This is a genomic window from Rhizobium yanglingense (assembly GCF_977109285.1).
The window spans coordinates 1,027,672-1,484,269 of record NZ_CDSAWY010000005.1 but is presented as its reverse complement, the minus strand read 5'-3'; the positions used below and the strand labels follow the sequence as shown (position 1 = coordinate 1,484,269).

At 60.1% G+C, this 456,598-nt stretch carries 363 protein-coding genes, 5 tRNA genes, 1 other RNA gene, 104 pseudogenes and 1 riboswitch (1 of these 474 cut by a window edge); of the genes and pseudogenes, 254 read left to right on the top strand and 219 right to left on the bottom strand.

Going from position 1 to position 456,598, the window contains the following annotated elements; genetic code table 11:
• Nucleotides 1-951, top strand: partial view of an O-succinylhomoserine sulfhydrylase gene (locus ACW4PC_RS17025; RefSeq protein ID WP_455874543.1) — the 3' portion only. The gene continues 234 nt to the left of window position 1, outside the view; the window shows 951 of its 1,185 coding nt (coding positions 235-1,185); its start codon lies beyond the left edge, outside the window; it ends in the stop codon at nt 949-951.
• A 222-nt stretch (nt 952-1,173) separates the two neighbouring features.
• Complete coding sequence (apaG, locus tag ACW4PC_RS17020) at nt 1,174-1,566, top strand: Co2+/Mg2+ efflux protein ApaG (protein WP_022713591.1); 393 nt, start codon at nt 1,174-1,176, stop codon at nt 1,564-1,566.
• Here the strand turns inward: apaG and ACW4PC_RS17015 are convergent, their stop codons facing one another.
• From ACW4PC_RS17015 to ACW4PC_RS17005, 3 genes are all read right to left on the bottom strand, one after another.
• A complete protein-coding gene (locus ACW4PC_RS17015; protein WP_455874542.1) occupies nt 1,567-2,562 on the bottom strand; it encodes an Hsp33 family molecular chaperone in 996 nt (331 codons plus the stop codon).
• A 93-nt stretch (nt 2,563-2,655) separates the two neighbouring features.
• Nucleotides 2,656-3,573 (bottom strand): ornithine carbamoyltransferase, encoded by a 918-nt coding sequence (gene argF, locus ACW4PC_RS17010; protein ID WP_455874541.1) that lies wholly within the window; start codon nt 3,571-3,573, stop codon nt 2,656-2,658.
• A 41-nt stretch (nt 3,574-3,614) separates the two neighbouring features.
• The gene (locus ACW4PC_RS17005) at nt 3,615-4,814 is read right to left on the bottom strand and encodes an acetylornithine transaminase (RefSeq protein ID WP_455874540.1); all 1,200 of its coding nucleotides are present in this window, start codon (nt 4,812-4,814) and stop codon (nt 3,615-3,617) included.
• 420 nt (nt 4,815-5,234) lie between these two features.
• Between ACW4PC_RS17005 and ACW4PC_RS17000 the strand changes: the two genes are divergently transcribed.
• Complete coding sequence (locus ACW4PC_RS17000) at nt 5,235-5,768, top strand: GcrA family cell cycle regulator (RefSeq protein ID WP_455874539.1); 534 nt, start codon at nt 5,235-5,237, stop codon at nt 5,766-5,768.
• 108 nt (nt 5,769-5,876) lie between these two features.
• Here ACW4PC_RS17000 and phoR read toward each other — a convergent pair whose 3' ends face one another.
• Entirely contained in the window at nt 5,877-7,097 is a 1,221-nt protein-coding gene (phoR, locus tag ACW4PC_RS16995) for a phosphate regulon sensor histidine kinase PhoR (protein ID WP_455875042.1), read from the bottom strand.
• A 233-nt stretch (nt 7,098-7,330) separates the two neighbouring features.
• On the opposite strand from phoR, the gene ppk2 reads away from it, so the two are divergent.
• Nucleotides 7,331-8,212 carry a polyphosphate kinase 2 gene (ppk2, locus tag ACW4PC_RS16990; protein WP_455874538.1) on the top strand — a complete coding sequence of 294 codons (882 nt, stop codon included), beginning with the start codon at nt 7,331-7,333 and terminating at the stop codon, nt 8,210-8,212.
• A 3-nt stretch (nt 8,213-8,215) separates the two neighbouring features.
• Here the strand turns inward: ppk2 and ACW4PC_RS16985 are convergent, their stop codons facing one another.
• Nucleotides 8,216-9,400, bottom strand: coding sequence for a regulator (locus ACW4PC_RS16985; RefSeq protein WP_455874537.1), 1,185 nt, complete (start codon nt 9,398-9,400; stop codon nt 8,216-8,218).
• 275 nt (nt 9,401-9,675) lie between these two features.
• Here ACW4PC_RS16985 and ACW4PC_RS16980 point away from each other — a divergent pair, with 275 nt between their 5' ends.
• Together ACW4PC_RS16980 and ACW4PC_RS16975 are read left to right on the top strand one after the other, a co-directional pair.
• A complete protein-coding gene (locus ACW4PC_RS16980; protein ID WP_455874536.1) occupies nt 9,676-10,635 on the top strand; it encodes an NAD(P)H-dependent flavin oxidoreductase in 960 nt (319 codons plus the stop codon).
• Between the two features lie 123 nt (nt 10,636-10,758).
• Nucleotides 10,759-10,834: transfer RNA gene (locus ACW4PC_RS16975), tRNA-Thr, on the top strand.
• Between the two features lie 1,283 nt (nt 10,835-12,117).
• Here the strand turns inward: ACW4PC_RS16975 and ACW4PC_RS16970 are convergent.
• From ACW4PC_RS16970 to ACW4PC_RS16945, 6 genes are all read right to left on the bottom strand, one after another.
• Nucleotides 12,118-12,999, bottom strand: coding sequence for an SDR family NAD(P)-dependent oxidoreductase (locus ACW4PC_RS16970; RefSeq protein WP_455874535.1), 882 nt, complete (start codon nt 12,997-12,999; stop codon nt 12,118-12,120).
• A complete protein-coding gene (locus ACW4PC_RS16965; RefSeq protein ID WP_455875041.1) occupies nt 12,996-13,784 on the bottom strand; it encodes a hypothetical protein in 789 nt (262 codons plus the stop codon). Before ACW4PC_RS16965 ends, ACW4PC_RS16970 begins: the two co-directional genes overlap by 4 nt.
• A 10-nt stretch (nt 13,785-13,794) precedes the next feature.
• Nucleotides 13,795-14,382, bottom strand: a complete 588-nt coding sequence (locus ACW4PC_RS16960) for a protein-S-isoprenylcysteine O-methyltransferase (protein ID WP_455874534.1) — start codon at nt 14,380-14,382, stop codon at nt 13,795-13,797.
• Between the two features lie 77 nt (nt 14,383-14,459).
• Nucleotides 14,460-15,041, bottom strand: coding sequence for a hypothetical protein (locus ACW4PC_RS16955; protein ID WP_455874533.1), 582 nt, complete (start codon nt 15,039-15,041; stop codon nt 14,460-14,462).
• Nucleotides 15,042-15,193: 152 nt separating this feature from the next.
• Nucleotides 15,194-15,331 (bottom strand): ABC transporter, encoded by a 138-nt coding sequence (locus ACW4PC_RS16950; protein WP_455874532.1) that lies wholly within the window; start codon nt 15,329-15,331, stop codon nt 15,194-15,196.
• Between the two features lie 169 nt (nt 15,332-15,500).
• Nucleotides 15,501-16,088: a L,D-transpeptidase gene (locus ACW4PC_RS16945; protein ID WP_455874531.1), complete on the bottom strand. Its 588-nt coding sequence runs from the start codon at nt 16,086-16,088 to the stop codon at nt 15,501-15,503.
• A gap of 273 nt (nt 16,089-16,361) precedes the next feature.
• Here ACW4PC_RS16945 and ACW4PC_RS16940 point away from each other — a divergent pair, with 273 nt between their 5' ends.
• The gene (locus ACW4PC_RS16940; protein ID WP_455874530.1) at nt 16,362-17,120 is read left to right on the top strand and encodes an SDR family NAD(P)-dependent oxidoreductase; all 759 of its coding nucleotides are present in this window, start codon (nt 16,362-16,364) and stop codon (nt 17,118-17,120) included.
• Nucleotides 17,121-17,143: 23 nt separating this feature from the next.
• On the opposite strand, the gene ACW4PC_RS16935 is transcribed toward ACW4PC_RS16940, so the two are convergent.
• Nucleotides 17,144-18,049 carry a GntR family transcriptional regulator gene (locus ACW4PC_RS16935; protein ID WP_455874529.1) on the bottom strand — a complete coding sequence of 302 codons (906 nt, stop codon included), beginning with the start codon at nt 18,047-18,049 and terminating at the stop codon, nt 17,144-17,146.
• A gap of 232 nt (nt 18,050-18,281) precedes the next feature.
• Here ACW4PC_RS16935 and ACW4PC_RS16930 point away from each other — a divergent pair, with 232 nt between their 5' ends.
• From ACW4PC_RS16930 to ACW4PC_RS16900, 7 genes are all read left to right on the top strand, one after another.
• Nucleotides 18,282-19,784 (top strand): UxaA family hydrolase, encoded by a 1,503-nt coding sequence (locus ACW4PC_RS16930; protein ID WP_455874528.1) that lies wholly within the window; start codon nt 18,282-18,284, stop codon nt 19,782-19,784.
• Between the two features lie 29 nt (nt 19,785-19,813).
• Entirely contained in the window at nt 19,814-20,833 is a 1,020-nt protein-coding gene (locus ACW4PC_RS16925; RefSeq protein WP_455874527.1) for an aldo/keto reductase, read from the top strand.
• 10 nt (nt 20,834-20,843) lie between these two features.
• Nucleotides 20,844-21,290, top strand: a complete 447-nt coding sequence (locus tag ACW4PC_RS16920) for an RbsD/FucU family protein (protein ID WP_455874526.1) — start codon at nt 20,844-20,846, stop codon at nt 21,288-21,290.
• Nucleotides 21,291-21,498: 208 nt separating this feature from the next.
• The gene (locus ACW4PC_RS16915; RefSeq protein WP_455874525.1) at nt 21,499-22,485 is read left to right on the top strand and encodes a substrate-binding domain-containing protein; all 987 of its coding nucleotides are present in this window, start codon (nt 21,499-21,501) and stop codon (nt 22,483-22,485) included.
• Nucleotides 22,486-22,606: 121 nt separating this feature from the next.
• Nucleotides 22,607-24,157, top strand: coding sequence for a sugar ABC transporter ATP-binding protein (locus ACW4PC_RS16910; RefSeq protein WP_455874524.1), 1,551 nt, complete (start codon nt 22,607-22,609; stop codon nt 24,155-24,157).
• Between the two features lie 28 nt (nt 24,158-24,185).
• Entirely contained in the window at nt 24,186-25,160 is a 975-nt protein-coding gene (locus tag ACW4PC_RS16905) for an ABC transporter permease (RefSeq protein WP_039843804.1), read from the top strand.
• 67 nt (nt 25,161-25,227) lie between these two features.
• Nucleotides 25,228-26,247 carry a zinc-binding alcohol dehydrogenase family protein gene (locus ACW4PC_RS16900; RefSeq protein ID WP_455874523.1) on the top strand — a complete coding sequence of 340 codons (1,020 nt, stop codon included), beginning with the start codon at nt 25,228-25,230 and terminating at the stop codon, nt 26,245-26,247.
• Here ACW4PC_RS16900 and ACW4PC_RS16895 read toward each other — a convergent pair.
• Both ACW4PC_RS16895 and ACW4PC_RS16890 read right to left on the bottom strand, forming a co-directional pair.
• A complete protein-coding gene (locus ACW4PC_RS16895) occupies nt 26,244-26,963 on the bottom strand; it encodes a copper homeostasis protein CutC (RefSeq protein ID WP_455874522.1) in 720 nt (239 codons plus the stop codon). The two genes, ACW4PC_RS16900 and ACW4PC_RS16895, sit on opposite strands and share 4 nt — an antisense overlap.
• 33 nt (nt 26,964-26,996) lie before the next feature.
• A complete protein-coding gene (locus ACW4PC_RS16890) occupies nt 26,997-28,208 on the bottom strand; it encodes a LysR family transcriptional regulator (RefSeq protein WP_455874521.1) in 1,212 nt (403 codons plus the stop codon).
• Between the two features lie 414 nt (nt 28,209-28,622).
• Here ACW4PC_RS16890 and osmF point away from each other — a divergent pair, with 414 nt between their 5' ends.
• The 6 genes from osmF to ACW4PC_RS16860 all read left to right on the top strand — a co-directional run bounded on the left by osmF (nt 28,623) and on the right by ACW4PC_RS16860 (nt 35,335).
• Nucleotides 28,623-29,531, top strand: coding sequence for a glycine betaine ABC transporter substrate-binding protein OsmF (gene osmF / locus ACW4PC_RS16885; protein WP_455874520.1), 909 nt, complete (start codon nt 28,623-28,625; stop codon nt 29,529-29,531).
• Nucleotides 29,532-29,592: 61 nt separating this feature from the next.
• Nucleotides 29,593-30,759 (top strand): ABC transporter permease, encoded by a 1,167-nt coding sequence (locus ACW4PC_RS16880; protein WP_455874519.1) that lies wholly within the window; start codon nt 29,593-29,595, stop codon nt 30,757-30,759.
• Entirely contained in the window at nt 30,756-31,700 is a 945-nt protein-coding gene (locus tag ACW4PC_RS16875) for an ABC transporter ATP-binding protein (protein ID WP_455874518.1), read from the top strand. The genes ACW4PC_RS16880 and ACW4PC_RS16875 overlap by 4 nt, the downstream gene beginning before the upstream one ends.
• Nucleotides 31,697-32,446, top strand: coding sequence for an ABC transporter permease (locus tag ACW4PC_RS16870; protein WP_455874517.1), 750 nt, complete (start codon nt 31,697-31,699; stop codon nt 32,444-32,446). Before ACW4PC_RS16875 ends, ACW4PC_RS16870 begins: the two co-directional genes overlap by 4 nt.
• A gap of 47 nt (nt 32,447-32,493) precedes the next feature.
• Nucleotides 32,494-32,889 carry a VOC family protein gene (locus ACW4PC_RS16865; protein WP_194728826.1) on the top strand — a complete coding sequence of 132 codons (396 nt, stop codon included), beginning with the start codon at nt 32,494-32,496 and terminating at the stop codon, nt 32,887-32,889.
• Between the two features lie 10 nt (nt 32,890-32,899).
• Entirely contained in the window at nt 32,900-35,335 is a 2,436-nt protein-coding gene (locus ACW4PC_RS16860) for a glycoside hydrolase family 2 protein (protein WP_455874516.1), read from the top strand.
• A gap of 61 nt (nt 35,336-35,396) precedes the next feature.
• Here the strand turns inward: ACW4PC_RS16860 and ACW4PC_RS16855 are convergent, their stop codons facing one another.
• Nucleotides 35,397-35,789, bottom strand: coding sequence for a PRC-barrel domain-containing protein (locus tag ACW4PC_RS16855; protein ID WP_455874515.1), 393 nt, complete (start codon nt 35,787-35,789; stop codon nt 35,397-35,399).
• 230 nt (nt 35,790-36,019) lie between these two features.
• Between ACW4PC_RS16855 and ACW4PC_RS16850 the strand changes: the two genes are divergently transcribed.
• The 3 genes from ACW4PC_RS16850 to ACW4PC_RS16840 all read left to right on the top strand — a co-directional run bounded on the left by ACW4PC_RS16850 (nt 36,020) and on the right by ACW4PC_RS16840 (nt 40,689).
• Nucleotides 36,020-37,720: a long-chain-fatty-acid--CoA ligase gene (locus tag ACW4PC_RS16850; RefSeq protein WP_455874514.1), complete on the top strand. Its 1,701-nt coding sequence runs from the start codon at nt 36,020-36,022 to the stop codon at nt 37,718-37,720.
• 148 nt (nt 37,721-37,868) lie between these two features.
• Complete coding sequence (gene pgi / locus ACW4PC_RS16845; RefSeq protein ID WP_455874513.1) at nt 37,869-39,494, top strand: glucose-6-phosphate isomerase; 1,626 nt, start codon at nt 37,869-37,871, stop codon at nt 39,492-39,494.
• Between the two features lie 259 nt (nt 39,495-39,753).
• Entirely contained in the window at nt 39,754-40,689 is a 936-nt protein-coding gene (locus ACW4PC_RS16840) for a HEPN domain-containing protein (RefSeq protein ID WP_455874512.1), read from the top strand.
• A gap of 237 nt (nt 40,690-40,926) precedes the next feature.
• Here the strand turns inward: ACW4PC_RS16840 and ACW4PC_RS16835 are convergent, their stop codons facing one another.
• Nucleotides 40,927-41,940 carry a PQQ-dependent sugar dehydrogenase gene (locus tag ACW4PC_RS16835; protein ID WP_455874511.1) on the bottom strand — a complete coding sequence of 338 codons (1,014 nt, stop codon included), beginning with the start codon at nt 41,938-41,940 and terminating at the stop codon, nt 40,927-40,929.
• A 381-nt stretch (nt 41,941-42,321) separates the two neighbouring features.
• Here ACW4PC_RS16835 and ACW4PC_RS16830 point away from each other — a divergent pair, with 381 nt between their 5' ends.
• A complete protein-coding gene (locus tag ACW4PC_RS16830; RefSeq protein WP_455874510.1) occupies nt 42,322-43,125 on the top strand; it encodes an alpha/beta fold hydrolase in 804 nt (267 codons plus the stop codon).
• A 1-nt stretch (nt 43,126) separates the two neighbouring features.
• Here the strand turns inward: ACW4PC_RS16830 and ACW4PC_RS16825 are convergent, their stop codons facing one another.
• Complete coding sequence (locus tag ACW4PC_RS16825; RefSeq protein ID WP_455874509.1) at nt 43,127-44,053, bottom strand: carbohydrate kinase family protein; 927 nt, start codon at nt 44,051-44,053, stop codon at nt 43,127-43,129.
• A 91-nt stretch (nt 44,054-44,144) separates the two neighbouring features.
• A complete protein-coding gene (locus ACW4PC_RS16820; RefSeq protein ID WP_455874508.1) occupies nt 44,145-44,834 on the bottom strand; it encodes an orotate phosphoribosyltransferase in 690 nt (229 codons plus the stop codon).
• A gap of 155 nt (nt 44,835-44,989) precedes the next feature.
• Here ACW4PC_RS16820 and ACW4PC_RS16815 point away from each other — a divergent pair, with 155 nt between their 5' ends.
• Entirely contained in the window at nt 44,990-46,261 is a 1,272-nt protein-coding gene (locus ACW4PC_RS16815) for an MgtC/SapB family protein (RefSeq protein WP_455874507.1), read from the top strand.
• Here the strand turns inward: ACW4PC_RS16815 and ACW4PC_RS16810 are convergent.
• A complete protein-coding gene (locus tag ACW4PC_RS16810) occupies nt 46,258-46,923 on the bottom strand; it encodes a TetR/AcrR family transcriptional regulator (protein ID WP_455874506.1) in 666 nt (221 codons plus the stop codon). The two genes, ACW4PC_RS16815 and ACW4PC_RS16810, sit on opposite strands and share 4 nt — an antisense overlap.
• A 96-nt stretch (nt 46,924-47,019) precedes the next feature.
• Here ACW4PC_RS16810 and ACW4PC_RS16805 point away from each other — a divergent pair, with 96 nt between their 5' ends.
• Both ACW4PC_RS16805 and ACW4PC_RS16800 read left to right on the top strand, forming a co-directional pair.
• A complete protein-coding gene (locus tag ACW4PC_RS16805; RefSeq protein ID WP_455874505.1) occupies nt 47,020-47,844 on the top strand; it encodes an NmrA family NAD(P)-binding protein in 825 nt (274 codons plus the stop codon).
• A complete protein-coding gene (locus ACW4PC_RS16800) occupies nt 47,832-48,329 on the top strand; it encodes an anthrone oxygenase family protein (protein WP_455874504.1) in 498 nt (165 codons plus the stop codon). The genes ACW4PC_RS16805 and ACW4PC_RS16800 overlap by 13 nt, the downstream gene beginning before the upstream one ends.
• A 36-nt stretch (nt 48,330-48,365) precedes the next feature.
• On the opposite strand, the pseudogene ACW4PC_RS16795 reads toward ACW4PC_RS16800, so the two are convergent.
• The 6 genes and pseudogenes from ACW4PC_RS16795 to ACW4PC_RS16770 all read right to left on the bottom strand — a co-directional run.
• Nucleotides 48,366-48,530 (bottom strand): annotated as a pseudogene (locus ACW4PC_RS16795) (glyoxalase superfamily protein); the annotation flags it as partial.
• Between the two features lie 11 nt (nt 48,531-48,541).
• Entirely contained in the window at nt 48,542-49,585 is a 1,044-nt protein-coding gene (pyrC, locus tag ACW4PC_RS16790) for a dihydroorotase (protein WP_455874503.1), read from the bottom strand.
• Nucleotides 49,586-49,678: 93 nt separating this feature from the next.
• A complete protein-coding gene (locus ACW4PC_RS16785) occupies nt 49,679-50,305 on the bottom strand; it encodes a nucleoside triphosphate hydrolase (protein ID WP_455874502.1) in 627 nt (208 codons plus the stop codon).
• Complete coding sequence (locus tag ACW4PC_RS16780) at nt 50,302-51,084, bottom strand: ATP-binding cassette domain-containing protein (protein WP_074066505.1); 783 nt, start codon at nt 51,082-51,084, stop codon at nt 50,302-50,304. The genes ACW4PC_RS16785 and ACW4PC_RS16780 overlap by 4 nt, the downstream gene beginning before the upstream one ends.
• A gap of 2 nt (nt 51,085-51,086) precedes the next feature.
• Nucleotides 51,087-52,151, bottom strand: coding sequence for an ABC transporter permease (locus tag ACW4PC_RS16775; protein WP_455874501.1), 1,065 nt, complete (start codon nt 52,149-52,151; stop codon nt 51,087-51,089).
• Nucleotides 52,152-52,305: 154 nt separating this feature from the next.
• Nucleotides 52,306-53,325: a sugar ABC transporter substrate-binding protein gene (locus ACW4PC_RS16770; protein ID WP_022713541.1), complete on the bottom strand. Its 1,020-nt coding sequence runs from the start codon at nt 53,323-53,325 to the stop codon at nt 52,306-52,308.
• 237 nt (nt 53,326-53,562) lie between these two features.
• Between ACW4PC_RS16770 and ACW4PC_RS16765 the strand changes: the two genes are divergently transcribed.
• Both ACW4PC_RS16765 and ACW4PC_RS16760 read left to right on the top strand, forming a co-directional pair.
• Nucleotides 53,563-54,810, top strand: coding sequence for an ROK family transcriptional regulator (locus ACW4PC_RS16765; RefSeq protein ID WP_455874500.1), 1,248 nt, complete (start codon nt 53,563-53,565; stop codon nt 54,808-54,810).
• Nucleotides 54,794-55,270 carry an RbsD/FucU family protein gene (locus tag ACW4PC_RS16760; RefSeq protein ID WP_455874499.1) on the top strand — a complete coding sequence of 159 codons (477 nt, stop codon included), beginning with the start codon at nt 54,794-54,796 and terminating at the stop codon, nt 55,268-55,270. The genes ACW4PC_RS16765 and ACW4PC_RS16760 overlap by 17 nt, the downstream gene beginning before the upstream one ends.
• A gap of 3 nt (nt 55,271-55,273) precedes the next feature.
• Here the strand turns inward: ACW4PC_RS16760 and ACW4PC_RS16755 are convergent, their stop codons facing one another.
• From ACW4PC_RS16755 to ACW4PC_RS16725, 7 genes and pseudogenes are all read right to left on the bottom strand, one after another.
• Nucleotides 55,274-56,311, bottom strand: a complete 1,038-nt coding sequence (locus ACW4PC_RS16755) for a 4-hydroxyproline epimerase (protein ID WP_455874498.1) — start codon at nt 56,309-56,311, stop codon at nt 55,274-55,276.
• Nucleotides 56,312-56,323: 12 nt separating this feature from the next.
• Nucleotides 56,324-57,034: an SDR family oxidoreductase gene (locus tag ACW4PC_RS16750; RefSeq protein WP_455874497.1), complete on the bottom strand. Its 711-nt coding sequence runs from the start codon at nt 57,032-57,034 to the stop codon at nt 56,324-56,326.
• Nucleotides 57,035-57,043: 9 nt separating this feature from the next.
• Nucleotides 57,044-58,294: pseudogene (locus tag ACW4PC_RS16745) on the bottom strand (NAD(P)/FAD-dependent oxidoreductase).
• A gap of 82 nt (nt 58,295-58,376) precedes the next feature.
• Nucleotides 58,377-59,630, bottom strand: a pseudogene (locus ACW4PC_RS16740) (alpha/beta hydrolase).
• A 439-nt stretch (nt 59,631-60,069) separates the two neighbouring features.
• On the bottom strand, nt 60,070-60,705 hold the full coding sequence (locus ACW4PC_RS16735) for a TetR family transcriptional regulator (RefSeq protein ID WP_455874496.1): 636 nt from the start codon (nt 60,703-60,705) through the stop codon (nt 60,070-60,072).
• A 15-nt stretch (nt 60,706-60,720) separates the two neighbouring features.
• A complete protein-coding gene (locus ACW4PC_RS16730) occupies nt 60,721-61,383 on the bottom strand; it encodes a class I SAM-dependent methyltransferase (protein ID WP_455874495.1) in 663 nt (220 codons plus the stop codon).
• A gap of 274 nt (nt 61,384-61,657) precedes the next feature.
• Nucleotides 61,658-61,972, bottom strand: coding sequence for a hypothetical protein (locus tag ACW4PC_RS16725; protein ID WP_455874494.1), 315 nt, complete (start codon nt 61,970-61,972; stop codon nt 61,658-61,660).
• Nucleotides 61,973-62,182: 210 nt separating this feature from the next.
• Here ACW4PC_RS16725 and ACW4PC_RS16720 point away from each other — a divergent pair.
• A pseudogene (locus ACW4PC_RS16720) lies at nt 62,183-62,656 on the top strand (aminoacyl-tRNA deacylase).
• A gap of 6 nt (nt 62,657-62,662) precedes the next feature.
• Here ACW4PC_RS16720 and ACW4PC_RS16715 read toward each other — a convergent pair.
• The 4 genes and pseudogenes from ACW4PC_RS16715 to ACW4PC_RS16700 all read right to left on the bottom strand — a co-directional run.
• Nucleotides 62,663-62,797: pseudogene (locus ACW4PC_RS16715) on the bottom strand (type II toxin-antitoxin system HipA family toxin); the annotation flags it as partial.
• A gap of 710 nt (nt 62,798-63,507) precedes the next feature.
• Nucleotides 63,508-63,987 carry a VOC family protein gene (locus tag ACW4PC_RS16710; protein ID WP_455874493.1) on the bottom strand — a complete coding sequence of 160 codons (480 nt, stop codon included), beginning with the start codon at nt 63,985-63,987 and terminating at the stop codon, nt 63,508-63,510.
• Nucleotides 63,988-64,089: 102 nt separating this feature from the next.
• Nucleotides 64,090-64,437: pseudogene (locus ACW4PC_RS16705) on the bottom strand (RidA family protein); the annotation flags it as partial.
• 518 nt (nt 64,438-64,955) lie between these two features.
• Nucleotides 64,956-65,165, bottom strand: coding sequence for a HipA domain-containing protein (locus tag ACW4PC_RS16700; protein WP_455875040.1), 210 nt, complete (start codon nt 65,163-65,165; stop codon nt 64,956-64,958).
• A 76-nt stretch (nt 65,166-65,241) separates the two neighbouring features.
• On the opposite strand from ACW4PC_RS16700, the gene ACW4PC_RS16695 reads away from it, so the two are divergent.
• Nucleotides 65,242-65,409: a hypothetical protein gene (locus tag ACW4PC_RS16695; RefSeq protein WP_455874492.1), complete on the top strand. Its 168-nt coding sequence runs from the start codon at nt 65,242-65,244 to the stop codon at nt 65,407-65,409.
• Here the strand turns inward: ACW4PC_RS16695 and ACW4PC_RS16690 are convergent.
• The 5 genes and pseudogenes from ACW4PC_RS16690 to ACW4PC_RS16670 form a co-directional block, all read right to left on the bottom strand.
• Nucleotides 65,406-65,636 (bottom strand): annotated as a pseudogene (locus tag ACW4PC_RS16690) (HipA N-terminal domain-containing protein); the annotation flags it as partial. The gene ACW4PC_RS16695 and the pseudogene ACW4PC_RS16690 sit on opposite strands and share 4 nt — an antisense overlap.
• Before the next feature lie 139 nt (nt 65,637-65,775).
• The gene (locus ACW4PC_RS16685; RefSeq protein ID WP_455874491.1) at nt 65,776-65,961 is read right to left on the bottom strand and encodes a helix-turn-helix domain-containing protein; all 186 of its coding nucleotides are present in this window, start codon (nt 65,959-65,961) and stop codon (nt 65,776-65,778) included.
• Nucleotides 65,962-66,435: 474 nt separating this feature from the next.
• Nucleotides 66,436-66,514 (bottom strand) — tRNA-Arg (locus tag ACW4PC_RS16680).
• 121 nt (nt 66,515-66,635) lie between these two features.
• Nucleotides 66,636-68,137 (bottom strand): annotated as a pseudogene (locus ACW4PC_RS16675) (ATP-binding protein).
• 144 nt (nt 68,138-68,281) lie between these two features.
• A complete protein-coding gene (locus ACW4PC_RS16670; RefSeq protein WP_455874490.1) occupies nt 68,282-70,279 on the bottom strand; it encodes a methyl-accepting chemotaxis protein in 1,998 nt (665 codons plus the stop codon).
• A 451-nt stretch (nt 70,280-70,730) separates the two neighbouring features.
• On the opposite strand from ACW4PC_RS16670, the gene rpmH reads away from it, so the two are divergent.
• From rpmH to yihA, 4 genes and pseudogenes are all read left to right on the top strand, one after another.
• Nucleotides 70,731-70,865: a 50S ribosomal protein L34 gene (gene rpmH, locus ACW4PC_RS16665; protein ID WP_016552555.1), complete on the top strand. Its 135-nt coding sequence runs from the start codon at nt 70,731-70,733 to the stop codon at nt 70,863-70,865.
• 21 nt (nt 70,866-70,886) lie between these two features.
• The gene (gene rnpA / locus ACW4PC_RS16660) at nt 70,887-71,285 is read left to right on the top strand and encodes a ribonuclease P protein component (RefSeq protein WP_455874489.1); all 399 of its coding nucleotides are present in this window, start codon (nt 70,887-70,889) and stop codon (nt 71,283-71,285) included.
• Nucleotides 71,285-73,073: pseudogene (yidC, locus tag ACW4PC_RS16655) on the top strand (membrane protein insertase YidC). Before rnpA ends, yidC begins: the two are co-directional and overlap by 1 nt.
• A gap of 143 nt (nt 73,074-73,216) precedes the next feature.
• Complete coding sequence (gene yihA / locus ACW4PC_RS16650; RefSeq protein ID WP_022713523.1) at nt 73,217-73,873, top strand: ribosome biogenesis GTP-binding protein YihA/YsxC; 657 nt, start codon at nt 73,217-73,219, stop codon at nt 73,871-73,873.
• Nucleotides 73,874-73,918: 45 nt separating this feature from the next.
• Here the strand turns inward: yihA and ACW4PC_RS16645 are convergent, their stop codons facing one another.
• From ACW4PC_RS16645 to ACW4PC_RS16635, 3 genes are all read right to left on the bottom strand, one after another.
• Nucleotides 73,919-74,476: a fasciclin domain-containing protein gene (locus tag ACW4PC_RS16645; protein WP_455874488.1), complete on the bottom strand. Its 558-nt coding sequence runs from the start codon at nt 74,474-74,476 to the stop codon at nt 73,919-73,921.
• Nucleotides 74,477-74,584: 108 nt separating this feature from the next.
• The gene (locus ACW4PC_RS16640) at nt 74,585-75,307 is read right to left on the bottom strand and encodes an anti-sigma factor (protein ID WP_455874487.1); all 723 of its coding nucleotides are present in this window, start codon (nt 75,305-75,307) and stop codon (nt 74,585-74,587) included.
• On the bottom strand, nt 75,304-75,843 hold the full coding sequence (locus ACW4PC_RS16635) for a sigma-70 family RNA polymerase sigma factor (RefSeq protein WP_455874486.1): 540 nt from the start codon (nt 75,841-75,843) through the stop codon (nt 75,304-75,306). The genes ACW4PC_RS16640 and ACW4PC_RS16635 overlap by 4 nt, the downstream gene beginning before the upstream one ends.
• Before the next feature lie 146 nt (nt 75,844-75,989).
• Here ACW4PC_RS16635 and argB point away from each other — a divergent pair, with 146 nt between their 5' ends.
• Nucleotides 75,990-76,877, top strand: coding sequence for an acetylglutamate kinase (gene argB / locus ACW4PC_RS16630; RefSeq protein ID WP_455874485.1), 888 nt, complete (start codon nt 75,990-75,992; stop codon nt 76,875-76,877).
• 1 nt (nt 76,878) lies between these two features.
• Here the strand turns inward: argB and ACW4PC_RS16625 are convergent.
• Together ACW4PC_RS16625 and ACW4PC_RS16620 are read right to left on the bottom strand one after the other, a co-directional pair.
• Nucleotides 76,879-77,659, bottom strand: a pseudogene (locus ACW4PC_RS16625) (isocitrate lyase/PEP mutase family protein).
• 12 nt (nt 77,660-77,671) lie between these two features.
• Entirely contained in the window at nt 77,672-78,736 is a 1,065-nt protein-coding gene (locus ACW4PC_RS16620; RefSeq protein ID WP_455874484.1) for a bifunctional transcriptional activator/DNA repair enzyme AdaA, read from the bottom strand.
• A gap of 97 nt (nt 78,737-78,833) precedes the next feature.
• Here ACW4PC_RS16620 and ACW4PC_RS16615 point away from each other — a divergent pair.
• A pseudogene (locus tag ACW4PC_RS16615) lies at nt 78,834-79,542 on the top strand (pyrimidine 5'-nucleotidase).
• Between the two features lie 110 nt (nt 79,543-79,652).
• Nucleotides 79,653-80,308: pseudogene (locus ACW4PC_RS16610) on the top strand (calcium-binding protein).
• A 48-nt stretch (nt 80,309-80,356) separates the two neighbouring features.
• On the opposite strand, the pseudogene ACW4PC_RS16605 reads toward ACW4PC_RS16610, so the two are convergent.
• Nucleotides 80,357-81,224: pseudogene (locus ACW4PC_RS16605) on the bottom strand (LOG family protein).
• A 193-nt stretch (nt 81,225-81,417) separates the two neighbouring features.
• Here ACW4PC_RS16605 and dapD point away from each other — a divergent pair.
• The 3 genes and pseudogenes from dapD (at nt 81,418) to ACW4PC_RS16590 (ending at nt 84,176) form a co-directional block, all read left to right on the top strand.
• The gene (gene dapD, locus ACW4PC_RS16600) at nt 81,418-82,278 is read left to right on the top strand and encodes a 2,3,4,5-tetrahydropyridine-2,6-dicarboxylate N-succinyltransferase (RefSeq protein WP_455874483.1); all 861 of its coding nucleotides are present in this window, start codon (nt 81,418-81,420) and stop codon (nt 82,276-82,278) included.
• A 111-nt stretch (nt 82,279-82,389) separates the two neighbouring features.
• Nucleotides 82,390-83,628: pseudogene (gene dapE / locus ACW4PC_RS16595) on the top strand (succinyl-diaminopimelate desuccinylase).
• Nucleotides 83,577-84,176: pseudogene (locus ACW4PC_RS16590) on the top strand (hypothetical protein). The pseudogenes dapE and ACW4PC_RS16590 overlap by 52 nt, the downstream one beginning before the upstream one ends.
• A 24-nt stretch (nt 84,177-84,200) precedes the next feature.
• Here ACW4PC_RS16590 and truA read toward each other — a convergent pair.
• The 5 genes and pseudogenes from truA to ACW4PC_RS16565 all read right to left on the bottom strand — a co-directional run bounded on the left by truA (nt 84,201) and on the right by ACW4PC_RS16565 (nt 88,466).
• Nucleotides 84,201-85,006: pseudogene (gene truA, locus ACW4PC_RS16585) on the bottom strand (tRNA pseudouridine(38-40) synthase TruA).
• Nucleotides 85,006-85,941 carry a methionyl-tRNA formyltransferase gene (gene fmt / locus ACW4PC_RS16580; protein WP_455874482.1) on the bottom strand — a complete coding sequence of 312 codons (936 nt, stop codon included), beginning with the start codon at nt 85,939-85,941 and terminating at the stop codon, nt 85,006-85,008. The pseudogene truA and the gene fmt overlap by 1 nt, the downstream one beginning before the upstream one ends.
• A gap of 21 nt (nt 85,942-85,962) precedes the next feature.
• Nucleotides 85,963-86,097: pseudogene (locus tag ACW4PC_RS16575) on the bottom strand (type II toxin-antitoxin system VapC family toxin); the annotation flags it as partial.
• Nucleotides 86,098-86,355: 258 nt separating this feature from the next.
• Nucleotides 86,356-86,874 (bottom strand): peptide deformylase, encoded by a 519-nt coding sequence (gene def, locus ACW4PC_RS16570; RefSeq protein WP_455874481.1) that lies wholly within the window; start codon nt 86,872-86,874, stop codon nt 86,356-86,358.
• Nucleotides 86,875-86,969: 95 nt separating this feature from the next.
• Nucleotides 86,970-88,466, bottom strand: a complete 1,497-nt coding sequence (locus ACW4PC_RS16565) for a globin-coupled sensor protein (RefSeq protein WP_455874480.1) — start codon at nt 88,464-88,466, stop codon at nt 86,970-86,972.
• Nucleotides 88,467-88,671: 205 nt separating this feature from the next.
• Here ACW4PC_RS16565 and ACW4PC_RS16560 point away from each other — a divergent pair, with 205 nt between their 5' ends.
• The 3 genes from ACW4PC_RS16560 to ACW4PC_RS16550 all read left to right on the top strand — a co-directional run bounded on the left by ACW4PC_RS16560 (nt 88,672) and on the right by ACW4PC_RS16550 (nt 93,410).
• The gene (locus ACW4PC_RS16560; RefSeq protein WP_455874479.1) at nt 88,672-89,895 is read left to right on the top strand and encodes a DNA recombination protein RmuC; all 1,224 of its coding nucleotides are present in this window, start codon (nt 88,672-88,674) and stop codon (nt 89,893-89,895) included.
• Between the two features lie 50 nt (nt 89,896-89,945).
• Nucleotides 89,946-90,845 (top strand): ribokinase, encoded by a 900-nt coding sequence (locus ACW4PC_RS16555; protein WP_455874478.1) that lies wholly within the window; start codon nt 89,946-89,948, stop codon nt 90,843-90,845.
• Between the two features lie 231 nt (nt 90,846-91,076).
• Nucleotides 91,077-93,410: a methyl-accepting chemotaxis protein gene (locus tag ACW4PC_RS16550; protein ID WP_455874477.1), complete on the top strand. Its 2,334-nt coding sequence runs from the start codon at nt 91,077-91,079 to the stop codon at nt 93,408-93,410.
• 75 nt (nt 93,411-93,485) lie between these two features.
• Here ACW4PC_RS16550 and ptsN read toward each other — a convergent pair.
• From ptsN to lptC, 6 genes and pseudogenes are all read right to left on the bottom strand, one after another.
• A pseudogene (ptsN, locus tag ACW4PC_RS16545) lies at nt 93,486-93,951 on the bottom strand (PTS IIA-like nitrogen regulatory protein PtsN).
• 70 nt (nt 93,952-94,021) lie between these two features.
• Nucleotides 94,022-94,594 (bottom strand): ribosome hibernation-promoting factor, HPF/YfiA family, encoded by a 573-nt coding sequence (hpf, locus tag ACW4PC_RS16540; RefSeq protein ID WP_022713501.1) that lies wholly within the window; start codon nt 94,592-94,594, stop codon nt 94,022-94,024.
• Nucleotides 94,595-94,849: 255 nt separating this feature from the next.
• A complete protein-coding gene (gene rpoN, locus ACW4PC_RS16535) occupies nt 94,850-96,388 on the bottom strand; it encodes an RNA polymerase factor sigma-54 (protein WP_455874476.1) in 1,539 nt (512 codons plus the stop codon).
• A gap of 156 nt (nt 96,389-96,544) precedes the next feature.
• A complete protein-coding gene (lptB, locus tag ACW4PC_RS16530) occupies nt 96,545-97,333 on the bottom strand; it encodes an LPS export ABC transporter ATP-binding protein (protein WP_028739414.1) in 789 nt (262 codons plus the stop codon).
• Nucleotides 97,334-97,372: 39 nt separating this feature from the next.
• Nucleotides 97,373-97,978 (bottom strand): LptA/OstA family protein, encoded by a 606-nt coding sequence (locus ACW4PC_RS16525; protein WP_455874475.1) that lies wholly within the window; start codon nt 97,976-97,978, stop codon nt 97,373-97,375.
• A 14-nt stretch (nt 97,979-97,992) separates the two neighbouring features.
• Entirely contained in the window at nt 97,993-98,658 is a 666-nt protein-coding gene (lptC, locus tag ACW4PC_RS16520) for an LPS export ABC transporter periplasmic protein LptC (RefSeq protein ID WP_455874474.1), read from the bottom strand.
• A gap of 219 nt (nt 98,659-98,877) precedes the next feature.
• On the opposite strand from lptC, the gene sppA reads away from it, so the two are divergent.
• The 3 genes from sppA to ACW4PC_RS16505 all read left to right on the top strand — a co-directional run bounded on the left by sppA (nt 98,878) and on the right by ACW4PC_RS16505 (nt 100,601).
• Nucleotides 98,878-99,828, top strand: coding sequence for a signal peptide peptidase SppA (sppA, locus tag ACW4PC_RS16515; protein WP_455874473.1), 951 nt, complete (start codon nt 98,878-98,880; stop codon nt 99,826-99,828).
• 29 nt (nt 99,829-99,857) lie between these two features.
• Entirely contained in the window at nt 99,858-100,157 is a 300-nt protein-coding gene (locus ACW4PC_RS16510; protein WP_039843736.1) for an integration host factor subunit beta, read from the top strand.
• Between the two features lie 111 nt (nt 100,158-100,268).
• On the top strand, nt 100,269-100,601 hold the full coding sequence (locus tag ACW4PC_RS16505; protein ID WP_455874472.1) for a LapA family protein: 333 nt from the start codon (nt 100,269-100,271) through the stop codon (nt 100,599-100,601).
• A gap of 7 nt (nt 100,602-100,608) precedes the next feature.
• On the opposite strand, the gene ACW4PC_RS16500 is transcribed toward ACW4PC_RS16505, so the two are convergent.
• On the bottom strand, nt 100,609-101,043 hold the full coding sequence (locus ACW4PC_RS16500; RefSeq protein WP_455874471.1) for an N-acetyltransferase family protein: 435 nt from the start codon (nt 101,041-101,043) through the stop codon (nt 100,609-100,611).
• 46 nt (nt 101,044-101,089) lie between these two features.
• A complete protein-coding gene (locus ACW4PC_RS16495) occupies nt 101,090-101,542 on the bottom strand; it encodes an SRPBCC family protein (RefSeq protein ID WP_039843733.1) in 453 nt (150 codons plus the stop codon).
• Nucleotides 101,543-101,658: 116 nt separating this feature from the next.
• Between ACW4PC_RS16495 and ACW4PC_RS16490 the strand changes: the two genes are divergently transcribed.
• The 5 genes from ACW4PC_RS16490 (at nt 101,659) to ACW4PC_RS16470 (ending at nt 107,381) form a co-directional block, all read left to right on the top strand.
• Complete coding sequence (locus tag ACW4PC_RS16490) at nt 101,659-102,756, top strand: class I SAM-dependent methyltransferase (RefSeq protein WP_455874470.1); 1,098 nt, start codon at nt 101,659-101,661, stop codon at nt 102,754-102,756.
• Nucleotides 102,753-103,613, top strand: a complete 861-nt coding sequence (locus ACW4PC_RS16485; RefSeq protein WP_455874469.1) for a TrmH family RNA methyltransferase — start codon at nt 102,753-102,755, stop codon at nt 103,611-103,613. Before ACW4PC_RS16490 ends, ACW4PC_RS16485 begins: the two co-directional genes overlap by 4 nt.
• Nucleotides 103,610-104,113: a signal peptidase II gene (lspA, locus tag ACW4PC_RS16480; RefSeq protein WP_039843730.1), complete on the top strand. Its 504-nt coding sequence runs from the start codon at nt 103,610-103,612 to the stop codon at nt 104,111-104,113. The genes ACW4PC_RS16485 and lspA overlap by 4 nt, the downstream gene beginning before the upstream one ends.
• 55 nt (nt 104,114-104,168) lie before the next feature.
• Nucleotides 104,169-106,403: an ATP-binding protein gene (locus ACW4PC_RS16475; RefSeq protein WP_455874468.1), complete on the top strand. Its 2,235-nt coding sequence runs from the start codon at nt 104,169-104,171 to the stop codon at nt 106,401-106,403.
• Between the two features lie 99 nt (nt 106,404-106,502).
• Complete coding sequence (locus ACW4PC_RS16470; RefSeq protein WP_455875039.1) at nt 106,503-107,381, top strand: GNAT family N-acetyltransferase; 879 nt, start codon at nt 106,503-106,505, stop codon at nt 107,379-107,381.
• A gap of 229 nt (nt 107,382-107,610) precedes the next feature.
• On the opposite strand, the gene ACW4PC_RS16465 is transcribed toward ACW4PC_RS16470, so the two are convergent.
• The gene (locus tag ACW4PC_RS16465; RefSeq protein WP_455874467.1) at nt 107,611-109,893 is read right to left on the bottom strand and encodes an NADP-dependent malic enzyme; all 2,283 of its coding nucleotides are present in this window, start codon (nt 109,891-109,893) and stop codon (nt 107,611-107,613) included.
• 112 nt (nt 109,894-110,005) lie between these two features.
• Here ACW4PC_RS16465 and mutS point away from each other — a divergent pair, with 112 nt between their 5' ends.
• From mutS to murJ, 4 genes are all read left to right on the top strand, one after another.
• Entirely contained in the window at nt 110,006-112,732 is a 2,727-nt protein-coding gene (gene mutS, locus ACW4PC_RS16460; protein WP_455874466.1) for a DNA mismatch repair protein MutS, read from the top strand.
• Nucleotides 112,733-112,741: 9 nt separating this feature from the next.
• Nucleotides 112,742-113,017, top strand: a complete 276-nt coding sequence (locus ACW4PC_RS16455) for a hypothetical protein (RefSeq protein WP_455874465.1) — start codon at nt 112,742-112,744, stop codon at nt 113,015-113,017.
• Between the two features lie 111 nt (nt 113,018-113,128).
• Nucleotides 113,129-116,026, top strand: a complete 2,898-nt coding sequence (locus ACW4PC_RS16450; protein WP_455874464.1) for a [protein-PII] uridylyltransferase — start codon at nt 113,129-113,131, stop codon at nt 116,024-116,026.
• Nucleotides 116,023-117,603 carry a murein biosynthesis integral membrane protein MurJ gene (murJ, locus tag ACW4PC_RS16445; RefSeq protein WP_455874463.1) on the top strand — a complete coding sequence of 527 codons (1,581 nt, stop codon included), beginning with the start codon at nt 116,023-116,025 and terminating at the stop codon, nt 117,601-117,603. Before ACW4PC_RS16450 ends, murJ begins: the two co-directional genes overlap by 4 nt.
• 10 nt (nt 117,604-117,613) lie before the next feature.
• Here the strand turns inward: murJ and ACW4PC_RS16440 are convergent, their stop codons facing one another.
• A complete protein-coding gene (locus ACW4PC_RS16440) occupies nt 117,614-118,039 on the bottom strand; it encodes a YcbK family protein (protein ID WP_074066430.1) in 426 nt (141 codons plus the stop codon).
• Between the two features lie 383 nt (nt 118,040-118,422).
• On the opposite strand from ACW4PC_RS16440, the gene ACW4PC_RS16435 reads away from it, so the two are divergent.
• From ACW4PC_RS16435 to trmB, 16 genes and pseudogenes are all read left to right on the top strand, one after another.
• Nucleotides 118,423-118,827, top strand: coding sequence for a VOC family protein (locus ACW4PC_RS16435; RefSeq protein ID WP_455874462.1), 405 nt, complete (start codon nt 118,423-118,425; stop codon nt 118,825-118,827).
• Between the two features lie 89 nt (nt 118,828-118,916).
• Complete coding sequence (trpS, locus tag ACW4PC_RS16430) at nt 118,917-119,981, top strand: tryptophan--tRNA ligase (RefSeq protein ID WP_455874461.1); 1,065 nt, start codon at nt 118,917-118,919, stop codon at nt 119,979-119,981.
• Nucleotides 119,982-120,058: 77 nt separating this feature from the next.
• Nucleotides 120,059-120,551: pseudogene (locus tag ACW4PC_RS16425) on the top strand (universal stress protein).
• A 127-nt stretch (nt 120,552-120,678) separates the two neighbouring features.
• Complete coding sequence (locus ACW4PC_RS16420; protein ID WP_455874460.1) at nt 120,679-121,245, top strand: NifU family protein; 567 nt, start codon at nt 120,679-120,681, stop codon at nt 121,243-121,245.
• Between the two features lie 77 nt (nt 121,246-121,322).
• A complete protein-coding gene (tsaB, locus tag ACW4PC_RS16415) occupies nt 121,323-121,982 on the top strand; it encodes a tRNA (adenosine(37)-N6)-threonylcarbamoyltransferase complex dimerization subunit type 1 TsaB (RefSeq protein WP_455874459.1) in 660 nt (219 codons plus the stop codon).
• 2 nt (nt 121,983-121,984) lie between these two features.
• A complete protein-coding gene (locus ACW4PC_RS16410) occupies nt 121,985-122,479 on the top strand; it encodes a GNAT family N-acetyltransferase (protein WP_028739411.1) in 495 nt (164 codons plus the stop codon).
• A 37-nt stretch (nt 122,480-122,516) separates the two neighbouring features.
• A complete protein-coding gene (locus ACW4PC_RS16405) occupies nt 122,517-122,945 on the top strand; it encodes a Fur family transcriptional regulator (protein WP_022713474.1) in 429 nt (142 codons plus the stop codon).
• A gap of 30 nt (nt 122,946-122,975) precedes the next feature.
• Nucleotides 122,976-123,773 carry a lysophospholipid acyltransferase family protein gene (locus ACW4PC_RS16400; RefSeq protein WP_455874458.1) on the top strand — a complete coding sequence of 266 codons (798 nt, stop codon included), beginning with the start codon at nt 122,976-122,978 and terminating at the stop codon, nt 123,771-123,773.
• A 49-nt stretch (nt 123,774-123,822) separates the two neighbouring features.
• Nucleotides 123,823-125,244, top strand: a complete 1,422-nt coding sequence (gene miaB / locus ACW4PC_RS16395; RefSeq protein WP_455874457.1) for a tRNA (N6-isopentenyl adenosine(37)-C2)-methylthiotransferase MiaB — start codon at nt 123,823-123,825, stop codon at nt 125,242-125,244.
• Nucleotides 125,245-125,262: 18 nt separating this feature from the next.
• A complete protein-coding gene (locus tag ACW4PC_RS16390; RefSeq protein WP_194728762.1) occupies nt 125,263-126,315 on the top strand; it encodes a PhoH family protein in 1,053 nt (350 codons plus the stop codon).
• Nucleotides 126,315-126,830 (top strand): rRNA maturation RNase YbeY, encoded by a 516-nt coding sequence (ybeY, locus tag ACW4PC_RS16385; RefSeq protein ID WP_455874456.1) that lies wholly within the window; start codon nt 126,315-126,317, stop codon nt 126,828-126,830. Before ACW4PC_RS16390 ends, ybeY begins: the two co-directional genes overlap by 1 nt.
• On the top strand, nt 126,827-127,960 hold the full coding sequence (locus tag ACW4PC_RS16380; RefSeq protein WP_455874455.1) for a hemolysin family protein: 1,134 nt from the start codon (nt 126,827-126,829) through the stop codon (nt 127,958-127,960). The genes ybeY and ACW4PC_RS16380 overlap by 4 nt, the downstream gene beginning before the upstream one ends.
• 78 nt (nt 127,961-128,038) lie before the next feature.
• A complete protein-coding gene (gene lnt, locus ACW4PC_RS16375) occupies nt 128,039-129,643 on the top strand; it encodes an apolipoprotein N-acyltransferase (protein ID WP_455874454.1) in 1,605 nt (534 codons plus the stop codon).
• 150 nt (nt 129,644-129,793) lie between these two features.
• A complete protein-coding gene (locus ACW4PC_RS16370; RefSeq protein WP_022713467.1) occupies nt 129,794-130,213 on the top strand; it encodes a helix-turn-helix domain-containing protein in 420 nt (139 codons plus the stop codon).
• A 180-nt stretch (nt 130,214-130,393) separates the two neighbouring features.
• A complete protein-coding gene (gene metK / locus ACW4PC_RS16365; protein ID WP_455874453.1) occupies nt 130,394-131,647 on the top strand; it encodes a methionine adenosyltransferase in 1,254 nt (417 codons plus the stop codon).
• Complete coding sequence (trmB, locus tag ACW4PC_RS16360; protein WP_455874452.1) at nt 131,644-132,345, top strand: tRNA (guanine(46)-N(7))-methyltransferase TrmB; 702 nt, start codon at nt 131,644-131,646, stop codon at nt 132,343-132,345. Before metK ends, trmB begins: the two co-directional genes overlap by 4 nt.
• 10 nt (nt 132,346-132,355) lie before the next feature.
• Here the strand turns inward: trmB and ACW4PC_RS16355 are convergent, their stop codons facing one another.
• Together ACW4PC_RS16355 and ACW4PC_RS16350 are read right to left on the bottom strand one after the other, a co-directional pair.
• Complete coding sequence (locus ACW4PC_RS16355) at nt 132,356-132,613, bottom strand: BQ00720 family protein (RefSeq protein ID WP_022713464.1); 258 nt, start codon at nt 132,611-132,613, stop codon at nt 132,356-132,358.
• Between the two features lie 47 nt (nt 132,614-132,660).
• On the bottom strand, nt 132,661-133,086 hold the full coding sequence (locus tag ACW4PC_RS16350; RefSeq protein WP_022713463.1) for an Hsp20 family protein: 426 nt from the start codon (nt 133,084-133,086) through the stop codon (nt 132,661-132,663).
• Between the two features lie 270 nt (nt 133,087-133,356).
• Between ACW4PC_RS16350 and ACW4PC_RS16345 the strand changes: the two genes are divergently transcribed.
• A complete protein-coding gene (locus ACW4PC_RS16345; RefSeq protein ID WP_455874451.1) occupies nt 133,357-134,301 on the top strand; it encodes a nucleoside hydrolase in 945 nt (314 codons plus the stop codon).
• Between the two features lie 38 nt (nt 134,302-134,339).
• On the opposite strand, the gene grpE is transcribed toward ACW4PC_RS16345, so the two are convergent.
• Both grpE and hrcA read right to left on the bottom strand, forming a co-directional pair.
• On the bottom strand, nt 134,340-134,972 hold the full coding sequence (gene grpE, locus ACW4PC_RS16340; protein WP_455874450.1) for a nucleotide exchange factor GrpE: 633 nt from the start codon (nt 134,970-134,972) through the stop codon (nt 134,340-134,342).
• Between the two features lie 101 nt (nt 134,973-135,073).
• Nucleotides 135,074-136,162 carry a heat-inducible transcriptional repressor HrcA gene (gene hrcA / locus ACW4PC_RS16335; protein WP_455874449.1) on the bottom strand — a complete coding sequence of 363 codons (1,089 nt, stop codon included), beginning with the start codon at nt 136,160-136,162 and terminating at the stop codon, nt 135,074-135,076.
• A 184-nt stretch (nt 136,163-136,346) separates the two neighbouring features.
• On the opposite strand from hrcA, the gene rph reads away from it, so the two are divergent.
• Genes rph through hemW form a run of 4 tightly spaced genes read left to right on the top strand, consistent with a single transcriptional unit; the run spans nt 136,347 to nt 139,344 of the window.
• Nucleotides 136,347-137,066 carry a ribonuclease PH gene (gene rph, locus ACW4PC_RS16330; protein ID WP_455874448.1) on the top strand — a complete coding sequence of 240 codons (720 nt, stop codon included), beginning with the start codon at nt 136,347-136,349 and terminating at the stop codon, nt 137,064-137,066.
• The gene (locus tag ACW4PC_RS16325; RefSeq protein ID WP_455874447.1) at nt 137,063-137,479 is read left to right on the top strand and encodes a VOC family protein; all 417 of its coding nucleotides are present in this window, start codon (nt 137,063-137,065) and stop codon (nt 137,477-137,479) included. The genes rph and ACW4PC_RS16325 overlap by 4 nt, the downstream gene beginning before the upstream one ends.
• 8 nt (nt 137,480-137,487) lie before the next feature.
• Complete coding sequence (rdgB, locus tag ACW4PC_RS16320; protein WP_455874446.1) at nt 137,488-138,132, top strand: RdgB/HAM1 family non-canonical purine NTP pyrophosphatase; 645 nt, start codon at nt 137,488-137,490, stop codon at nt 138,130-138,132.
• Nucleotides 138,133-138,141: 9 nt separating this feature from the next.
• Nucleotides 138,142-139,344, top strand: coding sequence for a radical SAM family heme chaperone HemW (gene hemW / locus ACW4PC_RS16315; protein WP_455874445.1), 1,203 nt, complete (start codon nt 138,142-138,144; stop codon nt 139,342-139,344).
• 3 nt (nt 139,345-139,347) lie between these two features.
• On the opposite strand, the gene ACW4PC_RS16310 is transcribed toward hemW, so the two are convergent.
• On the bottom strand, nt 139,348-140,262 hold the full coding sequence (locus ACW4PC_RS16310) for a DMT family transporter (RefSeq protein ID WP_455874444.1): 915 nt from the start codon (nt 140,260-140,262) through the stop codon (nt 139,348-139,350).
• A gap of 210 nt (nt 140,263-140,472) precedes the next feature.
• Here ACW4PC_RS16310 and gcvA point away from each other — a divergent pair, with 210 nt between their 5' ends.
• The 4 genes from gcvA to ACW4PC_RS16290 all read left to right on the top strand — a co-directional run bounded on the left by gcvA (nt 140,473) and on the right by ACW4PC_RS16290 (nt 145,551).
• Nucleotides 140,473-141,357 carry a transcriptional regulator GcvA gene (gcvA, locus tag ACW4PC_RS16305; RefSeq protein WP_455874443.1) on the top strand — a complete coding sequence of 295 codons (885 nt, stop codon included), beginning with the start codon at nt 140,473-140,475 and terminating at the stop codon, nt 141,355-141,357.
• A gap of 128 nt (nt 141,358-141,485) precedes the next feature.
• Nucleotides 141,486-143,672 (top strand): TonB-dependent siderophore receptor, encoded by a 2,187-nt coding sequence (locus ACW4PC_RS16300; protein WP_455874442.1) that lies wholly within the window; start codon nt 141,486-141,488, stop codon nt 143,670-143,672.
• Between the two features lie 29 nt (nt 143,673-143,701).
• A complete protein-coding gene (fhuF, locus tag ACW4PC_RS16295) occupies nt 143,702-144,433 on the top strand; it encodes a siderophore-iron reductase FhuF (protein ID WP_455875038.1) in 732 nt (243 codons plus the stop codon).
• Nucleotides 144,430-145,551 carry an ABC transporter substrate-binding protein gene (locus ACW4PC_RS16290; RefSeq protein ID WP_455874441.1) on the top strand — a complete coding sequence of 374 codons (1,122 nt, stop codon included), beginning with the start codon at nt 144,430-144,432 and terminating at the stop codon, nt 145,549-145,551. Before fhuF ends, ACW4PC_RS16290 begins: the two co-directional genes overlap by 4 nt.
• Here ACW4PC_RS16290 and ACW4PC_RS16285 read toward each other — a convergent pair.
• From ACW4PC_RS16285 to mutM, 5 genes are all read right to left on the bottom strand, one after another.
• On the bottom strand, nt 145,548-146,630 hold the full coding sequence (locus tag ACW4PC_RS16285) for a saccharopine dehydrogenase C-terminal domain-containing protein (RefSeq protein WP_455874440.1): 1,083 nt from the start codon (nt 146,628-146,630) through the stop codon (nt 145,548-145,550). The two genes, ACW4PC_RS16290 and ACW4PC_RS16285, sit on opposite strands and share 4 nt — an antisense overlap.
• Nucleotides 146,631-146,753: 123 nt before the next feature.
• Complete coding sequence (gene dnaA / locus ACW4PC_RS16280) at nt 146,754-148,307, bottom strand: chromosomal replication initiator protein DnaA (protein ID WP_455875037.1); 1,554 nt, start codon at nt 148,305-148,307, stop codon at nt 146,754-146,756.
• Nucleotides 148,308-149,177: 870 nt separating this feature from the next.
• A complete protein-coding gene (gene rpsT, locus ACW4PC_RS16275; protein WP_022713448.1) occupies nt 149,178-149,456 on the bottom strand; it encodes a 30S ribosomal protein S20 in 279 nt (92 codons plus the stop codon).
• 193 nt (nt 149,457-149,649) lie between these two features.
• Nucleotides 149,650-150,423 (bottom strand): enoyl-CoA hydratase, encoded by a 774-nt coding sequence (locus ACW4PC_RS16270; protein ID WP_455874439.1) that lies wholly within the window; start codon nt 150,421-150,423, stop codon nt 149,650-149,652.
• Between the two features lie 10 nt (nt 150,424-150,433).
• On the bottom strand, nt 150,434-151,324 hold the full coding sequence (gene mutM, locus ACW4PC_RS16265) for a bifunctional DNA-formamidopyrimidine glycosylase/DNA-(apurinic or apyrimidinic site) lyase (RefSeq protein WP_455874438.1): 891 nt from the start codon (nt 151,322-151,324) through the stop codon (nt 150,434-150,436).
• A gap of 151 nt (nt 151,325-151,475) precedes the next feature.
• Here mutM and ubiE point away from each other — a divergent pair, with 151 nt between their 5' ends.
• The 8 genes from ubiE (at nt 151,476) to ACW4PC_RS16225 (ending at nt 161,301) form a co-directional block, all read left to right on the top strand.
• On the top strand, nt 151,476-152,252 hold the full coding sequence (ubiE, locus tag ACW4PC_RS16260) for a bifunctional demethylmenaquinone methyltransferase/2-methoxy-6-polyprenyl-1,4-benzoquinol methylase UbiE (protein WP_074066405.1): 777 nt from the start codon (nt 151,476-151,478) through the stop codon (nt 152,250-152,252).
• Nucleotides 152,253-152,257: 5 nt separating this feature from the next.
• Nucleotides 152,258-153,832: a 2-polyprenylphenol 6-hydroxylase gene (gene ubiB / locus ACW4PC_RS16255; RefSeq protein ID WP_455874437.1), complete on the top strand. Its 1,575-nt coding sequence runs from the start codon at nt 152,258-152,260 to the stop codon at nt 153,830-153,832.
• A gap of 95 nt (nt 153,833-153,927) precedes the next feature.
• Nucleotides 153,928-155,511, top strand: coding sequence for an aromatic amino acid lyase (locus tag ACW4PC_RS16250; RefSeq protein ID WP_455874436.1), 1,584 nt, complete (start codon nt 153,928-153,930; stop codon nt 155,509-155,511).
• Between the two features lie 28 nt (nt 155,512-155,539).
• Nucleotides 155,540-156,922, top strand: coding sequence for a dihydroorotase (locus ACW4PC_RS16245; RefSeq protein ID WP_455874435.1), 1,383 nt, complete (start codon nt 155,540-155,542; stop codon nt 156,920-156,922).
• Nucleotides 156,919-158,199 carry a Zn-dependent hydrolase gene (locus ACW4PC_RS16240; RefSeq protein WP_455874434.1) on the top strand — a complete coding sequence of 427 codons (1,281 nt, stop codon included), beginning with the start codon at nt 156,919-156,921 and terminating at the stop codon, nt 158,197-158,199. The genes ACW4PC_RS16245 and ACW4PC_RS16240 overlap by 4 nt, the downstream gene beginning before the upstream one ends.
• The gene (locus ACW4PC_RS16235) at nt 158,180-159,277 is read left to right on the top strand and encodes a DUF917 domain-containing protein (protein WP_455874433.1); all 1,098 of its coding nucleotides are present in this window, start codon (nt 158,180-158,182) and stop codon (nt 159,275-159,277) included. Before ACW4PC_RS16240 ends, ACW4PC_RS16235 begins: the two co-directional genes overlap by 20 nt.
• A gap of 4 nt (nt 159,278-159,281) precedes the next feature.
• Complete coding sequence (locus ACW4PC_RS16230; protein WP_455874432.1) at nt 159,282-159,611, top strand: TfoX/Sxy family protein; 330 nt, start codon at nt 159,282-159,284, stop codon at nt 159,609-159,611.
• Between the two features lie 28 nt (nt 159,612-159,639).
• Nucleotides 159,640-161,301: a urocanate hydratase gene (locus tag ACW4PC_RS16225; RefSeq protein ID WP_455874431.1), complete on the top strand. Its 1,662-nt coding sequence runs from the start codon at nt 159,640-159,642 to the stop codon at nt 161,299-161,301.
• Nucleotides 161,302-161,335: 34 nt separating this feature from the next.
• Here the strand turns inward: ACW4PC_RS16225 and ACW4PC_RS16220 are convergent, their stop codons facing one another.
• Together ACW4PC_RS16220 and ACW4PC_RS16215 are read right to left on the bottom strand one after the other, a co-directional pair.
• Nucleotides 161,336-161,719, bottom strand: coding sequence for a VOC family protein (locus tag ACW4PC_RS16220; protein ID WP_455874430.1), 384 nt, complete (start codon nt 161,717-161,719; stop codon nt 161,336-161,338).
• A complete protein-coding gene (locus ACW4PC_RS16215) occupies nt 161,716-162,954 on the bottom strand; it encodes an MFS transporter (RefSeq protein WP_455874429.1) in 1,239 nt (412 codons plus the stop codon). Before ACW4PC_RS16215 ends, ACW4PC_RS16220 begins: the two co-directional genes overlap by 4 nt.
• A 112-nt stretch (nt 162,955-163,066) precedes the next feature.
• Here ACW4PC_RS16215 and ACW4PC_RS16210 point away from each other — a divergent pair, with 112 nt between their 5' ends.
• Nucleotides 163,067-163,939: a LysR family transcriptional regulator gene (locus ACW4PC_RS16210; RefSeq protein ID WP_455874428.1), complete on the top strand. Its 873-nt coding sequence runs from the start codon at nt 163,067-163,069 to the stop codon at nt 163,937-163,939.
• 4 nt (nt 163,940-163,943) lie between these two features.
• Here the strand turns inward: ACW4PC_RS16210 and ACW4PC_RS16205 are convergent.
• A pseudogene (locus ACW4PC_RS16205) lies at nt 163,944-164,122 on the bottom strand (LysR family transcriptional regulator); the annotation flags it as partial.
• Between the two features lie 347 nt (nt 164,123-164,469).
• Between ACW4PC_RS16205 and coaBC the strand changes: the two are divergent.
• Nucleotides 164,470-165,681 carry a bifunctional phosphopantothenoylcysteine decarboxylase/phosphopantothenate--cysteine ligase CoaBC gene (gene coaBC / locus ACW4PC_RS16200; protein WP_455874427.1) on the top strand — a complete coding sequence of 404 codons (1,212 nt, stop codon included), beginning with the start codon at nt 164,470-164,472 and terminating at the stop codon, nt 165,679-165,681.
• Here the strand turns inward: coaBC and ACW4PC_RS16195 are convergent.
• On the bottom strand, nt 165,668-166,477 hold the full coding sequence (locus tag ACW4PC_RS16195; RefSeq protein WP_455874426.1) for a class II glutamine amidotransferase: 810 nt from the start codon (nt 166,475-166,477) through the stop codon (nt 165,668-165,670). The two genes, coaBC and ACW4PC_RS16195, sit on opposite strands and share 14 nt — an antisense overlap.
• A gap of 516 nt (nt 166,478-166,993) precedes the next feature.
• Here ACW4PC_RS16195 and ACW4PC_RS16190 point away from each other — a divergent pair.
• From ACW4PC_RS16190 to otsA, 6 genes and pseudogenes are all read left to right on the top strand, one after another.
• Nucleotides 166,994-167,671, top strand: coding sequence for a FadR/GntR family transcriptional regulator (locus tag ACW4PC_RS16190; RefSeq protein WP_455874425.1), 678 nt, complete (start codon nt 166,994-166,996; stop codon nt 167,669-167,671).
• On the top strand, nt 167,668-168,957 hold the full coding sequence (locus ACW4PC_RS16185) for a CynX/NimT family MFS transporter (RefSeq protein WP_455874424.1): 1,290 nt from the start codon (nt 167,668-167,670) through the stop codon (nt 168,955-168,957). The genes ACW4PC_RS16190 and ACW4PC_RS16185 overlap by 4 nt, the downstream gene beginning before the upstream one ends.
• A gap of 54 nt (nt 168,958-169,011) precedes the next feature.
• Nucleotides 169,012-170,548 (top strand): annotated as a pseudogene (locus tag ACW4PC_RS16180) (S10 family peptidase).
• Nucleotides 170,549-170,555: 7 nt separating this feature from the next.
• A complete protein-coding gene (locus ACW4PC_RS16175) occupies nt 170,556-170,957 on the top strand; it encodes a GFA family protein (RefSeq protein WP_455874423.1) in 402 nt (133 codons plus the stop codon).
• 37 nt (nt 170,958-170,994) lie between these two features.
• Nucleotides 170,995-171,792: a trehalose-phosphatase gene (gene otsB, locus ACW4PC_RS16170; RefSeq protein WP_455874422.1), complete on the top strand. Its 798-nt coding sequence runs from the start codon at nt 170,995-170,997 to the stop codon at nt 171,790-171,792.
• 44 nt (nt 171,793-171,836) lie between these two features.
• Nucleotides 171,837-173,210, top strand: a complete 1,374-nt coding sequence (gene otsA / locus ACW4PC_RS16165; RefSeq protein ID WP_039843674.1) for an alpha,alpha-trehalose-phosphate synthase (UDP-forming) — start codon at nt 171,837-171,839, stop codon at nt 173,208-173,210.
• Here the strand turns inward: otsA and ACW4PC_RS16160 are convergent.
• The gene (locus ACW4PC_RS16160) at nt 173,191-174,111 is read right to left on the bottom strand and encodes a choline sulfate utilization transcriptional regulator (RefSeq protein ID WP_455874421.1); all 921 of its coding nucleotides are present in this window, start codon (nt 174,109-174,111) and stop codon (nt 173,191-173,193) included. The two genes, otsA and ACW4PC_RS16160, sit on opposite strands and share 20 nt — an antisense overlap.
• A gap of 292 nt (nt 174,112-174,403) precedes the next feature.
• On the opposite strand from ACW4PC_RS16160, the gene betC reads away from it, so the two are divergent.
• Nucleotides 174,404-175,918 carry a choline-sulfatase gene (betC, locus tag ACW4PC_RS16155; RefSeq protein ID WP_455874420.1) on the top strand — a complete coding sequence of 505 codons (1,515 nt, stop codon included), beginning with the start codon at nt 174,404-174,406 and terminating at the stop codon, nt 175,916-175,918.
• A gap of 25 nt (nt 175,919-175,943) precedes the next feature.
• Here betC and ACW4PC_RS16150 read toward each other — a convergent pair whose 3' ends face one another.
• Nucleotides 175,944-176,651: a glutathione S-transferase family protein gene (locus ACW4PC_RS16150; protein WP_455874419.1), complete on the bottom strand. Its 708-nt coding sequence runs from the start codon at nt 176,649-176,651 to the stop codon at nt 175,944-175,946.
• Nucleotides 176,652-176,764: 113 nt separating this feature from the next.
• Here ACW4PC_RS16150 and ACW4PC_RS16145 point away from each other — a divergent pair, with 113 nt between their 5' ends.
• The gene (locus ACW4PC_RS16145; protein ID WP_455874418.1) at nt 176,765-177,661 is read left to right on the top strand and encodes a LysR substrate-binding domain-containing protein; all 897 of its coding nucleotides are present in this window, start codon (nt 176,765-176,767) and stop codon (nt 177,659-177,661) included.
• 9 nt (nt 177,662-177,670) lie between these two features.
• Here the strand turns inward: ACW4PC_RS16145 and ACW4PC_RS16140 are convergent, their stop codons facing one another.
• Nucleotides 177,671-177,973 (bottom strand): ArsR/SmtB family transcription factor, encoded by a 303-nt coding sequence (locus ACW4PC_RS16140; protein ID WP_455874417.1) that lies wholly within the window; start codon nt 177,971-177,973, stop codon nt 177,671-177,673.
• Nucleotides 177,974-178,023: 50 nt separating this feature from the next.
• Between ACW4PC_RS16140 and ACW4PC_RS16135 the strand changes: the two genes are divergently transcribed.
• On the top strand, nt 178,024-178,962 hold the full coding sequence (locus ACW4PC_RS16135; protein ID WP_455874416.1) for a threonine/serine dehydratase: 939 nt from the start codon (nt 178,024-178,026) through the stop codon (nt 178,960-178,962).
• Here the strand turns inward: ACW4PC_RS16135 and ACW4PC_RS16130 are convergent, their stop codons facing one another.
• A complete protein-coding gene (locus tag ACW4PC_RS16130) occupies nt 178,963-179,490 on the bottom strand; it encodes an Lrp/AsnC family transcriptional regulator (RefSeq protein WP_455874415.1) in 528 nt (175 codons plus the stop codon).
• Nucleotides 179,491-179,572: 82 nt separating this feature from the next.
• On the opposite strand from ACW4PC_RS16130, the gene ACW4PC_RS16125 reads away from it, so the two are divergent.
• Nucleotides 179,573-179,959 (top strand): RidA family protein, encoded by a 387-nt coding sequence (locus ACW4PC_RS16125; RefSeq protein WP_074066383.1) that lies wholly within the window; start codon nt 179,573-179,575, stop codon nt 179,957-179,959.
• Nucleotides 179,960-179,966: 7 nt separating this feature from the next.
• On the opposite strand, the gene ACW4PC_RS16120 is transcribed toward ACW4PC_RS16125, so the two are convergent.
• Nucleotides 179,967-181,550 (bottom strand): peptide chain release factor 3, encoded by a 1,584-nt coding sequence (locus ACW4PC_RS16120; protein ID WP_455874414.1) that lies wholly within the window; start codon nt 181,548-181,550, stop codon nt 179,967-179,969.
• A 90-nt stretch (nt 181,551-181,640) separates the two neighbouring features.
• Here ACW4PC_RS16120 and dut point away from each other — a divergent pair, with 90 nt between their 5' ends.
• Together dut and ACW4PC_RS16110 are read left to right on the top strand one after the other, a co-directional pair.
• The gene (dut, locus tag ACW4PC_RS16115; RefSeq protein ID WP_455874413.1) at nt 181,641-182,111 is read left to right on the top strand and encodes a dUTP diphosphatase; all 471 of its coding nucleotides are present in this window, start codon (nt 181,641-181,643) and stop codon (nt 182,109-182,111) included.
• Nucleotides 182,108-183,008, top strand: a pseudogene (locus tag ACW4PC_RS16110) (GNAT family N-acetyltransferase). Before dut ends, ACW4PC_RS16110 begins: the two are co-directional and overlap by 4 nt.
• A gap of 25 nt (nt 183,009-183,033) precedes the next feature.
• Here the strand turns inward: ACW4PC_RS16110 and ACW4PC_RS16105 are convergent.
• On the bottom strand, nt 183,034-183,498 hold the full coding sequence (locus ACW4PC_RS16105; RefSeq protein WP_372414858.1) for an Lrp/AsnC family transcriptional regulator: 465 nt from the start codon (nt 183,496-183,498) through the stop codon (nt 183,034-183,036).
• 107 nt (nt 183,499-183,605) lie between these two features.
• Between ACW4PC_RS16105 and ACW4PC_RS16100 the strand changes: the two genes are divergently transcribed.
• A complete protein-coding gene (locus ACW4PC_RS16100; RefSeq protein WP_455874412.1) occupies nt 183,606-184,502 on the top strand; it encodes a DMT family transporter in 897 nt (298 codons plus the stop codon).
• Here ACW4PC_RS16100 and ACW4PC_RS16095 read toward each other — a convergent pair.
• Nucleotides 184,489-185,049: a cysteine hydrolase family protein gene (locus ACW4PC_RS16095; protein WP_455874411.1), complete on the bottom strand. Its 561-nt coding sequence runs from the start codon at nt 185,047-185,049 to the stop codon at nt 184,489-184,491. The two genes, ACW4PC_RS16100 and ACW4PC_RS16095, sit on opposite strands and share 14 nt — an antisense overlap.
• A 105-nt stretch (nt 185,050-185,154) precedes the next feature.
• Here ACW4PC_RS16095 and ACW4PC_RS16090 point away from each other — a divergent pair, with 105 nt between their 5' ends.
• From ACW4PC_RS16090 to ACW4PC_RS16080, 3 genes and pseudogenes are all read left to right on the top strand, one after another.
• Nucleotides 185,155-185,772, top strand: coding sequence for a LysE family translocator (locus tag ACW4PC_RS16090; RefSeq protein ID WP_455874410.1), 618 nt, complete (start codon nt 185,155-185,157; stop codon nt 185,770-185,772).
• Nucleotides 185,773-185,904: 132 nt separating this feature from the next.
• Entirely contained in the window at nt 185,905-186,507 is a 603-nt protein-coding gene (locus tag ACW4PC_RS16085; RefSeq protein WP_455874409.1) for a PLP-dependent cysteine synthase family protein, read from the top strand.
• Nucleotides 186,393-186,871: pseudogene (locus ACW4PC_RS16080) on the top strand (pyridoxal-phosphate dependent enzyme). Before ACW4PC_RS16085 ends, ACW4PC_RS16080 begins: the two are co-directional and overlap by 115 nt.
• A gap of 43 nt (nt 186,872-186,914) precedes the next feature.
• Here ACW4PC_RS16080 and ACW4PC_RS16075 read toward each other — a convergent pair.
• The 6 genes and pseudogenes from ACW4PC_RS16075 to rsmI all read right to left on the bottom strand — a co-directional run.
• A pseudogene (locus ACW4PC_RS16075) lies at nt 186,915-187,091 on the bottom strand (magnesium chelatase subunit ChlI family protein); the annotation flags it as partial.
• Between the two features lie 241 nt (nt 187,092-187,332).
• Complete coding sequence (locus ACW4PC_RS16070; protein WP_455874408.1) at nt 187,333-187,956, bottom strand: hypothetical protein; 624 nt, start codon at nt 187,954-187,956, stop codon at nt 187,333-187,335.
• Between the two features lie 49 nt (nt 187,957-188,005).
• Nucleotides 188,006-188,272, bottom strand: a pseudogene (locus ACW4PC_RS16065) (magnesium chelatase domain-containing protein); the annotation flags it as partial.
• A 55-nt stretch (nt 188,273-188,327) separates the two neighbouring features.
• Nucleotides 188,328-189,275, bottom strand: coding sequence for a glutathione synthase (gshB, locus tag ACW4PC_RS16060; RefSeq protein ID WP_455874407.1), 948 nt, complete (start codon nt 189,273-189,275; stop codon nt 188,328-188,330).
• Nucleotides 189,276-189,369: 94 nt separating this feature from the next.
• Entirely contained in the window at nt 189,370-189,873 is a 504-nt protein-coding gene (locus ACW4PC_RS16055; protein ID WP_455874406.1) for a cupin domain-containing protein, read from the bottom strand.
• A gap of 406 nt (nt 189,874-190,279) precedes the next feature.
• Complete coding sequence (gene rsmI, locus ACW4PC_RS16050; protein ID WP_455875036.1) at nt 190,280-191,167, bottom strand: 16S rRNA (cytidine(1402)-2'-O)-methyltransferase; 888 nt, start codon at nt 191,165-191,167, stop codon at nt 190,280-190,282.
• A 275-nt stretch (nt 191,168-191,442) separates the two neighbouring features.
• Between rsmI and dnaN the strand changes: the two genes are divergently transcribed.
• The 9 genes and pseudogenes from dnaN (at nt 191,443) to ACW4PC_RS16005 (ending at nt 199,276) form a co-directional block, all read left to right on the top strand.
• Nucleotides 191,443-192,561 carry a DNA polymerase III subunit beta gene (gene dnaN / locus ACW4PC_RS16045; RefSeq protein WP_455874405.1) on the top strand — a complete coding sequence of 373 codons (1,119 nt, stop codon included), beginning with the start codon at nt 191,443-191,445 and terminating at the stop codon, nt 192,559-192,561.
• Between the two features lie 117 nt (nt 192,562-192,678).
• Nucleotides 192,679-193,273, top strand: a pseudogene (gene pmtA, locus ACW4PC_RS16040) (phospholipid N-methyltransferase PmtA).
• 1 nt (nt 193,274) lies between these two features.
• Nucleotides 193,275-193,862, top strand: coding sequence for a histidine phosphatase family protein (locus ACW4PC_RS16035; protein ID WP_455874404.1), 588 nt, complete (start codon nt 193,275-193,277; stop codon nt 193,860-193,862).
• A 1-nt stretch (nt 193,863) separates the two neighbouring features.
• Nucleotides 193,864-194,556, top strand: coding sequence for an orotidine-5'-phosphate decarboxylase (gene pyrF, locus ACW4PC_RS16030; protein WP_455874403.1), 693 nt, complete (start codon nt 193,864-193,866; stop codon nt 194,554-194,556).
• A 210-nt stretch (nt 194,557-194,766) separates the two neighbouring features.
• Nucleotides 194,767-195,834 (top strand): IS110 family RNA-guided transposase, encoded by a 1,068-nt coding sequence (locus ACW4PC_RS16025; protein WP_455874402.1) that lies wholly within the window; start codon nt 194,767-194,769, stop codon nt 195,832-195,834.
• Nucleotides 195,835-196,023: 189 nt separating this feature from the next.
• Nucleotides 196,024-197,046, top strand: a complete 1,023-nt coding sequence (locus tag ACW4PC_RS16020) for an IS110 family RNA-guided transposase (protein WP_455874401.1) — start codon at nt 196,024-196,026, stop codon at nt 197,044-197,046.
• A 418-nt stretch (nt 197,047-197,464) separates the two neighbouring features.
• Nucleotides 197,465-197,752 (top strand): DUF1330 domain-containing protein, encoded by a 288-nt coding sequence (locus ACW4PC_RS16015; RefSeq protein ID WP_455874400.1) that lies wholly within the window; start codon nt 197,465-197,467, stop codon nt 197,750-197,752.
• A 112-nt stretch (nt 197,753-197,864) separates the two neighbouring features.
• Nucleotides 197,865-198,845 carry a complex I NDUFA9 subunit family protein gene (locus tag ACW4PC_RS16010; RefSeq protein WP_455874399.1) on the top strand — a complete coding sequence of 327 codons (981 nt, stop codon included), beginning with the start codon at nt 197,865-197,867 and terminating at the stop codon, nt 198,843-198,845.
• A gap of 278 nt (nt 198,846-199,123) precedes the next feature.
• Nucleotides 199,124-199,276: a hypothetical protein gene (locus ACW4PC_RS16005; protein WP_027510599.1), complete on the top strand. Its 153-nt coding sequence runs from the start codon at nt 199,124-199,126 to the stop codon at nt 199,274-199,276.
• 51 nt (nt 199,277-199,327) lie between these two features.
• Here the strand turns inward: ACW4PC_RS16005 and ACW4PC_RS16000 are convergent, their stop codons facing one another.
• Nucleotides 199,328-200,128, bottom strand: a complete 801-nt coding sequence (locus tag ACW4PC_RS16000) for an undecaprenyl-diphosphate phosphatase (RefSeq protein ID WP_194728720.1) — start codon at nt 200,126-200,128, stop codon at nt 199,328-199,330.
• Nucleotides 200,129-200,277: 149 nt separating this feature from the next.
• On the opposite strand from ACW4PC_RS16000, the gene ACW4PC_RS15995 reads away from it, so the two are divergent.
• Genes ACW4PC_RS15995 through ACW4PC_RS15985 form a run of 3 tightly spaced genes read left to right on the top strand, consistent with a single transcriptional unit; the run spans nt 200,278 to nt 203,012 of the window.
• Nucleotides 200,278-200,970, top strand: a complete 693-nt coding sequence (locus ACW4PC_RS15995) for a glutathione S-transferase family protein (RefSeq protein WP_022713395.1) — start codon at nt 200,278-200,280, stop codon at nt 200,968-200,970.
• A gap of 12 nt (nt 200,971-200,982) precedes the next feature.
• Nucleotides 200,983-202,140: a tRNA epoxyqueuosine(34) reductase QueG gene (queG, locus tag ACW4PC_RS15990; RefSeq protein WP_455874398.1), complete on the top strand. Its 1,158-nt coding sequence runs from the start codon at nt 200,983-200,985 to the stop codon at nt 202,138-202,140.
• The gene (locus tag ACW4PC_RS15985; protein WP_455874397.1) at nt 202,140-203,012 is read left to right on the top strand and encodes an SDR family oxidoreductase; all 873 of its coding nucleotides are present in this window, start codon (nt 202,140-202,142) and stop codon (nt 203,010-203,012) included. The genes queG and ACW4PC_RS15985 overlap by 1 nt, the downstream gene beginning before the upstream one ends.
• Before the next feature lie 120 nt (nt 203,013-203,132).
• Here ACW4PC_RS15985 and ACW4PC_RS15980 read toward each other — a convergent pair whose 3' ends face one another.
• The gene (locus ACW4PC_RS15980) at nt 203,133-203,570 is read right to left on the bottom strand and encodes a hypothetical protein (RefSeq protein WP_455875088.1); all 438 of its coding nucleotides are present in this window, start codon (nt 203,568-203,570) and stop codon (nt 203,133-203,135) included.
• Here ACW4PC_RS15980 and ACW4PC_RS15975 point away from each other — a divergent pair.
• The 14 genes and pseudogenes from ACW4PC_RS15975 (at nt 203,470) to ACW4PC_RS15910 (ending at nt 215,969) form a co-directional block, all read left to right on the top strand.
• Nucleotides 203,470-203,781, top strand: a complete 312-nt coding sequence (locus tag ACW4PC_RS15975; protein ID WP_223843996.1) for a septal ring lytic transglycosylase RlpA family protein — start codon at nt 203,470-203,472, stop codon at nt 203,779-203,781. The two genes, ACW4PC_RS15980 and ACW4PC_RS15975, sit on opposite strands and share 101 nt — an antisense overlap.
• 144 nt (nt 203,782-203,925) lie before the next feature.
• Nucleotides 203,926-205,216: pseudogene (locus ACW4PC_RS15970) on the top strand (RsmB/NOP family class I SAM-dependent RNA methyltransferase).
• Between the two features lie 219 nt (nt 205,217-205,435).
• Nucleotides 205,436-206,707, top strand: a complete 1,272-nt coding sequence (locus tag ACW4PC_RS15965; protein WP_455874396.1) for an imelysin family protein — start codon at nt 205,436-205,438, stop codon at nt 206,705-206,707.
• Between the two features lie 46 nt (nt 206,708-206,753).
• Nucleotides 206,754-208,292: a di-heme oxidoreductase family protein gene (locus ACW4PC_RS15960; protein WP_455874395.1), complete on the top strand. Its 1,539-nt coding sequence runs from the start codon at nt 206,754-206,756 to the stop codon at nt 208,290-208,292.
• Nucleotides 208,292-209,389, top strand: a complete 1,098-nt coding sequence (locus ACW4PC_RS15955) for an imelysin family protein (protein ID WP_455874394.1) — start codon at nt 208,292-208,294, stop codon at nt 209,387-209,389. The genes ACW4PC_RS15960 and ACW4PC_RS15955 overlap by 1 nt, the downstream gene beginning before the upstream one ends.
• A 4-nt stretch (nt 209,390-209,393) precedes the next feature.
• A complete protein-coding gene (locus tag ACW4PC_RS15950) occupies nt 209,394-210,485 on the top strand; it encodes a DUF1513 domain-containing protein (RefSeq protein ID WP_455874393.1) in 1,092 nt (363 codons plus the stop codon).
• A gap of 18 nt (nt 210,486-210,503) precedes the next feature.
• A pseudogene (locus ACW4PC_RS15945) lies at nt 210,504-211,026 on the top strand (PaaI family thioesterase); the annotation flags it as partial.
• Nucleotides 211,027-211,668: pseudogene (locus tag ACW4PC_RS15940) on the top strand (5'-methylthioadenosine/S-adenosylhomocysteine nucleosidase).
• Between the two features lie 94 nt (nt 211,669-211,762).
• Nucleotides 211,763-213,335, top strand: a pseudogene (guaA, locus tag ACW4PC_RS15935) (glutamine-hydrolyzing GMP synthase).
• A 299-nt stretch (nt 213,336-213,634) separates the two neighbouring features.
• Nucleotides 213,635-214,263, top strand: a pseudogene (locus ACW4PC_RS15930) (type IV toxin-antitoxin system AbiEi family antitoxin domain-containing protein).
• Entirely contained in the window at nt 214,253-214,420 is a 168-nt protein-coding gene (locus ACW4PC_RS15925; protein WP_455874392.1) for a hypothetical protein, read from the top strand. Before ACW4PC_RS15930 ends, ACW4PC_RS15925 begins: the two are co-directional and overlap by 11 nt.
• A 140-nt stretch (nt 214,421-214,560) precedes the next feature.
• Nucleotides 214,561-214,812, top strand: coding sequence for a nucleotidyl transferase AbiEii/AbiGii toxin family protein (locus tag ACW4PC_RS15920; protein WP_455875035.1), 252 nt, complete (start codon nt 214,561-214,563; stop codon nt 214,810-214,812).
• Nucleotides 214,745-215,170, top strand: a complete 426-nt coding sequence (locus ACW4PC_RS15915; RefSeq protein WP_455874391.1) for a nucleotidyl transferase AbiEii/AbiGii toxin family protein — start codon at nt 214,745-214,747, stop codon at nt 215,168-215,170. The genes ACW4PC_RS15920 and ACW4PC_RS15915 overlap by 68 nt, the downstream gene beginning before the upstream one ends.
• A gap of 640 nt (nt 215,171-215,810) precedes the next feature.
• On the top strand, nt 215,811-215,969 hold the full coding sequence (locus ACW4PC_RS15910) for a hypothetical protein (RefSeq protein WP_455874390.1): 159 nt from the start codon (nt 215,811-215,813) through the stop codon (nt 215,967-215,969).
• A 233-nt stretch (nt 215,970-216,202) separates the two neighbouring features.
• Here the strand turns inward: ACW4PC_RS15910 and ACW4PC_RS15905 are convergent, their stop codons facing one another.
• Nucleotides 216,203-216,397 (bottom strand): hypothetical protein, encoded by a 195-nt coding sequence (locus ACW4PC_RS15905; protein ID WP_455875087.1) that lies wholly within the window; start codon nt 216,395-216,397, stop codon nt 216,203-216,205.
• Nucleotides 216,398-216,401: 4 nt separating this feature from the next.
• On the opposite strand from ACW4PC_RS15905, the gene ACW4PC_RS15900 reads away from it, so the two are divergent.
• Genes ACW4PC_RS15900 through ACW4PC_RS15890 form a run of 3 tightly spaced genes read left to right on the top strand, consistent with a single transcriptional unit; the run spans nt 216,402 to nt 217,645 of the window.
• A complete protein-coding gene (locus tag ACW4PC_RS15900) occupies nt 216,402-217,295 on the top strand; it encodes a HipA domain-containing protein (RefSeq protein ID WP_455874389.1) in 894 nt (297 codons plus the stop codon).
• Complete coding sequence (locus ACW4PC_RS15895; protein ID WP_455874388.1) at nt 217,225-217,389, top strand: HipA domain-containing protein; 165 nt, start codon at nt 217,225-217,227, stop codon at nt 217,387-217,389. The genes ACW4PC_RS15900 and ACW4PC_RS15895 overlap by 71 nt, the downstream gene beginning before the upstream one ends.
• Nucleotides 217,373-217,645, top strand: a complete 273-nt coding sequence (locus tag ACW4PC_RS15890) for a hypothetical protein (protein ID WP_455874387.1) — start codon at nt 217,373-217,375, stop codon at nt 217,643-217,645. Before ACW4PC_RS15895 ends, ACW4PC_RS15890 begins: the two co-directional genes overlap by 17 nt.
• Before the next feature lie 210 nt (nt 217,646-217,855).
• Here ACW4PC_RS15890 and ACW4PC_RS15885 read toward each other — a convergent pair.
• Nucleotides 217,856-218,443, bottom strand: a pseudogene (locus tag ACW4PC_RS15885) (ABC transporter permease).
• Nucleotides 218,420-218,708: pseudogene (locus ACW4PC_RS15880) on the bottom strand (ABC transporter substrate-binding protein); the annotation flags it as partial. The pseudogenes ACW4PC_RS15880 and ACW4PC_RS15885, both read right to left, overlap by 24 nt.
• 45 nt (nt 218,709-218,753) lie before the next feature.
• On the opposite strand from ACW4PC_RS15880, the gene ACW4PC_RS15875 reads away from it, so the two are divergent.
• From ACW4PC_RS15875 to ACW4PC_RS15865, 3 genes and pseudogenes are all read left to right on the top strand, one after another.
• Nucleotides 218,754-219,029, top strand: coding sequence for a sigma factor (locus ACW4PC_RS15875; RefSeq protein ID WP_455874386.1), 276 nt, complete (start codon nt 218,754-218,756; stop codon nt 219,027-219,029).
• 194 nt (nt 219,030-219,223) lie between these two features.
• Nucleotides 219,224-219,487, top strand: a complete 264-nt coding sequence (locus tag ACW4PC_RS15870) for a sigma factor-like helix-turn-helix DNA-binding protein (protein WP_455874385.1) — start codon at nt 219,224-219,226, stop codon at nt 219,485-219,487.
• A 157-nt stretch (nt 219,488-219,644) separates the two neighbouring features.
• A pseudogene (locus ACW4PC_RS15865) lies at nt 219,645-220,491 on the top strand (ferritin-like domain-containing protein); the annotation flags it as partial.
• Between the two features lie 638 nt (nt 220,492-221,129).
• On the opposite strand, the pseudogene ACW4PC_RS15860 reads toward ACW4PC_RS15865, so the two are convergent.
• Nucleotides 221,130-221,660 (bottom strand): annotated as a pseudogene (locus ACW4PC_RS15860) (dihydrofolate reductase family protein).
• A 228-nt stretch (nt 221,661-221,888) separates the two neighbouring features.
• On the opposite strand from ACW4PC_RS15860, the pseudogene ACW4PC_RS15855 reads away from it, so the two are divergent.
• Nucleotides 221,889-222,478: pseudogene (locus ACW4PC_RS15855) on the top strand (type II toxin-antitoxin system HipA family toxin); the annotation flags it as partial.
• 219 nt (nt 222,479-222,697) lie between these two features.
• Here the strand turns inward: ACW4PC_RS15855 and ACW4PC_RS15850 are convergent.
• Nucleotides 222,698-223,262, bottom strand: a pseudogene (locus tag ACW4PC_RS15850) (methylated-DNA--[protein]-cysteine S-methyltransferase); the annotation flags it as partial.
• Between the two features lie 493 nt (nt 223,263-223,755).
• On the opposite strand from ACW4PC_RS15850, the pseudogene ACW4PC_RS15845 reads away from it, so the two are divergent.
• The 3 pseudogenes from ACW4PC_RS15845 (at nt 223,756) to ybaK (ending at nt 225,648) form a co-directional block, all read left to right on the top strand.
• Nucleotides 223,756-224,818 (top strand): annotated as a pseudogene (locus ACW4PC_RS15845) (peptidase M14).
• Nucleotide 224,819: 1 nt separating this feature from the next.
• A pseudogene (locus ACW4PC_RS15840) lies at nt 224,820-225,171 on the top strand (ArsC family reductase).
• Nucleotides 225,172-225,173: 2 nt separating this feature from the next.
• A pseudogene (gene ybaK / locus ACW4PC_RS15835) lies at nt 225,174-225,648 on the top strand (Cys-tRNA(Pro) deacylase).
• Here ybaK and ACW4PC_RS15830 read toward each other — a convergent pair.
• Nucleotides 225,645-226,139, bottom strand: a pseudogene (locus ACW4PC_RS15830) (MarR family winged helix-turn-helix transcriptional regulator). The pseudogenes ybaK and ACW4PC_RS15830 overlap by 4 nt on opposite strands.
• Before the next feature lie 29 nt (nt 226,140-226,168).
• Between ACW4PC_RS15830 and ACW4PC_RS15825 the strand changes: the two are divergent.
• Nucleotides 226,169-226,594 (top strand): DoxX family protein, encoded by a 426-nt coding sequence (locus tag ACW4PC_RS15825; RefSeq protein ID WP_455874384.1) that lies wholly within the window; start codon nt 226,169-226,171, stop codon nt 226,592-226,594.
• A 5-nt stretch (nt 226,595-226,599) separates the two neighbouring features.
• On the opposite strand, the gene ACW4PC_RS15820 is transcribed toward ACW4PC_RS15825, so the two are convergent.
• The gene (locus tag ACW4PC_RS15820; RefSeq protein WP_455874383.1) at nt 226,600-226,746 is read right to left on the bottom strand and encodes a hypothetical protein; all 147 of its coding nucleotides are present in this window, start codon (nt 226,744-226,746) and stop codon (nt 226,600-226,602) included.
• 165 nt (nt 226,747-226,911) lie between these two features.
• Between ACW4PC_RS15820 and ACW4PC_RS15815 the strand changes: the two genes are divergently transcribed.
• The 3 genes and pseudogenes from ACW4PC_RS15815 (at nt 226,912) to ACW4PC_RS15805 (ending at nt 228,670) form a co-directional block, all read left to right on the top strand.
• Nucleotides 226,912-227,208, top strand: coding sequence for a glutathione S-transferase family protein (locus tag ACW4PC_RS15815; protein ID WP_455874382.1), 297 nt, complete (start codon nt 226,912-226,914; stop codon nt 227,206-227,208).
• Nucleotides 227,209-227,397: 189 nt separating this feature from the next.
• Nucleotides 227,398-227,553 (top strand): annotated as a pseudogene (locus ACW4PC_RS15810) (hypothetical protein); the annotation flags it as partial.
• Between the two features lie 52 nt (nt 227,554-227,605).
• On the top strand, nt 227,606-228,670 hold the full coding sequence (locus ACW4PC_RS15805; RefSeq protein ID WP_455874381.1) for an aminopeptidase: 1,065 nt from the start codon (nt 227,606-227,608) through the stop codon (nt 228,668-228,670).
• A 144-nt stretch (nt 228,671-228,814) separates the two neighbouring features.
• Here ACW4PC_RS15805 and ACW4PC_RS15800 read toward each other — a convergent pair.
• A pseudogene (locus ACW4PC_RS15800) lies at nt 228,815-229,685 on the bottom strand (EamA family transporter).
• Between the two features lie 140 nt (nt 229,686-229,825).
• On the opposite strand from ACW4PC_RS15800, the pseudogene ACW4PC_RS15795 reads away from it, so the two are divergent.
• Nucleotides 229,826-230,314: pseudogene (locus tag ACW4PC_RS15795) on the top strand (MarR family winged helix-turn-helix transcriptional regulator).
• Here ACW4PC_RS15795 and ACW4PC_RS15790 read toward each other — a convergent pair.
• From ACW4PC_RS15790 to ACW4PC_RS15780, 3 genes and pseudogenes are all read right to left on the bottom strand, one after another.
• Entirely contained in the window at nt 230,315-230,476 is a 162-nt protein-coding gene (locus ACW4PC_RS15790) for a hypothetical protein (RefSeq protein WP_455874380.1), read from the bottom strand. It abuts the pseudogene before it with no gap.
• A gap of 66 nt (nt 230,477-230,542) precedes the next feature.
• Nucleotides 230,543-232,504, bottom strand: coding sequence for an exodeoxyribonuclease VII large subunit (gene xseA / locus ACW4PC_RS15785; RefSeq protein ID WP_455874379.1), 1,962 nt, complete (start codon nt 232,502-232,504; stop codon nt 230,543-230,545).
• Nucleotides 232,505-232,558: 54 nt separating this feature from the next.
• A pseudogene (locus tag ACW4PC_RS15780) lies at nt 232,559-234,377 on the bottom strand (hypothetical protein).
• A gap of 197 nt (nt 234,378-234,574) precedes the next feature.
• Here ACW4PC_RS15780 and ACW4PC_RS15775 point away from each other — a divergent pair.
• Genes ACW4PC_RS15775 through ACW4PC_RS15760 form a run of 4 tightly spaced genes read left to right on the top strand, consistent with a single transcriptional unit; the run spans nt 234,575 to nt 237,070 of the window.
• On the top strand, nt 234,575-235,576 hold the full coding sequence (locus ACW4PC_RS15775) for a glycosyltransferase (protein WP_455874378.1): 1,002 nt from the start codon (nt 234,575-234,577) through the stop codon (nt 235,574-235,576).
• Nucleotides 235,577-235,606: 30 nt separating this feature from the next.
• Nucleotides 235,607-236,311, top strand: a complete 705-nt coding sequence (locus ACW4PC_RS15770; RefSeq protein WP_455874377.1) for a class I SAM-dependent methyltransferase — start codon at nt 235,607-235,609, stop codon at nt 236,309-236,311.
• Nucleotides 236,308-236,685, top strand: coding sequence for a transporter (locus tag ACW4PC_RS15765; protein ID WP_455874376.1), 378 nt, complete (start codon nt 236,308-236,310; stop codon nt 236,683-236,685). Before ACW4PC_RS15770 ends, ACW4PC_RS15765 begins: the two co-directional genes overlap by 4 nt.
• Nucleotides 236,678-237,070, top strand: coding sequence for a GtrA family protein (locus tag ACW4PC_RS15760; protein ID WP_133937265.1), 393 nt, complete (start codon nt 236,678-236,680; stop codon nt 237,068-237,070). Before ACW4PC_RS15765 ends, ACW4PC_RS15760 begins: the two co-directional genes overlap by 8 nt.
• Here ACW4PC_RS15760 and ACW4PC_RS15755 read toward each other — a convergent pair.
• Nucleotides 237,071-238,058 (bottom strand): annotated as a pseudogene (locus ACW4PC_RS15755) (Gfo/Idh/MocA family protein).
• Between the two features lie 179 nt (nt 238,059-238,237).
• Between ACW4PC_RS15755 and ACW4PC_RS15750 the strand changes: the two are divergent.
• Both ACW4PC_RS15750 and ACW4PC_RS15745 read left to right on the top strand, forming a co-directional pair.
• On the top strand, nt 238,238-239,185 hold the full coding sequence (locus ACW4PC_RS15750; protein ID WP_455874375.1) for an aldo/keto reductase: 948 nt from the start codon (nt 238,238-238,240) through the stop codon (nt 239,183-239,185).
• 9 nt (nt 239,186-239,194) lie between these two features.
• A complete protein-coding gene (locus ACW4PC_RS15745) occupies nt 239,195-239,638 on the top strand; it encodes an N-acetyltransferase family protein (RefSeq protein WP_455874374.1) in 444 nt (147 codons plus the stop codon).
• On the opposite strand, the gene ACW4PC_RS15740 is transcribed toward ACW4PC_RS15745, so the two are convergent.
• The gene (locus ACW4PC_RS15740) at nt 239,628-240,245 is read right to left on the bottom strand and encodes a hypothetical protein (RefSeq protein WP_455874373.1); all 618 of its coding nucleotides are present in this window, start codon (nt 240,243-240,245) and stop codon (nt 239,628-239,630) included. The genes ACW4PC_RS15745 and ACW4PC_RS15740 overlap by 11 nt on opposite strands.
• A gap of 154 nt (nt 240,246-240,399) precedes the next feature.
• Here ACW4PC_RS15740 and ACW4PC_RS15735 point away from each other — a divergent pair, with 154 nt between their 5' ends.
• Entirely contained in the window at nt 240,400-240,900 is a 501-nt protein-coding gene (locus ACW4PC_RS15735) for a YciE/YciF ferroxidase family protein (protein WP_455874372.1), read from the top strand.
• A gap of 121 nt (nt 240,901-241,021) precedes the next feature.
• On the top strand, nt 241,022-241,381 hold the full coding sequence (locus ACW4PC_RS15730) for a nuclear transport factor 2 family protein (protein WP_455874371.1): 360 nt from the start codon (nt 241,022-241,024) through the stop codon (nt 241,379-241,381).
• Between the two features lie 66 nt (nt 241,382-241,447).
• Here ACW4PC_RS15730 and pheT read toward each other — a convergent pair whose 3' ends face one another.
• The 5 genes from pheT to infC form a co-directional block, all read right to left on the bottom strand.
• The gene (gene pheT / locus ACW4PC_RS15725) at nt 241,448-243,871 is read right to left on the bottom strand and encodes a phenylalanine--tRNA ligase subunit beta (protein ID WP_455874370.1); all 2,424 of its coding nucleotides are present in this window, start codon (nt 243,869-243,871) and stop codon (nt 241,448-241,450) included.
• 15 nt (nt 243,872-243,886) lie between these two features.
• Nucleotides 243,887-244,969, bottom strand: a complete 1,083-nt coding sequence (gene pheS / locus ACW4PC_RS15720; protein ID WP_455875034.1) for a phenylalanine--tRNA ligase subunit alpha — start codon at nt 244,967-244,969, stop codon at nt 243,887-243,889.
• A 151-nt stretch (nt 244,970-245,120) separates the two neighbouring features.
• Nucleotides 245,121-245,525 carry a 50S ribosomal protein L20 gene (gene rplT / locus ACW4PC_RS15715; protein ID WP_022713356.1) on the bottom strand — a complete coding sequence of 135 codons (405 nt, stop codon included), beginning with the start codon at nt 245,523-245,525 and terminating at the stop codon, nt 245,121-245,123.
• A 39-nt stretch (nt 245,526-245,564) separates the two neighbouring features.
• The gene (rpmI, locus tag ACW4PC_RS15710; protein WP_004108077.1) at nt 245,565-245,768 is read right to left on the bottom strand and encodes a 50S ribosomal protein L35; all 204 of its coding nucleotides are present in this window, start codon (nt 245,766-245,768) and stop codon (nt 245,565-245,567) included.
• Nucleotides 245,769-246,068: 300 nt separating this feature from the next.
• The gene (infC, locus tag ACW4PC_RS15705) at nt 246,069-246,605 is read right to left on the bottom strand and encodes a translation initiation factor IF-3 (RefSeq protein ID WP_074063010.1); all 537 of its coding nucleotides are present in this window, start codon (nt 246,603-246,605) and stop codon (nt 246,069-246,071) included.
• A 172-nt stretch (nt 246,606-246,777) separates the two neighbouring features.
• On the opposite strand from infC, the gene ACW4PC_RS15700 reads away from it, so the two are divergent.
• A complete protein-coding gene (locus tag ACW4PC_RS15700) occupies nt 246,778-247,578 on the top strand; it encodes an alpha/beta hydrolase (RefSeq protein WP_455874369.1) in 801 nt (266 codons plus the stop codon).
• Between the two features lie 186 nt (nt 247,579-247,764).
• Nucleotides 247,765-248,365: pseudogene (locus ACW4PC_RS15695) on the top strand (transglutaminase-like cysteine peptidase).
• A 156-nt stretch (nt 248,366-248,521) separates the two neighbouring features.
• On the opposite strand, the gene mbfA reads toward ACW4PC_RS15695, so the two are convergent.
• Nucleotides 248,522-249,505: an iron exporter MbfA gene (gene mbfA, locus ACW4PC_RS15690; protein WP_455874368.1), complete on the bottom strand. Its 984-nt coding sequence runs from the start codon at nt 249,503-249,505 to the stop codon at nt 248,522-248,524.
• A 169-nt stretch (nt 249,506-249,674) separates the two neighbouring features.
• On the opposite strand from mbfA, the gene ACW4PC_RS15685 reads away from it, so the two are divergent.
• On the top strand, nt 249,675-250,142 hold the full coding sequence (locus ACW4PC_RS15685) for a group III truncated hemoglobin (protein ID WP_455874367.1): 468 nt from the start codon (nt 249,675-249,677) through the stop codon (nt 250,140-250,142).
• Here ACW4PC_RS15685 and ACW4PC_RS15680 read toward each other — a convergent pair.
• The 5 genes from ACW4PC_RS15680 to ACW4PC_RS15660 all read right to left on the bottom strand — a co-directional run bounded on the left by ACW4PC_RS15680 (nt 250,139) and on the right by ACW4PC_RS15660 (nt 253,909).
• A complete protein-coding gene (locus ACW4PC_RS15680; protein WP_455874366.1) occupies nt 250,139-251,050 on the bottom strand; it encodes an EamA family transporter in 912 nt (303 codons plus the stop codon). The two genes, ACW4PC_RS15685 and ACW4PC_RS15680, sit on opposite strands and share 4 nt — an antisense overlap.
• 98 nt (nt 251,051-251,148) lie before the next feature.
• A complete protein-coding gene (gene recX, locus ACW4PC_RS15675; RefSeq protein ID WP_455874365.1) occupies nt 251,149-251,703 on the bottom strand; it encodes a recombination regulator RecX in 555 nt (184 codons plus the stop codon).
• Nucleotides 251,704-251,714: 11 nt separating this feature from the next.
• Nucleotides 251,715-252,740 carry a histone deacetylase family protein gene (locus ACW4PC_RS15670; RefSeq protein ID WP_455874364.1) on the bottom strand — a complete coding sequence of 342 codons (1,026 nt, stop codon included), beginning with the start codon at nt 252,738-252,740 and terminating at the stop codon, nt 251,715-251,717.
• A 61-nt stretch (nt 252,741-252,801) separates the two neighbouring features.
• Nucleotides 252,802-253,323 carry an N-acetyltransferase family protein gene (locus ACW4PC_RS15665; RefSeq protein ID WP_455874363.1) on the bottom strand — a complete coding sequence of 174 codons (522 nt, stop codon included), beginning with the start codon at nt 253,321-253,323 and terminating at the stop codon, nt 252,802-252,804.
• A gap of 19 nt (nt 253,324-253,342) precedes the next feature.
• The gene (locus ACW4PC_RS15660; protein WP_455874362.1) at nt 253,343-253,909 is read right to left on the bottom strand and encodes a helix-turn-helix domain-containing protein; all 567 of its coding nucleotides are present in this window, start codon (nt 253,907-253,909) and stop codon (nt 253,343-253,345) included.
• A gap of 143 nt (nt 253,910-254,052) precedes the next feature.
• Between ACW4PC_RS15660 and lepA the strand changes: the two genes are divergently transcribed.
• The 3 genes from lepA to ACW4PC_RS15645 all read left to right on the top strand — a co-directional run bounded on the left by lepA (nt 254,053) and on the right by ACW4PC_RS15645 (nt 257,251).
• Nucleotides 254,053-255,885 (top strand): translation elongation factor 4, encoded by a 1,833-nt coding sequence (lepA, locus tag ACW4PC_RS15655; RefSeq protein ID WP_455874361.1) that lies wholly within the window; start codon nt 254,053-254,055, stop codon nt 255,883-255,885.
• A 91-nt stretch (nt 255,886-255,976) separates the two neighbouring features.
• On the top strand, nt 255,977-256,198 hold the full coding sequence (locus ACW4PC_RS15650; protein WP_455875033.1) for a type II toxin-antitoxin system CcdA family antitoxin: 222 nt from the start codon (nt 255,977-255,979) through the stop codon (nt 256,196-256,198).
• Nucleotides 256,199-256,318: 120 nt separating this feature from the next.
• Nucleotides 256,319-257,251, top strand: coding sequence for a nucleotidyltransferase and HEPN domain-containing protein (locus tag ACW4PC_RS15645; RefSeq protein WP_455874360.1), 933 nt, complete (start codon nt 256,319-256,321; stop codon nt 257,249-257,251).
• A gap of 359 nt (nt 257,252-257,610) precedes the next feature.
• Here the strand turns inward: ACW4PC_RS15645 and ACW4PC_RS15640 are convergent, their stop codons facing one another.
• Together ACW4PC_RS15640 and ACW4PC_RS15635 are read right to left on the bottom strand one after the other, a co-directional pair.
• Nucleotides 257,611-258,063 carry a GFA family protein gene (locus ACW4PC_RS15640; protein ID WP_455874359.1) on the bottom strand — a complete coding sequence of 151 codons (453 nt, stop codon included), beginning with the start codon at nt 258,061-258,063 and terminating at the stop codon, nt 257,611-257,613.
• Between the two features lie 76 nt (nt 258,064-258,139).
• The gene (locus tag ACW4PC_RS15635; RefSeq protein ID WP_455874358.1) at nt 258,140-258,685 is read right to left on the bottom strand and encodes a sugar O-acetyltransferase; all 546 of its coding nucleotides are present in this window, start codon (nt 258,683-258,685) and stop codon (nt 258,140-258,142) included.
• Nucleotides 258,686-258,842: 157 nt separating this feature from the next.
• On the opposite strand from ACW4PC_RS15635, the gene ACW4PC_RS15630 reads away from it, so the two are divergent.
• On the top strand, nt 258,843-259,136 hold the full coding sequence (locus ACW4PC_RS15630; RefSeq protein WP_039843593.1) for a SelT/SelW/SelH family protein: 294 nt from the start codon (nt 258,843-258,845) through the stop codon (nt 259,134-259,136).
• 3 nt (nt 259,137-259,139) lie between these two features.
• Here ACW4PC_RS15630 and ACW4PC_RS15625 read toward each other — a convergent pair whose 3' ends face one another.
• On the bottom strand, nt 259,140-259,559 hold the full coding sequence (locus tag ACW4PC_RS15625) for a BA14K family protein (protein WP_455874357.1): 420 nt from the start codon (nt 259,557-259,559) through the stop codon (nt 259,140-259,142).
• Nucleotides 259,560-259,762: 203 nt separating this feature from the next.
• Here ACW4PC_RS15625 and ACW4PC_RS15620 point away from each other — a divergent pair.
• The 3 genes from ACW4PC_RS15620 (at nt 259,763) to ACW4PC_RS15610 (ending at nt 263,440) form a co-directional block, all read left to right on the top strand.
• Nucleotides 259,763-259,849: transfer RNA gene (locus ACW4PC_RS15620), tRNA-Leu, on the top strand.
• Between the two features lie 671 nt (nt 259,850-260,520).
• Nucleotides 260,521-262,305: a flagellin N-terminal helical domain-containing protein gene (locus tag ACW4PC_RS15615; RefSeq protein WP_455874356.1), complete on the top strand. Its 1,785-nt coding sequence runs from the start codon at nt 260,521-260,523 to the stop codon at nt 262,303-262,305.
• A gap of 715 nt (nt 262,306-263,020) precedes the next feature.
• A complete protein-coding gene (locus ACW4PC_RS15610) occupies nt 263,021-263,440 on the top strand; it encodes a nuclear transport factor 2 family protein (protein WP_455874355.1) in 420 nt (139 codons plus the stop codon).
• 439 nt (nt 263,441-263,879) lie between these two features.
• On the opposite strand, the gene ACW4PC_RS15605 is transcribed toward ACW4PC_RS15610, so the two are convergent.
• Together ACW4PC_RS15605 and ACW4PC_RS15600 are read right to left on the bottom strand one after the other, a co-directional pair.
• Nucleotides 263,880-264,515, bottom strand: a complete 636-nt coding sequence (locus ACW4PC_RS15605; RefSeq protein WP_455874354.1) for an NrsF family protein — start codon at nt 264,513-264,515, stop codon at nt 263,880-263,882.
• Nucleotides 264,502-265,068 carry a sigma-70 family RNA polymerase sigma factor gene (locus tag ACW4PC_RS15600; RefSeq protein WP_133937272.1) on the bottom strand — a complete coding sequence of 189 codons (567 nt, stop codon included), beginning with the start codon at nt 265,066-265,068 and terminating at the stop codon, nt 264,502-264,504. The genes ACW4PC_RS15605 and ACW4PC_RS15600 overlap by 14 nt, the downstream gene beginning before the upstream one ends.
• 226 nt (nt 265,069-265,294) lie before the next feature.
• Between ACW4PC_RS15600 and ACW4PC_RS15595 the strand changes: the two genes are divergently transcribed.
• The 4 genes from ACW4PC_RS15595 to ACW4PC_RS15580 all read left to right on the top strand — a co-directional run bounded on the left by ACW4PC_RS15595 (nt 265,295) and on the right by ACW4PC_RS15580 (nt 267,768).
• Entirely contained in the window at nt 265,295-265,579 is a 285-nt protein-coding gene (locus ACW4PC_RS15595; RefSeq protein ID WP_039843589.1) for a BufA1 family periplasmic bufferin-type metallophore, read from the top strand.
• A 71-nt stretch (nt 265,580-265,650) separates the two neighbouring features.
• Nucleotides 265,651-266,502, top strand: a complete 852-nt coding sequence (gene bufB, locus ACW4PC_RS15590; RefSeq protein ID WP_455874353.1) for an MNIO family bufferin maturase — start codon at nt 265,651-265,653, stop codon at nt 266,500-266,502.
• Between the two features lie 8 nt (nt 266,503-266,510).
• A complete protein-coding gene (locus ACW4PC_RS15585) occupies nt 266,511-267,293 on the top strand; it encodes an HvfC/BufC family peptide modification chaperone (RefSeq protein WP_455874352.1) in 783 nt (260 codons plus the stop codon).
• Nucleotides 267,286-267,768, top strand: a complete 483-nt coding sequence (locus tag ACW4PC_RS15580; RefSeq protein WP_455874351.1) for a DoxX family protein — start codon at nt 267,286-267,288, stop codon at nt 267,766-267,768. The genes ACW4PC_RS15585 and ACW4PC_RS15580 overlap by 8 nt, the downstream gene beginning before the upstream one ends.
• 4 nt (nt 267,769-267,772) lie before the next feature.
• Here the strand turns inward: ACW4PC_RS15580 and ACW4PC_RS15575 are convergent, their stop codons facing one another.
• Together ACW4PC_RS15575 and ACW4PC_RS15570 are read right to left on the bottom strand one after the other, a co-directional pair.
• On the bottom strand, nt 267,773-268,105 hold the full coding sequence (locus ACW4PC_RS15575; protein WP_039846577.1) for a hypothetical protein: 333 nt from the start codon (nt 268,103-268,105) through the stop codon (nt 267,773-267,775).
• A gap of 115 nt (nt 268,106-268,220) precedes the next feature.
• A complete protein-coding gene (locus tag ACW4PC_RS15570; protein WP_455874350.1) occupies nt 268,221-269,816 on the bottom strand; it encodes a GNVR domain-containing protein in 1,596 nt (531 codons plus the stop codon).
• A gap of 133 nt (nt 269,817-269,949) precedes the next feature.
• Between ACW4PC_RS15570 and ACW4PC_RS15565 the strand changes: the two genes are divergently transcribed.
• The 10 genes and pseudogenes from ACW4PC_RS15565 to ACW4PC_RS15520 all read left to right on the top strand — a co-directional run bounded on the left by ACW4PC_RS15565 (nt 269,950) and on the right by ACW4PC_RS15520 (nt 282,856).
• Nucleotides 269,950-271,014, top strand: a complete 1,065-nt coding sequence (locus tag ACW4PC_RS15565) for a glycoside hydrolase family 5 protein (RefSeq protein ID WP_455874349.1) — start codon at nt 269,950-269,952, stop codon at nt 271,012-271,014.
• A gap of 5 nt (nt 271,015-271,019) precedes the next feature.
• Nucleotides 271,020-272,264 carry a hypothetical protein gene (locus ACW4PC_RS15560; protein WP_455874348.1) on the top strand — a complete coding sequence of 415 codons (1,245 nt, stop codon included), beginning with the start codon at nt 271,020-271,022 and terminating at the stop codon, nt 272,262-272,264.
• A gap of 215 nt (nt 272,265-272,479) precedes the next feature.
• Entirely contained in the window at nt 272,480-273,364 is an 885-nt protein-coding gene (gene purU / locus ACW4PC_RS15555) for a formyltetrahydrofolate deformylase (RefSeq protein WP_455874347.1), read from the top strand.
• A 92-nt stretch (nt 273,365-273,456) separates the two neighbouring features.
• A complete protein-coding gene (locus ACW4PC_RS15550; protein ID WP_455874346.1) occupies nt 273,457-276,384 on the top strand; it encodes an aminotransferase in 2,928 nt (975 codons plus the stop codon).
• Between the two features lie 519 nt (nt 276,385-276,903).
• Nucleotides 276,904-277,098 carry a hypothetical protein gene (locus ACW4PC_RS15545; RefSeq protein ID WP_027510551.1) on the top strand — a complete coding sequence of 65 codons (195 nt, stop codon included), beginning with the start codon at nt 276,904-276,906 and terminating at the stop codon, nt 277,096-277,098.
• Between the two features lie 122 nt (nt 277,099-277,220).
• Nucleotides 277,221-278,207 (top strand): P1 family peptidase, encoded by a 987-nt coding sequence (locus ACW4PC_RS15540; protein WP_455874345.1) that lies wholly within the window; start codon nt 277,221-277,223, stop codon nt 278,205-278,207.
• A 42-nt stretch (nt 278,208-278,249) separates the two neighbouring features.
• Nucleotides 278,250-279,155, top strand: coding sequence for a LysR family transcriptional regulator (locus ACW4PC_RS15535; protein ID WP_455874344.1), 906 nt, complete (start codon nt 278,250-278,252; stop codon nt 279,153-279,155).
• A 123-nt stretch (nt 279,156-279,278) separates the two neighbouring features.
• Nucleotides 279,279-280,811, top strand: a complete 1,533-nt coding sequence (locus tag ACW4PC_RS15530; RefSeq protein WP_455874343.1) for an ABC transporter substrate-binding protein — start codon at nt 279,279-279,281, stop codon at nt 280,809-280,811.
• A 242-nt stretch (nt 280,812-281,053) separates the two neighbouring features.
• Nucleotides 281,054-282,001 (top strand): ABC transporter permease, encoded by a 948-nt coding sequence (locus tag ACW4PC_RS15525; protein WP_455874342.1) that lies wholly within the window; start codon nt 281,054-281,056, stop codon nt 281,999-282,001.
• Nucleotides 282,002-282,003: 2 nt separating this feature from the next.
• Nucleotides 282,004-282,856: pseudogene (locus tag ACW4PC_RS15520) on the top strand (ABC transporter permease).
• Here the strand turns inward: ACW4PC_RS15520 and ACW4PC_RS15515 are convergent.
• The 3 genes from ACW4PC_RS15515 to ACW4PC_RS15505 form a co-directional block, all read right to left on the bottom strand.
• Nucleotides 282,857-283,711 (bottom strand): C40 family peptidase, encoded by an 855-nt coding sequence (locus tag ACW4PC_RS15515; protein ID WP_455874341.1) that lies wholly within the window; start codon nt 283,709-283,711, stop codon nt 282,857-282,859.
• Nucleotides 283,712-283,722: 11 nt separating this feature from the next.
• A complete protein-coding gene (locus ACW4PC_RS15510) occupies nt 283,723-284,073 on the bottom strand; it encodes a MarR family winged helix-turn-helix transcriptional regulator (RefSeq protein WP_028739383.1) in 351 nt (116 codons plus the stop codon).
• Between the two features lie 115 nt (nt 284,074-284,188).
• Nucleotides 284,189-285,574 carry a leucyl aminopeptidase family protein gene (locus ACW4PC_RS15505; protein WP_455874340.1) on the bottom strand — a complete coding sequence of 462 codons (1,386 nt, stop codon included), beginning with the start codon at nt 285,572-285,574 and terminating at the stop codon, nt 284,189-284,191.
• A 143-nt stretch (nt 285,575-285,717) separates the two neighbouring features.
• Between ACW4PC_RS15505 and ACW4PC_RS15500 the strand changes: the two genes are divergently transcribed.
• Nucleotides 285,718-286,542, top strand: coding sequence for a tetratricopeptide repeat protein (locus tag ACW4PC_RS15500; protein ID WP_455874339.1), 825 nt, complete (start codon nt 285,718-285,720; stop codon nt 286,540-286,542).
• A gap of 7 nt (nt 286,543-286,549) precedes the next feature.
• Here the strand turns inward: ACW4PC_RS15500 and ACW4PC_RS15495 are convergent, their stop codons facing one another.
• The 10 genes and pseudogenes from ACW4PC_RS15495 to ACW4PC_RS15450 all read right to left on the bottom strand — a co-directional run bounded on the left by ACW4PC_RS15495 (nt 286,550) and on the right by ACW4PC_RS15450 (nt 296,133).
• Complete coding sequence (locus ACW4PC_RS15495) at nt 286,550-287,182, bottom strand: LysE family translocator (protein WP_455874338.1); 633 nt, start codon at nt 287,180-287,182, stop codon at nt 286,550-286,552.
• 20 nt (nt 287,183-287,202) lie between these two features.
• A riboswitch (ZMP/ZTP riboswitch) is annotated at nt 287,203-287,281 on the bottom strand.
• 35 nt (nt 287,282-287,316) lie between these two features.
• The gene (locus ACW4PC_RS15490) at nt 287,317-288,300 is read right to left on the bottom strand and encodes a type II secretion system F family protein (RefSeq protein WP_455874337.1); all 984 of its coding nucleotides are present in this window, start codon (nt 288,298-288,300) and stop codon (nt 287,317-287,319) included.
• 15 nt (nt 288,301-288,315) lie between these two features.
• Entirely contained in the window at nt 288,316-289,323 is a 1,008-nt protein-coding gene (locus tag ACW4PC_RS15485) for a type II secretion system F family protein (protein WP_455875032.1), read from the bottom strand.
• Complete coding sequence (locus tag ACW4PC_RS15480; RefSeq protein WP_455874336.1) at nt 289,323-290,798, bottom strand: CpaF family protein; 1,476 nt, start codon at nt 290,796-290,798, stop codon at nt 289,323-289,325. The genes ACW4PC_RS15485 and ACW4PC_RS15480 overlap by 1 nt, the downstream gene beginning before the upstream one ends.
• A gap of 31 nt (nt 290,799-290,829) precedes the next feature.
• Nucleotides 290,830-292,110, bottom strand: coding sequence for an AAA family ATPase (locus ACW4PC_RS15475; protein WP_455874335.1), 1,281 nt, complete (start codon nt 292,108-292,110; stop codon nt 290,830-290,832).
• Nucleotides 292,111-292,129: 19 nt separating this feature from the next.
• Nucleotides 292,130-292,795, bottom strand: a complete 666-nt coding sequence (locus ACW4PC_RS15470; RefSeq protein ID WP_455874334.1) for a CpaD family pilus assembly protein — start codon at nt 292,793-292,795, stop codon at nt 292,130-292,132.
• Nucleotides 292,796-292,864: 69 nt separating this feature from the next.
• On the bottom strand, nt 292,865-294,370 hold the full coding sequence (locus ACW4PC_RS15465; protein WP_455874333.1) for a type II and III secretion system protein family protein: 1,506 nt from the start codon (nt 294,368-294,370) through the stop codon (nt 292,865-292,867).
• A gap of 10 nt (nt 294,371-294,380) precedes the next feature.
• Complete coding sequence (cpaB, locus tag ACW4PC_RS15460; protein WP_039843569.1) at nt 294,381-295,193, bottom strand: Flp pilus assembly protein CpaB; 813 nt, start codon at nt 295,191-295,193, stop codon at nt 294,381-294,383.
• Nucleotides 295,194-295,303: 110 nt separating this feature from the next.
• Nucleotides 295,304-295,822 (bottom strand): annotated as a pseudogene (locus tag ACW4PC_RS15455) (A24 family peptidase).
• A gap of 103 nt (nt 295,823-295,925) precedes the next feature.
• A pseudogene (locus ACW4PC_RS15450) lies at nt 295,926-296,133 on the bottom strand (Flp family type IVb pilin).
• A 415-nt stretch (nt 296,134-296,548) separates the two neighbouring features.
• Here ACW4PC_RS15450 and ACW4PC_RS15445 point away from each other — a divergent pair.
• From ACW4PC_RS15445 to ACW4PC_RS15415, 7 genes are all read left to right on the top strand, one after another.
• Nucleotides 296,549-296,962 carry a pilus assembly protein N-terminal domain-containing protein gene (locus tag ACW4PC_RS15445; protein ID WP_455874332.1) on the top strand — a complete coding sequence of 138 codons (414 nt, stop codon included), beginning with the start codon at nt 296,549-296,551 and terminating at the stop codon, nt 296,960-296,962.
• Nucleotides 296,963-297,040: 78 nt separating this feature from the next.
• Nucleotides 297,041-297,679, top strand: coding sequence for a TadE/TadG family type IV pilus assembly protein (locus ACW4PC_RS15440; protein ID WP_455874331.1), 639 nt, complete (start codon nt 297,041-297,043; stop codon nt 297,677-297,679).
• Nucleotides 297,679-298,260 (top strand): TadE/TadG family type IV pilus assembly protein, encoded by a 582-nt coding sequence (locus ACW4PC_RS15435; RefSeq protein ID WP_455874330.1) that lies wholly within the window; start codon nt 297,679-297,681, stop codon nt 298,258-298,260. Before ACW4PC_RS15440 ends, ACW4PC_RS15435 begins: the two co-directional genes overlap by 1 nt.
• 91 nt (nt 298,261-298,351) lie before the next feature.
• The gene (locus tag ACW4PC_RS15430) at nt 298,352-299,572 is read left to right on the top strand and encodes a phosphopentomutase (protein ID WP_455874329.1); all 1,221 of its coding nucleotides are present in this window, start codon (nt 298,352-298,354) and stop codon (nt 299,570-299,572) included.
• Nucleotides 299,569-300,537, top strand: a complete 969-nt coding sequence (locus ACW4PC_RS15425) for an adenosine deaminase (protein ID WP_455874328.1) — start codon at nt 299,569-299,571, stop codon at nt 300,535-300,537. Before ACW4PC_RS15430 ends, ACW4PC_RS15425 begins: the two co-directional genes overlap by 4 nt.
• A gap of 109 nt (nt 300,538-300,646) precedes the next feature.
• Nucleotides 300,647-301,276, top strand: a complete 630-nt coding sequence (gene upp, locus ACW4PC_RS15420) for a uracil phosphoribosyltransferase (RefSeq protein ID WP_022713305.1) — start codon at nt 300,647-300,649, stop codon at nt 301,274-301,276.
• 161 nt (nt 301,277-301,437) lie between these two features.
• Nucleotides 301,438-301,974, top strand: coding sequence for a TIGR02281 family clan AA aspartic protease (locus ACW4PC_RS15415; protein WP_455874327.1), 537 nt, complete (start codon nt 301,438-301,440; stop codon nt 301,972-301,974).
• Here ACW4PC_RS15415 and deoA read toward each other — a convergent pair whose 3' ends face one another.
• From deoA to ACW4PC_RS15365, 10 genes and pseudogenes are all read right to left on the bottom strand, one after another.
• Nucleotides 301,975-303,282, bottom strand: coding sequence for a thymidine phosphorylase (gene deoA, locus ACW4PC_RS15410; RefSeq protein ID WP_455875031.1), 1,308 nt, complete (start codon nt 303,280-303,282; stop codon nt 301,975-301,977).
• A 2-nt stretch (nt 303,283-303,284) separates the two neighbouring features.
• The gene (deoC, locus tag ACW4PC_RS15405; protein ID WP_039843559.1) at nt 303,285-304,061 is read right to left on the bottom strand and encodes a deoxyribose-phosphate aldolase; all 777 of its coding nucleotides are present in this window, start codon (nt 304,059-304,061) and stop codon (nt 303,285-303,287) included.
• On the bottom strand, nt 304,054-304,863 hold the full coding sequence (locus tag ACW4PC_RS15400; RefSeq protein WP_455874326.1) for a purine-nucleoside phosphorylase: 810 nt from the start codon (nt 304,861-304,863) through the stop codon (nt 304,054-304,056). The genes deoC and ACW4PC_RS15400 overlap by 8 nt, the downstream gene beginning before the upstream one ends.
• On the bottom strand, nt 304,860-305,249 hold the full coding sequence (locus ACW4PC_RS15395; protein ID WP_455874325.1) for a cytidine deaminase: 390 nt from the start codon (nt 305,247-305,249) through the stop codon (nt 304,860-304,862). Before ACW4PC_RS15395 ends, ACW4PC_RS15400 begins: the two co-directional genes overlap by 4 nt.
• 3 nt (nt 305,250-305,252) lie before the next feature.
• A complete protein-coding gene (locus ACW4PC_RS15390; protein WP_039843556.1) occupies nt 305,253-306,224 on the bottom strand; it encodes an ABC transporter permease in 972 nt (323 codons plus the stop codon).
• 10 nt (nt 306,225-306,234) lie between these two features.
• Nucleotides 306,235-307,338: an ABC transporter permease gene (locus ACW4PC_RS15385; RefSeq protein WP_455874324.1), complete on the bottom strand. Its 1,104-nt coding sequence runs from the start codon at nt 307,336-307,338 to the stop codon at nt 306,235-306,237.
• A gap of 7 nt (nt 307,339-307,345) precedes the next feature.
• Nucleotides 307,346-308,857: an ABC transporter ATP-binding protein gene (locus ACW4PC_RS15380; protein WP_455874323.1), complete on the bottom strand. Its 1,512-nt coding sequence runs from the start codon at nt 308,855-308,857 to the stop codon at nt 307,346-307,348.
• Between the two features lie 70 nt (nt 308,858-308,927).
• The gene (locus ACW4PC_RS15375; RefSeq protein ID WP_455874322.1) at nt 308,928-309,920 is read right to left on the bottom strand and encodes a BMP family lipoprotein; all 993 of its coding nucleotides are present in this window, start codon (nt 309,918-309,920) and stop codon (nt 308,928-308,930) included.
• A gap of 173 nt (nt 309,921-310,093) precedes the next feature.
• A pseudogene (locus tag ACW4PC_RS15370) lies at nt 310,094-310,341 on the bottom strand (peptide-methionine (S)-S-oxide reductase); the annotation flags it as partial.
• Nucleotides 310,342-310,406: 65 nt separating this feature from the next.
• Entirely contained in the window at nt 310,407-310,724 is a 318-nt protein-coding gene (locus ACW4PC_RS15365) for a hypothetical protein (RefSeq protein WP_455875030.1), read from the bottom strand.
• Nucleotides 310,725-310,947: 223 nt separating this feature from the next.
• Here ACW4PC_RS15365 and ACW4PC_RS15360 point away from each other — a divergent pair.
• Nucleotides 310,948-311,037: transfer RNA gene (locus ACW4PC_RS15360), tRNA-Ser, on the top strand.
• Between the two features lie 42 nt (nt 311,038-311,079).
• On the opposite strand, the gene ACW4PC_RS15355 is transcribed toward ACW4PC_RS15360, so the two are convergent.
• Both ACW4PC_RS15355 and ACW4PC_RS15350 read right to left on the bottom strand, forming a co-directional pair.
• Nucleotides 311,080-312,324 (bottom strand): DUF763 domain-containing protein, encoded by a 1,245-nt coding sequence (locus tag ACW4PC_RS15355; protein ID WP_455874321.1) that lies wholly within the window; start codon nt 312,322-312,324, stop codon nt 311,080-311,082.
• Nucleotides 312,325-312,439: 115 nt separating this feature from the next.
• Nucleotides 312,440-313,481 (bottom strand): annotated as a pseudogene (locus ACW4PC_RS15350) (glutamine synthetase beta-grasp domain-containing protein).
• Between the two features lie 408 nt (nt 313,482-313,889).
• On the opposite strand from ACW4PC_RS15350, the gene ACW4PC_RS15345 reads away from it, so the two are divergent.
• Together ACW4PC_RS15345 and ACW4PC_RS15340 are read left to right on the top strand one after the other, a co-directional pair.
• Nucleotides 313,890-314,081: a DUF2735 domain-containing protein gene (locus tag ACW4PC_RS15345; RefSeq protein ID WP_455874320.1), complete on the top strand. Its 192-nt coding sequence runs from the start codon at nt 313,890-313,892 to the stop codon at nt 314,079-314,081.
• Nucleotides 314,082-314,135: 54 nt separating this feature from the next.
• On the top strand, nt 314,136-315,107 hold the full coding sequence (locus ACW4PC_RS15340; RefSeq protein ID WP_455874319.1) for a DUF72 domain-containing protein: 972 nt from the start codon (nt 314,136-314,138) through the stop codon (nt 315,105-315,107).
• A 6-nt stretch (nt 315,108-315,113) separates the two neighbouring features.
• On the opposite strand, the gene pncB is transcribed toward ACW4PC_RS15340, so the two are convergent.
• From pncB to ACW4PC_RS15305, 7 genes and pseudogenes are all read right to left on the bottom strand, one after another.
• Entirely contained in the window at nt 315,114-316,418 is a 1,305-nt protein-coding gene (gene pncB / locus ACW4PC_RS15335; protein ID WP_455874318.1) for a nicotinate phosphoribosyltransferase, read from the bottom strand.
• 166 nt (nt 316,419-316,584) lie between these two features.
• Nucleotides 316,585-316,953, bottom strand: a complete 369-nt coding sequence (locus ACW4PC_RS15330; protein WP_455874317.1) for a hypothetical protein — start codon at nt 316,951-316,953, stop codon at nt 316,585-316,587.
• Nucleotides 316,954-317,050: 97 nt separating this feature from the next.
• Nucleotides 317,051-318,011: pseudogene (locus ACW4PC_RS15325) on the bottom strand (2-hydroxyacid dehydrogenase).
• Nucleotides 318,012-318,019: 8 nt separating this feature from the next.
• Nucleotides 318,020-319,698, bottom strand: a pseudogene (locus ACW4PC_RS15320) (ABC transporter ATP-binding protein).
• Nucleotides 319,695-320,878 (bottom strand): annotated as a pseudogene (locus ACW4PC_RS15315) (ABC transporter permease). The pseudogenes ACW4PC_RS15320 and ACW4PC_RS15315 overlap by 4 nt, the downstream one beginning before the upstream one ends.
• Nucleotides 320,871-321,996, bottom strand: a pseudogene (locus ACW4PC_RS15310) (microcin C ABC transporter permease YejB). Before ACW4PC_RS15310 ends, ACW4PC_RS15315 begins: the two co-directional pseudogenes overlap by 8 nt.
• 115 nt (nt 321,997-322,111) lie before the next feature.
• Nucleotides 322,112-324,007 (bottom strand): annotated as a pseudogene (locus ACW4PC_RS15305) (extracellular solute-binding protein).
• A gap of 230 nt (nt 324,008-324,237) precedes the next feature.
• Between ACW4PC_RS15305 and mepA the strand changes: the two are divergent.
• From mepA to ACW4PC_RS15275, 6 genes and pseudogenes are all read left to right on the top strand, one after another.
• A complete protein-coding gene (gene mepA, locus ACW4PC_RS15300) occupies nt 324,238-325,290 on the top strand; it encodes a penicillin-insensitive murein endopeptidase (protein WP_455874316.1) in 1,053 nt (350 codons plus the stop codon).
• 105 nt (nt 325,291-325,395) lie between these two features.
• Nucleotides 325,396-325,778 (top strand): annotated as a pseudogene (locus ACW4PC_RS15295) (methylglyoxal synthase).
• 20 nt (nt 325,779-325,798) lie between these two features.
• Nucleotides 325,799-326,819: pseudogene (locus ACW4PC_RS15290) on the top strand (glucokinase).
• 72 nt (nt 326,820-326,891) lie between these two features.
• Nucleotides 326,892-328,729 (top strand): annotated as a pseudogene (locus tag ACW4PC_RS15285) (ABC transporter ATP-binding protein); the annotation flags it as partial.
• 98 nt (nt 328,730-328,827) lie between these two features.
• Nucleotides 328,828-329,657 (top strand): annotated as a pseudogene (dapB, locus tag ACW4PC_RS15280) (4-hydroxy-tetrahydrodipicolinate reductase).
• Between the two features lie 34 nt (nt 329,658-329,691).
• Nucleotides 329,692-330,341 (top strand): annotated as a pseudogene (locus ACW4PC_RS15275) (2,3-bisphosphoglycerate-dependent phosphoglycerate mutase).
• A gap of 31 nt (nt 330,342-330,372) precedes the next feature.
• Here ACW4PC_RS15275 and phnF read toward each other — a convergent pair.
• Nucleotides 330,373-331,108, bottom strand: a pseudogene (gene phnF / locus ACW4PC_RS15270) (phosphonate metabolism transcriptional regulator PhnF).
• Nucleotides 331,109-331,224: 116 nt separating this feature from the next.
• Between phnF and phnG the strand changes: the two are divergent.
• Nucleotides 331,225-331,696 (top strand): annotated as a pseudogene (gene phnG / locus ACW4PC_RS15265) (phosphonate C-P lyase system protein PhnG).
• Nucleotides 331,697-331,963: 267 nt separating this feature from the next.
• On the opposite strand, the gene ACW4PC_RS15260 reads toward phnG, so the two are convergent.
• Complete coding sequence (locus ACW4PC_RS15260) at nt 331,964-332,182, bottom strand: hypothetical protein (RefSeq protein WP_455875086.1); 219 nt, start codon at nt 332,180-332,182, stop codon at nt 331,964-331,966.
• On the opposite strand from ACW4PC_RS15260, the gene ACW4PC_RS15255 reads away from it, so the two are divergent.
• The 11 genes and pseudogenes from ACW4PC_RS15255 (at nt 332,102) to phnN (ending at nt 339,179) form a co-directional block, all read left to right on the top strand.
• Nucleotides 332,102-332,278: a hypothetical protein gene (locus ACW4PC_RS15255; protein ID WP_455875029.1), complete on the top strand. Its 177-nt coding sequence runs from the start codon at nt 332,102-332,104 to the stop codon at nt 332,276-332,278. The two genes, ACW4PC_RS15260 and ACW4PC_RS15255, sit on opposite strands and share 81 nt — an antisense overlap.
• A 67-nt stretch (nt 332,279-332,345) precedes the next feature.
• Nucleotides 332,346-333,480, top strand: a pseudogene (locus ACW4PC_RS15250) (carbon-phosphorus lyase complex subunit PhnI); the annotation flags it as partial.
• Nucleotides 333,481-333,534: 54 nt separating this feature from the next.
• A complete protein-coding gene (locus ACW4PC_RS15245; RefSeq protein WP_455875028.1) occupies nt 333,535-334,053 on the top strand; it encodes an alpha-D-ribose 1-methylphosphonate 5-phosphate C-P-lyase PhnJ in 519 nt (172 codons plus the stop codon).
• Nucleotides 334,031-334,256, top strand: a pseudogene (locus ACW4PC_RS15240) (alpha-D-ribose 1-methylphosphonate 5-phosphate C-P-lyase PhnJ); the annotation flags it as partial. The gene ACW4PC_RS15245 and the pseudogene ACW4PC_RS15240, both read left to right, overlap by 23 nt.
• Nucleotides 334,257-334,365: 109 nt before the next feature.
• A pseudogene (phnK, locus tag ACW4PC_RS15235) lies at nt 334,366-335,119 on the top strand (phosphonate C-P lyase system protein PhnK); the annotation flags it as partial.
• 51 nt (nt 335,120-335,170) lie between these two features.
• A pseudogene (gene phnL / locus ACW4PC_RS15230) lies at nt 335,171-335,902 on the top strand (phosphonate C-P lyase system protein PhnL).
• Nucleotides 335,903-335,904: 2 nt separating this feature from the next.
• Nucleotides 335,905-336,520, top strand: a pseudogene (locus ACW4PC_RS15225) (DapH/DapD/GlmU-related protein).
• Between the two features lie 401 nt (nt 336,521-336,921).
• Nucleotides 336,922-337,287 (top strand): annotated as a pseudogene (locus tag ACW4PC_RS15220) (DUF1045 domain-containing protein); the annotation flags it as partial.
• Complete coding sequence (locus ACW4PC_RS15215) at nt 337,175-337,405, top strand: hypothetical protein (protein WP_455874315.1); 231 nt, start codon at nt 337,175-337,177, stop codon at nt 337,403-337,405. The pseudogene ACW4PC_RS15220 and the gene ACW4PC_RS15215, both read left to right, overlap by 113 nt.
• A gap of 30 nt (nt 337,406-337,435) precedes the next feature.
• A pseudogene (locus ACW4PC_RS15210) lies at nt 337,436-338,558 on the top strand (alpha-D-ribose 1-methylphosphonate 5-triphosphate diphosphatase); the annotation flags it as partial.
• Between the two features lie 63 nt (nt 338,559-338,621).
• The gene (phnN, locus tag ACW4PC_RS15205) at nt 338,622-339,179 is read left to right on the top strand and encodes a phosphonate metabolism protein/1,5-bisphosphokinase (PRPP-forming) PhnN (RefSeq protein ID WP_455875027.1); all 558 of its coding nucleotides are present in this window, start codon (nt 338,622-338,624) and stop codon (nt 339,177-339,179) included.
• A gap of 6 nt (nt 339,180-339,185) precedes the next feature.
• Here phnN and ACW4PC_RS15200 read toward each other — a convergent pair.
• A pseudogene (locus ACW4PC_RS15200) lies at nt 339,186-341,471 on the bottom strand (DNA translocase FtsK).
• Between the two features lie 165 nt (nt 341,472-341,636).
• A pseudogene (polA, locus tag ACW4PC_RS15195) lies at nt 341,637-344,632 on the bottom strand (DNA polymerase I).
• Nucleotides 344,633-345,446: 814 nt separating this feature from the next.
• Here polA and ACW4PC_RS15190 point away from each other — a divergent pair.
• The 6 genes and pseudogenes from ACW4PC_RS15190 (at nt 345,447) to dnaJ (ending at nt 355,108) form a co-directional block, all read left to right on the top strand.
• Complete coding sequence (locus tag ACW4PC_RS15190; protein ID WP_022713262.1) at nt 345,447-345,863, top strand: MarR family winged helix-turn-helix transcriptional regulator; 417 nt, start codon at nt 345,447-345,449, stop codon at nt 345,861-345,863.
• 91 nt (nt 345,864-345,954) lie between these two features.
• Nucleotides 345,955-347,355 (top strand): annotated as a pseudogene (locus ACW4PC_RS15185) (M20/M25/M40 family metallo-hydrolase).
• A gap of 474 nt (nt 347,356-347,829) precedes the next feature.
• Nucleotides 347,830-348,584, top strand: a pseudogene (locus ACW4PC_RS15180) (SH3 domain-containing protein); the annotation flags it as partial.
• Nucleotides 348,585-349,403: 819 nt separating this feature from the next.
• Nucleotides 349,404-351,689, top strand: coding sequence for a transglycosylase domain-containing protein (locus ACW4PC_RS15175; RefSeq protein ID WP_455874314.1), 2,286 nt, complete (start codon nt 349,404-349,406; stop codon nt 351,687-351,689).
• A 278-nt stretch (nt 351,690-351,967) separates the two neighbouring features.
• Nucleotides 351,968-353,881: pseudogene (dnaK, locus tag ACW4PC_RS15170) on the top strand (molecular chaperone DnaK).
• An 82-nt stretch (nt 353,882-353,963) separates the two neighbouring features.
• Nucleotides 353,964-355,108: pseudogene (gene dnaJ, locus ACW4PC_RS15165) on the top strand (molecular chaperone DnaJ).
• 387 nt (nt 355,109-355,495) lie between these two features.
• On the opposite strand, the pseudogene ACW4PC_RS15160 reads toward dnaJ, so the two are convergent.
• Nucleotides 355,496-357,032: pseudogene (locus tag ACW4PC_RS15160) on the bottom strand (DHA2 family efflux MFS transporter permease subunit).
• Between ACW4PC_RS15160 and ACW4PC_RS15155 the strand changes: the two are divergent.
• Entirely contained in the window at nt 356,937-357,371 is a 435-nt protein-coding gene (locus ACW4PC_RS15155; protein ID WP_455875085.1) for a hypothetical protein, read from the top strand. The pseudogene ACW4PC_RS15160 and the gene ACW4PC_RS15155 overlap by 96 nt on opposite strands.
• On the opposite strand, the gene ACW4PC_RS15150 is transcribed toward ACW4PC_RS15155, so the two are convergent.
• Nucleotides 357,280-357,678, bottom strand: coding sequence for a DUF2147 domain-containing protein (locus ACW4PC_RS15150; protein ID WP_455874313.1), 399 nt, complete (start codon nt 357,676-357,678; stop codon nt 357,280-357,282). The two genes, ACW4PC_RS15155 and ACW4PC_RS15150, sit on opposite strands and share 92 nt — an antisense overlap.
• Nucleotides 357,679-357,899: 221 nt before the next feature.
• Nucleotides 357,900-358,274: pseudogene (locus tag ACW4PC_RS15145) on the bottom strand (RES family NAD+ phosphorylase); the annotation flags it as partial.
• A gap of 618 nt (nt 358,275-358,892) precedes the next feature.
• On the opposite strand from ACW4PC_RS15145, the pseudogene ACW4PC_RS15140 reads away from it, so the two are divergent.
• Nucleotides 358,893-359,096 (top strand): annotated as a pseudogene (locus ACW4PC_RS15140) (hypothetical protein); the annotation flags it as partial.
• A gap of 86 nt (nt 359,097-359,182) precedes the next feature.
• On the opposite strand, the gene ACW4PC_RS15135 reads toward ACW4PC_RS15140, so the two are convergent.
• The 3 genes from ACW4PC_RS15135 to ACW4PC_RS15125 form a co-directional block, all read right to left on the bottom strand.
• Nucleotides 359,183-359,539 carry a helix-turn-helix domain-containing protein gene (locus tag ACW4PC_RS15135; RefSeq protein ID WP_022713250.1) on the bottom strand — a complete coding sequence of 119 codons (357 nt, stop codon included), beginning with the start codon at nt 359,537-359,539 and terminating at the stop codon, nt 359,183-359,185.
• 103 nt (nt 359,540-359,642) lie between these two features.
• Nucleotides 359,643-360,098, bottom strand: coding sequence for a SagB/ThcOx family dehydrogenase (locus ACW4PC_RS15130; protein WP_455874312.1), 456 nt, complete (start codon nt 360,096-360,098; stop codon nt 359,643-359,645).
• A gap of 91 nt (nt 360,099-360,189) precedes the next feature.
• Nucleotides 360,190-360,687, bottom strand: coding sequence for a hypothetical protein (locus ACW4PC_RS15125; protein WP_455874311.1), 498 nt, complete (start codon nt 360,685-360,687; stop codon nt 360,190-360,192).
• 403 nt (nt 360,688-361,090) lie between these two features.
• Between ACW4PC_RS15125 and ACW4PC_RS15120 the strand changes: the two genes are divergently transcribed.
• Complete coding sequence (locus ACW4PC_RS15120) at nt 361,091-361,309, top strand: hypothetical protein (protein ID WP_455874310.1); 219 nt, start codon at nt 361,091-361,093, stop codon at nt 361,307-361,309.
• Here ACW4PC_RS15120 and ACW4PC_RS15115 read toward each other — a convergent pair.
• A complete protein-coding gene (locus ACW4PC_RS15115; protein ID WP_455874309.1) occupies nt 361,306-361,917 on the bottom strand; it encodes a hypothetical protein in 612 nt (203 codons plus the stop codon). The genes ACW4PC_RS15120 and ACW4PC_RS15115 overlap by 4 nt on opposite strands.
• Before the next feature lie 104 nt (nt 361,918-362,021).
• Between ACW4PC_RS15115 and ACW4PC_RS15110 the strand changes: the two genes are divergently transcribed.
• Nucleotides 362,022-362,570 (top strand): hypothetical protein, encoded by a 549-nt coding sequence (locus ACW4PC_RS15110; RefSeq protein WP_455874308.1) that lies wholly within the window; start codon nt 362,022-362,024, stop codon nt 362,568-362,570.
• A gap of 149 nt (nt 362,571-362,719) precedes the next feature.
• Nucleotides 362,720-363,508: a YdcF family protein gene (locus ACW4PC_RS15105; RefSeq protein WP_455874307.1), complete on the top strand. Its 789-nt coding sequence runs from the start codon at nt 362,720-362,722 to the stop codon at nt 363,506-363,508.
• 4 nt (nt 363,509-363,512) lie between these two features.
• On the opposite strand, the gene ACW4PC_RS15100 is transcribed toward ACW4PC_RS15105, so the two are convergent.
• The gene (locus ACW4PC_RS15100) at nt 363,513-363,980 is read right to left on the bottom strand and encodes a hypothetical protein (RefSeq protein WP_194728614.1); all 468 of its coding nucleotides are present in this window, start codon (nt 363,978-363,980) and stop codon (nt 363,513-363,515) included.
• 118 nt (nt 363,981-364,098) lie between these two features.
• Here ACW4PC_RS15100 and ACW4PC_RS15095 point away from each other — a divergent pair, with 118 nt between their 5' ends.
• Entirely contained in the window at nt 364,099-364,734 is a 636-nt protein-coding gene (locus ACW4PC_RS15095) for a trimeric intracellular cation channel family protein (RefSeq protein WP_455874306.1), read from the top strand.
• A gap of 3 nt (nt 364,735-364,737) precedes the next feature.
• Here ACW4PC_RS15095 and irrA read toward each other — a convergent pair whose 3' ends face one another.
• Complete coding sequence (irrA, locus tag ACW4PC_RS15090) at nt 364,738-365,154, bottom strand: iron response transcriptional regulator IrrA (protein WP_039843514.1); 417 nt, start codon at nt 365,152-365,154, stop codon at nt 364,738-364,740.
• Between the two features lie 298 nt (nt 365,155-365,452).
• Here irrA and fabA point away from each other — a divergent pair.
• The 3 pseudogenes from fabA to ACW4PC_RS15075 all read left to right on the top strand — a co-directional run.
• Nucleotides 365,453-365,968, top strand: a pseudogene (gene fabA / locus ACW4PC_RS15085) (3-hydroxyacyl-[acyl-carrier-protein] dehydratase FabA); the annotation flags it as partial.
• Nucleotides 365,969-366,039: 71 nt separating this feature from the next.
• Nucleotides 366,040-367,325: pseudogene (fabB, locus tag ACW4PC_RS15080) on the top strand (beta-ketoacyl-ACP synthase I).
• Between the two features lie 18 nt (nt 367,326-367,343).
• Nucleotides 367,344-368,146, top strand: a pseudogene (locus ACW4PC_RS15075) (SDR family oxidoreductase); the annotation flags it as partial.
• 348 nt (nt 368,147-368,494) lie between these two features.
• On the opposite strand, the pseudogene ACW4PC_RS15070 reads toward ACW4PC_RS15075, so the two are convergent.
• The 11 genes and pseudogenes from ACW4PC_RS15070 to rimP form a co-directional block, all read right to left on the bottom strand.
• A pseudogene (locus ACW4PC_RS15070) lies at nt 368,495-369,490 on the bottom strand (methyltransferase).
• Nucleotides 369,423-369,758: a hypothetical protein gene (locus ACW4PC_RS15065; RefSeq protein WP_455874305.1), complete on the bottom strand. Its 336-nt coding sequence runs from the start codon at nt 369,756-369,758 to the stop codon at nt 369,423-369,425. The pseudogene ACW4PC_RS15070 and the gene ACW4PC_RS15065 overlap by 68 nt, the downstream one beginning before the upstream one ends.
• The gene (pnp, locus tag ACW4PC_RS15060; RefSeq protein ID WP_455874304.1) at nt 369,712-371,760 is read right to left on the bottom strand and encodes a polyribonucleotide nucleotidyltransferase; all 2,049 of its coding nucleotides are present in this window, start codon (nt 371,758-371,760) and stop codon (nt 369,712-369,714) included. Before pnp ends, ACW4PC_RS15065 begins: the two co-directional genes overlap by 47 nt.
• Before the next feature lie 331 nt (nt 371,761-372,091).
• A pseudogene (gene rpsO / locus ACW4PC_RS15055) lies at nt 372,092-372,362 on the bottom strand (30S ribosomal protein S15).
• A gap of 158 nt (nt 372,363-372,520) precedes the next feature.
• Nucleotides 372,521-373,374 (bottom strand): annotated as a pseudogene (locus tag ACW4PC_RS15050) (alpha/beta fold hydrolase).
• Nucleotides 373,375-373,510: 136 nt separating this feature from the next.
• Nucleotides 373,511-374,449 (bottom strand): annotated as a pseudogene (gene truB / locus ACW4PC_RS15045) (tRNA pseudouridine(55) synthase TruB); the annotation flags it as partial.
• Nucleotides 374,449-374,882: pseudogene (gene rbfA, locus ACW4PC_RS15040) on the bottom strand (30S ribosome-binding factor RbfA). The pseudogenes truB and rbfA, both read right to left, overlap by 1 nt.
• Before the next feature lie 188 nt (nt 374,883-375,070).
• Nucleotides 375,071-377,695, bottom strand: a complete 2,625-nt coding sequence (infB, locus tag ACW4PC_RS15035) for a translation initiation factor IF-2 (protein ID WP_455874303.1) — start codon at nt 377,693-377,695, stop codon at nt 375,071-375,073.
• Nucleotides 377,696-377,794: 99 nt separating this feature from the next.
• Nucleotides 377,795-378,485 (bottom strand): annotated as a pseudogene (locus tag ACW4PC_RS15030) (RNA-binding protein).
• Nucleotides 378,482-380,086, bottom strand: coding sequence for a transcription termination factor NusA (gene nusA / locus ACW4PC_RS15025; protein ID WP_455874302.1), 1,605 nt, complete (start codon nt 380,084-380,086; stop codon nt 378,482-378,484). The pseudogene ACW4PC_RS15030 and the gene nusA overlap by 4 nt, the downstream one beginning before the upstream one ends.
• Before the next feature lie 59 nt (nt 380,087-380,145).
• Nucleotides 380,146-380,751 (bottom strand): ribosome maturation factor RimP, encoded by a 606-nt coding sequence (gene rimP / locus ACW4PC_RS15020; RefSeq protein WP_455874301.1) that lies wholly within the window; start codon nt 380,749-380,751, stop codon nt 380,146-380,148.
• A gap of 234 nt (nt 380,752-380,985) precedes the next feature.
• Between rimP and ACW4PC_RS15015 the strand changes: the two genes are divergently transcribed.
• Together ACW4PC_RS15015 and ACW4PC_RS15010 are read left to right on the top strand one after the other, a co-directional pair.
• Complete coding sequence (locus ACW4PC_RS15015) at nt 380,986-382,617, top strand: MFS transporter (protein ID WP_455874300.1); 1,632 nt, start codon at nt 380,986-380,988, stop codon at nt 382,615-382,617.
• A 12-nt stretch (nt 382,618-382,629) separates the two neighbouring features.
• The gene (locus ACW4PC_RS15010; RefSeq protein ID WP_455875026.1) at nt 382,630-383,085 is read left to right on the top strand and encodes a GNAT family N-acetyltransferase; all 456 of its coding nucleotides are present in this window, start codon (nt 382,630-382,632) and stop codon (nt 383,083-383,085) included.
• A 5-nt stretch (nt 383,086-383,090) separates the two neighbouring features.
• Here ACW4PC_RS15010 and ACW4PC_RS15005 read toward each other — a convergent pair.
• Together ACW4PC_RS15005 and recR are read right to left on the bottom strand one after the other, a co-directional pair.
• A pseudogene (locus tag ACW4PC_RS15005) lies at nt 383,091-384,357 on the bottom strand (lytic murein transglycosylase).
• A 120-nt stretch (nt 384,358-384,477) separates the two neighbouring features.
• Entirely contained in the window at nt 384,478-385,083 is a 606-nt protein-coding gene (recR, locus tag ACW4PC_RS15000) for a recombination mediator RecR (protein WP_039843500.1), read from the bottom strand.
• A gap of 65 nt (nt 385,084-385,148) precedes the next feature.
• On the opposite strand from recR, the gene ACW4PC_RS14995 reads away from it, so the two are divergent.
• Together ACW4PC_RS14995 and ACW4PC_RS14990 are read left to right on the top strand one after the other, a co-directional pair.
• Complete coding sequence (locus tag ACW4PC_RS14995; RefSeq protein WP_455875025.1) at nt 385,149-385,772, top strand: MOSC domain-containing protein; 624 nt, start codon at nt 385,149-385,151, stop codon at nt 385,770-385,772.
• A 47-nt stretch (nt 385,773-385,819) separates the two neighbouring features.
• Nucleotides 385,820-386,068 carry a hypothetical protein gene (locus ACW4PC_RS14990; RefSeq protein ID WP_455874299.1) on the top strand — a complete coding sequence of 83 codons (249 nt, stop codon included), beginning with the start codon at nt 385,820-385,822 and terminating at the stop codon, nt 386,066-386,068.
• A 1-nt stretch (nt 386,069) separates the two neighbouring features.
• On the opposite strand, the gene ACW4PC_RS14985 is transcribed toward ACW4PC_RS14990, so the two are convergent.
• From ACW4PC_RS14985 to ffs, 4 genes and pseudogenes are all read right to left on the bottom strand, one after another.
• A complete protein-coding gene (locus ACW4PC_RS14985; RefSeq protein WP_455874298.1) occupies nt 386,070-386,681 on the bottom strand; it encodes a LysE family translocator in 612 nt (203 codons plus the stop codon).
• A gap of 32 nt (nt 386,682-386,713) precedes the next feature.
• A complete protein-coding gene (locus ACW4PC_RS14980) occupies nt 386,714-387,037 on the bottom strand; it encodes a YbaB/EbfC family nucleoid-associated protein (protein WP_022713223.1) in 324 nt (107 codons plus the stop codon).
• Between the two features lie 21 nt (nt 387,038-387,058).
• A pseudogene (locus ACW4PC_RS14975) lies at nt 387,059-388,937 on the bottom strand (DNA polymerase III subunit gamma/tau).
• Between the two features lie 46 nt (nt 388,938-388,983).
• Nucleotides 388,984-389,080: signal recognition particle sRNA small type (gene ffs, locus ACW4PC_RS14970), an RNA gene on the bottom strand.
• Between the two features lie 89 nt (nt 389,081-389,169).
• Here ffs and ACW4PC_RS14965 point away from each other — a divergent pair.
• From ACW4PC_RS14965 to ACW4PC_RS14945, 5 genes and pseudogenes are all read left to right on the top strand, one after another.
• Complete coding sequence (locus tag ACW4PC_RS14965; RefSeq protein WP_028739367.1) at nt 389,170-389,580, top strand: HIT domain-containing protein; 411 nt, start codon at nt 389,170-389,172, stop codon at nt 389,578-389,580.
• Nucleotides 389,577-390,540: pseudogene (gene nudC, locus ACW4PC_RS14960) on the top strand (NAD(+) diphosphatase). The gene ACW4PC_RS14965 and the pseudogene nudC overlap by 4 nt, the downstream one beginning before the upstream one ends.
• A gap of 9 nt (nt 390,541-390,549) precedes the next feature.
• The gene (locus ACW4PC_RS14955; RefSeq protein ID WP_455874297.1) at nt 390,550-391,233 is read left to right on the top strand and encodes a helix-turn-helix transcriptional regulator; all 684 of its coding nucleotides are present in this window, start codon (nt 390,550-390,552) and stop codon (nt 391,231-391,233) included.
• 169 nt (nt 391,234-391,402) lie between these two features.
• Nucleotides 391,403-391,534 (top strand): hypothetical protein, encoded by a 132-nt coding sequence (locus ACW4PC_RS14950; RefSeq protein WP_455874296.1) that lies wholly within the window; start codon nt 391,403-391,405, stop codon nt 391,532-391,534.
• A 123-nt stretch (nt 391,535-391,657) separates the two neighbouring features.
• Complete coding sequence (locus ACW4PC_RS14945) at nt 391,658-392,026, top strand: VOC family protein (protein ID WP_455874295.1); 369 nt, start codon at nt 391,658-391,660, stop codon at nt 392,024-392,026.
• A 31-nt stretch (nt 392,027-392,057) separates the two neighbouring features.
• Here the strand turns inward: ACW4PC_RS14945 and ACW4PC_RS14940 are convergent, their stop codons facing one another.
• Both ACW4PC_RS14940 and ACW4PC_RS14935 read right to left on the bottom strand, forming a co-directional pair.
• Complete coding sequence (locus ACW4PC_RS14940) at nt 392,058-392,918, bottom strand: prephenate dehydratase (RefSeq protein ID WP_455875024.1); 861 nt, start codon at nt 392,916-392,918, stop codon at nt 392,058-392,060.
• 11 nt (nt 392,919-392,929) lie between these two features.
• A complete protein-coding gene (locus tag ACW4PC_RS14935) occupies nt 392,930-393,685 on the bottom strand; it encodes a 3-deoxy-manno-octulosonate cytidylyltransferase (protein ID WP_455874294.1) in 756 nt (251 codons plus the stop codon).
• Nucleotides 393,686-393,840: 155 nt separating this feature from the next.
• Here ACW4PC_RS14935 and ACW4PC_RS14930 point away from each other — a divergent pair, with 155 nt between their 5' ends.
• Entirely contained in the window at nt 393,841-394,419 is a 579-nt protein-coding gene (locus ACW4PC_RS14930) for a c-type cytochrome (protein WP_455874293.1), read from the top strand.
• Between the two features lie 60 nt (nt 394,420-394,479).
• Here the strand turns inward: ACW4PC_RS14930 and ACW4PC_RS14925 are convergent, their stop codons facing one another.
• Nucleotides 394,480-395,427, bottom strand: a complete 948-nt coding sequence (locus ACW4PC_RS14925; RefSeq protein WP_455874292.1) for an AEC family transporter — start codon at nt 395,425-395,427, stop codon at nt 394,480-394,482.
• Between the two features lie 420 nt (nt 395,428-395,847).
• Here ACW4PC_RS14925 and ACW4PC_RS14920 point away from each other — a divergent pair, with 420 nt between their 5' ends.
• Nucleotides 395,848-396,840, top strand: coding sequence for an adenosine kinase (locus ACW4PC_RS14920; RefSeq protein WP_455874291.1), 993 nt, complete (start codon nt 395,848-395,850; stop codon nt 396,838-396,840).
• Here ACW4PC_RS14920 and ACW4PC_RS14915 read toward each other — a convergent pair.
• On the bottom strand, nt 396,833-397,372 hold the full coding sequence (locus ACW4PC_RS14915; RefSeq protein ID WP_455874290.1) for an SH3 domain-containing protein: 540 nt from the start codon (nt 397,370-397,372) through the stop codon (nt 396,833-396,835). The genes ACW4PC_RS14920 and ACW4PC_RS14915 overlap by 8 nt on opposite strands.
• Nucleotides 397,373-397,558: 186 nt before the next feature.
• Between ACW4PC_RS14915 and ACW4PC_RS14910 the strand changes: the two genes are divergently transcribed.
• Complete coding sequence (locus tag ACW4PC_RS14910; protein ID WP_455874289.1) at nt 397,559-398,560, top strand: 2-hydroxyacid dehydrogenase; 1,002 nt, start codon at nt 397,559-397,561, stop codon at nt 398,558-398,560.
• Here the strand turns inward: ACW4PC_RS14910 and ACW4PC_RS14905 are convergent.
• The 5 genes from ACW4PC_RS14905 to ACW4PC_RS14885 all read right to left on the bottom strand — a co-directional run bounded on the left by ACW4PC_RS14905 (nt 398,557) and on the right by ACW4PC_RS14885 (nt 401,752).
• A complete protein-coding gene (locus ACW4PC_RS14905; protein ID WP_455874288.1) occupies nt 398,557-399,030 on the bottom strand; it encodes a GNAT family N-acetyltransferase in 474 nt (157 codons plus the stop codon). The two genes, ACW4PC_RS14910 and ACW4PC_RS14905, sit on opposite strands and share 4 nt — an antisense overlap.
• The gene (locus tag ACW4PC_RS14900) at nt 399,027-399,851 is read right to left on the bottom strand and encodes a molybdopterin-synthase adenylyltransferase MoeB (RefSeq protein WP_455874287.1); all 825 of its coding nucleotides are present in this window, start codon (nt 399,849-399,851) and stop codon (nt 399,027-399,029) included. Before ACW4PC_RS14900 ends, ACW4PC_RS14905 begins: the two co-directional genes overlap by 4 nt.
• On the bottom strand, nt 399,848-400,972 hold the full coding sequence (recF, locus tag ACW4PC_RS14895) for a DNA replication/repair protein RecF (RefSeq protein ID WP_455874286.1): 1,125 nt from the start codon (nt 400,970-400,972) through the stop codon (nt 399,848-399,850). Before recF ends, ACW4PC_RS14900 begins: the two co-directional genes overlap by 4 nt.
• Nucleotides 400,973-401,145: 173 nt before the next feature.
• A tRNA-Ala gene (locus tag ACW4PC_RS14890) sits at nt 401,146-401,221 on the bottom strand.
• 147 nt (nt 401,222-401,368) lie between these two features.
• Nucleotides 401,369-401,752 (bottom strand): TIGR02300 family protein, encoded by a 384-nt coding sequence (locus tag ACW4PC_RS14885; protein ID WP_022713204.1) that lies wholly within the window; start codon nt 401,750-401,752, stop codon nt 401,369-401,371.
• A 216-nt stretch (nt 401,753-401,968) separates the two neighbouring features.
• Between ACW4PC_RS14885 and ACW4PC_RS14880 the strand changes: the two genes are divergently transcribed.
• From ACW4PC_RS14880 to rpsA, 3 genes are all read left to right on the top strand, one after another.
• A complete protein-coding gene (locus ACW4PC_RS14880; protein ID WP_455874285.1) occupies nt 401,969-402,154 on the top strand; it encodes an FMN-binding negative transcriptional regulator in 186 nt (61 codons plus the stop codon).
• A gap of 85 nt (nt 402,155-402,239) precedes the next feature.
• A complete protein-coding gene (cmk, locus tag ACW4PC_RS14875) occupies nt 402,240-402,884 on the top strand; it encodes a (d)CMP kinase (RefSeq protein WP_455874284.1) in 645 nt (214 codons plus the stop codon).
• Between the two features lie 176 nt (nt 402,885-403,060).
• Nucleotides 403,061-404,761, top strand: a complete 1,701-nt coding sequence (rpsA, locus tag ACW4PC_RS14870; RefSeq protein ID WP_022713201.1) for a 30S ribosomal protein S1 — start codon at nt 403,061-403,063, stop codon at nt 404,759-404,761.
• A 59-nt stretch (nt 404,762-404,820) separates the two neighbouring features.
• On the opposite strand, the gene ACW4PC_RS14865 is transcribed toward rpsA, so the two are convergent.
• From ACW4PC_RS14865 to ACW4PC_RS14855, 3 genes are all read right to left on the bottom strand, one after another.
• On the bottom strand, nt 404,821-406,320 hold the full coding sequence (locus ACW4PC_RS14865) for a hypothetical protein (RefSeq protein WP_455874283.1): 1,500 nt from the start codon (nt 406,318-406,320) through the stop codon (nt 404,821-404,823).
• A gap of 235 nt (nt 406,321-406,555) precedes the next feature.
• Entirely contained in the window at nt 406,556-407,182 is a 627-nt protein-coding gene (locus ACW4PC_RS14860) for a ribonuclease D (protein ID WP_455874282.1), read from the bottom strand.
• Between the two features lie 85 nt (nt 407,183-407,267).
• Nucleotides 407,268-408,077, bottom strand: a complete 810-nt coding sequence (locus ACW4PC_RS14855; RefSeq protein WP_455874281.1) for a MerR family transcriptional regulator — start codon at nt 408,075-408,077, stop codon at nt 407,268-407,270.
• Between the two features lie 211 nt (nt 408,078-408,288).
• Between ACW4PC_RS14855 and ACW4PC_RS14850 the strand changes: the two genes are divergently transcribed.
• Nucleotides 408,289-409,569: a 4-aminobutyrate--2-oxoglutarate transaminase gene (locus ACW4PC_RS14850; protein WP_455874280.1), complete on the top strand. Its 1,281-nt coding sequence runs from the start codon at nt 408,289-408,291 to the stop codon at nt 409,567-409,569.
• 21 nt (nt 409,570-409,590) lie between these two features.
• A pseudogene (locus ACW4PC_RS14845) lies at nt 409,591-411,073 on the top strand (NAD-dependent succinate-semialdehyde dehydrogenase).
• Between the two features lie 45 nt (nt 411,074-411,118).
• Here ACW4PC_RS14845 and ACW4PC_RS14840 read toward each other — a convergent pair.
• Complete coding sequence (locus ACW4PC_RS14840; protein WP_039843476.1) at nt 411,119-411,328, bottom strand: SlyX family protein; 210 nt, start codon at nt 411,326-411,328, stop codon at nt 411,119-411,121.
• 168 nt (nt 411,329-411,496) lie between these two features.
• Here ACW4PC_RS14840 and uxaC point away from each other — a divergent pair, with 168 nt between their 5' ends.
• Nucleotides 411,497-412,912 (top strand): glucuronate isomerase, encoded by a 1,416-nt coding sequence (uxaC, locus tag ACW4PC_RS14835; protein ID WP_455874279.1) that lies wholly within the window; start codon nt 411,497-411,499, stop codon nt 412,910-412,912.
• Nucleotides 412,909-414,363 carry a mannitol dehydrogenase family protein gene (locus tag ACW4PC_RS14830; protein ID WP_455874278.1) on the top strand — a complete coding sequence of 485 codons (1,455 nt, stop codon included), beginning with the start codon at nt 412,909-412,911 and terminating at the stop codon, nt 414,361-414,363. Before uxaC ends, ACW4PC_RS14830 begins: the two co-directional genes overlap by 4 nt.
• Before the next feature lie 184 nt (nt 414,364-414,547).
• Here the strand turns inward: ACW4PC_RS14830 and ACW4PC_RS14825 are convergent, their stop codons facing one another.
• The 7 genes and pseudogenes from ACW4PC_RS14825 to ACW4PC_RS14795 all read right to left on the bottom strand — a co-directional run bounded on the left by ACW4PC_RS14825 (nt 414,548) and on the right by ACW4PC_RS14795 (nt 423,272).
• Nucleotides 414,548-416,998 (bottom strand): GcvT family protein, encoded by a 2,451-nt coding sequence (locus ACW4PC_RS14825; RefSeq protein WP_455874277.1) that lies wholly within the window; start codon nt 416,996-416,998, stop codon nt 414,548-414,550.
• A 1-nt stretch (nt 416,999) separates the two neighbouring features.
• Nucleotides 417,000-417,875 (bottom strand): phosphotransferase, encoded by an 876-nt coding sequence (locus ACW4PC_RS14820; protein WP_455874276.1) that lies wholly within the window; start codon nt 417,873-417,875, stop codon nt 417,000-417,002.
• 69 nt (nt 417,876-417,944) lie between these two features.
• Complete coding sequence (locus tag ACW4PC_RS14815) at nt 417,945-419,021, bottom strand: ABC transporter ATP-binding protein (RefSeq protein WP_039843471.1); 1,077 nt, start codon at nt 419,019-419,021, stop codon at nt 417,945-417,947.
• 23 nt (nt 419,022-419,044) lie between these two features.
• Complete coding sequence (locus ACW4PC_RS14810) at nt 419,045-420,118, bottom strand: Gfo/Idh/MocA family protein (RefSeq protein WP_455874275.1); 1,074 nt, start codon at nt 420,116-420,118, stop codon at nt 419,045-419,047.
• Nucleotides 420,119-420,136: 18 nt separating this feature from the next.
• Nucleotides 420,137-421,016, bottom strand: a pseudogene (locus ACW4PC_RS14805) (carbohydrate ABC transporter permease).
• A gap of 1 nt (nt 421,017) precedes the next feature.
• Nucleotides 421,018-421,980, bottom strand: coding sequence for a carbohydrate ABC transporter permease (locus tag ACW4PC_RS14800; protein ID WP_455874274.1), 963 nt, complete (start codon nt 421,978-421,980; stop codon nt 421,018-421,020).
• Between the two features lie 5 nt (nt 421,981-421,985).
• A complete protein-coding gene (locus tag ACW4PC_RS14795) occupies nt 421,986-423,272 on the bottom strand; it encodes an ABC transporter substrate-binding protein (protein ID WP_183925692.1) in 1,287 nt (428 codons plus the stop codon).
• Between the two features lie 207 nt (nt 423,273-423,479).
• Between ACW4PC_RS14795 and ACW4PC_RS14790 the strand changes: the two genes are divergently transcribed.
• The 5 genes and pseudogenes from ACW4PC_RS14790 (at nt 423,480) to ACW4PC_RS14770 (ending at nt 428,780) form a co-directional block, all read left to right on the top strand.
• Nucleotides 423,480-424,157, top strand: coding sequence for a TetR/AcrR family transcriptional regulator (locus ACW4PC_RS14790; RefSeq protein WP_455874273.1), 678 nt, complete (start codon nt 423,480-423,482; stop codon nt 424,155-424,157).
• A 132-nt stretch (nt 424,158-424,289) separates the two neighbouring features.
• Nucleotides 424,290-425,439 (top strand): annotated as a pseudogene (locus ACW4PC_RS14785) (Gfo/Idh/MocA family protein).
• A 1-nt stretch (nt 425,440) separates the two neighbouring features.
• Nucleotides 425,441-426,605: pseudogene (locus tag ACW4PC_RS14780) on the top strand (dihydrodipicolinate synthase family protein).
• Between the two features lie 28 nt (nt 426,606-426,633).
• On the top strand, nt 426,634-427,464 hold the full coding sequence (locus ACW4PC_RS14775) for a sugar phosphate isomerase/epimerase family protein (RefSeq protein WP_455875023.1): 831 nt from the start codon (nt 426,634-426,636) through the stop codon (nt 427,462-427,464).
• Between the two features lie 37 nt (nt 427,465-427,501).
• A pseudogene (locus ACW4PC_RS14770) lies at nt 427,502-428,780 on the top strand (Gfo/Idh/MocA family protein).
• A 2-nt stretch (nt 428,781-428,782) separates the two neighbouring features.
• Here ACW4PC_RS14770 and ACW4PC_RS14765 read toward each other — a convergent pair.
• The 3 genes and pseudogenes from ACW4PC_RS14765 to ACW4PC_RS14755 form a co-directional block, all read right to left on the bottom strand.
• Entirely contained in the window at nt 428,783-429,793 is a 1,011-nt protein-coding gene (locus ACW4PC_RS14765) for a hydroxyacid dehydrogenase (RefSeq protein WP_455874272.1), read from the bottom strand.
• Complete coding sequence (locus tag ACW4PC_RS14760) at nt 429,790-431,643, bottom strand: DUF2264 domain-containing protein (protein WP_455874271.1); 1,854 nt, start codon at nt 431,641-431,643, stop codon at nt 429,790-429,792. Before ACW4PC_RS14760 ends, ACW4PC_RS14765 begins: the two co-directional genes overlap by 4 nt.
• A pseudogene (locus ACW4PC_RS14755) lies at nt 431,633-432,682 on the bottom strand (LacI family DNA-binding transcriptional regulator). Before ACW4PC_RS14755 ends, ACW4PC_RS14760 begins: the two are co-directional and overlap by 11 nt.
• Before the next feature lie 139 nt (nt 432,683-432,821).
• Here ACW4PC_RS14755 and ACW4PC_RS14750 point away from each other — a divergent pair.
• Complete coding sequence (locus ACW4PC_RS14750) at nt 432,822-434,111, top strand: ABC transporter substrate-binding protein (RefSeq protein WP_455874270.1); 1,290 nt, start codon at nt 432,822-432,824, stop codon at nt 434,109-434,111.
• 206 nt (nt 434,112-434,317) lie between these two features.
• Here ACW4PC_RS14750 and ACW4PC_RS14745 read toward each other — a convergent pair whose 3' ends face one another.
• Genes ACW4PC_RS14745 through ACW4PC_RS14735 form a run of 3 tightly spaced genes read right to left on the bottom strand, consistent with a single transcriptional unit; the run spans nt 434,318 to nt 439,541 of the window.
• Entirely contained in the window at nt 434,318-437,386 is a 3,069-nt protein-coding gene (locus ACW4PC_RS14745; RefSeq protein ID WP_455874269.1) for an efflux RND transporter permease subunit, read from the bottom strand.
• On the bottom strand, nt 437,383-438,468 hold the full coding sequence (locus tag ACW4PC_RS14740) for an efflux RND transporter periplasmic adaptor subunit (RefSeq protein WP_455874268.1): 1,086 nt from the start codon (nt 438,466-438,468) through the stop codon (nt 437,383-437,385). Before ACW4PC_RS14740 ends, ACW4PC_RS14745 begins: the two co-directional genes overlap by 4 nt.
• The gene (locus tag ACW4PC_RS14735; RefSeq protein WP_455874267.1) at nt 438,465-439,541 is read right to left on the bottom strand and encodes an efflux RND transporter periplasmic adaptor subunit; all 1,077 of its coding nucleotides are present in this window, start codon (nt 439,539-439,541) and stop codon (nt 438,465-438,467) included. Before ACW4PC_RS14735 ends, ACW4PC_RS14740 begins: the two co-directional genes overlap by 4 nt.
• Nucleotides 439,542-439,665: 124 nt before the next feature.
• On the opposite strand from ACW4PC_RS14735, the gene ACW4PC_RS14730 reads away from it, so the two are divergent.
• The gene (locus tag ACW4PC_RS14730; RefSeq protein WP_455874266.1) at nt 439,666-440,283 is read left to right on the top strand and encodes a TetR/AcrR family transcriptional regulator; all 618 of its coding nucleotides are present in this window, start codon (nt 439,666-439,668) and stop codon (nt 440,281-440,283) included.
• A 256-nt stretch (nt 440,284-440,539) separates the two neighbouring features.
• On the opposite strand, the pseudogene ACW4PC_RS14725 reads toward ACW4PC_RS14730, so the two are convergent.
• Nucleotides 440,540-440,946: pseudogene (locus ACW4PC_RS14725) on the bottom strand (mobile mystery protein A); the annotation flags it as partial.
• Between the two features lie 355 nt (nt 440,947-441,301).
• Between ACW4PC_RS14725 and ACW4PC_RS14720 the strand changes: the two are divergent.
• Nucleotides 441,302-442,456 (top strand): sulfite oxidase, encoded by a 1,155-nt coding sequence (locus ACW4PC_RS14720; protein WP_455874265.1) that lies wholly within the window; start codon nt 441,302-441,304, stop codon nt 442,454-442,456.
• Between the two features lie 146 nt (nt 442,457-442,602).
• On the opposite strand, the gene ACW4PC_RS14715 is transcribed toward ACW4PC_RS14720, so the two are convergent.
• From ACW4PC_RS14715 to ACW4PC_RS14705, 3 genes are all read right to left on the bottom strand, one after another.
• Nucleotides 442,603-443,787: a phosphatase PAP2 family protein gene (locus ACW4PC_RS14715; RefSeq protein ID WP_455874264.1), complete on the bottom strand. Its 1,185-nt coding sequence runs from the start codon at nt 443,785-443,787 to the stop codon at nt 442,603-442,605.
• A gap of 555 nt (nt 443,788-444,342) precedes the next feature.
• Complete coding sequence (locus tag ACW4PC_RS14710; RefSeq protein WP_455874263.1) at nt 444,343-444,636, bottom strand: type II toxin-antitoxin system RelE/ParE family toxin; 294 nt, start codon at nt 444,634-444,636, stop codon at nt 444,343-444,345.
• Between the two features lie 243 nt (nt 444,637-444,879).
• Entirely contained in the window at nt 444,880-445,311 is a 432-nt protein-coding gene (locus tag ACW4PC_RS14705) for a winged helix-turn-helix transcriptional regulator (protein ID WP_455875022.1), read from the bottom strand.
• Between the two features lie 90 nt (nt 445,312-445,401).
• Between ACW4PC_RS14705 and ACW4PC_RS14700 the strand changes: the two are divergent.
• From ACW4PC_RS14700 to ACW4PC_RS14690, 3 genes and pseudogenes are all read left to right on the top strand, one after another.
• Nucleotides 445,402-446,218, top strand: a pseudogene (locus ACW4PC_RS14700) (oxidoreductase).
• A 44-nt stretch (nt 446,219-446,262) separates the two neighbouring features.
• Entirely contained in the window at nt 446,263-447,264 is a 1,002-nt protein-coding gene (locus tag ACW4PC_RS14695; RefSeq protein WP_455874262.1) for an NADP-dependent oxidoreductase, read from the top strand.
• A 772-nt stretch (nt 447,265-448,036) separates the two neighbouring features.
• Nucleotides 448,037-448,654 (top strand): GGDEF domain-containing protein, encoded by a 618-nt coding sequence (locus tag ACW4PC_RS14690; protein WP_455875021.1) that lies wholly within the window; start codon nt 448,037-448,039, stop codon nt 448,652-448,654.
• A 193-nt stretch (nt 448,655-448,847) separates the two neighbouring features.
• On the opposite strand, the gene ACW4PC_RS14685 is transcribed toward ACW4PC_RS14690, so the two are convergent.
• From ACW4PC_RS14685 to ACW4PC_RS14665, 5 genes and pseudogenes are all read right to left on the bottom strand, one after another.
• A complete protein-coding gene (locus ACW4PC_RS14685; protein ID WP_455875020.1) occupies nt 448,848-449,975 on the bottom strand; it encodes a glycoside hydrolase in 1,128 nt (375 codons plus the stop codon).
• A 4-nt stretch (nt 449,976-449,979) separates the two neighbouring features.
• Nucleotides 449,980-451,156 (bottom strand): annotated as a pseudogene (locus ACW4PC_RS14680) (polysaccharide pyruvyl transferase family protein).
• A 39-nt stretch (nt 451,157-451,195) separates the two neighbouring features.
• Nucleotides 451,196-452,379: pseudogene (locus tag ACW4PC_RS14675) on the bottom strand (polysaccharide pyruvyl transferase family protein).
• 39 nt (nt 452,380-452,418) lie between these two features.
• Nucleotides 452,419-455,102 (bottom strand): annotated as a pseudogene (locus ACW4PC_RS14670) (glycosyltransferase).
• A pseudogene (locus ACW4PC_RS14665) lies at nt 455,092-456,572 on the bottom strand (DUF6212 domain-containing protein). The pseudogenes ACW4PC_RS14670 and ACW4PC_RS14665 overlap by 11 nt, the downstream one beginning before the upstream one ends.
• Nucleotides 456,573-456,598 lie beyond the last annotated feature (26 nt).

Here is a 456,598-nt window from a genome sequence, read left to right as displayed (position 1 = left end):
GCCCGCGCCACCGCTTCCGGCATGGCTGCCGTCACCGCGGCGATCCTCTGCCAGTTGAAGGCCGGCGACCATATCGTTGCCGCCCGCGCGCTCTTCGGCTCCTGCCGATGGGTGGTCGAAACGCTTGCGCCGAAATACGGCATCGAATGCACGCTCATCGACGGCCGCTATCTCGAAAACTGGGAGAAGGCGATCCGCCCGGCGACGAAGGTCTTCTTCCTCGAAAGCCCGACGAACCCGACGCTGGAAGTGATCGACATCGCAGGCGTTGCCAAGCTCGCCGACCAGATCGGCGCCAAGGTGGTCGTCGACAACGTCTTCGCAACGCCGCTCTTCCAGAAGCCCCTGGAACTCGGCGCCCATATCGTCGTCTATTCCGCGACCAAGCATATCGACGGCCAGGGCCGCTGCCTCGGCGGCGTCGTGCTTTCCGATAAGGAATGGATCGACGAAAACCTGCACGACTACTTCCGCCACACAGGTCCGGCCATGTCGCCTTTCAATGCCTGGACGCTTCTGAAGGGCATCGAAACGCTGCCGCTGCGCGTCAAGCAGCAGACGGCGAGTGCTGCCAGGATGGCGGACTTCCTTGCCGAACAGAAGCAGGTGGCCAAGGTGATCTATCCGGGCCGCAAGGATCATCCGCAGGCCGATATCATCGCCAAGCAGATGTCCGGCGGCTCGACGCTCGTCGCATTCGAGCTGAAGGGCGGGAAGGAAGCAGCCTTCGCGTTGCAGAATGCGCTCGATATCATCAAAATCTCGAACAATCTCGGCGATTCCAAGAGCCTGATCACGCATCCGGCAACGACGACGCACAAGAACCTGAGCGATGACGCCCGCGCGGAACTAGGCATTTCCCCCGGCACGGTTCGCCTTTCGCTCGGCATCGAGGATGCTGATGACCTGATCGAAGATTTCGCTCAGGCTCTTTCAAAGGTTAAGTCCTGACCTGCGATAGCGACGGCCGGACCTTGCCGGTCCGGCCACATGCTCCACCTAAGAAATGGCGCAAGAGCTTCGCTTTAATACGGGAATTAACTTCGAAAATTAGGATTAATGTTCGAAACGACGTGCAATCATCGCGGTTTGAAGGATGATGCATGTGCCGTTTCTTGACGGATCGAGCGCTGTATAAGATACGGGTAACATATCTTGGCTATGGTGTAAGGCATGTACCGCGCCCTCACACGAGATATCGAAGTTGTCGTCGAGCCCTTTTATCTGGAGGAGCAATCCGATCCGGATGATGATCGCTATGTCTGGGGCTACCGGATCGTGATCAGCAATAATTCGGACCTGACAGTACGGCTCATCAATCGCTACTGGAACATCACCGATCAGAACGGCCTGGTGGACGAGGTGACCGGTCCTGGGGTCGTCGGCGAGCAGCCCCGGCTGGAACCCGGCGATACCTACGAATACTCGTCCGGCTGTCCGCTCGATACGCCTTCCGGCCTCATGTTCGGGCACTACCAGATGGAAACGGAGGACGGCGAGCTTTTCGATGTCGAAATACCCGCCTTCTCGCTGGATTCTCCCGGGCTGCTCAGAGTGCTGAATTGATCATTCCGCAGCCGATGCGACTTCCACGACCTCAAACCGGTAGGTCGTGGAACAGAATTCGCAGGTAACGGCAATCTCGCCATTCTCCTGGCTGGCGTCGATCTCGTCGTCCGAAAAGCCCTTCAGCACATTCTTGATCTTCTCGCGCGAGCAGCTGCAGCGGTCGAAAACTGCCCGGGTACTGAAAACACGCACGCCACGCTCGTGGAAGAGGCGAAAGAGCAGGCGTTCGATTCCGACCTGCGGATCCGTCAGTTCGTCCGCGTCGATCGTGTCGACCAACGCGCGCGCTTCGGTCCAGGCGTCGTCTTCCTTGTGTGCCAGCGCGGCGTTATCGCCGTCGCCGCCGTGGAGGTCGGGCTGGCGCATGCGCTCCGGCGCTTCCGGCAAGAACTGTGCAACGAGACCGCCGGCGCGCCAGCGGTGGCGCGGCTTACCCGCCTCGTCGCGGTCAAACAATTCGGCGGCGGCCAGGCGGACCCGCGTCGGGATCTGCTCCGACTGACGGAAATATGTGCCGGCAATATCCTCAAGCGAGGTACCGTCGAGCGCGACGATGCCCTGATAGGGCTGGCTGAACTTACCCTGGTCGATGGTGAAAGCCAGCACGCCCTTGCCAAGAAGCTGTTCCGGCTCGGTTTGGCCGGCGGCGACTGCCTTGTCGAGCAGCGCCTGATCGAAGCGCGCATAGGCACGCACGTTCTCCGGCGTCGAGAAATCAGCGACGAGGAGATCGACAGGGCCATCGCCCTTGGTCTGCACCGTGAACTTGCCGTCGAACTTGAGCGACGTCCCGAGAAGCACCGTCAGCACAATGACTTCGGCGAGGAGCCGGGCAACGGGTGCCGGATAGTGATGGCGCTCGAGGATCGCATCCAGCATGGGACCGAGCTGGACGGCGCGGCCGCGCACATCGAGGCCCTCTACCTGGAACGGGACAACGTGATCATCACCGGCGAAATCGAACTCGCCGAAAGCCCTTGCGGTTTCTGCCATGGTCTTACTCCTAGTAGTCCGAGCGGCAGACCAGAAGTCTTTCCACTCGCGCGGCCACGAGGCCATCAGGCCAAAGGTGGCGCCCAGTATGGTTCAGATCACACCCAGGCACCATGCAAGAATTGACTTTTGCGCGTGAAGACGGTTCTCCGCCTCATCGAAAACCACGGATTGCGGGCCGTCGATCACTTCGTCCGTCACTTCCTCACCACGATGGGCGGGCAGGCAATGCATGAACAATGCATCCTTGCCGGCCTTTGCCATCAAAGCCGCGTTGACCTGATAGGGCTGGAAAACGTTGTGACCGCGAGCCCGATGTTCCTGATTCATGGAGACCCAGGTATCGGTTACCACGCAATCGGCACCCTCGACCGCACGGTCGGCATCATGGCCAAGCATGATCTGGGCGCCCTCGTTGCGGGCCCAGTTCAGATAGTGATCCTTCGGCTCGGAACCAAGAGGCACGGCCATGTTCATGCGATAGCCAAAACGGGCAGCACCTTCGACCAGCGAGTGCAGCACGTTATTGCCGTCGCCGGTCCAGGCGATCGTCTTGCCCTTGACGGGACCGCGATGCTCCTCGAAGGTCATGATGTCGGCCATGATCTGGCAGGGGTGTGTGTCGTCCGTCAGCGCGTTGATGACCGGCACCGTCGCGCGTTCGGCAAGTTCCAGCATGCGGTGATGCTCCGTCGTGCGGATCATGATCGCGTCGACGTAACGCGAGAGCACCTTGGCGGTATCGCCGATCGTCTCCGCGCGGCCGAGCTGCATCTCCGTGCCGGAGAGAAAAAGCGTCTCGCCGCCAAGCTGGCGCATGCCGACATCGAAGGAAACGCGCGTGCGCGTCGAGGGCTTCTCGAAAATCATTGCCAGCATCTTGCCTGCGAGCGGCTTATCGCCCTTGCCGGCCTTGAAGGCCTGCTTGCGTACGATCGCATCGTCCATGATGGACCTGAGATCGGATGCGGTTACCGCCGAGAGATCGAGAAAGTGTCTGGGGGAAGCCATGTCGTTCTTACCTGTATGCCCCTTGAGAGGCGTCTATCCGTTCAAGCCGTCTTCTTGGTCTTTGCGGCGCGAATGCTTTCGGCAGCGCGTTCCACGCGGGCAAGCCCCTCGCGCGCTTCCTCCGCCGTGACGACCAGAGGCGGAAGGAGACGGATGACATTATCGCCCGCCGGAATGGCCAGAAGATGAGCAGCACGAATGGCCTGCAGCAGTTCGGAAGACGGGACGGCTGCCTTGATGCCGAGCATCAGGCCTTCGCCGCGCACATTCTCGATAACATCCGGATAGCGGTCCTTCAGCGAGGCAAGGCCTTGGCGGAAGACGAGCGCCACGTCGCGCACATGTTGCAGGAAACCGTCGGCCAGGATGACGTCAAGCACTGCGCTGCCGACCGCCATGGCAAGCGGATTGCCGCCATAGGTGGAACCATGCGTGCCGGCCTTCATGCCGGACGCGGCATCCGCGGTCGCAAGGCAGGCGCCGAGCGGGAAGCCGCCGCCGATGCCCTTCGCCACCGCCATGATATCCGGCGCGACGCCGGACCATTCGTGGGCAAAGAGCTTGCCTGTGCGGCCGACGCCGGACTGAACCTCGTCAAGAATCAACAACAGGCCCGTCTCGTCGCAGAGTTGGCGGAGCGCCTTCATGAATTCGTTTGTCGCCGGACGAATACCGCCCTCACCCTGCACCGGCTCTATGAGGATGCCCGCCGTCGCATCCGTGACCGCGGCGCGGACCGCCTCGATATCGCCGAACGGAACCTGATCGAAACCCGGTGCCTTGGGACCGAAGCCTTCGAGATACTTCTCCTGACCGCCGGCAGCGATCGTCGCCAGCGTACGGCCATGGAAAGCGCCTTCGAAGGTGATGATGTGGAAGCGTTCTGGATGGCCCTTGGAATACTGATAGCGGCGCGCGGTCTTGATCGCGCATTCCAGCGCCTCGGCCCCGGAATTGGTGAAAAACACCTTGTCGGCGAATGTGACGTCGGTCAGCCGCTTGGCAAGCGCCTCCTGACCTGGAATTTCATAGATGTTCGACAGGTGCCAAACCTTGTCGGCCTGCGCCTTCAGAGCTTCAACGACATGCGGATTGCCGTGGCCGACGGATGTTACGGCAACGCCTGCGCCAAAATCCAGATATCGCTCGCCGCCCTCGGTGATCAGCCATACGCCCTCACCTCGCTCGAACCGCAGAGGGGCGCGAGAATAGGTGTCATATAGCGGCGCGGCTTGAGCCATGGCGCGGTCTCCTGTCGTCGTTAGGGCAACCGGACTCCGGCTAAAAACCAGGCCCGAAAAATTAAAAATGCCGCCTTTCGGCGGCGAGGGCCACTATTTACGTTTCGCGCCGTAATGTCAACAAAACTGCGGATTTGGGCGCATGCGGCCGGCAGCCAATCAGGCGAGCTGTTTATCAACAGCTAATGTTGCAGAAATGACTCGCTCGGGAAGCAAGTTGGGGAAAACTTGAAATTCGATTCATCCGGATTCCCGCGACTCTTGTCACGGAGTCAGCCTCACACTAGGTTAAAACTCAATTACTAGACTGCATGCGGCGGAACTAGTCACCACAATTGGTCAGGCGTTTCCTGCTTCGGACGTATCCGGAGCGAGGGTGAGGGATTCTGCCTTCACAACGCTAAACGGCGGAGACAGGGCATGAACTGGACAGACGAGCGTGTCGAAAAACTCAAGAAGCTTTGGTCCGAAGGGTTGAGCGCGAGCCAGATCGCGGCGCAACTCGGCGGAGTGAGCAGGAACGCGGTCATTGGCAAGGTCCACAGGCTTAGCCTTCCGGGCCGCGCCAAGGCCGGCGGCGCGACGACGACCGCACGCGCGCCGAAGCGCAATACTTCGGCTGTCCGCGCACCGAATTATGCATCGCGGATGGCAACCCGCACCGTCACGCGCCAGCAGGGCGCGACGATGCTCAAGGAAGAGGTCGAGATCGATCTCGTGGAGGAGATGGACTATCGTCCGGCCACAAACGTTGTCGTGCCGATCTCCCGCCGTCTCGGTCTGACGGAACTCACGGAGCGTACCTGCAAGTGGCCGGTCGGCGACCCGCTGAAGGACGACTTCCACTTCTGCGGTTGCGACAGCCCCGACTCTTCCCCTTATTGCAGCTATCACCAGCGCCTTGCCTATCAGCCGGTCAACGAGCGCCGCCGGACCGCAGCCCGCGCAAGCTGAGCCGGGTAAGTAACAACCCGAAACGGGTCCTCGCGGGCCCGTTTCTTTGCGTCTGGCAATCGAGATTTCGGCCTCAAAACCACGACGAATATTCCAGGGTTTACGTCGTCAGAAACGCACGGTGAACTCCGTTCCCTTGCCGATTTCGGACTTGACGATCAGCCGTGCGCGGTGGCGCGTCAGGATATGCTTGACGATCGCCAGACCGAGACCGGTGCCCTTTTTGGAGCGGCTATCCTCGATATTGACGCGATAAAACCGCTCCGTGAGGCGCGGCACATGCTCCGCGGGAATGCCCGGGCCTTTATCTGCGATGCTGACTTCAACTGCCTCGCCGGATGCATTCTTGACGTGGACATCGACGACCTTGCCTTCCTGGCCGTACTTGCATGCATTCTCCATGAGATTTTCAAAAACCTGGACCAGTTCGTCGCGGTCTCCGAGAACCTCCGCCTTGCCCTCCGGCAGGTGCAGATTGATCTCGACTCCAACCTCCGTGGCAAGCGGCACCAGCGCGTCCCTGACATGGCCGAGCAGCGGCACGAGATCGACCTTCTCGTCCGGTGCGATGTGCGACTTGAGCTCAAGACGGGAAAGCGAGAGAAGATCGTCGACAAGGCGGCTCATGCGAGTCGTCTGGTCGAACATGATGCCCAGGAAGCGCTCCTGCGCCTTCGGATCATTCTTTGCCGGGCCTTGGATCGTCTCGATGAAACCGCGGAGCGACGCAAGCGGAGTGCGCAGCTCATGGCTGGCATTGGCGACAAAGTCCGACCGCATGCGATCGATACGCCGCACCTCGGAGATATCGCGGAACGAAAGCAGGAAGAAGCGCTCGCCATTCCCGGCGCCGCCGAGGTCGATCGGCGCGCTGCGAACAATATAGACGCGCTCCGACGGCAGGCGCTCGGAATGCTCGATCTGGTTGGGAGCGTTGGTGGCGATCGTCTCTGCCACCATGTCCAGAATGCCCGGCGAGCGCAGGCGTGCAGAAATATGCGCCCCGATCACCACTTCGCCAAAGGCCTTTTCCGCGGCGCGGTTCTGGAAGAGAACGGAGGCATCGCCTGAGAGGAGCATCACGGGTATATCGAGGCCAGCCAGCGTTGCGGAGACGGCGGGCAGCAGACTCGTCGGCGCTTCCGGTTCGAGTTCCGGCGGTTCGGCAAGCTTTGCCTGCACGGCCGGCATGCTGTTTAGAAGCACAACGGCGATCATTAAGACAAGAAGCGCCAGCACCGCCCACTTGTTCATGCCGGCCGCAAGCGCAACGAGGCCAATGACGATCGCCGCGAGCAGAACCGTTCGCTGCTGCCGGATGCGGGCCATGAGCCCCGTTGTCCATGGCATTTCGTCTTCCAAAGTGTTCCTCGCCCGGTCGGTTCGTTCTTATGTTCAAACTCTGCCTGATAGCCGTGATTCATGACAGAAGTTTTCCGCCCCTGCCATTTGCCGCAAAAGCCGCAACCGATACACACAGGAATTTTGACTGCCGCGACGGATTTGATTTTCAATGAAAAATATGATCGCCTGCGAAGAAAGCCACAGGCGGAGAAGGAAATATGGCCGAAGCTGTCGAAAGCCGCGCGGTTGAACTGGACATCAGGGGCAAGAAGCGCGTCTTCGATGTCGACGATCCGGTGCTTGCGGACTGGATCGATGAAGAGGCGCTGGAATCGGGGGATTTCCCCTACAAGAAAAAGCTGAAAGAGGAAGAGTATCTCGAAGAGCTGGAAAAGCTGCAGATCGAACTGGTCAAAGTGCAGTTCTGGCTGCAGGCGACCGGCAAACGGGTGATGGCGCTCTTTGAAGGCCGCGACGCGGCCGGCAAGGGCGGCGCCATCTCGGCCTCCTCCGCCCACATGAACCCGCGCCTTGCCCGCGTCGTCGCACTCGCCAAGCCGAATGACCGGGAACTCGGCCAATGGTATTTCCAGCGCTACATCGCCCAGTTTCCGACGGCCGGCGAGTTCGTTCTCTTTGACCGCTCCTGGTACAACCGCGCAGGTGTCGAACCGGTCATGGGGTTTTGCACGCCCAAGCAATATGAGGATTTCCTCAAGCAAGCGCCGCAGCTGGAAAAGATCATTGCCCACGAAGGCATTCATTTCTTCAAGTTCTATCTGGATATCGGCCGCGAGATGCAACTCAAGCGCTTCCACGACCGCAGGCACGATCCGCTGAAGGTATGGAAGCTTTCATCGATGGATATCGCGGCGCTCACCAAATGGGGCGACTACAGCGACAAACGCGAGCGGATGCTCGAGGCGACGCATACGGAATTTGCGCCCTGGACGGTCATCCGCGCCAACGACAAACGTCGCGCGCGGCTCAACCTCATCCGTCACATGCTGAAGACAATGGATTACGACGGAAAGGACGACAAGGCGATTGGCGATCTCGACGACAAGATCATCGGCGCGGGGTCCGGATTTCTCAAATAAGGGTCACTGCCCCGGCAGGATGCGCACGGCGTAGAGGTTGATGCCCCGCGCCTTGCCGTCGACATCGCTGTTGATCATCAGCCTGCCATCGCCACTCGGCGCCAACGACCGGTCGAAGGTAACCTGAAGCAGAGCGTCGGACTTTTCGCGGGTGACGCTGAACCGATGGCGAGCGCAATTGCCGAGCGTCTGGAAATTGCATTCGACCATCACCTGCGTCGGCTCGTCGCTCGTCGATTGCAACGTGATCGCGATCGTCGAGGATTTGCCGGCGAGCTCTCGAAGTACGTCTTTCGGAACGCTGATGCCGATACTTCCGTCAGCGCCGTTGCTTTCCGAGATCAAACGAACAGCCGGACCATCGTTTTCGGCGATGTTTTCAGTCCGTGCCCGCGGGCCGCTTTCGACCTTGGCAGCGTCCGACGGCTTGAATATCTCGATCCACTCCGCAGAAAAGCTGTTCTGCGGGTCGATCGTGACCGGCTGATCGACATGCGGCGCCGTGTTCGCAGCACCTTCGTCCGCACCGTCGAAGTCTTCCGGCTCGGTACTGGCAGGCGGATTGGCGACGCTGGTGTCGCGCTCGGCCGCCGTCAGGAAGAGGCCGGACTTATAAGCCCACCAGGCCCCCATGCCGATAAAGGCGATCAGCACGCACCAGACAAGCAGCCGCGAGAAGAATTTTCGCGGCTTGCGGCGCTTTGCAGCCCCTTCCGGCCGGAAATCCATATGGGCGGAGGGGCGGCTTTCGGGTGCAGGGCCTTCGCCGGTCTGAGGTGCCGCGCCGAGATGATCGGATGCAGCGGCATGGACGTCATCAAGCCTCGACTCGTCGTAGGCAGGCCTTGCCGAATAGCCTCGTGTTTCACCGCCGACCTGAGGCGCGTCATGTTCAAAACGCTCGTCGTGCCTGACCGGCGGCGGGATTTCGGCGACGGGCGGAACGGGCACTTCCGGTGGACCCTGGCGCGGATGCAGGCGCTCGCGTTCTTCGGCCTCGATCATGTGAATGGTCGTTTCGAGCCGATGACGATGATGCGCAATCGCTTCCCGGTCGGTGATATCCTGCTTGCGAAGACCGGCCTCCAGCGCCTGGCGGGCCGATTGATAAATCCTTGCACGGACTTCCGGATTATCGCGATCGGAGTTGTTAAGCGCCGTTCTGATTGCCGTTTCTAATCCGCTCACGTCCGATCCTTCATGCTGGCATCAGGCATCACCCTGAAATCTTTACAAATGCCTAACAAAACTCGGTAGCGTCTATGGTTGAAAACCGCAAGTCTTGCGGCTGGCAGCATTTCGAATCGCGAGCAATAAATATGCCCCTTCCCCCCCTTGCCCATTTATCTCGACACCCGATCTCTGCGGAATCGACAGCTCGGCACTCAAGCATGCTCTTTTCCTCGCTCATCAAGTCTGCTATCAAATTGACGTTTTCGTAAACGTCAATTGAATGGTGAACGATGTCCCTTCCCAAAATCCTTACGGAAAACCTGAGACTGCCGGTCCTTGCTTCACCGCTCTTTATCATCTCGCATCCGGCCCTGACGCTGGCGCAATGCAAGGCGGGCGTGATCGGCGCTTTTCCGGCACTGAACGCCCGGCCGGAAAGCCAGCTCGACGAATGGCTGGCAATGATCACCGATGACATCGCCGCCTACAACGCCGCCAATCCGGACAGGCCGGCAGCACCCTTTGCCGTCAACCAGATCGTCCACATGTCGAACAAGCGGCTGGAGCACGACCTGCGCCTCTGCGTCAAATACAAGGTGCCGATCGTGATCTCTTCGCTCGGTGCCGTGCCCGAGGTGAATGCGGCCGTACACTCCTATGGCGGCATCGTGCTCCACGACGTCATCAACAACCGCCACGCCAATTCGGCGATTAGGAAGGGTGCCGACGGACTGATTGCGGTAGCGGCGGGAGCCGGTGGGCATGCCGGCACGCTGTCACCCTTCGCGCTGGTGCAGGAAATCCGTGAATGGTTCGACGGGCCGCTGCTTTTGGCAGGCGCGATCGCCACCGGCGGCGCGATCCTTGCAGCACAGGCGATGGGTGCGGACATGGCCTATATCGGGACGCCGTTCATCGCGACCGAGGAAGCGCGCGCCGCCGACGCCTACAAGCAGGCGATCGTCGCGGGCGCTGCAAACGACATCGTCTATTCCAATTATTTCACCGGCGTGCATGGCAATTACCTGAAACCATCGATCCAGGCCGTCGGCCTCGACCCGGACAACCTCCCGGTCGCTGACCCATCGAAGATGGATTTCGAACAGGCAGTCGGCGGCGCGAAGGCCTGGAAAGACGTCTGGGGCAGCGGCCAAGGCATCAGCGCGATCAAGGCGGTTGAGCCGGTCGCCAAGCTCGTTGACAGGCTGGAAAGCGAATACCGGGAAGCGCGCACACGCCTCGCGCTCTGAGCCGCGCCACCTTCCACAGCGGAGCGTCTTTTTTTTCAAAGGCACGACAGGGCGCTTGAAATCTTCAAACAATGCCTGTATCAGCGCCATGCAAATCGCGGCCGCACAGTTGGCCGCCAAGTTGCCGCTTTAGCTCAGTCGGTAGAGCACATCATTCGTAATGATGGGGTCACGTGTTCGAGTCACGTAAGCGGCACCACTTTTCTTGAAGTAAATCAGTTCCTTAGGCCAGATTGGACACGGCTATTTACCGGGAGCCTGATAAATGCCGTTCGGGTAGCAGATGTGCTCATTGCCGCGCGTCACACCGTTTGCGACAAGGTAAGCCTTCACAGTTTAGCCATGGCAGCAGCCATGCGTGCTTTGCCAGAGTATCCCATATCCGCGTTTGGCCACATATGAGGGATGCTGCGAAGAATATAGGTGACGCATACGATTTCAAAGCCGGGTGCATCGACGAGTGCCAAACATGACGTATAGCAGGCGACTTCTCGCCGGTGCGCCAGGTCTATTTACTCGGTTGGTGATCGCCGGATCCGTTCAAAGAAGGCAAGACCTGTCATCGGGAACCTGACGTCGATTGATTGTGTGAAGATGATCGGCAACGCGCCAGCCGGCATCGTGGCTCGTCAGCGGTCTTGACTGATGTTTTCGCGGCTTCATCATCGCTGTCGCACTGGGCCTTATTACGCACGTATCGTTTGTAAAGCGTCATACCAGGTACTCTCTCAGATGGATAACGTAGGATGGCCGCTCCATCGCGGGCGATAATCCGCTGAACGGCGGCGCAGGTCGTCGAACCGGCATTCAACCGCTCGATTGCGAATGAAGGTTCGACCCCGAACATGAGCGCAAAGAGTATAAGGCTGGTCCTTTTCATCGGCTTAGCTTTCCTCTGTCGAATAGGATTTCAGCGAGGCACGGATAGTTGCGTCCTTATACATGATCGTGGAGATCTGGTGGAAAGCAAGTTTTCCGGGCAATCACGCCATCGGTGCCTTTGTCTCAGTATGGCCTAGGTCATGTATTCGAAATGTGACAAAAGGTCAGTTGACGCGATCTTCAGGAGTTCGTTGGCAAGGGCCGGAAGTGGCGCGAAGCAGCCGTCGAGCCGTCCGGGAAAGGTGTGGGGGAGCTGCCTAGCGGCGGTGAGCGCCATGAGTTCCGCGGTTGCGGGAGTTCATGAGGAGGCGATAGCGTTCACAATGGCGCGTCATGAAAGCGAGTTTGGTTCCTTTGATATCGCACGCGACATCAATAACTTAGATCAATTTTGGATGACGTGAAGCCCGGCTATGTAACTCCGCAGCCACTGCACCGATACTTTGGAAGGCGAAGGTAACGCAAATAGTGTTCGTAATGATGGGTCACGTGTTCGAGTCACGTAAGCGACACCATTACTTTCTGATTGATTTTGTTTATAAACTCGCCTCTGATGTCTCCGGAAATCCGCAAGCGTGCCTCCTGACGCTGCCACGCCAATCAACTGTCTCCGGCGGCAATCCCCCGATGGCGAATGCGGCAGCATTCCTTGAACGTCTTGCCGGAGCCGCAGGGGCAGGGATCGCTGCTGCGGCGCTGCAGGCGGCCGATCAGGGGAAGTGTTGCGGCGGAGGGCAGCAGGGCGGCCGCCAGAGCGACAAGCTTGGCCGAGATGCCGGGGACCACAAGGCGGCGGCCGGATTTGAAGCCGCGCCAGGCCCGTTCGGCCACATAGTCCGAATCGAGCTTCGGCAATATCTTGAAAAGCTGTGCTCGGCCGGCGCCGGATTTTTCGAGGAATTCGGTCGACACCGGTCCCGGCGCAACGCATGTGACGGTCACGCCCGTGCGGCGCAATTCCTGATGAAGCGCTTCCGAAAAGAAGCGCACGAAAGCTTTGCTCGCATAATACAGGGCCATATTCGGCCCGGGCGTGAATCCGGCTATGGAACCGAGATTGAGCACGCCACCACGCCCGCGTGCTGCCATTCCCGGCAGGAAGCGAAGGGTCAGGTCGCTGAGGGCTCGTATGTTGAGATCGATGATGCCAAGCTGATCTTCGACCGGAAGGAGCGTTGCCGCACCGCGCAATCCGTATCCGGCGCTGTTGACCAGGACATCGCAGAACAAACCGTTTGCAGACAGGAAGTCCTGCAAACGCGCCGAGGCATCGGCCACAAGGAGATCCAATTCCAGCGTGAATGCCTCGCCGCCCGCCGCCCGCACGTCTGCCGCGGCAGCAGCCAGACCTTCAGGCGAGCGCGCAACGAGCACAACGACGGCCCCATGCTCCCGGGCGACAACCTTGGCAATTGCTCTGCCGATGCCGCGCGACGCGCCGACCACCACGGCGGACGGACGAAACTCACTCTTGATGATCATATTGCCGTCCCTGAAGCCGTCGTATCGAGAGCGGCAGCACCCTGTGGGGCGATGCTCTTTACTTCGCTGGTGACTTCGCCGTTCAATATCTTTTCGAACCGCTCCAGCGCTCGTGCGACGTTGGCGCCGTCCATGACCCTGTGATCGTAGTGGATCCGGACCGTGACCGACCCATCTGCGGAGATCGGGCCGTAATTGAAGAGCGTGGTCAAAGGCGAAAGGGGGTTGAGTGACTCTGCCCCGAGACCGGAATAGACCGACAGCTGGAAAGTGCCGAACCGGCGGGCACGCTGGCGCCCGATATTCAGCCCGAGCCACATCAACAGCCACCTCAAAGGCGCCGGCGCACGGGCAAACTTCAATGCACGCCGGAACTCCTTGATTTCCAGGACCGGGCGCGAGCGCGCCGCCTGGATCAAGGCCTCGAGTTCGGCGATCGGCCGCCGCTCGGGGGCCTTGACCAAGCTCAGCAAGACGACCCGCTCGCTGCCATATTCGCGCTCGTGGGCAATCGAGGCCACGCTTTCCGGATATTCATAGAGCTGAGCTCTCGGGAACTTGATGTAAGCGCGCCTAAGGTCCGGTGTCTCCTTCGAGAGAAGCGCGTATCCCTTCAAGAAGAGTACGGTCCAGGAGGGTCTGCTTGACTGCGCCATTCTGGCCTTCTGGAGCGGGCCGAGGTTCATCTGCCGCTGCACAGTGACCCGCGGCACTCCGATCGAGAACCGCATCAGATCCCCGACAAGGCGCCGTGCCGCCGAAAGCTTGATGGTCCGGCCTCGCATCATGCCTCCTCTAATAAAGATAGGGAATAATTCGCTTGGTCCTATCCATATAGGCGCGATATTGCGCGCCGAAAATCTCCAGCATCATACGCTCTTCCTTGTCCACCCGGAGAAAAAAGAGGATTGCGAAGCCGATCAGACCAGCAAGCCCCACGATCCAGTTCGACAGCAGAAAGGCCTGCCCGAGGCCCATCAGCAGGAAAGACGTGTACATGGGATGGCGGACGAAAGCGTAGGGGCCGCTGCAAATCAGCTGATGCTGGTCGCGAATCTCCAACGTGATGGACCAGTTGCGGCCGAGTTCCTTGTGGGTTCTGCGAAAGACCCACATGGCGGCGGCAAAGAGCACCACCCCGACGGTGATCGCCCAGGCGCGGGCCGGATAATCGGCTGCTTGCGGCATGCCGGTGGCGACATAGAACCCCGGCACGATCGCAAGTCCGAGCAGCGCCGAGGCAAGCCCGATCGTCTCGATACGAGAACGGCGGTGACTGACGACACGCACGCGCTTGGCGCGGCGCTCGAAGGGATAGCGGATGATATACCAGGCAACGACGCCGAGCACCCACAGGATCTTGCCGACAACAGCTATGCTCAATTTAAGTCTCCAGAGCCCTTCTGCGTCCTGCAACCGATTGGATGAAGAAGCGGTATGGCAGCTTGCCCGCCTCGCATTTAGGTGTTCATTTCTCGAAGCTGCGTCACGAATTGTTGCGGGCGGAGCCAGATGCTGGGCGCCTTATAGCCCATCGAGCGAGCGATTTCTGCTACGAAAGCGTTGCAGTTATAAACCGAAGCCTGCCAAAACTTGGTTTTGGCCTTCAGCTTGCGTATGAAGGCAACGGTCTCGTTGTATTCCGATGGAGTGAGAAGGACGCGCCAGCTTGCCGACCTGTAGGCCTCCTCCAGGTCGCCGTCACTGGCCCCGGTTTCGGCCGGCACGGGCACGAAGTGGCCGAGAACATAGGGGGCTGTTTCATTGGTCGCAGGAGCAAGCCCTGCGACCTCCGGATTGACCATCCCGCCAGCTTTGTTCAACCGCCCGAAAATCACGTAGGTGTGGCCGTAGCTCAGCGCGTAGCGCGAGCGGAACTCGATAAAGTACTGGCCATCTGTTTTTTGGGATGATTCGCCAACAGACCCCCCTCGCGCATCCGAAACGAATCGCGGTTGCGGTGGCTTGTCTTCTGTCTGGCATGATGTGAGCGCGAGAGCGAATAGAATTACAAGTGATAGACGGCCCTTTGCAAGCGTCATCGCTACACTTCATCTCCCGGTATAGCGAGCATCGACACATGCCCCGCTTGACGCCAATCTTTGCGCTGCAAGCTGCAAGGCAGGTCCAGCCCGGACTGCACGACGTGGGGAAGGGCCACGAATGCCCCTTCCCATTCAGCAACAGTTAGTTGCTACTTATATACTGGTGCCGGTGCCGGTTCCGCTACGGGCGGCGGGGCCTTCCCCTTGCCCTTACCGATCGACCCGCAAGCGCTCAGGCTTGCAACGGAAAACAACGCAACTAGGCACATGATCAGAATTCTGCTCATCAGTAGTCCTCTCCTTAGCACGGAATAGGTTATCGAAGGCAACGCTTCTACTAATAGCCGCAAAATACGCCTAAGCCAAGTGCAGAAAGGACACACCTTGCCTCTGCGCGGCCCCGGGCGCCTCATAATGCCTAACAGACCGTGGCGTTATCGTTGCAAAATGTAAGCATCATATGACCAATACTGGCGTTCCCACCGGAGCCCTGCTGTAGAGGTCGACGATGTCCTCATTCGTCAAGCGAATGCATCCATTGGAAACCGCTTGCCCTATCAACCAGGGCTCGTTCGTTCCATGCAGCCGGAACAGGGTGTCCTGTCCGCCCCTGTAGAGATAAAGGGCAGCCGCACCCAGTGGATTATGGGGTCCGCCCGAAACACCGCCCGCATACTGCGCCAGGTGCGGCTTGCGCCGTATCATGCTGGCTGTGGGCATCCACGAGGGCCATTCCGCCTTCCGCCCGATGGTCGCCCTTCCCTTAAGCGTCAGACCCTCCTCGCCGACTGCAACGCCATAGCGCAAGGCCTCGCCGCCGCCTTCGACCAGATAAAGGTAACGCTCGTAGGTGTTGACCACGATCGTTCCAGGCGGCTCGCTTCCGTCATATGGCACGCGCCGCCGCCGGTAGCGAGAGCTGATTCGCGGCGCCGACGAAAACATCGACCCCACCTGCCATCCCGTCGTTGAAGCGCATCCAGATACCATCAACGCCAGACTGCCCAGCAGGAGCCCCCGGCGCGCAACGTGTTTTTTTTCCATCTCTACCTGCTAAGCAATCGATCGACCCTATTCTTCGTCTTAACATCCCGGCGCCAACCGGCCAAGCCTCGCGTCAAAGCTGAAAGGTGCAAACGCTCTCGTTCGCCTTGGACCTGCGCTGTCGTCCTTCAAGGGCCGAGGCGCTGCCGGGCGCGAGCATGGTGGGTGAAGGGCTTGCAGAACGAGCGGCCGCGTTGCTTGCGGCTATGAAAGGTCTTGCATCAATGGCATGCCTCTGTTCGACTAGTGGCAGGGATAATGAGGAGGGACTTGATGACGAAGCCTGACTTCACGGGAAAAGTCGCGCTCGTAACCGGCGGAGGGTCCGGTATAGGTGCAGCCATTTGCCGGCAGCTCGCTGATGAGGGAGCAGAGGTTGTCATTGCCGATCTCGATGCTGACGCCGCAGGCAACCTTGCCGCGGAGATCCGTTCAAAGGGTGGGCGGGCGCGGGACTTTGCGGTCGATGTCACGGATGCCGGGGCTGTGGAAAAGCTGATCGCCTACGCTGTCGAGACATGCGGCGGTCTGCATCTGGCGGTTAACAATGCAGGCATAGACGGCCCCCGAAAGGCGACGGCAGACTACCCGCTCGACAATTGGCACAACCTGATGAACGTCAACCTGAACGGCGTCTTCTACTGCATGAAGCATGAAATTGCCGCCATGCTGCAACGCGGCGGAGGGGCCATCGTCAACATGTCTTCCGCCCTCGGTTCGGTTGGATTGCCATTTACAGCAGCCTACACGGCCGCCAAGCACGGTGTTGTCGGCCTGACCAAGGTCGCCGCAATCGAATATGCGAGACTGGGCATCCGCATCAATGCCGTCGGCCCCGGCTGGATCGAAACGCCGCTTTTGACCGAGCATCTGGCGATAGCGGGAAGCCGGCGCATGGAAGCGCTTCAGCCGATGGGCAGGCGCGGCAGGCCGGAGGAAGTCGCAGCCCTCGTGTGCTTCCTCCTGTCCGAACAGGCAAGCTTCATCACTGGAAGCTACCATCTCGTGGACGGGGCCTATACCGCCCATTAGATCCACGCGCCGACTGCGTCTGCCTAAGCTGGAGGCGGCTCGGCAGGATTCTGCGGCAGCGACTGAAGAAGGGTCTGGCGCGCAGAACGCAGATGCAGGCGGCACGAGAAGTCGATTGCCGCCTGATCGCGCGATTCCAGTGCCGCGATATAGTCGAGATGTTCGTGAATGGCGCGTCCGTTGCGCTGGCGGGCGAACGCCTTGTTCCATTGGTAGTGATAGTGGAAGATGATCGCGATCGCATCGTAGAAGTCCGCGATGAACCGGTTTTTCGCGGCGCCGTGGATCAAGAGATGGAAGCGCTCGTCAAGGGCTGAGAATTCCTTGTAGCGCGCATCGAAATCGTTGAGCATCGCATGATGCTCGGCCTTGATATCGGCCAGCGCCGCCCAGGCTTCGCTTTCGGGCGGCAGCTTGCCGAATTCGGTGGCCGAATGAAGCTCGAACATTTCGCGGACATCCGCGAGTTCCAGTGCAAATTCGCGGGTGAAGCCTTTCAGGATCCAGTGGCTGTTCGGCCGCTTTTCGATGAGGCCGAAACGCGAGAAACGGATGAGAAATTCGCGAACGCTGGTCGTGCCGGTGCCGATCTCACGAGCCAGTTCCAGCTCGTTGATCTGCATACCGGGCGCGGCATCGTCCGACAGAATGCGCTGCATGAAGCTGCGCTCGATGATGTCGTGCAGCGAATCCGTCTCTTCGGACGGAAAGAGGTCTTCCTCGGTGGGAACGCGCAGCACGATCTTCTGGCGCTTGTTCCACCGGATGATGCCTTCGTCGTTCAGGCGGGTCAAAATCGCGCGGGCCGTGCTGCGGCTGATGCCGAGCTGCGCGGCGATTTCGGGTTCGGAAGGCAAGGCGGCATCCGGGCGCAGAACAGCAGCATACCTGTTATAGGCTTCCTTGAAGACCGTATTCTGCCTTGCCATGTTACCCCGCTCTTTCCTCGTGCCTTTAAACTTTGCAACCTGCAAAGTTTAAAGCGCACAGGAGCTAATCGACTGCGACCTTTATCCTATTTCCTGGCCACCTGCGGCTGTTTGCCTCCCTTGACCACAGGAACAATATTCCCGTTGACTTGAAAATGTTTATTGTAGATAAAAAACAAAATCAATGCGCATTTTGCCGATGCAGCGGGCGCATTCCTCAGGGAGAAGACAATTGGACAAACTGCCTTGGCTCATCCTTTCTGCTGGAGATAACGTCGCCGTCGCAACGGCAGCGATCGAAGCCGGAGCGACCGTCGCAGGTATCCAGACCCGGCAGAAAATCGAACCCGGCCACAAGGTTGCGATCGCCGACATCCCGCTCGGCACGCCGGTGGTGAAATATGGCCAGGCGATCGGCCGCACGACTGCCGAGGTAAAGGCCGGCGATCATATCCACAGCCACAACCTGCATTTCGAGAACGACCGTCTGGCGGCAACTGCGAATTCCGCGCCGGAAGCGGCGACCGCGGAAGACCGCGCGCGAACCTTCATGGGTTACCGCCGTGCGGATGGCCGGGCGGCGACCCGCAACTATATCGGCATCATCGCCAGCGTGAACTGTTCCACCACCGTCTGCCGTGCGATTGCAGACGAGGCCAATCGCACCATCCTGCCGTATTACGAGGGCATCGACGGCTTCGTGCCGATCGTGCATGACCAGGGCTGCGGCATGAGCTCGACCGGTGACGGCATGTCGGTCCTTCACCGCACGCTTGCGGGCTACACGCGCCATGTCAATTTCGGCGGCGTGCTGATGATCGGCCTTGGCTGCGAAGTAAACCAGCTGACGCTCTACGGCCAAAGCGGTGCCGGCAATGCCAAGCGGCACTTCAACATTCAGGATGCCGGCGGCTCGCGGCGGGCCGTCGAACGCGCCATGGGGATGCTCCGGGAGATCGCCGCCGATGTCGGTAGGGAGCGGCGCACGCCGATCCCCATCAGCGAGATCATCATCGGCCTGCAATGCGGTGGGTCGGATGGCTTTTCGGGTATTACCGCCAATCCGGCGCTCGGCGTCGCAGCCGATCTTCTGGCCGCAGCCGGCGGTACCGCAATCCTTTCCGAAACCTCGGAAATCTACGGCGCTGAGCATCTGCTGCGCAGCCGCGCGATCAACGAGGACGTGGCCAGGAAGCTCGACGACAAGATCGCCTGGTGGGAAAAATATGTCGGGCTGCATGGTGCCTCGCTCGACAACAACCCCTCGCCCGGCAACAAGCGCGGCGGATTGACGACCATTCTTGAAAAATCGCTCGGTGCCGTCGCCAAGGGTGGCCGGTCTCCGCTGACGGCGGTCTACAGCTATGCCGAACGCGTGACTGCACCGGGACTCGTTTTCATGGATACGCCCGGATACGACCCGGTTTCCGCCACGGGGCAGGTTGCAGGCGGCGCAAACATGATCGCCTTCACAACCGGCCGCGGCAGCTGTTTCGGCTGTCGTCCCGCGCCCTCGATCAAGCTCTCCAGCAATTCGACGCTCTATGCTTCGATGGAAGAGGACATGGATATCGATTGCGGCACGATCGCCACCGGCGATGCGACGATCAGCGGCAAGGGGCGCGAAATTTTCGACCTGATCATCGATACGGCGTCCGGCAAGAAGACGAAAAGCGAGGAGTTCGGCTACGGCGACAACGAATTCGTACCGTGGCATCTGGGAGCAACGCTCTAACGGAGATCGGCTCTTCACGGGGAGGGAAGATGAAGACGAGGAAAATCGGCAAGACGGAACTCGAGGTCACCGAAATCAGTTTCGGTGCCGCGGCTCTAGGTGGCCTTTACCGTGCCTGCCCGCGCGAACAGGCAATGGAAACGCTGGAAGCTGCTTGGGCGAGCGGCATCCGCTATTTCGACGTAGCCCCCTGGTATGGCCTCGGCCTTGCCGAGCGCCACGTGGGCGATTTCCTGAGGGCAAAGCCCGAGAGCGAATACGTGCTCTCGACCAAGGTTGGCCGGCTTTTGCGGCCCGTGCCGACTGGTACGGTGCCGGACTATAGCTATGTCGATCCGCTCTCCTTCGATGCCGATTACGACTATTCCTATGACGGCATCATGCGCTCGGTCGATTTCAGCTATGCGCGGCTGGGGCTCAATCGCGTCGATATTCTCTATGTCCACGACATCGGCAGCTACACGCACGGTGCCGAAAAGAATGCCGTCCACCTGAAAAATTTTCTCAATTCCGGCATCAAGGCGCTGGAAGAGCTGAAGTCATCGGGCGCGATCAAGGCTTTCGGCCTGGGCGTCAACGAGGTTCCTGTCTGTCTCGATGTCATGCGCAACGCCGACATCGACGCCATCCTGATGGCCGGGCGCTATACCTTGCTCGATCGCTCCGCCGTGGCGGAGCTCCTGCCGCTCTGCCGCAAGAAAGGCACGTCTCTGGTTGTCGGCGGCGTCTTCAATTCCGGCATCCTTGCGACCGGTCCGGTGCCGGGCTCGCATTTCGACTACATGCCCGCGACACCGCACGTGCTTGCCAAGGTGGGCGCGATGGAAGACATTGCCAAACGCCACGGCGTTGTGCTCGCGGCCCCGGCGCTGCAATTCCCGCTCCGCGAGCCAGCCGTTTCTTCCGTGCTGATCGGTACGGCAAAGGCATCCAGCCTCAAGCGCAACATGGAGCTCTTCGAGCCCGCGCTACCCGACACGATCTTCCCTGAATTCGACCACCTGACACTCGTCGCGCCGCCGCTCGGCGAAGACGCGGTGCGCGTATAAGGACCAGTCGATGCTCAAAGGAATTCATCCCGTTCTCAGCCCGGATCTTCTGCGCGCCATAGCGTGCATGGGGCACGGCGACGACATTGTCATCGCGGACGCCAACTTTCCCTCGAGCACCATGGGACCGGATGTCATTCGTGCCGATGGCGTAACGGCGACCGAGATGGCCGAAGCGATCCTGACGCATATGCCGCTGGACACGTTCGTTCCGGAAACGGCATGGCGCATGGAGGTCGTCGGCAATCCCGGCGCCATGCCGGAGGTTTGCGCCGAATTCCAGGAAATTGTGAGCAGGCGGGCTGGCGATTTCCGGATCGCACAGCTTGAACGCTTCGCATTCTACGAGCATGCCAGGAAGGCGGCCTATATCGTCGCGACGACCGAATTCCGTCTGTATGGAAATCTTATTTTGAAGAAAGGCGTCGTGCATCCGCATGAAGTCTATCGCGGCTGATGTTTATTTTAGAATGCAGTTTAATTTATTTAAAAACAGGAGCTTGAGAGTATAGTCGAAACAGCTGCAGCCGGCCTCTAACCACTTGCAATTTGGAAAGGTCTCGGCTAGCTTCCTTCGGTAACTGTTTTTTATAGATAAAAATCGTCCGCCTGCGTTCAGCGGTCTGGTTTCTTGGAGGAGAACGCACCTTGAGAGGAGAACCCACATGCGCATGAAATCCATTCTGTCTCGCCGAGCCTTCACGGCTCTCGCGGGCGCCGCCGTCATCGCAACTGCAATGCCGGTCCCATCCTTCGCAGCCGACGTGACGATCCCGATCATCGTCAAGGATACGACGTCCTTCTACTGGCAGATCGTGCTCGCCGGCGCCCGCAAGGCCGGCAAGGATCTCGGCGTCAACGTCCCGGAACTCGGCGCGCAGGCCGAATCCGACATCAATGGCCAGATCAGCATTCTTGAAAATGCCGTCGCCGGCAAACCCGCCGCCGTCGTCATTTCGCCAACCGAGTTCAAGGCGCTCGGCAAGCCGATCGACGAAGCCGCCAAATCGGTTCCGATCATCGGTATCGACTCTGGCGCCGATTCCAAGGCATTCAAGTCGTTCCTGACGACAGACAACGTTCAGGGCGGCCGTATCGCAGCTGACGGTCTGGCCACAGCCATCAAGGAAATGACGGGCAAGGAAGAGGGTGAAGTTGTGATCCTCACCAATCTTCCGGGCGTCGGCTCGCTCGAGCAGCGCCGCGAAGGCTTCCTGGATCAGGTGAAGACCAAGTATCCCGGCCTGAAGGTCATTGCCGACAAATACGGTGACGGCCAGGCAACGACCGGCCTCAACATGATGACCGACCTGATCACCGCCAACCCGAACCTCGTCGGGGTCTTTGCCTCCAACCTGATCCTGGGGCAGGGTGTTGGCCAAGCGATCGCTGAAAACAAGCTCGGCGACAAGATCAAGGTCATCGCCTTCGACAGCGACGAAAAGACCGTCGGCTTCCTGAAGGAAGGTTCGCTGGCGGGTCTCGTCGTTCAGGACCCCTATCGCATGGGCTATGACGGCATAAAGACCGCGCTTGCGGTTTCGAAGGGCGAGAAGGTCGAAGAAAACGTCGACACCGGCGCGAACCTCGTCACCAAGGCGAATATGAACGACCCGAAGATCGATGCGCTGATCAATCCGAAGATCCAGTAAACACGAGCCAAGGCTGCGCGCGAGAAATTCCGCGCAGCCTTTTCTTCACCTGTGTTATCGTTTGCCCGAGGGGCGCGGATCGCTGGTGGAGGAGACAGCAATTCGTGAGGAGGAGACGTCCATGAGCCTGGAAGAGGTCAGTCATCGCCACGACGACAGCGCGACACTGAAAGAGGCAAACCGCATTCCTGCGGGCTCACCGATCCTCGAGCTCAGGGCATTGCAGAAGAATTATGGCTATGTCCAAGCGCTAAAGCCTGCGACGATGACCTTTCTGGCCGGCGAAATTCACGCGATAGTCGGCGAAAACGGTGCGGGCAAATCAACCCTCATCAAGCTGTTGACAGGTGTGATCAGCCGAACCGCCGGGGAAGTTTTCTGGTGCGGCCATCCCGTTGCACTTGCGACGCCGAACGAGGCGATCGCGCGCGGCATCAACGCCGTCCACCAGGAGGTGGTGCTCTGCCCGCACCTGACGGTTGCGGCCAATCTCTTTCTCGGCGACGAAGTCAACCAGTACGGCCTCATGCGAAAGAAGCAGATGGTGAAGATGGCACAGGCCGTCCTCGACGATCTCGGCTTCGGCCTGCCCGCAAATGTCCTGCTGAGTGAGCTCACCATCGGCCAGCAACAGCTCGTTGCAACGGCACGCGCAGCTATGCGCGGTACGCAGTTCCTCATCTTCGACGAGCCGACGGCTTATCTTACCCGACAGGAATCTGCACAACTCTTCAAGCTCATCCGTCGCCTGCAGGGCGAAGGCGTGACGATCGTCTACATCAGCCACCGCATGGAAGAAGTTTTCGAGCTTGCCGACCGCGTCTCGGTGCTGCGCGACGGCACCCATGTCGGTACGCGCGCGATCGGCGAGACGAACGAGGCGGAGTTGATCGCACTGATGATCAACCGCTCGATCGAACAAATCTATCACAAGGAAGAAATTCCGATCGGCGAAACGATCCTTGATGTACGCGGGCTTTCCGGGCCTGGTTTCGAGGACGTATCGCTGACCGTGAAGGCTGGCCAGATCGTCGGGCTTTACGGCCTGATCGGGGCAGGACGCAGCGAATTCGCACTCGGCCTCTACGGCCGCGAAAAGACGACGGCCGGCGAAATCCGCTGGATGGGCAAGCGGGTCAATATCAGAAACGAACGCACGGCGATGGAGCTCGGGATCGCGCTTGCGCCCGAGAGCCGCCGCGATCAGGGGCTCTGCCTCAACCTGTCTATCAGTCTCAACATCAACTTGCCGGTCTTCAAGAGGCTGAGCAAAGGCCCGGTCATCAGCCACAGCGAGGAATCGGAGAATTCCGACCGGCAGATTCGCAATCTTTCAATCAAGACCCCGAGCCGCCGTGTGCTCGCGTCCAGCATGTCCGGCGGCAACCAGCAAAAGGTCGTCATCGGCAAATGGCTCAGCCACGGCGCACGCCTGTTCATCTTCGACGAGCCAACGGTTGGTGTCGATGTCGGCACAAAGGCGGAAATCTACCGGCTGTTTGCCAAGCTTCTGAAGGAAGGCGCAGGCATCATCCTGATCTCGTCCTACCTGCCGGAAGTCTACGAGCTTGCTGACCGGCTGCACGTTTTCCGCCGCGGCCAGCTGGTCGCAAGCCACGACTACCACGCGGCGACGCATGAAGAAGTGCTTGGCGAAGCGATCGGCGTCTGAGTGAAAGAATAAGAGGGAGAGAGAACCAATGACTGTAACCCCCACGGAAATCGTCGCCCCGCCGCCGCGCCGAAAAGTGAACATCCTGTTCAGCCTGACCCTGATCGGATTGCTTCTCTTCCTCTGGATCCTCCTCGGCATCGTCACCGTCAGCTTCTGGACGCCGCTCAATATTTCGAACCTGCTGCGGCAGGGCGCGATGACGGCAATCCTGGCGCTCGGCCAGACCTTCGTTATCATTACGGCCGGCATCGACCTATCCGTCGGCGCCATCGTCGGCTTTGCCGGTGTCATCCTCGCGTGGCTTCTGCAGGCGGGGGTTCCGGTATGGGCCTCCATTCTCATCACGCTGCTGATCGGGGTCGGGATCGGAGCCTTTCACGGTTTCGGCATCGTCAAGATGGGTTTGCCACCGTTCATCATCACCTTGGCCACGCTGACCTCGTTGCGCGGTATCGGGCTGCTCATCACCAATGGATCGACGATCAATATCGTCAACGAGCCCTTCACGAACTTCGCCCGCGCCAACTTTCTCGGCGTGCCGAGCCTCTTCTGGATGGTCATACTCGTCGCGGTTCCGTCCTTCGTCTTCCTGCATCTGAGCCGGTGGGGACGCTATCTCTTCGCGGTCGGCTCCAACCGCGAAGCTGCCCGCCTTTCCGGTGTGCGCGTCGACGGCATGATCTATCTCGCCTATATTCTCTCAGCGACCTTCGCAGCCTTTGTCGGCGTGCTGCTTGCCTCGCGCATCGCGATCGGCAACGCGACCCAGGCCGACGGTTGGGAACTGCAGGCGATCGCCTCTTCCGTTATCGGCGGCACCAGCCTTTTCGGTGCGATCGGCTCGGTCCATGGTCCGTTGATCGGCGCCTTCATCCTGGCCACGATCAACAACGGCGCGAACCTCTTGAACGTCAACTCATTCTGGCAGCGTATCATCACCGGTCTGCTGATCATCGTGATCGTCTATTTCGATCAGTTGCGCCGCCGCCGGAGCCAGTGAGATCGAAGAAACATCGTGAAGCCGGTCCCGCGACCGGCTTCTTCATGTTCTGAATGCGAGACACATCATGAAAGCAGTGCTTTGCCAGAAGCCCGGCGTGCTCGAAATGGTCGATCACCCCTCCCCCGGAACCCCTGCCCCCGGCTGGGTCCGACTTGCCGTCAGCCATGTCGGCATTTGCGGCACGGATTATCACATCTTCGAAGGCAAACACCCCTTCCTCGAATATCCGCGCGTCATGGGCCACGAAATCTCGGCAACCGTGCTCGAGGCGGGTGACGGTGTCACGATGACGGCCGGAACGCCAGTGATCGTCAATCCATATCTTTCTTGCGGCAATTGCGTTGCCTGCCGGCAAGACAAACCGAACTGCTGCACGCGTATCAAGGTGCTCGGCGTCCACACCGATGGAGCGTTCTGCGAAGAGATCACCGTTCCGGCCGGCAATCTCTATGCCGCGAAAGGCTTGAGCCTCGAGGCGGCAGCAACCGTCGAGTTCCTGGCGATCGGCGCACACGCCGTCCGGCGTTCGATGGCGCCCGCCGCTTCGCGATCGCTGGTCATCGGCGCAGGTCCGATCGGGCTTGGGGCTGCAATCTTCTCACGGATTGCCGGGCATGACGTGACACTGCTCGACACCAGTACCGAACGGTTGCAGATGGCTTCGGAGCGATTCGGCTTCGTCTCCGGCATTGTCGCCAATGACGAAACGGCGGAAGCCGTGAAGGCGAAGACGGACGGCGACGGCTTCGATGTCGTGTTCGACGCGACGGGCTACGGTCCTTCGATGGAGAAGGCTTTCAGTTTCGTGGCGCATGGCGGCGCACTGGTGCTGGTTAGCGTCGTGAAGGACGACATCCGCTTTTCCGACCCGGAATTCCACAAGCGCGAAATGACGGTCATCGGCAGCCGCAATGCGACGCGCGCCGACTTCGAGCATGTCGCGGATTCGATCGCCAAAGCTCTCGTGCCGGTCGACAAGCTGATCACGCACCGCACGACACTTGCCGACGCGCCGCGCGACCTCCCCCTCTGGACGCATGAAAAGACCGGCCTCATCAAGGCCGTCATCAAAGTGGCCGCTTAAGCCGCGTCGATCGCCTGGCGCATCTGCCGGACGACCGCGACATCGGTCTGATTGGTGGCCGGTGCCGCAAAACCGAAAGAGACGGCGCGTGGATCGATGTTCGCCGGCGTACTGCACGAGCCATGGACCTCCCGGGCGCCTGTCATGCGCAGAATTTGCGCGACATTGCCGCAGCGCACGCCGCTGCCGGGCATGATCGAAATCCGGCCGTCGGCTTTTGCGGAGATACGCTTCAGCGTTTCGAGACCATCCATCGCTTTCGGCGCGCAGCCGGAGCTGAGGATGCGCTCGCAGCCAAGCTCGACGGCCTGCTCTAGCGCAACATCGGCATCCGGCACGAGGTCGAAGGCGCGATGCAACGTAGAGCCCAGACCGGCAGCATGCTTTTTCAAGCGGTGGATGAGCGCCATGTCCAGCGTTCCGTCGGGTCGGTTGGCGCCGATGACAACGCCGGCGAGGCCGAAAGCGCGGACGGCATCGATATCCGCCATCATTGCATCCTCGTCCCCTGCATCGAAGATGAAAGGACCGGAATGCGGACGGATCATCGCGTAGACTGGGATCGGCGCTGAGGCTGCGGCTTTCATGAGACCTGCGACCGGCGTCAGGCCGCCCAGTTCGAGCGCCGAGCAAAGTTCGATACGGCCCGCGCCGCCTTCGATTGCGGCAGCAAGGCCCTTCGGGCTGTCCACGCACACTTCCAGCAAAGCCGGCATCTTTCTAATCTCCTTCATTCGCCGACAGCCTCTTCAGGCGACAGCAACGGTTTTCGCGACAGGCTCCGAGATGATCTTGTGCACGACGGCAGCAATCATGGCGCAGGCGTCCGCCGATGCTTTCCGATGATTGAAGGCGACATGGTAGGAAATCGGGATGTGTTCGGCGAGTTCGACAATACGGACGCGATCGGCGATCGGCAACGCGCTGACGCGTCCGAGGAAAGAGATATAGCCGTGGTTCGCGACGAGATCGACGATCACCGGCAGTGAATCCGCCGCCATGATATCCTGGTTGCGAAAGCGGCGGCTTACGGTCCGCTCGCGGCTCAGTGCGGTTGCGGCATCGCCCAGGCCGGTTCGCTCGCTCGGCGTGCAGATGGGATGCTCGGCCACCAGATCGGCGACAGTCAGCCCCGTACTTGCCGGCGGCGCGATTGCCACCAGATCGGTGCGGAGGAGTTCGCGATGTCCGAAGCTTTCCAGCTCGAACACCGAATCCAGGATCGCCACGTCGATGCGGCCAGATCTCAGGGCTTCCCGCAGATCATCGGCGGTCATGGAGATCAGCGAAATCGCGTTCTTGCTGTGCCCCGCATTCCAATCGGCCACCAAAGCGCCCAGGCAGCGCGCAACCCAGCTTTCCGCACCCGTTGGAATGATCGATCCGATACGCAGCGAACGCGCCGCACGCCGATAGCGTTCGTCGGCCGTTGATTTGAGATCGTTCCAGGCCTGGCTCACCACCGAAAAGATGCCGTAGACCCGCCTTCCCTTCTCGGTCAGCGTCGAGCCCTGCGCCTGACGTTCGAGAAGCTGATGACCGACGAACTTCTCAAGATTGGCGATCTGCAATGAAAGTTGCGGCTGGCCAAGCTGAAGACGCCGGGCGGCACGATTGATGCTGCCCTGGTCCGCGACCTCCAGAAAGCGCTCGATCGTCACGAGCTTGATCGGAATGCGCGATGCCCAGCTTTCGAAGGCTTCGGCGCGTTCGCCGGGGAGTTCATAAAGCTGCTCGACCGCGTGCATGATGGGCCGCAGCGCGTCACGCACCTTGCCGCTCGCGATCAGTTTGACGAGTTCACCGGAACTGCGCTTGGTCAACTTGATCGCAAGCTCATTCTCAAGATTGCTGACCGCCGCCGATACCGTGGAGGCCGCGAGCGAGAAGCGCCGCGCGGTTTCGCGAACCGAACCCGAGGAGAGAACGTGGCTGGCGACAAAAAGGGCACCGAGATGCAAGGCATTCTCCGGAAGTGACTGAAAAACCGGACGATATGATGTGTTCACGAAAAAAGATATCCCTGTTCCGGAATTGCCGGGCTATCGTCCTTTCGAGAACTAATCCGGGCGCGGCAGCACAGCCGATAAGAGCACCGGAGGATTGCGGAAACACGCAAGGGGACAAAAACAAACCGCCGCGGGCTTGCAAAAGGAAATGCAGTTTCGCGCGCGGTGATGCTTTCACGGCCATAATCGCGCCGCGACTGCAGATACTGGAGAGGGGTTGCATCGATTTTTCGAGAGCGCACACTATTTCCATGATGCTCGTATGTCCGGCATGATCGCTTATGCGCTTTGGCCGGCGGATTTCATGCGCGAAGGTTCCCGCCGGGCCCTCGCGACGGTCAAACGGTGTAACCAAGGGGACACTCCATGCTCAAGAAACTCGCGCTTGCCGTTTCACTTTCCGCTTTTGCGGCGGGTGCGGCCCATGCTGCCGACGTCGTCGTCTCGTCGAAGATCGATACGGAAGGCACGCTGCTCGGCAACGTCATTGCGCTGGCGCTGGAAGCCAACGGCATCAAGACGCAGGACCGCATCGCACTGGGAGCGACGCCGGTCGTGCGCAAGGCGATCACGGCCGGCGAAATCGATATCTATCCGGAATATACCGGTAATGCCGGCTTCTTCTTCAACAAGGCCGATGATGCAGCCTGGAAGAATCTCGAGCAGGGCTACGAGATGGCCAAGAAGCTCGACTACGATGCCAACAAGATCGTCTGGCTGGCCCCCTCGCCTGCCAACAACACCTGGGCGCTCGGCATTCGCAACGATGTCGCCGGTCCGAACAACCTCAAGACCATGTCCGATTTCGGCAAATGGGTGGCCGGTGGCGGCGATGCGAAGCTTGCAGCTTCCGCCGAGTTCGTGAACTCGGCCGGTGCGCTTCCCGCCTTCCAGACCACCTACGGCTTCCAGTTCAAGCCCGACCAGATGGTCGTCCTTTCCGGCGGCGACACGGCAGCGACGATCAAGGCCGCCGCCGACCAGACGAACGGCGTCAACACCGCCATGGTCTATGGCACCGACGGCGCAATCGAAGCGGCCGAACTCACCGTCCTTGAAGACGATAAGAGTGTGCAGCAGGTCTATGCGCCGACCCCGATCATCCGCGAGGACGTGCTGAAGGCGAACCCGAAGATCGAGGAAATCCTCGCTCCGATCTTCAAGAGCCTGACGGCCGACGAACTGCGAAAGCTGAACGCCAAGATCCAGGTCGAGGGCGAGCCGGCAAAGTCTGTTGCCGAGACCTATCTGAAGGAAAAGGGCTTCCTGAAGTAATCTTCTTACGCTCCGCCCTCATCGCAGGGCGGAGCGGCTGCTTTCCAGACAGGATGGATCGATGGAAGAAACCTTAGCGGTCCGCAAATTGGATCGGCTCGGCGCGGTTCTCGTGGCTGCCGGCATCATTGCCACGGCCCTTTTGCCCTTCATCTATGTGAAGGCAAACCGCATTGCCTCCGGCAAGCCGATGCTGCTTACGCAGCTTCTCGACCACCCTTCCATCATCATTCTCGCCATTCTGCTGGTCGCCACCGCATTTGCTGCACTCTTTGCAAAGAGCGCCCCGTTGCGGCTTGCGATAGCGACGCTTGGGCTGGCAGCACTTGTCGCGGCGATCGGTCTTGTCGCCTCGGCCTTTACTCCGCCCAACAGCAATGCGGCGCGCATGACCCCGGGAGGCGGTTTCTGGGTGCTGTTTGCCGTCGTCGGTCTCATCATTTCGGATGCGCTCGTCAAGGTCCGTCTGACGCCGTGGATGCGGGTCGCCGCGCTGATCGGCTACACTGCGCTCTTGGCCGGTTGCCTTTCTTCCGGCTTGCTCGACAGCCTGTCGATCATGAAGGAATTCGCAACGCGGTCTGCTCAATTCTGGTCCGAGGCGGTCGCCCATTCACTGCTTGCCCTTGGTTCGGTTGCGATCGCGATCGTCGTCGGCTTGCCGCTCGGCATCTTCTGTTTCTGGGTACCGAAGCTGCGCGCCGCCGTGCTGCAGGGCCTCAGCCTGATCCAGACCATCCCGAGCCTTGCGCTCTTCGGCATCCTTATGCTGCCGCTCGGCTATATCGCAACGCATGTGCCGCTCGCAGCGGACCTCGGCATCCGCGGGATTGGCACGGCGCCGGCGCTGATCGCGCTCGTGCTCTATTCCTTGCTGCCGATCGTAGCCAATACGGTCGTCGGTCTTGAAGGCGTTGATCCTTCAGTACGGGATGCAGCCGCCGGCATGGGACTGACGCGCCGGCAAATCCTGACCGGCATCGATATGCCGCTTGCCTTTCCGGTCATTCTCACCGGCATCCGCATCGTGCTCGTACAGGCGATCGGCCTCGTGACGATCGCAGCGCTCATCGGCGGCGGCGGGTTCGGCATCTTCATTTTCCAGGGCCTCGGGCAGACCGCCATGGATCTCGTCATGCTCGGTGCCGTGCCGACCGTCTTCTTCGCCTTTTCATCGGCCGTCATCCTCGATGCGGTCATAGACAGCATACGGGGATCGGCCGCATGACCATGATCGAGATCAGGAACGTCACCAAACGCTATGGCGCTGCAACCGTCGTCGATGGTGTCTCGATGAGTGTCGAGAAGGGTTCGATCACCGTCATCGTCGGCACGTCCGGTTCGGGCAAATCGACGCTGATGCGGATGATCAATCGGCTGGTCCCGATCACCGAAGGGCAGATCTTCGTCGCCGGGCAGAATATCATGGACGTGCCGGCAACAGACCTCCGCCGCAAGATCGGCTACGCAATCCAGGGTCATGGGCTCTTTCCGCACCGGACCGTGGCGCAGAATATCGCAACCGTACCGGAACTGCTGGGCTGGGACGCAGCGCGAACCGCCGGGCGCGTCGACGAGCTCCTCGGTCTCTTCAATCTCGATCCGGCAAGTTTTGCCGAAAAATACCCCCATCAGCTTTCCGGCGGTCAGCAGCAACGCGTCGGTGTAGCCCGCGCGCTCGCCGCCGAACCAGAGCTACTGCTGATGGACGAGCCCTTTGGTGCACTCGATCCAGTTATCCGCGGAAAGGCGCAGGACGATCTTCTGGCGATCCAGAAGCAGTTCGGCACGACCGTCATTCTCGTGACCCACGACATGGACGAGGCCTTCCACCTCGGCAACCAGATCGCCGTCATGAGCGAGGGCAGGCTGCTGCAATGCTCGACGCCGGAAAAGATACTGACCGAACCGGCCGACCCCTTCGTACAACAGTTGACCGGTACCTCCGACAGGGCCCTGAAACTGATGTCGCTGCTGCCGCTCAAGGCAAGCATGGCGCCCGCCAAGACAGGGCTGCCTTACGCACTGCCGCAATCGATCAGCCTTCGGGACGCTCTCGCGGAAATGATCTGGCAAGGGGTCGAGGAAGCAGCTGTACACGATGCCGACAGGGCTCCGGTCGGCTCGATCTCCATGACGCGGCTTCTCGAACTGGGCCGCAAGGCATGAAGCTTGTCGTCGCCAACCTCTTTCGTTTCGCAGCGCTGGGGCTACTGCTGATCCTGCTTTTCAGGACCGAATGGCTTTCCTTCATACTGGTGCCACTGACCAGCAACAACGCGCCGCCGGTCTACACGCAAAACAGCCTGCCATCGCTTGCCTTCGGCCACCTGGAGCTGGTGGTCGTCTCGATCGTCGGCAGTGCCATTCTGGCGGTTCTGGCCGGCGTCTTCGTGACGCGGAAAAGCGGCGAGGATTTCCTGCCGCTCTCACGCGCGATCGCCAATGCCGGGCAGACCTTCCCGCCGGTCGCCGTGCTGGCGCTTGCCGTTCCGGCCACAGGCTTCGGCGCCGCTCCGACGCTGATCGCTCTCTTTCTCTATGGCCTGCTGCCGATCTTCGAGAATACCGTCTCCGGATTGCGTCAGGTTTCGCCGTCCGTTCTTGATGCCGCTGACGGCATGGGGATGGATGCGACACAGCGGCTTTTGCGCGTTGAGCTGCCGCTTGCACTTCCGCTCATCCTTGAGGGACTAAAGGTCGCGACCGTCATCAATATCGGCACGGCGACGATCGGCTCGACGGTTGCGGCAAAAGGCCTTGGCGAGGTCATCATCGCTGGCCTGATCTCCGACAATACAGCCTTCATCCTGCAAGGCGGTCTCATCGTCGGCTTGATGGCGGTGCTGATCTACGATGCAATGGGCCTCATCGAAAGTGCGATCACGCAAAGAATAGGCTTGCGCCCCGCATAGCGGGAAAGCTACCAAGGCTGCCGCAATACCGGCAATGGGAGGCCGCCTTGGCAAAGATGATCCACTCCATGATCCGCGTACTCGACGAGGCGCGCTCCGTCGATTTCTACAGCAAGGTCTTGGGGCTGACAGTCGCCGATCGGGTCGATTTCGAGACCTTCACGCTGATCTATATGAGCAATGCCGAGACCGGATTCGAGCTGGAGCTGACGATCAACAAGGGCCGTACCGCATCCTACGACCTCGGCAACGGCTATGGTCACCTCGCCGTCTCGGTCGATGAGGTCGCCGTCGAACACGAGCGATTGACGAAAGCCGGCCTCAATCCCGGCAAGCTTGTCGAGCTCAACCGCGACGGCAAGCTCTTCGGCCTCTTCTTCTTCATCACCGATCCCGACGGCTACAAGATCGAAGTTCTGCAGCGTCACGGTCGTTTCCAGTAAGAGCACTCCCATGATCGAAAAAGCCGAACTTCACAGCGGCTGGACGCTCTCCTGCAACGATACAGGGCATCCCGGACTGCCCGAATCCATTCCCGCAGCCGTTCCCGGCTGCGTGCATCTCGACCTGCTGGCAAACCGGCTGATCCCCGACCCCTATCTCGACGTCAACGAGATCAGCAACGACTGGATCGGCAGAACGGAATGGACCTATCGCTGCAGCTTCGAAGCCGCCCCTGATGAACGCAAAGTTCATGAGCTGGTTTTCGACGGGTTGGATACGATCGCGACGATCCGATTGAACGGCGAGGAGGTGGCGCGAACCTTCAACCAGCATCGCACCTACCGCTTCGATGTTTCAGCATTGCTGAAGGCCGGCGTCAACGACCTCACCGTCACCTTCCATTCCGCCTATGCCTACGGTGCGGAGATGGAGAAGCGTTACGGCTACCGGCCCAACAATTATCCCGGGCCTGGCAACCTGATGCGCAAGATGGCCTGCAATTTCGGCTGGGACTGGGGACCGACCTTGGTGACTGCGGGAATATGGAAGCCGGTGCGGCTGGAAAGCTGGGATCGGGCACGGCTCTTCGAGACGCGGGTATCGGCGACGCTTGCAGGTGGAGATGGCCTGGTGAAGGTCCATGCCAAGCTGACGCAGCATGGCGCATCGGGTGCCTGCAGGATTGTCACCGAGATTGCGGGCGTATTTCATACGGTCGAGATTGCGCAAGATGCCGGAGAGGTCAGCTTCGACATCCGCGTTCCATCGCCGCAGCTTTGGTGGCCGCATCATCTCGGCGCCCAGCCACTCTATCCGCTGAAGATCGAGTTGCGCGATAGCGTAAACGATGACTTACTCGATAGCTATTCCAAGGAGATCGGCTTTCGCTCTGTCCGGCTAGATACTGCGCCGGACGCACATGGCTCAGCCTTCACTTTCATCGTCAACGAGGTGCCGCTTTTCATCTGCGGCGCGAACTGGATTCCCGACGATTGCTTCCCCTCGCGTGTGACTTCGGACGGCTATGTCTCGCGCATCGCCGAGGCGAAGGCAGCAAACATCAATATGCTGCGCGTCTGGGGCGGCGGCATTTTCGAGCGCGATGGATTCTACGAGGCGTGCGACCGCGCCGGGATGCTGGTCTGGCAAGACTTCCTCTTTGCCTGTGCTGCCTATCCGGAGGAAGAGCCGCTTCGTAGCGAAGTGGAAGCCGAGGTACGTGATAATGTCGTCCGGCTGATGTCACATGCTTCGCTCATCGTGTGGAATGGCAACAACGAGAATATCTGGGGCTTCGACGAGTGGGGCTGGCGGCCGATCATCAAGGAGGGCGTGCCCTGGGGGCTTGGCTATTATCTCGATCTGCTCCCGAAGCTGTGCGCCGAACTCGACCCCGACCGGCCCTATTATCCCGGTAGTCCCTATTCCGGCACGATGGATATCGCGCCCAATGCGGACGAACACGGGTGCAAGCATATCTGGGATGTGTGGAACGACGTCGGCTACGAGGCTTATCGCAACTACATCCCGCGCTTTTGCTCCGAATTCGGCTGGCAGGCGCCGCCGAGTTGGGCGACGCTCGAAGAAAGCGTGCACGACAATCCGCTGACGCCGCAATCACATGGTGTCTTCCATCATCAAAAGGCGACACAGGGCAACGAGCGGCTGATCCGCGGCCTTGCCGGCCATCTGCCCATACCGAAGACGATGGCCGACTGGCATTTCGCCACACAGTTGAACCAGGCGCGCGCGATCCGCTTCGCCGTCGAGCATATGCGCTCGCATCGCGGCATCTGCAAAGGTGCAGTCGTCTGGCAGTTCAACGATTGCTGGCCGGTAACCTCCTGGTCCGCACTCAATTCCGCGGGGCGGCGCAAGCCGCTTTGGTACGCCCTGCAACAGGCTTTCGATCCGCGCCTGCTGACGATCCAGCCGCGGGGAGACAAGCTCGCCGCTATAGCAGTCAACGAGCGGACGCTTTTCTGGCGGTCGAAAATCAGCGGCAGACGCATGAAACTCAACGGGACGGTGGTTGCCGAATTTGAATTCTGGCGACTGCTCTGCGACAGGTTCGAAGCCAAGGAATTTATCCTGCCGGACGACATCGCCACTCCAGATGCGGCTGATGACGAGGTGGTCGTCGTGGAGATGCTCGACAAACGCGCCTTCCACTATTTCGTCGAGGATGTCGACTTGAAGCTACCGAGGCCGCAGTTCGACGTCGCAGTTGTCGACGGCTGCGAGGTGAAGGTCACGGCCAGAAGCTTTCTGAAGGATATTTGCCTGATGGCCGACCGGCTCGATCCGACTGCGGTGGTGGATTCCATGCTTGTCACCCTGCTGCCGGGCGAGAGCCACGTTTTCACACTGAAGACGAAGAGGGTAGTCTCTTCTGACGATATCGTCCCGGGCGTGGTTCTTCGCTCGGCCAACGACCTCCTCTGAAGATCATCAAAAAGGCCCCGCCAGCCGCGGGGCCCTTTCCGGCTCGTTCGCGCGAACGACGCTACATCCAGTAGGGTGGCACGCCGTAGTAGTCATAGATTCGGCGGCTATTATCGTTGTACCAGTTGTCGTCATCGTCCGCGTAGCTCGGCGCGTTTTCGATCTCCTCCTTCGTGAGGTCTATACGATAGCCGTCAAGCTGCGTGTCGTAGTTCAGCTTTTCCCAAGGCAGCGGGTAGTGGTCATTGCCGATACCCAGGAAACCGCCAAAGCTCATCACGGCATAGGCCACGCGGCCGTCTTGCTTTCCGATGATCAGGCGCTCGATCGAGCCGATGTGCTTGCCATCGGCGCCATAGACACGAGTACCTTCAACGCGGTCACTTGCAATCAGCGACGGAGTATCCTTCACATTGGGATCGGTGCGGCTGACATCAGCCTCTTCATTGAGCATTTCTGCTTCTCCTCACCTGTCAGTCATGGAAATAAAACGCGTCTTCGGACTCAAAAGTTCCCGGATTACCGGAACGCGGAAGCACGTTGACGTTTACGTCAAAGTTAGTGTAACTCTAATCCAGCTTGAACCGTTCAAGCATTGGCATAAGCTGCTTTTCGGAGGATGGAGGATCATCCGACCGGCAGCCGCAGACCGGCATCCGTTGCCGGATAGGGGAGAGAGACACGATGAGCAGCATTTCCGTCCATCCAGGTGGCGCGAAGCGCGAAAAGCCTTGGCTTGCCGCCTATCCCGCGATCGTTCCGGCCGAACTGCCACCGCCGGAACATGGTTCGCTGGCGGATCTGCTGGAGAAATCCTGCGGGACCTATGCAACCCGCGTTGCCTTTTCGAGCATGGGCAAGACGCTCACCTATCGGGAGCTCGGAGAGCAGACACGCAAGGTCGCAGCCTGGCTGCAAAGCATCGGTCTTCAGAAAGGCGACCGGGTCGCCGTGATGATGCCGAATGTGCTGCAGAACCCTATCGCGGTCTACGGCATCCTGCGCGCCGGCCTGGTCGTCGTGAATGTCAATCCACTCTATACGCCGCGCGAACTGGAACACCAGCTGCGCGATTCAGGCGCCAAGGCGATCTTCGTACTGGAGAACTTCGCCCGCACGGTCGAACAGGTGCTGGCAAAGACCGATGTGCGCCATGTGGCGGTGACTTCGCTCGGCGAAATGCTGGGTCCAAAGGGACTGATCGTCAATTTCGTCGTCCGCAAGGTGAAGAAGCTGGTCCCCTCGTGGTCGATCCCGCAGCACAAGACATTCAAGCAGATCTTGGGCGAAGGTGCACGCAAACCGCTGCAACCGCCGGCCATCAAGGGCAGCGATATCGCCTTCCTTCAATATACCGGCGGCACCACGGGTGTGGCCAAGGGTGCGGTGCTGACACACCAGAACCTGCTTGCCAACAAACGGCAGCTGCAGCTTTGGCTGAAATCCGCTTTCGAGCTCAAGAAGCAGCCGGAGGTGCTCAACTTCATGTGCGCACTGCCGCTTTATCACATCTTCGCGCTGACGGTGAATTCGCTGATGGGCATGTCGCTCGGCGCGCACAACATCCTGATCGCCAATCCGCGCGACATTCCGGGCTTTGTCAAAGAATTCGGCAAGTCGAACGTCCATATCTTCCCCGGCCTCAACACGCTATTCAACGCGCTGATGAACAATGCCGATTTCGCCAAGCTCGATTTCTCCTCGCTCATCATGTCGCTCGGCGGCGGCATGGCGGTGCAGCGGCCGGTCGCCGAGCGCTGGCTGAAGATGACGGGCTCGCACATCACCGAGGGCTACGGCCTTTCCGAGACCTCGCCGGTCGCAACCGCCAACCGCTTCGATTCGCCGGAATTCACCGGCTCGATCGGCTTGCCCCTGCCCTCTACCGAGATCGACATCCGCGATGAAAACGGCAATTCCCTGCCGCTCGGCGAGATCGGCGAGATCTGCATTCGCGGCCCGCAGGTGATGGCCGGCTACTGGCAGAAGCCGGAGGAGACCGCGAAGGCGATGACGGCCGACGGCTTTTTCCGCAGCGGCGACATGGGCTTCATGGACGAGCGCGGCTACACCAAGATCGTTGACCGCAAGAAGGACATGATCCTGGTTTCCGGTTTCAACGTCTATCCGAACGAGATCGAGGAAGTCGCCGCCATGCACCCGGGCATCATCGAGGCCGCCGCAATCGGCGTGCCGGATGGCCATTCCGGCGAAGCGGTGAAACTCTTCGTGGTGCGGAAGGACCTGGCGCTGACCGAGGCCGATGTGAGAGCCCATTGTGCCGCCAACCTCACCAACTACAAGCGTCCACGCCATATCGAATTCCGCACCGAATTGCCGAAATCGCCGGTCGGCAAGATTCTGCGCAAGGACCTGCGCGGCTGATTTTGACACCCGCATGAAATTTGAAGCCATCCGCCTGTCAGTTCATGTGCGCGGGTGGCTTTTTTGCATTCCGGCGGTGGCTGAACTTGATTTACGCCCTACAAAGCGAATAGTTTCCGCAACCCTTTCCGCCTTCAAGGAGCCTCCCATGAATGTCATCGTCGAACAGCTGAAGAGCACTGCGGCCGCCACGAAGGCAACCGATATCCGCGACGCCTTCGCGGCCGATCCGCAGCGCTTCTCGCGCTTCACCGCCTCGCTCGACGACCTTTTGATGGACTATTCAAAGACCGCCGTGAACGATGAAATCCTGGCGCTTCTTGTCAAGCTCGCAGGAGAAGGCGGTGTGGAGAAGAAGCGCGAGGAAATGTTTTCCGGCAAGGCGATCAACTTCACAGAAGACCGCGCCGTTCTACACACTGCGCTTCGCAACCGCTCCAACACCGCGGTGCTGGTCGACGGCAAGGATGTGATGCCGGATGTCAACGGCGTTCTCGCCGCCATGGGCAAGTTCGCCGACGGCATCCGCTCCGGCGCGCTGAAGGGCGCGACGGGCAAGCAGATCACCGACGTTATCAATATCGGGATCGGCGGCTCGGACCTCGGCCCGGTCATGGCGACCCTGGCGCTCGCGCCCTTCCATGATGGCCCGCGCGCGCATTTCGTCTCCAACATCGACGGCGCCCATATCGCCGACATCCTGAAGCAGGTTCAGCCGGAAACGACGCTCTTCATCATTGCCTCGAAGACCTTCACGACGATCGAGACGATGACCAATGCGCAGACGGCGCGCAACTTCATTGCCAAGGCGCTGGGTGAGGCTGCGGTGCAGCACCATTTCGCGGCCGTCTCGACGGCGCTCGACAAGGTCGCCGCCTTCGGCATCGCGAGCGAACGCGTCTTCGGCTTCTGGGATTGGGTCGGTGGCCGCTATTCCATCTGGTCGGCCATCGGCCTGCCGCTGATGATCGCGATCGGACCGGAAAACTTCGGCAAGTTCCTCGACGGCGCGCATGCAATGGACAACCATTTCCGTAAGGCTCCGGTTACCGAAAATCTGCCGATGCTGCTCGGCCTCATCGGCTTTTACCATCGCAATGTGCTGGGTTATCCCACCCGTGCGATCCTGCCCTACGATCAGCGCCTTTCGCGCTTCCCGGCCTACCTGCAGCAGCTCGACATGGAATCCAACGGCAAGGGTGTGACGATCGACGGCACGCCGGTCGAGAGCAATTCCGGCCCGGTGGTCTGGGGCGAGCCCGGGACCAACGGCCAGCACGCATTCTTCCAGCTCATCCACCAGGGAACGAGCATTATTCCCGGTGAATTCATGATCGCCGCCAACGCCTTCGAGCCGGAACTGCGCCACCAGCATCAATTGCTGATGGCCAATTGCCTGGCACAGTCCGAAGCGCTCATGAAGGGCCGCACTTTCGAGGAAGCCAAAGCGCAGCTCACGGCCAAGGGGATGGACGACAAGAAGGCCGATTTCATCGCGCCGCACCGGGTCTTCACCGGCAACCGGCCATCGATCACCTTCGTCTATGATAAACTGACGCCCTATGCGCTCGGCCGCCTGATTGCCCTCTACGAACATCGCGTATTCGTCGAAGGCGTGCTCTTCCGCATCAACTCCTTCGACCAGTGGGGGGTCGAGCTCGGCAAGGAACTGGCGACCGGCCTGCTGCCGGTCATTGAAGGCACGGAGAGCGCGGCAGGACACGATAGCTCGACTCAGGGGCTTGTTGCGGCATTGGCGAAGCTTGCCACGTAAGATCCCTCGGATCCTTCGGGTTGCGCCCCTCGACAATGGCTGTCGGATCCTCCTCCCAGCGGATGTGGGGAGGTATCTCGCCGAGCGGGCCGGCGTTAATCCGAGCCGTAAGAGAAGCCCCGCGACCGCGAGATTTGCACTGGAGACAAGGAAAACCTTTTTCGCTTTGCGGGGAGAGGTGCACCAGCGAAATATGGTTGTAATCCATAAAACATGCGCGTAAAGAGTTTAGATGCGCAACAACCGATGAGCCGCTACGATGGATACGATTCCCACCGAAGGCTTCGACGCGGCAGTGACCCTGACAGACCATCTCGACCATCTGCCCGACAAGAAGCGCCGGGAGCTCGCCCGTATTCTGCAAATCCTGTTTTTCGAGGTCGAGCAGTTCCGGTCCACCAAGCTGTCCGGCAAGAAGGCCGCCGGCAAGGTGCTCAAGGTGGTTCTTTACGGCTCCTATGCCCGCGGCGACTGGGTCGAGGATCGCTCAAGCGGCTACCGTTCCGACTATGACCTTCTGATCGTCGTCAATACCAAGAGCTTTGCCGAGGAGCACGAGCTGTGGGAGGCGCTGGAGGAACGGTTGCTGCAAGAGCAGATCAGCCACCGGATCGAAACGCCGGTGATCCCGATCGTGCACTGCCTTTCAGACGTCAACGACCAGTTGGCACGCGGCCGGCCATTCTTTACCGACATCGCCAAGGACGGCATCGCGCTCTACGAGGAGCCCGGCCATCCCCTCGCCCAGCCGAAGGCGCTGACACCAGGGGAGGCAAAGGCCGAGGCACAGCGGTATTTCGACAAACGGTTTCTCGATGCGTCTTACTGTGTCAGGCAGGCTGAAAATGCTGTTGCCGATCAGATGTCAAACCATGCCGCCTTCGATCTGCATCAGGCAACAGAGCGCTTTTACCATTGCGTTTTGCTGACATTGACACTCTATAGCCCAAAGTCTCACCGCATCAAGGTGTTGCGCTCGCAAGCCGAAAGCGCTGATGCGCGGCTGGTTTCCGCCTGGCCACGCGACACTCGCTCTGCCCGCCGCTCATTCGAGCTGTTGTCGCGGGCTTATGTCGAGGCGCGCTACTCGTCGAATTACACGATCAGCAACGAAGAGCTGCAATGGCTTGTCGCGCGCGTAAAGGACCTGCAGGCGCTTGTGGAGACGATCTGCAAGGAACGTCTTGGCGCATGAAGTCAGATTCTCAGTATGTTGAGTGGTGCGAAAAGCACAGTTCCAAACTAGGCATGGTGCGACTTTCGAAACACAGAACGAGAACATCGCATAAGCAACCGGTGTCGGGAGGCCTTCGCAGCGTCTCGCAGTTCGCGGCAAGCTCGCCAATCCTGAACCCGACTACCTACCTCGAAGCGCTCATCCGACCAACCACGCCGTTAACCTGAAGCGATCCCTCCAAGGAACCCTCGGACGTCACCGCCTGAGGACGTAAATCGCGCCTCCGGCGTCGTCGGATATTAGGACGGAACCGTCCGGCGCTTCCTTGACGTCCACGGGCCGTCCGACGCCTCTGGCGAAAGTCGTCGCCGAGACGGGGCGGCCCCCTTGGAAGCGCACCCGCACTACCTGACGGCCGACTGGAACAGACCTGTCCCAACTGCCGTGCTCGGCAACCAGGGCGTCGCCGCCGAGGCTGCGGAAGAAATGGATTCCCAAGGTTGCGACATGCGCCTGAAAGTTGAAGACGGGCGAAATCTGCCGCGCGGGCGGCGGCGCGTCCTCGAACCCTTTGAGCCGGATCTGGCCTCCGAAAAAGGGAAAGCCGTAAAAGCCGCCGGGCTGCAGCGCGTTCAGCTCGTCTGGTGGGATATCGTCGCCCATTCGGTCGGCGCCGTTGTCGGTAAAGAACATCGTGCCGCCGCGCCAGTCGAAGCCGACCGAATTGCGCACACCCCAGGCCACTCGCCGGAGGTCGGATCCGTCCTGGTCCATGCTGACGATCGTGCCTTGCAGCCCGCGCGGCAAGCAAATGTTGCAAGGCGATCCCAACGAGACATAGAGCCGGGAATCGGGACCGACGGCGATATAGCGAAAACTGTGGGCTCCCGAATTCGGCAAGTCTCGACGAATATCACGCCTACCGCTCAGGGCGCCCCCACGCCCGATGTTGAACGCGGTGACGCTGTTTCTTGAAGCGACGAACAAACGACCGCGGGAGCATGCGACTCCGTTCGGAGCGGAGAATCCGGAGGCGACCCGCCTGGCGAGGCCGCCGGAGAATGGCACGGCATAGACCGAGGAACCTTTGGTTCCAACGAACAATATGTCGCCGCAGACCGCCATTTCGCGCGCGCCGGGAACACGTGCGAGCAGCTCGGCCCGCGCCGGGCCGACGACCACGCCGGAGGCGACAGTCGCGACGGAGGCGAGCGCGAGAAATCCAATTCTAGCGGGGAGAAATCCGGCTTTAGGGGAAAAGACGTTCATCGGCGCCCTCCGAATACAAGCTGAATTGCGGGAAGCAATTGGAGCGGCTTAATTTCGTTTCAAGACGGAGTCCAAGCCTCACGGCGAAGTGATCTCCTGTGGGTTGATGGGCGGCTCGCCCTTGTCGCGGCTGCCGGTGCACGACGGGTCTCCCTGAGCCTGGCATCCCGTTTAGGAATTGTGCGTCTTTCGAAGCCTTAGACGATCTGATGGTGTCTTATTTCACCTCCTAAATTCTCCCTGAGACCATGTGGGTCTGACGTTCGACGATCCCGACGCTATCGGATCGTGCCTCAAGTTCTCGGATGGGATCTGTGATTTTCATTTGAAGCTGTCGAAACGCGCCACATCTGATCGTCTGTATCAGGAAGGGAGAGCCGGATGAGTGTGATGGACGACGAGCTCAAGATTTTTGAGGCAGAGGGCGCGCCACCGCTGCCGACAGCGGCATCGGCAGGTGTCATCGAGCATGACGGTGCCAGAATCTGGTACGCGACTTACGGGAACGGTCCTGCGGTGATCCTGCTGCATGGCGGGCTTGGTAACAGCGGCAATTGGGGCTACCAAGTGCCGGCATTGATCGAGTCCGGCCGGCAGGTTGTGGTCATCGACAGCCGTGGGCATGGCCGCAGCACGCGCGATAGCCAGCCGTATGAGTACGAGTTGATGGCAACGGACGTTCTGGCAATCATGGATCATTTAGAGCTCGCCAAAGCAGCACTCGTCGGCTGGAGTGATGGCGCCTGCACGGCACTCATCCTTGCCGATCAGCATCCGGACCGCGTCTGTGGCGTCTTCTTCTTCGCGTGCAATATGGATCCGAGCGGCACGAAAGAGTTTGTCGCGACACCGGTCATCGATCGCTGCTTCGGCCGGCACAGGAAGGACTATCAGGCACTATCGGCAACACCCGATCAGTTCGATGCCTTTGTTCAGGACGTCAGCAGGATGATGGCGACCGAGCCCAACTACACAGCGAGCGACCTCGCGCGGATTAAGGTGCCAGTCGCGGTCGTGCTGGGTGAGCGCGACGAATTCATCAAGCCCGAGCATGCCGATTATCTCGCGCGCAACATCCCTGATGCGGAGCTCATCCTGCTGCCCGACGTCAGCCACTTCGCGCCCCTGCAGCGGCCCGAGCACTTCAATCGCGAGATACTCGACTTTCTTGATCGGCTTGCGTAGCTCAAAGGCCGATTTCGTGCGCCCAGGGCGGATTGGCGCCGGCGCGCGAAACGGTGACGGCCGCGGCCATTGCCCCAAGCGACAGAGCGTTGTGCAGCGCCTTTTCGTCGAGGGAGGAAACCTGCGCCTTGGTCAGCAGATTGTCCATCTTCAGCGAAGCGAGGATGCCCGCATCGAATGTATCGCCCGCACCAACCGTGTCGACCACGGTGACGCGCTGGCTCGGCACAACGACCTTGCGATCATTGGTGTAGCCCGACGCGCCTTCCGCGCCCTTGGTGATGACGACGAGCTTGGCGCCATGCTTCAGCCAGTGGGCCGCCAGATCATCATGGCTGCCTTCAAGGCCAAACCATTCGAGATCCTCGTCGGAAAACTTGACGATATCGGATTTCGCCGCCATGCGCTTGATGCGCGCCATGTGGGCTTCCTTGTTCTTGATGAAGCCGGGGCGGATGTTCGGATCCAGCGAGATGACGCGCTTTCCGGCCTCTCGATCGAGTAGCATCTCGTACGTCTCGCCGCAGGGACTCGGGATCAGGCTGATCGCGCCGAAATGTAGCGCCTCACAATCGTCGCCGAGGACCGGCAGATCGTCTGTGGTGATCATGCGGCCGGCCGTGCCTTCATCGTAGAAGGCATAAGTCGCCTGACCGTTCACCAGCTTAACGAATGCGAGCGTCGACGGGCGGGGCGATATGGCGCAAAGGCTGAAATCGACATTGCTGGCGACCAGCGTCTCGCGCAGGATATCGCCCATCATGTCATCGGCGATGCCGGTAAAGAAGGACGTCGGAACGCCAAGCCTGCCGAGCGCAATCGCCGTGTTGAAGATCGCTCCGCCGGCATAGGGCGCGAAGCTCTTCTCGCCGAGCGTCGTCTCCCGCGGCAGCATGTCGATCAACGCTTCGCCACAGCACAAAATCATTCCGGCCTCCCAACGTATCGGTGAATTTCGGTCTTCAAATCGATTAGATAATTTCGTGGCAAAAGCAAAGCCGCACTTTGCCTATCTGGCCTTAAAGCGACGAAACGCCGCCGTTGCGGCCCGACCAGGCGAGCGGCGCGTCGAGGAAGGCTTCCACTTCGCTGAGCGTCTTCTCGTCGAAAAGCTCCTGCGCTTTCGCAACAGCCAGAACGTCACGCCAGGTAGCGATGTAATGTAGGTTCACCTTCCCGTCAGCAAAGCGCAGCGCGCCTTCGTCAAAGATGCCGTAGTAGAAGAGTGCAATGCCGTGATCAACGATGCCGCCAGCCGCGCGGATGGCATCGATGAACTTAAACATGCTGCCGCCGGCCGTCGTCAGATCCTCGATGACAAGGACGCGCGAACCTTCCGGCATATTGCCTTCGATCTGCGCATTGCGGCCATGGCCCTTCGGCTGTTTGCGCACATAGATCATCGGCAGGCCGAGACGATCGGCAAGCAACGCGGCGAAGGGAATCCCCGCCGTCTCGCCGCCGGCAATGCAATCGAACTGCTCGAAACCGGCGTCACGAAGGACGACGCCTGCGGCGAAGTCCATCACCGTGGAACGGATTCGCGGGAAAGAGAGCAGCTTACGGCAATCGATATAGACCGGGCTCGCCATGCCGGAGGAGAGCTTGTAAGGCTGGGCGGCATTGAAATGGACCGCCCTGATCTCCCAGAGCATCTTCGCCACCAGTTCGGCCATGACGGCGCGGTCGGGAAATGTCGTGTGGATCATCGCTCTCTCCTTCGCTTAAATCCATGGGGCAATAGCAGCAAGCGCGGAAAGATTCCAGAACTGCGAGGGTTCCGGCGTCAAGAATAGCAACGAATGCGTCAACTCTTTCGAACATTTCTGATTGTGCGATGGCATGACAGGAATATCGTAAGACCATGGAACATCTCGAAATCTTTCAGCGTCTCGGTGTGGCGCTTGCGATTGGCCTGCTTGTCGGCGTCGAGCGGGGCTGGCAGGAGCGCGACGTCCGGGCGGGCGGCAGGACAGCAGGTATCCGCACATTCGCCCTCACTGGTTTTCTCGGCGGAATAGCAGGGACGCTGCATTCGGTGATCGGCCCCTTCCTGCCGGCGACGATCGCGGCACTGCTTGGCCTCGTCTATATCGCAGGGAATTGGCTGGAGACCCAGGAAGACGAAGATTACAGCATAACCTCGGTCGTGGCTGCGCTTGCGGTTTTCGGGCTTGGCGTTCTCGCCGCTGTCGGTGACATCGTGACTGCGGCTGCAAGCGGCGTCGTGATGACCATAATTCTTGCCGCGCGCCACAGCCTGCATGGCTTTCTGAGAGGTTTGACCTGGCCGGAGCTTCGCTCTGCGCTGGTGCTGCTTGCCATGACCGTGGTTGCCCTGCCGCTGCTTCCGGACAGGCCGCTCGACCCTTGGGGCGCGCTCAACCCTTTCTCCCTCTGGGTGTTGACCATTACCATCGCAGCACTTTCCTTTGCCGGCTATCTCGCCATCAAGCTGACGGGCACCACTCGTGGCATCCTGCTGGCAGGGGCTGCCGGGGGGCTGGTTTCTTCCACTGCGCTGACGCTCTCCTTCGCCCGTTATTCCAAGCAGGCGCCTCAGGGTTCGACACATCTGGCGGCCGGGGCGGCCGTTGCTGGAGCCTTGTCCTTTGCCCGTGTTCTTGTCATTGGCAGCGCCTTCTCGCTCGACTTGCTTGCTCCGCTTGCAGCCGGACTGATCCCGGCGATCATCGGCTTCATGATTGCGGGCGTCTTCTGGGTCTGGCGTTCCGGCTCCGCGAGAGAGGTGCCGGAAATTGAGCTGAAGAACCCGTTCGAACTTCGCATGGTCTTCTCTTTCGCCGCGCTGCTTGGGTTGATCAGCCTGATATCGAAGATGGCAATCGACTACATCGGCGCGTCGGCACTTTACGCCGTGGCCGCGATCTCCGGGCTGGTCGATGTGGACGCCATCACACTTTCGACGGTGCGCCTTATGGGCACGGCGATCAATGCCAAAACCGCCGCCGACGTCATCCTGATTGCGGTCGCCGTCAATGTCATAACAAAGGCGGTGCTGGCCTTCACCGCCGGCACGCGGGAGTATGGCGTTGCCTTGGGTTTGGCGTCAGCAGTCGCGGTTGCCATGGGAGGCATCGCCTATTTCATGCTGCGCAGCTTCATGCCCGACTAACATAACGGGTTGTCGAGAAGCCGGCCGATATCGGCCGGCAGCATTCTCTTGTAGAGCGCGATTGCAGTCCGCCCCTCCTCCTCGCTGAGCGAGATCGAATAGCGCACGGCCGCTGCAAGCAAATGCATCGTCAGCCGCGCAATCGCCAGCAATTCGCCTCCTTCGCGCTCCGGCCACAGTTTTTCCAAGACCTCGAACAGTCTTTTCGAGTGGAAATCCATATCCTCGGCATCGACCTGCTGCAGCAGCTTGTCGGCCTGGGTCGCATGCCAGATGTCGCGCATGACCGGTTCTCTGCGGAAGAAATCGCAATACTGATCGATGATGTTGCAGAGCGCCTGCTGCAGCGTTTCGGTGTTCGTCACCTTGGTCAGCTCTTCTTCTACGCAGTGCCTGCCCTGCTCGTTGAAGCGTTCGGCAAGCGTCCGGATGATGGAGCTCTTGTCGGGGAAATACTGGTAAAGAGCGCCGAAGGAAAGTTCGGCCTTTTCAACGATTTCGCTCATCTTCAGGGCGTCGCTGCCATTCTTTTCGATCAGTTCCATTGCCACCGACAAGATCTTCTCGAAGCGTTCCCGACCCCTCTGCTGGCGCGGGATGCGTCGAGGTTGACCGGCCGATTGCAATCCTCTTTTACGCCTGACCACGGTCTGTTCGGCCATTCGGCACTCCATTTTTATGTTGACGGATAAAATAAGAGAGTTTATCTCATTATGCAAATACGAGATTTTCTCTTGTTTTGTGGAAGGAGCAATCAAATGCAGAATTCCGAAATCATCCTCGTCGGCGGCGCGGGAAAAACAGGCGGGCGCGTCGCTTCCCGGCTCAAAGATCGCGGTATCAAGTCGCGCGTCGCTTCGCGCTCCAGCACACGCCCCTTTGATTGGGAGAATAGAGCGACCTGGCCCGCGGCGCTTAAGGGCGCCACCAGCGCATATGTCACCTTTCAGCCCGATCTCGCCGTCGCCTGGGCGGCCGATGCTGTCGGCGCCTTAGCGAAGACGGCTGTCGATTACGGTTTGCGGCATATCGTCCTGCTCTCCGGCCGCGGTGAAGACGGTGCCGAGCGCAGCGAAGAGATGCTCAAGGCCGCCGGCATCGACTACACGATCCTGCGAGCATCCTGGTTCTGCCAGAACTTCAGCGAAGGCGCGTTTAAGAAGCCGATCGCCGCGGGAGAGCTCGTCCTGCCCGCGGGTGAGGTCAAAGAGCCCTTCACCGATGCCGACGACATTGCCGACGCTGCCGTTGCCGCGCTGACCGACCAGCGTCACCTCGGCAAAACCTACGAATTGACCGGGCCAAGCGCACTTACCTTTCGCGAAGCGGTATCGGAGATCGCGAAAGCGTCTGGCCGGGCGATCCGCTACCGCCAGGTTTCCATGGAAGACTTCAAGGGCGGACTCTCTTCGGCCGACCTGCCGACAGAAACGATCGATCTTCTCGAGGAGCTCTTCGGCAAGGTTCTCGACGGCCGCAATTCGCGCGTCATGAACGGTGTTGCGGAAATCCTCGGCCGGCCGCCGAAAGACTTCAGCCAATATGCCCGCGAGACCGCGATGACCGGCATATGGGAGACATGACCATGGGAATGATCCTCACCTTCGCGCTTTTCACCGCTGCAATCGGCAGCGGCCTTGTCGCCGGTATCTTCTTTGCCTTCTCGACCTTCATCATGACCGCCTTTTCCCGCATTCCGCCGGAGCAGGGCATCGCGGCGATGAATTCGATCAACGTCACGATCGTGCGCTCGCCGTTCATGCTCGTCTTCATTCCAACCGCCATCCTGTCCGTCCTGATCGCCGTCCTGGCCGTCATCGACTGGCGGGGAAGCGCAGGCATTTGGATGCTGGCTGGTGCCGGGCTCTATGTCGTCGCATCCTTTATCTCAACTATCGTCTTCAACGTGCCGATGAATGATGCGCTGGCAAAGGTCAGCGGTAATGGCGTGCAAGCCGTCAGCGTCTGGAATACCTATCTGAAGGATTGGACCTGGTGGAATCACGTCCGCACGATCGCGTCCCTGCTTTCGGCAGTTGCCTTCCTCCGCGCCCTGATGATCCTTTGATGGGAGCGAAAGGACGTTGCTCCTCCCACCCGCCTTTCAGCATCTTTTGCAGAAGGTGATACGGTTGTTGAAGGGGTCGACGACCTGCATCTCGAGCCCGCACGGCGCCCCTACGACGCCCGGCTTCATGTAGCGATAATTCTTGTCGACGAGTTCCGCCTGGAAGGCGCGAACACCGCTCACCGGCACAAAGGCAAAATTGAATGGGCCGATCAAGAGCGTTCGACGTCCCAGTGCAGCGGGAACATGGGATCGAACACCGTCACCGTTCCGGCACCGGTTTCGATCTTCGTCGGATATGACACGGGCACGTCGCGCTTCACCAGAGTGACGCGCTCTTCGTTCGGCGGAAGGCCGTACCAGGCCGGACCGTTCAGCGAGACGAAGGCTTCGAGCTTGTCGAGCGCGCCCTCCTGCTCGAAGACATGGGCAATGCAACTCATCGTATTGATCGAGGAATAGATGCCAGCGCAGCCACAGGCGCACTCCTTCAGCGGATCGATATGCGGTGCCGAATCGGTGCCGAGGAAGAAGCGCTTGTCGCCGCTCACAGCGGCCGCACGCAGCGCCAGGCGGTGGGTTTCGCGCTTGGCGACCGGCAGGCAGTAATAATGCGGCCGGACGCCGCCGACCAGGATTGCATTGCGGTTGATGATCAGGTGATGTGTCGTAATGGAGCCTGCGAGATTGGCTTTCGACGACTTGATGTAGTCGATGCCGTCTGCCGTCGTTACGTGCTCCATCGTGACTTTGAGCTCCGGCAGGCGCTCGCGCAGGGGATCGAGCACCGTTTCGATGAATACCGCCTCACGGTCGAAGATATCGACCTCAGGTGACGTGACTTCACCATGCACGCAAAGCGGCAGACCGATCTTCGCCATGCGCTCCAGCACCGGCATGGCCTTTTGCATGTCGCGCACGCCGCTATGGGAATTGGTGGTCGCACCCGCCGGATAAAGTTTCACAGCCGTGATCAGGCCGCTTTTCTTGCCTTCCTCGACATCGTCGGCGCTCGTATGCTCCGTGAGGTAGAGCGTCATCAACGGCTCGAAGCGATCGCCGCTCGGCAATGCCTCCATGATCCGCGCGCGATAGGCTTTCGCGTCCGCCGTCGTCACGACCGGCGGCACGAGGTTCGGCATGATGATGGCGCGGGCGAAGTTGCGGCTGGTATCGCCGATCACACCTACAAGCATCGCGCCATCGCGCAGATGCAGGTGCCAGTCGTCAGGGCGGCGGATGGTGATGGACTGCATGCGCTATAACTCCGGCAGGGCGGCCTTCAAAGTTCCGCCCCGCGCATTATCATCCCAGCACGGCTCATGGCAAACATTTTGCCGCTTCAATTGTCAGGCGATCTCAAGCGTCACATCGGCGCGGCGGCGGTTTTCCAGGATGAGCCTGCCATTCGGCAGGTCGTTGCCATAGACCTTGGCACTCGCCTGCTCTTCCGTCAGCTTGTAGCCGCGCCAGCGGGCTAAGAGCCGCTCTTCCAGCACCTCGATCGGCGGCGCAAGCATGATGGAGTAGTCGAAGATACCCTCAAGCTGCGCCCACTTGCCCTGGCTGAGCAGAAGGTAGTTGCCCTCGACGATGATGAAGCGATGCTCCGGCGAGACGACGCGGGCAGATGCGATGGCGATCTCGCGGAACCGGTCGAAGACCGGGATCAGCACTTCCTGGTCGGCTGGACGCACGGCGCGAATGATGTCCAGAAAACCGCGGACGTCGAAGCTTTCCGGCACGCCCTTGCGGGCGAGCAGACCGCGCTCGCTCAGAACTGCGTTGTCCATGTGAAAGCCGTCCATCGGCAGCACTTCCGCGGTTTCTCCCCGCGCTCTCAGCGCATCGGCGAGATTATCCGCCATGGTCGACTTGCCGGCGCCGGGCGGACCGGCGATGGCGATCAGGAAGCGCTTGGTGTCGCCGGCGCGGGTGACCACCTCGCCGGCGATTTCCTCGATGGTTACGCTCATGCGGGAACTGGATCCGTGGGGACCGTCTTGGCGCCGGTCATGAATGCCACGGCGTCGGACATGGTATATTCCTTCGGATTGATGACCGTCAGGCGGCGGCCGAGCCGGTGGATGTGGATACGGTCCGCGACTTCGAAGACATGCGGCATGTTGTGCGAAATGAGCACGATCGGCAAGCCGCGTGAACGCACGTCGAGGATCAGTTCCAGCACGCGACGGCTTTCCTTCACTCCGAGTGCGGCTGTCGGCTCATCCATGATGACAACCTTGGAGCCGAAAGCGGCCGCGCGCGCAACCGCCACACCCTGGCGCTGGCCGCCGGAGAGCGTTTCGACCGCCTGATTGATGTTCTGGATCGTCATCAACCCCAATTCCGAGAGCTTCGTTCGGGCGCGTTTTTCCATTGCCGGCCGATCGAGCATGCGGAACCAACTGCCGAGCACGCCCGGCCTCCTGATCTCACGGCCAAGAAACATGTTGTCGGCAATCGACAAGGCGGGGGAAAGCGCAAGGTTCTGATAGACGGTCTCGATGCCCGCCTCACGCGCCTCCATCGGCGACCTGAAGTGGACCGGCTTGCCCTCCAGCGTGATCTCCCCCTCGTCGGGAGTAACTGCACCGGAAATCGCCTTGATGAGCGACGACTTGCCGGCGCCGTTGTCGCCGATGACGGCGAGGATTTCGCCGGGATAAAGGTCGAAGTCTGCGTTGTCGAGCGCGGTGACGCGTCCGTAGCGCTTCACGAGGCCGCGGGCGGTAAGGATGGGTTCAACAGCCATGATTACACCGAAACCTTTCTGATCCACTGGTCGATTGCGACAGCGGCGATGATGAGCACGCCGGTCAGCAGGACTTTCCACTGGGGGTCGGCCCCGAGCATGTTGAGGCCCATGGACACGACGCCGACGATCATCGCGCCGAACAGGGTCCCGAGGATGGAACCGCGGCCGCCAAAGAGCGAGATACCGCCGATCACGGTCGCGGTGATCGCCTGCAGGTTATAATCGGTGACCGCTGAAGACGGCGAGATGGAGCCGTTGCGGCCGATCGATACCCAGGCTGCAAAGGCTGCGATCACGCCCGAGATTGCATAGACCGTGAGCAGCACGCTCTTGGTTTGGATGCCGGAGAGCTTTGCCGCCTCCGGATCGTCGCCGACCGCATAGACGTGCCTACCCCAGGCCGTGTGGTTGAGAACATACCAGAGCCCGAGCACCAGCAGCACCATGGCGATGACGCCGAGCGTCAAGACCGCATTGCCGACCTTGAAACTGAGCGCGAAGAAATGCAGCAGTGGCGCCTGCGCATCCACGTCCGCATCGCGGATCGTCTCGTTTGCCGAGTAGATGAAATTCGTCGCCATAACGATATTCCACGTGCCGAGCGTCACGATGAACGGCGGCAGCTTCATGTAGGCGACGAGAAAACCGTTGAGCAAGCCGCATAGGCCGCCGACCAGCATGCCGAGGATGACGGCAATAGGCGTTGGAATTCCGTAGGTGATGGCACAGTTGCCCATGATGACGGCGGAAATGACCATGATGACGCCGATCGAAAGATCGATGCCGGCGGTCAGGATGACCAGCGTCTGGGCCGCGCCGAGGATGCCGACGATGGCGATCTGCTGCAAAATGAGCGTGAGCGTGTAGGACGAGAAGAACCGCCCACCAATCGCCATGCCGAAAATGATGATCGCCAGCACCAGCACGATCAGCGGCACCGCTGCCGGCGTCGAGTGCAGGAAGTGCTGCGCACGCTTCAGAAATGAGATGTCCTGGTGTTCGAACGACGCAACATTCTTGTCACTGCCGTCAAGAACCCGTTCGAATTCCTGTGTTCCGGTCATTTTTTCTCCTCCGCTTTCGCGCCGAACCGCGCGCGGAAGCTATTGCCCATATTGCGCCGGTCTTCGCACGCCGGTTCTTGAGGCAAGAGCTCATCGTCTGTCGAAAACGGCCGAGGATCAAGCCCCGGCCGTTGTTGTGGCTAGATAGCCAGGCTCAGCCCCAGCACTTGTCGGTGCCGACCTTGGTATCGATCGACTCGACGCCGGAAACCGGCTTGTCAGTGACGAGCGAAACGCCGGTATCGAAGAAGGACTTGCCTTCGGTCGGCTTCGGCTTTTCACCGCTATCGGCGAACTTCTTGATCGCCTCGACGCCAAGAGCCGCCATCATCAGCGGGTACTGCTGCGAGGTGGCGCCGATGACGCCGTCCTTGACCGACTGGACGCCCGGGCAACCACCGTCAACCGACACGATCAGCACATTGCTCTCCATTCCGACAGCCTTCAGCGCCTGATAGGCACCAACAGCGGCCGGTTCGTTGATCGTGTGGATCACGTTAATGCTCGGATCCTTCTGGAGAAGGTTTTCCATGGCCTTGCGGCCGCCTTCTTCGTTGCCGTTGGTCACATCATGACCGACGATGCGCGGATCGTCTTCATCGCCGATCTTGTTCGGGTCCTTGGGGTCGATGCCAAAGCCCATCATGAAGCCCTGGTCGCGCAGAACGTCGACGGTCGGCTGCGACGGCGTCAGATCGAGGAAGCCGACCTTGGCGTCCTTGGCCTTGTCGCCAAGCGTTTCCTTGGCCCACTGGCCAATCAGCTTGCCGGCGAGCAGGTTGTCGGTCGCAAAGGTCGCGTCGGCGGCATCGGCCGGATCGAGCGGTGTGTCGAGCGCGATGACCAGCAGGCCAGCGTCGCGCGCTTTCTTGACCGAAGAAACGATGCCCTTGGTATCCGATGCAGTGATCAGAATGCCCTTCGCGCCATCGGCAATGCAGCTTTCGATAGCAGCAACCTGGCTTTCGCTGTCGCCGTCGATCTTACCCGCGTAGGACTTCAGCGTAACGCCGAGTTCCTTCGCCTTGGCCGTCGCGCCTTCCTTCATCTTGACGAAGAACGGATTGGTGTCCGTTTTGGTGATCAGGCAGGCGGAAACATCCGCGGCCATGGCCGGAGCGGAAAAAGCAACGCCGAGTGCAAGCGCGCCGAAAGCCAGAACTGATTTCTTCATGAACTCCTCCCAGAGATTAGCCGGAACGCCCGCATGGCAGAACCGGAATTTGAGATACGGGACGACACCGCAAATTCAGTCAAAGGCCTCCTCCAAAGCCGTCCCACACTGTTGACGATCGCAATTAAGAACGAAAAGAAATTCGCTTGTCAATAAATAAATCCAATTGAATTATTAATTCCATGTGGCATGTTGATCATAAATCAGGCATAGGCCAATGAACGGGAGGAGTGGCCAATGTCGTCCTTGGACGGTCCGACGCACGCGCCGGGCACACCACCAATTCTAAATCCGGCGGGAGGCGCGAACCAGGTCAGGGTGCGCGCTTATAACGAGCGGTTGGTCCTTTCGCTGGTGCGCCTCTACGGCTCGCTTTCGAAGGCCGACATCGCACGCCGCAGCGGCCTTTCTGCTCAAACCGTTTCCGTCATTATGAGGGAACTGGAGAGGGAGGGGGTGCTTTCAAGAGGCGAACCCGTTCGCGGCCGCGTCGGCCAGCCGTCGATCCCAATGCACCTCAATCCCGATGCCGTCTATTCCTTTGGCGTAAAGATGGGCCGGCGCAGCGCCGATCTGGTTTTGATGGATTTCGTCGGGCGCATCCGCATGCAGTTGCACCGGACTTATGCCTATCCCCAACCCGACGAAATTCTCGCCTTCATCATTTCCGGCATCCGGGAGCTTGAAAGCAGGCTCGACGAGAGGCAACGGAGCCGGATCGCAGGCATCGGCATTGCCGCGCCCTTCGAGCTTTGGAACTGGGCAGACGAGGTCGGCGCGCCGGAGGGCGCGATGGAAGTCTGGCGCGGGTTCGACCTGCAGGCCGAAGTTGCCGCGCGCGTTTCATATCCGGTCTATCTGCAAAACGATGCAACCAGCGCCTGCGGCGCTGAACTCGTCTTCGGGGTCGGCCCATCCTACCCGGATTTCGTCTACCTTTTCATAGGCTCGTTTATCGGCGGCGGCATCGTCCTCAACTCGGCGATCTTCTCCGGCCGAACCGGCACTGCCGGCGCGATCGGCCCGCTTCCGGTACGCGGCAAGAACGGCGAGAACCGCCAGCTTCTCGATATTGCCTCGATCTTCGTGCTCGAAAACATGCTGCGCGAGAAAGGCATCGACCCTCAGCCGCTCTGGTATTCCGCCGACGACTGGGTGGATTTCGGCGCACCGATGGAGACCTGGGTCCAGGACACCGCGAAAGCCTTGGCCCAGGCGATCGTTGCCGCTGCCTCGATCATCGATTTCAGCGCAGCCGTCATCGACGGCGGCTTCCCCGGCTGGGTGCGCAAGCGTATCGTAAGCGCAACGATCCGCGAGGCCGCGAAACTCGACCTGCAGGGTGTTGTGATGCCAGAGATCATCGAGGGTTTGGTCGGGGCGCAAGCGCGCGCGATCGGTGGCGCGAGCCTGCCGATTTTTGCGCGCTATCTGACCGACCAGAATGTGCTTTTCAAGGAGATCGAAAATGCTGAAGGGACTTGATCCGCTCTTAAGTCCGCAACTGCTTTCGACGCTGCGCGAGATGGGCCACGGCGACGAGATCGCCATCGTCGACGGCAATTATCCGGGTGTCGAGCATGGGCGGCGCCTGATCCGTCTCGACGGCCACGGCGTCGTACCGGTACTCGACGCGGTTTTGAGCGTGCTGCCGATCGACGATTTCGTGCCGGAAGCGATCTTCCGCTCGACCGTCAAGGCCGAGCGCGACAAGCTCGATCCCGTGCACGAGGAAATGATCGACTGCTGCGCCAAGCACGAGCCGCATCGCCAGGTAACGCCGCTCGTCGGCCAGGATTTCTATAACCGCGTTCGCGCCGCCCACGCCGTCATTCAGACAAGCGAGCCGCGTCTCTACGCCAATATCATCCTGCGCAAGGGCGTCGTCTACCCGAAGGCTGCCGGCGAAGGCGCCAAGGCCGAGGTCGAGCCTTTCGACTATTAACGCTTAAATCTCGCCCGCCTGCGGCCCCCAGACATCCGTCAGCGCGAAGCCGTCCGGATGCGGATCGAAGGGGTCGAGCGCCACCTGAGACAGGCCGAAGGTGAAACCGCGGCCGGTGATCGTCGGGATGATGGCCGGGCGGCCCGCGACTTCGGTCACCGCTCGCAAGCCAACCTCGAATTCCGAGCCGATGATCGAGCGTGACCTGAAGATATCGCCGACCTTGGCCATGCCGCGTGCATGGAGCGCAGTCAGGTTTGCCGAGCTGCCGGTGCCGCAGGGCGAGCGGTCGGCACGGCCGGGCCACATGGTCGTGCAGGTGCGCACCGCGCCATCCGGCTCGGTATCGCGGAACATCACATAAGCAACACCGGAGATGGCTGGAATTTCCGGATGTACGACCGGGATGTCGCGATTGATGATCTCCTTGAGGATCATGCCTGCCTGAACGAGGCCTGCGGCATTCGTCTTCTCAATCGTCAGGTTGATCTGGCGGACATCGATCAGTGCATAGAAGATGCCGCCATAGCAGATGTCCGCTTTGACCCTGCCCCAATGCGGCGTTTGGATCTCGACGTCCAGTTGATGGACGAAAGCCGGAACCATGGTGAGTTGCACCTTCTCGCAGCGGCCATCGCGGCAGGTTGCCACCGCCTTTACCAGACCGGCCGCAGTCTCCAGGGTAACGACCGTTTCAGGTTCCTTCATTTCGACGATGCCGGATTCGAGCAGCGCGGTGGTGACGCAAATCGAATTCGAGCCCGAACTCGCATGCGCCTGATCCGGCTGCAGAATGACGAAGGCTGCATCGGCATCGGGATGCTTGGCGGGCAAGAGCAGATTGACGGACCCGATCGGCGCGCCGCGCGGCTCGAGGCAGAGGAAACGGCGAAGCTCGGTGCCCTTGGGGTCGGTATTCAACCAGTGAAGCTGCGCGGCAACGGTCTCGCCAGGGATTTTCGGCAGGCCGCCAATCGCGACCGTGCCGATCTCGCCTTCGCAGTGAACGTCCAGAAGCTGGATGGTACGCTTCCACCTCATTTTATACTCCTATCAAACGTGACGCGTGACGCCGCCATCGACGCGGATATTCTGACCCGTGATGTAGCCCGCGCCGTCGGAAAGCAGGAAAGCTGCGGTCTTTGCGATTTCTTCCATATGGCCGATCCGCTTCATCGGGATCTTGTCAGCGGTTTCCGGCTTGTGGTTAAGGCTGTCGATATAACCGGGCAGGATGCAGTTCATGCGGATATTATCCGCAGCATAGCGATCCGAATAAAGCTTGGTGAAGGCACCTGCGGCCGCGCGATAGGTGCAGGAAACGGGGAAGATCAGTGACGGTTCATAGGCGGCGAAGGTCGTGATGTTTACGAAAGCGCCCTTGCCCTGGTTGAGCATGACGGGCGTCACGAGGCGGGCCATGCGCACCAGCGACAGGATCATCATGTCGGAACCGAGCGTCCACATCTCATCAGTGATATCCAGGAGATCGCCCTTCGGCGGATGACCCGTGTGGTTCACGACAGCGTCGATGCGGCCATAGGTCTTCATCGTCAGGTCGAAAATCGCCTGGATGTCTTCGGCCCTTTCCGCCACGCCGCGCGAGGCAACGCCGCCAAGCTCGAAGGCCAGCTTCTCGCAGCTTTCGGAAGGCGACATCAGCGCCAGACGATAGCCCTGCGCGGCCAGTTCGCGGGCAATCGCCTCGCCCATGCCGCGGCCGCCACCGGTGATCAGCGCTACGGGCTTCGTGTTATCGGACATCGGTTCCTCCTAATATCGGGTTATGCGGAAGGGGGTCATGTCGACCGTTGGTTTGCCCCCATTACCATATCGGCGATCAACTGCGCTGTCGTCGCCGAAAGCGTCAGGCCGAGATGGCCATGGCCGGTTGCATACCACACCCCCGGCATCTTCGATGAAGGCGAGATGATCGGGATCGTATCCGGCAGCGCCGGGCGATGGCCCATCCATTCGGTTGCCTCTTCGATCTTCAAACCGGGCAGCGCACGCTGCGCATGGCGCACGAGCAATCGCGGGCGCCGGAAATCCGGCGGCGCGTCAAGACCCGCTAGTTCGACGTTGCCGCCGACGCGAATGCCGCCGGCCGTCGGCGTCACCATGAACGCCCGATGCGGCCAGATGATCGAATACCGCATCGAGATGCCGGGCTTCATGATCTGCGTGTGATAGCCACGCTCGGTCTCCAGCGGGATCGGCTCGCCAAGCTTTGCTGCAAGCTCGCGCGTATGCACACCGGCTGCCAGTACCACGGAGTTGACCTCGATGCGGCCGCCGTCCTTAAGCAGCACGACAGCATCGCCCGCCGGTTTGCGTTCGATATTGCGCACCACACCCGAAACGAAGCGCGCGCCCGCCGCGTGAGCGGCGTCCGCAAGCTTGACCACCAATTGGTAGGGATCACGGATCGATTTGTTGTCCGGCAAAAGCACAGCCTTCGCGATCGAGGGTGAAAGTTCCGGCTCGTAATGGCGGATCGCGCCGCTGTTCAAGATCTCGAAATCGAAGCCATAGCGCTGCATTAACTCGATATGGCCGCGGTCGGCGGCGAATTCAGCTTCCGTCTCATAGATGGCGAGGCAGCCCTCCTCTGTCATGAGTTCCGGTGCGCCGATTGCAGAAAGCATCGGTCCGGAAATCGCCTAGCGCCCGGCGGGTCAGGTTCATGCCTGCATCTTCGATCCCGCGCAGACGGGACGGACGGCCGGCAGCGATGAAACGCAGGAACCATGGAAGCATTTTCGGTGCGTAAGACGGACGCAGCCAGACCGGCCCCTCGGGATCCATCAGCCAGCGGGGAATTTTCTTCCAGGTCGTCGGACCAGAACCGGCGGTGAAATCGAGCGCGATGCTCGCCATATTCCCGTAGGACGTGCCACGGCCCGGCTCTCCCTTGTCGATCAGCGTCACTTGAAAACCGCGTTGCTGCATTTCGAAGGCGATCGATGCGCCGATTACGCCTGCGCCGACAACGGCGACGGTCTGCTTCCTCTCATTCGTCATATCATCATCCATCAAGACAAGGCTTTACCGGCACGACTTGCGTTGTGATATATCAGAATGAGATGAATGCCTATGAGGAATTTTATTGTGTCGGCAAACCGGCACCGACCGTATCGCCGACCGAGCCCGCGGTATTTTCCACCGACTGGCCGAAGCGCTTCAACTGGGCATCATAGTTGCGGCGCGTGCGCGGATCGAAGATCGCAATCGGGGTGCTGACGGCAACGCTGGCCGCGCTGCCGACCGTCTGCGCGGCGCCGATCGCGACCGCACCAACCGCTTCGCCAAGACCGACCTGCGAATCGGTGATCGTCTGGCCGGCGATCAGCCGGTCGCCGATCAGCTTCACGACTTCCGGGCTTTCGGCGAATTTGCCGTGGTTCAGCCTGTCGCCACCCTTGAGCTTAGTGAGATCGAGGACGGTTATGCCCGCCGCCTCGAGCTTGCTGCGATAGGGCTCGGCCGAAGGATCGATCTGGCCGAGGCGATCGACATTGCCGGAAATGCGGCGCGAAAGCGCCAGCGCGCGGTCGTCGCGCGAAACGAAGATGGTAAAGTGCGGTCTCTCCTCGCCGAGGCTTACGAACTGCCGCCCGAAAACATCAACGTCGAGATCGGGTGAGGCAAGGATGACGTTGTTGATCTTGCTTGCAACATGCCGTCCCGGATCGCCATCTGGCGCAACGCCTCGACGGTCAGCCAAGTGCCCATGGAATGCGCCATGATGGTGATATCGCTGACTGCCGGGTTCTGCGCGGTGCGGCGCAGCAGCTCTTCCAGCGCATCGCGGGAATAATTCGTGCTTTCCTTGTCGTAGTTATAGTCGAAGATGCTTCCGCGCGAGGGCCAGGTGAAGACGACCGGCGCCACGTCCGCATGCGAATCGTGAACGATCTGCGCGAAGCGGTAAACGGAGATCCTCGTAGAGATTGTTGAAGCCATGCACGAAGACCAGCACGCGGCGGCTCTTCGGCATATGGCTCTTCAACCAGACCTCGCCCGCCCGCTCTCCTTCCAGCGGATCGACGGACACGGTAACGAAATCGCGAAGCGGATTTGCCGGCAGGCGCTTCGGCCATTGCACCTGACCGACCTTGCGATTGGCATCCGGCGGTATCGAAACGTCGACCGCATTGACCATCAGGCCGGTGCCGCGCTCGCCGGAAAAGAGGACGGCGGGATCCTTGTCCTGTGCGCGCGTGGTTGCGACGAGAAGATCGACTCTCGACGTGCCCGGCTGCACGGATCCTACCGGCGTCATCACGCCGATGTGCCGTCCGCCGCAGGCCGATAACAGGAAGGCAGCAAGCGTCAGGCTCGCAAGCATCTTCCGCATGGCCCCCGATCCGTCAAACATCCCCTACTCCAACATCGACGCCTGGCTGAACGCTCAACGGCTGCTGCTGCTCAAATACGCCGTGGGCGCAAGGGGAGTCAAATAAGGCACGCAGCCGTTAGCCTCGCAACAGATGGGCAGACTGATTTTCAGGGCTGAAATAGAAAAGAGCCCGGCGCGGGAGGAGGTGCACCGGGCTCTTGATCCTGACTGGCAACTGGGAGGAGGAGTGTTACCAGTCTGCGTAAGAGCGCTGGGAGGAGGAGTGCGCTGCTTACGAAGCTATAAATACCCGATTGATTTGATCGAGAATAGGGTTATTACCGCAACGCAGCAATGCATCTTACGCATGGCTCGGCGCGCAATCTTGCGAAGGCGCCTCATTTTGCAGCAATTTTGATCAGCTGGTTAAAAAATCATTCCGGAAAAGTGCGGTAGCTTACCGCCGATTTTTCGCTTGGTCGCCAAAATCCGCCAACATCTTCCAAAGATCCGCAAAAAGCTCCCTCGCAAAGGCCTCGAGCGGGCCTTCCGGCGGGCGTTCCTGCCAGCGTTCGCCGCCGACACGCAATGTACCGATGACAATCGCAGAGAGAAGCCGCATGCGCGCCCGGATTTCCTTCCCTTCGCCGCCTCTTGCAACCAATGCTTCGGTCAGCTTCTGCTCAAGTTTTGCATATTTCATCTGATCGCGCGCTTTCAGCACGGGCGTGCGACGGATGAGTTCACCAAGGGCGAGCCCACGTTCATCGGCGGAAGCGGCGACGGTTTCCACGATTGCTTCTTCAACGACCTTCAGGGGCGACTCGTTCTTTGGCCTTGCGGCGATGGCAGCCATCAGCCGGTCGGCAAAGGAATCCTGCCAGGCGAAGACGACCTCTTCCTTGGAGGGGAAATAATCGAAAAAGCTGCGCTTCGACACGTCGGCGGAATCCGTGATCTCCTCGATCGTCGTTGCATCAAAGCCGCGCTCGAGAAACAGCGTCATTGCCGCCTGCTCAATGCGCTCGCGCGTCTGGCGTCGCTTGCGCTCGCGGCGCCCTTCAGCGGTGCTGGTCTGCTTCGTTTCAGCCATTTGCGTCCGATTGCATCAGCCGCCAGTCTCTCCTGCGGCCGTTTCCATCTCCGCTTCCCTGCTACGATATTTGAAGCGCTCCCGCGAGAGCGCAAGCGGCTTGCGGCGCGAAATTCTGTAGACTGCGGCAGGCGGCAGGTTCCGCATCGTGCCGCCGATATGTGTTGCCTTGAGCCCCATCCGGTCGAGGATTGGCCGCGGCACAGGGCAGCGTGGGCCGTAAGTGAATTGGTAAAACGCACCCCCAGGCCGCATGTAGGTGAAGGCGCCGGCGAGAATGGCGGTGATCTTGCGCGGCGACATCGAAAGCAGCGGCAAGCCGCTGACCACCGCCCCGACTGGCTCGCCTTGGAAGATTCCGACGTGTGCCAAATGCCCCGCATCCATCTGCAGGACGCGGGCAGACGGAAAGCGGGCCTTGAGGCCATCGATGAATTCGGGGCCATATTCGATCAACGTCAAATCCGCCTCTTTGAGGCCGCGCGCAAGCAGCGCCCGCGTGAAAACACCCGTACCAGGGCCCAGTTCAATGATCGGCCCATCAAGCGCCGCGATTTCCTTCGTCATCAGCTTGGCGAGCGAAACCCCGGAGGGAGCGATTGCAGCGACGCGAAGTGGATTGCTGATCCAGGAACGGAAGAAATGCAGGAAATCCGAGCATGCAATGTCTGCGGTCATGTTGATTGGCCCACTTTTGAAATGCAACGTCATTATCTGCCAGGCATCGCCTCCAGAACGGCAATTCCAAGACGCCATCAGCCCCGCGCAGCATGCGAGGTCATTCATCCCAATTGAACGGGATCCTATCCTTTCAATTACTGCACTTTTATATCTATTGCATTTTTGCACTTAGTGCAACACATGCGAGCCAGATTTATCGACGGCCGCAGACATGCTGCCACACCGGCCAGCGAGCAGTTCCCCTACCGTCAAAGAGAGCGTTCAGATTGCCCTATCGATCGTAGACCGCACGATAGCCTTCGGACGAGGCGCAGGCGTCATACTGCCTGCGCGCAGCGCCGCGTGAGAGCGCTTCCGCTTCGGCGCTGTCATAATCGCCAGTCATCTGTGCACGCACATTATATTGCTGCATCGCTTCGCCATACATCGCATTGGCTTCGCCGATGCACATGACGTGGGCAACGAATGGCGGATTGACTGGGCTGCCGACGGGATAGAGAACCGGCTTGTCGGCATAGGTGACACATCCGACAAGAATGACCGCGACCGCCACCATCGAAATCACAACCTGGGTTCTCGCCTTCATATTTCTCTCCCGCGCCCCGCTCCGCACCATCGCGGCGCAGAACGCAGATACATGCACAAGATTGCGCGAAGCTAAGCAAGTTGATCGACGGCCGTAAAAAGATCGTCTCCCAACCGCTTACATATGCGACCGCCCATTCGCCGTTGACTTCCCGGATGATGAGAGGAAATGTCCCTTATGCATCCCAGGCAAACATAGGGAGTGCCTACGATGACGATCGCGGGAAAACTTCAGGACTATATCGCCGGTGAGGGTATCGCTTACGACACTGTTGCTCATCACCGTACAGCAACAACCAGCCAGTCGGCGCAAGCTGCGCATATTCCCGGTAGCAGGCTGGCCAAATCCGTGGTCGTACATCACGAAACGGGGTATGTCCTAGCCGTTGTTCCGAGCACACACCGGATCGAGCTCTCCACATTGCAGGATCTGATGAACAGGCGTCTTGGCCTCGCCTCGGAGGAGGAAGTTAGCTCGCTTTTTTCGGATTGCGACATTGGCGCGGTCCCACCCCATCGGACCCGCTTACGATGTGCCAGTGATCCTCGACGAAAGCCTCGGCGACGCGAGCGACGTCTATTTCGAAGGCGGTGACCACAAGACACTCGTGCAGTGTCAGATGGGCCCAATTTTCGCAGCCTCATGAAGGATGCGCAAATCGCCCGCTTCAGCCACCTGCCGTAGACATCACGTCATCAGGACCGGCTCGGCATCGATGCCGGTAGCCGCCGCCAGTTTCATCGCAATGAACTCGGCCTTCACGACGCTGTAGATGTCGCCCTGTGAAGAGAACTTGGCGATGTATTTCTCGTCGCCGGCATCAACAGCACCAAGGCATCGCGACTGTAATGGGAATAAGCACGGCCTGACGGTTTTGGCACTGACACACCTATGATCTATAAATAGTCCACGAAACGTCTGCGTGGGCTATTTATAGATCAACCTAGCAGTCTTCGCGGCCCCGCCAAGAATTTGGTCCGTAAAAGCTCATAAAGGTGATTCATGGGCTATTTATGGATCATACTTGAAAACCGGCTCCAAATGCCCCGACATCCAGTACGATCGACGAGTGGCGCAGCTTACTGCAATTCTTGCCACCCATGCCACATACTGAGGCAGGTGCAGCGCGACAAACAAGCGCGTATCGCCTCCAACCTTTAATTCGGCGCTAAAGCGAAGTTATTCATATATCCGGCGCTTGGAATGGAACGGGCCTGGTACGGGTCAGCGCCCATCGCCTTGTGGAAGATAACGCACCCTTGTGGACGAAAGGCAGCCCCTCCGGTGGCCGATGGTCGCAATGTCGACCACATTTGCATCGCAACGAGCCCTTTCCATCACGAAGAGCTACGTGCGCACCTGGAGAGCCACGGCATCGAAATATTTCAAGAGGCTCTCCACGGCTGTGCCCGGGCCATGGGGCATTCGTTCTATATCCACGACCCATTTTGGCAACAAGATCGAGATCAAAGGTCTGCGGAATATCACAACTGACGCACGGAGGGCGCGGCAGCGAAGACCTGATTGTTCAGCCATCAAGAGAAAAACGGATCGTCCGCGTTCTTCAGTTCGCAGGCATTGCCATCGGGATCGATGAACGTTCCGACCGTGCCCCAGGCGAAGCGTTTGATTTCCACGGAGACGCCTCTAGCTTCCAATTCGGCAGCTGCGCCCTCAACGTCCGTGACGTTCAACCTCAGCATGGTCGGATTTTCCTGGTTGGGCTTTCGCTCCTCTCGGGCCATTCCACCTGTTTCAATCATGAGATAGCCGTCGCCAAAGTGCAGACATACAAGCTGGTCTTTCTCGAACCAAACGGGCAACTCCAAAATGTCCCGATAGAAACGAACGCATTCCGCGAAACGCTCAGTCCCAAGTATGATGCCATGCGTTTTTACTCGAAGTGCCGGATGCTGCTTACCAGAATTTCCAGCCATTTCGATCTGTCTCCTCTTCGTCCATGTAAGAAAATCAGAAGTTTCGCGACAAATCGACAGGGTCAATCTGAAAAGCATTGGTCAACCCTGGTTGCTCGGCCATCGTGATTGTGAGCGCGCCGCGGCGGCGGCGCGCTCGACCGATTTCATTTTGAGCGATTGGGCCAGCAGCGTCGCCCGCTAGTGAAGCACGACCACGGCCTCCACCTCGAAGAGCATGGGGCCAATTGCAAGTTTGGGAACGGAAGTTAGAACCTGCGCCGGCAGCGCCTCGCCGAACATTTCCTTAACGTTCTTGGTCAACACCTCAAGCTTGGACATCGTGATCGACCACGAAGACCGAGCTTGGCGACCTGATCCGGCCGTGCACCGAGCGCATCGAGGGCAGTGCGCAAATTTGCGTAGGCCTGCCCAACCTGGACAGCGAAGTCGGGCGACAAGGCTCCCGTCCTGTCTTGGCCGCCTTGTCCGGAGATGTAGGCCACCCGGGCTTGATAGGGGCACAATCACCGCCGTGCTGTAGCCGTTCCTGTTCGATTTCATCGAATATCTAAGCTCCTGTCACCGTCCTATATGACCTCACGCCTTACCCGAACGATGCGTAACAGATGGGCGGCGCGCGTCTCTATGACGCCGCGAATGATTTTGAGGATTTCATGGGTAATGCCTTCCTCTTCGAACTCCACCAGAAGCTTGTGGGCTTCAACCGCCAATGCGCCCTGCCAGCTCGGCCATATCCTTGACCAAGTAGCCGCTGCGCCGCCGCGTGTGTCTGGCACAAGCGTCAGCCACTGCTGTCAGCTGTATCGTATCTGGAACTGAACGGCCGCCGACCGCCATGGCCTGCTTCTTCGCCGAGCCGTGGATAGGCGGCTGTGCACACGACGTCGTAGAGCGGCGCAAGGTCGGGGGAAGTCCCGCCGCTGATAGAGCAGCGGCATAGTTCTTCCCGTGAGCATCTGCGTTGCCAACCAGATAATGGAGATATGAGCGCGCGGATGAAGTTCGAGCCGGTCGGCTGCCGGGACGCGCGGTGGCGCGGTCAATCAGCGCCAGCGACCGCCTCGGTTCCCGGCCCGCCTTCTTCTTCGTATTTGAGCTCCGGTGGCACGCTCGAGCGCCTGGCAGAAATCTTCCTGATGCAGGCGGGTGATTGTTCCGTTTTTATGCGGCGCACGGTCGTAGCGTTCGACCAGCAAGAAACGGGATCGTGCCGCCATGGCGCATCTCAACTGCTGGGCACAGGGAGACTTCAGGCGCGCTGCCAGACGTAGACAGAACAGTTCATTTTCAACGGTGCCGTCGAGAGCCCTGTATGAAAGGCTTCAGGATATGCGTGGTGGGGCGGCCGCCCTTGGCGAGCCCGATGTTCTCGCCTTCAACGCAGACCGCGAGCTTGTCCTGCGCACCGGCAAGCGAGAGGCGTACCCCTTCCTCACCTCCGAGCAAGGGGCGCTCACGAAGTTTGCCGAGAATTTCTTCCAGCCGCTCCGGGCCTAAAACTTCAACGCCATCGTCATCTGACGATGGACGGCGTCTGCACCGGCTGGATAGAGCGACAAAGCCCCCGCACATTCACCGCCGATCACTTCCAGCAGCCCGAAGGCATTGCCAGCTGAGATCCCGAGCGCGCCCGCCAGACGCTGTCGCGCACCTTCATCCGGCAGAAGCCCAGAGAAGAACGGGCGCACGAGCCCGATCTCGCATAGGGCGGCTTCCTGCGAACGGCATGGAAAAGGAAATGGCGCGCGGCTCTGGCCTCGGTCGAGATAGCCGGGATCATAAGCTGTAGCTGAGAGCGCCCCGCATCATCCTGGCTGAGGGCGCCGGCCTTCGCTTCACGGAAATAAACATCCAGCAGATGCGTCATGACAATGCACTCTCACGACGACTGCCCACGGATACGATCAGGCCCAGAGCCGCCGCCACCTGCAGAGCGCGGCCGATCTGGCAACTCTCCTTTCCGGCTTCGAGCTCGCGCACGAAACGCACACCAACCCCCGTAAGCCCGGCGAGCTGTTCCTGTGTCAGTTTCTGCGCCTTGCGCTCCATTGCGGATCAGAGCGTCCAAGGCTTTTGCCATCTATGATTGTCTGCATAAATCACCCCTATCGGGACGATGATAGCAGCTCGGCGGGCAAAAAGCCAGAAAAAGAACCGATCGGGATGATTTCCTGGACAGGTGTGGGCTGTCGAGAAGAAAAAGTCCCGTACGGATCATGCTGCCTCATGCCGCCCTGAAGACAGATCGCGATTCAGCAAAGGCAGCGATAGAGGGGGCGATTCGGAACTCCGCCCTGAGTATCTTCTGGCGCAGGCTGACCGAAGAAACGATTGACACTTCGCGGCCCTGATGCGCGAGAACATCGCGAATGGCCCCTGTGCCTTTCCGCCGTGCATATTTACGCGCGGTGATCGATCAGGTTGAAGTTGATGACGAAGAGATCAGGCTTGCACGGCCGCAAAAGCGAGCTTGAACGTCTCGAACAGCGTCATCACGGCGGCAGTGCCCAGTTTTGTAGGAAATGGCGCACCCGAAGAGAATTCGAACTCCCGACCCCCAGATTCGTAGTCTGGTGCTCTATCCAGCTGAGTCTACGGGTGCGTGCCAAAGCGGCCGTGCCGCTTGCGTGGGCGATCCTCTAAAGCGTCCTTTAGGCGAATGCAATAGCAATTCGAAAAAAATCACGACTTTGGTTGCAGATGGCTGAGTTACGGAATTTGCATCACTTTTCCGCCTGGGTGCGCGAACGATAGTCCTCCAGCGAAACCGGCCGGTCCGGGATTTCGATGCGGAACTGCGTGCCGGCCGCGGGCTTTTCGACGAGGGCGATCGTGCCGCCATGCGCAAGGACCAGTTCGCGCGCGATCGTCAAGTCCAAGGCCTGTGCCGCCGCTGCGGGCCGAACCGCGGAAGGCGGCAAAGAGATTCTGCCGGGCCTTCGTCGGCGTGCCTGGCCCTGTATCGTCAACGATGATGCTGACGACGCTACCGACGCGCTGCGCCGACACAGTGATGCGTTTGACGCCGTCGGGCAGTTTCGCCGGTCAACGCCTGCAACGCGTTCCGGCATAGATTGTGAATCACGCGGAAGAGCTGCTCGCTATCGGCATCGACCTCTATGTCCGTCGGCATCTGCTCGGCAAACTCAACGCCGCTCTGCGGATCTATCGCCAGCATATCGCGCACGTCCTGCGTCAGATCGTAGAGCCTGACCCGCCGGCGGCGCGGCGCCGATTCGCTTGCCTGACCAAAGGAGAGCACTTCCGTCGTATAGCCGACCGCGCGATCGATCGTGCGCAGCAGCTTCGGTGCGAAGCTCTTAACCATCGGGTCATCGACATCTACGAGACGGTCCGACATCAGCTGCGCCGAGGCGAGGATGTTGCGCATGTCATGATTGATCTTTGAGACCGCAAGCCCAAGTGCCGCCAGATTCTTCTGCTGCTTCAGCGTCTTTTGCAGTTCCATCTGCATCGCCGTCAGACGCCGTCCCGCGACCGCCAGTTCATCGCGCCCGCCATCGCCCACGAAGACATGCTGCGGGTTTTCCGGATCGGCTGAAAATTGCTGCATGTTGCCGGTCAGCCTGCGGATCGGGCGGATCAGGATGCGATTAATCACGAAGAAAATCAGCGTCGCGGTAAAGAGCGAGATCAGCACGGAGAGGAGCAGAACATTGCGTGCATAGACGAGCATCGCCGTGCGCAACGGCTTTTCCTTCATCAGCACTTCGACGCCCATGTTCGTCTCGCCGACCGGGCCGTATACGCGGATGATGCGGTTGCCGCCAAAAAGCAGCGTGTCCAGCGCGTCTCCCATGGAACTGATCAGCGTGGCCTTGGTCAGGTCATACTGCTCATCGACGGATGTCGGCATGCTGCTCATCGCCAGAAGCCTGGAGGTGCCTTCCTTGCGAAGAACGATCGCCTTCGTGCCGGTCGCCGCCAATGTTTCCTTCTGCAAAGCGTACGGCAGTTCGACGGGCTGCAGGCCATCGATAACGATGGCGGCAGCAGCAGCCGTGTTTAACTTGTCCTCCAGCCAGCGGATGCGCATGCTCGCGATGGAAGGGAAGAAGATCAGCACTTCGGCGAGCATGATGAACAGGACGGTCAGCCAAAGCAGCTTGCCCGACAGGCCGCCGAACGCACCCGCCGGACGGCCATTTGCGCCGTCCGCCGCAATGTCGACAGTCGAATTTCCGCCTTGCTGTTGCTCCGGCATCGTCATTTCCGATCGGCTAAGCGCCTGAAACCAGACTTCTATAATAGCCGATCGACGTGCGCTTTCAAATCTTCGCGAGCGACGGCAAGCCGTCACAAAAGAAAACGCCGCCCGGAAGCGGCGTTTTCTGACTGTCGACGATACTCAGAATTCTTCCCAATTCTGCGCGGCAACCGCCGCGTTGCCGTTGAAGGCCCGCGAGACGGTCTTCATCACGCGGCGCGCCGGCGAGGCGACAGGACGGTGTTCTTCGCGGCGGGCAACGGCGAGCGGCGCTGCAAAAGCATTCGAAATCCTGAAATGGGCAATAAGATTGACGAGACCGTCGGCTTCTGCGGAGAGTTTGTGCGTCGCAGCCGAGGTTTCCTCGACCATCGCCGCATTCTGCTGCGTCACCTGGTCCATCTGGTTTATGGCGGTGTTGACCTCCTTGAGGCCGGTCGATTGCTCCTTGGCCGCCGTCGCGATCGAGTGAATGTGATCGTTGATCGCGATGACGCGGGTTTCGATCTCGCCAAGCGCCTCGCCGGTTGCCTGCACCAGCTTCACACCGACGTGAACCTCATCGCCGGACTTGGTGATGAGCGCCTTGATGTCCTTTGCGGCCGTTGCCGAGCGCTGGGCGAGCTCGCGAACCTCCTGCGCGACGACGGCAAAGCCTTTGCCTGCTTCCCCGGCGCGTGCCGCCTCGACGCCGGCGTTCAGTGCGAGAAGGTTGGTCTGGAAAGCAATCTCGTCGATTACGTTGATGATCTGGCTGATTTCGCGCGATGCCTGCTCGATGCGGCCCATGGCATCGACCGCGTTACGAACGACGACGCCGGAGCGGCCGGCATCATCCTTCGCTTCCGAGACCATGATGCTGGCTTCCTGCGCCCGTTCCGTCGAATTCTGCACGACGGCCGTGATCTCGTCGAGAGCTGCGGAGGTCTGCTCGAGGGCTGCCGCCTGCTGTTCCGTGCGCCTGGAGAGATCGTCACTGGCAACGCGGAGCTCGTTGGTGTTGCCGTTGATCGCTTCGGTGGTCTCGCGGATCTCGAGCATGGTCGTCTGCAGCGTCTGGAACGTGTTGTTGACGTTCTGCTGCAACTCGGCGAAGGCACCCTGGAAGTCGCCGTGCATGGTCTGGGTCAGATCGCCATCCGCAAGACTTGCAATGACGCGGCGGGTTTCGCCGACGCCGGCATCGACGCTGGAAAGCAGCGTGTTGATATTGCCTGCGAACTGATTGAGGTTCTCGTCCTCATAGTCCTTCTCTATACGGCGGCTGAAATCACCAGCAGCCGCGGCAGCGACCACCACAGACATACTCGACTGCAGGTCGTCGCTCTTGGTGCGCATGGCCGCTTCCTGCGCATGCAGGCGCTTGATGGCCAAGCCGTTTTCCTTGAAGACGGCGACGGCGGCGGCCATCTCGCCGATCTCGTCCTTACGGCCGGCATAGGGCACATCCGCGTCGAAATTGCCGTTGGCGACTTCATTGATGGCGGTCGTTACGCGCTTGATCGGACGGCTGAGATGATTGGTGCCGATGTAAACGCCCATGCCGACACCTGTCGAAATGCCGACGCCGGCAATGGCAAGCACGAGCCAGAACAGCGAAGCACGGAAGGCTTCGATCTCGGCATCGACGGCCTGCAGCTCGGCCTTGTCGGTTTTTACGATCGCATCGATCTCGGCCTGGAAGGCCTTTCGGTTCGCGCGGTTGGCTTCATTGTTGCCTTGGGTGTTGGCGGCTGCCGGTCCGACTTCAGTGCCGAGACGGGCCGTTTCGGTGCGGAAGGCGCGGAATTCCTTGGCGCGCTCGACGAGCTTTCCGAAACTTTCCTTCTGGCTCTCGGGAACGAGCGGCGTCCATCCGGCGATGACCTTGTCGATCTCGTCGAGGTCCGCCATCAGTCCCTTGGCGAAGTTGCCGGTATCCTTGATTTCCTTCGCCGCGTAGATGCCGCGGGCTTCCATTACTGTCGCTGTCACGAAGCGGTTGAGCCGCTCGCCAGCATAGGCACGCTGTGAGGCACTCTTATAGGCGCTGAATTTGTTGTTGTACTCGTTCATGGCAACAAGTGCGGTTGCGCCAATAACAAGGGCGACAGCTGCCATAACGGAAACGAGCAAATTGATCTTGCCGCGGATTTTCAACGGAATGCCTCCTGAGGGACTAACGACAGTCTGGAAAGCAAATTCCCAGCCGATAGAATGAAGATCGGCTAAATGTCTTAATGTTACATTTCGAATGCGATGGTTTAGTACTACAAAAAATTACCCATATTATCCGCCAGCGACGGCATTATTCGCAAAAATTGCATAAACCTGAGTAAAAACATCACCGATGGCATGCCCATCAAGACAAAACCAGCAAAATTCAACCTGTCGACGTGTTGGACGCAATAGTTAACACCATAATGCGAATTTTTGCAGTCTTAAACGGCTGACCGATGAATCACTGGGCGATAATTGACTTCTTGAGGCTTCATCCGTATAAGCCGCCGCACGTTCGGTCACTTCGGTCTTTGGCCTCGCCCGTTCGAAAAACAACGCTCCTTGCAATATGCAAATTCAAGAAGGGCCGCACTCCGCGGTGTTTAAATAAATGAAGCGTACCTACCAACCATCGAAGCTTGTCCGCAAGCGCCGCCACGGTTTCCGTGCGCGTATGGCTACCAAGGGCGGCCGCAAGGTCATCGTTGCCCGCCGCGCGCGTGGCCGCAAGCGTCTTTCGGCCTAAGGCCGGATTGCCCGATAACAGATGGCGGGCGAATTGACGACCACTGAAAAAAACACTGCAGGGCGGTTGAAAAGCCGCCCGCAGTTTCTTGCTGTCCGCAACGGCGAAAAGCGCAAGGGTGGCCTCTTCCTGCTCGAGGTTCTCGACCGGAAAGAGCCCGAAACCGAAGCCCGCGTCGGCTTCACCGTCACAAAAAAGCATGGCAACGCGGTCGAACGGAACCGCATGCGCCGCCGACTCAAAGAGGCGGTGCGGCTTCATGTGGGGTTTGCAATGCAGCCCGGACACGACTATGTGGTTGTCGCGCGAAGAGACTGCCTGACGGCGTCCTTCAAGGAATTGAGCGCGGAGCTTAAGGCACGCGTCGCAAACAAGCCGAAACACAGGCGATCCTCCGACGGACGCCCCAGGAACGTATGATGCAAAACAACCGCAATTATTTCATTGCGATCGCTCTCTCGGTGCTGATCGTTCTCGGCTGGCAGTTTCTTTACATGAACCCGCGCATCGAGGCTCAGCGCAAGGCGCAGGAAGCCCAGAAAGCGCAGCAGCAGAGCGAGCAGACACAGGCTCCTGCAGGCGGCCAGCCCGCACCGCACACAAGTGGCGCCGCGCCGACCGGCCAGGCCGCCGCGACCGCAACGCGCGAGGAAGCGCTTGCAAAGGCGCCGCGCATCGCCATCGACACGGACGCGCTCTCTGGCTCCGTCAACCTGGCAGGTGCCCGCCTCGACGACCTGAAGCTCAAAGGTTATCACGAGACGGTCGACAAGAGCAGCCCGAATCATTACGCTTTTCTCGCCGGCTGACACCAAGGACGGCTACTTCACCGAACTCGGCTATATCGGCACCGACCAGACCGGAGCAGTTCCCGGTCCGTCGACCGTATGGACGGCGCCGGAAGGCGCCAAGCTCACCGACAAGTCACCGGTGACGCTGACCTATACCAATGACAAGGGCCTGACCTTTGCGCGTACGATTTCGGTCGACGACCGCTACATGTTCACCGTCACGGACAAGGTGACGAACAGCGGAAGCACTCCGGCTGCCATTTCGTCCTACGGGCGCGTTACCCGCTACAACAAGCCGACGACGCCCTCCGTCTACGTCCTGCACGAGGGCTTCATCGGCGTCATTGGCGACGGCCTGGTCGAGAGCAAGTACTCTGCTGTCGAGGAGGAAGCCGTCACGCCCGCCAAGTCCACCGGCGGCTGGCTTGGCATCACCGACAAGTACTGGGCCGCAACGATCGTGCCGCCGCAGAAATCGGCCTATGAGGCTCGCTTCTCGCATTTCACCGATGGCCAGCCACGCTATCAGGCCGACTATAAGGAAGACGCCGTAACGGTTGCTCCCGGACAGTCGATCGAACTCAAGAACCTCGTCTTTGCCGGCGCCAAGGAAGTTCCGGTCATCGACGGCTACGAGGCCTCCTACCAGATCCCGCGCTTCGACCGCCTGATCGACTGGGGCTGGTTCTATTTCATCACCAAGCCGATGTTCAAGCTGATGGATTTCTTCTTCCGCTACTTCGGCAATTTCGGTGTCGCGATCCTGCTGACGACGATCGTCGTCAAGGGGCTGTTCTTCCCGCTCGCCAGCAAGCAGTACGCCTCGATGGCGAACATGAAGCGCGTGCAGCCGAAGATGGAAGAGCTCAAAGCCAAATTCGGCGACGACCGAATGGGCCTGCAGCAGGCGATGATGCAGCTCTACAAGGAAGAGAAGATCAATCCGATTGCCGGCTGCTGGCCGATCGCCTTGCAGATTCCGGTCTTCTTCGCGCTCTACAAGGTCATCTACATCACGATCGAAATGCGGCACGCGCCGTTCTTCGGCTGGATTCAGGACCTCTCGGCCCCCGATCCGACCACGATCGTCAACCTCTTCGGCCTGCTCCCCTTCGAAGCGCCCGCTCTCCTCCATCTCGGCGTATGGCCGCTGATAATGGGTGTGACGATGTTCGTGCAGATGCGCATGAACCCGACGCCGCCCGACCCAACGCAAGCGATGATCTTCAACTGGATGCCGCTGGTCTTTACCTTCATGCTGGCAAGCTTCCCGGCCGGCCTCGTCATCTACTGGGCCTGGAACAATACACTCTCCGTTATTCAGCAGGGGGTAATCATGCGCCGCCACGGTGTGAAGATCGAGCTCTTCGACAATCTCAAGGGCTTGTTCCGGCGAAAACCGGCGCCATCGAAGTGAATGAGGAAGCCTCGCTTCGGCGGGGCTTTTTCTTTTCGGCAACCTGTTTTCAATGAGGGCCGATCGGCGACCGTTGGTTGACAAAATCATGCGAAACCTGAATCCCTTATGCGCAATGGATTGGGACGCGCTGGAAAAGCGGAATGACGCAAAACAACGAAAAGCCACTCTTCGGGCGGCCGTGGATCTTCATCCGTGGCGTGCCTTCCATGAAGTTCCTGCCACCGGAAGGGCCGCTGGAAGTGGCATTCGCCGGGCGCTCGAATGTCGGCAAGTCGTCGCTCATCAATGCGCTTGTCGGACATAAGGGACTGGCGCGTACCTCGAATACGCCGGGCCGGACGCAGGAGCTGAACTACTTCGTTCCCGAGGGTTATTCCGGCGAAGGCGGCGACCTGCCGCCGATGGCGCTCGTCGATATGCCAGGCTACGGTTATGCGCAGGCGCCAAAAGACCAGGTCGACGCCTGGACGAAACTCGTGTTCGATTATCTGCGCGGCCGCGCTACGCTGAAGCGCGTCTACGTGCTTATCGACAGCCGCCATGGAATCAAGAAGAACGACGACGACGTTCTGAGCCTGCTCGACAAGGCCGCGGTTTCCTACCAGATTGTTCTCACCAAAACCGACAAGATCAAGCCGCCCGCGGTCGCCAAGCTGCTCGCGGAAACGGCAGAGAAGATCAAAAAGCGTCCAGCGGCCTTCCCATTCGTTATTGCCACCTCTTCCGAGAAGAGCGAGGGATTGGATGAGTTGCGCCAAGCCATTGCCGAAACGGTCGAGATCAAGAACTGGAATTGAAGGGAGGCGCCCGCAGGCGCCTCCCCTCCTTCGTCCTTAGATCCATCACGTCTTAGGCAGAAGCACCTTGTCGACGACATGGATTACGCCGTTCGACTGCTTGACGTCGGCGATCGTCACACGTGCCGTGCCTCCCATTTCATCGGTCAGCGTGATCTTGCCCATGCTTTCCTTGGCTTTCAGCACGCAGCCGCCCACTGTCTTGATGTCGTGCTCGCCGCCATCGTCCTTGATCATTTTGGCGACGGCCTTCGCCATCGCATCTGCTGCAACCACGTGGCAGGTCAGCACCTTGACGAGCGTGGCCTTGTTTTCCGGCTTGAGAAGCGTCTCGACCGTGCCCTTCGGCAGGGCGGCGAAAGCCTCGTTCGTCGGTGCGAAAACCGTGAACGGACCTTTGCCTTCGAGCGTGCCGACAAGCCCGCCGGCCTTCACCGCCGCGACCAGCGTGGTGTGGTCCTTCGAGTTGACGGCATTGTCGATGATGTTCTTCGTCGGGAACATCGGAGCGCCACCCACAATGGGGTTGGCGGCCTGCACAGCAAAAGCGATTGCGGATCCGGCGGTGGCAAGCGCAATGGTGCGCAAAGCTGGCTTCATCATGATCATCCTCCTCACGTCCGGCGCCGGTTCGCGTGCGGAATGCCTCGGCCGGCCCGGACACCGAGATGTACGAGGCGATGCAGAAAGAGTTTCAGAGGAGACAATTTTTTAGCGGCGATGCGTGGTGCCACTGGCGACGACCGGTCCGGTCGGTGCGCCGGTCGTCGAACCGCCAAAAGGCTCGAGGCTGACGGCGAGCGTCGTACCGTCGGCAATGCCGCCGCGCAGATCGGCAGGAATGACAAGCTCGCCATCTTCATCCGGCTGGAAAATGCCGAGCGACTTTGGAGCGCCGCTTCCCGGCACCAGCCAGAGCTCCAGTGATTTTTTCTCAGCCCCGCCCGCCGCAACAGGAACGATGCGGACGCGGCCGCTTTGTACGTCGTAAGAGGCAAGCAGATTGACCTGGCTGTCGGCGGACGACAATTCGGCAACCAGTAGCGATTGACCTTTCGGCGGTGGAACGTTGCCGGAGGCGAAAATTATGGCTCCGATCGCAACGACTAGCGAAGCGAAGGTCAGCGAGCGCCAGAAGACGGCGGAATTCCAAAGGCCGCGCGAAAAGGACCGCGAAAGCTCCGGTTCGCCGAAAAGGCGTGCCTCGATCTGCTTGAAGGTCTCCCGGCCCGGGCTCGCGGTCACTTCATACTCGTCGTTGAAAGCAGAGAGGTTCGTTTCCCAGCGGCTGACGATTGCGGCAAACTGGCGGTCCCGGCGCATGCGCTCCTCGACCACCCGGCGATCCTGAAACGAAAGAACACCAAGCACGTACTCGCCGGCGAGCACTTCATCACGGGAGCGGCCTCCCTTGCTTTGATCCGGCGATGTCATCGCTCCATGCACTCTCTCAGCTTCAAAAGGCTGCGCCGCAGCCATGTCCGCATGGTGTTCAGCCGAACGCCAAACTGATCGGCAAGTTCCTGATAGCTCAGTCCTTCGACATAGGCTTTTTTCACCGCCTGCGCCCGATCAGCTTCCAACTCTTCCATGCAGGTGTCAATCCGCCTTCCTTCATCAGACAACACGGCCTGCTTTTCCGGGTCGAGGCCAGGATCGGGAAGATTGTATTCACCGTTCAACTCGTCGGCGATAGGCTTTCGCGCCCGCATCGTATCGATCGCCTGGTTGCGGGCAATCGCCGCGAGCCAGGAGGACGGCGTACCCTGGTTGGCCACGAAGGCCCCGGAGCGCTGCCAGACCTTTGTATAAACCTCCTGCAACGCCTCCTCGGCTTCGATACGATCGTTCAGGATACGCAGGCATATGGAGAAAAGTTTCGGGCTCGTCGCCTTGTAGAGATCGGCGAAAGCCTTCCGGTCGGCCATGGCGATGCGGCTTATCAAATGCGCGATTTCCTCGCTCGTCATGCCGCGGCCCATCTGTCTTTGACACGATGCCAATAAACGGCGGCCGGCTCAAATTGACAAGAGGCACAGCAACTAATGCGCAGGGCATTATTCCATCTGTCAAGAACTTGAGATAAAAGGCCGCGATCTATTCTGCGGGGTATGCCATGAACCAGTCCGAAAGCGAAACCCAAGCACGCCTTCTCGCACAGGCGCTGCCTTTCATGCAGCGTTACGAGAACAAGACGATAGTCGTCAAATACGGCGGCCATGCTATGGGCAATCCCGAGCTCGGCAAGGCTTTCGCCAGCGACATTGCGCTTTTGAAGCAATCCGGCGTCAATCCGATCGTCGTCCACGGCGGCGGTCCACAGATCGGCGCGATGTTGACGAAGATGGGCATCGAATCGAAGTTCGAAGGCGGTCTTCGCGTCACCGACGCCAAGACCGTCGAGATCGTCGAGATGGTGCTTGCCGGCTCCATCAACAAGGAGATCGTGGCACTCATCAACCAGACGGGCGAATGGGCGATCGGGCTTTGCGGCAAGGACGGCAACATGGTCTTTGCCGAAAAGGCGCAGAAAAAGATCAAGGACCCGGATTCGAACATCGAGCGCGTGCTCGATCTCGGCTTCGTCGGCGAGGTCGTCGAAGTCGACCGTACGCTGCTCGACCTGCTCGCCCGTTCGGAAATGATCCCGGTCATCGCCCCGGTCGCGCCCGGCCGCGACGGCGCGACCTACAACATCAATGCCGACACCTTCGCAGGCGCTATCGCTGGCGCACTGAACGCCACGCGCCTGCTCTTCCTGACGGACGTTCCCGGCGTGCTCGACAAGCAGGGCGACCTCATCAAGGAGCTCTCGGTTTCGCAGGCGCACGCGCTGATCGCCGACGGCACGATTTCCGGCGGCATGATCCCGAAGGTCGAAACCTGCATCGACGCGATCAAGGCCGGCGTCCAGGGCGTCGTCATCCTGAACGGCAAGACGGCCCATTCCGTGCTGCTCGAAATCTTCACCGAACACGGCGCCGGAACGCTGATCGTTCCGTGATTCAAGCTTGGCCCGCGGCGGCGAAGACCGCCTCGGCTGCCTCCTTCAGCTTTTCCATCATTGCGCGGTAGGGTCCCGGCCCATAACTGACACGGCCGACCCCGAGCTTTGCCAACGTCTTCACATCCGGCACGCCTTGCCGCATCATGATGTTGACCGGCAACGTAACCGCTTCGCACACTCGGCGGATCAGGTCCTGGTTCGACAATCCCGGCGCAAAAAAGCCACTGGCGCCAGCCTCCGCATAGGCGGCTGCCCGCTCGATCGCCTCATCCACCAGCGGAACATGCCGGTCGGGATCGGAGAACTTGAGGAACAGGTCGGTGCGGGCATTGATGAAGAACGGAATGCCCTTAGCCTCGGCCATCTCGCGGATGGCGCGGATGCGTGCGCGCCTGCTTATCGATCGGATGCAGCCCGCTGCCGCCAACCACCTGGTCCTCGAAATTGATGCCGACGGCGCCTGCATCAATCAGCCTGGCGGCGTTGGCAGCGGCTCCCGCTTTCTCGGTCGAATAGGCGCCCTCGAAATCGACCGAGAGAGGCAAGTCGTTGGCCGCAGTGATCGACCGCACCGTTGCGACAAGCGCTTCCAGCGGGATTTTTTCGCCGTCCGCATAGCCTTGCGCCGCAGCAACCGACCAGCTGCCGGTCGCCAGTGCCTTGGCGCCTGCGTCGCTGACAGCCTTCCCCGTGCCAGCATCCCAAATATTATAGAGGACGACCGGATTGCCCTTCTGATGCAATGCGCCGAACGCCTTCGCCTTTTCCGCCTGGTTCATGGAACGTCCTCCTCAAACAGCCCCTTTGGGCCGCATTTTTCCTTCGTGCCTCAAAAGCCATTGCTTGCGCCAGAGCCCGCCACCATAACCGGTCAGTGATCCGTCTGCGCCGACCACGCGATGGCAGGGGATGACGATGGCAAGCTGGTTTGCGCCGTTGGCGCGGCCGACCGCGCGTACCAGCTTCGGGTTTTCCATTTCCCTGGCCAGATCACCATAAGCGCGTCGTTCTCCCACAGGAATTTCCCGAAGCTTCGCCCAGACCGCCCGCTCGAAGGCGGTGCTGTTTGCGAGCGCCAAAGGGGTTTTGAAGTTCGCGGATTGGCCGTCGAAATAGGCTCGCAGCTCGGCATCGATCTGTTCGATCGCGGGCGTTCTCCCGGCGGCAACCGAGGAGCGTGTCTTGCGCTGCAGGTTTTCAAGCTCAGCCTGAAGCGCCTTCCGATCGTGGAACTCCAGAAGATGCAGATGCGTCTGATCGGCCACCGCGACCATCGGCCCGAGCGGCGTTTCAAACCAGTCTGCAAAGAGCAGCTCGCGGTTCTGCGACATGGCAGGCGCCTTGCCGATCAACCGCTGAAACGCGGCGCGAAACCCGCTGCCCGACTCGTAACCTGCATCCAGCTGGACATCGATGACGCGGGCGCCGCTCGCAAGCTGCCTTGCTGCCTCGCCGAGTCGGCGGGAGCGGGCGATGTCGAGGAAAGTCATGCCCAGCGATCGTTTGAAAGCGCGCCGCACGGTGGAGGGTTCGTAACCCTTGCGGACCAGATCATCCTCGGTCCAGCGCGTCGCCGGAGCGCAGTCGAGCGCTTCCAGCAGCTCGTCGACGATCGGTTCCTTGCCCGCCTGTTCCAGCGGCTTGCAGCGCCGGCAGGGCCGGAAGCCGGACTGCATGCAGGTGGCGATGGAATCGTAGAACAGCGTGTTCTCCCGTTTCGGCTTGCGTGCGGGGCAGGTCAACCGGCAGAAAACGCCGGTCGTTCTCACACAGACATAAGCAAGCCCCTCGTAATCGGAGCTCCGGGCGATCAGCGCATCATAAAGCGTGTCTTCATTGGGAAGATCGAAAAGCATGAGAGCCTTTTATCATCCCTTCCCTTTTGCGTCCGTCGAAAATCGGGCGTCTATTTTTTTGTTCGGCAATTTCCTTGGCCCATGCCATAACGCCGCCATGACCAAGATAGATCGCACTCCGACCAAAGCCGATTTTGCGCATGTGACCGAATGGGTCTTCGACCTCGACAACACGCTTTATCCGCATCACGTCAATCTCTTCGCGCAGATCGACAAAAACATGACCGCCTATGTCTCGGCGCTTCTCCAGATGGAGCGGGACGAGGCGCGCAAGCTACAGAAGCAATATTATCTCGATCACGGCACGACGCTGCAGGGTCTGATGATCCATCACGGCGTCGACCCGAACGAATTTCTGGAAAAGGCCCATGCCATCGACTATTCGAGCCTCACGGCTCAGCCCGAATTGGGTGCGGCGATCAAGGCACTTCCGGGCCGCAAGTTCATCTTCACCAACGGCAGCGTCAAACATGCCGAAATGACGGCCGGTGCACTCGGCATTCTCGAACATTTCGACGACATCTTCGACATCGTCGCCGCCGATATTCGTGCCGAAGCCGGCGCAGGTTACCTATGACAAGTTCATGGCACTGAAACGAGTCGAAACCGACAGGGCGGCCATGTTCGAGGACCTGCCGCGCAACCTTGTGGTTCCAAAGGCGCTCGGAATGCAGACTGTGCTGCTTGTGCCGAACAATCTTGAGGAAACCGTCGTCGAATGGTGGGAACAAACGAGCGGCGACGAGGACCATATCGATTTCGTCACCGACGATCTGGCTGCGTTTCTGGCAAGGGTCGTGGACTAGATTACGAAGATTTCATTCACCTTGCCGATGTCTAATTGGTCAGATTGACGCATCGGTCCTACCTTTCGAGCGCGATCCCCAGCGAGATTGCGAACCCGAAAGGAAATACGATGTCTCGGAACAAGCTGATCGTGATCGCACTTTCCTCCGTCATGATCGGTGCTGCAGCCGGCGCCAGTTTTGCCGCTCCAGGCGACGGGGCCCGCCAACCGCCGCGCCAGATGACGGGCGACGGTATGCGCGCTGGAGCAATGCGCGAGGTTGCCTTTGTGCGCATGTTGAAGCAGTTCGACACCAACAAGGACGGCCAGATTTCCAAACAGGAAGCCCAGGACGGCATCGAGAAGGTTTTTGCCGCGATCGATACGAACGACGACGGGGCGCTGACACCGGGCGAAATCCGCAAGCACCATGAAGCCCAAATGGAGGACCCCAACGCACCGGATGACCAATTGGGTACCAATGACGGCGCCGTGCCCAACGCTCCGCAGACGGCCGACAACGGTGGCCGGCCGAAGATATCGAAGCGCGCCGAGCATGACCGCGGCGGCGCCGATTGCGGCCACGGCGACAAGCGCTGGGAGATGCGTGACGGTGGGGCAGGATGATGTTTACGTCGATGATGCGCCGCATGGACGCCGACGAGAACGGCCAGATCTCCAAGCAGGAAGCCGAGGCAGCCTTCGACAAGTTTTTCATCCGCATGGATCGCAACAAGGACGGCGCGATCTCGATCGATGACATGCCTAATCGGCCGTTCCTGTAAGCAAGGACTTACCGCTAGTAGGCCCCGTCGCACATCGCGGCCGGTTTTCTATTCCTGATGCTCATAGAAATCCTGGATGATCTTCCATGCGGCAGCTGCCGTATCGACGAAGCTGATCAGCTTCACGTCGTCAGGCGCGATCGTCCCGAATTCGGCAAGTGCGTCGAAATTGACGATGCTTCGCCAGAACTTCTCGCCGAAGAGAATGAGCGGCATCTTTTCCATGCGTCCCGTCTGGATCAACGTCAGGCATTCGAAGAATTCGTCGAGGGTTCCAAAGCCGCCCGGGAACACCGCAATCGCTTTCGCGCGTACCATGAAATGCATCTTGCGGATCGCGAAGTAGTGGAAGTTGAAGCTGAGCTCCGGCGTCACATAGGCGTTCGGGGCCTGCTCGTGAGGCAGCACGATATTGAGGCCGATCGAGGGCGCGCCTTCGTCGGCTGCGCCGCGGTTGCCCGCCTCCATGACGCCCGGGCCGCCGCCGGTGACGATCACATATTCATGGAAATCGAAACCAGCGGAATATTTCGAGCAGAGCCGGGCGAACTTGCGCGCTTCGTCATAATAGATGGACGCCGCCTCCAGATTGGCACGCTGCATGTCGTTGCGGGCGGCCCATGCGCTCTGACCGGGGGCCGGAATACGCGCGCCGCCGAACATGACGACGGTGGATTTGATGCCGCGTTCCGTCAACATCATCTCAACCTTCAAAAGTTCAAGCTGGAGACGGATCGGCCGCAGTTCTTCGCGGCAGAGAAAGTCGTCGTCGGAATAGGCCAAGCGATAGGAAGGAGAAAGCGTTTGCGGCGTCTTCGGTACGGCGAGTGCACGATGCCTGTCGATCTCGCTCGACTTCAGCGGAGCCCGAGACTCCGTCCTTGCGCCTGAGCTTGCCGTTTTTTCCCTTCGCCATTTCAGAATGCCCTTCAAAAATGCCGGCAACACTTGCCGGGTCTGTCTATAACGCCTTGAATACAGAAACGATCTCGTTCGAAAAATCATTCCATTTTAGCCGCTCATGCGATAGAGCAGATCGCATCCCGCCGATCACAATTCCCGGAGACTTCTTAGTCTTCAGGATAAGGCTCGAAGTTTAAGGAATTCTCATGAGCGCCACCGATCTCGCATCCCTCGAAAAGACCATCGAAGCTGCCTTCGACAACCGCGACAACGTGAACGCGTCGACGAAAGGCGAAGTTCGCGAAGCCGTGGAAGCAGCGCTCGAGCTTCTCGACGGTGGCAAGGCTCGCGTCGCCGAGCGCGGCGCCGAAGGCGTCTGGACGGTCAATCAGTGGCTCAAGAAAGCCGTACTGCTTTCCTTCCGCCTGAACGACATGGAAGTCGTCAAGGGCGGCTCCGGCAATTCCACCTGGTGGGACAAGGTACCTTCCAAGTTCGAAGGCTGGGGCGAGAACCAGTATCGCGCCGCGGGCTTCCGGGCCGTTCCGAACTGCGTCGTCCGCCGCTCGGCCTATATCGCCAAGAACGTCGTCCTGATGCCTTCCTTCGTCAATCTCGGTGCCTATGTCGGTGAAGGCACGATGGTCGACACTTGGGCGACGGTCGGCTCCTGCGCACAGATCGGCAAGCATGTGCATCTTTCCGGCGGCGTTGGCATCGGCGGCGTGCTGGAACCGATGCAGGCCGGCCCGACGATCATCGAAGACAACTGCTTCATCGGCGCCCGATCGGAAGTCGTCGAAGGCTGCATCATCCGCGAGGGTTCAGTTCTCGGCATGGGCGTCTATATCGGCAAGTCAACCAAGATCGTCGATCGGGCCACCGGCGACGTCATGTATGGCGAAGTGCCGCCCTACTCCGTTGTCGTTGCCGGTTCGATGTCGAGCGGCAACAAGACCATGGCAAACGGCCAACCGGCACCGCATCTCTATTGCGCCGTCATCGTCAAGCGCGTCGACGAGCAGACCCGCTCGAAGACCGGCATCAATGAATTGCTGCGCGACTAAGCTTTCAGTGACAGCCGGATCCCGATCCGGTAAACAAACGGCGTTCTTTTCAGCGAGGCGGTTCGCCGCCTTGCCATGTCTTTGCCATTCCCGCCGGATAATTCGACCCTCATGACCGCCACCGATCCCGTCGCCAATCTCCAGACACTCATCCGCTGCCCCTCCGTGACGCCTGCCGAAGGCGGCGCACTTTCTGCGCTCGACGCCATGCTTTCGCCGCTTGGCTTTAAGGTGGACAAGGTGAAGGCGACGGAAGCCGGCACGCCCGACATCGAAAACCTCTACGCCCGCCTGGGCAGTGATGGCCCGCACCTAATGTTTGCCGGGACACACGGACGTCGTGCCGGTCGGCGACGAAGCCGCCTGGACGCATCCCCTTCGCCGCGGAAATTTCAGGCGGCGAACTCTTCGGTCGTGGTGCAGTCGACATGAAGGGCGGGATCGCATGCTTCGTGGCAGCCGTTTCCCGGTACGTTGAGAAACACGGCAATCCGAAGGGCTCGATTTCCTTGCTGATCACCGGCGACGAGGAGGGTCCTGCCATCAACGGCACGCATCAAGCTCCTGCAATGGCGCGGCAGAACGCGGCGAGCGCTGGGATGCCTGCCTGGTCGGCGAGCCGACCAATCCGGATGCCCTCGGCGACATGATCAAGATCGGCCGGCGCGGCTCGCTGTCCGGCAGGATCACTGTCCACGGTGTTCAGGGCCACGCCGCCTATCCGCATCTGGCGGACAATCCGGTGCGCGGCATGCTGCAGCTCGACGAGCGCGCTGATGCGATCCCCGGTTCGACAACGGCACCGAAAACTTCCAGCCGTCGAACCTCGAGGTGACGACCATCGATGTCGGCAATCCGGCCACCAACGTCATTCCGGCCGAAGGCCAGCGGCAAGCTTCAACATCCGCTTCAACGACACCTGGACGGTCGACACGCTGCAGGCGGAAATCCTCCGCCGTCTTGAAGCGCGCCGCCAAGAATGGCGCCCTGCGCGCCCGGCCGCGAGGCGGTAAGATATGACATTGCCTGGGCCGATCGTCCGAGGCCATGTCTTCCTCACCCGCAACGACGCACTGATTGCATCACTTTCCTCTGCCGTCGAAGCATTGCCGGCAAGGCGCCGAAGCTTTCGACCACCGGCGGCACGTCGGACGCGCGCTTCATCAAGGACTATTGCCCGGTCGTCGATTCGGCCTCGTCGGACAGACCATGCACATGGTCGACGAACGCGTTGCTGTTTCCGATCTCGAAACGCTGACGCAGATCTACGAAACCTTCATCGAGCGATGGTTCCGCAAATGCCGGGGCTTAGGGAGGTTCAATACTATCTGTCGGGTTTGTGGCTGCTGATCCGCATGGACACGCGGGGCTTCCGGTTTCTCGATATGTCGGACCGCGGCGTCAACCGCTCCTTCTGGGCGATGGCCTGGTGCCTGCCACCGATGGGCATTTCGTGGCTCTGGTGGCGTCAGGCCTTCCTGCAGTCGATGCCGCCGCATGTCGAAGTCGGCCTTCCCTTCTATTTCCGTTTGGGCCTGGTCGAAATCGCCAATTGGTTCGTGCCGCTGGTGTTTGCAGGACTGTTGCTGTTTGCCTTCCGCATGGGCGATCGCTTTGCCGCCGTGGTCGTCAGCATCAACTGGCTCGGCGTGCCGCTTTCCTATATCAACGGCCTGCTGCTGGCGCTGGTCTTCTTCATTCCCGGCGCCATCAGCGTCGTGTCGATCCTGCTTCTGGTCTTCATGATGGCGCAGATCTTCATGCTTGCAAGCGCATTCTGCGGATGATCTTTCACGGCCACGGGCTGATGGCCGGGGCGCTGACGCTGGCACTGCTCGGTGCCGGCCGTGATCCTCGCCGAATATCTCCAGCGCTTCCTCGGCATTTATCCGGTTTAGATCAACGGCCTGGCATGGGCAGGGTCATGACGGATCGTCATCGCCATTCTCTTGCGTCCGCTTGCGCCGATCGGTGATCACCGTCGGATAATCGACCTGCATGAAATAAAGTCCTTCGGGCGGAGCAACTGGACCGCAGGCCTTGCGGTCACGCGCCTTAAGCGCAGCACGCACATCCTCCGGCGTCCATTTTCCTTCTCCTGCAAGCTTCAGCGTTCCGACAAAGGAGCGGATCTGATTGTGCAGGAAACTCTTGTGCCGTTGCGCGGATTTCGATCAGCTCGCCGTGCCGCGTCACGTCGAGCCGGTCGAGTGTGCGGACCGGGCTGTTTGCCTGGCAATGCGCGGAACGGAAGGTGGAAAAGTCATGCCTGCCGACGAGGATCTGGGCGGCCTGATGCATCACCTCATGATCGAGCACCTTCGGCACCCACCAGGCCTTGCCCGCCTCGAGCGCCAGCGGCGCGCGGCGGTTGATGATGCGGTAGAGATAGTGCCGCCGCTCGGCGGAAAAGCGGGCATCGAAGAACTCGCCAACCACCTGCACCTCCAGAATGGACACGCGCTCGCCCGCCAGCTTCAGATGCGCATTCAGCGCGTTCTGCAACTTGAACACCGACCATTCCTTTGAAAGATCGGCATGGATCACTTGACCCATCGCATGGCACGCCGGAATCCGTACGCCCGGCGCCACGGATCGACACGGTCTCGCCGCTTAACGACAGGATCGCAGCTTCGATCGCCCCCTGCACGGAGGGACCGTTTTCCTGACGCTGCCAGCCGACATAGGGTTCGCCGTCATATTCGACGGTCATCCGGTAGCGCGGCATCAGGCTAGTCTCGTGCCGTGCGCAAGCGGCGTGCCGCGCAGGAAGTCCGCCGCTGCAAGCGGCTTGCCACCGGCCTTCTGCAATCTGGTCAGCCGAACCGCTCCGGACGCGCAGGCGATAACCAGCTCATCCGTCAGCACTTCGCCGGCCGGACCGTGCCCGTCCGCAAGTTCCGAACCCAGCACCTTCACCCGCTCCGGCTTGCGGCCGATCTCGACTTCGATCCAGGCGCCCGGAAACGGCGAAAGTCCGCGGATATGATTGTGAACGTCCCTTGCATCCCTGCTGAAATCGATCCGCGTCTCGCCTTTGTCGATCTTCGCGGCATAAAGGACGCCCTCTTGCGGCTGCGGCGTCAGCGGCAGGTCACCCATTTCGAGCTTTACCATCGCTTCGCCGATCGCCTTGGCGCCGACATGCATCAGTTTGTCGTGCAACTCGCCGGCCGTCATGTTCGGGCCGATCTCGACCTCGCGGGTCAACGCGACGGGGCCGGTATCCAGCCCCTTGTCCATCTTCATCACCATCATGCCGGACTTTTCGTCGCCTGCCATGATCGCTCTGTGGATGGGCGCTGCGCCGCGCCAGCGCGGCAGCAGCGAGGCATGGCCATTGTAGCAGCCGTTGCGCGTTCCGTTCAAAATCGCCTCCGGCAGCAGTAGTCCATAGGCAACGACAACCGCCACATCCGCGTTGAGCGCCCGGAAGCGCTCCCGTTCTTCCGGCTCCTTGAAATTGACCGGCGTGAAGACGGGCAGGCCGAGCAGTTCGGCGGCCTGATGCACCGGCGACTTCTGCAGGTCGAGACCGCGCCGTCCGCCCGGCCGCGGTGGCTGCGTATAGACCGCAACAATCTGATGCCCCGCATCCACCAGCGTGCGCAGGGTCGGAACCGAGAACTCCGGCGTTCCCATGAAAATGATGCGAAACGACATTCTCTCTCGCCTGGTTTTAGATCAGCCGTCTTCAAACGGGTTTACGAGCCTGAGATCAAGCCCTTCGAAATCTTTTATGTCGCGTGTCGCCAGCGTCGCGCCGTAAGCGAGGCAGGTGGCGGCGATCATAGCGTCCTGGAGCGATATCGGCCGCCCCATTGCTCCCACGCTTTGCCCGCAGACGGCCGTTGCAATCGCGGCATGGTGATCAGGGCGAGTATCTTGTTCCGGTCAGCGACAAGCAGCCTGGCGAATATGTCGATGTAACCTTTGATTTCGTTCGGTGCCAGAAACGCTCGGCAGCGTAAGACCGCTCCATCATGACGATTTCGCAGAGATAGAAGATCGCCCATACGGCACCTCCTTTACGAAATCAGCGATATCGTATGCGCTGCGTCCATAGTTCAACGCAACTCAGACCCCCTTCGCCGACTTCGCCGCCTTCGTGAACTTCTTGATCACCATTTCCCGCTTCAGCCGCGAAATATAATCGATGAAGAGTACGCCGTTCAGATGGTCGATCTCGTGCTGAAGGCAAGTGGCGAGGAGGCCGTCGGCCTCAACGATCCGCTCCTTGCCGTCACGGTCGAGATATTCGACGCTGACGGTCGCCGGACGCTCGACCTCGGCATAATAGTCGGGAATGGAAAGGCAGCCCTCTTCGTAGACCGATCGCTCGTCGGAAGAATTGACGATCCTCGGATTGATAAAGACCTGCGGCTGCTTTTCCTCGCCCTCCCGCGAAACGTCGATCACCAGTATCCGGCGCGGCACGCCGACCTGGATTGCCGCCAGGCCAATGCCCGGTGCGTCATACATCGTTTCCAGCATATCGTCGGCAAGACGCTTGAGATCGGCATCGATCCGCTCGATCGGTTTGGAAACCTGGCGGAGGACGGGATCTGGAAGAATAATAAGTGGCTTGATGGTCATCGCGTTCCCATAACCTATCTTTTCCAGCTAGGGAATTATCCTGAAACTCCGGAAAGTGCTTTTTTGCGCAGCCCTGCGGAATTTGCGGCATTCGGTCAGGCTGCGCGGCGGGAGGCCGGCGCCTGACGCTCCTGCGAGCGGATATTGAAGTGCTGCAGCAGCGCCACGAGGTTATCCACCTCCGCGCGCAAGTGACGGCTCTCTGCCGAGGTATGTTCTACCATGCTTGAGTTCTGCTGCGTGATCGTGTCCATGTTGCGGATCGCAATGCTGACTTCGTTTACCCCTGTCGCCTGATCACGCGCTGCCGCTGCGATATCGGCGACGAAGCGGTCGATGATGTCGATACGGCTGATCATATCGCTAAGTGCCTCGCCGGTACTGCTGACGATGCCGACGCCCTCATTCACCTGCATGGAACTTTCCGAGATCAGATTCTTGATCTCCTTGGCTGCATCGGCAGTGCGCTGCGCGAGCTGGCGCACTTCCTGTGCGACGACTGCAAAGCCCTTGCCCGCCTCGCCGGCACGCGCGGCCTCGACGCCGGCGTTAAGTGCCAGGAGGTTCGTCTGGAAGGCGATTTCGTCAATGACGCCGATGATCTTGGCTATCTCGGCGGACGACTTCTCGATACCCGCCATGGCCGACACCGCGCTTGTCACGAGCTCACCTGAACTCTTCGCCTTCTCCTGCGTCTCGCGCACCGCACCGGATGCCTTCTCGGCATTTGCTGCGGTCTGGCCAACGCTGACGGAGAGCTGCTGGAGCGCAGCAGAGCTCTCCTCAATGCCGGCCGCCTGTTGCGCCGTGCGCATCGCCAGATCGTCGGTCGCCTTGGAAATTTCGTCAGTGCCGCTTAAAATTTCGCCGGAACTGCTGCGCACCGATGCGAATGAGGCGCGAAGGGCCGCCGCGGCGCGGTTATAGTCCTCCGCCATGTGGCGGAAATCGCCCGGCAGGTCCGCCGGCAGCGTTGCTTCAAGATCGCCCTTCGAAAGAGCTTCCAATCCGCGACGCAAATGTTCTAGCGCAATCGCCTGATCGGCTTCCGCCTTGGCACGCTCCTCTTCATGCGTGCGCCGCTTCTCTTCCAGCGCATCGAGATAGACAGAAATTGAATAGTCCATGTCGAGCATACTGGCTTTGATGACCGAGGCGAGCTTCTCGGCAAGCGCCTTGCCCTTTTGATGGCGAAACCGTGACGGCCACTGCTTTTCCATGATGCCTTTGACAAGTTCTACCATGACGATCGCATAACCGCCGATATACCAGCGCGGTTCAAGGCCAATGCGGGCATGCGCCCTGCCGACGGCGGTGACGCCGTTCACGTAGCTCTCGTCGAAATTGCCGCCGGCAAGGTTCGCCCAGTGATCCTCCTGGCGTTTCTTGGCGTGGCCGACATGCGTCTTGTCGGAAAAGAACCCGGCCACTGCGGGCGTCCTGGCGATCTTGCCATAAAACTTGTCCAGCGCGCCGCCGATCAGTTCGCCGATGACCGGGCGCAGTTCGCGTATCGTCTTTCTCGCCTCGCTGTCGAGTTCGATGAAATCAAGGCGCTGCTTGAGTGCGTTTTCGAATTGCTGAGCGGTCATACTCTAACTGTCCTGGCGCATGGTGCGATAGAGGTCTCTTTAGAAACGACAATTCTGAAAATATAGTTGAGTATTCGTTAAAATCGGGCGGCGATCTTCAGGAGCTTCGTGCCACAGTGCCGCGGCACTTTGTCCACGAAATCGCGCTATGGATCTGTTCACGTTTTGATCTAGCCATCGCCGGCGGGTTTGTTATTGTGCGCGAATGAACAATGTTACCGAATCGCTGACAATCTCGATCGCCGGGCTCAGCCCGACCATCCTCGCGCTTGCCGGTGGCGTTGTCGCTGTCGTTGTCGTGGTGCTCGTGTTCCTGCTGGTCAGGAACAGCAACCTGCGGCGCGAACAGGATGAGGAGGCAGCGATCCGGGCCGCGGAAGCCGATGCCCGCATGGCCGAGCTCCTGAAGATTCAGGCCGAGATGCAGGGACGCATTTCGACCATGGCTGAGGTCTTCGGAACGCGTCAGGCCGAACTCAACCAGGCGATCGGTCAGCGCCTCGACGGCATGTCGCAGCGTGTCAGCACGACGATCAGCGAACAGACGAAATCGACGCATGAGAACCTTCAGCGCCTGCAGGAGCGGCTCGCTGTCATCGATGCAGCTCAGAACAATATCCAGACGCTGGCGAAGGATGTCGTCGGGCTTCAGGCAATCCTCTCCAACAAGCAAACGCGCGGCGCCTTCGGCCAGTCGCGTATGGAGACCATCGTCGCCGACGGTCTGCCGATGGGCGCCTATGCTTTCCAGCAAACGCTTTCCAACGGCTCGCGGCCGGACTGCACCGTGCGCATGCCGAACGGTGCACCGCCGCTCGTCATCGATGCCAAGTTTCCTCTCGAAGCCTGGAATGCCATTCGCGACGCGGGCACGGCGGACGCAACCAAGCTTGCCTCGCAGCAATTCCGCCGCGATATGGAGATCCATGTCCGCGATATATCGGAGAAGTATCTTATCCAGGGTGAGACGCAGGATACGGCTTTTCTCTTCGTTCCTTCGGAATCGATCTTCGCTGAAATTCATGAGAATTTCGAGCCGGTCGTCCAGAAAGCGCATCGGTCCCGCATCGTCATTGTTTCGCCCTCGCTGCTGATGCTGTCGATCCAGGTCATCCAGGCCGTTTTGAAGGATCAGCGCATGCAGGCGCAGGCGCACGTCATCCAGGGCGAGGTAGCGATCCTGATGGATGATCTCGGGCGGCTCGATGAACGCGTGCGCAAACTGCAGACGCATTTTTCCCAGGCACAGCGGGATGTTGATCAGATCATCACGTCCACTGACAAACTCTCCAAACGCGGCGCAAAAATCGAAGCGCTGGAATTCGAGGGCGCAGAAGCGCTCAAGGAGGAACGTGAAAGCGGACCTCCGGCGAAGTCGGTCGAAAGCCGCACCGGCCTTCTCAAACTCAGGGTGGTTGACGAAGAGTGAGCCCATCAGGCAGTGTCCGTCGCCATGAGAAGCATGACAGGACACCCTTTATGATCACAGTTTTCGGCTCCATCAACATGGACCTCATCGCCACGACCGATCGGCTGCCAAAGCCTGGCGAAACGGTAGCCGGCAACGGTTTTGCAACGGCGGCGGGCGGCAAGGGAGCCAACCAGGCATTAGCCGCGGGACGCGCCGGCTGCGTGGTCCATATGGTGGGCGCAGTCGGCAAGGATGAATTCGCTGCACCGGCGCTGGCGCTTCTCGATCAGGCGGGCATCCACCTTGCAGGCGTCAAGCACGTCGATGGACCCACCGGTACGGCGCTGATCCTTGTTGGTGGAGACGGCGAGAACATGATAGCCGTCGTGCCGGGCGCAAACGGGACCATCGCGGCCGAAGATGCCGATGCGGCGATCGGCACCATGAGTAAGGGCGATACTCTGATGCTGCAGTTCGAGGTGCCCGCACCGGCAGTCGAGCGTGCGCTGACCGCAGCCAAGGTCAAGGGCGTCACGACCGTCCTCAACCTCGCCCCGCTCATTGCGGACGCCCCGCGGCTTGGACGTCTCGCCGATATCGTCATTGCCAACGAGACGGAGTTCGAGCGGCTTGCTGGCCAGGACAACATGAACCCGGCTGATCGCGAAACGGCATTGAGACGCCTGCACGGAGAGACTGGGCAGACGTTGATCGTGACGCTCGGCGCCGACGGCGTGATCGCAATCCGGGATGGCGTCATTACACGAGCGAAAGGACTGAAGATCGAGCCGGTGGATACCGTCGCGGCGGGCGATACATTCTGCGGCTACTTTGCCGCATGCCTCGATGAAGGCCTCGATTTCGAGGCTTCGCTGCGCCGGGCCGCCGTCGCCGGCTCGCTTGCCTGCCTCAAGGCCGGAGCACAGCCATCCATTCCCTTGTCCGCCGAAGTCGCAAACAAGATATAGTCTTGTCTATTTCGACCGAACACTCGAAGAAAGATGAATCAACTCAATATATTAGCGGAATGAATTGGTACAGTTTCATTCAAATTTAAGGGATTGCCGGCGATCTTTCTTTTGATCGCCAGGCTTTTCTTAAAAGGCCCCGGCAACGTCACGGCTGCTCCATGACGGCGCGGCATTTCCTCCCCGTGCCGGAGAATGCGACTCCGGTGCGTCGCCCCTACCGAGGAACCCATGTCCATCTTCCGCATGAAGTCGCTTGCCGCAAAGCTCCTCCTCATTACAGGCGCGGCCATCGCGCTTGTCCTACTGGTTTCCAACTTCTTCCTGATTGGCCAGACCCGCGATCGCGTTCATGCGTTAACGATGGACCAAGCCAACCTCGAAGCGAAATCAATCGCCAACGAGATCGCCGCGAATGTCGGCGAGCTGGCGAGTGCCGCGCGCTCGATGTCGGGCGTCCTCGGCCGCGGTCACGAAGCCAAGACCTTCGACCGCAAGGGCATCATTAACATCCTGAAGGCCAACCTCGAGCAGAATGCCTTTGCCTTCGGAAGCTGGTTCTGCGAACAGCTCGGCGCCTTTGACGGCAAAACAGCCGAGATCGCCGACAAACTCGATGAGGGCACGAACAAGAACGGCGCCTTTACGCCCTACTGGTCGAAGACGAGGGATGGCGCCATCCAGTTTTCGACCTTCGACAACGACTATACCGCCGAATGGTGGAAACTTGCCGCCGACACCGGCAAGGGCGCCATCACCTCACCCTATCTTGCCGAAGGCACCGACGTTCCGACATTGCTGACTTCCATCGCCTATCCGGTCATGTCCGGCGGCAAGATGATTGGTGTCGAAGGTGTCGACATCTCGCTCAAGTCCCTCACCGACAAACTGCAGGCATTGCAACCCTTCGGTTCGGGCCGTGTCACTCTCGTTGCGCAAAACGGCAACTGGATCGTGGCGCCGACGAAGGAACTGATGTCGAAACCCTACGGCAACGGCGAAGCCGCGGCCGAAGTTAAGACAGCGCTAGCCTCGATGACCCCGAGTGTGGTTCGCAACCTCAACCTTGATGGCCATGAACCGTTCGATCGTGTCGTTTATCCGTTTGCCGTACCGGATCTTCATGCCACCTGGGTCGTACTCGTCGATGTTCCCCACAGCGCCATCAATGCACCGGTGCGAGATCAAACCTTCATGATGATCGCCGGTGGCATTGTTGTCCTTGGTGCGGTCATGCTGGCTCTCTATTTTGCCGTGCGATCCTTGGTGCAAAAGCCTCTCGGCTTGCTCGTTGCAAGTGTCAAGGCACTCAGCGACGGCAAGTACGAAGAGCCGGTCACCGGCCAGGAGCGCGCAGACGAGATCGGTTCCGTCGCCAAGGCCCTCGAAGGATTCCGGTTTACGCTTGCCGATACCCAACGGCTCGAGGCAGAGGCCGACAATCAGCGCAGTGCCGCTGAAGCCGAACGCAGCCGCTCGGAAAGCGAGCGGCAGGAGTTTGTCGCGCTGCAACGCCAGATCGTTTCCATCGTCGGTGCCGGGCTCTCAGAACTATCGCAGGGCAACCTCGGTCATCGCCTCACGGAGGAGTTCCCCGGCGAATACGCCAAGCTGAAGCAGGATTTCAACGCTGCGCTTGCCAGCCTTGAAGAGACGATCAACACGATGAACGTCAGCGTCGTGAACATTGGCTCCGGCACCAGCGAAATCAGCAACAGCGCCTCGGACCTTGCCAAGCGCACGGAACAGCAGGCGGCAAGCCTGGAAGAAACCGCCGCCGCGCTCAACGAGCTGACAGCTCAGGTCAATTCAAGTGCCGAGAATGCCCGCACAGCTGCAGAAAACGTCAATCTCGCCTGTGAAGATGCGGAAAAATCCGGCGAGGTGGTGCAGAAAGCAATCGCCTCCATGCACGGCATCGAACAGTCATCGACGGAAGTCTCGCGCATCATCGGCGTCATCGACGAAATCGCTTTCCAGACGAACCTGCTGGCACTCAATGCCGGCGTCGAGGCGGCGCGCGCTGGTGAAGCGGGCAAGGGCTTCGCTGTCGTTGCTCAGGAAGTCCGGGAGCTGGCTCAACGCTCTGCAACTGCAGCCAAGGAGATCAAGACGCTCATCAACACCTCGGCCATCCAGGTCAAGGAAGGCGTCGATCTCGTCGGCCGCGCTGGCGGTACGCTGCATAAGATCGCCGAGCAGGTGATGGGCATCAACGGTCTCATCCGCCAGATCTCGGCCTCCGCGAGCGAACAGGCGATCGGCCTCAAGGAAATTAACCAGGCCATGAACCAGATGGACCAGGTGACCCAACAGAATGCGGCAATGGTGGAAGAGGCGACAGCAGCCAGTGTTGCGCTGAACGACGAGGCGCAGACGCTGAAAGCCCTCGTCCTTCGCTTCCGTGTGTCCGCTCAGGTGAACGCCGCGGCGCTGCGCTCGACGGCGCAGCAGATGCGCACCCCGACGCCAGCCTACCGTTCCCCGGCTCCCGTGTCGCGCCGCCCTGCGCCACAGTCGCACAGTTCGGCCGCCGTTGTTCAGGACAACTGGGAAGAGTTTTGAGGCACAAGTCTTCACACATGAAAAGAGGCGTCCGACAACCGGGCGCCTCTTTCATCTTGGATGATCGTCTGCCGCTCAGGCAGCGTTCGATGCTTGCTCTTCATTGAGGAAAGCGTAGATCGCCGATGCGGAATTCTGTGGCACGCAGCTTCGCGACGAGATCGTGATCGCGAAGCACGCGCGCAATGCGCGACAACGCCTTCAGATGGTCGGCACCCGCCCCTTCCGGAGCGAGAAGCAGAAACACCAGGTCGACCGGCTGGTCGTCCAGCGCTTCGAAATCGACGGGACTTTCCAGCCGTGCGAAGACGCCGACAATCGAGCGGACGCTTGCGAGCTTGCCGTGCGGAATGGCGATGCCATTGCCGACGCCCGTCGAGCCGAGACGCTCGCGCTGCAAAACGACGTCGAAAATTTCCCGCTCGGAAAGGCCGGTGATCTTGGAGGCCTTTGCCGCCAACTCCTGAAGTAACTGTTTCTTCGAATTTACCTTTAGGGCGGGAATGATCGCATCTTGGTGCAGCAGATCTGCCAATGCCATTTCTTTTTCCTTCTGTCGCCGAAACCGGATGATTGGGAGAGCGGCGTGGCTACCGCTCATCGCCCGGATGTCAGCTCTTGATATTGGCTGCGTCGATCCAGCCAATATTACCGTCATGCCTGCGGTATACGATGTTCAAATGTTCCTTGCCCGGGCTGCGGAACAAAAGCAGTGGCTCATCCGTCATATCGAGCGCCATGACGGCGGTCGCAACGGACATGGTCTTCAACTGCTTCGTGCTCTCGGCAACAATGACCGGGGCGAAATCGTCGGGGACCTCGTCTTCATGATCCGGGACAGCGTCCATGACCGTATAGGCGACTTCCGTACCGTTCAGATGGTTTCCGGCATGATGATCCTTGAGCTTGCGCTTGTAGCGGCGGAGACGCTTTTCGATGCGCTCCGAAGCGGCATCGAATGCAAGCTGCGGGTCCATCGCTTCGCCTGCCGCATGCAGCACCACCCCGCTATCAAGATGGAGCTTGCAATCCGCAGAGAACCGCGAACTCGATTTCTCCACAATCACCTGACCGGAATATCCCCCGTCGAAGTATTTCGTGATGGCCATGTCCATTTGGTCCTCGATCCTTTGACGGAACGAGTCCCCAATTTCCATATGTTTACCGGATACACGCACACTCATGGAGTTTCCCTTCTTATAGTGGTTTGCGGTACCAGTTTACGCCAAGGCCAGACCTCATCCAAGCACTTCACGCAAACTCAAGCAATATCGGCTTAAGTCGTGTGCTTCAATCGCCCTGAGGATGATGGGGATAAGTCCAAACGCTGTTTGCAGCGCCAACTGCGGCGGGCTTCTAGCGGCAGACTGCCGAAATGTCAACGGGTGTGCCGCCGCGCTGATTGGGATATGCAGGCAAGGGTTGATTTAGCTCGACTGTCAAAAGCCCGCGACCTTCGCCAATGCCCGCTTTTCGCGCCGCCGCTGAACGGAGGACGCGATATTCATCGCCTCGCGGTATTTTGCAACCGTACGGCGAGCCAGATCAATGCCATCCTTCTTCAGCATGTCGACAATATCATCGTCGGAAAGGACCGCATCCGTGCTTTCGTGCATGATCAGGGAGCGTATCCTGTGGCGAACGGCCTCAGCCGAATGACTATCGCCGCCCTCCACCGCGCTGATCGACACCGTGAAGAAATATTTGAGTTCAAAGAGGCCGCGCGGCGTCAGAATGTACTTATTCGAGGTGACGCGGCTGACGGTCGACTCATGCATCTTGATGGCATCGGCAACTGTCTTCAGATTCAGCGGGCGCAGGTGATCGACGCCATGCATCAGGAAGGCATCCTGCTGGCGGACAATCTCGCTTGCGACCTTCATGATCGTCTTCGCACGCTGATCGAGGCTGCGGGTGAGCCAGTTGGCGCTCTGAAGGCATTCGGACAGAAACGCGTAGTCACCGCCGTTCTTTGTAACATGGGCGAAATAGGACTGATTGACGAGCACGCGCGGGAGCGTATCAGGGTTCAACTCCACCAGCCAGCTCCCATCCGATGACGAACGTACGACGACATCCGGCATGATCGCCTCGGAAACGCTGGTTTCAAAGCCGCTGCCGGGTTTCGGGTTCAGCTGGCGAATCTCTGCGAGCATATCAAGCAGGTCTTCCTCGTCCACGCCGCAAAGCCGCTTGAGCGTCGCGAAGTCGCGCCGTGCCAGCAATTCGAGGTTGGAAACGAGGGCCTGCATGGCGGGATCGAAGCGATCCTTCTGCTTCAGCTGGATCGACAGGCATTCGGCCAGGCTGCGAGCAAAGACACCGGGCGGATCAAGGGTCTGCAACTCGGCAAGAACACGTTCGGCGGCCGCAGAATCGCTACCCAGTCGTTCGCCGATGTCGGCAGGGTCGCTGTGCAGGTAACCCGCCTCGTCGAGCTGGTCGATCAACTGCTGCGCGATCAGCCGGTCGCCCGCATCCGGCAGGATGAATGGAATCTGCTGCGCAAGGTGATCTCTCAGCGAGACCTGGCCTGCAACAAAATCGTCGAGATCGTAATTCTCTCCGTCGCCGCCCCCCGGCATCGACTTCCACTGGCTGATCAGCTCCGGCGCATCGGCCCGCGGCGAGACCCCGTCATCCTGGAAGACATTTGCATAATTGACGTCCAGCTCTTCGCTCAGCCGGCTGGCGCTGCCGTCATTGCCATTGTCATAGCAGTCGCCGGAAAGCGCCTCGGTGCGGTCATCATCATCGTCGGCCTGTCGGCCGTACGGCTCATCCTGTGCATCGTTATCACTGCCCGTTTCCGCGTCATCTGACGGAAATTCGAGCAATGGGTTCTTCTCGACTTCCTGCGCAATAAACTGGACAAGCTCGAAATGCGTCATCTGCAGCAACTGGATGGATTGCATCAGTTGCGGCGTCATCACCAGGGATTGGTTCTGTCGCAGGAAAAGGTTGGCAGACAGGGCCATAGCGGACGCGAAACTCCCGTTCAATTCCTCCGGGAAACCGCGATCGAGTAGAATTCGGGCCGCGGAAATCCAACTTGGCCCAAAAATTGCTTTTTTATTCTATTTGGTCAAGCGCAAGTATGACAGGAAGGTGAATTTCCGTCGCCTTCGATCCTATCAAAGGCTGAATTTATCGCCAAGATAGAGCCGGCGCACTTCCGGATTGTTGACGATGTCGTTCGCGCGCCCATGCGTCAGCACTTCGCCTGCATGGATAATATAGGCCCGATCGATGAGGCCGAGCGTCTCGCGCACATTGTGATCGGTGATCAAAACGCCGATGCCGCGCGCCGTCAGATGGTGGACAAGGTTCTGGATGTCAGCCACCGAAATGGGATCGACGCCCGCAAAAGGCTCGTCAAGCAGCATGAAGGTCGGATCGGTTGCGAGCGCGCGAGCGATCTCCAGACGCCGGCGCTCACCGCCAGACAATGCGACCGCCGCCGATTTTCGCAGCTTGGAGATATGGAATTCCTCCAGAAGCTCATCGAGCTTCTTTTCCCGCTCGGCCTTGTCCTTCTCGTGCACTTCGAGCACGGCGCGGATATTCTCTTCGACCGTCAGGCCGCGGAAGATCGAGGCCTCCTGCGGCAGGTAACCGACGCCGAGGCGCGACCGGCGATACATCGGCATCGTCGTCACGTCATTGCCGTCGATCTCGATTGTGCCTTCGTCCACCGGCACGAGGCCGGTGATCATGTAAAAACAGGTCGTCTTGCCGGCACCGTTTGGCCCCAGAAGGCCGACAGCTTCGCCGCGCCTGACGACCAGCGAAACGCCGTTGACGACACGCCGCGTGCTATAGGTCTTCGTCAGGCCGCGTGCAATCAGCGTGCCGTGGTAACGGCTTTTGTCTCCGCCGGCGGCAGAGTCCGCGGCAGATTGCGGCCCGGCCCGGCCGAACATGGTTGAAAGCGAGAATAATTTCACGTCGGGCGGCCGGTCTCAGTTCTTTTTCTGGGATTTCGGATCAAGCTGAATCTGGACGCGCCCCCCGCAGCTATCCAGTTGCGCCTGTCCGGTCTGCATGTAAACCGTGAGCTGGCAGCCCGTGAAGACGTTCGGCCCATCCGACAGCACAACCTTTTCACCCTTCAGGACGAAGAGCTGTTGGGCCATGTCGAAGGAGCCGTTGTCGGCGGTCGCCGTCTGCGTGCCGGAACTCAGGAAAACCTTATCGGTGACGATGATACGGTCGATGTCGGCATTGCCCGATGAGATGGACGCCGCTCCGGCGTCGGCCTTTGCGCCGTTTGGTTGGGCGTCGCCGCCCTGTGCCTTGTAAAAGACCGTCATGTGACCGGCCTGAAGGGTCGTCTTCCCCTGAACGACCTTCACATTGCCGGTGAAGTCGGCCTTGTGCTCCTGATCGTGAATCTCGAGCTTGTCGCTTTCGATCTGAATCGGTTGATTGCTGTCGAGCTTCAGGCCATCCATCTGGCTGGTCGTCGCCTGCCCAAAGGCCGCCGCCGCCATCAGTAGAAGCCCCAGCGCGCTGCCGCCAAGAGTTACGCCAGACTTACGAAGTGAAAAGTGACAATCTATTGTCATGAGTGACCCGGCTGTTAGGTGCCCTGTTTACGGATGACGGATGGATCGACATTCATGCGAACATTCCCCTCGAATGTGATCACGCGCCCCTTATCCGTCATCTTGAGCGACTGCGCAACAATCGAAGCGCCGTCTTTTTGAATCTCGATAGGATCATCTGTCATCATCTTGCCGCCCTTGATATCGAGCTTGGCAGATTGGAATTTCGCCGTCAGACCGTTGCTCAGCAAAATCGTGAACGGGTCCCGAAGCGCAAGGTTGTCCGTGGATCGGTCATAATCGGCCGTGGCAGCCTCAACGCGGGCGATCAGATCATCGTTGACCGGCACTGCAGCCTTGATCGTTTCGAGCGTGATAAGGTTCGGATTCTTGATGTCTTGCAGCGCGCGCTCGGCAAGCATCGAATAGTTGATGCCGTCGGCATTGCGCCCGGCGATCGCCGGCTTTTCCATGACGATCTTGCCGTTTTCGATCTTAGCGCCCTCGATCTTGAGATTCTCGGGCAGGTAAGCCCGCACCATCGAGACTGCAATGAAGGCAAGCGAAATGATGACGGCAGCGACAGGCAGCAATATCTTCAGGCGGCGGACACGTGCAGAATGGAAGAGGGCAGCCGCATAGGCGCTGCTTCCAGGCCTGGCAAAGGCAGGCTTCCCGCTGCTGTTCAATGTGTTGAGCATTAACATGTCCGTGTCTGTTGATCGGCAACCCTATATAGGGACTACATCCACCGATCACAGATCGTTTCGCATTATTACACTAGCTTGCCAATATGGATTTTTTTCTGCAACTAGCAAATAAGGCATGAAAACGAGGTAAATCGGCATTTCCGAAGAAGGAATGTCGCCTTATCTGATGCCATGTTGCATGAAGCCGGCGCGCCGGCTCTGGAGGACCTTATGGACAGTTCGACGATCGCGGATCGCCGCAGGCTTCGCCGCAAACTCGGCTTCTGGCGTATTGCGGCGGTGGTGCTCTTGGTCGCGCTCGGCTTTGCTCTTTACCAATTCGTCGCAGGCGACATCGCCACGCAGCGGCCGCACATTGCCCATGTGACGATTTCCGGGCTCATAACCGACGACGACGAGTTGCTCGAGAGGCTGAAGAAGATCGAAGACAACGACCGCGTCAAAGGCGTCATCGTCTCCATTTCTTCGCCGGGCGGCACGACCTTTGGCGGCGAAAAAATATTCAAAGCGATCCGGGCGATTGCGGCGAAGAAGCCGGTCGTCTCCGATATCCGGACGCTTGCCGCTTCCGCGGGCTATATGATTGCTGCCGCGGGCGATACGATCATTGCCGGAGAAAGTTCGCTCACCGGTTCGATCGGCGTGATCTTTCAGTATCCGCAGATCCAACCGCTGCTCGACAAGCTCGGGGTCTCGCTGCAGGAGATCAAGTCGTCGCCGCTGAAGGCAGAGCCATCGCCTTTCCATGCTGCCAGTGAAGAAGCCAAAACCATGATCAACAATATGGTCATGGACAGCTACGCCTGGTTCGTCGACTTGGTTGTCGACCGCCGCAAGCTGCCGCGCGACGAGGTGCTGAAGCTCGCCGACGGCACTATTTTCACCGGCCGCCAAGCGGCGAAGGTCAAGCTCATCGACCGGGTCGGCGGAGACACGGAAATCCGGGATTATCTCGCTGGGAGGGACGTCGGCAAGGATCTTCCGGTCGTGGATTGGGACAAGAAGAGCAATACGCCTTTTCTGCTCGCAGGGGCTGTTTCGAAGCTCGCAGTTCTGTTCGGCTATGGCGATCTCGTGAAGAGCCAGGACATCGAGGGCATTCTGCCACAAAAGTTGCTCCTTGACGGGCTCGTTTCAGTTTGGCAGGTTGGCCACGATTGATAAGAAATCAATAATTTAAGGGGGCGACCGTGATCAAGTCGGAATTGGTGCAGATCGTTGCCGCGCGCAACCCGCATCTTTATCACCGGGATGTCGAGAATATCGTCAACGCGGTTCTCGACGAGATCACCGATGCGCTCGCAGCGGGCAACCGCGTCGAGCTTCGCGGCTTCGGTGCATTTTCCGTCAAGAACCGCCCTTCGCGCTCCGGCCGCAATCCGCGCACCGGCGACACCGTCTTCGTCGAGGAGAAGTGGGTGCCCTTCTTCAAGACCGGCAAGGAGTTGCGCGAACGGCTGAACCCCGGCCAGGCCGACCACGACGATTGAACTTCATCCGGATTGCGTCGAAATCGCGCTTGAACCTCGCGCGCACCTTTCTATTCTGCTGAGCAGTCATGCGCCGTATCGAAGCGGAGCAACCACGCGCGGAGGCCACGGATGGCGAAGAAGATCATCAACCTTTTGATTTTGTTGCCGCTCGGCATCATTCTCATCACCTTCTGTGTTGCCAACCGGCAGAGCGTGACGCTGGCATTCAACCCCTTCCGGCCCGAAGATCAGGTTCTTGCGGTTTCAGCGCCGTTCTTCGTTTTCATCTTCATCGCGCTGATTATCGGCATGCTGATCGGGTCGGCCGCCACATGGTTCACGCAGGGCAAACACCGCAAGCGCGCGAAAATCGAGGCGAAGGAGGCCGTTCGCTGGCACAGCGAGGCGGACCGGCACAAGACCCGCGCCGAAGAGATCGCCGGTCAATTGCCGTCCCGCTGATCGACCGTCAGGCAGGAATAAAGCTCAGTTCCTCGTAGTCACCTTCAGCCGACGTGCCGCTACCGGTGACCACGAAACCGCGGCCGGCATAAAATGTCTTGGCGTTTCTGTTGTTGATCAGGCACTTCAACCGGTATGTACGGCGCGGCCACTCCGGCAGAGCCTTCAGCAACGCGGTACCGACGCCCCTGCCCTGCCATTGCTTGCGGATGTAGAGCATGTGGATGAAATCATCCGCAGCCCACAGCGTCATGAAGCCGGCGATCTCGCCATCAGGTGCTTCGGCAACCCAGACAATTTCACCCTGCGAATGGGCGAGAAAATCCTCATGGCTGAACTTGCCGGGATCGACCCAGGTGAAGGTCTGCCGGCGCTCGTTGAGATAAATGTCGCCGAGCTGCCCATTGTCCGAAGGGCGGGAATTTCTGACTGTGTAATTCATGGATGCGATTTAGAAGCGGCCAAAGACTGTGCCACGCCAATAGCGACTATTCCGCGGCCTTTTCGCTGACGACAGCATTGAAATCTGCAAAGAATTGCTGCGCAAGCTTTTGCGATGTCGAATTCACCAGCCGCGCTCCAAGCTGGGCAAGCTTGCCGCCGACCTGTGCCTTTGCCGCATATTGCAGCACTGTCTCTGCACCTTCCGCCCTCAAGGTGACGTCGGCCCCGCCCTTGGCAAAGCCTGCAACGCCGCCCTTGCCCTCACCCGAAATCGTATAGCTCTGCGGCGCGTTGACATTTGTCAGCGTCACCTCACCGTTGAAGGTCGCCGAGACCGGTCCGATCTTGACCTTGACGACCGCCGTAAGCTCGGTTGGCGATCTCATCTCGAGACTTTGACAGCCGGGGATGCATCGCTTCAAGACTTCTGGATCGTTCAAGGCTACCCAAACCGCATCGCGCGACGCATTGATGCGTTCCTCGCCGGTCATGTCCATATCGAAATCCTCCCGTTTCAATTCTCTAAACTTATCACAGCGGGAAAGCACTTTGCCAAGGTGACTGGGGATGCTATTTGCACGGGCTCTATCAAACTTGAGACGCGGAAATCACGTTGAGACAGAAAGAGCGCCGGCCGGGCCATAAGGCGCAATCTGCCGGCTCCCCCGGCAATCGCCGCAATGACGAACGCTCGAGCCACCCGCCAAAAGCGGTCAAACCTGTGGCCGCGCGCGAGACCGTGCGGGAGGCGACCGCGCCTGCTGCAAGCGAGCGGCCGCTAAAGGACCGCACGGGCGACCGTCCTCATGAGCGCGTTCCTGTCATTCTGGAATCCCTCGGCGCAGGCGACTTTCACCTCATCGACAGCGGCACCGGCCTCAAGCTCGAGCAATATGGCCCCTATCGCATCGTCCGCCCCGAGGGTCAGGCGCTCTGGCAGCCGTCGCTGGCATCTCATGTCTGGGAAAAGGTCGATGCGATCTTTACCGGCGATACGGACGAGGAAGGCACCGGCCGCTGGCGCTTTCCGAAGGAGGCGCTCGGCGAGACCTGGCCGCTTAATCTTCTGGGCGTCGATTTTTATGGGCGCTTTACCTCCTTCCGCCATGTCGGCGTGTTTCCGGAACAGATCGTCCATTGGAGCTGGATGAAAGAGCAGGTCGAGGCCGCCGGTCGTCCGCTGAAGGTCCTAAATCTTTTCGGCTATACAGGTGTCGCGTCGTTGATCGCAGCGGCGGCCGGTGCGGAAGTCACCCATGTCGACGCCTCCAAGAAGGCAATCGGTTGGGCGCGTGAAAATCAGGCGCTCGGCCGGTTGGAGAAACTGCCGATCCGCTGGATCTGCGAAGACGCGATGAAGTTCATCCTGCGTGAGGAGCGCCGCGGCAATACCTATGACATCATCCTTACCGATCCGCCGAAATTCGGCCGTGGCCCGAACGGCGAAGTCTGGCATCTCTTCGAACACCTGCCATTGATGCTCGATGTCTGCCGCGAGATCCTGTCGCCTCAGGCGCTTGGCCTGGTGCTGACCGCCTATTCGATCCGTGCAAGCTTCTATTCGATGCACGAATTGATGCGCGAGACGATGCGCGGCGCAGGCGGCGTGGTCGAATCCGGCGAGCTCGTGATCCGCGAGGCGGGCCTTGACGGCAAGACGCGGGGCCGCGCGCTATCGACCTCCCTCTTCTCCCGCTGGGTGCCGAAATGAGCCATGAACATCGGGGCCATGGCCCCCACAAGGTCGGACATGTGAAAGAGGTGACGTCGCTCGCCAATCCGATCATCAAGGACATCAAGGCGCTGACCAACAAGAAGTCGCGCGAAGAGAGCGGCACCTTCATGGCCGAGGGCCTGAAGCTGGTCATCGATGCGATCGAGCTCGGCTGGGCGATCCGCACGCTGGTCTATGCCAAGGCGGCCAAGGGCAAGCCGCTGGTCGAGCAGATGGCGGCGAAAACCGTAGCCTCCGGCGGCCTCGTCCTCGAAGTCAGCGAAAAGATCATTTCCTCGATCACGCGGCGTGACAATCCGCAGATGGTGGTCGGCATTTTCGAAAGCCGCTGGAAGTCGCTGAAGGACATCCGTCCGAAGGACGGAGAGACCTGGATCGCGCTCGATCGGGTACGCGATCCCGGCAATCTCGGCACAATCATCCGCACGGCGGATGCCGCAGGCGCCTCCGGCGTCATCCTCGTCGGGGAAACAACCGACCCCTTCTCCCTTGAAACGGTGCGCGCCACGATGGGCTCCGTGTTCGCCGTGCCCGTTGCGAAGGCAACGCCGGAAGAATTCATCGGCTGGAAGAAATCTGCCGGCGTGGCCGTCGTCGCCACGCACCTTGCAGGTTCGGTCGATTACCGCACGATCGATTACAAGAAGAGGCCGGTCGTTCTCCTCATGGGCAACGAGCAGTCCGGCCTGCCGGACCAGTTGGCTAGGGAAGCCGACGCACTTGCACGCATCCCGCAGCAGGGTCGTGCGGACTCCCTCAATCTCGCCGTTGCAAGTGCCGTGATGCTTTTCGAAGCGCGGCGCCATCTCCTTTCGCTTTCCGAGGGCAAATGACCGAAAAGACGCTTGACCGTCCGGCGCTCCTGTCGCGACCGCTGCCGATCCTGATCTTCATTCTCGTCGCGGTCGCTATCGACCAGATCGTCAAGATCGCTGTCGATCGCTATCTGCCATTGCAGGAAGCCGTGCCGATGATCCCGATGCTGGCGCTCTACCGCACATACAATCTCGGCGTCGCCTTTTCGATGCTGTCGGGCATGGACGGCTGGTTCATCGTCGGCATGCGGATCGTCATCGTGGCCTTCGTTATCTGGCTTTGGCATCGCACCTCGAAGGACCGCTGGATTGCGCATAGCGGATTTGCGCTGATCATTGCCGGTGCGCTCGGCAATCTGATCGACCGTTTCCTCTACGGCCACGTCATCGACTACATTCTCTTCCACACCGAAAGCTGGTCCTTCGCCGTCTTCAATCTCGCCGACAGCTTCATCACGGTGGGCGCCGGTTGCGTCATTCTCGATGAGCTTTTGCAGCCGAAAAAGACGGAAAGCTAAAATCTTAGGCTTTTCCTGAAGGCATTCGGAACGGCGCATATGCTAGCCAGCAAGTATGCACAGTCTGGCTCAATTGCAGGAACGTCTCGCCGCCGCATTCGGCGCGGCCGCCAAGCCGCATGATCGGCGGCCGGCGGATGAGGTTGTGCCGCTGGCGCCGGCAGCAAAGCAAAAGCATCCGCTGCGCACCCTGCTCTTTTACTGGCTCGGCGGCCTTGGCCTTTTTGCTGCGATCGCATTCCTTGCACTCGGGCAAGCGGGCGGACCTTTGCTACTTTCCGCCGGCCTTGCAATCCTTGCCGCAGCACTTCTCGGTCATGTATTGCTGATGAAGCTGCGCCAGCGGACCGGCAACCAGCCGCAGGCATGCGATGCTGCCGAACTTTTCGCCGCTGTTCATGACGCCCTCGACGACATAACCGTTACCCGTACCATTGACCGGCGGATCATCGGCGCCAATGCCACTTTTCGCCGCCTGACGGGCCGTCTGAAGCCGGAGGGACAGACTTGCGAACAACTCGGCATCGCCTTCCGCCCTGGCGCCGAGCCATATCGCTTCGATGTCGAGATCTCGACGCCGCAAGGCCAGCGCATCTTCGCCTGGCATGACGTCGTCACCCGCGATCCGTCGAATGGCCGTCTGCTACTCCAAAGCGTCGCCCGTGACGTGACCGCCGAGCGTCTTGCAGCGCAGGCGCGCGAGGAGGCACGCCAAAAGGCCGAGTACAACAGTGCGGCGAAATCCCGCTTGCTTGCGACCGTGAGCCATGAAATCCGAACGCCACTATCCGGCATTCTCGGGATGACTCATCTGCTTAGCCAGGCGCAGATGACCCAGGAGCAGCAGAACTATATCGACGGCATCCGACAGTCAGGCCATGCGCTCGCCCAACTCGTCGAAGACCTCCTCGATTTCTCCACGATCGAAGTCGGCCGCTTCCAGCTTCGTCCGCGCACCGAATTGCTGCGCCAGCTGCTGGAAAGCGTCGTCGAAATGCTGGCACACCGTGCCCACGAAAAGGGCATCGAGATCGGTGCGACGGTCTCTTCCGACGTGCCGGAATTCATGAGTTTCGATCCGGCGCGGCTGCGTCAGGTGCTTTTCAACGTCATCGGCAATGCGGTGAAGTTCACCCAGGTGGGCGGCGTCTTCATCCGCGTATCCTTGCGCGACGACGATCTCATAATAACGGTGACGGACACCGGCCCAGGGATGACAGCGGAGGAACATGACCGAATCTTCGGCGAATTCGAGCAGGGAGGAACCATGACGGAAAAAAGCGGCGGCACCGGGCTCGGGCTCACCATCTCCGCCCGCATCATGGGCGAGTTCGGCGGTTCTCTGACGGTCGCCGGCGAAATGGGCAAGGGCAGCGAATTCACGATCCGCTTTCCCGCAAACATTCCGCTGGAGGCTCGCGGCAGCCGCAAATCGCTCCTTTGCGGCAATATCGTCGTGCTTCTTGCCCCGGCCGGTGCAGCCCGCGCCGCAATCGCCGAGACCATCGTCGCTCTCGGCGGCGATTGCCATCTGGTGGCCGACGGCGAAAAAGCCCGGGAGACGCTTCTCTACATTGCCGGCATCGACCATCGCCCGACAGATATCATCGTCGATCATCGCATGTCCGCGGAGTTTACGGAGCATCTTGCCGACCGCGTCGAAATTGCCGCGCTTGGCCTGCGCAAGACCCTTCTCGTCAATCCGGAAGAGCGTAACGCCCATCCGCTTGATCTCTTCGATGCCTGGCTTATTCGGCCACTTCGCGAACAGTCGCTGATCGACGTGCTTCGCGGACGCATGCGCGGCATGGAAAAGCGCGATGCGCTGAACGACAACCAGCCCGGCTTTACCGCCGCCATTCCCGAAGCGAATATGCCAGGCGGGATGAATATCCTTCTCGGAGAAGACGACCCGATCAACGCGATGCTTGTCCGCGCTGTGCTGGAGAAGGGCGGACATAAGGTTCACCATGTCGAAGACTTCGAGACGTTGCTGGATTGCGCACTTGCCGAAGGCAGCATGCGCCCCGACATCATCATCAGCGATCTCACGATGCCGGGCGGGGAAGGTGTTGAAATGATTGGGCGGCTGCGCGGTCACGAACGGCGGCTGCAGGTCGTTGCGGTGCCGGTCATCGTGCTGACTGCCGACAAACGCGACGAGTCGCGCCGCCAGGTCCTGCTTGCCGGTGCAAACCGCGTGATGCTGAAACCTGTCGACCCAATCCGGCTGCTGACGGAAGTCCATGCCGTCGCAGCACTTTCCGCCCGCCGAGCCGAAGCGCTCTGAGCAGAGTGACATAAGCGTCGTTTTTCCGTAAAATCCATGTCACTTTCCTGTCGTACAGAAGTGTTTTATGACACGCCATGAGCCGGCAACGGGAGAATCATCATGTCCATCGACATCCTTAATCGCGACACAACGCCGGAGGTTTCTCGGCCTGCAGCGGCCGTCGCGCCGAAGGAAGGCGACGTCTTTGGCCGCATCGGCAACCTGGAGACCCGCCTTGCCCGCACTGCTCGCGAGATCGATGCTGCGCAGCATGTGCGCTACCGCGTTTTCGTCCAGGAAATGCAGGCGCAGCTTCCGCCAGAGGCCATGCGCCGCGAACGCGACTTCGACGCTTACGATGCATTCTGCGATCACCTTCTCGTCCTCGACCGCTCGATCGAAGGTGATAGCGAAGACCAGATCGTCGGAACCTACCGCCTGCTGCGCCAGGACGTGGCGATGGCAAATGGCGGTTTTTACTCGGCTTCCGAATTCGCGATCGGCGAGCTTCTCGCGCGTCATCCAGACAAGCGCTTCATGGAGCTCGGCCGCTCCTGCGTGCTGCCGGAATACCGCACGAAGCGTACGGTCGAACTTCTCTGGCAGGGCAATTGGGCCTATGCCTTGAAGCACGGCATGAGCGCCATGTTCGGCTGCGCCTCCTTCCCGGGTGTGTATCCGGAGAGCCATGCGCTGGCACTTTCCTTCCTGCACCACACCGTCCTTGCCAAGGGCGAATGGGCGGTCGGCGCTCTGCCGGGCCAAGCGCGCAGCATGGATCTGATGCCGAAGGAGGCCGTCAACCCGAAGAAGGCGCTGATGGCCCTTCCGCCGCTGATCAAGGGCTACCTTCGCCTCGGCGCCATGGTCGGCTCCACCGCGGTGGTGGACCATGCGTTCAACACGACGGACGTGCTGATCGTGCTGCCGATCGCAAGCATTTCGGATCGCTATTTGAATTACTACGGCGCTGACGCCGGCCGTTTCGCGAGTTGATTTTCCAGAAGATCGAGCTTGCAGCGCAAACAGGTAATCTCGTCCGGCTGAAGCAGATGGTAGCGAGCCACGCGCTATCTCTGATGTCCTGCCGTGCCGCCGCGAAGGGGAGATTGCCGCATCCGCTCAGCGAGATCAATTCAAGAGACGCACAGGCAACGCCGCCAGTCCCTTCTTTCCAGCGGGGAGAAGGTGCCGGCAGGCAGATGAAGGGGCTTGCGCCTGACTGCTACCCCGCAGAATAGGCCGCGATCGCCGCCATGTTGACGATGTCGGAGTCCTTGGCGCCCATCGAGGTGATCTGGACGGCTTTGTCGAGGCCGACAAGGATCGGGCCGATGACCGTCGAGCCGCCGAGTTCCTGCAGCATCTTCGTCGAGATCGAAGCGGAGTGGAAGGCCGGCATGACCAGCACGTTGGCGGGAGCCGACAAGCGGCAGAACGGGTACTGCTCCATCACCTTTCGGTTCAGCGCCACGTCGGCTGCCATTTCGCCATCATATTCGAAATCGACGCGGCGCTTGTCGAGGATCTTCACGGCTTCGCGCACGCGCTCGGAACGTTCGCCCGAAGGATGACCGAAGGTGGAATAGGCGAGCAGCGCAACGCGCGGCTGATAGCCCATGCGGCGCGCAAGGCCTGCCGCTTCTTCGGCGATATCGGCCAGCTCTTCGGCGGTAGGCATATCGTGAACCGCGGTATCTGCCACAAAGACCGCACGGCCGCGGACAATCACCAGCGACACGCCGATGACACGGTGGCCCGGCTTCTCGTCGATGCAGCGCCGCACGTCCTCCAGCGCCGTCGAATAATTGCGCGTGATGCCGGTCACCATGCCATCTGCATCGCCAAGCGCCACCATCGTCGCGGCGAAATGATTGCGATCGTTGTGGATCAGGCGCTGTGCATCGCGGTGCAGATAGCCTTTCCGCTGCAGCCGGGCATAGAGGTAGTCGGTGTAAGCCTCAATGCGGGTCGAGATGCGTGCATTGACGATCTCGAGGCCTGGCCGGTTGAGGTCGATCCCTGCCCGCTCCGCCGTCGCCCTGATCAGATCTTCGCGGCCGAGAAGGATTGCCGTGCCGAGCTGCTGGTTGGCATAAGACATCGCCGCGCGCATGACCTGCTCTTCTTCCGCCTCGGCAAAAACCATCCGTTTCGGACGGCGGCGAACCCGCTCGTAAAGGCTCGCAAGCGTCGAAGCGATCGGATCACGCCTTGCCGATAGCTCGCGGCGATAGCCGTCCATGTCGGTGATCACCTTGCGGGCAACGCCAGTTTCGATCGCAGCCTGCGCCACGGCAGCCGGGATTGCCGAAATGAGCCGCGGATCGAAGGGCACGGGAATGATATATTGCGCGCCAAAGCGCGGGCGGTTGCCCTGATAAGCGGCAACGACGTCATCGGGTACATCCTCGCGGGCCAGATTGGCAAGCGCCTTGACGGCGGCAATCTTCATCGCGTCGTTGATCGTGGTTGCCCGCACGTCGAGCGCGCCGCGAAAGATATAGGGAAAGCCGAGAACGTTATTCACTTGATTCGGGTAGTCCGATCGCCCTGTCGCCATAATGGCATCATCGCGGATGCGCGCGACTTCCTCCGGCGTGATTTCCGGATCGGGGTTTGCCATCGCAAAGATGATCGGCCGGTCGGCCATCGAACGAATCATCTCTTCCGAAAAGGCACCCTTCTGCGACAGACCGAATACGACGTCGGCACCCTTCATCGCATCTGCCAGCGTGCGGGCCTTTGTCTTTACCGCGTGTGCCGATTTCCACTGGTTCATGCCCTCGGTGCGGCCCTGATAGATTACGCCCTTGGTGTCGACAAGGGTGATGTTTTCAGGCGCAAAACCCATCGACTTGATGAGCTCGACACAGGCGATGGCGGCAGCTCCTGCGCCGTTGCAGACGAGTTTCGACGTCTTCAGGTCACGTCCCGTCAGTTCCAAGGCATTGATGAGGCCGGCCGTTGCAATAATCGCCGTGCCGTGCTGGTCGTCGTGAAAGACCGGAATATCCATCAGCTCGCGCAGACGCTGCTCGATGATGAAGCAGTCTGGCGCTTTGATGTCCTCCAGATTGATGCCGCCGAAGGACGGGCCAAGGAAACGCACACAGTTGATGAACTCGTCGACATTTTCCGTGTCGACCTCGAGGTCGATGGAATCGACATCGGCAAAGCGCTTGAAAAGGACGGATTTGCCTTCCATCACCGGCTTGGATGCCAAGGCGCCGAGATTGCCGAGGCCTAAAATTGCTGTGCCGTTGGAGATGACAGCCACCATATTGCCGCGCGTTGTGTAGTCGTAGGCAGTGCCCGGATCGGCGGCGATCGCCTTGACCGGCACCGCGACGCCCGGCGAATAGGCCAGCGACAGATCACGCTGCGTCGCCATCGGTTTCGTCGGGTTGATTTCCAGCTTCCCGGGCCGCCCCATGGCATGAAACTCGAGCGCTTCGTTGTCGGTAACGGACGTCACCGGCTGCGGCTTCTTTTCGATATCGGGCATTCTTCCTCCAACGTCCTGTGGGTGACGCCTTGCTCTTCCTCAATGGCGGTTGTCATCTATAGCGGCGGGCGGCTAGGGTTGGCACCTGTTTTTTTTGGAAAATTGCACCTCCGTGAACCAACGAATAGACGCCAGGAACGAAGCCTTTTCGGCTGCCGAGCTATCCACGGAGGAAAGCCGTGCCTCGGCAACGCCGATGATGGAGCAATTCATCGAGATCAAGGCGAACAACCCCGACTCGCTGCTATTCTATCGAATGGGCGATTTCTACGAATTGTTCTTCGAAGACGCCCTGGAAGCCTCGCGTGCGCTCGGCATTACGCTCACGAAGCGCGGTCAGCACATGGGGCAAGATATCCCGATGTGCGGCGTTCCCGTGCATGCCGCAGACGATTACCTGCAGAAGCTCATTGGACGGGGCTTCCGTGTCGCCGTCTGCGAACAGGTGGAAGACCCGGCGGAGGCGAGGAAGCGGGGCTCGAAATCCGTCGTCAAACGCGACGTCATCCGCCTTGTCACGCCGGGAACCATCACCGAAGAAAAGCTGCTATCACCCTCTGAATCGAACTATCTGATGGCGCTTACCCGGATTCGAGGCGCGTCCGAACCGCTGCTGGCGCTCGCCTGGATCGATATCTCTACCGGCGTCTTCCGGCTGGCCGAAACTGAGACATCACGGCTGCTTGCCGACATCCTGCGCATCGATCCCCGCGAACTGATCCTGCCGGATACGATGTTTCACGATCCCGAGCTGAAGCCGGTCTTCGACGTACTTGGTCGCACGGCCGTGCCGCAGCCCTCCGTGCTTTTCGACAGCGCGACAGCAGAAAACCGCATCGCGCGCTATTTCGGCGTTTCGACGCTCGACGGCTTCGGCACTTTCTCCCGCGCCGAGCTTGCGGCAGCGGCGGCGGCTGTTGCCTATGTCGAAAAGACACAGATCGCCGAACGCCCGCCGCTTGGCAAACCGGAGCGCGAGAGCGGCGCCTCGACGCTCTTCATCGATCCCGCGACCCGCGCCAATCTGGAGCTTGCCCGCACGCTGTCCGGCGACCGCAACGGCTCACTGCTGAAAGCAATCGACCGGACGGTTACCGGTGGAGGAGCCCGCCTTCTCGCAGAACGGCTGATGTCACCGTTGACCGATCCTGCCCGCATCAACGAGCGGCTGGATTCGATCGGCTTCCTCATCGAGGAGCCCAGGCTTTGCGGCGACCTGCGCGACGCGCTGAAGCACGTGCCGGACATGCCACGCGCACTCTCCCGCCTTGCGCTCGACCGCGGCGGCCCGCGCGATCTCTGGGCGATCCGGCAAGGACTTGGCGCTGCTTCCGATCTTGCAAAGCTGCTCGGCAATGCGCTTTTACCGGAAGAACTCGACGCGGCCCTTTCCGGGTTGCGGGCCTTGCCTACGGCTCTTCAATCTCTGCTTGCGGAGATGCTCGCCGACGAACTGCCGCTGTTGAAGCGCGACGGGGGCTTCCTGCGGGACGGTGCCAATGCCGATCTTGATGAAGTGCGGGCGCTTCGCGATCAGTCGCGCCGGGTGATCGCCGGATTGCAGCTCCAATATGCCGACGAGACCGGCATCAGGTCTCTGAAGATCAAGCACAACAATATCCTCGGCTATTTCATCGAAGTGACGGCCGGCAATGCGGGGCCGATGACGGATGCGCCGGAGGCCAAAGCCCGCTTCATCCATCGCCAGACGATGGCGAATGCCATGCGTTTTACGACGACCGAGCTTGCCGACCTGGAAAGCCGGATCGCAAACGCGGCGGACCGCGCGTTGCAGATCGAGCTCGAAGCCTTCGACCGGATGACGGCCGCCGTCGTCGCTGAAGCCGAGGCGATCAAGGCCGGCGCCCGCGCGCTTGCCATCATCGATGTTGCTGCCGGCCTGGCACTCTTGGCGGAGGAACAGGCCTATTGCCGCCCGCTCGTCGATGCCTCGAAAATGTTCACAATCGAAGGCGGACGCCATCCCGTTGTCGAACAGGCGCTGCGGCGTCAGTCCTCCGGTCCGTTCGTTGCCAATAATTGCGATCTCTCGCCTGTGGCGGACGGCAAAGACGGGGCGATCTGGCTGCTGACCGGTCCGAATATGGGCGGTAAGTCGACATTCCTGCGCCAGAACGCGTTGATCGCTATCCTGGCGCAGATGGGCTCCTTCGTGCCCGCGACCTCCGCTCACATCGGCATCGTCGACCGCCTCTTCTCCCGCGTCGGCGCCTCGGACGACCTGGCACGGGGGCGCTCGACCTTCATGGTCGAGATGGTCGAGACAGCCGCGATCCTCAACCAGGCGACCGACCGCTCTCTCGTCATCCTCGATGAGATCGGCCGCGGTACTGCGACCTTCGACGGCCTATCGATTGCCTGGGCGGCCGTGGAACATCTGCATGAGGCAAACCGATGCCGTGGTCTCTTCGCCACGCATTTCCACGAACTGACGGTGCTGTCGGAAAAACTTGCGCGGCTATCGAACGCCACCATGCGCGTCAAGGAATGGGACGGCGACGTCATCTTCCTGCACGAAGTGGGACCGGGTGCGGCGGACCGTTCGTATGGCATCCAGGTGGCCAGGCTCGCCGGCCTGCCAGCGTCTGTCGTCGCGCGCGCCCGCGACGTGCTGACGCGCTTGGAAGATGCCGACCGCAAGAACCCGGCAAGCCAACTGATCGACGATCTGCCGCTGTTCCAAGTCGCGGTTCGGCGCGAGGATGCCAATCGCGGGCCGTCCAAGATCGAGGAAGCGTTGAAGGGAATGAGCCTCGACGACATGACGCCGCGCGAGGCGCTCGAGGTGCTTTACGGTCTCAAGAAGCAGCTGAAGTAGGAAGCCGTAATGTTCATGCGCAGCCTTATCCGTGAAACACAGCGCCTCGCCGATATGTTCACCGTGCTCGAAGCGCTGCGTAACGCCGACGAGCACGGTAATCCGCGCAGCTGGAACTCGCCAGTCGGCCTGCTCGAAATCACTCAATCCTGCGCCATCATCTGCGACCTTGCGGCGGCCATTGCCAAAGCGGGCTACCGCGAATGCGACAGGCCGACGCTGGAGGAGATTACCAGCGAGGCGCGCAAGATCCTTTATTCGGTGAATATGCAAGGCGCGGCTTGAAGCTGTTCGTCTTCGCCTCCGCAAGTGGAAGGCAACCACCTTTTCGCCAAAATTAAGGGTTCTTGCAGTATGAAGGCCCGTGTCAAACGCGGGGTAAAGAGGCTATAGCGCATGCAGACGAAACGAGACGCGGTCGCACCGCGCGAACAGGAAGCCGCTCCGCGCATGGCGACGATGAGTGACATCGATTTCTCGGAAATTCTCGACACGGCCTTGTTGCAAAGACTCTGCGACGCCGTTGCCGAAGCCAACAGGACCCGGCCGGACGTCATGCGCTCCGATCTGCTTGCCATGCTCAAAAAGGCAAGCAGCGACGGGCGCCAAAAGGCCTGCGAGCTTCTATCTGCCGATGGCAGCGGACTTGGCTGCGCCCGGCGCATCTCCTGGCTGCAGGACCAGATCATCGCGGTACTCTACGAGTTCGTCAGCGCACATATGTTCCCGCAGCAGAAGGACAAGTTCGCCGTGACGGCGGTCGGCGGCTACGGCCGCGATACGCTGGCGCCGGGCTCCGACATCGACCTGCTCTTCCTCTTTCAGCCAAGACCGGCAGAGGAGACGCACAAGGCTGTCGAGTTCATGCTCTATGTCCTTTGGGATATGGGCTTCAAGGTCGGCCACGCGACAAGGACGATCGAGGAGTGCATGGCGCTCTCCAGGTCCGACATGACGATCCGCACGGCGATCCTCGAGATGCGCTACATCTGCGGCCTGAAATCGCTTGCAACGGAGCTTGAGACCCGCTTCGACAAGGAGATCGTGACCGGCACAGGACCGGAATTTATTGCCGCCAAACTTGCCGAACGCGATGAACGCCACCGCAAGGCAGGCGACACACGCTACCTCGTCGAACCCAACGTCAAGGAGGGCAAGGGCGGGCTGCGCGATCTGCATACGCTCTTCTGGATCTCGAAATACTACTATCACGTCCGCGACACGGCGGAACTCGTAGCGCTCGGCGTTCTCTCCAAGCATGAGTACCGCCTGTTCGAGAAGGCCGACGATTTCCTCTGGGCGGTGCGCTGCCACATGCACTTTCTGATCGGTAAAGCGGAGGAACGGCTTTCTTTCGACATCCAGCGGGAGATTGCCGAAGCGCTCGGATATCACTCGCGCCCCGGCCTTTCGGCCGTCGAGCGTTTCATGAAGCACTACTTCCTGGTGGCAAAGGACGTCGGCGACCTGACGCGCATCCTGTGCGCGGCTCTCGAAGACCAGCAGGCAAAATCGACGCCGGGGCTCACCGGGGTGATCAGCCGTTTTGCCCATCGCAGCCGCAAGATCGCCGGCAGTACGGAATTCATGGAGGATCGCGGTCGCATCGCGCTCGCCAGCCCGGACGTGTTCAAGCACGATCCCGTCAGCATCATTCGCTTCTTCCACGTTGCCGATATCAATGGCCTCGAGTTCCATCCCGATGCTCTGAAGCGGGTCACCCGATCGCTCAACCTCATCGACAACAACCTGCGCGAAAACGACGAGGCGAACCGCCTCTTCATGTCGATCCTCACCTCCAAGGGCGACCCGGCGCTCATTTTGCGCCGCATGAACGAAGCAGGCGTACTTGGCCGCTTCATTCCGGAATTCGGCAAGATCGTCGCGATGATGCAGTTCAACATGTACCACCACTATACAGTGGATGAGCATCTGATCCGTACCGTCGACGTGCTCTCGGAAATCGACAAGGGCAAGGCCGACGACCTGCATCCGCTCGCCAACAAGCTGATGCCGGGGATCGAAGACCGGGAGGCGCTTTATGTCGCAGTCCTTCTCCACGACATCGCCAAGGGCCGCCAGGAAGACCATTCGATCGCCGGCGCCCGCGTCGCCCGCAAGCTCTGCTCCCGCTTCGGCCTGTCGCAGAAGCAGACGGAACTCGTTGTCTGGCTGATAGAGGAGCATCTGACGATGTCCATGGTTGCCCAGACCCGCGATCTCACCGACCGCAAGACGATTACCGACTTCGCCGATCGCGTTCAATCACTCGATCGCCTGAAGATGCTGCTGGTCCTGACGATCTGCGACATCCGCGCCGTCGGCCCCGGCGTCTGGAACGGCTGGAAGGGCCAGCTGCTGAGGACGCTCTATTACGAGACCGAACTGCTGCTTGCCGGCGGCTTTTCGGAGGTTTCGCGCAAGGAGCGCGCCAATTCCGCGGCCGAAGCGCTGTTCAACGCGCTTTCCGATTGGAGCCAGAAGGATCGCAAGACCTACAGCAAGCTGCACTACCAGCCTTACCTGCTTTCCGTGCCGCTGGAAGACCAAGTCCGTCACGCCGATTTCATCCGCCAGGCGGACAAGAACGGCCAGGCGCTCGCGACAACCGTGCGAACCGACAGTTTCCACGCGATCACCGAAATCACCGTGCTCTCGCCAGACCACCCGCGCCTGCTCGCCGTTATTGCCGGTGCATGTGCTGCAGCAGGAGCCAACATTGTCGATGCGCAGATCTTCACGACGTCGGACGGGCGCGCGCTGGATACGATCCATGTCAGCCGCGAATTCCAGGATGATGCGGACGAGCTTCGCCGCGCCGGCACGATCGGGCGCATGATCGAAGACGTACTGTCGGGCCGCAAATGGCTGCCAGAAGTCATCGCTACGCGTACGAAGAACCGCAAGAGAAGCAAGGCCTTCGTCATTCCGCCGTCGGTCAACATCACCAACAACCTATCGAACAAGTTCACCGTCATCGAAGTCGAATGCCTTGACCGCACCGGCCTGCTTTCGGAAATCACCGCGATGCTTTCTGATCTTTCGCTCGACATCCAGTCAGCCCGCATCACCACCTTTGGCGAAAAGGTCATAGACACCTTCTATGTCACAGACCTCGTTGGCCAGAAAATCTCCAGCGACACCAAGCGGGCCAATATCACCGCCCGGCTGAAGGCGGTGATGGCCGGCGAAGAAGATGAGCTTCGCGAGCGCATGCCGTCCGGCATCATCGCGCCCGCCGCCTCGGCGCGGACATCGCAGCCGGGCGAAAAGAAAGCCGGGCCTCCGGCATGAGCCTCGTCAAGAAATTCGCCACCGTCGGCGGCGCAACCCTCGGCAGCCGCATCTTCGGCTTTGCCCGCGAGACGCTGATGGCGGCCGCCCTCGGCACCGGCTCCATGGCTGACGTCTTCTACGCGGCCTTTCGCTTTCCCAACCTCTTCCGTCGGCTGTTTGCCGAAGGCGCCTTCAACGCAGCCTTCGTGCCACTCTTCGCCAAGGAGATCGAAGCGAACGGCACGGAAGGAGCCAAGCGGTTTTCCGAAGAGGTTTTCGGAGTGCTCTTTTCGGTACTGCTGCTCATCACCATCGTGATGGAACTTTGCATGCCGCTGCTCGTACGCTTCATCATCGCGCCGGGCTTTGCCGACGATCCGGATAAGTTCTCGATCACCATCCGCATGGCAGCCGTGATGTTTCCCTATCTCATGTGCATGTCGCTGACGGCGATGATGAGCGGCATGCTGAATTCACTGCACCACTTCTTTGCCGCAGCGGTCGCGCCCATTTTCCTCAATGTCGTGATGATTGGTGCGCTCGTCTACGCTTTTTATTCTGGCGCCGAGCCGCTCGCGACCGCCTGGTATCTCTCCTGGGGCGTGCTGGCCGCTGGTATCCTGCAGCTCGCCGTCGTCTATGTCGGCGTCCTCCACGCAGGCATGAGCATTGGCTTTCGCTTCCCGCGAATGACGCCGAACGTCAAACGGCTGCTGATCCTCGCCGTCCCCGCCGCTGTCACGGGCGGCATCACACAGATCAACCAGCTGATCGGCCAGGCGATCGCCTCGTCCCGCGATGGTGCGATCGCCGCCCTGCAATATGCGGATCGCATCTACCAGCTACCGCTCGGCGTCGTTGGCGTTGCCGTCGGTGTCGTATTGTTGCCGGAGCTTGCCCGTGCACTGAAGGGTGGCAGCCTGCGCGAAGCCGGGAACCTGCAGAACCGCTCGATCGAATTCGTGCTGTTCCTGACGATCCCTGCCGCCTTCGCCCTTTGGGTCCTCGCTGACGAGATCATCCGCGTGCTCTACGAACGTGGCGCCTTCGATCAGGAGAACACAGCGCTTGTCGGCTCGATCCTCGCGATCTACGGCATCGGCCTGCCGGCCTTCGTGCTCATCAAGGCGCTGCAGCCGGGCTTTTACGCCCGCGAGGATACCAAGACGCCGATGCGCTTTTCAGCCGTTGCAGTGGGTGTCAACTGCGCCACGGCTTTGATGCTTTTTCCGTATCTTGGCGCACCGGGCATTGCAGTGGCTGAAGCAACCGCGGGCTGGATCAGCACGGTTCTGCTTTTCGCAACGCTGCTTCGCCGCGGCCATCTCGCCTGGGAATGGGCGCTTGCCCGCCGGGCTGCTCTGCTCGTCGTTTCGGCATCCGTGATGAGCGGCGTCATCGTCTTCCTGCAGCATCGCTGGGAACCCTGGCTCGCTTCCAGTGCCCACCTGGCGACCAAGGTCGGTACGCTCGGCCTTTTGATCGCCATTTCGATGATCGTCTATTTCGCGACCGCCTTTTTGATCGGCGGCGCCGACCTCGGCATGATCCGGCGAAACCTCAACCGGAAGCCTGCGCCCAAAACCGAGGGCTGAACCGCGGTTATCAGCAATGGCGCCAGCGCCGCTTCGGCCCGATATCGACGTGGACGATGCCGTTGCAGTAGCGCCCGATACCGCCGATACCCGGCGCTGTCTGCGCTGCCGCGACGATCGTCCGTTCCGATAAGCCAGGGACGCGGATGTCGGCTGCGTTGCAATGGCGATGCTGAGAATGCGCACGTCCCGAATGCCGCAGACCAGACGTGACCATCGGTCTTCGGCCGGTCTTGGCGGCGATATGCGCGAGAATGGCTCTGAGTTTCGGCGGGAAGCAGCCGACTTTGACGCTGACGGTCTGAACCGTATAGGGCTGTGACGTGGTGTGTTTAAGAAGTCTTACTGGGGGTTTTTTAGCGTTCTGTGCGCCTGCCTCGGCGTAACAGGACAAAGCGAACAAGCCAGCAAGAACGAGTGATAAAATCGTATGCATGACGTCCCCTCCAGGTAGAGCGCGGCGGGTCTTCCGCCGGGTTCGGATTGGCGCCGAGAACGTTCATTCAAAAAATGGCCAATTTGTGAAATTTTATACTTACTTGAAAAGTGAATCATCCTCATATTGCTGGATTCGATATACAAGGCATAACTCAAATTGAGTATAAAATACTCTCTACCTGTCGATGAAAAACAAGGCCTTGCAACAAGCTTGTATTAGAAGGGCTGTTAAACTTAAGAACGCATTCATAATGCGAAATAGCGGCCCTTAGACGCTGGAGAATGGGGCAATAAAAAGATGCCAATCCTTTCGCACGGCGCTTGCACCTGCCCCACGACGCCGCGACAGATTAAGAAACCCCGGCAACTGGAGGCTTGCAGATGTCCCAATCCCTCTTCCTGGTCACCCTCGTCGTCGACGATTATGATCGCGCAAAAGCCTTCTATTGCGGAGCGCTTGGCTTCGACTGCCTGCAGGACGAAGTGCAGCCGGAAGGCAAGCGCTGGGTGGTGGTCAAACCGAAGGGAGGGGAAGGAGCGGCGTTCCTCCTTGCCAAAGCAGTCAACGAGACACAGAAAGCGGCGATCGGAAACCAAACCGGCGGTCGCGTCGGGTTCTTTTTGAAGACCGATGATTTTGCGCGAGATCATGCCGCCATGCTGGCCAGGGGCGTGCGCTTTTTGGAACAGCCCCGGCATGAGATTTACGGCACAGTGGCCGTATTTTCCGATCCTTACGGGAATACTTTCGACCTGATCCGGCATGCCGCACCGACCGCCCCTTGATTGCAGCACGGAGCGCGTGCATAAGCCGGCGCGTTAGCAACATGGGCGACTGTGCCCTGGGGCCCTCCACCAGCCTAATCGAGGACTACGTGACCGAATTCAAAAAGCTCGTATTTTCTGGCGTTCAGCCGACCGGCAATCTCCATCTCGGCAACTATCTCGGCGCGATCCGCAAGTTCGTGGCGCTGCAGGAAGGCAACGACTGCATCTATTGCGTCGTCGACCTGCACTCCCTCACAGCGCAGCTCGTGCACGACGACCTGCCGGGCCAGATCCGCTCAATCGCCGCAGCCTTCATCGCCTCCGGCATCGATCCGGAAGAGCATATCGTCTTCAACCAGTCGGCCGTGCCGCAGCATGCCGAACTCGCCTGGATCTTCAATTGCGTCGCCCGCATCGGCTGGATGAACCGCATGACGCAGTTCAAGGACAAGGCCGGCAAGGACCGCGAAAATGCTTCCCTCGGCCTGCTTGCCTATCCGAGCCTGATGGCGGCCGACATCCTCGTCTATCGCGGCACGCATGTTCCGGTCGGTGACGACCAGAAACAGCATCTTGAACTTGCCCGCGATATCGCGATGAAGTTCAACCTTGATTATCAGGATCACATTCGCCGTGCCGGCCGCGGCATCGACATTACCGTCGGCGACGAGCCTGTACACGCCTATTTTCCGATGGTCGAACCGTTGATCGAAGGCCCTGCTCCGCGCGTGATGTCGCTACGCGACGGCACGAAGAAGATGTCGAAATCCGATCCGTCCGATCTCTCGCGCATCAATCTGCTGGACGACGAGGAAGCCATCTCGAAGAAGATCCGCAAGGCGAAGACCGATCCGGACGGCTTGCCGAGCGAGGTCGAGGGCCTGAAGGGCCGCCCGGAAGCCGACAATCTCGTCGGCATCTATGCGGCCCTTGCCGACAAGACGAAGACTGAGGTGCTTGCCGAATTCGGCGGCCAGCAGTTCTCCGTCTTCAAGCCGGCGCTGGTCGATCTCGCCGTTCAGGTACTCTCGCCGATCACCGGCGAAATGCGCCGTCTGATGGACGATACGAGCCATATCGACGCAATCCTCCGCAACGGCGGCGAGCGTGCCCGGGCGCGCGCCGAAGCGACCATGAAGGATGTCCGTGACATCATCGGATTCCTCTACTAGGCATGCCGCTGACGGCGAGCTCCCGTGCGATGACGGGGGCTTGCAAATTTCCCGGTTAGGGTGTCAGAGTCCGCGCCATGGTATCAAAGCGACTTCTCACGGCTCGAAGGGCATCGCCGCAAATTCATGGCGGTGATCGATGGCACACCTGAATGTCAAAGCGCTGTGCATTATGCCGGCCGGCGCGCCAAGAATTCCAATGGCGGGCTGGTGCTTGTCTACGTGATTCCCGAGGGCGATTTTCAGCAATGGCTGGGCGTCGAGGAGATCATGCGGGCCGAAGCCCGTGAGGAGGCCGAGGCCGTCGTCGCCAAATCGGCACAGGTGGTTCGCGAAACGATCGGCATCGAGCCGGAAATCGTGATCCGCGAGGGAAGTGCGGTCGAGGAAATCAATGCGGTGATCGAAGAAGACCGCGACATCGCGATCCTGGTTCTGGCCGCAAGCTCCGCCAAGGAAGGCCCGGGACCGCTGGTGTCGTCCGTTGTAGGAAAGGCCGCGGCTTTCCCGATCCCCGTCACCGTGCTGCCTGACACGCTGACGAACGAAGAACTGGATGCGCTGGCCTAAGGCGTGATGCGGAATGCGGTTATTTCTGGAGTCGTTGTCTCTTGATTAGCGCTGCCAATCGGCTTATTTTCTTTTGAAGAATTCTAAAGACGGCCTGAGCGACGACCTGGCCCGCATGGAGAGCGAAATGTTCATTCAGACCGAAGCCACACCGAATCCGGCCACCCAGAAGTTCCTGCCGGGCAAGGTGGTGATGGAGACCGGCACCGCCGAGTTCCGCAGCGCCGAGGAAGCCCAGGCGTCGCCGCTTGCTGCGCGCCTTTTTGAAATCCCGGGCGTAACCGGTGTCTATTTCGGCTATGACTTCATTTCTGTCTCCAAGGAGAACCAGGAGTGGCAGCACCTGAAGCCCGCCATCCTTGGCTCCATCATGGAACACTTCATGTCCGGGAAGCCGGTCATGGGTGATGCCTCCGTGCTTTCGGAAGAGGTTGATGCCGGCGGTGAATTCTTCGATGAGGCCGACGAGACCATCGTGCTCACCATCAAGGAGCTACTTGAAACCCGCGTTCGCCCGGCGGTTGCCCAAGATGGCGGCGACATCACGTTCCGCGGCTTCAAGGATGGCAAGGTCTACCTCAATATGAAGGGCTCCTGCGCCGGCTGCCCCTCGTCTACGGCAACGCTGAAGCATGGCGTCCAGAACCTGCTTCGTCACTTCGTTCCCGAAGTGCAGGAAGTCATCGCCGCCTGACGATTTGTCCAAAATTCGGCCGGCTCAGCATTGCACCGGCTGAATTTGTGGTAGGCTTTTATTCGGAAATTGATGGCATGATTGTTCTGGCGCTCGACACGGCTGGTGTAGATTGCGCTGCCGCTCTCTACGACAGCGGCAGGGATACGGTGCTGGGGGAGGCATCCGACCTGATCGGTAAGGGCCATGCAGAGCATTTGATGGGAATCGTCGACCGCGTTCTCAAACAGGCGGATATGAAACTCGCGATGGTCGAACGCATTGCCGTCACGATCGGTCCTGGCTCCTTTACCGGCATCCGCGTCGGTGTCGCCGCAGCTCGTGGCTTCGGCCTTGCGCTCAACATCCCCACTGTCGGCATCACGACGCTGGAGACTATGGCCGCCGCCCAGCGCGAAAAGACACCTGGCCGCCCCGTTCTTGCCGCCATGGACGCCAAGCGCGGCGAAATCTATCTCCAGAGTTTTTCCGAAGACGGCCCGGCGCTCGATGAACCGCGCGCAGTGACGATCGAGGAGGCGAAAACGATTGCGGCGGCCTTTGCCGGCGAGATCACAGGCTCTGCCGCGCCGCTGCTGAAGCCGGACGCGACGGGCGAACACGCCAATAAGTTTCCAATTTCCATCGTGGCACGCCTTGGTGCAGCCGCCGATCCCGGTTCAGGAAAGCCCAAGCCTCTTTATCTGCGCGGACCCGACGCCAAACCGCAGGCCGGGTTCGCGATCGCGCGAGTGTGACCATGCTGGAATCCTATCTCACCCTGAAGCCCGAATTCGAGATCATCGCGATGGGCAGCGACGATTGCCGCGCGGTCGCTGCGCTGCATGGCGAACGATTTGCCCGCCCCTGGGGTGACGGCGAATTCCACAGCCTGCTCAGCCAGGACAATGTCTTCGGCTTCGTTGCGCACCAGACCAACGCTTTCTTAAAAAAACCGCTGCCGGGCTTCGTGCTTGCGCGCCAGGTCGCAGGCGAAGCGGAAATCCTGTCGATCGCCGTACAGGCGAAGGTTGCCCGTGCCGGCCTCGGCTGGCGGCTCATGCAGGCAGCAATGCGTGAAGCCAAGCTGCGCGGGGGTGAGAGCATGTTCCTGGAAGTCGACGACGGCAATGCCGCCGCCCTCGGCCTGTACCACAAGCTCGGCTTCGAGAAAATCGGCGAGCGCCGCGGATACTACAAGGACGCGAACGGCGCCGTTTCCACGGCGCTTGTCATGAAGCGCGTTCTTCGCTAGTTCCGTTGAGAATTGGAATCTGGAATGAAGGCCGCCAATGACCGACGCAGCCAAGACCCTTGAGGAGCTTTGCACCGAGCGCGGCATGCGAATGACCGAACAGCGCCGCGTGATCGCCCGCATCCTGGAAGAGTCGGCAGATCACCCGGATGTCGAGGAACTTTATCGCCGCTCCGCGAAGGTCGACGCGAAGATTTCGATTTCCACCGTCTATCGGACCGTCAAGCTTTTTGAGGATGCCGGCATCATCGCCCGCCATGATTTCCGCGACGGCCGTTCGCGCTATGAAACGGTGCCGGAAGAACATCACGACCACCTGATAGACCTGAAGAACGGCGTGGTCATCGAATTCCGCTCGCCGGAGATTGAAGCGCTGCAGGAGCGCATTGCCCGTGAGCATGGCTTCCAGCTTGTCGATCATCGGCTGGAGCTTTACGGCATTCCGCTGAAGAAAGACGAACGCTGAGCCGATGACCGCAGCCGCAAGGAGTTCGCGTTGATCGTCTGGCTGCGCATCGCCTATGCCGCGGTCGTCGTCGCTGCCGTCAGCATGCTGCTGATGCCCCTCCAGCTTCTCAGCCTCCATTTCGACTGGAAGCTACGCCGCATTCTTCCGCGCCTATGGCACCGCGCTGCCTGCCATGCCCTTGGCATTCGCGTAAAGGTCCACGGCAAGCTTGAGGGGCGCCGACCGCTGATGCTATGCGTTAATCATGCATCGTGGATGGATATCATGGTCATGTCCTCGGTCGCCGATGTTGCCTTCATCGCCAAGATTGAAGTGCGCGACTGGCCCATCTTCGGCCTGCTTGCCCGGCTGCAGAAAAGCGTCTTCATCGTCCGTGAAGAGAAGCGAAAGACTGGCAATCAGGCAAGCGAGATCGCAGCCCGCATGGCGGACGGCGAGATCATCGTGCTCTTTCCCGAAGGCACGACCTCGGATGGCAATCGCCTTTTGGAAGTCAAATCCTCGCTCTTCGGAGCGGCCGCCATGGCTGTGCCGCACTCGCCGAACGGTTCCGTCCTCGTGCAGCCGGTTGCGATTGCCTATACAAAGGCGCACGGCGTTGCGATGGGCCGCTATCACCGCCCGCTGGCCGGCTGGCCAGGCGACGTTGAACTCGTACCGCACCTGGTTGACGTCGTGAAATGCGCCGCGCTCGATGCCGAAGTCTCCTTCGGCGAGGCGGTCGAATACCGTTCCGATTCGAACCGGAAGGATGTCAGCGCCACCGTCGCACGGCGTATCCGTACCATGCTCCACAGCCGCCTGCGCGGCCGCGACATCTCTTGAGGGAAGATTTCGATTTTCTAGAGGGCAAAAAACCACTAAATAGCCCGCCATGACCCAAGACAGCGCCCTTCTTCCGGCCCCGGAGACCATCCCCAGCGAGGACCTTCGCGATGGCAGCAACAGCCGCAAGGTTTTCATCAAGACCTATGGCTGCCAGATGAACGTCTACGACTCGACGCGCATGAGCGATGCACTCGCCCGCGACGGTTACGAGCAAACGGAGAACATGGATGAGGCTGATCTCGTTCTGCTGAATACCTGCCATATCCGCGAAAAGGCGGCCGAAAAGGTTTATTCGGCGCTCGGTCGTTTGCGCGAGATGAAAAAGAAGAAAGCCGCCGACGGGCGCGAGATGATGATCGGCGTGACCGGCTGCGTTGCCCAGGCCGAAGGTGAAGAAATCCTCCGCCGCGCGCCTGCCGTCGATGTCGTCATCGGCCCGCAGACCTATCACCGCCTGCCGGACGCGCTGCGGCGCGCCAAGCAGGGCCATCGCGTCGTCGATACGGAATATGCACTGGAAGATAAATTCGAGCATCTGCCGATTGCCGAAAACAAGAAGATCCGCTCGCGCGGCGTGACCTCGTTCCTGACGGTGCAGGAAGGCTGCGACAAGTTCTGTACCTTCTGCGTCGTGCCCTACACGCGTGGTTCGGAGATCTCCCGGCCCGTCAGCCAGATTGTCGAAGAGGCGCAAAAACTTGTCGAAGGCGGAGTGCGCGAGATCACATTGCTCGGCCAGAACGTCAACGCGTGGCACGGCGCCGGGGCCAATGGCGAAGAATGGAGCCTTGGCGATCTACTCTATCGCCTTGCTGAAATTCCGGGGCTTGCGCGGCTTCGCTACACCACCAGCCATCCGCGCGACATGGACGACCGCCTGATCGAGGCGCATCGCGACCTGCGGGCGCTGATGCCCTACTTGCACCTGCCGGTGCAGGCGGGCTCGGACCGTATCCTGAAAGCCATGAACCGGCGCCATACGGCAGCCGAATATATGACGCTGATCGAGCGCATCCGCAAAGCCCGCCCCGATATTGCGCTTTCGGGCGATTTCATCGTTGGTTTTCCTGGGGAGACAGACAAGGATTTTGAAGCTACACTGCGTCTGGTGGAGGAGGTTGGCTATGCGCAGGCTTTCTCCTTCAAATATTCGACGCGGCCGGGTACGCCCGGGGCGGAACTGAAGGACCAGGTGCCGGAAGAGATCAAGGCAGAACGGCTCGAGCGCCTGCAGGCGCTTCTCCTCAAGCAGACGCAGCGATTCAACGAATCCTGCATCGGCAAGGAGATCGATTTGTTGCTTGAAAAGCCCGGCCGCATGCCAGGACAGCTTATCGGCCGTTCTCCCTGGCTTCAGTCGGTGAATGTTGATGCAAAAGCATCGCAAATCGGTGACATTATCAAAGTGCGAATCACCGGAACCGGAACGAACAGCCTGTTTGCCGAGTTTGCAGAGGCTGGGGTTTAACCTAGGGAGCTCGACCGCTTGAACGGACAAGAATTGGTTTCTTCTTCACCGCGCCACCCACGCATTGCGAGCGACGCCAATCACTTCGTCCTGACGTTCGAGAACAACCGGTTCGCCAGCGAGCTATTTGGTCAATTCGATCAGAACCTGAAGCTTCTCGAAGAGCGGCTGCATATCGATGCGCGCGCGCGCGGCAACTCCGTCATTATCACCGGTGACGTCGTCGCCACCAACCAAGCCCGGCGTACGCTGGACTACCTCTATGAAAAGCTCCAGAAAGGCGGCAGCGTGGAACGATCCGACGTGGAGGGCGCTATCCGCATGGCGGTTGCCGCCGACGATCAGTTGAGCCTGCCGACCATGGAGAAAAAAGCCAAGCTGACCATGGCGCAGATTTCGACACGCAAGAAGACGATCGTTGCGCGCACGCCGACGCAGGATGCCTATATACGCGCCATGGAGCGCGCCGAACTGGTCTTCGGCGTCGGCCCAGCCGGCACGGGCAAGACCTATCTCGCCGTCGCGCATGCGGCCCAGATGCTGGAACGCGGCGCCGTCGAGAAGATCATCCTTTCGCGGCCAGCCGTCGAAGCCGGCGAGCGCCTCGGCTTCCTGCCGGGCGACATGAAGGAGAAGGTCGATCCCTATCTGCGGCCGCTCTATGATGCGCTCTACGACATGATCCCCGGAGACAAGGTCGAGCGCGCGATCACGGCCGGCGTCATTGAGATCGCGCCGCTCGCCTTCATGCGCGGACGCACCCTCTCGAACGCGGCCATCATCCTCGACGAGGCACAGAACACGACATCGATGCAGATGAAGATGTTTCTTACGCGTCTCGGCGAGAATTCGCGCATGATCATCACGGGCGACCCGAGCCAGATCGATTTGCCGCGCGGCGTGAAGTCCGGACTTGTCGAAGCACTGCATCTGCTCGACGGCGTGGAAGGAATCTCGACGATCCGCTTCAAGGATGTCGATGTCGTGCGCCATCCGCTGGTCGGACGGATCGTAAGGGCCTATGACGCCACCTATACGACGCGGCCGGAAGACGCCGGACCGCAGGTCTGATGGCCGTAATCGATATCCAGGTCAGCATCGAGGAGGGCGACTGGCCCTCGGAGAATGAACTTCAGGCTTTGGCCGAACGCGTGCTGGAAGCGGCTGCGAAGGTTCTCGAAAAAGATGAGGGGCAGAGGTTTCCCAAGACGGCGACGGAGCTTTCACTTGTCTTCACGGATGACGAGGCCATCCGCGTCATCAACGCCGAATGGCGCAAGAAAGACAAGGCTACCAATGTCCTTTCCTTCCCTGCCTTTCCGATAGCGCCGGGACAGATGCCAGGTCCGATGCTTGGTGATATCATCATCGCCAGGGAGACCGTCGAACGGGAAGCGCGGGAGCTCGAAAAATCGTTCGAGGACCATCTATCGCATCTGATGGTGCATGGTTTCTTGCATCTCTTCGGCTACGACCATATGAATAATGACGAAGCCGAAATTATGGAGGGGTTGGAGACTCGCATTTTGGCAGTACTCGGCCTATCTGACCCATACGAGGGTCAAGACCTTAAAATGGAACCATGAGCGACTTTACGACGAAACCGGCGGCGGAAACCAAGGACGCCGATCAATCCTCCTCCTCAGATGAGGCGGGCAGTAGTAGCAGGCATTCAGGACGATCATTCTGGGCGCGTGCCGCCCGCATTCTCCGCCCCCAGCAAGGTTCGCGCATCCGCGAAGATCTCGCCGACGCACTTATGACGAACGATACTGGCGACGATGCCTTTTCGCCCGACGAGCGGGCGATGCTCCACAACATCCTGCGTTTCCGCGAAGTGCGTGTCGCCGACGTCATGGTCCCGCGCGCCGATATCGAGGCGGTCGACCAGAACATCACCATCGGCGAATTGATGATCCTCTTCGAGGAATCCGGGCGCTCGCGCATGCCCGTATATGCCGATACGCTCGATGATCCGCGCGGCATGGTGCACATCCGCGACCTGCTTTCCTATGTCGCAAAGCAGGCACGCAACAAGCGCCGGACAGGCTCCAAGACTGCCAAGCCGCTTTTCGAGATCGCTACAGAGAACATTCAAAAGCCGGTGCGCTCGGCAAAGCCGAATTTCGATCTCGCCCGCGTCGACCTGCAAAAGACGCTCGCCGAGGCCGGCATCATCCGTAAGATCCTCTTCGTGCCGCCGTCGATGCTGGCATCCGATCTGCTTCGCCGCATGCAGGTGAACCGCACGCAGATGGCGCTCGTCATCGATGAATATGGCGGCACCGACGGCCTTGCTTCACACGAGGACATCGTCGAGATGGTCGTCGGCGACATCGACGACGAGCATGACGACGAAGAAGTCATGTTCAAGCGCATTTCCGAAGACGTCTTTGTGGCGGATGCCCGCGTCGAACTGGAAGAGATTGCAGAGGCGATCGGCCCGGATTTCGACATCAGCGAGCAGGTGGACGAGGTCGATACGCTCGGCGGTCTCATCTTCTCCGCCCTCGGCCGCATCCCGGTTCGAGGCGAAGTGGTCCAGGCGCTGCCGGATTTCGAATTCCACATTCTCGAGGCCGATCCGCGCCGCATCAAGCGCGTGCGCATCACCCGCAAGCGTCAGGCGATCCGCCGCCGTGTCAAGGCGGACGGCGACAGTGCGACCGGTGCTGAGGCAACAGACGACCGGACTGCCGAATCCACGTCGAACTGATTTTCGCATGGCACGACAAAGCGCCGCTTTTTTGAAAGACTGCGGACCGGGTTGATTCGCGGCTTGATTGGAGTGCGCATGGAGCGGCTTGCGGACAGGGTCATCCTGGTCTGGGGTTTCAAACGGGCATTGCTGGCAGTCCTGGCCGGCGCATTTGCCGTTCTGGCACTTCCGCCGATCGGCTTTTTTGCTGCGATGTTCCTTTCATTCACGCTCCTCGTCTGGCTGATCGATGGCGCAGCCGCCTCCCCCGAGGCAAGCGTCCTCGGCCGACTGTGGCCCTCCTTCGCGATCGGGTGGCTCTTCGGCTTCGGCTATTTCGTCGCAGGCCTCTGGTGGCTTGGCCATGCGCTGATGATTGACTCGGAAGAGTTTGCCTGGGCGCTGCCGCTGGCAATCCTCGGCCTGCCGGCAGTGCTGTCGATCTATTATGGCCTTGCGGCGGCTGTCGCCCGCACCTTCTGGTCGGACGGGATAGGCCGCATTGCAGCACTTGCCGCAAGCTTCGGCCTCTTCGAGTGGTTGCGCAGCGTCACATTCACGGGTTTTCCATGGAATGCGGTCGGCTACGGCATCATGCCGATGCCGCTGATGATGCAGTCCGCACACGTCGTCGGCACCACGGGCGTGACTGCGCTTGCCGTCTTCGTCTTCGCTGCACCCGCTCTTCTTGGGACGCGGCAGGGTGCGACGGCGGGTGTGGGGCTGGCCGCGCTGCTTTTTGCAGCTCATGTCGGCTACGGCGGCTATGTGCTGCATCTCGCGCCGCAAGCTCCCACGCTGCCGCAGGAGAAACGGCCAGTGATCCGGCTCGTGCAGCCGATGATCGATCAGGCGGCCAAGCTCGACAGCAACGCCGACCGCTCGGCCATCTTCGAGATGCATTTGAAGCTCTCCGCCGAAGCGCCGCTGGACGGCGGAAAGAAGCCGGACATCATCGTCTGGCCGGAGACCTCGATCCCCTTCATCCTCACCGACAACCAGGATGCTCTTGCCCGGATCGCCGATACGCTGGACGACAATCAGATTCTGATTGCAGGCGCCGTGCGGGCCGAAGAGATGGGGCCTGGAAACCCGGTGCGCTACTACAATTCGATCTACGCGTTCGATGGACGCGGCCAGATCGTCGCGGCTTCCGACAAGGTGCATCTCGTTCCATTCGGCGAATACGTGCCGTTCGAGAATATCCTCGACGATTTCGGCATCCAGAATATCGTCGAAATGCCGGGCGGATTTTCTGCCGCGGCAACGCGCCATCTCCTGGAACTGCCGACGGGGCTGAAACTCTATCCTCTGGTCTGTTACGAGATCATCTTTGCCGACGAGATGACCGGCGACATCGCCGATGCCGGTGCAATCTTGAACATCACGAACGACGCGTGGTTCGGCAATACGCCCGGTCCTTATCAGCACTTCCAGCAAGCACGCGTGCGCGCCGTGGAGACCGGTTTGCCGCTGATTCGTGACGCCAACAACGGCATCTCGGCGATCGTGAATGCGCGCGGGCAGATTGTTGCAGGGCTCGGCCTCAATGAGAGAGGGTTCATCGACGCAACCCTTGAGGGATTCGGCAGCGCATCCGGGAACTTGTTTTCGCAACAAGCTTACTTCTGGTTGATTGAAACGCTATTGATTTTGATTGCGTCGATTTCCCGCTTTGGTTTTATTTTCAAGCCGAATTGACCGAAAACCCCTAAAATTGCATAGTGGTGGCGATCGGCGTTGTTAACGTATGCTTGATGATAGGGTTTGCGCCGCTTACAACGTGGCGTTACGGATGGGTCTGGGCACTGCCGGTTTAACCAGGTTGAAAATCTTTGCTAGGGCACGACCATGATTGAAAACAAGAAGAAGCCTAACCCGATCGACATACACGTTGGCAGCCGCATTCGGCTACGCCGTACAATGCTTGGTATGAGCCAGGAGAAGCTGGGCGAGAGCCTCGGCATTACCTTCCAGCAGATCCAGAAATATGAAAAGGGCACGAACCGCGTCGGTGCGAGCCGCCTGCAGAACATCTCGAGTATTCTCAACGTCCCGGTTTCCTTTTTCTTCGAGGACGCCCCGGGCGATCACACCGGTGGATTGACCGGCATGGCGGAAGCGTCGAGCTCAAATTATGTCGTTGATTTCCTCTCTTCCTCGGAGGGGCTTCAGCTCAACCGGGCGTTCGTGAAGATTTCCGACCCAAAGGTTCGCCGCAAGGTCGTGGAGCTTGTCAAAGCACTGGCCGCCGAGGCCGACACGGACTGATCCCTTGAATGCTTCCAGTTTTTTAAAAGGTGGTCGAAAGGCCGCCTTTTTTGCGTTTTAAGGGCAAAATTTATCATTTCGTGGTAGATATAAAGATATATTTATGTCCTTCTGTGCTTGTTTTTCGAACGCGGAATGAGTACCAACTAACGGCTTTTGTTCTTTGAGGGGAATCCCGAAATGCGCGCGAATTATCTTTTCACCAGTGAGTCAGTCGCCGAAGGTCACCCGGACAAGGTGTGTGACCGCATCTCGGACGAGATCGTGGATCTGGTCTATCGTGAAGCGGCCAAGACCGGCGTCAACCCCTGGGGCGTGCGCATTGCCTGCGAAACCCTGGCAACGACGAACCGCGTCGTCATCGCCGGTGAAGTCCGTCTGCCGCCAAGCCTGATGAAAAAGGGCAAGGACGGCAAGGACGTCATCAACCCGTCGAAATTCAAGGCTGCCGCCCGCCGCGCTATCAAGGACATCGGCTACGAGCAGGACGGCTTCCACTGGAAGAAGGCGAAGATCGACGTGTTGCTGCACTCGCAGTCTGCCGATATCGCTCAGGGCGTCGACAACGCCGCCGACCAGCAAGGTGACGAAGGCGCCGGTGACCAGGGCATCATGTTCGGCTACGCCTGCAAGGAAACGCCGGACCTCATGCCGGCGCCGATCTACTATTCCCACAAGATCCTGCAGCTGCTTGCCGCAGCCCGCAAGAAGGGCGACGGCGATGTTGCCAAGCTCGGTCCGGACGCCAAGAGCCAGGTGACCGTGCGCTACATCGACGGCAAGCCGGCCGAGGTGACCTCGATCGTTTTGTCGACCCAGCATCTCGATGAGAGCTGGGATTCCAAGAAGGTTCGCGCCGTCGTCGAGCCCTACATCCGCGAAGCGCTGGGCGATCTGCCGATTGCCAAGGATTGCAACTGGTACATCAACCCGACGGGCAAGTTCGTCATCGGCGGTCCGGACGGCGATGCTGGTCTCACCGGCCGCAAGATCATCGTCGATACCTACGGCGGTGCAGCTCCGCACGGCGGCGGTGCGTTTTCCGGCAAGGACACGACCAAGGTCGACCGCTCGGCGGCCTATGCTGCCCGCTATCTTGCGAAGAACGTCGTTGCCGCAAGCCTCGCCGACCGCTGCACGATCCAGCTTTCCTATGCGATCGGCGTTGCTCAGCCGCTGTCGATCTATGTCGACCTGCACGGCACCGGCAAGGGTGTGACGGAAGACCAAGTCGAGGCGGCGATCCGCAAGAACATGGATCTGTCGCCGACCGGTATCCGCCGTCACCTCGACCTCAACAAGCCGATCTACGCCAAGACCTCGGCCTATGGCCACTTCGGCCGGAAGGCGGGCCGTGACGGTTCGTTCTCATGGGAGCGCACCGACCTCGTCAAGGCGCTGAAGGAAGCCGTGAAGCTCCGGGAAGCAGCATGACGGATATGGAGCGTCGGGGGCGCGCGACCGAGGCATTCTTCGGTCGCCGCAGGGGGAAGGCTCTCCGCGAACATCAGGCGGAAAGACTGAACACCCTGCTCCCGGCATTCCTCATCGACCTTTCAGCGGCTCCACCAGAGCCGCTGAGAAACCTCTTTCCGGTTCCGGCTGAACGGCTGCGCCTGGAAATCGGCTTCGGCGGTGGCGAACATCTGATCCACCGTGCGCTGGAAATGCCCTCGACCGGCTTCATCGGCGTCGAACCCTTCATCAATTCCATGCAGAAACTGCTGGCAAGCATCGAGACGAAGGGTGCAAAGAATATCCGCGTCTATGATGACGATGCAACGCAGCTGCTCGACTGGTTACCGAACGGCTGCCTGGATCACATCGATCTGCTCTATCCCGATCCCTGGCCGAAACGGAAGCATTGGAAACGGCGTTTCGTTTCCAAGACCAATCTCGCCCGTTTCCATCGCGTGCTGAAGCCGGGCGGGCTCTTCTGCTTCGCCTCGGACATCGATACCTACGTGAATTGGACGCTATTGAAGTGCCGCGATCACGGCGGCTTCGACTGGCTTGCGGAAAACGCCGCCGACTGGCTGACGCCCTATGAGGGCTGGCCGAGCACACGCTACGAGGCCAAGGCCCGGCGCGAGGGCAGGTCCTCCGCCTATCTGACATTCAAAAGGGTCTAAGCCTGCATCTTTAGTGCAGGCTGACCGTCTTCAATTCGTCTTCAGCCGCCTTGAAGAAGGTGCTGGAGCGATTGTCCGTGAGCAGGATCGGCGTTCCGTCTGCGCCGAAGAGGGCCCAAAGGTCCACGCTCGGATCGATATCCGGTGCTTCGGGGAAGCACTTCGAAACCTCGTCGTTGCGCATTTTGCGGATATAGGCGACCTCGCCGTTGCCGATACCGGCAAGTTCGGACTTGGTCAGGTGAGAATTCGCTTCTTTCATCAACATTCCTGTTCCTCCGGGAGAAGGGACCAACAGCCGAATGGGCCGTTGTCCTACTGTGAGACCGAAATGTTAATTTTCTTCACCATGCGCGCCGGTTCCGGACGAACGAGATCAACGGCAAGCAATCCATTCTTGAGGCTGGCGCCCAGAACCTGCATGCCGTCTGCCAACACGAAGGTTCGCTGGAACTGGCGCGCAGCAATGCCGCGATAGAGATATTCATGCTCGCCATGCTCGACCTGGCGGCCCCGGATCAACAATTGATTCTCTTCCGTCGTAACGTCCAGCTCGTCTTCGCTGAAACCGGCGACGGCAACCGTGATGCGCAGGCGCTCAGGCGCTCCCTGGCCGGGGGCGATACGTTCGATATTGTAGGGTGGGTAACCGTCGCTTGCCTTGGAAATGCGTTCAAGCGTCTTTTCCATGGCGTCGAAGCCCAGAAGCAGCGGGCTGGCGAAGGGGGTCATGCGGCTCATCTTTCAAAGTCCTTGATCCAAGCGACCTTCCCGGACCTAAGCGTAGCATCCGGACGCCGTTAATATGGGAAGTGTGTGCCTTTCGCGCAAGACATATGCGGCGCATCGCAGTCACATGAATTTACGACGGTAGGACTGAGGCCGTTGCTTGACAAAGATCATGGCGACTCGCATCACATCGTCGACCGCAGCGGCTGCGCCGATCTGCGACGGAAAAATAAACGAATGGTGCCTGCCACGACGACGTGCACCTTGAGACGGAGCAACGCAATGGCGAACCCCAGAAAGATCATCATCGACACCGACCCCGGCCAGGACGATGCAGCGGCCATCATGCTTGCCTTCGGCAGCCCCGAAGAGCTGGAGGTGCTCGGCATCACGACCGTCGCAGGCAATGTGCCGCTCTCCTACACGAGCCGCAACGCGCGCATCGTCTGCGAGCTCTGCGCACGGACCGGCACGAAGGTTTTCGCAGGCGCCGACGCGCCAATCGCGCGCAAGCTGGTCACGGCCGAGCACGTGCACGGAAAGACCGGCCTCGATGGACCGGAACTCGATGAGCCGACGATGCCGCTGCAGGCACAGCACGCCGTCGACTTCATCATCGAGACGCTTCGCCGCGAGCCGGAAGGCACGGTGACGCTCTGCACGCTGGGACCGCTCACCAATATCGGCATGGCCTTGCAAAAGGCGCCGGACATCATTCCGCGCATCCGTGAACTGGTGATGATGGGAGGCGGCTTCTTCGAGGGCGGCAACATAACGCCCGCCGCCGAATTCAACATCTATGTCGATCCGGAAGCAGCCGACATCGTCTTTCGTTCCGGCATAGCGATCGTGATGATGCCGCTCGACGTGACACATCAGTTGCTGACACGGAAGGATCGCGTCAAGCGCATGGCCGATCTCGGCACGGCACCGGCCAAAGCAATGGTCGAAATGCTGGAATTCTTCGAGCGCTTCGATGTCGAGAAGTATGGCTCGGACGGTGGGCCTCTGCACGATCCGGCGGTCGTCGCCTACCTACTGAAGCCTGAGCTCTTCAAGGGCCGTGACTGCAATGTCGAGATCGAGGTGAAGTCGGAGCTGACCGTGGGCATGACGGTGGTCGACTGGTGGCATGTGACCGACCGCAAGCGCAATGCCAAGGTGATGCGCTATGTGGATGCGGACGGCTTCTTCGATCTCATGATCGAGCGCTTCGCCCGCATCTGATTTTTCGGACTGATTATGAAAGGCGCCTGAGAAGAATCTCAGGCGTCCTTTTCGGTGAACGCTGTGTTGAGGTCTGCATCCGCTGCCTTCGGGCCGCCTTTGGCCACGCCGACCATTGCGGGACGAAGAACACGCTCGCCGATCGTAAAGCCTGCCTGAACGACCTGGACGACCGTGTTATTCGCCACTTCGGCATTTTGAACCTCGAACATCGCCTGGTGGAAGTTCGGATCGAACTTCTGGCCGATCGGATCCAACTTGCGGACGCCGTGGCGCTCCAGCGCTGAGAGCATGGAGCGCTCCGTCATCTCGACACCTTCGATCAAAGTGTTGAGGCCCGTCTCGCCCGCTTCCTTCGCCTCGGCGGGGATGGCATCGAGCGCGCGGCGCAGATTGTCCGAAACGGCAAGCATATCGCGCGCAAAGCCCGCGACCGAGTAGGACTTTGCATCCTTCACGTCGCGCTCCGTGCGGCGGCGCAGATTGTCCATTTCGGCGGCAAGGCGCAGATAACGGTCGCGCAGCTCGGCATTTTCAGCCTTGAGCACTTCAAGCGGATCCGGCTGGCGCGGCGCTTCCACCGTGGTTTCGTTCTCGACGTTTGCGGCAACGTCGTCTGCGGCTTCAGCCGCGGCAGCGTCAGATCCGTTTTTCGTCGTTTCGTCAGTCATGACGGTCTCCGGTAGTGGGTTCTCTTGGGATGCGCCCGATATCGAGCTTTGACCGCAAAAAATCAAGTCTGCGTGACAAAGAAGAAAAAATTCCGGGTTTTTTACAGCGTGCCGCGCGCAAGCCGGGAAATCAGCTGGGCGGTGTAATCCACCATCGGCACGATGCGTGAATAATTGAGCCGTGTCGGCCCGATGACGCCGACGGCGCCGACAATGCGGTCGTCATCGTCGCGATAGGGCGCAACAATCAGCGAGGAGCCGGAAAGCGAAAAGAGCTTGTTCTCAGAACCGATGAAAATGCGCACGCCCGGACCGGTTTCGGCAAGGTTCAGCAGCTCGATCAGGCTGTCCTTCTTTTCGAGATCGTCGAACAGCATGCGGAGACGATCGAGGTCCTCCGCCCGTGCCAGGCCATCGAGCAGATTGGATCGGCCTCGAATAATAAGCTGCGGCGGCTTGCCTTCGTCCGCATCGCCAGACCACACCGCGATACCGCGCTCGACCAGATCCCGGGACAACGCGTCGAGCTCGTGGCGGACGTTCTCCTTTAAGCGACTGAGCTGCTTGCGCAATTCCGGCAATGTCTGGCCGGACATATGGGCATTGAGGAAATTCGCGGCCTCCGTCAGCTGCGACGACGTAACGCCTGCCGGCAATTCGATAATGCGGTTTTCGACCTGATCGTGATCGCCGACGAGCACTGCCAACGCCTTGGTGGGCTCCAGGCGGATGAATTCGACGTGTTTGAGAACCGGATCGCTCTTTGAGGTGATGACGAGCCCTGCGCCGCGCGAAATGCCGGAGAGCATCCGGCTTGCCTCGTTCATCATCGATTCAACCGGATTATCGCGGCTTTCGGGGCGGACCTGGCGGTCGATATTCGCACGGTCCTCGGCGGAAAGGTCGCCGACCTGCATGAAGGCATCGACGAAGAAGCGAAGGCCGCCCTGCGTCGGCAGGCGTCCGGCGCTGACATGCGGCGAGTAGATCAGGCCCAACTCCTCCAGGTCGCTCATCACGTTGCGCACCGACGCGGGCGATAGCGACATGGGCAGGATGCGGGAGAGATTGCGCGAGCCGAGCGGCTCGCCACTTTCCAGATAGCCTTCAACGATGCGGCGGAAGATTTCCTTGGAGCGTTCATCCAGCGCAGCAACGGCATCCGAAACCGACGTCGACCTGAACCCCATGAACTTCCTTAGACCTGCGCTGCTGATGACGATCCTTAAAATATAGCCGTTCTCGCCCTCGTAGCAAAAGGGAATTTGCAAATAGCTGCGGCCAATCGTAGAAGCGGTCGACACCATTCAAGCATGCATGATGTTTTGCGAGAACCGCTTTACGGTTTTCGGCATCGTGCTTCAGGAGATCACAATGCGGCCTTCAGGCAGAAAAACCGACCAGATGCGCAAAGTCACTTTCGAGCGCAATTTCTCAAAGCATGCGGAAGGTTCCTGCCTCGTCAAATTCGGCGATACGCATGTGCTTTGTACCGCAAGCCTGGAGGACAAGACGCCACCGTGGCTGCGCAACACTGGAAAGGGCTGGGTCACGGCCGAATATGGCATGCTGCCGCGGGCAACCGGCGAGCGCATGAAACGCGAGGCCGCGGCCGGCAAGCAGGGCGGGCGCACACAGGAAATCCAGCGCCTGATCGGCCGCTCGCTTCGTGCCGTCGTCGATCTCAAGGAACTTGGCGAGCGCCAGATCACGCTCGACTGCGACGTCATTCAGGCTGACGGCGGCACGCGCACGGCCTCCATTACGGGCGCCTGGATTGCGCTCTACGACTGCCTGAAGTGGATGGAGAGCCGCAACATGATCAAGGTCGAGCGCGTGCTCAAGGATCATGTCGCTGCGATTTCCTGCGGCATCTTTGCCAGCCAGCCGGTGATCGACCTCGATTATCTCGAAGATTCCTCGGCCGAAACCGATGCGAATTTCGTCATGACGGGCGCAGGCGGCATCGTTGAAATTCAGGGGACCGCCGAAGGCACGCCGTTCACGGACGGGGAATTTGCGGCGCTGATGACACTGGCGAAAACCGGCATCGTGGAGCTCGTCGACATGCAGAAACAGGCCATCGCCGGATGACTGTCCTGCTGGAAGGCATGCTGGAGACCGCGCTTTATGCGAAGGATCTCGACAAGGCCGAGGCTTTCTACGAAGGCGTGCTCGGCCTTGCCAAGATCACGCGCGCCGCAAACCGGCATGTATTCTTCCGCTGCGGGCAAGGCGTGCTGTTGATCTTCAACCCCGATGAAACGGTGAAACCGCCAGGGGCCGATGCCCTAAAGGTGCCGCCCCACGGCACGAAAGGTCAGGGCCACGCATGTTTCCGGGTGTCTGGTAAGAACATCGATGCCATGGCGGCGAAGCTCAAAGCCGCGGGCATCGAAATCGAATCCGAAGTCCACTGGCCGAACGGCGGCCGCTCGATCTATTTCCGCGATCCCGCGGGAAACAGCCTCGAATGCGCCGAAGCCAGAATCTGGGGCATTGAATAGGACCGACCATGCGCACGCTTGAAACGAAGACGATCGTCGTCGCCAGCCACAACGCCGGCAAGATCCGCGAGATCCAGGAACTGATCGGACCGCTCGGCTTTACCGCCAAATCGGCAGCGGACCTCAACTTCATCGAGCCTGACGAAACCGGCACAACCTTCGAGGAAAACGCGACGATCAAGGCTCTCGCCTCTGCCAAAGCAGCAGGGATGCCGGCGCTTTCCGACAATTCTGGACTGGTGATCGATGTGCTTGGTGGCAATCCGGGCGTCTATACGGCCAACTGGGCCGAGACTGCAGACGGCACGCGCGACTTTGCGATGGGGATGGAAAAGGTGCAACAGGCACTGGAGAAGGCCGGAGCCACAAAGCCGGAACAACGGCGCGCACGCTTCGTCAGCGTGCTCTGCCTCGCTTGGCCAGACGGGCATACGGAGCTTTTCCGCGGCGAGGTGGAAGGTACCGTCGTCTGGCCGCCGCGCGGTACCCAGGGTTTCGGTTACGATCCGGTCTTCCAACCGGAAGGTTACGACATCACCTTCGGCGAGATGAGTGCCGAGGAAAAACACGGCTGGAACATTGGCAAGCCGCAAGCCCTGTCGCATCGGGCGCGCGCATTCAAACGCTTTGTCGAAACCTGCCTGGAAGCGTAAGGTCGGTTCGTGGAGATTCTCGATACACCAAGCTTGACGCGCGATGCGATGCTTCTGCCCGATACCGGCGAGCCCGGTTTCGGCGTCTATGTGCATTGGCCCTTCTGCGCGGCGAAGTGCCCCTATTGCGACTTCAACAGCCATGTCCGTCATCAGCCGGTCGACCAGGAGCGGTTCGCCGCTGCGTTCCTGAAAGAGATGGCTGCCGTTCGCCGGATGAGCGGACCGAAGACGGTGACGAGCATTTTCCTTGGCGGCGGCACGCCGTCGCTCATGCATCCAGCAACGGTTTCGGCCATTCTCGACGGTATCTCCAAGCACTGGCATGTGCCGAACGGCATCGAGATCACGATGGAGGCCAATCCTTCAAGCGTGGAGGCCGAGCGCTTCCGCGGCTATCGCGCCGCAGGCGTCAATCGCGTGTCGCTCGGCGTTCAGGCACTGAACGACCGGGATCTGAAATTCCTCGGCCGCCTGCATGACGTCGCCGATGCATTGAAAGCCATCAAGCTGGCGCGCGACATCTTCCCGCGCATGTCTTTCGACCTGATCTATGCCCGCCCCCGCCAGACCGTCGAAGAATGGGAGACGGAGCTGAAGGAAGCGATCTCATACGCGGTCGATCACCTCTCGCTCTACCAGCTGACGATCGAGGAAGGCACGCCTTTCTACGGCCTGCACAAGGCCGGCAAACTGATCGTGCCGGATGGGGACCAATCGGCGATCCTCTACGAGGCGACTCAGGAGATCATGGCGCGCGAGGGCATGCCGGCCTATGAGGTTTCCAACCATGCGCGGCCCGGCGCCGAGAGCCGCCATAACCTCACCTACTGGCGCTACGGCGACTATGCCGGGATCGGGCCCGGCGCACATGGCCGCCTGACGCGCGGGCCTGAGAAGATCGCAACGGCGACCGAGCGCAAGCCGGAGACCTGGCTCGAGCTTGTCGAGCGCGACGGGCATGGCATTCTGGAGCAGGAACGGCTCGGCTATGACGAGCAGGCGGACGAATTGCTGCTCATGGGGCTGCGTCTGAAGGAAGGCGTCGATCTTGCCCGCTGGCAGCAGCTTTCCGGCCGGGATCCGGATCCGAAGCGCGAAGAATTTCTGCTGGAGCACGGCTTCATCGAGCGGATCGGCAATTCTCGCCTTCGCTGCACGCCCTCGGGCATGCTGATCCTCGATTCGGTCGTCGCCGATCTCGCCTGCTGAGCCTCAGGCTGCCCGGCGTTTTCCAAGCGACATCAACCGCCCGTCGATCGCCGCAAGACCGACCGCGATCGTCGCCATGCCGATCAGATGTTTTGCCTGCAGCTGCTCGCCAAGGATGATCGTACCCAACAGAACGGCGCTGACGGGAATGAGAAAGGTCACCAGCGCCAGGTTCGTCGCGCCCGCCGTTGCGAGCACCCGGAAGAAAAGCACATAGGCGATGGCGGTCGAAAGAAGTGCCAGGCCGAGCAGCGCCAGCCAGGTTTCGATGCCGGGAGCGGGCAATGCCCATGGACGGTCGGCAATCAGCGCGATCGGCAGCATCAAGATGGTGGAGGCCGTGACCTGGCCTGCGGCCGGCAGCAGCGGCGGCATGCTCATCGCCCGGAAACGGCGGCCCCAGATGCCGGCGAAGGAATAGGAGATCGCAGCTCCGAGGACCGCGAGCTGCGCCAGCACATTCGAGCCGAGATCGTTAAGCACATCGAAGCCGATCATATAAGCCACGCCGGCAAAGCCGATGAGCACACCGATCAGGCGATGACCGCTCATCTTCTCGTCGGTGGTCAGGATATGGGCAACAACGACGGTAAAGAGCGGCGTCGTGGCATTCAGGATCGAGGCAAGGCCGCTTGCAATGTGAGTCTGGCCCCAGACGATGAGGCAGAAGGGGATCATATTGTTCAGCACACCCATTCCGAAGAAGGCGACCCAGCTCTTGCCGTCGCGCGGCATCGTATGACCCATGAGCCGCACGATGATATTGAGCGCGAGCGCCGCCAGCAGCACGCGGCCCGTGACGATCGTAAACGGCGGCAGTGCCTTGACGAGAATACCGTTGAAGAGGAAGGAGCCGCCCCAAAGGAGGGACAGGACCAAAAGCATACTCCATTCGGCCAAGCCCATTTGTTTCTGCATGTCTGTCTCCCATCCTTGTTCGCGGGCTTACGATGCGGCGGATGATTTCGCCACCCGTTTCTTGCGCGCCAGTTTCTGCCAGTTACGATTTATGCTCGATGAATGTCGCTTCACGATTTTGTTTAGTGATCGCTTTCATTCTGATATATTTCTATAATTGCATTCCGGCAAACGAGTCTTTCTCGGCATATGCTTTAGCGAAACTAAATCATGAGCGAATTTCTGCCATCCCTTTCGGCCCTGCGGGCTTTCGAAGCTGCGGCGCGGCATTTGAGCATGACGCTGGCCGCCAAGGAGCTGCATGTGACGCCCGGCGCCGTCAGCCTACAGATCCGCGATCTGGAAGCCGCACTCGGCGTACGGCTTTTTGAGCGGAAAACGCGGGCGCTCGCCCTCACAGTCGAGGGCGCCGATTACTTCGCCACGCTGCAGACCGCCTTCCGGCTGATGAGAGAGGCGACGGCTGCGATTGCAGCGCGGGCACGCGGCTCTGTACTGAACGTCACCTGCACGGCAGGCTTTGCGACCTATTGGCTGGTTCCGCGGCTCGGGCGTTTCGAGGAGATCCATCCGGAGATCGACGTGCGCATCAGTGCCTCGCATCGTGTACTCGACTTTCAACGCGACGGCATCGATCTGGCCATACGGCACGGGCTCGGCGGCTATGACGGCCTTGTCAGCGAGCGGCTCGTGGATGATGAGCTGGTGCCGGTCTGCACCCCGCGGCTGGCAGCGCAGCTTGGAGACCATCCCTCGCCAGACACGCTCGCCGGCTTCCAGTTGATCCATGATGTTTACCGGCACGACTGGAAGCTCTGGCTGGAGGCGGCAGGGGCGACGACGGTGGACGCCTCGCGCGGCCCGATCTTCATGCATGGCAATGGCGCCTACGAAGCGATGAAGGCTGGTCTCGGTTTTGCATTGATGCGTCGGTCATTTCTGGAGAAGGAGCTGGCCGAAGACGCCGTGGTCGCCCCCTTCCCGCTTGGCGTTGCGAGCCGCCTCGCCTTTCATCTCGTCTATCCCGGCGCCGCACTCGAACGCCCGGCCGTCGCAGCCTTCCGACGTTGGCTGCTGTCGGAAGTAAAGAGCTGACGACCTCGCGGTCGCTTCGCTCTTCCCCAAAAAAGTGGAGAAATTTACTCATAAAAAGGTTTTCATCCGGCTTATTGTTGATTATTACACTCATGAATTATAAGTAGACCGCCGAGAGTTGTAAGCTGATGAAAATACAAGTTTTTGCCAGGTCGCTGCGGGCATCCGCGTTGACGGGCGCCGCCCTGGCCCATCTTTTCCTTCCTGCCGCTGCGCAGGATACCGCCGCCGAAAACCAGCCGGACGATGGCGCGACAGTGCTGCAGGAGATCGTCGTCAAGGGCGGCAGCGGCGGTGTCATCCAGGCGGACGGCTATGTCGGCAAGAGCAGCGCGACCGGCGCAAAGACCGACACGCCTTTCATCGAGACGCCGCAGTCGATCTCGTCCGTGACGGAACAGCAACTCAAGGACCGCAACCCCCAAACGCTGCTCGATACGCTCGCCTACACGCCAGGCACGCGCGTGGGTGCTTATGGTTTCGATCCGCGCTTCGACAGCTTCACGGTGCGCGGCTTCGACGTCACCTATACGGGTGTTTTTCGCGACAACCTGCGCCAGCCCGGCGCCGGCTCTTCGCTCTTCAAGACCGAACCCTACGGCCTTGAGGGCGTTTCGATCCTGCGCGGCCCCTCGTCGGCTCTCTATGGCGCCTCCGGCGCCGGTGGTCTCTACAACCTGATCACCAAGCGCCCGACGGAGGACCCATATCACGAACTCCAGTTGCAATACGGCACGCAGCAGCGCTACCAGAGCCAGTTTGATTTCTCCGGCCCTGTCAACGACCGCGATCCCTTCTATTATCGCCTCACCGGGCTCTATCGTGACGCCAATACCGAGCAGATCAGTGTTCCGGACGACCGCGTCTATATCGCGCCGGCTTTCACATGGAAGCCCGACGAGGACACAAAGCTTACCATCCTTGGCGAATATTCGCGCACGAAGACGGGTGGCACGGCCGCTTACTACAACGACCCGGTTACCGGCGAAGTAACGGATTACTTCGCCGGTAACCCTGCATTCAACAATTCTGTTCAGAACCAGGGCCGCATCGGCTATGAGTTCGAACACAGGCTCAACGACAGCTTCGTCTTCCGCCAGAATGCACGCTTCTCGACATTAAACATCGACACCGATTGGGCCTTTGCCTACGCACCAAATGCGGTCGATCCAACGCTGCTGGATCGCAGCGCCGGCACGTTTGACGAACGCCTGACGGCCTTTGTTATCGACAACCAGCTCGAGGCGACATTCGAGACGGGCGATATCGACCATACGCTGCTTGCCGGCCTCGACTTGACCCGGCTTCGTTGGCGTTCGCTCGACGGTCGCGGCGTCTCGCCGCCGCTTGATACCAACAATCCGGACGCAGGCGCTTCAGTCCCGCACATCGACTTCCAGACCCGCACCGTTCAGGATCAGTGGCAGGCCGGCACCTACCTGCAGGACCAGATGCGTTATGACGCATGGCTGCTGACGCTCGGCGGGCGCTACGACTGGGTTTGGACTGATACGGAAAATACCGATCTCGTTGCCGACACCGTGGACACCATCTCTCAGAAGGACAAGGAATTTTCCGGCCGAATCGGTCTGAGCTACGAGACCGACTTCGGCCTCGTGCCCTATGTCAGCTACTCGACCGCCTTTGCGCCGAATGCCGGTATCAACAGGGAGACCAACGCCCCCTTCAAACCGACCGAGAGCGAACAGGAAGAGATTGGCGTCAAATACCTATTGCCGGACAGCAATACGATGCTTTCTGCCGCCCTGTTCAATATCGATCAGAAAAACAGTCTTTACTACGAGGTTGTGAACCTGCCGAGCGGCCCAGAAAACATTCAGGTCCAGCGTGGCAAGATTCGTTCCCGTGGCCTCGAGATCGAGGCCAACACGAGCCTCGACAACGGCCTGTCGCTCGTCGCGTCCTATACCTTTACGGACGCCAAGATCCTCGAAGGCCCGACGGGCACTGTCGGCAACTATGTTTCCTCCGTGCCGAAGCATATGGCATCGCTCTGGGCCAACTACAAATTCCAGGAAAGCAGCCCCGTCTATGGAATGGGCTTCGGCTTCGGCGCCCGCTACATCGGCAAGAGCTACGGCAATGACGAAAACACGACGGAAAACGGCGCCCGCGTGCTTTTCGATGCAGCAGTGAGCTACGACTTTGCTGCACTCGACAAGAAGTACGACGGTCTGAGCCTGCAGGTGAACGCCACCAATTTACTCGACCGGCGCGAGCCCGTCTGCTCGGCAGGCTTCTGCTACCGCGACCAGGGCCGCTCGGTGATCGGCACCCTGCGCTACACTTGGTAGGGCCGATGGCAAGCGGGTCGCATCGGGAGATGACCATGGAGGACGGGCTGCTTGGCCTATCGCCCGCCTTTTCCGGCGAGCATGCCTGGTGCCGGGACAAGATGATGATCAGCAAGGAGCTTGCCGGCAGCGTGCCATTGCCTGCTTTTTTCCGGGACGGAGGCTTTCAGCGCGCGATTGATCGCTATGCGGAAATATCCGGCGGCAGCGACCGGCGCGCCGTCGTTTCCATGTGGTCGCTCTATTATTTTTCCGGGCTTTCGATCCCCTACTTGCTTGCCCGGCGCCTGGGCGGCCAGGCCCTTCCGGTCGGATTCGAAGAGATGACGATCGCATTGGAGGATAACGGCCTGCCGCGCGCCTTCGGCGTCCCGCATGCCGGCACGATCGAAAGCGAGGTCGAGACCGAAAGTTTCACGGCCGTAGGCCCGCTGCTTGAAACCCACCTTGGCGAGGCCGTTATGCGGCTGAAGGCCTGCGGCATCTCGGCGAAGCTCTGCTGGAACAACGCTGCTGTCTATATCGATTATGCATTGCGCCTGACTGGAGGAGAGCCATCAGACGGCCCCGACCTTCCGCTCTTTGTGCGCGGCTACCTGCCGGATGGCGGCGTAAACCCGTTTTGCGGCTGCGTCAGCTATCTGGATGAAGAGGGTGAGCAGGTCGCACGGCGCAAGGTCTGCTGCCTTCGATACATGCTTCCCGGAATTCCAAGCTGCGGCAAACTCTGCGCATTGCCAAGCCAGAGGAACCCGCAATGACCGAGCTTCTCACGACACGGCGAAATCTGCTCGCTGTGGCTTCCGTTGTTCTTTGTGCTCCGCATGTTGCAAAAGCGCAATCTGCGTGGCCGCTCACCATCACGGATGCGATCGGCCGCAAGGTGACGATCAGGAAAAAGCCGGAAGCCGTCATCCTTGGGACGGGATTCAACCTTGTCGCCCTGTCGCTGATCCTTCCCGATCCCGTCAGCCTGCTCGCCGGCTGGGCAAACGACATGAAGGGGGACAATCCCTTTGTCTATGAGGCCTTCCGAAAGAAATTTCCGGCAATCGAGAACGTGCCTTTCGTGGGCAACGGCCAGGCGGATGGACTGTCCTTCGAGGCGGCGCTCTCGCTCAATGCCGACCTTGCGATCATGGCCATGTGGCAGGCCGACAGCGAACTCGGCCAGCGTGCGATACAGTATCTCAACTCCGTCGGTGTGCCGGTCGTTGTTGTCGATTTCAATCGCGATCCGCTGAGGACCACGCCGCGCGACATGCGCCTTCTCGGCCGGATTTTCGAGCGCAATGAGCAAGCCGAAGATTTCGCCAGGTTCTTCGAGACGCGGCTTGAGCGCATCAAAGCCAAGGCGGCGATGGACACCGGCCCTCTCGTACTGATGGATGCCTTTCCAAGCGATGTCCGCGGGAGCTGGGCAATTGGCCGCACCGGGCTCGGAGAACTGATAACGCTTTCAGGCGGCCGCAACGCCGCCGACAAGAACCTTCCACCCCAGGGCGGACCGGTGACTGCGGAATATATCCTCGCAGCCGATCCAGATGTCTACATTGCTACCGGATCACCCGGCGGCACCTATACGGCCTTTTCCATCGGTCCCGGCGTCGATCCATCAGAAGCCCAGCGCTCGCTCGGCGAAACGGTGAAGATGCCAAATCTTGCGCCGCTGAAGGCGGTTCGCGAAGGCAACGTGCACGGTATGTGGAATTTCTTCAATGCCGTGCCGCTGAACATTCTGGCAGCCGAAGCGGTGGCAACCTGGGTCAGGCCCGAACTTTTCGACGACGTCGATCCGGCAAAAAGTCTTGCCGAGATCAACGAGCGTTTTGCCGCGGTGCCTTTCGAAGGCGCCTATTGGACGAGCCTTAAGAGCTAATGGCGACTTGAGGCGCTCGCCTTGAACAGGCTTCCGGTTGGCGTCTGCAGGAACATATCGAGCGGGATGTGCTCCTGATGCAGGAAGCCCGTTGCCGGCAGCAGGCCGTCGCGGACCATTTCGATGACGGCGACGACGGATGCCGAGGTCGTCCAGGCGATCGCCGTGCGGCGCGCTCCGGCAATCTCGATCGGATAGTAAGCGCGCACGAACTCCTTGCGGCGCAGGCTTCCTGCTTGCGTGCCTTCGGCCGCGACATGGACATAGACTACGTCGTCGTCGACGGGCGGCTTGGCATTGGTCAGGATTTCGCCGGCGCGTTTTCGCTGCTCTCGCATCAGCAGCTCATGGAAGAAGAAATTCATCAGGTCCATATGGCCCGGATAGCGCATCGTCTTGTAGTCGAGATTGTCGACCTTGCCGTGCAGCGTATCGCACATCGTGCCGAGCCCGCCCGACGTGGTGAAGGCTTCAAGCTTGACGCCCTCGACATAGATCGTTTCATGCCATTCCATCGGTGAGACGAACTTGCGCACACCGCCTTCGATGACTTCGCAATCGTTCAGATATTCGTTGACGACGCCTTCCGGCGACCAGTTGAAGGCATAGCCCAACAAGCCCGTCGGGTTCTGCGGCAAAGCACCGACACGCATGCGGATCGAGCGGCAGCGGTCGAACCCATCGGCAAGGCTTGCACCAACGATGCCGACGAAGCCCGGCGCCAGGCCGCATTGCGGCGCCATCAGGCCACGCGACGTCTTCGAGAGTTTGATGATCAAACTGGTGGTCGGAACGTCTTCCGTCAGGTCGAAATAATGGATGCCTGCCACGTGGGCAGCCCGCGCAAGCTCGATATTGAGATGGTATGGCAGGCAGGAGAGCACGGCTTCCACACCGGATAACAGCTCCGTCACGAAGGGCGAGTTGGAAACATCGCCGACGCGGCACGCGAACGGCACTTCGGCCTGCGGCAATTGCGCATCGACGCCCGTCACTTCGAAGCCGCCCTCATGCAAAAGCGTTGCCGCAAGCCGTCCGACCTTACCAAGTCCGAGAACGGCGATCCTTTTAAAACTCATGTTTACCCTCCCAGCGCCGTCGAAGCCGCGGCGCTCACTTCTTGAGGCTGTATAGAAAAAAACTCATAAAAGAAAACGGCCGGAATTGCTTCCGGCCGCAAATTTGAGGTGGAGGGTCGCCGATTATTCGTTGATCAGGCGCTTCAGAAGCTCGATCTCGTGCGAAAGCTTGGTGTCTCCCGCAATCAGCTCCTCGATCTTGCGCACCGCGTGCAGCACTGTCGTATGGTCGCGCCCACCGAAGCGGCGGCCGATTTCCGGGAAGGAGCGCGGCGTCAGCGTTTTCGACAGATACATGGCGATCTGCCGCGGCTTGACGATGACGCGCGTGCGGCGGTTCGAAACCAGCTCCTGGCGGGACACATTGTAGTGGCGTGCGACGATGCGCTGGATATCTTCGATGCGCACGCGGCGCGGCTCGCCGGAGCCGACCAGATGGGCAAGCAGCTCGTCGACCCGCTCGATCGACAGGTTCGGCTCGAAGGAGCGCCGGAAGATCAGCTGATTGAAGGCGCCCTCGAGTTCGCGGCCGCTTGCCGTCACGCTGCGGGCAACGTGCGAGAGCAGTTCGGCCGGGATTTCCAAAGATGGATCTTCCAGACGGGCCGCAGCCAGGCGGCGCTTCAGGATCTCGAGGCGCATCTCGTAGTCCGGCGCATCAAGCTCGATCGCCACACCGCCCTGCAGACGGGATCGTACCCGCGGATCGAGCGATTCCAGCTCCCAAGGCGCACGATCGGCGGCAACCACCACCTGCTTGGCGCTGTCGAGCAGCATGTTCAGCAGATGGCAGAACTCGTGCTGGATCATCTTGCCCTGCAGGAACTGCATGTCGTCGATGATCAGAAGGTCGATATTGCGGAGCAAGTCCTTCAGCGTCAGCGCATCGTTGTCCCGGATCGCCGTTGCAAAACGCCACATGAAGTACTCGGCCGTCAGATAAACGACACGCAGCGCCCGCGGATTTTGAACCGCTGCGTTGGCGATCGCCTGCAGAAGGTGGGACTTGCCGAGGCCGACATTCGAATGAATGAAGAGCGGGTTGAAGCGCACTGCGCCCTGCCCTGCTTCCGCAATTGTTTTTGCCGCAGCAAGCGCAACGCGGTTCGAGCTGCCTTCAACGAAGGTGTCGAAGGTGAAGCGCGAGTCGAGCGGCGAACCGAACAGCGGCTGGCCGACCGTCGCGGGACGGGCGGCAGCGGCGGCCGAAACGGCCTGTTGAACCGCCTGACCAGCAGGCTGAGCAGCAAGAGGGCGACGCATTGGCGTGACCGGTGAGACCGGCTCTTGGGAAGCTGCCTCATCCACCGGCTTCATGCCGGGACGCGTTGCCGTACGGACGAGAATTTCCACCTTCAGGATTTCAGCATCTTCCTGCCGGAAAAGGCTGGTGATGAGATCAAGATAACGGTTGTTGATCCACGACTTGAGAAATGTAGTGGGAACCGAAAGACGCACGACGCTCTTTGAAACCGAATGCAGCTTCAGACGTGCGAACCAGCTTGCATAAACGTCCGGACCGACCTGGGCCTTCAGACGCGCACCAACACGCTCGAAAAGTATGCCATGCTTCATGTCTCCTTTTTCCCCCGCCGCATCCGGGCAAATAGAGCCAAACGCCTGCGGTGCCTTATCCCCATTTTCAAGAGCACCCGTCGTCAATGAATTCATTTGCATCATGCCGCCTTCCAAATTCATTTCACCGGGCGGACATCAGTCAACAGCCGCCCGATCAATTTTCCCCGTTGTGGCATGCCGGCGGCCCTTTCATGGACCATCATGCATGCCGGTTCACACAAACACTGCCCCGCAAAGCGAGACCGACGCAGAGAACCGTGGCGGATACCGCCTTCATGCGGTCTCCGTCATGTTCGCCGCGCCAAGCCGGCTGCCGGACCTCGTTTTCCGACCAGCCTGCCCGAACGCAAATTTTACTGTCCCCATCCCCTTCAGCTCCCTTGAACATGGAGCCGCCGAGCGCACAAAGCATCTTCGTTCCGTGACCAGCCACGGTCCCGGTGTAAATAGCTCAACTGCTTGAAAAAACGGAGAGATAGCTACTCCGTGACAAATGACACAAACTCATCGCCCTGCCGGTGTGGCAGTTTAGACCTGAGCCTTTGCAGGTGATGTCCGCGCCCTTTGCTGGAAGTCATTTAGGCAGGATCGGTTGCCGAGATCAATGATGAATTTTACGCAAAATTAAGAAGCGACCATTGACTCCGGGGCCTGCTTTTGGGCGTCACGCCAATGTCAAAAAAGAATCGCAGGAGAATCAAGGAGATTCCCGAAGTGGGTATTTTGGACACGCATTGAAAGAAAAAAAATAAAAATCCGCTTGACTCACAACTAAGCCTGCCGGAACGCAGAAGAGTCGCTCAAGCTGGAAACATCCTTGCGCAACTATTTGATTTTAAACAATTTTTCATGTCACCCCAGTGACACGAAACAGTCGCCAAATTAACCAATCCGGAGATGATCATCAGAATCGAAAAAGCCCGGCTTGATTACCGGGCTAATCATAACGATCAATTTGTTAACGAAAGATTATGCGGTCGCAGTCGCCGACAGAGCCTTCACACGGGCAGCGAGCCGCGAGACCTTGCGGGATGCCGTGTTGGCGTGGACGACGCCCTTGCTTGCAGCGCGCGCGAGTTCCGGCTGCGCTGCGAGGAAGGCTTCCTTTGCCTTGGCAGCATCACCAGCTGCAAGTGCCTCTTCGACCTGGCGAACGAAAGTGCGAACGCGCGAGCGACGAGCCTTGTTGACGTCGGTACGGCGGGCGATCTTGCGGGTCGCTTTTTTCGCCGAAGTTGTATTGGCCATGGATGCCTCTCTCAAGAATTCGAACAAACTCCGCCATCACCGCGGGCCCTGCGGCCACAACCTTCAGCAATGCGGGAGCATAAACGGAAAACCTGATCGGCTTCCCGAACCGTGGGCGGGCATATAACTCTAAAGCCGGCCCGCGTCAACGCGCATTTTCAAGGAAACGCCGCCTTTCTCCGTGGAATGAAGATCAGCGGTGTTTAAAGGCCGGTTTGCGCTTCTCGATGAAGGCCGCCATGCCTTCCTTCTGATCTTCCGTTGCGAAAAGGCTGTGGAACAGACGGCGCTCGAAACGCAGGCCCTCCTCCAGCGTGGTTTCCAGCGCGCGATTGACCGCCTCCTTGGCCATCAGCACCGAAGGCTGCGACAGCGACGCAATCTTGTCGGCCGCCGCCAGCGCTTCGTCGAGCAGCCGTTCGGGCGCGACCACGCGCGAAACGAGCCCAGCACGCTCGGCTTCCGCCGCATCCATCATGCGGCCAGTCAGCACCATATCCATAGCCTTCGACTTGCCTACCATACGCGTCAAGCGCTGCGAGCCGCCCATGCCGGGGATGACGCCGAGCGTGATTTCAGGCTGACCGAATTTCGCAGTGTCCGACGCTATGATAAAGTCGCACATCATGGCCAGTTCGCAGCCGCCCCCGAGTGCGAAGCCGCTGACGGCAGCGATCACCGGCTTGCGGGCCTTGGCAATCTCGTCCCAGCCGCTGATGAATTCGGCCTTATACATATCGGCAAACTGCAGCGGCTGCATTTCCTTGATATCGGCGCCGGCTGCGAAAGCGCGTTCGGACCCGGTCAGAACGATTGCACCGATCGCCTCGTTGTCGTGGAAATCTGCAACGGCCTGCTTCAATTCCTTCAGGACGGTGGAATTCAGCGCGTTCAGTGCCTGCGGCCGGTTCAGCGTAATCAGACCGACATTGCCGCGGGTTTCGACGATCAGCGTTTCATAGGCCATGTTTGCCTCCCTATTTCTGGCAGTCCGGGCAATAAAAGGTAGAACGCCCTGCCTGCACGATGCGCGAAACCGTACCGCCGCAACCGGGTGTGCGGCAAGGCAGACTTTCGCGGTCATAGACCGAGAAGGAATGCTGGAAATAGCCGAGCGAACCGTCGGTCTGGATATGGTCGCGAAGTGACGAGCCGCCGGCCTTGATCGCATCGGCGATGACGCTGCGGATAGACGCGACGAGAAGACCAAGCTGCTCCTTCGGCTTTCCGGTTTTGGTGACCAGGGTTTTCGCAGCGCGTGCCGGCATCAGGTGCGCCCGCCAAAGCGCCTCGCACACATATATATTGCCGAGACCAGCAACGTTTTTCTGGTCGAGAAGGGCGCCCTTCAGGGGCTGTGCCTTTCCCGCAAAGCGTTCTGCCAGATAGATGGCACTCAGTTCGTTGCCGGTCGGCTCCGGCCCGAGGCCGAAAAGGAAAGGACTGTTCTGAAGCTCTGAGCGATCGGCGATATCCATGAATCCGAAGCGGCGTGGATCATTATATATGACGCGGCGCTCACCACCCTTGCCTTCCAGATGGAAAATCGCATGGTCATGCTTCTCGTCCTTCGACCGCTCGTAGCGAAAATCGCCTGGCGTTTGGCTGACTGGCCCCTGCTCGACGCGGAAGGAGCCAGACATGCCGAGATGGGAGATGATGGTCTTGCCGCTGTCGAGGTCGATCAGCAGGTATTTGGCGCGGCGGCCAAGCCCGATAATGGTGCGGCCCGAAACCTGGTCTTCGAAATTTTCCGGAAAGGGAAAGCGCAGATCGCCGCGGCGAAGCTCCAGCCGCTCGATGCGCGCGCCCTCCATGGCGGGCGAAAGACCACGCTTCACCGTTTCGACTTCTGGCAATTCCGGCATCTTAACCCATCTGTATTTAAACGTGTTTCAACTGCGGACGATGTGGGTTATAGCGCCAGTAAGCCGCGGGTATTACCCGCCTCCACAGATAGCGTCTCAAGCGGCCTTTCGCTATGGTCGCCGTACCGATTTCGAGTAACGGAGTAGTCCGATGTCACAAAGCCGTACTTCCGCCAATGGCGGCATGGAAACATCCTACGGCTTCCGCGAGGTGCCGAGTGGCGAGAAGCAGGGTCTCGTCAATGACGTCTTCCATAAGGTCGCCAGACGCTACGATATCATGAACGATGTGATGTCGATGGGCATGCACCGCGCCTGGAAGGATGCGATGGTCGCGGCGCTTAATCCGCGCAAGGAACCGGGCTACAAGGTGCTGGATGTTGCGGGCGGCACGGGCGATATTGCATTCCGTATCGTCGAAGCATCGAACCGCATGGCGCATGCGACCGTGCTCGACATCAACGGCTCCATGCTCGGCGTCGGCGCCGAGCGGGCGGACAAGAAGAGACTCTCCGACAATCTCACCTTCATCGAGGCCAATGCCGAGGACCTACCCTTTGAGGCCGGCACCTTCGATGCCTATACGATCGCCTTCGGCATCCGCAATGTGCCGCACATCGACGTGGCGCTCTCGCAAGCTTATCGCGTGCTCAAGCGCGGCGGCCGGCTGCTCGTGCTGGAATTTTCGGAAGTGGACATGCCGCTTCTGGACAAGGTTTACGAGGCCTGGTCTTTCAATGCCATTCCGAGGTTCGGCAAGGCGATAACCGGCGACGCCGAGCCCTATCAGTATCTTGTCGAATCCATCCGCAAGTTCCCGAACCAGGAAAATTTCGCGGAAATGATCCGTAAGGCCGGCTTTTCGCGCGTGACCTATACCAGCTACACCGGCGGCATCGCGGCCCTGCACTCGGGCTGGAAGCTTTGATCTAAATGAGTGCTTTCGGAGCATATTTTCGGCTCGTGCGGGTCGGCTGGATTCTGGTGCGCGAGGGCGTTGTTTCGGCGCTCCCTTCGGAAGGCTTGCCGCCTTCCGTGAGCCTTGCCAAATCCTTTGTCGGCCTGTTTGCGCGCAGCCGCGCAAAAGCCAAGAAACGCAGCGATCGGCTGGCCCAGGCAGTCGAGCGGCTCGGACCTTCCTATGTGAAGATCGGTCAGTTTCTGGCGACCAGGCCGGACGTCGTCGGCGTCGAATTCGCCGACGACCTTTCGCAGCTTCAGGACCGGATGGCCTTCTTCCCGATTGCGGCGGCAAAGGCGAGTATCGAAGGCTCGCTCGGTCGCCCGATCGAAGAGCTTTATGCGACTTTCGACGATCCGATTGCCGCAGCCTCTATTGCGCAGGTGCATCCTGCAGAGGTGAATACCCCCAATGGCCGCAGGAAGGTCGCCGTCAAGGTGGTGCGCCCCGGCGTACGGCAGCGTTTCGCCCATGACATCGAGGCAATGTATCTCGTCGCCGGTATGCAGGAGCGCTTCATGCCCTCGAGCCGGCGGCTGAGGCCGGTCGAAGTAACGAAAACGCTCGAGCAGTCGACCAAAGTCGAAATGGACCTCCGGCTTGAGGCGGCTGCACTTTCGGAGATCGCCGAAAACACGGGACAGGATCCAGGCTTTCGCGTTCCGAAGGTGGATTGGGAACGCACCGGCCGCGACGTCATCACCATGGAGTGGATCGACGGCGTCAAGATGTCCGATGTCGAGGGGCTGCGCGCTGCCGGGCACAATCTCAACACGCTTGCTGATGTCCTCATCCAATCGTTCCTGCGCCACACGCTGCGCGACGGCTTCTTCCATGCCGACATGCATCCCGGCAATCTCTTCGTCGATTCAGGCGGCATGATCGTCGCCGTCGACATGGGTATCGTCGGCCGGCTCGGAAAGAAGGAACGGCGCTTCCTCGCCGAGATCCTCTATGGCTTCATTACGCGCGACTACGTGCGTGTTGCCGAGGTCCATTTCGAAGCAGGCTATGTGCCAGGCCATCACAATGTTGAAAGTTTCGCGCAGGCAATCCGGGCGATCGGCGAGCCGATCCACGGCCAGCCTGCTGAAACGATCTCGATGGGCAAGCTGTTGACGCTGCTCTTCGAGGTGACTGAACTTTTCGACATGCAGACCCGGCCCGAACTGGTCATGCTGCAGAAGACCATGGTGGTCGTCGAAGGCGTATCGCGCATGCTGAACCCGCGTTTCAACATGTGGAAGGCATCGGAGCCCGTCGTCGGCGACTGGATCCGCAACAATCTCGGTCCGAAGCGGGTCATCACCGACCTCAAAGATGGACTGAAGGCTGCCGTGAAGCTTGCGGAAGCCGTTCCGGAAATCGCTGCCCAGACCGAGAAATTCCATCATCAGCTGCTGCATATGAGCGAGCATGGACTGCGCTTTGACGCCGAAACGGCAGACGCGATCGGCAAATCCGAGGCCCGCTACAGCCGGTCCGGCCGCCTGGCGCTCTGGATTGTCGCGTTGACGCTTCTCTATATAGCCTGGATGCTGAGCTGAGGCTCAGACACAAACAATTACATGCTGTGTTCGGCATTTGGGATATCTCATAATGCGCAGTGCTCGCTTAGTCTCGCATTCAAGGAGACCTGCAGATGAAGCATGAACGCCCCGGCATCGAACTTTCCGGCCAACCATTCGGCTTTGCCGAGATGGTGAGGATAGGCTCCGGCAGGGTGGCGCTTTCTGCGTCGCCGACAGGCATGGCACGCGCGGAGATCGCGCGTTCCGTCGTCGAAGAAGCGATCCAGGCTGGCATTCCCGTTTACGGTTCCACCACCGGAGTCGGCGCGATGAAGGATGTCGAATGGTCGGCGGAGGAACTCGACACCTTCAACCTCGGCCTCGTGCGGGCCCATCACTTCGGCACCGGCACACCATTTTCCAGCGCTGTCGTGCGAAATGCCATGGCCATCCGCGTCAATACCGCGCTGACGGGCCAGGTCGGGTGTACGCCGGAACTCATAGAAACCTATCTGCGGCTGCTCAGGGCCGACCTCATCCCGCTCGTGCGGCGCACGGGCTCGATCGGTTGCGCCGATATCGGCCTCATGGGACAGATCGGTGCGGTTCTGACCGGCGTCGGCGAAGCCGTCTATCGCGGCAAGCGCATGCAAGCGGCCGATGCCTTCAGGGCAGCGGGGCTGGAACCGGTCACCATGGCGCCCCGCGACAGTCTCGCTTCGCTCAGCATCAATGCCGTGAGCTTTGCAGCCGCCGCCGAGGCAACTCGCAATGCGGCGGCTTCGATCCGCGTTCTGCTCGCAACCGGTATGATGGCGGCCGGCGCGCTTGGCGCTTCCCGCGACCCCTGGCGGGCAGTGCGCCATGTCGGTACCCCGCGGGAAGCGCTGATCGGCTCGTGGCTGTGCAATGCCTCGGACGCCTGGGAATGGCCGGTCGCGACCCACGTGCAGGATCCGCTCAGCCTTCGCATGATCGCACAGGTCTTCGGCGCCGTGATCGAGAACCTGCTCTCGACCGGTCACAAGATCCTTGCTGCCACCGGCCGCTCTGACGACAACCCGGTTGTGGTCGAGGGTCGGGTGATGACGTCCGGCGGTTCGCTGCCCCTCGATGTGACGATCCTGCTGGAATCGGCGGCACTGTGCATGGCGCATGCAGCGCGCAACGCCTTCAACCGCTGTGTCTTGCTCGGCAACGGACAGCGGCGCGACCTACCGGTGAACCTCGTGCCACCAGGCCGAATCGCAACCGGTTTCGGCCCGATCATCAAGCTTGCCGGCGAGATCTTTTCACGCGTGCTTTCCATGTCCAACCCGGTATCCGCCCAGTCGCTGGTGGTTGCAGCGGGGCTTGAGGACGAAGCGGCTTTCCTGCCGCTGGTCATAGAGCGCTTCGAGCGGCAGATGCAGGCGCTGAAGCGTCTTGCTGCCCTCGAGGCTCTGCTGGCAGCACAGGCGGTCGACATTCTCGGCGACCGGCCCGAGGGCGTTGCGGGCATGATCTACGATGTCGTGCGCAAGCACGCCGATTTCTACACCGTAGACCGGCCGCTTTCGGCCGAGGTTGAAGCGATTGAGGAAGAACTTGGATCCGACGAATTCGCTTCGAAGCTGATCGAGCAGGTGCCGATCGCCGCATTCGACGACTTCTTCGCGCTCGGCTCGCTCGAGCGCATCGAACGGAGATTGACGCAGGACGCACTCGTCATCTGAGCTTTTGAACCGGATACGGAGGAACAGCATGGCTGATTTCGACCTCGTTCTGCAGGGTACCGTCGTGCTGCCGGAGCGCATCCTCCAAGAGGGTTATGTTGCAGCCCGCAATGGCAAGATCGCCGAGGTCGGCATCGGCGTGCCGCCTGCGGCCAGGGAGCGGCATCTGCTCGGCAAGGCGCTGGTCCTGCCGGGTGCGATCGATGCGCAAGTGCATTCGCTCTCCCAGAAGGATCAGGAGGACTTCATCTGGTCGACGCGTTCGGCGGCGGCTGGCGGCGTAACGACGATCGTCGACATGCCCTATGACGAAGGCAATCTCGTCTGCTCGGCCGAAGCGGTGAAGAAGAAGATCGATCACGCGAGCCCTCAGGCGCGCGTCGATTTCGCGCTCTACGGCACGGTCAATCCGCAAGAAGGTGCGGCCCGAATCCGCGAAATGGCGGATGCCGGCGTTGCCGCCTTCAAATTCTCGACCTTCGGGACCGATCCGAAGCGTTTCCCGCGCATCCCGCCCGCCCTTCTCGACGAATGCTTTGCGGCGATCACGCCGACCGGGCTTTCGGCCGGTGTCCACAACGAAGACGACGAGGCAGTGCGCACCTACATGGAGAAGGTCAGGGCAAGCGGCGTGACGGACTGGCGGGCGCACGGTCTCTCGCGTCCGCCGATCACAGAGCTGCTTGCCATGCACACGATCTTCGAGACCGGGGCCCATACAGGCTGCCCGGCGCATGTTGTTCATTGCTCGCTCGGCCGCGGCTACGACATCGCGCGCGCCTATCGCCGCGACGGGTTCGAGGCGACGGTCGAATGCTGCATTCACTACCTGACGCTTGACGAGGAAAACGACGTGCGGCGCCTCGGTGGCAAAGCAAAGATCAATCCGCCCATCCGGCCGCGCGCCGAGGTGGAAACGCTGTGGCGGAAAGTGGCGGAAGGCAACGTCTGGCTGGTTTCGACCGATCATGTGAGCTGGTCGGAAAATCGCAAGACCAATCCGGACATGCTTGCAAATGCCTCCGGGGTGCCCGGGCTCGAGGTCATGGTGCCGTTGTTCGTCAAGGGAGCGCTCGAACGCGGCATCCCGCTCACATGGGCTGCGAAGTTGATGGCGGAAAATCCGGCGAAACATTTCCGCATCGACCACATCAAGGGCGCGCTGACGCCCGGCAAGGATGCCGACATCGTCGTGCTTGAACCGCGCGAAACCGTCTATGATGCTGCCGCGAACGGCAACAATGTCGTCGGCTGGAGCCCCTATAACGGCATCCGTCTGCCATGGACGATTTCGGCGGCATATCTGCGCGGCAGCCAGATAACCGATGGCATGAAGGTGCTTGCAGAGCCCGGCACGGGAAAATTCGTCCGCCCGTGGCCGCGTCAGATCATATCCGGAGGAGCTGCATGAACCGCAACCTGCCCGTCAACGCCGATCGCATCGCCGAGGATATCGCTGCGCTGGCGAAGATCACCGAGCCCGATCATCCATGGACACGCCGGGCTTTCTCGCCGCTCTTTCTTGAAGGCCGCGCCTATATCGAAGCGCGCATGAAGTCAGCCGGGCTGGAGACGCGGATCGATGCCGCCGGCAATCTGATCGGACGCAGTGCAGGGACGAAACCAGGTCTTGGCACGATTATGGTCGGCTCGCATTCCGATACGGTGCCGGACGGCGGACGCTTTGATGGTATCGCCGGGGTGATCTCGGCGCTGGAAGTCGCGCGCGCGCTCAAGGACCAGGGGATCACACTGGAGCATGACCTGGAAATCGTCGATTTCCTCGCAGAAGAGGTGAGCATCTTCGGCGTTTCATGCGTCGGCAGCCGCGGCATGACCGGGCAACTTCCCGAAGCCTGGCTTTCGCGCAAGAGCGGCGAGCGCGATCTGGCACAAGGCATCTCCGGTGTCGGCGGCGATCCGGCGACGCTTCTCGCGCAGCGGCGTCCGGACCTCAAAGGCTTCCTCGAGCTGCATATCGAGCAAGGGCCGGTGCTTGAGAACGAGAAGAAGGATATCGGCATCGTGACGGCGATTGCGGGCATCACCCGGATTGAAGTCACCGTCGAGGGCCGGGCGGACCATGCTGGTACGACGCCGATGGATGCCCGCGCGGATGCGCTGGTGGCGGCCTCGCAACTGGTGCTCGATATCCGCAATGCGGCAGCGGAGCGGGCGAAGACGCCGGGTCATTTCGCTGCGACGGTCGGCGAATTTAGGATCGAGCCGAATGCGGCCAACGTCGTGCCTTCCAAGGTGGTTCTGCTCATCGACGGACGCGCGGAAATTCGCAGCGACATGGAAGCCTTCTGCGAGTGGCTCGATGCGCATGTCATCACGCTTGCGATCGCCCACGGCGTCATGATCAATTCACCCGGTCGCGTATCCGACAACTATCCGACGCCCGGTGATCCCAGCCTGCTGAGGACGCTGGAAAACGCCTGTGAAACCGTCGGTGCCGAACATCGACGCATGGCCTCCGGTGCAGGGCACGATACGGCATGGATCGCCAAGGTCGCGCCGGCCGCGATGATCTTCGTGCCATGCAAGGAAGGGCGCAGCCACTCGGCCGACGAATGGGCAGAGAATGACGACATCGCACTCGGCGCCGCCGTGCTTTTCGAAGCTGTGCGCGAGATGGACAGGACGCTGGAAAGGGAGACTGAGGATGGGGCGCATACTCGTTGAGAAAGACGTCGAGGCGGCGGTCAAGGGCGGCTCGGTCTATGCAGCGGGCGGCGGCGGCTGGGCCGATCACGGCAGGATGCTGGGGTATGCTGCGGTCGGCATCGGCAAGCCGGAGCTCGTTTCCGTCGACGAGTTGAAGGACGACGACTGGATCGCGACGGCCGCGGCAATCGGCGCGCCGGCTTCCACGACACCCTGGGAAATGCAAGGCATCGACTATGTGAAGGCCGTGCAGCTATTGCAGGACGAGCTTGGCGAACGGCTTTGCGGGCTTATCATCGGGCAGAACGGCAAATCCTCGACGCTGAACGGCTGGCTGCCCTCGGCAATTCTCGGCACCAAGGTTGTCGATGCTGTCGGTGATATCAGAGCACATCCGACCGGCGACATGGGCTCGATCGGCATGGCGGGCTCACCGGAGCAGATGATCCAGACGGCGGTCGGCGGAAACCGCGCTGACAACCGCTACATCGAGCTTGTGGTGAAGGGTGCGACCGCGAAGATTTCGCCGATCCTGCGCGCTGCCTCCGACCAATCGGGCGGCTTCATTGCCAGCTGCCGCAATCCGGTGCGGGCATCCTATGTGCGCAAGCATGCAGCACTCGGCGGCATCTCGATGGCGCTTGCCCTCGGCGAAGCGATCATTGCGGCGGAAAAGAAGGGCGGACGGGCCGTCATCGATGCGATCTGCAAGACAACCGGCGGCAGCATCCTCGCAGAAGGCGTGATTGCCAAGAAGGACGTCGTCTACACCAAAGAAGCCTTCGATATCGGCACGATCGTCGTCGGCTCCGGCGCCAGAGCCGTGACGATGCATGTGATGAACGAGTACATGGCCGTCGACGACGCCGATGGAGCGCGCATGGCAACTTTTCCCTCGGTCATCACGACGCTTTCGCCGGACGGCGAGCCGCTCAGCGTCGGCCAGCTCAAGGAGGGTATGCATGTCTTCATCCTGCATGTGCCGATGGAGATCATACCGCTTTCCGCAGGCGTGCTCGATCCGACCGTTTATCCGCCCGTGGAAAGGGCGATGGGTATCGAGATTGCGCGCTACGCCCTGGCGGCAAGGGCCTGACGCCATGGCGCGAGATGCTGGCCTTGAGGAACTGTTGAGGGAAGAGCTCGGCGGCCTGCCCGGTCTCAGCGAAAAGGCGATGTTCGGCGGCTTGGCCTTTCTGTTGAACGGCAACCTTCTTTGTGGTGCGCGCGAAGATGGCATGCTCGTGAGGCTCGGCAAGAGCAATGACGGCTGGGCGCTGGAGCTGCCAGGCGTCGTCCAGATGATCTCGGGCGGACGGGCGATGCAGGGCTGGGTTCGCGCGGACGCCCGTGTCTATGGCGAGAATGCGCTGCGCAAGCGTCTGCTCGATGCCGCACTCGGCTATGTGCAAACGCTGCAGGTGAAATAACAAGACAGGACTTGAGGAAGGACATCCCATGCCGAAGCCCAATCCACGTCATCCGAGATTTCCGATTCCTGGCGGGCCGGAGTTGCGGGCCAAAGGGTGGCGGCAAGAAGCGCTGCTGCGCCTGCTCGAAAACGTGCTTGCCGTCGGCGAAGACCCGGACAATCTCGTGGTTTATGCTGCGCTCGGCAAGGCGGCGCGCAACTGGGCGGCGCACAAGGGCATCGTCAAGGCGCTGACCGAGATGGAAGAGGACCAGACGCTGCTGATCCAGTCCGGCAAGCCGATCGGCCTGGTAAAGACTCACGCCAAGGCCCCGCTCGTCATCATGGCGAACTGCAATATCGTCGGACAGTGGGCGAAGGCCGAAGTCTTCTACGAATTGCAGCGCAAGGGGCTGATCTGCTGGGGCGGGCTGACGGCAGGCGCCTGGCAGTATATCGGCAGCCAGGGTGTCATCCAGGGAACGTATGAAATCTTCATGCGCATTGCCGAGCGGCGTTTCGGCGGCGACCTCTTCGGCCGCTTCGTGCTCACCGCCGGTCTCGGCGGCATGGGAGGGGCTCAACCGCTTGCTGGCCGCATGGCGGGCGCTGCAATCCTCTGCGTCGATATCGATCCGGAGCGGGCAAAAAAGCGTCAGCAAATCGGCTATCTGCAGGAGATTGCACCTGATCTCGATGCCGCGCTACAAATGATCGACACGGCCGTGAAGGAAAGGCGCGCACTATCCGTCGGCCTCGTCGGCAATGCGGCCGAGGTTTACCCAGAGATCGCCCGGCGCGGCATCGTGCCGGATATCGTGACGGACCAGACCTCGGCACACGATCTCGTCTACGGCTATGTTCCGAAGGGCATGAGCCTTGCCCAGGTCAAGGCACTTCGCGACGACGGCCAAGGCCAGTTGATGGCGGCAAGCCGCGCCTCGATCGTCCAGCATGTGACGGCGATGCTGGAGTTCCAGAAGAACGGCTCCGAGGTCTTCGACAACGGCAACCTGATCCGCACACAAGCGAGAGACGGCGGCGTTGCCAATGCCTTCGACATTCCGATCTTCACCGAAGCCTATTTGCGCCCGCTCTTTGCGCGCGCTATCGGTCCCTTCCGCTGGATGGCGCTGTCGGGAGAAGCAAGCGACATTGCAAGGATCGACGATCTGCTGCTCGAAATGTTCCCGGATAACAAGATCATCACCAACTGGATCCGGCTTGCCCGCGCGCATGTGCCTTTCGAGGGCCTGCCGGCGCGGATTGCCTGGCTGGGCCACGGCGAGCGCACCGCGCTTGCCCGTCGCGTCAACGAATTGGTCGCAAGCGGAGAGCTGAACGGTCCTGTCGCCTTCTCCCGCGACCATCTCGATGCCGGCGCCATGGCGCATCCAAACATCATGACCGAGCGCATGAAGGATGGCTCCGATGCGATCGCCGACTGGCCGCTGATCGATGCGATGATGCTCTGCTCCTCGATGGCTGACCTCGTCGTCGTCCATTCCGGCGGAGGCGGCTATGCCGGCTACATGACCAGCTGCGGCGTGACTGTCGTTGCCGACGGCACCGAGGCCGGCGACGAGCGGCTCGATCATGCGCTTACCAACGACACGGCGCTCGGCGTCATGCGCTATGCGGATGCCGGATACGAGGAGGCGCTGGACGAAGTGCAAAACAAGGATGTGCCGTATATCCGATTGAGTTAGCACGTAAGACCGAGCGCCTTTGCCTAAGGATCCCTCAGATGGGATTGGAGACCTCGATGAGATTGCCGTCCGGATCGCGGAAATAGATGGAGCGGATCGTGCCGTTGGCGCCGGCGCGTTCGACGGGTCCTTCCTCGATTGCAACATCTGCTGCGTCCAGATGCGCGATGACCTCGGCGAGAGCTGTTTCGGCGATAAAGCAGAGATCCGCCGAACCCGGTACCGGTTGGTTGGCTTTGGGATCGAATTCGCGCCCGGCCTGGTGAAGGTTGATCTTCTGATTGCCGAATTTCAGCGCCTTGCGGCCTTGGGCGAATGTTTCCACGGACATGCCGAGGACTCGGCGGTAGAACTCGCACGTCGCCTCGATATCGGCGACGGTCAGGACAAGGTGATCGAGGTGGCTGATGCGGATCAAAATTTTCTCCTCGAAAGGCTGCGTGCGGCGCAGGCCGCCGCAAAGGCGAGGGCCAGCATGCCGAGCGTGAAGAAGACGACGGCCGTCCAGCCTTCGATGGCGAAGAACCAGCCGCCTGCCGAGCCCATGACGCTCGAACCGACGTAATAACCAAGCATATAGAGCGACGAGGCGTGTCCCTTCGTGCCTCTGGCAAGCTTCCCGACGAGGCCGCTTGCGATCGAATGGCTCATGAAGAAGCCGCTGGTGAGCACGACAACGCCGAATATGATGACCGGCAGGAAGGCGGAAAGCGTCAGGGCGCTGCCAACGGCGGTAATTGCAATTCCCGTCAGCAGGACAGCGAAGTGGCCGAAGCGATCACCCAGTATGCCACCGACCGAAGAGGCGCCGATGCCGAAGAGATAGACGGTGAAGATCAAGCCGAGTTCGGTCTGCGTCAGGTCATAGGGTGCTGCGACAAGCCGGAAGCCGGCATAGTTGTAGATGGTGACGAAGGAGCCCATCGCCAGAAAGGCAATGGCGAAAATGAACGGCAGCGCCGGATTGCGCATATGCGCGAGCCAGGCTTTCAGATGAAACTTCGGATCGAAGCCCGGGCGGCGGACAAAATTGCGCGAGGCGGGCAGCAGCGCAATGAAGCCGGCTGCCGCAGCCAAGCCGATCGCACCGATCAGAAACATCGCCGGCCGCCAGGTCAGGTATTCCGCGAAGATACCGGTCAGCACCCGGCCGGACATGCCGCCGAAGGCGGTGCCACCGACATAAAGTCCCATTGTAGCGCCAAGGCCGCGCGGGTCGATTTCTTCGGCGAGATACGCCATCGCAACGGCCGGAACGCCGCCAAGCACGAAGCCCTGGAGGGCGCGGATGACAAGAAGCAGGTGCCAGTCCGGCACGAAGGCCGTTGCAATCGTCAGTGCCGCGGCACCGACGAGCGAGATTGACATCAGGCTACGGCGGCCAAGACCTTCCGAGATCGCGGCTGCGCATAGAATGGCAATGGCGAGGAAGCCGGTCGACAGCGAAAGCGAAAGCGAGCTTTCCGCGGGGCTGACGGAGAATTCGTCCGCAAAGATCGGCAACAGCGGCTGCACACAATAAAGCAGCGAGAAGGTGGAAAAGCCTGAAAGGAAGAGTGCAAGACTGGCACGTCGGTAGGAAGCCGTGCCACGCTGCAGGTATTCTTTCGCCGGGGACGCCGCCGGTGTTTCGATCGGGGAAATGTCGCTCATTCTGGCTGCAGTCTTGTGCATGGCTCAAGCCTTTCTCCATTCATCTAGTCAGAAGGGCATAAGCTGTCCAATATATGGAACTGATGTTTCCGATAGGTTTTGGAGATACCGCATGGAGCTTCGGCACATCCGCTATTTTCTGGCGGTCGCGGAGGAAGGCAATTTTACCCGGGCCGCGGTGAAACTCGGCATCGGCCAGCCCCCGCTCAGCCAGCAGATCCGCGATCTTGAAGCGGAAATCGGCGCGGCCTTGTTTCACCGCGTGCCGCATGGCGCGGAATTGACGGCGGCGGGCGAGGCGTTTCTCGGCGAAGCCAAGGCGTCACTTGCTTCCGCCGAGAAGGCGAAACTTGCCGCCCAGCGTGCCAATCGCGGCGACACGGGCAAGCTGGCGCTCGGCTTTACGGCCTCCTCAGCGTTCAATCCGGTTGTCAGCGCCACGATCAGGCGGTTTCGAGCGCAGTGGCCGGAAGTACGGCTGTCTCTGACGGAGATGAATACGTTGGCACTGATGGAGAAACTCAATCGCGGCGAGTTGGATGCGACCTTCATGCGCCCGAGCCTCGACGATCCGCCGGGTGTGCGCCTGAAACGTCTCGATGACGAGCCGATGGTGGTCGCCCTGCCCGCAAACCATCCGCTGGCGAAACACGAACGCCTGTCCCTGGCACTGCTGTCAAATGAGCCGTTCATTCTCTTCCCGCGGCTGGTTGGCCTCAGCCTCTTCGACGATGTCGTGCTCGCCTGCAGGAAGGCGGGTTTCGAACTGACGGTGGCACAGGAAGCACCGCAGATTTCCTCTGTCGTCAATCTGGTTGCGGCAGAGCTCGGCGTGTCGATCGTTCCGGCATCGATCGCACAGATCAGGCTCGATGGCGTCGCCTACCGTCCGATCGACGGGCCGCCTGCGGTCGCGCGGCTGGCCCTCGCGGTGCTGAAGACGCAGCGCTCGCCGGTGACGGAAAATCTGATGAGCCTGCTTTGACCTGCCCTGCAGGATCCCAATAAGGCGGATCGCCGAAGGCTTTTTTCAGGTGATCGGCTATGGCGCGGAGTTTGGCGAAGGGTTGCGGCCTTGCGGATGTGCCATGTAGACGGACTCCGCTTCGGGCCTGTAGCCGACATCTATCTCGACAAGCTTGCCTTCGCCGATTGCCGGACCTGCAATGATCTTTTCAAAAGCGCCTTCTCTGATCGCTAATGAAGGGCCTTGCGGGCGCCTGGCTTGCGACGCTGCTCTGGATGATCGCTTCAAAGCGGCTGCCGCTTGCGGTTGCCGCACAGTTGATCGTTGCAGAAAACGGCCTTTGGCCTGATCTTCGGCTTCGTTTTCGAGAAACGCCTGCCAGCGGTCGCGGAAGCAGGCGGTTCCATTCTCCAACTCGGCGGCGTCGGGCTTGCGATCGCGATCTTCACTTCGAATGGTCGGAAAGCTTAGCAGCGCCGTGGTGATTGCATGTTATCCGCCAAAGGCTTAGGGTCGGTAGTGGTCAACAAGGCGACGGATAGAAGGCCATGGCTCTCAGCGGCAAACGCATCCTGCTCATCATTTCCGGCGGCATCGCCGCCTATAAGAGCCTCGACCTGATCCGGCGCTTGCGCGAGTGCGGTGCTTCGGTGCGTCCGGTGATGACGAAGGGCGCGCAGGAATTCGTGACGCCGCTTGCAGTCGGCGCTCTTGCCGCAGACCACGTCTTCACCGATCTCTTTTCGCGACAGGACGAACAGGATGTGGGCCATATCCGGCTTGCTCGCGACTGCGACCTCGTTCTGATCGCGCCGGCAACGGCCGATCTGATGGCCAAAATGGCAAATGGTTTCGCAGATGACCTGGCCTCGACCGTTTTGCTCGCGACGGACCGGCCGGTTCTTGCCGCGCCGGCGATGAACCCCAAGATGTGGTCGCACGCGGCGACGAAACGGAATTTCGACGTCCTGAAGGGTGACGGCATCCGTTTCGTCGGCCCGATGGCAGGCGAGATGGCGGAGAGCAAGGAGGCCGGCATCGGCCGCATGGCTGAACCGCTGGAGATCGTTGCCGCCGCCGAAGCGTTACTTGACGATGGGCCGAAGCCGCTTGCCGGACGCAAGGCGATCGTCACCTCGGGACCGACCCACGAACCAATCGACCCCGTCCGCTACATCGCCAATCGTTCTTCCGGCAGGCAGGGGCACGCGATTGCCGCAGCACTTGCGAAGCTCGGTGCAGATGTCGCACTCATCTGCGGACCGGTGGCAATTGCCGATCCCGTCGGCGTCAGGACGATCCATGTCGAGCGCGCCGAAGAAATGCGCGATGCGGTGCTCGCTGCACTGCCGGCCGATATTGCCGTCATGGTGGCAGCCGTAGCCGACTGGCGCGTGGCCTCGGCCGCCGATCAGAAGATCAAGAAGCATCCGGGCGAATCCATCCCGACGCTGGCGCTGACCGAAAACCCGGACATCTTGAAGGCGGTCGGCCACCACACGATGCGGCCGACGCTGGTGATCGGCTTTGCGGCCGAGACGCAGGATGTCGAAAACAACGCCAAGGCGAAGCTCGAGCGCAAGGGTGCCGACCTGATCGTTGCAAACGACGTCTCGCCGGCGACGGGCGTCATGGGCGGCACGCGCAACAGCGTGAAGCTGATCGGCCGAAGCGGCGTCGAGCAATGGCCCGATCTCGGCAAGGAAGAGGTTGCGGAAAAGCTGGCGGCGCTGATTGCCGAACGCTTCAGGCAGGGATAGCGATACCCGCCGCTGCGCTGATGGGCTTTTTTGGCTTGAAGGCCACGACCTCGATGCCGCTCTCGCCAATCGTGACGGCGCTGCCGTCCGGTATCTCGGCCCAGGCATCGATGTCGTCATTCAACGGCTCGGAAACAAGGCAATGTCCCTGGCGCATCGGTGAGGCATAAAGTGTCGGCGCCTTTCGATCTGTCGCATAACGAATGCCGTAGAGCGACCGGCCGTCGGAGAACGCGGCGGTGAAACGTACATGAGCGTGGCCCAGGATGTTTTCAGCAAGCCCTTCGACGAAGCTCACCATCTCCGCCATCGCAGTAAGCGGCGCCCGGCACAAACCGAATTGCAGGGCGATCAGGAACATCAGCTCGGAATCGGTCGTGCCACTGCGGACATTGAAGAGCTCGTCATCAAGCATCGCCTCCATGGAACGGCGCAGGCGCTCGAAGCCGCCGATCTGGCCGTTGTGCATGAAAGACCAATTCCCATGCGTGAACGGATGGCAATTGTCGCGCCGTGTGCCGCCGCCGGTGGCTGCGCGCACATGGGCCAGGAAAAGCGGCGAGCGGATTTGGCGCGCCAGGCTCTTCAGATTGCAGTCGGACCATGCGGGAAGGATATCGCGGTAGCGGCCGGGCTCCGGCCGGTCGCCGTACCAGGCAATCCCGAAGCCATCGCCGTTCGTTGCGGTCTTGGCGCGGGTGGCGCAATGGGATTGTTCGATGAGCGAGTGGGCGGGCGAGGAAACCAGCTCCTCGAGATAGAGGGGGTCTCCACGATAGGCTGCCCAGCGACACATGCTTTTCTGACTCCGTAACCCGCCGTCCTGGCGAGGGACTGGTTGGAAATGCCCGATCGATTGTCGAGCGCGATGGTGAATAAAAACTTAACGATTGCAAATTTTGCAAGGCGGCATGCGAGTTGGAAACACTTCAGGCGATCACATTCGTTGAGCACGCATCTTCATTTGTGAACATTGGCTCTTGGCTGGGTCACGGCGGTCCGCAAGGATTTCTCTTGCATCGCCGAAATTTTTCCTTACCTTTTAAGCATCAGCAACAGAACGAAAGGAAGGTGATCCAATGTCTAATGAGATTTCGGACCTCGTAACGGGCATGGGAGAGGTGACGAAAGCGAGGCAGCCCTCGCTCTAATCCCCGCCTTCCTGGGGCCGCCTTGACGGTCCAGGCCAGCTACAGGCCAAACTCATGGAAAGGGTCGCTGAGGCGGCCCTTTTTTATTTTGCAGAATTTCTTTGACCGCAACCGAGCCATGGCATATTCATAAAGTCATCTGATGACTTTATGAGTATGCCATGCAACCGCTCTACAAGACAAATCTGGCCGAGACCGCGATTGAAGCGATCCGCGGCGAAATCCTCGCCAAGCGATGGAGTGTCGGCGCCAAGCTGCCGAACGAAGCCGCTCTTTCCGCCGCGCTGGCAGTCAGCCGGGGCACGATCCGCGAGGCCGTGCGCGTGCTTGTCTCTCAGGGCCTGCTCGAAACGCGACAAGGCTCTGGCACCTACGTCCTTTCGACGAGGGATGCCAGTCGACCACTGACGATGGCGAGGCGGGCAAGTCTGCGCGACCAGTTCGAAGCGCGCTGCGCCCTGGACGTCGAGGCAGCCCGCCTCGCCTCGCTGCGGCAGACGCCAGAAATTATAACTCTGCTGCGCGACCTCCTGGCCAAGCGCGGCAAATACGAAGGGGGCGACAAGGCGGCCTTCGTCGAGCGCGATCTTGCCTTTCACAAAGCGATCATCGCTGCCTCCGGCAACCGGGCGATGATCGAGATCTATGACTTCTTCTCGGCCTCGATTGCCGAAACCATCGAGGCAACGCTCGGGCAGGATATTCCCGAGCCCGACACGAAAGCGCACGCCGATATCATCGATGCCATCGAGACCGGTCTCCCCGCCAAGGCGGATGCCGCCGTACGCCGCTTCATGAAGCCGGTGATTGCCGCCCTTGAACGGATGATTCTCTCGTGACCTCCTCCATTTCCGACGCGGCCGAGGCACTCGAGGCCATCGACGAGCAGTTGATCGATGCCGAGGCGGACAGTATTCCCGCACCCGAAGCACCGGCACGGTCGACAGCGGCAAGCCGTATCATTCTCGGTGTCAGCCTCGTACTCATCGCCTTCAACCTTCGCCCCGTGTTCTCCAGCGCATCCGCGCTGCTGCCGGAAATTCGCGCGGGGCTTGGCCTTGCGGCCCTCGGCGCGAGCCTGCTGACCACGCTTCCCGTCGTTTGCCTGGGCGCTTTTTCGCCGCTCGCGCCAAAGCTGGCACAGCGATTGGGTGCCGAGCGAACGCTCCTCGGCGTGCTCGTGCTGCTGGCACTCGGCACGGCCATGCGCGGGCTATCGTCGGTTGCGCTACTCTTTCTCGGAACCGCGCTTGCTGGCGCTTGTATCGCCGTCGGAAACGTCCTTCTTCCTGGCCTGGTCAAGCGCGACTTCGCCGACCGCACAGCGCTGATGACCGGATGTTATACGATGGCGCTCTGCGCCGGCGCAGCGAGCGCTGCCGGTTTCACACTGCCGATCGAGCACGCGCTCGACGGATCGCTGGAGGGCGCTCTTGCCGCCTGGGCATTGCCCGCCTTCGTCGTCGCCTTGATCTGGCTTCCGCAGGTTCTGAGGATACCGGCGCAGACGCGGCGAAGCGGCTTCAGGGTCGAGGGCCTCTGGCGGGACCGGCTTGCCTGGCAGGTCACCCTTTTCATGGGCCTTCAATCAGCGCTCGCCTATTGCGTCTTCGGCTGGCTCGTGCCGATCCTGCGCGAGCGCGGCCTCGACGGCGTGACTGCCGGCGCCATCGTTTCGGTATCAGTCATGGTACAGGCCGCCGCCTGCCTCGTGGCACCGCAGATTGCCGTACGCGGCAAAGACCAGCGGCTGATCAACGCTGCGCTGTGCGTCATTGCCGTGGTGGCCCTGCTTGGCCTGCTCTTCGCGCCGCTTTCGACGGTCTGGCTTTGGGCAGTGCTGCAGGGAATGGGACAAGGCGGCCTGATTGCAGTGGCAATGACAACGATCGTGCTGCGCTCGCGTGATCCGCATGTCGCCGCTCACCTGTCCGGCATGGCGCAATGCGTCGGCTATCTGCTGGCCGCTGTGGGTCCGCTGATCGTCGGGCTCATTCGCGGCGCGACCGGAAGCTTTGCCTGGTCCGCAGTACTCTTCGTTCTGCTGGGATTTGGAGCCGCGATCAACGGCTGGAATGCAGGACGTGCGCTGCACGTGAATGCGCGCACGACCCAGACGACGTAAGCGCCTCTCCTCACCTGCGCATCACCATCTCTTGATACCCCTGCGAGATGGCAGATGTTACGCTATCTAAGATCGCGTTCCATCGCCCAGGAGGAAAGAGTGTCGTTCCGATCTGCCGCCATCCTGTTCGCGCTGCTGGCTCTTGCTGCACCTGCTGTCTCGAATGAGCGGCCCGGCGTCTTGAAGCTGTTGCCGTCCGATTCCGTGACCCAGCATGAACAGAACATCGCCGGGCGCAGGCTGGCCTATACGGCGAGCGCGGGCACGCTCGATCTCTTCGGGCAGGACGGCGCTCGCACCGGCGCGATATTCTACACCGCCTATACCGCCAAGGTGGGTGCGGCCAACCGGCCGATTACCTTCGCTTTCAACGGCGGTCCGGGCGCGGCTTCCGCATTTTTGCACCTTGGGCTCGTCGGGCCGCGCATATTGGATTTCGGTCCCCAGGCCCGGGACGGCGCAAATGCGAAGCTCGTCGACAACCCGCAGAGCTGGCTCGATTTCACCGATCTCGTGCTGATCGATCCGATCGGCACAGGATGGAGCCGCACGGCGAAGGCCGACGACGCTTCGAACTATTACAGCGTCAACGCCGATGCGCAGAGCATTGCAAAGGCGATCGCGCTTTATGTCGCGCACAACAATCGCTCTGGCTCACCAAAATATCTTCTCGGTGAAAGCTATGGCGGTTTCCGTGCCGCCAAGGTCGCCGCTGCCCTTCGGCAAAGCCAAGGCATCATCATCGCCGGCGCGGTCATGCTCTCGCCGTTGCTTGAGGGCCAGCTGATGTTCAATGCGGACCGGTTTGCGCTTGGGGCTGCTCTGGAGTTCCCGTCCCTCGCCGCCGCTGAAGCCGAGCGCCGAAAGACCTTCGACGAAGAAGCGCAAAGAGACGCGGAGAAGTTCGCGCTCGGCGAATATCTGACGACCTTGGCCGGACCAGCACCGGCGGGGGACGCTGCGAAGGCATTCTATGGCAAGGTCTCGACGATGACCGGCATTCCCGAAGACGTCGTCACCCGAAACCGCGGCTTCCTGGGCAATGCCTTTGCCAAGAATTCCGCCAAGCAGCAGGGCGAGGTGATGAGCCCCTACGATGCCTCGTTCGCAACGCCCGACCCTTATCCGGAGTCAGAACTCCGACCGCGGCGATGATGCGGTCCTCGACGGATTTACCCGCGCTTATGGTGGCGCTTTTGCCGATTACGCACGCAACGAACTCGGCTTCAGGACCGAGATGACCTATACGCTGCTCGAAAGCGACGTCAGCCGTCAGTGGGAATGGGGCGGTGGACACGGCAGCGGATCACGGCTGCAGGCGAGCATAACGGACGACATCCGCGAGCTACTGGGTTCCAATCCAAGTTTTCATTTGCTGATAGCACATGGCTACAGCGATATCGTCACGCCCTATGGGGTCAGCCGCTATGTCGTGGACCATCTGCCTGAAAGCCTGACGCAAGGCCGTGTAAGCCTGGACGTCTATCGCGGCGGCCATATGTTCTACACCAATGCGCAGGCGCGGGCCGCTTTCACCGCTGATGCCAAGGCCTTCTATGGCCAGCATCCGGCGGCGCAGATAGCCGAATGAGGAGCAAATGCACGTTACCGGGGGATGCCACTGCGGCGCGATTGCCTATGAGGCCGAGATCGATCCGGAGCGCGTCAGCATCTGTCATTGCACGGATTGCCAGCGGCTGACGGGGACGGCCTATCGCGTCAGCACGGTTGCGCGACAGGAAGATTTCCGGCTTCTCCGCGGTACGCCGAAAACCTATGTCAAGCATGGCGAAAGCGGAGCATGCAGCCGGCAATTCTTCTGTCTGGATTGCGGCTCGCAGCTCTATCGCATGGGAGAGGACAACGCCTTCGTCGGCATCCGTGTCGGCACGATCAACGAGCGGGCCGAGCTGTCGCCGCGCAAGCAGATCTGGTGCCGCTCTGCGCTGCCCTGGACCGGCAATATCGAAGCCCTGCCGCGCTTCGAAACGGAAAGTTAGGGTTGCCTGAAGCGGGGCCTGACATAGATAGAGCCTCATGTCATACCAGAAGCAGTCTCTCAGCGCCTCGAAACCGGATGCGGTTTCAGGGGAAGACTCTATTCTCGCTGTTCTCTCCGCCGAGCCGGAAAAATGGGCTCTCTTCATGGATATCGACGGGACCCTGCTCGAGTTGGCCGATACGCCGGACGACATCGTCGTTCCACCGTCGCTGCCCGCAAATCTCGACGCCTTGGCGACAAGGCTCGGAGGTGCGCTGGCCCTCGTGACCGGCCGGGGGCTCGACTATGCCGACCAGCTTTTTTCGCCGTTCCACTTTCCGATCGCCGGACTTCACGGTGCCGAGCGGCGCGACCCGGATGGAAGCGTGCGCAAAGCCGAAGTAACAGCGCAATTCGAGACGCTGAAGGCGGATCTCACCGCCGAGACTGCAGGTTGGGCGGGGGTTCTGATCGAGGATAAGGGAGCGGCGGTCGCCGCACATTATCGGCTTGCGCCGGACAGGGAGCTCGAACTCGAACCATTGATGGAACAGGCGCTTAGTCGAGCCGGACCGAACTGGACGATCCAGCACGGCAAGATGGTGATCGAAATTCGTCCGGCCAGCGCCGACAAGGGCAACGCGGTCGAAGCCTTTCTCGCACATCCGGTCTTTGCCGGCAGACGCGCCATTGCGATCGGTGACGACGTGACCGACGAAGCGATGTTTCGCACGGTCAACCGGCTTGGCGGCCATTCGATCCGCGTCGGGCCGCTTTCGCCTGCGAGCGAGGCGCGCGGCTCCATCCCCTCTGCCGAAGCTCTGCGCGGCATCATTGAGACATTGGCCTCGTGATGATTTGAGCGCCCGACGTATTTCATTGCATGAAAGGAACTGGCATGAGCCGTCTCGTCATTGTTTCCAATCGCGTGCCCGTTCCCGACAAGGGCGGCATTGCGCCCGCCGGCGGGCTGGCGGTCGCCCTGAAGGCAGCCCTTGAAGAGCGCGGCGGCATATGGATGGGCTGGTCGGGAAAGTCGAGCGGCGAGCATGAGCCGCAGCCGCTTGCACGGCTGGAGCAAGGCAACATCACCTATGCACTGACGGATCTGACCGATACCGATGTGGAAGAATACTATCACGGCTTTGCCAACCGCGTTCTCTGGCCGATCTGCCACTACCGGCTGGATCTTGCGGAATACGGCCGCAAGGAGATGGCCGGCTATTTCCGCGTCAACCGTTTTTTCGCCCATCGGCTGGCGCCGCTGATCGAACCCGATGACCTCATCTGGGTGCACGACTACCACCTGATCCCGCTCGCCGCGGAACTGCGTCAAATGGGCCTGAAGAACCGCATCGGCTTCTTCCTCCATATTCCATGGCCGCCTGCGGACGTGCTCTTCACAATGCCGGTTCACGAGCAGATCATGCGCGGCCTCTCGCACTACGATGTTGTCGGCTTTCAGACGGATCACGACCTTGAGAATTTCGCCGGCTGTCTCAGACGGGAAGGCATCGGCGACGAACTCGGCGAAGGCCGCTACAGCTCCCACGGCCGGACTTTCAAGGGCGGCGCCTATGCGATCAGCATCGAGACTGCAGCCTTTGCCGAATTCGCCCAAAGGGCCGCGACCAACAGCATGGTCAAAAAAGCGCGTCTAAGCATCGAAGGCCGCAGCCTGATCATCGGCGTCGACCGCCTAGATTATTCCAAGGGAATCACGCAGCGCATCGACGCTTTCGAGCGCTTCATCCTGGCCAACCCGGCACAGCAGGGGCGTGTCACCTATCTGCAGATCACTCCGAAGTCCCGCTCCGAAGTGCCTGAATACGAAGCCATGCAACGCACCGTGGCCGAGCAGGCCGGCAGGGTGAACGGCGCTCTTAGCGCCGTCGATTGGGTGCCGATACGCTATATCAACCGCTCCGTGGGACGCCACATTCTCGCGGGCCTCTACCGGCTCGGCAAAGTCGGCTTGGTGACGCCGCTCCGGGACGGGATGAACCTTGTCGCGAAGGAATATGTGGCCGCACAAAACCCGGACGATCCGGGCGTGCTCGTGCTTTCGCGCTTCGCCGGTGCTGCCCGCGAGCTGAAAGGCTCCCTGCTGGTCAACCCCTACGACATCGAGGGTACGGCAAACGCGATGGCGAGGGCGCTCAGCATGCCGCTGGAAGAGCGGAAAGAGCGCTGGCAGATGATGATGGACCATTTGCTCGAACATGATGTTTCGCGCTGGTGCCGGGATTTTCTCAAAGATCTTGCACCTTGAGCGCGTCTATGCCGGCCTCGGAGATCAGCCAGGCGGCAAGCCGATCAGTCTCCGCGCTCTGCGCTTTGGGCGGCACCAGCCAGTAGCCACGGTCCCTGGCCTCCAACATCGGTCCGGCCGTAACCAGCATACGTGACGCGAGCAGCGAATCGACCAGACCCATCCAGCCGATCGCCAGCCCCTGCTCGCCGATCGCCGCCTGCACGACAAGCGAATATGTGTTGAAACTGAGCTCGCCCTGCCCTACGGCCGCATCACGATTGATGCCGAGCTCGGCGAGGTAGCTCTTCCAATCGAACCACGGCGACGGTGCGCGCGTATCGAGATGCAGAAGACGCGCGCTGGCAATCTCGAACGGATCGAAGAAAGGGCCGTTTCGATCCAGAAAGCCTTGGGTGCAAATCGGGACGACCTTTTCCGGCAGAAGCAGCGTCGCGTTGCTGCCGAATTCCTGCCGCGTTCCGAAGACGACGGCAATGTCGCCATCCGGCGGGCCGTGCTCCATGCGCTGCGTCGCGACGATCTGGATGTCCATTTCGGGATAAAGCAGGCGGAAGGTATGCATACGTGGGATCAGCCAGAGCGATGAGAAGGCGTAATCCGTCCTCAGCCTGATCGCCGGACGTTCGGATTGGCTGCGAAAACTGCGCACCAACATGTCGATATCGTCAACCGTACGAGAGGTGACGTCGAAAAGCCTGCGGCCTTCCGACGTCAATTCGACACCGCGGTGCTGCCGCTGAAGGAGGCTGACGCCCATGTGCTCTTCCAGGCGGCGGATCTGATAGCTGACAGCAGGCTGGGTCAGGCCGAGAGTTCCGGCCGCAGACGAGAGACTGCCCATTTTCCCCACCGCGGCAAACACGCGAACCCATCCAAGGTCAATTGGTCGCTCTGCCATAAGAAATCCTTTGATCACCCATTGAAAAAAGCCAGCTTCACAAGGGGAACTAACCTGATGTTCAATAAATTGCTCGAATAACAGGGGAACTGCAATGGAAAGAATTCGCCCGCGAACCGGTTCGCTGACAGCCTCCTCTTCTTCCTCCTCCTCCGGTGCCGCTTCCCGCTGCATGGCAGAAGGCAAATCCAAAGGCCATCGATCCGCGGCTCTCCGGCGTCACCACGCTCGACGGGAAGCCTGATACGGTGAAAAGCTCGCTCAGCCTCTAATATCCAAGGACAAACGACACATGGCGCGCCCGAATATCCTCATCCTCATGGTCGACCAGTTCAACGGAACGCTGTTTCCGGACGGACCGGCCGAATTTCTTCACGCGCCGCATCTGAAGGCATTGGCGGAGCGTTCCGTGCGTTTCGCCAACACCTATACGGCAAGCCCGCTCTGCGCTCCGGCGCGAGCCTCCTTCATGTCGGGCCAGCTCCCCAGCCGGACACGCGTCTATGACAATGCCGCGGAATTTGCCTCCGACATCCCGACCTACGCGCACCATCTGCGGGCCGCCGGATATCAGACCGTGCTTTCCGGCAAGATGCATTTCGTCGGGCCAGATCAACTTCACGGCTTCGAAGAGCGGCTGACGACCGATATCTATCCCGCCGATTTCGGCTGGACGCCCGACTATACGAAACCCGGCGAGCGCATCGACTGGTGGTATCACAACCTTGGTTCGGTCACCGGCGCCGGCGCCGCCGAAATCACCAACCAGATGGAATATGACGACGAGGTCGCCTACCACGCGACCCGCAAACTCTACGATCTTTCGCGCCGGCAGGACGAGCGTCCATGGTGTCTGACCGTCAGCTTCACGCACCCGCACGACCCTTACGTGGCACGGCGGAAATTCTTTGATCTCTACGAAGACTGCCCGGCGCTCGACCCTAAGGTCGGACCAATCCCGTTCGATGAGCTCGATCCACATTCGCAGCGCCTGCTCGAGGCCTGCGACTACAAGGCTTTCGACATTACGCCCGAACACATCCGCCGCGCGCGAAGGGGCTACTTTTCCAGTATCTCCTATGTGGACGAGAAAATCGGCGAGATCCTCGACGTGCTCGAGCGCGGACGGATGGCGGAAAACACCATCGTCCTGTTTGTCTCCGACCACGGCGACATGCTCGGCGAACGCGGGCTGTGGTTCAAGATGTGCTTCTTCGACGGTTCGGCGCGGGTACCGCTGATGATTGCCGCGCCCGGCTGGAAGGCAACGCGAATCGATCAGCCGGTTTCAACGCTGGACGTGACGCCAACGCTGGCCGGACTTGCCGGTCTCGACATAAGCTCGCTCAAGAGATGGACCGACGGCGAGGATCTGGCCCCCCTCGCCATGGGCACCGGCAGTCGCGGCCCGGTGCCGATGGAATATGCTGCGGAAGGCTCCATCGCGCCGCTCGTCTGCCTGCGCGACAGGCGCTACAAGCTGTCGCTCTGCGATAAAGACCCGCCGATGCTGTTCGACCTCGATGCCGATCCGCACGAGCTCAAGAACCTCGCTACGGACCCGGCCCATACCGCGACGCTCAAGGCATTGACCGAACAGGCAAATAGACGCTGGAACCTCGCACACTACGACCAATCCGTGCGCGAAAGCCAGGCACGCCGCTGGATCGTTTATGCAGCGCTGCGCAATGGCGCCTATTATCCCTGGGACTACCAGCCGCTGCAGAAGGCCTCGGAGCGCTATATGCGCAACCACATGGACCTTAACGTTCTGGAAGAGAACCAGCGATATCCGCGCGGGGAATGACCCGCGCGGATAATTTTGCAAGAAATCAGGCTGCGTGCTTCAGATAGCCGAGCGCGTCTTCCAGCGTGACATGGCCACGAAAGCCACCTGTGCTTTCAGCCCGTTCTTCGTGTTCGATCGCCAGGGCAAAGCGCACTGCTTGATTTTCCTGCAGCCTCTCAAAGAGGCTGTTCAGTGCCGGGAATTGCTTGCGATCCACGACATTGTGGAAGTCGTTCCAACGTGCGATGCCGGCGAAATAAGCGTCGGCAAGGCTGGGTCCTTTGCCAAGCAGCCACTTGCGGCCGGCAAGAAGTTGCTCGAGTTCCCTATGGACCTTCTCGACCTTGGCAACGCCATAAGCGGTCAGCGCCTTCCTGGCATCCGGCTCCAGCTCATGCTCGATCGTGTACCAGAGCGGGCTGAAGGCGTTGAAAAAGCTGGTATTGAGATAGGCGAGCATCTGGTTCAGCCTATCAAACTCGGCGCTGCCCTGTGCAAAGCCGAGACCCTTGCGGATTTGGCCGGAAGCGATGTGGTTGAGGATTGCCATGCTCTCGCTGATGACACGGCCATCGCCAAGCATGAGCGAAGGTGTTTCGCCGATCGCGTTGATCCGCCCATAGTCTTCGCTCGAGACGACTTCCGGCATCTCAATGCGGCACAGATGATAAGGCTCGCCTGACCATTCGAGTGCGACAATGGAGGCAAAAGAGCAGCCTTCCGGCACGCCGTAAAACAAAATCGGAGACATTCGTCGTTCCTTTCGGGATTGAACTGATTTCACGATCAGAATATCGTTTTGTGGACGATTGCCGAACAGCTGCTCAAAATGCACATCAAAGTCTATAAATCTGGAAGATTGAATTGAGCTCCTTTAACCTCAACGATCTCAACCTTTTCGTTCACGCAGTCGAAGGCGGCAGCTTCACCGCCGCTGGACGGCGCCTCGGCGTTCCCAAATCGACGGTGAGCAAGCGGGTTGCGGAACTGGAGGCGAAGCTGGGCGCGCGACTGATCCAGCGCACCTCGCGCAGCTTTTCCCTCACGGATTTGGGACGCGATTTCTTCGAGCACGCGCAGGCATCCGTCATCGAAGCGGAGATGGCGGAAAGCATTGTCCGGTCGCGTCTCGGCGAGCCGAGCGGCACCGTGCGCATCACGGCCTCGGTGCCGACTTCGCAGTTCATGCTGGCCGAGCATCTGCCGGACCTGGCGCTCCGATATCCGAAGCTTAAAGTCTTTCTGCATGTCACCGATCGCTTCGTCGATATCGTACAAGAGGGCTTCGATATCGCAGTGCGCAGCCATCAGCTGCCGCTTGCCGATTCAAGCCTCGTGCAGCGTAAATTGGCAGAGCATGAATTTCTTCTCGTCGCCGCGCCATCCTATGTCGACAGGCACGGGGCTCCACAAAGGCCGGAGGATCTCGTGGCGCATGCTGCCGTCATGCCCAGCCTCACCGAGACGGCTTGGCGGCTTTTTTCCGCCACCGGGGACGAAACGCTGGTCAAGCCACCGGCGGTGATGGCGGCCGACGAACCTTTCGTCCTGCTACGAGCCGCGGCGGCGGGAATGGGAATCACCATTCTTCCGACTTCCGTCTGCCGAGAGGCCATAGAGCAAGGGCGATTGATCCGTATCCTGCCAGAATGGACGGCGGGCAACATCACGACAACGGTGCTCCTCCCGCATCGGCGCGGTCAACTGCCATCAGTGCGCGCCGTGGTGGAGTTCATAAGCGAGCGGCTGGGTCAGCCATGACCCCACCGATCATATGTGTGCGAAAAGCGCCTGCTTCAGCGCCGCGATGCGGTCTTCATTGCGCCGGTAGAAGATCCATTGCTTTATACGTTTTGCGTGTACCAGCTCAGCCTGCACCAATATACGCATATGTTCGCTAAGCGTTGCCGGAGTTATGCCCAGCTTTTCGGCGATGAGCACGGCGCAGACACCGTCGTCCTCTAGGTCGCCATCCACCTGAGGCAAGAAATGCTCCCGCGGCTCTTTCAACCATTCGAGAATGACGAGGCGGCGTTCATTGGCGAGGGCTTTCAGAATATCAACATCTTGCATTTCGTTATTTTGCCAAGTAACGAAATATTGTCAATCCATGGAGAGCCTGCATGCCGATCGCCCTTTCTGCCGAACGCATTGCCGAAATCGAAGGGCTGATCCGCCCCCATATCCGTCGCACACCCGTGATGTGCGTCGACATCGAGGATTTCGGCGGAGCGCCGCTCAAGGTCGATCTCAAGCTCGAATACCTGCAGCATTCCGGCTCCTTCAAGGCACGCGGCGCCTTTTCCCACCTCCTTACGCGGCAGGTGCCCGCAGCCGGCATCGTGGCAGCCTCCGGCGGCAACCACGGCGCGGCCGTTGCCTATGCCGCATCGCGGCTTGGCGTGCCGGCCACCATCTTCGTGCCGAGCGTCACCTCGCCTGCCAAGGCGGAGAAAATCCGCGCCTACGGCGCCAATCTGGTCATCGGCGGCGAGCGTTACGCCGATGCGCTCGCGGCGAGCGAGACCCATGAGCGGGCAAGCGGCGCGCTTGCCATACATGCCTATGACCAGGCGGAGACGCTGCTCGGTCAGGGAACGCTCGGCAAGGAGATCGAGGAGGACATGCCGGACATCACCACATTGCTGGTCGCAGTCGGCGGCGGCGGATTGGTCGGCGGCATCGCCGCCTGGTTTCGCGGCCGGGTGAAGATCGTCGCCGTGGAATCCGATGGAGCGCCGACCCTCTACGAGGCCTTCAGGGCGGGTAAACCAGTGGATGCTCCGGCAGGTGGCATTGCGGCAGATTCGCTCGCCCCGAAACGGGTTGGTGAACTGATGTTTCCTCTCGCGCAGCAATTCGTGCAGCCGCCGGTGCTGGTAACGGACGACGAAATCCGTGCTGCTCAGAAAGCCCTATGGGAAGGGGCGAGGGTCGTTGCCGAGCCCGGAGGTGCTGCGGCATTCGCAGCCGTGCTTTCCGGCAAATATGTTCCGGTACGGAATGAACGCGTCTGCGTCTTGGTCTGCGGCGCCAACACGGCGGCCGTGAAATTCGACTGACTATTCCGGCGGCAACGGCACACAGGGCCACCCGACCGTGACTTGCGCCTGTACCGGCCGCTCGAGATACGTGGAAAGCGCGACATAGCTGCGCGTGCCGCTGACGCCCGGCACGGAATGAATCTGACCGAGGAGAAATTCGAGCGCCTGCGGATTTTCCAACCGCACCTTGAGGATCATGCTGGCATCCCCGGCGACCGAGTGCATCTCCTCCACCTCCGGAAACCGGCTGATCTGCATCAGCCGTTCGCTCTTGCCCCAACCCGCCGCCTCCACATGCACGAAGGCCAACAACGGCTTGCCGACTGCTGGGCCATCAAGCCGGGCGACCACATCCCGGATGACACCGGACCGCTTCAGCCGCTTGACCCGTTCGTGCACCGACGGCGGAGAAAGCCCTACCTTCTCTCCCAGCACGGCGTAGCTCTGACCCGCATCGGCGGCGAGAGCTGCTAATATCTTTCGGTCGAACGGATCGAGGCAGGCCCTCTCCCGCCGCTTTTGCCGAATGCCGTCTGTATTTTCCATCCCTTCCTACTCCTGCATTTTCCAGCCGAACTTTATTCGGCAAAATAGCGGCAATGCCATATGAAATTCCAGAGGAGCAGAAATGGAAATGATCGTTCGCAATCCCCACGACGGCATCTACACCGCCACGTCCGATTACGTGCATGCCATGGAGGTGCGCCAGCCTGACCGTCTTGTCTTCGTTAGCGGAACGATGGGCCTTGATGAGGCCGGCGCAGCCGGCGTCGATCTAGACTCCCAACTCCAACTGATCTGGTCGAACCTCAGGCGAATTCTGGCAGAGGCACAAATGACCGCAGACAACATCGTGCGGCTGACCAGCTACCTGCGCGATGCTTCCTTTGCCGAGGCAAACCAGAATGCGCGGGTGGCGGCGCTCGGTGCGCGTCGGGTGCCCACAACAGCCATCGTCGTCGAAACGCTGCGGGAGGACTGGTTGGTCGAAATCGAGATTATTGCCGCCGCATAATTGGAAATCACGCCGCTTTGGCGACGTGATACTCCTTGATTGCGGCCATCTTGATTGCCGGATAGCGCTCCGCCTCGTAGCGCAGCGAGAAGCTGTCCTGCGCCAGGAACACCGGGTCGCCGTCGAGATCGCGGGCGATATCGCCGCGTTTGACCGTCAGGAACTTTTCGAGTTCCGCCGGCTGATCGGCCGATACCCAGCGGCAGACTGAGAAGCGCGACATTTCGAAAGAGACCGGCAGGCCGTACTCCGCCTGCAGGCGCTCCTTCAACACATCGAGCTGCAGGGCACCGACAACGCCGACGATGGCCGGCGAACCATCTTCCGGGGAAAAGAGCTGGACGACCCCTTCTTCGGCCATCTGCTGCAGGGCCTCCTTCAGCTTCTTCGCCTTCATCGCGTCTTCAAGACGGACACGACGGAGAATTTCCGGCGAGAAGTTAGGCACGCCCTGGAACACCAACGCTTCGCCTTCCGTCAGCGTATCGCCGATGCGCAGCGTGCCGTGGTTCGGAATACCGACGACGTCGCCCGCATAGGCGGTATCGGCGAGCTGTCTTTGCGAGGCAAAGAAGAACTGCGGCGCCGTGAGCCCCAGTTGCTTGCCCGTGCGCGCCAGACGTGCCTTCATGCCGCGTTCCAGCTTGCCGGAGCAGATGCGGGCGAAGGCGATGCGGTCGCGGTGGTTGGGGTCCATATTGGCCTGGATCTTGAAGACGAAGGCCGTCATCTTGTCTTCGCTTGCATGCACCTTGCGGGTATCGGCGACCTGGTCGCGCGGCGGCGGGGCGAATTCACCGAGCGCGTTGATGAGATCGCGGACACCGTAATTGCGGAGCGCCGAGCCGAAGAAGACCGGCGTCATGTGACCCTCGAGGAAAGCCTTGCGGTCGAAGGGACGGCAAGCCTCCATCGCCAGTTCCGTCTCGTCGATGAAGGCAACCCGCTCGTTTTCCGGCAACCGATCAGCCACGCTCTGAGGTCCGTTGACCGGCGTTGCTTCCACTTCCGTATCTGAACCGCGCACAGTGTTCGTGGCCAGGTGATATGAGCCACAGAAAGTTTTGGAGCGGCCGATTGGCCAGGTGATCGGCGCGGTGTCGAGCGCCAGTTTCTCCTCCACCTCATCCAGGATTTCGAACGGATCGCGGCTTTCGCGGTCCATCTTGTTGATGAAGGTGATGATCGGGATATCGCGCATGCGGCAGACTTCGAAGAGCTTCAGCGTGCGCGGCTCGATGCCTTTGGCGGCGTCGATCACCATGACGGCGGCGTCGACAGCTGTCAGCGTGCGATAGGTATCGTCCGCGAAGTCTTCGTGGCCGGGCGTGTCGAGAATGTTGAAGACGTTGTCGTCATATTCGAAGGTCATGACGGAGGTCACCACAGAGATGCCGCGCTCGCGCTCGATCTTCATCCAGTCCGACCGGGTCTGGATGCGATCCTTCTTCGCCTTGACTTCACCGGCGAGCTGAATTGCGCCGCCGAAAAGAAGCAGCTTTTCGGTGAGCGTGGTTTTGCCCGCGTCCGGGTGCGCGATAATAGCGAATGTGCGGCGGCGAGAAACCGCCTCGGCGAGACTTTCGGCCATGATGTGAATCCTGTGGAATTGCGGCGTATCTAGCGATTAAAGCCCGCCAATGCAATTGACCTTGGGCCTCCCGGCGCAAAGTAATGTCGCATGACCATTCACAACGACATCCGCCCGCAGCTCAACCTTGTCCGTTTGCCCAATGGCGAAGGTCTTGACCTGCCCTCCTATGAGACGAGCGGTGCTGCGGGCATGGACCTTCGGGCGGCCGTTGCCGATAACGAGCCGATGACGCTCGCGCCCGGCAAGCGCGCGCTGGTGCCGACCGGCTTCATCTTCGAAATTCCGGATGGCTACGAAGCGCAAGTTCGGCCCCGTTCGGGCCTCGCTTTCAAGCACGGCATCACCTGCCTCAACACTCCCGGCACGATCGACAGCGACTATCGCGGCGAAGTGAAGGTGCTGCTCGTCAATCTCGGCGATGAGCCGTTCGAAATCACGCGCGGCATGCGCATCGCGCAGATGGTCATCGCGCCGGTCACTCAGGTGCGCGTTGCAGAGATCACCGAAAGCACCACCACGGCACGCGGCGCCGGCGGCTTCGGCTCGACCGGCGTTTGAGCAAGTCGTTCGATAGTGCCGGGCTGACCTTTCGTCAGGCCTATTTCGACGATCGGACGGCATGGGCAGCGCTCGTCTCTCTCCTCGACGATACATTCGGCATCGATATCGGGCCGCTGCAGCAGCTCGGTGGCCCGGATCCGACTGGCATGCCTTTCGGCTGGTTTGCCGCCGACGACACGCTTGCCGCCAATCTATCCGCCTTTGCCATGCCGCTCGTCGTCAACGGCCGGCAGATCAACGCGGCCGCCTTCCAATCCGGCGCCGTTCGCCCGCCATGGCGCGGACGCGGGCTTTACCGCGACGTGACGCGTAAGGCGCTTGAATGGTGCGAGAGTTCGGCAGTTCGAGGCTATCGTGCTCTATACCGACAAGCCTTTGCTCTACGAACCTTACGGCTTCCGCAGCCTGCCGATGCACCGCTACTGCGGGGCAGCACCGCAACCACATTCCGCGGGAAAACCTGCCCGAGAGCTCGATCCATGGAATAAGGCCGATCTCGCTTTGCTGCAGGAGGCGCTGAAGACGCGGGCACCGGTTTCGGATGTGCTGGCCGTTTCGGGCAATGCGGCGATGTTTCTCGTAAATACCCAACTCGATCCCGAGGTTCGTTTGAGCTGGCTCGATGCGGAAAAAGCCGTCATCGCGTGGAAAGCCGGAGAGGCTGACCGCTTCTGCCTGCTCGACGTCGTCGCTACGGAAATTCCGTCGCTTGCCGTCATCCTCGGCAGGCTCGGCGAAGGGTCCGAACAGGTCGACGTCTTCTTTTCGCCGGACAAGCTTGACTGGCGCGGAGAGGCTCTCGCCTTCGACAGCGGTACGGCCTTCATGGTCCGCAGTACGACCGATCTCGCGCCTGCGTCGCCGGCGATGCTCTCGCCGATGGCGGACTTCTAGACGGAACGGTTCGCGATGCATCCATTCAGCGGCTCGAAAGCGGCGGCAGGCGGCGTTTGACAGGGGAAGCCTTGATCATCGAGGTGTTGGTCTCAGCCTTTTCGGCCACCTTGTCCAGAATACCGTCGAGTTCTCCCATCGATCGGACGACGAGGCGGGCGATAAAGCAATCGTCGCCGGTCACCTTGTCGCATTCGATGAATTCCGGCGTCTCCTGGATGATGCGCTCGACGACATGCAACTGTCCCGGCAGCGGCCGAACGCGGACGATTGCCTGTAGCGGATAGCCGAGGGCAGCCGGATCGATATCGATCGTGAAGGCCGTGACGATGCCGCGCTCCTCCAGCCTTCGCAGCCGTTCCGCCGCGCTTGGCGACGACAGGTTGGCCACCTGCGCCAGCTCTTTTAGCGAAATACGCGCGTTCTGCGCCAGCGCATCGAGGAGACGCTGGTCGATGCTGTCCAGGCGAGATGCTTCGTTAGCCGTCAATGCGAGTTTACCTTTCATTATTAGGAGAAATTCGACTATCGAGCATTGCAGATTATAGAGATTGGCATCCAAACACAATAATCTCCAAGGCACAAAAGGAGATCGCGATGCAGAACGATATAGGCAAAGGCACGGTTGAGATGACGGCAGCAATGGTAATTTCGGGAACGATCGGCTGGTTCGTCGTCATGTCCGGCCAGCCTGTGAGCGGAGTTGTTTTCTGGCGTTGCCTGTTTGGGGCTACGAGCCTTCTTGTCATCTGCGGCGCGCTCGGATTCTTGAAGCCCGGCATTCTCTCGCCGAGAACCTTTGGCATCGCCGTGCTCGGCGGGATCGCCATCGTGGCGAACTGGCTGCTGCTTTTCGCCTCCTATTCGCACGCATCGATCTCGATCGCGACCACCGTCTACAATACCCAACCCTTCATGCTGCTGGCGCTCGGCGCCGCATTCCTCGGCGAGAAGATCACTTTGGCGAAACTCTTTTGGCTGGCGCTCGCCTTTGCCGGCATGGTGGCGATTATCGAAGCCAAACCTGAGGCCGGCGGCATTTCAGGCAGCTACGGGCTGGGTATTGCGCTGGCACTTGGGGCGGCCTTCTTCTATGCGCTGGCGGCACTTGCTGCAAAGTGGCTGAAGGGCACGCCGCCGCACCTGATCGCGCTCATTCAGGTTTCGACCGGCATTCTCATGCTGGCGCCCGTGACCGACTTTTCGGACCTGCCTACAACGGCCGGATCGTGGTGCATTCTGGTGGCGATGGGCGTCGTCCATACCGGCCTGATGTATGTACTGCTCTACGGCGCAATCCAGAAGCTGCCGACACATCTCACCGGCGCACTTTCCTTCATTTACCCGATCGTTGCGATCGCGGTGGACGGCCTCGCTTTTGGTCGCGCACTGCAGCCATTGCAGATCCTCGGTGCGGCAATCATCCTTGTTGCGGCAGCGGGAATGAATCTCGGCTGGACGCCTGGACGTTGGCTGCGGCCTATCCGAAATTGACCGCCGCTGCCTGTGCAAGCCGGATTTCGTGGTTGCCGGCATCGAACTCGTCGAGCACGGCATTGTGGTGGGCAATGATCTGTTCGAAGCGGAGTTCGCCCATGTCGGCCGTCATATGTCCATCGGACATCAGCGTTACATCGTAGCCGAGCGAAACGGCGCGCCGCGCGGTGGTATCGACGCAGAACTGGGTCATGCAGCCGCCGACCACCAGCCTGGTGATGCCGTTCTCCTTGAGGCGCGCTTGGAGATCGGTTTCGAAGAACGAGTCGCAGCTGCGCTTGTGAACGACGATTTCGCGATCTTGAGGCGCAATCTCGTCGCGCAACTGCCAGCCTTCGCTGCCTTCCGCAAGACGGTGGGATGCGTGTCCGTCATGCTGGACGATGACGACCGGTGCATTCACCGCGCGGGCCTTTTGGAGAACCTCTGCGAGACGCGCCACCGTTTCGTCCAGCGTCTTGTCGATCAAAGGCTGGCGCGCGGTGCTTCCGAGGCCTTTCAAGATGGCGTTCTGAACATCGATCAGCAGCAGTCCGGTTGTCATCGGCTTTCTTCCCTTTCGGCGCACTTCTATCTGATTCGAGCGTGTCACTTCATCTTGAAAGCGGGCCGTAGCATCAGTAAGAGAAGCTGCCTGAGGAGAGCAAAGATGACCGTTGAAGCCCTGCTTGCCTATAGCGGCGCCCTTTTTATCGCTGCGATCATTCCCGGACCCGGCATCACTGCGATCGTTGCCCGCGCGCTCGGCTCGAATTTTCGCGAGACCTTCTTCATGGGTCTCGGCCTTGTTCTCGGCGACATCACGTACCTGACGGCGGTGATCCTCGGCCTTGCATTCGTGGCGCAGACCTTCACCGGAATATTCCTCATCATCAAATTCGCCGGCGTGCTTTACCTCTGCTACATTGCCTACAAGCTCTGGACGGCAGGTCTTTTGCCGCAGGATATTACCGCGCGCAGATCGAGCAGCATCGGTATATCCTTCCTGTCCGGCCTTCTGGTGACGCTCGGCAACCCGAAGACGATGCTCTTTTACGTCGCCCTCGTGCCGACACTAATCGACATCAACCACATCGGCCCTCGAGAATACGGCATACTTTTAGTCGCAACCTTCGTTGTGCTGCTTTTGGTTTTGATCCCTTACATGCTGCTTGCGTCGCGCGCCCGCACGATGCTGAAACAGCCGCGCGCGCTGCAAGCGCTCAACCGGGTTGCGGCGAGCGTCCTGGCCGGAACCGCAGCCTTTATCGCTGCACGGGCAGCCTGAAAAAATCATTCGGCAAAGCACCGTTTCCAAACGATTTTTTCTCTCGGACGACGCTTCCGTGGATCAAGCCCTCTGGCCGGCTTCGGCCTTTGACCCTATTCTCTCGCGCAACAATCATTAAGGGAGCGCACCATGTCGAGAAAACCGGGCCGCGGCCGCATCTACTCGTCGATCACGGAAACCATCGGCGATACGCCGATCGTCCGCCTCGACAAGCTGGCCAAGGAAAAGGGCGTGAAGGCCAATCTGCTCGCCAAGCTCGAATTCTTCAATCCGATTGCTTCCGTCAAGGACCGCATCGGCGTCGCCATGATCGAGAGCCTCGAAGCGCAAGGCAAAATTTCCCCCGGCAGGACGACGCTCATCGAGCCGACCTCCGGCAATACCGGCATCGCGCTCGCTTTTGCCGCCGCCGCCAAGGGCTACAAGCTGATTCTCACCATGCCGGAAACCATGTCGGTCGAGCGCCGCAAGATGTTAGCGCTGCTCGGCGCCGAACTCGTATTGACCGAGGGGCCGCGGGGGATGAAGGGCGCAATCGCCAAGGCGGAAGAACTCGCCGCGAACCCTTTCCGACGCCATCATCCCGCAACAGTTCGAGAATCGCGGCAAACCCGGAAATTCACCGCAAGACGACGGCCGAGGAAATCTGGAACGATACGGAAGGTGCCGTCGACATCCTCGTTTCGGGCATCGGCACCGGCGGCACGATCACCGGTGCCGGCCAGGTCCTGAAGTCGAAGAAGCCGGGCATCAGGGTAATCGCCGTGGAGCCCGAGCGAATCTCCGGTTCTTTCCGGCGGTCACGCCGGGGCCGCACAAGATCCAGGGCATCGGCGCCGGCTTTGCCCCGGCGATCCTCGATACGAAGATTTATGACGAAGTCGTCACCATCAACAGCGCGCAGGCGATGGAAACGGCGCGTCTTGTCGCCAGGCTTGAAGGCGTTCCGGTCGGCATTTCCTCAGGCGCGGCACTGGCGGCGGCAATCAAGATCGGCAGCCGCGAGGAAAATGACGGCAAGAACATCGTCGTCATCATCCCATCCTTCGCCGAGCGCTATCTTTCGACTGCCCTCTTTGAGGGTCTCGGAAACTGAACTTCCGGCGGAAAATCGGGGCGCTTCGGCGCCCCTTCCTCCGTCAGGCCGCCGCCGTCAGCCGTTCGCCGGCGATACGAGAGAAAATCGATTCCGCGCCACCTTGAGTACGCGGTGGTAGCCGCAGGCCCGAAAACCGCATCTTCTCCGCGGCCTGGCGCAGCAGATGCAGACCGCCGGCATCCGTTTCGGCATTTTTTTCGATCAACGCGGTCGGGCATTCGTGGCTATTCCACCAAAGCACGGCAGTTTCCGCCGGCATCTGGCCCGATGAGATCGGTCGCGGACACACCACTCAGCTAGGCTATCCTGCCGGTCTGCATGTCGAAGACGGATCACTGGTTCCCTGAACCCTCTTCGCGGTGAAGGCGGGGCTGATCGGAAATCTCATTGTTCCACTCCTCTTTGTTTCGTTGAGTGGAACATGATGGACCCGTTACAGCAGCTATTCAGGGGCCGCCTCAAGGACGACTAAACGGTTTCCCTTCCTCATCCTTACGGTTCAGCCGCTCGACCAACTCCTCGGCATCCTCCTCGGTGAGCATATCCATGACCACCCCATCGATAACGACCGCCTGTCCGGTGACTGCATCGACTACCGTCCAGTAGATGTTTAAGTTCTTGCGATGGCTATACCGCGCCGTTGCCATGAGGTGTTCCTTTGGGGGTGGCGAGGCCTTGGCTTTCCTCTTCCGCTTCCGCTGCTCGATTCCCTTCTCTTGGGCGTTAAGGATAAATTCAAGGTTGCTCGCGGTATCGTGAGGTAACCGATCGAGAACCGCTCCGTCCGTTTCCGCAGCCTTTCCTTCGCGGTAGTCTATGACACGCCAAGTGCCGTCGGAGTTCTCCTCTAAGCCGTACCGCTTGTAGGGCATTGGTTCGCCTTCGGTTACCTTATTTCCACTAAACGCCGACCCCGGAGTGTTTGTTGCAGATACTCGAGACCCCATCGAATATACAGCACGCACCGGCCCCCCCCCGGCACTGCTTCGATATGCCTTATAATTCACGATAACCGTTTGAAAACGATCAAAAAAGTTCTTCAAAACTGCGAATGATGCTTGGTTCTTGGCATTGCCCGCCACACCTTTGCCTCCCGACAAGTCTTTAAAGGTGTCGACCTCCCAGCACAATGAATGCCGTTTCCGCGCCGCTATCGGCACGGAAAATCAAGTCCTTTGCCTCCGCATTTGCGCCGATTGCTGCCGGAGGCGCGCCGGCAACGAGTGCAATCGTGCCGTCGAGATTGAGTTCGCCGAGCGCGACCAAATCGGCAAGCGCATCCGCCGGCATGGCGCCGAGCGCCGCCATCAGGCCAAGAGCAATCGGCAGGTCGAAGTGCGAGCTTCCTTTGGGAGATCGGCAACACAATAAAGGAACAAATTCACGTCTCAGCTGCAGTCAGGTTGCAGTGGGCTGTAGGGCGTAGACGAAGGGGAACACAAGCCGGAACACCCTATGGGCGCTTGCGCTCAATCGCATCCCATAGAAGGCTTGCGATATCAGGGCCGCCGAACTTGCGGACCTCGCGAATCCCGGTCGGCGACGTGACGTTGATTTCGGTCATGTAGTCGCCGATGACATCGATGCCGACGAGCAGGAAGCCGCGTTCCCTGAGCGCCGGGCCGATGCGTTGGCAGATTTCCTTTTCACGCGCTGTGAGCTCGGTCGCTTCCGCGCGGCCGCCGACATGCATGTTGGAGCGACTGTCGTGGTCGGCAGGAACCCGGTTGATCGCGCCTGCCGGCTCGCCGTCAACTAAGATGATGCGCTTGTCGCCCTTGCGGACATCGGGAAGATACTGCTGGGCGATAAAGGGTTCGCGGAAGAGCTGACCGAACATTTCGAGCAGCGAGGACAGGTTGCGGTCGTCCCTCGTCGAGTGGAAGACGCCGGCACCGCCGTTTCCGTAAAGCGGCTTCAAGATGATATCGCCCATCTCGTCGCGGAAGCGGCGGACCTCGGCCGCATCCTTGGTGATCAGCGTCTTCGGCATGAGATCGGCAAATTCGGTGACGAAGATCTTCTCAGGCGAATTGCGCACCCAGGCCGGATCATTGACAACGAGCGTCTTCGGGTGAATGCGTTCCAAGAGATGCGTGGAGGTGATGTAGGCCATGTCAAAGGGCGGATCCTGGCGGAGCAGCACGACATCCATGGTCGAAAGATCGACCCGTTCGGGCGCACCGAGCTCGAAATGATCGCCCTTCACGTCGCGCAGCAGCATCGGTTCAACGGAAGCGTAAAGCTTGCCGTCGCGGAGGCTCAGCCGCTCAGGCGTATAATGGAAAAGCGTGTAGCCTCGGGCTTGGGCCTCAAGACTCATGGCGAAGGTAGAATCGCCTGCAATGTTGATGCCTGCGACATGGTCCATCTGGACCGCTACGTTCTTGATCTTGGCCATTTCCGTCCCTCAGTGAGTGCCGGACAGATGTAGGTCGCAAGCAAAGCAAACGCAACGGCCAATCAAGGACTTCCAGGTGCGGGCATCAAGGATTTCAGGCCACGAGACCCTGCTGGCCGCTGCTGCGCAACAGGTTGCGAAGCCGGTAGAGGATTGCCACAGGCCTGGGGAAGGGCTTGCGCAAGAAAGCGACCTTCCGGACGTAGTTGTCCACCCGCCAGTTCGCCCATGTGCCGCCCGCGAAGAACGCAACGTCGCCGGCGCGCAGCGTGCGTTCCGTTCCGTCTTCGGCGGTGACGTGCACTTCGCCTTCGAGGATCATCACCGTCTCGTCCCAGCCGAAGAACCAGCGGAACTCGCCGGCTGTGCAATCCCAGATCGCCGTGAGCGATGCGTCGTCATGACCGCGGGAATGTTCGGCCGTGCGCGCCTGCGGGTTGCCATCGACGATCCAGTCAGGATTGATCGGCGTCGATTTCATCGGCAGGTGGTCGCTGGAGTGTGCGACGAAATTCCTGCCGCGTGTTGGCGCGACCGCGTACGGCAGCGAACGCGCGGCCATTGCGACTGCGCTTGCGAGCATGAGCTTCATGGCCATGGAACCCCCCAAGTTTGCTACCCTAATCATTGCGGAATAGCAGAAAGTCGTAACGGAGGCGTTCAAGCGGCGGCTAAAATTTTAGCAATCCATTCAAACCTCTACGATATGGCGTCTGCGATTGCCGGATGATGAGCAGTTTTCGCAGCACCGGCACCGATGCGCTTGCCGGTATCATGCGCGAAGAAATGCAGCTTTTGCGGCGCGATCACGAAACGCACTTCCGATGCCAGCGCCGTCGGGAGACGACCGCCGTCAGCGGCTCTTCGCCCGAAAGGCCATGCACGAGCCGCTACGAGCCGAGTTCTTCGACATATTGAACCTGCCAGCCGCAGATCCTCGGTACGAATGCCGACGTCACAGCGCCGACATCGCCGACCCATCTTTCGCCGGCTAATGGCCGTAGCTATCGCCCATCCTTGGCCTTCATATCAAGCAAGCGCTGGTAGAGTTCCTTGCGCGGCAATCCGGTGACGCGTGCTGCTTCGGCGGCTGCCTTTGCCGTCGGCATGGACGTCGCAAGGTCGGCAAGGATCGCTCCCACATCCGCTTCGTCCGCCGGCCGCTCTTCCGGTGGGCCGACGACGAGCACGATCTCGCCCTTCACATTGTGGTTTTCAGCATAATGCGCGGCAAGCTCCGCGAGCGTGCCGCGGCGGAACTCCTCGTATGTCTTCGTCAGTTCGCGGCAAACGGACGCCCTACGGGTAGGCCCGAGCACGTCGGCGGCAGCAGCCAGCGTCGCGCCGATCCGGTGTGGCGATTCAAAGAAGAGGAGCGTCGCTGGAGCGGCGACAAATTCCGCCAGCCGGTCGCGCCGCGCCTTGTCCTTCGCCGGGAGGAACCCCGCAAACAAAAAGGCGTCGTTCGGCAGGCCCGAGCCGACAAGCGCGGCAAGCGGCGCCGATGCTCCCGGAATGGGCACGACACGGTAACCTGCTTCGATCGCCGACTGTGCAAGGCGATAGCCGGGGTCAGAGACAAGCGGCGTCCCGGCATCGGAGACAAGTGCAACAGACCGGCCCGCCTCCAGAGCCTGCAGCAATCGCGGACCCGCCTCATCGGCATTGTGCTCATGATAGGCAAAGGGCCGGTTCTGAATGCCGTATCGGTCGAGCAGAACGCGGGTCACGCGCGTATCCTCGCAGGCGAGCACATCGGCACCCGCCAGCGTTTCCAGTGCCCGCAAGGTGATATCGCCCAGATTGCCGATCGGCGTAGCGACAAGATAAAGCGCCGCTTCCAGCGGGCGGGCCGGGATGGCGACATTGTGCAGGCGATAGCCGCGCTGCATGCCGCCCTCGCCCGCTGTTTCCTCATTATTCAATTTCGATGGCTCCTTTGGCTCTCTGTCTTTATGCGCGGGGGTTTGGCCCGCAGCAAGTGTTCGGATTTCTGTGAGCATTGTCCCGGAAAACGGCAATTGCAGCGCTGCTGCGTCTCGCACCCCTTGCATTCGTCAGCAAAGTTCTGCCATTTTGCCTGTCCACTCCTCCGGCCCGGAGCCGGACAGCATCTTCCGGCGCGTTTGCGCGCTGGGGCAGTAACGGTCGAAAGCGGTAGCATCCCATGCGTATAACTATTGAGCGGTCAAACCTTTTGAAGTCGCTGAACCACGTTCACCGCGTGGTCGAACGTCGCAACACGATCCCGATCCTGTCCAATATCATGCTGCGCGCCGATGGCCAGAACCTCGACATGAAGGCGACCGACCTCGATCTCGAAGTGACCGAAGCCACGCCCGCCAATGTCGAGCAGGGCGGCGCCACAACGGTTCCGGCGCATCTCCTTTACGACATTGTGCGCAAACTGCCGGACGGTTCGGAAGTTCTTTTGGCAACATCGACGGATGGCGGCTCGATGGCTGTCCAGTCCGGCCGCTCGAAATTCTCGCTGCAGTGCCTGCCGGAATCCGATTTCCCGGATCTGACCGCCGGCACGTTCACGCATTCCTTCAAGCTGAAGGCAGCCGATCTCAAGATGCTGATCGACCGCACGCAGTTTGCGATCTCCACCGAAGAAACGCGCTACTATCTGAACGGCATATTCTTCCACACGATCGAAAGCGACGGCGACTTGAAGCTGCGCGCGGTAGCGACCGACGGCCACCGCCTCGCGCGTGCCGACGTGAAGGCCCCCTCCGGCTCCGAAGGCATGCCTGGCATCATCATTCCGCGCAAGACGGTCGGTGAACTGCAGAAGCTCGTCGACAATCCCGATGCGCTGGTCACCGTCGAAGTCTCAGATGCCAAAATCCGCCTCGGCATCGACTCGATCGTCATGACCTCCAAGCTCATCGATGGCACCTTTCCAGATTACCAGCGTGTGATTCCCACAGGCAACGACAAGGAAATGCGCGTCGATTGCACGACATTCGCCCAGGCTGTCGACCGCGTTTCGACGATTTCTTCCGAGCGCGGTCGCGCCGTGAAGCTCGCGCTTTCAGACGGCCAGCTTCTGCTCACCGTCAACAATCCGGATTCTGGCAGCGCGACGGAAGAAGTCGCCGTCGGTTACGACACAGATTCCATGGAAATCGGTTTCAATGCCAAATATCTGCTCGACATCACGGCGCAGCTTTCCGGCGATCAGGCGATTTTTCTGCTTGCCGATGCAGGCTCGCCGACGCTCATTCGCGATACCGCCGGCGATGATGCACTTTACGTTCTGATGCCGATGCGCGTGTAAACGCACGTCGCATTTGCCCGGTAAAGTTTGCCGATTGCGACGTTTGGGCTTGTTTTTGCGCCAGAGGATGGCAAATAGATAGCTAGCGGTTTTGGTACATTTTTCGTGGAGGACGGCATGGCGTTGCGGCTGAAAGAACGGCTCGGCAAGAAGTTCGATGAAGAGATCCGTTTCTTCAAGGGCATGATGCAGGGGCCGAAAACTGTCGGCTCCATCGTTCCCACCTCCTCCATCACCGCCCGCAAGATGGCAAGCGTCATCCACCTGAATTCCGGCCTCCCGGTTCTTGAACTCGGTCCCGGCACGGGCGCGATCACCAAGGCGATCCTCGGGCGCGGCGTGAAGCCGGAAAATCTCGTCGCCATCGAATATTCGACGGATTTTTACGAGCATCTCGTCCGCCTTTACCCCAGTGTCCGCTTCATCAATGGCGACGCCTTCGACCTCGACAAGACGCTCGGCGACCTCAAGGATCAGACGTTCGATTCCGTCGTTTCGGCCGTGCCGCTGCTGAACTTCCCGATGCAGGCGCGAATTGCGCTTCTGGAAAGCCTGCTCGAACCGGATTCCGGCAGGCAGGCCGGTCGTGCAGATTTCCTATGGTCCGGTCTCGCCGATCATTGCGCGGCCGGAGCGCTACCACATCCAGCATTTCGATTTCATCGTCCGCAATATCCCGCCGGCGCAGCTCTGGATCTACCGACGCAGCTGATATGTTCGGGCTGTACATCACCCACCCGCAAGTGAAAATCGATCCGAATGTCGCGGTGCCCAAATGGGGTTTATCCGAGATCGGCGAGGCTCGCGCACGCAAGGCGGCTGAAAGCAGCTGGGCGAGGAAACTGCGCCGTATTATTTCCAGCGACGAGACGAAGGCCATCGAGACCGCGGAAATACTGGCTGCGACGGCAGGCGTGGCCATCGAGATCCGACATGGCATGCATGAGAACGACCGGTCCGCAACGGGCTTCCTGCCGCCTGCGGAATTCGAGAAAGCTGCCGACTGGTTCTTCGCGCATCCGCAAGATAGTTTCAGAGGCTGGGAGCGTGCCGCCGATGCGCAGCAGCGCATCGTTTCGGGCTTCGGAGCTGTTCTCGCCGATCACGATCCGAATGAGCCGATCGCCTTTGTCGGGCATGGCGGGGTCGGCACGCTGTTGAAATGCCATCTCGAGAGCCGCGTCATCGCGCGCGATCGCGATCAGCCGCCCGGTGGCGGCAATCTCTATTGTTTCAGCCTTGCAGACCGGCGCTTATCATGCGACTGGACGCCCATGGAAAACTGGCAGGGACGGATGTGAGATGAACGCACGCGAGCGGCTGATCGTCGGGCTGGATGTTCCGACACTTGGCGAGGCGGAACAGATCGTCTCGACGCTCGGCGACGACATTCTCTTCTTCAAGATCGGCTATCAGCTCGTCTTCGCCGGCGGTCTGGAATTCGCACGCGATCTCGCACAGAGCGGCAAGAAGATCTTCCTCGACATGAAGCTGCTCGATATCGACAACACGGTCGCCTCTGGCGTCGAGAACATCGTGAAGATGGGTATGTCCATGCTGACACTGCATGCCTATCCCAAGGCGATGAAGGCTGCCGTCGAAGCGGCAAAGGGTTCCGAACTCTGCCTGCTCGGCGTGACGGTCCTAACCTCGATGGACGAACAGGATCTGATCGCCGCAGGTTACGAATACGACCCGCATACCCTAGTGCTGCGCCGCGCCGAACAGGCGCTGCTCGCCGGGATGGGCGGCGTCGTCTGCTCCGCGGAAGAATCCGCGGCCGTTCGGAAAATCGTCGGACCTGGAATGGCAATCGTCACCCCCGGCATCCGCCCGGCAGGTAGTGAAAAGGGTGATCAGAAGCGTGTCATGACCCCCGCCGATGCGCTGAAGGCCGGCTCAAGCCACCTCGTCGTCGCCCGCCCGATCGTCAAGGCGCCCGATCCGAAGGAAGCAGCACGCGCCATTCTCGCCGAGATGGAAGCCGCGCTCTGACGCTTGGCGAAGGACGCGGCTGATAGCGAACATATCAGCGATTTGGATGGCGTGGGCAACCGTCAACAGGAGGAGGTGACATGAAAGAGGCCGCCTCCACCGATAGAACGGATCACTGAGATGCAGGTGATGATCGAGGGACAGTCACGCTTCCAGCCTTTCGGCTTACCTTATTGGGGTTTCATACATCTCAACAAGGGAGTTGGAAGCATGACTGCCTCTTATGATTACCATATCGGCGTCGACTATCACAAATCCTACAGCCACCTGGTGGTGCAGGACAGCAGCGGCAAGACGCTCGGATCCGGCCGGGTGAAGAACGACCGCCAGTCGCTTGGCGGCTTTCTCGAACGCTATCGCGACAACTCGCATGCGGTTGTCGAGGCCACTCGCAACTGGATGGTGATCTACGACTGGCTCGACGACATTTGTGATGATGTCGTCCTCGCCCATCCGTGGAAGGTCAAGGCGATCGCCGATGCCAAGATCAAGACCGACAAGATCGACGCGACGGTGCTGGCGCATCTGCTCAGAGCCGACCTGGTGCCGGAGGCCTGGGCACCTGGAGAGCGCGCCCGCGAGCTGCGCATCGCCCTGCGTGAGCGGATGTTTTACGTGCGGCTGCGGACGATGACAAAGAACCGCATCGTCACGGTGTTTGATCGCTATCCGGAGCAGACGGCGCAGTTGAAGAAGCTCGGCGACCTGTTCGGCAAGGCCGGCCGCATCCAGCTGGCGCAGGTCAAGGTCTCGGAGATCGACCGCATCCAGATCGACCGCGGTCTCGACTTCATCGGCGACATCGATGTGCGGATCAAGCAGTCGGAAGCAACGATCCGGGCAATGACCAAGGTTAATGGCAATGTGAAGCTGTTGAAGACGATCCCCGGCATCGGCGAGTTCTTCGCCCGGCTGATCGATGCGGAGATCGATGATGTCGGTCGATTCCGCAATCCGAAGAAGCTTGCCGCCTATGCCGGGCTGGTGCCGTCGACCTATTCCTCCGGCGGCAAGACCTTTCACGGCAAGATCATCAAGCAGGGCAACAAGTGGCTGCGCTGGGCTTTCGTCGAGGCGGTGGCTCCGGCCATTGCCAGCGATGCACAGCTTCGCGCCCAATACGAGCATCTGAAGATCAGAGGAGTGAACAAGGCGCGCGTTGCCATTGCGCGCAAGCTTTTGACGATCGCCTTCCAGATCCTGCGTGATCAGCGCGCTTACGAGCGGCGCGGTGAAAGCAACACGGAAGGCGCGTCGACGATATCCCGGTTGTCCTGATGGTCTACTAGCGAGCCCGGCAGGTCCGGGTTGCGCTCCTTGAGGAGAATGGGAAACCGGGAGCCGAACGTCACTCTGTGACCGAAGCTAAGGCATCAGGTCACGCATTGATGGGGTGGACGCCCCTCGACGGCATCGAATGTGCCAACATGGTGGGTGTTAACCGCCACAACAGAGGAGACGTCCGAAATGAACGTTAGCATGATGGGGTTGGATTTGGCCAAGAATGTCTTTCAGGTGCATGGATCAGATACCGCTGGTGCCGTCATTTTCCGCAAGCAGCTGCGGCGTGATAAGCTGCTCGCGTTTTTTGCCGGACAGCCGGCCTGCATCGTCGCGATGGAAGCCTGCTCCAGCGCGCATTATTGGGCACGGGAGATCGGCAAATTCGGCCACACGGTCCGCCTGATTGCCCCTGCCTATGTAAAGCCTTTTGTGAAGCGCCAGAAGAACGATGCCGCCGATGCGGAGGCAATCTGCGAGGCGGCCCAGCGCCCGACGATGCGCTTTGTCTCGGTTAAGAGCGAGGAACAGCAGGCGAGCGCGGCGGTGTTCCGGGCGCGCGACTTGCTGGTGCGGCAGCGCACTCAAACGATCAACGCCTTGCGGGGCCACCTGGCGGAATACGGACTGATTGTTCCCCAGGGCCCGACCCACGTCACCAGGCTTGTTTTGCACGTGGAGGATTCCAGGAGCAAGTTGCCGGAGGCCACACGCATGGCTCTCGCCATTTTGGTTGATACTCTGAAGTCGCTCGACCAAAGGATCCAGAAACTGGATGTCGAAATCGCTCGGCGTGCCCGGGAAGACGAAGACGCACGGCGGTTAGCAACAATTCCCGGCGTCGGTCCAATCACCGCAACGGCTTTGATCTCCCTGGCCCCAGGAGCGGCGGGCTTCAAGCGAGGCCGCGACTTCGCAGCCTGGTTAGGATTAACACCGTTGCAGCGCTCCACCGGCGGCAAGCAAAAGCTCGGCGAAACATCGAAGATGGGAGAGCGAACACTGCGCCGCCTGCTCATCATTGGTGCGAGCGCGGTGGTGCTGCAGGCTCGCCGGCGCGGCACCCCAGAAGGTTCGTGGCTCGGGCGCATGATTGCCCGCAAGCCACCCATGCTTGTGACTGTCGCTCTCGCCAACAAGATGGCCCGCATCGTATGGGCACTCATGGCAAAGGGTGGCGTCTATAAGGCTCCAGCTGTGGCGGCATAACCGCCCGGCCAGAGGTCGTCGAGATGTAGGGAAGGTCGAACGGAAGGTATGGCGCAACAGTCGATGAGACGGGGTCGGGAAAGCCAGGAATCTCCGGAGTGCTTCGAGCACGCCGCATTGATTTGGAGCCCGATCCGCGAACTCCCATACGGGCCAGCGACAGATGAACGGTCGCGCGAAAGGCCGGACAGATGTCAGCACCCGACTACGCGTAATGCCGCCCGAAACTCTTCTTGCATTCAACGGGGCGTCCACAGATGGAGATTGGTTCGAGAACCGCAGGACGGCAACAACCTGTCCAGCGAAAGGAAGAGATTTAGCCGATCGGCAAAAACGCTGATCAAACCATAACCGAACCCAAGGAAAAGCCGCCAGTTAAAGGCGTTTTGCCCCTTGTGTTCTTTCATTGGAGAAAACCATGGCAAAAGGATACTGGATTGCACGCGTCGATGTTCGCGATCCCGAGCGCTACAAGGATTACGTCGCGGCAGCTAAGCCGGCCTTTGAAGAATACGGCGCAAACTTCCTCGCCCGCGGCGGTGCAATCACCGAACTTGAAGGTAAATCGCGAGCCCGAAACGTCGTCATCGAGTTCCCGTCCATGCAGGCCGCGGTCGATTGCTACAACTCCCCGCAATACCAGATTGCGGCCAAGATCCGCCAGGAATGCGCCGACGCGGAAATGGTGGTTGTCGAAGGCGTCTGAGCACTCTTTGCATCTGCGAAGCTGAGGCAAGATGGACCTTTCCGTCGCGCCGGGTTTCGGCTAATACGAGTGCCGATCAACGCGTCCATCCAAGCCTTTCGAGGAGCCTGCCATGACCCTTGCCAACCTGCCGCCGCTCGTGACCGTGTTCGGAGGTTCTGGCTTTCTCGGCAGGCATATCGTGCGCGCCCTCGCAAAGCGCGGCTATCGCATCCGCGTCGCGGTGCGGCGGCCGGATCTCGCAGGTTTTCTGCAGCCGCTCGGCAATGTCGGCCAGATTTCTTTTGTCCAAGCGAACCTGCGCTACCGCACTTCGGTCGATCGCGCCGTCGAGGGTGCCGACTTCGTCATCAACTGTGTCGGCGTGCTCTTTGAGGCCGGCCGCAACACCTTCGATGCGGTGCAGGAATTCGGTGCGCGCGCCGTGGCGGAAGCCGCCCGGGCATCCGGCGCGAAGCTCATCCATATTTCGGCAATCGGCGCCGACGCCAATTCGGATTCCAGCTATGCCCGCACCAAGGGCCGTGCGGAGGCGGCAATCCTTTCGACCAAGAAGGACGCCATAATCTTCCGTCCGTCGATCGTTTTCGGGCCGGAAGACGGCTTCTTCAACAAATTTGCGGAGATGGCTCGCCTTTCGCCAGTGCTTCCCCTCATCGGTGGCGGCAAGACGAAGCTGCAGCCGGTCTACGTAGAGGACGTGGCAGAAGCCGTGGCACGCGCCGTCGAGGGCAAGGCTGCGAGCGGGACCATCTATGAACTCGGCGGTCCGGAAGTGCTCACCTTCCGCGAATGTCTTCAGGTCATGCTGAAGATCACCGCCCGCAAAAACCGACTGGTTTCCATTCCCTTCAGCATCGCTTCGCTGATCGGCAGCGTCGCCTCGCTCGTTCCCTTCGTTAAGCCCCCGATCACGGCCGACCAGGTTCGCCTGCTGAAGCGCGACAATGTCGTTTCAACGAAGGCCGAAACGGATGGCCTCACGTTGAAGGCCCTCGGCGTCACGCCGACAATGCTGGCCTCCGTACTGCCGTCGTATCTGGTGCGTTACCGCCCGCATGGTCAGTACACGGGTTCTGGAAAAGCAGCCTGAGAAATTATCGCACCGGTTGAACGCCGCTGTGTTTGCTCACAGACGGCGTTTTTCTTTTTGTTTCTTCAGGCAACCGGGCAAGTTTCGCGTGCTTTCTATAGCGCCGAGCCGGAACGGCGTTGCATAAAAGACGCATTAAAAATTTAGTGAAATTAACGCCACATTTAGCAGCAACGTTTATTGCTATTTGCCATTCCACTGACTACACACCCCGCGCGTCCTGAAACGGACTCAGCGCCATTTGCGGCGCGCTAAATCGACTTGAAAGGCTTTATTCGATGGGCAAGTCAATCGCGCTACTTTTTGCGTGTGCGGCACTGGTTATCCTCGCAGGTTCCTTCATTGCGCCCGGCTCGGTCGCAGCGGTGAAGGGCGGCTGCGCGCCGGCTTATGGCATCGATCCCTGCTCCACAGCCTCTCTCAACCACTGAGGCAAGGGCCGGCTCTTTCCGGAGCCGCCCCGGATGTCAAATATCTGAAAATCAGCCGAACAACGTCAAGCCGATCAGGCCTGCCGCGCCAATGAAGATTCGCCACCAGGCGAAGGGCGCGTAGCCCCGGATCGAGACGAAATCGAGCAGCGCGCGGACAACGAAGAGCGCCGAGACGAAAGCCGCCACGAAGCCGATGACGATGAGCATTCCGTCATCGAAGCTCAGCAGATTGCGGTTCTCGTATAAATCCAAAGCAAAGGCGCCGACCATCGTCGGCATGGCAAGAAAGAACGAGAATTCGGCTGCAGAGCGCTTGTCGGCACCCATCAGCAACGCGCCCACAATCGTGGCGCCCGAGCGGGATGTTCCCGGGATCATTGCCAGGCACTGGAAGAAGCCTATCTTCAGCGCCATCGGCAAGGAAAACTCCGTCACATCATGATACTTCGGCTTGAACTGGATCTTGTCGACGGCAAGGAGGACGAGGCCGCCAAGGATGAGGACGACGCAGATCAGCATCGGCGTTTCGAAGAGCACGTTCTTGATGAAGTCGTGCGCAATTGCGCCGATAACGGCTGCAGGCAGAAAACCAAAGAGTACGGCAAGGACGAAATGCCGCGCCCGCGCGCTGCGGGGCAACGCAAGCGCCAGGCTCAGCAGCCGCTTGAAATAGACGAGAAGAATCGCAAGGATCGCGCCGAGCTGGATGAGAACGACAAATGTATTGCCCGGCGACCGAAAGCCCAGGAAATGCCCTGCGAGCAGGACATGGGCCGTCGAGGAAACCGGTATGAATTCAGTAAGGCCTTCAATAAGGCCTAGAATGAGTGCACTAAAGATATCAGCCATGTTTTATCCCTTGTGAGGCGGGGCCAGGCCCGATTTGCTTGTATTGAAGGGGCCAAGCTCCTATAGCTGCAACGAATGAGTCATGACTAGGGCGCTATGAACATGAGTGCACCAGAGCATGCCGCGAGAAATCAACGATTCGGGTATCGATGCCGACGCTTTATCATCATCCTATGTCATCCGCTTCACGCTTCGTCCGGCTGATTTTGAGCGAGTATGGCTTTCAGGCAGATCTCATTGAAGAGCAGACCTGGGAAAAGCGGCGCGACTTTCTGGCGCTCAATCCTGCCGGTACCTTGCCGGTCTACGTGGACGACAGCATGCGCGCTCTTTGCGGCGCGACTGTCATTTCGGAATATCTCGATGAAACGCATGGCGTGCTGAAGCGCGACCGGCGTCTTCTGGCGGAAGATCCCTTCCAGCGCGCGGAAATCCGCCGCCTCGGTGAGTGGTTCATGCAGAAGATGGAGACGGATGTAACTCGGCCCCTGGCGCGCGAGCGCGTGTATAAACTGCAGATGAGCGCAGACCAGGGCGGCGGAGCACCGGATTCGAAGATCCTGCGCACGGCGCGCGCCAACATCCGCCAGCATATGAAATACCTGACCTGGCTTGCCGGTTCGCGGCAATGGCTGGCAGGAGATCGCATGAGCTATGCCGACCTCGCCGCGGCCGCTTCGCTATCGATCCTCGACTATCTCGGCGAGATCGACTGGACGGAATCGCCGATCGCCAAGGATTGGTATCAGCGCATGAAATCACGGCCGTCCTTCCGCCCGCTGCTGACAGAGCGGGTGCGTGGACTGACACCGGTCTCTCACTACGCAGACCTGGATTTCTGACGAGGGCTTTCGATGCCCGAACGGATAGCAGACGATAAAGAACGCAAGCGCCGCGACAATTTGACCGCCTTTGTTCGCGCCGAGGCGGCAACGCTCGGCTTTGAGCTCTGTCGCATCACGCGGCCCGATTCGATACCCGAAGCGAAGGAACGGCTCGGCGAGTTCATCGATGCGGGACGTCACGGCACGATGGAATGGATGGCCGAAACGCGCGATCGCCGCGGCGATCCTCGCACGCTGTGGAGCGATGTGAAATCCATCGTCGTCTTCGGCCTCAATTACGGCCCCGGGGAGGACCCACGCTATATTCTTGAAAAGCCGGACAAGGCGGCAATCTCCGTCTATGCGCGCAATCGCGACTATCACGACGTCATCAAGGGACGGCTCAAGGAGATCGCGACCCGCTTTGCAGCACGGGCCGGGGCCGACGTCAAAGTCTTTGTCGACACTGCACCGGTGATGGAAAAGCCGCTCGCCGCAGCAGCAGGTCTCGGCTGGCAAGGCAAGCATACCAATCTGGTCAGCCGCAGCCACGGCTCCTGGCTCTTCCTCGGCTCGATGTTCACGACGGCCGATCTCAATGTAGACGACGCTGAGATCGATCACTGCGGCTCTTGCCGTGCCTGCCTCGATGCCTGTCCGACCAATGCATTCCCGGCGCCCTATCAGATCGACGCACGGCGCTGCATCTCGTACCTGACGATCGAGCACAAAGGTCCGATCGATTTCGAATTGCGGCCGCTGATCGGCAACCGGATCTATGGTTGCGACGACTGCCTTGCCGCCTGTCCGTGGAACAAGTTTGCCGTCTCGGCATCCGAAATGAAGTTGCAGGCGCGCGACGACCTGAAAGAGCCGTCGATCGCCTTTCTCCTGACGCTGGACGACGCGGCTTTCCGGATTTTTTTCAGCGGCTCGCCGGTCAAGCGCATCGGCAGAGCCCGCTTTATACGCAATGTATTGATCGCCGCCGGCAATTCCGGTGATCACAGCCTCGCCGATCAATGCCGATGGCTTGCCACTGACGCTTCTCCGGTCGTTCGCGGCATGGCAATCTGGGCGCTTTCGCGATTGATGGAGCCTGGCGAATTTGCCGTGTTTGCGGCACAACGGCCGGACGAGACTGATGCCGACGTACTTGCGGAATGGCAATTGGCGGGAGTGGTGTGATGCATGTGATGATTTTCGGCTGCGGTTATTCCGGCACGGCGATTGCCAAGGCTTTCTCAGCCGGAAGCGCCCGCATTTCCGGCACAACCAGATCGGCCGACAAGGCTGAGCTCCTCCGCAGCCAAGGGATCGAAACCTTCCTTTTCGATGGCGAGATAATCAGCGACGCCTTGCTTGACGCTATGGAAAGCGTCACACACCTCGTCCAATCGATCGCGCCGCGGGAAGTCGGAGACCCGCTGATCAATCTCGCAGGCGGCCAGCTCGGCAAGATGATGCCGGCGCTTCAGTGGATCGGCTATCTTTCCACCGTTGGCGTTTACGGCGACCACAAGGGTGAGTGGGTCAGCGAAGAGACCGTCTGCGTCCCCGTCTCCGGCCGATCGAAGGAAAGGCTCGAGGCAGAGGATGCGTGGCTGGCGCTCGGCAAGGACCTCGGTATTCCGGTCGCCGTACTGCGGCTGGCGGGCATCTACGGCCCGGGCCGGAATGCTTTCGTCAATCTAAACCGGGGCACGGCCCGCCGCCTGATCAAGAAGGATCAGGTTTTCAATCGCATCCGCGTTGAGGATATCGGCGCGTCGGCGCGCTACCTCTCAGACCGGTGCCTTGGCGGCATATATAACGTGACGGATGACCTGCCCGGACCGCCGCAGGATGTCATTGTCGAAGCAGCGGGGCTGATGGGGGTAGAGCCGCCTCCGGAACAGCCCTTCGAAACCGCTGAGCTGACGCCGATGGCACGCTCCTTCTACGGCGAGAACAAACGTGTTTCGAACGCCAAATTGAAAGCCGCGGGTTACGCCTTTTCCTTCCCGAATTATCCGATGTCGCTTGCGCAATTGTGGCAGAGCGGACGGTGGCTCGGTTAACCCGAACAGGCCATTCCGGTACATTCGAAATGAGTAGAAAATTCCTACTTTGGCATTCTCGCGATCTGAATTTCGCTCCGTATTATGGTTAACGGCCTCTAAATTTGCGCAAATGAGGCATCAATTGTGGCAAGATCGGAAAATTATTTTTGTTACTTTCGCAACATAGCAGGTCAGTGCGCTGACGGCAGAAAAAATCGTTCTAATTTTACCTGATTTTCTTATCTTTTTTCCACTTTCTCGACAGCTGCACTTTTTCAACTCGAATTCCATCAGACTCACAAATATTACACACTGTAACATTCCGTGATAATCCGCGGCACTTTTTCGCCACTTTTCGCCGGATTTAAGCCCCGCCGCCCGTAAAGGCGCAAGTGCAATAGTTGAGGGATAATCCGTTTTGAAGAACATCAGCCGTTCTATAATCACTGCCGTAGCTATTGCAGCCAGTTCTTTCATGCTTCCCGCCGAAGGATTTGCTGCAGCCGGATGTGGTGGTGCTTCGTGGTACGCACTGCACTCCAAAACAGCTTCCGGCGAACGTATGAATCCTGCCATTTTGACTGCCGCTCACCGTTCGCTCCGCTTCGGCACCAAGCTTAGAGTCACCAACCGCAACAATGGCCGCAGCGTTATTGTTCGCGTCAATGACCGTGGCCCGTTCATCCGCGGCCGTGTTCTCGACCTTTCGCGCGCGGCCGCACAGAACATCGGCATGGTCCGCTCGGGTACCGCCAAGGTTTGCTACGAAGTCGTCGCCGCCAGCTAAAGGCGTCCGATACCAGCGCCGGACGGCGCTTGCTCTTGCCGTCAATCGCGGCTACCACGCGGTTGAGACTTGTGAAATTATCCGCAGCGTCAGTCACGCTTCGAGCGGATTGTGCACACGTCCGTGGCAACAGGAGTTTCGTGAATGCGTTTGGGCGGCCGCCTCGAGGGGGCGATTTCGGTTCTTGCTGATATCGATCAGCGCAAAGAGACCTGTCGCCGAGGCGCTGAAGGATTGGGGCCTTGCGCATCGTTTCGCCGGCTCCGGCGATCGCGCTGCAATCGGCAACATCGTTTATGATGCGCTGCGCATGCGGCTTTCACACGGGTTCCTGATGGACGACGACAGCCCGCTGGCGATCGCCTATGCCGTCATGTTCCGACAGTGGGGTTTCACGCCGGAAGCGCTTGCCGCTGAACTCTCCGACGATAGGTTCGCGCCACCTTCGCTGCCCGATGCAGCGCTTACAGCCTTCCAGAGCCGGGCTCTTTCCTCCGCGCCTGTCCACGTCCAAGGTGATATTCCCGAGTGGGTGCAAAGCTCCTTCGAGACGGCATTCGGCGATAGCTGGCTTGCCGAAGCAGTGGCGCTCGCCTCCCGCCCGACGCTCGACCTGCGCGCCAACACTTTGAAGGCCAGCCGCGAAAAGGCGGTCAAAGCGCTTGAAAGAGCCGGTGCTCATGAAGCGAAGATCGCGCGATGTGGCATCCGGATTCCCGCCGGCGAAGGCGCCTCACGGCTTCCGAACGTCACAGCCGAGCTTTCCTTTCAAAAAGGCTGGTTCGAAGTTCAGGACGAGGGATCGCAGATCGTTGCCGATCTGGTGCTGCCGAAGGATGGAGAGCAGGTGCTCGACTATTGCGCCGGAGGCGGCGGCAAGACGCTTGCCATGGCGGCAGCGATGCACAACAAAGGCCAGATCCATGCCTATGACGCCGACCGCAAACGCCTTGCGCCGATCATCGAACGCCTGAAGCGCGCCGGTACGCGCAATGTTCAAGTGCATGACGATGCAAAGGCGCTTTCGAGCCTGCGCGCTCGCTGCGACAAGGTGCTAGTCGACGCCCCCTGCACGGGCACCGGCACGTGGCGCCGCCGCCCCGATACCAAATGGCGGCTGACGGCAAAGAACCTCGACGAGCGCACGAGCCAGCAACAGGATGCTTTGAAGCAGGCGAGCGCCTTCGTGCGCCCCGGCGGCGAGCTGATCTACGTCACCTGTTCCGTGCTGCCGCAGGAGAATGAACAACAGGTCCGACGCTTCGCCGCGGAAAATCCGGCATTCTCCATCGAAAGCGCCCTGGCTGCCTGGGACGAGCTATTCGGCAAGAATGCACCGCGCCCGCGTTCGTCGGATGGTGAAACGGTTACGCTGACACCGGCATCGACTGATACGGACGGCTTCTTCTTCTGCCGGATGCAGCGTAAAGCTTAAGGCGCCTGATGTGATGGCGCACGCGCGGGGAGAAATTGAACAGTTGCACGCTAGTAGGTCAAACTTCCGCCCTTTTCCAAGGAAAGTCCTTTCTGAACAAGCGTTTTTAGACAAGTTCCATTCTTAAAATCATTCCAAACTAGAGTGTTTGACACTGGTTTTCTTTTGCGCGAAGAGATTCGGGCGATTTCAGACGGATGCCCGTCATAGGAGAGGACCATGAAGCTCAACAAGAATTTCTGCGCAGCATTGGCGCTGGCGATAGCACCCCTATCCAGCCCGGCTCTCGCGGACACCGATGCTGCGGCCGTCGTGAAGCATTATGCCGAAGTGGCGCATGCCAAATACGAGGACTCGCTGATCACCGCAAAGGCGCTCGACAAGGCGATTGACGCCTTCCTGCAGACGCCGAACGACGAGACGCTGAAGGCTGCCAAGGATGCGTGGCTTGCGGCCCGTGTTCCTTATCAGCAGACGGAAGTCTACCGCTTCGGCAATCCGATCGTCGATGACTGGGAAGGCAAGGTCAACGCTTGGCCGCTCGATGAAGGCCTGATCGATTATGTCGATACCTCCTACGGCGCGGAAAGCGACGAGAACGCGCTCTATGTTGCAAACGTCATCGCCAACAAGACGATCAAGATCGACGGCAAGGATATCGACGCTTCCAAGCTGACGCCGGAGTTCCTGTCCGGCACGCTGCAGGAAGCAGGCGGCGTCGAAGCCAATGTCGCGACCGGCTACCACGCCATCGAATTCCTCCTCTGGGGCCAGGACCTGAACGGTACCGGTCCGGGAGCGGGCAGCCGCCCGGCAACCGATTACGACCTCAAGAACTGCACGCATGGCAATTGCGATCGCCGCGCCGCATATCTGAAGTCGGCATCCACGCTTCTGGTCTCCGACCTGCAGGAAATGACCGATAATTGGGTTGCTGACGGTGCTGCGACGAAGAACGTCGAAGCCGATCCGAAGGCGGGTCTCGTCGCGATCCTGACCGGTATGGGCTCGCTCTCCTACGGCGAACTCGCTGGCGAGCGCATGAAGCTCGGCTTGTTGCTGCACGATCCGGAAGAGGAGCATGATTGCTTCTCCGACAACACCTATAACTCGCACCTCAACGATGCGATCGGCATCGCCGCCGCTTACAGCGGGGAATATACCCGCGTCGACGGAACGAAGCTGACCGGCCCGTCGCTGCACGATCTCGTTGCCGCGAAAGACAAGGCACTCGATACCGAAGTCGCGGGCAAGCTGAAGACGACGCTTGATGCAATGCATGCCATGGCAAAACGCGGCGAGACGGTCGAGAAGTACGACCAGATGATCGCCGAAGGCAACAAGGACGGCAACGCCGCCGTTCAAGCCGCTGTCGACGGTCTCGTTGACCAAACGAAGTCGATCCAGCGTGTTATTGCTGCACTCGATCTTGGCACGGTTCAGCTTGAAGGTTCCGACAGCTTGGATAAGCCTGACGCTGTCTTCCAATAATCAAAAAGGCGGGCCGCTTCCAAACCCAAGCGGCCCGAACTCTGAAATGCCGCATAATCCGGCTCGTCGCGTTTTTCTCTGCGCTGCTTTCTGCGCCACGCTTGCCGGCCTTCCGGTGGCTCTTGCCGCCGGTTTTAATCTTCCGACGAAACGCACCGATCTTTCCGATGCCGATTTGAAGCGCGTCGAGGCCGTGACGCGCCCGGCAAGTGATTTTTCCAAAGCCGAGCCATACGAGGCGATGCAGGCTGGTGCCGCCACATCGGTCGATCCGGTTACGCAGGATTCCTTTTCGCATATCTCGGCGAACATCCCCTTCGAGGAAGAGCAGAACTTCAAGCTCGGCAACGCACTCTTCAAGAAGCTCTGGGTTTCCGCACCATCCTCGACACAGGCGTCGGATGGCCTCGGGCCGCTCTTCAATGCGCGTTCCTGCATGAGCTGCCACGTCAACGACGGACGCGGCAGGCCACCGGAAGGCGGCGTCAGCGCCACATCGATGTTCTTTCGCCTTGGACGAGCAGCGGCGACACCGGAAGAAGGAGAGGCGATCGCAAATGCTAGCGCCGTCAATTTCCCAGACCGTACTTATGGTCATCAGCTGCAGGACCTTGCCGTGCCCGGTCTCGCCGCCGAAGGGAGGATGGCCATTCGCTATGCGGAAAAGACCGTTACGCTTGCCGGCGGAGAAACAGTCTCATTGCGTGCGCCGACCTACGAAGTGAAGGATCTTGCCTACGGCCCGCTCGATCCGGCGACGACGATATCGCCGCGCGTCGCCCCGGCGATGATCGGGCTCGGCCTCATCGAAGCCATTCCAGCAGCCGACATCCTCGCGCATGCCGACCCGGACGACAAAGATGGCAACCGCATTTCAGGCAAGGCTGCCATCGTGCGTGATCATCGCACAGGCGCGGTCACCCTTGGCCGCTTCGGGTGGAAGGCACAGAATGCAACTGTGCGCGACCAGAGCGCCGCCGCCTTCTCCAGCGACATCGGCATATCGACGCCCGACCGGCCGGATGCACATGGGGATTGCATGCAGGCCGAGATAAAATGCCAAAAAATGCCGACCGGTGTTCAAAAGCGCTTGGGCAATGAAGAGGCGCCCGGGCCCGTCCTCGATCTCGTGACCTTCTATTCCGCAAATCTAGCCGTACCGGCGCGACGAAAGGCAAGCTTCCCCGACACGCTGAGGGGTAAGGAACTTTTCTATCAGTCCGGCTGCATATCCTGCCACGTACCCAAATTCGTCACACGTCGGGATGCCGCCGAAAAAGCTCAGTCCTTTCAGCTTATCTGGCCTTATTCGGATTTCCTGCTGCACGATATGGGCGAAGGTCTTGCCGATGGCCAGCAAGTTGGCCACGCAAGCGGACGTGAATGGCGCACGCCGCCGCTATGGGGTATAGGACTGACCCGGACTGTCAGCGGACACAGCTTTTTCCTCCACGACGGCCGCGCCAGAAATCTTACCGAAGCGATCCTCTGGCACGGCGGCGAAGCCGAGAAAGCCCGCGATGCATTCTCCTCTCTGCCGAAAGACGATAGAGAGGCCCTGATCAAATTCCTGGAGTCCCTGTAATGCGCCTTTGGCAACCTCTCGTGCTTTCATTCATGCTTGCGTCATCGGCAATTGCACAGACTGCGTCGACGCCGACGGGGCTGAACGAGGAAGCGGTGCCTGGCGTGATGGCGCGGGCCGTCGACGAGGTGATCCGTCCCGGCTACCGCAACATGCAACAGTCTACCGCACGCTTGACGACGGCGATGAAGGACCTCTGCGACGGTGGCACACAGCAGACTTTGGACAAGGCCAAATCTGCTTTCGACGATACGATCCGCTATTGGTCGATCATCGAGATCGTGCAAACCGGCCCGGTGATGCACGACAATCTCTTCGAACACATCCTCTTCTTCCCTGACCGAAAGGGCGTCGGCCTTAGACAGGTACAGGCACTGCTCGCCAAGGCCGACCCGAAGGATGCGACGGTCGACGCGATCGGGGAAAAGAGCGTCGCCTTGCAGGGTCTGACGGCGCTTGAATACGTGCTTTACGGCAACGGCTCAGACGATCTGCTCAAACAAAAGAACGGGTTCCGCTGCCAATATGGTGCTGCTGTCGCGGGCAATATCCAGCGCGAGGCAGGCGAAGTCGTTGCGGCTTGGGAAAAGCCGGACGGCGTGCAGGCAAGCTGGAAACGTCCCGGTCCCCAAAGCGAAGATTTCATGGATAACAAGGAAGCGGCGACCGCCCTTCTCGGCATTCTTGTCCACGGCGTCGAAACCGTCCGCGATCAGCGGCTGGAGCTGTTTTACAAAGGCCGGGATGACACGGCACCGCGCCCGCGCATGGCTATCTATTGGCGCTCGAAAAACACCTGGAAATCGATGACGGCAAACCTCGAGGGACTGCGCACGCTCTGGCAGAAGGCCGGAATGGCGGAACTTCTGCCTGCCGACAAGAAACCCGTTGCTGATGCAATCGAGGCGAACTTCAAGACCCTGCTTGATACCGTCCCGAAGCTCAATCCGGATATCGACGTGGCAACCAGCGATGCGGAGAAAGCCAAGCTCGACGCATTTCTGGCGACGAGCCGTGAATTGATCACCCGCATCAGCGACGAATATGGCGGCGCGATCGGCCTTTCGGCCGGCTTCTCCTTCTCCGACGGGGACTGAGCCGATGTGGCAAAGCGCTGCGATCGACCGACGCAGTTTCGTCAGGGCAGCAGGCCTGAGCTTTCTCGCCGTATTGCAGCCGCGCGGGCTGCTGGCACTTGAGCGCGCGGATGCGGTTTATGCCTCGGGCATCCGCGCCGCCGACGGCTCCTTCGCGGTCGCCACCGTGACCGAACGCGGCGAAATCGTCGATCAGGTCGCCCTGCCCGCACGTGCCCATGGCATGGCTTTCAGCCCAACCACCGGCAAGACCGTCGCCTTCGCTCGCCGTCCCGGCACCTACGCAATGATCTTCGATCCCTGGAACAGGGGTGAGCCGGTCGTTATCACCTCCGCCGAAGGCCGCCACTTCTACGGACACGGTACGTTTTCGCCGGACGGCCGGTTGCTTTATGCCAGTGAGAACGATTTTGACGGCAATCGCGGCATGATCGGTCTCTACGACGTGACGAACCGCTTCGCCCGCATCGGCGAGTTCCAGACCTATGGGGTCGGCCCGCACGATATGACCGTCTCCGATGACGGCCGCTGGCTTGTCATCGCCAATGGTGGCATCGAGACCCATCCGGATTTCGGCCGCACGAAGCTCAACCTCGGCAACATGCAGCCATCGCTGACGCTGATCGATGCGTCCAATGGCACGCTCGTCGAAAAACATGTGCTGCCGCGGCAATGGTCGCAGGTCTCGACCCGTCACGTCGATATCGACGCCAATGGCCGCGTGTGGTTCGCATGCCAGTACGAGGGCCACCGTAACGACCTCCCGCCGCTCGTCGGCCACTTCGCCAAAGGCGAGGAACTAACCTTCATCGATCTGCCGGAGAAAACGACCCGCCAGCTCGGCAACTATGTCGGTGCCATTGCCGTCAACCGCAAGGACGCCCTCGTCGGCGTGACGTCGCCGAAGGGTGCATCGGCGATCATCGACGCCAACTCCGGCAAGGTCTTGGCCGAAGACATCGTCCCCGACGCTGCCGGCATCGCACCCGCCCGGCATGGATTTGCGGTCTCTTCCTATGACGGTGAGTTCCTTGCGACGCGCAGCAATGTGGCATGGGATCAGCATATCGTCAGGATTGCCCGCGAGCGCGCTTGATCTTTCGCTCGATCGCATATCGGAACTGCTTCCCTTTCGTCCTTGTCGAAACCGGCGCGCCGTGCCACTTTCGCGGTCGCAAGGGGACAAATGCATGAGCGTTAGGAATAACGGCGACTTCCGCGAACGGATCCGTCAGAGTTTTACCCGCCAGGCGGCGATGGAAACGATCGGCGCCGAGCTGACGCGCGTCGAGCACGGCATGGTGGAGATCGAGCTTCCCTTCGACGTCAAGCTGACGCAACAGCATGGCATTCTTCATGCCGGGATCATTTCGGCAGCTCTCGACAGCGCCTGCGGCTTTGCCGCCTACAGTGTCATCGACGCCGATGCCTCGATCTTGACGATCGAATTCAAGGTCAACCTGATGTCGCCTGGGCGCGGCGAGCGCTTCCTGTTTCGCGGCGAGATCACCAAACCAGGCTCCAATATCATCGTCGCCGACGGGCGCGGCTATGCGATCGGCGACGGACCGGCCAAGCTGATCGCCTCCATGACGGGAACGATGATGGTCGTTCGCGGCAGAGAGGGAATTGACGGGATGAAATTCGAACTGAAGCCGATCGCCGGCAAGTCCATCCTCTTCGTCATGGCGGTCGGAAGCCGAATATGGCCCCTTCCTGCGCTCCCGTTTCGAGCCGCTGATGACGGGCGTCGGTCCAGTCGAGGCGGCGGTCGCGATGACGAAGACGCTTTCCCGCCTCGATCATGCCGACGACCTGCCGCAGCTTGTCGTCTCTCTCGGCTCGGCAGGTTCCGCGACTCTTGAGCAGACGGAAGTCTATCAGGTTTCTTCCGTTTCCTACCGCGACATGGATGCATCGGCGCTTGGTTTCGAGAAGGGCCACACACCCTTCCTCGATCTTCCAGCGGCCATCGATCTGCCGCTCCGCATTCCCGGTATTCCTGAGGCCAGCCTTTCCACCGGTGGCAACGTCATTTCGGGGGCGGCCTACGAGGAATATCGCTGCTGACATGGTGGACATGGAAACATTCGCAATTCTGCGCGCCTGCCAGGGCTATAAGCTGCCGTTGATCGGCCTTCGCGGAATCTCCGACGGCGCTGAAGAACTGCAGCATATTTCACGGCTGGACCGAGTATCTGCACGTGATCGATCGCAAGCTCTCCTATGCCGTCGACAGCCTATTCACAGCGCTCGAGGACGGTGTTTTCTGGTTCTGAAACCCTCTAAAGCAGGGACAATCAGGACAATAAAATCCCGGCTCGGCCGATTTCCTGGATTGCCAGGACGGGTGCTTTTCATTAAAGGCTCGCCATGACCCAGACAGCACATCCCGACAGCGTTCTCATCGTCGATTTCGGCAGCCAGGTGACCCAGCTGATCGCACGCCGCGTGCGCGAGGCCGGTGTGTACTGCGAGATCGTGCCCTTCCAGTCCGCCGAAGAGGGCTTCAAGCGGCTGCAGCCGAAGGCCGTCATCCTGTCCGGCAGCCCGGCTTCGACGCTCGACGATCGGCTCGCCGCGCGCGCCGCAGATCGATCTTCGACAGCGGCCTGCCGGTCTTCGGCATCTGCTACGGCCAGCAGACGATGTGCATGCAGCTCGGTGGCAAGGTCGAGAGCGGCCATCACCGCGAATTCGGCCGCGCCTTCCTCGACGTCGACAAGGACTGCGCGCTGTTCGACGGGCTGTGGTCGAAGGGCTCGCGCCATCAGGTCTGGATGAGCCACGGCGACCGCGTCACGGCGATGCCGGAAGGCTTCGAGGTCGTCGCAACCTCCGCCAACGCGCCCTTCGCCTTCATCGCCGACGAGAAGCGCAAGTATTACGGCGTGCAGTTCCACCCGGAAGTCGTGCACACCCCGGACGGCGCGAAGCTGATCGCCAACTTCGTTCACAAGATCGCCGGCATCAAGGGCGACTGGTCGATGTCGGCCTATCGCCAGAAGGCGGTCGACGCAAATCCGCCAGCAGGTCGGCGACAAGCGCGTCATCTGCGCGCTTGTCCGGCGGCGTCGACAGCTCGGTCGCAGCTCTCCTGATCCACGAGGCAGTCGGCGACCAGCTGACCTGCATCCTCGTCGACCATGGCCTGATGCGCAAGGACGAGGCGAGCGAGCGTCGTTGCGCATGTTCCGCGAGCACTACAATCTACACCTGCTGCATGTCGATGCCTCGGACCGGTTCATCGGCGAGCTGGAAGGCGTCAGCGATCCGGAGACCAAGCGCAAGATCATCGGCGCGCTTGTTCATCGAGGTGTTCGAGGAAGAGGCCAAGAAGCTCGGCGGCGCCGATTTCCTGGCCCAGGGCACGCTCTATCCCGACGTGATCGAAAGCGTCTCCTTCACCGGCGGCCCATCGGTCACGATCAAGTCGCACCACAATGTCGGCGGCCTGCCGGAGCGCATGAACATGCAGCTGGTCGAGCCGCTGCGCGAGCTGTTCAAGGACGAAGTCCGCGCGCTCGGCAAGCGAGCTCGGCCTGCCCGATAGCTTCATCGGCCGCCATCCCGTTCCCCGGCCCGGGCCTCGCCATCCGCTGCCCGGGCGGCATCACTCGCGAGAAGCTCGACATCCTGCGCGAAGCCGATGCGATCTATCTCGACGAAATCCGCAAGGCCGGCCTCTACGACGCGATCTGGCAGGCGTTCGCGGTGCTGCTGCCGGTCCAGACCGTCGGCGTCATGGGCGACGGCCGCACCTACGAATTCGTCTGCGCGCTGCGCGCCGTCACCTCGGTCGACGGCATGACGGCGGACTTCTACCACTACGACATGGAATTCCTCGGCCGCGCCGCAACCCGCATCATCAACGAGGTGCGCGGCATCAACCGCGTGGTCTACGACGTGCACGTCGAAGCCGCCCGGCACGATCGAGTGGGAATAATTTTTGCCCATCCGGGGGTATCCAAAAATACGCTCCTGTATCGATCTAAGTCACTGAAAACAAAAAAGTTTACGTCCAACATCTATCGGTAGCTATCGGCGGCCATAGAGCGGCGGTGTAGGTCCGCCTGACGGACCTCCGTTATTGCTGAGATGCATTTTTCAAGGGGCCGTCATGGTCGATGTGGCTCTCCATTTGTTCCAGTTTTGGGCAGAGCTGGTGAGCATGGTGTTTTTCAGAGACGAACGCGTTGACACCTTCTGCCGTTATGAGTCCCGAGCAGAGGAAGCATCACGGAAATGGACACGGCTGGCACCCAACGGGCTCGCGCACTGGAGCTCCTGAAAGCCCGGCAAATGCTGCGGCTGAAGGATTTCGCCGCGCACGGCATTGGCTCGAGACACGCTTGCGCGTCTCGTGCGAGATGAAGAAGTCGTTCGTCCGGCGCGCGGCCTCTACCAGCTTCCCGACGCTGCGGCTGACGCTGGCACGACATGCCCTGGCCGAGGCATCGGCGCCTGTGCCGAAAGGGATCGTTTGCCTGACCTCGGCGCTGCAATTTCATGAGCTGACGCAGCCGCAAATGCCGTCGGCGGTCTGGATGGCCATCGATCGAACGGCTTGGCGCCCCAAGATCGACTATCCGCCTATCCGTTTCGTACGCTTCACCGGAGCCGCTCTCACCGAAGGCATCGAACGGCATCGCATCGAGGGGGTCGAGGTGCCGATCACAAATCCGGCGCGTTCGATCGTCGACTGCTTCCGCTATCGGACGAAAGTCGGCCTCGATGTTGCGATGGAGGGGCTGCGCGAGGGGCTCCGGCGGCGCAAGACGACAAGCGACGAACTCTGGACATATGCGAAGAAGGCCAGGATCTGGTCGACCATGCGACCCTGTATCGAAGCGACGGTGGCTGATGGCGCGTGAACCGAAGAAAAACGTCGGGGCATCGGTACGCGCCCGGCTCCTGGATCGGTCTCGCGCGGAACGCACGGACTTTCAGATCCTGCTGACGCGCTATGCGCTCGAGCGGCTTCTGTACCGGCTGAGCCTATCCGCGCATCGCGACCGCTTCATCCTCTAAGGGCGCGATGCCGGTCCATTACCTGGGTCGCCCGACCCTTTTCGGCCAACGCGGGACCTCGACCTTCTGGGCTCCGGCGAGAACAGCCCGGGAGGCCATCGCCGCGACTTTCCATGCCATTTGCACGCAGCCGGTCGACGATGACGGCGTCGTTTTCGAAGTCGATGCGCTCGAAGCCGTGCCGATCCGTCGAAGAAGTCGAATATGGCGGCGTTCGAGTCCGCACTACAGCCACCATCGCCGGCGCCCGCATCCCGATTCAGGTGGACATAGGCTTCGGCGACGCCGTCACACCGGGACCGGTCGATATAGAATATCCCGTCGTTGCTCGATGCGCCGGCGCCGCGCCTTCGAGCCTATCCCGTCGCAACCGTCATCGCCGAGAAATTTGAGGCGCTGGTGACACTCGGCATGCAGGCGAATAGCCGCCTGAAGGATTTCTACGATCTCTGGCTGATCGCCGGAACGTTCGAATTTGAGCGATCCACCCTTGCTGAAGCTGTGCGGCAAGAGCCTTCGCGAGACGGCGCACTGGATCTCCCGACGGAAAGGCCGACGGGTCTCAGCGGCGCCTACGCGGAGGCATGGGATCGGCAATGGCGGGCGTTTCTCGGTCGCGAACGTATGGCGGCCGCGCCGCCAGATTTGGCCACCGTAGTGGGGGATCTCGGGCACTTTCTGCTGCCCTTGACGGAGCCGTTTGACCGCAATTGGCTTTGGAAGCCGCGCGCGGGATGGATTCAGGCGTAGACAGAATGGCTAAGAGAGGCCCCACGGCGAATGCTGCTCTCGCTCACGGGCAATCATCAATGATCTATCACGCTGGTGAAATCCGGATTGAGACAGATCTTCGGATGCTTCAATAGTGGACCGGGACCGTCTCTGGAAGAGATGCGGCCAACTCAACCTTTTCAAGGCAAATTTTCCAGCTAGAACGTTTCGCTGATTTCACGCATCTCGTAATCCCTGACAGGCCTGCCCCGATCCTCCAACGCCCGCACCACGGTATATACCATGCCGACACACTTCGCATGACCCGAAGCCGCGCTTTCGGCGGTTCCCGAGTCAATCAAAAGCTGCAGTCCTGTAAGGCGACGGGATCGTACAATGAGAGTCTAACGCTAGGCTACCCGAGGCTCACCGAGAGCGCACTTATGGCGGGGTCCAATTCCGAAAAGCCCAGAAATGACTTCCAGCCCTCTCCACGCTAGCTAGCCCCAGCATTGACTTGAGCCAGTGCCAGACGCGTGCCCACCACCGATCTGGATGTTGGAGCGGTATATGTCGTCGGCTGCGTCGGATAGGTCAGCCAGCTTTCGGTCGCGCATCGCTGCGCCCTCGTCACCAGGATAGTATGTAGCGCGTAGCATCCCACCGATCGAGCCCGTGCTTGACGGTTGAGGCCCATGCCGACATCAATGAAGGGAATGTTGCGCGAGATGAGGGCGTCGAAAAGTCGATCGGCGGTCAGACTCGTCAGCGTTCAGAGAAAGATGATGCGGAAGCTGCGCCGCTGTTTCGCAACGGACTTGCTAAATCCATCAACTAGTCATATATGACATAAAATGATTAGTTAGCAGGCGTATATGGATCATTGCGATGGGGTCGCCTAGAAATCAAAGTCCGCCCTCGATAGGCTCGGACACGACGTTCGCGGCGCTCGTTTGCGGCGCGGCATCTCCGTGGCCGATCTGGCAGTGCGCGCGGGTACGTCGCCGAGCACCGTCGCGCGCTTGGAAAAGGGAGACCCGAGGCGTCGGAATCGGCACGCTCGCCGATATCCTAGTCGTGCTTGGTCTTGTCGACCGACTGGCCGACCTGATCGACATCCGCAAGGACGATCTGGGTCTCGCGTTGACCGCCGAACGCCAGCCGCGTCGCGGACGGTCTTTTGCGACCGCACTGCGCAGGCAGAAGGCCAAGGGAAAAGCTGCACAGAATGGATACGGGATGTCGTCGATCCGGACGGCGCGTCATTCTGATGCCCGACTTCAACGCCTATGTCGTTCTCGGCGAGAGCCTGACACCTGTTGGTCAGCTGCGTTTCACGCAGGCCGGGCCACGCCAGTTCTCGACCTTCGCCTATGAGCCCGCCTGGATCGAGAATCCCCCGCGCCTTTGCCGTGCAAGCCGACCTTTCCCCTTGAAGCTGGGCCATTTCACACATCCGGCCAACCCGGAAAACATGCGCGACGCGCTGCCGGGCGTCTTCGCCGACGCCGCGCCAGACAGCCTGGGCCGTCGGCTTCTCGAACGCGCCTATGGCAGGGGTCTTTCCGAATTCGAGTATCTGGCCCTGTCCGATGACACTTGCCGGCAAGGCGCGCTGCGATTTCTCGACGATGCCGGGCAGATCATCCGGGGTGGGGCGGCCGATGCCGTGCCACGCCTTGTCGATCTACAGGCGATCACCGCCATCGCGCGGGCCTATGAGCATGGCAGAGAGATTTCCGCCGAGGAGATACAGGTGCTCGCCGGCGCGGGCGGTTCCGGCGGTGCGCGTCCCAAGGCCAATGTCCAGGATGGCAAGACGCTCTGGCTTGCCAAGTTCACGTCGGTCCACGATCAGCAACCGATCGAATGCGTCGAGGTCGCTGACGCTCCGCCTCGCCCGGGCCTGCGGCATCCGCACGCCGGAGGTCAGGCTGCCGAACTGGCCGACACGCCATTCCCGGTCGCTCTGATCCAGCGGTTCGACCGGCGCGGGACCTCACGTATTCCTTACATCTCGGCCCGCACCGCCCTTGGCAAGACCGGAACCGAGCTGGGCTCCTATACGGAGATCGTCGATTTTATGAGGGCAAATGCCGCTGATCCGCAGGCTGATTTCCGCGAACTCTTTCTGCGCCTTATCTCTCACCATCCTCGTGTCTAACGAGGATGATCATCTGAAGAACCACGGTTTTCTGTATGTGGGGGCCGGTCGCTGGCGATTGTCTCCCGGTTTTCGATGTGAACCCCGCGCCTGACCGCAATCCGCATCTCGAAACGGCGATCATCGAGGGCGGCACGCATGACCGGTCGATTCTTCTGGCCCTCGAAGCGTCCGAGTTCTTCGAGATCGCTGGAAGAGGAACGCACCGCCAAATGATCCGCCAGACAGCGCGGCGTATTTCCGATGAATGGCGTGAGGGGCTTCGACAGGTGGGCGTCTCCGGGGCTTTGGCGCGGCAAGATGAGCCGGCCTTCATCAACGACCAGACAGAGATAGCGCACACTACTTAATTACCATATATGCTCGATATAGCACTATAAATCGTCATATATGGCATATTCCTGCCGGCGACTTGGTTCGACGCAATCGCCCCCGGCTTTGTCCGTTGAGCCGATCAGATTGATCCGATATCGATCCAGCCTCCGACCTCAAGACCAACAATGGGGGGCGCTGTCCTGGCGGCCCCCCATTTCAATTCGCTTTGGAACCGGATCGTCTGTCTACGCCGCTCTCTTCGCGGCGTTCTGCCTCCACTTGATGAGCCGCTCCCTCCAGAACATCCACAACTCGATCGATGATAAGAACGAACATCGCGAGGATGATGATGCCCGCGAACACGCCGACCGCATCGAAGTTGCCCTCCGCGCGGCGCGATCAGGTAACCGAGGCCAGCGGAGGCGCCCAGATATTCGCCGATGATGGCGCCGACCACCGCGAAGCCGACGGACGTGCGCAGCGACGATAAGGATCCAGCTCGCCGCCGCCGGGAAGTAGGCGTGACGCAGCAGATCCGAGCGCTTCGCCCCGAGGGTCCGGGCATTTGCGAAAGCACGACCGGGTTCACTTCGCGCACGCCCTGCATGGCGTTGAAGAACGTGACGAAGAAGACGAGCGTAACCGCAAGCGCCACCTTCGACCACAGCCCGAGACCGAGCCAGAGCACGAAACCTGGTTGAAGATGTCGGGGGCAAGGAGCAGGAAAGAAGAAGACGCACATCGATGAAGCCGACGGTCACGTCGAGCTGCCAGCCGCCGAGGATGAAAACCAGCATACCGAGTTGGATGATTCGTTCGTTGAAGCTCTTCAGGACTGCGAGCGGCGTCTGGGTGTCGGTCTCGCTGAATTTGCCGTCCACCCCGAAGATCGGCTTGGCATTTTGAACGGCCTTCACATAGATCTCGCGATCACCGGAAATGAATTCCTTCGGCAGCGTGTCGACGATCTCCTCGGCGCTGTGCGTGTTCATCCATGCGACTGCCTTGACGGTCGCGTTCGTCGACCTTCTGGATGGTCTCCGGGTTCTCGTCGATATAGGCCTGCGTCGCATAGAGGACGGAGGTCGGGTAGATTCCGGAAGTCCGCTCACCTCATAGTAAGCTGATGCATCTGGAGCGCCTATGATGAAGCCGAGCGGATCCACCGAGGCAGTGAGAATCGAGGACCTTGACGACGCGGGGCCGGATGAACGCGCGCGACAGCGCGACCCCGGCGCATTCTGGCTAATCATCAAGCGTCACAATCAGCGGCTTCACCGGGTCGCCCGCGCCGTCCTGAATGACGACACCGAGGCGGAGGACGTACTTCAGGAGACCTGTGTCCACGCCTTCACCCATCTGGCCGAATTCCGCGCGGAGGCGCGGCTGTCGGACCCTGGCTCACCCGGATCGCGCTGAACGAGGCGCTGGGACGCCGCCGGGAAAAGGCCACCCACCTGTAGACGCAAAAGCCATCGAAGGCATGGTCAGCTCCGTTCAGCGCACGCGGAGAGCCTGATCCCGAAGAGGCGGCCGCTCTCGCTGCAATCCCGTGGCCTCCTGGAGCGAGCCGTCGGTGACTTGCCGGAGCCCTTTCGCATCGTCTTTCGTCCATGCGGGACGTCGAGGAAATGAGCATTGAGGAAACGGCTTTTCTTTTGGCATTGCGACCTCAGACAGTGAGCACCCGTCTTGATCGCGCACGCCGGCTGCTCCGCGAGGCGCTGCGGGACAAGCTCGCCACCGTGTTCACGGATACGTTTCTCTTCGCTGGCGCTCGTTGTGACCGCCTCGCGCAATCAGTCCTCGATCGGCTCGCAATCCGCCTGGTTCGAAAGGATACTCACCTGTTGAACGCGGCGACCGAGCGCACGTAGACGCCGTCCACGCCGAGATTACGCCGGCTCCTTTCGCAGGGCCTTGTAGCGGGACACGGGAATATTTTGGCGGCCCGGACCATCTAATCGTCAGGCAAATGCATTCGGTGCCGCGGCGGTGACAGCGGTGTTGAATCAACAGACATAGGAGACCGCCATGCAAGGCGCACTTCACCTATCCCGGCGTCAGTCGCTTCAGGGACTTATCGTACTCGGTGCCGGAGCGGCACTCAGCGGAATCGCGCGGCCTTCACCGGTATTGGCACAGGACATATCGGACGAGGGACGATTTTCCGCTTTGCGCTCAACCTCGAATATATGGAGGCTGAATACTACCTCCGCGGCACCACCGGAATGGGCATCGACGCAGCCGATGCCGGTTCGAAACCCGGCGACGTCGTTGGTGGAAAGCAAGTCTCGTTCGAGACGCCCGCCATCGCGCGAGTTCGTGCAGGAAGTCGCGGAAAACGAACTCGCGCACGTCCGCTTCTACCGGAAGACGCTTGGAACCAACGCGGTTGACCGGCCGGCCATCGATTTCGGTGCGGGCTTCAAAGCCGTCGCGGAAGCAGCGGGCCTCGGGCCGGACTTCGACCCCTTCGGCGACGAGACCAACTTCGTTCTCGGCGGGATGTTGTTCGAGGATGTCGGCGTCACCGCCTATGCCGGTGCGGCGACAGTTCTGAAAAACAAGGACTTCCTCGCCGCAGCCGCAGGCATCCTGGCGGTCGAGGCCTATCACATGGGAATGGCGCGATCTGCTATACCGAAAGGGAGAGGAAGCCTGGAAGGCCGCCAACGCTGTCTCCGATGCCCGAGACAAAATCGACGGATCAGACAATAAGGACCAGGGGATCCAGGGGGACGGAAAAGCCAACATCGTTCCCTCGACGCCCGATGCGATCGCGTTCACCAGAACGCCGCAGGAGGTGCTCCGGATCGTCTACCTCACCCACAAGGACGGAGTGAGCAAGGGCGGCTTCTATCCGGAAGGGATGAACGGGCACGCTCAAGACCACCTGAGCCAGTTGCGAGTGACGGTTGGCCACTGGAAACTGAGCGGATTGGTATCCGCTGCTCTCGGAAAAGACCATGATAAGGATGATGATGTGAACCACGGATCGGCAGCTTCAAGCCGAGTGCTGTCTCGCCGCAAGTTCCTGAATGTCTCTGTGACCGGTGCGGCGATTGCCAGCGCCGGCGGGCTTTCAGCCTGTATGTCTCGACCGATGGCAGCCGGAAGACAACCAAGCGCTGGCGCTTTACCAGGACACTCCAAGTCGCGGCGAACGCTGCGCCGGGTTCACCCATTTCCTAGAGCCGAACGGGTGCGAGATCGTTGCCGGTGCAATCAGCGCAAATGGCTGGTCCCGTTTCCACGAGCCGCTGCCGGCTTGATAAATAAGTTGCGGTCTCCCGCCTTATGTGTCGGGCGGGAGCAACGCGACGTCAGCTTCCACTTCCAGTGCAGACGTTGGCCGGCCATCGGCAAGTGTCTGCCTATGGGGTCAGTCAGGGACCTCGGACCTACTGGACCGAATGTCCGCTATCGCTTTTTTGGACGCCAGAAACCGCCGGTCGGCAAACGACCCGATTGCGGACCTGATGCGTAGGCGCAGTCCGTCGAACCAGCCGCCCGCGATTAAGCAGGAACGTAGGTCAACCTAATCACGTCCTCGCCAACGGGATCGGCCAAGGCCGAGCGGCGGCCGCGGGCCGGCGAAGAATGGCGTGCCGCGACCAAGCACGACGGGATGGAAAGAAAAGCTGATACTCATCAATAAGACCAATGTCGGTCAGGCTTCGTGCTAGGTCTGGCCCTTTTGGGAAACCGCAATCTCCCCAACTAGCCGAGCCTTCAGACCACGTATCACCGCCTCGATGTCATCCTCGACAAGTGTGGCGTCGGGCCAACCGACTTCAACGAGCGCGACACGACCCACTTCGGTTGGCGCCGCCACGCCGCCGCGAACTCATGTTGCTCCGCACTCCACTCAGGATGGTCTTGGTCCCAATAACGCATGATCTCGTACATGCGGCGACCGTACACACTGCCGGTCAGGCCGTGCACGTGCTCTATCCAGTGACGAAAGAGCGCGGGACCTGTCCGCATTTCAAGGTGGCCGACATAACCGTCCAGGGACTGGTTCATTCCAAACACGAGCTTCGCCATGCTACAAAACCTCCACGCCAGGCTCTTAAGAATAGCTTGAGCCGACGTTGCACAGAAGTGAGGTTAGACACAATCTGCGCGTCGCTTTAGCGGCGTGACCGTGCGGGCAGCGGATCAATCGAGGGTACTTTTCGCGCAGAACCGCGCCGATCGCCGCATCGCTCTCGCGCCAGTGAGGCGCGCGGTTCTGAACCGGCCCGATAGTTTGGCGTCGATATCAGCCGAGAGCCAATGCAGAGCGAAACGCTGTCGGAGGGCAAGGCTCTTCTCGTCAAACGCTTCGATCGTGGCGCTGAGGGTAAGAGGATACACATCAAGGATTTGGCTCAGGTCTTCGGTGTCTTTCCCTCGCGGAACCACGAGGGCGCCGCTTATCACGACATAGCCTCGGCCCTTGGTGTGGCCGTCTCGCCTGCGGCGGCTTCTTGAATTCGTCCGCCGCTTGGCATTGACTGTCATCACGGGCAATGGCGACATGCACCTGAAGAACTGGTCGTTGATCTATCCCGCAAACGGCCACAAACCGGCGCTTGCACCAATCTACGACGTCCTGTCGACCGCGCCATATATTCCCGCCGACGCCATGGCACTTTCGCTTGGAGGGGAACGCTCGTTCAAGGCGCTAGCAGCTCCGCGATGGAAGGCATTTGCGAACCGTGCAGCTTCGGCAGCCGGCAGCGCTCGAGACCGTCGAACTCGTCAACGAGCACTGGTGGCATCTATCTGAGCGCGACGTTGTCCCGGCGAAAGTGCTCGAGCCAATTGACGAGCATGTGAAGGCGATGACGCCGATACTGAGATCCTGCGCCGAGAAGTGAGCCGAGCCCCATGCACTTCGAAAGTCAGTCACCGCGCCGCTTGAGATGGACGGGGCTCAGGCAGATCGCGCTGGCCAGCGCCTGTCCGACGCTGTCGTTGCCGATGTCAGCGACCTGGCCTGGCCATCGAGCGGCCCGAGCGCGTGCAGGACGCATAGATGCCGATGCTGACGTTGGTATCTCCGGCCTCGAGTGGGAATGATTTTCATCCCCAATATGAAAATCCCAGGATTGCTGCGCCGCCTGCGGCGGCGCAAGTCGGACGCCTTCCAGTTCCAGAGCATCCTGAGCTTGGAATGCGAGCCGCCCGGCGCCGAAAACCCGCCGATCTTGCCACCTGCGGCAAGCGCCCGGTGGCACGGGATGATGAGGGCAACCGGGTTCTTTGCCATCGCCTGACCCACGTCCTTCGCCGCTTCCGGGCCGGCGCCAAGTTCCTTCGCCAACGCGCCGTAAGTGGTCGTTCGGCCCCAGCCGACGCGGCGCGCAGCAGCATAGATGCTCTGGAAGAATGCATCCTGGCCCCTCAAGGTCGAGCTTTACGCCTGAAAGATCCTGTTCCGTTGCCGTTGAAGTAACGCTTTACCGCAGCGATCGCCTCGGCAACCTCAGGCGTCGGTGTACCCGATTCGGCTGCCGGAAGGCGGCGCAGCAGAAGTCGCTCCGTCGCGTCAGCGGCGTTTGTCGGCAGCTGGAAACGTGTGATGCCGATCTCGTTCCAGGCAATTCCGCAGAAACCACCAACCGTTTCGAAGATCAGATATTGGTGCGCTTTCTCAGCCATGACATCGCCTCCGTGCTTCACTTGCATCCTGAAATCGTACGGCCGGACCTCGAGTTCCACCCGTTTCTTGCAACAGTTTGCCATTTCGCACAGCCTTGGCCAAGATCAGATGTTCTAATTTTGTTCGTGCGTTTCAGCTTCGGTCCGCTAGACCGGGAACTTAGCAGGAGAAAATGGAGGCGTGGCGACGCGGTTGAATGGCCCTGCCCAGCGCGGAACAAATTCGAACTTCCTTTCAACCATTCAGGAGCCGGTCGACCACGATGGCCCGGCAGCGGTTTGCGCAATGGGAAATCCAATCTGTATTTTGTGATTTCCTGACCGCCTGCCGGCGAGAGCGATCATGAGCATATCGGCCAGTGGCCACTGATCGGATAGCAGGAAAATAGCGCAATGCTTCTTGCCTCAAACGAAGTGCGTCATCTGCCGCCTTGCACTTGCCCGCCGGACTCGCATAAAGCTCCGTTAAGCAGAATTTGCGGAGTGACGTAGCGTGGATATTTCCGAAATCATCATTCCGGGCGACACACCCGGCATCGAGTGGCGTCTGCCGGTTTTTCGGTTCAAGGGCAACGACCCGGCCGCACCGAAGGTTTATATCCAGGCGGCGCTCCATGCCGACGAACTCCCGGGCACAGCACTTCTGCATTTTCTCTGCGGGACGCTGCGTAATGCAGAAAGTGCCGACAGCATTGCGGGCGACATCACGATCGTACCCCAGGCCAATCCGATTGGTGCAGCACAGTCGCATTTCGGCGAGCTTCAGGGCCGTTTCGATCTCGGCTCGCGGACCAATTTCAACCGGGATTTCCCGCTGATTTCTCTGCGGGACCGCGACAACCTGATCGACGATCTCGATCGTTACCCGGCAATCGACCGGCTAAAGCGGCAGCTGATGCATATGGCGCTTGGCGCCGATGTCGTGCTCGATCTGCATTGCGACGACGAATCCCTGCAATATGCCTACATCGACGAGGTGTTCTGGCCGGAGGCGAGCGACCTTGCCGCCGCCTTGGCGATGGACGCGGTGCTCCTTTCCGACGGCGAGAGCTCGGCGTTCGAGGAGGCAATCAGCTTTGCCTGGAAATATGAAGTGCCTGGCGAGAAGCGCACCCGTCTGCCCGGCAAGCTTTCCGTCACCTTGGAACTTCGCGGCAAACGCGATGTCTATCCGGATATGGCCAAAGCGGATGCAGAAGGGCTATGGCGCTTCCTCACTGCACGCGAGATCATCACAGACGAGAGTGTATTGCCAAGCACGTTCGCCGGGCCAGCCGTGCCGCTGGACAATATCGAGATGATCCGCTCGCCGGAGTCTCGGCACGGTCCTCTTTCATCGCAGCATCGGTGAAATGGTTGCCGAAGGCGATCTGCTGGCAACGATCATCACGCGTCCCGGCATGCCGGACGGCAGCATCCAAGTTCGCGCACCGCAAGCCGGCCTTGTCGTCACCCGCGTTTCCGACCGCCTAGTACGCCGGCGCGCGGACCTGATGAAGATCGCCTGCAGCCAGCCCAGCAGCGTGGTGCGCAAAGCCGGAACCCTCGAGGATTAATATGACTGCCATCATTTATGGTATCAAGAACTGCGACACGATGAAGAAGGCGCGCGCCTGGCTGGAAGAGCATGGCGTTGCCTATGATTTTCACGACTACAAGGCCGTGGGCATCGACCGCGCCCATCTGCAGCAATGGGTCGACAGAGCCGGATGGGAAACCGGTACTCAACCGCGCCGGAACGACCTTCCGCAAACTGCCGGACACCGACCGCGAAAACCTCACCCGGGAAAAGGCGATCGCCCTGATGCTCGCCCAGCCGTCGATGATCAAGCGGCCGGTTCTGGAAGCAGGCGGCAAGCTGCTGGTCGGCTTCAAGCCTGAGAGCTACGGGGCGGAATTCGAAAAATAGAAATGTCCAAGACGACGCGCGCCACGCAGGTTCTTGCCAAAGCCGGTGTCAGTTTCACGGTGCATAGCTACGACTATGATCCTGAATGCCGAACGCGTCGGCCTCCAGGCCGCCGAAGCGCTCGGCGAAAAGCCGCATCGCGTGCTGAAGACGCTGATGGCAAAAGTGGACGGCAAGCCGGTCTGTGTCGTCGTGCCCTCCGATCGCGACGTCAGCATGAAGAAGCTTGCCAGCGCCTTCGGCGGCAAGACGGCAAACATGATGAAGCCTGCAGATGCCGAGCGGCTGACCGGATATCATGTCGGCGGCATCAGCCCGTTCGGCCAGAAAAAGCTGGTTCCGACGGCGCTGGAGGAGGCCACGCTCACTGAGCCTCTGGTTTACATGAACGGCGGTCAACGCGGACTGCAGGTGCGCCTTGCGCCAAAGGAGGCGCTCACGACGCTGAATGCCAAAGCTGCCTCGCTCATCGCTTAGGCGGAAAATCGCGCTAGGAGATTCACGAGCGCCGTGGCGGCTGGATCGTCAAGTCTTCGAGCCGACGTGGACCTCGATCGCCTTGGCATAAACGGTCCACATGCGTTCGCGAAGCGCCCGGCCGGCCGCCGTAATGACAACCCATCGGCCGCGCCCGTCTTCGGCAAACGTCTCGCGGCTGACGAGCTCCTCGCGTTCGAGCCGGTCGAGCAGCCGCGAGAGATTGTATTGCGCGAGCAGCGTGCGCTCTTCGATTTCGAAGGGGCGCAGTTTGCCTTCATCCGCGCGCGCCAACTCCCAGAGCACATCATACCAGCCAAGCGGCGGCAGGCCGGCCTTCTTGAGGTCGCTCTCGATGGCCCGCAGCAGGCGCTGCTGCGCACGCATGATGGCGATCCACGCCTGCGTAGTTGATCTCGGATCGAGGTTCTTTGCCCATATAGATGCAATTACATTTACCTTGACGACGGAGCAAGATAAATTATATGCAGGTACATCTATCATTCGGAAACTGACGAACATGAACGCAGATAAATCCATCCTCTATGCAACTGCCCTGCTGCGGATCAGCCTCGGCACGATGTACCTCGCCCACAGCATCATCCTGAAACTGATGACATTCGGACTGATGGGGACCGCCGGATATTTTACGTCGATCGGCTTGCCGGGCTGGATGGCCTACCTCACCTTTGCCGCCGAAGCGGTCGGCGGGGCGCTCTTGGTTCTCGGCATTCAGAGCCGCATCGCCGCCTTGGCGCTCGTACCGGCCCTTGCCGGCGCGATCATCTGGGCGCATGGCGCGAACGGCTGGGTCTTTACTGCGCCCGGCGGCGGTTGGGAATATCCGCTCTATCTGATCGTGCTTTCGATCGCCCAGGCCATGCTCGGAGACGGCGCCTTCGCGCTTCGCCCTTCGCAACCGCTTGCACCTGCAAAAGCCTCTTAAGGGAATTATGCCATGCAAAAGCTTACCCTCGTCTGCGCATCACCTGTGCCCTTATGTGCAGCGGGCCTGCGATTGCCCTTGGTGAGAAGGGTGCGGCCTTCGAGCGCGTTTTCATCGATCTCGATGACAAGCCGGACTGGTTTTTGAAGCATTTCTCCGCTCGGCAAGGTTCCGCTTCTGGCTGATCGAGGAAGACGGGCGGCAGGTCGCTCCTCTTCGAGAGTGCGGCAATATGCGAATATCATCGACGAAACGCAACCCGGGCCGAGCGCTTCATCCAGCAAGATGCCCTGACGCGCGCCCGGCATCGCGGATGGATGGAGTTCGGCTCGTCGATCCTTGCCGATCTCTGGGTGTATGAAACGACTAGCGACCGGCGGGTGCTGCGAGACCAAACGAACGGTCCTTGCATCGAAATTCCTTATCACCGAAACCGGAGCTTTCCGGCGGACCACTATTTCGTCGGGAAGAGCTTCAGCCTCGTGGATGCCGTCTTCGCACCGATCTTCCGATATTTCGATGTCTTCGACACAATCAGCGACGACCACATCTTTGATGGCCTGGAAAAGCGTGAATGCGTTGGCGAAGCACGCTTGTGCAGCGGCCGAGTGTGAGGCAACGCCGCCGCTACCGATTATCACGAGCGTCTCATCGCGCTTCCTTGAGAAACACCAGTCGGCATTGCTTGAACAGGCGGCTGCTTAAGATCGGGTGGTCTCTTGCGGCCCTGCATTTTCACGCTGGCGAGCCTTCATTTTCGTCCGTAAAGGCGTCTAAGTCTGGCATCTTCGGAGAAGAGTCCATTGCAGGAGGTAGCCGGCCATGACGTTCCATGCCCCAGAGTCAGAATTCCGTCGATCCCGATCAAGCTGGAAAAGCTCGCCGAGGTCGCCGTCAGGGTCGGCCTGCAGGCTTCGAAGCGCGGTCAGGATCTGGTGATCACCGCGCCGATCGTCGCAATGCCGCTGGTTCGGTTGATCACCAAGCACGCCTACATCGCCGGCGCCGGGCTTGTTTACGACTTTCTATTCCGACGAGGAAACGACGCTTGCCCGCTATCAGCACGCGCCGCGACGAGAGCTTCGACCGGGCCACCGGACTGGCTCTACGACGGCATGGCCAAGGCATATCGGCAACGATGCCGCCCGCCTTGCCATTTCCGGCGACAACCCGATGATGCTGGCGGCGCAGGACCCGGCCAAGGTCGGCCGCGCCAACAAGGCGAATTCGATTGCCTACAAGCCGGCGTTGGAGAAGATCTCCAATTTCGACATTAACTGGAACATCGTTGCCTATCCGAATCCCGGCCTGGGCGAAGGTCAGATGTTCCCGGACGATCCAGAACCGAGTTGCCGTCGCAAAAGCTGGCAAACGCGATCTTTGCCGCCTCCCGCGTCGATCGTCGCCGATCCGATCTGCCGCCTGGAGCGGAGCACAATGCCAACCTTGCCGAAGCGCTCCTCCTGGCTGAACGGTGAGCGCTTCTCAGCGCTGCATTTCACCGGCCCGGGTACGGACCTGACCGTCGGTCTTGCCGACGGTCATGAATGGCATGGCGGCGCCTCCGACGGCGAAGAACGGCGTCACCTGCAATCCGAACATCCCGACCGAGGAAGTCTTCACCACGCCGCACGCGCTGCGCGTCGAGGGCCATGTGTCGAGCACCAAGCCGCTGTCGCATCAGGGTACGCTGATCGACAACATCCAGGTCCGTTTCGAAGGCGGTCGGATTGTCGAGGCCAAGGCCTCGCAAGTGGCGAGGAAGTACTGAACAAGGTGCTGGATACCGACGAAGGCGCGCGGCGTCTCGGCGAAGTGGCGCTGGTGCCGCATTCCTCGCCGATCTCGGCGAGCGGCATCCTGTTCTACAACACGCTGTTCGATGAAAACGCCTCCTGCCATATCGCGCTCGGCCAGTGCTACTCGAAGTGCTTCCTCGACGGCGCATCGCTCAGCCAGGACCAGATCAAGGCGCAGGGCGGCAATTCCAGCCTGATCCATATCGACTGGATGATCGGTTCCGGCGAAGTTGATATCGATGGTGTTCAAGCGCGGATGGCGCCAAGGTTCCGGTGATGCGCAAGGGCGAGTGGGCTTGCACAGAGGCGTTTTTGCGGCGCTGCCGGCTGGGCGGCATCGCCAGCGCTCGCCAACGGTTCGTCGCAGCCGCAATCTGATCCGACAGATTTCCAACCGGCTTGCTGCGGCGAGCACAAGCAGCTAAGGGCTGACGGCCGCTGCTGCCATCGGTGCCACCGGCCGTCGGGCCATTTGCGCCCGTTGCCCAGCCAGACGCTTGCCAGCACGGCTACCATGCCGATGATCTGAGCAGTGACAGGTTCTGGCCAAGCGCCCCAGCCGAGCAGCGTTGCCACCAGCGGGCTTAGAAGCCGAGCGACGCGACCGCCGCAGGCTCGAGTTTTCGACAGGCCGCGGAGCCATAGGAGATAGGTGAAGGCCGCGCCGATCAGTCCGAGCTAGGCCATGCCGAGCACATTTGCCAGTTGTCGGCATCGGCAGAGGCGGCTCGAACAGCAGTGCTACTGGCACGAGCAACAGCCCGCCGGCCGTCAGTTGCCATGCGGTGAAGGTCGAGGCTCGAGACCGGCGGCGCCCAATGGCGCGTCAGCACCGTTCCGAAAGCCATTGATACCGCGCCCGCCAGCCCGGCGATGATGCCGATCGGATCGAGCGCTGCCGTTGGGTGTCAACACCAGCAGCGCCGACACCAGCCATGCCGACCAAAGCCGGCAACGATCGGCGAGCGGCCTGATCGGCGTGCCAAGCAAGAGGCGTGCCAGCACCACGACGATCAATGGCTGGATGGCACCAACGGTCGCAGCGACACCGCCCGGTAGCCGGTAGGCCGAGACGAACAGCATCGCCCAGAAGAACGAGAAATTGAGCGCGCCGAGGATGAAGACTCCGCACCCACCAGATGCCTTGCGGCAAGCTGCCGGACGATGGCGAGCAGGAGGAGACCGGCAGGCAGGGCGCGCAGCATGGCAACCGTCAGCGGATAGCCATGCGGCAGGAATTCGGTGGTGACCAAATAGGTGCTGCCCCAGATGGCGGGCGCGATGGCCGTCATCGGGACATCGGCTGCAGATGTGCTATTTTGTCTTCATATCAAGTATCTCGAGTTCAAGATAAATTCAGACATAGCAGCATTAATCTTGACGTCAAGACGATATCGTGGTATCGCTAGTCTATCGAAGGGATGAAGAAGCAATGGACCGTGTCGATAGGATCCTGGCCCAATGGCGATGGGAGCGGCCGGACCTCGATGTCGGAGCCGATGGGTCTCCTCGGGCGCCTGGCGCGGCTGACGACACTATCTCGGACGCGAGGTAGAGCAAGACGTTTCTGGAGCTCGGGCTCTCGTCATCGGCGCGCTTCGACGTGCTGGCAGCGCTGCGGCGCTCCGGCAAACCCTACCGCCTCTCGCCTGGCGATCTGCTGGCGACGACGATGGTCACCTCCGGTACGATGACCAACCGCATCGACCAGCTCGAGAAAGCAGGTTTCGTTGAACGCGTTCTCAACCCCGACGACCGGCGAAGCGTGCTGATTGCATTGACGGAGAATGGTTTTGCGGCCGTCGAGAGCGCGGTCGGTGCCCACGTTGCCAATCAGCAGCGGCTTATCGAAAACCTCAGCGATGAAGACAAGGCAGCGCTCGATGCGCTGCTGCGCAAGTTCCTCGCGAAATTCGAATAGTCAGATCGCGCTCAACGCCTTGCGCACGCGATCAAGATGAGCTTGGCGTTTGGTGGCCGTCGCGCGGTCCATGTCGTGCAGGCTGAGGATTCGAAAATTGAGGCCCTTGGAGCAGAAATTCGCAATGCCGCGCTTCAGTAGCCGGCGCACCGGATCGCCCATATAGAGATGAAACCAGCCACCACGGCGAGCCCGTCGTTGTCAGAGCCCAAAGCAGCTTAATATTTGTCAGCTGCGGAACGATCCGGCCCCGCCGGCCGTATCATGCGAGAAGGCAACGCCGGGCGCGAAGACCCGATCGAAGAACCCCTTGAGGATCGCCGGAAAATTGAGCCAGCCATTGCGGAAAGACGAAGAGAGGATCAATCCATCGGCCGCCTTCAACCGCTCCACAATCTTGGAGACGCCGGAGGTGTCATACGGGATGTCGAAGTAGCCGCCGCGCTCGGCCTTCGTGAGGCGAGGGTCGAATTCCTCGGCGTAGAGATCGAGCAGATCGACCGCATGACCAGCTTCTGCCAGAGCTTCACGCGCAGTCTTTGCAACAGCGGCAGCAAAACTCTCATTAATCGGATGGGCGAGCACCAGCAGGATACGCATCGGTCCCTCCTCGAACAGGCTACCCTGCTTCGGCGGCATGGTGGGCTCGTCAGGCTTCGGCAAGCGTTTCCTCGGTGGCGCACCGCCTTCGGTTGTCACGGCGCCGACGCGGCCGTCAGCAAACTCGATCGAAATGCCCACGCCGGCCGAAAGAGCCGCGGCCTGCGAGACCGGCCGGTTCTCGTCGTCGCGGATGACTGCATAACCGCGCTTCAGAACGTTCTTGTAGGAAAGGGACTGCAATACGCGGTCCTGTGCCGAAAGCTCACCCCTTGCCCGTGTCAACTGATGGCGGACAGCGGTATCGGCGTGACGGGACAGGTTTGCCAGATGGTCGCGCATGCGTGCCGTGTGCGTCTTCAGCCGCGCCGGCAAGGACGCAAAGACGGCATCGGCCCGCCCGACGCGGGACCTGGAGCGATCGATCAGTCGCTCCACCGTGCGCTCGGCGCGCGTCATCCGCTCGGCAAGCATCTGGCGGCGCTCGGCAATGCGGTTCGAAAGAACGTCCGGCCTCAGATGCGATGCGGTGCGCTCGAAGCTCCGGCGCTTGTTGATTGTGTTGAGCTCCAGCCCGCGGCCGAGGCCTGCGGCCGCTTCATCAAAGCGTCGGCGCGGCAGCGCCAGCAACTGATCGATCGACGGCAGCGCCCGCATCAATGCCCGAACGGACTGCCGCCTGTGATCCATCTGCCGGCTCATGCAGCCTTGCAGACGGGCCGAAAGGGCAGAAACCTGGGCGTTCAGTTCGGCTTTGACGGGAACGGCCATTTCCGCAGCCCCCGTCGGCGTCGGCGCGCGCATATCGGCCGCATAGTCAATGAGCGTCCAGTCTGTTTCGTGGCCAACCGCCGAGATAAGCGGAACTTCACTTTCAGCAGCGGCGCGCACGACAATCTCGTCATTGAAGCTCCAGAGATCTTCCAGGCTGCCGCCACCACGCGCGACGATCAGCACGTCAGGCCTCGGCATTTCGCCGCCCGGCTGGAAGCCGTTGAAACCGCGGATGGCATTGGCCACCTCCTCGCCGGAACCATCTCCCTGCACCTTGACAGGCCAGACGATGACATGGACTGGAAATCGATCGGAAATGCGGTGCAGGATATCGCGAATGACGGCACCCGTTGGCGACGTGACGACGCCGATGACCCTCGGCATGAACGGCAGCCGCCTCTTGCGCGCCGCGTCGAAAAGACCCTCAGCACCAAGCTTGCGCTTGCGCTCCTCGATCAACGCCATCAGCGCGCCCGCACCCGCGGGCTCCAGCGTTTCAATGACGATCTGGTATTTCGACGAGCCAGGAAAGGTCGTCACCTTGCCGGTGGCGATCACCTCCATGCCTTCTTCCGGCCGGAACCTTAGCCGCGAGAACGTGCCTTTCCAGATGACGGCATCGATACGCGCGCGATCGTCCTTCAGCGAGAAATAGGCATGCCCCGATGAATGCGGGCCGCGATAGCCGGAAATTTCGCCACGCACCCGGACCTGGTCGAAAGCAGTCTCGACCGTGCGCTTGATCGATCCCGAAAGTTCGGAGACCGAATATTCAGTCAGGTTGGTGGGCGAATCGGTGTCGAAGACATTGCTCATCCTTCCTTTCTAGCGAAAGCGGAGGGAAAGATCAGTAGAGCATCGGGTTGGCGCTCAATTTTCCGGCTTGAAGAGAAAGAACTGCACCCCAACGCCCGCGGCCTTGGGAAGCGGTTGGAGGTAGGACGGCACATTGCCCTTCGCCAATTGAGAATAAAGACCCTCCGGCTTCAGTTTTGCGAACTGCATCGTCGGATAATCGTCGGGACAGAAAGCCAAAACATGAACGTCCGCCCCCCTCAGGAAGGCCTCTGCATCCTTCGGTTCCGAGAGGCCGATATGCATTTCGGTCAGCATACCCCGGGGATTGCGATGATAAGGTGCGGTCAGAACATGCTGGCTCGTAAAGCGGAGGATCGGCACGCCGAGTTCAGATGAGGCCGCCACCATGCCGACAGGCATCGCATTCAGCGGCGCAAGAGCCTCTCTTGAGATACACGAAGGCTTGTTTTCCTCGTCTTTCGCTTCTTTCTTGTCTTCCTCCGTTTGCCTCTGCAGCTCAACGAAGGCTCCAGCAACGGCCCAAACAGCAGGTACACTGGCAAGCACCAGCATGATGTAACAGAATGCGACAGCGACATTTTCGCGATCGCTGTTGGATATACGGCGGATGTCGACAATCAGCAGCGCGAGCGGCAGGATGGCGATCAGGTTTGCAAAGGGTGCCCCGCGCACCTGCATGAGGCCGATGGCCCAGCAGAGGACGAGCAGGAAAAGCAGGATGGCGTGAATCCGCACCCTGTCGCGATAGAGGATTCGGAATGCGCTGACAGCAATGCCCGAAAAGACCGGCTGCGTAAAAGGCACCGATGCCGAAAGGCTCGTCGCGGATCATGTCGAGCATCGAGCGCTTCTGAAATATTGTTCAGCCACAGCTCAACGAGCATTGGATCGAGATCGTCAAGCGGATTATGCAAGCATTGGGGCGCGATCACCATGGCCGAAGCTGCAACAGCGATGCCGATACCACCGAGTGCAGCGAAGCGTCCTACTTCTCGACGCGCGGCTTGCGAAAACAGCCGCAACGGAAAGCATCCCACCGCCGATCGCAGCGAGGCCGTAAAAACCAAGCGAAAAATTATCGCAGGTCACGGTCGAATAAAGCCGGGGCGGCATGGTCGAGAAGAACAGAATACTGACGGCCAGCGTGAGCGTCAGCCCGAATGCTTTAGCAGCCCTCTGAAAGGCTTGCCCCACCCAAGCCCAATGAAGAGCGACGACGAGGCAAACCGCTGCGACGAAAGGTGTTGTCTCGACCCCAATGGCGATGGCGAGTGCCGCCATCGAGGCTGCAACGATATAGCTCCAGGCCTGATGCTCCTTATCGAGAAGCATTGCCGTCATCATCGCGACAAGCCCGATCTGCACGTTGTGATGATCGATCGCACCCGGCACGAAACGGTTGCTGGTCCATACGCCCAGTGCGGTCATCACCAGAGAGACATGCATGGCAGGCACGCCGCCAATGCGGCGGCCCGCAATCGCCATCGCAAGCATGAGAGGGAGGGCGAGTGAGACGGGCCAGATCGCGAGCGCCACGGCCTCGGCCTGCTCTCCCGCCAGAAACAAGCCGAAGAATTTGATGAGCCCTGCGATCGGCAAATCGATCAGCCGCGACCAGTGCATCAGCGTGCCATCAACGCCCAGCCGGTATTGGGTCAAATCGAACCAGCTCTGCCCGGAAAGAAAATCCCTTACTTCGACGAGCCGCATGCCGTTCGTCATCGTCAGGACCGACATAGTCTTTCGTCCCGATCAGCTTCACCGGCAAAATGCACGCGATCAGCACCGCGCTATAAAGCGACACGGACGGCCACAGACGCGTGAGAAGCACATGCGGACAGCGGCAAGCGACACGATGGGCGGCGAAGATTTAGAAGCTGAATTGCCGGTCATTCCTGCGACGTTCGCCATTCCTGTTGTCCCGTCCTAAGCTGCGCGAACTTTAGCTTTTGCAGATCAAGAAAGTGTAAAGCGTCCGGATGGCTGGCCGATTCTTCCCGCGTTATAGGGTCTTATTAACGCTGCATGTTTTAGACTGCGCGCCAATTGTGAATGGCGAGTGGCATCATGACACGATCGCAGACCAAAACGCTAAACATCGCCGTGCTGCTTCCGTGCTACAACGAAGCGGCCACGATCGGTGCAGTCGTCCGCGGCTTCAAAGCGGCACTGCCGCAAGCGCAGATTCATGTCTACGACAACAATTCGACAGACGGCACCGCGCTCCATGCGATGCTGGCCGGCGCCGCTGTCGTGCGCGAACGGCGCCAGGGTAAGGGCCATGTCGTACGCCGCATGTTCGCCGATATCGACGCCGACATCTATCTGATGGCGGATGGCGACGGCACTTATGCGCCGGAAGACGGCGAAGAGCTGATCCGCACGCTGCTGACCGAACGCGCCGACATGGTGGTCGGAACGCGTCGCGGCGTTCATTCTGACGCCGGGCGCAACGGACATGCTTTCGGCAACCGCATCTTCAACATTCTCTACCGCACGATCTTCGGTCCGGACTTCACCGACATTTTCTCAGGCTACCGGGCCTTCTCGCGCCGTTTCGTCAAGAGCTTCCCGGCCGTTTCCGCCGGTTTCGAGATCGAGACCGAAATGTCCGTCCACGCCTCTCGTCTCAAGCTGCCGGTCGCCGAGCTGGAACTCGATTACGGCCGTCGCCCGGAAGGTTCGCACTCGAAACTCTCGACCTTGAAGGACGGCGGCAAGATTCTGTGGATGTTCGCCATGCTCATGAAGGAAACGCGGCCCTTTGCCTTCTTCGGCCTCATCAGCGCGTTCTTCATGCTGTCGAGCATGGCTTTCATGGCGCCTGTGCTGGCGGAATACTTCGAGACCGGGCTTGTCAACCGCATGCCGACATGGGTTCTCTCCCTGGCGCTGATGATGATCTCCTTCATGGTCTTTACCGCGGGTCTGATCCTTGATTTCGTCGCACGCTCGCGTGCCGAGCAGCTTCGCATTCACTACCTCAACGTCGCCGCGCCGAGCCAGGGTTTAGCGCCGGAAAAGTCCATTGAAACCGCGCAAGGTGGCAGGACCACGCGCATCGCATAGTTGCTTCCGCTCAAAGGTGACGCCCTTTTCATGAACAGAGAAACCACAAACCGTATTCGTTTCGTGCTGGAAGACATCCTGCCGCCGTTTGTCCGTGATTCCGGTGCGTTTCGCTGGGCTGCGCGGCGCGTCTGGGGCGACCATATCACGCACTTGGCGAAATTTCGCGAGCGAGCACCGTTTCTTTCGGCAGAGGAATATGCCGAGCTTTACCGCAAGCATCCCCGTGTTCACGAAGGCACGGACAATTCGGCGGCCTGCATCAGCCGCATCCTCGGATCAATCGCCGGAGAGAGCGTCTGCGATATCGGCTGCGGCACGGGTGCGCTGCTCCGCAGCATCCAGGCGACGCATCCTGGGCTCAACCGCCTTACAGGCGTCGACTTCGTGATTGAAGACGCATCACGGCTGCCTGGCATCGAATATGTCGCGGCCAAGGTCGAAAACCTCCCCTTTGCAGACGCGGAATTCGACACGGTCATCTGCACGCATGTGATCGAGCATATTCTCGACTACCGGCAAGCGATTACCGAACTGCGCCGGATTGCAAAACGCCGCCTGATCATCGTTGTGCCGAGGGAACGCGAATACCGCTACACGTTCAATCCGCACTTCAACTTCTTCCCTTATACGCACTCCTTCCTGAGAGCTGTCCACCCGGTGCCTCCAGCCTTTGTCTGCGAGGATATCGGTCGCGACATCTTCTATTCGGAAGAAAGAGGTGCAGCGGATTGAAGGACGGTTCGATGCTTTCCACTTTTTCGACCGCAACATGGATTGGGCTCATCGGCACGCCACTGCTGATTGCCTCGGGCCAGGTCTTGTTCAAGCTGGCGAGCGCAGCTACAGGCGAGCTCAGTGTCCGCAATATTCTTGCTCTGCTTCTCAATCCGGTGTTGCTTGCAGCGCTACTCCTTTACGGTCTCGGAACGATCATCTGGATTTACGTCCTGAAAGCCGTCCCGCTGACGATTGCTTACTCCTTTATGGGATTGACCTTCTGTTTCGTGCCTTTGCTGGCGCAGGTCTTTCTTGGGGAAGTCCTCACTGTTCGATACGCCATTGGCGCGGCTTTCATCATTGCTGGCATGCTCGCGATCAATGGCTGACGCCTCTCTCAATCGAAGCGGGTCGCTTCTGCGCTTTGCCGCATTGTCGCTGCTTGGACTGGCGGCCGAAACGCTACTCTTCCATTTGCTGCTGAAGGTGATGCAAGGCCCGCTTTTGACGCGGGCAGTGAGCCTTGTTGCAATCCTTGGCATTATGCTCGCTATGCTGCGACGCATCGATTTCACGACCGGCGGCCGGCTGTCGGTCGGCCGCGCCGGGATCGTCGCCATCGTGCTGATTGCGGCGATCTTGAATTATGGTCTCTACGCCACGCTCATAATGGTATTGCCGTCTCTGCAGCCGTTGGCGGCGATGGTTCTCGCCTCCGCCTCTACACTGTGCTTTGCAATTTTCGGCTACATCCGGTTCGCATTTCGCGAATAATCAAACAGGCTCCCAGCCGTCCTTCTCGCTGGCGCGGTAGATCGCGTCGATCACCTTTTGGTTCAGCTTCGAACTTTCGAGCGTGACGACCTCTTCCTTCTCGCCCTTGGCAGCGCGGGCGAAAGCTTCTGCCTCACATTTGTATTGGCGGCTGTCCTGGAAGCGGAAGATGGTCGAACTCGTTGTGGCTCCGGTTGGCGAGTTCCAGTTCCTCCGGTCCCCAGCGGTCGGCGTTGAACGGCGATTTCACCTCGATATAGCCTTCCGTGCCGTGGAACACCATGACCTGCCGGTTTGCCATCTGGGTGGAGATGTAGAAGCTCAGCTCGAAATCGCCGAAGTCGGCCTTCACGCTCGAATAGATATCGGTGCCGAATTCCGGGTCACGTTCGGTGACGGCCTGGATGCGCAGTGGTTCCTTGCCCGTCGAAAAGCGCGTGCTGATCGTCGGATAGACGCCGATATCGGGCAGGCCGCCGCCGCCAAGTTCGGGAATGTTGCGCATGTTGCCGGGATCGCGATTGAAATAGGTAAAGGCCCCTTGGACATGGCGAAGCTTGCCGATCGCGCCGTCGGCGATCAGCGAGCGGACCTTTCGCCAGACCGGCGCGTAGGTCACCATATAGGCTTCGGTAATCAGGACCTTGCTGCGATCACGCGCAGCAATGAGGCTGTCGATCTCGCCGGCATTGAGCGCGATCGGTTTTTCGCAAAGGACGTGCTTGCCGGCGTCTGCCGCCTTGATGGTCCATTCGACATGCTGCGACGTCGGCAGCGGAATGTAGACGGCGTCGATCACGTCGGAGGCGAGCATCTCCTCATAGGAGCCGAAGGCATGCGGCACGGAAAAGCGGTCGGCCATCTCGCGCGCCTTTTTCAGGTCGCGGCTGGCAATCGCGGTGACGACGCAGTTTTCCGCGTCCTGAATGGCGGGAACGACGAGTTCACGGCCGATCTTTGCCGTCGAAATAATACCGAAACGGAGCATGGCTTAGCCTCCCAAGTTTGAATGGGTGCAACCTTATTCAGGGGTGGCGGGTGACGCAATGGCGTGCGCGCAAATCACGAAAGTTTGGTTTTCCTCTGCCGGAACCTGCGCTAGTTTACTCCCGGCGACGCTCTGCCGCATCCGTACTTTCAATCAAATCAGCAATTTAGGATAGCGCCATGGAAATGCGCCGGCTCGGAAAAACAGGTCTTTCAATCTCGCCTATCGTCTTCGGCGGCAATGTCTTCGCATGGACGGCCGACGAGAAAACATCCTTTGATATTCTCGATGCATTCTTCTACGCAGGTCTCAATACCATCGACACGGCCGACGTCTATTCATCCTGGGTGCCCGGCAACAAAGGCGGCGATTCAGAGGAGATCATCGGCAAGTGGCTGAAGAACGGAAAGGTCTCCCGCGACAGGGCGGTCATCATCACCAAGGTCGGCTCCGACATGGGCCAAGGCAAGTCGCTGAAAGAGCAATATATCCTCAAGGCCGTGGAGGATTCGCTGCGCCGCCTGCAGACGGATTACATCGACCTCTACCTCTCCCACTGGCCCGACGAAAATACACCCTATGAAGAAACGCTCGGCGCCTTCGCCAAGCTGAAGCAGCAGGGAAAAATCCGAGCGATCGGCTGCTCCAATCTCGATGCCGGCCAGCTTCAGGCATCCTTCGATGCCGCCGAGAAGGCTGGCGTTCCTCGCTACGATGTGCTGCAACCCGAATATAATCTTTATGAGCGATCGAGCTTCGAAGGCGAGCTTGCCGATCTTTGCGTGACGGAAGATATCGGTGTCATCACCTATTTCAGCCTCGCAGCCGGCTTTCTCTCCGGTAAGTACCGCAGCAAGGCCGATACGCAGGGCAGGGCCCGCAAAGATCGGGTCGCGAAATATCTCGATGCTAAGGGCATGCGCATTCTCGCCGCACTCGATCAGATTTCCGCCGAAACGAGCGCGAAACCTGCCGAGATCTCGCTCGCCTGGCTGCTCAACAAGAAAGGCGTGACGGCACCGATCGCCAGTGCTACCAGCACCTCACAGCTCGATAGCCTGGTGGAGGCAGCGAAGCTTGAGCTTTCTGACGAAGCAATGAGACTGCTCGACAGGGCAGGCGCCTGAAGGGACGACATGACCGTGACGATCCGCGATGCGAGACCGGAAGACGAAGCGCGCTGGCGCGAACTCTGGAAGGATTACCTCGCCTTTTATGAAGTCACGGTCGATGGGGACATTACCGATTCAACGTGGCGTCGGGTTTTCGATCCGGCGTCAGCAATCTTCATGCGCGTTGCGGAAGTCGACGGAGAGGTGATGGGGTTCACGCTCTCACTGACGCATGAAGGCACATGGATTCGCGGCAAGGACTGCTATCTCGAAGACCTGTTCGTCCACCCAGGCGCCCGCGGCAAAGGGGTCGGCCGGGCGCTTATGGATGACCTGATTTTGCTCAGCAAGCAGTCCGGCTGGTCGCGGCTTTACTGGCACACGAACGAACAGAACAAGACGGCACGTGCGCTCTATGACAGCTATGTCGAAAGCGACGGACACATCCGCTATCGCATCAGTTTCTGAGCGGCGGAAATCCCTGGTAGAATTTCGAATGATCGCCTTGCCAATTCGCCATGCCCGGCTTGGTGAGAGTTCCGCGCGGCCGCACATAGCTATGAATCGCACGCTTTGGCCGCTCGTGCCATTGGATATTAAAGGCCCATAGCTTTGGAAAGAAGCAGAGCGATGCATAGGGCAGATGATCGTGGATCCACCACGCGAGCTTCTGCCAATCCTCCTCATCACGACAAGTATCGATCATCCAGGGTACGACGACACAGGCCGTCGCCCCCATGCAGCCATCGAAATCGCGCATGTCCCAGATATGGTCCGCCGCACTCGAGGCATTGGTCGAGCAATTGAGCTTGTTTTTGTTTCCAAATTCATTGACGGAGGCAGAACGGTAGCCCGAGCGGATGTGCAGCCTGCCGAACGTTGCTTGAAGCGGCTCGAGCAGTTCCTCGCAAAGCCGCCTACCTGCCTCAATTGCAAGATCCGGATCGTCTGGAATATTTGGAATGCGATAGAAATCGGCGATTTCGGAATGCAGGAAATCGCGGAGGAAGAAATTCTTCGAAAGTCGCGCCCGGCCCAGATCTTCGAGCGATTTCATCGACCCAGGCTTTTTCATGCGTCTCTCCTCCATCCGCCGGCACGAACCTATCCCGTCATCCGGCTATTGCCACCCGGAAATTGCGGGCTCCAGCGGAACAATTTCCAACTAGGTCGCTTCTCTAAGGGTTCACGACTGCGTGACTCCAAAAACGAGAACAAGGATCGAAGAAATGGCCAAGGGAAAGACACTTGAGGATCTCTACTACGACACTCTGAAGGATATCTACTTCGCCGAGCGGCAGATTCTGCGCGCCCTGCCGAAGATGGCCCGCGCTGCTCAGTCCGCCGATCTGAAGGCCGGTTTCGAAAAGCACAGGGAAGAAACCGAAGTCCATGTAGAGCGCCTGCAGCAGGTGTTCGAGATTGCCGGCAAACGTGCTCAGGGCAAGACGTGCGAAGCAATTCAGGGCATCATCGCTGAGGGCGAAGAGATCATGGAAGAATTCAAGGGGACGGTCGCGGTCGATGCCGGCCTGATCTCTGCGGCGCAGGCCGTGGAGCACTACGAGATCGCCCGTTACGGCACACTGAAGACCTGGGCGCAGAACCTCGGCTACAAGGACGCCGTCGTGCTGCTGGACCAGACCCTGCAGGAAGAAGTGGCAACTGACAAGCTGCTCACGAAACTCGCCGTCACCGCCGCAAACCAGAAAGCCGCCCGCGCAGCTTGACGACAATCCTCTGAAGCAGCCGGTCTTACCGGCTGCTTCAGACTTGGCACGGCTTGCCAAAGGACCCCCCGCCTCTAAATCCTTCAGCGTTATCATGACGCCGATACGGAGGGTGCAAGATATGTCCGAACAGCAGGCAATCGAAGCAGTCGTCCATCTCTACGTCGAAGGCATGACCTTTGCCAACGAAGCCGCATTGCGAAAGGCCTTCCATCCGCAAAGCACAATCATCGGTCACTATGAAGACGCGGTCGAATGGCTGACGCGCGACGAATTCATCGCTGCGATCACCGCTGAAGGCGCCGCCCCGCCGGGAACGCAACCGTATATGGATATAACAATGATCGATGTCGCAGGCGATGCCGCGATGGCGAAGGTGACTGACGAATTCGCCGGAATGCGCTTTACCGACTATCTGTCGATGTTGAAGATCGACGGTCGATGGACCATCGTCAACAAGCTCTACTACCTGCATTCCTAGGCGGCGCAGCTTTCACTGAGTGAGGCCGGCGCAGCCGCCGGCCCGGAGTGCCCATCGTATGCTTTGTCAGCTTCGCAGCACGCCGCCGGTGAACTTCGTCACGCTCGCCACGATCTTTTCCGTCAAAGCCTCAAAATCCTCGTCCGTCAACGTCCTCTCGACGGGCTGGATCTGCACTTCGATCGCAACCGACTTCTTGCCTTCGCCAAGCGATCCGCCTTCGAAGATGTCGAAGACATTGACGCCGGTGACCAGCTTGCGGTCGGCACCGCTCGCAGCCTTTATGATCGCGCCTGCTTCAACCGCCTTGTCGACGACGAAAGCGAAATCGCGCTTGACGGCCTGGAAGGGCGAAAGCTCCAGCGCCGGCTTGGTGCGTGTCGCCTTCTTCTTCGGCTCGGGCATAGCGTCGATATAGACCTCGAAGCCGCAGAGCGCGCCTGAGACATCGAGCGCTTCAAGCGTCGAAGGATGGAATTCGCCGAAATAGCCGAGGACGACCTTCGGGCCCATCTTGATGGTGCCGGAACGGCCGGGGTGATACCATTCCGGTCCGCCCTGCTCTATCTGGATGTTGCCCATCGGCAGGCCGCAGGCCTCGATCACCGCCAGCGCATCGGCCTTGGCGTCGAAGACATCGACCGGCTTGCCGCCGCCCTTCAAATTGTTCGACCACATGCGGCCGGCGCCGGTGAGCGACGCCGTGCCGCGGCGAATGCCACCGGCAACACGGCGCTGGCCTTCCGGCCTGTCATTCTCGTAGGTTCCGGAAACTTCGAAGATCGCCACATCGCCGTAACCCTTGTCGGCGTTTCGCTGCGCAGCCATCAACAAACCCGGCAGGAGCGACGGGCGCATGTCGGACATTTCGGCTGCGATCGGGTTCGCAAGCTTGAGTGCCGGCGAGCCGCCGCCGAAGAGCTTTGCCTGCTCTTGCGAAATGAAGGACCAGGTGACGGCCTCCAGCATGCCGCGCGAGGCGAGCGCCCGCTTGGCCATACGCGTGCGGATCTGCAGCGTCGTCAGAATCTTGCCGTTCACGGCTGCATGGCTTTCCAACGGCGCCGGCTTGATGTTGTCGACGCCGTGGATGCGCATGACTTCCTCAACGAGGTCGGCCTTACCGCCGACGTCCGGACGCCAGGAAGGAATGGCGACCGAGACGCTTTCGCCCGAGCCCGACACCTCAAAGCCGAGGCGGGTCAGGATATCCTTGCTCTCCTCAGTCGAGACTTCGAGGCCGGTCAGGCGCCTGACCTCCCAGTAGGGAAAATCGACGATCTTCGGCTGGTAGCCCTTGTAGCCGACGACATCCGCCTTCGCCGGCGTGCCGCCGCAAAGTTCAAGAACAAGTTCCGTCGTGCGCTCCAGACCGGGAACCATATATTGCGGATCGACGCCGCGCTCAAAGCGATAGCGAGCATCGGTGATGATGCCCAGACCGCGGCCGGACTTGGCGATGTTCATCGGGTCCCAGAGCGCGCATTCGATCAGCACGTCGGTCGTGTTTTCGTCGCAGCCGGAATGCTCGCCGCCCATGATGCCGCCGATCGACTCGATGCCGTCCGCATCGGCGATCACGACATTGTTAGGGCCAAGCTTGTATTCACGCTGGTCGAGCGCCAGCACCGTCTCGCCTTCCCTCGCACGGCGGACGGTCAGATTGCCGCTTACCTTGGCAGCGTCAAAGACGTGCATCGGCCGGCCCTGATCAAAGGTCATGTAGTTGGTGATATCGACCAGCGCATTAATTGGACGCAGACCGATCGCCAGCAGCCGCAGCTGCATCCAGCGCGGGCTCGGGCCGTTCCTGACGCCGCGCACGAGGCGGAGCGCAAAACCCGGGCAGAGCTTTTCGTCGTCAAGATCGAGCGTCACCTTGACAGGTGTCTCGCCTTCGACGGCGAAGGACGGCGCAGGCCGTGTCTTCAGCGTGCCGAGACCCGAAGCGGCCAGATCGCGGGCGATGCCGTAAATGCTCGTGCAGTCCGGACGGTTCGGGGTGAGGTTGATCTCGATGACAGGATCGTCGAGGTGGGCATAAGCCGCATAGCTGGTCCCAATTGGCGCGTCTTCGGGCAAATCGATGATGCCCTCATGATTGTCAGAAATCATGAGTTCCTTTTCAGAGCACATCATTCCATGGCTTTCGACGCCGCGGATATTGCCGACGGAAAGCGTCACATCGATGCCGGGAACATAGGTGCCCGATGCGGCAAATGCGCCGACAAGTCCCGCCCGCGCATTCGGCGCCCCGCAGACGACCTGGATCGGCGCACCCTTGCCGGTATCGACCGAGAGAACCTTCAGGCGGTCGGCCTGCGGATGTTTCTCAGCGGAGAGAACCTTGGCGATGATGAATGGCCTGAAGGCCGCCTTGTCGTCGACATCTTCGACCTCCAGCCCGATCATCGTCAGGCGGGTGCAGATTTCATCGAGGGTGGCATCCGTTTCCAGATGATCCTTCAACCAGGAGAGCGTGAATTTCATGATCTCAATCCTCCCTTACACGCTCAAGCCGCCGAACAGCGTCGGCATGTCGAGCGGGCGGAAGCCATAGTGGGTCATCCAGCGGACATCGGCGTTGAAGAAGTCGCGCAGGTCGGGCATGCCGTATTTCAACATAGCGATGCGGTCGAGGCCCATGCCCCAGGCAAAGCCCTGATATTCGTCCGGGTCGAGACCGCCATAGCGCAGCACGTTCGGATGGACCATGCCACAGCCGAGGATTTCCATCCAATCCGTTCCCTCGCCGAATTTGACGATCGGGCCTGAGCGGTCGCATTGGATATCGACTTCAAAGGACGGCTCAGTGAACGGGAAGAAGGACGGGCGGAAACGCATCGTCACGCTGTCGACCTCGAAGAAGGCCTTGCAGAACTCTTCGAGCACCCAGCGCATGTTGGCGACATTCGCCTTCGTGTCGATCACCAGTCCCTCGACCTGATGGAACATCGGCGAATGGGTCGCGTCCGAATCCTGACGATAGGTCTTGCCAGGGATGATGATGCGGATCGGCGGCTTCTGCGCTTCCATGGTGCGCACCTGTACGGGCGAGGTGTGCGTACGCAGCACTTTTCGCTCACCGTTCTCATCCGGTTGGAAGAAGAAGGTGTCGTGCATTTCGCGGGCTGGGTGGCCTTCGGGGAAATTCAGCGCCGTGAAATTGTAATAGTCGGTCTCGACATCCGGACCTTCGGCGATCGAGAAGCCCATGTCGCCGAAGATCGCGGTGATTTCGTCGACGATCTGGCTGATCGGGTGAATGCGGCCGCGCTCGGCGGGCGAGGAGCGGACCGGCAGGCTGATGTCGACCGTCTCGGCCTTCAGGCGGACATTGACCGCCGCTTCCTTGAGCGTCGCCTTGCGAGCGGCAAGCGCATCTGCGACCTCATTCTTGAGGACGTTGATTGCAACGCCCTTGGTCTGGCGCTCTTCAGGCGACATCGTGCCGAGCGTCTTCAGGAGCTCGGAAACGGAGCCCTTTTTCCCGAGGGCCGAAAGGCGCACGGCTTCGAGTGCCGGTTCGTCGTTGGCGGCAACAATTTCCGCAAGCAGCGATGATTTGAGCTGGTCGATATCTGACATCATCAATTCTTTCCGTCCGGGATCAGGCGGGCAATCGGAGGCTGGTTAGAACCGGCCGGGCAAGCAGTCGAGAGAAAGAAAAACCCGCGCCAGCCCAAACCAGCGCGGGTTTCCCAAAATTCAAAAAAGCGTCAAGCTTGGGAAGCGCTGGTTAACGAACCGCGCTTTCAAACTCGTTCTTCGTACCGGCATCCTTGAGGTACGCGAGGGCCTTCTTGGAGGCTGCGACGAGCGCGCCGAATGCTTCCGGCTCATGGATCGCCATGTCGGAGAGGACCTTGCGGTCGACCTCGATGCCAGCCTTGTTCAGGCCGTCGATGAAGCGGCCGTAGGTAAGGCCGAATTCGCGGACGGCAGCGTTGATGCGCTGGATCCAAAGCGCGCGGAAATTGCGCTTGTTGACCTTGCGGTCGCGGTAGGCGTACTGCTTGGCGCGATCGACGGCAGCCTTGGCGGTACGGATGGTGTTCTTGCGGCGGCCGTAAAAGCCCTTTGCTGCCTTCAGAACTTTCTTGTGCTTGGCATGGGCTGTAACGCCTCTTTTTACACGTGCCATTTCATGATCTCCTTAATCTAAAGCGTTCGCGGAATAGTCTTAGAGACCGTTCGGCAGATAGTTCTTCACAACCTTGCGGCCATCGGGTTCTGCGAGAACCATCGTGCCACGTGCGTCGCGAATGAACTTGTTGGTACGCTTGATCATGCCATGGCGTTTGCCAGCAGCAGCGGCCTTGACCTTGCCGGTCGCGGTAATTTTGAACCGCTTCTTGGCCGAGGACTTCGTCTTCATCTTGGGCATTTTGCTACTCCGTTTCTATCCTCCCTGCGCGCTTCTTCAAAAAAGCCCTCCTGCGATGTCCGGTCTTCCGGCCGTCGCAACAAGGTGCGGGAGCGTTTGTTGTTGATCTGCGGGCATGGCGACGAAACCGTCCCGCAAGCATTCGAAACTGCCACGGCATGCCCTGCCGGTCAGTTCGGACGCGCGCTTATACCCGCAGAGCCGCGAAAGTGCAACGGGGCAGACGAGGAATTCTTCAGGCGCGCTGAAAAACACAAAAGCCGCCCTTACAGACGGCTTTGATGCATTGATGAGGACCGCTCACTTCGGCGCGAGCACCATCATCATCTGGCGGCCTTCAAGCTTCGGTTCGGCTTCGACCTTTGCAAATTCCAGTGTGTCGGCCTTGACCTGCTGCAGAAGCTTCATGCCGAGTTCCTGGTGGGCCATTTCGCGGCCACGGAACTTCAGCGTCACCTTCACCTTGTCGCCTTCCTCAAAGAAGCGGCCCATAGCCTTCATCTTCACCTCATAATCATGGGTGTCGATGTTCGGACGCATCTTGATTTCTTTGACTTCGACAATCTTCTGCTTCTTGCGCGCTTCGGAGGCCTTCTTCTGGTTGGCGTATTTCAGCTTGCCCAGATCGAGAATCTTGCACACAGGCGGTTCGGCGTTGGGAGAAATTTCCACAAGGTCGAGGCCGGCTTCTTCAGCCATTCTCAAGGCCTGATCGGTGGGCACCACGCCCAAATTCTGTCCTTCAGCATCAATCAACTGAACCTTAGGAATACGGATTTCCCGGTTCGAACGCGGCCCTTCCTTCACGGGCGCGTCGGTTTTAAAAGGTCTGCGAATGGTCGTACTCTCCTCGAGTTGTTTCAGATCGCAGCTTCGCGCTCCATTGGGGCGCAACGAAGTCTCGCTATCGCTGCGATGTCGTCAATAACACGCTTTAGCGGAAAAATCACCTGCTGTCAGCCTATCGAGAATTCTGTTTTATAGGCACAAACAATGGGAGTTTGTGCTTATGTCCGAAGCAACAGCCATATCCGAGCCGCAGTTCCTGACGGTGGGCGAAGGCGACGCGGAGCGAAAGATCGCTTTCATCATTCGTCAAGCCACCTCGAAGGATCGCGGCCCGACCTTCGTCTGGCTCTCCGGCTATCGGTCGGACATGAGCGGCACAAAGGCAATAGAGCTCGATCGGCTGGCCGGCGAACTCGGACTTGCCTGCATCCGCCTCGACTATTCGGGGCATGGACTTTCCGCTGGAGAGTTTAAGGATGGAACGATTTCCCGCTGGCTGGAAGAAGCGCTCGCCGTCCTCCTCCATGCAAGACCCGAGCGCGTCATCATCGTCGGTTCCTCCATGGGCGGATGGATTGCGTTGCGGCTGGCGCAGGAACTTGCAAAGTTGGAGGGGACGCCAAAGCTCGACGGTATGGTGCTGATCGCGCCGGCACCGGACTTCACATCGGACCTCATCGAGCCGCATCTGAGGAAAAAGGATCGCGCCTCGCTTGCCGAACGCGGCTATTTCGAAGAAAAGTCCGACTACAGCCCGGAGCCCAACATTTACACCCGTGCACTCCTGGAAGACGGCCGCGAAAACCGGGTTCTGACCGGCATCATCAACACAGGCTGCCCGGTCCATGTCCTGCAAGGCATGAAGGATCCGGACGTTCCCTACAGTCACGCCATGAAGCTGGTTGAACACCTGCCTGCCGACAATGTCGTGTTGACCTTCATTCGCGATGGCGACCATCGGCTTTCACGGCCGCAGGATATCGAGCGGATACTATCTGCCGCTAAAGGCCTCATTCGTTAGTCGAAGCAGGCGCCTGCCGCCTCCACCAGAGTTTGAGACCGATGCCGGCCCGAAACCGCCGGTTGTGTGGCATTTTAACCATGTCGGGTTGTTAGGGCAGCCCTTCGAGAAGTAATGATTGACTCCTCAACGCCCTCTCCGTTAACTCTTTGTTAACAAATACAAGGGCGATGCAGGGAAACGGGCGTGCGGATCAAGGGTTACTTGATGGTCATGATGGCCATGTTTGCGATGTCTTCGGCCGCATTACCGGCCCCCACAAGAAACCTCTCGATGGTTACCGGCGGTGCCACCTCGCAGCCAATCGGCCATTATGATTTCTGCCAGTTGCACCGGATCGAATGCGGTGCGGACCGCAACGCAGGGCCGGCGGAAATGAATGGCGAGAAGTGGGCTCTTGTCCGCTCGGTCAATTCCACCGTCAACAGCACCATCACCCCGATGACGGACAAGGAAATCTACGGCAAGGACGAAATCTGGGCTTATCCGACAACGGCGGGCGACTGTGAAGATTTTGCACTCCTTAAGCGCCGCATCCTGATTTCAGCGCGGCTTTGAGCCGGCAAACCTTCTGATGACGGTGGTGCGCAAACCGGATGGCGAAGGTCATGCCGTGCTGACCCTTCGCACAGCCGAAGGCGACTTCATTCTCGACAACCTCGCTTCCAGCGTGAAGCCCTGGTTCGACACGGCTTATTCCTTCGTCAAGCGCCAGTCGAGCTACAATGCCGGCCGCTGGGTGACGATCGAAAACGGCCGTGACGTGCTGGTCGGCGCTCTGAAGTAAGAAATTCAACCTTCAGCACTAAGGCCTGCGACCGTCGGCCGCTTTATGAGACTTTGTTTGCCGCACGGTCTCCCGCCCTTCGCTTGAGTTCAAGGCGTTCGGCGCTGCAATCGTGTCGCTGGGGTCGATTGCTTCGGCTGCGCGCCGGACCGGGCCTCACCCATTGCCGATCAGGATGCCGGCAGCTAGCACAAGGCCTCCGCCGACCACGACCTGGAAGGCGGCGCGCAGAAATGGCGTTTCCATATATCTGTTCTGGATGAACGCGATCGCCCAGAGCTCGAAAAAGACGATGACGACGGCAGTGATCGTCGCGGTCCAGAATTGCGGGATGAGATAGGGCAGTGCGTGGCCGAGACCGCCGAGCGTTGTCATGATGCCGCAGGCGAGACCACGCTTGATTGGCGAACCGCGCCCGGAAATCTTGCCGTCGTCATGGGCAGCTTCGGTGAACCCCATCGATATACCCGCGCCTACCGAGGCCGAGAGGCCGACGAGGAAGGTCTGCCACGTATCCTGCGTCGCAAAGGCGGCGGCAAAGATCGGCGCCAGCGTCGAGACCGAACCATCCATCAAGCCTGCAACGCCGGGCTGCACATAGGTGAGCACGAATTGCCGCCGCGCCGTATCGTCCTCGGCGTCTTTTACGCCCTCCGGCGTATGTTTGTCGCCGAGCATCCTGGCAATGTCTTCATGACCCTGTTCGGCGAGCGCGAGATCGCCGAGAAGCTGGCGCGTCGAGGCATCCGAAGTCTGCTTTGCCGCCTCGACGTAGAAGCGATAAGCCTGCTCCTCCATCGTCTCGGCTTCCTGCCGCACTGCTTCCAACGACAGGTTCTTGCGCAGCCAATCCGGCTTGCGCTCATAAAAGCCCTGCACGTGCTCGCGGCGAATTAACGGAATGCGTTCGCCGAAACGCTGCCGATGTATCTCGATCAGCGACTTGCGGTGCGTATTTTCGACTTCCGCCATGTCCTCGAGGACCTGCGCCGAGGCGGGATAAGCGACCTTCAACTGGTCGGCATAGGCACGATAGATGCGGGCGTCGTCCTCTTCGGAGGCAACCGCTAGCGCCAGAATTTCCTGTTCCGACAATGATTTGAATGAACGTTTGGACGACCTGAAAAACTGCGGTAGCATAACAATGACTCCATTTTAGAATTATTCTAAATCTAAACAGCGCACCGCAAGGCGTCAAGCATCGGGCGGTCGATCCCGACAGATTGCCGCAAGACGAATTGTGGACTTCAGTTGGAAGAGGCGGGTGCCTATATGAGGCGTGCCGCAACAAAGCGATCATGGGTCTGAGATGAATAGTGAATTGCAGGGCCGGGCGGCGCATGCCGCCGCAATCCGCCAGCGAGCGGAAACGGAAATGAATGCGATGGGCATCGACAATGCCCTCATCGACAGGCTGGTCGAGACTTTCTACGGCCGCGTCCTTGCGCATCCCGAACTCGGCCCGGTTTTCGACGCCCGGCTTGCCGGCCGCTGGCCGGAGCACATGGCGAAGATGAAGAGCTTCTGGTCGTCCGTCGCATTCCGCAGTGGCGCCTACGGCGGGAAGCCGGTGCAAGCACATGTCGGTGTTGCAAGCATGACGCCGGCTCTCTTTCCGCAATGGCTGGAGCTCTTTGCCGCAACGCTCGATGATATCGCTCCGAATGCCGCGGCAAAGGCCTGGTTCATGGCGACAGCGGAACGCATCGCGAAGAGTTTGACGCTATCGCTATTCTACAATCCCGCACTGGACGATCCGGCGCGCAAGCCCGCCTAAGCTTTTTCCGTCGAAAAGGTCGCACTTGCGCTCGCCGCAACGACCAGCGCGGTCCCGAGCATCTGCAACAGCGTCATGGGTTGCGCAAGGATGAGGAAGCCTGCGAGCGCACCGATTGCCGGTTCCAAGCTCATCAGGATGCCGAACGCGGCCGTCGACATCCGCCGTAACGCAATCATCTCCAGGGTATAGGGCAGGAGCGGAACGAGGATCGCCAGGCCTGCCATCTCGACGAGACCGTAGCCATCGAGGTTCGACGCGGCCCCGGCAAAGCCGAAGGGCGTCGCCACCACCGCTGCCACGATCAGCGACATGGAGAGGCCTTCGAGCCCCTTGAACGCCGCACCGACCTTTTTCGTCAGCATGATATAGCATGCCCAGCCCGCGCCGGCGCCGAAAGCAAAGAGCACGCCGGGCAGATTGCCGACCCATTGCTCGCCATCATAGGCGAGGAAGAGAACACCGGCTGCGGCGATCACCGGCCAGATCAGGCGCCGCGTCAGGCCATAACCGAACGTTGCGACGGAAAGCGGACCAAGAAAATCGATCGCTACCGCAAGCCCCAAAGGAATACGCTCGATCGCCGCGAAGAAGGACATGGTCATGAGCGCTGTCGTCGCGCCGAGAACCAGTGCGCCGATCCATTGCTCGCGGCTGTAGCGCAGCAAAGGCGGACGAACGACGATTGCAAGGATGACTGCCGCGAAGGCAAGCCTCAGCCAGGAGGCACCGGCCGATCCATAGGCTGCGATCGCGCCGGAAGAGAATGCCGCACCAAACTGAATGGACGACATCGACAGCAGGCACATGAGTGCACCGGCCGCAACACCGCCGGAAAATGCGGGCGTCGCTGCAGTTAACGCAACGGCACTGCCGTTTGCCGCTGGTTCGCCCGTCTTCTGATCCATTTCCCGCTCCTGATTTGCTCCACTGATACGAACACAATCGCAGAGCGGCAAATGCAAACTTCTGATCCGAACATAAGCGCGCTTTATGAACCGAGACGCTAAAGCGCCAGCCTGGTTTCGAGCACCTCTTCAGCCTCGCCGGGGCTCATGCCAAAAACTTTTTTGCCGATCTCAAAGCTGAATCCATTCCGGGCGAAAGCTGAAAGCTCCTTCATCTTTCGCTTCTCATCAAGATCGCCACGCCGGAACGGACCAAAGGCGCGCTTGCGGGCGAAGACGACGGCGGCGAACAGATCGTCTGCACGCTCGAGCGCGGTATCGACGATATCGCTTGCCACCCCTTTCGAGGAGAGTTTCTGCGCGATGATCCGTTTCGACTTGCCGCCGCGTACCGCCGAGCGGGTGCTCACCGCAGCATAGGCGACGTCGTCCAGAGCTTTCTGGTCGTAGGCGAATTTAACCGCCGAGTCGGCAAGCGCCTTCAGCTGCGCCGGACTGATGTCTTCGAACTTCTGCTTCGCCTTTCGCGTGATCGCATCGAAGAGCTGTTTTTCCGTCATCATCCGGCGCTCGAGGCGATAGATCGTCGAGTTGCGTGCCCAGGAGAGCATGCGCGGCGTCGGAACATCGGATTGCTGATTTTGGTCGTCCATCGCAGGGCTTTCTAGGCCTCCAGCCCTTTCAGCATATTGGCGACGTTGAGGCCGATTTCCGTCACGCCATAGCCGCCCTCCATGCAGGTCAGGACAGGAAGGCCCGCCTTGGCGATCAACACGCCCATGCGTGTGAAATCATCGGAAGTCAGCTTGAAGAAGGAAATCGGGTCGCGTTCGAAGGTATCGACGCCGAGCGAGACGACGATGGCTTCGGCGCCAAAAGCCTTGATGCGCGCTAGCGAATCCGCAACCGCTGCCGACCATGCAGCCCAGGCCGTGCCGCGCGGCAGCGGGTAGTTCGCATTGCAGTTTTCGCCGTCGCCCTCACCGGTTTCATCGGCATAGCCCCAGAAATAGGGAAAGGCATTGGTGGGTTCGCCGTGCAGCGACGCAAAGAAGATGTCGCCGCGGCGATAGGTGATGTCCTGCGTGCCGTTGCCGTGATGGAAATCGACATCGAGGATCGCAACCTTCTTTGCGCCGATATCCAGCAGGCGTTGTGCCGCGACGGCGGCGTTGTTGATGAAGCAATAGCCGCCGAAGAGATCGATGCCCGCGTGATGGCCGGGAGGCCGGCAAAGCGAGAAGGCGAACCGGTTTGCGGCATTTAGCCAATCGGCGCCGGTGATCGCGCATTGCATCGAGGCGATGGCCGCCTCGTAGGTGCCGCTGGTGATCGAGGTTTCGGTGGCATTGGCGTAATAGCCGAGCATTCCGTCGATATCGTTCGGCACGCGCTGCGTTGCGCGGCGCACCGGCAGCGAGGTCGGGATCGCCTCTCCCGCGGCCCCGCTCGCCTGCCACAAAGTCCAGGCCTTCGACAGGAAATCGAGATAGCCGGCGTCATGCACTTTCAGAGCCGTCTCCAGTCCATGCCGTTCCGGCGCAACAACATCCGAAAAGCCCGCCTCTTTGACTGCTTTTAGGATCCACTCTGCGCGAAACGGTCCTTCGAACGGCGTCACCAGCAGACCGCCATGCAGCTCTGTCTTCGCATCGCGCAGCTTGTGGTCTTCGGAATAAATGACGCGCACCGGCTTCTCCCTGATTTGTTTTGTCGGATAAGGCGCGGTGGATGCACGCCTTGTCAATGGTTTAGGGAGCGATGCGCTTGTAGAACAGCGTGGTTGCACAATAGCCGCCTTCCGGCCACATCGCGTAATCCGGGATGACACCGGCGCGCTCCCAGCCGAGTCGCGGATAGATTGCCTCCGCTTCGCTGCCGGTTGCTGTGTCGAGCACCAGCAGGCGCTTGCCATGTATTGCGGCTTCGTGTTCGATCGCCTCCATCAGCAGCCGTGCCATACCTTTGCCACGTGCAGAACGATGCACGAGCAGCTTCTTCAAATCGCCACGGTGCGGCTGGTTCGGCATCGAGGCAAATCCGACCTGCACCGTCCCGACGATCTTTCCGTCGATCTCAGCCACGGCGAGCAGGTTGACGCCCGCCTCGACCGTTTCTGCGACGCTCCTCCAATAGGGCTCGGCGTCGGCCGCCGTGTAAGGCTGCATGAAGCCGACTGAGGCGCCGCCCTCCACGCAGTCGACGAGTATCTCGCAAAGTTCCGCAATAGCCGCATCGGCCTGTCGCGCATCAAGAATACGAATGACGGTCACGGTCTCTCCTGAAGTCAAATCAGCGGGTGCTACGGTTGAGCACGACGCAATAGCGGGCGGGTTTGCTGGTGGGATTGCGGAAGACATGCCCCTCCCCGACCGGCATGAAGAGGCAATCGCCGGGCAAAAGGTGATGCACCGTTTCGCCAGTGGTCATCTCCATCTCGCCTTCGAACACCCAGACGTGCTGGGTCATGCCGTGGCTTGCCGTATGCGGCGGAAAGCTCACGCAGGCGCCCGCAGGGAATTCGACGTCGACGATGTCGACCTCGGACGACGTTGCGGGTGGCGAGACGGAGCGGCGCAGATAACCGGTTTCCGGATCGCGCCAGACCTGCTGCTCGTGGCGTCTTGCAAGTGGCGAGGCCTGGCTTTCATCGGCAAAGAAGGCTGAAAGCGAAAGCCCGAGCGCGGCACAGACCCTTGCAAGCAGCGAGGCTGTCGGGCTCGCCTCCGCCCGCTCGATGCGCGAGATCATCGCGCGGCTGACGCCGGAGACATTGGCAAGGTCATCCAGCGTCAGGCCCTTTTCGACCCTAAGCTTGCGGATGCGAATGCCAATCGCCGTTTCGAGTTCCTGGTCCATCGTCCGATCCATTGTTTCTACTATAAGAGAAATACATGGTCCGATAATGGAATCAAGTGATTTTTAATCGCCGCCTATGACGCGCATTTTATCCTAAACGTAGTCCTGCTTTTCCGCTTTGCGGCGGGGGGCGGCACTGCTATATGGCGCGCATGAGCACCAAACCGACGACTCCGCTGTCCCACATCCGCAATTTCTCGATCGTGGCCCACATCGACCACGGCAAATCGACGCTTGCCGACCGCCTGATCCAGACGACCGGCGGCCTTGCCGATCGCGAAATGTCCGAGCAGGTGCTGGACAACATGGACATCGAGCGCGAGCGCGGCATCACCATCAAGGCGCAGACCGTGCGCCTGCACTACAAGGCGGATGACGGCGAGACCTACATCCTGAACCTGATCGACACCCCCGGACACGTCGACTTCGCTTACGAAGTCTCACGCTCGCTCTCGGCCTGCGAAGGCTCGCTGCTAGTCGTTGACGCGTCCCAGGGCGTGGAGGCGCAGACGCTTGCCAATGTCTACCAGGCGATCGACAACAACCACGAGCTCGTCACCGTCCTCAACAAGATCGACCTACCGGCGGCAGAACCTGAGCGCATCAAGGAGCAGATCGAGGAAGTGATCGGCATCGACGCTTCCGACGCGGTACTGATTTCTGCCAAGACCGGTCTCGGCATTCCGGCCGTGCTGGAAGCGATCGTCCACAAGCTGCCGGCACCGAAGAGCCCGGGCGGCGAAAAGGCGCCGCTGAAGGCACTGCTCGTCGATAGCTGGTACGACGCCTATCTCGGCGTTATGGTTCTGGTGCGCGTCATCGATGGCGTACTGACCAAGGGCCAGACAATTCGCATGATGGGCACCGATGCCAAGTATCAGGTGGAGCGCGTCGGCGTGCTGACGCCGAAGATGGTCAATGTGGATTCTCTCGGTCCTGGCGAGATCGGTTTTATCACCGGCAGCATCAAGGAAGTGGCCGACACCCGCGTCGGCGATACCATCACCGAGGACAAGCGGCCGACTGCAGAAGCGCTGCCGGGCTTCAAGCCGGCCCAGCCCGTCGTCTTCTGCGGCCTCTTCCCGGTCGATGCTGCCGATTTCGAAGATCTGCGGGCCGCGATGGGCAAGCTGCGCCTCAACGACGCCTCCTTCTCCTTCGAGATGGAATCTTCCGCAGCCCTCGGCTTCGGCTTCCGCTGCGGCTTCCTCGGCTTGCTTCATCTCGAAATCATCCAGGAACGCCTGGAGCGCGAATTCGACCTCGACCTCATCGCAACCGCGCCTTCCGTCGTCTACAAGATGTACATGACCGACGGTACGGAGCGCGAGCTGCACAATCCGGCCGACATGCCGGATGTCGTGAAAATCGCCGAAATCCACGAACCCTGGATCAGAGCCACGATCCTGACGCCGGACGATTATCTCGGCGGCATCCTGAAGCTCTGCCAGGACCGGCGTGGCATCCAGATCGAACTTACCTATGTCGGCACGCGCGCAATGCTGACTTACGATCTGCCGCTCAATGAAGTTGTCTTCGATTTCTACGACCGGCTGAAGTCGATTTCGAAGGGCTACGCCTCCTTCGACTATGCGTTGACCGACCACCGCGAAGGCAACCTCGTGAAGATGTCGATCCTCGTCAACGGCGAACCGGTCGACGCGCTGTCGATGATGGTGCACCGGACGGCGGCTGAAAAGCGCGGCCGCGACATGTGCGAGAAGCTCAAGGAGCTGATCCCGAAGCACATGTTCAAGATCCCGATCCAGGCCGCGATCGGCGGCAACGTGATTGCCCGCGAAACCATCTCGGCGCTGCGCAAAGACGTGACCGCCAAGTGTTACGGCGGCGACGCCACCCGCAAGCGCAAGCTGCTCGACAAGCAGAAGGCCGGCAAGAAGCGCATGCGCCAGTTCGGCAAGGTAGAAATCCCACAGGAGGCGTTCATCGCGGCGCTGAAGATGGGCGACGAGTAAATCCTTTTCCCTTCCGAAATTATGCGCAATTTTCTGCGCATAACTTCGCAGGACTATCGCCATGCGCCGGCCTGTCTGAAAAGACTGGAATCTGTCTCTCGATGCTCAGATCGTCTCCTCGGCACGCCAACTCAATGTCAACATCTCCCTCGCCGCCGAAGACGGCATCGCCCGCGTGATCAAAGCCGAGCGCGAACGCCTGCGGCGACTGGAGAATGCGGAGGCGACAGCCGAAGCAGACGCTTGCGTTGAAAGGCACGGGCTACCGTTTGTGAAGTACGGCAAATTTGATGGCCCGCTTTCAAACCCCTGAAATTGCAAGGAACATCTCGCTCCACTGTAGCCGCGGGAGATTGCGTCGGCTTGCAAGCGGTCGCGGTTCCTACAGTTTCCAGTAGTAGACGGCGAATCGTCTTTGGCCTATCGATGGCCCATGCGATCGTCCTTGGAACATCTGCCGGAAGAAAAGCAGCGCGAGCTTGCCCGCGTCGTTGCGATCATCCATGAGGAGTTCGCCGATGCGCTGTCAGGCACGTCTGCCGCCTTCAAGAAGCGCGGCCGGATCTTAAAGATCATCCTGTTTGGCTCCTATTGCCGCGGCACCTGGGTCGACGAGCCGCACACGATGAAGGGTTACCGCTCCGACTACGACATCCTGGTGCTGGTCAATTCCAAGCAGCTGGCTGAACCGCAATACTGGGACAAAACCACCGACCGGCTGATGTGGGATAAGCAGGTCAAAACTCCGGTCGGGCTGATCGTCCATGGCGCCCGGGAGGTGAACAACTTTCTGGCCGATGGCCAGTATTTCTTCGTCGACATCCTGCGCGAGGGCATCGTGCTCTACGAGCTCGACGACCGGCCGCTGGCCGAACCGAAAAAGCTCTCCGCCGTCGATGCGTACAGGGTGGCGAAGGAGCATTTCGAGAGGCGCTACCCGGAGGCTCAATTAACCTTTCGGACCGCGCAATGGCAGGCCAGCCAAATTGGTGAAGCGACCGAATGGGCGCGTCTGGCAGCGTTTAGTCTACACCAAGCAAACGAGCATGCTTTTGCGACGGCGCTCCTCACCCTGACCAACTACAGCCCGCCTTCGCACAACCTGAAATTCCTGCGGGGGCTGGCCGAAGATCAGGACCGCCGCTTGATCGACGCCTGGCCGCGCGACCAGCACCGCTATACCGCCTGGTTCAACATCCTCAACGAAGCCTATGTGAAAGCGCGCTACTCGAAGCACTTCGAAATTACCGAAGAGGCGCTTGCTTGGCTGCTGGAGCGGACGGAGCATCTGCACCGCCTCGTCGAGACGACCTGCAAGGAGCATCTGGTCGAGCTGGAGCGGGCGAGCGGCGGCGCTGCGGGCTAGTGCGTTACACTCCAAATGCGGCATGCCTGCAAGGGCAGCGGGGTTCGAATCCCTCCCGCCATCATGAACCTGAATAGCTAGCATTGTCAGGCGCCCAAACGGACCAGGGGATACTTCAGATTGATCATCGCCTCCAGCCGTTCGCGAAACAGGCCATATTTGCCAGAAGAAGGCTGCGTCGGTCGCATCACAAAAAACACCATAAATTGGGGCCGCAAAGCAGTTTTCGGCAGTTTCCGATACTTCAGAGCGCTTGGGAATCCGTGAAATCAAGATTGTTGACGAGCGCGGACGAAGTAGGCCGAGTTGGCGACGAAATTACTGCCGAGCTGGATTTTCTGTTCCAAGGCTTCTAAGCCTCATCCCCGCGCCACATACTCTTTCACCAGCCCCTCATAGGCATTCATTTCCGGCAGCGTTTCATAGCTATATACCGCGCCGGTTTCGGCGAATGACAGCTTCTCCCTCGTCCAGGTCTCGATGAACGGTGTGAACCAAGTTGTATCATCCAGCATGGTGGCACGCAGGTTGACGAACCAGTCCATGCCCTCGGGCCGCGTAAACATCCAACTCATGCAATGCGGACAGAAATAGTGCCTTGTTACGCCATGCAGGCCGCCGATCACGGGTTCGCCCCGGGTCACTTCGAAGCCTTCCGCCGGAATCGCGGCGCTCAACGAATAGGCGCTGGACGACATTTTCTGGCAGCCGGTGCAATGGCACGCCATGGTGAGCAGCGGCTTTGCGCTGATCTTGAGCCTGACTCGGCCACAACGGCAGCCACCTTCCCATGGCAGGTTCTTATTGCTCATCGGCCTATCCTCCGTGTTCGCCCCTAATCTAGCGTCATCCGACGTCAATCAAGACCACGGCAGATATGCATCGCAATCACTTATGGATTCGCGCCGGATTGCCGACGACCGTCGCACCACTCGGCACATCTTTCGTCACAACCGCGCCTGCGCCGACGATTGCGCCGTCCCCGATCGACACGCCGCCCAAAATGGTAGCGCCGCCGCCGATCCAGACATCCTCCCCGATCGAAACCGGCCGCGCCATCTCGATCCCGGCTTTGCGAAGAGCCGCATCCTTGTGATGTTCCGCACAATATATATGCACGCCCGGTCCCAGCATGGACCGCTCGCCGATTTCCACCTTTCCCGAATCGAGGATGGTACAGCCGGCATTGAGGTAGACGCGACTGCCGAGGGCAATGTTCACACCATAGGAGCAATGAAACGGCGCCTCGATGAAAGCGTCGGCAGGCGCCTTCGCAAGCAGCTCCGCCAGCGCCGGTGCCATATTGCCGCGTTCGTCCGGCGGCATCGTGTTGTGCTGGTGAACGGCCTTGCGCGCCAGCCGGCGCAGCCCCTCGAGCTCGTCATCAAGGCAGCAATACCACTCGCCAGCCGCCATCTTTTCCCGCTCACTCATCTGCCCCTCCCGGTGCTGACCGCCTATTAAGCGGACCGTGCCGCGCAGCACCACAGCTAACTTCGTGACATGAACATGCGATGGCCTCCCCGCGCAAGCCGGACGTTGCGAAGCGGCCACGAAGGCCTTAAATCGAAGCATTGAAAGGAATCCGCCGATGACTGAAAAAGCCCGTGTGACGATCCTCTACTGCACCCAATGCAACTGGCTGCTGCGCGCCGGCTGGATGGCGCAGGAATTGCTGCACACCTTTTCGGACAGCCTCGCCGAAGTGGCGCTCATTCCTGGTACGGGCGGGAATTTCGAGATTCGAGTCAACGACGACCTCATCTGGGAGCGCAAACGCGACGGCGGTTTCCCGGGGCCGAAGGAACTCAAGCAGCGGGTGCGGGACATCATCGAACCCGGCCGCGATCTCGGCCATGCCGACCGCGTTTCGCTGGAGAGCTGACCCTCAGTCGAAGGGCGAATTGCAAGTCTTGTAGATGCCTTCGTAGGTCACAAAACGATCGGTCCTCGGATTGTAGGTCCGGTACTGATTTCGGCACCATTCGACATGCATATCCTTCGCTGGCGGACGTATCCGGCGGATTGGCGCCGGATCATAGGAGAGCTGTCGCCTTGGCTGGGCGCGCGGCTGGTAATAGGTCGGCCCTCTCGCTTCCGGCGGACGATAGTTCGGCTGGATATAGGCAGGGCGGTGCCACTGCTGCGGCCCGAAGCCGAAGCAACCGCGATAATCGCAGTAGGTCGATTGCACATTGATGATCGCCGGATTGCGCTGTTGCAGCGGCGCGAGCGGAGGCGCGGCACTGGCCGCAAGCGGCACGAAGCCGACGACGGAGCCGAAGATGATCGTTCGAAGAGCAGACATCACTGATTCCTTTCTGCTGCTGCAGATATAGAACAACCGCCGCCGCATGGCATCCACCACAATACCGAAAGCCGTTCAGTTCGGCGTGATCGCCCCGTTCCGGCGTCTTCGGGAGGGATATTCGCTCTTTTTTCCAGCCTGTCAGGAAAACTTCAAAAAGCCAGTTGACAGCAAAGAGCCACCCCCTTACATGGCTCTCCGTCGCCCAGATGGCGGAATTGGTAGACGCGCCAGCTTCAGGTGCTGGTACCCGAAAGGGTGTGGAGGTTCGAGTCCTCTTCTGGGCACCATTCCCACTTAAATTGTTGATTTGTTGATTAGTAAGTGTTTTTCGGCCGCTCACTGGTTCACAGGTGATTATTCGAATGTCACGTCCAATGCTGCGAGAAGGATCTAACGTTCCTCAGTTTCGTTGCAGAGTTGCCACAGACATACTCAGCATTGCTAGAAGGCAAATTGGTCCTTGTCGAACTTCCTGCATCGAAGGGCATCCCAGCCGTAACCATAGCGTCAAAGGTCGGTGTATTCGTCAAGTTCAGCCTTCGTAGCTATGACCCTGACACCGTCAAACTCCGACAGGCGGCTGCCAACGCTCAGATAGAGCGCCAGTTTCAGACATGGCGTGCAGGATCTGGCACAATCAGTCATATGGAGGCGGTCGCTCTCACCGGTGAAGTCTACAGGCTTTCCGTCGATCGGTTCCAACAAAATCCAGGCACGCCAGACCCCTATGCAGCTTTCCCGGGTGAAACGGCGTTCCTTCGCGGCTTGAACTTAAGAGGCTCGCACATAAAGAGATTGCAGCAGCGCCTTAAAAGAAATCTCGTCTGCTCGTTTAGGACTCCAATAATTAGCATTCGAAGATTAACGATTCGGTAACCACGTTTTATCACTTTATGGTTGCACGCGCATGATGCGCGTTTCCCGAAGAATTGCATTTTCCATATATCTTTAGGCGACCATGTCCTCAATCATCACAAACGCGCCGGCGATAGCTGCTTTGCAAACTCTCCGTGCGGTAACTTCTTCACTGCAGCAAACACAGAGCCATGTTTCAAGTGGTTTACGTGTACAAAAGGCGTCCGATAATGCCGCGTATTGGTCAATTGCGACGACCATGCGGTCGGACAATAAAGCCCTCTCTGCCGCCAGCGATGCCCTCGGCATGGGGCAGGCGAAGGTCGATGCAGCGTACACAGGGTTAAGCTCGGTTCTGGAGGTCATGTCCGAATTCAAGGCAAAGCTAGTGTCGGCCATCGAAGCCGGTGTGGATAAAACGAAAGTCCAGGCTGAGCTCGATCAATTGAAGCAACACGTGGTCAGCATTGCGAACTCGGCGAGCTTCAATGGGCAGAATTGGTTGAACACTGACATAGAAGACATTTACGACGTGGACCGAAACGGCGACAGGGTCATCACTTCGTTTACGCGGGACGCATCTGGCGGCGTCGCGGTACTCACCGCGAACCAACACCTGTCGGAAACTTCACTGTTCAACGCCAACGGGGGCGGGCTGTTGCAAAAAGACGGCCGTGATGTCGATACCATCGGCGGGATGAGGTATCTCGCAACCTTTACTTCCAATGGAGAAATCTATCAGCAATGGATGCCGGCATTTTCCAGGGGCTCCGCCGGGGCATTCACGTTCAATTTTTCCGGTCCACTGGTCTTTAACGATCCGACCGACCAAATCAGCTTTGATGTCACCGTGGATAAGGACAACCCCGCCGATGGTATCGATCCACCATTCGACTTAGGAAAGACGACGTCTGTTACAATCGACAGAGCGACTGTCGATGCCGTCAATCCAGCCTGGAATGGCATCGTTTCCACCTACGCTCAATACTATCAAGTGCTGAGTCACGCGCTTTCCTCAACGCACACTGGAGCGTCGGCGGCGCTCGTCCGAGACTTCGACGGCGCGATTATTCCAAATCTGATTAGTATCGGCACCAACGAAGACCGTACTCTGGGGTTGAATGGGTCATACGTTGAAATCAGTAACTTCGTCACGAATGGCGTGTCAGGCGGAGGTTTGGGGAATGCCTTCAACCAAGGCACGCGCGGTTCGACGCTCAATTTGAGTTTCACGGACTTTCAGGATTACAAGGATGGAGACGACAAGGACGGCATTTCGATCAGCTTTTCGTTTGGCGTCAATTCGGAGGCCGCCAAATCCTACAGCTTCAACCGAACCTATGTGAATGACGTTTTGGGTGTCAAAAATGGGAAGATTGAAACCGCCGACCAAATGGTGACGCTTTTGAAATCCTTGCTCAGCGCGGATTGGCCATCCCTTCAAATTGAAAGCTCGTCGTCTTCGTCAGTAACACTGAAGACAGATCCTGCGCTTGATCGACTGGCCGGTTCAGACAGCGGCATAGCGTTCTCAGGCATATCTGTCAGCAACGAGCCTTTACCCACCATCAACTTCATGGAGATCGACATCGCCAAGAACCCTGCGATGGTCTCGGAATACCTGACGTACATCGAGATTTCTGCTCGGCGGATCACCTCCGGCGCCGCGGAACTGGGTAGTCTCCACACGCGCCTGGAGATGCAGTCAGCGTTTGCTGACCAGATGATGAATGACATCGACAGCGGTATTGGGAGGTTAGCTGACGCCGATATGGAAGAAGAAGCGTCGCGTTTAACTGCCCTGCAGACCCAGCAACAGCTTGCCTTGCAGTCGCTGTCGATCGCTAACAACTCTCCGCGGGCGCTGCTCGACCTGTTTAACAGGTGATTTGGAGTTTAGTCGCTTCTGGCGACATATCAAAAAAATGCTTACGCCGTAGGTTGCCGAGCTCGAAGTCAAGGCGGACAAGAAGGTTACCTGGGCCTGATGGCGACCTACGGACAGTGCCGGTTTTGCTCCGTTCATAATACGAAGGCCCCTGCCTTCCCCCCAGTTTGTCTCGTCAGCAACTTCGGTGAGCCATTGAAACATACGAGGAAAATTCCTGTTCTCACCAACGTTGATGCGACCAGCTAAGCCCCTCTTCCTCCAGAGGTGATTAAGAGCCTCCCGGATGAACTGTTCGAGCGGTATATCTCTTCTGGGCACCATTCCATTTTTTCAACATTGATTTTGCTGATCTTTTTTCCTGTTTTTGTGCCACTTTTTACCACCCCTTCGGGGCGTGGGACAGTTTCGGTCCATTTTGTCCGGAGTGAGCTTGCACATGGCTCCAGCGGCGATCTTCTTGCGGTTCGCCTGCTTCGTGTAAAGCGTCGTCTGTTTCTTCGTCGTCCAGCGCCAAAATTCGCCATCAGCTCGTCATCGGTCGTGCCGGCTTTGCGCAAGCAATGCGTTGAGCAGTGAAATAATCCTGCCTCGTCGCAACGTAGACCGAGGTATAACGCTGCGCATCATCTTCCTCGCGAAGGCACTCGCAGCTCTTCATTGCAGCGACCGACGATTGAGTGCACACTCTATCAACTGAAGGAGGAGAGCAGTGATGAGGGATCGACGCGAACTCGAAGACGCCGTTCGGAGATTTTACCAGGCGCGTAACGATAATGACATCGAGGCTATTATGGCGATGCTGGATCCGGCCTGCAGTTTCCGCATTGTCGGAGACGATCGACTGGGACCAATGACACAACGGATCGATGACCCGGGAACCATGCGAGTCGCAATTCAAGCGCTCCTAGAGGCTTGGGATCTTTCCAACTTTAGCATCATCGGCCTTCATGTCGATGGCGAGACTGTATTTGCCCATCGGGCCGGTCAGATCCGCCACCTCCCGTCGAACGTGTGTATGAATACCGAGATCTTGGACAAGATCACATTTAAAGACGGTCGTATCGTCGATTTTGAGGAGTTCGTGGATACCTTGCTCGTGGCCGACATCCTCGGTGTGTTGACAGTATCGTAGGCCTGAGGGTCTCTGATACAAACCGGCTGAACGGTCTGGCGTGGCAAGCGCTCTATAGCCGAATGGTCCCGCCAAAACGGCACAAAGCTGCGCCTTCCATTAGAGATCTTGCAGGCGCTCGTTTCATCGGCTTACAAGAATTGGCCCCTTTGGCTCTTGGCTCTGCACATTCAACTGGCGGCATCTTGGTTGATTTTGGGCACTCTTCGCACGCCCACCGGGCCTAAAATGTAGCCTAAGATTTCAGCGCGGCATGGCGCAAACTATGGACATTCAAATGAAAAGTATAATGGTTTCGTTGACTGGAACATTGTCCCACTTTTTTGCAAGTCTATGATTTCTCACGCTTTCCGGACACCTCTTCTCGGCACCATTTCCTTACAAAGATAGCAGAAGAGCCGATACAACGGCCGTGGTCTCGTGACCGACCGTTGCTGTGTTACCACCTCAGATATCGTGATCCAAGCAGCGCGCCGATGGCTGTCACTGCCGCGATTGCCGTGGTGTACCAGACTGCGAGAAACAGCGGGCTGTCGTCCGTGCAGTGTAAGGCGTAAAGCGCTGCCGCTATGCCGCCGGCGGCAAGGCCTGCTGCAGCACCGGCAAGGCTTGGGCGTTCCGCAGCACCGTTTTTCAGCGCCCAGAGGAAACCCGCAAGCGGCGCGAGCGATAGGACCGGGATGAAGAACAGGCAGAAGCCTGCGTTGCGGCCGAGCATCGCCGTTTCCCATGAATCCTGCGGAATGGCCGACAATTCGGCCGCGGTGCCCCCTGCGAGCAGGATCAGCGGCACGAACAGCGCCAGGCTTGAATGCCTCAACGGCACGCCTGGACGGCCTATGCGAAAAACAAGCCCGCAAGCGGTGACGGCGAGCGTCAGGGCCAGGACCATCTTGAAGAGCACGCGTGCCGTTTCGATCGCGCTTGCCATGTCGTGGCGGATACCCACTGCCGCCAGAAGCAACGCTGCAGAGACTGCGACGCCGATCAGCAGCGCACCCAGGAGCAAGGGACCGAGCCGCGTGCGGATGGGCGCGTCTTGTGCAAGGAGGCTGATCAGGTCATCGGTCTTCACTCGTCTCACTCCGGTATAAGGCCGCCAGCGACTTCAACGCCCGGTGCAGCGCGACGCGCACCGCACCTTCGCTCATTCTCAGCCTTTCGGCCGTTTCGCGAACACCTGCTCCCTCGATCGAAATCGAGCGCACGATATCACGCTGCGGATCCTTCAGGCGATTCAACATATGTTCGGCGTCGAGCCGATCCAAATTGCCCGCCTGTTCTTCCGCTTCGAGCGTTGTCATCACGTCGTCGATGGGCACATCGATGTGACGGCCGCGGCGGCGCAGGCTGTCTATCAGCTTATTGCGCACGATCGTCGACAGCCAAGGGCCGATCGGGCGAGCCGGATCCCAGGTTCCGCGCTTCAGGTGAACTGCAAGCAGCACCTCCTGCACGACATCCTCCGCCTCGCCTGCCGGCGCGCCAAACTGATCGCAGCGCCTGCGGGCCATGGCGCGCAGATGAGGTGTCACAGCGCAAAGAAAGCGGTGATAGGCCTGCGCATCGCCACCCATGGCGCTGCGCATCCAGCCTGCCCATTCCTCTTCCCGTGCTGAATATTTCACCCGACATCATCCTCTACGAGAGGGCACACATCTTTGTTACCGCTCGTTCGAAATTATTTCGCGGTAGCGGGCGAGCCTTTGTTCTCAGGCGTTTTCCCCTGCAATCGCGCAGACGGCAAGCCGGGCCGGCAAAAAAATCGCGAGAAGCGCTGTAACATTTTGTCGGCTCCCTCCGTAGCCCGCAATGCAAGCCAATCACGGCTCGCCATTCTTACGGAGATGAATAATGAAAAACAGCATCGTTACGCTGGCTCTCGCAGGCTCGCTCGCCTCAGCGCTTGCCACTGTCGCCGCTCCTGCCGCTTCGGCTGCGGACAACAAGGAGAAGTGCTACGGCGTTTCCATGAAGGGCCAGAACGACTGCGCAGCCGGACCCGGGACCACTTGCGCCGGCACCTCGAAGGTCGACTATCAGCAAAACGCCTGGAAGCTCGTTCCGGCGGGAACCTGCGAGGCGATGAAGACGCCGAATGGTCACGGCTCGTTGAAGCAAGGTCCGGCTCCGGCCTGAGACCCTAGAACATCCGAAAAGACCGGCGGCGCCCATTATCAGCACCGCCGTCCCCTACCAGGAGAGATCACATGAAGGCGTCAGGACTTCCCAGTCGGGCCGGCGTCGGCTTCAAGCCGCAACATTTCGCCGACATCAAAGCTGAACCCCAGCCGATCGGCTTCTTCGAAGTACATGCCGAGAATTATATGGGTGCTGGCGGGCCACCGCACGCCCAACTTGGCAAGTTGCGTGAAGATTATGCGCTGTCGATCCACGGCGTCGGCCTTTCGATCGGCTCAATGCAGCCGCTCGACAGGCAACATCTTGCCCGCCTGAAAACCGTCTGCGACCGCTACGAGCCGGAGAGCTTCTCCGAACATCTCGCCTGGTCGACGCACGATACAGTCTTCCTCAATGATCTCCTGCCGCTGCCTTATACCGAGGCAACCCTTATGCAGGTCGTCGAGCATGTCGATGAGGTGCAAAACACGCTGAAGCGGCAGATGCTGCTCGAAAATCCGGCCACCTATCTGCTCTTCGAGGAAAGCACGATCGAAGAGACCGATTTTCTCGCCGAAGTCGCCAGGCGGACCGACTGCGGCCTGCTCCTCGATGTGAACAACGTCTTCGTCGCCTCCACCAACCATCATATGGACCCGCGCGATTATCTCGCCCGCTTTCCAGTTCAACGGGTTCGCGAAATCCACCTGAGTGGCCATTCGGAAGCGGTCGACGATGCGGGGGCGCGGCTTTTGATCGATTCGCATGACACGCCGGTAAAGGATCCCGTCTGGGCGCTTTATGAGGAACTGATCACGCGAACCGGGCCGATCGCAAGCCTGGTGGAATGGGACAACGACGTGCCGCAATGGCCGGTGTTGCGTGCCGAAGCACAGGCCGCCGATGCGATCCTTAAGAGCGCTGCGCGCCGAGCCGCATGAGGTCTTCTGTGTCAACCACTACGCAAAGCAACTTCGCAGCAGCACTGACCGACATCTCCCTGCCGGTTCCCGAAGGGTTGACCGCCTGGGATGGCCCGCGGCCGGAGCGCCGTTTCGGCGTCTATCGCAACAATGTGGCAATCGGCCTGATGGGGGCGCTCGCTTCGCGGTTTCCAGTGGCGGAAAAGATCGTCGGCAAAGAGTTCTTTGCCGCGATGTCGCATGAATTCATTCGGCTTCATCCGCCGCATTCGCCGCTGCTTCTGGCATATGGTGATGACCTTGCGGATTTCGTCGAACGCTTCGCGCCCGCCAGGGACATCGCCTATCTTCCGGATGTGATCCGTCTGGAAGCGGCACGTGGACGAGCCTATCATGCGGCAGAGGCGGCTCCGTTGCAGGCCGAGCGACTGGCCGCAATCGATCCGGATCGCCTCGCCGAACTGACATTCGTCGCCCATCCCTCCCTGTCAGTCCTTACATCCCCTCATCCGATTGTGACCATCTGGGCAATGAATGTCGGCGAGATGGAGCTTCGGCCGATTGAAAACTGGAGCGGCGAGGACGTGTTGGTGGCTAGGCCACGTACGCGTGTCGAAGTGCATCGTCTGCCGGCCGGCGGAGCGACCTTCCTATCGGAGCTTGCGAAGTGTACGGCACTGGCTGCCGCCGTAGAGCACGCCAGCGAAGCGGCGATGGATTTCGATCTTTCATCCAACCTCGCCGGCGCGCTGCAGGCCGGCGCCTTCATCGACGTGCGCTGGAAGAGCGCGGGAGACAATCATGAATGACGAGAGCACCGTGACAACGATAGACCCTCGCAGCCTTCCGCAGAAACTCAACGGTTTGCTGCATCTCCTCGATTACGTCCCGCACGACCTGATCGCCCTGATTTCGCGCATCTCGATCGGCGCAGTATTTTGGCAATCCGGGCAAACCAAGGTCGACGGATGGCGCGTTGCCGAAACCGCAGTCTATCTGTTCCAGACGGAATACCGGCTGCCGTTTATCGATCCCTGGCTCGCCGCGCATCTTGCAGCTTTCGCCGAGCACTTCTTCCCGGCTCTTCTCGCCATCGGATTTGCAAGCAGGCTCTCGGCACTAGCACTTCTCGCCATGACGCTGGTGATCGAAATCTTCGTCTATCCCGACGCATGGCCGACACACGGCACTTGGGCCGTCTGCTTCCTGGTCATCATTGCAGGCGGACCGGGGCGCGTCTCAATGGACTACTTCATCGCGCGGTATTTTTCCCGCATGGCATGAAGCGTCAGCGCACGGGCTGATAGTGGCCTCTTGCAGGCACTTGCGTGCCTTGGCTCACGTAACCGTCGCGGTCGCATACGTAGACGGTGGTCGGCATGCCGCCGGAGCGGAAGATCCAGTCCCCATTGCGCCGGATGCCGCGCGTTTCGGTGCGGCAGACATATTGCTCCTCATCCTTCTTGTCGGGCTGAGACTTGACGCCGGGGAGATCGGGATAGGGATAGAGCGGCTGAGCGGCTGCTTTGCCCGCCCGGCTCCAATCCGTCGCAAAAGCCGGCGCGGCGATCAGGCCGCTGACAACGGAAAGGGCAGCGAGCAACATCGGCAGGGATCGCATATCGGTGACCTTTCATTGCAGGACGGGCTCCAGCGACATTCGTCTTCAAATTTAGGAAGCAGCCAAGCAGCCATCAAGCGGTAGACCGGGCACGACAAATTGATTTCGAAGCCCTTTACCGCTGGGCCTCCCGGCGGAAATAGCCCCGAATGACCGGATGCACAAAGAGGCTCGCGAGGATCGCAAATGCCGCGCCGGCGGCAAAGCCGATTAAGAGCCCGCCGATAACACCGGCGATCAATAGAATCTTCTTGCCGGGACCGTCCGGTTTCGTTGGCGGTTCGGCTTCTGAAATGACGCGGATGTTGCCCTGCGGAAGGTTCTGCTCCTCGGTCGTCTGGCTGGAGCGCTTCAGGACGGTCTCGTAAATTTCCCTGGCGGCCGTCGCCTTGCGCTGCAGTTCGTTGAGTTCGACCTGCTTGTCGGATGTGGTCGCCTGCAGCGCCTTTTGAATGTTCAGTTCCTTGGCAATCGCCTCCTCGGCCCTTGTCGCCTGCTCATAATCGGCGCGCGCCGAAGTCACCATGCGCTGTAATTCGCCCTTGATCTCGCCCGAAATGCTCTGCAGTGACGAGCGGGCGGCCTGCAGTCGCGGATGACGAGCGCCCATCTGGCTCTCGAGGCTGCCGACGACTGCGGCCTGAGTGGCATATTGCTGTCGAAGGCTCGCGAGCGACGAGTTCACAGAATTGCCGTCCGTTTGGCTATTGGCGACGACATCCTCGAAGCTCATGTTCGCGGCCGCATCCGCGCGGGCCTTGGCCTGAATTGTCTTTTCCTGCGCAGTCAGCAGCAGCGTATTCAGCGAGGCAAGGCGCTGGTCGGAAATCAGATTGCCCTCCGTCGCCGCCATATCGTTGTCGGCGCGGAAGGTTTCGACGGCCTGCTCGGCCTCCTGCACTTTCTGGCGCAGATCGGTCAAACGAACATCGAGCGTCGCCGTGGTATTTTCGTATAGACCTGTCGAGGCACTGCTTTCCTCCTGCATGAACGAGGTCACGACCTGGTTTGCAAGCTTGGCGGATTTCTCCGGATTGTTCGTCACGGCCGTCAACGATACGACATAGGTGCTGCTCTGGCGGGTGATCGTAAGCGACTTCTGCAGGGCGCTGACTACAGCCGCGTCGTCGCTCCGGCCACCGTTGAATTCCGGATCCTGCGCAAGCTTCATGGTATCGGCAACCCGGCGCAGCACATTGCCGGACATCAGGATCTGCACCTGGCTGTCGATCATCGACGAAATCATCTCCGGCGAGATCGTCGATGATTGTGTCGCCAAATCAGCAAGGCCGATCTGGCGCGGATCGAAATAAAGGCTTGTGCTTGCGGTGAATTTCTGCGGCAGCAACGGCAGCAGTGCTCCGCCCGCCAAAGCGCCGAGCGCGGCCAGTCCGAGGACAATCAGCCTTCTGTTCCAGATCGCAAAGACGACCGATCGCATATCAACAAGCGGCGCGTCAGGATCGACGGAAACCGGCGCTGTGCGGACAACGGCACGCTCCGGCTGCGACGGCAAAGGCTGCGTCTGGCGCAAGTCCTTTTCGGGAGGGTTGGGCAACGCCGGCGCCTCCGGCTCGGGAAAGGATTTTGCGAAATCACCAGGCCTTAGGACAGGCGCGCGCGCGGGAGAGCTTTCCGGCGCGGTTGGCGCAGGCTCGTAGCTTCGCCAGCTAGGCAGCCGACTAACTCTGTTCCTGTCAAATTGGCTCATAAACACACTCGTGACCCGCCGACGCAGATCTTTGGCGGAGGTAGACCGACTTTAGAAATCCTTAGCTAACGGAGCGTTAAGATACCCTACCCGATATTGCCGGAACATGGCAGAACTCCTGAAAGCGAGATCGATGAAAGCCGCGTTATCGCCCTGGCGCCGCATACTGACGATCGCCGCGGCAGCAATGCTGCCGTGGCACGCCGGCCTTGCCGAAGCCGCGGGCCCCTGCTTTCGTGGCATCAATCTTTCCGGTGCGGAATTCGGCAATCCGGGTGGAGAGATTTTCAAGGATTATGCCTACCCCTCCGAAGAGACAATCGGCTACTTCAAGCAGAAGGGGATGAATATCGTTCGCTTGCCGTTCTTGTGGGAGCGCCTGCAGCCCGAACTCGGGCAGGCACTGAACGACGCCGAGCTCCAGCGCATCAAGGATACGGTGGCCCTTTTGCGCAAACATGAGATGACTGCCATTCTCGATCCGCACAATTATGCCCAGTACAAGAAAACGCAGGTCGGGACACCGCCGGCGACGACCCTGGCATTTGCAGATTTCTGGACTCGGCTTGCTTCCGAATTTGCCAATCAGGACGACGTAATTTTCGGGCTCATGAACGAACCCCACGACATTGCCAGCGACAAATGGCTGAGCGCAGCCAATGCGGCGTTCCGCGGCATCCGGGCGGTCGGCGCCAACAATCTCGTTCTCGTGCCGGGCACGAAGTGGACGGGCGCCCATTCCTGGCAGTCCGATGGCCCAGGCGGGCCGAACGGCACTGTGATGCTCGGCGTCAAGGATCCACGCAAAAACTTTGCCTACGAGGTTCACCAGTATTTCGACAGCGATTCTTCCGGTACGCATGACGAATGCTCCGGCAATGAGAACGCCAGGAATGCCATCATCCGCATGTCCGAATGGGCACGCGAGCACGGCACCAGGGTGCTTTTGGGCGAATTCGGCGTTTCGCAAGCACCGGAATGCGTCGCCGGCTTGAAGACGGTTCTGGATACGATGCAGGAGAACGGCGACGTCTGGCTTGGCTGGACCTATTGGGTGGCCGGTGACTGGTGGCCGGCGAGCGAGCCCTTGAACGTGCAGCCCCACGACGGCCATGAACGAAAGCAGATCGCGGTGCTGGAATCCGCCGCCAAGGCGCCTTCTCTTGCCGAGGACGCGTGCCGGACAATGGGCAGGTAGCGGCGATGGAACAGCGAGATGCAACAACGAAGGAACCTATCGACTACGGCATCCTGGCCGTCGGCGTGCTGTCGGTCACCTATAATTGCCTTCTCGCCTTCATCAACCACAACATCACGCCGCTTGCGTCGTCGCATGTCGCCCTCAGCGAGATCCTGCTGCTGATCTACAGTTTTGGTTTCCTTTTAAAGAGGGGCCTTTACGAAGAAGACCTCGCTCCGCTTGGCTATTTGCTGGCGACGATCTTCCTCACCGTCTATGTGATCGCGGTCAACCGCGCAGGCTATATCGACCACCTGCGCAACGTGCTGATCATTTTCGCTTTCGTCATCATGGGCCGATGGACGAACGAACGAACCCTGAAGCTGATTTTCAAGATATGCAGCGTTGTGGTGCTGGCGGTGCTGATCTGCGAGATTGTCTCGGTGCAAGCCTATGTGGCCCTGTTCCATCCGGCTGAATATTTCGAAAACACCCGCGGCGTGCCCCGCGCCACCTATAGTGACATCGGGCTTTTTCGCGGCGCGCTCGGGTTCCCATCCCGCTTTTCCTTCGGGATTATCGATCACCGGTCCTCATCGATCTTCCTGGAGCAGGTGTCACTCGCCAATTTCTGCGGCGTGCTGGTCATCTATCTCGTCAGCTTTTCCAATCGCCTGAGATTGTTCGACCGGCTGCTCTTCATCTTCACCGTCATGCTGATCCTCATTACCAACGACACGCGTACGATGCTGATTTTCAGCATGGCCTGCCTCGGCGGCTATTTTATCTTTCCGTGGATTCCGAAGATCTGCGATCTGTTGATGATGCCGATGATTATCGTCATGGGCTTCGTCATTTATGCATTCCGTCCCGATGCCCATGAAGATGACTTCGTCGGCCGCATCAGCGGCACAATCCGGAACATCATCGCAATGGATATCCCGGCGGCGCTCGGCCTTGAACTCGAGAAAGCCACGACTTTCGTCGATAGCGGCTACGTCTATATAACCTATGGCGCGACGATCTTCGGCCTCATCCTCTTCTGGCTGTTCGTCTCCTTTTTCCCGGCAGGCGAGACGCGGAACCAGAAGCGTCTTGCCCATTCGCTATCGCTCTTCATGTTCCTGAACCTGATGATCGGCTCCACGGCAATCTTCTCCATGAAGACGGCCGGCCTCGTCTGGCTGCTCGTTGGCTTCCTGAAGGTCAACGAGGGCGTGCGCGGGAAACGCGCTGCCGGTAAAGTAGGCATGTCGGTTTCTGCCTGAACGGCTGCGCGGCGGGGATACGCGACGGCGCAGGCGGAACGGACTCTCGCTATGACTTCCGTAAGTTGGAGCGTAACGAACGGATGCAAGAACCTGCAAGTCCTTGACGGCTTCTCTTGCAAATTGTTGCACGAATGAAAGAGCTTCGCCTATCGGCGTAGCTGCTTTGATCTAAGCAGACCTGTCGGCTATTGCCGTGAGAGGGAAGAAGGGCCATGACGCATTATGTACTGACCGTATCGTGCCAATCGACGCGCGGCATCGTAGCGGCGATTGCGAATTATCTCGCCGATCAGGGCTGCAACATCGTCGACAGCTCGCAGTTCGACGACCTCGACACCGGCAAGTTCTTCACCCGCGTCAGCTTCATTTCCGAGGAAGGCGTTGCGCTGCCGGCGCTGAAGGAAGGCTTCAAGCCGATCGCCGAGAAATTCGCCATGGAGGCTGAAATCCACGATGGGGACAGCCGCATGAAGGTGCTCTTGATGGTCTCCCGCTTCGGCCACTGTTTGAACGACCTGCTCTATCGCTGGAAAATCGGCGCCCTGCCGATCGATATCGTCGGCGTCGTCTCCAACCACTTCGACTATCAGAAGGTCGTGGTCAACCACGACATTCCCTTCCATCACATCAAGGTCACCAAGGAGAACAAGCCGCAGGCCGAAGCCCAGCTGCTCGAGCTCGTCGACCAGACCGGCACGGAACTGATCGTGCTCGCCCGCTATATGCAGGTGCTTTCCGATGCCATGTGCCGCAAGATGTCCGGCCGGATCATCAACATCCACCATTCCTTCCTGCCGTCCTTCAAGGGCGCCAACCCCTACAAGCAGGCCTACGAGCGCGGCGTAAAGCTGATCGGCGCCACGGCTCATTACGTGACCGCCGATCTCGACGAAGGCCCGATCATCGAGCAGGATACGGCGCGCATCACCCATGCCCAGAGTGCCGAGGACTATGTCTCGATCGGCCGCGACGTCGAAAGCCAGGTGCTGGCGCGCGCCATCCATGCCCATATCCATCGCCGCGTCTTCCTGAACGGCAACCGCACCATCGTCTTCCCGGCAAGCCCAGGAAGCTACGCCTCCGAACGTATGGGTTGAAACAACCCGAAAGGGTATTAGTAAGCGCTTGCCCATGACATGCATTCGATTATCTGCTTAATGTGGAAAATCGAATCATGCTGGGGGATGCCATGACCGATGATGCGCGTGCCGATCGTATGGAATTGCCGCGCCCGGACGTAACGCCGGCCGAAGCGGAAAGCATCCTGCAATCCCGCTATGGCCTCCACGGCACGATCACCGAACTCGGCAGCCAGCAGGACCGCAATTACCGGATCGATACTGGCGATGGCAGCTATGTGCTGAAGATCTGCCACATGGCTTACGATACGCTGGAACTCGAGGCGCAAAATGCGGCAATCCGGTATCTGACCAGCAAGGAGGGTACGCCGCGTGTCCCGAGGGTCATGAGCTCGACGGACGGCCAGGATATCATCGCCGTCACGGTTCGCGAACAGACCTTCAAGGTGCGTGTGCTCGAATATCTCGAAGGCGAAGGACTGACGCATCGCAAATACCTGCCGAAGGCTTCCGTCGCGGCCCTTGGCGCACTCTGCGCCCGGCTGGCACAGGCGCTCGCCGACTTCAATCATTCGGGCCTCGACCGCAACCTGCAATGGGACCTGCGCCGGGCGGGGCCTGTTGCCGTTCAGCTGCTTTCGGCCATCACCGACAGCGCTGCGCGCGACCGGATCGCCAAGAGCATGGTGCTTGCCGTACGCCGCATCCAGCCGCTCGCGCCATCGCTTCGCGTCCAGGCCGTGCATCATGATGTCACAGGCGACAACGTCGTCTGCCGGACTGATGCGCAAGGGCGGCCGATGCCCGATGGCGTCATCGATTTCGGCGATATCATTCGCGGCTGGCTCGTCGGCGATCTTGCCGTTACCTGCGCCTCGCTGCTGCATCAGGCCGATGGCGATCCCTTCTACATCCTGCCCGCGGTCAAGGCCTATCACGAGATCTATCCGCTGACGGACGAGGAACTGAAGGCGCTCTGGCCGCTGATTGTCGCGCGTGCCGTCATTCTCGTCGCGAGTAGCGAACAGCAGATTTCGATCGATCCGGAAAACGACTACGTCCGCGACAATCTGGAGCTTGAACGGCAAATCTTCGACACGGCCATGTCCGTTTCCTTCGAATTGATGGAGGCGGCAATTTTTGACGCGATCGGCGCCGACATGACGCCGGTCGATATGTCCGGCTGGCGCGCGCTTCTGCCGGAGATCGACCTTGCAAACATCGCCTATCTCGACCTCGGCGTTCAGAGTCCGCATTTTGCGGCCGGAAATTGGCTGAATGCGGAAATGGACTGGCGGCTTTTGGCACGCGCAGCGAATGAGGCGGGCATCGCCGCGACCCGCTACGGCGAATACCGGCTTTCGCGCGCCGTTCTTCGAAGCGCTAGGCAGCCATCGACCTACGCGTTGCATACCGACATCTGTCTCCCCGGCGGCAACAGCGTCGCTGCACCATTTACCGGACGCATCGATTGCAAGAACCACCATCTCGTCCTGATCGGCGACGGTATCAATCTGCATCTTGATGGCCTGGACCTGTCTGTTGAGGATGGCGCCGAGGTGGAACAGGGGCAGATCATCGGGACGGTCTCGGGCGAAGCCTCTTCGCTCGGCGGCTTGCGTATCCAGTTCTGCACGGTTCCGGCGCTCGAACCGCCCCTCTTTGCCGCGCCGCAGGAGGCAGCCGCCTGGTCCGTGCTTTGCCCCTCGCCTGCAGGCCTGCTTGGACCAGGCGCCAGTGCGCCCGAGCCAGAGACGGAAGAACTGTTCTCCAGGCGCCAGGCGCATCTCGCAAAACCGCAGAAGAATTACTACGAGGTGCCGCCGCAGATCGAGCGCGGCTGGAAGGAACACATGTTCGATGTCGAGGGGCGCGCCTATCTCGACATGGTCAACAATGTCACGATTCTCGGCCACGGGCATCCGCGCCTGGCAGAAGCGATCGGAGAACAATGGCTGAAGCTCAACACCAATTCGCGCTTTCACTATGCGGCGCTCGGTGAGTTCTGCGAGCGATTGGCAGCTCTGGCGCCCGACGGACTAGACCGCGTCTTCCTCGTCAACAGCGGATCGGAGGCAAATGACCTGGCGATCCGGCTCGCCGGGGCGCATACGGGTGCGCGCAACATGCTTTGCCTGCTGGAAGCCTATCATGGCTGGTCGGTGGCAAGCGACGCCGTCTCCACCTCAATTGCCGACAACCCTCAGGCCCTGGCGACCCGGCCGGATTGGGTGCATGCCGTCGCTTCACCCAACACCTATCGCGGCGAATTTCGTGGGCCGGATTCGGCCGGAGACTATCTCACCGCGATGGCGCCCGTGCTGCAGTCGATCGATGCCGGCGGGCAAGGGCTTGCGGGCTTCATTGCCGAATCGGTCTATGGGAACGCCGGTGGCATTTCCCTGCCGGACGGATATTTATCAGAAGCCTATGCTCAAGTGCGTGCCCGCGGAGGAGTCTGCATAGCCGATGAGGTGCAGGTCGGCTATGGCAGGCTTGGCCATCACTTCTGGGGCTTCCAACAGCAGGGCGTGGTGCCGGATATCATCACCATCGCCAAGGGCATGGGCAACGGCCACCCGCTCGGCGCGGTGATCACGACGCAGGCCATCGCCGGGTCGCTGGAGAAGGAAGGCTATTTCTTTTCCTCGTCCGGCGGCAGCCCGGTCAGTTGCGTTGCCGGCATGACGGTGCTCGACGTCTTGGTGGACGAAAAGCTCCAGGACAATGCACGCGACGTCGGGGATCATCTTAAAAGCCGACTGGCCGCGCTGATCGACAAGCACCCGATTGCGGGCGCCGTCCACGGCATGGGACTCTATCTCGGCCTTGAATTCGTACGCGACAGAACGACGCTGGAGCCGGCGACGCAAGAGACGGCGGCCATCTGCAACCGCCTTCTCGAACTCGGCGTGATCATGCAGCCAACCGGCGATCACCTGAATGTGTTGAAGATCAAACCGCCGCTTTGCTTGACCACCGAGAGCGCCGACTTCTTCGCGGACATGCTGGAAAAGGTCCTATCCGAGGGCTGGTGACCTGCCCGCCACCATTAACCAATGCGGTCATTTCGAGGCTTTCGGTTTTTTAATCAAAAGCCCCATTGCCGGAATCAAAACGGCTTCCTATGTCTGTCCCGGTGATCGAAACGAGGCTTCCGGCCGTCACGCAATTTGCACAAAGATCTGATAACGTTCTTTCAGCAAGTATGGCTGTGGTGGAATTATTTTTTTCGGATCGTCGAGATTTTGACACGATTCGGAATATGTTTCTGACAGACTATCCTCTATTCTCTACAAACAAGGTAGATTATTAAAGATAGTCGTCGCCGGGTCTTGAGCCTTTCGAGCCCTCAAGAGTGCAACGCCAACACAAGGAACGAGACATGATTGATATCGGTATTCTCGCCACCCTCCTTGGGCGAATTGTGCTCGGCAATGACCGTCCGGGCGCCCTCTCCCGCCCGAACTGTCGAATGTGACCTTCGTCCCCTTTCAACGGTATCAGACAAGTCAATTCGTCATCGCCTCGCAATCCGCGCGGCAGGAGTTCTACGCATGAAAAAGCAAGTTATCGAATATGCAGGCGTCCCCGTGGGGATCGTCATTCCGGATGAAGACCGGCTGAAATTCATCGCCGTGAAGTTTCACGTGCACGACCTTGACGAGCAGCGTTTCAGTTCGCCGGATGAGGTGAAGCTCGCGATCCACGACCTGATGACCCGGCGCCATCCAAAGCCAATCCATGCCTGAAAACAGGCTTAGGTTTCCGCACTTCATCGCTTTCCAAGATTTATGACCGGTCCCAAAAAGGGGCCGGTCTTGTTTTTTCGTTCTGGTTGCGATCCTATCCGACGTCAACAAGGACGGCGCACTTGCTCAATCTCATTACCGATATCGAAGGCGTTTCGATCGGCCACGCAACGGACCTGAAGCTCGGTTCCGGCGTCACTGCGATTATCTTCGACGAACCGGCGACGGCTTCGGCCGCCGTTCTCGGCGGCGCGCCCGCAGGCCGGGACACCGCCTTGCTCGATCCGTCGATGACGGTCGAGAAGGTTGATGCCTTCGTTCTTTCCGGCGGCTCGGCCTTTGGGCTGGATGCGGCAGGCGGCCTCCAGGCCGGTCTGAGGGAAGCCGGCCGCGGATTCCAGGTGGGCACGGTGCGCGTGCCGATCGTACCCGAGGCGATCCTCTTCGATCTCCTAAACGGCGGCGATAAGGATTGGGGCCTGCATTCGCCTTACCGGGAGATGGGCTATGCGGCCTTCAAGGCGGCGACGAAAGGCGAATTTCCGCTTGGAACGGTCGGGGCTGGAACGGGTGCGACGACAGCGACATTCAAGGGCGGGCTCGGCTCGGCAAGCACGGTCAGCAGCGCTGGGCATCGGGTGGCGGCAATCGTCGCAGTCAATGCGCTCGGTTCGGCAACGATCGGCGATGGGCCGCATTTCTGGGCGGCACCCTTCGAACGAGACAACGAATTCGGCGGGCTCGGAATGCCGGAGGTGATAGATCATCGCTTGCGGCTGAAGGGCGTGATGGCGCCCGCAACCACGATCGGTGCGGTCGTGACCGATGCGGCACTGACGAAAGCCGAGGCTCACCGGCTTTCGCTGGGCGCACATGACGGGCTGGCAAGGGCAGTGCTTCCGGCGCATCTGCCCCTCGACGGCGATACGGTCTTTGCTGCCTCGACCGGTGCACGAGCGATGGCCGACATGGGCGAACTGATGGAGCTTTGCCATCTTGCGGGGATGGTCATGGCCCGCGCCATCGCGCGCGGTGTTTACGAAGCGACAACGCTGCCTTACGAGGGTGCGCAGCCGGCCTGGAGGGAGCTCTACCCGGACGGGCGTTGATTGCCCGGACAGAGTAAGAAGGCCAAGCGGCGGAGAGAGAAAATGCAAATCCGGGCCCTGATGTATTTCGACGAGCTGGTTAGGACCAAATCCATGCGCCAGGCTGCCGAGAACCTGGGCGTTGCGCCGACTGCCGTCAGCCGCCAGATCGAGAATCTCGAAGAGCATTTCGGCGCTGCGCTCGTCGAACGCAGCGCGCGCGGCGTGACGCTGACGGCCGCAGGTGAGCTGCTTGCCGCACGCGCCGGACGGACACTTCGCGAACTCGAGCACGTGCAACAGCTGATCGAAGATCTCAAGGGGATCGCGCGCGGTAGGGTGACCATCTACGCCAATGGAGCGATCGTCACTAGCCTGCTCGCACCCGCGCTTTCGGAATTCAGCCGCAGCTACCCCAATATTCGTTTCGAAGTGATGATCACCAGCGCGCGGCAGGCCATCGAAGCGGTGAACGCAGCACAGGCCGACATGGCGCTGACGCTTTTTGCGCCGCCGGTGTCGGAGGCAAAGGTGGTGACGCGCTTTGAAATCGCTTACGACGTGATCGTTTCGGCGCGTCATGCAGCGGCGGGCCGCAAGGAAATCACCCTTCGCGAACTTGCGCGCAATACGCTCGCCCTTCCCGAGAAGTCATTTGGTTTCCGCCAGAGTTTCGATGCACTTATCGAGCGGCAGGGGCTGACGATCGACCCGGTTTTCACGGTAAGTTCGCTGGAAATGCTTAAGGAGCTCGTGCTCAGCGACAGCGCAGTGACGCTACTGCCCGCACTTGCTGTTCGCCGCGAGATCGAGGCTGGTCAGCTTGCTGCAATCCCTCTTTCCAGCGAAACCTCCATCCGCACCCACGCCGAGCTCTCGATTGCACCGGACCGGCAGCTCTCCTTCGCGGCCGGCAAGCTCATCGGGTTCATCGAGAATTTCATGCGGACAAAACTGAAGAGCCGCTAAGGCCGGTCGCGCAAGGAGACAGCTTGCATTTTCTCTGTTTTTAGTGTGTAGCTTTTTTCGATACACTGTGAACACAAAATGTTCGCATCAATTTCACACCGCTTTTTCGGGATCCGCAGGATTATGATCACCAGCCTGTTGCCGGCACCTTTCACACGCCTTGCCCAACGCCTCTCCCTCAGCGCTGCCCTTTCCGTCGTGATGATGGCAGGCGTCGCCATGCCGGCTCAAGCGGGCAAGGCGGTGCTCACTCTCGGCATGAGCGTCGAGCCGACGGGGCTCGACCCGACAATCGCCGCCCCGGTCGCGATCGGTCAGGTGACCTGGCAGAATATCTTTGAAGGGCTGGTGTCTATCGATGAGAGCGGCAAGGTCCGACCGCAGCTTGCCAAGAGCTGGGAAATTTCGCCGGACGGGCTGACCTATACGTTCAAGCTGCAGACCGGCGTCAAGTTCCACGACGGCGAAACCTTCGATTCCGCTACGGCCAAGTTCGCGTTGGAGCGTGCCCGCGGCAAAGATTCGGTCAATCCGCAGAAGCGCTTCTTCGCCTCGATTGCCTCCATCGATACGCCCGATCCCGAAACGCTGGTGCTGCAGCTCTCGCAGCCGACGGGAAGCCTGCTTTACTGGCTTGGTTGGCCGGCATCGGTCATGGTTGGTCCGAACTCCGCTGCCAGCGACAAGACGCACCCGGTCGGAACCGGTCCGTTCAAATTCGTCAACTGGGCGAAGGGCGACAAGGTCGAGCTCACGAAAAACGAAGCCTACTGGAACAGCCAAGTATCCGTGAAGCTCGACAAGGTGACCTTCCGCTTCATAGCCGACCCGCAAGCACAGGCTGCCGCACTGAAGGCAGGTGACGTGGACGCCATTCCGGAATTCGCAGCGCCCGAGCTGATGAGCTCGTTTAAAGGTGATCCGCGGCTCGTGACGAAGATCGGCAATACCGAGCTCAAGGTCGTTGCGGGCATGAACAATTCCAGGAAGCCTTTCGACGACAAGCGAGTGCGCCAGGCCCTGATGATGGCGATCGACCGCCAGACGGTGATCGACGGCGCCTGGTCGGGCCTCGGCACGGCGATCGGTAGCCATTATACGCCGAACGATCCGGGTTATCAGGACATGACCGGCGTGTTGCCCTACAATCCCGAAAAGGCCAAGGCACTCCTTGCAGAAGCCGGTTATCCAAATGGCTTCACCTTCACGATCAAATCGCCGCAGATGGCCTATGCGCCACGCAGCGCCCAGGTCATGCAGGCAATGTTTGCCGAGATCGGCGTGACCATGAACATTGAACCGACCGAATTTCCGGCAAAATGGGTTCAGGATGTAATGAAGGAGCGCGCCTACGAAATGACCATCGTGGCGCATGCCGAGCCGATGGATATCGACATCTATTCCCGCGATCCCTACTACTTCAACTACAAGAACCCGGTCTTCAATGATCTGGTGAAGAAGGTGCAGGAGACGACCGACCCCACCTTGCAGATCAAGATCAACGAAGCGGCGCAGAAAATCCTCGCCGAGGATGTGCCGGCGCTATATCTATTCGTCATGCCCAAGCTCGGCGTGTGGGACAAGAATCTGAAGGGCTTGTGGGAAAACGAGCCGATTCCTTCGAATGTTCTGACGAATGTGGCGTGGACGGAGTGAGGTTGGGTTTTGTGCTGGATATGCAGAAGGCGTGAATAGGTGACGCGCAATTCTCTTCTCCCTCATTTCTGTGCTTGTCACAGGGGTCCTGAACGCCGAATTCCTTGGGCGCAAAGGTTTCCTTCGATCCAGTCATTCGCGACGCCGACGCGCCGTGGCTGGATTCGTGTGCTGATCCCCGGAGCAAGTCGAAAGATAGGAATGAGAACGACGAATGCGTCGGCCGCAAGTAAGCCGCGCCTATGATCGCGCTTCTTGGCCGCCGCTTTGCCGGACTGATCCTGACGCTTGCCGCCGTCTCTTTCCTGATTTTTGCTGTCATGGACCTTCTGCCGGGCGATCCCGCTTCGATCATGCTCGGAACCTCGGCGACGCCGGAGACGCTGGCAGCACTTCGCCATGAACTCGGGCTCGACCAGCCTCTGCTCTTTCGCTACGGCCAATGGGTAGCCGGGGTGTTTTCCGGTGATCTCGGGCAGTCTTATACCTATGGCGTGCCGGTTGCGGGGCTGATCCTCGAGCGGCTGGCGGTGACGTTGCCGCTGGCGCTGCTCGCGGTCCTCCTTTCCGTCGTCATCGCCGTGCCGCTCGGTACCTTCGCGGCAGCACGGCGGGACGGCATCGCCGATATCATAGCGACGCTCTTTTCACAGGTAAGCATTGCCGTTCCGGCTTTCTGGGTGGCACTGCTGCTGATCATCCTGTTTTCGACAACACTTGGGCTCATGCCGGCAGGTGGCTTTCCGGGCTGGGGTGCCGGGCTTTGGCCTGCACTGCAGGCGCTGGTTATGCCCGCCACAGCCTTAGCGCTTCCGCAAGCAGGCGTGCTGACGCGCGTCACCCGCACAGCGGTACTGGAAACGCTGCACGAGGATTTCACGCGCACGGCGCTCGCCAAAGGACTGTCGGCCCGCGCAGTCTTATGGCGGCACGCCGTGCCGAATGCGCTGGTGCCGATCCTGACGACCCTTGGACTGCAGTTTACGTTCCTGGTGGCGGGCGCGGTCCTGGTCGAAAACGTCTTCAACCTTCCAGGTCTTGGACGGCTTGCCTTTCAGGCATTGTCACAACGCGACATCATCGCCATGCAGGACGTCGTGCTGTTCTTTGCCGCGCTCGTCGTCATCATGAATTTCCTCGTCGATATGTCCTATCTCGCGATCGACCCGCGACTGCGAAGGGATGTGTGACAATGGCGATCGCGTCGGACAGTTCCAACAAACGGCGGCCATTTATAATTAGCCGGCAAATAAAGCTTCTCGCCGGATCATCCATCGTCGGATTGCTTGTTGCGGTTGCACTTCTGTCACTCGTCTGGACGCCGCTGCCCCCTGCAAAGATGCAGATCATTTACAAACTGCAGCCGCCCTTCGCTTTCGGGGTGCTCGGCACCGATCAATTCGGCCGCGACGTTCTTTCGATGCTGATGGCCGGATGCTGGAATTCGCTGTCGATCGCCATCACCGCGGTGGCCATCGGCGGCACGATCGGTTCGGCTGCCGGCATTTCGGCCGCAGCCACCCGCGGCATTTTCGAAACACTGCTGATGCGCGTCTGCGACGTCATCTTCGCGCTGCCGCCGATCCTCTCGGCGATGATCCTCGGCGCTTTTCTCGGATCCGGCAGGTTCACGGCGATCACAGCGATTGCCGTCTTCATGATCCCGGTCTTCGCGCGGGTCACACTTGCTGCTGCCCTCCAGGCCTGGAGCCGCGACTATGTGCTGGCGGCGCGCGCGATCGGCAACAGCCGCTTGACGATCTCGGTGCGCCATGTGTTGCCGAACATCATGAACCAGATCATCGTCCATGCCGCGATCCAGCTTGGGCTGGCGATCCTCACCGAGGCCGGTCTAAGTTTCCTTGGCCTCGGCGTGGCGCCGCCGGCGCCGACCTGGGGCCGGATGCTCGCCGATTCCCGAAACCTATCTTGGGCTGGCGCCATGGCTTGCCATCCTGCCAGGGCTTACGATCGGACTTGCCGTTCTCGGCTTCAACCTGCTGGGCGATGGACTGCGCGATTTCTTCGACCCGCGGCGATTTTGATCAGACCGGACGGCGATAGCCGGTCGGCTGTTGGTAGAGCTGGCCTATACGTTTGACAGCGGCCTCGAAATTCTCGCGGGCGACAGTCATCGTGTAGCCATTGGCGTGAATGATCGTTTCGGGGTCCTCCATGATTGCGACATGTCCCTTCCAGAAGACGAGGTCGCCGCGGCGAAGTCCGGAGCGATCGATCCTCTCGCCGAGGCTTGCTGCCTGCATGTCCGTGTCGCGCGGTGCGCTTTTACCGGTCATCAGCATGGCCAGTTGAACGAGACCGGAACAATCGATGCCAAGGCCCGAGCGGCCGCCCCACAAGTAGGGTGCATTCATGAAGCGCGACGCGATCTCGACATAATCGTCATCCTTGCCGGCGGCGACGGGCTGGACATGCCTTGCAAAAATTGCGGTGCCATCCTCCAGAACGACGTAGTGATTGCCGCGCACCTCTGCCTCACCCGCGACCCTGACGCGGCTGCCCATGGAAAGCACGGCTTTATAGGGCTTTCGCAACTCCGGTTGCGGATAGAGGAAGGTGCGCTGCACGGTGACGATATGTGTCGGCTCCGTCTGGGCGTCGGACAGCATTTCCTCCGGCATATAGCCGACATAACCGTCCGAACGGGCCTTTACCCAGCACCAGCCGCCGGCGCGGTCAAAGACCGTTACATCCTCCCCGAGGAGCAGTTCCGTATCGATGCCGACTGACATATCCGGTTGCGGGCGAAGCGGTGCAACGGCAACGGCGATCCGCGCCGGGGTACCGGAAACGAAGCGCAAGGCTTCGACCTTGCCTTCAAGACTCGCTTCGGCAAGATCCAGCCGATAGGCATGCAGGCGGCGGTCGAGCATCGTCATCTCCATTCCACTTAAATCGGCAGGCGGCGCCCCTGGTCACGCACCAGGTCGCCGAGCTTCTCGAGATAGAGCGCGCCGCCGACGGTGCGCTTGATGATCACGTTCCGCCGGTCGCTTTCGTCGCGTGCCCGATCGACAAGGCCCATTTCGCCCATGGTATCCAGCGCCCGGGTGATAACCGGTTTCGTCACGTTCAGCGTCGCGGCAAGCCCCCGTACCGTATGGGGCGGCGGCACCAGATAGATATGCAGCAGGATCGCCATCTGGCGCAACGTCAAATCACGTTCGTCATGGTGAACCTGGTTGAGCGTAACGCCGTGCCAAAGCCGCAGGGCCTGCGAGGCAGTCAATTCGATCGGCAAGGCTCCTCCGGAAAATCATTACGTTAGCGTTCTATTTTCCGGGAGAGGATGCCGGCAGGCAAGAGGCGGCAGAATTTGCCGCCTCCCAAGGTGAATAAAATTTTAATGATCGCGGTCAGCCGCGGCGGATATGGTGGTAAAGCGCGCGGATCGCCTGCGCCTCGCCGCCGCCTGGCGAATGAGCGCGCTCAGTCGGCGCCCAGCCGTAGATGTCGAAATGCGCCCAGCTCTTGGCGTTGCTGACAAAGCGTTTCAGGAACAGCGCCGCCGTGATCGCACCCGCCATGCCGCCCGCCGGAGCGTTGGTGATGTCGGCGATCTTGGCGCGGATATCCTTGTCATAGCCCATATAGAGCGGGAGCCGCCACAGCGGGTCGTCCGTCTCGAGGCTTGCTTCATTCAGATCGTGGGCAAGGTTTTCGTCATCCGTGAAGAAGGGCGGAAGATCGGGGCCGAGCGCAACGCGGGCAGCGCCCGTCAGCGTCGCCATGTCGATCAGGAGATCCGGTGATTCCTCGTCGGCATAAGCAAGCGCATCGGCGAGGATCAGGCGGCCTTCCGCATCGGTATTGTCGATCTGGACTGTCAGGCCCTTGCGGCTCTTGTAGATGTCTCCCGGGCGGAACGCATTTGCCGAAATCGAATTTTCAACGACGGGAATGATGACGCGGAGGTCGACCTTCAGCTTCGCGTCCATGATCATCAGCGCAAGACCCATCACGTTCGCCGCACCGCCCATGTCCTTCTTCATCAAGAGCATGGAGGAGGCCGGCTTGATGTCGAGGCCGCCGGTATCGAAGCAGACGCCCTTGCCGACAAGCGTAACCTTGCGGTGGCCCTTCTTCCCCCAGCGCAGTTCCAGAAGCCGTGGCGCGTCGGCGCTGGCGCGGCCGACGGTGTGGACCAGTGGGAAGTTCTCCTTCAGCAGATCATCACCGATGGTGACCGACATTTCCGCCTTGTAGTGCTCGGCCAGGCCGCGGAAGGCAGCTTCGAGCTGTTCGGGGCCCATGTCATTGGTCGGTGTGTTGATGAGATCGCGTGCGAGGAACACGCCTGCGAGCTGACGCTTGATATCCGCGCCATCGGCATCGCGCGGGATCATCAGCGTCGCGGCTGCCTGCTTGTCGGAACGATAGCGGTCGAAACGGTAGCTGCCGAGACCGAAACCGAGCGACAGGCGGTTTGCCGTCAGCGGTGCAGTTTCGATATGCCAGTCACCGGCGGGCAGTGAACGGGCAAGCTTGCCGGTGATATAGGGCTGCTCCGATGGATTGGCGCCGAGGCCGAAAAGCGCGCCGCCGAGATGGCCGGCGGCGGTCGGGATCAGCAACAGCGAACCGCTTTCCGCCTTGTAGCCTGCCTTCTTCGCCCAATCGAGCGCGATCGGATCGATCGTGCCGGTCTCGATATGCGCCGGCGTGACCGCGAAGATCGGCAATGTGGAACCGCCTTTCGTGTTGAAAGGCGTCGGTCTCTCGATGAACTGATAGGGGGCCATATTTATCCTTCGACGATGTCCGGGAATCGTTTTTTTAACGGTCCGTTAGGGTTAACAGACTATTGCTGGAGTGAAGATTGCGTCAAACCTTTCCCTGTTCCGCTTAGAGGTAAAACGCCAGTTTCTGAATTCAGGAAAGCGCAATGCCTCTCCCGGCCATCCATCCATTCAAGAACCGTATTTTCCAGTGCGTCACCGCAGCGCTGGTTGTCACCGCGCTCGCTGGTTGCTCGACGACCAAGGACAAGATGACGACGGGTTCGGTGCCGAAGCTGACAAAGCCGGTCGAAACCATGGATGCGAACGAGCTTCACGCAATGACGGACCGGGTCGGGCAGGCCTACGAGAAAAACCCCCGCGATCCGGTAAACGGCGTCAACTACGCCAACCTGCTGCGCATGGCCGGGCGCGACGCGCAGGCGCTTGCCGTCATGCAGCAGGTTGCGATTTCCAATCCCAAAGACCGCAATGTCCTTGCTGCCTACGGCAAGGCCCAGGCAGCCGCAGGACAGTTCCAGCAAGCGCTCGACACGATCGGTCGGGCGCAAACCCCTGACCGGCCTGACTGGAAGCTCATTTCTGCCCAGGGCGCGATTTTCGACCAGATGGGCAAGCCAAGCGATGCGCGAGCGCGTTATCGCGATGCGCTGGACATCATGCCGAACGAGCCTTCCGTGCTTTCAAATCTCGGCATGTCCTACGTGCTGACAGGCGATCTCAGGACCGCTGAAACCTATCTCAAGCAGGCGGCGAGCCAGCCGGGCGCCGATAGCCGCGTCAGGCAGAACCTCGCCCTTGCTGTCGGCCTGCAGGGACGCTTTCCGGAGGCCGAAGAGATCGCCCGCCGCGAGCTCGCGCCGCAGCAGGCAGACGCCAACGTCGCCTATTTGCGTTCGATGCTTTCCCAGCAGAATTCATGGCAGAAGCTCGCGGCGAAGGACAGCGCGCCGGCAAACAACACCAACTGATCTCCGGCTACCGAAGCATCGTGCCGGAGAAGATCAAGCGCAAACCCAGCCCGCCCATGACCAGCCCAGCAGCGCGGTCGATCCAGTGCTTGGCGGCCAAATAGACCTGGCGCGGACGGCGGGCGGAGAAAGCCAACGCCACGATCGCATACCATCCTGCCTCAATCGCGAAGATTCCGATCGGCAGACCTATCATGACACCTGCGGGTACGGTTTTCGGCAGAAACGCTGCGAATATGCTCGCATAGACGATGATGGTCTTCGGATTGCTGAGCTGCGTCAGCAGCGCCATCGAGAAACTGCGGCCGAGCGACGCCCTGCCCTCAACCGCACCGGACACCTCGAGAGGCGCCTTCGCGCCCTGCCAGATGCGAAACGCGATATAGACGAGATAGGCACCGCCTGCAAACTTGAGCACCAGGTAAAGCCACGCGAATTGCGTCAGCAAAGCCGTCAGGCCTGCGAGCGCAAGAATGCCGAACATGACGCCACCGACACCCATCCCGAGCGCCGCTGCCAGGCCATCAAGGCGCGAGCGGGAAATGGCGATGCGGGAAACGACGACGAAACTCGGGCCGGGGCTCATCGCTCCGACCATCAGTGCTGCAAAAATGCTGGTGAGGATGGCTGCGGAAGACATAAAGGCTCGCTCCTGATTTCGAAAGACGCCAGGCGAGCGGCGGTCACATCAGCGCTTCCCGATGGTCTTCGATCTCATTCGCCAGACACGCTAAAACTACGGCTAGCTGGTTTCCGCATCGCCTGCAAGCGGCATCAGAACCTGTCGGCGACCTGGATGCCGGCCGGGCCGAGGATGATGGCAACGAGAACGGGAAGGAAGAACAAAATCATCGGAACGGTCAGCTTCGGCGGCAGGGCAGCCGCCTTCTTTTCAGCCTCGTTCATGCGCTCGTCTCGGCCTTCCTGTGCGAGAACGCGCAGCGCCTGCGAAATCGGCGTGCCGTAGCGGTCGGCCTGGATGAGGGCCTGGGTGACTGAACGCACGAGATCGATTTGCGTGCGCGTGCCGAGGTTTTCGAGCGCCTGACGGCGGTCCGGCAGGAAGGAAAGCTCGGCCGTCGTCAGCACCATTTCTTCGGCAAGCGGCGGCGACTGTTCGCCGAGCTCTTCCGATACGCGGCGCATCGCTGCTTCGATCGAGATACCGGACTCGACGCAAATCAGCATCAGGTCGAGCGCATCCGGCCAGGCACGCTTGATCGAATGCTGACGCTTCGACATGCGGTTCGAGATGAAGATGTTCGGCGCATAAAAACCGAGATAGCCCGTGCCGATCATAGCAAGCAGGCGGATAGGAAGCGGCTTGGCTGCGAGGTTGCCGAGACCGAAAATCCAAAAGGCGGCGAGGGCGAGGAAAACGAAGGGCAGAAGGAAGCGGGCGACGAGGAAGGTGTTCAGAGCGTTTTCCGAGCGGTAGCCGGCTGCGCGCAGCTTGTTCATCGTGTTTTCGTCGACCAGCGCTTTGCGCAGATTGAAGCGCTCGACGATTTGGCGAACAGAGCGATTGTTTTGGTTGCGAAGCGACGTCTTGTTTCCCGCCTCCGTGTTCATACGGGCACGCTCGCGCGCTCTGATCTGATCACGCTCCGTCGAAACGGCGCGCATGCGCTTGTTCAGATCGCCGCGCTCGAAGAAGGGAACGGCGATCGTGTAGAAGGTCGCAAAGACAGCGATCGCAACGAGAAGCGCGACCAGCATGGCCGGATCGGTCAATCGCGCTGCAAGATCTGCTGACATGACGCTTGCCTCCGGCTAGATGTCGAAATTGACCATGTTGCGCATGACGAAGATGCCGATCGACATCCAGACCGCCGATACACCCATGATGAAGTGCCCCCGCGGATCGGTGAACAGAACCATCATGTATTGCGGTGACGTGAGGTAGACGAGCGTGGCGACGATAAAGGGCAAAGCGCCGATGATGACGGCGGAAGCCTTGGCCTCCATCGACAGCGCCTTCACCTTGGCCTTCATCTTCTTACGGTCGCGGAGAACCTTCGAGAGATTGCCGATCGCTTCGGAAAGATTGCCGCCGGCCTGCGACTGAATGGCGATGACGATCGCAAAGAAGCTTACTTCCTGCAGCGGCATGTAGTTGGTCATGCGCGCACAGGCGTCGGGAACACTGAGGCCGACCTGCTGCAACTCCACGACACGGCGAAATTCGGTTTTCACCGGATCGCGGCCCTCGTTTGCGATGAGGCGGATCGCGTCGTTCAGCGGCAGGCCAGACTTGATCGAACGCACGATGACGTCGAGCGCGTTCGGAAATTCGTCGAGGAATTTGTTCTGGCGGCGCTTTATCAGGAAGCCCAGGATCCATCGCGGCAGGCCGAGGCCGGCAACGACCGGAAGCGCAAGTACGACCAGCATCGGCACGCCGGCGAGCAGCGCGATGAGCATCAGGAACAGGCCGAAGGCCGCGCTGAACATGTAGAATTTGGCGGGCGTGATCGCAAAGCCCGCCTGGGTCAGCCGCGACTTCAGGGACAGTTTCCGTTTTGTGTTTTCCTGCTGGCGCTTTTCGAGGTCCTTGAGATTGTCCTGCACCGACTTGCGGCGTTTCGACATTTCCTGGACACGGTCCCGAGCGGCCTTGACCTTCACCCGGTCGGTCTCGGTTGAAGCGACGCGGCTGACGCGATTGGCAGCTTTCTTCTCGGTCTCCATACGGCTGAAGAGCAGGCCATAGCAAACCGCACCCGCAGCGACCGCAACCAGCACGATGATGGCGAGCACTATCGGATCGAGACCGAACATCATACTTCCTTCGACTTTGCTTCCATCTCATCCAAGGCGGCGGCCAGGCGCTTTTCCTCGTTGTAGTAGCGCGCGCGATCCCAGAAATGCGGCTTGCCGATACCGGTCGACATATGACGGCCGATCAGTCGGCCGCCAGCGTCCTCGCCTTCGATCTCGTAGCGCATCAGATCCTGGGTGATGATCACATCGCCTTCCATGCCGATCACCTCGGTGATCGCCGTGATGCGCCGCGAGCCGTCGCGAAGACGCGCTGCCTGAATGATGACGTCGATCGAGCCGGCGATGATTTCGCGAACGGTCTTTGCCGGGAGACTGTAGCCGCCCATGGCGATCATGGATTCGATACGGCTCAGGCATTCGCGCGGCGAGTTCGAGTGGATCGTTCCCATCGAGCCGTCATGACCGGTATTCATCGCCTGCAGAAGATCGAAAACCTCCGGTCCGCGCACTTCGCCGACGATGATGCGTTCCGGACGCATGCGAAGGCAGTTCTTGACGAGATCACGCATGGTGATCTCGCCTTCGCCTTCGATGTTCGGCGGGCGGGTTTCCAGCCGAACGACATGCGGCTGCTGCAACTGCAGTTCCGCCGTATCCTCACAGGTGATGACCCGCTCGTCTCTGTCGATATAGTTCGTCAGGCAGTTCAGAAGCGTCGTCTTGCCAGAACCGGTACCGCCGGAGATCACGACGTTGCAGCGCACCCGGCCAATGATCTGCAAGAGCGTTGCGCCTTCAGGCGTGATCGCGCCGAAGCGGACGAGCTGATCGAGCGTCAGCTTGTCCTTCTTGAATTTACGGATCGTGAGCGCCGGTCCGTCGATGGCGAGCGGCGGGGCGATGACGTTGACACGCGAGCCATCCGGAAGACGGGCGTCGCAGATCGGGCTCGATTCATCGACGCGGCGGCCGACCTGGCTGACGATGCGCTGGCAGATCGAGAGAAGCTGGCCGTTGTCGCGGAAGCGAATTTCCGATTCGACCGTCTTGCCGCCGACTTCGATGAAGGTCTTTCCGGCGCCGTTGACCATGATGTCGGCGATATCGTCGCGCGCGAGAAGCGGTTCCAGCGGTCCGTAGCCGAGAACATCGTTGCAGATGTCTTCGAGCAGCTCTTCCTGCTCGGATATCGACATCGCGAAGTTCTTGATGGTGATGATATCGTTGACGATGTCGCGAATTTCCTCGCGAGCGCTTTCGGCATCGAGCTTGGCAAGCTGGGACAGGTCGATCGTATCGATCAGCGCCGAAAAGACCTGCGCCTTGGTGTCGTAATATTCGTCGGTGCGGGCCGGCCGCCGGCGCTGTGGGGTCTGCATCGGCGGCGGTGTCACCTGGGGCCGGCCAGGCTCTCTTGCCGGCTCGACCAGCACGGCGGGCGCGGAAGAAGGAGCCGCCGCGGCAGGCGGCGGTGGCGGTGCGCTTACGGCGCCGCCCTTTCCGAAGCCTTCATTTCCGCGTTTTCCGAACATACCACAAATCCAATCTACTCGTTTTCGTCTCTTACTTGGCGCGCTTCAGCAGCCCCATCAGCCCGCTGCGCTTCGCCTTCTTGATGGCCACACGGCCGGTGACGATGTGTGCCAGCTGCGAGAAGGTTTCGGCGGTTGGCGATTTCGGATCCATCTCCGAGATCATGCGACCGCTATTGGCGGCATTGCCGAACAGACCGACATCGAAAGGAATGATCGCGATCGGCTCGATCTCGAGCGGTTCGCAGAAATCGGACGGAGCGATTTCCGGCCGTTTCGGCATGCCCACCTGATTGAGGATCAGATGCGGCATCTTATCGTTCGGGCGCAGCTTGCGCAGCGCATCGAGCATGTTCTTTGCGTTGCGCAGGTTCGCGAGATCGGGAACGGCGCAGATAACGACCTCATCCGCGGCAGCCAGGACCGAGCGCGTCCATTCCGACCAGGCGTGCGGAACATCGAGCACCGTCACCGGCGCGCTGCGCTGCAGGACTTCAAGGACCGGCTGAAATGCCTGGCCATCGAAATCGTAGGCGCGATCGAGTAGCGACGGTGCCGCAAGCAGCGACAGGTGTTCGGAACATTTCGTCAGCAATCGGTCGAGAAAAACCTCGTCCAGCCGATCGGGAGCAAAGACCGCCTCGGCGATCCCCTGCGTCGGGTCCTGGTCGAAATCGATATTTGCCGTGCCGTAAGGCAGATCGAGATCGGCGAGGATCGTCTCGGTCGAGAAGAGGTTGGAGATGCCGAAAGCGCAATTGTGGGCGATCGTCGAGGCACCGGTGCCTCCCTTGGATCCGATGAAGGCAATGCTGCGGCCAAGCGGCTCGGCATCCGGGTCGACGAAAATCGACGCCATGGCCATCATGACGTCCGGCATCGCGATCGGCTGAACCATGTATTCGGAAATGCCGTTGCGGATCAGCTCGCGGTAAAGCGCGATGTCGTTGTAGTAGCCGATGACAACGACCTTTGTGCTCGGATCGCAGACGGCCGCAAGCGGCGCAAGCTCTGAGAGCAGGCTTGCCGCATTGGCCTTGGTTTCGAGGATGATCAGGTTGGGGGTCGGAGCGCTGGCGAACATGTTCGCAGCGGCCGCAATGCCGCCGCTGGTGATCCGCAGGCTCACCTTCGCCATCCGCCGGTCGTTGCCGCAACGCTCCATCACCCGCTGAAGCGCCTCACTTTCGCAGAAAGCGTGCACGGAAATACGCGGCAGCGGCCGCATATTTTCCAGCTCGCCCATGCGAACGGCGTCTTCCGCATGCTGGAGCTCCGTCGTGTTCTTGATCTCGTATTCGATCGGGCTCATCGTCTGGATCCGCTCCTCATTAGAAGGTGCCTGAGTTGTTGTGTTCAAGGACGGTCCTGTATTCGCGATATTCAGTGATGGCGTCATTGCGGCGCGCAGCATCGATCGGCGTCATGCCGCGTGGCGCAATCAGGTCTTCCGGATTGGCGATCTGCGCGGCCAGATTGTTCTGGTTAGCGCAGCCGAAATTGTAATAATTCTGGTTGTCGAAGCCGCCGCCGATATCCTTCGGCCATTGGCCGCACTGCGTGGTCATGGCTGTCATGCCGACGAAACTGAGGCGGATCGGCGCTGCATCGCCAGGAGCTGCCGAATAGCTCGCATTGACGATCTTCGAGCTCGGTATCCCTCTCTTCGAGAGCTCGGCCCGCACCTGGTTCCGCAACTGGCTTGCGGCAGCCGAATTTGGCGAGCCTTGCGGGGTCATGACATAAACCGGGCCGGAAGCCCGGGATGTATAATTGGCTGCAAAACCGCGGATCATATCGCGCTGGGCAATCGTCAAGCGCCGATCCGTCGAGGCGACCGGGATGTCGACCGTCTGCTCGGCCTCGGCCACCACGATCGGATGGCGCTGGCGGTAGTCGTCGGGGATACCGCCTGTTGTCAGATTGTCGCGTGGAGCCGCGCAGCCGGAAAGCATCGCGCCCGCAAGTACCGCCGCGCCAAGCATGGCCCACCGCATCGTGGATTTCGCCGCTTTGAGCCGTCAACCGGTCACCATATCGTTTCATCGTTTTCGATCCTGCGCCGCTCATTTGTAGATAAACCCAATGGAACCGTGGAATTGCGCGTCTGCCACCGGCGCTTCGCGGCGGCCATAAACCTTGTTGACACGGTTCATGAGGAACGCCTGGCCATCATGTTCCGGACTGAAATTGTCATCCGGCCGGTTAAGCTCGTTGCGGGCGACGGGGCGTACCAGATAGGGGGTCGCGATAATGACAAGTTCGGTTTCTTCTCGCTGCACCGTCCTCTGGCGGAACAATGTCCCCAGCAGCGGGATCTTGTTCACACCCGGCGTGCCGTTCGATGTCTGCGAAACGTTGTCCCTGATCAGGCCGGCAAGCGCGATCGAGCCGCCGGACGGAAGCTCGACGGATGTCTCGGCCGAACGGCGCTGAAAAGTCGGCCGCGTTCCCGAGGCGGATGCCGCCGGCTCGGATACATTCGTCACGATTTCAAGGCTGATGCGTCCCGAGGAGAGAACCACCGGCTTGAAGGCCAGATTGATGCCGTAGTTGTAGGGAACCACGGTCACGTTGCCGTCGTTGTCGGTCGTCGAAAACAGGATCTGGCCACCGGAATTGAAGGTGGCAGCCTGACCGGAAATTGCCGTCAGCGTAGGCTCGGCGAGCGTTCTGACGACCTTCGCCTGCTCCAGGGCGCTCAGATATGTCGATATGTCGTATTTGCCGATCGAGCTCTTGAAGAGAGCGGCAAGTCCGCCGCCGACCGTCGCAGTGGCGCTATCCGTCGCGGGTGTTCCGAGTTGCGCTACGGTCATACCCGAGGAATTCGATACGAGATTGTCGAAGCCGAGCTGTTTCAGGATCTCGCGGCGAACTTCGGCGATCGTCACCTTGAGCGTGACCTGGTCCTCGCCCTCAATCTGCAGCAGATTGACGACCTGCGATTCCTGGCGCGCCTCGGCGAAAATCGCGACATCGCCCTGCTGTGCGCTGCTGGCGGCCGTCTCGGTTCGCGTCGTCGCTTCGCCACCGTTCAGAAATGCCTGGGCGAGGTCGGCCGCCTGCTTGGCATCCTGAGGCGTGCGGACGGTGCCGGTCAGCACGATGTTGTCGGACACGATCTCGACCTTGATGTTGGAGTTGACGATGAAGCGCCTCAGGTTCGTCTCGAGACCGGAGACATCGCGTTCGATTTCGATGTCGAGGCTCACGACCTCCTGGCCATCGCTTCCGAAAATGAAGATGTTGGTTTGGCCGACCTTCTTGCCGAAGAGGTAGATGCGGCGCGAGGTGCGCGTTACGGCATCTGCCATCGACGGATCGGAGACGAGGATATCATGTGCTTCTTCGGGCAGGTCGACGACGACTGCCTTGTTGAGACCGAGTTTAAGGCGGCGGTGGGCGCCGGGACCGGTCCGCGAGATCTGGATGACGCCTTCCGATTCCGCATGCGCTATCCCTGCGCCAACGAGTGGCGCGAAGGCAGGAGGCGTCAGCCCCGAAACGACGATCGCCAGTGTGAGGAAGCCTGCAAGGAGAGATTTGGTGCGCCGCATTGTGTTGACCATTAATTTCCCCTCACTCGGCCTTTGGCGCACTGCTGTCTGTGACGATCGAACCGGACTTGATGACCTGAACCAGCGCGCTTCCATTGTCTCCGTTCAGGAGATAATCGGCGGCACTCGTATCCTGCTCCTGCGCGTCGGCTACAGAACGCAAGGCAAGCGACAGCTTGTCGGCCATCTGTTGCGCGACAGTCAGAACCTTGGTTTGATCGGGCGTCAGTTCCAGGGTCGCCGTGGTGCCTACGACAGCCTTGGAACCATCGTCTTTTTCTTGGATCTGCTGATCGATGGCGAGAACGCGGACGTTGCTCAGCACGGCCTCGGTCAGGAACTTGTCGCTTCCCTGCGCCCTGCGGACCATGATGACGTCGACGCGGTCGTTCGGAAGGATGAACCCGCCGGCGCCGGTTGCGACCGAGATTTCCGTTGCGACGGCGCGCTTGCCGGCGGGCAGAAGCGCCGAGAGTATACGGCTGTTGGAATCGGCGATTTTTTCCGGGCGGATCGGCTCGCCTTCGAAGATCGGCAGGCGGACCACCGCGCCCAGCATATCCTTGACCGCATCCGGCTTGTCGGCTTCGGTGATAAAGCCCTGAACGACAGCGCCCCGCGGCCAGGGCATCCAGTGAACCGCCTTGTCGTCAATGCGGGCGCCGACCGGTAGATTGGCGCTCGAGACCAGCACATTGACCGTCGGTTCCTTTTCGACGACCGATTGCACCTGCGTGACGACACCGCCCCGCCCGGCAAGCTTCATCGCCAGAAAACCGGCGAGCCCAGCGGCAACGACGGCCACTGAAAGTATCATCAAACGGGCGGGCTTCATTATTCAGTCCTCGGGAGACGGCATGTTCACCCCGAAGAATGCTCAGGAATTGGTGTAATTATAGTTAACGGAACACTTACATTTTAAGTTAACGGACGTTTAAAACGCCGTTACTTCAACGTTTCCAGCGCATTAATCAGCATCGGCGAGTACGGGAACGCCATGAAGCCGCCAATCGCGATTGCGATGCCGTAGGGAATCTTCTTCGCGAGCAGCAGCGAATTCGGAACCGGCAGACCAATGGCGAGGATCGTATTGGATTGCGACCGTATCATCAGAATGAGCAAACGTCAGCAAGCCGCCAATCACGCCGACGCAACAAATGAACAGGAACAGGCTTTGATTGAAGCCGAACCAGAGCGCAGCGGCAGCTGAGAAGCTTCGCGTCCCCTCCGCCCATGACGTTCAAGGCAAAGAGCGCGAAACAGCCGCAGAATACAGCGAGACCTGCCAGCAAGATGCATGCCGATCACCGGAATTGCCATCCCCGTGAAGAGGTGCGATGATCAGAAACGAAATGACGAGAATGAGCGATACACGGTTCGGGATCGTCATCGTGATACAGATCCGAGCAACGCCGCTATCGCGAGGCAGAGTGGAAAGATCACGAATATTGCAGCAGCAATCATATGTTGCCATCCGATGAAATCGACGACGGCTCGCGCGCGGACATGTGAACCTGACGAATAAACAGTGCGCGTGGCCAGTTCGCCTGTTTAACGGCACTAAGGCTCATTCATTTAATAGGCGCCTATGTACCTGTTGTGCCGCGGCGCAGTTCATCTTAGTCGAAAGATTGCCTGAACGTGTTGTTCAGAGTGCCGCCGAGGCTGGTGGCGCCGGCGATGAGCGCTACGGAAATCAGCGCTGCGATCAGGCCGTATTCGATTGCGGTCGCGCCGGATTCGTCCTTCAGAAAACGGCTAAAAAGCTTGGTCATGGTTACTCCTAACTCCAGTTGAGGTTCAGCACGTCCGCCAACTGTTGCCGTTGATCGGATGCCACAACCTAGCGAGGGGCTGTTTCAATCGGCTTAAGGAAGAGGGTTACCAGATCGTAAATGCTAAAGTAGAAACTTCCATGGTAAGTATTGCGTTACTCGGATATATTCAATTTTATCTATATTGCAGATCCTATAAAACACCGATCTTCGGGATGCACCAAAACATTACATAGGCTGCGCCATTACAGATCACCATGCCCCGGGAAATCCTCCTTGCCTGACCCAATTTGGATAAACACGTGCCATCATCAGGCAGGGCTGGCCATTCTTAAAGCTTCATTCACCATTTTTTTCCATTCTGTCTTGAGATTTCTCCCGGAACTCTGATCCGGATCCCAATAAAGAGAACGCTATGCCATCGAGCGGCAAGACTACCTCCTTTACCGCGGCAGCCATCCTCGTGCTTTGCGGGCTTCAGGCTCCCGCGCGCGCCGAGGAAGACGTGCTGCGCGTCTATATGGATCACGCGCGTGTTTTGAAGCTCGACCGGCCAGCCAGCAAAGTGATCATCGGCAATTCCAAGGTTGCCGACGCGACCGTTGCCGATCCAAAGACGATCGTGCTGACAGGCCGCAGTTTCGGGACGACCAATCTGGTGCTGCTCGATGCCGATGGCAACGCGATACTCGACGAGACGGTCCTCGTTTCCATCGACGAAGGCAATACGGTTCGCGTCTACCGGCAGACCGATCGCTCCGTCCTTTCCTGCACGCCGAACTGCGAACAACACACGCAGCAGAACAATGCGGCAGATGCCGGCGGCTGACGCAGGATCGTCGTCATCCGTTAAATTGTTGATCCGCCCTGAAACGGAAAATCAACGAACACACCTTACGATCGCTGCATGAACGTTCCATCGGATGGCGCCGTCGCGGCCAATGATCACCAGGCAGATAGAACCACGCCGCCCGGCAGGCGGGGCGGATGGCGGGCTTTTGCGCGCTCGCGCGATGGATCGGCAGCGATAGAATTCGCGCTGCTCGCCATTCCCTATTTCATGGTGATCTTCGCAATCCTGGAGACCTTCATCGCCTTCGCCGCGGAAGAACTGGTCTCCAACGCCGTCGACACCATGAGCCGCAAGCTGCGGACCGGACAGATCACCAATGTCGTCGGGCAGACGACCTATAAGGACCGGACGGCATTCCGACAGAACTTTTGCGAGGAAGTCTCGATCCTGATCCAGTGCTCCGCCACCGAGGTCGCCACGCCGAACAAACTTTGGCTCGATGTCCGCACATTCAGCAAATTCTCCGATATCCCCGCCACCATTCCGATGAATGCGACGGGCCTCGATACGACAGGGATGCAATATTCACCCGGCGGCTCAAGCTCGATCAACATGGTTCGCGCCTACTACCACTGGCAGGTCGTCACCGATCTTGTCCGGCCCTATATCACCCCATATCGCACCGCCGACGGATCGAGGCTGAACGACTACCTTATCGTCGCCACAGCCGCCTTCCAGAACGAGCAATACTGATGGCGAGCGGAACCCTGATGCGGTTGAAAGAAAAGCTCGTCCGGCTCGGGCGCGATCGCAGCGGCGTGGGCGCAATCGAATTCGCCATCCTCTTTCCCGTCCTGGTGATGCTCTATATCGGCGCCTTCGAGATCACGATCGGACTGAACGTCAGCAAACGCACCAGCCGCGCTGCCGGCTCGATCGCCGACCTGATCACGCAGCAGCAGAATGTGACCAGGAGTTCGCTGAGCGATATCAGTTCTCTTGCCGGCGCGATTTTCGCACCCTTCAATACGACCGGCATGCAGATCAAAGTGACCGGCATCACCATCGATGCCGGTGCCAATGCCAAGGTTCTATGGTCTTGGGCAAACGACGCGACGACGGCGCCCTACGCGGCAAATTCCACCGTGACGGGCGTTCCGTCCGACATGCAGAAGGCAGATAGCTTTCTCGTGCGGGCCGATCTCAGCATCCCCTATAAGCTGTTCGCATTCGGCCCCGATTTTCTTCCAGGCGACCTGCAGGAACTCACCATCCGCCGCACCTACTATTACCGCCAGCGGCAGGGCGACAATGTTGCCTGCGGCGATTGCTGATCGCGATCCGTTGAAATTTGCCAAGCCTGCGGCAGCATTATATGCCTGAGCAGAATTGCGGCTCTTTAACCGCCCAGCTTGATGGTTTGCGATGGCACGTGCATTTCTCTTCGTTCTTGATTCCTTCGGCGTCGGCGGCGGGCCGGACGCGGCGCACTATGGCGACGAGGGTTCGGATACGCTTGGGCATATCGCGGAATTTTGCGCGGCCGGCGCTGCCGACAGGCAAGGCTTGCGGTCCGGCCCGCTTTCGCTTCCCAATTTGTCGGCCCTCGGCCTGATGCAGATTGCCAAGACCGCGACCGGGCGCGCTCCAGCCGGCATGCCGGTTCCAGATAAAGTCTACGGCATTCATGGCTGCGCCAATGAGATCTCCCATGGCAAGGATACGCCGTCGGGCCATTGGGAAATCGCGGGAACGCCGGTGACATTCGATTGGGGTTATTTCCCCACGGAAGGCGAGGCTTTTCCGTCGCAATTTATCGAGGCGCTCTGCAACGCGGCGGAGGTTCCGGGCATTCTCGGCAATTGCCACGCCTCAGGCACGGAAATCATCGCCCGGCTCGGCGAGGAGCATATCCGCACCGGCAAGCCGATCTGCTATACCTCGTCCGACTCCGTCTTTCAGGTCGCGGCACATGAGACGCATTTCGGTCTCGACCGGCTGCTCGGCTTTTGCCGCATCGCCCGCGCACTCCTCGACAGCCACAACATAGGCCGGGTGATCGCCCGGCCCTTCATCGGCGAAACTTCCTCAACATTCGAGCGCACCGGCAATCGCCGCGATTTCTCGGTGCCGCCGCCGGAGCCGACGCTGCTCGATCGTCTCGTCAAGGCGGAACGCAAGGTTCATGCGATCGGCAAGATCGGCGATATCTTCGCGCATCAGGGTGTTTCAAGGGTCATCAAGGCGAACGGCAACGACGCACTGATGGACGCGTCGCTTGCTGCAATGGAAGAGGCAAACGACGGCGACCTCGTCTTCACCAATTTTGTCGATTTCGACATGGTCTATGGCCACCGGCGCGATGTGCCTGGCTATGCTGCCGCGCTCGAAGCCTTCGATGCGCGGCTGCCGGACGTGCACCGCAAGCTCGCCCCCGGCGATCTCGTCATCCTTACGGCCGACCACGGCTGCGATCCAACCTGGCGCGGCACGGATCATACCCGCGAGCGCGTGCCGATCATCGCTTACGGTCCGGGGCTGAAGTCACGCAATATCGGCATTCGCAGCACATATGCCGATATCGGCGAGACCGTTGCCCGGCATCTCGGCATCGCCGCCGGGCAGCATGGGAGAAGCTTTCTGTGACATCACATTTGAAGAAGGTCGAGCTGCACTGCCATCTGGAGGGTGCGGCACCTCCGGCGCTGACCGAAGCACAGGCGCGAAAATACAATACCGACATCAGCGCTTATCTCCGCGAGGGAACATATGTCTGGCATGATTTTGCGAGCTTCCTCGAATGCTACGACAAGGTTTCCGAGGTCTACAAGACCGACGAGGACTATGCGCTTCTTACCGAGACCTATCTGCAGGAGCTTGCGGGGATCGGTACGATCTATAGCGAACTCATCGTTTCACCAGACCACGGCGAGCGCATCGGGCTTGGTGCAGATGCCTACATCGCCGGCATCTGCGAAGGCATTCGCCAGGCCAGGGCAAAGAGTGGCATCGAAGCGCGGCTGATCGTCACCGGCGAGCGGCATTTCGGGCGTGAGCGCGTGATCGCGGCTGCGAAATACGCGGCCAAGGCCAACAACCCGCTGATCACCGGCTTCAACTTGGCAGGCGAGGAGCGCATGGGGCGCGTTGCCGATTACGCCCGCGCCTTCGATATTGCCCGCGACGCCGGTCTTGGCCTCACCATTCACGCAGGCGAAGTCTGTGGCGCCTTCAGCGTTTCCGATGCGCTCGACGTCGTGCGTCCATCGCGCATCGGGCATGGCGTTCGTGCAATCGAGGACGCAGCCCTCGTCAGGCGGCTTGCCGATCTCGGCACCGTTCTTGAGGTTTGCCCTGGCTCCAATATTGCGCTGAACGTCTTTCCCGATTTTGCTTCGCATCCACTGCGCAAGTTCAAGGAAACCGGCGTTCGCGTGACGATCAGTTCAGACGATCCGCCCTTTTTTCATACTTCATTGAAGCGCGAGTATGAGCTCGCCGCCGATGCGTTCGGTTTCAGCGACAGCGAAATCAACGAGCTGACGCGGACCGGCATCGAAGCGGCTTTCGTCGATGAAGCAACCCGCATGGCGCTGCTCGCCCGCCTTTGAACCACCCGGCGCTTGAAGATCATGCCGTGAAAATCGCCTCCACTCTTGCAGTTGAGGCGCTTTCCATGAAAGAAACGTCCGATAAGAACAATTAAAGGAAGGCCAGGCCATGGAAGGCGTCATCGTCATCGATCACCCGCTTGTGCAGCACAAACTCACCATCATGCGGCGCAAGGAGACATCGACGGGCAGTTTCCGCCGGCTGCTCCGCGAGATCTCGACGCTGCTCTGCTACGAGGTGACGCGCGATCTCGAACTGACGATGGAAACCATCGAAACGCCGCTGCAGACAATGGAATCGCCGATCCTGGAGGGCAAGAAACTCGTCTTCGCCTCGATCCTGCGCGCCGGCAATGGGCTGCTCGAAGGCATGCTCGATCTCGTGCCTTCTGCCCGCGTTTCCCATATCGGTGTCTATCGCGATCACGAAACGCTGCAGCCTGTGGAATATTACTTCAAGGCGCCGGAGGACGTGGCAGAGCGTCTCATCATCGTCGTCGACCCGATGCTCGCGACCGGCAATTCCTCGATTGCCGCGATCGACAAGCTGAAGGAACGTGGCGCACATAATATCCGGTTCCTCTGCCTGCTCGCTGCTCCCGAAGGCATCAAGAATTTCCGTTCGGCGCATCCCGATGTGCCGGTCTTCACAGCAGCGATCGACAGCCATCTGAACGAAAAGGGCTATATCATGCCCGGACTTGGCGATGCAGGGGACCGTATGTACGGTACAAAGTAACTTCAGCTTTCCTTTACCAAATCCAAAGATATCGAAGGCCCGGAGCAATAATCCGGGCCTTTTTAACTTCGCCATTAGCGACTTATCAGCAATTGCGGCGTAGCGATCTTGAAGACTTAAGCCCGCATGAGGCGTGGTTTATACAGGCAGGATTTCTGTTCATGCTCATGCGTATCGTCATTTTCGCGAGCATTATCGCCGCACTCGCCACGCAAGTCCCCTCCTTCTTCGAAGGCAACGACAGTCAGCCGGCTACCGAGACCGCTTCGGCCAATATCGTTTTGACCGCGACCGACCAGCCCACGATACCTGCGCCGGTTCCCGGTAACGGCCGCATGCGCCTTCAGGCCAATGCCCAGGGGCACTATACAGGCGACTTCAAGATCAACGGCAGACCCGTGAAGGGCCTGATCGATACGGGCGCGACCTATGTGGCGCTCAACGAAAGCCTTGCCCGCCGTCTCGGCTACAGTGCCAATCAGCTCGATTTCCAGTACGCCGTGAACACAGCCAACGGCCAGACCAAGGCTGCACATGTCACGCTCGATCGCATAGAGATCGGCGGCATCCGCGTGCAAGGCGTGGAAGCCTTCGTGCTCAAGGATGATGCGCTTTCGACGACCCTGGTCGGCATGAGTTTCCTGAAGAAACTCGAGTCTTATTCCGTTGCCGACGGCTCACTGAATCTGAAGCAATAATCAAATGCGGCCGGAAATAACAGGCGGCAGCGAAGGCGCGTTGCCGCAGATGCGGTAGCTTGACGCGATCGAGGCTGCTGCCTTTTGCGCCGCCGCTTCGCTTGCAGCATGCACGATCGCGAGCGTATCGCCCTTCTCGACGCGCGTGCCGAGCGGCAGCAGAGCGGCAAAGCCGACCCGATGGTCGATCTTGTCTGCCGGACGGCTCCGCCCGCCGCCGAGATCGATAACGGCCATGCCGATCTCGCGCGCATTGCAAGCTGAAAGCCATCCGCTCTCACTTACGAGAACCGGCCTTTCGATCGGCGCTTTCACCAGATATTTTGCGGGCTTTTCGACAAAATCCACCGGGCCGCCCAGCATATACACCATGCGGGCAAAAACCTCCGCCGCCTTACCAGACGTCAGCGCCTCGCGGGCTTTCACTTCGCCATTTTTCAGAGACTGGCAAATACCGGAGCTCACCAGCATCTCGGCTGCGAAGGCCACAACGACGGCCTCGAGCCGGGTTCCAGCTTTTCTGCCGGCCAGGAAATCCAGGCAGTTCCATATCTCCACGGTGTTGCCGGCTGCGTCCGCCAGCGGCTGGTTCATATCGGTGATCAACGCGGAGGTCTTGATCCCTGCCCCATTTGCCACATCGACCAGAGATTGCGCCAAAAGCTTTGCCTGCTCGTGATCTGCCATAAAGGCGCCGTTGCCGGTTTTCACGTCGAGCACCAAGGTCTGAAGCCCGGCGGCGAGTTTCTTGGAGAGAATGGAAGCGGTGATCAGCGGAATGGAATCGACCGTCGCCGTGACATCACGCACGGCATATAGTTTGCCGTCGGCAGGCGCCAACGAGCCTGTCTGTCCGATGATGGCGCAGCCGGCTTCGTTGACGACGTTGCGGAAAAGAGCAGCATCCGGCGTGATTTGATAGCCGGGAATGGATTCCAACTTGTCAAGCGTTCCGCCGGTGTGGCCGAGGCCGCGGCCCGAGATCATCGGTACCGCAAGCCCGCAAGCAGCCGCAATCGGCGCCAGCATCAGCGAAACGTTATCGCCAACGCCGCCGGTCGAATGCTTGTCGGCGATCGGATGATCGATCCCGGGCCACGTCAGCATGTCGCCGGAGCGCGCCATGGCGAGCGTCAGCGCGACGGTCTCCCCGCGCGACATTCCCCTGAACCAGACGGCCATCGCAAAGGCACCGATCTGCCCCTCTGACAACTCACCGGCCGAAAGGGCCGCAACGAACGACTGAATCTCATCCGTGGAAAGGACACCGCCATCCCGCTTTTGCCGGATGATCTCCTGCGGGATCATGCTCAATAGCTCGAGGCCTTGGCGGGCGCTGACTGGACGCCGCTGAGGACAGCGAGAATGTCATCGAGCAGGCCGGAGGCCCCGAACCGGAAGGTCGACGGCATCGGCCAATCCGGCGTCATGATCGTTTCGGCAAGGCTGAGATAAAGGGCGGCATCGGCGACCGAGCCAATGCCACCGGCCGGCTTGAAGCCTACCTTGCGGCCGCTGTGACGGATCGCGCGGATCATGATATCCGCAGCTTCGAGCGTCGCGTTCACGGCGACCTTGCCGGTGGATGTCTTGATGAAGTCCGCGCCCGCATCGATTGCAAGTTCGGACGCACGGCCAATGAGGGCGGGGTCCTTGATCTCACCCGTCTCCAGGATGACTTTCAACAATACGCCACCGGTGCATTCCGCGCGCACCGCCGTCACCATGTCGATCACGGCCTTTTCGTTACCGTCGCGGAATTTGCGGTAGGGAATGACCAGATCTATCTCATCCGCACCGTCCGCAATGGCCTCCCGTGTTTCAGCGGCGACATCGGCCACTTCCATATCGCCGGACGGGAAATTGACGACCGTCGCGATGCGGACCGGATGACCTTTGCCAAGGACCGTGCGGGCATGTGCCACGAAGCGTGGCCAGATGCAGATCGCCGCACTATTCCCGTAGGGCGTCTGCGCGCGGGCGCAAAGCGTATCGATCTGCTCTTGCGTGCAATCGTCCTTGAGATTGGTGAGATCAAGCAGCGACAGCGCGACAGCTGCCGTCTCCTTTTGCGAGTGATTATTCATTATCGCTTCCTCCACCCGCAATCATTTCCTTCAAGATCGCGGCGAGACGCGCGCCGCCGACGGGCGCCATGTCTTTTGTTTCTTCGTGGCTGAGTTCGGAACCCGTCATGCCTGCTCCATAATTGGTGATTACCGAAGCTGCGGCAACCCTCAAACCCAGCATTCGAGCGATGATGACCTCCGGTACGGTCGACATGCCGACGGCATCCGCACCGAGGAACCGCGCCATGCGGATTTCCGCAGGCGTTTCGAAGCTTGGTCCCGAAAACCACATATAGACGCCGCGAAAGAGCTTGATGCCAAGCTTCTCGGCCGCCTTGCGCATGGACACGGAAAGGTCGCCATCATAGGCGCTCGTCATGCCGACGAAGCGGTGGTCGCTTTCCTCGCCGATCAGCGGATTCATGCCGGAATAATTGATGTGGTCGGTGATCTGCATCACCGAGCCCGGCGCCATCTCCTCAAGCAGCGAGCCTGCGGAATTGGTTAGGAACAGCGATTGCACGCCAAGGCCTTTCAGCACCTCGATCGGCAGCCGCATGGCGTTGGCATCGCCTTTTTCATAATAATGGACGCGGCCCGACAGCATGATGACAGGCACGCCGCCGAGATGACCGGCAACGACCTCGCCCGCATGCCCGGAGACGGCGCTGACAGGAAAGCCCGGCAGATCCCGATAGGGAATTCGCACCGCATCCGTCAGTTCGCTTACCAGCGCGCCAAGGCCGGAGCCGAGCACGATGCCGTGACGCGGCACGAGCCCACCGAGTTTGCCGACAAGCAGATCGATGGCGGCGTTCATCCGAGTTCGGTCTCGAAGCTGAAGGGAAGAAGCTCTTCCATCGTCATGGTCTTCTTCACGCCCATCTCATCGCAAAGATAAATCTTCGTATCCTTCGACGCAAATTCAGAAATCTTCTGCCGGCAGCCGCCGCACGGCGGGCAAAGCGGCAGCTTCTCGGCAATGACCGCCATTTCGACGATTTTCTTCGCTCCGCCCATGATCATGGCGCTGATGGCTGTCGGCTCGGCACACCAACCCTGCGGGAAGGAGAGGTTTTCGATATTGGCGCCAGTATAAAGCTTGCCGTCCTCGGCGCGGATCGCCGCACCGACCGGGAATTTGGAATAGGGCGCGTGGGCAAAGGCCATGGCACCGCGAGCGGCTTCGAAAAGGTCGTGTGACATGTTTCAACGCTCCTTCGTATAGGGGACGCCACCAGCCTTTGGCGGAGTTGCAACGCCGATGAATCCAGCAAGCAAGATGCAGGTGAGAATATACGGCAAAGCCTGGAATATCTGAACCGGCACTGCGCCGATCAGCGGCACCTGCTTACCCTGCATGAAGTTCGCCAGCGCATCGAGGAAGCCGAAGAGCAGACAGGCGAACATCACCGGCACCGGTTTCCATTTCGCGAAGACCAGGGCGGCAAGGGCGATATAACCCTTGCCCGCCGACATATCCTTGATGAAGGCCGCCGACTGCGCGATCGCCAGATAGGTGCCCGAGAAGCCGCACAGAATACCGGCGCACATGACGGCACGATAGCGCAGCCAACTGACCGAGATACCGGCTGTATCGACTGCTCCGGGATTTTCGCCGACGGCGCGAAGGCGCAGGCCAAAGCGTGTCCTGTAAAGGATCCACCAGGAAAGCGGAACTGCCAGGAATGCGAGATAGGTCAGGATGTTGTTGCCGGAGATCACGTTCGAATAGAGCGGACCGATGACCGGAACCTCCCGCATCACGTCTGCGCCCGGAAGCGTAATTGGCGAGAACCGGCTTGCCGGGGAGAGCTGCGGCGTGCGGCCGCCCTGACCGAACCAGGCCTGGCCAAGCACAATGGTGATCCCGGCGATGAAGAAGTTGATGGCAACGCCCGAGATAATCTGATTGCCCCGATTGGTGATCGATGCAAAGCCATGCACCAAACTCAGCGCCACAGAGCACAGGATGCCCGCGACAAGGCCGAGCCAGGCCGAGTCGGTGATGTATGCAACGCAGGCGGCGGCAAAGGCCGCGCCCAGCATCTTGCCTTCGAGACCGATGTCGAAGACGCCGGCGCGTTCGGAAAAGAGGCCAGCAAGGGCGGTAAAGATCAGCGGGATAGAGAGTCGGATCGTCGAACTCAGAACGTTGATAAGGATGTCGTAGTAATCCATCGTCCGCCCCTCACGTGGCCTTGAACTGTTGGTAGACGCGGACGAGCGCCGGGCGGAACATATATTCGAGCGCGCCTGCAAAGAGAATGACCAGGCCCTGAATCACGAGGATCATTTCGCGGGTAATGTTCGGCATCTCGAAGGAGATCCAGTCGCCGCCCTGATAGAGGATGCCGAAAAGGATCGCCGAGAAGATGATCCCGACGGGATGATTGCGTCCCATCAGCGAGACGGCAATGCCGACGAAACCGGCGCCGCCGACGAACTCGACCTGCAGGCGGGCTGAAGAGCCCATGACCGGGTTCAGCGCCATCATACCGGCCAGCGCGCCAGACAGCAGCATAGCGATCATGACCGTGCGGGCATAGGGAATGCCTGCATAGGAGGCGGCAGTGGGGCTGACGCCGAGCGTGCGCATCTCAAATCCAAGCTTCGTTCGCCAGATGAGCAGCCAGACGAAGTAGGCGGCGACAAGGGCGATGATGAAGGAGACATTGAACGGCGCGGCCCCGAGCTTCGCACCGAAGAGGTTCATCACCCATCCGAGCTTCGGCAACTGGCCGCCTTCGAGGAAGGTCCGTGTTTCCGGCGCCATCTTGCCGGGGACAATCAGCACGTGGACTAGCAGGTAGACCATCAGCGCCGCGCCGATGTAATTGAACATGATAGTCGTAATGACGATGTGGCTGCCGCGTTTTGCCTGGAGGAAGGCTGGAATGGATGCCCAGGCGGCGCCGAAAAGGCCGGCACCGACGACGGCAACCGGCATGGTGACATACCAGGGCACGAAGCGGTCGAGTGCCAGCGCAACCAGTGCACAACCAAGTCCGCCGAGATAGGCCTGACCTTCCGAGCCGATGTTGAAGAGACCGGCATGGATCGCAACCGCGACCGAAAGGCCAGTGAAAATGAAACTTGTGGCGTAATACAGTGTGAACCCAATGCCTTCGCCGCTGCCGAGCGCCCCCTCGATCAGCAAAGAAAGAGCACCAAGCGGACTTTCGCCGATCAGCCAGACGACAACGCCGGAGATCAGGAAGGCAACGATCAGGTTCAAAACCGGGATGAGACCGTAGGTGATCCAATTTGGAAGAGAAACAGAAGCAGTGCTCATTAAGGCCTCACGCGGCAATGCCGGCCATCATCAGGCCGAGGGTCTGTTCACCGGCATCGGGCGTCTTCTCGCCGACGACATGGCCGGCAAACATGACAAGGATACGGTCTGAAAGGGCGCGGATTTCATCGAGTTCGACGGAGACGAGCAGGATCGCCTTGCCCGCGTCGCGCATCTCGATGATGCGGCGGTGGATGAATTCGATGGCGCCGATATCGACGCCGCGTGTCGGCTGGCCAATAATGAGCACGGCAGGGTCGCGCTCGATTTCGCGGGAAACCACGATCTTCTGCTGGTTGCCGCCCGAGAAATTGGCGGTCTTCAGCCGCGGGTTCGGCGGGCGGATGTCGTATTTCTCGATCTTCTCCATGGCATCCTTGCGGATCGCATCGAGATCGAGCAGAGGGCCTCTGCTGTAGGCAGGCTTGCGGTGATAGCCGAGAACCGAGTTCTCGTATTCCTCGAACTTCAGCACGAGACCCATATGGTGGCGGTCTTCGGGAATATGGGCTAGGCCCAGCTCGCGCAGTCGCGCCGCGTCGGCCTTGTCGATCGGCTGACCATCAAGGAAAATCTCGCCGGAATGCGGCTTGCGGATGCCCGCGATTGCCTCCAGCAGCTCCGACTGGCCGTTGCCCGCCACGCCTGCAATACCGACGATTTCGCCGGCCCGGACATCGAAGGAGACGTTGTCGACCATCGTCACCCCGCGATTGTCCTTGACTGTCAGGTTGCGGACCGAAAGCAGTACATTGCCGGGCGTCGCCTCGCCCTTCTGGACGCGCAAAAGAACACGGCGGCCAACCATGAGTTCGGCGAGCTCTTCGACCGTCGTTTCCGCGGTCTTACGGGTCGCGACCATTTCGCCGCGGCGCATCACCGAGACGGTGTCGGTGATGGCCATGATTTCGCGCAGCTTATGCGTGATGAGGATGACGGTCTTGCCCTGGTCACGCAACACCTTGAGGATGCGGAACAGGTGGTCGGCTTCAGCCGGTGTCAGGACGCCGGTCGGCTCGTCGAGGATCAGGATTTCGGCGCCGCGATACATGGCTTTGAGGATTTCGACGCGCTGCTGCAGGCCGACCGGGAGCTGCTCGATCACCGCATCCGGATTGACCTCGAGCCCGTATTCCTTCTCCAGCCGTTTCAATTCGGCGCGAGCAGACGCAACGCCCTTTGCCAGCAGTGCGCCACCTTCGGCGCCGAGCATGACGTTTTCCAGGACCGTGAAATTATCGACCAGCATGAAGTGCTGGTGGACCATGCCGATACCGGTTGCGATCGCCGCCTGGCTGTCGCGGATGGTCACCGGCGTGCCGTTGACGCGGATTTCCCCGGCATCGGCGTGATAAAAACCGTAGATGATCGACATCAACGTCGATTTACCGGCACCGTTTTCCCCGATGATGCCGTGGATCGTGCCCTTGGCGACGGTAAGGTTGATGTCCTTGTTTGCGTGAACGGCACCGAATTTCTTATCGATGCCCACAAGTTCAATAGCGGGCGTGTCTGTCACTGCAGGCTCCAAATACGAAAAGGGCGTATGGCGGAAAATCTGGCCGCCATACGCCCATCTCAGTCGCGGATCACTTCGGGCAAGAGTTGTCCGTCGTGTAATCGTGAACCTTGATGGTTCCTGCGATAATGTCAGCCTTTGCCTTGTCGACGGCGGCCTGCATTTCCGGCGTGATCAGCGGCTTGTTGTTGTCGTCGATCGCAGCACCGACGCCGTCTTCCTTGACGCCGAGAGCCTGCACGCCACCGGTGAACTTGTCGTTCTTCGTATCGATGTAGGCGTTGTAGACGGCGAGATCGACGCGCTTGACCATCGAGGTCAGCACGGAGCCCGGATGCAGATGGTTCTGGTTGGAATCGACGCCGATCGAAAACTTCTTGTTGTCGGCAGCCGTCTGCAAAACGCCGAGGCCAGTCGCGCCTGCAGCGGCGTAAATGACGTCAGCACCCTGGTCGATCTGGTTCTTGGTGAGCTCGCCGCCACGAACCGGGTCGTTCCAGGCAGCGCCGGTTGTGCCGGTCATGTTCTGAAAGACTTCGATGTCCGCCTTGACGGAGCGGGCGCCCTGCTCGTAGCCGCATTCGAACTTGCGGATCAAAGGAATATCCATGCCGCCGACGAACCCGACCTTACCGGTCTTGGAAGCCATGCCGGCGAGAACGCCGACGAGGTACGAACCTTCTTCTTCCTTATAGACGACCGAGCGGACATTCGGCTTGTCGACGACTGAATCAACGATGATGAACTTGGTGTCCGGGAATTCTGCAGCGACCTTTTCGATTGCCGAGGTCCATGCGAAGGACACGGCCACCACCGGGTTGAAACCGCGGCTTGCGAAGTTGCGGATCGCCTGCTCACCCTGTGTGTCGCCGGTCGGCTCGAAGTCGCGATAGGCTATCCCGGTTTCAGTCTTGAACTTCTCAGCGCCATTATAGGCTGCTTCGTTGAAGGACTTGTCGAACTTTCCGCCAGTGCCGTAAACCAGAGCCGGCTTGACGTCGGCAGCGAGCGCCGTCGTGGACATCGCGGCCACGGCCAGGAAAGAAAGAAGGGTTTTTTTCATAGTGCAGCCCTATTGTTGCTATTTGTTTGGTCCTCCCGCAAGCCTTCGGCAGGCATGTCTGCGGAACCACCGGCCTCCCCCCGGAGGCCTGGCTGCGCGCATCCTTGCATGGCTAAAGGAAAAATTCACGAGAAATTTTTCGGCTGGTAAAAATTCCGCGTAGATGCTGAAAATCAGTCCAGATGGGCTGATTTTTGCGCAAAATGAGCTGCTGGAATGCGATTTTTCGAACCAATCGGGCAGCTCACGCCGGTTCCGTCAAGTCCGTAACAACCATCCGGATTTTTCGCCAGATACTGCCGCTAATAGTTCTCGGCATAGTAGAATTCACCTGCCGGAGCGATCTCCGTTGTGATCTTCGACGTGCGGCCGGCAGATTTGAGCGCCTCTGGAACGGGTCGCGCACGCGCTCTGCCGTGGCTAGCTGTTGCAGCCTCGCCGTGGATGCGGGGCGCTCAAAGGTGATACGCCAGGGCCGCGCGTTTGTTACGCGGTAAAGCGGCCCGCCACCGGCGGCTTCTTGTAGCCCAGCATCCATAGCAACAGCGCGATCACCAGAAGGACGGCAAAAGCGGGCTGCAGCATCAGCCATTGGAATACGAAGGCATAGAAGCGCGGGTGCACATAGTAGGAAACGGACGACTGCAGTGCCAATAGCGACGAAGGGCTCAAATCCTGCCAGGCATCGCCCATGGGTGTCACCACGACTGCCGACGCCGCAACGGATTGAATTGAATCGATCGTTCCTGCAATCACGGCTACAGCAAGCGCGACAAGGCTAGCCAAACGCAACAAGAAACGCATCAATACCTCCGACGCCCTACCGCCGGATTTTCCGGTCAGCCGCGCCATTCTCCACCCTAGCCAATAAATAATTATCTCACGGCCAAAGCGCAATGGACAGCGCGGGCGGAGTTTTATCGGAAGAAGTCAAAAAACTGTTAGATTTAGGTTGATCAGCGAAAATTCATCGGTATATATCGCGCCGTTCCGACGATTTGCTCCTCTCCGGGTGCGAAACGCAAATGGACAGGTGGCCGAGTGGTTTAAGGCGCACGCCTGGAACGCGTGTGTACGTGAAAGCGTACCGAGGGTTCGAATCCCTCTCTGTCCGCCATTTCTTGCTAAAAATCAAAGACTTCCTACCGTATGAAGCGCCTCAAGGCGAATCCTCTTCCTCCCAGCCGAAGACGCTTCTGCCGCCCCAGTCGGGTGAGTTTCGGAATTCGCCGGCGACGATCTCCTTGAGGTCTGGGCCAGTGACATATCGCTCGAGCTGGCGGGACTGGTCGTCGAGGCGTTTCAGCGCCTGCAGTTCCTCCTCGCGGCCGAGCCTGCTCTTCTGCACGGCCGACTTCATCACCTTGATCGTCTCATCATAGACCTTCAGCGGGACGGGAAAGGGATGCCGGTCCTTGCCGCCGTGGGCAAGCGAGAAACGCGCGGGATCGGAAAACCGGCAGGGCGCACCATGAACCACTTCGGCAACCATCGCCAGTGCCTGTACCGTTCGGGCTCCGACGCCGGGCACGAGCAGAAGCTGCTCAAAATCTTCCGGTCCGCGGTCGGCGGCGGCTGCAAGATTGCCATGCAGGCGCTTCATGTTGACGTCCTTTTCGCGAACGTCGTGATGGGCGGGCATGATGAGATGCGGCAGAAGCGGCTGGTCGGGCTGCGGCGCGGGCTTTGCGATATCGAGTGCCAAAGCCGCCGCTTGCCGCAAAATACGATCCGGACCAAGCGTTGCTAGAAGATCAAGCTGCCCGGTGCGCGAACGCTCGGCGCGCCTGTCGGCCAGATTGATGATATTGCCCTGGCTGCGGCCCTCGATTGCCGTATGCGGCGAATTGACGAAGCTCTCGAGGCCTTCCGAGAGCCAGTGATAGCGCCGGGCCTGACGCTTGTCGCCATTCATGCCTTGCTGCACCACGACCCATTTGCCGTCATCCGTGACGATAAAGCCATGGAGATAGAGATCAAAGCCATCCTGAACGGCGGCGCTATCGACCTTCGCCACGAGCCTGCTCGCAGTCGCGAGCGCCCCGCCGTCGAAACCAACTCGGTCACCGATCGCAACGAGTTCGCCCGGCGTCTTGCGCGAATGCGATCCGCGGCCACCGCAGACATGCAGGCCAAGTTCGCTTGAAAGCGGAGTAAGCCCGCGCTTGAGAGCGCCAAGCACGCTGGTGGTTATGCCTGACGAATGCCAATCCATGCCCATCACGGCACCGAAAGACTGGAACCAAAAGGGATGCGCGAGGCGCCGGAGCAGTTCATCCCGGCCATAATGGTGCACGACTGCTTCGGTGATCACGGCGCCGAGCTTCGTCATCCGCTCGCCGAGCCACTTCGGAACTCTGCCGCCATGCAATGGAAGATCTGCGCTGCCTGCTCGTTGTGCCATGCTGGGACTATAGCGCAGCCGACGGCGTGAAGGAATGTTTTCCTTGGAGGCGCTTCGGCAAATAAAAAACGCCGGTTGCGAGGCAACCGGCGCCCTTGGGAGGAAAGCCTAAGGCTTAGGCAGCAGCCGAAGCGAAGCCGGAGGTCGGGACTTCCGAAATCGTCTTCAGAACCTGCGAAGCGATCTGGTAAGGGCAGCCCTGCGCAGTTCGGGCGGCGATCTTCCAGATAGCCCTTGTAGTCGTTCTTGACGAAAGAGTGCGGAACGCGGATCGACGCGCCGCGGTCGGCAACGCCATAGCTGAACTTGTTCCACGGGGCCGTTTCGTGCTTGCCGGTCAGGCGCAGGTGGTTGTCCGGGCCGTAAACGTCGATGTGAGCCTGCAGGTTCTTGTCAAACTGCGCCATGAGCGCTTCGAAGTAGGCCTTGCCGCCGACTTCGCGCATAAACTTGGTCGAGAAGTTGCAATGCATGCCCGAGCCGTTCCAGTCCGTGTCGCCGAGCGGCTTGCAGTGGAACTCGATGTCGATGCCGTACTTTTCGCAGAGGCGGAGAAGCAGGTAGCGAGCCATCCAGATCTGGTCGGCGGCGCGCTTGGAGCCCTTGCCGAAGATCTGGAATTCCCACTGGCCCTTGGCCACTTCGGCATTGATGCCTTCGTGGTTGATGCCAGCAGCCAGGCAGAGGTCGAGATGCTCTTCAACGATTTCGCGAGCAACGCTGCCGACGTTCTTGTAGCCGACACCGGTGTAGTACGGACCCTGCGGAGCCGGGTAACCCTGCTCCGGGAAGCCGAGCGGACGGCCATTCTCGTAGAAGAAGTATTCCTGCTCAAAGCCGAACCAGGCGTCTTCATCATCAAGGATGGTTGCGCGGCTGTTCGACGGATGCGGCGTGACGCCATCGGGCATCATGACTTCGCACATGACGAGAGCGCCGTTGGTACGGGCCGGGTCCGGGTAGACGGCAACAGGCTTCAGCACGCAATCGGAGCTGCGGCCTTCGGCCTGCATCGTGGAGGAACCATCAAAGCCCCAGAGCGGAAGCTGCTCAAGAGCAGGAAACGCGTCAAATTCCTTAATCTGCGTTTTGCCGCGCAGGTTCGGCGTCGGTGTGTAACCGTCGAGCCAGATGTACTCGAGCTTATACTTTGTCATTGGCCAGTCTCTCAAACGTAAGGGTGTGAGCAAATTCCGAAGCGACCGCTAAGCGCGTGCTTGATCACCACCGGATGCCAGATACCAAGCACGTGGCGTGCCAGTTTCGAGTAGACAAACGGACTGTCATGAGACGCGCGGCGGGAATCAACCTTGAGACAATCGTCAACTTTCAACGAAAGCGAGGGTTTAGGACTATGGAACACATCGGCGCGCAGGACGTTTTTTTGGTCTACACCTAACGCCTCAAAAAGATGCAGGCATTACGGGCATTTTATTCGTTTTATCAAATGCTTATGAATCCCACAGTTATTGGCGCTTTTTTAGGCGATTTGCGCGAATGATGTGCACTCTGTTACTGTAAATACCCGGGTAACCGGTGTGCGAAGAGAAATGGAAGGCAATTCGATGCCAGCAGATGTCCATCGCGAAACCGCGAAGATCTATCAGTTCCCAGTAAAATTCCACAGGTCGGACGAACGCTTTGGCGCCCGCCGGCCGCTCGACATCGATCCCGATGTCTGTGACGCCGCCTTCGATACCTGGTACCACGAAGACGCCATCCGCGAAGCTGAAGAAAAGCGAAAACCGCAAGCCTGACCATCTGACCGACGCGGCGGGGGAACAAGCGGCCGCGCGGTCAGTTTGTCCTTCATGGCAAGGAACGGCACCATCCGTATCGGCATATCCGGCTGGACCTATGCGCCGTGGCGCGGGGTATTTTATCCTGAGGGCCTGCCGCAGAACCGCGAATTGCATTTTGCCGCGCGCAGTTTTGCCTCCATTGAAATCAACGGCACGTTTTACGGATTGCAAAAGCCTGACGCCTTTGCGCGCTGGCGGGAGGCGACACCGGACGGCTTTGTCTTCGCCGCTAAAGGTTCACGCTACATCACGCATTTGAAGCGGCTTCGCGACGTCGAGACGCCGCTGGCCAATTTCATGGCGTCCGGTCTCCTGCGGCTGGGGCCAAAGCTCGGCCCCATTCTTTGGCAGTTTCCGCCGACCATGAAATTCGACGAAGAACTTTTCGCGCGATTTCTGGCAATGCTGCCGAAAGATACGGATGACGCGGCAAAGCTTGCAAAGCGGCATGACGACCGGCTGAACGGGCGTGACTGGCTGGAAAGCGATGTGCAGCAGCCGCTTCGTCACGCGCTGGAGATTTGCCACGACAGTTTTTGCGCCAAGGAATTCATCGAACTGCTGCGAAAACATCACGTGGGACTCGTCTGCGCCGACACGGTCGAGTGGCCGCTTCTGATGGATGTCACTGCCGACTTCGTCTATTGCCGCCTTCATGGATCCGAGGAGCTTTATGTCAGCGGATACGACGATGCGGCGCTCGATGCATGGGCCAAACGTATCGCGGCATGGGCGCGCGGACACGAGCCGGAAGATGCCAATCGCGTACTGCCGCCGCTCAAGACGTCAGCCAAAGGCCGTGACGTCTTCGTCTATTTCGACAACGACGTGAAGGTTCGCGCGCCGACAGATGCACGCTCGCTTGCCGAGAGGCTTGGCGTTGCCACGCCATTCGAGGAGGCGGCCATGTCAGCAAAACCACGCAGAAAAAGCCGGCGGAGCGAAATGGAGGAGGCGAGGCCGCACTGGCCCTCCCCGTAACCTTCATCAGACGAGAACCGTCTGCTCAGTGCGGTCCTCCGCGCCGAAGAATTTGAGGTAACGCTCGACCTCTTTCGGGTCTCCGGTTGCCTTATGAGGATTGTCGGAGAGCTTGACCGCGGGGCGGCCGTTTGCCTCGCTGACCTTGCAGACGATCGAGATTGGGTTGAGGCCGGAAATTTCGGTCGGCGCGCAGCCCGCAAAATCGTTGGTCAGGTTGGTGCCCCAGCCGAAGCTCATACGAACACGGCCCTCGAAATGCTTGTAGGTATCGATGATCGCGTCGACATCGAGTCCATCCGAGAAAATCAAAAGCTTCTGGCGCGGATCGCGGCCCATTTTCTTCCACCAATCGATGATCTTCTCGCCGCCCTCGATCGGCGGCGCACTGTCCGGGCGGAAGCCGGTCCAATCAGCGACCCAGTCGGGCGCGTCGCGCAGGAAGGCCGCGGTGCCGAAGGCATCCGGCAGGACGATCAGCAGGTTGCCGCCGTAGAGCCTGTTCCAATCCCGCAGGATCTTGTAGGGCGCGTTGCGCAACTCCTCGTCGGTGTCGGCAAGTGCGGCGGCCACCATCGGCAGCTCGTGGGCGTTCGTTCCGACCGCTTCCAGATCGGAATCCATAGCCAGCAATACATTGCTTGTGCCAGTGAATGCGGGGCCGATACCTTCCTTCAGCGCCTCAACGCACCAGCGTTGCCACAGAAAGCTGTGGCGGCGGCGCGTGCCGAAATCGGAGATACGCAGGCCAGGCAATTCGCGCAGCCGCTCTACCTTTGCCCACATCTTGGCTTTGGCACGTGCATAAAGCACATCGAGCGTGAAGGGTCCGAGCGCCTTCATCGCCGAACGCGAGCGCATCTCGTTGATAATCGCAAGCGCCGGGATTTCCCACATCGTCGTCTCTTTCCACGAGCCATGGAAATCGAGCACGTACTGGCCGTCCTTCTTCGACAGCTCGTATTCCGGCAGCTGGAAATGAGAAAGCCAGGCGAGGAACTCCGGCTCGAAAATCTGCGCACGGCCATAAAAACTGTTACCGGCGAGCCAGATCATCTCCTTCTTGGAGAGCCGCAGGGTGCGGGCATGATCGAGCTGAGCGCGCAGTTCCCCCTCGTCGATCTCCTCGGCGAGACGGACGCGCTTGGTGCGGTTGATGAGCGTGAATGTGGTGCTGACATCCGGATAAAGCTTCCAGATCATTTGCAGCATCAGAAGCTTGTAGAAGTCCGTATCGATGAGGCTACGGACGATGGGATCAAGCTTCCAGGCGTGATTGTAAACGCGCCTTGCAATATCTGTCTTGGCCATGTCTCCATCCCGTCCCAATCCGGCCGGGTGGCGCAAAAGGCCAGCACACGACGACCGGCTCGTGCGCCTTCTTATCGAAAAATCAGCGGATAATGTCCAGCGCAAATAAAAGCCCCGCCGCAGCCAGGCGGCAGGGCCTCTTTCGATGATCGACTTGGACTCAAGCCTATTGCGCCGGCTGAGACGGCGCTGGTGTGGCAGGCGTCACGGGCTCAGCGTTCGGTGCCGGCGGCTGCGTGTTCGGCGTCTCCGTGGGAACCGCACCGCCATTCTGCGTGGTTGGCGGCGCAGCCGGTGCCGGCGACTGGGACTGGATTTCCTGACCGGGCTGCTGTGGCGCTACTTCATCGGCTTCGCGGTTGCCCCAGATCTCGACCGGTATCCAAACGACGAATGCAAGAATGAGTGCAACGACCAGAACCATCAGGATGCGGGCACCGGTGCGGCCCTGCTTTGCCTTCACCGCAGAGATCTGCTCTTCGGCATGCCGCTTTCCATCGGCGGTTTCCCAGCGCTTCTCCATCTGACGAGCCATCTTCGTCTCCCTTCGATGTCTCGCGGGCCGTATGCCGGCCCGCCTCAGAACTGTCGCTAGGAGCAACGGCTATGCGGCGGCATGGTTCCACCCCGCCTTAGTAGCCTGCCTTCCGGTCCACCACGAACTCCAGCGGCTCACCGCGCTCGTAGCGGGCGATCTGTGCCTCGACATGGCGGAAGAGCGCATTCTCTTCGGAGATTGCGGCATCATGCGGGGTTATGAAGACGCACTCCAAACCCCAGAGCGGATCGTCCGCCGGGAGCGGCTCGACCTCGAAGACGTCGAGCGATGCGCCGCCGAGCACACCGCTTTCAATCGCCGCAACGATGTCGCGTTGCACCTGGCTCCTGCCGCGGCCGGCATTGATGAAGACCGGCTTTCCGAGTGCACCGCCCCGACGGAGCTTTGCAAACAGCCGCGCATCATAAAGTCCCGTCGTTTCCGGCGTTAGCGGCAGCAGGCCGACAAGGAAATCGGTCTTCGACAGGAAGGTATCAAGTTCGCTTGCATCGAAGGTTTCGATCCCATCAAGCCGTTTGCGGCTTCGCGACCAGCCAATGACGTTGAAGCCCATGACCTTCAGCTTTCGAACGGCATCCTGCCCCAATATCCCGAGCCCCATAACGCCAACGGTGATTTCCGCAGCTTCCGGCGGCGCCATCTGGCTCCAGATCCGATCGCGCTGATGCCGGTCATGTTCGCGCTGCTGGCGCAGGTGCATCAGGCACTGCAGCACCACCCATTCGCTCATGCGAACCGTCAGGCTGCTGTCGACGAAGCGAACGATCGGCACGTCCGGCAACCCCCAAAGGTTCATGAAGCTATCGACGCCGGCACCGCCCGAGAAGATGACCTTCAAGTTCGGCGCGCGTTCGAACAGGTCGGCATCCGGCTTCCACAGCAACGCATAGTCGATCGCGCTCAAATCGCGGCGTTTGGCCACCGGATCGGCAAGATTGATGCTGCCTCGATCCGGAAAGGCGGTTTTCAGAATACGGGCGATGCCTTCGGGGTTGAACTTCAAGTCGATGAGAACACGGAGGTCTTGCGGGCATGATCTTTTTTACTGCTGGACGGCAGGCGTCGGCACTGCCTCGATATTGAAAGCGGCTGCCATCAGCGCCTTGGTGTAGTCGTACTTTCGGCGCGCGGAAAATTTCTGCAGACGGGCCCTGCTCCACCACCTTGCCGAAACGCATGACGATGACGTCGTTGGCGAGCGCCTTGACCACCTTCAGGTCGTGGCTGATGAACAGGTAGGCCAGGTCGTGCTTCTCCTGCAGGTCGCGCAGCAGGTCGACGACCTGCGCTTGCACCGCTGCATGTCGAGCGCCGAGGTCGGCTCGTCGAGCATGACGAAGCGCGGCTTCAGCACCATGGCGCGGGCAATCGCGATACGCTGACGCTGGCCGCCGGAGAATTCGTGCGGATAGCGCCAGCGGGTCAAGGGGTCGAGGCCAACCTCTTCCAGCGCCCAGCAGACGCGCTGGTCCCGTTCTTCATGCGACTGCGAGCGCTCATGCACTTTCAGCCCTTCCGCGATGATCTCGCCGACCGACATGCGCGGGCTGAGCGAGCCGTAAGGGTCCTGGAAGACGACCTGCAGCTGCGTTGCGCAGCGGCCGCATCTCGCGTGAACTGCATAGTCCTGCTATCTCCTTGCCCGACGAAGCGGATGCGCCCCTTGGATGGAGATCAGCCGGGCGAGCGCCAGGCCGAGCGTCGTCTTGCCCGAGCCGGATTCGCCGACAACCCCGAGCGTCTGGCCGGCGCGCAGCGAGAGACTCGATGCCGTCGACCGCCTTGACATGGTCAACAACCGCGGCGCAGCAATGCCGGCCTTGATCGGGAACCAGACCCGGATATCGCGAGCCCTCCATCACCAACGGCTCGGACGGATCGGCAGCGGGTGGCTCGTCGCCCTTGCGGCTCCGCGGCGAGCAGGTGGCGCGTGTAGGCGTGCTGCGGATTGCTGAACACCGCCTCGGCCGTGCCGCGTCTCGACAATCCTCGCCTTTGGTCATGACGCAGACGCGATCAGCGAATTTGCGGACGACGCCGAGGTCGTGGGTGATGAAGAGCAGCGCCATGCCGTAGCGCGCCTTTGCAGGCTCGCGCAGCAGGTCCAGAATCTGTGCCTGGACGGTGACGTCGAGCGCCGTCGTCGGCTCGTCGGCGATCAGCACGTTCGGGCTCGGTTGGCGAGCGCCATGGCGATCATGACGCGCTGGCGCTGGCCGCCGGAAAGCTCGTGCGGATAGGCTTTCAGCCGCTTTTCCGGGCTCGCGGATGCCGACCTGGCGCAGCAGCTCCAGCACCCGCGTGCGGGCCTGCGCTGGCCCATCACGCCCTGGTGCAGATCGAGGATCCTCGGCGATCTGCTTTTCGATCGTGTGAAGCGGATTGAGCGAGGTCATCGGCTCCTGGAAGATCATCGTGATGTCGTTGCCGCGCACCTCGCGCAGCGCCTTCTCCGATGCCTTGAGTAAATCCTTGCCCTTGAAGAAGATTTCGCCAGGTCGGATAGGCTTGCTGCAGGATCGACAGGGCAAGAGCCGCAGGATGGAAGGTTCGCCGGAGACGGACTTGCCCGACCCCGGATTCGCCCACCAGCGCGACGACCTCGCCCTTGTTGATGTCGAAGTGAGATGCGATCGACAGCCAGCGATGTTTCGCCGCTTTGATGGAAGAGCGACGGGAAAGATCGCGGACGGACAGAAGAGGTTCAGGCATCTGGCTCATGCGAAGGTCTTTCTCGGGTCAAATGCGTCGCGCACGGCCTCGCCGATGAAGATCGAGCAGGCAAAGCATGATCGACATGGTGAAGAAGGCCGCGAGCCCCAGCCATGGCGCCTGAAGATTGGCCTTGCCCTGCGCGATCATCTCGCCGAGCGACGGGCGAGCCGGGCGGCATGCCGAAGCCCAGGAAGTCGAGCGACGTGAGCGTCGTGATCGAGCCGGACAGGATGAAGGGCAGGAACGTCAGGGTCGCCACCATGGCGTTCGGCAGCATATGGCGCCACATGATCGTCCGGTTATTGACACCGAGCGCGCGGGCGGCGCGGACATATTCGAAGTTGCGGGCGCGCAGGAACTCCGCGCGCACGACACCGACGAACCCCACCCAGGAGAAGAGCAGCATGATGCCGAGCAGCACAAAAAAGCCAGGCGGCAGGATCGCGGCGATGATCAGCAAGATGTAGAGCACAGGCATCGACGACCATATCTCGATGAAGCGCTGCAGAAGCAGGTCCGTCCAACCGCCGAAATAACCTTGCACGGCGCCGGCCGTTACGCCGACAACTGCCGAGCAGATGGTCAATACCAAGCCGAAGAGCACGGAAACGCGAAACCCGTAGATGATACGCGCCAGCACGTCGCGCGCCTGGTCGTCGGTTCCGAGCCAGTTGAGATTGCCGTAGTTGCAATTGGGGTCGTTGACGCCTTGCGGATAGCCGGAGCAGCGCTCCTCCTTGCTCATCAGCCAGAACGGCAGCGTCAGCACGGAATGCGGGATGTTGGAATTCACCGATCGATAGGAATAATGGATCGGCGGCCAGATCATCCAGCCATTGGCTTTGGTCTGATCGGCGATCACATCTGAGCGGTAATCCGTTTCCGCCAGGAAGCCGCCGAACTTTTCCTCCGGATAATCCACCAGCACCGGCACGTAGTAGTGGCCGTCACCCTTGTACCATGCGAGTGACCGGCCGGTCGTTGGCGATGAACTCCGGCGAACAGCGTCACCACGAACACGCGCCAGGAACAGCCACAGCGACCAGTCAGCCCGCGGCGGTTGGCGCTGGAAATTGCCGACGCGGCGGGCGGATGATCGGCCGGATGCGGAAGCCGAGGCCCTTGCGCGGACGGCTTGACTGAGCGTGCCAGACGCCGGACTGGACAATGCCTGCCGATCAGACATCCCGCCGCCTCGAAATCGATCCGCGGGTCGATCCAGGCATGGGTCACGTCCGGCGACCAGGCTGCATCGACCAGGCCGAGCAGCGGTGAAGACGTAGAGCGTCGCGAACACCACCGGGTAGTCGCGGCTGGATCGACCGAGCCTCGATAGCCGAGGCAGGCCGAGCCCGTCGAGCGAGAAGATCATCCTCGATCAGCAGCGACCCGGTGAAGCAGCGCGCCGATGAAGGCCGCCCGGGAAACTGGCGATCACGATCAGCATGGCGTTGCGGAAGACGTGGCCGTACAGCACGCTGCCGCTCGGTCAGCCCCTTGGCCCGCGCCGTCGTGCACATACATGCTTGCTCGAGCTCCTCGATGAACGAGTTCTTCGTCAGCATGCGTCAGGCGTCGCGAAGCCGCAGAGCGACCATTGCCGAGATCGGCGGCAGCGTCAGGTGCCAGAGATAGTCGAGCGGTCTGCTGCGTACCAAGCCAGCTGGACGACCAGCCGTCCGACGCCAGCCCGCGCAGCGGGAACCAGGCGAAGTAGCGAGCCGCCGGCGAAAAGGTCACGATCAAGCAGCATGCCGAACAGGAAGCTCGGCATCGGCGTAGCCGACGACGACCGCGCCGGAGGTCCAGACGTCGAAGCGTCGACCCGTCGCTGCACCGCCTTGCGGATGCCGAGCGGGATCGAGATGGCAGATGAGACCAGCAGCGTGGTCCACACGCCGAGCGAGACCGACACCGGCAGCTTGGCCTATGATGAGGTCGACCACCGCGCGCGCTGCTTGAAAGAAGCTCGCGGCCGAAATCGAAGCGGATGTAGTTCCACATCATTGTAGCGAAGCGTTCGAGTGGTGGCTTGTCGAAGCCGAATTGCTTTTCGAGCTTGGCGATGAGTTCCGGGTCGAGGCCTTGGGCGCCGCGGTAGCGGCCGCTTTCGTCGCTGCTGGCCTGCATGAGGTCGCCGCTGCTGCCGGACATGCGGTCGGAGCCGCCGGCCTTGGTCAGGTGCGCGATGACCTGCTCGACCGGGCCGCCGGGTGCGAATTGGATGACTGTGAAGGAGATTGCCATGATGCCGATGATCGTCGGTATCATCAGAAGCAGGCGTCGCAGTATGTAGGCTCCCATTAGGCTTGCCTTTCGATCGACGTGTGGTCAGGCGTACTTGCGAGCGTTGGCAAGCCGTCTATGGTGTCTCAATCCTTGTGTCTCCTTGCGGCTGTCAGGCCCGGATCGGCTCGTTTTAGTGATTCGTCTTTTTGCGTTTTGACTTTGAGACGCCATTCGAGTGCAAGGTCTTCATTTGGGCTGTCGACGACGCGTCCGGAGGGCCTATTCCGTATTCGGGCAGTTCGTGTGGGTGTGTGATCTGGTTCCAGTAGGCCACGCGAACCGTTCTGGAGTATAACTGCGGAACGACTGAGTGATGGGGGCGAGCAGAACGCGGTCGAGGGCCTGTGTTGTTGCTACCAGTTCGTCGCGGTTTGGCGCGAAGATGATTCTTCGGATGAGTTCGTCGATCGCGGGATCGGTTATGCCGGTATAGTTTTGTGATCCCTGCTTTTTGACCGGATCCGAGCCCCAGTAGTCGGTCTGTTCGTTGCCGGGTTTCAGTGTTTGCGCCCATCTGCTGTAGATCATGTCGTAGTCGCAGCTTCGGCCGCGGTTGGTGTATTGCGAATTGTGGACTGTCCGGATGCGCGCCTCGATGCCGATTTTCTTCACGCTTTTGATGAACGGCGTGGCTGTGGGCTCGATCGTCGGGTTGGGCAAGAGTATTTCGAAGCTGAAGGGCTGGCCGGTTTTTACGTTGATCATTCGGTTGCCTTTGAGTTCGTAGCCCGCCTTCTTGAGCATCGCCAGCGCTTTGCGGAGGTTGTCGCGCAGCTTCTGCGGGTCGCCGTTGACGGGGTTTTTGTAGGGCTCGGTGAAGACTTCTGGCGGAACGTTGTCCTTTAGTTCCTTGAGAATTTCCTTCTCGCTTCCTTCCGGCAAAGTCTTGGAGGCAAGCTCGGTGCGGCAGAAGTAGCTGTCGATACGGTGGTAGGCGTTGTAGGCGATGTTCGTTTCAGCTCCTCGAAATCGAAGGCGTAGTTCAGCGCCTCGCGCACGCGCTCGTCGGTGAATTTTTCGCGGCGCAGGTTGGAATGAAGCCTACCATTATCCCGACCGTTCGCATTCGTTTTCGACTTCCTCGCGCTTTACACGGCCATCCTCAACGGCCGGAAAGTCATAGGCTGTTGCCCAGCGCTTTGCGGTATTTTCCCACCAGTAGTCGGCATTGCCGGAGCGGAAGGCTTCGAACTTCACGTCCCGATCGCATAAAGGTGTATTTGATGGCGCCAAATTGTTCTGGCCGATATTTACGTTCAGGTTCTTGCCCCAATAGTCGTCCCGCATTTGATAGCGGATTGTGGAGCCGGGTGTGACGAGGCTATTTTGTAGGGGCCGAACCCATCGGTTCCAGCGTCGTTCGGGTGATGTCGCGCTTGTTGCCGTTCTCGTCCTCGCCTTCCCACCAGTGTTTCGGCACGATGGGGAGCTGGCCGAGGATGTTCGGCATTTCGTGGTTGTTCTTCTCGTCGAAGTGGAAGGTGACTTCGCGGTGGCCCGTCTTTTCGGCGGATTTGACGTGGCGGTAGTAGTTGGACTGCTGCGGGTTGTTTTTCTTCGCTTTTTGGAACGTGAAGACCACGTCCTCCGGCGTTACAGGCTTTCCGTCCGCCCACTTTGCCTCGGCTCGCAGGCGAAACGTCGCGGAGGACATGTCGTCGGGATAGTTTACGGCCTCTGCGAGCAGGCCATAGGTGGTTGTGATCTCGTGCTCGGGCGATTTCATCAGCGTTTCGAAGACGAGCGAGGTTAGTCCGGTCGCCGCCTCTCCCTTGGCTAGAATTGGATTGAGGGTATCGAATGTGCCTCTCTCGGATAGGCGCAGGTTTCCGCCCTTGGGCGCGTGCGGATTGACGTAGTCGTAGTGCGCAAAGTCGGGCTTGTATTTCAGTTCGCCGATTGTGGATGTTCCGTTGCGCCAGACGGGCTGTTCTTGGGCATTGCCTGCAGGCGGGAGGAGAAGAATCGCCGCTGTCAGTAGCGAGGCAGCGAGGCCAGGTTTCGCGGTCCTGCAGAAGTTTGGCATTCAGCCGTACCCCTTATATTTCAATCTTCTTTTGCGAGAGCATAGGGGAAATCGGGGCAAATGACAGGCAGTGTCGCAGTTCAGGCCAAATTTTTGAGTGGCATCCCGGTGTTTTTCAAGCGTGTTACGCGTATGGCTGAGTCCGAGACGGGGCCTTCGGATCGGGGTTCGCCGGATAGGCATGCCGCACATCGGTTCCGCTTTTCGCGAGACAAACGGGACGACATTCAATGATTGCTCCTTTTCGCCTTTGCGGCTCGGCGTTTCTTTGGCTGGTGTTCGGTGCAAGCCTCCTGATTGCGGGCGATGCCGCGGCGGACGAAACGCCGGCCAAGGCGCTTTTCGGTTCCAAGGCCCTGCCTGCCGAGATGGCGGCCAATTCCTACGGCTTTTATTCGAAGGGGTGCCTAGCTGGCGGTGTCGCCTTCCCGTGCGATGGTCCGACCTGGCAGGCGATGCGGCTTTCGCGCAACCGCCGCTGGGGCGATCCGCAGATGATTGCGTTGCTTGAGCAGTTTTCCCGCGATGCCGCCGACAAGGTCGGCTGGCCGGGGCTGTTGGTCGGCGATATTTCGCAGCCTCGCGGCGGGCCGATGTTGTCGGGCCACGCCTCGCATCAGATCGGGCTCGATGCCGATGTCTGGCTGACGCCGATGCCTTCACGCCGGCTTACCTATCGCGAGCGCGAGGACATCTTCGCCACCTCGATGTTGCAGAAGGGGAAGTTCCTGACGGTCGACCGTTCGGTCTGGACGCCGAATCCCGTGCAGCTGTTGATGTTTGCGGCGAGCTACCCGCAGGTGGAGCGCGTTTTCGTCAATCCGGCGATCAAGAAGAAGCTTTGCGATACCTGGACGGGCGACCGCACGAATCTTGGCAAGGTGCGGCCGATCTACGGCCACGATTCTCATTTCCACATTCGTATGAAGTGCCCCGCCGGCGCTTCGGCTTGCAAGGCGCAGGCGGAATTGCCGGCGGGCGATGGCTGCGGCAAGTCGCTGGCCTGGTGGTTCACCGAGGAGCCGTGGGCGCAGCCGACCCAGATGCCGGACGCTAAGCCCGTCAAGCCGAAGGTGATGACGCTTGCCGACTTGCCGAAGTCTTGCGCTGTGGTTCTGGATGGCCCGGCGCTGGCCTCCGTGGCGGCGGCGACTTTTGGCTCGGCCTACCGGGCTGCCGCGCCGGCCGTAGCGAACGATAGTATCGAGCAGGTGATCGGTGCGTCCGGTGATGTTCTTCCTGCCGTTGTCCCGGTCCCCATGGCGCGTCCGACGCTGCAGTAGGCTTTGGTGCACATGAGTGGGGCGGGGATGCTTCAGTTTTTCCATTCCCGTGGCGCTCATGTATAGGGCTGTCAAATCGATTTAATTATTGATGCGAGGTTCTTCATGGCGGGTGGCAAATGTGTTGCGTTGATTGCGCATGATCAGAAGAAGGATGATCTTGCGGACTTTGCCCAGGCGCACGAGACGGTTCTGGCTGACTGGCGGATCGTGGCCACCGGGACTACCGGGGGTTGTGTCCTCGACGCTGTCTGCCCGATCCTCTATGTCACCCGGCTGAAAGCGGGCCGCTCGGCGGTGATCAGCAGATCGGCGCGTTGATTTCGACCGGTGAAGTGCGACTGTTGATCTTTTTTGTCGATCCGCTGACGGCTATGCCGCATGATGTTGACGTGAAGGCGTTGATGCGGCTTGCGATCGTCTACGACATTCCGATGGCGCTGAACGAAGCGACTGCCGAAAAACTCATCCCGACTCTGCACGCCTAGACACGGAACCGGCTATGTCCATGCTCAACACCAGCGATTCCCACCTGCCTTTTCCGATCCTGATTGGCGATATCGGCGGCACGAATGCGCGCTTCTCCCTTCTTGTGGACGCTTTTGCCGAGCCGGTGCATTTTCCTCCGTTCAAGACCGGTGATTTCGGGACGATCGATGAGGCGCTGCTGAAGGGCGTTTTCGGGAAGACCTCCGTGCGGCCGCGTTCGGCTATCCTGGCGGTTGCTGGTCCGATTCGGGGCGATGAAATTCCGTTGACCAATTGCGGCTGGGTGGTCCGTCCTCATGACATGCTTTCGAGTCTCGGCCTCGAGGACGTGCTTGTCATCAACGACTTCGAGGCGCAGGCGCTTGCGGTTTCCGCTCTGGCGGATGAGGATCTGGTGCGGATTGGCGGCGGCAGCATTCGGCCGATGTCCTCCCGTGTTGTGCTGGGTCCGGGAACTGGCCTTGGGCGTTGCGGTCGTGGTCTTTGCGCAGCTCACCTGGTTCCCGGTGCCGGGCGAAGGCGGCCATGTCGATCTCGGTCCGCGCAGTGAGCGCGACTTGGAGATCTTGCCCTTTCTCGAGCCGATCGAGGGCCGCGTGGCGGGCGAGCAGATCCTTTGCGGCCGCGGCATCGTGAATCTTTATCGCGCGGTCTGCGCGGCGGATGGCGTTGACCCGGTTCTGACGGATCCCGCGGATGTCACGTCTCATGCGCTTGCTGAGAGCGACAGGGCGGCGGTGGAGACCATCTCGCTTTTTTCGACTTATCTCGGGCGGGTCGCGGGCGATCTGGCTCTGATCTTCATGGCCCGTGGCGGCGTTTTCCTTGCGGGCGGCATCTCGCAGAAGATCCTGCCGGCGCTCTTGAAGTCGGCCTTCCGTGCTGCGTTCGAGGACAAGGCGCCGCACTCGGCGCTGGTGCGGGCGATTCGCACTTTTGTGGTGATTTACCCGCTTGCGGCTCTCTCGGGCTTTGCGGCCTTTGCCCGCACGCCGAGGGATTTCGGTGTGGCAACTGAGGGCCGCCGCTGGCGAAGCTGAGCCCGCTGCGCGCGCACTGACTTGCCAGAGCGCTATCCAACCTTTATAGAGCGCCGGGAAAGCTCGGGGCTGATGTGGGCTCTCCAGATTGGTTCCAGGGAAGACTTTCTTTTTGATTGTCCGCAAGAAAAAGCGCACGCGGTCGGCTTCGATACGATCAGCTGCGTCTTGAAGCGGGTGATTGCCGAAAACGGTCGTGATCATATTGGGGGCTATGTTTTCGCGATCAGTTGCCTGGTTGTTGTCGTCGTTTCGACTGGGTTTACCGCCTGGATCATGGAAGCCGTGATCAACGAGGCCTTCGCCAATCGGCGTGCGGATATGGTTCTGGTCGTTTGTGTTTCGATCTTTGTCGCCTTCGTCTGCGTGGCTTTGCGAGCTATGGCCAGGTGGTGGCTCTTTCGAGGATCGGCAACAACATCGTGGCGCGCTACCAGCGGCGCCTTTATGCCCATCTGATGGCGCTGTGCGTCGGCTATTTCTACGAGACCCGCTCGGCGCAGCTTGCAGCGCAGGTCAGCCAGAATGTCGGCGGCATTCGCGATGTGCTGAATTTGACCGTTACGTCGATTGCGCGCGACCTGCTGACTTTGATCGGGCTGGTCGGTGTGATGTTTTTCAAGGATTGGTTGCTGTCTTTCATCGTCTTTGTCGCTGCGCCTCCTCTGCTCCTTGGCCTGCGGTATGTTTCCAAGCGTTTGCGCTCGGTGACGCGGGAGGCGATTGATGTCAATAGCCGTGTTTTGGGCGCGATGCAGGAGACGATTCAGGGCATTGCGATCGTCAAGGCCTTCACCATGGAGGGCGAGCTGCGTGGCAAGGTCGAGACGCTTGTCGACCGGGCCGAAAACCGCGCCAATCGGATTGCGCGGCTCTGCGGGCGTACTGCGCCGATGACCGAGACCTTCGCGGGTTTGGCGATTTCGGCCGTGCTTGCCTATTCGGCTTTCCGCGCGATCTATGCTGACGTGCCGCCGGGTGCCTTCTTCTCCTTCGTCGTCGCCTTGCTGCTGGCCTATGATCCGGCCCGCCGTCTTGCGCGTCTTCAGGTCTCGCTGGAGCGCGCCGTCGTCAATGCCCGCATGGTCTACGAGCTGCTCGACATGGTGCCGCGTCAGCGCGACAATGCCGATGCCAAGGAACTGGCGTTTACGAATGCCGCTGTCGAATTGCGTGACGTGTGCTTTCGCTATCCCAGTGGCGACGAGGTGCTGGAGGGCGTGAGTTTTGTTGCCGAGGGCGGCAAGACGACGGCGCTTGTGGGCCCCTCGGGTGCCGGCAAGTCGACGGTCATCAGTCTCATTCCGCGGTTCTTCGACATCCGGCATCCGGGCAGATTTTTATCGATGGTCAGGATATTGCCGACGTCACCAAGCAGTCGCTTCGCCAGGGCATCGCCTATGTGTCGCAGCAGCCGCGTATCTCTTCGAAGGCACGATCCGCGACAGCATCCGCTACGGCCGGCATCGGACGCGACGGACGCCGAGGTCGAGGACGCCGCCCGGCTTGCCTACGCCCATGAGTTCATCCTCGCGCAGCCGCAGCGGCTACGACACGCCGGTCGGCGAGAACGGCGTGACGCTGTCGGGCGGCCAGCGCCAGCGACTGTCGATCGCCCGGGCGCTCGTCCGCAACGCCCCGATCCTGCTGCTCGACGAGGCTACCTCCGCGCTCGATACCGGATCGGAGGCCGCCGTGCAGAGGGCGCTCGACCACGCGATGGACCGGCCGCACGGCGATCGTCGTCATCGCCCATCGACTTTCGACCGTCGTCACGCGCCGACAAGATCGTCGTCATGCAGCAGGGCTCGCGTCGTCGAGGAAGGCACCCACGTCGACGCTTGCGACGGCGGCAACGGACGGGTCCTCTCTACGCTCGCCTCCACAATCTCCAGGGCCAGTCTTCGGAAGAGCGGTCGCCTGAAGGCGAGGCGCCCGAAGCGCCGGCCGACGCCGAAATTCGACTAGCGGATCAAGAAGCTGACATCACCGATGGGCTGCAAACGATATGAAGCTCGTGGTGGTTGGGTGCGGCCGGCCGCATGGGACAGACGCTGATCCGGACGGTATCGACGCCATGGATGGCGTGTCGCGCTGCATGCGGCCGTCGAGCCCGGCCCTGGCTCCCCCTTCGTCGGCCAGCGATGCGGGCGAGCTCGCCGGCCTCGGCCCGAAACGGCGTCGCCATTGGGGACCGACCAGCCGCTCGCGGCCTTCGTCGAAGCAGAAGGCGTCCTGGATTTCACGGCGCCGGCGGGCACCGACGAGACGGTTTGCCGCGCTCGCCGCCCAGGCCCGCATCGTCCATGTCATCGGCACCACCGGGCTGCTCGGATCCGACGACGAGGCCAAAATCCGCGGCAGCCGCCGCGCCACGCGCGTATCGTCAAGTCGGGCAAGATGAGCCTCGGCGTCAACCTGCTCGGCGTGTTCGACGGAGCAAGGCGGCGCGGGCGCTCGGTGCGGCCGACTGGGACATCGAAATCCTCGAAATGCACCACAAGCGCAAGGTCGATGCGCCGTCGGGCACGGCCCTGCTTCTGGGCGCTGCTGGCGGCGAAGGGGCGGGATATCGCCCTTGTCGACCACTCCGTGCGCGTGCGTGACGGTCATACGGGTGCCGTGTTGGCTGGTACGGTCGGTTTTGCGACGCTGCGCGGCGGTTCGGTGATCGGCGAACATTCGGTCATTCTTGCCGGCGAAGGTGAGCAGGTGACGCTGTCGCACAGCGCCGCTGACCGTTCGATCTTCGCGCGCGGCGCCGTCACGGCTGCGCTCTGGGCGCGCGGCCAGAAGCCCGGCTTTTATTCGATGCTCGACGTTCTCGGTCTCAACTGACCTTTCCACTCTCAAGTCTCACGGGGCATTTTTCATGAGCGGTACTCTCGTCCTCGTTCGGCATGGCCAGAGCGACTGGAACCTGAAGAATCTGTTCACCGGCTGGCGTGATCCGGATCTTACGGAACTCGGCGTCGAGGAAGCCAATGCGGGCGGGCAGGCGCTTGCCGACTACGGCATCAAGTTCGATATCGCGTTCACTTCGGCGCTCGTTCGCGCGCAGCGCACCTGCCAGTTCGTGCTCGACGCCGTCGGCCAGTCGTCGCTCGAGACGATCCGCGACCAGGCGCTGAACGAGCGCGATTACGGTGACCTGTCGGGCCTTAACAAGGACTATGCCCGCGCGAAGTGGGGCGAGGAGCAGGTTCATATCTGGCGGCGTTCCTACGACGTTCCGCCTCCTGGCGGCGAGAGCCTGCGCGACACCGGCGCTCGCGTCTGGCCTTATTATCTGACCGAGATCTTGCTGTGCGTGCTGTCGGGTGAGAAGGTGCTGGTCGCTGCCCACGGCAACTCGCTGCGTTCGCTGGTCATGGTGCTGGATCGCCTGAGCAAGGAACAGATCCTGGCGCTGAACCTCGCGACCGGCGTTCCGATGGTCTACAAGCTCAATGCCGATCGACCGTCGCTTCCAAGGAAGTGCTCGGCGATATGTCCGGCGCATTAAGCCTGACATTTCATTGAAAAGCCGGGCTCGCTGCCCGGCTTTTTCAATTCAATTCTCTATCGAGCCGACCCTGTCGGCCGCAAAGCGGCTGATCGGCGTACTGCACCGGCACGCCGTCAAGATCGGTATTCATTGCCTTGGCGATGAGCAGGATGGCGCCCGGCGTCAATTCCAGCGTGGCGATGTCGTGTGAATCGGCGTGAGCGGCGGTAATCTCGGTCGTTGCGCGGACGTAATCCGGCAGGCCGAGTTCGGCAAAGGCCTTGGTGATCGATTCCGTCTTGCGATAGACTTCGTCGATACCGGAAAACCGGTCGGCCGGAAACCATGTCGTTGCGCAAGATACCGGCCGCTTGTCGGCCAGACGCAATGTTTCGAGACGGATCACCGCCGTCCCGGACCTAAGCCTCAGCCAGCGCGCAACGTCAGCATCAGCCCTCTCTTCCGCATGGTCGAGCAGCAGACCGCGCATCTCGCGCGCCTGAGCGCCAATACCGGCAGTGAAGCGCGTACGCCGCGTGATCGGGAAATTCAGCCTGTCCTTTCGCTCGATCAGGGTGCCGCGGCCCTGCACTGCGCGCACGATGCCTTCCTGAGCAAGGGCGGCAAGCGCGCTTCTGACCGTATGACGATTGACGCCGAATTGCAGCGCCAGGATAGTTTCCGGCGGCACCATGCCGGTCTCGTCATAAGCCCCGGCACTGATTGCGTCGCGAATACGGTCCGCGATCGTGCGCCAGAGCGCCACGCCCGTCTGTCTCTGTACCTGGTTCAGTCCGGCCATTCGTTCCCGCCCTGCACTTTCACTTGAGTGATGTCACACGCTTGTCACGTCCTCACCTTAAGGCTACAAATACCTTGTATGGTTGTCTATATCAATAGACATTTAAAGGAACCGCGATGACATCAGTGAAACAGAAGAGCCCTGCGCCCGAGATTGATCGCAAGCGCGTTGCCGATCGTCTCGCACAGGCTGAACGGCACGAACTCGTTGAAGCCTTTGACGCGCTCGCTGAAAAGCCAGCGGTTACCGGTGCGCGGGCCGGAAACCGGCCTCGTGATGGTGCGCGGCCGCATCGGTGGCGGCGGTGCCCCCTTCAATCTCGGCGAGGTCACAGTGACCCGCGCAACAATACGGCTTGGTTCCGGCGCCGTGGGTCATGCACAAGCGCTCGGCACGGACCGCGAAAAGGTAAGGTCTGCCGCGATCTTCGACGCACTGTGGCAGGACGATGCGATGAAGGATTTCGTCGAGGAGAGGCTGCTCTCGCCGATCGCGGCGCGGATCGCTGGGGTCGATCAGCGCACGGCCCGACGAGACGGCCGCCACCCGGGTCGAATTTCTTCGCCAGTGGTGCGCGGAGACGACTGATGAGCCTCAAGGCCGAAGCCCTGGCCGGCGGTTTTGCCGACACCGGTCTTCCACGCCCAACGCGATCTTCAAGACGCATGATGGACGGCATGGCCCGCCCCGGCACGACCGCAGACCATCGCGCCCGGCGGTCGCCCCGCCTGCTGCCGGCTTGCGGCGTTAGCCGCAGGCGCGGTTGCTGCTGGCGCCGCGCCACCATGATACGCCGTAGTCTGGCTGAGCGGCCCGGGCTGCGCGAAATCCGCGGTGCTCGGGCTGGCTCGGCTTTCACACCGGCGCGCCCGTGGCGCCGGAGGCACGAAGCGCGGCGCATTTCGCCGTCATCGAGCGCGGCGTGAGCGCCATTGCCTCCTTCGGCCTCTTCGCCCCAGGTGCAGCCAGGAATATCCCGACCGCTCCACGACGCTGATCGTCGAGCTTGCCGGATCTCGGACGGCGGCCGGGACCGGCTGGCCTCTGACAGGCCCCGGCATTCGCCAGCGTCAACGAGCATCAGCACCCGCCGGCCTGCCGGACGCGTTCCCGCGGCTCTCGGGCGGAAAACCACGCCGCTCTTCCCGCGCGGCGTCGACCTCGTCCTGACGACAGGCAGCCGTTACCTCCGCTTGCACGACGCGCCACCAAGATCATCGCGACGGAGGCGTGAGCCATGTATGTTGCCGTCAAAGGCGGGTGAGGCCGCCATCGCCAACGCCCACCGGCCTGCTGGCCGACCAGCCGCCGCGGCGACCGCGACGCTGCCCGCGATCGGCCGTCGACGCAGATCGTCGCGCAGCTGGCGCTCGCCGTCGACCGTGTCATGGCGGAAGCCTCCCTCTACGACCAGCACGCTCGCCGCCCTTGCCGTCCAGTCAGGCCGCGCGGCGACATGGATCGAGGCCATCTTCCTGCTGCGCGCCTACCGCACCACGCTGCCGCGCTTCGGCTATTCGGAACCGCTCGACACCGCCGGCGATGACCGATCGCAGCGCCGCGTTTCCGCGACCTACAAGGATTTGCCTGGCGGCCAGCTTGCTCGGGCCGACCTTCGACTACACCCACCGCCTGCTCGATCCCCCGCTGCTTTCCGACGAAGACGAGGCCGGTCGAGACCGGCGCAACGCCCTGCGCGAAGCCGAGCCTGATCATGTCATGCGCGTGTCCGAGATCCTTGGCCCAGGAGGGGCTGATCGAGAGCCGACGGCGATATGCCGGAGGATCACGATTGACCGGCGACCTGACGCGCGAGCCGATGGAATTTCCGATGAGCGCGCGACCTGCGCCTGCAGGCGCTCGCCCGCGGCGACGAGGGCTTCCTCCTCGCACTCGCCTACTCCACGCAACGCGGCTACGGCCGCAATCATCCCTTCACGGGGGAAATCCGCATCGGCGAGGTCGAGGTGGAATTTTACGTTCCCGAACTCGGCTTTGCCGTGTCGCTCGGCGCGATCCAATTGACGGAATGCCAGATGGTCAATCAGTTCAAGGGTTCGGCCAAGGCACCGCCGCAGTTCACGCGCGGCTACGGCCTCGTCTTCGGCCAGAGCGAACGGAAGGCGATGTCGATGTCGCTGGTCGATCGCGCGCTACGCGCCGAAGAGCTCGGGGAAGACATCACGGCGCCGGCACAGGACGAGGAATTCGTCATTTCTCACTCCGACAATGTCCAGGCGACCGGCTTCGTCGAGCATCTGAAATTGCCGCATTATGTGGATTTCCAGGCCGAACTGGACCTTGTCCGCCGGATGCGCAGCGACTTCGAGGCAAACCGAGCCGGCGGCGACACCATCAAGGAGGCGGCCGAATCGAGCGATCTTGCCAGCTACAACTTCGCCTATCTCGACGAGCAGACCAAGCGGATGATCCGCCGCGCGATCCTGAAGGCGATCGCGATTCCCGGTTATCAGGTTCCTTTCGCTTCGCGCGAAATGCCCATGCCCTATGGCTGGGGCACCGGCGGCGTGCAGGTGACCGCTTCAATCCTCGGGCCGGACGACGTGCTCAAGGTCATCGACCAGGGCGCCGACGACACCACCAACGCCGTCTCCATCCGCGCCTTCTTCCAGAAGGTCGCAAATGTCGCGGTCACCACCCACACCAAGCGATGCGACGATCATCCAGACGCGCCACCGCATCCCGGAAGAGACGCTCGCAGCCGGGCCAGGCCCTGGTCTATCAGGTGCCGATCCCCGAACCCCTGCGCTTCCTCGAGCCACGCGAGACCGAAACCGCGCAAGATGCACGCGCTGGAAGAATACGGCCTCATGCATGTGAAGCTTTACGAGGACATCGCCCGCAACGGCCGCATCTCCACGACCTATGCCTATCCGGTGAAGGTCGCCGGGCCGCTATGTGATGGATCCGTCGCCGACGCCTAAATTCGACAATCCGAAAATGCATCTGTCGGACGCGCTGCAGCTTTTCGGCGCCGGCCGCGAAAAACGCATCTATGCCGTGCCGCCCTATACCGAAGTCGTCAGCCTCGATTTCGAGGACCACCCGTTCGAGATCCAGCGCTTCGGCAAGCCCTGCGCGCTGTGCGGCGCGCGAGGATGTCTATCTCGACGAGGTGGTGCTCGACGACAAGGGCGGCCGGATGTTCGTCTGCTCCGATACCGACCATTGCGAGGACCGCCGCGCGCAGGGCCATGCAAGGGCCAGCTGCTGGCGGACGCGAAGGAGGCCGCGGAATGACCGACGCCCCGCTCCTCAAAGTCAGCGACGTTTCCAAGTATCTATGGCGACCGCGCCGGCTGCCGCAACGCCTCCTTTCGAGCTCTGGCCCGGCGAGGTGCTGGCCGTCGTCGGCGAGTCCGGCTCCGGCAAAACCACGCTACTCAATTGTATCTCGACGCGCCTGATGCCGACGACGGGCAGCGTCGAATATCGCATGCGCGACGGACACTATCGTGATCTCTACCGCATGGGCGAGGCCGAGCGTCGTTTCCTGATGCGCACCGACTGGGGTTTCGTGCACCAGAACCCGGCCGATGGCCTGCGCATGACGGTGTCGGCCGGCGCCAATGTCGGCGAGCGGCTGATGGCGGTCGGCGACCGGCACTACGGCAATATCCGCGCGACTGCCATCGACTGGCTGGAGCGGGTCGAAATCGACGCCGACCGCATCGATGATCAGCCCCGCGCCTTTTCGGGCGGCATGCGCCAGCGCCTGCAGATCGCCCGCAATCTCGTCACCTCGCCCGCGTCTCGTCTTCATGGACGAGCCGACCGGCGGCCTCGACGTCTCGGTTCAGGCGCGTCTGCTCGATCTGGTTCGCGGTCTCGTCAATGATCTCGGCCTGTCGGCGATCATCGTCACCCACGACCTCGCCGTCGCGCGTCTGCTCTCGCACCGCATGATGGTGATGAAGGATGGCTGATGTCATCGAGCACGGTCTGACCGACCGGGTGCTCGACGATCCGCGCGAGCCCTACACGCAACTTGCTCGTTGTCTATCGATCCTGGCAGGTCTGAAAGCGCGGAAGCGAACTCACATGGCAACGCCCCTCGTCGTTTCCGAAGTCTTCGAAGAGCTTCACCATGCATTTGCGCGACGGCATCAAGCTGCCGTGTCGTCTCGCGATGTCGCCTTCTCCGTCTGCTGCCGGCGAATGCGTCGTGCTTGGCGGCCCTTCCGGCATCGGCAAGAGTTCGATCCTCAAGATGCTCTACGGCAACTACGCCGTCGACACCGGCCAGATCCTGATTAGCCATAAGGGCCAGGTTGTCGATCTCGGCACTGCGGCACCCACGCACGGTTCTCGATGTCCGCCGTCGATACGCTCGGTTATGTCAGCCAGTTCCTGCGTACCGTGCCGCGCGTTGCGGCGATCGACGTCGTTGCCGAGCCGCTGGTCTGGCGCGCGGAGAGGCCGCAAGCCGGCGCGCGAGAAAAGGCGGCCGCACTGCTTGCAAAGCTCAATCTGCCACGTGAAGCGTTATGGCAACTGCCGCCGGCGACCTTCTCGGGTGGCGAGCAGCAGCGCGTCAACATCGCTCGCGGTTTCATCACCGATCATGCGGTCCTGCTGCTCGATGAGCCGACGGCTTCGCTCGACGCCACAAACCGCGCGCGTCGTCGTCGAGCATGATCGCGGAGAAAGAAGGCGAGGGCGTTGCCCTTCTCGGCATCTTCCATGACGAGGAGGTGCGCGAGGCCGTCGCCGACCGCATCCTCGACGTCTCCGCAGTTTTCGCCGCGAAAGGCGGCGCAGCATGAGCCGTGAAGCTGGTCGCGACACGCCGCTACATCCACGAGACCGCCACGCGTCACCGATTGCCACGACTCGGCCGCTACACGGAAATATCCGAACGCTGCCGCATCGAGCGAGGTCGAATTCGGCGATTATTCCTACATCATGCAGGACGGCTCGATCTGGTGCGCGACGATCGGCAAATTCGTCAATATCGCCGCCTCCGTTCGCATCAACGCGACCAACCATCCGATCATGGCGGGCGACGCTGCATCATTTCACCTATCGCGCCACGGACTATTGGCCGGATGCGAATATGGAGACGGATTTCTTTGCCTGGCGCCGCGCCAAACCGCGTCGTCATCGGCCATGACGTCTGGATCGGCCACGGCGCGACGCATCCTGCCCGGCGTCACGGTTGGCAACGGCGCGGTGATCGGCGCCGGCGCCGTCGTCTCGAAGGATGTTGCGCCCTACACGATCGTCGGCGGCGTTCCCGCAAAGCTTATCCGTGAACGCTTCCCCAAAGAAATCGGTGAGCGGATGGACAAACTTGCCTGGTGGGACTGGGAGCATTCAAAGTTGCGCGCAGCGCTCGAGGATTTCCGGGCGCTGTCGGCCGAAGACTTCCTTTGCCGGCATGATGGCTAAAGCTCTGCAGGCAGGCCGCTGAAAGATTAATGTCGCCGCTTGATCATCATTCTGTCACGGAAATCTTTTAGCCGGGGAGCTTGCTTGCAGTGCGTCGCCAAATCGCTGACATTGCGGCTCTGCTCTACCACTTTTCAGGACAAGAACTTTTGCGCTACGCCCTTTATTTCACGCCGCCAAAGAACGATCCCCTGACTGGCGCTGCCTCCATCTGGCTTGGGCGCGACGCATTTGCGGGCGAAACTTATCCGGCTCCAGAGGAAGATGGGATGACGGCCGCAGAGCAATTCGAGCTGACAGCCGATCCGCGCCGTTACGGCTTTCATGCGCACTATCAAGGCGCCTTTTGCGCTTGCCTGCTTCGGTCAACCGAGAGAGACAATTGATGGCTGTCGTCGAAGATGTTGCACGCGGACCGTACACCGGCATTCGAAATCCCCGAACTTGTCCTCGAGCAGATCGGGCCGCTTTTTTGCGCTGGTTCCAGGTTTTCTGCATGCGCCGCTTCAGGCATTTCGCCGGCAAGCGTGGTAAAGTCCTTCGAGCCGTTTCGCGCAGCGCTTTGCGAGGCCGATGATTTGTCAAGGCGAAAGCCTGAAAAATTGACGCAAAGCGCAGCGTGCAACCTCATGTCGCTGGGGTTATCCTTATGTAATGGAGGATTTCGGTTTCCACATGACGCTGACCGGCCGAGTGCCCGATGGAGCGCTCAGCACTGCATGCAAGCGATGCCTGGAGCAGCGTTTTGCCGCAATTCATTGGCAAGCCGCTCTCCTATTTCCGGCCTCGCGGTGTTCACCGAAGAAGCGCGCGGCGCACCGTTCACCGTTCACTCGCTGGCTGCCGCTTGGCTGGCCGCCAAACGCTAAAGATGCGCACGCATGACCACAGAGACACGTCCTTTCCAATGCCCGCATCGTTCTTGAAGACGAGATTGTGTATGGCTCGCGTTCTGATCCGTGACGGCAAGATTGCCGATATCTCCGAAGGCGATTCGGCAACACGGGCGAGGATTTCGAAGGCGACTACCTGATCCCCGGTCTGGTCGAACTCCATACCGACCATCTGGAAGCGCCATTATTCGCCTCGCCCCGGCGTGCGCTGGCAACAAGATGGCGGCCATCCAGGCCCATGACGCCCAGGTCGTCACCTCCGGCATCACCACCGTTTTCGACTGCCTGCGCATGGGCTCGGACGAGGACGGTGGCTTCGAGCAGGGCGAAATGCGCGAGATGGCTGACGCCATCCAGAAGGCCGCAGCAGGAAGAACCGCCTGCGCGCGGACCACCTGCATCCACCTGCGCTGCGAAGTCTCGGCCGACAATGTGCTGGCCCATTTCGCAGACTTCGAGAACGATCCGCTACGTCCGCCTCGTTTCGCTGATGGACCACGCGCCGGGCCAGCGTCAGTTCCAGACGATGGATCAGTACATCTTCTACTATCAGAAGAAGCGCGGCATTGACGGACGAGGCCTTCGCGCGAATTCATGCGAAAAGCGTCTCGGCAGGCCGCGTCCGCCAATATCGACGCCGCACCGCATCGGCCGATCGCCAAGGTCTGCGCCGAGCGTGGCATCACCGTTGCGAGCCACGACGACGCGACCACTTGCCCATGTCGACGAAGCGATCGGAAACGGCGTGCGCCTTGCGGAGTTCCCGACGAGCTTCGAAGCCGCCAAGGCATCGCACGCGCACGGCATGAGCGTGCTGATGGGCGCGCCGAACATCGTGCGCGGCAAGTCTCACTCCGGCAATATCGCCGCTCGCGATCTCGCCGAGCGCGGCGTGCTCGATGTGCTCTCTTCCGACTACGTGCCGTTCAGCCTGCTCTACGCACCCTTCATGCTTGCCGACGAGGTGGAGAGCCATCATCGCTGTCCACAGGCGCATCGCGCATGGTCACCGCCACGCCCGCCCGCACGGTCGGCCTCACTGATCGCGGCCGGATCGCTACCGGCCTGCGTGCCGATCTTGTCCGGGTCTCACCGCGAGGAGGGCGTGCCGGTCGACCCGTTCCGTCTGGCGCGAGGGCGCGCGCGGGTCGCATGATCCCCTCACACGAGCCACACTTGGTACCCGGCACGAGCAGTCGACGGCATCGATGGTCGTTGTCGTCGGCCCGAGCGGCGCCGGCAAGGACACGCTGATAAACTTGTGCGGCAAAGCAGTTTTGCCGGCCGTCCCGACGTGCATTTCGTCGCGCCGCGTCATCACACGCGGACCGCGATGCCGGCGGCGAAGATCATCTGATGCCGTTTCCGACGGACGGCTTCGATCGCCTGGGAGCAATGCCGGCAACTTCGCCGTATGGTGGGAGGCCCATGGCCTGAAATACGGCATTCCAGCAGAGGTTTCCGTCGCGCTCGCCAAGGGACACCTGGTAATCGCCAACGGCTCCCGCTCAGCACTCCACCTCTTCCAGGCCGTTTTTCCCCGCCTCAAGGTCATCAACGTGACCGCCCGCCCGCAAGTGCTGGCCAGCCGCCTCGAAGCCCGCGGCCGCGAGACGCACGAAGACATTATGGCCCGCCTCGCCCGCGGCCCGCTGACCGTACGGGGCGACTACGACGTCACCGAACTGGACAACAGCAGCTCGCTGGAAGAAGCCGGGCGCAAGATCATCGAGACGCTCAACGGCTTCCTTACGAAAATTGGTTAGCCGGCGTCATTCTTCGCGCCCCGACACGATCTCACGTTTGCCGACATGGTTCGCGGGACCGACGAGGCCTTCCTTTTCCATGCGCTCGACAAGCGATGCCGCGCGGTTGTAGCCGATGCCGAGGCGGCGCTGGATGTAGGAGGTCGAGCACTTCTTGTCGCGCAGCACGACCTTGACCGCCTGATCGTAAAGCTCGTTGCCGTCCTCGGACGCGATCGCGCTCTTGTCGAAGACGGCGCCATCTTCCGGCTCGGCATCCTCCTCTTCGTCAGCCGTGACGGTCTCCAGATATTCCGGACGGCCCTGCGTCTTCAGATGCGCGACGACCTTTTCGACCTCGAGGTCGGAGACGAACGGGCCGTGGACACGAGAAATCCTGCCGCCACCTTGCATGTGCAGCATGTCGCCCTGGCCGAGCAGCTGCTCGGCGCCTTGCTCGCCAAGGATCGTGCGGCTGTCGATCTTCGATGTGACCTGGAAGGAGATGCGAGTCGGGAAATTCGCCTTGATGGTGCCGGTGATGACATCGACCGACGGACGCTGTGTCGCCATGATGAGATGGATGCCGGCGGCGCGCGCCATCTGGGCCAGGCGCTGGATCGCGCCCTCGATCTCCTTGCCGGCGACCATCATGAGGTCAGCCATTTCGTCGACGATGACGACGATATAGGGCATCGGCGTCAGGTCCATTTCCTGCTGCTCTTCGATCGGCGCACCTGTGCCCTTGTCGAAACCGGTCTGGACCATGATGTGGACTGTCTCGCCCTTTTCGCGGGCCTGCGCGACACGGCCGTTGTAGCCGTCGATGTTGCGCACGCCGAGGCGCGACATTTTGCGGTAGCGCTCCTCCATCTCGCGCACCGCCCATTTCAGCGCCATCACGGCCTTCTTCGGATCGGTGACGACGGGCGTCAATAGGTGCGGGATGCCGTCATAGACGGACAGTTCCAGCATCTTCGGATCGACCATGATGAGACGGCACTGTTCCGGCGTCATGCGATAGAGCAGCGAGAGGATCATCGTGTTGATGGCGACGGATTTACCGGAGCCGGTGGTGCCGGCTACCAACAGGTGCGGCATCTTCGCAAGTTCGGCGATCACCGGCTCGCCACCGATCGTCTTGCCGAGGCCGAGCGCCAGCTTGTAGCCGCTCTTCTCGAAATCCTGGCTCTCGATCATCTCGCGGAAATAGACCGTCTCGCGCATCACGTTCGGCAATTCGATGCCGATGACATCGCGCCCGGGCACCACGGCGACACGGGCCGACAGCGCCGACATGGAGCGGGCTATATCGTCGGCAAGGCCGATGACGCGCGATGACTTCACTCCTGGTGCAGGTTCGAATTCGTAAAGCGTCACGACCGGACCCGGGCGGACATGAATGATCTCACCCTTGATGCCGAAGTCCTCCAGCACGCTTTCCAGCAGCCCGGCATTCCGCTCCAGCGTTTCCTGCGGCATGATCTCGCCAAAACGCTCCGGTGGTTCCTGTAGCAACGAGCGCGGCGGAAACTCGTAGCCGGATGGATCGATATTCGCCGGGATTGTCTTTTGCGTTACAGCCCGCGGTGCGGGCGCCAGGGGTGCAGCGGCCTGCACGCGAACCGGCATCGGCGGGCGATCGGGCCGCGTTTTCGCGGTCACCGGTGGGGCGGCCGGTCGAGCTGCCGGAGCCACGTTCGATATAGACCTTACAGGCGCTGGAGCGGCTGTGGCCGTGGCTGGTGCGTCGGGCTCTCCGGCGGGCTCCCTCCCGGGCGCCATTCCATCACGCGGAAGTGTTGGATGATCGATTCCGGCGCTGACCTCGACCTTCGGCAGGAAAGCAACTGGGAGGGTAATAGGGGCCGCAGTCGCTTCCTCGAAGGCCATGACTTCCCAGAAGGCGAAATCGGAAATGTCGGTCAGCTCGGACGAAGCGCGAAATCCCGGCTCGACCTGAATTTCGGCGACATGTTTGGGATGATCGATCTCGGACACGGATGGAGCGGCTTCCGGCAGATAAATGTCGAACGGCACGTCAATCATCATCGGAGCGCTTGGCTCGACATCAACAGCCGGCCCTTCGCTGACGGTCTCCTCGCGAGAGGACTGTTCCGATTCGGCCGGCGCGCGGCGTTTACTGATCAGGTTTTCCGGCGTGCGGGTAAAACGCACGTTCGGTGCAAGCGAGAAATTGCTTTGCCAAACCGGCGCTGCGGGAGCGACATTTATGTCATCGCCCGCATGCTGTACGTCTATTTCCGAGGAAAAATCACCGGCATCCGTCAAATTCGTTCTGGGAAAACGCATGCGACCCGCTACTCACTCAATTTCTGACCCAACCGGATTAGAAAATGAAGGTTAACAAGTTCCTTCCAGCCCTAGCTAAACGGCACACCTCTAGAACCAAAAACCTAGATTTGCCAACGAGTTAAGTCATCAAGAAAAATCTTTTGGGCCGGAAGGACGAAGCGCTCAGTGCGCTTGGTCCCAATTGGTCGCGGCGCGCGCATCGACCCTCAACGGCACGCGCATTTCAAGCGCCGGCATGGCGGCGTTTTCCATGACGGATACAATGATCGGCATCGCCTTTTCGACGTCGGCATCCTCGACTTCGAAGATCAGTTCATCGTGCACCTGCAACAGCATGCGCACCCGATCCGCAAGGCCGGCTTCGGCGAGTGCCGGTTCGATCTTGATCATTGCCCGGCGGATGACATCGGCTGCCGAGCCCTGGATCGGCGCGTTGATCGCAGCCCGCTCGTTGAAGGCGCGTACCGAAGGATTGTAGAGGTAGCGGATTTCCGGATAGTTGATTCGCCGCCCGAAGATCGTTTCGACATAGCCTTTGTCGCGCGCCATCTGTTTGCGGCTGTCCATATAGTCGCGAATGCCGGGGAAACGCTCGAAGTATTTCTTGACGCAGTCACCCGCTTCCGAGCGCTCGATCGAGAGCTGGTTGGCAAGGCCAAAGGCGGAAATGCCGTAGATGATGCCGAAGTTGATCGCCTTGGCGCGGCGGCGCACTTCGGCCGGCATGCCATCGACAGGAACGCCGAACATTTCAGAGGCCGTCATCGCGTGAATATCGATGCCTTCGGCAAAAGCCTGGGTCAGCTGCGGAATTTCCGCGACATGCGCGAGCACGCGCAGTTCGATCTGGCTGTAATCGGCCGAGATCAGGCTTATGCCCGGGCGTGGAGATGAAAGCGGTGCGGATTTTCCGGCCTTCCAGCGTTCGCACCGGAATGTTCTGCAGGTTCGGCTCGGACGACGAAAGCCGCCCTGTCGTCGTCGAAGCCAGCGAATAGGAGGTGTGGACGCGCTTCGTCTGCGGATGCACGTAACCCGGCAGCGCATCTGTATAGGTGGATTTCAGCTTGGTCAGCTGGCGCCAATCGACGATCTTGCGCGGCAGCTCGAAACCCGCGGCGGCGAGGTCTTCCAGCACGCTTGCCGAGGTCGACCACTGTCCGGTCTTCGTCTTGCTGCCCCCAGCAAGCCCCAGCTCGCCGAAGAGGATGTCGCCAAGCTGCTTCGGCGAGCCGATCGTGAACTTCTCACCCGCCAACGCATAGATTTCGTCCTCCAGGCGCGCAGCGCCTTGCGCCAGTTCACCGGAAAGGCGGGACAGGATCTGACGGTCGACCGTGATGCCGCGTTCTTCCATGCGCGCCAGTACCGGCAGCAGCGGGCGCTCCAGACGCTCGTAGACAGCCGTCAGCTTTGCCGCGGCAAGTCGTGGCTTCAGCACCATCCAGAGCCGCAATGTCACATCGGCGTCTTCGGCAGCGTAATGCGTAGCACGATCGATGTCGACAAGGTCGAACGTGACATTCGCCCTGCCGCTTCCTGCGATATCCTTGTAGGCAATCGGCTTATGGCCGAGAAATTTCTCTGAGAGCGAGTTCATCCCATGCGCGCCGGTGCCGGCGTCGAGCACGTAGGACATCAGCATCGTATCGTCGAAGCTCTTTGTCTCGACGCCATATCGCTTCATCAGCAGATAGTCATATTTCAGGTTCTGCGCGACCTTGAGGACGGACTCGTCTTCGAGCAGCGCCTTCAGCCGCGGCAGCGCATCCCGCATCGGTATCTGATTGTCCGCAAGCCCGCCGCCAAGGAGATCACCGACGCCGTTCTTATGGCCGATCGGGAGATAGGCGGCGCGGGTCTTGACGCCCGCCGGGTTCTTGTCGTTGTCGGCAATCGCCATCGAGAACCCGACCAGCTCCGCCTGCATCGCATCAAGCGAAGTGGTTTCGGTATCGAAGGCGACCAGGCCGGTTGCCCGCGCATCACCAATCCATTTGTCGAGCGTCGCGAGATCGCGGATCGTCACGTAGGTAGAATGATCAAATGGCAGCGCTGCAAAGGCTTCGGCGCGCGCCTTGGCGAGTTCGGCGGGCGTAAAGCCTTTGCCGGCGGGCTTGGCCTTGACGGGAATCGGAACGGCAGCGCCCTCGACATCCGGGATGCCGCCCGCAACCGGCTCCGGTTCAACGGCATCGAGATCGGGGCCGTGCGCAGCAGTACCCCACTCGACTTTTACGTCGGCCGCCTCGATGGCACTGGCATCGCAATTGCAGGCCTCCGCCACACGGCGCGTCAGCGTCGTAAATTGCAGCGCCTTCAGGAAGCCGATCAACTTCGGGCCGTTCTGCACTTCGAGAACGAGGTCGTCCAGACCAAGCACCAACGGCACATCAGATCGCAGCCGAACCAATTCGCGCGAAAGCCTTGCCTTGTCGGCATTCTCGAGAATCGCCTGGCGGCGCTTTTCCTGCTTGATCTCATGCGCACGGTCCAGCAGCGTGTCGAGATCGCCGTATTCCGCAAGAAGCTGCGCGGCGGTCTTCGGGCCGATACCGGGAATACCCGGGACATTGTCCACCGAATCACCGGTCATGGCCTGCAGGTCGATCATCTTTACGGGCGGTACGCCCCATTTCTCGATGACCTCCGGGATGCCGATCTGCTTGTCCTTCATGCTGTCGTACATGTGGACGTTCGGCGTCACGAGCTGCATCAGATCCTTGTCGGAGGAGACGATCGTCACATCCGCGCCGGTCCCTTCCGCCTGCCGGGCATAGGTGGCGATGATATCGTCGGCCTCGAACCCTTCAGTCTCGATGCAGGGCAGGTTGAAGGCGCGCGTCGCCTCGCGGATCAGCCCGAATTGCGGTATCAGCTCATCAGGCGGTGCCGAGCGATTGGCCTTGTAGGCATCGTACAGAATCCTTGCGGAAGGTCTTTGCCGAGTAGTCGAAGATAACCGCAAGATGCGTCGGCGTGACGCCGACGGAGGTGTCACGCGCATCGGTCAGCAGCTTCCAGAGCATATTGCAGAAGCCAGAGACTGCGCCGACCGGCAAGCCGTCGGACTTGCGCGTCAGCGGCGGCAGGGCGTGAAACGCCCGGAAGATGAAACCCGAACCGTCAATAAGGAAAAGATGATCGCCTTTTTTCATGGCTGCATGGATAGCGTGGCGGGATGGAAACGTCCATTGCACATGCAGTTTCCGGTACTATTTATTGCGGACTCCTCGCCTTCGGAAAGATTGCCTATGGAAAAGCGCAGCTGCGCGGCCGCCCATGCCGTACCGCTTACTCTCATGGCAGTCGTCATTGCCAGCTCCTACACACTGGGCGACGGCCCGCTGCCTTTCTCAAAGTGCTCTTCGCGCCGGTGTTCCTACTGGCGATCAAGGTCCGCAAACCTTTTTTCTGCAGCATCTGGATCGCAGGCGAAGCTTCGGTAGCCAAGCAGATTTCCAGCTGCTGAACGCCCTGACTTCTTTCCACCTTTTTGATATCGGTCGGCCCTTACGAGGCACTTGGCATCATTGCGCTGATCTGCGGAGGCATGACCATATTGATTGCCGGATGGAACCTTGCGTTCTTCTGGAATGATCGCCGGAGGGCGCGGGAATTAATGCTTCACCGAACTGTTACCAATTTGTAATTGTCGGCTCGGCCAGCTTCCCTTGAAAAACCACATTCCCGGTCACAAATCAGGTCTACCGGCGTTTGATCGCGCCGAGGGTCTGATTACCGGCTTGTCCCCCGCCGCATCAGGCTTGGACAAAGGCCTTATCCCCCTCTCCGGGCCTTTGTCCCCATTTTCAAGCCGCCATGGCCAACCTCCAGGCCATGGCGGCTTTGTTTTTTGGCGAAGATGCACATTTATGAAGCTAAGGGACAAGTTTTAATCCATCGCATGCGATTTGTTGCATTGTTTCGCGTCAGTTTTTGAGCCTAACTGCAATCATGGGATTTAACAGGATGGATTCGGGAGCATACCTTGCCAGTCAGTTGGCCAAGGGTTTTGCCCGCTCGCTGCAGCAGCGCGCGGCGGGGCTCGGTTTTTCTCCCGGGCAATTCCCGATCCTTCTCGAACTTTGGGCGGAAGACGGCCTCACGCAGAAGCAATTGCTCGAACGCGTCGATATCGAACAGGCGACGATGGCCAATACGCTTGCGCGCATGGCGCGCGATGGCCTCATCGAGCGCCGTCCCCATCCTTCAGACAAGCGAGCGCAACTGATCTTCCTGACGCCCAATGCGCGGGCCATCGAAGATGAAGCGGTCAAGATCGCACGTGAAGCCGATCTGGCGCTTTTCCAAGGCTTCAAGACCTTCGAACGCGAACTGATGCTGGAATATATCCGCCGCCTCCTCGAAAACGCGAAGAAAATCTGACCGTCTACGCCCTCCCTTGTTTCGATTTTTCTTCCTCGAAACGTCCCCGCCTTTGGTCTATCGTCCGGCCGAATCTCGAAAGGAGTCGGAAATGACAGACGTAACCCCGGTGCTTTCGCGCGCCGATCAGAACCTCGGTTCAAGCCTGGACAGATTGTTCGAGTTGCTGCGCATCAAGTCGATCTCGACTGATCCCGGCGTACAAAGCCGAGTGCCGCACGGCTGCCGAATGGCTGGTCGCCTATCTGAAGACACTGGGTTTCGAAGCTTCCGTTCGCGATACGCCCGGCCACCCGATGGTCGTTGCGCATCATGCCGGCGCCAGCGCCGATGCGCCGCATGTGCTGTTCTACGGCCACTACGACGTTCAGCCGGTCGATCCAATCGAGCTTGTGGGAAAACGATCCCTTCGAACCAGCCGATCAAGGACGTCGGCAATGGCCGCAAGATCCTGACGGGCCGCGGCACCGCCGACGACAAGGGCCAGCTCATGACCTTCGTCGAAGCTTGCCGGGCCTATAAAGAGGTCAACGGCGCGCTTCCTTGCCGCGATCACTATCCTTTTCGAGGGCGAAGAGGAATCCGGCTCGCCGTCGCTCAAGCCCTTTCTGGAGGCAAATGCGGCAGAACTGAAGGCCGACTATGCGCTTGTCTGCGATACCGGCATGTGGGACCGCGAGACCCCGGCGATCTGCTGCTGCCCTGCGCGGCCTTGTCGGTGAAGAAGTCGTCGTTACGGCGGCCGACCGCGATCTGCATTCCGGGCTTTTCGGCGGCGCGGCAGCCAATCCGATCCATGTCCTCGACAACAGCGCTTGCCGGTCTGCATGACGAAACCGGCCGCATAACGACTCGAGAATTTCTATGAAGGCGTCGAGGAAACGCCTGCAAACGTCAAGGCCTCATGGGAAAAGCTCGGCCAGACCGCTGAGGACTTACTGGGCCAAGTCGGCCTTTCGGTCCCGTCGGGTGAAAAAGGCCGATCCGTTCTGGAACTCACCTGGGCGCGCCCGACGGCTGAAGTCAACGGCATATGGGGCGGCTATACCGGCGAAGGCTTCAAGACAGTGATTGCCGCCAAGGCCTCGGCCAAGGTTTCGTTCCGCCTCGTCGGCACAAGCAGGATCCGGCGAAGATCCGAGAGAGCGTTCCGAAGCTATGTCCGCGCGAAGCATTCCGGCCGATTGCTCGGTCGAGTTCCATCCCCATGGCGCTTCGCCGGCAATTCACCTTGCCTATGATTCTCCGGTGCTCACGAAGGCGAAGAACGCGCTTTCCGACGAATGGCCCAAGCCCGCCGTCGTTATCGGCATGGGCGGCTCGATCCCGATCGTCGGCGACTTCCAGAGGATGCTCGGCATGGAATCGCTGCTCGTCGGCTTCGGCCTCGCAGATGACCGGATCCATTCGCCCAACGAGAAATACGAACTCGACCTCCTACCACAAGGGCATCCGCTCCTGGGTGCGCATCCTCGACGCGTTGGCAGCTTGAACAAAAAACGTGCCTCGCGATGATTTACGCGGGCACGCATTCAGACAAAAAACAAAGGCCGGATAAACCGGCCTTCATCATCCGCTTCGCTTCAATGCCAGTACATCCGTGGTCAAGGAAAAAGCGGACTTGCAGCCAAGACTGATCCCGAAAGGTTAACACGCCGTTAAGGCGCCCAGCTGTCGGAATGATATGGAAAACGGCAAACGCTTAAGCCGCGCACAGCATCCACTTGGCTGCGATCTGTTGAGCGTCAAATCGGAAGCCGCTCCGGCACTTTCAAGGCCTAGAGCCCCGATTCTTCCGTTCAAGCTGCGTTCATGCAACACGCGCTATAAACCATTGAAAGACAAGACGAATGGTTGCCGGCTAACAAAAGTCGGCAAGCCTCCGACTATGCCCGGAACCGGCAAAAGCCGGAGTAAAAACAAATACCGGATGTGGCATGACGCTGCCTCCCAGGGAGTTGAAAACGTGAAACGCACCCTCTTGAAAATTGCCGCGACCGGTATGCTCTTGTTTGCTCCGGCGATCGCTCAGGCGGCAGAAGGCTTCGCGACGACGAACGTCAATATGCGGGCCGGCCCAAGCACAGCATATCCGGCTGTCACCGTAATTCCGGCCGGCGAATCCATCGAAATCTTCGGCTGTCTTGCCGACGCGCCATGGTGCGACGTGGAGTTCTACGGCGGCCGTGGCTGGGTGCACGGCGCATATATCCAGGCACTTTATCAACAGCGCCGCGTTTATATCGGGCCTGAATATTATCGCCCGCTCGGTATTCCCGTCGTTCGCCTTTAGCTTCGGCAGCTATTGGGATCGTAACTACCGCGACCGTGACTTCTATCGCGACCGCGATCGCTGGCGCCGCGGATCGGACTTTGATCGTGACTCGGATCGCCGTGAAAGACGCCGGGACTTTGACGATCGTCGGGATCGCCAGCCGGATTTCGATCGTGCGCCCAACCGGCAGGCCCAATGTCGATAGGCAGCCGGACTTTGACCGTGATCTGCGCGGCGGCGATCGCGATCGCGATCGCCGGAACTTCGAACGTCGAGACGATGATGGCAATCGCGTCATCCGCCGCGGCGACGACAATCGTAACCGCAGCGATCGTGACAACGACCGTCGGAACTTCGAACGTCGAGGCGATGATGGCAATCGCATCCGTGGCGACGACAATCGTAACCGTCGAGGTGGTGACAATGACCGCCGGAACTTCGAACGTGGAGGCGATGATGGCAATAGTCGCGTCCGTGGCGACGACAATCGTAACCGCCGAGGTGGTGACAATGACCGCCGGAACTTCGAACGTGGAGGCGATGATGGCAACAGTCGCGTCCGCGGCGACGACAATCGTAACCGCAGCGGCGGTGACAATGATCGCCGCAGGCAGCGAGGCGCCTGCCAACCGGGCGATCCGGGTTGCCGGAACTAACGTAGCCCAGGGGCGGCAGAGATGCCGCCCTTTCTTTTACGATAGGCTGCATAGAAAAAGCCCGACGCTCCAAGACGGAGGCGCCGGGCCTGATTTCGATCGGCCGTGTTGAGGGGAGACGACCGATCCATAACGGGACTTGAGGGCTGTCCCGCTATGGAGGAAACTGGCGGGACAGCTAAAAGTTCCAAATCACCAAACAGAAGCTTTGCGATCAGAGCCTGCCACGAGTTCACGCATCTCTGCAAACGGACCGTGCAGCATTTTCAGGCGGCTTTCCTCCATCTTGCTCAGCCGATGCTGCCGGGCAAACTCATGGATGCTCCAGATCTCGCGAAGACAGGTCTCGTCTATTCTCTTAAGGTCAATGCTCATATTAAATGCCTAACTACTACGCTTATTGCTTTTTTCTTCGGCGTAAGGTGGCGCGATATATGTCAGTTTCGTGACAGCCGCAACGAATGGCAGCCATGCGCAAACGGCAGGGCTCAAGCGCCGTCGGGACCGCTCGCCTGCAGTCTTAACCACCCCTTAAATCGCCGTATTTAAAGTCCACCCGGATGATTGCGCAAAGAGCGCTTGCGACATATGGGGTGCGGCCGGTCCACGATGGCAGGTAGGGGCAGATCACGCGATAGAATCGAACCGTCCTTCAGCGGCCGTAGCCGCTTTGAAGAGGACGACGATTTCTCGTTGGATGACGACGATCGTATCGCGGGCCGACGCGGAACCAAACGTTCTTCCTCGGACGCAACACGAACCCGCGCATCCGACAGGCAAAGGCGCATCCGACGCGAGCCGCCGGAACGCCAGGATGGCGGTCTCTTTAGCTTCATCCGCCGCGTGTTCTACTGGTGCATCGTGCTTGGTATCTGGGCCGGCATCGGCGCAGCTGGGCTGGTTTTCTACTACGGCTCGCGCATGCCGAGCGCCAGCACCTGGGCGATCCCTGATCGGCCGCCGAACGTCAAGATCACATCTGTCGATGGCAGCGTGATTGCCAATCGTGGCGCCACCGGCGGCGAGGCGCTATCGCTCGATCAGATGTCGCCCTACATCCCTGAAGCGATCATCGCGATAGAAGACAAGCGCTTCTACTCGCATTTCGGCGTCGACCCAATGGGGCTTGCCCGCGCCGTCGTCAACAACCTGACGGGCCAGCCAATTCAGGGTGGCTCCACCTTGACGCAGCAGCTCGCGAAGAACCTCTTTCTTTCGCCGGATCGCACTCTGGAGCGCAAAGTGCAGGAAGTGCTGCTCTCTTTCTGGCTCGAGCAGAAATATACGAAGGATCAGATCCTTGCGATGTATCTGAACCGCGTCTTCTACGGCTCCAATGCCTACGGCGTCGAGGCTGCCGCCCGCCGCTATTTCAACAAGTCCGCGCGTGACGTGAACCTCGGGGAAGCGGCTTTGCTCGCCGGTCTCGTCAAGGCACCGTCACGCCTCTCTCCGGCCCGCGACCCAGACGCCGCAAACGCCCGTGCCCAGGTCGTACTGCAGGCCATGCGCGACCAGGGCTATGTCACCGACAACGAGGTGAAGACGGCGATGACGCAGACGCCGTCCAAGGCGAAGAGCTACTGGTCGGGCGCTGGTCAATATGTGGCCGACATGGTTATGGACGAGCTACCCGGGCTGGTCGGCGAGGTGAAAGAGGACCTCATCGTCGATACGACGATCGACAAGGGGCTGGAAAAGAAGGCTGAGCAGTCGCTCAACGACATTCTCGGCAAGGATGGCGCAAAGCTCGATGCGTCCCAGGCCGCCCTCGTCTCGATCGACGGGACTGGCGCGATCCGAGCGCTTGTCGGCGGCAGAGATTATGCCGAAAGCCAGTTCAACCGCGCGGTCAAGGCGAAGCGCCAGCCGGGCTCCTCTTTCAAACCTTTCGTTTATGCCGCCGCACTCGAAAAGGGTTTGACGCCCTATTCCGTCTTCAACGACGCACCGATTCGCATCGGCAACTGGACGCCTGAAAATTATGAAAAGAAATACAATGGCGAGGTGACACTCGCGACCGCGCTTGCGAAGTCGTTGAATACCGTCGCCGCCCAGCTCGTCATGTATGACGGGCCGGAGCAGGTGATCAAGCTTGCGCACCGACTCGGCATCGAGACCGAGCTGCAGCCGAATGCCTCGATCGCGCTTGGCACGTCTGAAGTGTCGCTCACGGAGCTCACCGCTTCCTACGCCGCCTTCATGAACGGCGGCTACAAGGCAACCCCGCATGTGATCCGCCGGGTGACGACCGCAGAGGGCAAGGTTCTCTATGAGAACACATATGACAACCCCCCGCGCGTTGTCTCTGAAACGGTCGCCGCCAACATGAATGCCATGATGATGGGCACGATCGAGACCGGCACGGGCAAAAGCGCCAAGATTCCTGGCTGGCAGGCGGCCGGCAAGACGGGCACGACTCAGAATTCGCGCGATGCGCTCTTCGTCGGTTTCACCAGCAATCTGACGACCGGTGTCTGGTTCGGCAATGACGACGGCACGCCGATGAAGAAGGTTACCGGCGGCGGCCTGCCTGCGAAGGCATGGCAGGAATTCATGATTGCCGCGCACAAGGGTCTTTCTCCAGCTCCGCTATTCGGCAACGGCCAGTTCATTGCGGACCCGAATGGGTTTGGCAATCAGCCGATGGCGCAGGCTGAACCGCAGCCGATGCAGGAGCAGCCGACAACGATCGGCGGCATCATATCCGGCGTTTTCGGAGGTGGGAGCAGCACGGAGGCGCAAACATCGTTTCCACCGGCACCCGGTCAGCAGCAACAGGCCGTGGCCGTCCCGGGAGGACCGATTCCACCGGGAGATGTCGGCAGCCCTGCGGTTACCTCTTCCGTCCAGCCGCGCCGCACCACGCTGCTTGACCTGATCATGGGCCAATGAGCGAAGCCGCTCATGCTCGGCGCAAGCCGGCTTTGGTAAGTCCACGGAGATGCGAAGCACGGCGGACTTTTTTCGCTCACTGTAGAAAGTGAATGCAACACGTTCGTTTTGCTGGATTTCGGGCTCATTCTCGCCTTGCAGTCAAGAAAACCGCTCCTTATATACGCCGCATCACCGCAATCACGATTGCGTTAATTCCGAAGACCCACATCCCGTAAGGGGCTGTCAGGGAAATGCCTTCTCGGGGTTCCGACAGCTTGCTTCAAGGAGTAAATGACATGGCAAAAGTAATTGGTATCGACCTCGGAACGACAAATTCCTGCGTCGCTGTCATGGACGGCAAGGACGCGAAGGTCATTGAGAACGCGGAAGGCGCGCGCACGACTCCTTCCATGGTAGCATTTACCGACGACGGCGAACGCCTTGTCGGCCAGCCGGCAAAACGCCAGGCCGTCACCAATCCGACGAATACGCTCTTTGCCGTCAAGCGCCTGATCGGCCGCCGCTACGAAGATCCGACCGTCGAGAAGGACAAGGGTCTTGTCCCTTTCAGTATGTACGAAGGGCGACAATGGCGATGCTTGGGTCGAAGCCAATGGCAAGGGCTATTCGCCCGCGCAGGTCTCCGCGATGATCCTTCAGAAGATGAAGGAAACGGCTGAATCCTACCTCGGTGAAAAGGTCGAGAAGGCCGTCATCACGGTTCCGGCATACTTTAACGACGCGCAGCGCCAGGCAACCAAGGATGCTGGCAAGATCGCGGGTCTTGAGGTTCTGCGTATCATCAACGAGCCGACCGCAGCGGCCCTCGCTTACGGGCTTGACAAAAAGGAAGGCAAGACGATTGCCGTCTACGACCTTGGCGGCGGTACCTTCGATATTTCGATCCTCGAAATCGGTGACGGCGTCTTCGAAGTGAAATCCACCAACGGCGACACCTTCCTCGGCGGTGAAGACTTCGACATGCGTCTCGTCGAATACCTCGTTGCAGAGTTCAAGAAGGACAACGGCATCGACCTCAAGAACGACAAGCTCGCACTGCAGCGCCTGAAGGAAGCTGCCGAAAAGGCCAAGATCGAGCTCTCGTCCTCGCAGCAGACCGAAATCAACCTGCCCTTCATCACGGCTGACGCTTCCGGCCCGAAGCACCTCACGCTGAAGCTGACGCGCGCCAAGCTTGAAAGCCTGGTCGACGACCTCGTGCAGCGCACGATCGCGCCGTGCAAGGCAGCCCTCAAGGATGCCGGCGTCACCCCGGCTGAGATCGATGAAGTCGTTCTCGTCGGCGGTATGAGCCGCATGCCGAAGGTTCAGGAAGTCGTCAAGCAGCTGTTCGGCAAGGAGCCGCACAAGGGCGTCAATCCTGATGAAGTCGTTGCACTCGGCGCTGCCATCCAGGCCGGCGTTCTGCAGGGCGACGTCAAGGACGTCCTGCTGCTCGACGTGACCCCGCTGTCTCTGGGCATCGAAACCCTCGGTGGCGTCTTTACCCGTCTGATCGAGCGCAACACGACGATCCCGACCAAGAAGTAGCCAGACCTTCTCGACCGCCGAAGACAACCAGCAGGCCGTCACCATCCGTGTTTCGCAGGGCGAGCGCGAAATGGCTGCCGACAACAAGCTGCTCGGCCAGTTCGACCTCGTCGGCCTGCCGCCGGCGCCGCGCGGCGTTCCGCAGATCGAAGTTACCTTCGATATCGACGCGAACGGCATCGTGCAGGTTTCGGCCAAGGACAAGGGTACCGGCAAGGAACAGCAGATCCGCATCCAGGCTTCGGGCGGCCTTTCGGACGCCGACATCGAAAAGATGGTCAAGGATGCCGAATCGCCATGCCGCGGAAGACAAGAAGCGCCGCGAAACCGTGGAGGCCAAGAACCAGGCCGAAAGCCTGGTTCACTCGACGGAAAAATCGCTGAAGGATTACGGTGACAAGGTTTCCGAGGCCGACCGCACCGCGATCTCCGATGCGATTGCGGCTCTGAAGTCTGCAGCCGAGGCGACCGACCCGGATGCCGAGGATATCAAGGCGAAGACGCAGACCCTCATGGAAGTGTCCATGAAGCTCGGTCAGGCGATCTACGAAGCCCAGCAGGCGGAAGCCGGAACGGCAGATGCTTCGGCAGGTGATGACAATGTCGTTGATGCCGACTACGAAGAAGTCAAGGACGACGACCGCAAGAAGTCCGCATAATCCGGCGTGAAGCGGTTATGCTACAACACTGCAATCCGGCTGCCCGAGGGCAGCCGGAAATCCATTTCCGGGGTTTAACATAATGGCAAAAGCGGACTTTTACGAAACTCTGGGCGTCGCCAAAACGGCGGATGAAAAAGAGCTGAAAAGCGCCTTCCGCAAACTGGCAATGAAATATCATCCGGACAAGAACCCGGACGATAAGAGCGCCGAACATCAAATTCAAGGAAATCAACGAAGCCTATGAAACGCTGAAGGACCCGCAGAAGCGTGCGGCCTACGACCGTTATGGTCACGCAGCCTTCGAGCATGGCGGCATGGGTGCTGGCGGCTTCGGCGGCGGTGCGGGCTTCGCCGGTGGCGGCGGCTTCTCCGACATCTTCGAAGACATATTCGGCGAGATGATGGGTGGTGGCCGGGGACGGCAGCGCTCGATCCGGCGGACGCGAGCGTGGTGCCGACCTTCGCTACAATATGGAAATTTCGCTGGAAGAGGCCTTCTCCGGCAAGACGGCGCAGATTCGTGTTCCAACCTCGATCACTTGCGATATGTGCTCGGGTTCCGGCGCCAAGCCAGGCACGCAACCGAAAACCTGCGGCACCTGTCAGGGCTCCGGCCGCGTTCGCGCTGCGCAGGGCTTTTTCTCGATCGAACGAACCTGCCCGACCTGTCATGGCCGCGGCCAGACCATTCCCGATCCATGCCCCAAGTGCCATGGCCAGGGCCGCGTAACGGAAGAGCGTTCGCTCTCGGTCAATATTCCGGCTGGTATCGAAGATGGCACGCGCATCCGCTTGCAGGGCGAAGGCGAGGCCGGCACGCGCGGCGGACCGGCGGGCGATCTCTATATTTTCCTGTCGGTGAAGCCGCACGAATTCTATCAGCGCGATGGAGCCGACCTTTATTGCGCCGTTCCGATCTCGATGACGACGGCAGCGCTCGGCGGCACTTTCGATGTGGCGACGCTCGACGGCACGAAGTCGCGCGTCACCGTTCCGGAAGGCACGCAGGCCGGCAAGCAGTTCCGCCTCAAGGGCAAGGGCATGCCGGTGCTGCGTTCCAGCCAGACGGGCGATCTCTACATCCAGATCCAGATCGAGACGCCACAAAAGCTCTCGAAGCGGCAGCGCGAACTGCTCCAGGAGTTCGAGCAGCTTTCCTCGAAGGAGAACAATCCGGAATCGACAGGCTTTTTTGCGCGCATGAAGGAATTCTTCGAAGGATAAGAACTGGCGCGGCAAACACAGCACAGGTTGAAAGCCGGGGTTTCCATCCCGGCTTTTTTCATGCCCTCCAAGGCGTCGCCCAGACATGTTCGCTCACGTTAGCCGAGGAAACGCTCCTCCCGATGCCAGTTCAGGGCATCCGTGCTGGGTGCAGTCTCGGTTGGGTAGGCAGACGCAGCGGCTGACCCTGAGGTCGTAATAGTGCCTCCCGTTCTGGAAGAACTCCTTCAGGCGCCCGCTTACGACAAAGCGGAAATCAGGATCGGCGGGTGCGTACCCGCGATCGAAATCTTGTGGATGTCAGCACGAAGCAGAAGCTCATTGCTGACCTCGTGCTCACCGCCGGCTCCATGGTCCCTGATGTGCGCGCATCACGCGGGACGTCGGTCACGACTGCGGCGGCAAAACAGGCTTTGCAAAAGGCAGGCATATGACAGCGCATGCCGTGATGATTGCGACCATCATCCACGCTTCGTTGAGCGCTTGGACGGTTGCCGCGGTCTGAACAAGGGGGTTCAATATTGCTGTCGTGTCCGCATCAAAAGCGCCGATGTGGCCGGCAACGATCTGGGCCGGTGCGCCGATGAACTCCGCAGCCTCCAAATCCCCTGCCTGCAAGCGATCCCAGAGCTTTTGTCCAAGCGGCTCCGAGCGGGTATATAGGATGGTATCGATGAGCGCGATCCCAATTGCGCCGCCAAGGTTTCGCATCAAATTGAACAGACCACTTGCATCTGGAACACGCTCGGGCGGCAGCGTGCCGAGCGCCAGACGGGTCGGCGGCAGAAGGCAAAACATGATGGAGACGCCTCTTATGATCTGTGGCCAAAACATTGCGTCATAGTCGGAGCGAGGGTTTTGCGAAGCACTCATCCCGATGCCGATTGCAAAGAGCGCGAAGCCGACCGCGGACAGCAGGCGAGGGTCCATTCGCTTCTCGAGCGCAACAGCAATTGGCGCTGTACATAATTGCGCGATGCCGGTTACGAGCATTGTCATACCGATTTCGAATGCGTTATGACCTCTGACAAAGGCCAGAAACACAGGCATCAGATCAGACAGAACCGAATAGACCGAAGCCGAGGATGAAGCTTAGCGTCGAGCCCACCATAAAGTTTCGATCTTGGAAGTTATGAAGCTCTACCAACGGCCGGGCTCGGTGGAGCGATCGCCATATGAATGCCGATGCTGATAGGGCTGAGACGGCGAACAGGCCGCTGTCATAGGCTGACATCCAGCCGCTCGTGGGCGCTTCCTTCAATCCAAGCTCCAGCGTAATCAGAGCGACGGCCATCGTGGCCAATCCCACCCCGTCAAGCCCGCGAAGTTCCCAGACGTCGACGCGCTCTTGAGGGAGCGATCGCATTGCAACAAGAGCGGCAAGAATTCCAGGAATGATATTGATCAAAAAAAGCCAATGCCAGGAGTAGGTCTCTGTCAGCCAGCCACCGACAATCGGCCCGACAGTCGGAGCGAGGACGGCAAGAACGCCAGCAATGGTCGTGGCAAGGGCTTGGCGCTCGTTTGGAAACAGAATGAACACCGCCGAGAAGACAGAGGGTATCAGCGTTCCGCCTGAAAAGCCCTGCAGAACCCGCCAGGCGACGAGTTCGCTGAAGCCGCTGCTGATCGCACACCCCGCCGAGGCAATCACGAAAAGGACCAGCGACGTCACGAACAGCCATCGCATGGTGAGAAGACGCGTGAGGAACCCGGTTAACGGGATGGCGACTACCTCGGCAATCAGATAGACGGTCTGAATCCAGCTCATCTGCTCGGGATCGATGTCGAGAGCAGACTGTATCGTTGGCAACGACGTCGCCACAACTTGCACATCCAAGATCGCCATAAACATGCCGATGCACATGGCGAAGAAACCGATCCAAATGACGGTCTGGCGGCGATCGGTAAGATGCGAACTCAAGCCGGTTCGGCATGGGACAATCCTGCAAGTGCGGCATTCTCGGCCTTGACGCAATTGGTCACAATGACTGCATTGGCGATGGAAAACAGACGTGCATCAAGTGGCAAAACCGAGTGGGAGTGCCGCGATCTCGCCCATCACGACAACATAGTTCGGATAGCGCAAGAAGCGATACGGGCCGTTGGAAACAATCGTCCCGCCCAGCGCAACAATGATGCTCGGAAAACAAAACGGTCTGATGATAGCGCTATCTCAGTTCAGGCGGGTCCAAATCTGGGTCTTGCACAATACGTTCGTCGCGCAGCCCCGGAGTTTGAGGCTGTTTTCCCGATACGGTGAGCCTGCCGCTATAGGTTGTCTTGGTCCGCGGATCTGTGAGCCGGCCGGTATACGTATCCGCCCTGCCTGAAAAGAAACCGATCTGCTGTCCCGCATATCGCCCGCTCTTCGCCACAATGCAGTAGTTCGCTCCGCAATGGTCGATCACCGACGTCTCGCCGTTTTCCGTCTTCCAGGTTCCCACCACTGTATCGGCACCACTCGCGACGCTGGCTATCAATATGAAGATTGTGACAAAAACAGACCTGATCGTCATTTGGAAACTCCCATTGCGATCTCTGCTGATATGTAACGGCAATAGCGTCATCGAGTTCCTCGGACTTCTGATAGGCTATAGTGCAAAATGTCAGTGCTCTCATGTCGCGACTGAGCGTGATCTTTGATCGGATGCCAAGCTGGCCGTGATCGGAGCTTAGGAGGCAGTGTTGGAATCGGGTCATGCTTTCAGAGGCCGGCGGCGCGCCTAGTGGCATCGTTATGGCCGTTCGCAGGCTCAGCGCTGCTCTTCAACCGATCACGATAGCGCCATTAGCTGACCGCCAGGACGAGTCCGGTGTCGTGCTGGCGCACGAAATCCACCCGTGTCCCGTTCCAGTGGTAGCTGTAGTGCCGCCCCTGGATCGGTATCGTGATTGCGTCTGGCCAGAACATGCCGATGCATTGCCGGCCTGGCATGCGGACGCTACCCCACACGAGACCATCGCTTCCGGCGGCCCGGAGGCCGCGTCCCTCGGCCTGGGAGGCAGTGTAGTCGTCCGGGTGCAGCACGTCAGGCACCGCGTTGACGTCATCGAGGTCCCGATCGACGCTGCCGATCAGGACCCGGAAGTCCGCCGTCCAGCCGGAGTCTTCGTTCGTGGCGCGCATGAATTTTTCGTGGTGATGAATGGTCTCCGCGACCGCTCCAACAGGTGCTCGGCGGCGAAGCCGATCATCTCGCGCAGGTAATCGCAATCCGGGCCTTTCTCGACGAGCGTGCGCAGGTTCATCATGTCGTCAGTCATCGATGGTTCTTTCGAATCAGGTTGTTGCCGACAGCCCAATCCTACCGGGGAACATCGATGGACACCGGCTACGCCGCTCGCTCGCTACGGCGCTGCCCGGGCGCGCTCGCGAGCGGCTTCGCTAGCGCCCAGCCACACCACTTGTCGGGACGCGACCCCGGCTGGCCATCATCTGAGCTGTTCTTGCAGTATCAAAGCCAATGCTGGCAATTCACTAATCGTCGTTCGTCACGGACGACTAAGGTTCTATGGGGCAACACGCGCGCCGCTTTGGAGCCCAATTTTCGAGCGGCCGATAGACGGGAAACCGCCACCCGGCACATGGCGGCATGTCTCAAAACCACACAAATCCAGAACCGCTCCGTAGAGCCGGCCATTTCTGTTCCAATTTGAAACAGAGAAAACCAGCGATACGTCCTGCGTTAACGCAGGCTGCGGATGCCGCTTGCAACTTGCTGAAATGCCATCACTACTACCCGCATAATTTTGGGGAACAAACCAATTGAAGGTCACTTGCATGACGGCAGCAGCCTCCTTGTCCTTTCAGCCGGATGACGTCGACGTCCTTGCCGGCGCGCTTTATACTTGGTGTGCCGAGCGCAACATCAAGCTCCGCAGCCAGCAGGGCCTTTCGATCGCCAGCATCGCGATCGACCTTTATCATGCCGGGCATCACACGCAGGACGACTTGCTTGTCGCGCTGCACGAGCGCGAACTTCATTCAAGATCCCGAAACAAAAAGAAACCCGCCTGCGGCGGGCATAAGGTACCGGGATACTCTTTTGTCATGGCGCCGCAATCGGAGCGTCAGGCAGCCTTTTCCGCGCTCATCAGCGTCAGAATGGTCTTGACCGCTTCTTTGCCCGCGGGCGAGTGAAGCCTGTCATAATTGACAGCCAGTTCATAAGCCTCGGGGCTTAAAGCAACTTTTGACGGGAATTGCGACGTTTCTGCGCCTTCAAAGAGAGCGGAGATCTCAACGCCAAGAAAGACCGCGATCTGGTGCAACTTGCTGGCGGAGACCCGGTTGGTGCCTTTTTCGTATTTCTGAATTTGCTGGAACGTCAAACCAAGAGCTTCCCCAAGCTCCAGTTGCGAGACACGGCGGCGGGCGCGGAGCTGTCTGACATTGCGACCGACGAGGATATCTACGGGATCCGGCACCTAGCATTCCCTCATGTATTAACGAATTCCTAACGACACTATGCCGGTTCTTGAGCAGAACTCAACCCGATAGTTGCAAAATTCAACCGACTTTTTTTGGGCTTTACGCTACGTCAGGGAAACCAAGCGTCAGCGCGTAGATCGGCGCATGAGCAGGATTGCGCAGACCAACCAATTCGCCGATCCGCGTATGGCTTAGAGCCGCGGTTGGGCAAGCCGTCATGCCATGCGCCGTGGCCGAAAGCATGATGTTTTGCCCAATGTGCCCGGCCTCGATCAAAACCACGCGGTAGGCGTTGGCATCGCTATATTTCCACATGCTGCGGTCCATATGGGCAACGAGTACGATCATGCAGGGCATGGTATCCGCCCATTCCTGACCGCCCACGAGATCGCCGAAAGAGGGCAAAGCGTCCGATATCTTTGCCAGCGAATGCTCGAAGGCCGAATAGTCATAAATTCCTGGCGCCAGCCCGTCGACCGCCTTCGCAAAAACATAAGCTTCATAAGGGTTGCGTGCGCCGCCGGACGGTGTCATCGACAGCGGCAGCGTCACCACCGAATTTCGTGCAGTGCCTGTGATTCCAAGGCCTGCGAAAAGCGCGTCGGAGAGCGCGTGCAATGACACGGCTTTCGTAAGACCCTTGCGTTCAAGTCCGCCGCCTCGCCATCAGCTCCAACAAAGAATTTCCGGAGGGTTCGGCGGATAGCGAAATGACATCACCTTGCCCCGAATTGAGGCTGTAGAGCTCGATCTCGCCATCGCTTGCGAGCGCAGCGCGCTGCAGATCTTCGGCCTCATTTAGGGACATGTAATCGGGGTCCTGAACGCAAAAATGCATCAGGGCGGCGGGCATACCCCACTTCCAATGCTGACGGAAAGCGTCCTCCCGCATCTCAAGTTCGGATCCTTCGACGACGAGTGCGGACATCTCTACAAGCGCCACAAGCGTTTCATCGAGTTCGTCCTCACTATGGCCGGGCGCTTGATCGCGGATCGCGGCGCGATCACTCCACTCGGCAATAGCGCGCAAAAAATCCAGAAGGTCCGGACTGCACTCGAAGACAGCCTTGGTGAGGAAATTACAGGCTACGAACTCGGCACCATCATTATGGAAGACGAGCGTGCGGGAGGAACGATAGCGCATCGCAGAAAAATGCCCGCCGCGACTCGATTCGCCCGGCAGGCATCTCATCGCTTAATCGATGCGGAACATCATGCCGCGGCTGACAAAAGTCGGCTTAGCCTTGGCTGCGGTAACCTTAAGGTTCGGCTTGCTCTTCTTCTGCATGCTCCATCTCCTCGGTTCGAAAGCAATCGGTGTTGATCGCAGCCCGAACAATGAGGCGCCAACCGAAAATATTCGATTAATTCGCAAATATTAGTTTGATACATCACAGTGGCATATTGCTTCAGTTTAAGTCAAAAACCGGAAATTTCTGAATTAAAATCGTTATTTTTGTGTTTATACAGAAATATCTAGCCGAAAAACGTGAATTATGCCAATCATAATGCGCGAATGAACTCGACAAGACGCCGGAGAAAGCACGATGGCCCATAAAAAGACTGCACAAGCCGAACAAACGCTGAATTTGCATGATGGGGTCGGTGACTATACGATCGACATGCTGAATACGCTGATCGCGCAAAGCCGCACCGCCCGGCAGCCGATGCTGACCTACCTCTTGTCAATGGCGCTGATCGAGGCGCACCGCGTCAACGTCGATCACGCGCCCACGACCCATGAAGCCGGGCTGTCGCTCAACTAACCGAGATCGCGTGTGACTGAAGAGATGAAATCGGCACGCTGCTGGGTAATCATGTCCCGTACGATCCGCGGAACGGCCTCATCGGCCGTTCGGTAGACTTTCGCGAGGCGCAGCGCCGTTCTGAGGTTTATCTTCGTGCTCAGCGGCACCATCACAACGGCACTGAAGGACGGTCCAGCGGGCGTAAAAATCATGGCGTGCCCTCCAAGCAGCTTCTCGGAGAATGGCAGCCACCGAAGGCGCATCAGCGTCGGCTCTTGTGTACCAATCTGATTGGCTGCGACGAAGGAAAGGCAATTGAGCCGCTCGACGACGATGCCTTTGTGATCGCCGGTGAAGCGGGACCAATATTCGCCCTTCTTGATCGCTCGATTGGTAAGACGCCGGAAAGTCGTGGCGCTTCCCTGCTTGGCAATAACAACAACGGCACAAAGCAGGCTCTCCCGCGTACCAGGGATCGTCATGTAGGCATGATAAATGCCGGGTGCGATACCGGCGGAAGGATCGGCAAAGAGGAGCGGTTCCAGTGCATCCCTCGCCGCAGACAAGATGCGTTGCGCCGATGGACGGCCGTGGTCCAAATCGACCGCAACCGGCCGCTGGTACATCTCTTCCTCGGTCACACCGAGATATTCACAGATCCTCTACAGACGCCCGGCCCGGTGCGCGCCGTGCCTGAAGATAGGATTCAATCTGCGAGCGGCCGATTTGCATGCCGCGCGCGGCAGCGCTGATGCTGCCTGCCTTGGCAAGGCAGAGGCGCCGCAGATTTTTCGGCGAAATTCTCAAGTGCAGACATGTCCGCGAGGGCTTCCAGGAGATAAGTCGGCCCCAAACTAGCGGCTCGAAAGACGGAACACAAACGGGCGGCAAGACAAATCCGGGGATGATCCGATTGAGCCTGATCTGCGCGGCGGCGATGCACAGTGCCGGCAGGCCATGTGGTCTGCCGGTATTTTTTCGTTATAATTCAACGATGAACGAAGCGATGCGCCGCACAGCTGGCGTGACCCGCAACAGCACCGGAAAAAGCGACGACCCAAGACAGCACCTATGCGGCTGGCCAAAGCAAGCGGGCCACGCCCTGCATGGCGACGATGCTGATGGTGGAGACGCGGCCTGTCATCAGCATCGACAAGATAAACGGCACGGCAATCGTGTTATTGCGTTTGGAAAGTCTGCCATCAGGGCATTGAAATTCTCCGTAAGATACCGGCCGAACCAATGCGAATGCCCAGGTGGCGGATTGCGCGTTGATTGACGTAAACGCTTGCGGAGCTTTGCTTGAAGCAACAGTGTTCCTTTGCCGAAAGCCCATCCCAATACAAGCTTCCGATCGTGCCATGCGTCCGTCATTCCCATCACAATCGAATCGGATAAGATGCCGCTGGTTTTGACCTGGGGGTATCATTGTTTCTGTTCTCGAAGTTAGTCTGGGTCTTCGGCCAGCCGCTAACGCTGGTGTTCTTCCTAATTCTCTTCGCATTCCTTGCCGTCGTTCTCCGCTTCAGGCGCCTCGCCGTATTTTTCTCGGCGCTCGGCACACTGCTGCTCTTCGTCATCCTTTTCACCACAACAGGCAATTACCTCCTCCAGGATCTGGAATTGCGCTTTCCAAAGCCGGGCCGTGATCCGGATAACTTGCAATGCATGATCGTTCTCGGCGGCGCGTTTGAAAATGAAGTGAATACGACCAGCCACGGAATCGAGTTCAATGCAGGCGCGGACCGTTTTATCGAAGCGCTGCGGCTGGCGCAGCGATATCCGCAATCGCGCATTCTGATTTCCGGCGGGGATGGCTCGATTTCTGGAAAATATGAAGGCGATGCGGCCGCCTCGGCGCGCTTCTTTCCGCTGTTCGGGATTGCGCGTGAACGGCTTGTCGAAGACAGAACATCCCGCACGACCTTCGAAAATGCGATTAATACCAAGGAACTGCTTGCAAGCCAGGGACTTTCGAACTGCCTGATGATCACATCCGGCTATCACATGCCGCGTTCGGTCGGCATTTTCCGCAAGCAGGGCATCGATGTCGTGCCGTGGCCGACGGATTACCGGACGGATGGTCATGTAGCGCTGGGCATCGATTTCACGCAGCCGAGCCTCAATGCCCAGAACTTGGCGACCGCCGTGCGCGAATGGTTCGGTCTCGTCGGCTATTACTTTGCTGGTCGAACGTCCGAGCTCTATCCAGCCTGATGCATTATTTCTTTGAAATGGTGACAAACTTCGTGCCGCGAACACGCGCCGTTACGATGCAGGGACCGCCGTCGGTGCGATCGCAGAAGCGCGGATGCATCTTCATGGCCAGCACCATATTGCCGAAGCGCTTGATGAAATCGTAGCCGTAGATCTGCGCCGTCGCGATCATGAAATAGCCGCCCTCGGCCACCTGCAGGTAGAAATTATAGGTGCAGCCATCGTCGTTGCACTGCGGCCCCTTCTTTCCGTCGCAGGTCAATTCGCCCTCATTGACCACGGCGTCGATAAGGCCGTCATTGTTGATGTCCTGGCGCGTGATGTAAGCGTCCGAAAATTCGGCCTTCGTACATTGCTCGGTGAAATGCTTCTTCTCGTAGATTTCCGGATCCGAGATCAGCGATTGCTGCGCAGAGGCCGACTGAGCCACAAGGAGGGCTATGAAGTTCAGGACGATGAGAAGCGCTTTCACGGCTTTCCTCTTTTGTCGGATGGACACTGACAGACGCCCATTCTGGACGATCCGCCTTGCGCCGCCCTTGCCGCCGTGATTCAGTTCAGTATCGTGTGCCGGCTCTGGGGGCCAATCAATGTCTCTGCTCGTCTATCTCGATTATGCTGGCATCGCACTCTTTGCCGCGACGGGTGCGCTCGCCGCCTCGCGCAAGCAGCTCGACCTCATCGGCTTCCTTTTCTTCGCGATGGTAACAGGCACCGGCGGCGGCACGGTGCGCGATATCGTGCTTGGCCGCGTGCCGGTATTCTGGGTGCTGAACCCAGCCTATATCGTCATCTGCTGTCTGGCAGGCATCGTGGTTTTCTTCACCGCCCATCTCGTGGAGTCGCGTTACCGGCTGCTGATCTGGCTCGATGCGGTGGGGCTCGCCGCCTATTGCGTCATGGGTGCGGCCAAGGGACTTGCCGCGACAGGCTCGCCGACGATCGCGATCGTGACGGGGACACTGACGGCAACCTTCGGGGGCGTGTTGCGCGATCTGATGGCCAACGAGCCTTCCGTGCTCCTGAGACCCGAAATCTACATCACTGCGGCACTCTTCGGCGCGGGCATCTTTACGGGTGCAACTGAACTCGGCCTGCCGCTTTATGGCGCATCCGCCCTTGGCGTTGTCGCAGCCTTCGCCGTACGCGGCGGCGCATTATGGTTCGGATGGACGTTCCCGACCTACAGGCACAAGCCCGGTCGCCACCCTGACGATGTCATGTGAAATTCAGCGCTTCGGGCGCAAGCGGATTACAACGTCGACATGGGCGATTTCCATGCCCGGCGGCGGCTCCGGTAGATTGCCGATCGTCAAGTTGCTGACCGGAATATCCAGCACTTCATTATCGCCTTCGACAAAGAAGTGATGATGATCGGAAACGTTGGTGTCAAAATAGGTCTTGGCGCTCTCGACGGCGAGAACACGGATCATGCCAGCTTCAGTAAACTGGTGCAGCGTGTTGTAGACGGTCGCCAGAGAAACCGGGACGCCGGCGGTCACTGCTTCCTCGTGCAGTTCCTCGACGGTCAGATGCCGGTCGCCTTTCGCAAAAAGCAGATCGCCGAGCGCAACGCGTTGACGCGTCGGTCGCAGGCCTGCGCTGCGCAGTCTGGCTTCGATTGCGATCGGGGCTGCAGCCGCCATAAGGAAAGAACTCCGGTTATTCTAGCGTCAATCAATCAGGTTTCCTAAGCCATATATCTTTTGCGCGGGAGCCTTTCAATAGTTCCAATGGGGACAATGGCCTCCGAAACGCCGGAAAATCGGGCTTTTGACGCAATTGGGTCTGGCCGGGGCCTTGGCCTTCCTGTATGCGACCACCAAATAAGGCGACAAGTCAGTTCAAGGGCGGGGTAGAACTAGCCATGCTTATGCTTCATTTTCCTTGGAACTTGGACTAAACACTCACTCCATTGGCACGTGCGGGGGAAACAGAATTTTGATGACAACGAAACAATCCAGCTTCACCTATGAGGAAATCCTGACCTGCGGCCGTGGCGAAATGTTCGGCCCGGGCAATGCGCAATTGCCGCTGCCGCCGATGCTGATGTTCAATCGCATTACGCAGATTTCCGAAGACGGGCGGAGCAGCATGGCAAGGGTTATCATTCGCGCCGAATTCGACATCAAGCCGGACCTCTGGTTCTTCCCCTGTCGACTTCATGGGCGATCCCGTGATGCCCGGCTGCCTCGGCCTCGACGCCATGTGGCAGCTTGACCGGCTTCTATCCTCGGCTGGCTGGGCGAACCCGGCAAGGGCCGTGCACTCTCTACCGGCGAGGTGAAGTTCACCGGCATGGTGCACGCCCAAGACGCAAGCTTGTCGAGTACGGCATCGACTTCAAGCGCGTCATGCGCGGCCGATCTGGTCCTCGGCATCGCCGACGGCTGGATGAAGGCCGACGGCGAGGCCATCTACAAGGCAACCGACCTGCGCGTCGGCCTGTTCCAGGAAAAGCGCCGCCTGAGGTTCTATCGGGCGACGCTGGCCCGGTATTCCAAGATAGAAAAACGAAAAGGTCGAAACGCATGCGGCGGGTGGTTGTCACGGGTCATGGGCGTCGTGTCCTCGATCGGCAATAGATGCCGCAAGAGGTGCACGAGCCTCGCTGCGCGACGGCGAAGTCGGGCATTGTCCTTGCTCCAACGAATATGCCGAAGCATGGCTTTCACAGTGCCAGGTCCGTGGGCCGCCCCGAGCGCTCGATCCGACCGACGCTGGTCGATCGCCGCGCCATGCGCTTCCATGTCGGCAAGGCGGCGCCTGGAACCATGTCGCCATGGAGCAGGCCATTGCCGATGCCGGGCTCGACGCGGATCCTGATTAGCGGCAACGAACGCACCGGCATCATCATGGGCTCCGGCGGCTCCGTCCACCCGCACGCATCATCGAAGCTGGCCGAGATCGACCATCGAGACCGGTTCCAGCCCGAAGCGCATCGGCCCGTTTGCCGGTGCCGAAGGCCATGTCGTCCGACCGCGTCGGCGACGCTTGCCACCTGGTTCAAGATCCACGGCGTCGAACTACTCGATCTCCTCGGCCTGCGCCGACGTCTGAACGCATTGCGTCGGCAATGCCGCATGAGATGATCCAGTGCGGCAAGCAGGACGTGATGTTCGCCGGCGGCTCGCGAGGACCTCGACTGGACCCTGTCCGTGCCTGTTTCGACGCCATGGGCGCGATGTCCTCCAAGTACAACGACACGCCGTCGAAGCGGCCTCGCGCGCCTACGACGACAACCGCGACGGCTTCGTCATCGCCGGCGGCGCCGGCGTTCTCGTTCTTGAAGAGCTGGAGCATGCCAAGGCCCGCGGCGCCAAGATCTACGCCGAGACTCGTCGGCTACGGCGCGACCTCCGACGGTTGCTGACATGGTCGCGCCAAGTCCGGCGAAGGCGCCGCACGCTGCATGCGCCGATGGCGATCGCTCGACGGTCAAGGGTCCGATATCGACTACATCAATCCGCACGCCACCTCGACCCGCCGGTGGGCGATCTCAAGGAAATCGGCGCCATCCGCGAGGTTTTTGGCTCGGGCAACGAGTGCCTCGCCGATCTCGGTCGACCAAGTCGCTGACGGGCCATTCGCAGGGTGCCACCGGCGTGCATGAATCGATCTATTCGCTCCTGATGATGCAACAATGATTTCATCGCCGAAAGTGCAAATATCGAGGAGCTCGACCCGGCATTCGGTGGATATGCCTATTGTCACGCAAGCGCATCGACAATGCGAAGACCGACATACGGCCCTGACCAACTCCTTCGGCTTCGGCGGCACCAACGCATCGCTCGTCTTCCAGCGCTACAACGGATAAGAGCATGGCCGCGAATCGATGCAGGGCAAGCGCGGGCTCATCATGGGCGTCGCCGAACAGCCATTCGATTGCCTGGGGTATATGCCAAGGGCGCTTGCCGCCCAACGGCGCCGAGCTTGCCTTTACCTATCAGGGCGAGGCGCATTCGGCAAGCGCGTCGACACCGCTCGCAGCGGACAGCTCGGCTCGGAATTGCGTGCGTGCCCTGCGACGTCGAAGACATCGCGACTCAGTCGACGCCGTTGTCTGGAGCGCTGGAGAAGGAATGGGGCACCACTCGACTTCGTGGTCCACGCCATCGGCTTCTCCGACAAGAACGCAGCTCAAGGGCCGCTACGCCGACGTGACGACGCGCGACAACTTCAGCCAGGACCATGGTCATCTCCTGCCTATTCCTTCACCGGAGATCGCACAGCGCGCCTGCGCACCGCTGATGGCCGGAGGGCGGCTCGATCCTGACCGCTGACCTATGGCGGCTCGACCCGCGGTCATGCCCGAACTACAACGTCATGGGGGTAGCCAAAGGCCGCTCTCGAGGCCATCGGTGCGCTACCTCGCCGCCGACTACGGTCCGCGCAGGCATCCGCGTCAACGCCATCTCCGCGGGCCCCATCGCGCACGCTGGCCGGCGCCGGCATCGGCGGATGCCCGTGCAATCCTCTCCTGCCAGACCAGCGCAATGCGCCCTTGCGCCGGACCGTCGGCATCGAGCACGTCGGCCGGTCAGCCCTCTACCTGCTCTCCGACCTGTCCAGCAGGCGTCACCGGCGAAATCCACTATGTGGACGCCGGCGTACAACATCGCCTCGATGCCGACGCTGGCAGACGCTGCAGCAAGGCGGACGTACGAGCAAGCGAGGCAGATTAGTGCCGGCGACGCCTCTGCTCCGGCCGGACAGGATCACCGGCTTTCTATCCGACGAAACGGCCGCAGCGCGTATCTGCTCTGTTACTGGATGAAAGTTCGGAAAGCCGGTACAAGTTTCCACTGGGAGTGGTGAAATGGTTGTGCCGAGTCGACATTTTGAGCCCGTGTGGAAAGTCGCTGCGGTGAGGCTGATGGCGTGGTTTTGTAAGAACCGGAGCGCAGCGTACTTTGAAGTACGTGAGCACCGGAAGCTTAGAAAGCCGCACCAAATGACCACCGCAGTAGAATTTACAACGGGCTCTTACCTCTTCGCTTCGATGATCTTGTACCCGGCATCGTCTTCCAATGGCTGCACCGATTTGAAGAGTGCCTTGAGGCCGGCTTCATAGGGCATTTGCCGATTGGCGACGAGCAAAAGCTTGCCGCCCGGCTTCAGGCGTTCGGCCGCGGCCGCGATGAACCCCTGTCCCATCGTCGGATCAGCACTGCGCCCGGCATGAAATGGCGGGTTCATGACGATGGTGTCGTAATATCCTCTGAAATTGTTTCGACTATCGACATCATGCCAGTGGAAGGAAACCGTTATCTCCGGGCTTCCGGCGACGTTCAGCCTGGCCGCCTCCAGCGCTTCGAAATCCGCCTCATAGAGGGCCAGTGACTTCAGTTTGTCCGGGTAGTTCATAACCTCGCTGGCGAGATAGCCCCAGCCTGCACCGAAGTCCGCCATGTGGCCGCTGATCCGTCCTTCGAAATGCTTGACCAGCATGGCCGAGCCCTTGTCGATGGCGGTGTGCGAGAACATGCCGGGCCCGGTCGTAAACCGGTTCTCCAGTCGCGTCGGCTCCGCCATAAGCGATTGAAATTCATCGCTGATTCAGTTGTTCCGGGCAATTGAACCAGAAGGCGACGGCGTGGTGTTTCGATAGCCTGTCGGTGACAGGCGTCAGCCCTTCAACGGTCTTGCGGAAGCTATCAACGCCAAGTTTCTTGTCTCCAGAAACCACGATGCTTCCACCTGGATTGACGTGGCTGAGGGCTTGCGCCAGCCAGGCTTCATCTGCGGCCGCGATGCTTGCCGATCAGGATCAACGCTCCGTCGAAACGTTCATGACCCTGCAACCGTGGGATGGCGAGTAAAGCCAGCCTTCTGCAATGCCAGGTAGTCGGGCCGGAACGGCTGGAGACAGGTCAAGACGCTACGCCAATCATCGGCGATTTCGCGATCTGACTCAGCACCAAGGAACAGCCATTTCTCGCCTGTACCTGGAATTGGCAGTATCTCCTGGACAAAGGGCAGGAAAAGCGTCTTGAGCGCGCCGTTGGCTCATGATGATGTCCGTCTTTTGAACCGTGTAATCAAGAAAAAGCGCGCCCGAGAACGGAATCCGGGCGCGCTTCGATCGTGAAATATTCAGAAGCTTATTCTGCGTCTTCTTCGCAGACTTCTTTTCCTGAACGATTTCCTTGCCGGTTTCCTGATCGACGACTTTCATCGACAGGCGAACCTTGCCGCGTTCATCAAAGCCCATGAGCTTGACCCAGACCTTCTGGCCTTCCTTGACCACGTCGTGAGGTCTTGGCAACGCGCTCGGAAGCGAGCTGCGAGATATGGACGAGACCATCGCGCGGGCCGAAGAAATTGACGAATGCGCCGAAGTCAGCGGTCTTGACGACCGTGCCTTCATAGATCTCGCCAACTTCCGGCTCGGCAACAATCGAGTGGATCCACTTGCGGGCCGCTTCGATTTCCTTGGCCGAGGACGATGCAATCTTCACCGTGCCATCGTCCTCGATGTTGATCTTCGCGCCCGTCTTTTCGACGATTTCGCGAATGACCTTGCCGCCAGAACCGATAACGTCACGGATCTTGTCGGTCGGAATGTTCATGACTTCGATGCGTGGCGCAAATTCGCCGAGTTCCGAACGGCCTTCGGTGATGGCCTTCGCCATTTCGCCGAGGATGTGCAGACGGCCATCCTTGGCCTGAGCCAGGGCGACCTTCATGATCTCTTCGGTGATGCCGTCGATCTTGATGTCCATCTGCAGCGCGGTGATGCCGCCGTCAGTACCAGCCACCTTGAAGTCCATGTCGCCGAGATGATCTTCGTCGCCGAGGATGTCGGAGAGAACCGCGAACTTCTCGCCTTCGAGGATCAGGCCCATGGCGATACCGGCGACCGGACGGAGCAACGGAACACCGGCATCCATCAGCGCCAGCGACGTGCCGCAAACGGTGGCCATCGAGGACGAACCATTGGATTCGGTGATCTCGGAGACGGTACGGAGCGTGTAGGGGAACTGTTCCTTGGCAGGCAGAACCGGGTGGATAGCGCGCCAGGCGAGTTTGCCATGACCGATTTCGCGACGGCCAGGAGAACCCATGCGACCTGTTTCACCGACCGAATAGGGCGGGAAGTTGTAGTGAAGCATGAAGGTTTCTTTGTACATGCCGGTCAGCGAGTCGACATACTGTTCGTCTTCGCCGGTACCGAGCGTGGCAACCACGATCGCCTGTGTTTCACCGCGGGTGAAGAGGGCCGAACCATGGGTACGCGGCAGGAGACCGACTTCCGAAACGATGGGGCGAACGGTCTTCAAGATCACGGCCATCGATACGGCTGCCGGTGTCGAGAATGTTCCAGCGAACGATCTTCGCCTGAACCGACTTGAAGTACAGTCGCCGATTTCTTCGGCAGAAAACTCAGGCTCTTCAATACCTTCCGGGAAGAAATGCGCCTTGACCTTGGCCTTGGCAGCATCGACAGATGCGTAACGCTGCTGCTTGTCGGTGATCTTGTAAGCGTCGCGCAGATCAGCTTCGGCAACCTTCAGAACGGCCGCTTCAACGGCCGAAAGATCATCGGTAACGAAATCGCGTGGTTCCTTGGCAGCAACCTCGGCGAGCTTGATGATCGCGTCGAGGACCGGCTGGAAGCCCTTATGGCCGAACATGACGGCCCCGAGCATGACATCTTCGGCCAATTCCTTGGCTTCCGATTTAACCATGAGAACGGCATCGCCGGTACCGGCGACAACGAGATCGAGGCTCGATTCAACCATTTCATCGATGGTCGGGTTCAGCTTGTACTCACCGCCAATGTAACCGACACGAGCGCCGCCGATCGGGCCCATGAAAGGAACGCCGGAGAGCGTCAGGGCCGCCGATGCGCCAATCATCGAGACGATGTCAGGGTTGTTTTCGAGATCATGCTGGATGACTGTGATGACGACCTGCGTGTCGTTCTTGTAGCCGTCAGCGAAGAGCGGGCGGATCGGGCGGTCGATCAGGCGCGAAACCAATGTTTCGTTTTCGCTCGGGCGGCCTTCGCGTTTGAAATAGCCACCAGGAATCTTGCCGGCGGCATAGGTCTTTTCCTGATAGTTGACTGTCAGCGGGAAAAAGTCCTGGCCCGGCTTCGGTTCCTTGGCGGAAACCACAGTAGCGAGCACAACGGTCTCGCCGTAAGTGGCGAGAACGGCACCGTCAGCCTGACGAGCGATCTTGCCGGTTTCGAGAATGAGCGGACGTCCGCCCCATTCGATTTCAACTTTGTGTTGATTAAACATGTCTTGTCCTTCGATGCGGGAGCGCGCGCCGTCGCGGAAAGCACAGCGCCGCGTCGACCGCAATTGGTGTGACGTATCATGGGCAAGACAACGGGAGGCTTTTCATCCCCAGCTTCCTGAGAAACCGGACCAAGCCCTCCTTGAAAGACTTTGGCCCAAAGCATCCGAATCCTGCATGACAGGTCAACGGTTGGTTTGGCAGAACCGGCCCATCCGGGTCCGCCGTATTTCCTCCACGCGAAGATAGGGCGCGGCGGCAGAATTTCATGGGGCCATCGGCCCCTCAAACAGCATCCGGCGGGCGTCGATAAGGAACGCCCGCCGGCAATCATTAGCGGCGGATACCCAGGCTGGTGATCAGCTTGGTGTAGCGGCCCTCGTTTTTCTTCTTGAGATAGTCAAGAAGGCGAGCGGCGGCTCGAAACCATCGTCAGCAGGCCACGGCGGGAATGGTTATCCTTCTTGTGACCCTTGAAGTGTTCCGTCAGGTTGTTGATACGCTCGGTCAGGATCGCAACCTGAACTTCCGGAGAACCGGTGTCGCCTTCGAACGTTGCGTATTCCTTGATGAGAGCCGTCTTGCGCTCAGCTGTAATCGACATCGGATGTTCCTTTCTATGAGAGGAGATTAGGTCGCCAAAAGCCGGGATGTCGTCCAGCTTCGGCCGCGAATGCGCTCAGAGGTCCTGCCTGATGCTGGCGCTGCCTATAAACCAAATGAGCCTCGATGGAAAGGGGCCCGCACCAGATGGCGGATTTATCACTTGCCCGCCATCGCGTCACGGATCATCGCATCGTACCCTTCGGGATCCTGCAGCATTGCAAAATGGCTGGCATCCTTCAGGATGACGAGTTTTGCACCGGGGATCTCCTTCGCCATCCTTTCGGTGTGATCGAGCTTGATTGCTTCGTCGTGATCGCCGATTGCCAGGGTGACGGGCACGGTAATCTTGCCGAGGTCGGCAGCAGTCCAGGCGGGCTCACTCATCCACATCGCCGAAATCTGGTTGACGAATGCGTCATATTCGTTCAGGTGTCGGCGAGAGCTTCTTGTAGGCCTCGCCCGCGCAATTGATGTAGTCGCTGAACGTCTTGTTCGTCATCACGTCCGGCTTTACGCCCTCCGTCGTCACATTGGCAGCCTGCGCGATAACACGCGTCAACTTCTCGGGATGCTTCATCGCCATGTCGATGCCGATGATGCCTCCATCCGACCAGCCGACAAGCGTGACCTTGTCGAGCTTCAGATAATCGAGCAGTGCGACATAATCGGACGTCATGAGGTCATAGCCGAAAGGCTGCCGGCTGCGCGTCGAGCGTCCGTGCCCGCGGCTGTCGGCGACTATCACAAGATGGTCTTTGGCAAAATTCTCGACCTGACGGCCCCAGACATCGGCACTGCCAAGGCCCCCATGGATGAACAAGATCGGGTCGCCCGCACCGTACTCGGCGTAGTACATCTTGATGTCGTTTACTGGCGCCATGCCGCTCGTCTTGGCCGGCGGCATGGGCGGGAAGGCGGGCAACTCCGCCCCAGCGCTCGGCCGACCGGGCGCTTGCGGCCGCGAGAACGGCCGAAAAGAACATCGCGACTGCGACCGCAACTGCGCGCATGACCTGCTCCTCAAACTGGGCGGTTTTCATAGCCGCAAGGAGGAGAAACATAGCTCAAGAGAGGGGGATGATTGACAATTACCATCCGTAGCTCCGGCGCGGTGGCGTTCCCGGAAAGACGCATTGCGACTCGAACGAAGACGCGCTTCGGGCGGAACTCTCCCTGACCGATCTCGCCGATCGCGATGAGCTTTCCGCGTGCCGTCGCATAGGCTTCGCTTTCGGCAACCGGCGCATCACGGCCTCGCACCAAGATGGGATTGCCCATCCTCAGGCGATGTGCCTGATCGTCGTTGACGGCAAGGTGTGGCAGTGAGGACAAGGCTTCGCTGGTATCGATCAGCAGGGCGTCGAGCGCGGCAAGACGCTCGTCCATGTCTTCAAGTTTCTCAAGCGCGACGAGGCTTGCGAGCGGCACCGACGCCGTCTTCGCCAAAAGGTGCCACGAAGGTCCGGCGTAGCCCGGAAATATGGCCGTAGCAGCCGAGCTCGCGGCCGAAGTCGCGAGCTAGCGCGCGTACATATGTGCCCTTACCGCACTCGACTTCGAAATGCGCAGTATTCTCATCCAGGCAGGCAAGCAGCGTCAGGCGGAAAATCTCGACTTCACGGGAAGGAATCTCGACCGTCTCGCCGTCGCGCGCCAGGTCATATGCGCGCTCGCCGGCGATCTTGATCGCCGAGAACTGCGGCGGCACCTGCGTCGAGGACGCCGGTGTATTTCGGCAGCAAGGCCTTACGGATCTGCTCCTCTCGTCCGGCCGCGTGTCGGAGCTGCCGAGTCACCTCGCCTTCCAGGTCGTCGGTTGCGCGCTCCGCCCCCCAGGTCACAGTGAATGCGGTAGATCTTGGTTCCGTCCATGACATAGGGGACCGTCTTCGTCGCATCGCCCAGCGCAATCGGCAGCATACCCGACGCCAGCGGGTCGAGCGTGCCGGCATGACCCGCATTTCTCCGCCTTGAACAGCCACTTGATCTTGGAGACCGCCTCCGTCGAACCGCATGCCCATCGGGCTTGTCAAGGATCAGCCAGCCGGAAACCGGGCGGCCCTTTGGCTTCCGCTGCCGCGCCATCAGTCGTTACCATCGTGGCCGGGAACATCCCCCGGATTCGGATCGTTACCATCATCTTCGTCGCCGTCGGCAGGATCGCGCTGGCACTTCCGGCGTCCGCAAGCAGTGCATCGATCTTCGCGTAGTTGTCGAAGCTCGTATCGATCGCGGAAACGGACCTCCGGCATGTATTTCATCTGCCTGAGCTAGCGTGGCCGAGCACGGCCGCGGATGAACTTTGCGTTGCGTGTTCAGCGCACCGATGACCGCCCTCGCTGATCGGAAATGCTCCGAGCGGCGACACGTAGGCAGGTCGCGATCTTCAGGTCCGGCGACATGCGGACTTCGGAGATCGGCGATGACGGTCATTTTCCAGCGCGTCATCGCGCACATCGCCGCGCTGGAGCACCTGCGTGATACCGCGCGCACGCACCTGCTCGCCGACGCGCAGCATGCCTTCGAGTGGGGCCGGTGGAAGCGGGTTACGTAGCCATTATTGTCATATCCAAATATAGGTTCGAGATCGCCGGCCTCTGATGACCCGGCGACCCGCCGACTAATGACCGAGTCTCGCTGCCGCTCAGAGCGTGCGGGTCACGTGCTCGACGCGGAAAGCATTCGATCGTGTCGCCTGCGCGAATATCATCGTAGTTCTCGAAGGCCACACCGCATTCCTGGCCGGCGGGCACTTCCGAGACTTCGTCCTTGAAGCGCTTGAGCGTCTTGAGCTTGCCTTCGTGGATGACGACGTTGTCGCGGATGAGGCGGACGCCCGACGCCACGCTCGACCTTGCCTTCGGTAACGCGGCAACCCGCGACCTTTCCGACCTTCGTGATGTTGAACACCTCGAGGATCTCGGCATTGCCGAGGAAGGTTTCGCGCCGCTCCGGAGAGAGCAAGCCGGACATCGCTGCCTTAACGTCATCCACGAGATCGTAGATGATGTTGTAGTAACGGATTTCTGATGCCCTGACGCTCGGCGAGCGTACGCGCCTGCGCATTCGCACGAACGTTGAAGCCGATGATTGCAGCACCGGATGCTTCCGCAAGGGAGATATCGCAACTCGGTGATGCCGCCAGCCGCCAGAATGCACGATGCGAGCGCGAACTTCGTCCGTTCCCAGCTTGTCGAGCGCACCGGCGATCGCCTCGATCGAGCCCTGCACGTCGCCCTTGACGACGAGCGGGAACTCCTTGACGCCAGCCGTCTGAAGCTGGCTCATCATCTGTTCCAGCGAGCCGCGCTGGCCCGAATGGCGGGCAGCAGCCTTGTCGCGGGCAAGACGCTGACGGTACTCGGAAATCTCGCGGGCGCGAGCTTCGTTTTCGACAACGGCGAACTTGTCGCCCGCCTGCGGCGTGCCCTGGAGACCCAGAACCTCAACCGGAGTGGCCGGCCCCGCTTCCTTGACATGGTTGCCCTTGTCATCGACGAGGGCACGCACACGGCCCCAGACATCACCAGCGACGATAATCTGGCCGGGACGCAGCGTACCCTTCTGGACGAGGACCGTCGCAACGGAACCGCGACCGCGATCAAGCTGAGCTTCGATGACTGTGCCTTCCGCGGTGCGGTCCGGGTTGGCCTTCAGATCTAGGATTTCCGACTGCAGCAGGATCGCCTCAAGCAGCTTGTCGAGGTTGGTGCCGTTCTTCGCCGAAACCTCGACGTCGAGAACTTCACCGCCCATGGACTCGACGAAGACCTCGTGCTGCAGAAGTTCGGTGCGAACCTTCTGGGCATTGGCCGTCGGCTTGTCGACCTTGTTGATCGCAACGATGATCGGAACGCCTGCCGCCTTGGCATGGTTGATCGATTCGATCGTCTGCGGCATCACGCTATCGTCGGCAGCGACGACGAGAACGGCAATATCAGTCGCCTGCGCACCGCGTGCACGCATTGCCGTAAAGGCGGCGTGGCCGGGGGTGTCGATGAAGGTGATCTTCTGACCGTTCTGTTCCACCTGATAAGCGCCGATATGCTGCGTAATGCCGCCGGCTTCGCCAGCAACCACGTTCGCATGGCGGATGGCGTCGAGCAGCGAGGTCTTGCCGTGGTCGACGTGACCCATGATGGTGACGACCGGCGGACGCGAGACCTGTTCGCCGCCTTCATCCGTCACATTGAAGATGCCAAGTTCGACGTCGGATTCAGAAACACGCTTGACGGTATGACCGAATTCGCCAGCGATGAGTTCCGCCAGATCGGCGTCGATGACGTCGCCTGGCTTCATCATCTGGCCTTCCTTCATCAGGAACTTGATGACGTCGACGGCGCGTTCGGACATGCGCTGCGACAGTTCCTGAATGGTGATGGTTTCCGGTAGAATGACTTCGCGGGAAATCTTCTCGCGCGTTTCCTGCATCTGGCTGCGGCGGAACTTCTCCTGCCGACGACGCATAGCGGAAAGCGAACGGCCGCGCGCATTGCCGTCGTCATCGACATTAGCCGTCGTGATCGTCAGCTTGCCGCGGCGGCGCTCCTCTTCGGTCTTCGGACGCGTCGTCACCGGCTTTGCCGGTTCCGGACGAACGACCCTGCCACGGGCAGGAGCCCCACGAGGAGATCCGCGCTCTTCCTCCTCACCTTCGGGACGCCGGCCACGGACTGCGGGTGCAACCCCAGCTGGAGCCGGACGTGCAGAAGTAGGCGCCGGAGTCTCGGGACGGCGCACGGCCGGCGCCGGGCGCGGAGCCTCCGCCTGGACCTCAACTGCTTCGGGCGCAGGAGCCTCCTCGACCGGCGCAGAAGGACGGGCGGCCTCTTCGGCTGCACGTCGGGCTGCTTCGGCTGCTTCCGCTTCGCGGCGGGCAGCTTCTTCGGCTGCACGGCGCTTTTCTTCTTCAGCCCGGCGGACTGCATCTTCTGCATCACGGACCTGGGCCAGCGCTAGCGCGCGCCGTCTGGCGTCCATTTCCTCAGGCGAAAGATGGTTCAGGACAACCGGACGCGGGCGGTCCTGCTGGCGAGGAGCCTGCGAAGCCGGTTGCTGCGGGCGCGGCGGCTGGCCGCCCGGCTGTTGGATGCGAGGTGCAGGCGCCTGCGTTGCCGCCGGAGCGGGTTCTGCCGCGCGGGGCGCTGGAGCCGGCGTGGTCGGGCGATCGTCTTCGGGGCGCATCGGGCGCCGCTTGCGCGTCTCGACAACGACCGCCTTGGTGCGACCACGGCCCATATCCTGGCGCACGGTGCCCTGGCTTATCCCCGATGGCTTCAGGGTAAGCGTCTTCTTTGCTCCAAGCGTCTTGTCGTCATTGCTATCTGTCATTCGTTCCCGTTCCTTCGGACAGGGAGCGATGACGTCATCAAACCCTATCGTTCAAATGCTTTTCGATCAATGATGGGCCGGCCGGTGCCGGTCGCCGCATCATTGTTTTTGCTGGCCAGCGCCGCCTGGTGCCCGGGACTGACCGCCACTGCGGTACTTTTCGAGCATCTTTGCGCGCTTCACTACACCCTCACCTGCCTGCCCTGCAAGCACTGCGGCATGGATAAAAGCATTCTTGGCCCATCACGCCTTCCATTTCGCTCTCCGAGAAGAGACGGAAAGAAGGTATTTTCTCCTCGGTTTCCATTCCGAGGTGCCAGGCCTTGCGAGCCTGGTCGATTTTTCTCACGCCATCGTCCGCGGCATCCGTCGAATGGAACACGGCGAGTGCTGCTCCGCTTCTGACTGCGGCATCCACTTTCGAGGAGCCACTGACGAACTGGCCCGCCTTGCGCGCCATGTTCATCATCTGCATCAGCTGCTGTGCGAGCAGCCGGTCGACGGTTTCACCGAGATCGGCTGCTGCCTTCACATCGGCCTTCAATGCGCGGGCGAAAGACTTCTTCGCCACCGCCTTGTCGACCAACGCGCGATCAAGCTTGACCCAGCAGCCGCGTCCCGGAAGCTGACGCTTCAGATCGGCGATCACCGTCCCGTCGGGCGCTGCAACGAAGCGGATCAACTCATCCGGCGATCCGCTTTCACGCGTCACGATACACATGCGGCTGTTCACGTCATAACCTGCAAGATCATCATCCTCAGGAGAAGCGTGCACCTCCGCGACCATTATGCTTCCTGCTCGGCAGCGTCGGCTTCGACAACTTCAGCGTCCTTGGCAAGATCCTCCTCGGTGATCCAGCCGGCAGCAAGGCGTGCCTGGACGACCATCTGCTCGGCCTCGACTCGTGAAACGTCAAACTTCGAGAAGAGGCCTTCGAACTTCTTGGTTTCGCCGTTCTTGCGCTCTGTCCAGCCGACGAGATCGTCCGCCGCGCAGCCCGCGAAATCTTCCAGCGACTTGATGCCGTCTTCGCCAAGCGCAACCATCATCTGGGCGGTCATACCGTCGATCTGACGCAGTTCGTCGGAAACGCCGAGCGCCTTGCGCTTCTCGTCCATCTCCGCTTCGAGCTTCTCGAGATATTCGCGAGCACGCTGCTGGATTTCCTGCGCCGTCTCTTCATCGAAGCCGTCGATCGACGAAATTTCGTCGAGGTCGACATCGGCGAGTTCTTCAACGGCGGCAAAGCCTTCGGAAGCCAGAACCTGGCCGACCATTTCGTCAACGTCGAGCGCATCCATGAAGAGGTTGGTGCGTTCGTTGAATTCCTTCTGACGGCGCTCGGATTCTTCGGCTTCCGTCATGATGTCGATATCCCAGCCGGTCAGCTGCGACGCGAGGCGCACGTTCTGACCGCGACGGCCGATCGCCAGCGAAAGCTGCTCGTCGGGAACCACGACTTCAATGCGTTCTGCATCTTCGTCGAGAACGACCTTGGCGACTTCAGCCGGCTGCAACGCGTTGACGACGAAGGTCGCCGGATCCTGCGACCAGGGAATGATGTCGATCTTTTCGCCCTGAAGCTCGCCAACGACGGCCTGGACGCGCGAACCGCGCATACCGACGCAGGCACCGACCGGATCGATCGAGCTATCGTTCGAGATGACAGCGATCTTGGCACGCGAACCCGGGTCACGGGCGACCGAGCGGACCTGGATGATGCCGTCGTAGATTTCCGGCACTTCCATGGTGAAGAGCTTGACCATGAACTGCGGATGCGTACGCGACAGGAAAATCTGCGGACCGCGCTGTTCGCGGCGGACGTCATAGACATATGCGCGAACGCGGTCGCCGTAGCGGACGTTTTCGCGCGGGATCATTTCGTCACGGCGGATGATACCTTCGCCACGGCCGAGATCGACGATGACGTTGCCATATTCGACGCGCTTGACGGTACCGTTGACGATTTCGCCGACGCGATCCTTGAATTCGTCGAACTGCCGGTCACGCTCGGCTTCGCGAACCTTCTGGACGATGACCTGCTTGGCCGACTGGGCGGCAATACGGCCGAAATCCATCGGCGGCAGCGGATCAGCGATGAAGTCGCCAAGCGCTGCGTCGGGGTTGCGGTCGCGGGCCAGCTCCAACGGGATCTGCGTGGAGTAGTCTTCTGCCTTCTCGACGACTTCGAGCAGGCGCTGCAGGCGAATTTCGCCGGTCTTCGGATTGATATCGGCGCGGATGTTCAATTCCGTGCCGTAACGGGAGCGCGCCGCCTTCTGGATCGCATCCGCCATCGCGGCAAGCACGATTTCACGGTCGATGACCTTTTCGCGCGCCACTGCATCTGCGATCTGCAGAAGTTCGAGCCGGTTCGCACTAACTGCCATTGTCTTATCTCTCCGTCTTGGCCTTGCGGGTTCCCGTCCCTGGAGCCGTAGTTGATCGGTTATTCTTCGCCGTCCGCCTCGTTCTGGTTCGCTGCCTGCGCTTTCGCGGCCTTATCGGCGCGCAGCGCATCGCGAATCAAATCGTCGGTCAGAATGAGCTTCGCATCGCTGAGCGCCGTGAAGGGAATGGTGACCTTCTGCTCTTCGCCATCGGCAACCTGGTCACGCTCGAGCGTGAAACCATCCGCGTTCGCTTCGATGATCTTTCCGCGAAAGCGTTTGCGGTTGCCGATCATGATCGACGTTTCGCACTTCACAAGGTGCCCTTGCCAACGGGTGAAATCGGATTTCCGCACCAAAGGACGGTCGATACCGGGCGAAGACACCTCCAGATGATACTCCCGATCGATCGGATCTTCCACATCAAGAACCGGAGAAATGGCCATCGAGACCTCTTCGCAGTCTTCGACGCTCATCGTGCCATTGTTGCGCTCTGCCATGATCTGCAGCGTAGCGCCGTTCTGGTTGAGCATGCGCACGCGGGTCAGGCGGAAGCCCATGCCGACGAGCACGGGTTCGATGATGTCGGCAAGGCGCTGGTCAAGCCCGGTTTCGGTAATCAACCGCGGCTCAAGTTCATTGTCTGCGTTCGTCGGATCCGACAAGCGATGCGCTCCTCGCAATTTTCATGCATTTAGACGATCGCGCTAATAAAAAAGAGCGGGTCCTTGCGGCCCACTCTTCATCGCACGATCAAGAATTTGAGTGGCATATAGGCCTGTTTTTACGAAATTGCAAGCTCTGGACTCAAATGCGCCGCGGAGGCGCAATCGCGCCTAGCCACGGTCGAGCTTCATCATATATTGGAGCCGAGGGAAATTTAGCAAGCGGGAGGAATCGTGCCATCCAATTCATCAACGCTGGCGCCGCTGAAGCATGAAACCTACCGCACAATCTGGTTCGCAAGCCTCGCCTCGAATTTCGGCGGGCTGATCCAGGCGGTAGGGGCAGCGTGGATGATGACGACCCTCACCGCTTCCGAGGACATGGTGGCGCTGGTCCAGACCTCGACAGCGCTTCCCATAATGCTGTTCTCGCTCATCTCGGGCGCGCTCGCCGACAATTTCGACCGGCGGCAGGTGATGCTGACGGCGCAATTCCTCATGCTTGCCGTCTCGACGATCCTCACCGCCTGTGCCCTGCTTGGCTGGATCACGCCCTGGCTGCTCCTGTCCTTCACCTTCCTGATCGGCTGTGGCACGGCGCTCAACAACCCCTCCTGGCAGGCCTCCGTCGGCGATATGGTGCCGCGTGCAGACCTGCCGAACGCGGTGACACTGAACAGTATGGGCTTCAACATGACCCGCAGCGTCGGCCCCGCCATCGGCGGCGTCATTGTCGCGACGGCGGGTGCCGCCGCTGCCTTTATGGTGAATACGGTCAGTTATTTTGCGCTCATCTATGCACTCACGCGCTGGAAGCCATCGCTGCCCGCTTCCAGCCTTCCGCGGGAAAGCCTCGGAAGTGCGATCTCCGCCGGTCTTCGATATGTCTCGATGTCGCCCAACCTTGAAAAGGTACTTATCCGCGGCTTGATCTTCGGCGTGGGCGCGAGCTCGGTGCTCGCGCTTCTGCCGATCGTCGCAATCCATCTCGTCGCCGGCGGGCCACTGACCTACGGCTTCATGCTCGGCTCCTTCGGCATCGGCGCAATCGGCGGCGGGGCGCTCAATGCGCGGCTGCGCGAGATGTTCAGCAGCGAGACCATCATCCGCCACGCCTTTGCCGGTTTTGCCATCAGCATGGTGATTGCCGCGTCGAGCCCGTTTGCCGTGCTCACCTCGGCGGGCCTGCTCGTTTCCGGCGCGTGCTGGGTACTCGCCCTTTCGCTGTTCAACACGATCGTACAGCTTTCGACGCCGCGCTGGGTCGTCGGCCGGGCGCTGTCGCTTTATCAGACGGTCACCTTCGGCGGCATTGCCGGCGGCAGCTGGCTTTGGGGTGTGGCCGCCGATCGCTTCGGCGTTTCGAATGCGCTTTATGGCTCAGCCGCGGTGATGCTGATCGGCATCGTTATCGGCTTTCGCTTCTCGATGCCGGCCTTTGCCTCGCTTAATCTTGACCCCCTCAACCGCTTCATCGAGCCCGCGCTTGGGCTCGACATCACGCCCCGCAGCGGGCCGATCGTCATTCAGGTCGATTATCAGATCGGCGATAGCGACCTGCCCGAATTCCTGACGCTGATGGGTGAACGGCGGCGCATCCGCATCCGCGACGGCGCACGCAACTGGGCACTGATGCGCGACCTCGAAAATCCCGGCACCTGGACCGAAACCTATCACACGCCGACCTGGGTGGAGTACATCCGCCACAACCAGCGCCGCACGCAGGCCGATGCGGAAAACGCCGATCGCCTGCGCGCCCTCCACCGCGGCACGGAAGCGCCGCATGTTCACCGCATGATTGAGCGGCAGACCATCCCGCCATCCGACGATGTGTTTCACAAGGCGCCGATCGATCTTCACCACTGAGGCAATGCGATGATCCACGCATTCCGAAAAGCCCGCGAAACCGACCTTATCGACATCATCCGGCTGCTTGCCGACGACGATATCGGCCAAGGCAGAGAGGTCGTCGCCAATCCCGTCGATGGGCGCTATCAGACAGCCTTTGCCGCAATCGACGCTGATAAAAACCAACTGCTGGCGGTTGCCGTGGATCAAAAGCATCACGTCGTCGGCTGTTTGCAGCTCTCGTTCATTCCCGGACTGTCGCGCACCGGCACGTGGCGCGGGCAGATCGAGAGCGTAAGGATTGCAAGGGAAGCGCGCGGCAGCGGGCTGGGAACCGAATTCATCGAATGGGCGGTAGAGACATGCCGTGCGCGCGGCTGCAAGCTCGTGCAGCTCACCTCGGACAAATCCCGGGCGGATTCCATCCGCTTCTATGAAAAGCTCGGCTTTACTGCGAGCCATGAAGGTCTGAAGCGGAGCCTATAGGACGGTTACTTCAGCCTGCCCTTCATCGAAGCATCGGGAAAACAGGTCGGTTGCATACCGTTCTTTTCCTGCCACTGTCCGATCGAACGGCGGGTCTTGTAGCCCGGCAAGCCGTCCGATCCGCCGACGTCGTAGCCTTGGCGCTCCAGTGCTTTTTGCATTGCCGCCACATCGGATCGCAGCATTTTGCCGACATCGCCCCAAGCACCCTGAAAGGCGCCGGAGCCATAAGCGATCCGGTCGGCAAGGTTGCCGATATAGAGCGCGTAGAGATCGGAGTTGTTGTATTCCTTGATGATGTAGAAGTTCGGCGTGACGATGAATTCCGGCCCATCCCGGCCCGCCGGCACAAGCATCATACCCGCAGCCTTCATTTCGCCGGATGGAAAGCCCTTGCCGGACTTGCGATTGATGCCGAGCGAAGCCCAGTGCGAAAGCGGCTGTGCGATATCCGGTCCCTCCTGTGCGCAAGAAACCGCCGCCGGGATCGTCACCTCGAAGCCCCAGTCACGATTTCGCTGCCAGCCTTTCTTAACAAGATAGTTGGCTATGGATGCCAGTGTATCCGGTACGGACGTCCAGATATTGCGGTGCCCGTCACCATCGAAGTCGACCGCATATTTCAAATAGCTGGTCGGCATGAATTGCCGGCTGGCCGAGCGCTCCGGCCCACGAGCTCCTGAAGCCGGCCGGCGTCACGTCACCGCCATCGAGAATGTGGAGCGCCGCGATCAGCTCGACCCGGAACATTTCCTTGCGAGTCGACATGAAGGCCTTGGTCGCCAGCACCTCGATCGCCGAATTCGGGATCTTCGCCGCGCCGAAGCCCGTCTCCCGGCCCCAGATCGCCAGGACGATCGAGCCCGGCACGCCATAGGTCTTTTCGATGCGCTTCAGCGTCGAGGCGTATTGCGAGGCAAAACCGCGTCCGGTTGCCGCCAGCTTCTCCAGCCGGTCCTCGTTGAAATACGGACCGGGCGAAGAAAACTCCGCCTGCGTCTGCTTGCGCTCTTTCGCCGGTGGGAATCCGGGAGGCGCAAGATCGGGAAGACTCCAGTTGAGCGCGATACCCTTGAATGCGGCCTGCAGCGTCTTTTCTGAAATGCCGGCCGTCTTCGCATCAGGGCCAAGATCGCTGATGATCCATTGCTGGAATTGTCTTTCCACCGCCGGCCTGTTTTGGGCAAGCGCAGGAAGAGGGAGGAGAGCGAAAAAACATGCCAAAGCAATCGCCAAACGGCAAATGCTGCCCCACTCCGCCCTGCTGGGCATCTCTCCGACAATGGGGGAGATCGGCAGGAAGCGCCCTCGCCGAGCTCCATCTGATCTCACCCTTCGTTGGGGGGATGTCACAAAGTGGTAGAGGGGGATGTCGTCTCGCATTTTGCCTCCTCAGATCGCAGTCCTTGCCCTCAAGGCGGCAGCCAGTGTGCCTTCGTCGAGGTAGTCGAGTTCACCGCCGACCGGCACGCCATGCGCCAACCGCGTGATCTTCACGTCCAATCCCGTCAGCTGGTCCGTTATATAGTGCGCTGTGGTTTGGCCCTCGACAGTCGCGTTAACGGCGATGATGAGTTCGCGAATACCGCCTTCCCCGATGCGATCGATCAGCCCGCGAATGTTCAGGTCATCCGGCCCGATGCCATCGAGCGGCGAAAGCGTGCCGCCGAGTACATGATATGCTGCGTTCATCGCTGCGGCGCGTTCCAATGCCCAGAGGTCGGAAACATCCTCAACAACGATGATGACGGAGTGGTCGCGGCGCTCGTCGGTGCAAACGGTGCAGGGATCGACGGTATCGACATTGCCGCAGCGCGAGCAGACCTTCACCTTGTCATAGGCCTCACCCATCGCGGTCGACAACGGTCCGAGCAGTTGGTCCTTCTTCTTGATCAGGTGCAGCGCCGCGCGCCGGGCCGAGCGAGGCCCGAGGCCCGGCACCTTCGCCAGAAGCTGGATGAGTTTTTCGATTTCGGGGCCGGTGACTCGCTTTGTCATGTGCCGTTCTTAGCCCATATGTTGCCAAAACGGAATCGCGGAAAGAAACGACCATATGATGAAAAATACGTGCCGTCTGCACCGCCAATCCCGAGCGGCTGCCCGGCAAGAAATACAAGACGGGTATCTACAAGCATGCCATCAACGGCGCCGTGATCATCGACTCCGAAGGTCTCGTCGGCGACGCCATTTGCAACCGCGAGCATCACGGCGGTGTCGATCAGGCCGTCTATCTCGAAGGATCGCTGACACTCGACTGGTGGGCGGGAGAGCTCGGGCGCCCGATCGAGCCCGGCACGTTCGGCGAAAATCTTGTGATCGATGGCCTCGACAACCGCGCAGTTTCAGTTGGCGATCGGTTGATAACGGGCGAGCTCGTTCTCGAGGCGACGTCGGCGCGAATCCCGTGCGCGACCTTCGCCGCCAAGATGGCCGATCCGAAATTCGTGAAGCGCTACACCAAGGCTTGCCGCCCCGGAATTTATTGCCGGGTTATCACTGGTGGGGTGGCGGAGGCCGGAATGCCCGTCGAATACGTGCCTTACGGAGGTCAGAAGGTGACGATGCCCGAGATGCTCGCAACATTCGGCAAGTTGCTCTCCGCCGAGGACCGTGCGCGGTATCTCGCCGCGCCCATCCACTACAAGCTGCGCCACCTTCTGGAAGCGCAGCTCTCGGACTTGCAATGATGGCGGTCATCAGGCTGTGAACCACGCACGAGCACGTACGCCCCGACTTGAAGCAATTTTCCGAGATGCCGCTGGTGATTGAGATACTGCGGCTGACAGGAGAGGATTGCTTCGATCTCTCGCCGTTGGAACTTGAAACCATTGTCGACACCATTGCGCGCCACGGCGCGGTCACGACTTCGCTCGTGCTGCGCGGCGAACCGCCAAAGCCGTTGGTCGCGACGTGTTGCGACCGGATTCGACAGTCCGCTACTTGTTTGACGAAGGCTATGTTCTGGATTTTCGCACAGACGTGACTCAGCGCATCGCGATCGCGACGGCGGCACCGGCCATGGTTCCGGCGCTGGCGCGGTTTGCGATCCTGATCGCACGGCGGCTCTTCAGGAAGCCGCGGGCTTTTGCGGCAAGCAGTGCCCAGCTGACGTCGATCAGAATCAGGACGACGAACATGGTCGCGACGAGTTCTGTCCAGCCAAAAATCGACACCGACTGGATATCGATGATCGAAGGCAGCAGGGCGACGTAGAACATCATGATCTTCGGATTGCCGAGCGTCACCGTCATGCCCGCAAAGAAGAGCTTTGCAGCAGATTGCGCTTCAGGCAGCTTTTCCTCGTTCGCATCATGCGAGGCGAACCACATCTTCCAGGCGAGATAGAGCAGATAGCAGACACCGAGCCACTTGATGGCGACAAAGGCCAAATGGAAGGTTTCGGCAACGGCGGCAAGGCCAGCCACCGCACAGGTCAGCCAGATCGCCTCGCCGATCCACATGGCGGCGAGGAATGGCAGAACATCACGGGCGCCCTTCGACAATACGCGGGCAACAAGCGCCGCAACGCTCGGCCCCGGCGAACCGGCGGCCATGAAGAGAGCGCCGGCAAAAACAAGGAGACTGGTCAGCGTCATCGGCGCTCTTCCCGCGTAGATCGCTGCAAAGCTCAGAACGGCATCTTGAAGCCGGGCGGGATTGGCAGGCCGGCGGTCAGCGCCTTCGTCTTTTCGGCTGCAGCGGCTTCCGCCTTGTCCTTGGCATCCTTGTGGGCGGCAATGATCAGATCCTCGAGGATCTCGACATCGTCTTCCTTGAAGAGCGACGGGTCGATCTTCAGGCTCTTCAGTTCGCCCTTGCCGCTCATGACAACGGTCACGAGACCGCCGCCCGCCTTTCCTTCAGCCTGGAGCTCGGCTATTTCCGCCTGCATCTGCTCCATCTTGGCCTGCATTTCCTTGACTTTGCCCATCATGCCCATGAGGTCGCGCATCGTCTGGTTCCTTCTTCAACATCAGAATTCTATGTCGTCGCCGGGCAGAATGTCACCCTCTTCGGATTCAGCGACTGCAGGCGGTTTCGCCTCGCCTTCCTCCTCCGGTTCGGGTGCCCTTACCCGGACGTCGATGATCTTTGCGCCCGGGAACTGCGCCAGGATTGCCGCCACATCCGGATCCTGCCGGGCGTCGCTCACCTGCTGCTCCTTGGCCTTGGCTTCTGCCTCGACCATCGTCGGGTCGCCGGCCTCGCGGCTGAGGCTGACGATCCAGTGTATGCCGGTCCATTCCTTCAACTTGACGGCAAGCTCGTTGAGCAGTGTCGCCGGCGCCCCGTCGGTAAGGTTAACGTCGAGACGGCCGGTCTCGATCTTCACGGGCCGCACGAAATTGCGCACGAGTGCTTTCAGCTTCGCGTCGCGCTTTTCCGCAGCGAGATTAACGATATCGGCGATCGAATTGACATGAACGAGCGGCTTGGGCGCTTCCGCTGGCTTCGTCTCGACGCGGCCTGCCGTCTGCATCAGCTGCGGATCGGGATCGGGTACGGCACGCAACATGGCCGGTCCCCCTGAAGGCTGCGGCCTCGGCGTGCTCTCCGTCGCGCGTACGGCTACCGCCGACTGATAGGGTACACGGACACCATTGCCGCTACCGTTACCCGACGGCGTAGGCGAGGGACGCGAACCACTGCCGTTTTCGGAGAGCTCGGCAAGGCGACGCGCGGCATCTTCGGGCGACGGCAGATGCGCCGCATGTGCCAGCCGTATCAGCACCATTTCCGCCGCACCGGCCGTGCGCGAAGAGCTTTCGGTTTCCGGAATGCCCTTCAACAACATCTGCCAGATCCGCGACAGCGTCGTTACCGCAATCCCTTGAGCGAACTCTGAAGCCCTGGTTCGCTCGACTTCGCTGAGCGACGGGTCGTTAGCGGCGTCCGGCACATATTTCAGCCGGGTAACGAGATGGGTGAAATCGGCAAGGTCGGTCAACACGACGACGGGATTTGCGCCCGCCTCGTACTGCGCCTGAAATTCGGCAAGCGCTGCGGCGACATCGCCTCTGGCAACATGCTCGAAGAGATCGACGATGCGAGCACGATCGGCAAGGCCCAGCATGCCGCGCACCGCTTCCGCCTGGACTATACCGCTACCATGGGCGATTGCCTGGTCAAGCAGCGAAAGGCCGTCACGTGCCGAGCCTTCGGCGGCGCGCGCGATCATCGCCAGCGCATCCGGCTCCGCATCGATGCCTTCCTTCGCTGCGATGGTTGTAAACAAGCCGACGAGATCCGCCGCGCTGATGCGGCGGAGATCGAAGCGCTGGCAGCGCGAGAGAACGGTAATCGGAACCTTGCGGATTTCGGTGGTCGCAAAAATGAACTTCACGTGCTGCCGGCGGCTCTTCGAGCGTCTTCAGCAAGCCGTTGAAGGCCTGTGTCGAAAGCATGTGTACTTCGTCGATGATATAAACCTTGTAGCGCGCAGACACCGGCCGATAGCGTACCTGCTCGATGATTTCACGGATATCGTCGATACCGGTATGGGAGGCGGCGTCCATCTCGATCACGTCGACATGGCGGCCTTCCATGATCGCCTGGCAATGCTCGCCCGGCACGCGCAGATCGATCGTCGGCTTGTCGATCTCGGGCGTCTTGTAGTTCAGCGCGCGCGCCAGAATACGGGCTGTCGTCGTCTTGCCGACGCCACGGACGCCGGTCAGCATGTAGGCTTGCGCAATGCGGCCGGTCTCGAAGGCGTTGGTCAGCGTGCGGACCATCGGCTCCTGGCCGACCATGAGGTCCGTGAAATCCTTGGGGCGGTATTTGCGTGCCAGCACCCGGTACCCGGTGCCCGTCGAGGCGGCATCTTGTGACTGTCGCTCGGTGTCGCTCATCGCCCTGCTTATCGCCCGGAACGCCGGGCATTTGGAAGAGAGAAGGGTGGGAGGCTGGCACGATGACCCGTGCCGGGCTCGTTAGGGCTGCTTCCTTCCGGACCTGACCCGGTTGGCGAGTGGCTCGTCCACCACCAACCTCCCGGATGCACATATCGGCAATATCGCCATCAAAAGCAAGCCAAGCTCAAAAAAAACTGCTAATCATAGGAAAAATATGGAGGAATGCCTGTTGGACGATTTCATTCTCGACCGTCGGCTGGAGAGCGATAGCGACAGCGTCATGCAGACGGGTCTGTGTGATCTCCGATTATCGAAGGACGCCCGCTGGCCGTGGCTGATCCTGGTGCCACGCAGGGCCAACATGACGGAGATCTTCGAACTCACGCCGCTCGACCAGGTGCTTCTCACCTTCGAAACGGAAATGACCGCGGCTGCGCTCAAGAAGATCACCGGTGCCACAAAAATCAACATCGGGGCCCTTGGCAATATCGTCCGTCAGCTTCATGTTCATGTCATTGCCCGCTTCGAAGGCGATGCCAACTGGCCAGGCCCCGTCTGGAGCTTCGGTAAGGCCGAGCCCTACGAAGCGGGCAAGAGAGATGAATTCATAGCGAAGTTGCGGGAAGCCCTTTCATCATGAACCGTTCGCTTTTCGATTCGGATGTCCCACATCCGGAGCCCAGCAATCTCACCGCCTTTGCCGCAAACGACCTCAACCGCGATTCCGAACATCGCGACGAGCAGTCCGTCGAAAATGCACTGGCGAAGGACGGCACGCATATCTTCGCCTTCGCCAAGGACAAGCTTGTCCTGAAGCATGATGGACAAGTGCTCGATCCGCTGTTTGCCCGCTACGAACTGCAGGAACTGCAGCCACATTGGGACGAGACGATCCTGCTCGGCTACCGCAAGACGGGCGAACCGCGGCTTGCCGTTCCCGTCGGCATTCCGGCCGAGGAGCTTGAAAGCCACTACAAGCCCGCCGACGGCCGGACGCTCTACCGCGACCAGCTCGTCGATGACGTTCTGCTTGGCGAATTCGCCCAGGCCGCAAGCCTCATCCGCTGGAACGGCGACAACCGCTTCTGCGGCCGCTGCGGTAGCACGATGGAGATGCGCATCGGCGGCTACAAGCGGGTGTGCACGGCCTGCGAACACATGATCTTCCCGCGCACCGACCCGGTGGTCATCATGCTGACGATCGATGAACAGCGCGACCTCTGCCTGCTCGGCCGCAGCCACCATTTTACGCCGGGCATGTATTCCTGCCTCGCCGGCTTCGTCGAGCCCGGCGAAACGATCGAAAATGCCGTGCGCCGCGAGACGCTGGAGGAATCCGGTATCAAGACCGGCCGGATTCGCTACCACGCGTCGCAGCCCTGGCCGATGCCGCATACGCTGATGATCGGCTGCTATGCCGAGGCGAAATCAACAGAGGTCCACCGCGACGAATCGGAACTGGAAGATTGCCGCTGGTTCACCCGCGAGGAAACACTTGAAATGCTCGAACGCCCCGGCGTCAACGGCCAGGCTTCGCCGCCCAGAAGGCGCTATCGCGCACCGCCTGATGCGCGATTGGGTGGAGTGGAAAAAGCAATAGGCTGATGTGATGGCGCGCTCGGAACGCCTTCTGACCCTGCTTCAGACGTTGCGACGCTACCGACGGCCGGTGAGCGGTGCCGTCCTTGCTACGGAAACAGGCGTCAGCATCCGCACGCTCTATCGCGATATCGCCAGCCTCCAGGGGCAGGGGGCTCTGATCGAAGGCGAACCCGGCATCGGCTACGTCTTGAAGCCCGGCTTCATGCTGCCGCCGATGATGTTTTCGCAGGACGAGATCGAGGCGTTGGTCCTCGGTTCGCGCTGGGTCGCCCGCGCCGCCGATCCGCGTCTTGCAGCTGCCGGCGCCGATGCACTGGCGAAGATTGCCGATGTCCTGCCCCACGAAATGCGCGATGAGATCGAGACCTCGACGCTTCTCGTTCACCTGCGTCCGCCCGTTGCCGACAAGGCGGATCTTGACGCCATTCGCAAGGCGATCCGCAGCGAACGGATCCTCAAGCTGACCTATTCCGACGAAAGCGGAACCGTCTCCGTCCGCAATATCTGGCCCTTTGCGCTCAGCTACTTCGAGCAGGTCCGCGTCGTGGTGGCGTGGTGCGAACTGCGGCAGGATTATCGTCATTTCCGCACCGACCGGATCGTCGAAATGAGACCCCAAGAGGTACGCTATCCGCGCCGCCGCGCAGTGCTTCTCAAGGAGTGGCGGGATCAGCAGGAAATTTCGTCTTAGCCTCGACGCTACTGCCATAAACTGACAGTGGTCAGCGCTATTATCGGGACAATCCCAAACTGGAGGACCGATGATGACGAGCTTGAACCCCACCCGATCGACATGCAGAAATCGCGTTGTCGAGGACACGACCACGCAAGCGAGATACCCCCAATCTCTGATGCTGCGAATGATGCTGAACGCATCGCGCAATATGGTGCGGAGCCGCTATCCTCAGCTCGATCTCGATGCGATGTCCGACTATATGAAGCGCGATATCGGGTTCATGGACTGGAACCACCCACACCACGAGAGCAACTGAATTCACTAGACCGTCTAATCGACGTAGCGCCGCCGCACCAGCGGCGGCTTTAGCGCTTGCCCTCGTTAGTCGCCGGCAAGCGCTAAATCTGCACAACCTTTTCCAAATACGAGAGACACCGATATGACCAGCCCGAACCTCATCATTCTTTACGTCAAGGATCCTGCCGAAAGTGCGATCTTTTACAAGGATCTGCTCGGCCGCGAACCCGGGGTTGCCGCGCCGAATTTCGTCGCGTTCCCGCTCGACGGCGGCTTCACGCTCGGCCTGTGGCGGCGCAGCACGGTCGAGCCGCAACCTTCCGCGATCGGCAATCGCGGCGAGGTGGCCTTCATGGTGGCGGGCGAAAATGCCGTTGCCAAACAATACGAGGATTGGCGAAAGCGCGGTCTGCCGATTGCTCAGGACCTGACCGATCTCGATTTCGGCCCGACCTTTGTCGCGCTCGATCCGGATGGCCACCGGTTGCGCGTCTGCGAACCCGACAAATGAAAGCAGGAAGGGGCGCCGCCGGCGCCCTCCGTCACTTGTGCAGTTGGCCGCGCATCGGGTGGCCCCTGTAGACCCCGAGAATGCGGACATTCTCTGAAAAGAACCGCAACTCTTCCAAAGCCCGGCGCACATGGGCATCGTTCGGATGGCCTTCGATATCGGCGTAAAACTGCGTCGCCACGAATTTGCCACCCAGCTGATAGCTTTCGAGCTTCGTCATGTTGATGTTGTTCGTCGCGAAACCACCCAGAGCCTTATAGAGCGCGGCCGGAATGTTGCGGACGTTGAAGACGAAGGTCGTGACGATCTTTTCTTCCTCGGAGCTGCGGTTTGCCCATTCCTCGTCGCGCGAGAGCACGACGAAGCGCGTAACATTGCTCTCGGTGTCCTCGACATTTTCGGCAACGATGTCGAGGCTATAGAGTTCGGCGGCAAGACGCGGCGCGAGCGCCGCCATAGTTCGGTCGCCGGTTTCCATGACGAGCTTCGCGGCACCTGCCGTATCTCCCGCAATCACCGGCTTCCAGCCATTTGCCCGCACGATTTTGCGGCATTGGCCCAGCGCGTGGATGTGGCTGTGTACCGTGCGTATTTCGTCCTTCGAGACGCCGGGCAGCACCATCAGTTGAAAACGGATCGGCATGAAGTATTCGGCGATGATGTGCAGCCGCGACTCCGGCAGGAGGTGATGGATATCGGCGACTCGGCCCGCGATCGTGTTTTCAATCGGGATCATCGCAATATCGGCATCACCGTTGTCGACCGCCATGAAGGCGTCTTCAAATGTCTGGCAAGGCAACGGCTCCATTGTCGGGAACATATCACGGCAGGCCATGTCGGAGTTCGCGCCGAATTCGCCTTGAAACGAGATTCGATTGGTCTTGATGTTCATGACGATGTCCTTCATGCCTTCCGTGCCGAAAGAATGCGGCGGGCTTTTTCGAGATCGGCCGGCGTATCGACCCCAAGCGGAACGGTTTTAACGATCTCCACGTCGATGCGCATGCCGGCTTCGAGCGCGCGAAGCTGCTCCAGGGATTCGCGCTTCTCAAGGGCCGACGGTCCGAGCGAGACGAATTTCTCGAGCGCAGTCCGGCGATATGCATAGAGGCCGATATGGTGATAGAGCGGCCCTTGGCCATAGGGTGCTGTCGCGCGGGTGAAATAGAGCGCATGAAGACGTGTTTTGGAAAGCGGAGACCCCACGACCTTGACAACGTTCGGATTGGTCCTCTCTTCCTCATCAGTGATCTCGACGGTGAGCGTCGCGATATCGACGGTCTCCTCTTCCAACGGGCGCAATGCAGCGCGGATCGTTTCGGGATCGATGGTCGGTAGATCGCCTTGGACGTTGACGACGATCCTGGCTCTCGCGTCCGGGTCGACCTTGTGCAAGGCTTCGAAAATGCGATCAGAGCCAGATTGATGATCCTTGCGGGTCATAACGACTTCGAAGCCGGCCTTCGAAACCGCCTCGAAAACCTCCTCGTCGTCGACCGCAATGACGACACGGCCGATCTCCGCTTCCTTCGCCCGCAAAGCCACCTGGACGATCATCGGCAATCCGCAAATATCGGCCAGCGGCTTGCCGGGAAGGCGGGTGGACGCCATGCGGGCGGGGATCAGAACCAGCACGTCATCTAAATTTGAAGCAGTCATCGTTCGGACCTTCTATTCCAGGCGGGAAAGTGTCAAAAAGTCTCACGTACAAGACCATTTAGACAGTTGCAACGAACTGCCAAAAGACATAGGTTCCGCGCGATTTCAAGATGGTGCCTATTCAGGGTCTGCCGACTGCACGGGGAGCATTGCAGATGAATTCTTATGTCAATATGGGCGTTGGGGCGCTGCTCGGAACGATTTTCGTCCTGATGTCGGTGTCGATCGCGTCCGAAGGGATCTTCCACTCCGAAGCGCCGGAGAAGGAAGGTTTCGCCATCGTTGCGCAAGAGGCACCCGCTGCCGGCGGTGGCGAGGCTGCACCTGCAGCAGCTGTGGTTCCGATCGCCAAGCTTCTTGCCAGCGCCGATGCCAAGGCCGGCGAAACGGTATTCAAGAAGTGTCAGTCCTGTCATGACGTGACCAAGGGAGGGCCAAACAAAGTCGGCCCGAACCTCTATGGTCTCGTCGATCGTCCGATCGCTTCGCATGAGGGCTTCGCCTATTCCTCCCCCATGAAGGATTTCTCCAAGGGCGGCAGCGAAAAGTGGACCTTCGATCACCTGAACCATTTCCTGCTCGCACCGAAAAAGCAAATTCCGGGCACGGCCATGGGCTTTGCCGGTCTGCCGAAGGAACAGGACCGCGCGAACGTGATCCTATACTTGCACACGCTGGCAGACGCACCGGTTCCGTTGCCGGATCCGAACGCACCCGACACCGTTACGCAGTAATCCTGCAAAGCTTTCCGACGAAATCGAGAGCCCGGCCGACGCCGGGCTTTTTTGTTGCGATCAGGCGCCGAGCAGGTAGGCCCAGAGCGAAACCGAAATGGCACCGAGTGCCGTCGTGACCGTGATGGTGGAGGCCGCGAGGCTGTGGCCGACGCCGAAACGGTTGGCGATCAGCCAGGCGTTGACGCCGGTGGGAACAGCGGCGATCAGCACCAGCGCCGCGGTCCAACTGCCGGTCAATCCAACCAGATGGCTTGCGGCCCAGACGCAGCATGGAAGCAACACCAGTTTGAAGGCAGATGTGACGCTGGCAATGCCGACATTGCCGGAAACGCCATACTTCTCGAGCGCCATGCCCAACGATACCAGGGCCACAGGCCCAGCAACGCCCGCCAGTTGGTCGACAATGGACGCCACCGGCAGCGGCATTGGAAGACCTGCAAGGTGAACCGCGGCACCTGCGACAAGACCGATAACGAGCGGATTGCGGACAAGATTGAGACCGATCTGGCGAAAGAGTTTCGCCATGCTGCGTTCGCCTTTGCCCGCAATCTTCCGCTCCGCCCGCTCCATCATGATCGTGCCGATGACCATCATGACCGGCAGATGCACGGCGATCAGGATGGAAAGCGGCACAAGGCCCTCATCGCCGACCGTGCGTTGAACAAGCGGCAGACCGACGAAGATCGTATTGGCAAATGCCGACGAAACGCCGGCAAGCACGCCGATGCGATCATCACGGCCAAAAAGACGGGTCGCTGCGATGTGGCCCGCCGTCCAGGTCACCGCAACGCCGGAGAAATAAGCGATCCAGAGACGAAACGGCGAAGCGCCATGAAAATCCGCTTCGGCAATCGTGCGGAAAAGGAGCAGTGGGACGGCAATCTTGAAAACGAAATCGCTCAAGGCGTCGCCGACATCTGCCTTCATCAGTCCAGTTTTGACGATCAGCCAGCCGATCAGGATCATGATGAAAATGGGAAGGACGTCAAAAATGATGGCTATCATGCGGAGGGATGCCTTGCGCGGGGATACCCTGCTCTAGCAGCAAAACTTCTTCGTTGACAAATGGATTGGCAAAAGAGGCGCGCAAAGAACCGGACGGCAGAAACAAAAAAAGCGGGCACTGCCCGCTTTTCCGCATCCGGACTGGCCGGACACCCGGTTCCGGTGCTGCCAGTTCATCCGTGGTCAGCGCCTGCTCCGGTACAGTCGAAGGGCATCATCCCCTTCTCATCCGGCCGCAACCCAAAGGCTGCTCATGCCGGTCTGCTTGTGATCGTGTCTAAAAGTTCAAGGTGACAACGGCATGACGGATCGACGGCATTTGCGAAGAAATGGGCCATTGGCGGCGTTTTTTCTTCCAAAGCCCGGAAATTCCGGTAAGACCGGATCCCGGCTAACATCTAATCCGGAACCTTCCCTTTCATGACAAAATTCGATGTTCTGACTGTCGGCAACGCCATCGTCGATATCATCGCGCGCTGCGACGACCAGTTCCTCATTGACAACAATATCACCAAGGCGGCGATGAACCTTATCGACGCCGCCCGCGCCGAACTTCTCTATTCGCGCATGGGGCCGGCGCTCGAAGCTTCAGGCGGCAGCGCCGGCAATACGGCAGCGGGCGTTGCCAGCCTCGGCGGCAGGGCCGCCTATTTCGGCAAGGTAGCGGAGGATCAGCTCGGCGAGATTTTCGCCCACGACATCCGGGCACAGGGCGTCCATTATCAGACAAAACCAAAGGGCACGTTCCCACCGACCGCGCGCTCGATGATCTTCGTCACGGATGACGGCGAGCGCTCGATGAATACCTATCTCGGCGCCTGCGTCGAACTCGGCCCGGAGGATGTCGAGCCCGAGGTCGTGGCACAAGCCAAGGTGACGTACTTCGAAGGCTATCTCTGGGATCCGCCGCGCGCCAAGGAAGCGATTCGCGAATGCGCCCGCATCGCCCATGAGAACGGCCGCGAAGTCTCCATGACGCTTTCGGACAGCTTCTGCGTCGATCGCTACCGCGCGGAGTTCCTCGACCTCATGCGCTCCGGCACTGTCGACATCGTGTTTGCCAACCGCCAGGAAGTACTCGCGCTCTATGAGACGGACGATTTCGAGGTGGCGCTCAACAAGATCGCCAAGGATTGCAGAATCGCGGCCGTGACGATGAGCGAAAACGGCGCCGTTATGCTGAAGGGCAACGAGCGCTGGTATGTCGATGCGATCCGCATCAAGGAAGTGGTCGATACGACCGGTGCGGGCGACCTCTTCGCTTCAGGTTTCCTCTTTGGATACACGCAGGGACGGACGCTGGAAGATTGCGGCAAGCTTGGCTGCCTTGCAGCTGGGATCGTCATTCAGCAGATCGGACCGCGGCCGATGAAATCGCTTTCCGAGGCCGCCCGCGACGCGCAGCTTATTTGAAAGCTTCGCCCGGATAAGCGCCCCAGATTTCCGACTGCGCCACCCAACCTTCGGCGCTGTCGGCTTCGGCATGACACCAATCGCCATTGCATTCGGCGATATGGATCATCACACCCGGCTCCAGCTTGGCAACCACGGTCGCTGACGACTGCGGCTCACGGCGCATGTTGACATAGATGAACTTGCCCTTGCCCTTCATCCACGGTGCGGCAATCGCTGCGCGCTGGCCCGACAGCAGCGATTGGTTGACCCATCCTTCCGTGCCATCCGCATCGCGGATACGGCGCCAGTTGTCGTATTCCTGGATGATTTCGACCGGCAGGCCGGCTTTCAGATACATCCACGACGCGGCATAATCCGTTCCCGGGCCGATGCGCAGATTGACGCGCTTGGACTTCAGCGAGACGAACCGCGGAAGCGGCAGGCCGCTCGGGCCCTTTGCCACCTGCGCATATGCGGTTTCGACGGCTTCCCCCACAAACATCAGACCAACCGCAAAGACGAGGCAGACCTTCAAATATTTTCCACGCATGGAGATTTCCGTTCGCTCAAGTACGCCAGCAGATCCAGCCTGCTTGCCGCCGGGCTTTGACATTCACCTAACGCTACCCGCGAGTTTTGTTTGTCTTCGCGTGTGGGTCTGGTAGAAAATGCCCGAGACGGGAAAATTATCCCCCGTCTTGGTTAAAGACCTCTGAACAAGGCATGGCCGGCCGCGATGACATCAAAGAAAAAACCGAAGGTTTACATCACTCGGAAACTGCCGGATGCGGTGGAAACCCGCATGCGGGAACTTTTCGACGCCGAGCTCAATATCGATGATTCGCCACGCTCCGCCTCTGAACTCATCGAGGCCGTAAGGACAGCCGACGTCCTGGTGCCGACGGTGACGGACCGCATCGATGCCGCTCTTATCGAGCAGTCCGGGCCGCAAATGAAGCTGATAGCGAGCTTTTCGAACGGCACCGACCACATCGACGTCGAGGCGGCAGCCCGCAAGGGCATTACCGTCACCAACACGCCGAATGTTCTGACCGAGGACACGGCCGACATGACCATGGCGCTGATCCTCGCAGTGCCCCGGCGCCTCGGCGAAGGTGCACGGGTGCTTACCGACAAGCCCGGCGAATGGGCCGGATGGTCGCCGACCTGGATGCTCGGCCGGCGCATTCACGGCAAGCGCATCGGCATCGTCGGCATGGGCCGGATAGGCACGGCCGTCGCGCGCCGCGCCAAGGCATTCGGCCTGTCGATCCACTATCACAACCGCAAGCGGGTGAGCCCGGCGACCGAGGACGAACTAGAGGCGACTTATTGGGAAAGCCTCGACCAGATGCTGGCACGGGTCGACATCGTTTCCATCAATTGCCCTTCGACGCCCGCAACCTTTCACTTGATTTCCGCTCGCCGCCTCGCGCTGCTGCAGCCGACAGCCTATATCGTCAACACGGCGCGCGGTGACGTCGTGGATGAGAGCGCCTTGATCAAATGCCTGAGGGAGGGAAAGATCGCGGGCGCCGGCCTCGACGTTTTCGAAAACGAACCTGCCGTCAACCCGAAGCTTGTCAAACTTGCGAACGAGGGCAAGGTGGTGCTGCTGCCGCACATGAGCTCGGCAACGATCGAAGGCCGCATCGATATGGGCGACAAGGTGATTATCAACATCCGCACCTTCATCGACGGCCACCGACCGCCGAATCGCGTACTGCCCGGCCGCTAAACGGCGAGAACCTTGCGCATTTCGATATAGGTGACCCGATCGAAACCCGGATGAGATTTTTCGGCCATCTTCGCAAAGCCCCAGGCGGCAAAGACTGAATGGTTGCCGGTCAATTCGATGCGCGTATCGAGCCGCAGCGCAGATAGCAGGCGCTCTCTCGCAGCCGCCTCGGCTACCTGCAGCAACAGCCTGCCGATACCCCTGCCCTGCGCCTCCGGCGCGACCGCGAGTTTGCCGAGATAAAGACATCCCGGCTCAGGCCTCAAGAACATGCAGCCAAGCAGATCCTCGTCTTCAAGCACGACGTAGCCGATCTCGTTTAGGGTTTTCTCGGCAAGCGATTGCGGTGTCAGGCTCAAGGCCGAAGACGGCGGATTGATGCGGCCATTCATATAGGCGAAGGACGAGAGAATTAGTTGCAGCAACTCGTTCCAGCGGTGGAAATTCTCATCGATCCGGACGATCTTCATGAAACGCTCGGCCCTTGCGCGCGGCGGCGCTTGTAACGGACGCTGTCGAAACGGGCAGAAAGCGCATCGTAGAGCAACAACCGGCCGATAAGCGGCTCGCCGGCGCCGGTAATGAGCTTGATCGCCTCCATCGCCATCAGCGTGCCGATGACACCGGTCAATGCTCCGATGATGCCGGTTTCGGCGCAGGCGGGAATGAGGCCCTCCGGCGGGATTTCCGGAAAGAGATCGCGATAGGCGGGGTTGAGCGAGCCATCTTCGGCTCGTTCGTAAGGTTTCAACACAGTCAAGGAACCGTCGAAACGGCCGACAGCGCCGCTCACGAGCGGAATTTCCGCTTTCTCAGCGGCATCGGCTGCGGCGTAACGCGTCTCGAAATTGTCCGACGCATCGATCAGCAAATCGAAGCCAGAAAGATGGCGACGGGCGGACTCCGCCGAAAAGCGCTCTTCGAAGCGGATGATGTTCACATGCGGATTCAGCCGGGCGATTGCAAAGGCGGCGCTTTCCGTCTTCAGTTCGCCAATTGTGCCGGAGTCATGGATGACCTGCCGCTGCAGATTGGAGAGCGAAACGCGATCGTCATCGGCAATGCCGAGTGTGCCGATCCCGGCAGCTGCCAGATATTGCAGAACCGGTGCGCCAAGCCCGCCCGCGCCGATTACCAGCACACGCGCGGCCTTCAGTCTTTGCTGACCCGCACCGCCGATCTCAGGCAGCAGAATATGACGCTGATATCTTGCGATTTCTTCTGGGCTCAAAGGTTCCATGGACGCAATGCTATCATGGCCTGAAGGCGCGGGGAAAGCGGCATCCGTCATTCGAAGACCCGGCCCTCGGCAACAGTGAAGAATTGAGCGCGGTCTCCGAGGAGGGAAAACATCGAGCGATCGGTGCCGGTCATGAAGGCCTGGCCGCCAAGCGCATCGATGAGATCGAAGAGCGCGCCGCGGCGGGCCTCGTCGAGATGGGCGGCGATTTCGTCGAGAAGCAGAACCGGCGCATGGCCGGTGAGATTGGCGACGAGCTTGGCATGGGCGAGGATCAGGCCGACAAGCAGCGCCTTCTGTTCGCCCGTCGAGCAACGCTCCGCCTCCATCTGCTTTTCGCGGTGCCGGACCAGCAGATCGGCTCGGTGCGGCCCGTCAAGCGTGCGGCCGGCGCCCGCGTCGCGATAGCGGTTTTCAGCGAGCATCGCGGCATATTCATCTTCCAGGTCTACGGAAGGGCGCGCGAACTGGCCATCCATGAAACCGGAAAGTTCGAGTGTGGCGGAGGGGAAAGGCGAGGTTTCGCGCGTTTCCTCTATCAGGCGCGCAAGCAGGCCGAGCATTTCTTCGCGTGCAAGCGCCATGGCGATGCCGAGGCTTGCCATCTGCTCTTCGATGCCCGAGAGCCAGGCAGGATCGAAACGGCCGTCGTCCAGTAGCTTGTTGCGGCTGCGCATGGCGCGCTCGAAATCGGTGGCGCGGCGGCCGTGTGCGGGATCGAGCGACAACACGAGGCGGTCGAGAAAGCGGCGCCGATCTGAAGATCCGCCGGCAAAAAGGCCATCCATGGCAGGCGTCAGCCAGAGCACGCGCAGATGATCCGTCAACTCGTCGGCCGTCTTTGCCGGCGTGCCGTTGATGCGCAGCTTGCGGCTGGTATTTTCATCGCTAGTATCAATGCCAGTCCCGATTTCGACCTCTCCTTCCATGCCGTCAAGCTCGGCGAAGATCGAAAACCCCGCGGGGGCCCCGACCCGCGTGACATCTGCATAGGTGGCACGGCGAAGACCGCGGCCAGGCGAGAGGAAGGAAACCGCCTCCATTAGATTGGTCTTGCCGGCGCCGTTATCCCCCGTCAGCACGACATGCCGCCCGTCGAGCACGAGCGAAGCCGCCGCGTAGTTACGGAAGTCGGTCAGATTCAGACGGGAAAGGGAAACCTTGTGGGGCATCGAATATCCGGATTCTGGGCATTGGGGCAGAGCTATGCCGAACGGCAGTTCCTTGCAAGGGCGGGATATGAGACAAGCCGCATTATAACTGCGGGCGGATGCTAGAATGGTTCGCTTGGGAAACGACACCACGCCGACCAGCACCGAATATAAAACTTGAAATCTGGAGATCTTGGTGGAGCTAAGCGGGATCGAACCGCTGACCTCTTGCATGCCATGCAAGCGCTCTCCCAGCTGAGCTATAGCCCCATCAGGGTGGTCCGGTATTGTGCCGGTCCTGGGATACTCCGAGGCATATGCCTGGCGGAGTGGCGGCTTCTTACTTGCGGTTTTCGCAGATGGCAAGCCCAAAAAACCGGCCCGGAGATTTTTTGTCGCCCGGGCCGCTCTTTACGATCAGACTTCGTCTTCGTCGCCGGTGACGCCGATGATGTCGCTCATGTCGTCATCTTCATCATCTTCGTCGGCTTCGAGGAAGGTATCGTCGTCATCGCCTTCGATTTCGACGTCGTCATCGCCGATATCTGGGATATCATCGCCGGATGCGCCTTCATCAGCGTCTTCCAGCGATACGAGTTCGACTTCGGTGTTTTCGGTATCGACTTCCTGAACCTCGTCTTCTTCGGCGATCTCGGCTGCTGCGGCCGAGGTTTCCTGGAAGAAGGACAATGGGTAGGACTTTCCGGTATAAGGAGAAACGATCGGATCCCGGTTCAGATCGTAGAACTTCTTGCCGGTTTCCGGATCGGTACGCTTGGTTCCAAGTTCCGCTTTCGCCACTATAAGCCTCGTGAGAATGGCCGAATGCTAAATTCGGCAAATGCCGTTCAAACCGGCGTTTCATCGGAATTTATAAGCCGGTCCCCATAATCGTTGCAGCCAACGATGTCAAAGCTAAACTTCGCGCTGCAATCAGTATGGTGAAATGATCGTCAGATGACCGGCAAATAACATTGTGTTAGGTAGCGCCGGAAACGATAAATCATCGGGAAACAGATGTATCAATCGCCCCATTTCAGGGAAGATGATCTGGCAATACAGCACCAGCTGATCCGCGCCCATCCATGGGTCGTCCGTGATGCACGTGAGGATTTTATCCGAGCGCAACTGAAAGGCATCATCGGCGTCGAAATCGAGATTGGTGGAAGGTCAGCCAAAACCGGCCGGCCGCAGATCGCGTAGGCGTGGCGGCAGGCGTCGGCGGGACGACTGGTGAGGCCGAGATACTGGATCTTGTGAAGCGCTACGGCAGGCTGGAAGGAACCCATTGAGCAAGACATTTACAATCGCCATCGACGGACCCGCAGCCGCGGGCAAGGGCACCCTTTCGCGGCAGATCGCCGATGAGTACGGCTTTCATCATCTCGATACTGGTCTGACTTATCGAGCGGCTGCGAAAGCGTTGCTCGATGCCGGCCTGCCGCTCGATAACGAGCAGGTCGCCGAAAAGATGGCCCGCGAGGTTGAACTGGGCGACCTCGAACGCGATATACTTTCAAAGCATGAGATCGGCGAAGCCGCCTCAAAGATTGCCGTCATGCCGGCCGTGCGCCGGGCGCTGGTTGAGGCGCAGCGGCGGTTTTCGGAGAAGGCTCCGGGAACAGTGATCGACGGACGTGATATCGGCACGGTCGTCTGCCCGGATGCGCCGGTAAAGCTTTATGTGACGGCTTCCCCGGAGGTGCGCGCCAGGCGCCGCTACGAGGAGATCATCGGCAAGGGAGGAACGGCGGATTTCGATGCGATCTTCGAGGACGTGAAGCGACGCGACGAACGCGATATGGGACGGGGCGACAGCCCCTTGAAACCAGCGGAAGAAGCACACTTGCTTGATACGTCGGAAATGAGTATAGAGGCCGCGTTTCAAGCTGCGAAATCGATCATCGACGCAGCATTGAGCCGAAATAACTGAATTCGAGCGATCGTTCCGAGCTTTTGCCGGAACGCGCTTTATTAAAAGCCTGAAATTCCGTCCAAGCGCCGGATTGCTTCCTTGCAAGGAGGCGGACTGGGTTCAGGCCCGTTTAACACGAACCAACCGGCGCATACGTGGGCCTTGTCAGTATCAAAGGTCACGCAGGAGATTTTATGTCAGTAGCTACTCCCTCTCGCGAGGATTTCGCGGCCCTTCTCGAAGAGTCCTTTGCCAAGAACGATCTGGCTGAAGGCTATGTCACCAAGGGCATCGTCACCGGCATCGAAAAGGATGTCGCCGTTGTCGACGTCGGCCTGAAGGTCGAAGGCCGCATCGCGCTCAAGGAATTCGGCGCGAAAGCCAAGGATGGTTCGCTGAAGGTCGGCGACGAAGTTGAAGTGTATGTCGAGCGTATCGAAAACGCGCTTGGCGAAGCGGTTCTGTCGCGCGAGAAGGCTCGCCGCGAAGAAAGCTGGATCAAGCTTGAAGCAAAGTTCGAAGCCGGCGAGCGCGTCGAAGGCGTAATCTTCAACCAGGTCAAGGGCGGCTTCACGGTCGACCTCGACGGTGCGATCGCCTTCCTGCCGCGCTCTCAGGTCGATATCCGTCCGATCCGCGACGTTTCCCCGCTGATGCACAACCCGCAGCCCTTCGAAATCCTCAAGATGGACAAGCGCCGCGGCAACATCGTGGTTTCGCGCCGTACGGTTCTGGAAGAGTCCCGTGCCGAGCAGCGTTCTGAAATCGTTCAGAACCTCGAAGAAGGCCAGGTTGTTGACGGCGTCGTCAAGAACATCACCGATTACGGTGCGTTCGTTGACCTCGGCGGCATCGACGGCCTGCTGCACGTCACCGACATGGCATGGCGCCGTGTGAACCATCCGTCGGAAATCCTGAACATCGGCCAGCAGGTCAAGGTTCAGATCATCCGCATCAACCAGGAAACCCACCGCATCTCGCTTGGCATGAAGCAGCTCGAGAGCGATCCGTGGGATGGCATCCAGGCCAAGTATCCGGAAGGCAAGAAGATTTCCGGTACAGTCACGAACATCACCGACTACGGTGCGTTCGTCGAGCTGGAGCCGGGCATCGAAGGCCTGATCCACATCTCGGAAATGTCCTGGACCAAGAAGAACGTACATCCCGGCAAGATCCTGTCCACGAGCCAGGAAGTCGAAGTCGTCGTCCTCGAAGTCGATCCGTCCAAGCGCCGTATTTCGCTCGGCCTCAAGCAGACGCTGGAAAATCCGTGGGCAGCATTCGCCCGCAATCATCCGGCCGGCACTGAAGTCGAAGGCGAAGTCAAGAACAAGACCGAATTCGGCCTGTTCATCGGTCTCGACGGCGACGTTGACGGCATGGTGCATCTCTCCGACCTCGACTGGAACCGTCCGGGCGAGCAGGTCATCGAAGAGTTCAACAAGGGTGACGTCGTCAAGGCAGTCGTTCTCGACGTCGACGTCGAGAAGGAACGCATCTCGCTCGGCATCAAGCAGCTCGGCAAGGATGCGGTTGGCGAAGCAGCTGCTTCCGGCGACCTGCGCAAGAATGCAGTCGTTTCCTGCGAAGTCATCGCAGTCAACGACGGCGGCATCGAAGTGAAGCTCGTCGACCACGAAGACATCACTTCGTTCATCCGCCGCGCAGACCTCTCGCGCGACCGCGACGAGCAGCGTCCGGAACGCTTCTCGGTTGGCCAGGTTGTTGACGCCCGCGTCACCAACTTCTCCAAGAAGGACCGCAAGATCATGCTGTCCATCAAGGCGCTGGAAATCGCAGAAGAGAAGGAAGCTGTCGCTCAGTTCGGTTCATCCGATAGCGGCGCTTCGCTCGGCGACATCCTTGGCGCGGCTCTGAAGAACCGCGGCGAGTAATTGTCAAGCCTTTTGAAATCAAGATCCCGCCGGAGCGATCCGGCGGGTTTTTTGTTTGCTTATTCCCAGCCGGCCATGCGCTGATAGAGTGCGTAAACCGGATCGGCGACGGTATTGCCTGATGCTGTGGCGTCGACCTCGGGCAGATCCTGCGGCGCGACACCTTCCGCTCGTTGCTCGCCTTCAGCCTCTGCGTCCTGATGCTCGCTGCCTGTGTTGGCCTGCTGCTCGCCCTCGGCGCCACTGCCTTCGTAGTCGCGACGATGCATTTCGCCGTCGCGGCGTTGGGCACCGTCCTTGGCGAACTGGTAAGGATGCTGGGCGTATGGCATCCCATCAATCGGCTTCAGCAAACCTGACTTCTGCACGGCCTCTGCAATATCGGCAGGAAGAACCTGCGGCTGCGCCACGATGTCGTTCTGCTGGCGGATAATCTGTGTGGAATCGGCAACCGGTAACCGCACAGTCACCACCGTCTGCTGCAGCTTCGCAGGGACCGCGGCTTCGGAAATGTCTGACAGCGCCGGCTCTGCCTCGGCTACTATGTCCCCGGCTGGCCCCTCGGTTGTCCCCGGCACCGCTGCTAGATCGTCCAGGAGTGTTGCCGTTTCCTGCTCGCCGATGATTGCAACGATGAGCTCCGAAGCTTCTTCGGTCATCGAGGCAAGAACACCGGTCCAGACTTTCGGAATAACCGGCTCCGAATGATCGGAGCGCACCGCCGGGATCTGAGCTTCAACCTCTATTGGCTCGTCGATCAACTTCGGCGTATCCGCCGAAACCGGATCCTCGGCCTGCACGTCAACCGCATCACGGAATTCGAGAGGGTTGTCCTCTGCGCGCGCAGTCTCTTCAAATACCGCCTCGACGATTTTGACCGGTTGCTCCGCCAATTCGGCAATGAGCACAGCTGGCGCAAGCGGCAACGCTCTCTTGGTTGGCAGGGAGGCCTGAGCTTCCCGTACGGCCGATTGCTGCGCCTTTGCGATTGGCAGCAACTTCTCTTCCTGGATTGCGATGTTTGGCCGTGCTTCCGGGCGCAGAGGCGAAGCATCGTTCTGGCGATAGGAGCGAACGACGGCGCGGGCCGCCAGATCACGATCTTTATAACGGATCGTTTCCAGATAGGCGATCACACGGGCTGCCTCCGGACCGGCCGGATTCTTCAGTGCCTCAGCAATCAACCGCAGCGGCAGAGTATGACCGGCGCCCGCGAGTTGGGTCTCGATCTCGTTGATTCGGGCGGCCGGAAGCTTCTGGATGGCTTCTGCGAGACGCGATGCAAAAGCGAGGTTGCTTTCCAATTCCCGGCGCGGCAGCGGCAGCGCGCGGGAGGCAGCATTGATGGCATCGAGCAGCGCGTCGAACATGCGCTCGCGAGCGGCTGCGAGAAGGATATTGAGCTTGCCGGCAATCGCTGTATTGAGGTCTGTGGCTTCGACTGCCTGGACAGGCGTCGGCGCAACGACTGAACGACCGAGCCCGTTGGCAACGATCACCGCAGTTTGGCCGTGGGAGGAAAGGCTTGCATTTGACGCTGCACGAACCGGAGTCAACATGGCATGCTCCTTTTGTCGCAAAGTGACGATGGAAGCAGATCACAAGTGGACCGCGCTCATCCGGCCCCTCGCATTCTCCCGCAGATCCTCCTGTCCGCATGGCGCTTCATCGCACCGTCGAATGCATAAAAATTAGCGATAATCTTACCGAAGTCTCGTTAATGAAACGCTAACGGCCGGGCGGAGATTAAAATCCCGCCCGGCCGCCGCAGGCTTGTTTTTGGCATTAAGGACTTCAGCTATGGGCGAAGATATCCGCTTCTTCCCAGCCGATCAGATCGAGTTTGGCGCGGGTCGGGAGGAATTCGAAGCAGGCGGTTGCGTGGTCGATGCGGCCGTCGCGGATCAGCCGCTCGGTAAGCTTGTCGCGCAACGCATGCAGATAGAGCACATCGGAGGCGGCATATTCGAGCTGCGCCGGCGACAGGGTCGCCGCTGCCCAATCCGACGACTGCTGCACCTTGGAGATGTCGACGTCGAGCATTTCCTTGAGATTGTCCTTCAGGCCGTGGCGATCCGTATAGGTGCGGCACAGGCGCGATGCGATCTTGGTGCAGAAGACCGGCGCCGTGGTGACGCCGAAGGTGTGGAACAGCACGGCGATATCGAAGCGTCCATAATGGAAGATCTTCTGGCGAGCCGGATCGGCGAACATGGCGACGAGGTTGGGCGCTTCCTTCTGTCCGGCGGCAATGCGGATGACATCGGCGGTGCCGTCGCCCGGCGAAAGCTGCACGACGCAGAGCCGGTCGCGGCGCGGCACGAGGCCGAGCGTTTCCGTATCGATCGCGATCGCGCCTGTATAACGGGCGGCGTCCGGCTCTGAAATATCGCCTTCGTGGTAACGGATGGTGGCGGCCATGGCTGTCTCTTGTCGTTTCACTGTCTCACGTCGCGCTATAGCGCAAAGGCAGCCGTAGCGATACCGCTTTAACGTTCTTCGAGAGTTAGAATGTCGGTGGTGTATTGATCCACAGGAGCACGGTCTCGCCATCGTGACGATTGCGCCAGGAATGATAGCGGCGGCTTTCGAAGTAGAGCGAGTCACCGGGGCCGAGATCGAAGAACTGGTCGGAATCGAGAACGAGTTCGAGGCGGCCGGAAAGCACATGCATGAATTCCTCGCCTTCATGCCGGTAGGCGCCTTCGCTGGCAGCCCCCGGTGCCAGCACGAAACGATGGCAATCCATCATCCGTCTGCCTTCGGCCAGGAGTTGCACCGTAACGCCGGGCGTCGTCTGCGGCCAGGTGCGCCATTCGCCGGAACGGATGATTGCGGTAACGTCTTCGCTCTCCTCGCCGGAAAGGCGCGAGACTGTGGTGCCGTAATATTCCGCGAGATCGTGCAGCGTCTTGAAGCTGACGCCCTGCGACGTGCGCTCCAGCGTCGACAGGGTCGAAGAGGTAACGCCCATATCGCTCGCCACCTGCTCCAGCGTCTTGCCCGCCGCATGGCGAAGACTGCGGAGCCTGCGGCCGATGTCGGAAGTGCTGCTGCTCTCGGCGCTTTCGGCCGATGGTTCCTCGCTTTCCAGTGCCTCGCGGATCGCCGCCGGATTGAGACCGCGCTCGACGCGATACCACGAAATCCGCTTCAGACGGGCGACATCCTCGGCGCTGTATTGCCGATGCCCTGTTTCCGAGCGGCCGGGAACGAGCAGGCCCTGGCTTTCCCAGAGGCGCGCCGTGGAGGCGGAAATGCCTGCCAGCCTTGCCGCTTCGGCCACCTTGTAGCGTACCGGACCGTTGTTGTTCATCAAAGCAATAAATCCCTGATTCCGTTTTTGTTTTAGGCGCTGTGCGCGTCAGAATCTTCTGGCGCGAGCATCCATCAAAAAGCGTGATGTTTGAAGCAAAAAAATGCCGCTTGATTTCCTGCAGGAAAAATGTAGGAATTTTCTAAATGTCTTGCAGAAATTATGCAAGATAATTCCTCGACCCTTTCAAGCGCAGGAGCGCGAGCGCACGATGAACACGATCACCCTTACGGACCGGAAGAATGCCGCAATTTCGCGCGGCGTTGGCATGACCACGCAGATCTATGCCGACCGAGCGGAGAATGCCGAGATCTGGGACAAGGAGGGACGCCGCTACATCGATTTCGCGGCCGGTATCGCAGTGCTCAACACGGGCCACCGTCATCCGCGGGTGATCGCCGCGGTAAAAGATCAACTCGATCACTTCACCCATACCTGCCATCAAGTCGTGCCTTATGAAAGTTACGTGCATCTCGCCGAACGTCTGAACGCGCTGACGCCCGGAAACTTTGCCAAGAAGACAATCTTCGTGACGACGGGCGCCGAGGCCGTCGAAAACGCCGTGAAGATAGCGCGTGCTGCGACCGGCCGATCCGCCGTCATCGCCTTTGGCGGCGGCTTCCATGGCCGCACCTTCATGGGCATGGCGCTGACCGGCAAGGTCGTGCCCTACAAGGTTGGCTTCGGCGCCATGCCGGGCGATGTTTTCCACGTGCCGTTCCCCGTAGAGATGCATGGCGTGTCTCTTGAACAGTCGCTTGCCGCCCTGAAGAAGCTCTTCGCCGCCGATGTCGATCCGCAGCGCGTCGCCGCTATCATCATCGAGCCGGTTCAGGGCGAAGGCGGTTTCTATCCGGCGCCGGTCGCATTCATGAAGGCGCTACGCGAACTTTGCGACCAGCACGGCATTCTGCTGATTGCCGACGAAGTGCAGACGGGCTTTGCACGCACGGGTAAGATGTTTGCGATGGACCACCATGAGGTCGCGCCCGACCTAATGACCATGGCAAAGAGCCTTGCCGGCGGCTTTCCGCTGGCTGCCGTCACCGGTCGCGCGGAAATCATGGATGCACCTGCCCCTGGCGGTCTCGGCGGCACCTATGGCGGCAATCCGCTCGGCATCGCCGCAGCGCATGCCGTGCTCGACGTCATCAAAGATGAGGATCTCTGCAACCGAGCCAACCAGCTCGGCAGCCGCCTGAAGCAACGGTTGGAATCTCTGCGCGAAAAGGTGCCGGAAATTGCCGACATCCGCGGCCCGGGCTTCATGAACGCCGTCGAATTCAACGACAAGACGACAAAGCTGCCGAGCGTGGATTTCGCGAATAAGGTCCGCCTGATCGCGCTTGAGAAGGGTCTCATTCTTTTGACCTGCGGCGTGCACGGAAACGTCATTCGCTTCCTTGCCCCGATCACCATCCAGGACAATATCTTCGTCGAAGCGCTCGATATCCTCGAAGCCTCTATCCTTCAAGCAAGTGCGGGCAAGTAACCGCCCTTCGGAGTAAATGACATGTCATTCACGACTGCACTGACCAAGGCACGTGCCCTTTTCCTCGCCGTTCCTCCGCGACTGCGGATACGTCAACGGCGAATGGACGAGGGGCGAAGCAACGAAAACCTTCGACGTTTTGAACCCGGCCACAGGCGAAGTGCTCGCCTCGCTGCCGGACATGGGTGCTGCCGACACCCGCAAAGCCATCGACGCGGCCTATGCGGCGCAACCTGCATGGGCAGGACGTCCTGCAAGGGAGCGTAGCGCTATCCTGCGCAAGTGGTTCGACCTGATGGTTGCCAATGCCGACGAGCTGGCGTCGATCCTGACGGCGGAGATGGGTAAACCCTTTCCTGAAGCGCGCGGCGAGATCCTTTATGCCGCCGCTTATATCGAATGGTATGCGGAGGAAGCCAAGCGCATCTACGGCGAAACGATTCCCGCTCCTTCCAACGACAAGCGCATGATCGTCATCAAACAGCCGGTCGGTGTCGTCGGCACCATCACGCCCTGGAACTTCCCAGCAGCGATGATCACCCGCAAGATCGCTCCGGCGCTGGCTGTCGGCTGCACGGTTGTTTCGAAACCCGCCGAACAGACCCCGCTCTCGGCGATCGCGCTTGCGGTTCTTGCCGAACAGGCCGGCATTCCGGCTGGCGTTTTCAACGTCATTGTCGGCGAAGACGGTCCGGCGATCGGCAAGGAACTTTGCAGCAACGACAAAGTGCGCAAGATCAGCTTTACCGGTTCGACGGAAGTCGGCCGCATCCTGATGCGCCAGTGCGCCGACCAGATCAAGAAGGTGAGCCTCGAGCTCGGCGGCAACGCACCATTCATCGTCTTTGACGATGCCGATCTCGATGCCGCCGTCGAAGGCGCGATCGCCTCCAAATACCGCAATGCCGGCCAGACTTGCGTTTGCGCCAACCGGCTCTACGTCCAGTCAGGCGTCTACGACGCATTTGCGGCCAAGCTGGCAGCAAAGGTCGAATCCATGTCCGTCGGCGACGGCTTCGAGGCAGGCGTCACGATCGGCCCGCTGATCGACGCGCAGGGCCTTGCGAAGGTCGAAGATCACGTCAGCGACGCGCTTTCCAAGGGCGCCAGGGTTCTGACCGGCGGCAAGCGCATCGAAGGCGCCGGCACCTTCTTCACGCCGACCGTATTGACCGGCGTTGCCCGCGGCATGAAGGTAGCACGTGAAGAAACTTTCGGTCCCGTTGCTCCACTCTTCCGCTTCGATACTGTTGAAGAGGTGATTGAACAGGCGAACGACACCGAATTCGGCCTTGCCGCATATTTCTTCGCCGGCGACCTGAAGAAGGTCTGGAAGGTTGCCGAAGCGCTAGAATATGGCATGGTCGGTATCAATACCGGCCTGATGTCCACGGAGACGGCACCCTTCGGCGGCGTCAAGCAATCCGGACACGGCCGCGAAGGTTCGCGCCATGGCGTCGACGATTATCTCGAAATGAAATACCTCTGCATCGGCAGTCTCTGAGCCAAAAGTAAAAGGGCGCCGTCGGCGACGCCCTTTTACCGCCTGTCAATAGTGCGGCGGACGCGTGATCGCCGGGGCTTCGAGGGATTGCTCCTCAAGGGACAGAAAGCGTTCCGTCAGCCGGTCGAGCTTCGTGCGCATCTGCTCGACGACCTTCCATTGCTCCGCGAGTTGATCGGAAAGCTCGTCGATCGTCTTTGCCTGATGGGCGACCATTTCCTCAAGTTTGGTGATTCGACCCGTCTCGTCGGACATCGGTTTTCTCCCGGCAATTTCTGCCTTTCCAAAGCGGAAATAAGACTTTGCGTCAATGCTTTCGAGGCTCGCAAAAAACGATTTCGAAAGTGAACCGTTTAGTTACTAATAGGGCTTGCCGTCCTTGCCCAGGTGGGATAGGCCCTGTCTAATCAGGGAGGAAATCTGATGGATGTAGGAAACGGCTTTCTTCATCCGGACCGGCTCTTTCCGGCCGATCCGGCAACGCGAACCATCGCGCGCGAGCTTTACGAGGCGGTTCGCGATCTGCCGATTGTCAGCCCGCACGGGCACACCGAACCTTCGTGGTTTGCCGAGGACAAGCCTTTCGAGGATGCGGCTTCGCTGCTTGTCATTCCCGATCACTATCTTTTCCGCATGCTGCACAGTGTCGGCGTCAAGCTCGACGATCTCGGCGTGCCGCGGCTCGACGGCAAGCCGGTCGCAGAGGGCCGGGCGATCTGGCGGGCATTTTCTGCACAGTATCACCTTTTCCGCGGTACGCCTTCCAGTCTCTGGGTCGATCATGCGATGTCGGCCGTGCTTGGCTGCGACGAACCGCTGACGCCGGATAATGCCGATAAGCTTTACGACCACATCAACGCACAATTGGCACTGCCCGAGTTCCGCCCGCGCGCGCTGCACAAGCGTTTCGGTATCGAAACGATTGCGACGACGGAAGGCGCACTCGACCCGCTGACCCATCACCAGAAGATGGCGGCTGAGGGCTGGATCGGCCGCGTGCGGACCACATACCGGCCGGACAGCGTCACCGATCCGGATGCCGTCGGTTTCCGTGCCAATCTCATGCAATTCGGCGAAATCACCGGCACCGACATTACCCGGTGGGATGGCATGGTCGATGCGCACCGCAAGCGCCGCGCCTATTTCCGCCAGTTCGGCGCAACGGCCACGGACCACGGCGTGCCGACGGCCTTTACCGCCGATCTCCCGCTTGCCGACAAGCAGGCGCTGCTCGACAAAGCCCTGAGAGGCCCTCTTTCGGGGGCAGATGCCGAGCTTTTCCGTGGCCTGATGATGACGGAGATGGCCGGCCTCTCGGCCGAAGACGGCATGGTGATGCAAATTCATGCCGGCTCCCGCCGAAACACCGACAGCGGCCTTTTCCAAACGCGCGGTCCGAACATGGGCGCCGACATTCCGACACGCACGGACTGGGTCGGCGGCTTGAACGCTCTGCTGTCGAAATACGGCCATGCGCCCGGTCTCAGGGTTCTGCTCTTCACGCTCGACGAGACGACCTATGCCCGCGAACTGGCGCCGATGGCCGGGCACTGGGAGTGCCTGATGATCGGCCCGCCCTGGTGGTTCCATGACAGCCCGAACGGCATTCGCCGCTATCTAGACCAGGTCGTTGAAACGGCCGGCTTTGCCAATCTCGCCGGCTTCAACGACGATACACGGGCACTGCTTTCAATCCCCGCCCGCCACGACGTCTGGCGCCGCGAGGTCTGCCGCTTCCTGGCGCAGCTCGCAGCCGAGCACCGGATTTCAAAGAAGGATGCCGAGATCGTCGCGCGCGAACTTTCCTATGACAATGCGAAGAAGGCATACAAGCTGTGACGGAGCGATTGCAAATCCTGACGGGCCTCGCGCCGACGGCAAAACTTCCGGCTTATGACCGAAGCAAGCTGAAAAGCGGCATCCTGCATCTCGGCCCGGGTGCCTTTTTCCGCGCGCATTTTGCACCCTTTACCGATGCGGCACTTGCGGCCGCCGGCGGCGACTGGGGCATTGAAGTCGCAAGCCTGCGCACCGCCGATGTCGCGGATCACCTGAACGAGCAGAACGGCCTCTATACGATGCTGATCCGCGATACGTCGGGAACGACCGCGCAGGTGATCGGCCCGATCCTGAAGGCGCATGTCGCAACGCGAGACCCGGCAGGACTGCTTGCCCGCCTGGAAGATCCGGCGATCCGCATCGTCAGCCTGACGGTGACCGAGAAGGCCTATGGTCTGGATACCCTTACCGGCGGCCTCGATCTCAACCATCCCGACATCGCCGCCGATCTTATCCATCCGCATACGCCGCGCGGCGTTGTCGGCTATCTTGTCGAAGGGCTGGCCCGTCGGCGTAAAAAGGGTATTGCGCCCTTCACGCCGCTAAGTTGCGACAATCTGCCGAGCAACGGCGCAGTCCTCAAGCGCCTGGTTCTCGAATTCGCCAGCCGCGTCGATCCTTCGTTGCACGACTGGATCGAACAGACCGTACCCTTTCCCTCCACGATGGTGGACCGCATCACCCCGGCCAGTACCGACGTTACCTATGCCGATGCCGAGCGCCTGACGGGGCGGCAGGATCTCGCGGCGATCGAGACCGAGCCCTTCACGCAATGGGTGATCGAAGACCATTTCGCCAATGGCCGTCCGGCCTGGGAGAAGGCTGGCGTGCTGATGGTCGAGGAAGTCTCGGCCTACGAGAAGATGAAGCTTCGCATGCTGAATGGGGCGCATTCCCTGCTCGCCTATCTCGGATATATAGGTGGCTATGAATACATCCGCGATGTCATGGAAGATCCCGGGTTGGCAGCGCTTGCGCGGCGGCATATGAGCGCGGCAGCTGCGACCCTCGATCCCGTTCCAGGGATCAATCTCGAGCACTATGCGGAAGAGCTCATAGCGCGCTTTGCAAATAAGGCGATCGCGCACCGCACCTATCAGATCGCCATGGACGGGACGCAGAAACTGCCCCAACGCCTCCTGGAGCCGGCAACCGAAGCGCTTGCTCATGGCAGCAAGGCGGAGACTTATGCAATCGCAGTCGCCGCCTGGATGCGCTATGCGCTGGGCGCCGACCGGAACGGCAAAAGTTACGAATTGCGTGATCCGAGAGCTGGTGAAATCGCACATGTCCTTAGAGATGTCCCGCGAAACGGCGCTGCGGTAGCAGCAGCGCTTTTCGGCCTGCCCGGGCTCTTCCCAGCGGCACTGGCGAAAAATGCCGCCTGGACCGAGGACGTGGCGAACAAGCTGGAGATTCTGATCCAGGACAACAGGCTGCCGTTGATTTGAGTGGGGGGCGCCGCGTTACACCGCCCCCTGCGCGCCAGGTCATTTGGCGCTGAGGGCTCCTTAAGCGGGTGATTCACGGCGAAGACGCGCCGTGGCTGGGCTCCTGTCACAAGGACAGGAATAAGGAGAGAGGTTGGGCGCTTGCCAGATCTTGCGGTCGGACCGCCCGCATAGCAAACGCCGATCAAGCCTTGATGCGCTTCATCTCCGGATCATAGAGCGGCTTCAGCGACACCGTGCAGGCAATACGCTCCCTCGCAACGTCCAGTTCATAGATTCCCGACAACATGAAATCCTCGGTCACGCCGTCGGGATTGCGGATGTAGCCGTAGCCGATCGGTTTGCCGATCGTGTAGCCGAAGCCGCCGCTGGAAAGCCAGCCGACACGTTTGCCATTCCGATAAATGGTTTCGCGGCCGAGAAGGACGGTCTCCGGATCGTCCGGCACGACGCAGGCGAGCATCTTTTTCACACCACCTGAAAGCTGGCGCTCGATCGCCTTGCGACCACGGAAGTCGATGTTCTTCTTCGTTTTGACTGCCCAGGCGAGCCCCGCCTCGATTGGTGTATGATCCGGGCCGATATCCGAACCCCAAGCACGATAGCCCTTTTCCAGACGGCAGCTTTCGATGGCACGGTAGCCGGCATTGACAAGACCGAAACCGCTGCCGGCAGCCATCAAGGCATCATAGACCGTCGTTGCATATTCGACAGGGACATGGAGTTCGTAGCCCAATTCGCCGACATAGGTGATCCGCAACGCCCTGACGGGGCAGCCGACGATGCCGATGGTCTTTATCCGGCTGAACGGAAAGGCCGCGTTGGACACATCGCTGGTGGTGACTTTCTCAAGGACATCGCGGGAATTCGGCCCCATCAGGGAAAGAACCGAATAGGACGATGTCACATCGACAAGCTCGGCCCGCATATCTGCCGGAATATTGCGGGCGATCCAATCGAAATCGTGAGTGGCAAAGCCGGTGCCGGTAACGATGTAGAATTCGTTCTCGGCGATGCGGGCGACGGTGACGTCGCATTCGATGCCGCCCTTGTCGTTCAGCATCTGCGTGTAGGTGAGCGATCCGGTGGGCTTGGCGACATCATTCGAGGCGATCCACGAAAGAGCGGCCTCTGCATCCCTCCCCTTCAGAACAAACTTTGCAAAAGATGTTTGATCGAAGATGACAGCCGCTTCGCGCACAGCCTTGTGCTCGCGGCCGACGGCATCGAACCAGTTCTGACGGCCGTAGGTATAGACGTCCTTCGGCTCCTCGTCGGCAAAGAGATCGGCGAACCAGTTCGGCCGCTCCCAGCCGAGCTTTTCGCCGAAGCAGGCGCCCTGAGCCTTGAGGCGATCGTAAAGCGGCGACTTGCGGCAGGGGCGACCACTCGAATGCTCTTCGAAAGGCCAAGCCATCGTATAGTGCTTGCCGTAGGCCTCCAGCGTGCGAGTACGCACCCAGTCGGTATCGAAGTGTTGGCGGCCGAAGCGGCGGATGTCGACCGGCCACAGATCATAAGGCGGCTCACCTTTGGCGACCCACTCGGCGAGCGCCATGCCGGCACCACCGCCGGAGGCTATGCCGAAAGCGTTGAACCCGGCGCCGACGAAGAAATTCCTCAGCTCCGGCGCTTCGCCGAGAATGAAATTGCCATCCGGCGTGAAACTCTCTGGTCCGTTCAGGAGCTGTTTGACCCCCGCCTTCTGCAAGCCTGGAACCCGCTCCAGCGCCTGCTCCATGATCTGCTCGAAGTGATCGAAATTGCTGTCGAGCAGCGTGTAATGGAAACCTTCGGGAATGCCGTTCACCGCCCAGGGGATTGGATTCGGCTCATAGCCGCCCATGACGAGCCCGCCAACTTCTTCCTTGTAGTAGGTCAGGCGATCCGGATCGCGCAGCGTCGGCAGATTGGAAGGCACGCCGAAGGATTCGGTGATGATGTACTGATGCTCGACGGAGGCGAGCGGCACGTTGACGCCGAAACGAGCAGCGAAAGCCCGGGTCCACTGGCCGGCGCAGACGATGACGCGTTCGCATTCGATGCGGCCTTTTTCGGTGATGACGGCGCGGATCTTTCCTTTGTCGATTTCCAGGTCGAGAACTTCCGTATCCTCGAAGATCGAGACGCCGGACATCCGGGCGCCTTTCGCCAGCGCCTGCGTGATGTCGGAAGGATTGGCCTGGCCGTCGGTCGGCAGATAAGCTGCGCCCACAAGGTCGTCGATCGTCATCAGCGGCCAGAGTTCGAAGGCTTCCTGCGGAGTGAGCAATCGCATGTCGAGGCCGAAAGATTGCGCTGTCGTTGCCTGGCGCTTCACCTCGGTCCAACGCTCTTCATTGCAGGCAAGCCGCAATCCACCGTTCATCTTCCAGCCGGTGCCGAGACCGGTTTCGGCTTCAAGTTTTTTGTAAAGATCGACAGAATAGCCAAGCAGCTGGGTGATGTTGGCGCTGGTGCGCAGCTGGCCGACGAGGCCCGCCGCATGGAAGGTGGTGCCGGAGGTGAGCTTCTTGCGCTCAAGCAGCACCGTATCCGTCCAGCCGAGCTTGCCCAAATGATAGGCCGTCGAGCAACCGATGATGCCGCCGCCGATGACCACAGCTTTCGCCGTCTTCGGTAATTCCTTCGCCATATTACTGGTCCTGTTCAAATGCCTTGTAGGCACGCTCGAAGCGCGCGAGGTTTTCGACTGTGTAGGCCTCATAATTGAAATCGATGGTCGAATGGATCTCGGAGACCATGCTCCAAAGCGTTTCGCGGAGCAGAGATGAACATTTCATGGCGCTATAGCGCTGCCAGAGATCCCGCGTCAGCGGCCGGCCGAAATAGGTTTCCAGCATTTGCCGCTCGGCACCTTCCGAAAACTCGTTGTTCGAGGCGAGGCCGCCGAGATCAAAGAGCGGCGTGTTGAAACCCGCGTAGTCCCAATCGATCAGCCAGAGACGCTTGCCGTCATCAAGGAAGTTCCCGGCGAGAAGGTCGTTATGGCCGAAGGCGATATCGAAAGGGCCGGCGGTCTGCTCGAGGAGTTCGGCCTTTTCAAGCAGCGCGGGAAGCATCGGCGCATAGTCGCTTTCCGCTGCAATCAGAGTGGCCGCATAGTCGCGGATGACATGGAAGACCCAGAAAATCATCGCCTGGCCACGGAAATGAAGGGCGATGTCATGATGGCAGGCGCGAACCAGTGGCACGATGCGTGCGAGCATTTGCGCATCCTGGATGTCTTCCGCCGTCAGAGCCCGCGCCTCGATGAAATCGAGGACGAGCACGCCGGGCTCATGATGGATGACCGCAGGCGAAAGTCCGGCAGCGTGGGCTGCCTGGCTCGCTGCAAGCTCGTTCTGGCGACTGATATGATGAACCGGAATATCGGCGCCGAGGCGCACGACGCGGCGCGATATGCGATCGGTTACGAGATAGTTCCGGTTGGTAATGCCGCCGGCAATCGGTGCGATTTCGATCGGGCCTTGCCAGATGCCGAGTGCATGAATCCTATCTTCAGGCGTCACGCTTTCCCCCTCGCAACCCACCTGCAAAGGATGGGCCAGAGCAGGCTTGGCTGTCAAGCAGAGCAGGCTTTATATCGTGGCACCCGAAGCATCGAAAACATGACAGCGGGCGGGGTCGAAGGACGCCGTCACATTCGTGCCGCGCTCAACCTTCTGCTGACCGTCCAGAGCCACCGTCAGGTGCTGGCCGTCCGGCGTCTTCGTATAGAGCATGGTGGCGCCGCCAAGGTTTTCGACCAGGTCGATGTCGACGGTCGCAAGTGCAATGCCGCCATCGGCCACGGACAAGTGTTCCGGACGGATGCCGAAGGTAACCTCCTGACCGGCCGAACCTTTCAAGCGGCGCGGCAGGCGGATTGAATTGCCGCAGACATTGATCGTCGTGTCGCCGTCATTGACGCGCTCGATCTTCGCCTTCAGGAAGTTCATCTTCGGACTGCCGATGAAGCCTGCGACGAAGCGATTTGCCGGATGGTTGTAAAGGTCCAGCGGAGCGCCGACCTGCTCGATGCGGCCCGAATTCAGCACCACGATCTTGTCCGCCATGGTCATGGCTTCGACCTGATCGTGGGTGACATAGATCATCGTGTTGCCGAGATTACGGTGCAGGCGGGAAATTTCGACGCGCATCTGAACACGCAGTTCCGCATCAAGGTTCGACAACGGTTCGTCGAAGAGAAAGATGCGTGGCTCGCGCACGATGGCGCGGCCGATCGCGACGCGCTGGCGCTGACCGCCGGACAAGGCCTTCGGCTTGCGCTCCAGAAGCTTCTCGATCTGCAGGATTTCAGCGGCGCGGCGCACCTTCGGTTCGATCTGGGCCTTCTTGTATCCAGCCGTCTCAAGACCAAAGGCGAGGTTCTTGTAGACCGACATATGCGGATAGAGCGCATAGGACTGGAAGACCATGGCGATGCCGCGCTTGGCAGGCGCCACTTCGTTCATGCGCTCGTTGTCGAGCAGCAGGCCGCCGCCTGAAATCTCCTCGAGGCCGGCGATCATGCGCAACAGCGTGGACTTGCCGCAGCCGGACGGGCCGACGAAGACCACGAACTCGCCGGGATCGATCGTGAGGTCGATGCCATGGATGACATCCAGCGACCCGTAGCGCTTCTCGACCTTCTGAAGAACGACACTTGTTGCCATCTTCTAAACCCTCTCCTGGTCCGTTATCTCGTTTTTGCACGCCAGTCGGCGTATTTGGGGCTGTCGCGCCCGATGGGCAGCGCTATGTCTGCGCCGCTATCGGACGATTGATAGATTGCTGTTACCAGTTCCAGCGCACGCCGCGCATCGGCGCTGGTGACCGGCAGCGGACCATGACCGCTGAGGTAGTCATGAAAGCGGGACATTTGCGTGTTGAACCGCGGCGCAACCGGTCGCCAGTCGCCAACCGCAGCGTCGATCCTTGCCTGCACTTCGTCATTTGCGGCGATGATCTGCCACGGCCCCTTGCCCGGCGCGTAGGGATCGTGGTTGCTTTCGAAGGTAACGTTCTCGAAATGCAGCCGCAGCCGGCTGATCTGCTGCTGCGAACCCAGCGTGCAGGAAAGCGAAACGAAGGCGCCGTTCTGCATCTGAAGGCTGACGGAGGCGCAATCTTCCACCTCGATGTTATTGACGCGAGTGGCAACCCTGCCGAAAACGCGGGCGGCCGGACCTGCGAGATGGAAGAGCATATCGTGCAGGTGCAGCGCATGCGTTACGAGTACGCCGCCGAGTTCAGTCGCCCATTTGCCGCGCCAGGGAACCGCGTAATATTCGGGCTTGCGCAGCCAAAAGGTCTCGACAGCGCCCATGTAGAACTTGCCGGCTATGCCTGCGTCGATGATGTATTTCGCCTTCTGAATGCCATCGCCATAGCGATATTGAAAGATCGGCATCAGAGCGCCCTTGGCACTTTTTTCAGCCTCCACGATCTCATCAACAGCGGCGAGGGAGCCGGTGAGCGGTTTTTCGCAGACGACATGCTTGCCCGCCGCAAGAGCTGCCACGACCTGTTCGCGATGAATGCCGGGTGGCGTGCAGATGTCGATGATGTCGATTTCGTGGTCGCCCAGAAGCTCGCTAAAGGAGGTCGTACGCTTCTCAATTCCAAACTCGTCGCCGACGGCTTTCAGGCGCTCCTCATTGAGATCGCAGATGGCTGCGACCCTGAACTTATCCGGATGCGGCAGGTAGCCCTCGACGATGTGAGAACGCCCGATACCGCAGCCGACGATGGCAACAGTCTTGATGCTCATGTCACTTTCCCATCCGCATCAGCGCTTCATGCCGGTCGTGGCGATGCCTTCGATCAGCAGGCGCTGGAAGAAGAGGAAGAAGAAGAAGACGGGCACGAGCGAGAGCGTCGACATGGCGAATAGGCCGCCCCAATCCGATGCACTGGTCGAGTTCGACGAAGGTTCGCAGACCGAGCTGGATCGTGTACGTGTTCATGTCATTCAGGTAGATCAGCGGACCGAAGAAATCGTCCCAGGTCCAGATGAAGGAGAAGATTGCGGCTGTCGCCAACACTGGAAGCGATAGCGGCAGCATGATCTTCCAATAGATGCGCCAAGCGCTGCAGCCGTCCATCATCGCGGCCTCATCCAGTTCGCGCGGAATGCCGCGGAAAAACTGCACCATGAGGAAGATGAAGAAGGCGTCGCTTGCCAGGAACTTCGGCACCACCAGCGGCAGGATGGTATTGACCCAGCCGAGGTTCAGGAAGAGCACATATTGCGGGATCAGCGTCACGTGATAGGGGATCATCAGCGTGCCGAGCATGATCGCGAACCAGAAGTTCCGGCCAGCAAAGCGCAGGCGCGCAAAGGCGAAGGCAGCGAGGGAACACGCAATGACATTGCCGACCACCGTCAGCACCGAGATCACCAGGGAGTTCCAGAAGAACCGACCGAAGCTGACATCGAGGCCGACCCATCCACGAAGATAGGATGAGAAATCGATGGACGATGGAAAAATCGACGTTGACGTGAAGATTTCGTTTTCCGGCCGCACCGAAGCCGAAACCATCCAAAGCAACGGATAGAGCATCAGGAGCGAGCCGCCGATCAGCAGGGCATGGACCAGGATCGAGCCCGGCAGGCTGCGCTTGTTGACGTCCGAGGGCGGCTGCGGGGCGGTGACAATGGCAGTCATCTCAGTCATCGTAGTGCACCCAGTAACGCGAGGACAGGAACGAGAAGGCGGTGAAGATCGCGATAATGATCACTAGGATCCAGGCAAGCGCCGAGGCATAGCCCATGCGGAAGTTCCCGAAAGCTTCCTGGTAGAGATAAAGCGTATAGAACAGCGTCGAATTGATCGGGCCGCCGGTGCCGCCGGAGATGATGAAGGCGGGCGTGAAGGCCTTGAAGGCGTCGATCGTCTGCACGACGGCGTTGAAGAAGATGACCGGCGTCAGAAGCGGCAGCGTGATCTTGTAGAACTGCCGGAACTTCGAGGCGCCGTCGAGACTGGCGGCTTCGTACATGTCCTGCGGGATCTGACGCAGACCGGCAAGGAAGATGATCATCGGCGAGCCGAACTGCCAGACGCTGAGCGCAACCAGCGTATAGATTGAATAGTTCGGATGCGAAATCCAGCTCGGCCCCTGAATGCCAAATTGTGCAAGTGCCGCATTGACCAAGCCGTCACCGGCAAAAAGCTGGCGCCAGAGGACGGCGATCGCCACGCTCGCGCCGAGCAGCGAGGGCAGATAGAAGATAGCGCGATAGATTGGTAGGCCTTTGATGCCCCGGTTCAACGCCAGCGCAACCATCAGCGCAAAAGCAAGCTTAAAGGGCACGGCCAACATCACGTAGGTCAGTGTGACCGACATCGCCGAGGCGAATTTCGGATCGGCAGTGGCGATGCGCACGTAGTTTGCCGCGCCCACCCAGCCCGGCGACCTCAACATGTCGAAGTCGGTGAAGGATAGGTAGAGCGACATCAGGGCAGGTCCGAACGTCAGCCCGAAGAAGCCCAGAAGCCAGGGCAGCAGGAAGAGATAGCCTGGAGCATTGGCATTCCACAGCCGCCTGAACCGGCTGTCGGCCACCGTTCCCCGATACCGTTCTACCGTCGCTGCCTCTGCAGCCATCGTGCGCATCGCATTATTCATATGGATCAGCCCCGCGCGAGAATGCGCGTAAGTTCGTCCACGAGCTGCTTGGCGCCGTCTGCCGCTGTCAACTGCCCGAAGCCGACCTGCTCAGAGATGTTTCGAAGCGTGAGCTCGCCCTCACCGGCACCCGCGGGCGGCGGTGGCGGCAACTTGCCGGCGAGATCGCCGAGGCCGGAGACGTATTCCAGCGGCACTTTCCCGACAGCGTCGAGCTTGGCTGCCACGACCTCACGCATCGCTGCCGATTCCGGAATGCCGCGTTCAACACCCAGCGCCAGCGCGGCATCCGGGTTCGTGACGAAGAAGTTCACGTAATCGACTGCCTGATCGACCACTTTCGACTGAGCTGAAACCGAGAAGAACATCGAAGGCTTGCGGTAGTGGCCGCCCTTCGAGTCCTTTGTCACTCGCATGTGGTTTGCCAGAGTGAGCTTGTCCTTGTTCATCTGCTGATATGCCACGAATTGGTTCGAGTGCGCGAATCCAGCGGCAGACTTGCCAAGGGTCAGCGTATTGGTCTCGATGTCGTTCTTGTCCAAAGCCTGAATGTCAGGCGGAACGCATGCACCGCTTTCACGGAACTTGTTCCACATATCAAACCATTCGGATGCCTCTTCGACGCCAAAGCCAATCTTCGCATCAGCAGTATAAAGCGCCTTTCCGCGTTGGCGGAGGTAATTTTCGAAAAGCGGCTCCCCACCACTGCCATCGGCCATTCCGAACATGCCTTTACGCTTGCCGGCCTTGGTCAGTTCGGCTGCCATCTTGCCAAACTCTTCCCAGGTCGTTGCCTTTGTCGGAAGATCGATGCCCGCTTCCTCGAACGCGGTCTTGCTCAGCATGGTTGCCGCCGAATTCGCACCCAGACTCACGCCATAAAGATGTCCATCGACGCTGCCGCCCTCGATCTGCGCCTTGTCAAAGTCACCTAGATTGAGCTTCGACGGCATGTAGGAATCGAGAGGCGCAAGTGCGCCGCGGTGTGCGTACTCGACGATGTAACGGTAATCCATCTGGATAACATCGGGGGCATTCTTGCCAGCGACCTGCGTCGCGAGGCGAGGCCAATAATCGCCCCAACCGAGAAACTCGCCGGTTATCGACGTACCCGGATTCTTTGCCTTGTAGAGTTCCGATACCTTGTTGGTGCGATCTGCACGTGGCTGGGATCCCCACCACAGCAGGCGCAGGCGTGTATCCTGCGCAAAGGCACTGGAACCCAGTGCCGAAAGCGAGAGAAGCGTTGCCCCGCCCGCCATGAAATTACGTCTGCTTACGCGTAGTGTCATCTGTTTTTCCTCCTCCCTTGGGGAGCGCCTCCACACGCTCCTTGCTGGTTTCTCTTGCAACAAATAACTAATTGGTTACAAGCTATGGACAAGCATCGGGCCTGTCAAGCGGTGATAATTTCGCGAGGTTCTCCTCCCGGATTGTCGCTTTTAAAATCTCGCACCGAAGCCTTATGAGCGCAACAGAGCGTCTGGGGAGATGAGCGGATGGATAATAGCGGCGAGACCGGGGAAAAGAAAAAAGCCAAGCGGGTGGCCGGCGAACGCGTATTGCAACGCGACCCCGAAAGAACCAAGGCCGCGATCCTGGAAGCAGCTACCCGCGAATTTGCCGAAAACGGCATGGGCGGGGCGCGCGTCGACGCAATTGCCGAGCGGGCGGGCACCAATAAGCGCATGCTCTATCACTATTTTGGCGACAAGGAGCAGCTCTACCTACGTGTGTTGGAGGAGGCTTATGTCGGCATCCGTACAGCAGAGCGCGCCCTGCATATCGGCGACCGCAGCCCGGAAGAAGGAATTGGCGAACTTGCTCTCTTCACATGGCGCTATTTCCTCAAGCATCCGGAGTTTTTAAGCCTTCTCGGTACGGAAAACCTGCACCGCGCCCGCTGGCTTCGCCAGTCCGTCCGGCTCAAGGAATTGCATTCTCACCTGATCGGTGAGCTTGCGCGGGTTCTCGAGCGCGGCAAGAAGGAAGGCGTCTTCATCGAGAACGCCGATCCCCTTCACGTCTATCTGACGATCGCGTCGCTCGGATACTTCTATCTTTCGAACCAACACACACTCTCGACGATCTTCGGGCGCGAACTCATTGAGTCCTCAAACCTCGACAGTTGGGAACGGCATATCGTTCACGTGACCCTCGCCTCGATCAAGCGCTGAATATTCAATATTGGATTTGACTATTGACAGCCCCGCTTCCGATCTGCCATCAAGTAACCGTTTAGTTACTGGCTTGGGAGGGCCGGGCAACGCCCGCTCCCGCCGTTCGATAATTTGGCAGGGAGAAATAAGATGGCTCGTCTGGGGATCATTTTGCACGGCGTTACAGGCCGCATGGGCTACAATCAGCACCTAGTGCGATCGATCCTGGCCATCCGCGACCAGGGCGGTTTGTTTTTGAAATCCGGCGAGCGGCTGGAGATCGACCCCATCATCGTCGGCCGCAACCGCGACAAGATGGAAGAGCTGGCGAAGAAGCACAATATCAAGCGCTGGTCGACAGATCTGGACGGAGCGCTCGCCAACCCGGACGATCAGATTTTCTTCGATGCCGGAACGACCTTGATGCGCGCCGAGCTGCTTTCCAAGGCACTCGATGCCGGCAAGCACGTCTATTGCGAAAAGCCGATCTCCGACGACCTGCAAGTGGCCGTTGACCTTGCACGGAAGGCGCGAAGCCTCCGGCCTCAAGCACGGCGTCGTGCAGGACAAGCTCTTCCTGCCGGGTCTTCGCAAGCTGGCGCTGCTGCGCGATTCCGGTTTCTTCGGCAAGATTCTCTCGGTGCGCGGCGAGTTCGGCTATTGGGTTTTCGAGGGCGATTGGGGCGTTCCGGCGCAGCGGCCGTCCTGGAACTACCGCAAGGGCGATGGCGGCGGCATTATCCTCGACATGCTCTGCCACTGGCGCTACGTGCTCGACAATCTTTTCGGCGAGGTGAAAGCGGTTTCCTGCCTCGGCGCAACGCATATCGGCAGCCGCGTCGACGAGCAGGGCAAGGCCTACGACTGCGATACGGATGATGCGGCTTATGCTACCTTCGAGCTTGAAGGCGGCGTGATCGCGCAGATCAATTCGTCCTGGGCCGTGCGCGTGCGCCGCGACGATCTCGTGACCTTCCAGGTGGACGGCACGCACGGTTCTGCCGTCGCCGGTCTTACGAAATGCTGGACGCAACATCGCGTCAATACGCCGAAGCCGGTGTGGAATCCGGACCAGCCGCAAACGATCGACTTCTACCAGACCTGGGACGAGGTGCCGGATACGCAGGCATTCGACAACGGTTTTAAGGTGCAGTGGGAAATGTTCCTGCGCCATGTCGCCGAAGACGCCCCATGGCCCTACGGCCTAGAGGCGGGCGCCAAGGGCGTCCAGCTTGCGGAGTTGGGCCTGAAATCTTGGGCCGAGCGCCGCTGGCTCGACGTTCCGGCATTGGAGTTCTGATATGCAGACGATCAATCTTCCCCTCGACGGCAGGATCGCCCCCTATACGCTGACCGGAACGCCGATCGAGCTCAAGAAGCGTGACGCGAAAGATTTTCCGCGCGTGGTCTTTGCCGCTGCCCATGTCGTCGCCGACCCGCTGGCGGACAACGATCCATGGCTGACGCCTGCCATCGATTGGGAACGGACCCTCGCCTTCCGCCACCGCCTTTGGGACCTCGGCCTCGGCGTTGCCGAAGCGATGGACACGGCGCAGCGCGGCATGGGACTTGGCTGGCCGGAAGCGCGCGATCTCATTCGCCGAGCGCTTGGCGAAGCACGCACTCGCAAGGATGCGCTGATCGCCTGCGGCGCCGGTACCGATCATCTGGCTCCCGGTCCCGACGTGACAATCGACACGATCATCCGGGCCTACGAAGAACAGATCGAAGCCGTCGAGGCAGAGGGCGGGCGCATCATCCTGATGGCAAGCCGCGCGCTTGCGGCCGCTGCGAGGGGGCCGGACGATTACATCCGCGTCTATGATCGCATCCTGCGGCAGGTGAAAGAACCGGTCGTCATCCACTGGCTGGGCGAGATGTTCGACCCGGCGCTGGAAGGCTATTGGGGCAATCCGGACCACATCAAGGCCATGTCCACCTGCCTGCAAGTGATCGAAGCCAATGCCGCAAAGATCGACGGCATTAAGGTTTCCCTGCTTTCCAAGGAGAAGGAAATCGCAATGCGCCGGCAACTGCCGAAGGGCGTGCGCATGTATACCGGCGACGACTTCAACTATGCGGAACTGATCGCCGGCGACGAACAGGGGCACTCCGACGCGCTTGCTCGGCATCTTCGATGCCATTGCGCCGGCCGCCTCCGCCGCTATGGAGGCCCTCGGCCGCAAGAGCAACCGCGAGTTCTTCGACTTGCTTGATCCGACCGTTCCGCTTTCACGTCACATCTTCAAGGCGCCGACACGCTTCTACAAGACCGGCGTCGTCTTCCTTGCCTATCTCAACGGCCTGCAGGACCACTTCACGATGATCGGTGGGCAGCAGAGCACGCGTTCACTGGCCCATCTCGCGGAGCTTTTCCGGCTGGCGGACAAGGCGCGCGTACTTGCCGATCCGGATATGGCGGTCAACCACATGAAGCGGGTGCTCGCCGTTCATGGCGTTTACTGACGCCGATCGGGAGCGGGAGGAATTCGATATGCAGATCGAAGGACTTTCGATCAATCTTGCGACGATCCGTGAACAATGCGGATTTGGCGAAGCCGTCGATATCTGCCTGAAGCACGGCATCACCAGGATCGCACCCTGGCGGGAGCAGGTCGCGAAAGTTGGGCTCGCCGAGGCCGTTCGCATCGTCAAATCGAACGGATTGAAGCTCACCGGCCTTTGTCGCGGCGGTTTCTTTCCGGCGGCAAACGAGGCGGAATGGCAGAGGAACCTCGACGACAACAGGCGCGCAATCGATGAGGCCGCCGCACTCGGCGCCGATTGCCTCGTGCTCGTCGTCGGCGGGCTGCCGGGCAGTTCCAAGGACATCGGCGCAGCGCGCCAGATGGTGTCTGACGGTATCGCTGCGGTATCGCCGCATGCAGAAGCCGCCGGCATGCCGTTGGCAATCGAACCCCTGCATCCGATGTATGCGGCGGACCGAGCCTGCGTGAACACGCTCGCTCACGCGCTCGATATGTGTGAGCAGCTGGGCGAAAACGTCGGCGTTGCAATCGACGTCTACCATGTCTGGTGGGATCCGGATCTCGCCAACCAGATCGCGCGCGCCGGCCAGATGAAGCGTATCTTCGCGCATCATATCTGCGACTGGCTGGTACCGACAAAGGACATGCTAACCGACCGCGGCATGATGGGCGATGGCGTGATCGATCTCAAAGGCATCCGGCGCATGATCGAGAAGGCAGGCTTCCTCGGCGCCCAGGAGGTCGAGATCTTTTCGGCGGAGAATTGGTGGAAACGGCCAGCCGACGAGGTCATCGCGACCTGCGTCGAGCGATACCATAGCTGCTGCCAAGCATAGTTCGATACATTTCAGCACGCATGAGGAGGATCATTCGATGGAGAAACGCCGTTTTGCGCTGATCGGGACAGGAAATCGCGGAACCACCATGTGGGGCAAAGACCTGCTCGCCGGTTGGCGCGAGCATGTCGATCTCGTCGCGATCGTCGAAAAGAACTCTCTTCGCGGCGAGCGCGCCCGCACGATGATCGGCAGCAATGCGCCGATCTACGAGGATATCGATGCGATGCTGGCCGAGGTCAAACCGGACCTTGTCATCGTCTGCACGCCGGATCACACGCATGATGCGATCGTCGTGCGGGCGCTGGAGGCCGGGATCGACGTCATCACCGAGAAACCGATGACGACCGCAGTCGGAAAAGATTCGCCGGATCATCGACGCCGAGAAGCGTACCGGCAGGCGCGTCGACGTGCTCCTTCAACTACCGCTATGCGCCGACCGCAGCCAAAATCAAGGAATTGCTCGATTCCGGCGCAGATCGGCCGCGTCAGTTCAGTCGATTTCCACTGGTATCTCGAACACGAAACACGGCGCCGACTATTTCCGCCGCTGGCACGCCTATACCGAAAATTCCGGCAGCCTCTTCGTCCACAAGGCAACGCACCATTTCGATCTGCTGAACTGGTATCTCGACAGCGATCCCGAAGCCGTGACGTCCTTCGCCGACCTACAGAATTACGGCCGCAAAGGCCCCTTCCGCGGCCCACGATGCAAGCTCTGTCCGCACACGCATGAATGCGACTACTATCTCGATCTGGAGGCAGATCCCTTCCTGGACACACTCTACGAGGAACCGTCGAAGATCGACGGATATTTTCGCGACGGCTGCGTCTTCCGCGAGGATATCGACATCCCGGATACGATGGTCGTCAGCATCCGCTATCGAAACAACGTGCATGTCTCCTATTCGCTGAACACCTTCCAGCCGATCGAAGGCCACCATCTGGCATTCAACGGCACCAAAGGCCGAATCGAAATCCGCCAGCATGAAGCCCAACCCTGGGAGGTGAAGAAAGAGGATGAGATCCTGCTGATCCGGAATTTCCCCAATGGGAAGGAGGCGGTCGAGCGTATCATCGTGCCGCATTCCTCCGGCGGCCACTACGGCGGGGACGACCGGATGCGCAATATGATCTTCAAGCCGGACATGAAGGACAGGCTTCATCAGCGTGCGGGAACGCGTGCCGGGGCCATGTCGGTGCTTTGCGGCATTGCAGCGCTTCAGAGTTCCCGCACCGGCAAGGTCGTTAATCTCGCCGATCTGATGCCTGAGCTTGCCAATGACGACTCACCGAATTCCCGCAGGGTTGAATAGGCTCAGGCCATCTTTTCGAGATCCGCGAGAGTGACGCGATAACGAAGCGGCTCGCCCTTTAAGAAACGTTCGATCTCGTCCACCGCCATTTCGCCGAGGCGCATGCGCTCCAGTCCGACGGCGCCTGCAATATGCGGCGTCAGGAACAGATTCGGCAGATCGTAAAAGGCCGATGAAGGCTCGGGGATTTCCGGGTCCGTGACATCGATGATGGCATCGATGCGGCCGGTTGCAAGCGTCGCCAGCAGCGCAGCTTCATCGATGATTGCGCCCCTAGCCGTGTTGATGAGCGTTGCGCCGTCCTTCATCAAAGCCAGCCTCTGCGCATCGATCATATGTTGCGTGGAAGGCAGGGACGGCGCGTGAAGCGAGATGATGTCGGAAACCCTCATGAGCGTATCCAGATCGACCTTCTCTGCTCCAAGCCCCTGGGCTTCAGCCACGCTAATCGTCGGATCGAAAAGGACAAGCTGGTAGTCAAACGGCTCCAGCAACTCGATGACGCGACGGCCGATCCGCGATGCACCAACGATGCCGACTGTGCGCCGGTAGTTGCCGATCGCCAAACGCTGCATCGAATGGGTGCGGTCACGGTTGCGGTCTGCCACGTAACGGTCGCGGAAACGGAAAACCTGTTTGCCGGCAAAGAGAATGGCTGCGAGCGTAAACTCCGCGACCGGTGTGGCATTGGCTTCCGCGGCATGGCTGACCGCAATCCCGGCCCTGAAAATCTCTTCACCGATAATGCCTTTGACGGTGCCGGCCGCATGAGCGACAATCTTCAAACGCTTCGCTGCGGCAAGCACCTCACCGCCCACCTGCGGCGCCCCCCAGCCTGTAATGAGGATTTCCGCCTCCGGGAGCACGCGCCGGGCGCGCTCATCAGAGAAATTCTGCAGCGGCTCGCGGTCGAGCAAGCGGCCGATGACTTCCAGGCGTTGAAGCAACTCATCCGAGACGACATGTTCCGTGCGCCCCGGGTGCATGGCAAACGCGATGCCGGGACGGCTCATGGCATCTGTCCCGGCGCGACAATGGCGCTGACCGTCACGCCGTGTTCCTTCACCTGCTGTTCCAAAGCTCCGATGTCCGGGACAACAGGGCGCTTCATCCAAACCCCGGAAACAGCTTGCGGATCATTGACTGCGAGCACTGCCGCAATCAGCACGGTCTCACCTGCGGGGATTTCGCCGCGCAACTGCGGCACCAATGTCTTTGCAACAATGAGGTTCGTATTCGGCAAGGCTTTCTGCGCAAGGCCGGTGCGCGTCACGGTCGAGCCAAGATCGGCGATGCCGGAAAAATCACTCTCGCCGATGACATGCGCGGCACCTGCTTCTGCCGAAAGAGTATCAAGATCGAAATCCCGTTTGGCGATAGCGAAGCCGCCTTCGGACGTCTGCAGCGCACGTGGCGTATTGATCCTGTGAACGCGAATATGCCAGGGCGCTGCCGGTACGAGCCATGTTTCGACCGAGACATCCTTGAACGGCGACCACTTCGAATAAAGCACGTTGCCGGCAATCTTGGCTTCCGCATTCGTCTCGCGAACTCGGTAATGCAATCCATCGTCGCTGAAAGCCAGCGCCGAATCAAAAGCGCCGCCGGCGAAATTTCGCTCGTCGGCCTCAACACTGAATCCGTAGCGCGCTGAATATGCGAATTTTGCGTATTTTTCCGTTCCAAAACGCATCTGCAAATTTTCCTGGCCGGAAGAAAGCGCCACGACATCGCCGCCCGCCCGTATCATGACCATGCCCGGATGGCGCTGCGGGGAGACGGCGACCGCTTCCGGCGCCGTTTCCTTTGACGTCCAGAACGGATGATCTGCTGGAATTGCGAGCGGCAAGAAGGCCTTGAAAGCCCAATAGGGCGAGCCTGCAGAATTATAACTCTCCGACATCAGCAGATTGGGATAGCCGAAACCGATTGAAAGGATGCCGTCTCGGTTCGTCATCGGCTTGTCCCTCCACCAGCGCAGATGCTGGAGGCAAAGATGCTTGACTTCACCCCAGGGCAAAGCTTCGAGGTCGGCGAAGGCAAGCGCCGACCAGAAACCTGCGCAGGCGAAACGGTATGTCAGGCTGCGGCCGAAGGGGATCGTCGCACCATCGGCTGCAAACCAGTTCTTGAAATCCTTCGCAAAGAGTACTGCTCGCTCGCGGTATCGCTTGGCATAGTCATCATCGACAAGCTTTGAATAAATCAGGCCGTAAAAGTGCATCGCGAAGGGAATGTAGTGATCGATACGGCGGACATTGCCGTCCCGATACCAGCCATCGCCGATATAGAAGCCCTCCAGCTCTTCCAGATATTGCCTAGTGAGGCTGCGATCGAAATCCGCGCCCAATCGGTCAAGCGCGATATCGACGAAGATGCGGAAGAACTTCCAGTTGTTGTCGGCGTAGTCAAACTGGCGCGCGTGTTTGAGATAAGCGATGACGTTGTTTCGGGCATGCCCATCTAGTGGCTCCCAGATCTTTTCCGGGACAAGCGCCAGCGCAAAACCGAGCGCGGCAAGCTCCACCATGCGCTGGTCGCGGCCGTTGATCGTGCCCCAATATTCCGGATGCTGCGGATCGGCGCCATTTGCGAGGCCTTCGGCGAAACGTTCCCAATGCTCGAACCGGCCGTTTCCCGCACCCAAAGGGGCAAGACCCCACAGGGGCCGGGCGAAGCCTTCCAGATCGGCCGCGGCACGATCGAAATGCGCGCCGGCGCCATCCAGCCGCACGCGGGCATTGCCCTTCGAAAAATAGGGCAGCAGTGGATCGAAGAGATCGAGAAGCGCGCGGCCCATGTGCTCGCGGGTTTCGAGCGGGTTGCCTGCAAGCGGATTGGCGCTGGCCGGATCATAGGTCATCGGAATCACTCATGAGGTTGGAACATCAGATACGGTGCCCCCGGCAACGGGGATGACCCCGTGGCATACATGACGGGCGGGGGCCGCCCGGTCGCGGAAACGGGAGATCATCAGACCGATCGCCTCCCGGCCAAGCGCCGCACGATCGACGCGCATGGTGGAAAGCGGCGGATTGGTCATCAATGCGCAGGGCAGATCGTCGAAACCGACGATCGCGAAGTCTTCCGGCACCCGAAGGCCAGCTTCCGTGACGGCTTCCAAGACACCGACCGCGATAAAATCGTTCATGCAGAAGGCGGCAGTGAACCCGGCGTTCTCCGCAAGAATCGCCGCCGTCAGCTCATGCGCCTCGCGGCTGGCACTGCCATGAAACGTCATCGGCACAAGCCGGCCGTCGGCATCCGGGACCGAGGCTATCGCCGCCTCGAAACCGCGAACACGCTCGCGGATCGTATTGCGGTGGGAACCGGTCAGATGGAGGATGCGGCGGTGGCCGGCCTTCAGCAGCCGCTGGGTAGCCTGGAAGGCACCGAAAAAATTGGAAGGCGAAACACCGTCGAGGCGGAGCTGAGGATCCGTCCCGTTGACGAGGACAACCGGAACCTTCTCGTCGTCGATCCAGCCGCGCAAAGCCCCACTCGGATCAATGCCGACGAGAAAGAGACCCTCGGCACGCGCCGACTTCATATAGTCTCGAATGACCTCGGGCGTCGCGCGGTCTTCCCGAATGAGGCGAACCTCAAACGACATGCCGTGCTCGGCTGCCGCCGTACGCAGACCCTCGACGATGGAACTCGTAGAAAACGCTCAGTCCGCCCGTGACCCCATCGCTGGCAATCAGCGCAAGTCCTCCCGGAACCGCTTCCGGAGCAGACCTCACCTGGTATCCATGCTCAGCCGCCACCCTCAGAATATGCTCGCGCACGCTGTCGCTTATGCCTGGCTCGTTGGCAAGCACGCGTGAAACCGTCGAAACGGAGACGCCTGCCAAGGCTGCGATGTCGGCCTGACGCGGCCGTCTGGATTTGATTTCGTTCATAACTCAAACATATGCAAATCATGCAAATTTGCAACGGGAATATAATTTGTTGCAAACCGAAATAATTTGCGTACTCTACCTGTGACATGCTCGAGAACCGTTGGAGGACGGCACGGGCAGGCGACAAAGGAGGATCATCATGCAGATCAATCGACGTTCATTTCTGATGGGCTCGGCCGGTGTGGCTACGGGCCTCGCAGTCGGCGCGGGTAGTGCCATCCCGGCATTTGCCGAAGACGCGCAGCTGCGTGCCATGTGGTGGGGTTCGAACGACCGCGCCAAGCGTACGCTGGAGGTTGCAAAGCTCTATCAGACCAAGACGCCCGGCGTCACGATCGTCGGCGAGTCGCTCAGCGGCGACGGCTATTGGACGAAGCTCGCGACGCAGATGGCTGGTCGCGCGATCGCCGATGTGTTCCAGCTCGAGCCCAGCACGATCTCCGACTACTCAAAGCGCGGCGCCTGCATGCCCCTCGATGAGTTCGTTCCCTCGGCTCTCAAGGTCGACACCTTCGGCAAGGATATGCTGAAGCTGACGACCGTCGACAGCAAGCTCTATGGCATCGGCCTCGGCCTTAACTCCTTTGCGCTCTTTTTCGATCAGACCATCTTTGAAAAGGCTGGACTTCCCTTGCCGACGCCGGACCTCACTTGGGACGAATATGCCAAACTGGCCGTCGAGCTTACAAAAGCTGCCGGCAAGGACAATTACTGGGGCGGCCCTTACGGCGCGCGCTATGCCTATGTCTTCGATGCCTGGCTGCGCCAGCGGGGCAAGAGCCTTTACGCCAATGGCAGCCTGGGCTTCGACGTCGAGGATGCCAAGGAATGGTACAGCTTTTGGGAGGACCTGCGTAAGAAGGGTGGCACGGTCGCGGCGGATGTACAGACGCTCGACCAGAACACCATCGACACCAACTGCCTGGCGCTTGGCAAATCGGCGATCGGCATGGCCTATTCAAACCAGCTCGTCGGCTATCAGCTGATCTCGAAGAATAAACTGGCGATCACCATGCTGCCGCGCGAAAGGAAGGGTGGTCCCTCCGGCCATTACTACCGTCCCGCGCTTATCTGGAGCATCGGAGCGACGACGAAGAACGGCGAAGCGGCGGCCAAGTTCATCGACTTCTTCGTCAACGACATCGACGCCGGCAAGATCCTCGGAGTGGAACGGGGTGTACCGATGTCAGCGACCGTCCGCGAGGCGATCCTGCCGAACCTTAACCCGACGGAGCAGGATACCGTCAAGTACGTCAACCTTCTTAAGGATCAGGTCGGCGATTACCCGGCACCTGCCCCGCTTGGCGCGACGGAATTCGACCAGCGCGTCCTTCGGCCCCTCGCTGACGAGCTCGCGTTCGAACGCACGACGCCCGCCGATGCCGCCGCTCGCCTGGTGGAACAAGGCAAGGCAACGATCAGAAGCTGAATCCAGGTTTCTCCTCCCGCAAGGCCCGCCCTCGTGAACTGACCCCTGACCGTTGATGTCCAACTTTCAGGGGTCAGTTCAGCGTGGCGGGCCTCTTGATTGAGCGTTGGTTGCGGGGCGTGAAGCTAAGAAACTGATGACCTCCGGCCCCGCCGATAGGCGGGCGCGCCCAGGCGGAGGGCGACCGTAAACGGGTTCCCGGAACGCTAGGAATGTGCGGGTTTCCGCTCCCCCAGATTCTCTCTCCCGATCCGGAACCACGCCACGTAGAGCGCCGGAAGGAAAAGAAGCGTCAATGCGGTACCGACGACAATGCCCCCCATCATGGCGTAGGCCATGGGACCCCAGAAGACTTCCCGGGAGATTGGAATGAGCGCCAGGGTCGCGGCCGCCGCCGTCAGCATGATCGGACGCATCCGGTGCTCCGTCGCCTCGACGACGGCGCGCCATGGGGGCACGCCTTCGCTCCGAAGCTGTTCGATCTGCACGACCAGGATGACAGAGTTCCGGATCAGGATCCCTATCAGCGCAAGCACGCCAAGAATTGCGACGAATCCCATGGGCGCGTTACTGAAGAGCAGTGCTATAACCACACCGATGAGTGCCGTCGGAGCCACTGCGAACACCAGGAACAACCTGCTGAAGCTTTGCAACTGGATCATGAGGATCGTCGCCATGGCAAACAACATCAGCGGCGCGACCGCAGCGATCGGTCCTTGCGCCTTCGCGCTTTCCTCGACGGAACCGCCGTTGGCGATGCTGTAGCCGGCTGGAAGACCCTTGCGGAACGCATCGACTTTGGGCTGCAGTTCGGTGACGATAGTCGCCGGCTGGGTCGGCCCGACGACGGCAGCCTTGATGGTGATTGTCGGCGTGCGCGTGCGACGCCAGATCGTCGGCTGCTCCAGCTCGTAGCGGAAATTGGCAACTGCCGAGAGCGGTACCGATTTGCCGTTTGAGCCAGGCAGCTGTAGGTTCTGCAGCGTCTCGATGGAGCCGCGCTCCGAGGTTTGGGCCCTGCCGATCACGTCTATGAGATAGATGTTGTCCCTGATCTGCGTGGCTGACGATCCCTCCACGATCCCGTTAAGGGTTGTTGCAATGTCTTGCGACGAGACGCCCAGTTGCCGCGCCTTGTCCTGCAGAACGTCGACCTTCACGACACGCGACGGTTCATTCCAGTCAAAGGTCATGTTGGAGAGCAGCGGATGCTGGCCGACGATGCCCGCAAATTGCTGGGCGATATCGCGAACCTTCTGGATATCCGGCCCGCTGATGCGATATTGCACAGGCTTGCCGACCGGAGGCCCGATGTCGAGGAGCTTTACGAACGCATCGGTCCCGGGGAAGGTTTTCGTCAGATAGTCCTGCAGTTCGCTCTTGACCTCGTCGCGAACGTCAAGCCCCTTGGTCACGATGATGGTCTGCCCGAACGACACGTCGGGCGTCTGAACATCGAAGGACAGGATGAAGCGGGGAGCACCTTGTCCGACATAACTCGTCCAGTGCTCTATATCCTTATTGTTCGCGAGCATCTCCTGCTCGAACTTGGCCATCTGCCTGTTCGTCTCGAAGATCGAACTGTTGTGCGGCAGGTTCCAATCGACGATCAGTTCGGGTCTGTCCGAGGAAGGGAAGAACTGCTGTTGCACAAGGCTCATTCCACCGATGGAGAGTGCGAAGGCAACGACTGTCGCGCCGATGGTGATCCAGCGCCACCGCATGGAAAGGTTCAAAAGCCACGAAAAAGCTCTCGCCAGCCGGCCTTTCTGATCATGATGCGACTTCATCGTCTTCGGAAGGATGCTCACGCCCAAAAGTGGCGTGAACAACACTGCGACGATCCATGAGACCAGGAGCGAGACAGCAATCACCACGAAAAGCGTGAAGGTAAATTCGCCCGCGGCACTGTTATTCAAGCCGATGGGAATGAAGCCGGCGACCGTTACGAGTGTGCCCGTGAGCATCGGGAAGGCCGTAGACGTGTAGACATGGGTTGCCGCTTTTTTCAGATCGTCTCCTGCTTCGAGCCGGGCGACCATCATCTCGACGGCAATCATCGCATCGTCGACGAGAAGGCCAAGCGCAATGATCAGCGCGCCGAGCGAAATACGCTGCAGCGAAATGCCCGAATAGGCCATGACGAGGAACGTGATCGCCAACACAAGAGGGATCGAGATTGCGACAACCAGGCCCGCGCGAACGCCTAAGCTGATGAAACTGATCGCAAGGACGATGACGACTGCTTCGAACAGAGCGCGCGTGAAGCCCGAGACCGCTTCGTCGACGACGTGAGGCTGATCGGAAACGCGCTGGACATCCACGCCGATCGGCAGATCGGTCACGATGCGATCCATCTGCTGGTCGAGCGCCTTGCCGAATTCCAGCAGATTTGCCCCGGTCTTCATGCCGATGGCGAGACCGATCGCGGGCTGACCGTTGTATCTGAACAGTGACGACGGAGGATCGACATAGCCGCGTTTGATCGTGGCAACATCGGTCAGCGGAAAGAACCGGTCATTGACACGCAGGTTGATCGACTTGAGGCTTTCCTCCGATGTAAACTGACCGCCGACGCGCAAGGCGATACGCTCTGGGCCGGCGTCAACGAAACCCGACTGAGTGACGGCGTTCTGCGCCTGCAGCGTCTCGATAACCGATTGCTGGTCGATACCAAGGGCTGCAATCTTTCGGGTCGAAAATTCAAGGTAGATCGCTTCGTCTTGCGCACCGATAATGTCCACCTTGCCGACATTGGGAACGGTCAAGACTTTTGCGCGGGCGTCCTCGACAAGGTCGCGAAGCTGGCGCTGCGTGAGCCCGTCGCTGGTGAAGGCGTAGATATTGCCGAAAACGTCGCCGAAGCGGTCGTTGAAAAATGGCCCCACGACGCCGCTCGGAAAATCTCCCTTGATGTCGTCGATCATGTTGCGGACGCGCACCCAGGTTGGGTTGACATCCCGGGCCTTGGTGGTCGGCAATAGCTCCACGAAAATCGTTGTCCGTCCGGCAACCGTCTCGCTGCGGGTATAGTCAAGCGACTCAAGCTCTTCGAGCTTCTTCTCGATACGGTCGGTGACCTGCTTGGTCACTTCCTCCGCGGATGCACCGGGCCATTGCGCCTGGATGATCATGGTCTTGATGGTGAAGTCCGGGTCTTCTTCACGGCCGAGACCGATGTAGGAAAACGCGCCGGCAAGAATGAAGACGATCATGAAATACCAGACGAGCGAACGGTGCTCGAGCGCCCAGTCGGAAAGATTGAATTTTTTCACGGGTTTTCCCCTTGATCCACCCTGACAGCCTGGCCGTCAGTAAGCTTGTGAACACCGGCAACGACGACGCGTTCACCCGGATTGACGCCTTCAGCGATGCGAATGGTGCCTCCTTCCGCAACGTCTCCGTCCATCTTGATCGCCCGAATGGAGACCTTGCCGGCCGTGGTATCGACCACCCAGACGTTCGGCTTCCCATCCTTCGTCAGCACCGAGGACGATGGGAGCAGGATCAGTGGCTGAGCGGCGATGGTCGCAGTTGCCGTCACGACCGCGCCCAGGCGAAACGCCGCCGGCGGGTTGACGAGCGTTATCTTCGTGCGGCGTGTACGGGTCGTCGTCTCGGCTTCGGGTGCAATTTCTCTAACGACACCGCTCGCGCGAATGGTTGGATCTAGCTGGAGGGAAACCTCGAAGGGCGATCCCACCTTGAGGCCGTCGAAGCTCGCATCCGGTATGTCAATGACCGCATCCCGCTGATCGGGACGGGCAATGGTGGCGATGCTCTGGCCTGCGGCGACAACCTGGCCCACTTCCGCAGAGGTCGCCGTCACAACGCCATCGAATTCTGCGCGAAGCTGCGCATAGCTCAATTGTTCTTCCGCCTTGTCCAGATTGGCCTGCGCTTTTGCAACGGCAGCAACGGCACTGCGCCGCCCCAGTTGAGCCTCCTCGAAAGCGGCCTCGCTTCCAGACCTTGTTTCGGTCAGACTCCGTTGCCGCTCTTCCGTGGAGACAGCATTTGTCAGCTGTGCCTGCGCATTGGAGAGTTCGGACTGCGCGCTTCTGAGCGCAAGCTCTAGCGCCAGCGGATCAATGGCGGCAACGACGTCACCCTTCTTGACGATGTCGCCGACGCTGACCTTGCGGGCTATCACCCGTCCGAGGACGCGAAATCCAAGTTCGGTCTCGATCTTGGCCTCAACTGTGCCTGGCAGGCTCAGGGACGAAGCGGCTGTTGATTTGGCGACGACGGAAAGAACAGGGCGGGGCGGTTCCTCACGCGCTTCATCCTGCCTCTGGCAAGACGACAGCAGCAATGGCCCAAGGAGCAGCAGCCCGGGTGTTACACGGATACTCATTTCGCGGCCTCCTTGTCATATGAGACGACCTCGTTGGGCCGTAGGAATTTGGTACCATCGGATACGACGATTTCACCTGGAGACACGCCCGTGCGCACGGCGAACCGGCCGGTCCCATAGCTGGAAACATCAACCGGCCGGATGGACACGCTGGACGACGACGGGTCCACGACCCAAACGGCAGGCTGGCCACCCTTCGAGGCCATTGCCGACCATGGCAGTTCGATTGTGTCCTGTGTGATGGAACGGAAGGAGCCGACGACTGGAGCGCCAAGCGACATGTCCGGCGCCCCTTCGAGACCTACCTTCACCCTGATCGTTCCGGTCGATGGGTCGATGGTTGGCGAGATCTCGCGTACAGCCGCATCTACTTTCCGGGATGGAGTCGAAAGCAGGCCAACCGTGACTTTGTCCTCAAGCTTTCGTCCGAGATAGAGGGATTCATAGACGTTGAAGACCGCGTCACGCGGTCCTTCATGGGCAAGCGTGAATATCCGTTGCGCAGCCTGCGCGACCTGGCCGATCTCGGCGTTTCGCGCCGTGATCACGCCGTCGGCATCGGCGCGCAGCTCCGTGTAAGAGAAAGCGTCTCGCGCCGTGTCGAGTTGGGCTTGCGCCGATTTCAGGCTTCCTTGGGCCGTCAGCAGCGCCTCCTGAGCCTGATCAAGCGCGGCACGGGTCGTGACCTGAGCCTTAAAGAGATTCTGCTGCCGACCGAAGGCCAGCTGGGCTTGCGTCTGCTGGGCTTGAGCTGACTGCAGGTTCGCTGTGGCGACATCCAGATCGGCCTTCTGTTCCTCGGCGTCAATGCGCGCAAGCACCTGCCCTGCCTTTACGAACGCGCCGACATCGACAAGGCGCTCGACGATCCGTCCGCTGACCCTGAAGGACAGGTCGCTCTGCACACGGGCGCTTACCTCGCCGGTGATGAAGTTGATTTCGCCGACAGGTGCAGTCTTCACGACGACAGTCTCCACCCTCTTGGGCTTCACCTCATTCGTGGCCTGCTTCTCGCACGACGAAAGCGCGACTGCGCCTGTGGCCAGCAAGGCGGCGACAAGGATAGTTCTCATGAATTGACCTCTTGCATCCGTTCGCGCGATCGATATAATTGACTGACTCATTAGTCAATAGAAACTGCGGAAAAATTGCCTGATGCCGAGCCACGGAATGACAAGGACCGCTCAAAGGTGAGACATGCCTGATATGAAGAAACTGACGCGCGCGGAGCAGAAAGCGCGCCGCCCTGCACAGATTCTCGATGCGGCCTTTGAGGAGTTTGTGGAACGCGGCTACGTGGCGACACGCGTTGAAGACATCGCTGACAGGGTCGGAGTAACGAAGGGGACGATTTACGTTTACTTCGAAACCAAAGAGCAGCTTTTTGAAGCAATGATCAGGCACATCTCCGTGCCGTTCGAGGATCTCCTGGCTAGTGCCCATGAGCTAAGCGGAACATGTTCGGAGCGCCTTGAGGGCCTTATAGCGATGCTCTACGATCGCATTGTCGAGAACCGCAGATTGCGGGAACTGATGAGGTTCGTCATCGCCGAAGGATCACGGTTTCCCCAAGTCGTCGATCGGCACCACGAAGAGTTCATCGATCCACTCAACGCTCATTTGCAATCCCTCATCGATGAGGGTGTGAACCATGGGGAGTTCCGGCCGGCGCCAGCGGCATTCGCCGACGCGGTAGTGGCTCCTGCCATCGCCATGCTGATTTTCAAGCTCATCTTCAATGATCGAAGAGCTCTGGATAAGACGACTTACCTAGAAGCTCATGTCGATCTCATTTTGCATGGTCTAACGGCTTGACCGCTTCATTCGCCCAGAACTATGCGCCAACTCGGGCTGCTGCTGCGTCTTATCCCAAAAATGCACGGCCCTGCTTGTCAACAACGCCGGCATTGGCCTGCTCGGCGGCGCGGCGGAGCCCTCGACTGACCAGGCTCCGAAGAGGCGTTATGCGGCGGGGAAGATGGCGCGCCAGTTTCCTGCGCCGTTTCGTCCCCGAATCCGCATTCCGCGCCATCGTGCGGCAAGTCCCAGAAGTCTTTCGCGTTCCCCAGGCTCAAGCGGCGTTGCGTCTTCTGGCTCTGCAAAGAGGTCGCTCACGGCTCCCCCACAGATCGCGGTCTTTGACCTGGTCACGGATTCCTCGATGCGCGCTTCTATCCCGCCTGTTTCCTGCGCTTCCAGCTTCATCGTATGGGCAACACGCGCAAGTGCACGCGTCGCGATCTTCCGCGCACGCCGATTGACGGCTTCCTCGAGCGAGCTGTTCGGCACGAGCGCATAAACCAGCGTGCAGCTCAGCGCCTCGGCGCCGCGCCGCAGAGTACTGAGCTGGATGGAGCCGGGGTCTCGGATTTCTCAAGGGCCTCGACGCTCTGCGGACGCACGCCCAAGCGGGCGGCAAGCATGAACGCCCGTCACGCCCAAGGCAACCCGGATCGCCCGTGTCCAGCCCTTGGGGGGCTGGGCCATGAGGCGACCTGAGAGATCGTCTCGTTCGCGCCACTTCCGGACCATTTGCTGGTGATGACGCGAGGGCGCGTCTCGACCATAGCAGCCTTGAAGTCGATCCTGACTATCGACGCTCACCTCGAACTCGTCAATTCGACGGCTATGGACTCTTCTTTTGCAAAGGCGCATTTTTGAAGTAGGAGACGCAAACTAGAAAACCGTCCGGCGCTGCATGTTTGAATGCGCAGCTGACACTTGACCTTGCTCCGAAAATGTCCGGGTGAGGTGAGACATTGTGCGCATATCCGTGCCCAGGCTGCGGCCGATCGCGCTGCAGTTCGTTCCGGACGTATCTGGAGGGAACACCATGCCTGCTCTTCAACGTAGAGAATTTATCGTTCAGGGAAGCGCGGTTCTCGCCGGAATCGCGGGCCTTTATTCGTCGCTTGCCTACGCTTTTCCGACGCGGCAGGGCGAGAAAGTCATTCCATGGCTCGATCAGCCGACAGAAAGCCCCGATCCGGTGGGGATTCAAACCCAGCTTGTCTGGGAGGATTTGGATGCCTGGATAACTCCAAACGACAAGTTCTTCAGCATCTCGCATTTCAATCGGCCGACGATCGACGACAAATCCTGGTCCCTCGACATCGGAGGGATGGTCAAGAAGCCCTTGAAAATGACGCTCGCCGACATCAAGGCGCGGCCGAGGCAGGAGGTTGTTTTCACCGTCGAATGCTCCGGCAACCACGGCTTCCCCTTCTTCACCGGCGGCATCGGCAATGCCCGCTGGGCAGGCACGCCGCTTGCCCCGATCCTCCAGGAAGCCGGGGTCCTTGAAAAGGGCATCGAGGTCGTCTTCTTCGGTACCGACAAAGGCGAGGTCGCAATTCGCGATATCAAGATGCAACAGAACTTCGCTCGCAGCATGTCGCTCGCAGACGCGATGAACCCCGATAATCTGCTCTGCTACGAAATGAACGGCGCAACGCTGCCGGCGCCCAACGGTTTCCCGCTGCGGCTGATAACTCCGGGCTGGTACGGGATCGCCAACGTCAAGTGGCTGAAGAGCATCGAGGTTCGCGACACCCGCTTCATGAGCCTGCTGATGGGCCGCGACTATGTCACCATCCGAGAGGAAGAACACAACGGCGAGACCGTGTGGGCCGAGACCTCGGTCGGCCGGGCCTTGCTGAAATCCGCGCCCGCGAAGGTCACGCGCAACGACTCGGGTCACCGGATCGTCGGCGCAGCTTGGGGTGCGCCGATCGCCCGGGTCGAAGTGAAAATCGATCAAGGGCCCTGGATGCCGGCAGTCATCGATCACAGCGAGGAGGCCGAATACGCCTGGAAGATTTGGTCACTGGATTGGCCAGATCCCTCGCCCGGAGAACACACGGTAACCTCGCGCGCGATCAGTACGGCAGGTCAAATTCAACCGGCAATGGACGACCCCTTGATCGCCAAAAAGCACACATACTGGGAAAGCAATGGTCATGTGACGCGCCGCATCCGCATCGTTTGAGAAACGTTGCTGCCTCGCACGTCGACGTCGGCTGCTGAGTGAACGGAACATCCATCGAGAACCCCCCGCTGGGGATTGCGACATTTCAGGAGAAGGCGCCGGCGGTCATCCGCTGGCAGCGGATCAAACAGGCCTCCTCCCTTCCGCTAGTCTGCGCCGTCTTTTTTTGCCCGCTCGATGAATTTCCCGGCGACCGCTTTGCCAAGTGCGGCACCGGCCCGGTTGTCCATTTCATAGTGGATGCCGGCCCAGACGCGGGAATCGCCCGCCTCCTTGCCGACCGTGCGGATGAACTCCGCCTGGTCGGGGAACAGGTAGGCCAGCACCTCGCATCGGGCAGTCGACAACGCGGAGTGGTTCGACGGATAACTGGGATGGGCGGGCACAGCGAACAGGGGAGTGACGCTCGGATCAAGCATGTTGGGTCGCAGGTACCAATAAGCGTATTTCCCGTCGTTGCTTGCAATGTAGGTGTCGTAGTAGACCGTTGCGAGCATCGCGTAAGCCCGTGCGGCGCGCGGCGGGTTCGAATCCGTCTTGTCCTCGAACATCCACTTGCTAGCATAGTCATACCAGTCGGTGAACAGGCCGGATGGGCTTTGCCAGTAGAACGCCTTGGCGTTGTTGGGGAATTTTCGATCAAACTGCCGGACTGCCTCCGTCTCGGCCTTCACGGCCGCAGACTTGCAGTCGGGCGGAGCCGGTGGCCTGAATTCATCGGCTGCCTCGAGCAAAATTGGCTTCCAGTTTGGCATGTTTGCATTGGCGGGTTTGCTTCCGACCCACATGCACGGCCCGGTCGGCACCGTGCCGGTCCAGACGGCATCGGAGCCGTCGGCCTTTGCCAGCGCAATCACTTGCTCTGCCACGCGTCGCCCCAGTGCCAGGCCGGCGGAAGTGTCGCTTGGGAACTGGACACCGGCAAGGACACGCGACTGTGCGGCTTCTTCGGCCATCGCCTGGAACGACGACGCCTCGTCCGGAAAGAAATAGGCAAGAACGGTCGCGGCGGCGGCGGCGGCGGCCGCGTGTTCAGATGGATAAGCGGGACTCCGAGGCGCAGGCAGCGCAGTCGGCAGTGTCTTATCCACCTCGCTCGGGCGGGGGCGATTGTAGAAGTATTTCGACTCCCAAGCCGCGACGGTGGCGTCGTAGACCGCCATCGTCAAATAGGTGTAGACGCGATGCGCATTGGGGATCGTCTGGTTTGCGAGAAGACGGTGGTTGACCAGGTCGATCCATCGATAGCCCGGCGAGCCGGCGTCCCAGAACGTGATCTTGGCGGCGACCTGCGCATCGTTCTTTGCGACAAGTTCGCGGACCTGCTCCAACTCGGTTGCGGAAGTATCCGGTGGGGGCGGGACTCGGAAGTCTTTGCCCGACGTGATTACCCACGTCTTCCACGTTCCAGCGTTTGGCTCTATCTGATCCGATTGGGCGAAAGCGAAGTTCCCTGACAAAAGGATTAGCGCGCAGGCCCTGCTAAAGCCGCTAAACATGTTCGATCCCCCATGGTTGATCCCCGGCCCAAAGCCGAAGGTTTTCTGTTTTGACGGCCACTCCATCTTCTATTTTAGCAAACTCTAATTATACCGCGCGACAACGCCGTGGCGCAATCCCCGCGTGGCAAAATTTCAATGGTCGCGCTCGGCCGCGGCAACTCAAAGGTTTCGACGAGCAAAAATCTGCTTACGAGGTCGGAGCGAGAAGCGGAAGGCGGAAGGCCGAATGCCGTGCACGAACAGAATGGGGGGTCGAAAGGTTAGGTGGGTCGGCAGGGGAAGGTTTGCGGCAAAAGCGGAAATTATTTCCGATTCAACGCTGTCCTTCTATCCTCCCGGGTGCTGATCCTGGGCAGGAGTTGAACCTGCGGCCTTGCCGAAATTCTATTTCTCTGCGCTGGCCGCTTTTTCATCCAGTGAAGCCAAGTCCTCCATGAGGCGTACCGGCAGGTCCATTCGCTCATGCAGAATGCTCATCGCACCAAGGTCGCCATTGTTCAGCTCCCGGACGAATACAAGTTGGCGCTCGTAGCGGCTAAAATAGGCTTCGCGGTTGATGTCAGCGGAAACCGCAAGCTTCTGCGGGAGCTTTCGCCATATCGCCCTGTTGTCACACAACCGCTGCAAGTGAGTATTTAAGCCGGTGATATAAGTCACCGCCTGCTTCTCGCCCTCCATCGGCATATCCTTTTGTTCTTTTCTATTGTGCGGGGAGCGTAGCATATATTGTCAATATTCATCACCCGCTCCTCTACGGGAGCGCGCAGCATGAACCCGCAAGCTGGCAGTCCCCCGACCGTTCCGGACGCGTGGCCCTGCCGGTCCGGCGAACTGCGGGAAAGGCAGTCGAGTGAGCCTTGTGGATAAAGAGGGCAAGGGCGCCTGGCCATAACCGACCATATCTCCACCATGTGGGGCGGGTTATTCGGGTGCGGCGATGCGTATCGGACGTGTTCCGATCGGAGCGCCGGTCGTGCGGTCGATCGTGACAGGATCAATCTCCGTTCCAGTCTCGGCGTCAAAGAACCGGGTTACACCGTTTTTGTTGCGGTGCTTTCGCCCCCATGCGCCGATCGAAAACAGAACCGGCAGAAAGTCCCGACCGGCTTCCGTCAGCACGTATTCGTTCCGTGGCGGCCGCTCCGAGTAGCGCCGTTTCTCCAGCAGCCCCTCGTCGGTAAGCGCGGAAAGCCGACGGGTTAAAATTGTCGGAGCGATGCCAAGGCTCTTCCGAAACTCATCAAAGCGGGTGAGCCCAGCATGGGCATCCCGCAGTATCAGCATACTCCATGCGTCCCCTACCAACGCGAGGCTACGGGCGATCAGGCATGGCTGGTCCGAAAGATTCTGCATGTTAATATCTTTTTGATAGTGACTCACTCTCAAATTGATAGTAACCTAGTTTGCATCGATGTTCCACGACAAAAATGAAAGCTGAAACAGATGAGTAAGACAGAACGCGGCGTCGCCCTGGTCACGGGCGCATCATCGGGCATTGGAATGGCGACCGCACGAGCGTTGCGGCGCAATGGCTACCGGGTGTTCGGAACCAGCCGGAAGCCGATGGCCAACACCGACGATGGTGTGACAATGCTGGTTTGCGACGTCACCGACGACGTGTCTGTGCAGAAGGTCGTCGATGATGTCGTGAGCCGTGCGGGACGGATTGATCTTCTCGTCAACAATGCCGGAATTGGACTGCTCGGAGGTGCTGAGGAGTCGTCTTGCCGCGCAAGCAAAAACTCTGTTCGACGTGAATGTCTTCGGCGTCATGCGTTTAACAAATGCAATACTACCGATCATGAGACGCCAACGGAAAGGCAGGATCATCAACATGAGCTCCATCCTCGGGCTCATTCCTGCCCCCTTCAACGCCCTCTATGCATCGACCAAGCACGCGATTGAGGGTTATTCGGAATCGCTCGACCACGAAGTGCGAACGCAAGGCATTCGCGTCGTACTGGTGGAACCTGGCGTCACCCGCACATCGTTCGAGGAAAATCTCACGCGCGCGGATCAACCGCTTGCCGTGTACGATAGCGTTCGTGCCGACGCTGAGAAGCTGATGCGAGAGATTGTCGAAACGGGAGACGCACCCGAGATCGTCGCCGACATGGTGGTCAAGGCGGCCAACGCAGCGTCACCGAAGAGGCGTTACACCGCAGGAAAGGCTGCGGGACTGGTCCGTTTCCTACGCCGCTTCATGCCCGAGTCTTTCGTCGACAAAAATCTTCGGAAATTCAACAGGCTTCCCGCCTAACCCCCAATTGCCGTCACCTAGGAAAAGAAAGAAAGTCAGTACTCATGAAGGCATTCTTAGTTGACCGCTATACAAAAGGTGGGGCTCTACGGCTCGGTGATAGTCCGGAGCCGGAACTGCGCGACAACGATGTCGTGGTGGAAATCCATGCCGCCGGGGTGAACCCCTTGGATAACAAGATCAGGGACGGCGAGTTCAAGCTCATCCTTCCCTACCGCCTTCCACTGGTGCTCGGCAACGAGTTAGCGGGCGTCGTGGTCCGGGTCGGGGCCAAAGTCCGGCAGTTTAAGCCCGGTGACGAGGTCTATGGACGTCCGGCCCAAGATCGCATCGGGACATTTGCAGAATATGTCGCTATCGACGAGGCCGATCTAGCACTGAAGCCGAAGAACCTCACGATGGAAGAGGCAGCATCGCTGCCGCTCGTCGCCCTGACCGCCTGGCAGGTGCTTGTCGAACGGGCGAACCTCAAGAAAGGACAGAAGGTTCTGATCCATGCCGGCTCGGGTGGCGTGGGGACGATTGCCATCCAACTTGCGAAGTATCTCGGTGCGACCGTGGCCACGACGACGAGCACAGCTAATGTCGATCTCGTTAGAGGCCTCGGAGCGGATGTCGTCATCGACTATAAGAAGGATAACTTCGAGAAAGTGGCGCAGGGCTATGACGTCGTGCTGAACAGTCTCGAGAAGGACACGCTGGAGAAATCCCTTGCTGTTCTGAAGCCGGGTGGAAAGCTGATCTCGATTTCCGGTCCTCCCGATCCGGACTTCGCGAGGCAGAACGGCTCTGGTTGGCTGCTTCAACAGGTCATGCGCCTGCTGAGTTTCAGCATCAGGAAAAAATCGAAACGCCAAGGCATCACTTATTCGTTTCTCTTTATGACCGCGAACGGTGGGCAGCTCGGAAAGATCACATCCCTGATCGAGGCGGGTGACATACGCCCCGTGATGGACCGGGTCTTCCCGTTCGAGAGGACCAATGAGGCGCTCAACTATGTCGAAACGGGTCGTGCGAAAGGGAAGGTCGTCGTCGCGGTGAAGTGACGTCTGGGCCCATTGGCGCTCACTCCGGCGTCTCTGACGAGTTGAGCTAACAGCCTTCAATGGCATCTCGGTCGCATTGCGTTACCTGCAGATCGCAGAAAGCGTTGGCGGTTGAAGGGCTACTGCAACACTACTTCACCGGCACGTGCTGGTGCCGGCATGAGCCAAAACACGCGCTGGTACGTACACTGGTCCATCTACCCGTTGCGTTTGGTTGCGGGGTTGGAACCCTCAATTTGCACCTGCGATATAAGTTATTGATTTTGCTGAGCAAGCACTTGCAGCCAGACAAAATGGCATCATCAACACATTGATTTTAAAAGCTTTTCGAAGATGTATGCTGGTTGCGGGGGCCCGATGGCGCGGAGACTTGTAAATTTTCACCCCATGGCAATCGAGCCGCAGGCCTCCACGGTTTTCTGTGTTTGAAGCAAATACTCCCGGCGTTAACGCAGAAGGTGCGAATGTCTTTTTAAACAAGCTTATTGGCCTGGGCCTCGCAGGCCGTGATCTGGTTGACGTGACGATCAAATTCTTCGTGGCCCATTGCTAAAATGCCATCAGATTTGTTCACCTGGTATTTTACCGAAGCCCTTAAAGATAGCGACCACTGCAAAAGCTCCGTTAACCGATGACTCTGCAATTTCGTTGTCGCCAGGCCGTAATCGCCCCGCATATCAAGAAGGCAACGCTCCGCGCCCTCGCCTCTGCGACTGGAGCGACCGTAGTCGTTTGGGCACTGAGCCTGCTTGTTCCCGAACCTCCATTTTGGGTGGAATTGACCGCCGTGGCGTTAATATCGGCTGCTGTCACATTTCGGTTTCAATTGGCAATCTGTCTGCGCAACGAAGCGCTTCGTGATACCCAAAATGAACTTCAGTACGCGCTCCGTCATGATCCCGTCACGGGTACATTGCGCGCCAGCGAATTTGCGAACTCAGTCGAGCAAGCGATAGACCGCAGGCGCGTGAGCAGCGCGGAAAACCCGGATGGCGTTATGCTCGTTCTCAATGTCGGTAATTTCGATGAGATCGGTCGTCGCTATGGTCCGCAATGGGCCGATACGCTGCTTCAATCGATTGTTCGGATCGTACATTCTTCCCTGCGCTACGGTGATCTCGTCGCCCGCCTTGCCTCCGACGAACTCGGCATCTATTTGCCCGGCACAACAACGGAAAATGCCAGCGACATCTGCGAGCGCATCCGCGCGCGGGTGCAGGAAACCACGTTCACAGCCGGACAAGAGCGCCAGATATCGGTGACGGTCCGGCTTGGCGGTACCAGGGTCGAGGACCAGGCCGACTTTCAGGCACTCCGCGAGGCTGCTAACCGCGCCGCCCTCGCGGAGGAAGAAGCTGGCCCACCCCTATTCCGGGAGCTGTTCTCGTGAACGAGAGGCTTTAGGGTCTGCCGCGAATCATCGGGCTTTACGGTCTTTAGACCAGAGCTGCCTCCGGCGGACGTCGTCTTATCCTTAACAGGGACGGGGAATGCAACCAGTTGTGAAATCCGCCGACCGTCCGTCACCGTTTCCCATCGCGGCCGCGCGGACCTCGGCTACGGGAACCGACAGATTTGACCCGTCATCTCGCTACCCCGCCGCTATTCGCTTCGGTGGCCGCAACGCCGGCCGGGCTCAAGGCGCCGCAACGCCAGACGCTGTAGACCGGTTGGGTGTCCCAGTCATAGTAGAAGGCCGCTTTCAGCCTTCCCTTCTCCATCAGCTCCGCGAAGCTGCGGCGCACGGCACGGACCGCCACTTCCCGCTCGCGATCATCGACCGGGCAGGAAAGCGCGGTGTTGGCAATGCCCCATTCACTCACCCAGCACGGCTTGCCTTCCCCTTCAGGCCGGCAAAAGTCGAGAAGCGTCGTCACATAGCGTGCAAGCGCCGCGTCATGTTTGCGTCCCGGGTAGACATGAATGCCGTAGCCATCGACCAGCGCATCGATCCCCCGCTCCCGCAGGAGTGAAATGAACTCGCCGGGTTCGAGCCGTTCCATGCCGCGGCGGTCGGCCTCGCCAGTGCCGACGTCGGAAAGTCCGGCCGAAATCAGAAGCGCGTCGCGGCTATAGACCGTCGCCCGCAATTCTTCCCGGGTGATGCGGAGGGCGCCGACATATGCGTCGAGCCCGCGTTCGAAGGCCGAGCGATTTGCGACTTCCGAAACGTTGCGCGGCGTCTGCCGCCCTGGTTTTTCATAGACGACGAGGTCGCCGTTGTAAGCGCTGTAGTTTATTTCATTTCCGGGCTCGACGGCGTCGATGCGGATGCCCATTTCGTCAATGCGGCGAAGCGCCGAGCGCAACTGCGCTCGGTAGAGATCGAGATCGAGATCCGAAAGCCGCTGAACATCCCAGATGCGGCCGAAACCGGTGCGAGAACGCGCATCCGCGGGATAATAATCCTTGTTGCCGAGTTGGATCTCGAGGAGGATTTTCAGCCCCCGCCGGTCCGCCATTTCGAGCGCTTCGATGCTCCTGTCCACCGGTCTCGACAGCGAAAGCCGGACATGGGTGATACCGCTTGCCACGATTTCATTCAGTACGCGCTCCTGATCGCCGCGGGAAAGCCAGGCTAGGTTTACGCGGTTGATGCCGATACGATCGGAGAGCACTTCGTCAGCTCCCGCCGGCAGCGCCGGGGCAAAGGCCCAGAGCACTGCCAGCGCGCAAGCAAGGCGCGCTCGCGTTTGCGCCACCACCCTCATCCGCTCAAAGTCCGATCTGCCCCAGAGCATTGCGGAAATTCGCCTCGCAAGCGGAATAGCGGTCGATCACGGCCTGCGTGTCGATCTTGCCGAGGAAGTTGGCGAGATAGGCGCGCTTGTCCGCCTCCCTGTTCCAGGTGGCTGCCTCGATATAGGGGAAGCCGATGAATTCCAGCATCTCCCGCATGCGGTCGTCGACCGCGATCATGAGGGCAGGCGTGCCGGCCTGCATGCCGATGATGCAGCCGTGGAAGCGGCGGCCGAAGCAGAGATCGCGCGCGGACATCGCCCCGCGCCACTGGTTCGTATCGAAATAGACCAGCAGTTCGTATTTCCGCTGCCATTTCTCCTGAATGCTTGTATTCCGTCCCTGCCCGTGATGCGCCCGCTCGCGCGGTCATAGACGATGTCATTGTCGTCACCGGTCAGGGAGAGGCTGTAGGCAACCACTTCGTCCTGGACGACATAGCTTGCCACGCTGTCGGGCTTGAGCAGCGCATGAGCATCGACGATCGTATCGGCAACGCTACCGAGATAGCCGCCGAAGGCGATCCTCTGGGCCTCCGCCAGTCCCGGATTGGCAAGCGCCGAAAGCGAACGCTTCATCTCGTTCGGAGCGAAGTAGAGCGACGGGCAGCCGGTCGGCTTGACGAACTTCATCCCCTGCTCCCTCAGGAACTCGGCGGTGAAGTAGCCACGCGTGAGGAAGAAGCTTTCCTTGTTCCTCAAGCACCTCCAGGAACTTGATCGTGCCGGCCGGCAGCTGATCCTTGAGGCCTTCCTTGCGCTGGATGCCGATGCCCATCACCACAATCGGCATCTTCAGCTTCGCGAAGACTTCCGCTTCGAGATCGGCGGAGTAGCCCGGACGCAGCAAATTAGCGGAGGCGAAGACGCACAAATCGAATTCGCGGTTCACGCGCTCGTAGAGCGTCGTTCGAGTCCCGATTGTTGGCGAGATGCCAGAACGGCAGATAGGTGACGTCATGACCGCGCAGGCTCTCAGCCGCTCCTTCGCCGATCAGGTAGTTGCCGGTGTTGGCGATCTTCCTGACCTGCGAGATCAGGTCCTTCCTGGTCCTGGTTTCGTCGAAATAGGGCCGATGGATGACGGTCGTGCCTGAGACGTCCGCAATCGTCCGCTGCAAATAGGATGGAATGCCCGTAAGCAAGATACGCATAACTGTCCTCTGAACCGAAAGGTGATGGCCCTCAGGCCGCTATAGACCGATGCCGATTTCACGAAGCGTGGTGCGGAAGGCGCGCTCGCGGTCGGAATACCGGTCGACAAGTTCGTTCGTGTTGAGCTTTGCCAGATGATTGGCCACGAACTCGGCGCGGTTCTCCGCCTTGTCGATCTCCGTGACGTCAACGGCCGGCAGGCCGGTGAAGCCCAGCATCTCGCGCATGCGGTCGTCCACCGCCACCATCAGGCTCGGCACGGCCGCCTGCATGGCGATGATCGAGCCGTGGAAACGACGACCGAAATTGAAGTCCATCGACGAGGCCCAGGCGCGCCACTGGTTGGTGTCGAAAAAGGTGCGAACCTCGAACCGCTGCATTCTCGCGCTCCGTGCCGGGATAGGCGAGATCGCCGATCATCAGGCCCGATGCGGAATCATAGACGCGTCCCTCGTCATTAGGCTCCACCTTCATGTCGAAGTGGAGAAGCTCGTCCTGCACCACGTATTGAGGCACGGTGTCCCGCGGGGCCAGCGCGTTCGCATCAAGGATCGCATCCTGATCGCCGCCGAGATAGCCTGAAAAGATTGTCCGCGCCTTGCCGATGTTTACGCTCGACAGCTTCCTCATGGAGCCGGCGCATGTTGTCCGGCATGAAATAGACGGAAGGGCAACCGGTCGGGCGCACAAAGGAGAAGCCCTGGTCCTTCAGGAAGCCGGCGGACTCGTAGCCGCGTGTCAGGAAGTAATGCTCACGCTCCTTTAGGACGGCCGAGAAGCCGCTTCGTTCCCTCCGGAAGATTGTTCTCCAGGTCCTTGCGGTTCTGCAGGCCGATGCCCAGCATGACGATCGGCATATTGAGCTCGGCTTAGGACATCCGCCTCTGCGTCCGCGGAAAGTCCCTTGCGCAAGAGGTTTGCGCAGGTGAAGACGCAGATGTCGAAGTTGGCGTTGAACTCGTCGAATCCGTTGCCGTTCTTTGCTCAAATTGTAGAGATGCCAGAAGGGAACTTGCTTCGCATGTGGCGCGAGCGCACGCAGGGCGCCTTCACCGATGAGGTAGTTCCCGGTATTGCTGATGTTGCGCAGCTCCTGCAGAAACTCCTCCTTCGTTTCCGGCTGCTTCTGCCGCTCCGCATAGGAGACGGACAGGCCGTGGGCGCCGTTGGCAAGGCGCGTGTAGTGACCGGGAATACCCGTCACGAGAATTCGCGGACGCATTCGACTAGACCTTTCTGTTTCAAAGAAGCGGCGCGGCAATCAGCCAATTGCCGCGACCACGGGATTTGCCGCCGCCTGCTCGCGAAAGACCGCAGCGCGGGACAGTGACGAATTCTTCACGGACCGATCGCTCCAAGACGATGAAATCCGAGAAAGACGAAGCCCATGACCGGCGTGCGGCGGTCCTGATGCAGCCCTCCATGAGCGGAGCGAGCCTCTCGCGATTGCGCGCGACCTCTTCGATGATCCGCGCCATCTCCCTCACCACCTGAGGATCGGAAGGCGCGTCGATGAGGATGCCGTCCTCGCCGTCGGAAATGAGCTCGTCCACCGCGCCGACCGCGGTCGCGATGGGCACGCAGCCGAGTTGCTGCGCCTCGGCGATCATCAGCGGCGCGCCCTCCCATCGTGAGGGCATGACGAGAACGTCGGCCCAGCCCAGCGCCTTGATCAGATCCTTGCTCGCAAAGACGGGCGAGCGCACGTCGACGCCCAGGTCCTTCAACCGTTCGCTCCAGGAGACCCTGGAATCGGCGAGGATTTCCCCTCCGATGGCCCGGGCTTCGAAATTGACGTTGGAGGCCCGCAGTTCCGCGAGCGCTCGCCGCCAGCCGGTCGATACCCTTCTGCTGATCGAGCCGGCCCATGTAAAGAAGCCGCAAGCGGTCATCCCTGCGCTCGATCCGCCTGACCGGCCAGAACCTCCGCCAGGGCCTTGGGCGGTACCGAGAAGCTCGCTCCGTTCGCGACGGCGAAGACTTTCTCGTGGGGGACGCCGTAGCTGTGCAGATAGATCTTGAGCTGTTCGGAGCAGGTTAGGAAGGCGTCGTAGCAATGCTCATGGGCAATCGCTGCGAAGGGCTGACCGGCAGGCCTCTTGAAGGCCGTGTTGTCGACGACGTGAAGATAGCAGGCCGTGCGCGTGCCTTCGGAGCGCAGTCGCGCGATGAGGGGATGGACGGCCATCACGTGGTTGTTGATGACCAGGTCGAAGCCGGAAAGCTGTCCCTTCAGCGCCTCCCAGTCGACCGAATGCCCCTCGTCGATGAAATCCTGTCCCAGGAAGGAGCCCGACCCTCCCCAGGCCGGAATTCCCGCGTCCCAGAAGTGAATGTAGTCGAAGCTGGAATCGAATTCATCGATCACATCCATCCGGGACGTGCCGAGCACGAAGAGATGAGTTTCGTAATCCGCCGCCTTCAATTCCCGGGCGGCTGCGTAGACGACCTTTTCGGCTCCGCCGAACGAGGCATTCGGCACGAGCAGCGCCACGGTCCGCTTGCCCTTCGCTATGGCCGAGCGGCAGGACTGGTGATCCTCCGACTTCCTTGCGCAGCGCCTTGTAGCAGATCAGTGTAAGGCACGAGCCGGGCGGGACGCCAGGTCCACCGCCTGCCCGCCGTCTCGCGCAGGGGGCTCATGGCAATTGCGTTGACGCAATTGATCATCACCTGCTGAGGCGTGATGAGAGAGCGGCGCGGGAGGCTTCTTGGAAAAGGGAAGTGCACTTTCAGAACGGCCGATGTCGGCCATACCTGCTGGCTTCCGATCGAGGCGAACCAGTCCACAGCATTGTTCTGGACCACCTCCTGGACGAGCCGGATCGAAAGGAAAACGAGATCGGCGGAGCCGATTTTTTGCCCGCCCGCCCCATGAACGATCGGCTCGATCTTGCGCTGGGCGGCATCGTTGGCGAGTTGGACGAAGACGACGTTGCTGTTCTCGCTCAGGCGCTCAAGATGGGCAAGCACGTTCGGCAGCATGCGCGAACGCCGCAGAAGGTCGAGCGCCGCGCCGCTTCCGGCGACCAGGAAAGGCGGGAAATGTTCATTGTCGGGCTCGCCGATATTGCCCCAGAACGCCGGTATGATGTCGTCGAGGCGAAGCATCATCGGTGGCTTGGTAGGATCAGTGAAGAATGAGATCGCCGTATCTTCCGTTCGCGCAAACAGGTAGCGCGGGCACTCCTCATGCTCGAAATCCACCAGCATCGGCCGCTGGAACAGCGGCCTGTGGCGCTTGCGCAGGAAGCTTACCGACGTGGCGCGGTCTCGATTGGCCTCCTTGAAGCGGCTCTCCGCCCTCAGCCGGTATTCGAAGACCGTGTCATGGCAGGGCGTGCCGACGAAACCATGCTCGATGCAGGACAGCCAGAACTCCCAATCCTCGAAGCCGTTTTGCCTGTCGTCGTTGAAGCGGACGCCTTGCTGAAAAACATCGATCGAGATCATCGATCCCGTGTCGCAGATGTTGTCGGTGATGCAGTGGACCAGTCGTGAATAGCGGTTGCCGTAGTGAGCGCGCCAGCTTACCGAAAATGTGTCGATATTCGTGTAGACCCACCCGCAGCCACTGGAGAGGAGGTGCCGGTAAAGCGTCTCGATGGTGCCGGGAAGGACGCGATTGTCGGCGTCGAGGAAATAGACAGCCTTCGTCTCTGGAAAGCGCTCGAGGACGAAGTTGATGGCGCGATTGCGCGCGCCACCCGGACCGGCGTTTTGGCCGAACACGACTTGGACGGAAGGATGGGCCGCGGCGTAGAGCAACAGTTGATCGAACGTCTCGTGCCGTGGATCGCCGTCGACCGAGACGACAATGACGATCCGGCAGTTGCTAACATTCGAGGCAAATACCGACTCGATCGCCTCCAGGGCAAGTGCCGCGTGACCGTAAAGGGGCATGGCCACGGCGATGAGGTCCGTTGGCTCCCTGTTACTGGACATCGGCGGCCTCCGTAGATTGTTTGACCAACCTGAAGCCGGACACCTTGAGCCAGGAGAAATCGACCGAATCCGTGACTGCGCGGCTGAGAATCATCAGGTCCATCGGGCCGCGTGCCGGCTCGTCCAGCTGGATGTTGATGTTGACGACCTCACTGGAGCTGACTTCACGCCATCCGCTGAAGAATGCCGACGGCTTGGCCGCGCCCTTTCGCGCAAGCTCGGCCACTTCGGAACGCGCATTTGAATTCGCCGGTGCGATCAGGAAGCTGACCGCCGCGGGCTGACCTTCCGGATGATCGATAAAGGCGCTCGCCGAGAAGGATATCGTTCCGGGCTCGACGGCGCGACTGACCGCGCCTGCCGATATGCCACTCGGCAACGGGTGGCAGACAACAGCATGCTCATGCTCGAGGAAGCGCACCGTCTGGAATTCCGGGACGATCGGCGTGACCGAAACGTCCGCGATCTGCATCAACGTACCGACCGCCAGGCGATAATCGACAGTGTACTGGCCTTCGAGCAGGCTGCTGGGCGCAATCATGTTGGGTGTTCTGGCGGGCTTTACTCCCGGCAGTCCCGTAAACACTTTGAACGCCAGCGGGCGCAGGTCGAGATCCGGATGCGGGAGTTCCGACCGCGCCGAATAGCGCTCGCCGGCGATCGGATAGCCGAGAGAAAGGCCGACGGTCTCCGGTCCGGTCGCGGAGATCCGCAGCCGAAGCGTGCGCGCAGCCCCTCCGCAGGCCCGGGGCAGCGAGAAGAAATTCCAGTTCGGCACGAGTTGCGTATAGGGTACGGTCCACTCGGCGACTCCTTCGCCGCTCTCGAGGTAGCTCAATACGACGACAAGCTCTCCGGTGATCCTGCGGCACCGAGTGCAGGTGAAGGGCAAACCCTGCCACGCCAAGGCTGGATATTGGCAGCAGTTGCTCGACGAAGGCGGCGGCAAGCAATTGCCCGATCCCCTCGTCCTTTGGATCGGCGTAGGGATCATGGGAGAAAACTTCAGAAACCGGCTCCCAGTTTCGCGCCTGAAATGCATCTTCGAGCGCCCGGTAGTTTTCCAGCAACGTCTCGCGTTCCCGGCGCAGGATCGCAAGTTCCGAGGTGATTGAGGCGCTGTATCGGGCAAGCCGGCCCACGCCGCCCTCGGTCAGCGCCCGCAGAAGCGGAAAACTGTCGCTTGTTTACGGGATCAAGCCGCTGCATGGGAACCGCGGGGACAGTTCCCAGTGGTCCAAGCAGCGCCAGACGCTCCCGCAAATCCGCCTCGCCCTCTTCGGAAAAGGCGACGGCGATCAATGGAAAAGCATTCTCCAATGTCGCTGGAGGATGGCCATCAACATCGAGGTAAACAACCAGATGCTCGATATCGCTCCCTTCGAAGCATGATCGATCCCGGTCCGATGCCGCTATTAGCTTTCTCGTCACCAGTCGTTTCCCAATGCCGGAAGACGTCAATTCTTGCACGCGCGGCCTCTGAAGAATTATCTCGG

Excerpts from the sequence above, each read along its gene's own strand:
- apaG (WP_022713591.1), top strand. The coding sequence starts at position 1,174 with ATGTACCGCGCCCTCACACGAGATATCGAAGTTGTCGTCGAGCCCTTT.
- ACW4PC_RS17015 (WP_455874542.1), bottom strand. The coding sequence starts at position 2,562 with ATGGCAGAAACCGCAAGGGCTTTCGGCGAGTTCGATTTCGCCGGTGAT.
- argF (WP_455874541.1), bottom strand. The coding sequence starts at position 3,573 with ATGGCTTCCCCCAGACACTTTCTCGATCTCTCGGCGGTAACCGCATCC.
- ACW4PC_RS17005 (WP_455874540.1), bottom strand. The coding sequence starts at position 4,814 with ATGGCTCAAGCCGCGCCGCTATATGACACCTATTCTCGCGCCCCTCTG.
- ACW4PC_RS17000 (WP_455874539.1), top strand. The coding sequence starts at position 5,235 with ATGAACTGGACAGACGAGCGTGTCGAAAAACTCAAGAAGCTTTGGTCC.
- phoR (WP_455875042.1), bottom strand. The coding sequence starts at position 7,097 with ATGGCCCGCATCCGGCAGCAGCGAACGGTTCTGCTCGCGGCGATCGTC.
- ppk2 (WP_455874538.1), top strand. The coding sequence starts at position 7,331 with ATGGCCGAAGCTGTCGAAAGCCGCGCGGTTGAACTGGACATCAGGGGC.
- ACW4PC_RS16980 (WP_455874536.1), top strand. The coding sequence starts at position 9,676 with ATGTCCCTTCCCAAAATCCTTACGGAAAACCTGAGACTGCCGGTCCTT.
- ACW4PC_RS16970 (WP_455874535.1), bottom strand. The coding sequence starts at position 12,999 with ATGATCATCAAGAGTGAGTTTCGTCCGTCCGCCGTGGTGGTCGGCGCG.
- ACW4PC_RS16965 (WP_455875041.1), bottom strand. The coding sequence starts at position 13,784 with ATGCGAGGCCGGACCATCAAGCTTTCGGCGGCACGGCGCCTTGTCGGG.
- ACW4PC_RS16955 (WP_455874533.1), bottom strand. The coding sequence starts at position 15,041 with ATGACGCTTGCAAAGGGCCGTCTATCACTTGTAATTCTATTCGCTCTC.
- ACW4PC_RS16950 (WP_455874532.1), bottom strand. The coding sequence starts at position 15,331 with ATGAGCAGAATTCTGATCATGTGCCTAGTTGCGTTGTTTTCCGTTGCA.
- ACW4PC_RS16945 (WP_455874531.1), bottom strand. The coding sequence starts at position 16,088 with ATGGAAAAAAAACACGTTGCGCGCCGGGGGCTCCTGCTGGGCAGTCTG.
- ACW4PC_RS16940 (WP_455874530.1), top strand. The coding sequence starts at position 16,362 with ATGACGAAGCCTGACTTCACGGGAAAAGTCGCGCTCGTAACCGGCGGA.
- ACW4PC_RS16935 (WP_455874529.1), bottom strand. The coding sequence starts at position 18,049 with ATGGCAAGGCAGAATACGGTCTTCAAGGAAGCCTATAACAGGTATGCT.
- ACW4PC_RS16925 (WP_455874527.1), top strand. The coding sequence starts at position 19,814 with ATGAAGACGAGGAAAATCGGCAAGACGGAACTCGAGGTCACCGAAATC.
- ACW4PC_RS16920 (WP_455874526.1), top strand. The coding sequence starts at position 20,844 with ATGCTCAAAGGAATTCATCCCGTTCTCAGCCCGGATCTTCTGCGCGCC.
- ACW4PC_RS16915 (WP_455874525.1), top strand. The coding sequence starts at position 21,499 with ATGCGCATGAAATCCATTCTGTCTCGCCGAGCCTTCACGGCTCTCGCG.
- ACW4PC_RS16910 (WP_455874524.1), top strand. The coding sequence starts at position 22,607 with ATGAGCCTGGAAGAGGTCAGTCATCGCCACGACGACAGCGCGACACTG.
- ACW4PC_RS16905 (WP_039843804.1), top strand. The coding sequence starts at position 24,186 with ATGACTGTAACCCCCACGGAAATCGTCGCCCCGCCGCCGCGCCGAAAA.
- ACW4PC_RS16900 (WP_455874523.1), top strand. The coding sequence starts at position 25,228 with ATGAAAGCAGTGCTTTGCCAGAAGCCCGGCGTGCTCGAAATGGTCGAT.
- ACW4PC_RS16895 (WP_455874522.1), bottom strand. The coding sequence starts at position 26,963 with ATGCCGGCTTTGCTGGAAGTGTGCGTGGACAGCCCGAAGGGCCTTGCT.
- osmF (WP_455874520.1), top strand. The coding sequence starts at position 28,623 with ATGCTCAAGAAACTCGCGCTTGCCGTTTCACTTTCCGCTTTTGCGGCG.
- ACW4PC_RS16880 (WP_455874519.1), top strand. The coding sequence starts at position 29,593 with ATGGAAGAAACCTTAGCGGTCCGCAAATTGGATCGGCTCGGCGCGGTT.
- ACW4PC_RS16875 (WP_455874518.1), top strand. The coding sequence starts at position 30,756 with ATGACCATGATCGAGATCAGGAACGTCACCAAACGCTATGGCGCTGCA.
- ACW4PC_RS16870 (WP_455874517.1), top strand. The coding sequence starts at position 31,697 with ATGAAGCTTGTCGTCGCCAACCTCTTTCGTTTCGCAGCGCTGGGGCTA.
- ACW4PC_RS16860 (WP_455874516.1), top strand. The coding sequence starts at position 32,900 with ATGATCGAAAAAGCCGAACTTCACAGCGGCTGGACGCTCTCCTGCAAC.
- ACW4PC_RS16855 (WP_455874515.1), bottom strand. The coding sequence starts at position 35,789 with ATGCTCAATGAAGAGGCTGATGTCAGCCGCACCGATCCCAATGTGAAG.
- ACW4PC_RS16850 (WP_455874514.1), top strand. The coding sequence starts at position 36,020 with ATGAGCAGCATTTCCGTCCATCCAGGTGGCGCGAAGCGCGAAAAGCCT.
- pgi (WP_455874513.1), top strand. The coding sequence starts at position 37,869 with ATGAATGTCATCGTCGAACAGCTGAAGAGCACTGCGGCCGCCACGAAG.
- ACW4PC_RS16840 (WP_455874512.1), top strand. The coding sequence starts at position 39,754 with ATGGATACGATTCCCACCGAAGGCTTCGACGCGGCAGTGACCCTGACA.
- ACW4PC_RS16835 (WP_455874511.1), bottom strand. The coding sequence starts at position 41,940 with ATGAACGTCTTTTCCCCTAAAGCCGGATTTCTCCCCGCTAGAATTGGA.
- ACW4PC_RS16830 (WP_455874510.1), top strand. The coding sequence starts at position 42,322 with ATGAGTGTGATGGACGACGAGCTCAAGATTTTTGAGGCAGAGGGCGCG.
- ACW4PC_RS16825 (WP_455874509.1), bottom strand. The coding sequence starts at position 44,053 with ATGATTTTGTGCTGTGGCGAAGCGTTGATCGACATGCTGCCGCGGGAG.
- ACW4PC_RS16820 (WP_455874508.1), bottom strand. The coding sequence starts at position 44,834 with ATGATCCACACGACATTTCCCGACCGCGCCGTCATGGCCGAACTGGTG.
- ACW4PC_RS16815 (WP_455874507.1), top strand. The coding sequence starts at position 44,990 with ATGGAACATCTCGAAATCTTTCAGCGTCTCGGTGTGGCGCTTGCGATT.
- ACW4PC_RS16810 (WP_455874506.1), bottom strand. The coding sequence starts at position 46,923 with ATGGCCGAACAGACCGTGGTCAGGCGTAAAAGAGGATTGCAATCGGCC.
- ACW4PC_RS16805 (WP_455874505.1), top strand. The coding sequence starts at position 47,020 with ATGCAGAATTCCGAAATCATCCTCGTCGGCGGCGCGGGAAAAACAGGC.
- ACW4PC_RS16800 (WP_455874504.1), top strand. The coding sequence starts at position 47,832 with ATGGGAGACATGACCATGGGAATGATCCTCACCTTCGCGCTTTTCACC.
- pyrC (WP_455874503.1), bottom strand. The coding sequence starts at position 49,585 with ATGCAGTCCATCACCATCCGCCGCCCTGACGACTGGCACCTGCATCTG.
- ACW4PC_RS16785 (WP_455874502.1), bottom strand. The coding sequence starts at position 50,305 with ATGAGCGTAACCATCGAGGAAATCGCCGGCGAGGTGGTCACCCGCGCC.
- ACW4PC_RS16780 (WP_074066505.1), bottom strand. The coding sequence starts at position 51,084 with ATGGCTGTTGAACCCATCCTTACCGCCCGCGGCCTCGTGAAGCGCTAC.
- ACW4PC_RS16775 (WP_455874501.1), bottom strand. The coding sequence starts at position 52,151 with ATGACCGGAACACAGGAATTCGAACGGGTTCTTGACGGCAGTGACAAG.
- ACW4PC_RS16770 (WP_022713541.1), bottom strand. The coding sequence starts at position 53,325 with ATGAAGAAATCAGTTCTGGCTTTCGGCGCGCTTGCACTCGGCGTTGCT.
- ACW4PC_RS16765 (WP_455874500.1), top strand. The coding sequence starts at position 53,563 with ATGTCGTCCTTGGACGGTCCGACGCACGCGCCGGGCACACCACCAATT.
- ACW4PC_RS16760 (WP_455874499.1), top strand. The coding sequence starts at position 54,794 with ATGCTGAAGGGACTTGATCCGCTCTTAAGTCCGCAACTGCTTTCGACG.
- ACW4PC_RS16755 (WP_455874498.1), bottom strand. The coding sequence starts at position 56,311 with ATGAGGTGGAAGCGTACCATCCAGCTTCTGGACGTTCACTGCGAAGGC.
- ACW4PC_RS16750 (WP_455874497.1), bottom strand. The coding sequence starts at position 57,034 with ATGTCCGATAACACGAAGCCCGTAGCGCTGATCACCGGTGGCGGCCGC.
- ACW4PC_RS16735 (WP_455874496.1), bottom strand. The coding sequence starts at position 60,705 with ATGGCTGAAACGAAGCAGACCAGCACCGCTGAAGGGCGCCGCGAGCGC.
- ACW4PC_RS16730 (WP_455874495.1), bottom strand. The coding sequence starts at position 61,383 with ATGACCGCAGACATTGCATGCTCGGATTTCCTGCATTTCTTCCGTTCC.
- ACW4PC_RS16725 (WP_455874494.1), bottom strand. The coding sequence starts at position 61,972 with ATGAAGGCGAGAACCCAGGTTGTGATTTCGATGGTGGCGGTCGCGGTC.
- ACW4PC_RS16710 (WP_455874493.1), bottom strand. The coding sequence starts at position 63,987 with ATGCTTTTCAGATTGACCCTGTCGATTTGTCGCGAAACTTCTGATTTT.
- ACW4PC_RS16695 (WP_455874492.1), top strand. The coding sequence starts at position 65,242 with ATGCGTGGTGGGGCGGCCGCCCTTGGCGAGCCCGATGTTCTCGCCTTC.
- ACW4PC_RS16685 (WP_455874491.1), bottom strand. The coding sequence starts at position 65,961 with ATGGAGCGCAAGGCGCAGAAACTGACACAGGAACAGCTCGCCGGGCTT.
- rpmH (WP_016552555.1), top strand. The coding sequence starts at position 70,731 with ATGAAGCGTACCTACCAACCATCGAAGCTTGTCCGCAAGCGCCGCCAC.
- rnpA (WP_455874489.1), top strand. The coding sequence starts at position 70,887 with ATGGCGGGCGAATTGACGACCACTGAAAAAAACACTGCAGGGCGGTTG.
- yihA (WP_022713523.1), top strand. The coding sequence starts at position 73,217 with ATGACGCAAAACAACGAAAAGCCACTCTTCGGGCGGCCGTGGATCTTC.
- ACW4PC_RS16645 (WP_455874488.1), bottom strand. The coding sequence starts at position 74,476 with ATGATGAAGCCAGCTTTGCGCACCATTGCGCTTGCCACCGCCGGATCC.
- ACW4PC_RS16640 (WP_455874487.1), bottom strand. The coding sequence starts at position 75,307 with ATGACATCGCCGGATCAAAGCAAGGGAGGCCGCTCCCGTGATGAAGTG.
- ACW4PC_RS16635 (WP_455874486.1), bottom strand. The coding sequence starts at position 75,843 with ATGACGAGCGAGGAAATCGCGCATTTGATAAGCCGCATCGCCATGGCC.
- argB (WP_455874485.1), top strand. The coding sequence starts at position 75,990 with ATGAACCAGTCCGAAAGCGAAACCCAAGCACGCCTTCTCGCACAGGCG.
- ACW4PC_RS16620 (WP_455874484.1), bottom strand. The coding sequence starts at position 78,736 with ATGCTTTTCGATCTTCCCAATGAAGACACGCTTTATGATGCGCTGATC.
- dapD (WP_455874483.1), top strand. The coding sequence starts at position 81,418 with ATGAGCGCCACCGATCTCGCATCCCTCGAAAAGACCATCGAAGCTGCC.
- fmt (WP_455874482.1), bottom strand. The coding sequence starts at position 85,941 with ATGTCGTTTCGCATCATTTTCATGGGAACGCCGGAGTTCTCGGTTCCG.
- def (WP_455874481.1), bottom strand. The coding sequence starts at position 86,874 with ATGACCATCAAGCCACTTATTATTCTTCCAGATCCCGTCCTCCGCCAG.
- ACW4PC_RS16565 (WP_455874480.1), bottom strand. The coding sequence starts at position 88,466 with ATGACCGCTCAGCAATTCGAAAACGCACTCAAGCAGCGCCTTGATTTC.
- ACW4PC_RS16560 (WP_455874479.1), top strand. The coding sequence starts at position 88,672 with ATGAACAATGTTACCGAATCGCTGACAATCTCGATCGCCGGGCTCAGC.
- ACW4PC_RS16555 (WP_455874478.1), top strand. The coding sequence starts at position 89,946 with ATGATCACAGTTTTCGGCTCCATCAACATGGACCTCATCGCCACGACC.
- ACW4PC_RS16550 (WP_455874477.1), top strand. The coding sequence starts at position 91,077 with ATGTCCATCTTCCGCATGAAGTCGCTTGCCGCAAAGCTCCTCCTCATT.
- hpf (WP_022713501.1), bottom strand. The coding sequence starts at position 94,594 with ATGAGTGTGCGTGTATCCGGTAAACATATGGAAATTGGGGACTCGTTC.
- rpoN (WP_455874476.1), bottom strand. The coding sequence starts at position 96,388 with ATGGCCCTGTCTGCCAACCTTTTCCTGCGACAGAACCAATCCCTGGTG.
- lptB (WP_028739414.1), bottom strand. The coding sequence starts at position 97,333 with ATGTTCGGCCGGGCCGGGCCGCAATCTGCCGCGGACTCTGCCGCCGGC.
- ACW4PC_RS16525 (WP_455874475.1), bottom strand. The coding sequence starts at position 97,978 with ATGACAATAGATTGTCACTTTTCACTTCGTAAGTCTGGCGTAACTCTT.
- lptC (WP_455874474.1), bottom strand. The coding sequence starts at position 98,658 with ATGCTCAACACATTGAACAGCAGCGGGAAGCCTGCCTTTGCCAGGCCT.
- sppA (WP_455874473.1), top strand. The coding sequence starts at position 98,878 with ATGGACAGTTCGACGATCGCGGATCGCCGCAGGCTTCGCCGCAAACTC.
- ACW4PC_RS16505 (WP_455874472.1), top strand. The coding sequence starts at position 100,269 with ATGGCGAAGAAGATCATCAACCTTTTGATTTTGTTGCCGCTCGGCATC.
- ACW4PC_RS16500 (WP_455874471.1), bottom strand. The coding sequence starts at position 101,043 with ATGAATTACACAGTCAGAAATTCCCGCCCTTCGGACAATGGGCAGCTC.
- ACW4PC_RS16495 (WP_039843733.1), bottom strand. The coding sequence starts at position 101,542 with ATGGACATGACCGGCGAGGAACGCATCAATGCGTCGCGCGATGCGGTT.
- ACW4PC_RS16485 (WP_455874469.1), top strand. The coding sequence starts at position 102,753 with ATGAGCCATGAACATCGGGGCCATGGCCCCCACAAGGTCGGACATGTG.
- lspA (WP_039843730.1), top strand. The coding sequence starts at position 103,610 with ATGACCGAAAAGACGCTTGACCGTCCGGCGCTCCTGTCGCGACCGCTG.
- ACW4PC_RS16475 (WP_455874468.1), top strand. The coding sequence starts at position 104,169 with ATGCACAGTCTGGCTCAATTGCAGGAACGTCTCGCCGCCGCATTCGGC.
- ACW4PC_RS16465 (WP_455874467.1), bottom strand. The coding sequence starts at position 109,893 with ATGCCCGATATCGAAAAGAAGCCGCAGCCGGTGACGTCCGTTACCGAC.
- ACW4PC_RS16455 (WP_455874465.1), top strand. The coding sequence starts at position 112,742 with ATGTTCATGCGCAGCCTTATCCGTGAAACACAGCGCCTCGCCGATATG.
- ACW4PC_RS16450 (WP_455874464.1), top strand. The coding sequence starts at position 113,129 with ATGCAGACGAAACGAGACGCGGTCGCACCGCGCGAACAGGAAGCCGCT.
- murJ (WP_455874463.1), top strand. The coding sequence starts at position 116,023 with ATGAGCCTCGTCAAGAAATTCGCCACCGTCGGCGGCGCAACCCTCGGC.
- ACW4PC_RS16440 (WP_074066430.1), bottom strand. The coding sequence starts at position 118,039 with ATGCATACGATTTTATCACTCGTTCTTGCTGGCTTGTTCGCTTTGTCC.
- ACW4PC_RS16435 (WP_455874462.1), top strand. The coding sequence starts at position 118,423 with ATGTCCCAATCCCTCTTCCTGGTCACCCTCGTCGTCGACGATTATGAT.
- ACW4PC_RS16420 (WP_455874460.1), top strand. The coding sequence starts at position 120,679 with ATGTTCATTCAGACCGAAGCCACACCGAATCCGGCCACCCAGAAGTTC.
- tsaB (WP_455874459.1), top strand. The coding sequence starts at position 121,323 with ATGATTGTTCTGGCGCTCGACACGGCTGGTGTAGATTGCGCTGCCGCT.
- ACW4PC_RS16410 (WP_028739411.1), top strand. The coding sequence starts at position 121,985 with ATGCTGGAATCCTATCTCACCCTGAAGCCCGAATTCGAGATCATCGCG.
- ACW4PC_RS16405 (WP_022713474.1), top strand. The coding sequence starts at position 122,517 with ATGACCGACGCAGCCAAGACCCTTGAGGAGCTTTGCACCGAGCGCGGC.
- miaB (WP_455874457.1), top strand. The coding sequence starts at position 123,823 with ATGACCCAAGACAGCGCCCTTCTTCCGGCCCCGGAGACCATCCCCAGC.
- ybeY (WP_455874456.1), top strand. The coding sequence starts at position 126,315 with ATGGCCGTAATCGATATCCAGGTCAGCATCGAGGAGGGCGACTGGCCC.
- ACW4PC_RS16380 (WP_455874455.1), top strand. The coding sequence starts at position 126,827 with ATGAGCGACTTTACGACGAAACCGGCGGCGGAAACCAAGGACGCCGAT.
- lnt (WP_455874454.1), top strand. The coding sequence starts at position 128,039 with ATGGAGCGGCTTGCGGACAGGGTCATCCTGGTCTGGGGTTTCAAACGG.
- ACW4PC_RS16370 (WP_022713467.1), top strand. The coding sequence starts at position 129,794 with ATGATTGAAAACAAGAAGAAGCCTAACCCGATCGACATACACGTTGGC.
- metK (WP_455874453.1), top strand. The coding sequence starts at position 130,394 with ATGCGCGCGAATTATCTTTTCACCAGTGAGTCAGTCGCCGAAGGTCAC.
- trmB (WP_455874452.1), top strand. The coding sequence starts at position 131,644 with ATGACGGATATGGAGCGTCGGGGGCGCGCGACCGAGGCATTCTTCGGT.
- ACW4PC_RS16355 (WP_022713464.1), bottom strand. The coding sequence starts at position 132,613 with ATGTTGATGAAAGAAGCGAATTCTCACCTGACCAAGTCCGAACTTGCC.
- ACW4PC_RS16350 (WP_022713463.1), bottom strand. The coding sequence starts at position 133,086 with ATGAGCCGCATGACCCCCTTCGCCAGCCCGCTGCTTCTGGGCTTCGAC.
- ACW4PC_RS16345 (WP_455874451.1), top strand. The coding sequence starts at position 133,357 with ATGGCGAACCCCAGAAAGATCATCATCGACACCGACCCCGGCCAGGAC.
- grpE (WP_455874450.1), bottom strand. The coding sequence starts at position 134,972 with ATGACTGACGAAACGACGAAAAACGGATCTGACGCTGCCGCGGCTGAA.
- hrcA (WP_455874449.1), bottom strand. The coding sequence starts at position 136,162 with ATGGGGTTCAGGTCGACGTCGGTTTCGGATGCCGTTGCTGCGCTGGAT.
- rph (WP_455874448.1), top strand. The coding sequence starts at position 136,347 with ATGCGGCCTTCAGGCAGAAAAACCGACCAGATGCGCAAAGTCACTTTC.
- ACW4PC_RS16325 (WP_455874447.1), top strand. The coding sequence starts at position 137,063 with ATGACTGTCCTGCTGGAAGGCATGCTGGAGACCGCGCTTTATGCGAAG.
- rdgB (WP_455874446.1), top strand. The coding sequence starts at position 137,488 with ATGCGCACGCTTGAAACGAAGACGATCGTCGTCGCCAGCCACAACGCC.
- ACW4PC_RS16310 (WP_455874444.1), bottom strand. The coding sequence starts at position 140,262 with ATGCAGAAACAAATGGGCTTGGCCGAATGGAGTATGCTTTTGGTCCTG.
- gcvA (WP_455874443.1), top strand. The coding sequence starts at position 140,473 with ATGAGCGAATTTCTGCCATCCCTTTCGGCCCTGCGGGCTTTCGAAGCT.
- ACW4PC_RS16300 (WP_455874442.1), top strand. The coding sequence starts at position 141,486 with ATGAAAATACAAGTTTTTGCCAGGTCGCTGCGGGCATCCGCGTTGACG.
- fhuF (WP_455875038.1), top strand. The coding sequence starts at position 143,702 with ATGACCATGGAGGACGGGCTGCTTGGCCTATCGCCCGCCTTTTCCGGC.
- ACW4PC_RS16290 (WP_455874441.1), top strand. The coding sequence starts at position 144,430 with ATGACCGAGCTTCTCACGACACGGCGAAATCTGCTCGCTGTGGCTTCC.
- ACW4PC_RS16285 (WP_455874440.1), bottom strand. The coding sequence starts at position 146,630 with ATGAGTTTTAAAAGGATCGCCGTTCTCGGACTTGGTAAGGTCGGACGG.
- dnaA (WP_455875037.1), bottom strand. The coding sequence starts at position 148,307 with ATGCAAATGAATTCATTGACGACGGGTGCTCTTGAAAATGGGGATAAG.
- rpsT (WP_022713448.1), bottom strand. The coding sequence starts at position 149,456 with ATGGCCAATACAACTTCGGCGAAAAAAGCGACCCGCAAGATCGCCCGC.
- ACW4PC_RS16270 (WP_455874439.1), bottom strand. The coding sequence starts at position 150,423 with ATGGCCTATGAAACGCTGATCGTCGAAACCCGCGGCAATGTCGGTCTG.
- mutM (WP_455874438.1), bottom strand. The coding sequence starts at position 151,324 with ATGCCGGAATTGCCAGAAGTCGAAACGGTGAAGCGTGGTCTTTCGCCC.
- ubiE (WP_074066405.1), top strand. The coding sequence starts at position 151,476 with ATGTCACAAAGCCGTACTTCCGCCAATGGCGGCATGGAAACATCCTAC.
- ubiB (WP_455874437.1), top strand. The coding sequence starts at position 152,258 with ATGAGTGCTTTCGGAGCATATTTTCGGCTCGTGCGGGTCGGCTGGATT.
- ACW4PC_RS16250 (WP_455874436.1), top strand. The coding sequence starts at position 153,928 with ATGAAGCATGAACGCCCCGGCATCGAACTTTCCGGCCAACCATTCGGC.
- ACW4PC_RS16245 (WP_455874435.1), top strand. The coding sequence starts at position 155,540 with ATGGCTGATTTCGACCTCGTTCTGCAGGGTACCGTCGTGCTGCCGGAG.
- ACW4PC_RS16240 (WP_455874434.1), top strand. The coding sequence starts at position 156,919 with ATGAACCGCAACCTGCCCGTCAACGCCGATCGCATCGCCGAGGATATC.
- ACW4PC_RS16235 (WP_455874433.1), top strand. The coding sequence starts at position 158,180 with ATGGGGCGCATACTCGTTGAGAAAGACGTCGAGGCGGCGGTCAAGGGC.
- ACW4PC_RS16230 (WP_455874432.1), top strand. The coding sequence starts at position 159,282 with ATGGCGCGAGATGCTGGCCTTGAGGAACTGTTGAGGGAAGAGCTCGGC.
- ACW4PC_RS16225 (WP_455874431.1), top strand. The coding sequence starts at position 159,640 with ATGCCGAAGCCCAATCCACGTCATCCGAGATTTCCGATTCCTGGCGGG.
- ACW4PC_RS16215 (WP_455874429.1), bottom strand. The coding sequence starts at position 162,954 with ATGAGCGACATTTCCCCGATCGAAACACCGGCGGCGTCCCCGGCGAAA.
- ACW4PC_RS16210 (WP_455874428.1), top strand. The coding sequence starts at position 163,067 with ATGGAGCTTCGGCACATCCGCTATTTTCTGGCGGTCGCGGAGGAAGGC.
- coaBC (WP_455874427.1), top strand. The coding sequence starts at position 164,470 with ATGGCTCTCAGCGGCAAACGCATCCTGCTCATCATTTCCGGCGGCATC.
- ACW4PC_RS16195 (WP_455874426.1), bottom strand. The coding sequence starts at position 166,477 with ATGTGTCGCTGGGCAGCCTATCGTGGAGACCCCCTCTATCTCGAGGAG.
- ACW4PC_RS16190 (WP_455874425.1), top strand. The coding sequence starts at position 166,994 with ATGCAACCGCTCTACAAGACAAATCTGGCCGAGACCGCGATTGAAGCG.
- ACW4PC_RS16175 (WP_455874423.1), top strand. The coding sequence starts at position 170,556 with ATGCACGTTACCGGGGGATGCCACTGCGGCGCGATTGCCTATGAGGCC.
- otsB (WP_455874422.1), top strand. The coding sequence starts at position 170,995 with ATGTCATACCAGAAGCAGTCTCTCAGCGCCTCGAAACCGGATGCGGTT.
- otsA (WP_039843674.1), top strand. The coding sequence starts at position 171,837 with ATGAGCCGTCTCGTCATTGTTTCCAATCGCGTGCCCGTTCCCGACAAG.
- ACW4PC_RS16160 (WP_455874421.1), bottom strand. The coding sequence starts at position 174,111 with ATGGCAGAGCGACCAATTGACCTTGGATGGGTTCGCGTGTTTGCCGCG.
- betC (WP_455874420.1), top strand. The coding sequence starts at position 174,404 with ATGGCGCGCCCGAATATCCTCATCCTCATGGTCGACCAGTTCAACGGA.
- ACW4PC_RS16150 (WP_455874419.1), bottom strand. The coding sequence starts at position 176,651 with ATGTCTCCGATTTTGTTTTACGGCGTGCCGGAAGGCTGCTCTTTTGCC.
- ACW4PC_RS16140 (WP_455874417.1), bottom strand. The coding sequence starts at position 177,973 with ATGCAAGATGTTGATATTCTGAAAGCCCTCGCCAATGAACGCCGCCTC.
- ACW4PC_RS16135 (WP_455874416.1), top strand. The coding sequence starts at position 178,024 with ATGCCGATCGCCCTTTCTGCCGAACGCATTGCCGAAATCGAAGGGCTG.
- ACW4PC_RS16130 (WP_455874415.1), bottom strand. The coding sequence starts at position 179,490 with ATGGAAAATACAGACGGCATTCGGCAAAAGCGGCGGGAGAGGGCCTGC.
- ACW4PC_RS16125 (WP_074066383.1), top strand. The coding sequence starts at position 179,573 with ATGGAAATGATCGTTCGCAATCCCCACGACGGCATCTACACCGCCACG.
- ACW4PC_RS16120 (WP_455874414.1), bottom strand. The coding sequence starts at position 181,550 with ATGGCCGAAAGTCTCGCCGAGGCGGTTTCTCGCCGCCGCACATTCGCT.
- dut (WP_455874413.1), top strand. The coding sequence starts at position 181,641 with ATGACCATTCACAACGACATCCGCCCGCAGCTCAACCTTGTCCGTTTG.
- ACW4PC_RS16100 (WP_455874412.1), top strand. The coding sequence starts at position 183,606 with ATGCAGAACGATATAGGCAAAGGCACGGTTGAGATGACGGCAGCAATG.
- ACW4PC_RS16095 (WP_455874411.1), bottom strand. The coding sequence starts at position 185,049 with ATGACAACCGGACTGCTGCTGATCGATGTTCAGAACGCCATCTTGAAA.
- ACW4PC_RS16090 (WP_455874410.1), top strand. The coding sequence starts at position 185,155 with ATGACCGTTGAAGCCCTGCTTGCCTATAGCGGCGCCCTTTTTATCGCT.
- ACW4PC_RS16085 (WP_455874409.1), top strand. The coding sequence starts at position 185,905 with ATGTCGAGAAAACCGGGCCGCGGCCGCATCTACTCGTCGATCACGGAA.
- gshB (WP_455874407.1), bottom strand. The coding sequence starts at position 189,275 with ATGGCCAAGATCAAGAACGTAGCGGTCCAGATGGACCATGTCGCAGGC.
- ACW4PC_RS16055 (WP_455874406.1), bottom strand. The coding sequence starts at position 189,873 with ATGGCCATGAAGCTCATGCTCGCAAGCGCAGTCGCAATGGCCGCGCGT.
- rsmI (WP_455875036.1), bottom strand. The coding sequence starts at position 191,167 with ATGCAGCGCGGCTATCGCCTGCACAATGTCGCCATCCCGGCCCGCCCG.
- dnaN (WP_455874405.1), top strand. The coding sequence starts at position 191,443 with ATGCGTATAACTATTGAGCGGTCAAACCTTTTGAAGTCGCTGAACCAC.
- ACW4PC_RS16035 (WP_455874404.1), top strand. The coding sequence starts at position 193,275 with ATGTTCGGGCTGTACATCACCCACCCGCAAGTGAAAATCGATCCGAAT.
- pyrF (WP_455874403.1), top strand. The coding sequence starts at position 193,864 with ATGAACGCACGCGAGCGGCTGATCGTCGGGCTGGATGTTCCGACACTT.
- ACW4PC_RS16025 (WP_455874402.1), top strand. The coding sequence starts at position 194,767 with ATGACTGCCTCTTATGATTACCATATCGGCGTCGACTATCACAAATCC.
- ACW4PC_RS16020 (WP_455874401.1), top strand. The coding sequence starts at position 196,024 with ATGAACGTTAGCATGATGGGGTTGGATTTGGCCAAGAATGTCTTTCAG.
- ACW4PC_RS16015 (WP_455874400.1), top strand. The coding sequence starts at position 197,465 with ATGGCAAAAGGATACTGGATTGCACGCGTCGATGTTCGCGATCCCGAG.
- ACW4PC_RS16010 (WP_455874399.1), top strand. The coding sequence starts at position 197,865 with ATGACCCTTGCCAACCTGCCGCCGCTCGTGACCGTGTTCGGAGGTTCT.
- ACW4PC_RS16005 (WP_027510599.1), top strand. The coding sequence starts at position 199,124 with ATGGGCAAGTCAATCGCGCTACTTTTTGCGTGTGCGGCACTGGTTATC.
- ACW4PC_RS16000 (WP_194728720.1), bottom strand. The coding sequence starts at position 200,128 with ATGGCTGATATCTTTAGTGCACTCATTCTAGGCCTTATTGAAGGCCTT.
- ACW4PC_RS15995 (WP_022713395.1), top strand. The coding sequence starts at position 200,278 with ATGCCGACGCTTTATCATCATCCTATGTCATCCGCTTCACGCTTCGTC.
- queG (WP_455874398.1), top strand. The coding sequence starts at position 200,983 with ATGCCCGAACGGATAGCAGACGATAAAGAACGCAAGCGCCGCGACAAT.
- ACW4PC_RS15985 (WP_455874397.1), top strand. The coding sequence starts at position 202,140 with ATGCATGTGATGATTTTCGGCTGCGGTTATTCCGGCACGGCGATTGCC.
- ACW4PC_RS15975 (WP_223843996.1), top strand. The coding sequence starts at position 203,470 with ATGCTTCCCGCCGAAGGATTTGCTGCAGCCGGATGTGGTGGTGCTTCG.
- ACW4PC_RS15980 (WP_455875088.1), bottom strand. The coding sequence starts at position 203,570 with ATGGCAGGATTCATACGTTCGCCGGAAGCTGTTTTGGAGTGCAGTGCG.
- ACW4PC_RS15965 (WP_455874396.1), top strand. The coding sequence starts at position 205,436 with ATGAAGCTCAACAAGAATTTCTGCGCAGCATTGGCGCTGGCGATAGCA.
- ACW4PC_RS15960 (WP_455874395.1), top strand. The coding sequence starts at position 206,754 with ATGCCGCATAATCCGGCTCGTCGCGTTTTTCTCTGCGCTGCTTTCTGC.
- ACW4PC_RS15955 (WP_455874394.1), top strand. The coding sequence starts at position 208,292 with ATGCGCCTTTGGCAACCTCTCGTGCTTTCATTCATGCTTGCGTCATCG.
- ACW4PC_RS15950 (WP_455874393.1), top strand. The coding sequence starts at position 209,394 with ATGTGGCAAAGCGCTGCGATCGACCGACGCAGTTTCGTCAGGGCAGCA.
- ACW4PC_RS15925 (WP_455874392.1), top strand. The coding sequence starts at position 214,253 with ATGGCGCGTGAACCGAAGAAAAACGTCGGGGCATCGGTACGCGCCCGG.
- ACW4PC_RS15920 (WP_455875035.1), top strand. The coding sequence starts at position 214,561 with ATGACGGCGTCGTTTTCGAAGTCGATGCGCTCGAAGCCGTGCCGATCC.
- ACW4PC_RS15905 (WP_455875087.1), bottom strand. The coding sequence starts at position 216,397 with ATGACGCGCCGTCCGGATCGACGACATCCCGTATCCATTCTGTGCAGC.
- ACW4PC_RS15900 (WP_455874389.1), top strand. The coding sequence starts at position 216,402 with ATGCCCGACTTCAACGCCTATGTCGTTCTCGGCGAGAGCCTGACACCT.
- ACW4PC_RS15895 (WP_455874388.1), top strand. The coding sequence starts at position 217,225 with ATGCCGCTGATCCGCAGGCTGATTTCCGCGAACTCTTTCTGCGCCTTA.
- ACW4PC_RS15875 (WP_455874386.1), top strand. The coding sequence starts at position 218,754 with ATGATGAAGCCGAGCGGATCCACCGAGGCAGTGAGAATCGAGGACCTT.
- ACW4PC_RS15870 (WP_455874385.1), top strand. The coding sequence starts at position 219,224 with ATGCGGGACGTCGAGGAAATGAGCATTGAGGAAACGGCTTTTCTTTTG.
- ACW4PC_RS15825 (WP_455874384.1), top strand. The coding sequence starts at position 226,169 with ATGAACGCAGATAAATCCATCCTCTATGCAACTGCCCTGCTGCGGATC.
- ACW4PC_RS15820 (WP_455874383.1), bottom strand. The coding sequence starts at position 226,746 with ATGCTTCAAAAACCAGTCCGGCTTGTCATCGAGATCGATGAAAACGCG.
- ACW4PC_RS15815 (WP_455874382.1), top strand. The coding sequence starts at position 226,912 with ATGGAGTTCGGCTCGTCGATCCTTGCCGATCTCTGGGTGTATGAAACG.
- ACW4PC_RS15790 (WP_455874380.1), bottom strand. The coding sequence starts at position 230,476 with ATGGGCGATCCGGTGCGCCGGCTACTGAAGCGCGGCATTGCGAATTTC.
- xseA (WP_455874379.1), bottom strand. The coding sequence starts at position 232,504 with ATGAGCAATGTCTTCGACACCGATTCGCCCACCAACCTGACTGAATAT.
- ACW4PC_RS15775 (WP_455874378.1), top strand. The coding sequence starts at position 234,575 with ATGACACGATCGCAGACCAAAACGCTAAACATCGCCGTGCTGCTTCCG.
- ACW4PC_RS15770 (WP_455874377.1), top strand. The coding sequence starts at position 235,607 with ATGAACAGAGAAACCACAAACCGTATTCGTTTCGTGCTGGAAGACATC.
- ACW4PC_RS15760 (WP_133937265.1), top strand. The coding sequence starts at position 236,678 with ATGGCTGACGCCTCTCTCAATCGAAGCGGGTCGCTTCTGCGCTTTGCC.
- ACW4PC_RS15750 (WP_455874375.1), top strand. The coding sequence starts at position 238,238 with ATGGAAATGCGCCGGCTCGGAAAAACAGGTCTTTCAATCTCGCCTATC.
- ACW4PC_RS15745 (WP_455874374.1), top strand. The coding sequence starts at position 239,195 with ATGACCGTGACGATCCGCGATGCGAGACCGGAAGACGAAGCGCGCTGG.
- ACW4PC_RS15740 (WP_455874373.1), bottom strand. The coding sequence starts at position 240,245 with ATGAAAAAGCCTGGGTCGATGAAATCGCTCGAAGATCTGGGCCGGGCG.
- ACW4PC_RS15735 (WP_455874372.1), top strand. The coding sequence starts at position 240,400 with ATGGCCAAGGGAAAGACACTTGAGGATCTCTACTACGACACTCTGAAG.
- ACW4PC_RS15730 (WP_455874371.1), top strand. The coding sequence starts at position 241,022 with ATGTCCGAACAGCAGGCAATCGAAGCAGTCGTCCATCTCTACGTCGAA.
- pheT (WP_455874370.1), bottom strand. The coding sequence starts at position 243,871 with ATGAAATTCACGCTCTCCTGGTTGAAGGATCATCTGGAAACGGATGCC.
- pheS (WP_455875034.1), bottom strand. The coding sequence starts at position 244,969 with ATGTCAGATATCGACCAGCTCAAATCATCGCTGCTTGCGGAAATTGTT.
- rplT (WP_022713356.1), bottom strand. The coding sequence starts at position 245,525 with ATGGCACGTGTAAAAAGAGGCGTTACAGCCCATGCCAAGCACAAGAAA.
- rpmI (WP_004108077.1), bottom strand. The coding sequence starts at position 245,768 with ATGCCCAAGATGAAGACGAAGTCCTCGGCCAAGAAGCGGTTCAAAATT.
- ACW4PC_RS15700 (WP_455874369.1), top strand. The coding sequence starts at position 246,778 with ATGTCCGAAGCAACAGCCATATCCGAGCCGCAGTTCCTGACGGTGGGC.
- mbfA (WP_455874368.1), bottom strand. The coding sequence starts at position 249,505 with ATGCTACCGCAGTTTTTCAGGTCGTCCAAACGTTCATTCAAATCATTG.
- ACW4PC_RS15685 (WP_455874367.1), top strand. The coding sequence starts at position 249,675 with ATGAATAGTGAATTGCAGGGCCGGGCGGCGCATGCCGCCGCAATCCGC.
- ACW4PC_RS15680 (WP_455874366.1), bottom strand. The coding sequence starts at position 251,050 with ATGGATCAGAAGACGGGCGAACCAGCGGCAAACGGCAGTGCCGTTGCG.
- recX (WP_455874365.1), bottom strand. The coding sequence starts at position 251,703 with ATGGACGACCAAAATCAGCAATCCGATGTTCCGACGCCGCGCATGCTC.
- ACW4PC_RS15660 (WP_455874362.1), bottom strand. The coding sequence starts at position 253,909 with ATGGACCAGGAACTCGAAACGGCGATTGGCATTCGCATCCGCAAGCTT.
- lepA (WP_455874361.1), top strand. The coding sequence starts at position 254,053 with ATGGCGCGCATGAGCACCAAACCGACGACTCCGCTGTCCCACATCCGC.
- ACW4PC_RS15645 (WP_455874360.1), top strand. The coding sequence starts at position 256,319 with ATGCGATCGTCCTTGGAACATCTGCCGGAAGAAAAGCAGCGCGAGCTT.
- ACW4PC_RS15640 (WP_455874359.1), bottom strand. The coding sequence starts at position 258,063 with ATGAGCAATAAGAACCTGCCATGGGAAGGTGGCTGCCGTTGTGGCCGA.
- ACW4PC_RS15635 (WP_455874358.1), bottom strand. The coding sequence starts at position 258,685 with ATGAGTGAGCGGGAAAAGATGGCGGCTGGCGAGTGGTATTGCTGCCTT.
- ACW4PC_RS15630 (WP_039843593.1), top strand. The coding sequence starts at position 258,843 with ATGACTGAAAAAGCCCGTGTGACGATCCTCTACTGCACCCAATGCAAC.
- ACW4PC_RS15625 (WP_455874357.1), bottom strand. The coding sequence starts at position 259,559 with ATGTCTGCTCTTCGAACGATCATCTTCGGCTCCGTCGTCGGCTTCGTG.
- ACW4PC_RS15615 (WP_455874356.1), top strand. The coding sequence starts at position 260,521 with ATGTCCTCAATCATCACAAACGCGCCGGCGATAGCTGCTTTGCAAACT.
- ACW4PC_RS15610 (WP_455874355.1), top strand. The coding sequence starts at position 263,021 with ATGAGGGATCGACGCGAACTCGAAGACGCCGTTCGGAGATTTTACCAG.
- ACW4PC_RS15595 (WP_039843589.1), top strand. The coding sequence starts at position 265,295 with ATGAAAAACAGCATCGTTACGCTGGCTCTCGCAGGCTCGCTCGCCTCA.
- bufB (WP_455874353.1), top strand. The coding sequence starts at position 265,651 with ATGAAGGCGTCAGGACTTCCCAGTCGGGCCGGCGTCGGCTTCAAGCCG.
- ACW4PC_RS15580 (WP_455874351.1), top strand. The coding sequence starts at position 267,286 with ATGAATGACGAGAGCACCGTGACAACGATAGACCCTCGCAGCCTTCCG.
- ACW4PC_RS15575 (WP_039846577.1), bottom strand. The coding sequence starts at position 268,105 with ATGCGATCCCTGCCGATGTTGCTCGCTGCCCTTTCCGTTGTCAGCGGC.
- ACW4PC_RS15570 (WP_455874350.1), bottom strand. The coding sequence starts at position 269,816 with ATGAGCCAATTTGACAGGAACAGAGTTAGTCGGCTGCCTAGCTGGCGA.
- ACW4PC_RS15565 (WP_455874349.1), top strand. The coding sequence starts at position 269,950 with ATGAAAGCCGCGTTATCGCCCTGGCGCCGCATACTGACGATCGCCGCG.
- ACW4PC_RS15560 (WP_455874348.1), top strand. The coding sequence starts at position 271,020 with ATGGAACAGCGAGATGCAACAACGAAGGAACCTATCGACTACGGCATC.
- purU (WP_455874347.1), top strand. The coding sequence starts at position 272,480 with ATGACGCATTATGTACTGACCGTATCGTGCCAATCGACGCGCGGCATC.
- ACW4PC_RS15550 (WP_455874346.1), top strand. The coding sequence starts at position 273,457 with ATGACCGATGATGCGCGTGCCGATCGTATGGAATTGCCGCGCCCGGAC.
- ACW4PC_RS15545 (WP_027510551.1), top strand. The coding sequence starts at position 276,904 with ATGAAAAAGCAAGTTATCGAATATGCAGGCGTCCCCGTGGGGATCGTC.
- ACW4PC_RS15535 (WP_455874344.1), top strand. The coding sequence starts at position 278,250 with ATGCAAATCCGGGCCCTGATGTATTTCGACGAGCTGGTTAGGACCAAA.
- ACW4PC_RS15530 (WP_455874343.1), top strand. The coding sequence starts at position 279,279 with ATGATCACCAGCCTGTTGCCGGCACCTTTCACACGCCTTGCCCAACGC.
- ACW4PC_RS15525 (WP_455874342.1), top strand. The coding sequence starts at position 281,054 with ATGATCGCGCTTCTTGGCCGCCGCTTTGCCGGACTGATCCTGACGCTT.
- ACW4PC_RS15515 (WP_455874341.1), bottom strand. The coding sequence starts at position 283,711 with ATGACGATGCTCGACCGCCGCCTGCATGCCTATCGGCTGGATCTTGCC.
- ACW4PC_RS15505 (WP_455874340.1), bottom strand. The coding sequence starts at position 285,574 with ATGGCCCCCTATCAGTTCATCGAGAGACCGACGCCTTTCAACACGAAA.
- ACW4PC_RS15500 (WP_455874339.1), top strand. The coding sequence starts at position 285,718 with ATGCCTCTCCCGGCCATCCATCCATTCAAGAACCGTATTTTCCAGTGC.
- ACW4PC_RS15495 (WP_455874338.1), bottom strand. The coding sequence starts at position 287,182 with ATGTCTTCCGCAGCCATCCTCACCAGCATTTTTGCAGCACTGATGGTC.
- ACW4PC_RS15490 (WP_455874337.1), bottom strand. The coding sequence starts at position 288,300 with ATGTCAGCAGATCTTGCAGCGCGATTGACCGATCCGGCCATGCTGGTC.
- ACW4PC_RS15485 (WP_455875032.1), bottom strand. The coding sequence starts at position 289,323 with ATGTTCGGTCTCGATCCGATAGTGCTCGCCATCATCGTGCTGGTTGCG.
- ACW4PC_RS15480 (WP_455874336.1), bottom strand. The coding sequence starts at position 290,798 with ATGTTCGGAAAACGCGGAAATGAAGGCTTCGGAAAGGGCGGCGCCGTA.
- ACW4PC_RS15475 (WP_455874335.1), bottom strand. The coding sequence starts at position 292,110 with ATGAGCCCGATCGAATACGAGATCAAGAACACGACGGAGCTCCAGCAT.
- ACW4PC_RS15470 (WP_455874334.1), bottom strand. The coding sequence starts at position 292,795 with ATGCGGTGGGCCATGCTTGGCGCGGCGGTACTTGCGGGCGCGATGCTT.
- ACW4PC_RS15465 (WP_455874333.1), bottom strand. The coding sequence starts at position 294,370 with ATGGTCAACACAATGCGGCGCACCAAATCTCTCCTTGCAGGCTTCCTC.
- cpaB (WP_039843569.1), bottom strand. The coding sequence starts at position 295,193 with ATGAAGCCCGCCCGTTTGATGATACTTTCAGTGGCCGTCGTTGCCGCT.
- ACW4PC_RS15445 (WP_455874332.1), top strand. The coding sequence starts at position 296,549 with ATGCCATCGAGCGGCAAGACTACCTCCTTTACCGCGGCAGCCATCCTC.
- ACW4PC_RS15440 (WP_455874331.1), top strand. The coding sequence starts at position 297,041 with ATGAACGTTCCATCGGATGGCGCCGTCGCGGCCAATGATCACCAGGCA.
- ACW4PC_RS15435 (WP_455874330.1), top strand. The coding sequence starts at position 297,679 with ATGGCGAGCGGAACCCTGATGCGGTTGAAAGAAAAGCTCGTCCGGCTC.
- ACW4PC_RS15430 (WP_455874329.1), top strand. The coding sequence starts at position 298,352 with ATGGCACGTGCATTTCTCTTCGTTCTTGATTCCTTCGGCGTCGGCGGC.
- upp (WP_022713305.1), top strand. The coding sequence starts at position 300,647 with ATGGAAGGCGTCATCGTCATCGATCACCCGCTTGTGCAGCACAAACTC.
- ACW4PC_RS15415 (WP_455874327.1), top strand. The coding sequence starts at position 301,438 with ATGCTCATGCGTATCGTCATTTTCGCGAGCATTATCGCCGCACTCGCC.
- deoA (WP_455875031.1), bottom strand. The coding sequence starts at position 303,282 with ATGATCCCGCAGGAGATCATCCGGCAAAAGCGGGATGGCGGTGTCCTT.
- deoC (WP_039843559.1), bottom strand. The coding sequence starts at position 304,061 with ATGAATAATCACTCGCAAAAGGAGACGGCAGCTGTCGCGCTGTCGCTG.
- ACW4PC_RS15400 (WP_455874326.1), bottom strand. The coding sequence starts at position 304,863 with ATGAACGCCGCCATCGATCTGCTTGTCGGCAAACTCGGTGGGCTCGTG.
- ACW4PC_RS15395 (WP_455874325.1), bottom strand. The coding sequence starts at position 305,249 with ATGTCACACGACCTTTTCGAAGCCGCTCGCGGTGCCATGGCCTTTGCC.
- ACW4PC_RS15390 (WP_039843556.1), bottom strand. The coding sequence starts at position 306,224 with ATGGATTACTACGACATCCTTATCAACGTTCTGAGTTCGACGATCCGA.
- ACW4PC_RS15385 (WP_455874324.1), bottom strand. The coding sequence starts at position 307,338 with ATGAGCACTGCTTCTGTTTCTCTTCCAAATTGGATCACCTACGGTCTC.
- ACW4PC_RS15375 (WP_455874322.1), bottom strand. The coding sequence starts at position 309,920 with ATGAAAAAAACCCTTCTTTCTTTCCTGGCCGTGGCCGCGATGTCCACG.
- ACW4PC_RS15365 (WP_455875030.1), bottom strand. The coding sequence starts at position 310,724 with ATGCGTTTCTTGTTGCGTTTGGCTAGCCTTGTCGCGCTTGCTGTAGCC.
- ACW4PC_RS15355 (WP_455874321.1), bottom strand. The coding sequence starts at position 312,324 with ATGGCACAACGAGCAGGCAGCGCAGATCTTCCATTGCATGGCGGCAGA.
- ACW4PC_RS15345 (WP_455874320.1), top strand. The coding sequence starts at position 313,890 with ATGCCAGCAGATGTCCATCGCGAAACCGCGAAGATCTATCAGTTCCCA.
- ACW4PC_RS15340 (WP_455874319.1), top strand. The coding sequence starts at position 314,136 with ATGGCAAGGAACGGCACCATCCGTATCGGCATATCCGGCTGGACCTAT.
- pncB (WP_455874318.1), bottom strand. The coding sequence starts at position 316,418 with ATGGCCAAGACAGATATTGCAAGGCGCGTTTACAATCACGCCTGGAAG.
- ACW4PC_RS15330 (WP_455874317.1), bottom strand. The coding sequence starts at position 316,953 with ATGGCTCGTCAGATGGAGAAGCGCTGGGAAACCGCCGATGGAAAGCGG.
- mepA (WP_455874316.1), top strand. The coding sequence starts at position 324,238 with ATGATTGCTCCTTTTCGCCTTTGCGGCTCGGCGTTTCTTTGGCTGGTG.
- ACW4PC_RS15245 (WP_455875028.1), top strand. The coding sequence starts at position 333,535 with ATGATCCGCCGCGCGATCCTGAAGGCGATCGCGATTCCCGGTTATCAG.
- ACW4PC_RS15215 (WP_455874315.1), top strand. The coding sequence starts at position 337,175 with ATGGAGGATTTCGGTTTCCACATGACGCTGACCGGCCGAGTGCCCGAT.
- phnN (WP_455875027.1), top strand. The coding sequence starts at position 338,622 with ATGGTCGTTGTCGTCGGCCCGAGCGGCGCCGGCAAGGACACGCTGATA.
- ACW4PC_RS15190 (WP_022713262.1), top strand. The coding sequence starts at position 345,447 with ATGGATTCGGGAGCATACCTTGCCAGTCAGTTGGCCAAGGGTTTTGCC.
- ACW4PC_RS15175 (WP_455874314.1), top strand. The coding sequence starts at position 349,404 with ATGGCAGGTAGGGGCAGATCACGCGATAGAATCGAACCGTCCTTCAGC.
- ACW4PC_RS15150 (WP_455874313.1), bottom strand. The coding sequence starts at position 357,678 with ATGACGCTATTGCCGTTACATATCAGCAGAGATCGCAATGGGAGTTTC.
- ACW4PC_RS15125 (WP_455874311.1), bottom strand. The coding sequence starts at position 360,687 with ATGCGCTATCGTTCCTCCCGCACGCTCGTCTTCCATAATGATGGTGCC.
- ACW4PC_RS15120 (WP_455874310.1), top strand. The coding sequence starts at position 361,091 with ATGGCCCATAAAAAGACTGCACAAGCCGAACAAACGCTGAATTTGCAT.
- ACW4PC_RS15115 (WP_455874309.1), bottom strand. The coding sequence starts at position 361,917 with ATGTACCAGCGGCCGGTTGCGGTCGATTTGGACCACGGCCGTCCATCG.
- ACW4PC_RS15110 (WP_455874308.1), top strand. The coding sequence starts at position 362,022 with ATGCCGCGCGCGGCAGCGCTGATGCTGCCTGCCTTGGCAAGGCAGAGG.
- ACW4PC_RS15095 (WP_455874306.1), top strand. The coding sequence starts at position 364,099 with ATGTCTCTGCTCGTCTATCTCGATTATGCTGGCATCGCACTCTTTGCC.
- irrA (WP_039843514.1), bottom strand. The coding sequence starts at position 365,154 with ATGGCGGCTGCAGCCCCGATCGCAATCGAAGCCAGACTGCGCAGCGCA.
- pnp (WP_455874304.1), bottom strand. The coding sequence starts at position 371,760 with ATGTTTAATCAACACAAAGTTGAAATCGAATGGGGCGGACGTCCGCTC.
- infB (WP_455874303.1), bottom strand. The coding sequence starts at position 377,695 with ATGACAGATAGCAATGACGACAAGACGCTTGGAGCAAAGAAGACGCTT.
- nusA (WP_455874302.1), bottom strand. The coding sequence starts at position 380,086 with ATGGCAGTTAGTGCGAACCGGCTCGAACTTCTGCAGATCGCAGATGCA.
- recR (WP_039843500.1), bottom strand. The coding sequence starts at position 385,083 with ATGACAAAGCGAGTCACCGGCCCCGAAATCGAAAAACTCATCCAGCTT.
- ACW4PC_RS14985 (WP_455874298.1), bottom strand. The coding sequence starts at position 386,681 with ATGACGCTGACCAGTCTCCTTGTTTTTGCCGGCGCTCTCTTCATGGCC.
- ACW4PC_RS14980 (WP_022713223.1), bottom strand. The coding sequence starts at position 387,037 with ATGCGCGACCTCATGGGCATGATGGGCAAAGTCAAGGAAATGCAGGCC.
- ACW4PC_RS14955 (WP_455874297.1), top strand. The coding sequence starts at position 390,550 with ATGGCGCGCTCGGAACGCCTTCTGACCCTGCTTCAGACGTTGCGACGC.
- ACW4PC_RS14950 (WP_455874296.1), top strand. The coding sequence starts at position 391,403 with ATGATGCTGAACGCATCGCGCAATATGGTGCGGAGCCGCTATCCTCAG.
- ACW4PC_RS14945 (WP_455874295.1), top strand. The coding sequence starts at position 391,658 with ATGACCAGCCCGAACCTCATCATTCTTTACGTCAAGGATCCTGCCGAA.
- ACW4PC_RS14940 (WP_455875024.1), bottom strand. The coding sequence starts at position 392,918 with ATGAACATCAAGACCAATCGAATCTCGTTTCAAGGCGAATTCGGCGCG.
- ACW4PC_RS14935 (WP_455874294.1), bottom strand. The coding sequence starts at position 393,685 with ATGACTGCTTCAAATTTAGATGACGTGCTGGTTCTGATCCCCGCCCGC.
- ACW4PC_RS14930 (WP_455874293.1), top strand. The coding sequence starts at position 393,841 with ATGAATTCTTATGTCAATATGGGCGTTGGGGCGCTGCTCGGAACGATT.
- ACW4PC_RS14925 (WP_455874292.1), bottom strand. The coding sequence starts at position 395,427 with ATGATAGCCATCATTTTTGACGTCCTTCCCATTTTCATCATGATCCTG.
- ACW4PC_RS14920 (WP_455874291.1), top strand. The coding sequence starts at position 395,848 with ATGACAAAATTCGATGTTCTGACTGTCGGCAACGCCATCGTCGATATC.
- ACW4PC_RS14915 (WP_455874290.1), bottom strand. The coding sequence starts at position 397,372 with ATGCGTGGAAAATATTTGAAGGTCTGCCTCGTCTTTGCGGTTGGTCTG.
- ACW4PC_RS14910 (WP_455874289.1), top strand. The coding sequence starts at position 397,559 with ATGACATCAAAGAAAAAACCGAAGGTTTACATCACTCGGAAACTGCCG.
- ACW4PC_RS14905 (WP_455874288.1), bottom strand. The coding sequence starts at position 399,030 with ATGAAGATCGTCCGGATCGATGAGAATTTCCACCGCTGGAACGAGTTG.
- ACW4PC_RS14900 (WP_455874287.1), bottom strand. The coding sequence starts at position 399,851 with ATGACGGATGCCGCTTTCCCCGCGCCTTCAGGCCATGATAGCATTGCG.
- recF (WP_455874286.1), bottom strand. The coding sequence starts at position 400,972 with ATGCCCCACAAGGTTTCCCTTTCCCGTCTGAATCTGACCGACTTCCGT.
- ACW4PC_RS14880 (WP_455874285.1), top strand. The coding sequence starts at position 401,969 with ATGTATCAATCGCCCCATTTCAGGGAAGATGATCTGGCAATACAGCAC.
- rpsA (WP_022713201.1), top strand. The coding sequence starts at position 403,061 with ATGTCAGTAGCTACTCCCTCTCGCGAGGATTTCGCGGCCCTTCTCGAA.
- ACW4PC_RS14865 (WP_455874283.1), bottom strand. The coding sequence starts at position 406,320 with ATGTTGACTCCGGTTCGTGCAGCGTCAAATGCAAGCCTTTCCTCCCAC.
- ACW4PC_RS14860 (WP_455874282.1), bottom strand. The coding sequence starts at position 407,182 with ATGGCCGCCACCATCCGTTACCACGAAGGCGATATTTCAGAGCCGGAC.
- ACW4PC_RS14855 (WP_455874281.1), bottom strand. The coding sequence starts at position 408,077 with ATGAACAACAACGGTCCGGTACGCTACAAGGTGGCCGAAGCGGCAAGG.
- ACW4PC_RS14850 (WP_455874280.1), top strand. The coding sequence starts at position 408,289 with ATGAACACGATCACCCTTACGGACCGGAAGAATGCCGCAATTTCGCGC.
- ACW4PC_RS14840 (WP_039843476.1), bottom strand. The coding sequence starts at position 411,328 with ATGTCCGACGAGACGGGTCGAATCACCAAACTTGAGGAAATGGTCGCC.
- uxaC (WP_455874279.1), top strand. The coding sequence starts at position 411,497 with ATGGATGTAGGAAACGGCTTTCTTCATCCGGACCGGCTCTTTCCGGCC.
- ACW4PC_RS14825 (WP_455874277.1), bottom strand. The coding sequence starts at position 416,998 with ATGGCGAAGGAATTACCGAAGACGGCGAAAGCTGTGGTCATCGGCGGC.
- ACW4PC_RS14815 (WP_039843471.1), bottom strand. The coding sequence starts at position 419,021 with ATGGCAACAAGTGTCGTTCTTCAGAAGGTCGAGAAGCGCTACGGGTCG.
- ACW4PC_RS14810 (WP_455874275.1), bottom strand. The coding sequence starts at position 420,118 with ATGAGCATCAAGACTGTTGCCATCGTCGGCTGCGGTATCGGGCGTTCT.
- ACW4PC_RS14800 (WP_455874274.1), bottom strand. The coding sequence starts at position 421,980 with ATGAATAATGCGATGCGCACGATGGCTGCAGAGGCAGCGACGGTAGAA.
- ACW4PC_RS14795 (WP_183925692.1), bottom strand. The coding sequence starts at position 423,272 with ATGACACTACGCGTAAGCAGACGTAATTTCATGGCGGGCGGGGCAACG.
- ACW4PC_RS14790 (WP_455874273.1), top strand. The coding sequence starts at position 423,480 with ATGGATAATAGCGGCGAGACCGGGGAAAAGAAAAAAGCCAAGCGGGTG.
- ACW4PC_RS14775 (WP_455875023.1), top strand. The coding sequence starts at position 426,634 with ATGCAGATCGAAGGACTTTCGATCAATCTTGCGACGATCCGTGAACAA.
- ACW4PC_RS14765 (WP_455874272.1), bottom strand. The coding sequence starts at position 429,793 with ATGAGCCGTCCCGGCATCGCGTTTGCCATGCACCCGGGGCGCACGGAA.
- ACW4PC_RS14760 (WP_455874271.1), bottom strand. The coding sequence starts at position 431,643 with ATGACCTATGATCCGGCCAGCGCCAATCCGCTTGCAGGCAACCCGCTC.
- ACW4PC_RS14750 (WP_455874270.1), top strand. The coding sequence starts at position 432,822 with ATGCAGATCAATCGACGTTCATTTCTGATGGGCTCGGCCGGTGTGGCT.
- ACW4PC_RS14740 (WP_455874268.1), bottom strand. The coding sequence starts at position 438,468 with ATGAGTATCCGTGTAACACCCGGGCTGCTGCTCCTTGGGCCATTGCTG.
- ACW4PC_RS14735 (WP_455874267.1), bottom strand. The coding sequence starts at position 439,541 with ATGAGAACTATCCTTGTCGCCGCCTTGCTGGCCACAGGCGCAGTCGCG.
- ACW4PC_RS14730 (WP_455874266.1), top strand. The coding sequence starts at position 439,666 with ATGCCTGATATGAAGAAACTGACGCGCGCGGAGCAGAAAGCGCGCCGC.
- ACW4PC_RS14720 (WP_455874265.1), top strand. The coding sequence starts at position 441,302 with ATGCCTGCTCTTCAACGTAGAGAATTTATCGTTCAGGGAAGCGCGGTT.
- ACW4PC_RS14710 (WP_455874263.1), bottom strand. The coding sequence starts at position 444,636 with ATGGAGGGCGAGAAGCAGGCGGTGACTTATATCACCGGCTTAAATACT.
- ACW4PC_RS14705 (WP_455875022.1), bottom strand. The coding sequence starts at position 445,311 with ATGCAGAATCTTTCGGACCAGCCATGCCTGATCGCCCGTAGCCTCGCG.
- ACW4PC_RS14695 (WP_455874262.1), top strand. The coding sequence starts at position 446,263 with ATGAAGGCATTCTTAGTTGACCGCTATACAAAAGGTGGGGCTCTACGG.
- ACW4PC_RS14685 (WP_455875020.1), bottom strand. The coding sequence starts at position 449,975 with ATGAGGGTGGTGGCGCAAACGCGAGCGCGCCTTGCTTGCGCGCTGGCA.